The organism is Plesiomonas sp. ISS29 (assembly GCF_056522795.1).
On the sequence record NZ_JAWRZQ010000001.1, the window covers coordinates 2,249,190 to 2,710,562 of the forward strand.

Sequence of the window (461,373 nt, forward strand, 5' to 3'; positions counted from 1 at the left end):
TGGCAACACATTCAGCGTATCGGCATCCCTTGCCATCAGCAGGGGTTACAGTGGGTTCCACTAAACTATCTGGGTATCCAGCTCAAAAATCGGGCCGATATTATTGATCGCATTACACCAGCACTGATTTACCGGTTATTACGTGAGCAGTGTGAACTGGTTGATATTGGGCTGGAACAATTAGGGCAAGAAGAGATTGATGATCCGCAAGTAAACACTCTACTGTACAACCCCGCAGCAATAGAGATTAACCAGCGAGTCTATAGTGATGAGGAAGCGATGCTACTGCACCGCATGCAACTGTGCCGTCGCCTACTTGGGTACGATCTGTATATTCCGTTCAGCGCACTCGACCGCTCTGCCGATGAAGTTATTGCCCTCTCTCGTGTCTATCGTGAACGAGAGTCCTCCCACAAAGAAGTGTAAAATCGGCGCTTATACCAGCGATACCCGCCACAACAAAAACGGTTCGCTATCTACCATTATGAACAAACATGGCCAGCGAACCGTCTTATCCATACGAACAATATCCGCACAAAGCGTACAAAATCCGTACAAAATCTCAGGGGAACTTACCAGCCCGGCATTTCTTCTCCTACAAACGGGTTAGTCCGTTTTTCATAGCCAATCGTTGAGGTTGGCCCGTGCCCTGGTACAAACAGCGTGTCATCGGCCAGCGGCCAGAGCTGATTACGAATAGAAGAGATGAGCTGCTGATGATCGCCCATCGGGAAATCACTGCGCCCTACGCCACCTTTAAATAACACATCCCCCACAAACGCCACCTTAGCCTGCGTATTCACAAATACCACATGTCCAGGGGTATGCCCCGGGCAGTGCAATACCGACAGCGAAAATGCGCCGACCGTGATATTATCGCCATCGTTCACCCAGTGATCAGGCACTAGCGCGCCACAATCAGGTAAACCAAACATCTGAGCCTGCTGTGACAATGAATCAAGCCAGAATTGATCGGCTTGCTGCGGGCCGTAAATCGGCACTGAAAAATGGTTGGCGATCTCACGCGCTGCCCCAACATGGTCAAGATGCCCATGCGTTAACAGCACTTTAGTCAGCGTAACACCCGCCTGAGTGACCGCATTAATTAAGGTTGCAGCATCACCGCCAGGGTCAACCAAGGCCGCTTCAAGGGTCTGATGACACCAGATAAGAGAACAGTTTTGCTGGAATGCTGTAACTGGCAAAATATGGTATTTCATGGTTAATCCAAAATAAAAAAAGATCTCAGTTCAGATTTTGCAATTTTATCCACTTAAAAAGCAATTTCTTCTCATCAAACTGAACAAATTGACCCATAGTATAAGTAACGACAAAAAGGATTTATGTCATGTTTGATGCCATCTACACAGAGCAAAGTGTGCCTGCAGCAGAGATGCAATACTGTATCGCCAAAGCCAGCCAGCTCTATAGTGTGCCCGGTATTTTGCTAAAGGCCATATCTCAGGTCGAAGGCGGAAAAAAATGGACTATCAGTAAGAACAGCAACGGCTCTTATGATCTTGGGCCAATGCAGATCAACACCATTCATCTTCCGCGTTTACAAGCACAGTTTCCGGGTTTAACGTGGCAAGCGCTGGCCAGTAATACCTGCCTGAATGTGGCCGTTGCCGGTTCACTGCTGCAAGAGCACCTGTATCAGTGTCAGGGCGATGTCTGGTGCGCCGTAGGTAACTACCACTCTAAAACCCCTCAGTACCACATTAACTACCGTACCAAAGTGGTAAACGCCTACCTAAGCCTGCTGATTGCCAAACAAAACAGAGCACAAGTTACTAAAAAAACAGCCATACGTAACACGGCCAAACAGTCATAACCTATTACTTTAGCAACTAACGTTAACCACTCTATTTCACCTGCTGCTTGTAGCCGCATATCACTCTGCTAATCTGTTATTTTCTCGACTAAAAGCCCCGTAGCAATTGGTTACATCCATACAGATTTATCCCCCTTTAAAACTGTTACCATAGCGCTTAAAACGCATTCATAGTATATGCACTTGAACCTGATATAATACGGGTTTGATCGAGTACTCATTGTACTGTTCATATCTGCATACAACAGGTCTACATACAACAGGCCAAAATTGAAATATAAGGTGGAGTAATGAGGTTTAACCAGAGCCTGACCAATTATCTTTATGTCAGGCCACGCTTTATCTTTGCTATTCTTTCGGCATGCATGGTCTTTATTATGCTTCCTGCTTCAGTCAGGCCATTGACAAAATTAATGATCTCGTGGGATGTTTTTGCCTACTTTTATATTCTATTTTTATTTGGAAAAGTCAGGACAACGGATATATCGAGGATTCGTGAAGTCACTAAAGGCGAAGATGAAAGTGCCAAAATGGTGATTTTCTTTGTGGTGTGTGGCTGCTTATTTAGCACACTGGTTTTACTGCTGGAATTAGCTACCGCGGGGCAACTTGCCGGGCAGCAAAAGATATTACATCTGACAATGTCAGCTATTACACTTTTTGCTTCGTGGGCACTATTACCGATGGCATTTACAATGCACTATGCCCATATTTTTTATTATGGCGAACAGCAATCAGATGAACCATCACTATTATTTCCCGATAAAATAGACACCCCATCATATTGGGATTTCCTCTATTTCTCTTTTACCATTGCGGTTGCCTGCCAAACCGCTGATGTATGCGTAGCCTCTCAGGAGATGCGTAAAGTGGTTCTTTTGCAATCTGTCATTTCCTTTTTATTTAACATGACTATACTGGGGTTATCGATTAACATTTGCGCCAGTTTATTTTAAATAATATTGATGATCTCGCCGCTAATATATTGGGTGGCGAGATCATCATTTTCTATCTTTCTATTGTGCTATAGAGGCAACTCGTAACTCATGTGAATATGTAGCAGCATAAATAGAGAAACCATAAAATTTTTCACCATCTGGCACACTCCATATACCTGTTTTAACATCACTTACATCCGAACCATTTATACCCTTTTTATTACCACACGTTACATCTTCTTTTCCATCTGAATACTTCAATATGATTTGGCTAAGCGTAACCTCATCACCACTTCCTGGCGCATGTTCATAGACTCCCCAAGATACTTCAACTGAAGAAACATTAATCCCACTCGCAGTTATCCTTGCACCGCCAGAACCACCTGTGATACCTAATTCAGGTGTTCCAATTCCATCGACTATTGCACCACATTTGAAAATCATCTCATTACTTTGACCCAAAAGGTAGTTTCTTGTTTGATCACCGTTATGACGCTTACCAAATATTTGGCTTAAACTGGTATTTACTACATTCACCCGTGCAGAGTCACTAATGGAATTATTTTTCACTAACATTGCTGTTATATTAGCACTCCCTATATCTTCCCCTGTAACTAAACCATTATTAGTGATTTGGCCACTCACCACTGTTGCAACATTTCTATTATCGCTACTCCAGTTGATTTCAGGGCTATTCGTAACATCAATACCGAATGTACCATCAGACATGGTAGCTTCCAAATAGAAATTTTGTGTTATAGCTTTTGGAATATTAATATCAGACGGGGTTACACGCAGTGCAATAATTTCTGCATCTGTCACGGTTAACTCAGCGCTATCATTAAAAGGATTATCTCCATCCAAGACTTGAGCACGAATAGTCACCGTCCCCGAATTAACACCGGTTGCAATACCATTCTGCGTTAGCTGACCGGTAATAATAGTTGCTGTATTCGGATCATCACTATTCCAACTCAATGTTGGATCATCTGTTAAATCAACTTGTTGACCATTATTCAATATCGCCTTAGCTGTAAACTGAAAATTATTTCCATTAGCAACAGATCCACTCTCTGGTGTAATCTCCAATCCAATCATCACTGCATTATTAACAGTTAAAACTGCATCTGCATTAAATGATTGATTATTAATCATACCAGATGCTCTGATTATTACTTCACCAACAGCAACTGCAGTAACACTTCCTTTATTCTCAGCCGCATTACTCACGGTAGCAATAGAGGTATCAAGGCTATACCAGCTTAATAACGCATGATCAGTCACATTGATAATCTCTCCATCTGACAAAAAGGCAGTTGCACTCAGCGAAATACTCAGCCCTTCGGTCAATGATACTGGCGTTGGTGTTACTGCCAACCCGGTAACTACGGCATCGGTTACCGTTAAAGTTGCGGTATCCGTAAAAGTCTCTCCCTGAACAACACCTGAAGCACGGATGACTGCTGTACCAGTACGAACTCCGGTTGCAACCCCTTGTTTATCATCGCTCGATCCGACTGTTGCCACCTCAATATCATCACTGCTCCAAGTGAGTACTGATTCTTTAGTGACATCACGCGTTGAACCATCAGAAAATATCGCAGAGGCAGTAAATGCATAATCTAGACCAACAGGGATCTCACCTGACTTCGGCTCTATACGTAAGCCAGTAATCACTTTATTGTTAATAGTCAGTTTAGCTGTTGCACTAAATACCTTTCCATTAGCGCTTCCTGATGCTGTTATTATCACAATACCGGGCGCAATACCTTTAGCTTGCCCTTTAATGCCAGAAGCATTACTGATAGTTGCAATGGTTTCGTCACTACTTGTCCACGTTAATTCGGTCAATCCGGTAACATCAAATGTTGAATTATCCGAGAGAATGGCCGTGGCGATATAATCTGTTGTTAGCCCTACAGCAACGTCTGCAGTTGGAGGAGTAACTTGCAATCCGGTAACAACGGCATCTGTAACCTCAATAGAAGCCGTTGCCTCAAAATATTGGTTATGCTCATTGGTGCCAGAGGCCGTAATTATCGCATTACCCACATCGACCGCCGTGACCAACCCTTTATTGTCAACAGTCATCACTTGAACATCACTGCTGCGCCACGTCACGGCAGTATTAGTGGTAACATCAATAACTTTTCCGTTACTCATCTCTGCAAACGCAGCTAGTTGCATTTCAAGCCCTACAGGTATACGGCCTGTTTTAGGGGTAATCTGGAGCGCAGTGATAACAACAGCATCTGATTGTAATGGAGCGCCCCTATCCTCTCCACCACACCCCCCCAAAATAAGCGCCATGGCACCTATAAATAAATATTTAAAATTAACCATTTTGATGTCAGCTCCCTTGTTTTTGACAAGCTCTGATAATAGTAAATACCCAGAGCTTCAGATCCAGATGAGATAAATATTGGCACAGAAGCTAATACTAAAAATCAAAGTGATAAATAACACCAAAATTGAATATGCTTAAATTTGTTCCTCCGGTATCACTCCCCCCTACATTATTGATCCATTGATATTCCAGCGTAGTGCTCCAATTGTTATTGAATGCATATTCCACTCCAGTTCCCAGTATGGATGACCAACCATTATCACTCGCCTTATGGGTAAACCCTATCTCACTGCCGGTCACTTTCATATTCCACCGAAGCGTTCCAACTTTGCCAAATACCGACCACTCATCATTAATTTGCCAATAAGGTTTAAAATTCAGATAAACACCTTGCGTTTCCGATTTATATGGTACGGCTTGAGAAGGGTCTCCAAGCGCGGGATAGATAGCATTAATATTGCCAAGTAAGTCATAGCCGGCTTCAACAGCTAAGAATTTATTCAGCTTATAACCAACAAACAGCCCACTGCCCGTAGTAGCTTGATCACAATCAATTGCATGTGATTCACAACTTTTTTTCGCATTAACAACCCCTACTTTAGCACCGGAATACCAGTTTCCTGATACTGTTGCTGAACTCACACCAAATGATAAGAACGATAATAATAATAAGGTTGCAACTCCGAACCATGCCTTTGATGATTCGATACATTTTAATATACTCATATTTATATTCATGCCACTGCGTTATTTTTAAATAATAAGGATAGGAAGAACCAAGCAGCTAACTTACAATGCCACATAGCTAATTATACATATAGTTAAAACATATAATTCGAATGCATAGCTTAAAGAATATCAATCCTATACCTTATTTATTTGAGTGGTCAATACTCATAAAAATAAATACACATGGAATTTTATTCCCATGTAAAAACAGTGAGAAATAATATGATTAACAATTCATCATTGACATCAACCCCAATTAACCACCCACTGCCATTTCAACCTGAAATGACAACATTAATATCAACTACATACAACACATCAAAGGCAAGATTTATTTTTCACATGAAATGGGCATCATTACACAATAAATCACCTCATGCTAATTTGTGAATTACCTTACCATTAATGATTTAACAGCATTTTCAAATGGTATTTTATTCAATGTAACAATAAAAATAAGCAGTTGATTTAAAGTAATTTAATTAAAAATAAATAGGTTATTTTTATGTTCATTAGCCACCAGCATAAAATAAAATCAGATTAAATCACCTAAAACCATTGTTTATAACTGGTCTATTATATCAAGATAAACAACATTAAAACCTGATAGCAAGCCCAGTAACTTACGAAACGTTTTCTTGCTCCTGTGGCCAACAGCATGGGCAATAATACGCGTGAAATGAGGCGCTCATGCATACCTCAACCAACATGGTCGTTTTTTATTGCCGATAAATGACCACATTTCATTGAGTTAGCGAAGAAGCTGAATTTGCTGATTATCCAGAAGAAGAGAGGTTGAAAGGTTTAAGCTGCCTATGCGGCAGTGAAATGGCACACTAAATTTGGCAAGTTCGGCATTTCTTTTCGTCCATAATCTGCCTGTTTCCATTGTCAGGAACAACATATCAAAAACAGGCGATTACACAATCTCGGTTACAATCTCGTCGCTAGGTCAACCTGAAAACATGTCCTTCAAGTGTGCCTTATACCTTTCAAAATCGCTCTCTACCTGAGGATTTTTTATAACATCATTACACATAAAGGTGCTCAAAGGAGACATTCCCAAAAACTGATGAGCTTTGTGAAATGGCAAGTACACACCGTCAACACCGACCCCTTCAAAAAACTGAGAAGGATCAGTAAATGCATCTTGTGGAGCATTCCATGTAACCGAAAGCATATACCTTTTGCCTTGAATTAACCCACCTGAACCATACTTTTTGTTGTTATCACTTCTTGTTCTCCCATCGCTTTGATACAAACGACCGTGACCGATGGTAAACACATCATCAATATACTTTTTCACAATCCAAGGAGTTCCCATCCACCATGCTGGATTTTGGTGAATGACGATATCTGACCATAACCATTTTTCAATTTCAGTCTCTATGTCGTAGCCATCATCGACCTCAGTAACTTTTACATCATGGTTCAACTCAGTCAAATAGCTTTCAGCCAGTTCTACCAAGCTTCTATTGAGTGTTCCTTTGGAGTGAGCAAACTTTTTGCCGCCGTTGATAATCAACACATTACTCATTTTAGTCATCCCACTCTGGTGCAAGACCATCAGGGCTAACTTGACGCCCGTTACGCTCAAGACTATCGATCAAATCAATATCCTCACTCGATAGTTGGATTTGCTGAGCGTGAAGATTGCTGATTAAATTTTCGCGTTTGGTTGACGAAGGGATCACTGCAAATTTCTTTGCTAACCCCCATGCTAGTACAATTTGTGCTGGCGTCGATTGGTACTTACTTGCGATATCAATGATCAAAGGATTTTTTAAAACTTCTCCATAGGCTAGGGTCATATAAGATGTTACTTGTATACCGTTTTCTTGCATAAATGACACTAGTTTTGGGTTTTGCAAGTACGGACTTAGCTCAATTTGGTTCGTGGTAATATTTTCCTTACCAACTGCATCAAACGCTTTGTTTAATAACTCGATATTGAAATTTGATACGCCAATTTTCTTGGTTAGCCCCAACGATTTTGCCTCAAGAAGTGCTTGCATATACTCTTTGACATTTTTGTTTGCGCCAGGCCAGTGAATCAATGTTAAATCCACATAGTCGGTTTTTAGCTTTTCTAAACTCTCTTTGAGGCTTGGAATGAGTTTAGCCTTAGACATATTGTCTACCCAGATTTTCGTTGTGATGAACAATTCTTCTCTAGGTAAGTTTGACTGAACTAATGCTTCTCCAATGCTCGCTTCGTTACCATAGATTTGAGCAGTATCAATGACACGATATCCAACTTCTAATGCGTTTAGTACTGAACTTTTTACCACTTCGCCCTCTAAGCGAAAAGTGCCTACACCAAATGAAGGTACTGTCATAATGTCTCCAGAATATTTATGTTGTCGTAGCTGTTAGTGCAAACTTTACTTGGTATAACTAATTCTTTAAAGTTAACATTAATCAATTTAGACTTTACAAAAGGTAATGAATGAAGTCGACTTTGGATGAGATGAAAGCACTAGTTGCTGTTGTAGATACTGGAACTGTGCGAGGAGCATCAGAAATTCTCTCCGTCACACCAGCAGCGGTGAGCAGAACCATTTCAAGGCTAGAAGCAAAGCTAGAAACCACTTTATTGAGTCGTACTACACGTAGGCTGAGTGTTACGTCGGAAGGAAGCATTTACCTAAAAAGAGTTCGAAGAATCCTCGAAGAGGTTGAATTAGCTGAAGATCAATTAAGAATCCAGAAAAATACGCCTTCAGGTTTTTTACGCATTAATGCAGCAACGCCCTTTGCAATTCATGGGCTTACTCCTTGCATTTCGCGTTATCAAGCCCTCTATCCTGACGTTGAAATCGAACTTACGACAAACGAAGAAAATATTGATTTAGTCGGTAAGCACACCGATATCGCTATCCGCATTGGTCAACTTAAAGACTCCTCATTGAGAGCGATATTTATTGGCAATAGCAGAATACGCATTGTTGCCAGCCCTGAATATCTAAAAAAGTTTGGCGTACCAAGTCGTATCGATGAACTATCCACTCATAAGCTATTGGGGTTTAGTAAGCCTGAAGTTCTGAAAAATTGGCCACTCATAGATGAAAATGGCAAGATCTTTAAATCAACGAGTAACTTACGAGCAGATAACGGTGAAGTCATTCGTCATTTAGCGCTAAGTGGAGCAGGCATCGCATGCTTATCTGATTTTATGACATATAGAGATAGGAAAAGTGGCAGCTTGGTAGAACTATTCAAAGAGTCTTCTCTCAAAATTGAGCAACCCATTCATGCTATTTACTATAAAAACTCAGCAACATCTCTGCGAATTTCATCATTTATCGAATTTATCAAAAAGAACCTAAAAATTGATAATAATGAGTTCATGTAGCTGAGAGTAATCTAGGCAAACTCACATCACTAAAGCCCCTTCTCCTTTAAAAGGCCAACAAGGTAGTGGCCAAATTCAGTATGCCATTACACTATCTTTTTAGATGAGAGCGAGACATTTTCTAAGCTGCCTATGCGGCAGTGAACACGGTTCAAGTGCAGTGCAGGTAAAACTCATTTTTCTAAGCTGCCTATGCGGCAGTGAACGGCCGGATGTTATTGATGCAAAGCTAGTGCTATTTCTAAGCTGCCTATGCGGCAGTGAACACGGCCTTTCTGGTGTGATTTTCGAGGTAATATTTCTAAGCTGCCTATGCGGCAGTGAACCGGATAAGTCAAATTATGAATGGGGATACAAATTTCTAAGCTGCCTATGCGGCAGTGAACAGGTTTGCACACGAAAAACACACGTGCCAACTTTTCTAAGCTGCCTATGCGGCAGTGAACGTTCAATAGTCATTAAAGTCTTTTGCTTTAGTTTTCTAAGCTGCCTATGCGGCAGTGAACTGCTTGTTCTGCTCGTTGATGTAGGGTGTCTCTTTCTAAGCTGCCTATGCGGCAGTGAACGCAGCTTTGCTAGCGCACGAATTCCATATGCATTTCTAAGCTGCCTATGCGGCAGTGAACTTCAATATTGATAATGTGAAATGCACGATTGATTTCTAAGCTGCCTATGCGGCAGTGAACCAAGGCTCCCTGCGTTACCTGCGTGATTTTATGTTTCTAAGCTGCCTATGCGGCAGTGAACAGTCTACCGAATTTCTCACCGTTGAAACTTGGTTTTCTAAGCTGCCTATGCGGCAGTGAACGGTCTGCTTTGGACATGCCAGATGCATTAGCTTTTCTAAGCTGCCTATGCGGCAGTGAACAAATTCGCATTGGAGGTCAAAACGACCCGTCCTTTCTAAGCTGCCTATGCGGCAGTGAACTACTGCACTGGCTTAAGACAGGTATCTGATGATTTCTAAGCTGCCTATGCGGCAGTGAACAGATCGATGCTAGTGGCCGCGTTTTCTGTAATTTTCTAAGCTGCCTATGCGGCAGTGAACTACCTTTCGCATCATCTTACATCCCTACAACTTTTCTAAGCTGCCTATGCGGCAGTGAACAACGGCGAATTCGTATCGCTAACCGCCAATAATTTCTAAGCTGCCTATGCGGCAGTGAACTGCTATAGCTGATTTTTTTAATAACTTGTTCATTTCTAAGCTGCCTATGCGGCAGTGAACATAGATTGCACATCTGATAGCTCTTTTGAGAGTTTCTAAGCTGCCTATGCGGCAGTGAACTTGATGTTGTGATCTCTGCATACTCGCCAATGTTTCTAAGCTGCCTATGCGGCAGTGAACTTACAAAGCCGCTACTGCACAGGCTACGTTTTTTTCTAAGCTGCCTATGCGGCAGTGAACTGATCTGGCGGGTCGATGCCGGTGATTTTAGTTTTCTAAGCTGCCTATGCGGCAGTGAACCGCTGGTGCACTCAGTTTATCACCCCAATCAATTTCTAAGCTGCCTATGCGGCAGTGAACCAAACAAACCCATGACAGGCTGCTCACTAATTTTTCTAAGCTGCCTATGCGGCAGTGAACACAAAAACCTATCGAGATTAAGATTATCGATGCTTTCTAAGCTGCCTATGCGGCAGTGAACCGCGGCTACCCAAAACAGCAGACTGTAATGACTTTCTAAGCTGCCTATGCGGCAGTGAACCAAGCAAAGCCTTTTCTAAATTGTCCTTGTCTTTTCTAAGCTGCCTATGCGGCAGTGAACAGATTCAGTACTGGCTAACTAAAACCACATCATTTCTAAGCTGCCTATGCGGCAGTGAACGCAATCACTACGGCTAACAACATTGCGTATATTTTCTAAGCTGCCTATGCGGCAGTGAACCATCATCTAATCGGTCACGGGCAGGGCGGAACTTTCTAAGCTGCCTATGCGGCAGTGAACGCACCAAGCTGAATAAGTTTTCCCATTTCAATTTTCTAAGCTGCCTATGCGGCAGTGAACGTTATTGTTGTTGGCCACATTTGACCATCAACTTTCTAAGCTGCCTATGCGGCAGTGAACGTGACGGAACAGGGGTAGGCCAAGGTTTATTATTTCTAAGCTGCCTATGCGGCAGTGAACAGTTAATGAGAACTTTTGTAAATTTTATGATGTTTCTAAGCTGCCTATGCGGCAGTGAACATGGCTGGTGAGCTTACGCGTATCGGTGGAAATTTCTAAGCTGCCTATGCGGCAGTGAACGCGAGATCACAGGAGTTAGTCGACCAACAGTATTTCTAAGCTGCCTATGCGGCAGTGAACGACTTCAGCCAATTCTAAGCCGCCTTTTCTAATTTCTAAGCTGCCTATGCGGCAGTGAACATAGCCGAGGCTGTTGGACTGATAAGCGGGCTTTTCTAAGCTGCCTATGCGGCAGTGAACCAACGCTAAAGCGGTACGCAACGGACTGGGACTTTCTAAGCTGCCTATGCGGCAGTGAACTAAGCACTTGGAATACCAAGGCAACAAGCTGCTTTCTAAGCTGCCTATGCGGCAGTGAACCTCACCACTTTCATGGATAATCACTGTCTCAATTTCTAAGCTGCCTATGCGGCAGTGAACATGATCACTTTTAGATCAGGGCGCTTTGGCAATTTCTAAGCTGCCTATGCGGCAGTGAACGCGCGGAAAGATTGCTTGAATATCGCGCAATATTTCTAAGCTGCCTATGCGGCAGTGAACGGTTCAAATTATGACGATTAACTAACTCGCGGCTTTCTAAGCTGCCTATGCGGCAGTGAACGAAAAGATTGCGTATTTCCTTTGGTTTTTTGCTTTCTAAGCTGCCTATGCGGCAGTGAACGAAACCGCCAAGATCTTGCGCATGCCTGAAAATTTCTAAGCTGCCTATGCGGCAGTGAACAGTAGAATAAATCAATAAAAATAAGTTGCAACAGACAGTTAGGATAAAAATTACATTTTTACCTATTTAAAACCACCTATTGCAACCTATTGTATTTAAATCACATTTTTAAAGATCGAAAATACAAGGTAAAACTTACCTTTTAGTTCAATTTAAAAGTGTGGAACGGTAGCCAAAACTGGCTGCCCATTCGCTTTGGCACTCAAACCATAACAATCGAAGCCCCCATCTTGTGATGCGCTTTGTTGATGCATTTCAATAAACAGCGGGAACTTGCTGTTTTTATCTGGTGAACGCTGCTTAGTTTGCTGACTATGCAAGTAAATAAACGGCAAAGGGCACAATGCTGTCGGTTTGCTGTGTTCTAAATCCGCTAAACATTCCTCTAGTGGTTTACCAGATTTAGCTGCCCATAATGCGGCTTTTTGCTGCATATCTCGTTCTATTCGCTCCGGCGATTTTACCTGTTTGCGCACAAAGCTTACGTAAGTCACATCGTTCGGTACCGGTTTGATCCCTTTGATATGCACATAATCTTCTAACCGGTTTAGCCATTGATGAATGGCCAACTTTTCCAGTGTCGCTTGCTCCTTAGCAAATAGACGCAACTTACTGCCCAGCGGAAATTGTGCTTGGCGATATTCAGGAAAACCGACCGCAACGAATGATTGATTGCTGCCCACTTTGTGCTCAACCAGTGCAATATGGGCCTGTTGAAAAACATTTTGCCAAAGAAAACCCAACGAAATATCGGCATCTGGCAATAAGGTAATTTCTTGGTAGTAGTTCATCACTGCCACCTATTTATCACTTTCACCAAATACACCACCACGCACTAAGACAGCTACCACGTAATGTTCATCCTCTTCACGAGGTAAGCTTTCACCTCGTACCCACTTATCGAAGAATGTGTAAAAGTCCTGCTTATCTTTAGGAGTGCGAAATGCTTTACCTAAATTAGTTACAGCCCCATAAGGCTCAATTGCAATTGCTCCTGCGCTTTGCTCTTCGGATGCGTATTCTGGGTACCAAGTATCAATTGAGCGCAGAGCGTTACCGATTTTTTGTGAGTGCATCGCTGCATGGTCATTGATTGCATAAAGAATTTTACTTTTCTTGGCTTTGCTGTTGCCTTTATCGAGGACTAACTCTTCACTTGGGTAGACTTCTTGCGCTTTACCGACCTTGGCGTAACAGTCAATTTGCAGTATCAAATGATCGGCTTCACTGGCGAGCGCCTGTGCAATTCTGTCGGCCAAACTATTAATTTGTGAATCGTTATGATCAAAGTGTCGAGTACTAAATTGTTTAGCATTAAAGGTCCACGCGTGCTCTGCCCCTTTGTTCAATGCTTTGACTTGCACTTCAATATCTTCTGCACCCACTCGATTGCGCCATAGGAAACGTGCGTTGGCAAGGTTGGTGGCATAGCGTTTTGCCAATTCAAAACAGCCATGCTTGGTGATGTACTGCTCAACCGCAGCACTATAGCTCTGCTTGAATTGCGCATTATTACAAGCCGAAGGCTGGGCGAGCCCACCTAATACTTTGAGAGTGAAAAGCAACTTTAAGGTATCTTGCGCTTGTCCGAGAGCGCAAGCATCCACTCGCTGTAAATTTGCTTTTTCAACTTCAGCATTCAGCTTAGTGGGATCATTTTGCACTGCAGCTTTTAAGCGATTGGAGATGGTGCCACGTACCGATTTTTCTTGCAGGGCTAAAGGGATTGCTTGGTCTTTCATTTCCCAGTTGCAACCGAAGAGATAGCCATCGGATGGCACTAATTTTTTTTCAAATGCTAATACTGAGGCGGTATCGTTATTTTTAGCCATGGAGTTATTCCTTATTAATATTCGTTAATAGCATTCACTTGCTGACAAAGGTAAAGATCGTGTTCTAAATCGGTATGGTATTGCCAAAGGATGTCATCGAGATTTTTGATTTTGTGCGCCATAACAAATTCACCCAGTGTGACCACACTTTCGGCAAAACGATGCGGCACTGACGGATCGCGCTGATTTTTTGCCTCACCTAATGGTGAAATGCCCTGAAAACCGGTGGCAATCGGCACAATCCAGCCACTCGTTTTGCGCTGACTACGCCAAACAACACTTTCATCTTCAAGCTTTTCACATCCATGGTGTACAGTGAGGTAACCAATCAGCGCATCTAACGCGTCATCGCCTCGCTGCATCGCTTCAATCATTAAATCGCGACGTTCGATCAACACATAACCTGGCATCAATTGATTGAGTAACCTTCGGGCCTCTTGATCACTTTCAATATCAATGGATTGATTAAATGGGCGCAGCATAGTGAGAACGTCTCCTCCTGCAACTTTCATTGTCGCGATCACTGCTTGCAACTGCTGCGCAAAGTCTGCCTGATGAAGCGCCTCGTCATTGCCACTCCACTCAATGACGAGGGACACATCTAAGTGACAGCGAGCTTCCTCAATAAATGCCGAGCGTGAACCATCCTTATCGAGTGGATTACCTGTACCGATAATCGAATGGACAAAATCGCCCTCACCTTTGTGGGTTTGCAAATTACAGTGATGGCTAACCACAGCGACACTTTCCAGCATTAATTCAGATAAACCTGATTGGTTCAGCTTGCGCTCTAAGGCATGCACAAAGCCTAACCATGCGGTCATGGCCGGAAAGCCTATGGTAAACGGGCTTGAAAGCGCATTGGCGTTATGAATTTTTAGATGCGGAAGAATTAATACATTCATCGCAAGTTATCCTTATTGCTGGCAACCACGTTCTCAATCGCCAGCAGCTCTTGGTCAGCCAATGTAACGGGATTGGCGATAACTTTGCTGCGGCTGTAGTGGTTGATTAAGCCACGGGCAATGTGGCGAGTAAGCTTATCGAGCCACTCATCCTCTTGGTTACGCTGTTGCTCAAACTCAGGATAGAGCCAGACTCTCTGTTCTAATGGTAATGCACTCGACAACTCACCTGAATAATCCTTAAGAAACAGACGCACTTGCCACATTTTTTCAATCACCAAATCAACATATTGCTGAATGCGGTAGTCGCGCCCATCACGGATATTGATGTTGTTGTAGTCGGTGAGGAAGAGTCTATGTAGCGCTTCAAGCACATCTTTGGCTTGCCAAGCGGTAAAACTCTCTTTGAAAAAATCCGTTTTTGGCAGATGGATATCGCGGGGTTTTAACTCGGGTGGCATGGAGGCTAGCAGATGCGCCTTACCTGCATTTTGGTTATTAAGCACGCTGATATTTTGCGGTTTTGTCCCCCCAAAACCAATCGTGGTTAGGCCAAATATCTCTTGATAACCAGCTGGGTGAAATTCATTAGCTTTTTTGCACTCTCTTGCCTCTTTTACCGTATCACCAAACCTAAGAGCATCGAGACGTTTACGTAATTCAAAAAGATGGCCGGAATGAGTCAATAGCGACAATAAATGATATTCACCATCAGCTATCGGGAAATAGACTTGCTTAATCTTCGAGCTGGATACCGTTTCTTGGTCGCTATCGACCATTTTTAAGAAACCATCGCGTAGTGTCTGATAATCACACGTTGACACATCAAGTAGCTGACGAGCTAACTCGCTCTCTTGCTCAATATGTACAAGCAAAGAACGTTGGTCGCTCATCTCTAAGCTCAAAAACTTGTATACATCTAATGCCGCAGCGTTACCAAGAGCATCTGGCTCAACGCTCACATTACCGGAGCGAAGAAAACCATCAGTCCGTGATTTATTCTTGGCAACAATAGATGACACATAGCCATTTTTATTTTTCCGTGCACTCGGGTGGCTAAAAGTACAAGGATGTGAAGCAACTGAGATTTGCCCCGCCCTTTTGGCCGCATCAGGTAACCAGTTGGCTAACAAAAAGTTATTTTCGCACTCCTGTTGTTTTTCCAGTACTTCTGAATTTTGCATCGCTGCACTGATGTTTTTCTTCAGCCATGCTTCTTTGCGTTCAGCAAAAAAGGTGGCTATTGCGGGATCTAACACGCTACTCCCCTCCATTATTTGACCTTAACCAATCCTAGCTGGTCGTTATAGCTGTATTGCTGATTACCTTCACGGTAGATAAAACTGATTTCGCCATACCGAACTGACGTCGCAAACTCCTGCTCAGTACTTGAGCTGTATAAGCTAACTAGCTCACTGTAATTGCGTTGTAGCCAGAGTTTTTGCTGCAGCTCTGGCGCAAGCGGCTGATGTTCAATATTTAAGGTGCGTTCAATTGGATGTAAACCGCCTTGCTCTTCACGCAGGCAAAACTCGACGCTGCGCTCTTTTTTGACGAAATAGATTTGTACTGTGGGCTCACTTTTACGAAAGCGTTTGAAGTATTGTGGTAATGCGGTAAGCCACCAGTAGCCGTGAATATGACCATGTAGATGCTCATTCCAAAATGACTGCGGCGAGCTGTTGCGACGATTACGACTGTTGTATCTATCCTGACGACTTATATTGGCCTGCTGAGGTTTGCCAATTTGATCAGTGCCAAGGGTTTTCTCTGTTGCATAGTGCTCTAAATCCGCCAAGTTATTGTGTGGTTCTAGCGCAGCTCGCTTTTGAATACGTACAATGGCATTGACCGATTGCAGCAATGACTTTTCATCCACTAACTCGCATAAATCATGAGTGACGAGCTGAGTGGCTTTATCTGTTTCATAGCCTGGGTGGTTAAATACTCGCTCTTCTCCCCCCCTGAAGCCTTTGACGTTGTATTGCAACAAGCCAATATTGGGCTCCAGAATCTCTCCATCACGGTGTCTTCGTACACGACCGGCCATTTGAATTATCGAACGGAAAGAAGAAGGTTCAATCACGGCCCAGTCAAAATCATGGTCACGCCCCACTTCCTCTACGGGGGTCGCTACCAGAATAAAAATCAGGTTTTTCGCTTGGCAAGCTGTTAGATGTTCACGAATCACTGGATGAGCAAACGCAATAGGTAATTCTCCCGTTTTCTCTTTGCGCTTGAGTACCTCATCCAAATGCTTTTCTTGAGTATGACGCAGCAACAGCACTTGCTGACTGTGATATGCCATGCAGCGCACTTCAGTATCTGCTGGCCAATCACAGCTGAGTAGGTATTGGGTTAATTCGACACAAGGTTGAATATTGGCAAGGCGCACCACGCCAAACGAAACCCATGTTTGGCTTTCTGGATCTAATGTGCAGTGGTGCTGATGTTTATCCAAAACTGCTTGTTTTACTATCTCGAAATACTGCTTTTCAAGCGGCTGACTATCCTGCTTAACACATTGAATAATGTGAGCTTTACGCTTAGCGATTTGCTGTTTTAGTTTACAGATTCGTTTATTAATAAAACGTTGTTGGAAAGCCTCATAGGCGGCTAAGTCAGGATCATCACAGCCAACCATCTGTGCATCCGTACTAAATTCATCGACATAAACACAATTAATGCTGGTAGTTCGATCACGACTGGCCGCAAACACTGCCCAGCCTTGGCGATAAGCATTGTATAAGCCAAGTGCTAAATCCGGCGGTATAGTGGCTGAAGAAATCATCACTTTGCGCCCTAGCATGCCAGCCAAATGCACTAATCGGCCAATCGCAATCAGATCATCGCCCGTGAAATCGTCAATTTCATCAATCACCAAGTCTGATGACATTAAACGCAAGCAAGGCAGTATATAACGCCCACCCCGTTTGGTTTCCGTCGCAGCCATAATGTGATCTATGGTGCACACCAGTACCGGGGCATACAGCAATTGACGATCTTTTTCTTTGGTTAAAACGGTAGTGAGTTCTTCTTCAGGCAACACACCTTGCCAATCCAAAACATCGTTTTCATCTTGAAGACTTTCCAAAGACTCAGAACCATCATCAGCTTGTTCAGGTTCAATGTCGTCAATTTCAACCGCCTTGCCCGATTTATGTAACTCCGAAATTGCCTTAGAGCCAATAAGCACTGCCAAGTCGCTCTCTTGCAGTTTGAGCCGTTCTTTATATTCGTCACCAGTTTGCAAAGTGAGTGTGCGCAAGCCAAGTGCCAGAATAAAACGCAGGCTTTCACCATCTTCAGATAACGCCTGCATAATTTTGGCGTTGGCGATGGTTTTGCCACAACCGGTACTGGCCATGTTCACGACAAAATAGCCTTGGCTTTTATCTTCCGTGTGTTCACGCCACTCATTGATTTTGCGTACCGCTTTGTCTTGCCAACGAAATGCTTTAGGCGTTTTAACCTTAGGTGCAAGCTCACTGAGCGCCGTGGCTTTTAGCGGCTCGGTTTCAAAAAAAGGCAGTAACTTCACCGTATTCGCTGCTACTTTAGCGACATTCACTAAGTGCTCATCCAGCTTTTGCTTCCGCGCTTTGGTGGCGGGATCGGTGTTAGCGTATAGCTCTATCGACGTTTTCCATTGATGATTATTCGGTTGTGAAGAGTAATAGTGATCACCGAGCATCAAACACAAACGCGCATGATGTAAAATCCCCCGCCAACTACCATCATTCATTGATTGCTCTAGCAAAGGCAGGTGATGCAATAGATCCTTCGCACGACGTTTAAGCTCGGTAAGCCAAATCGGTGAGTTGGAGAGCAGCCCCAACGGAAACTCAAAGCATTTAGGCAGCAGCGCATTGTACTCATCAAAGCGGTTTTCATAGCCCCATGCTGGGGTAATTCTGGCAAGTAGTTCAGCCAACGAGGCATTACTTTTTTCACGCTGTTGTAAACATAACTCTTGTTCTTTGGGTAAAGGTAATCGGTGATGAGACACTATCAGCCAAGCAAGCAGTGAAGCCGCAACAGGCAACTCAGCAAATGCCTTCTCTTTTTCTAACGCCTTGGGATTAAAGCAAGATTCATCAATACCTTGATTAATCAGCGAGTTCAACCAAGTTTCATCATGATTTTCGCGCGTTTGACTAGAAACCCATTGATGAAATAGCAGACAAGATATCCACTCATGGCGTAACGGATCACCTTTATGTTTAGTTATAATTTCTGGGTTTAATTTTTCCTGAAACAACAGAGAAGCTTTACCCCAATCGTGCAGCAAAGCGGCCATGCCAGCGAGTACTTTGATAAGAGGAAGGTATTTCCAGTCACTTTCATACTCACTATTGAATAAATCTTTCTCTGTACTATTAACCGGCACAATTCCCTCAAAATTAAACTTCTTTTTGTTACCCACTACCCATAAAAACTGACTACGAGAACGAGAACGGAGCCAGTGGCAACTCACTGCGGTGCTACGGCTTGCCGTTTGGCGTAGCATTTTTTTGACTGTTAACAGCCCCTCTTCCGTGATTAAGGTTTGCCACGTGTTATCTCCAATCCGGTTGGCAAACGCATCCAACACACGCCGAGTTTTCTTAAGCGCGTTTTTCTCACACTGTGAGATGAAAGTGACCATCATAACGAGCAATCCTCACTCTCTTCTTTGCTTTGACCTTGCAGCGCGACGTATTTCACGGTTTCAAACATAAAGTCGAGTGCTTTATGTTCAATAAAGGCTTGCAGAATTTGTTGGCGAAACTCTTGCTCGGTAGCATTTTCTTTGGCACAGATGAATGCCCAGGGCAGCACAATGGCATCTTTAATTAAGTCAGCCACATCGAAAACTAAGGCTCCCCTTCGGGTTTTGCCATGCATAACAGCAAAACCATGAGGGATGCCAAGCACCCACAAGCAGCTTGCGGCGAGTCCATAGGCTAAATAGTTACCGTGATTCAAAAAATCGTTGGCTTTGTCGGTGCATTTTTTGTCTGGCTGATGCTGGCGAGTAAAACCATCTTTGCCTGTGTTATTGGCGGCATACTTGTAGAGTGCTTTGGTGAGTTGCGCTTCAGTGAGGAGCAGATCGGCAGGTTTGCTGGCAGATTCGGTACGCTGATGGAATGTTTCAAGTGATTGCTTTATCACTTCATCTTGCAGATTAAATTTCTCCAGCGTTAATTCTCGGTCTGATCGCCAAACGCGCTGCAAGTAATCAATTCGAGCATTTTGAAATTGCTTAGCGGCCGCCAAGCGTTTTTCATCATCAAACCAGAATGAGAGCCAGCCTTGTAGGTATTCTGTCGGGCGATATTCACTCTGTGGCGTGAACCACTCCACTTCACAAGCCATGTGCAATGGCGTACCACCGCCACCACAAAACCCGACTAAGACACCTGCTTGTGAGAGCATGCGCATTGCGGCTTGGGTAATTGAGGTGCCATTGCCAAGCATCAGTACTGTAGTATTAGCAATCGGAATATTGAAATAGAGGTTTTCTTTTTCTGCTTCAGTTAGATAGAGAACTCGACCATCTTTTTGCATCACCCTACAGTATTCTAGGTAATACATATTGGCGCGCTTTGAATGCAGGATCACTTTAAGATCCAAGGAAGATAGGTCATCCATTACTTATGCCCCCTATTTATAATTCTTTACACCTATTCGGTTACTACTGAGATTCAATCAGGTTAAGTTACTATTCAGGTATACAGCCAGTAGCAACTCAGAAATAGGCAAATCATGTTCCAGTGGTAAAAGAGCACTGGCCGTATGAACTTTATTTCATGAAGAGCCTAAAAAAGTCATATATCAATTGGATAGCTAAACACTTTTATCGGTATAAAACAGCCGTAGAAGTAACAGAATTACTTATCACTTATCTAAAATGGAAAAACAAGAGTCCTAATATTTAAGCAACACATATCTGGGCATATGAATGCATCACAAACTCGTCGCTACGATAGAAAAGTATCTAAGGTTGTTGTGATGGGCGGTGAAAATTCTTCACAAATTGAAAGTGAATAATCCGCGAATAAAAAGTGAATAGGAAAAAGCCGTAAAAAATTCATTTTAGGAAACGTTTTAGGAAAATAACCGAAAGAGCAAAAAAACATCAATTATATTCTTTTTGGTTATAGCTTTTTGAGTGGTTTTTTAGGGGATAGAAAGAAGGATTTAGGTGGGAATAAGCGGGTGTAATTAACCGCTTATTTTATAAGTGATTGTATTATAATGGTTTAACTCAAAATTTAGATACAAAAAAACCACCTTGTAGGTGGTTGATTTGTTGAGTAAACCGTTGATTTACTCTGCTTCACAAGATGGTACCCGGAGCGGGACTTGAACCCGCACAGCCATAAGCCGAGGGATTTTAAATCCCTTGTGTCTACCGATTCCACCATCCGGGCCTTGTGATAGCTACCCTTACAGGTTCTGGAGGCGCGTTCCGGAGTCGAACCGGACTAGGCGGATTTGCAATCCGCTACATAACCGCTTTGTTAACGCGCCGAAAGTTGCCTTATCACATATTGAGTATTGTTATACTCATACATGATAATTTTAAATCTTTGGAGCGGGAAACGAGACTTGAACTCGCGACCCCGACCTTGGCAAGGTCGTGCTCTACCAACTGAGCTATTCCCGCCCTCTTCAGTTCACTTTGTTAACCTCAACTTTTTGTTGTTAGCAACAACATTTCTTGTTGATGTCAGCGCCGCTACCTGATGCGATGCATTCTACTGATTCGTGGTAATGAGTCAACACTATTTTCTTAAATTTCAACTCGTTCGGTTATTTTTTGATCCAATTGATGATTAAGACATCAAATCAGACCATGCAGCCCTAAGATATTGGAACATAGACCAAAATGTCAGTACTGCTGCAATATATAACGCAACCATACCCACAATCACCACCCACTCGGTTGGCCGCCACAGCAACGCTAATAGCGCAAACATCTGGGCCATTGTCTTAAACTTTCCCCACCATGACACAGCAACACTACTACGCTTACCTAACTCGGCCATCCACTCACGAAGCGCACTGATAATAATCTCGCGGGCAATCATAGTTGCGGCCGGTAACGTTACCCAAATCGAATGGTAGTGCTGAACAACCAGCGCCAGCGCAACGGCAACCATTACTTTATCTGCTACTGGGTCAAGAAAAGCGCCAAATCGGGTGGTCTGCTTTAACTGGCGGGCCAGAAAGCCGTCAAACCAATCTGTGATTGCAGCAATCACAAAAATCAGTGCACAGACCGCAGGTGCCCATTGAAATGGTAAATAAAAGGCAACCACAAAGAAAGGGATAAGAATTACACGAAACAGTGTCAGCCAGGTTGGTATATTAAACTGCATAATTAGGTAGCTTTTTTAGTGAGATAAGTGGCTAACGCCTATGGTGCTACAAGCTGCTCAGTGTTTCAACGCCAGAAAGATTTTTTCTGCTAAATTTGCTGAAATACCTGGAACGCGGGCAATATCATCGATGCTTGCATTCTTGAGTGCCTGAAGCCCCCCCATAAACTTTAATAACTGCTGGCGGCGTTTCGGCCCAACGCCTTCGATCTCCTCTAGCGCACTGCTGCTCTTTACTTTAGCGCGTTTTTTTCGATGCCCGGTAATAGCATGGTTGTGTGACTCATCACGAATATGCTGGATCACATGAAGTGCTGGTGAATCGGGTGATAATGACACACTCTGACCGCTTTTGGCTAAAATCAGTGTCTCTAAACCTGCTTTACGATCAGCGCCTTTAGCAACACCAATCAATAGTGGGTGTGTTTTATCCCAATCGACTGCCAGATGTGCAAAAATCTGAATCGCTTTACCAAGCTGCCCTTTTCCCCCATCAATAAAAATAATATCGGGCACTTTTTCAGGAGGTAGAGATTTATCATAACGGCGGCGTAATACCTGCTCCATCGCGGCATAATCATCGCCCGGTGTAATGCCGGTGATGTTATAACGGCGATAGTCAGATTTCAGCGGGCCGTTACAGTCAAACACAACGCAAGAAGCAACAGTCTGCTCGCCCATCGTATGGCTGATATCAAAACACTCCATACGATGAATCTCGGGGATCTGTAAAAACGCGGCCAGCGCCTTTAAGCGGTGATGTATCGTGCTCTGTTGTGCCAACTTAGAAGCTAGAGCCGTATGTGCATTGGTTCTGGCCAGTTTGAGATAACGCGCCCGCTCTGCACGCGGGTTATCCTGTATTGTTATTTTTCTGCCCGCTTGCGTTGAAATAGAATCGGCTAACAGATCACGGGCCATCAAATGAAAATCGAGTAAAATTTCTGAAGGAAGTGTTCGTGATTCATTGGCTTGCAGATAAAACTGGCCAATAAAGGTTTCAACCACTTCATCTAGCGGGGTATTGGCCGGTACTTTGGGAAAATAACTGCGGCTGCCAAGCACTTTTCCCTGCCGTAAAAACAGCACATACACACAGGCCATGCCGTTATCGTAAGCCACACTAATCACATCAAGATCATTACTATCACCCGATACAAACTGCTTTTCTGTCACTTTACGTACGGCCAAAATTTGATCACGCAATCGAGCGGCATCTTCAAAGCGTAAATCATGGCTGGCGGTTTCCATCCGTTCAACTAACCCGTTAATCACCTGCTGATCTTTTCCCTGCAAAAATAGCCGAGCATCTGCCACACAGGCCTGATAATCCGCATCACTGACCAAGCCTTTTACGCAAGGGCCAAGGCAACGGCCAATTTGGTATTGTAAACAGGGGCGGGAACGGTTGCTGTAAACACTCTCTTCACACTGGCGCAACGGGAAGATCCGCTGCATTAAAATCAGTGTTTCACGAACGGAAGAGGAGCTGGGAAACGGGCCAAAATACTCACCTTTGGCATGCTTAGCACCACGGTAGGCACTGATTCTGGGATGTTTATGCGCACTAAGCAGAATATAGGGGTAGGATTTATCATCGCGCAGCAGCACGTTATAGCGCGGTTGGTAAAGCTGGATGTAGTTGTGTTCAAGCAGTAAGGCTTCGGTTTCTGTGTGGGTAACAGTAACATCAATACTGTGAATCACCCCGACCAGAGCTTCGGTTTTTTTATTGGGTAAATTGGCACGAAAATAGCTGGAAAGGCGTTTTTTGAGATCTTTCGCCTTCCCAACATACACCACAGTGCCCGCATCATCGTACATACGGTACACACCGGGCTGATTTACCACGGTTTTTAGAAACGTTTTGGCATCAAACACAGATTACAACTTTTCAGATTTTAACATGCCGTGCCGGAGTGCAAGATGAGTTAGCTCTACATCGCCATTAATATTCAGTTTACTGAACATACGATAACGGTAGCTGTTCACCGTTTTTGGGCTAAGGTTAAGTTGCTCTGAAATTTCAGTTACTTTCTGCCCTTTAGTGATCATCATCATTATCTGTAGCTCACGTTCAGATAACGTGCTGAAAGGGTTATCTGAATCTGGCATAACTTGGCTTAAGGCCATTTGCTGGGCGATATCAAGTGCTATGTAGCGCTGACCTGAGCATACGGTACGAATGGCGTTGAGCATCTCTTGCGGCGCTGTACCTTTACTTAAGTACCCTGCGGCCCCAGCTTTCATCACTTTTGTCGGCAACGGGTTTTCGGTATGAACGGTGAGTACAATAATTTTTACATCAGGGTTATAGCGCAGCATCTTGCGGGTAGCCTCTAGGCCACCAATACCGGGCATGTTCATATCCATCAACACAACATCGGCATTATTTGTACGACACCACTTAACTGCATCTTCCCCGCAATGTGCCTCTCCGACGACTTTGATGCCTTTCACATCTTCAAGAATACGGCGGATACCCGCGCGCACCAATTCGTGATCATCTACCAGAAAAACGCTAATCAATCGACCATCTCCAATAACGGTGAGGTGACTCTGCGACATTATGCAGAATAAATTGGCATGTTACTTGGTTTAACTGCAATTTAGAATAGTTAGCGGGATAAATAGCGAAGAATGGTGTTTTTTAAGAATATTCTGGGGTTTTATAAGTAAGAGATAAGATAAAGCGAAGATGGCGGAGGAGGTGAGATTCGAACTCACGAACGCTTTCGCGTCGCCGGTTTTCAAGACCGGTGCCTTCAACCGCTCGGCCACCCCTCCGCAGGAATGATTTGTTTGAGCGAAGGTGAATGACATCACCTCTGAAGCGGGGCTAAATTTAAGTGATATCGGGAAAAGTGTCAACTCTATTTCGACACGTTTTGTTTAACCGATTTATTTTTAAGCAATAATGCCATTTTAAAGACGATTTACGCGGATAAAAAAACCAACCAGAAATCTGGTTGGTTTCACGCAAAGAAAAGCGTAACAGTGGATTAAATTAGAAATCGTAACGCAGACCCACTGCGAAGATGTCATCAGTGTTCAAGCTGTTAGCTTTAGTGAACTGATTCTCATCCAGCAAGTTGATTTTGTAATCAGCATAAACGCGGAAGTTGTCGTTCATGTGGTAAGTTGCACCGATATCAACGTATTCGTTGTAAGCATCGTTAATGTTCAACGCGCTATCTTTTACATCAGTACGAACATAAGCGATTGATGGCTCAATCTGCGCTTGATACTGGATAACAGCTTCATAACCGCGCATTTTATGGAAGTAGCCGGTTTCGTTGCTAAGATTTTGACCTTTGAAGTTGTTACGGCCTTCAGAGTAGGTCATTGCTGCATATACGTTGCCATACTTGTATTTCAGGCCAGCTGCAGTAATTTCTGCATCACCGTTACCACCAAATGATGAGAAGCTAGTCTGGTCATCAGTTTTCTTCGCGCTGGTGTAAGAGATTGCACCACCGAAACTACCAAAGCCCATGTCTTCTGACTCATAACCAAATGCAACCGCATAACCGTCGCCAGTTTGGTCTTTGCCATTGATCATGTCTTGCTCATTAGCGGTAGTGTATTGCAGACCACCGATAAAGCCATTGCTTTGGATCATGTACTTCAGCATGCCATCAGTACGGCCAGTACCGAAGCTGTCATTTTGTTTACCCAGACCATCACCACCAAACTCTGGCAGGATATCGGTGTAATCGTTAACGATAGTCATCAAACCATCTTGACGGCCGTATGAAATACCACCGTAAACATTGTGTTGCAGACCAGCATAAGCGTAACGAACTTCATTGTCGCTTTCGCTGTTAGCTGGCAAGTTATATTCAAACAGACCGATACCCGTCAGAGATTCGTTGATCTGAGTTTCACCTTTAATGCCAAAACGAGCATAACTTTGATCACCACGCTGACCTTCGTTAGAAGACATGTAGTTCAAGCCTACCGCACGGCCGTAGAAATCAACTTTATTATTATCCTTGTTGTAAATCTCAGCTGCTTGAGCCGCACCTGAAACCAAAAGTGCTGGGATGACGATGGCAAGTAGATTGCGTTTCATAGTAGTTATCCTCACTGCTTTTCCATTTTTATTGGCATAATGCCTGATGAAACTCATTATTTTTGACACTTAAAATAGAACATACTGTAATAGATTTAATTCATTACAATATTTAATCTTTAGTGCCAAAAATGAAGAGAGTGCGAAGAATGTAAACTAGCTATCTGCGTTCATCTATATCACTCAGCGTATAGGGGTATGCGAATTTTGAATAATTATCCTGATTAATTTGCTCAAATGATGTTTTCAACATATCAATGAAACACCTTATTTTGGCCGGTTGGTTACGGCGAGATCGGTATACCGCATAAAACGGCAAATCAAGACCGAACTGCCCGTCAAATAAGGGAATTATGTTCCCTAACTCAACATCTTTGCAGGCTAAAATAAACGGTGACCAGATAATTCCATGGCCTTGTAATGCCATGCCATAGGCATTTTCTACGTTAGAAAAAGTGAGTGATCCGCAGACCTTTTGTTCACGTATCGTCCCGTCAGATAAGGAATATTTAATTGTATCAGGAGGTAAAAATCCATCATCAAACATAACGAACTTATGTTTAATAAACTCTTCGGGGCTTTGTGGCAAACCAAATTTCTCAATATACGCCGGGGAGGCATAAAATGAGCGACGCCCAGTACTCATTCGTTGCGCAATGAGATTTCCGTTACTTGGTTTATGCTGGCTGAGCAGAATATCGCCGTCAAAATCACCATACCCTTCTTGCATCTGTATATGCTTGTGCACAATGCTGACATGTGGGTAAGCATTTAAAAAATCGGATAGAAAAAAGTTCGCTAATTGTGATCCAACGCGTGCCGAAGAGGCAATCACCAGCTCACCGGAAACGTCTTGATGGCTTTCATCAATAAAGTTTTCCAGCTCTTTAATTTCATCTAATACAGAATAACAGTGTTTTAAAACACCCTGGCCTATTTCAGTGAGTTGAATTTGTCGTGTGGTACGTTCAAATAACCGCTGGCGTAGCTGATCTTCGAAATAGCGAATTCGGCGGCTCACCGTTGGTTGTGGAATATCAAGTTCTTCAGCTACGCGGCTAAAGCTGAGTTTTTCGGCCACCCGAATAAATAACATCATGTCATCTAATTTAAAGCGCATCTGAATCGTTCCTTCACTGAGACCTTCAGATAAAAAATCTGCCGAATAATACAGGATTACTCACGTTAAAGAAGTGTGCTTTTTTCTTACTCAGAAAATCAGCACACCTCTTTGGCATAATTATGTACATGAAAGATAGTTCAATAGAACGAATTGCACCAATAAATCCATTTATTTCATAAAGATAGTTTATTTTCCCACGCATATTTATAACACGTTGTTTTATTAAAGTGTAAATGGCCGCTGATGATCTAGCCAGTTAAAAAGTTGGTTCAAATCACGATCAATTAACGATAACCGCCAGAAAGTATGTTGCGGCTCTGCAGGTAATGCCATTTTTGGCACTACAATCGCTTGATGACGCAGCGGAAATGCAGCAGCCCATTGCGCAAGATGATCAATTCGTAAATTAATCGATTCATCCTGCGGGTTGTGCATAGCATATTCCGTATAGACAACTTGTGTTTGCTGTTGTTCATACAAACTTTGAATTGCATCATGCAAACGGACAAGCAGTAACAGCAGTGAACGCCAATCTTGCAGATTACGGGGGCTAGCATTGGGTTCAAGATGCAGGTAGTTCACTTCTTCATGCAATTTCCGGTAGGCTCGGTTAGCCTGCCAAAGATAAACATGCACATTATCAGAGTGTTGGGTAATTGCTGATAACAGTAATATTTCCTGTTTAATGAAGCGGATAACATGTGAGTCAATCCACAAGCGTGTCCAGCTAGGCATAATCAGGTGGATAGACAAAAATGCCAGTGCAGTACCTAACAGAGTGTCAAATACACGATACAGCGCAATCACAGGCTCGGTCGGGTTCATCTGTGCAATGGCAAATACGATCAGCATCGTCAGCCAAAATACATGAACTTCATAGCGTGTTTTATAATAGGTTGCAAAGGCCATAAAGGTGACAATGCAGGTCAATACCAAAATAATCGGGCTGTTATGTACCCACACCAGCGTTCCCAATGCCAGCATTCCGCCCATAAATGAGCCATAAAAACGGCATCGAATGCGGTTTTGTGCCGCTCCCAATGGCGCGGTCAAAAGCACAATAAAGGCGGTCAGGGTAATCCAATACCCTTGTTGAACATGAAAATAGAGAGCAAGACTCTGCGCACAAGTCATCACTACCATCATTCTCAGACCGTGTTGCACTTCACGCGATCCCCACTGGCAGGCTGTTTTGATGTTTTCAATAAAGCTGACTCTATCACACGGCCATACCCGCTCTATTTCATCTTTATTCCAGCATGTCAGCGTATTTTGTAAACGCTGATTTTTTTGTTGCCATGTCTGCTGAATGCTACTCACTGATAAAGCAACCGATAAAGCAGCTTCACTGCCCTGCTCTGCATGAAACTCGGGTAATTCAAGTTGCTGAGTACGAATCGCACTGCTGACGGCCATTAACCATTTGCGGGTATCCCACGCGAGTTTGTCATGTTGATCAAGTTCATACAGTGTACGAGCCAGGCTATTTAACCCACCAGAAAATGCGAGCATGGCTTTAAATTCGCGATAATAACGGCGGCTGCGCAGCGTAACAGGAATAGAGCGTAACCAATTAGCCAGTACACCCAGTGCAGTGTCAAAACGTTCGCGCTGCAGTAATGTTTGGCACGGATCAGTAAAGGCATGTGAGGCTAAACTTTGTACATATTCAGCAAGGTGGTGATCAACGTTCAGCAGCAAGCGTTCGCCTTGACGTGCAGAGCCACCAAACCAACCAATCAATGAGAAAAACAGCGCTAAAAATACGGCACCCGAGTTCGCGGCCAGTATGATTTGCCAGTGAATCCCCTCTTGGGCAAAGTGCAGTGCCATGATCAGAGTGAAGCCAAAATTGTAGGCAATTAACTGAATGTATTTACGCTGATTTCCCATCAGGCCATAAATCATGCCAAACAGAGAGAGCACCAACATGCCAAGCCACGGGGAAAGAACATAAAACTGTGCGATCACGGTGGCCAGAATACAGATCACACCGGAAAGAGATAACAGTTTTGCCCGCTTAGGATAAGAAAGATCGCGCCCTAGCACGCCCACCAGCCATGCGGTGATCAGGCCACCTACACCGGCAGCAGGTTGTCCGGCCCAGACACAAATGAGTAAAATCAGCATCATAGGAATTGAGATACGAACACCATCAGGCAAGTCAGCACGGCTGGGTAACCATTCAAGCAGGCGGGAAAACAACTTTTTCATACAATATTATTATTATTTACCACGGTAACGCGCTGCCTGATCAGCAGCACGTAAGACATTAACTATACCGGATAACTTCCGGTAAAAAAGACAAGCGTATTAATTGCTATAACGTTCTATTTTTTGTTTGCCGTAGTACTTCACACCCAAAATGATAAAAAACAGTGAAAAAATCTGATACTCAACCATCATAGAAGGGGGGAAATACGGTGCCATTTCAGAAATATAGAATCCACCGGAAATCAGCATCAACAGAATAATGCCTACTGCCAATACATTAATCAGTGATGTGGTGATAAATGCAGCAATAACTGAGCGCTGAAAAAATGCTTCACCTTTGGGGATACGACGTACGGCATATTTCATCGCAAAAAAATAGCCTGATAATCCGACACCAATAGCCACTTCACTGATATCAATAAACAGTGAGAATATGCCATCAAGACAGATAAACAGCAGATACACTGCGCCGTAAGTCAGTACAAAAGGGGAAACCCATTTATTGCTCATAATATGTGATAGCCACTTATTGAATCGGGTGAGAGAAACCATAAATACGAGTGTGCAACAGGGCACATAAGCAGTAAATCGTACGCCCAATAAGCAGAAATCTAAAGTATCCCTATGACTATATTGTGTTACAAATTAAATCAAAAGTGTGACCGATAATACATTTATCTCTATTCATCTTCGGTGAAAGATCGTGTCCCGCCTTTCGTTTCAACCGCGTCGTCTAGCGGCATACCCGCAGCATAAATATGGGATAAACACACATTTAATGGTTTAATAGCCAAGTGAATTTCCTATAGCTAACAATGCCGAGAGAAAAATGAGCGAACAACAATGCTGGACTGAAGATGAGCTGATTGATAATGCATATGACATTTTTCTAGAACTTGCATCTGACAATCTTGATCCTGCTGATATTATTCTGTTCAATTTGCAGTTTGAAGATCGTGGTGCAGCGGAACTCGCTGATCTGAGCGAAGACTGGAGCAGCGAAATGGGTATTCCAACAGATGTTGATACTTATGCTGAGATTGTGATCGGTTTAGTCAATGAAGACGATGTGATTGATGATGTTTTTGCGCGAGTGCTGCTGAATCGTCATAAAGAGTATAAAGAGTGCCATATTCAGTGGAAACAGTAAATTAATCAGCTAACTAACCACATTTGATAGGGCAATCTCTGCCCTATCAGCTATTTATTTCGTTAATTTATTGCCGCACGGCGGCGTGGCTGGCGCAACAACATCACCATAAACAGTACGTTAACCAGTGCTATCAGAGCAAATAAACCGTTGTAACCCATCAGCTCAATCATCAGCGCGCAGATCAGCGGCCCGCTTAAGCTGCCCAGTGTATAGCTCAGTAACAGTGTTTGATTCATTGCCACCATTTCGTGTTTCTCAACCTGCTCACTAGCTTGCGCCATGGCTATCGGATACAAGGTAAACGCGGCAAACCCCATTCCTACCAGCGCAATAGCTAATACCCAACGTGCATGATCGAGCATCAGCCAACAGGTGCAAACCAGAATAATCACCACTTGCAACAGCAGTACGATATTCCGGCCATATTTGTCGGCCAGCTTGCCCATCGGAATTTGGCCAATAATAGCCGCTGAAATTAACAACGCCATCCAGCGCCCGACTTCGGCATCATCCATTTTGATATGCTCTAAAAACAGTGGCAACAGACCGTACAGGCAGCCCAGCACCACACCAGAGAGTAAACAACCAATCATCCCGATACGAGCAGATTTTAGTTTTAATATCGGCAGCAACCGGACGGCCTCACCTTGAGTGCTCATGCGCTCATTTTTAACTGTCAGAAGCGGTAATGCCGCCAGAAACATCAACGCACAAATCCAGTACATTGCCGGAGAAAAATGCGAATTTGTAGCAGTTAACATCAGCTGACCACCAACTGATCCCAGATAAAAGATCACCATATACACGGCCAGCAATTGCCCGCGCTCACTCGGTTCCCCCAGTGTCAGTAACCAGCTCTCTATGGATACCCAGATTCCCGCACAGGCAAACCCAACCAAAAAACGCACTAAACTCCATGTAATAACGTGTTCAGGCAACCATAATCCGGCACAAAACAGAATAAACAGCAGGCAAAACAGCTGATAACTACGGGTATATCCCAAGGCCATCACACAGCGTCCGGCAAACAGAGAACCTGCTAATGTGCCAACATAATAAGCTGAAGTCACTATACCTATTTGCCATGTAGAAATATCTGCTTTGCTTAACCACAGTGGTACCAGCGTATTTAGTTCTGATAAAGCCACAGTATTGAGAAAAACCCCAATCAATAAGGGAATTAAAATACGGGCCAAACGGCCAGATAACAGTTGATGAGACAATAACGGCATAACAGTTACTCAATCATGAAGATATGCCAACTCACGGCAACACCTCTATATCAGGTATAGATTAGGCTGTGCGGTAATTAAAAAATGTGTTGCCGACAACCCACAGGCAGGATGAACAGATCTCGCGCAGTGCACATCTAACGCCGCATTTTTTCCATATGCTAAAAGATCTATTAAAAGATACGCTAAAAAGCCTCATCATGCTGCAAAAGGGTGTAAACAGAGATGACAAAAACAGGCGGGATATCAGAAGATCACAAAAGGAAAAACAGAAAAAAACCAGATAAAATACAGGGATAAAGAGTAAAAATGCTGACTCAACACGACACTGAGCCAGCATAGCGTATGTAAATAATGCGTAATCGGTGATTAATGCCCAATTTTCGCGGTAGCGAATAAACGGGTAAAGTTATTGGTCGTGGTGGTTGCCAGCGTTTCAAGAGAAACACCTTTCAGGGTAGCTACATACTCAGCAACATCTTTGACATATGCAGGCTGATTCTCTTTACCACGATATGGTACAGGCGCAAGATAAGGCGAGTCGGTTTCCACTAGCAAACGATCCAACGGTACTTCACGTACCGCTTCACGCAGCTCATGAGCATTGCGGAAGGTAATAATTCCGGAAACCGAGATATAAAATCCGAGCGCCAACGCCTGCTGTGCAAACTCAGCCGTTTCGGTAAAACAGTGGATCACCCCGCCGCACTCTTGTGCGTTCTCTTCACGCAAAATACGCAGAGTATCGTCACCAGCATCACGGGTGTGAATAATCAATGGTTTACCCACTTCCCGAGCAATTCGAATATGCTCGCGAAACACACGCTGCTGCAACTCAACCGTGTCTTTACTGTAGTAATAATCCAGACCCGTTTCACCGAGCGCCACAACCTGAGGCTCTGCGGCAATTTGACGCAACTGATCGGCATCAAACGGTGTATCAAGATCAAGCGGGTGCACACCGCAAGAAAGAGAGACATCGTCACGGTGCGCTACCATCTCTTTTAATTGCGGATAGCGTTCCAGTGTAACGCCCACACTCAGGACATGCCCTACCCCACACGCTTTTGCGTGGTCCAGTACGGCATCGACATCCTTATGCAGGGTCTCGTAATTCAGCCCATCAAGATGACAATGGGAATCAATTAAAAACACAGTGAGCTCCTTAGGGAAATATCTGGCTCAAATATCATGATGTAGCATAAACCACAGATCTGCCAATAGCAGCGGGGTATTCAATGCAGGTGATGTTATCAGCTCATGGCGAACACGTATAATCTGCTGCAACCAGTGCTGTAAGGTCAAAACTCCGATGTGCTGCAATACGGTATCAATTACCGCCAGCATATCGCTGTTAATCCGCACCTGTGATGCACCTAATGCAACAGCACTAGCTTCATTGAGCAAACTGATAATCCACGCCAAGTTATCTGCACAAGGCTCTTTGGCGGTACAATCCGTCAGTGCCAGCATGTTTTTATCCAGCACAAAGTGCTGAAATGCGCTTAGCACCTGTTGCCGACGCTGTAACGTATCATTGCTGAGCAGTGTCAACGCCGCTAATGGCGCACCTTGTGATAAACGCAGTGCAACCTGTGCCTGCGCAATTTCAGCCGAACTCGGAGGCTGACGCAGACTGTTGTCAGGCCCGCCCAACCACTGTTTCAAGACCCAGTGCAGAGCCGGACGCTCACTCGGCACGGCAAAGTGCCAGCGCTGACAGCGGCTGGTAATGGTAGGTAATAATCGGTCTGACTCACCGGCAGCCAGCAAAAAAAACGTAGAGGCCGGAGGCTCTTCCAACGTTTTCAATAGCGCATTAGCCGAGGCCTCATTGAGTTTTTCAGCCTGTGAGATCCACACCACTTTCGCCCCGCCCTGTTGGGCGTGTGCATACAACTTTTCACACACCTGCCGGATACGATCAACCCCGATTTGGGTTTTTCCCGCCTCTGGTGTAACCGTATAAAAATCAGGATGCGTATCTGCCGCAATAAGCTGGCAGCTGTGACACTGCCCACAAGCCTGTTCATCTTGCGGATCTGAACAGAGCAAACGTGTTGCTAGCGCATTTGCCAGAGACTCAACACCCATCCCCGGCAGGCTGCTCAATAACAGAGCATGATGCCCCTGCCCATGCAGGTAAGGCTGAACAATCTGCTGGTAACGGGCCGTTAACCAAGGATAAAGCACGTCAAATCTCCTGCGTATCCAGCCATGCATTTAGCGTATCGCGAATCGATGCGGTCACTTGCTCTAATGTCTGGCCGGCATCAATGGTTTTAATACGAAAATCTGCCTGGGCAAAAGATAAATAGCGTTCACGGCTGCGTTCAAAAAAATCCAGCGCCTGCTGTTCGATACGATCTAAAGCACCTCGAGCACGTGCCCGCTGTAACCCTAATGCAGGGTCAATATCAAGATACAAGGTTAAGTCGGGGCGAAAATCACCCAGCACCGTATCACGCAACGTTTGCAACAAGACCGGATCAATACCACGGCCTCCGCCCTGATAGGCCTGTGAAGAGAGGTCATGCCTATCCCCGATCACCCATGCACCACGCTGCATAGCAGGCAAAATAACATTCTCAACCAACTGAATACGGGCAGCATAAAGCATCAGCACTTCCGCTTTATCCGTCAGCGCCTCTTCTGGATGCCCCTCTTTAATTAAATTACGTAAACGCTCTGCAAGCGGCGTACCACCCGGTTCACGGGTAAAAACCAAATCAGTAATGCCTCTGGCTTGTAATACTTGTACGACAGTCTGCTGGGCCGTTGTTTTACCCGCCCCCTCCAGCCCTTCAATAACAATAAATTTACCGGCCACGGTGATTACTCTCTCTTAAGTTGTTTTATGTAGCTGCGCACCGCTTGGTTATGCGCATTTAAATTGGTCGAAAACTGGTGTCCGCCACTGCCATCAGCCACAAAATAGAGATATTGAGTAGTGTCAGGCCGTGCTGCTGCTGCCAATGAAGCAAGCCCCGGCATCGCAATCGGGGTTGGCGGTAAACCTGAAATCGTATAGGTATTAAACGGTGTCGGGGTTTGTAAATCTTTACGGGTAATATTGCCCTTGTAGCTATCCCCCATCCCATAAATTACCGTCGGATCTGTTTGCAAACGCATTTTTAACCGTAAACGATTTACAAAAACCGAACTTACACGGGTTCTTTCACTCTCAATAGCCGTCTCTTTTTCAATGATGGAAGCCAAAATTAATAACTGATACGGTGACGTTAGCGGTAAATTAGCTGCACGATTTTTCCATGCTGCCGCCAACTCTTTCTCCATACGCTTATGGGCGCGCTGTAAAATATCCAGCGCCGATGTTCCCACCACATAGTGATAAGTATCAGGAAATAGCCAGCCCTCAATATTGCCATCTTTGATCCCGAGTTTTTCGGCAATCTGTTTCTCGGTTAAACCCTGTAAATTGTGCTCAATATAGGGTGCACTGTTTAAAATCGGCAACCATTCACTAAAGCGCGTGCCCTCAATGAAACGAATACTCAGCTGCACCTCTTTCCCGCTAACCAACAGCAAAAGTAAATCGCGTACTGTCATATCCGGCTGTAAGCGGTAGCTTCCCGCTTTATAACGGGCATACTGAGGATCAAGGCGCAGCAGCCACGGCAGTAAATCTGCACTTTTTAGCAACCCACGCTGCTCAAGCAACGCCGCCAGCGCTATCTGCCCAGTCCCCGGTTTTACGGTTAAGATCATATCTTCAACAGGATTAAGCGTCTGATCTGCAAACTGCTCAACTTTGTTGTAAAAAGAGAATGCCAAAAGCGCGGCTATCAAGCCCAGAACAGATAAAATAAGGGCAACTTTTTTCATCACAAACTATCGTCCAAAAAACGTTGAATCTGCCGAGTTGCAGAAAAATCAGAGAAGTGTCGATCCCGAAAAAAACGCACCGGAACCACAGGCAAAAGCGCATTACAAATAAATATTTCATCAGCATCAGCCAATGCTTGCACGGTTTCCCGCACCTGTTCACAACACCAGCCTTGCCTGCCGCAGTAAGCTATAACATGCTCACGCATGACCCCACTGACACCCGCTTGATCCAATTGCGGTGTAAACAGAGTCCTGCCTTTGCGCCAAAACACGTTTGCCGCACAGCACTCCACCAAATAGCCTGCACTATCACAAACAACAAGATCATCAAGAGCTACTTTTGGGGGATGAGCCGCATTATGCTGATCAAGCTGCCTGCGAATCAATACCTGCTCAAGGCGGTTTAAATGCTTAATTCCTGCCAGCAACGGGGTAGCCCCCAATGAAATCTGGCTTTCCCCCAGCCGAATTCCCTCTTGCTGCCAACGCGCATACTGTGCCGGCCATTGTGCCACACTGATAATTCGTGTCGCATTGTTGCAATCTGCACTGCTGTAGCCGCGTCCGCCAAGGCCACGTGTAATTATCACCTTCAGTACACCCTGATCAATCTCACCTGCCAGCATCTCCATTTCACTTTGCAACAACGCGGTATCAGGAAAGATTATTGATAAACGCTGGCATGCAAGCAATAAACGCGCAATATGTGCCTGCTGTAATTGCACTTTGCCCCGCACCACTCGCGCCGTTGTAAAGCTGCCATCACCATAAGCCAATCCACGATCTGCTGCATTAAGTTGAGTACCTCGAAGGCCATTAATCAGCATGTACCCGTTGCTTGGCCTTACCGCTTGTATTGTCTTTTGCATTGATCCCTCAACCGAACGGAGATTGATACAAGATTGCCGTACTGGTTTGCTTATTGTCTATCTTATCGTATGTATACAGACATACATGTGTGCAGCAGACAAAAAAAACCCAATACTATCGTATCGGGTCTGGGTGTTGCACGCCTGAGTATAACAAATCAGGTGTGGGATAAATCAATCGTTCTATTTTACGAGGTTCGGTTTTTCGAAAATCTACTTTGTAATGCTAGATTTTGCGAAAAAGCAGTGAACCATTGGTGCCGCCAAAACCAAACGAGTTACACAGTGCATATTCAATATGCGCCTGACGTGCTTCATGTGGCACATAATCCAAATCACACTCGTCATCTGGATTATCTAAATTGATTGTTGGCGCAATCGCCTGATCTTTTAACGACATCACGGTAAAAATAGCTTCAACCGAACCAGCAGCACCCAACAGGTGGCCGGTCATTGATTTTGTTGAGCTCACCATAACCTGCTTAGCAAAATCACCAAACACGCTCTTTACCGCACGTGTTTCAGCAATATCACCGGCCGGCGTTGATGTACCGTGCGCATTCACATACTGAATTTGGCTAGCATCAACACCGGCATCACGAATGGCATTCACCATCGCCAGTGCTGCGCCTGCACCATCCGCCGGAGGCGATGTCATGTGATAAGCATCACCACTCATTCCAAAGCCCACCAGCTCGGCATAAATTTTCGCGCCGCGCGCTTTGGCATGCTCGTACTCTTCGAGCACCATCATCCCTGCACCATCGCCTAGCACGAAGCCATCACGATCGCGATCCCACGGGCGGCTTGCCGCTTGTGGAGAGTCATTACGGGTAGACAGCGCACGAGCAGCAGCAAATCCGCCCATGCCCATCGGAGTACTCGCTTTTTCTGACCCACCAGCCAGCATAGCGTCAGCATCACCGTAAGCAATCATACGTGCCGCATGGCCGATATTGTGTACACCGGTTGAACAAGCAGTAGAAATAGCAATATTCGGGCCACGCAAACCACGCATGATAGACAGATGCCCGGCAATCATGTTCACAATGGTAGATGGCACAAAAAACGGGCTGATCTTACGCGGGCCGCCACTGAGCAGTGCATTGTGGTTATCTTCAATCAGACCAAGACCACCAATACCTGAACCTACAGCAACACCAATGCGGTCAGCATTTTGCTCGTTGACAGTTAAACCTGAGTCATCGAGTGCTTGAATTCCGGCAGCAATACCGTATTGAATGAAGAGATCCATTTTGCGCGCGTCTTTACGCGACAGATACTCTTCACAATTAAAATCTTTCACCAGGCCAGCAAAACGGGTTGCAAAAGCGGTGGTATCAAAGTGTTCGATCAGGCTGATGCCACTCTGACCGGCAAGCAGGGCTTTCCAAGAAGCCTCGACTGTATTACCGACAGGAGACAGCATGCCCATTCCAGTCACAACGACTCGACGTTTAGACACGTTTGCCACTCCAAGGGGGAAAAGCGATTACTGAGGGTATAAAAAAACATAGGCGGTCGATTGACCGCCTAGGTGTGTTCAATTACTGGTTGTTCTGGATGTAGTCGATAGCAGCCTGAACAGTAGTGATCTTTTCAGCTTCTTCGTCTGGAATTTCAGTATCAAATTCTTCTTCCAGAGCCATTACCAGCTCAACGGTGTCAAGAGAATCAGCGCCCAGGTCTTCAACGAATGAAGCTTCTGACTTCACTTCGTCTTCTTTAACGCCCAGTTGCTCGATGATGATTTTCTTAACGCGTTCTTCGATAGTGCTCATACTCTTTATTTTCCTATCAAACTCGCTCAATAGCGCGATGGTTTCCCTAGTGTATTCAATGGTGCAAAAGTTGCAACCGATACCACTCTGGTCAAACCACGATTTTACGGGATTCACCCAGAATTTCACGGTATTAAGTCAAAAAACTCGCAACTATTTTACACCATATACATGCCACCGTTGACATGAATTGTTTCACCGGTGATATAAGCAGCACCTTCTGAGGCTAAAAACGCCACAACAGATGCAATTTCTTTTGCTTCACCCAAGCGCCCAGCAGGCACTTGAGACAAAATACCGGCACGTTGATCATCGTTCAATGCACGAGTCATATCGGTTTCAATAAAACCGGGAGCCACAGCATTTACAGTGATACCACGTGAACCGACTTCACGAGCCAATGACTTGGTAAAGCCCACTAAGCCCGCTTTTGCAGCGGAATAGTTTGTTTGACCCGCATTGCCCATTGTACCCACAACAGAGCCAATGCTGATAATGCGGCCACAACGTTTTTTCATCATAGCACGCAGTACGGCTTTAGACAGACGGAATACAGATGTCAGGTTAGTATCCATGATATCTTGCCATTCGTCATCTTTCATCCGCATTAACAAATTGTCACGGGTAATGCCGGCATTATTCACTAAAATGTCGACTTCACCAAATTCTGCGCGGATAACCTCAAGAACATGCTCAATAGATGTTACGTCTGTCACATTAAGCATCAAGCCTTTACCGTTCACACCAAGGTATGCGCTGATAGCTTCTGCGCCTGACTCACTGGTTGCTGTACCGATAACCTTCGCGCCTTGTGCCACGAATGATTCAGCAATTGCACGGCCAATACCACGGCTAGCGCCAGTTACAAGCGCAACTTTTCCATTCAAACTCATGTTATCCCTCTTATTTTGCTGCTGCCGCATCAATAGCGGAGGTCACTGATGCAGTATCATTGATCGCAGCGGCTGTCATGCTATCGACAATACGCTTGGTTAATCCGGTTAATACTTTGCCTGGGCCTACTTCTAGCAGATGGGTAATACCCTGCTCTGCCATCGCCTCTACCGTTTCACTCCAGCGCACTGGGCTATACAACTGGCGAACCAGTGCATGGCGAATGGCCTCTGCATCTTGCTCTGCTGCAACATCCACGTTATTCAAAACAGGCAATATCGGCGTGTGGAACGTGATGCTTTCAAGTGCAACAGCTAATTTGTCAGCCGCCGGCTTCATCAGAGCACAGTGTGATGGCACGCTAACAGGCAGAGGCAGTGCACGTTTTGCGCCAGCCGCTTTACAGGCTGCTCCCGCACGCTCAACCGCTTCTTTGTTACCGGCGATAACTACTTGCCCAGGTGAGTTAAAGTTCACTGGCGCAACAATTTGATCGTGAGCTGATTCAGCACAGGCTTGCGCAATTGCAGCATTATCCAATCCGATAATCGCAGCCATTGCGCCGGTTCCCTCAGGAACAGCCTCTTGCATTAGCTGACCACGCAGTTCAACTAACCGCACGGCATCTTTAAATTCGATGACACCTGCACACACTAATGCAGAGTACTCACCCAAGCTATGGCCTGCCAGCAAACGCGGTGATGCACCTTCAAGTGCATGCCAAACACGCCAGATAGCAACTGATGCAGTCAGCAGTGCAGGCTGTGTTTTCCATGTTTTATTTAGCTCTTCAGCAGGGCCTTGTTGTACTAATGCCCACAGGTCATAACCTAAAACATCTGATGCTTCAGAAAATGTTTGTTCAACAATAGGATACTGCTGTGCTAAGTCAGCCAGCATACCCACAGATTGAGAACCCTGACCGGGAAACACCATCGCAAATGTTGTCATTTATCTTTCCTGATATAATTTGACTGTTTTTCTGCTACGTTTACTTTCTGGGTACTTGCCGCGCACATATGGCCGTTAAAAACGAACCAGCGCCGATCCCCAAGTAAAACCGCCACCAAAGGCCTCAAGCAAGATAAGTTGGCCGCGCTGAATTCGCCCATCACGCACCGCTTCATCAAGTGCCGTTGGTACAGAAGCTGACGAGGTATTCCCCTGACGATCAAGGGTGATCACCACTTTATCCAGCCCCATACCGAGCTTACGGGCAGTAGCATTAATAATGCGTAGATTCGCCTGATGTGGAACAAGCCAGTCAAGTTGATCTTTACTGATATTGTTGGCAGATAACGTCTCTTCTACCAAATTAGCCAGTTCGGTAACAGCCACTTTAAAGACATCGTTACCTTTCATGGTTAAGTAGCAGCTATCGCTCAACTCAGGTTGACCACGTTCACCATAAGGCAGCGCTAAAAGCTCACCATAACGGCCATCAGCATGCAGATGGGTAGATAAAATACCCGCCTCTTCAGAAGCGCCCAGCACCACAGCGCCTGCCGCATCGCCAAATAAAATCACCGTACCGCGATCTTGCGGATCAAGTGTACGAGAAAGCAGATCAGAGCCGATAACCAGTGCATGTTTCACTGCACCATTACGAACATATTGATCAGCAACACTTAACGCATAGGTAAAACCGGCACATGCCGCAGCCAAATCAAAGGCTGCAGCATCTTTAATACCGAGTAACGCCTGAACCTGACACGCAGCACTTGGAAACGCATGGGTTGCCGATGCTGTCGCAACAATGATTAACCCGATATCATCTTTATCGATACCGGCCATCTCAAGGGCATTGCGTGCCGCTTCACTGGCCATCGTAGCGACAGTTTCATTTTCTGCCGCAATACGGCGTTCACGGATGCCGGTTCGGCTGACAATCCACTCATCGGTCGTTTCTACCATCTGCTCTAAATCAGCATTACTGCGAACCTGAGCAGGCAGATAACTGCCCGTTCCTAAAATTCTTGTATACATGAACGATTAGTCACTCTTGAGTAATACAGCGTCGAGACGTGCAGCAATGCGCGCCGGAACTTGCCGGTGCACCTCCTGCGCCGCCTGCTCAATGGCACAAACCAGCGCCTGTTGATTGGCCCCACCGTGGCTTTTCACGACAATACCGCGTAATCCTAACAGACTTGCGCCATTATACTGGTCGGGGTTCAGCTCCCCCATGCGTGAAAAGGCCTTTTTTAGTAACCAACGCCCCAAAAATCGCAACACGCTGTGAGTTTGTGTTTTGCTGCGCAGTTGTGACAAAAACAGGTGGGCCACCCCTTCCATGGTTTTTAGTGTTACGTTTCCAACAAAACCATCACAGACAACAACATCTGCTTTTCCGGTTAAAATATGGTTGCCTTCAATATAGCCTTGATAACAGATATCCGGGCACTGTTTTAAATACTCTGCAGCCTGACGAATGGTATCGTTGCCTTTTACCTCTTCTTCGCCAATATTTAACAGTGCCACTTGTGGGGATGTTACCGCATATAACTCTTCTGCAAGCACGGCGCCCATCACCGCAAATTGAAACAGCATGCTTGCCGAAGAGTCTACATTAGCCCCTAAATCTAGCAGTAAGGTTTTTCCCCGTTGAGTATTTGGCAGCGCAGCAACCAGTGCCGGGCGCTCAATACCTGCCAGCGGTTTTAAAATCATCTTTGCCAGCCCCATTAAAGCACCGGTATTTCCTGCACTTACGCACGCAAAGGCGTGCCCATCCCGAACCAGCTCTAATGCTTTACGCATTGAGGTATCGCGGCTACGGCGGATGGCAACGGAAGGCCGCATTTCATTCGAAATAGTGTGCTGGGTATGGATGATTTCAAGACGAGAAAGCAGCTCTGCGGAGGCAGATTTTAGGTATGGGGAGATAGTTTGCTGATCGCCTACTAGCAGCAAATGCAATTGAGAATTGGATGTCAAGCTCTGCAAGGCGGCAGGAATGGTGACACGGGGACCGAAGTCCCCGCCCATGACATCTAACGCAATGGTTAGACGAGTCAAAGTAACGCCTAATTACTTAGCAATTACCTTGCGGCCACGGTAAAAACCGTCAGCTGTAACATGGTGACGCAGGTGGGTTTCACCAGAAACCTTGTCTACGGACACAGCTGCAGTAGTCAGTGCATCATGAGCACGACGAGTACCACGCTTTGCACGAGATTTTTTGTTCTGTTGTACGGCCATTGACCTTACTCCTCGAGGATTACTTTTGCTTTAAACTAGCTAGTACGGCGAATGGATTTGGTTTGTCAGCCTCAGGAGGCAACTCACCAAAAACCATGTCCGCTGTGGACACTTCACAGTGTTCGGGTTCATGCACCGGAACCTGCGGCAAGGCAAGAATGATCTCGTCTTCGATAATCCCTAACAGGTCTATCTCACCGAACTCATTAAACTCGACTGGCTCGTAGATTTCCGGCAATGCTTCAGCCTGCTCGTCATTGGCGATAGGGCTGTAGCAAAACGTTACGTGAACAGTTTTGTCATACGTCTTATTGCAGCGCTGGCATGTTAAACGGACAGCTACTTCAGCCTGACCTTTTACCACTGTCAACTTCTGCTCATCTATCCCGAAAGATAACGTGACGTTAGCATCACTGAGCACGCCATCCGTTGCTTCGGTAGTCCGGGTTAAAACACTTGCAGGGTAAGCACCCTCATAATCAAGACGTTTTAGCGCCGTTTTTACCGGATCAACCGATAAGGGCAATTTAACCTTTTGCATAGGATTTACCTTTTGCATTGGGCGCGCATATTAACTTTGTAATGACTCGGAGTCAAAGAAAAAGCGTGCTTTCTCATTCACTCGCCATAAATTGCGCACAAGTCTAAAATAGCCAGCACATTTTATCTACTGACAGAGTGAAGAATGCAACTAAATTTGATTCTTGCATCAACATCCCCTTTCCGTAAACAGCTGCTCGAAAAACTCGGCCTGCCGTTTCAATGTGCTAACCCTGATATTGATGAAACTGCACAAGCGGGTGAGTCAGCGGAGCAACTCGTTACCCGTTTAGCCCATGCAAAAGCCACTGTATTAGCGCAGCAGTACCCACATCACCTGATTATTGGCTCTGATCAGGTCTGCGTATTAAACAACCAAATTACCGGTAAGCCACTAACTGCCGAGCGAGCTCATGAGCAGCTCCGTGCTGCTAGTGGCCAGACTGTAACATTTTATACCGGATTATCGCTCTATAACAGCGCAACGAACCACGTTGAAACCCGTTGTGAGCCTTTTCATGTTCATTTTCGCACTCTTTCAGATGCGGAAATTATGGCATATATCGCTAAAGAACAACCGCTATGGTGCGCGGGCAGTTTTAAAGCTGAAGGCTTAGGTATCACCTTATTTGAGCGTTTAGAGGGAGCAGATCCCAATACATTAATTGGTTTACCACTGATCAGCTTAACGCAAATGCTGTGCCAACAAGGTATCAACCCGTTACTGATAAATGTATAATTTTCAGTTGGTTATCACTTAATTTCAATGTAATAATCCATTTAGCACTCAACTCAAAGGTGAAGGCCTATGCCCTCACCTTTACTACACAACATGACCTGTTACACAGCAACGGATACATCATAGCGGGTATAGCGCAGCGTATCGGAATCAGCCTTAATATACCGTACGTTTATCACGCAAGCGCATCACGGCATTTTTCAGTACCGGATCAAGCGGCGCTTCAATGATCATCTCATTACCGGTTTGTGGGTGACGAAACCGGATAGCAGCTGCATGCAAAAACAGGCGATTTAAGCCGCTTCCTGCAAGCGTTGCGTCAAAATCACGATCGCCATACTTATCATCAAAAGCAATCGGATGACCGGCATGCAATGTATGTACACGAATTTGGTGTGTACGCCCCGTTATCGGGCTAGCTTTCACCAATGTTGCGTGCTCAAAACGCTCAATAATCTCAAAACGTGTTTCTGACGGTTTACCCTCTGCGCTCACTCGCACAATACGCTCACCGCTTTGCAGCACATTTTTGATCAGTGGCGCTTGCACCGCTCTACAATGTTTTTGCCACTGACCACGAACCAGTGCCAGATAATCTTTCTGTACGGTTTTTACACGCAACTGTTCATGTAAATCACGCAGTACAGAACGCTTTTTCGCAACCAATAAGATACCCGATGTATCGCGGTCTAAACGGTGTACCAGCTCCAGAAAACGGGCTTCGGGGCGCAGCGCGCGCAGCGCTTCAATCACACCAAAGCTTAAGCCGCTACCACCGTGTACCGCTGTGCCGGAAGGCTTATTTAACACCATCAAACCGTCATCTTCGTACAAAATGCAGTCAGACAACTCAGCCACACGGGTCAGTTTTGCTGAAACTGGCGGGTCTTCTTTTTCTGACATGCGAATCGGAGGGATACGCACATCGTCACCGGCTTGTAATTTATATTCAGGTTTTATCCGTTTTTTGTTCACCCGAACTTCGCCCTTACGCACAATTCGGTACAACATACTTTTAGGAACACCTTTCAAACGGGTGCGTAAATAATTATCAATTCGCTGGCCTGCTTCATCATCAGAAACGGTCAGTATTTGTACTTTCGTATTAATTTCGGTCATATGAATGATTTTAGCATGAGGCGGATCTCAGTTTCTGTAAAAAAGTAATCTTGCCTAACACACTTTATGAATGGGATAATGTCGTGATTTTCCACGATTGTATTTGTCGTTGCACGCAACCGATGGAATTTTAAAGTTTGCTTGCTTGCCATAACGCTGCAATGGCGTAAGACGTTAAGCATAACAAGCACTTAGTGAGTCACGGGTAGCAGCACTGTCGACTGTGGTAACCATTATACAGTCTTATACTTAAGAATGTGCAGTCATCCCTCTATTGTCGGTGATCTATCTTCATGATGTGCATTAGCACCGTAGAAGCTATTTTCATCTAGAAATAAGAGAATAAGTGCACAACGCATTATCAATGCGCCCCATGCATGTGACAGCCGAGAGGCTGACGGCCATGCTATAGACTCGGGGTCGATAATGTCTGGCAGGCTGAATGTGCCCGCTGACTCTGATGCCAACGAAAAAATAATGAGTAAACTGAATGAAAAGAATGTTGATCAACGCAACTCAAAAGGAAGAGTTGCGCGTCGCACTTGTAGATGGCCAAAAACTGTATGACCTAGACATTGAAAGCCCAGGACATGAGCAGAAAAAAGCCAATATTTACAAGGGAAAAATCACACGTGTTGAGCCAAGTCTGGAAGCTGCCTTTGTTGATTATGGTGCCGACCGTCACGGTTTTCTGCCTCTAAAAGAGGTTGCCCGTGAGTATTTCCCAGCAAACTATTCGTACCATGGCCGTCCGAACATCAAAGATGTTTTACGCGAAGGTCAGGAAGTGATTGTTCAGGTTGATAAAGAAGAGCGTGGCAATAAAGGTGCTGCTCTTACTACCTTTATCAGTCTTGCCGGAAGCTATTTGGTTCTGATGCCAAACAACCCACGTGCTGGTGGTATCTCCCGCCGCATTGAAGGTGAAGAGCGCACTGAACTGAAAGAAGCTTTATCAGCACTTGAACTGCCAGATGGTATGGGTCTGATTGTACGTACCGCCGGTGTAGGCAAGTCAGCCGAAGAGCTGCAGTGGGATCTCAAAGTACTATTGCACCATTGGGAGTCTATCCGCCAAACAGCAGAAACTCGTCAAGCACCATTCTTAGTTCACCAAGAAAGTGATGTGATTGTTCGCGCTATCCGTGACTATCTGCGTCGTGATATTGGTGAGATTCTGATTGATAGCCCAACCATTTTTGAGAAAGCCAAAGAGCATATCAAACTGGTTCGCCCTGATTTTCTCAGCCGCGTAAAACTGTATCAGGGTGAAGTTCCTCTGTTCAGCCATTACCAAATTGAGTCACAAATTGAGTCTGCGTTCCAGCGTGAAGTGCGCTTGCCTTCCGGTGGTTCTATCGTTATCGATAGCACTGAAGCTTTAACCGCTATCGACATCAACTCCGCTCGCGCAACCCGCGGGGGCGATATCGAAGAAACAGCGCTAAATACCAACTTAGAAGCTGCTGATGAAATTGCACGTCAATTACGTTTGCGCGATCTGGGCGGGTTAATTGTTATCGACTTTATCGATATGACGCCAGTGCGTCATCAGCGTGAAGTTGAGAACCGTATGCGTGATGCCGTACGCCAAGATCGTGCCCGTGTGCAGATTGGCCGTATTTCACGTTTTGGTTTGCTCGAAATGTCTCGTCAGCGCTTGAGCCCTTCACTCGGTGAGTCAAGCCACCATGTCTGCCCGCGTTGTAGCGGTACAGGCACAGTGCGTGATAATGAATCACTCTCTCTTTCTATCCTACGCTTAATGGAAGAAGAGGCACTGAAAGACAATACATCTCAGGTACATGCTGTTGTTCCTGTACATATTGCTTCTTATCTACTCAACGAAAAGCGTAAATCAATTGGGGTGATTGAATCACGCCATAACGTACGCGTTATTGTTGTGCCAAATGATCGCATGGAAACTCCGCACTTTAATGTGGTTCGCATGCGCGAAGGTGAAGAGAGCAATGCACTGAGCTACTTGTTGCCTCAAATCCATGAAGCAGCGGCACTGGCTGAAGCAGAAGAGCAAAGTACGGATCGCCGTAAACCATCTGTCGTTGAAACTCCTGCACTTGCCGGTTTATCAACGCCACCAGAAGCACCTGCGGTAGTCAATATTCCACCGGTACAAGCTCCAACTCCGACAGCACCTCGTGCTACAGAAGCAGAAAAAGCGTCTATTTTTAGCCGTTTCTTCGGTTTCATTAAGTCTATTTTTGCTGGAAGCGAAACCGCTACACCAGAAAAAGCAGAGCCGGTTAAGACTGAACAACGCGAACAGCGCCGTCCACAGCGTAACAACCGCCAGCGTGATGATCGCCAGCCTCGTCGTGATCGTAACGACCGCAACGACCGTAATGGCAATGATCGTAATGACCGTGGTGACCGCAACGATCGCACTGAGCGCTCCAACGAACGCCCACATGATCGTAACGAGCGCGCCGAGCGTACTGAACGTGGTGATAATGATAACCGTCGCCGTCGTAATCAGGAAAACCGCAACCCGCGTGCTGCGCAAACCGATGACACCGCTGTCAATGTAAACGATCAAGATCGTAACAATGAACGTCGTAAGCCACGTGACGAACAGCCTCGTGGTAATCGTCCTGAGCGTCAGCAACGTCGCCGTCCTGATGACAAACGCCAAACGCCAGTGGTATCTGAAAATACCGTGCAAGTTGCACAAGCTGAGAACAACGTTGTAGTAAACACTGCCGCTGAGATCGAAGAAGATAAACAGCAGCAGGTCACACAGCGTCGTCAGCGTCGTCAACTGCGCCGTAAAGTACGTATTACGGATGTTAATGCTGAAAGTGCTGAGACTAATGCAGTAACTGCACCTGTCACTGAGTCTGCTACAGCCCTGCCTACCGACACGGCAAACACCACTGTCAATGCAGCGGCATCAGAACCTCGTCAGGTACAAACTCCTACTGTCGAAGCAACAAACAGCAATGCTAATGATGCAGAGCCAGCTACGGGTGAGAATCAAGATCGTAACTTTGATGGCCACCGTCGCTCCCGCCGCTCACCACGCCATTTGCGTGTTAGCGGTCAGCGTCGCCGTCGTTATCGTGATGATCGCCGTAATACCACCTCTCCAGTTCCACTCGAGATGGCGATGTTCTCTCCAGAACTGGCCAGCGGTAAGGTGTGGATTCAGTATCCGGTACAGCAAGCTGAACGCAATGCTGATGCAGTAACCCAACATGCAGAAGCTGCAGCATTTGTTCCTAACGAAGTGATGTTAGAGAATCAAGCAGCACAAGCACATGCGGTTGCAGCGGCTCAAGCCCCTGCTCCGATTGCTGAAGTGATCACGGCTGTAACAGTAACACCCGCGGTTATTCAGACAGCAACAAGCAGTGTAAATGATAATCTAACTACAGCAGCAACCAATGCAACACCTGCGCAAGCCGGTGCAGTATCTACTGTGGCAACCAAGCCAGCGGCTTGTACTGATGATTATCAATCTTCATCACAGCATGCTGTAGAAAAAGCTAGCGTAAACGCAGCCGAGACAACGGTAAGCTCAGAGAATGTAAGCACTGCTGAAACGGCTTCAACAGAAACTGTAGTGCCGCGCTCTGTTTTGGTGGCTCCGGTGTTAAGCGCTGTATCAGCAACATCGGCAACATCATCATCGTCTTCACGTGCAATGTCCCCTTCTGCGGCCGCTGCTGCAAAAGAGCAAGCAATACGTGATGCACAGATGAGTCCGGTTGCTACATCAGACGTTGCTGACACGGCTATCTCTGCAGAATCGGTTGTACTGACCCCGAGCGTTGAGCTAAACGAAGTGCCAGTTACTGAAAACACAGTAGCCAGTATCGTGACCACTGAGACGGCAGCAGTAGCACCTATTGCTGAAATTACCGCGCCTACAGAGGTTGTTGATAACAAACCAGAAGCCCTTGCCGTGATTGAACAATCACCAATAGAGCTGCCAATTGTGGCTGATGCTATCGCAGAGACTATCTCTGAGCCAGTAGCTGACTCCACCATCAGCAATGATATTGCTTGTGATGAAGTTGTTGGCAATGAAGTACCACTCGAAGAGGTTCTGATTGAGGTTAACCCAATTCAGACAGCGCCTCCACGCGGTTACTCCAGTGCCTCTATGGCAAAAGCACCTGCTATCAGCACAAACGCTGCTGCCCCTGTGCACAGTGATTGGGTTCGTCCAGTTTATGAGTTTACTGGGCGCGGCGCTGCCGGAAGTCAGGCTGCCACGCACCATGCACAAGCTACGGCGGCAAAAACAGGTTTATAGCAGATAACACTGTCTGCACTTGTATCTAACCTGTGCTTCGCATCAAAATAAAAGCCGCATTCGCGGCTTTTATTTTTTTGTGCTGTTGTGTGAAAGTAAGTTTGTATTCTGTTCTATGTTTAAACGGTATCATCTTCCATAATGACAAACGCTCAAATAACTGACACGGTTTGAGTATTGGTTAGCGCTCTTCCAACAGATACTCTTTCAGGCTTTGTAATAACTGTGGCAAAGAGATAGACTGAGGATGTTTACAGGCAATTTGCAGTGTTAACTCAGGGCTATCTCTTCCATTTAATGTCAGTAATGATACTTCAACCATTTTATCCAGCACCACATTCATAATTGGTGCTAAATGTTGCACTTTAATGCCCGCAGGTTTAACTAAATCACACTCTAGCCATTCAGCATGCAACTGCTCACGATGAAACCCGTGTGGCTCAGCCCAGCGCCATACTGCCGGTAAAATAATACACTGCAGCACACGTATCCGCTCGTATTCACGTGAAGTTAAATCAATGACACTAGAGCATGTTGGTGATTCAGCGAGACAATCACACTCTTCAAGGAATTCCGAAAATGGTAAAACATGAATGGCATTATAATTTAAGTTTAATAATGCAGAGTTATAACTTTCAGACACCTGACACAGTAAATCAATAATCTCTTGGCGTGTAATATATTGCCGCTGCCAGGTAATGATTAGCTGTAAATGCCCCTCTTCCACATGAACAAATAACGCACGTAAACCCAGTGCCGATGAGCGATGTAACCATGCAGGCAACCCCTTTTCCAATTCAACAAGAGGAATGTCATACATGCTTAAATCAAGCCATTCCATCTGCAAAGGTAAGAAGTTTTTAAATGCCAAATGGTATGCGGCAATAAAGTGTTCGGTATCCAAATCACCAAATAAAACCCACCGTAAACTGTGCATGGGAATTAAACTTGGGTTGGACATGATCAGTTGCTGTTCCTTCAGCATTGCTTTCACCATCCGTTCTCTTAACAAGAAACATATTTCATATGAGCGAACACAATTTAACCACTATCAGTTTACACTTACGCGACATGCTTAGCAAAAACGGAAAGGGATAAAGGTGACAGTTCGACAATATGTTTATCGCTAGATCAGATGTAATTTTATGCAACAACGCCACTATATCGTTTAACGCAGTTTTAACGCGGATAAATTGCGCCTAATACTGCAGGATATTCAGCTCCGGTCACTGCAGGAAGATTCCCCGGTTGTTGATGAACAGCGCACCAGCTGAGCCAAGCAAATGCCATCGCTTCCATATAATCAGGGCTAACGCCATAGTGTTCTGTGGATAAAACACGGGTTTGAGGAAGATAATGTGCTAAACGTTGCATTAATAGTGGGTTGTGTACACCACCACCGCAGACCAGTAATTCATTAAGCGTAGTCTGCTGACTGAGCAAAGGCTGTATGATGGTAACTGCCGTTAATTCAACCAGTGTCGCCTGAATATCAACAGCAGAAAGAGGCGGAAAATGAGCCAGTTTTTGCTGTAGCCAGGCCATATTGAACAGCTCACGACCGGTACTTTTCGGCGGTTCTATCGCAAAAAAAGGCTCTGTAAGCAATGTATGTAAAAGATCAGCATCCACCTGCCCTTGCTTGGCAAATTCAGCATTATTATCAAACCGCTGCCCTGTTTGTAACATTACCCATGCATCAAGCAGTACGTTGCCCGGGCCAGTATCAAACCCTGTGACCGCATGATCAGGAAGTAATAGAGTGAGATTAGCAATACCGCCAATATTTAGCACCGCCCGTGGGGTTGATGTGCCAAACAGTGCCGCATGAAATGCCGGAACTAACGGTGCGCCTTGGCCACCCAACGCCATATCACGACGGCGAAAATCAGCAACAGTTGCAATACCAGTGTGTGCTGCAATCAGGTTGGCATCACCCAATTGTAAAGTAAAAGGATAAGCACCATCAGGGTCATGGTATACCGTTTGACCATGGCTGCCGATCGCCTCAACATCTGCCGCCCGAATATGATGCTTCGTGAGCAAGGTTTGTACGGCCTCGGCAAAAAATAGCCCTAAACGGTGGTCAAGTTGGCCGATATTTACCAGTGTGGTAGCCTGACCATGGCAGACATCTAATACAGATTGTTTCAACACTTCAGGCATGGGCAAAAAGTCAGCTGCCAACAAAGAAACCTGCTGGCCATCAGTCTCTATTAATACGGTATCTGCACCATCTAAACTGGTACCTGACATTAAACCGATATATTTTGCCATTTTTACCTGCCATTGAATCAATCATTATTGCTGCAAATAGCCGGTACAGGCTATCGTGAATAACGCATCTATTTTTAACCTACAGCGCGTTAATCTCTTCTATTTCATCACGCCGAAGTATGCTTTGTTTTTCAAGCTTATCACGCAATTTTTGTTTATTCGCACGAATTTGTTGCTTCACAATACTAACTATATCAACCCGGTAACGCAGATCATGTAATGACCCATAAACATACAGCGGAACATCTACAAACGGAATATCACTATTTGCTATTTGAATACGGTTATTCAATGTTAAATCACACTGCTTGGTCAGAAGATTAATATTTCCTGTGGCATTCAATGCAAGTTTATTGGCTGAGGCATTCATACGTGCTATTTTCAGTTTTCCCTGATTAAAATTCAGGTCAGCTGCCATTTTATCCAAATGCGTTTGATAGGTGACTGACTCACTTTCCACATTCTGACCTTTTGCTCTGGCTATACTGCTTGAAAGTAAATACGGTAAATTAACCCCTTCAAAATCAACATCTCGTAATAGCAAGGTGACAAACCCTCGGCTAGAATTTAAAGTTGGCCACCCTTCAAACAGCCACTTTCCACTCATATTCAATGCTCCCCGTGCATCAACACCGCTATTAAGCCATTGCAGTAGCGATGAAAGCTGAATATGGGTTAGCACGGGTAAAAGCTCAAATGTTTTTGGCTCAGTCAATAAGTTAACGGTGCCAGTTGCTTGTAGTAAGCCGCCTAAACCTGACATGCTAAATTGAACAACGGCGGCAACCCCTTGTTGGATAGTCGCATCAAGGGATACATCATTAAATGTGTGTTTTCGCCACTGAATTTTATTCACTCTCAAAGTAGCAAAACCATCAAGATAATAAGGGCTATTCTGCTTTTTGGTATTATCACTGGATTTATCCAGCATATTATCAGCATTCAGTACTGCTATTTCGCTAGCAGCATCTGTATTAATTTGCGCATTTCCATTTTTACCGATATAGGCAGAGTCAACCGATTTATCAAGCTGGTCTGCTCGATCTACTACATCCTTCCAAAGCGGTAATAATGTATCAAGATCAAGATAAGGGCTGTTAATATTGATATCAATAAAACCCGGCGCAGGCTTTGTTTTTGCGATAACTTCACCGGAAATTTGTGCGATAGGAGAATCAACACGGACATTACGCAGTACAATTTTACCCTCTTGCCGATTCAAATCAGCTAAGAATGTGCTGGTAATTTTATTCTCTACGTTACCTTCAGCTGTATTATTGCTTAGTGTAATTTCAAGATGATTATTAGTTAGTGAAATATTATTAAGATTTTCACTCAGTGATAATTTACCCTGATAATTAATGGCAGCAGTATCACGCGGAAGTGCAATGGAAGATGACAGCTGTAACGGAAACACGCCGCGAGTAGCATTACCTAATGCGATATTAAGTTGATTAAACACGATTGAGTCAGCGGCTTTTCGCCAGATAAGCTGGCTATTATTGACCGTAATCTGACGCAAAACAATATCCCAATGCGATGCCGTGTTTTGTACTATTGCAGGTGATAAAGTTGATAATTCAGATGAGAGCGTATTTGGCTGATATAACGCGTTCTCAACAGAGAGATCATCGCGAGCAAGCGCATCCCAATTACTTGTGCCGTTTGCTGCAATTTCCAATACCGCAGTAACGCCCTCAAGTTGCAAATTGTTGATAACAAGCTGCTTACTTAATAAGGGAAGCAAACCAATTTCAAGCGAGATACTTTTCGCCTGAATAATGTAGGGATCACGATAACCAGTAGGGCTAGTCAATGAGGTTTCACCGGCTTGCAGGTATAACCCGTATGAGAAGCGCCACTGCAATGCGCCTTGTATGGTTAATGTCTGCCCTGTCTTGCTTTTAATACGATCAGTAATCAATGATTTAAACTGATTAGTATCTATTGATAGCAACAACGTACATGCTGCTATCGCAAATACACTCAACGTACATCCCAGTATAAGCCGTTTTCTCATCCCTGCCTCATTCTTGTTATCAACTCAGCGAGCGTTAATCCTTATCAATACGGCTTGCCACCGCGCCCTGCTGATTTTTATATTTTGCATCAACACGGCGATTATATGGCCGTGCGGCAGGCCCAGTTAATGGTTCAAAGCTGAGTGCGCCAATCAACATTTCAGGGCGAAGTGCCAATGGTAACTTCCCTGAATTATAAAACTCAAGCACGATACAGCCCTGCCAGCCCGGATCAATTCGGTGTGCCGTGACATGCACCATCAAGCCTAGTCTAGCTAAAGATGAACGGCCATCAAGCCAACCCACTATGTCATCAGGCAATGTGACCGATTCATAGGTAACAGCCAGTGCTAGCTCACCCGGATGCAGAAAGAAAGCGTCCCCATCGGCTAGCACGATCTCATCACTCATCACGCGCTCGAGTGCGGCGGTCACTTCATCTTTAGGGCCGCTCAGATCGATAAATGCAGCAGTATGGTCACGGAAAACCCGAAACTGATTGCCTAACCGAACATCAACCGTTGCACCGTTGATACGCTCAATCGGGGGGCGTGGCTCGATAACAATCCGACCGCTGTCTAACGCAGCTTCTATATCCGTATCACATAAACGCATAGCAAATAGCTCCAGCTTATAGCGTAACTAACTCTATTTTAAGATAATTTTCGGCGACACAATGGATAATCTCCGTGATTTATGTCGTAAAATCCATGCAGACACATGGGAATGAGCCGTTACGTTCACTATCAGATAAAAAAGAGGCTGGAAAATCCAGCCGCTCTCAGTATGGTTAGTTGCGTTTACTCGCTGAGTAACTGCGTGATTTTTGCTTTCAGAATATCGATAGCAATACGGTTTTTTCCACCGCGCGGCACGATAATATCGGCATACTGTTTTGATGGCTCAATAAACTGCAAGAACATTGGGCGTACGGTTTTCTGATACTGCTCAAGCACCGATTCCATAGTACGGCCACGCTCTGTCACATCTCTTCTGACGCGGCGCAGTAAACAGATATCCAGCGGCGTATCAATAAAAATAGAAGCGTGCATTTCACCGCGCAGACGAGAATCGGTCAGCAGTAAAATACCTTCCAAAATGATCACTTTTTTCGGTTCAAAGTGGATAGCTTCTTGTTTACGTGTGTGCTCTACATAGCTGTATTGCGGGATATCAACCGCTTCGCCACGTTGCAACATCTGTAAATGCTGCAACAATAAGTCATGATCCATAGCTTTTGGATGATCGTAGTTCGTTTTAACACGAAGCTCCATCGGCAAGTGGCTTTGATCTTTGTAATAGCAATCTTCAGATATCACGCCGATTTGAGCATCTCCAAGCTGTTCGCACAGCTCACGGTAAATGGTGCTGGCAATAAGACTTTTTCCTGACGCTGAAGCGCCAGCGATACCGATGATGAGACACTGCTGAGATTGTTCTGTCATAGTGAAGCTCTGATTACTCTAGTGGCGTGAAAACAAATGATGACGTGGATGCAAACCTTATGATTATAAGAAATTTGACCCTCATCACGCTACCATTGATTTTAACTAATATTACGAACTGCAATCTCTGTGGCGATAGATTCACCACTCCAGTACATTTTTGCAGCAATACGTGCCGCTAACTGGCGATAAATGTGAGTAAACTCACTTTCCGGCGCAGCAACTACGGTCGGCTCGCCACGATCAAGGTCCTCACGTAACCGAATGTGCAACGGCAGTTGTGCCAGCAACTCAGCACCATATTTTTCAGCTAGCCGCACTGCACCACCGGTACCAAAAATAGCTTCATGATGACCGCACTCACTGCAAATGTGCATGCTCATGTTCTCTACGATACCCACCACAGGAACATTCACTTTCTCGAACATGGCGATGCCTTTTGCAGCATCTAACAGCGCAACATCTTGCGGCGTTGTCACCACAACCGCACAAGTCACCGGTGTTTGTTGTGAAAGAGTGAGCTGAATATCACCAGTGCCCGGCGGCATATCAATCACCAGATAGTCAAGATCAGGCCACCATGTTTCATTTAACAACTGCCCCAGTGCACGGCTGGCCATTGGGCCGCGCCAGATGGTAGCGCTGTCAGCCTCAACCAGATAACCGATGGAGTTGGTAGCAATACCGTGCGCACTGACCGGGACCATATGTTGCCCATCGGGCGAGGTTGGCCGTTGATCTTCTGTACCGAGCATCATCGGCACAGACGGGCCATAAATGTCGGCATCTAAAATACCCACTTTTCCGCCTTCAGCGGCCAGTGCCAGTGCCAGATTGACTGCTGTGCTCGATTTTCCTACACCGCCCTTGCCCGATGTCACCGCGATGATGTTTTTAACACCTTTCACGCCCGGCTGGGTATTAGCACGTTTGAGCGTGGCAACGTTGTATTCGATAATCCAGCGAATCTGTTTTGCCCCTGTTGCCACCAAAATAGGGGCCTCTACAGCCGCCTGTAAAGCATCAAACCCTGATTGCCACGCAAAAGGCATGCTGAGCCGTAATGTGAGTTCATCACGCTTGATACTGGCTTGTTTTAGCGCCTGCAACTGGCTCAACGGTTGCGATAAGGTTGCATGGGTAAATGTATCTAAAATTGGCACTATTTTAGCGCTGATATCCGACTCAACGCCGAAAAGAGACTTCAGGCTCACTCCGACTACTCCTTTTATTGTAAAAGTGCTGCTCTTCATCACTCAAGGTTGGGGGAATTTGATTCGCAAATCAACCCCATTGATTACAGGCTGTGGGTAGCGACAAACAGAATGATGCGGTAACATCACGGGATTCGTAAATCTGATACTAAAACAGCAGAACTCTCATTATGTCTCTAGATGCTAAGGCTATTTCAGCAAGAAAACTTCTGGTCACCTGTGCCCTGCCGTATGCGAACGGCTCTATCCACCTTGGCCATATGCTTGAGCATATTCAGGCCGATATCTGGGTACGTTTCCAGCGTATGCGCGGGAACGAAGCCTATTTTGTGTGCGCCGATGATGCACACGGTACGCCTATTATGCTCAAAGCGCAGCAAATGGGTATCGCACCAGAGCAGATGATTGCTGATGTCAGCCGTGAGCATCAACAAGATTTCGCCGGTTTTAATATCAGTTTTGATAACTACCATTCAACTCACAGTGATGAAAACCGTGAGTTAGCGGGCATGATTTATGGCCGATTGAAAGAGAATGGTTTTATCAAAACGCGGACAATTTCTCAGCTTTTTGATCCTGAAAAAAGTATGTTTTTGCCTGACCGTTTCGTGAAAGGAACGTGCCCAAAATGCAAAGCAGAAGATCAGTACGGTGATAACTGTGAAGTGTGTGGTGCAACTTACAGCCCAACTGAGCTGATTAATCCACAGTCTGCGGTATCGGGTGCAACACCGGTCATGAAAGAGACTGAGCACTTTTTCTTTGATCTTCCCTCTTTTGAAGGCATGTTAAAGGCGTGGATCCGCTCAGGCACACTGCAAGATGAAGTAGCCAATAAAATGCAGGAGTGGTTTGAGTCAGGGCTGCAACAGTGGGATATCACTCGTGATGCGCCTTACTTTGGTTTTGAAATTCCTGACGCACCGGGTAAGTACTTTTATGTCTGGCTTGATGCGCCTATCGGTTACATGGGTTCATTCAAAAATCTTTGCGATAAGCGCAGTGATCTCAATTTTGACGAGTTTTGGAATACTGACTCTACTGCTGAGCTGTACCACTTTATTGGCAAAGATATTGTCTATTTCCACAGCCTGTTCTGGCCGGCAATGCTCGACGGTAGCCAGTTCCGCAAACCAACCAATGTTTTCGTACATGGTTATGTGACAGTCAATGGCGCAAAAATGTCTAAGTCACGCGGCACATTTATTAAAGCCGGTACGTATCTGAAGCATTTAGATCCAGACTGTCTGCGTTATTACTATGCGGCAAAACTCTCTTCCCGCATTGATGATCTTGACTTGAATCTGGATGATTTTATCCAACGTGTTAATGCCGATATCGTGAATAAACTGGTGAATCTGGCCTCACGAAATGCCGGTTTTATTGCCAAACGCTTTGACGGTGTGTTGGCAGATAATCTGGCTGATTCGGCGCTGTTTGCTGAATTTACCGATGCAGCAGAGATGATTGCACAAGCGTATGAAGCGCGTGAATACGGTAAGGCTATCCGTGAAATTATGGCGCTGGCAGACAAAGCTAACCGCTATGTGGATGAGCAAGCGCCATGGGTCGTGGCCAAGCAAGAGGGCCGTGATGCCGATCTCCACGCGATCTGCTCTATGGGGATTAACCTGTTCCGTGTGTTGATGACGTATCTAAAACCTGTGATGCCGATGCTCAGTGAGCGTGCCGAAGGTTTCCTCAACACAACGCTGACATGGGATAGTGTAGCCACCCCGCTGTTAAATCATAAAGTGAACACCTTTAAAGCACTGTTCAACCGTATTGATCCTGACAAGGTAAATGCCATGGTTGAAGAGTCAAAAGAAGAAGCAGCGGCAGCTATGCCGGTAAAAGAGCCAACTGAGCTGGATAAAAACCCAATCTGCGAGACTATCGGCATTGATGATTTCAGTAAGGTTGACTTACGTATTGCTCTGATTGCAAAAGCAGAATCTGTACCCGAAGCGGATAAACTGGTGAAGCTGACACTGGATCTGGGCGGAGAGACTCGCCAGGTATTTGCCGGTATTAAATCAGCCTACAAACCCAAAGATCTGGAAGGCCGGATGACCGTGATGGTCGCCAACCTTGCACCGCGTAAGATGCGCTTTGGTATTTCCGAGGGTATGGTGCTAGCTGCCGGTGACGGCGGCAGTGATCTGTTTATTCTCAGCCCAGACTCAGGTGCAAAACCGGGTCAACGGGTAAAATAAAGCCAAAGATCAAAACACAAAAATAGCACGCATTGCGTGCTATTTTTTTATCTGCGAGGTCTGCCGCGGTTCAAGAGATACTTAGCGAACCTCGTGCTGCAGCCACTCAGCCAGTTCGGTTAACTCGGCCAGATATTCTGGTTGCTCAGCGGCAAGCTGCATAACTGCCTGCTTAATATTGTCGGCACTGTACTGTACACCCACCAACACGCCAGAGAGAGCCTCGAAGATAGCCGGAGTCAGGCTGTCGGTAAATATCTGCGCTTCTGTCACCAAACCTTTTTCGACATTGCAGTGCAGTGTCACGCCGCCCCAGCTAAAACGCTGCTCAAGCGTATGGGTAAACTGCGGCGCTTTGCCAAAATTCCACTCCCAGCTTTTTTGCTGAGCATATTGATCTGTGAAATTAGGTAAATCAGGCATATTTTCCGGCGAAATAATCTCGGGAACAACTGAGGTTTGATGATGGGCAAAAAATGCCTGCTGTATAGCATGGCAAATCTGTGCATGATCAATGCCCACCACCAGCTCATTGAGGTTTGCCACCCGCGAACGTACCGAGGTAATGCCTTTGCTGGCTAATTTTTTGGGATCAGGGTTTAAGTAATCCGCCAAACGTGAAAGATCGGCAGCCAGCAGCAAAGTACCGTGGTGAAAACCGCGATCAGGTGTTTCACGGTATGCTGAGCCGGAAATTTTACGCTCACCGTCTGCGGTTTCAACGATCAGATCATTGCGACCAGATGCACTGGCATTAATGCCCATTCGGTGTAGAGCATTGATGATAATCTGGGTTGATACTGTTTTATCATATTCAGGTTTTGCCGCCATAAACGTAAAGTTGGTATTTCCCAGATCATGGAATACCGCTCCGCCCCCACTTTGCCGGCGTGCCAATTTGACACCGTCTTCATCCATCCGGCGAGTATTGCACTCTTTCCACGGGTTTTGCCCACGCCCTATCACTACGGTATCGGCATTGCGCCATAAATACAGCACGGTTTGATCGGCTGGCATTTGTCGGAAAATACACTCTTCAACGGCAAGATTGAACCAAGGGTCAACCGAGTGTGAAATAAAAACCCGTACTGTTTTGGGTGTGATGCTCTGCATGATAACCCCTTGAATAGGCTGTCTATCTTATTATCAGCTACTCTAGTCGATTACCTCTGCTGACAACAGTAAAATCAGGTATCTCATCAGTTATCCCACCAACAGTTATTTCTTCTATCGACTATTTTTTATCCCATAAACGTAAAAAACCGCCTGAGAAGGCGGTTATGTATATTGGCTACTAAACATAGCTATCAGCTAACCATATTTTCAGAAAACTATTCGAGCTCTTGTGAACCGCCACCACTGACTGTCAGCACTTGGCCACTGACCCACGCTGATCCGGCAGAAGCTAAAAACAGAGCGGCATACGCGATATCTGAAGGTAGGCCTAAACGCCCTAATGGTGTTTTTTTCAGCATCTGATACTCAATCTGTTCGGTTAACACTGTTGATAGTGCATGAGTACGCACCGCCCCGGGTGCAATGGCGTTAACACGAATACCATGCGCTCCTAAATCAAACGCAATATTACGAGTCAGGTGATTTAGTGCCGCTTTTGATGACGCATACGAGGCCATATTGCTATTAATGTTCTCACCGGCCATTGAAGTAATGTTCACCACCGCACCGCCTCCGTTATCAACCATATGCGGCGCACACAACTGACACAACCGAAATGCGGGGAACACATTCAATTGATAGGCACGCTCAAAATCATGCATCGGCATATCAAACGGTTTTGGGCCACCGCCACCGGCGTTATTTACCAACACCGTTATTTTACCAAACGCCTGCACAGTCTGCTCTACCAGTGCGTTCAGATCCGACTCTTGAGTGATATCACAGGCTACTGCAATCGCCTTTCCGCCTGTGTTGGTAATTTCATCAGCCACCTGCTGAGCTGTGTTCAGATCAATGTCTGAGATCACAACCGCTGCACCGGCATCAGCAAACACGGTTGCAATTGCCTGACCAATGCCCGCTCCAGCACCAGTGATAATGGCAACATCACCATCTAGCCTAAACACTTCTTCAATTAACATCAGTCTGTCTCATATTGGGTATCTGGCATATATAATAAATGCGCATAACCTGCCGTGTGTGGCGGATTATGCGCATTGATAGATGATCATGTATCGAAATATAAATTTAGGGAGATAAATCTCACATTATATTTTTACTGCTGAATGATGTGAAACGATGACGTTGCACTTTGCAGCGGAATAGCGCTGAGCTTTTGCACATGCTGCGCGATATCAACCGCCTGTGCTTGCCAGCCGGCACTCATTACACGCACCATATCTGCATAGCCATTTTTTTGCTGTGGCAGAGTCTGCACAAAGCTTTGCTGCCAGCGCTGATCATTGTGGGTGAGTGTCCAGCGGCCACTGATCAGCACTGAACCATCATAGCGCCCCTGAAAACGATCAACTTGCACATTCAGCTGCCACGGCGCAGTAGAGGTGGAGTTTGACGCTACTTGCCACTGTGGTAACTGTGTCGTTAAGGTTGCTGCCAGTGTACGGGTTAACTGGGCGGGCAGATTATCAACCCACAGGTTTTGCTGCGTAACCACCATTTCAATATCGTTTGTTTGGTAAGCAATACCGGGGCCTGCCAAGTAATCTGCAACAGAAACAGCATTCACCAACAGCACATTACTCTGCTCTTCTAACTTTGTTGCCGCAGGTTCTGCGGCCAACTGATAATAGGCAATCTCTGGCGTACTGCTGCACGCAGAGAGCAGTAGTGCGCAGGCTACAACCCACTTTTTCATCATCAACCCTTTCCAATTCCCAATCATTTTATCTTGCCTTCTTAGGTTCAGGATCAGCTACCGAAGAAGATCCAAATATCAGTGAGTTCGGTTTTTGATTAATTTTTTGTATTACCGGCTGAGTATCTCGCAGCACTTTATCAAGTGATTGCAGATTATTATTTAATCGGTCATACACCGGTGAGCCAGGATTTAAGCCTTTCAGCGTTTGTTGCAGCTCACTTAATGTGGCACGCAACTCTTTCGGCAACTGCTCGTTATTAGCCTGTGTTGCCAGTTTATCGAGCGTGCCAGCCAGTTTACTGGTTGAACGCAAAGTCTTTTGCACCTCTTTTGAGGTGTTCGTTGTTTCTTTCAGGAGTGCTTCGATAGGCAACTTATTCAGTTTATCTAACACTTGCTGCACTTTGATCTCGATAGAGCTGAAACCACCGGCAACCGTTGGCATTACCTGAATACCATCGATATCTTTATGCACCGGTGCGTTTGGCGCATTATCAACCATATTTAAATCAACAAATAGCTGACCGGTCAGTAAGTTACCGGTTTTTAGCATCGCCCGCATACCCTGTTTCATCGCCTTATTAATATCTGATTGCAGTTCAGATACGGTTAAGCGATCCGGTAAACGCCCAACTTCTAAACGGATCAATACCGGAATACCGCCGCCCGTTTCAGCCAGTGTCAGTTTATTGTTGAAGTAATAAGGCACGCTCATCACCGTACCAATACGCACACCACGGTACTCAACCGGCGCTCCGGCGCTTAATCCCCGCACTGATTCGTTAAAGAACAGCACATACGGGATAAACTTATCGTACAGCCCTTGTGTGATGCTCTGCTGGTTTGCATACAACTCAAAAGCAGTATTTTGTGGGATAGCATCCCCTAGCGGCCAGCCTTTTGGTACTTCAAAGCTGACACCACCACTGATCAGTGAACTCAGCGAAGCCATATCAACACGGAAACCTTGTGCAGAAAGGTCAACCGATACGCCGCTTGATTTCCAAAAACGTACATTACTGGTGACCAGACTGTCGTAAGGCGCATTAATAAACAGCTTATAGCGCATTTTACGAGCTTTCAGGTCAAACTCACTCTGTTCAACCGTACCAACCGGATAACCACGGTATAACACCACATCACCCACTGTCAGGCTTGATGCATCATCACTCATCAGCTCGATACGTAAACCGGGAGCATCCGCAGGGGCAATCGGCGGTGTATCCAACAAGGTAAAATCACTCGCAGACTCTTTGCCGTTACCGGTTTTTAATTCGATATACGCACCCGAAAGCAGTGTGCCTAAACCCGTTACACCTTCACGGCCAATTTCAGGTTTTACTACCCAAAATAGGCTTTGGTCATTAAGCATATTTTCTGTACCCGGATTTAAACGGGCCGTAATAATAACGTGCTTTAAATCAGAGGCGAGTTTTACCGTCTGCACCGTACCCACTTGTACACTACGACTTTGAATTTCAGTTTTTCCCGCCACAATGCCTTCAGCATTATTGGCGGTAAAAGTAATTAATGGCCCTTGATTACTGAAGGTGTAATACACCATCCATAAACCAATAATAATTGCCACGATAGGAACAATCCAAACCGGCGACAGTTGCTTTATTTTTTTTACTTGAGCCTCAGACTCACTATTATGACTCACGGTTTAACTCCTGTGAACGAGAAGAGGAATCCCAAAACAATCTGGGATCAAAAGCCAATGCCGCTAACATAGTCACAATCACTACACCAGCAAAGAGCATTGCCCCCATACCCGGATAAATACTCATTAAACGCCCGATACGCACCAATGCAACTAATATGGCAATAACAAAAACATCAACCATTGACCAACGGCCAATACACTCGACCATTTCATACAGCCAATGCTGCGTATCTTTATGTTGTGTATCAGGGCGTGAAGCTGACCAGCATAGCCAGAACATGGTTAACATTTTACCAATCGGCACTAATACACTGGCAATAAAAATGACTAGCGCAACAGGGTAAGATTTCATACCCCACAATAAAATCACCCCTTCCATAATGGTAGAGTACGAGGTATTCCCCAAACTCTCTGTCACCATCATCGGTAATAAGTTGGCCGGAATATACAGCACCACGGAGGTGACTAATAATGCCAGTGTAATTTGCAAACTAAACGGGGTACGCGCATGCACCCGTGAATGACAACGCGGACAATGCTTTTCGGTTAACGGCATGATCTGGGAACAGCAACGGCATACTTTAACCTGCTGTGACAACCCGGACTGACCGGCAATTAAAGGTGCAACCGGTTTGGCCGGTTGAATAGCACTCCATAACCACTCTTTATCCAACTGCTGAAAAGCTCTAATCTGTAAGACACAGAACAGGCAAAATGCCCAAAAACTCAAATCTAAACTAATATCCGCCAGTGATACTAACTTTACGAAACTGACTAATATCCCAATCAAAAATATTTCAACCATACACCATGGCATTAACATAAACAGGGTGCGGGATAAAAAAACTTTGGCGGGTAATGCTTTAAAACGCAGTGCCAGCGAGAGATAAATAATCAGCCCCATACAAAATGCGGGAATACCCTGAATCATTAATAAAATAATTAATGACAATAACTCGTAATGCTCATCAAACAGAACCGTACCGGCCTGAATAAATAACATGGTGTTAGTATTACCAACCGCTTGCATGGTAATAAAAGGATATAGGTTGGCCATCAACAGCATAATTAAGCTGCTTAACGCAAAAATAGCCGGCCTTAATGCAGGTTCGGGATGCCGAGCAACAATTTCAGTATGGCAACGCGGGCAATCACACCGATGACCTGTTGTAAATTCAGGCACATTCACCACCAGATCGCACTGATGGCAAATCATCTGTAATGCAGGCGGCGGTGTGAAATGGGCCTCTGAGTAGGTGTCATCTTTCACTGTAGTTGATCACTGTAGTCAATTATACATTTTGGCGAAGTCAGTAATTATATACTAACTCCACCTCTTTTTTAGGCTTTATCGTGCGGTAACACTATTATACGACAAATCTCAAAAGGCTTTGAAAACCCCATAAAAGACTGATTAATCGGCCTAACAGACACCCTGCGCCTGCCGGAAATATCGATTGACCTGTAAAGAGAGTAAAATGATACCTCCACCAATCGCCAAACGAACCCAATCGGGGTTATGGTTCCATACTGCAAAATTGATCAACAAACCGGCCGGAACCAGAGCGTTATTCATGACCGCTAGAGTGCCGCTATCAACCTGTGTTGCACCTTTGTTCCACATAAAGTAGCCCACCCCAGAAGCCACCAGCCCAAGCCACAGTAACACGCCCCACTGTACCGGTGTTGTCGGCAGTTTTTGGGGATCGCCAAACAAAGAGAATGCCAGCACCGCAATCAGTGTTGCCCCCAGATAAAACCAGCCAAAAATCGCATTTTGTGGTAAAGCGGGCGGCAGCGTTTCAATAAGGCGCTTATAGCCCACCTGCCCCAATGCAAAACAGATATTTGCAGCCTGTACCACAAAAAAACCGGCAATAAACTGATGACTCACCGCATCATAACGGATAACCATAGCGCCCACGACAGCCAACAGAGCGCTGATCAGGTACCCGTACGTGAAGCGCTTTTGCAAAACATCATAAATGAGAGTGACGTACAGAGGTGTCAATACGGTAAATAAAACCACTTCCGGCACGCTAAGCAGTAAAAAAGCGTGATAGTAAAACAGGTACATGACACCCAGCTGACAAGCACCGAGCAGCATTAAAACAACTTTTGGCCGCCAGCTAATCAAGCGCAGGCGCAAAAAAGGCAGCATAACAACCAACGCCAGCACAACGCGCATTAGCACACAAAACCATGTATCAACCTGCCCTGAAAGGTAAACACCGATCAGGCTGAAAGATAACCCCCACAATACAGTGGTTAAGATAAGTAACAGCACGCCAATATTCCGAAAATTAAAAGAGAAAACTGCCAGATTGTAGCAGGATTAACAAGATCATGCCGTGAAGTGGTGATCAGCCTGCTCCCCCAACAATACGTGACATGCGCAAATATATTGAAAACCGATATTGCGGTAAAATACCACGATACAATATTGGACATAGGGAGCAGGCATAGGGCAATACCGGCCAAAAAAAACAGGCTCAAGAGCCTGTTGTATGAATCGATATAACCCTGATGTTTCCATGTAGCAAGTGAGCTGAATTTACTGATTTACTGTGATCTCGCCTTCGCGCGGCGAGCACGCACTGCATTTGCCAGATCGCGCAGCAGTAACTCGGTATCATCCCACCCTAAACAGGCATCAGTGATACTCTGACCAAAAGTTAGCGGTATATTGGCAACCAGATCCTGCCGCCCCTCAACCAAATGGCTCTCGGCCATAATGCCAAAAATCGCTTGATTCCCCGCAGCAATCTGCGCGCAAACATCAGCAGCAACAACACGCTGACGTTGATACTGCTTTGAACTGTTCGCATGGCTAAAATCAATCATCACCTTGCTCGGCAGCTTGTTCGAAACTAGCTCATTGACCACAGCACTGACATGCTCGGCACTGTAATTTGGCTCTTTACCACCGCGTAAAATAATGTGGCAATCCGGATTTCCGGCTGTTGAAACAATGGCAGAGTGACCAAACTTAGTCACCGATAAAAAATGATGTGGCGCATTTGCCGCACCAATTGCATCAATAGCCACTTTAATTGTGCCATCGGTCCCGTTTTTGAAGCCCACCGGACACGATAAACCTGAGGCAAGTTCACGGTGTACCTGAGACTCGGTAGTACGTGCGCCAATAGCGCCCCAGCTCATTAAATCTGCCATATATTGCGGGGTGATCATATCCAAAAACTCACCGGCAGTTGGCATCCCCAGATCATTAATATCGAGCAGGATCTTACGGGCAATGCGTAAACCATCATTGATCTGATAGCTGTCATCCAGATACGGGTCATTGATTAACCCTTTCCAACCTACCGTGGTACGCGGTTTTTCAAAATAGACCCGCATAACCACTTCCAGATCATCTGAAAGCTCTTCGCGTAACTCCAATAAGCGCTTGCTATATTCCAATGCTGCAACCGGATCATGAATAGAGCACGGCCCTATCACCACCAACAGGCGATCATCATGATCATTTAATATGTTGTGAATAGATTCGCGCGATTCAAACACCGTAGCCGATGCCTTTTCGGTTACGCCATATTTCTCTAGCAGGGCAACCGGAGGCAATAATTCCTTGATCTCTTTTACTCTTATATCGTCGTTCTGATAGCTCATATTTTTACATCCTGTCAAAATACTACCGTTCAAATCGGCACGGTAAAACTGTATTCTTTCAATCTGCCTGATCTTCTGGCTGATGTAAACTTATTCACGTACCCAGTAATAGCACGACAATATGCTACTTTTTTATACCTATGCAGCATGACATAAATCAGTATAAGGAGAGCATATTCACTAACCGTTATCTTTCCCGCAAAATACAGAACAGTGGAAAACTTAGTGATGATAATTTTAAAATGAGGGATATACAGCAAAAAATAGCAGGCAGGAAACAACGCAAACAGAGAAATGAACTGAGCATAAAAGATACTGTTATCACGAATAACTATTATCGATAATCAGGTGTTTATTAACGCGCATTACTGAAGATTGAAATATCTGCCTTTGTTACATTAATATGCTCATTGTACCAGAACACCTTGATTGCCATGCACACTCTTACTATGCATACTGACGAAAACAGTGCTCGCAGGTATAAATATCGCACCACACATCGTCTAAACGCTGTAATGTAGAAACTGTTCCACGCTTAAAGCAGGGTGTACAAATACGCTGACATTTAATGATATTCATTCTCATCTCTCCTTGAGTCATCACCTAATTCAATTGCCTACTCATAAAGCGGTATTTCTATGTAGACTACAATCATCGCATAAAGTTGCATACATAAAGTTGCATATGAGAAAAATGTTGAGATGTTTTTGTTTACTCCATCACACTATTCGAACTACTATGCTAGTACAAGATTACGCATAAGGAGTGTGTACATGACGCAGCAAAATATCATTACCCCAACCGCGGTCAACCGCCCTTCTATTCTCGGCGGCTCGATGATCATTGCCGGTACTGCTGTAGGTGCCGGAATGTTCTCTTTGCCTGTAGTCACCTCTGGGGTGTGGTTTACCGGCTCAATTATTATTTTGCTGGCAACATGGCTGTGCATGTATGCTTCCGGTTTAATGATCTTAGAAGCCAACCTGAACTATAAAGTCGGCGCTAGTTTTGACACTATGGTTAAAGGGCTGCTCGGCAAACAGTGGAATGCCATCAATGGTATTACCATTGCGTTTGTGCTGTATATCCTGACTTATGCTTATATTTCCGGTGGCGGATCAATTATTAGCCATACACTCAATGCTGCGTTTGGTTTTTCAATGAATCAAACTGCCGCAGGTTTACTGTTTGCACTGGGCTTGGCATTTTTTGTCTGGTTATCCACCAAAGCAGTTGATCGCCTGACAACCGTACTGATTGGCGGCATGCTTATTACGTTTTTTTTATCCACATTTGATCTGATAGGCCATGTACAACCGGCTATTTTGTTCAATACCAGTGATACTCAAACCGATTACCTGCCGTTTGCGTTGGCTGCCCTGCCTTACTGTCTGGCATCGTTCGGTTATCACGGTAATGTGCCGAGTTTAGTCAAATACTACGGAAAAGAGCCGCGCCCAGTAGTGCTGAGTTTACTGATTGGTACTGTGATTGCCTTGGCTATTTATATCATCTGGCAGCTGGCAATTCTGGGCAATATTCCGCGCAGTGATTTCAAGGAGATTGTGAATCAAGGCGGAAATATTGGCAGCTTGCTGAAAGCGCTCAGTGGTGTGGCATCAACTCAGACCATTGATAAAATGCTGACTGCCTTCTCTTATATGGCCGTTGCCAGCTCATTTTTGGGCGTAACCTTAGGGTTGTTTGACTATATTGCCGATCTGTTTAAATTTGATGACAGTTTCGTTGGCCGTTCAAAAACAGCGGCAATCACCTTTATTCCACCAACAATTGGCGGTTTAGTCTTCCCGAACGGTTTTATCTATGCCATTGGTTTTGCCGGTTTAGCGGCCGCAATCTGGGCGGCGATTGTTCCTGCTATGATGGCCCGCGCCAGCCGCCAGAAATTTGGTAGCCCAACCTACCGTGCTCCCGGTGGTAATCTGATGATTATGGTTGTTATTCTGTTTGGTATTACCAACCTCGTCGTGCAGATTTTAGCCATGTTTAACCTATTGCCTGTTTATCGATAATCTTAAAAAACAGTTGAACACTAATAATCAATAAACAACAAATCCAGCATGTTTAGGTGTGCTGGATTTTTTTATAGCACCGTATTTTATGCCTCAGTTTTTTTGATCTACCGTATATCCTGCAAATCTGCCTTATTTTCCGCTACATTAACACCTTGCTATATGATATTACGTACAGCAGACATTATTGGCCCTCAGGGAAACGCCTTATGCTCAGCAGTAAAATCAAAACCAACCTGATTACCGGATTTCTAGGCAGTGGAAAAACAACCACCATCCGTCATCTGTTAGCCTCGAAACCTGAACATGAAAAATGGGCGGTTTTGGTAAATGAATTTGGCGAAATTGGTATTGATGGTGCATTGCTGCGTGACCAAGGGGCAGTAGTCAAAGAGATCCCCGGCGGATGCCTCTGCTGTGTCGCCGGATTACCCATGCAGGTGGGGTTAAACATGCTCATCAGCCAGCACCGGCCAGACCGGATTTTAATTGAACCGACTGGTCTTGGGCACCCAAAGCAGGTGCTAGATATGCTGGCCGGTGAGCATTATCAGTCAGTTCTTACGCTCGGTGCGACCTTGTGTGTGGTAGATCCGCGCCATCTGCAAGATGCCAAATACTGTGAAAATGAGAATTTTCGCGATCAAATTGCCGCAGCAGATGTGCTGATCGCCAATAAAACTGATTTATGTTCGCTGGAACAACAAGCGTTGCTTACGGACTTTGTCGATACATTACGTACTGCAGCGCAGCAGCAAAAAGAGCACTTCGCAGCACTTCACACCGAATTTGCAGAGCACGGTAAGATACCCATCACTCTGCTTGATTTGCCGGCACAGCCCCGATACCTCAAAGCTTCAGCCGCTCATCAGCATAAAACAGCAATACCGACAATCAGTGCCGCACTCAACTTACAGGGTAATGAACGCTGGCGCAGAGCAGAAAATCAGGGGCAAGGTTATTTCAGTTGTGGCTGGATATTTGATGCTGATACCCTGTTTGATATGACGAAAATCCTAGAACTCGCCAGAACAGCGCCGGTTATCCGCGCCAAAGGCGTCGTGCGTATTACTGGCGGCACTCTGCAGTTCAACCGCCAGCAGGGTGAATTTCAGATTGAAACGGCCGATATTATCCCCGCCGATAGCCGTATTGAGTTTATTCATGATAGCCGTGCGGCATGGAATGTCTTCCAGCAGCAGTTATTGCAAGCACGTATCTAGCACATACACTAACTAATACAAAGGAATAACCGTTTTGTATGGCAAACCTATAAAAAAACCACCTTTCATAGCGTTACGCTACAAAAGGTGGTTTTTTAGATGCAGTATTCTTTTTACAGGAACATCATAATAATCATGGCAACCACACCACCGGTAACACCGATGATAGTTTCCATTACTGTCCAAGTTTGCAGAGTTTGTTTCTCAGTCAAACCCAAGTAACGGTTTGCCAGCCAAAAACCAGAGTCATTCACGTGTGACAGAACAATCGCACCACCACCAATAGCAATGGTGATCGCCGCCAGTTGTGCACCGTTTAAGCCCAAGCCTTCCAGCATAGGTAAGATCAAACCGCACGATGTCAGCATCGCAACAGTTGCAGAACCCTGAATAACACGTACTGCAGCGGCCAAAATAAAGGCTAAAACCACAATCGGCAGGCCAGAACTTGCCAGCGTATTACCCAGTGCCGCACCCACACCTGAATCAACCAGAACCTGCTTAAACACACCACCTGCACCGGTTACCAGAATAATGATACCGGCCGGTTGTAATGCTGCACTACACACACCCATCACATCATCACGGCTCATGCCACGGCGAATACCCAGCAGATAGAACGCAGCCAAGCATGCAACCATAATTGCGGTGAACGGATGACCGATAAACTCCAGCCAGTTGTACAAGTCAGAGCCTTGCTCAACAAAGCGAGCAGCAATGGTTTTCAGGCCAATCATCAGCAACGGTAAGCCAATTAGCCCCATCGCAAGACCAAAAGAAGGCAATTCGCCGCGATCTTTATCATCAGCTTGTGCATGCTCTGGTAACGGAACATCCACAATTTTAGAGATCATTGAGCCAAACAGCGGGCCAGCTAAGATCATCGCAGGGATAGAGGCCAGCAGACCAAATAGGATCATATAACCAAAATCAGCACCCAGCTGTGATGCCACCAGAATCGGGCCTGGTGCTGGGATCAGGAACGCCTGACAGGTTGCAATACCCGCCAACAGCGCGATACCAATTTTGATTACGCTGCCGCCGCCACGACGCACAATCGCGAACGCCACGCCAATTAACAGAACAACCGCAACATCAAAGAACAGCGGCAGTGCACAGATAAATCCGGTAATGGTAATCGCCCAGTTAGCGCGATCTGTACCGAACTTGCCCAGCAGTGTTTGTGCGATGCGATCGAGCGCACCGGTAGTCTCCATCACTTTACCAAACATTGCGCCCAGCGCGACCACTACGGCTACAAAGCCCAGTGTTCCGCCCATCCCTTTTTGGATAGTTGCAGCAATATCAGCCGGATTCATACCAGAGAATAAGCCGGCAATCATAGAGACCAGAATCAGAGCAACAACCGCGTGAAGCCGAACTTTCATTACTAAAAACAGCAACAGGAGGATAGATCCCGCGGCGGTCATGATCAACGACATATCAGACATAGTGTTCATCCTAAGTGAGCTGTGTTTTACATCACAGTTTTTGTAGTTACGGGTAACATGTTACCCGTAACGTGCTATCGTAGAAACAGGTGAATACAACCAAATTCCAAAATTGAGATTGAGGTCAAACTATGGCAGGTCGCAGCATTATCGTTATGGGTGTTTCAGGGTGTGGTAAGTCAAGTGTGGGTTCTGCACTGGCTGATGCTTTGAATGCTAAATTTATCGATGGTGATGATTTGCACCCAAAAGCAAACATCTTGAAGATGAGCGCAGGTAACCCTCTGAATGATGATGATCGTGCGCCTTGGCTAGAACGTATCCGTGATGCGGCGTTTAGCCTTGAGAAGAAAAATGAAACCGGCATTATTGTCTGCTCTGCACTGAAGCGTAAGTATCGTGATATGATCCGTGAAGGTAACGAGAACGTCACCTTTATTTTCCTCGACGGTACTTTCGAACTGATTTTCGAACGTCTGAGCAAGCGCGTAGGTCATTTCCAGAAAGAAGGCATGCTACAAAGCCAATTTGATACGCTGGAATGCCCATTGAGCACTAATGAAAGCGGCATCTTGCGCGTTGATATTGATGCAGAGTTTGATCAAGTTGTTGAGCGTGCCGTCACTGCAGCTAAAGAGGTTCACTAATGCACCCAGTTATTACCCGAGTCACTGCTCGGATTGCTGAACGCAGCGCACAATCTCGTGCGCGTTATCTCGCACAAATTCAATCTCAAGCTGCACAAGGCAAGAATCGCGCAAGCTTGGCATGTGGCAACCTTGCCCACGCTGTAGCAGCCTGTTCTAGCCAGCAAAAAGGCCAGATCCTTGACATGACTCGCGCTAACGTGGGCATTGTCACTGCATACAATGATATGCTCTCTGCACATCAGCCTTACCAGTTCTATCCTGACCAAATCAAAGCTGTTTTGGCTGAACTTGGCCACAGTGCACAAGTGGCTGGCGGTGTTCCCGCTATGTGTGACGGCGTAACACAAGGACAGCCGGGCATGGATATGTCTCTGTTCTCGCGCGATCTGATTGCACAGGCTACTGCTGTATCATTAAGCCACAATACATTTGATGCCACTCTACTTTTAGGCATTTGCGATAAAATTGCCCCCGGACAACTGATGGGTGCACTGGCCTTTGGCCACCTGCCAACGGCATTTATTCCTGCTGGCCCAATGCCAACTGGCATCAGCAATGATGAGAAAGTCAAAGTCCGCCAGAAATATGCAGCCGGTGAACTTGGTCGTGACGCTCTGCTTGATATGGAGTGTGGTGCATACCATGCGCCGGGCACCTGTACCTTTTACGGTACAGCCAACACCAATCAGCTGGTATTTGAAGCGATGGGCCTGATGTTACCGGGTTCTGCTTTCATCCCACCGAATACTGCACTGCGTAATGCACTGACCGATCATGCTGCCCGTAAAGTGGCTGGCATGGTACAAGGCGGCAGTGAGTACCGCCCGCTGGCTGAAGTGCTTGATGAGCGCTGCATGGTCAATGGCCTGATTGCTCTGCTGGCCTCTGGCGGCAGTACTAACCATACCCTGCACATGATTGCCGTTGCCCGCGCAGCCGGCCTGATTGTCACGTGGGATGACTTCAGCGAACTCTCTGATGTTGTACCACTGATGACCCGTGTCTACCCGAATGGCCCAGCAGATATCAATGCCTTCCAAGCCGCTGGCGGTGTTCCGCTCTTGCTGCGTAAGCTGGCCGAACGTGGTCTGCTGCATATGGATGCCACCCCAGTATTTGGCACAATGGAAGATTACCTGAGCCTGCCGACACTGGAAAATGGTGCGTTAGCATGGCAGCCGGTGATGGAAACGCGTGATCCGGCCGTTATCGCGGAAGGTGACAGCGTATTTAATGCTACCGGTGGCCTGAAAGTGCTGTCAGGCAACTTGGGCCGTGGCGTGATTAAAGTCAGTGCCGTTGCACCTGAGCACCATATTGTTCGCGCCCCCGTCGAGATTTTCGAATCTCAGCACGATGTGGAAGCCGCTTACAAAGCCGGTACGCTAAACCGCGATGTGATCGTAGTCGTTCGCCACAATGGGCCTGGTGCCAACGGTATGCCAGAGCTACATAAACTGATGCCAATTCTGGGCAATATCCAGAAAGCCGGTTTTAAAGTGGCACTGGTGACTGATGGCCGTTTATCCGGTGCATCGGGTAAAATTCCTGCGGCTATCCACGTGACTCCGGAAGCCAGCAAAAATGGCCCTCTGGCTTATCTGCAAAACGGTGATGTCATCACACTTGATGCCACTCAAGGAACATTGACTACCGATGCCGATCTGGGCCAGCGCACCGCATTCCACCCTGATTTAACTGCCGAGCAGACAGGGTTTGGCCGGAATTTGTTTAAAGTATTCCGCGAGCATGTTTCCAGTGCGGAAACCGGTGCAACGGTTATTGATTAAATAACATGATTAAACAGCATAGCATTGTGATTGATCGATTCACGATCAATCCGTGAATTGCCTTCGCACTTCATTTATTATGCTATTGACTCTGCGCGCACCCCGATGTGCGCGCAACTTTGTGTAATGCTAAGGAATAACACATGAATTGGACTGTTTCCCCTGCCGACGTTTTTGCCACTTCACCTGTCGTACCGGTTATGGTTATTAACCACGTAGCAGATGCTGTACCTATGGCAAAAGCGCTGGCAGACGGCGGGATCACCGTATTTGAAGTGACCTTGCGTACCGATGCAGCACTCGACGCTATCCGTGCTATTGCTGATGCAATGCCAGAAGCCATGATTGGCGCGGGCACAGTGATTAACCCTGAGCAGTACGACGCAGCCGTCGCTGCGGGCGCAAAATTCATCATCAGCCCAGGATGCACCCGTGAGCTGCTTGATCATGCAAAACAACATAGCACTCCGCTGATCCCGGGTGTTGCAACACCGTCAGAAGTGATGCAAGCGCTGGCACAAGGTTATACACACCTGAAATTTTTCCCGGCAGAAGCTAATGGCGGCGTTACCGCGCTGAAAGCTATTGCAGCGCCGCTGCCACAAGTACGTTTTTGCCCGACTGGTGGCGTTAGCCCGAAAAACGTGCACGATTACCTATCAGCAAAATGCGTAGCTACTGTCGGTGGTTCGTGGATGCTGCCTGCCGATGCCATTGCCGCACACGACTGGGCAACTATTACCCGTCTGTCAGCAGAAGCGGTGGCATTGGTTTGTGCTAAATAAGTACTACCGCAATATCGGCTGATTAGCCTCTGTTGCTACATAAAAAAGACCGAACATTCGGTCTTTTTTTATTCTATTTTATCATCACCGCCGCAAGGCCATGATCATCATGATCACATCATCACAAAATCAAATACTCTCACCAGCATCCAGCCTGTAGCCTAAATCATATACCCGCTGCGTTCGCACCTCTCCGGCTAAACGTGCCAATAATGATTCAGCAGCTAACTTACCCATTTCACGCCGTGGCGTGTGCACGCTGGCGAGCTTGGGCATAATGGTCTGTCCGATATCGTGCCCGTGAAAACCCGCTATCGCTACCTGTTGAGGAATGGCTATACCCAGGCGCTGGCAGGCAAAAATTGCGCCCACAGCCAAGTCATCGTTAGTACAGAAAATACCATCGGTATCGGGATAACAGCGCAGTGTTTCTTCCAGCAATTCCGCACCCAACGAATAAGACGAGGCCGCCTCAGTCATCACATGCCGTGCTTCTAGCCCGTATACGGCCATTGCACGAATATAGCCATCAAAACGTTGCTGCGTCCGCACATCCATTCGAGCACCTAGATACACTATCTTGCGATAACCCTTTTGCAACATCAGTGTGGTCATATCAAAACTGGCCGCTTCATTATCTAGCCCAACGGCTAGCTCAATGCTGGGCGAACGGGAGTCCATAATCTCAACCACCGGAATACCCGCCGTTGCAATCATCTTCAACGTACGGGGTGTGTGGTAACTTTCCGATAAAATCAACCCATCAACATGATATGAGAGTAATGAGGCTATCCGGGTCTCTTCTACCGCCGCACTGTAACCATAGTGCGCCAGCATAGTCTGATAACCTTTTTGTTCGGTCACCGATTCAATACCGCGCAACACTTCCGAAAACACCTGATTGGTCAACGAAGGCAGCAATACACCAATGGCCTGACTTTTTGCGTTCGACAAAATATCTGGCGCACGGTTGGGGATATATCCTAAATCCTCAAGTGCATCGGCTATTTTTAGCTGAATAGGGGCAGAGACTTGTGAAGGGTCACGCAAGTAACGGCTGACCGTCATTTTCGTTACACCGACGACATCCGCTACATCCTGCAGGGTTGGACGTTTTTTCTTCATTTTCTCTACAAATCAAGGGTGATGTTACCTGTAACATAGCATATTTCACTGATTCAACCCATAAATTTACGAATAAAATCACCTGTTATTAACAATAACATCCGGTTTTCATTATGAATATGCTGAAAAAACATCATAACAACAGCGTTGTTAGTAATGTTAAGGCCTAGCATAATCTCTCTTTTAAGGATAAGAGAACATTATTGCGCTCTATTTTTCCTTTATATCATTTGTTTCAAGTTGTTATTATTCTTCATTCTCTTACAGTTAGTTACTATTCCACCTTTATTTTTAGTAAACGTTGACTTAGTTAAGTTGTCAAAAGAACTTGAATAGCTTTTACCAATAAGCTAGTAATACAGCGTATTGAATAATTTATTTTATATGATATTAGGAATTTATAAATTGCTTTGCTTGTTTAACCCAATTCAACGCAATCTTATTTAGTCTTATTTAAATTCACTATACAGATCGCAAAATTAAACGCATCGGGTAGTCATTCTGCCGTTTCAGGTGAAATACTAAATGCATACTGTAAATGAGGTTTTTATATGTACACCACACACGACCACCAGCCTTTCTTTACACCTGAAGAGTACATGCAAAATGTCAGCTTCTATATTCCTGGCCGTGAGATCCCTTTTTTCGACCAGAAAATAGATGATACCGTTACCGTGCCCGTGCATGATGAACATGAAATCACCATGATTATCGGCATTGAGAACATGGAAGGAAAAGTCTACCGTGAGATTACAGCCCATACTTTTGATAGTTTTGCTGACCTGATTGCCCAGTTAGCTCATCTGCATTTAGTTGATGTGTTTCCCGCCAGCTATTATGTCACCAGTGGCTATGATAGCCGCCTGCGTTTTGCACATTAACCAGTCACCACTTCGTCTATACGTATGCTTTTGATAGGAATCATCCGTCAGAAAGATATTTATCGCTGCAAAATAGGGCTTAGGCTTTCAATAGACGTGTTTTCAATGTGCAAGTATTAAATTACTGTATTTATCCATTTAATGATACTTACAGTACTGACTCATTCAAAAAAGCTCAATAATCTAAAAAAATATGAATATAATCTCTTTAATTGCTGCCAATTTATACTGCCAGTGATTTAATGACTTAGATTTACAGATAAAAAACATATATATTTCACTGTAATGAAGTAATAATGAACCATATAAGAAAAAATACTGATACCCTAATCCATACTCAGTAATTAAGCATCAATTTATTCAATGCGTGCATTAATCAATGAAATAAATAAATAAATAAGGTAATAGACTTATTGATTTTTTACTCTCTTGAGTATCTATTAAATCATTGCTGTTATTCATTTCAAACACACTACCATTTCAATTTATGTCACTGAATACCGATAACCTGCCTATTTTAGACCTAAAACAGGCACAATATCCCCGTCAACGCATGCATGCTCATTCAGAAATCTCTTTCTAACACTTTTCATGACAGAATGCTGGCTGTTGTTTGACACATTCAATTTCATCTTTTTTTATCATAAAAATCATGCAATTAAATAATTAATTCTACCATTTTGTTAAGGAGTGTTTACATTCCTCCACAACAAAAAAAATCTCGGTAATATTAACGGCCATGTCATATTTATAACGTAAAAATATCCATCAATGCCGATAGTTATGGAGCTTTGGGATGATTAATGTGGATGATGTTTTAAACAAGTATATACCGACACTCCCACAGCACACGTGGCTTTACCGCCCAGTAAGTGCGGTGCTAAAAAACCTGCTGCATGAACAAGATTTACACTCATTCTCACATGATTACCCCAGTGTTACCGGTTTTCAATTTGTTGAGCAAGTGCTTAACTACTTTGATTTTAGTACCGTGGTAAACCCGAGCCAGCTTGAAAACATTCCCGTAACCGGGCGTGTTGTTTTCATTGCTAATCACCCTATCGGCTCGCTCGATGGGTTAGCCCTGCTAAATTTGGTTGGAAAAATACGGCCTGATGTCAAAATAATAGCCAATGATATGCTGCTACAAATTGCGCCATTGGCTTCACTGCTTCTGCCGGTGAATAATATGGGTGGCCGAACTCCTAAAGAGAATCTGAGCCACATTCATCAGTGGTTAGAACAAGAAGGCGCACTGATTATTTTTCCTGCCGGTGAGGTATCACGGTTACGACCTAATGGTATTCAGGATACGCTCTGGCACAGTGGCTTTTTACGGATAGCCAGTCGGGCACAAGCACCGGTAATCCCGATTCATATCACCGGCAGAAACTCAGCTATTTTTTACGGTACATCTATGCTGTATAAACCGCTGTCTACTCTGCTACTAGTGCAAGAGATGTTTAACCAAACCCATAAAGCAATTCATGTTCGTATTGGAGCGCCAATTCCTTATCGACATTACCATTCACTTTGCCACCTTCCGCTTAAAACACGCATCAAACTGTTTCGTAAACACCTTTACCTGATAGGCCACGATAAAAACGGTATCTTACCCACAGAGATTGCAATTGCACACCCTGAAAACCGTCAGGCACTGCGTCAGGCGATTTTTGCCTGTGAACCATTGGGCGTCAGTAATGATGGCAAAAAGATCTATCTGTACCGATATCAGCCCAACTCACCGGTTATGCGTGAAATAGGCCGCTTACGCGAACTGGCGTTTCGCGCTGTAGGTGAAGGTTCAGGGCAGCGCTACGATATTGATGGGTACGATAAACACTATCTGCACATTGTATTATGGGATGACAATGAGCTTGAAATTGTGGGTGCTTACCGTTTATGTGATACAGCGACGACTTTGCAGGAAAAAGGCTTAGAAGGTATCTACACACACTCGCTGTTTCATTATGACGAAGGTATGACTCCTATTTTGCAGCAAGGGCTGGAACTTGGCCGCAGTTTTGTACAACCGCGTTACTGGGGATTACGTAGCCTTGACTATTTATGGATGGGTATCGGGGCTTTTCTAGCAAAAAATCCGCAATTTCGCTATCTGTTTGGTCCGGTAAGTATGAGTAACGGAATGCCGCCGGAAGCCAAGAACTTGCTGGTTTATTTCTATCAAACCTATTTTGCAGCCGATCATCCGGTAGCGCGATCTCGCAGGCCGTATGAACTGGCCAATGATCTGCAAAGAGAGCTACAACAGCACTTTAGTGGTGAAGATTATGTACAGGATTTAACCACCCTAAAACTGCTGCTACACCACTTTGGTGTGCAGATCCCAACACTGTATAAGCAATACAGTGAGCTGTGTGAGCGTGGCGGCGTGCAGTTTTTGGATTTTGGTACTGATCCTGATTTTGCCGATTGTATTGATGGGCTGGTGCTGGTAGATACAACCAAAATCAAAGCTAAAAAACGGCAGCGTTATATCGATATTCACCATGCATCAGATAATCACGCCTCGCGTGAGTAATAAAAAGTGCTGGGCTATACAGACAGAGATAGAGAGAAGAGAAGAGAAGAGAAGAAAAAACAAAGCCCTCTGGACTCTCAACACAGGGCTTTATTTTTCTAGCAGATATTAATGTTCATATACTGTTGCTATATGCAGCCATATAGCTGGAAACCGTGTTACTGGCCTACCACGTACGCACAGGGCCGGTATCAATGTGTACAAAGTTACTCTTTGGATAATAACCCACACCACCAGCACGCATTTTTAATGCCGCTTTGCGTACATTGCTCAACGATGCACCCTCGATACGAAAATCAACCGCGCGAGCCAGTGTATGATAGCTGTGTTTTGCCACACCACTTGAACGCTGACGCAAATTTTTGTTCGTCTTCGGTGAACGGTAGCCTGAAATTAGCTGAATTTCACCTTTCGCACCCAGCATCAGCTGTACCCGATATAACTGTTCGAACAGCTTCTTATCTATTTTTGTTACCTGATTCGCACGGTAATCACGCAGCAAAAAATTCAAACGGGTCAGCTCTTCAGAAACATAGTTTTTACCATCAAAGAACTCGGCTTTGACTTTTTCTCCGGTATTGATATTACTCAGTGTCAGAACTTTGGGTTTAGATGTTGAGAGTGATGCCCAAGCCTGCCCGGGTAGTAGTGAGCAACCTAGTACTACACCACCTAAAGCAAGCCACTTCCGACGACTGTGATCAATCCCTTGCTCAAGATTTTGCATAATTTTAGTGATTACTATCCGGTTAATTATAAACAAACGCTATAAATAGCAGCAGCGTGAACCTTAACTGGCACGGCAAAGCTAGTCAACCTCTATGCGGGCACAAAGATCTGACAGATCCTTTTACATATCACACAAGTCAGACACCTGGTTTACTTTTTTATTCTTTTCCATTGCTGTTTTCGTGATCTTTATCACTAAAGAAATACCAAAATGGGAAATATCGCATACTCAGCCTGATATGACAGTGTTCGCCCTTTTTTTTATCATTTTGTCGGCCTGCTTCAATTTCAGGTCTACTCTGTAGCATGATCGTTATGCTTCCCCCTTTAAAAAAACAGCCCAAAATGAGCAAAAAACGTAAAAAAGAGACAAAAAAAGAGAGCATTTCAGCTCTCTCTTATCTTATAACTTAAGATCACACGGTAATCAGTTGATCAGTGTTCGTAAATTATCACGAATAAGTGTGCTTGCACGGGTCACTTTATCGTAATCATAGATATCAGTACGGTACTGCACTTGTCCGTTATCTGCCACCCATGATGACAGGTAATAGATCTGTACCGGCACTCGCTCACGGATTGGCACATAGGTTGTTTTACCTTTACCCAAAGTAGAACTAACCCGCTCCTGATTCCAGCCAACATCTTTTAGTAGCATATCGGCAAGCTGTGCGGCTTTATTCACACGAATACAGCCTGAACTCAGTGCCCGAATATCTTTACCGAATAAACCTTTAGCCGGCGTATCGTGCAGATAAATGGCTTCTGCATTCGGCATATTGAACTTATAACGGCCCAAAGAGTTGTCGTCACCCGGCGCTTGTTTTAAGCGATACGGAAAGTTCTTTTCTGACATTCTTGACCAGTCAATATCATACGGTGAAATTTCGTACGCTTCGTTAGTCCAGTCACTCAAAATGACATAGCCATGTTTAGCCAAATAACTTGGATCACGCTTAATTTTTGGGATCAAGTCTTCACGAATCAGACGATCAGGCACTGTCCACGGCGGGTTTAAGACTACATTATTTAGCTGGCTGTGCATAAACGGTGTTTTACGGCTTGGACGGCCAACAATCACTTTAGAATCAAGGATCTCTTTACCATCACGGTAATAGGCCAAATGGTAGTCAGGGATATTAACCCAAATACCGTTAACTTTCTCTGCCGGTAACAAGCGTAAACGCTGCATATTTAATGCCAGCAGTGCGGCACGTGTTTGCGGGTCTTGGTTTAGCCAAAAACGGGTACGCGGGCCAATCACGCCATCAGCCGCTAAACCATGCTGACGCTGGAAATTCTCTACTGCCTCAACACGTGCAGCACTGTACAAATCACCGCTGATATCGGCCACATTATCCGGCAGATCACCGGTTAGCTGTAAAATACGGTCAAGCACCATCACTTCGGAGCTGTAATCACCCGGACGCAATGATGGGCCACTTCCCAACTGCGGCCAACCTTCACTGCTTTCATGGATTAAGCGTGCTAAGGCTTTTTGCATTAAGGCGTATTGGCGATTTTGTGGCGCAAGGCTTTGAATAAAGGCCAAATCGGTGCCGCTATCTTGTGCTTTTAACCACTGCATTACCCGCTTTTCGTTCGGTGCGGCCAACACAACTGGGGTTGCTTTTGCATAGAGCCAGCTATCACCCTTTGCTTTGATTTGGTCAACGTAACTTAAATAGCCCAGCATGGCATCTGAGATCACGATATCTTTTGCCATATCATGCAAATTAGGATTACTGATCTCTTTTACCCACTGGGTAAAACGCGGGCTAACACCTGCCAGTGCTAGCTCATTGAGTTGCAACAAAAAAGCCTCTTTCACTTGCTGATTTTGCCACAGAGGCTGCATATTACTTGCGGTGTATAACTTACTTATCTGCCGTGGAAAAGCGAGTACGATACTGGCAGGCAGAATCTGATCAATTCGCGTAATTTTTTTTGTATTGTTGCTTGCATTTACAGCATCAACACTGGCCGCCGTAGCCACCAGTGGTTGCACCAACAAGACTGTCAGCAGTAAACAACCCAGTGTTTGAGTTACTTTTGATGAGTTCATGTAAATTCAACTCTTTTTATTTTCGTTAGCGCTTTTCTGTACACCCGCACCACAGCTTCTGCAACACCGAATATCTGCCACATGTCAGCTTCAAGGCTTGGTGTTGTCGTGTACAAAATTCATGTTATTAGAATATAGGATAAAAAAGCATACATTGATCATCGATGCTGATCTATTGTTCATCACATTAATTAACGTAAAACTCACGCCTAATCATAAAATAAAAAAAATCAATACATAAAATATAAAAGCCAGACACAATGCAATATCATGCCTGGCTTTTTTTTACAATTTATGATGCGATTTCAAGGTCTCTTGATGCCTCGTGCCAGTATATAACAGTGCTGTATACAAGAGAGCTCATTTAATGCTCATCTAAAACACATCATCTAAGCTTCAATTTCAACAGCATCAGGCATTTCGGTGTGTGTATCTTGTGCTCGGCTATCGGTCAGTACTTCGGTATCGGCACCAAAACCACGCAGACCCACCACATGCACGTGTTCGTGATTTTTAAACACTTTACGCACAAGTTTATAGGTTGTGCCCTTTTCCGGACTGATATTTTCCGGGGCTGCAATCAGCAGTTGCATGTCTAAGCGATCACACAGCTCAAACAGGGTAGCGATAGATTTCGCATCCAAGCGCGCGGCTTCATCAAGAAACAGCAAACGGCATGGTGCGATATCTTTGCCACGCAAACGGCGTGACTCCTCTTCCCAGCTCTGTACAACCATCAGTAAAATAGCCATACCGGTACCGATAGCTTCACCGGTAGAGAGCGCGCCACTTTCTGCTCGCAGCCAGCCATCTGAACCACGACAAACTTCCACTTCTAACTCAAGGTAGTTGCGATAATCAAGCAGCTCTTCACCAACGGTTTGCGGGCTACGCTGGCCGATATCAATATGCGGATTCAGACGTTGATACAGTTTAGCCAGTGCTTCAGAAAAGGTCAGACGCTGGTTAGAGAATAAGTCTTGATGCTGCTCACGCTGCTCTGACAAGCCATTGAGCAACATGGCATGGCTTTCACGTACATTGACTGACAAGCGCACACTTTGCACCTGTCCAAACGAGATATTCTGCAAACCCTGATTCAGCATACGGATACGATTCTGCTCACGCTGAATCGTCTTGCGCATGATATTGGCCACCGCTTCCGCACTGATGGCTAAACGCTGCTCACGGTTGGTCAGCTCTTCGGTCAGACGCGCCAGTTCGATCTCCATCTGCTCAATGGCATCAACCGGATCATCGGTACGGATAATATCTTGTCGGATACGCTCACGCAGATGCTGATAGACAGCGATATAGAACAGAACTTTCTTTTCAGGATGGCGTGAGTCTTCCGATGCTCTCAGCACATCGCGCAACATTTCGTTATTCGCTACCGCTTGGCGCAAAGTCCCCAATGCTTTATCCGACATTGAACGCAGCTCATCTGCCGACAGGTAAGCCAGCTCGCGCTTATGTAAGCGGCGCTCTACATCATTGTCGCGCGCCAAACGCAATACGGCACACCAGTTGGCTTTTGCACTGACCACTTGTCCACGCAGGGTCAGGTAATCACGCTCAAGTTTGCGCAGACGTTTTTGCAGGCTGTCCATCTCCGCCTCTACGATCGCCGTCTGCTTCTCAAGCTGGCTGCGGCGCTGGCGGTTATGGCTCAGTTGTGTATGCAGTTCATCACGGCGAATACGCGCCCGCTCTTCTGCACCACTATCAGCCCGCACGCCTAAATCTTGCATCTCTTGTTCAAGTTCTTTGAACATATCACGCTTGGCATCAGCCGCACTCTTCAGTGATGCCATCACTTGGTGATACTGGCTGTGTTGACTTTGTAATTGGCGTAACTGATCACGGCAGCGGCTGCGCTCTGCTTCAGCATGGCTCAGTTGTTCACGCAGTTTCTCCGTAAAACCAGAAGACTCTCCAACCATACCGACAGATTCTGCATAGGCAAAATAGGCGCGGCGCTGAACCACTTCCGACAATGCAAACAGCTTTTGCTTGGCTTCGCGCTGGGCGCTTTGAGCATGTTGATAATCAGCCTGCAGATGTGAGTGCTGCTCAGGATCACTTTGCAACACATTCACAACCGATTCTAACTGCTGAAGATGTTCACCATGCTGCTGAATATGACGCTGCGCAATACGCGCGTTATCTAGCTCTTCACGTAACTCGTCAACACGATCAATCAGAGTTTCATCAGCCAGCAATGCGCTGAGTGGAACAAGGCGATTGAGCATATTTAAGCACTCACGAGCCTGCTCTGCCTGTGAACGAAGTTGTTTTTCGGTGGCATCAGCCTGACTCAAGTCACGATCAATATCACTACGCTGTTGAGTCAGCAGACGAATTTGCGCTTCCGGATCGGCATCAAACGCGGTGGCCAAATATTCACCCACAAAGCGGCTAAATGTCTGGTGCAACCGTTGTAATTTTTGTACATCAAACGACAGCGTTGCATATTTCTCGGCCAGCGCCTCACGTTCGGTACGCAGTATCTCAAGGCGATTTTCACGCGCAGCACGGCCAAACAGCGGAACGGCCGGAAAACGGGAATAACGCAGTTGACGGTCAGAAACCTGTACCACAACCGCACCTTCTAGCTCTTGTGTTTGGAATACGCTATCGTCAAAAGATTGCGGATCACCTTCGATCAAATAGAGATCTTCAGGGCAATCATCAAGCTCGGTCAGCAGATCACGTACGGCACTAAGATCTTGCACCACAATACCGTGGCGGGCCGGGCCATACAGCGCAGAGAAGTAAGGTGCATCATCAATGGTGACATCATCATAAATCTCGGAAAGCAGCACGCCGCCCAGACGTTCGGCCAGCGCAACCAAGCGGCTATCTTCTGCCCCGCCCGGCTGTGCCAGACGCTCAATCTGCGCTTCAATATCGTGCTTACGGGCCGCGATTTGATCTCTAACCACCGTTTGAGCGCGCTCGTCTTCCAGCAGGCTTTGCATCTGCTGCATCACCGCCTGACTATCTTCGAGCGGTTGTCCGGTCTGTTCGCTTAAGTTGTTCAGCGCATCTTGGGCCGCCAGCCACTGAGGCGCACGCGCTGACAGTGAAGAAATCTGGATACCGATTTGCTCACGCTGCTGACGCAGGTGATTACGCTGCTCAAGGTGTTCGGCAAGCTCGGTATTGATGCTCTCGTGGTTTGCCTCTAGCTGTGCTTGCTCATCGGCCAGCTCTGCGGGGTGATCCAATGCCACGCCGCTGCGTTTGATGTACTCATTAAGCAAGCGCTCGGCTTCTTGCTGAGATCGTAAACGCTGCTCAAGCTCTGCCAGTTGCGCGCGCAGAGGTTCGGCACGCTCGGCCAAATGGCGCTGAGAAGGCTGCTCGCGCAGCAGTTCTCGCGCAGTCTGCCATGCATCGCTACGCGCCACCTCACCGGCAATACGGCACACCAGCTGGTAAGCGCGATCAAATTGCCCTGAGGCGGCCTGTGCGACATTAATTTTTTGCTCCAATCCCAACAGTTGCTCAGTCAGTGCCTGCTCGCGAACGGCAAACTCCTCTTGCCACTGTGCCGCATTCTCTGCGGTGAGATCAGGCAGCGCACACATTGCGCGGGCTTTTTCAAGTGCCTGTACGGCCTGCTGATATTGCAGTGCACGGGTTTGTTGTGAGTCAAGCGCCTGTTGATAATCGGCCAGTTGTGATTTCAGATCATCAACATCAATCTCTGCGCCTTCGGCACGCTCTTCGGCATCGGCCAGACGCTCGGCTGACTCTTCGACCACTTCCGTTTGCTCTTCCAGACGCATTGAAAGTTCATCAAGATCATCACGATAACGTTCAATTTTCTCTTGCTGACGCAGTGCGGTCATCACCAAATTCAGGTGATCGGCGGCGGCTTGGTGATCGGCTTCTAAATCACTTTCGGCCCCCTGATGCTCAACCAGTTCACGCCCCATCTCGACCAAACGGTATTGCTGACTGACCAGTTCGCTGCGCGCACCAAACCATTCGCGGCGCATATTCATTACCGCTTCAAGGTGCTGGCGGCGCTCATTTGCATGGCGCATGTAGTCGGCGGCTACGTAGTGGGTCGATTCAGTGATCAGTTGCTTGAACATATCACGATCAGACTGTGTGACACGGATAGCTTCGAGTGTCATACGGTTTTCGCGCAGTGCCGCTTCCATATCTTGGAAGGCTTTACGTACACCTACGTTTTCAGGCAGCAGATAATCGCGCAGAGATCGGGTAATGGCGCTGGAGATCCCACCATACAGTGAGGCTTCAATCAGGCGATAAAACTTACTACGGTCAGAGGCCGAGCGCAGACGTTTGGGGATGATTCCCATATCAAACATCATGCTGTGGTAATCGGTAATGGAGTTAAATTGCTTAAACTGAACACCTTCCATGCCATCAACCAGATCACGTACTTCTGGCAACTGGCGTACACGCGCTTGTGAGTCGGAGAGCTTTTCCGTCAGCAATTCAGTCGGATAGCTAGCCATTGGCAGGCCTTGGATCATAAATGGCTTGATATCCACTTTCCGATCACGCCCCGCCACCTGCTGCAAACGCACACCAATCAGTACCCGCTGATGACGTGAGTTAACCGTATCAATGGTGGCATAGCAGACACCGGCTTTGAGTTTGCCGTACAAGCCTTTATCACGTGAGCCTGAGGTTGCACCCGCTTCGGTGGTATTACGAAAGTGCAGCAACGTCAGATCGGGGATCAAAGTGGTGACGAATGCCGCCATGGTGGTGGATTTACCCGCACCATTCCCGCCGGAGAGCGTGGTGACCAGATCATCAAGATCAAAAGTACGGGCAAAAAAGCCGTTCCAGTTTACCAACGTTAATGAGCGAAATTTACCGCGTTCGATCATATTCGATTATTCCTCGCCATCATCAACGAAAGCTTCGCTGTTATTGTCTGCGTTATCGTCACGGCTATCTTCTAAAGACAGGCTGTCTGCTGCCATAGCTTCGCCATCACGGATCATGCGTAACTGTGCTTCACGCGGATCATCTCCGCTGCGGACATCAGCACCAAAGCGGAATACCGCTTCCGAGATCCGAAACTTTCCACTGTCACCAATCATCACCACCATACCAAGGCGGCGCAGACGGTTCATCGAGGTATTCACTTTATCGTGCAGTTTTTTGCGATCTAAATCTGAACCGGTTGAACGGTTGTTCACCAATTTGAGCAGTTTGCTCTCATCGGCCAGATTCATTAGCTCATCATGCAAGTCAGCAACAGTGAAGATCCCCTCTTGTGCCAAGCGTTCCGGGCTAAGATAGAGATAACACAGCACTTTTCCGACTAGCATATCGAGTGCAGAAAGTACGCTACGCGCAATCAGGGTTGTTGAACGGGGGCGTAAATAGAAGAAGCCTTCCGGTGCGCGGATAAGTTCAACATGATAACGGCGGTAAAAATCATCCAGCTCTGACTGAAAATCCATCAGGAAAGCGTGGTTGTCTAAATCGTCTAATCCGATATGTCGGCCTGAGCGCAGCATGCTGTCAAGCACAGGGAAAATCGGGTTAGCCAGTGCCTGCGCTAAACGCAGCGGCATGTATTGATCAATATTCATCGATGACATGGGCCTGTACCTTGGCTCCGTGGTCGTTAATGGCCTGCCATTCTGGCTGCAGACCGGCAAAATCAGCTTTCGCTACCCCAAGGCGCACGGCGTGATCAACCAACAGGCGTGATACGTCAAAGTGGCGGGCATGAGGGAAACGCTGGAGAAAATCGTGGAGAACCCTGCCCAAATCTAACGGGCGATTCTGCTGCCGATAGTCAATCAGCAGTGCATCAATGCTATCAGCAAGCTGCTCATTGAGATCGGTCAGGCTTTCATATTCAAGCTCAGGAGGAAGTAAACCGGTAGCTTCTTCATCACGCAATGTTAGCTCTTCATCACGCATATCCAGCAAGCGATCAGCATTGGCATGTAGCAGTACCCACGGCATATCAAAGTAGTCTCGAACCGACTGGCGCAGGCGCTGGCCAAAGATCCGGTTTTTATCCATATCAATGGCGGTACGAATAAATTTATGCACGTGGCGATCGTAACCGATCCACAGATCAATGGCTTGCTGACCCCAACTGATAATGCGATCAAGTTTGGCTTGCAGATCAAGCACCAGCTGATCGACAAAGTTCAGATCAGGCCGGTTTAGTGTGGCATCTTGAATTTGCAATAAGCGTGATTGCAGTTTATCACCAGCCGCTTCAAGGGTATCTTGCAATTCACGCAGATTCCCTGATGTTTCATCAAGCAGCAACTCACAGCTGGTAATCGCCGCACGCCAATCTTTATTGAGCAGTGCGGCAATATCATCTTTCACCGATTGCTGCTGCTCATCCATCAAACGTTGAGTGAGATCGATGCTGTCAAAGATTTCGGCAACCGAGTATTTTAGCGGTGCATACACATTACGCCGCCAGTGCGTCTCTTCGCCGCCCTCTTCAGCGGCCTCTGCGGCACGCTGAATTTCATCGGCCACAATAGAGAGCTGCACCGACAAACGCAGTGCAGAAAATTCTCGCTGACGAATATAGTAATCAGTTATCCCAATCCCTAACGGGGTTAGGCGATAAATTGACTGCCCTTCGGTCAGTTCACTGGTAAAACGACTAAGTAAACGCTGACGCACCAGATCATTGATGGCATTGTTCGCACGCTGGGTCAGCGTTTCTGTTGCCAACTCGAACGCAATACTGACATGGCGAAACGCATCAACCAATTCACCTTCCGACATTTCACCGTCAAAACGTTCACTGTTCAGTGTGGCGATAGCCAATAAAAAAGCCAGACGCTCCACCGGCAGCGCAATCGAGAAATCGTTTTTTCTCGCCCAGGCGACCAGCTCGGGTACGGTCTGGGAAAACTCACTCATGCGATGTCCCTTAAAATTTTACATTCCGCAGACATGCACATCAAAGCTTGTGAGCCATGACATGAATGTAACGGCCAAGACTAATGTAAGGCTCCTGCCGACAATACTGTTGCTCCATTTCGAGCAGCAGTTCAAATTTTGTCTCCCGATGAGATTTATCTCTCAGGAAATCGTGTAACACTCTGACACCGGTTTTACCGCTAATCTGCAAACCCAAGTCAGTCAGCCATTGATAAACCTGCTCCGGTTTTCGCGGGTGAGTAGGGACCAGTGTTTTTCTTTTACTCAGCGGCATTCCGGCCTGAATATACTCAAAATTCCCGCCCACCAAGTGGTGGTGACGCATACCGTTATAGTTATAGAACATTAATGACAATGCTCCGCCCGGTAACAGAAGATCTGTCAGGTTTTGTAATACCTCAACGGGCTCTTCAACCCACTCAAGTACTGCGTGAAACAATACCAGATCTACCGGAGCTGCTAAATGGTTAGCCACCTCTTGTGCTGAGCTGTGCACAAATTGCATCTGCTGTGCCACGCCGTCTGCTTGTGCAGCTTGCTCTGCTTGCACCAACATATCACCAGAGATATCACACAGTGTTATGAAATGGCCTTGTGCCGCTAAAAAACGCGACAGTTGCCCCATACCACCACCCGCATCAAGAATGCGTAACGGCCGCGCTGGCAATGTCGCTAGCAGTTTTTCCAAATCTTGCTGTAGCACGGCCTCACGGATACGGCCTTTGGCTGACCCGTAAATATTGCGCGCAAATTTATCAACAATGCCGTCAAAGTTACGATCTTCAGACACACGCAGTACCTATTCATGCACGAAAGCCGCTATTTTGACATATTCTTCCAAGAAAAATGCTATCTGTCCGTCTGATTGGCTTTTTCTTATGCAATTAATAGCCAATCTAGACCGATATTATGACTTTTATCTATTAAACGTGCATTTAGCCGCATAAAAAAGCCCTGAGCACAGATAACTCAGGGCTTTACCGTAAAAATATTGGTGTATTGAAAGGATAAAAAACGTTATACCACCATCATCATACTGTCTGAGATCACATCATCAATCAGGGCATCAATCTTGGTAGTATCAAGGTGATGCGCCGAAGTGATCATGTGTGCGACATCACCTGAAATAGCCAAGCAGTGTTTTTTCCACACATATTCAGAGGGTTTGGGGAAGACAACGGTAATCGAGTTTTTGTTCCGCCATGCGGGGATCCCGGCATCATTAAAGCGTTTAACCGCATATTCAGCTTTATTCAGGCAACGCTGGATCCGGCGGCGCTGCTCTTCGATACTAATCGATTTTGCCGCAACCCACAGCATAATCGGTGTATGACCATTACGTGATCCGGTAATGGTTTTATCGTGAGCGGCAATGTAGTCAATCTCAACCGAAATTTTATCCACATTCTCTTTTTTCGCGATAGTGATACCACACGGAATCGGTGAGCCGATCATTTTATGGCCAGAAACCGAGATAGAATCAATACCATCGGCAAAATTGTACGGTTGCGGTTCATCAACAAACGGCAAAATCATGCCACTTAATGCGGCATCGGCATGAATATAGTACTCATTACGCGCAATACCCAACTCAGCAATACGGCGCTGGATAATACTGATGTTATCAATAGCACCCCGTACAGTTGTACCTATATTGGCAAAGATAATCGGATGTTTTTCGTTATTGGCTTTAATTTTGCTAATTAAATCATCATAATCCATCTCGCCATTTTGGCGGGATTCAACAATGCAATGCTCAATTCGCAGTAATTTGACAATTTTCGCTACCGAATAGTGAGTATCCTTTGAGAAATATAATCGGCTAGAAGGAAAAAGCTCCCGAGCCAAATAACAGCCAAACATATTCCCTTCTGTACCACCATTGGTAACATATCCCCAACAGTTATCAAACGGGATTTGATATAAATGGCTAAAATGCTCAATAACTTCCTTTTCAAAATCAAATGAGTTTAGCAAATAATTGCAATACTCAGACCAATCACCACAGTTATTAATCGAAAAACGTAAGAATCGCTCTAAAATCGTGTAATCGAAATCAGCTGACTCAGGATACCCTAAGTTAAAATATTGGTTTTTTACACAGTAGGCCCAGAATTTATCCAGCGTATTTTGGTCTTTAATTGATAGCGACATAATAAAATCCCTAATGTGCCGTCGGCAGAGGCTCACGAAAAAGTGAATATCGCTTTTTCGTAAACCTTTACGCGCTGACATCAGATATAAGTAAGTAGGCAAATTTGGAAAAGAAAAAAACCATTTCATGCATCTACACACTGATGATGAAAATACAAACAGTTATTTCATTGGTGTATCCGCAGAAATATTTGCGAAAGCTTCTTCTGCTTTATGTTTTCTGACTGCAACATAGATATACAGAGGAATGGTAATCATCACCATTAAGATCCCCCAGTACAGAGAGTTATTTCCTGAACCTAGCAATGCATATAGGCAGTAGGCGAAAGCAATACAAACCAAAACAATATAAAGTTTAAAGGCAGATGTTTTAGTCAGGTCTTTATTAATCATTAAAATAGGCAATGAGATAATGGCATAAATATAAGGCAGTAATGATGCAAACACCGATAATAAAATGATAATTTCAAACTGTTTTGCCAAGTTTGGTGATGCAGTCATAAACAGTACTAAACTCATCAGAATACCGGTAAACACCAGACTCTTCATCGGCACATCATTTTTATTGGTATCACTGAAAAATGAAGGGAATATACCATCTTTTGCCGCAGCTCGTGGCGCTTCAGATTGTAAAATCAACCAACCGGATAATGAACCAAAGCAGGCAATAATACTCAGTGCAGAGACAATTTTACCGGCCAGCGGGCCAAACATATAACTAGCAGCAGCAGCAAAAGGAGCAGGCGAATGCACTAAAACTTCGTGGGGTACAATACCCATAATAACCGAGCAACTACTCACATAACATACTGCGGTAATTAATAAGCCAAACACGGTTGCTTTAGGCACTGTCCGTTCAGGATCTTTTACCTGACCGGTTGATACCACCGCAGATTCAACACCCAAAAATCCCCATAATGCAATAGATGCCGCGCTCATAACTGCACTCAGATCGCTCTTGCCAGTTGCATTATAAACTTGTGTGAAATTATCTGGTTTAAACCAAAACCAGCCCAAAAAACCAACACCCAATACAACAACCAGCATACAACCGGCGGTAAATGATTGTGAGCGCCCTGCCACGTTAGCGCCGCATGATCCTAGTAAAATAAATCCCCATAAAATAACAATGGAAGTAATACAGCTGTAAATAGGTTGATGCAGTGCAGGGAAGAAATAACTAAGATACCCTACACCAGCAACCAATAACGCAACATTACCAATCCATGCGCTAATCCAGTAGCAAATGGTGGATTGAAAGCCAACAAAAGGGCCAAATGAATCTTTCGCGTAAGAAACAATGCCGCCAATTCTGGGATTAATGAAACTTGATTTAGCAAAAACCAGTGCCAGTGAAATCACCCCGATTATGGTAATAACCCAGCCCCACAGTGAAATATAACCAATACCGGCCAGATTGGTCGGCAACATAAATACACCCGACCCCATCATATTTGATGCCGTCACCAGTGTCAGTGCCGCCAACCCTATTTTATGCGCATTTTTACCTGACAACTCTGCCATTACTCAGACCTCATCAATCCTATGATTGTCAAAAAATATGACTGTCGAAAAATAAGCAGCAGCGTGCCGTGTCATTGCACATAGTCAGTAATGTGAGCAATAACTTATTTAATATTACACGCTGCTTTTTATTGCTGAGGCAATGTTATTTAGTCATTCGTGGCAGTTTACGATCGGCCAACCAATCATTTAATTGCATGCTGTTCAGGCTGTGAAATCCACTAGAAGGAACGGCATTACGTGCCAATGTTGCATACGGTGCGCAGGTTAATGCCGTACCAATTTCACCTGGTTTCATTATTGAGTAGGCAAAACCAACATAGGTGCGGTCAAACAATACATGTGAATCTTCACCACAAGAGACAACTGACCATACGACTGATTTACGATGCTCTTCAAGGAATGCGACTAGATCTTGTTCGTTATCATTTTTTGTCCACAAACCGGCATCTTCAATAAACAGGTCAGCGCAATTATCACGATCTTTTGACAATGAAATGGCAATAAATGACCAGACACCATAGGCCTCACCCTCTTTAAACTCACCACTTACCGGACGATACGATGTCACACTTTTGTTGGCACAAATAACATGCGCCCCCGGTAACAGCGGAAAACGGCGATCAGCTTCACTGCCGAACAGCTCTTTACCTGCATCCAACAATGGCTGAGCATCATACACTTTCAGCATAGAGCCATCATATTGCTTAGCTTCTAACACGGTCTGAATTTTGTTGTCATGAATATCTTCATGTACAGCCAGATCATGCCCCCAAACTTGACCAGCCAGACCACAAAAGCTTGAGGCAGTCAGCATGTTAATTTGACCTACATACGCATCGTTACATTCAGAACGATCGTACGCAACAATACCATCAAGCAGAACATCATCTGTTTTATACACTGTACCGGAAGAGACTTTTAAGACAGAAACATAACCTAGCCCTTGTGCACCCGGTGCACCGTAACCATCACAATATTGATCAAATGGGCTAATCGCTGTTTTATCAATTTTAGGTGCGCGCATTTTATACATCCTCATTTTAAATACGAATAAGTGCTTTGCATCAAACTGAGAGTTAAAATACGGCAGTGCAGATATCAATTTGTGATTCTAATCACGCTTTTATCAAGGTCGAATTTTAAAGCGTAATCAAAACATTCATGGTGTAAATGAATATTTACTTTCCACACCAACCTATAAATTACCTTGAGTTTATTTACATGTTCCTTATCTAACTCAATCATTAATTTGGCATAACTAATTTAACATTAACTTAATAACCAACCTCGTGGCTATTCATAATAAAAAGAACATACCGATAAAGAGTGAGCATTTTAAAATAGATAAAAAGTCAAAAATCAGGCGATATGTAACAGTTCTTTTTTTATTGTCAAAAATATCTTTACTGAAATTATTTTACCAACCCTACTAACCACATTCAGCCCAACAAGAAAACACCTGCCACCCTAAAAACAACCTACGCAATAAACCTTATTTTTAGCGTACAAAAAAATCATTTTGTTACAGCTTGTTTAATCATCTTTATTTTTACATGGGAATATTATTTAATAGACAGTGCTATGAAACCTCAACATAACAATAGTGATTAAACACACTATGTAGAAGGAGCTGTTATGTTTTCTGGAAGCCATTATCTGAAGTCTGCTGTTTACTTGCTCTGTAGCCGGTTTACACTCCGAGTACTCATCGTTTTATTGAGCGTCTTTGTGTTACTGACTATTTTTGACCTCATCATTGAAGCCACCTTCAGAAAAAACCCAAGTGTGATATTACACTTACTAAACTATACCACCCCTTACTAGGGCTTATAACATAACTTATTTCTTTCTTTAAACACATTAGCTCACTCAAGTTAATTTTACCCTGTAAATAAACAACACATGAAAACAGGTGTTTATGCCGATGTTCTCATGCTGTTTAGGTAATTTAAATTTACCAATATTAAAACAACGTGTCTTATTATTTTCGTTTTACTGACGTTATATATTCATATAATGAATGTGAATCTATTAAGACACACTTAAAACAATACACATTGCATATGTTTCTCATACAACCTCTATTTATGCACTCTATACCTTTATACACTGCATATTTACTGACTCTGTACACACTCTATTTATAGTAAATACCCTTTTCTTAGGTAAAATTGAGCCATCTAATAAGGTGAAAACCCCTATCCTCCTCGCAAAAAAGCAGTAAGTGCTAAGTAATTATGCAATACAGTTATATTTTTCAATGGCATACATTATTATATTTATGGGGATATTTTTTAAAGGGATAGTATGTTCGAGTTAAAAAAAATCATTGGTGCACTGCTGATGCCCTTGCCAAGTATTATTCTGGTAATGCTTGTCGGGTTATTGTTGCTGTGGTTCAGCCGCTGGCAACGTAGCGGGCGGTGGATGATCACGCTAAGTTGGTGTGCTTTATTGCTACTTTCAAGTGAACCAATTGCTGACCGCTTGCTTAAACCACGCGAAGATCAGTTTCCGGTTTACCAACCTAGTGGTGAAATCAGCTATGTTTTGGTACTGGGTGGCTCTTATATATACGACCCGCTGCTTCCACCAAGCTCACAAGTTGGGCGTAATACGCTGGCCCGCATTACCGAAGGGATCCGCATTTACCGTATGCACCCGAAAGCCAAACTGGTATTTAGTGGCGCACCTTCAGCATCAGAGGTCAGCAGTGCGCGCGTAGCGGCACAGGTAGCATCAAGTCTGGGCGTTCCAAAAGAAGATATTATTCTAATTGAAACACCGCGTGATACTGAAGATGAAGCGGTTGCAATGAAAGCGTTGATTAACAACCAACCGGCCGTATTGGTCACCTCAGCTAGCCATATGCCACGTGCTATGCGCTTATTTGCTGAAAATGGCATGCACCCAATTCCAGCACCAGCAAATCAGCTATCTTCCGAAGGAAAAGGTAACTTTTGGGAACAATACCTGCCCGCAGCAGCCTATATGGAGCGCAGCGAACGGGCTTGGTATGAATTACTCGGTGAGTGGTGGTTAACACTTAAATCAGCGTTATAACACCGCCATTATAACCCACTGTGTTCACTCTGTTTTTTAGGCAGACTGCTTACTCTAGCCACGGGGTAAGCAGCTTGCTGTATACCGCAAACGTGCTGTGATCGAGCTTTCCTTTTTTCAATCCGCACGCCACCTCATCCCACACTTTATACAACCAGCGGCGCGCAGCAAACTGTTCGGCCACCGGCGCTCTTTGCAGATAGGTTGAGAGTACCTTTTCTGCAAAGGGTTCACAGCAAAGATGGATCAAATCAAACTCACGCGGTGCACACTGCATCGGGCCGGGATCAATGGCGGCAATGAGCTGATCGGTTTTTGCATCTTTAAGTAAATTGCGCAGTTTGAAATCACCGTGCACCAGTACAGATGCATCATCAAATTCGGAAAAGAGCTGATCATACCGCTCCAGTGAACGGTACAGCACAATTCGCTCGGCATAATCACAAAATGCGGGGTTTGCTTCAATAGCTGACCACAAGCCAGCCAAGTATTGCCGATACCAGAGCGGCCATGACATATCGCTTAATTCGCCACTAAGCCCGGATAAACCCTGACCGTCAACACGATGCCAACTTAATAAGCAATCGGCAATCTGCTCGCTCAGTGCCGCTGAACGGTTAGCACTGCGGCAGGGAGCGGTCACGCTGATCCCCGCCAAACGCTCCATCAGAACCACCTCTTTAAATGCCGCACTCTGTTCTGAATGGTGTACACCATAAATGGCAGGCATACGCACCATAGCATAACGCGCCAGCACTGAAAGCTTACTGATTTCACTTTCAGCCATGCCAGTCATCGGATAGGCTTTTGCAACCACAGGAAATGCGACGTTACTGCTGTCGTATAATGCAAATACTGTTGAAAACGCACCTTTACCAACAATCTCAGTGCGCGATACCTTTTCACCCAGCAACAGACTGAGTTCCTCTGTTAGGCACTCCATGTTAATCCCTCCATGAGCCAGTCAGTCAAATACCTTTGTTCTTTATCTGACCTCATTCCACTCTGGGGATCAAACAAAAAAACCACCTCCCGGTGGTTTTTTAATCAAACTCTGTGCTAGGTTGGTTTTTCACGCTAAAATCTGACGAACTTTATCCAGATCTTCTTGTGTATCCACTCCGGCCGGAGGGGCTTGCTCCGCAACTGCCACGTGGATTTTTTCGCCATACCACAATACTCGCAGCTGTTCGAGGCTCTCTATTTGCTCAAGCTGGCTTGGCACCCAGTTAACATACTGGCGGATAAATCCGGCACGATAAGCATAAATGCCAATATGCCGCTGATAAAAATCACCAATCTGCGTTTGCGTACGGGCAAAATTATCACGATCCCACGGAATAGCGGCACGCGAAAAATAGAGCGCATAACCTTGCTGATCGGTCAGTACTTTTACCGCATTCGGGTTAAACACTTCCTCAGCATCCTGAATACGCACTGACAATGTGGCCATACGTGCCTGATCAGCCTTTGCCAAATTATTGGCCACCTGACGAATAACTACCGGTGGGATCAGCGGCTCATCACCCTGCACATTGACAATAATTGCATCATCAGCAAAATTATAATGCTCAACCACCTCGGCCAGCCGCTCAGTACCCGAGTTGTGATCGGCGCGTGTCATACAGACTTCGCCACCGGCGGCAATCACCACAGCAGCAACATCAGGGTGATCGGTTGCCACAATCACACGTTCAGCCCCCGATTGTTGTGCTTTTTCCATCACATGCAAGATCATCGGCTTTCCGGCGATATCTGCCAGCGGCTTACCCGGTAAACGGGTTGACGCATAACGGGCAGGAATGATCGCAATAAAACTCATGATAAGATCTCTTCTGCCGTCAGCTCACGCGCACGTACTTCCAGCAATACCGGAATGCCTTCAGTGATCGGATAAACCAGACGATCTAATTTGCAAATCAACTCTTGCTTCTCTTTGTTATATTGCAATTTACCCTTACAAACGGGGCAAGCAATAATCTCAAGCAGACGGTGATCCATGCGTCATCTCCTTTTTATAATCTACGCGCTGATTTGCGCTGTAATTTGCGCTAAAAGTGCGTTGCCTTCTGTTTCCGGCAACTGGGCCTGTACCGGCAGATACCACCAGTTTGGCTGAATAAAGTGCCGACACTTCACTGCATCTTTTTCTGTCATCAGCAAAATCTGCTCACCCGAGGTCAGTGCAGCAAGCTGTTGCTGGCTGTATGCCTGATGATCAGCAAAAGCAACACAGCGGATGGGTGCTGCACCAAGTGTTTGCAAAGTGGCAAAAAAACGGGGCGGGTGACCAATGCCGGCCATCGCCACTGTTGCTGGCAGGGCATCCACTGCACACTGCTCACCGGTCAGCAGGTTAACCGCACAGCAAGCTTGTAGCTGCATAGGGATTTCGTTTGGCTGTGCATCACCGCCATTTACCACCACCGCATCCACTGATTTTAAACGCGATACTCCCTCACGCAGAGGGCCGGCTGGTAGCAGAAAACCGTTACCAAAACGGCGCTGGCCGTCAACAATAACAATTTCAACATCACGTGCCAGTGCATAATGCTGCAAGCCATCATCAGTAATGATCACATCAACAACGTGTTCAGCCAGCAATGCCTGCACTGCACAGCTGCGATTCGGGTCAACGGCAACCGGGGCACCGGTGCGCTGGTAAATCAGCACAGGTTCATCACCCGCTTGCGTGGCAAGCGTGCGCTCATTGAGCACTAAGGGATACTGCTCAGCCTGACCACCATAACCACGAGAAACCACAGCGGGCCGAAACCCGCGGGCTTGCAGTTGTTCCACCAGCCAAATGACCATCGGTGTTTTACCGTTTCCGCCAACCGTAATATTGCCGACTACCACGACAGGAACAGGCGCCCGCCAGCTTTTTTTCCAGCCAAAACGAAATGCACTGCGTCGGGCCGTGCTGATTAGAGCAAATAAGCCCGACAGTGGTAATAACAACCAACACCAGCGTGAACGGGAAAACCACAAACGCTCAATCATGCTATGCCTTACACCCCAAACTGCATTCTGTGCAGCTGAGCATAAGCGCCCTCTTTTGCCAGTAACTCGGCATGCTGGCCACGCTCAACAATCTCACCTTCGTCAATCACCAAAATTTCATCGGCGCTTTCAATTGTCGACAAGCGGTGCGCAATCACCAGTGCAGTACGGTTTTTTTGCAGCTCATCTAATGCTGACTGAATAGCACGCTCTGATTCGGTATCTAGCGCCGAGGTTGCTTCATCAAGGATCAGAATAGGGCAATCACGCAGCAACGCACGCGCAATGGCAATCCGCTGGCGTTGACCGCCGGAAAGCAGCACGCCGTTTTCGCCGACCACCGTATCAAAGCCTTGGTCCATTTTCTGGATAAACTCAGCCGCATGCGCAATCTCAGCAGCCTGCTCAACATGCTCACGGCTATATTGCTCGGTACGGGCATAAGCGATGTTGTTGGCTACCGTGTCATTAAACAGGTGAACTTGTTGGGACACCAGTGCAACCTGATTACGCAGATCAGCCAGCTTGTATTCGCGTAACTCATGCCCATCCATCAGGATCTCGCCCGACTGAATATCGTAAAAACGGGTCAGTAAGTTTGCGATGGTTGATTTTCCCGAGCCAGAACGCCCAACCAGTGCCACCGTTTTCCCCGCAGGTACGGTAAAACTGATATTTTTCAGCGCAGGATTTTCTTTAGTTGGATAGGTGAAAGTAACATTACGGAACTCAATATCACCCTTCGTACGCTCAACGCTACGCGTACCCTGATCATTTTCAGGCTGCATATCCAAAATGGTGAACAGCGTTTGGCAGGCGGCCATACCACGCTGGAACTGCGCATTCACATTTGTGAGTGATTTAAGCGGGCGCAACATTGCCATCATCGATGAAAACACGACGGTGATAGTACCCGCACTCAAGGTGGCCATAACATCAGGCATTGAGGCCACATAAAGCACCATACACAAGGCACTTGAGGCAATAATCTGCACCAGCGGGTCTGAAATTGAGGTGGCAGTGACCATTTTCATTGATTGCTGACGCATGCGGTTACTGACTTCGTCAAAACGCTTGCCCTCTACCGCTTGGCCACCAAAACTCAGTACCACTTTGTGGCCTTTTAGCATCTGCTCAGCCGAGGCAGTAACATGCCCCATGGTGTTTTGCATATCTTTACTGAGTTTACGAAAACGGCGTGATACAACCCGAATAGCCATCGCCACAATCGGCCCGACAACCACTAGGATCACCGAAAGCTGCCAGCTATTGTAAAACATCATCCCCAGCAAGCCGATGATATACGCACCTTCACGCACCACCGTAATCAATGCACCTGATGATGATGAAGCAACTTGTTCAGAGTCATAGGTAATACGCGAGAGCAATGTTCCGGTTGATTGCTTGTCAAAAAATGAAACCGGCATGTGCATCATGTGTTTAAACAGACGCTGACGCATGTGCATAACCACTTTACCCGATACCCACGACAGGCCATAGTTCGAGACAAAACTGGTCATACCGCGCAGCAGCATCAAGCCAAACAGCGCAAAAGGCATAATTTTTAGGAAACTGGTATCGGCATTGCCAAAGCCATCATCCAACAACGGTTTGAGTAGCGATATCATCGCCGTATCGGTACCGGCATTAATAATCAGCGCAATGGCCGCCACAATCAGACCCAAACGGAAAGGTTTGATCATCGGCCAGAGGCGGCGAAATGTTTGCCACGTTGTTAGGTCTTTATCATTCAGCATGTATTTAGCCTACTTATTACAATTAACGCTATTCTACTCTGTTTGCACGGAGTCAGCCAAATTGAACATGTTTATCTGGTACTGAGATACCCACTTCATTGTCTTAACGCACAGTAATATGCCTAATCATCGGGCAGTTTGTTTGTCTTTTGAGCGGTTATTTACAAAAGAGCCAAACTGCTGGTGATACCATGTGGGTGATATATCCTGCCGATAGCGCTTTATCTGGTATTTTTTATTATAGAAAAACACAGTGATTTGCCCAGATGCGATGGTATCGAGCACGCTAATTTGCTGCTGGCGATAACGCGCAATAATATCTGTACGGGGGTGATGCCACTGATTAAAACGCCCAGCAGACACCAGCGCATAATCAGGGTTCACTGCCTGCAAAAACTCGGTGGTTGATGATGTCCGGCTGCCGTGGTGCGGAATGGTCATTATATCGGCCTGCAAATTATCACCCAGATTCAGTAGTGCTTGCTCCCCTGCTTTTTCAATATCACCGGTCAGTAAAAGGCGAAATGTACCGTCAGTCACCAAAAGTGTACAGGAGTCTGCATTACCTGCTTTGTCCACCTGTGTTAACGGCCAAACGGCTTCTATTCCTAACTGTTGCCATGTCCAGCGGTTACCTCGGTGGCAACTTCCGCTACGAATAACCGGCGCGGCAGAGGTTTTAGATATTTTAGCCAGATGTGTGCTTGCATCCCCCGAATGATTTTTATTGTTTTTGCTATTTTGCTCGGCAACGTAAATTGTGCCGGAGCTGCGCACCCAAGCACGCGGAAAAGCATTCAGCAGATCGTCCAGCCCGCCAGCATGATCATTATCTTGATGTGAAAGAATCACACCATCAAGCACCCACCCCTGCCAGTGTAAAAAGGGCAGTATCTGGCTTTTTGCCATACTGCCGCCCCGCCAGCTACTTCCGGTATCATACACAATGGCATGCCCGTTACGGCTCAACACTACCGCTAACCCTTGGCCGATATCGAGCATATCAACCCGCCAGCGCGGTGAAAGTGTAAATAGCGGCGCTGCGATCACCCCTAGCAACAGCAGGCTAAATACAGGCATTGTACGATACAGATATAATCGCCATAAAAAGAGTGTGGTAAAGAGGATAATACTGAGTGTAATACTCCACTGTGGCAACCAGTGCCATTGGCTGGCAAGCGGTGTTACTACCTGCCACAACAGCGTGATTGTCTTATCAGCCAACGCCCAGCAGACTGAGGCCAGAGTGGGAAAGCCGGCCATCAGCAGGGCGGCCAAAATCAGTGGAACGGTGACAAAGGTCACCAGCGGAATGGCAATCAGGTTAGCCAGAAAACTGTGCAGGGGGATGCCATGGAACATGGCTAACTGCACCGGTGCAAGCAGTAGTGTCAACCCGATTTGAACATGTACCCATTCAGCCGGAATGCGTAGCCAAATACGGCGGCGCAACACCACGGGTAACGGGAAAAAATGCCCCAATATCATCAGCACTGTCACCGCCAGACAAGAGAGCCAGAAACTGTCGGATAACACGGTTAGCGGATCGTACAACAACAGCATCGCCATAACACAGAGCAGCAGTGTGACAGGTCGCAACTGCCACTGGCCATAACGGGCAAGCATCACCAGCAGCATGGCCAGTAGCGTACGCTCAGCGGGCAGAGCCCAGCCGGCAATCCACACATATACAACTGCTGCCAACCCCATCGCAAATAAGGGGATGGCTGGTTTAATACGGTGCGCGGGCAACAGATACTGTGCCATACGCATCAACATAAAGCCGCACAAACCGGCAAACATCACGTGCAGGCCAGAAATAGCCATTAAATGGGCAATGCCGCTGTACTGGAATATCTGCCAGCGGCTATCGCTGATCAAAGCCCGTTCACCAAATGCCAGCGCCACCAGCACATCGGCATTAGACAATTTCTTCATCTGTTTAATAGATTGTGTTATTAAACGCTGGCGTAACGAACTTTCACCGGCCAACCGGTGACCGGTTTTAATCATGCCGGTGGCCTGTATATGGCTTGAAATCATCCAGCGCTGAACATCAAACCCGCCCTGATTGATTTGTGCAGACAACGGGTATAATTTTGCCGTAAATTGCCACTGTTCGCCGGCCAGCAAAGGCGGTGCATTTTTCCACGATAAGCGTGCTAAAAACGCCTGATGTTTTCCTTCTATTGAGGTTACTCGTGCCAGTATGTGTTTATTATCTGTACCGAACAGTTCAGGGCTTTCTATTTGCGCAGTTATGCTAATATAGCCGCCATCATATTTTATCTGTGTAATATCACTCTGAAATTGACGCGCCGTTGTGGTTGCTACTATAAAGGATGCCCCTACAATTAGTAGGTTAAAAAGCAGTGGGGTTCGTCCCAGTAACAATAAAAGAATAACGGGAAATATCCCTACCAACGCGAGCCAAGAGGGTAATGCAGTGAGCCAAATTAACGGTAAAATACCGGCAATGATTGCCAATGCGGCACTGTCTACAATTAAAAATCGTTTCAACGGTGTATGGCCATGTTAAAGCAGCTGATTCAAAAGTATCTCCCGTCGCAGGAGTCTATTCGTGCTCATAAGAGTCTGAGCATTCTCAGCCGTTGGTTACACCATGCCAACTTGTGGAATTTAAATCGTCGATCTGCTTCCGGCGCTTTTGCTGTCGGTTTGTTTGTTGCATTCATTCCTTTGCCATGCCAGATGTTATTGGCGGCCTGTGGCGCTATTTTATTGCGGGTGAATTTACCACTTTCTGTCGCATTAGTCTGGCTGACCAACCCTATCACCATGCCACCCATTTTTTACTGTGCGTATAAAGTCGGGTCATGGTTCTTAGGCACGCCGCATTATGAGGGAAAGCTGCACTTCTCAATGGAGTGGGTAATGACACAGTTTGATACGCTGTTTATCCCCTTCTTATTCGGCAGTTTTATCTGCGGCACAGTGGCAGCATTTATCGGTTATTTCTCTATCCGAGGGATCTGGCGTTATACGGTTACCCGTAACTGGAAAAAGCGTCGTCTTGCTATGCGAAATACCGCACAATAACCTCTCGGATTTATCCTCACACAGGCATAAAACCGACTTATTTTATCATCGTCTTTATGTGTGTTTTATTGTGTGAAGCGTGCCAATTGCACGAGATGTAGAAATGTGTGCGCCCATTTTCTTCGCACCACCGCACAGCAAAAAGGGCACTCAATGAGTGCCCGTTATCTCTATCTAGCCCGCTGAACATTGCGTGATGTTATACGCTGTTCTTACCGTTTATAGGTAACGCTTATGTACAGTTTTTACCGCTACTGTAGTCGTCTCTCGCAGAGCCAAGCGTAATTATAATGGTTTCCAATAACGATACTGTCTAGTCTTCGTTATACAGGCCTTATACCGGCAGTTACTTCATGCCGTTTGATGTTCTGTTATCGATAGCCTCGCGCCAACCGCCCAGCCAATGTGATCGTGCATCAAGAGTTTGATATGGACAAAGCTCTTTCGAACGCCCTTCTAATCCAGCAAAGTAACCACGTGAATGAGCACGTTCTAAACGATCCCGTTTTTGTCTCTTCATTCCGGTTTTCCTCGTGTTGGTACGGAAGCCTCGATGAGAGGTTATCCACCCCTCACCATTAAGAATCGGACAATAACGGGGCAAATTCAACGCGCAAAAATCAGGCCAATGTCATTTTTGTGATGCGATACTCAGGTTCATTACATACAAAAAGGCCATCATACCTTGCACCTTACAGCGAAAATATGATGGCCTCATGACAGTTTTGCTAAACAACCCACACTATTTCAGTAGGTTATCCTTTACTAAACGTTGTTTTTTAGATTTTCCAGCTCTTCCCAACGCTCAAATGTTATTTCGAGCATTTGCTCTACTTCGGCCAATTCATTTAAAACAGGCGTTGTTTCTTCGTGCGATTTCAGGAAAAAATCAGGGTCATTCATGATTTCTTGCAATTGAGCAATACGAACTTCGTGTTTCTCTAGTTGCGCAGGCAACTCATCAAGTTCACGCTGCTGCTTGTAACTCAGACGCGCACTCGCAGAGCGACGTGCCGGTTGAGCACTCTCCGCATTACCATTGCTTGCCGTTTTCGGTTCGGCAGATGCCGCTTTTACCGATACCGCTTTCTGCGTGGCACGTGTGGCATGTGTCGCTTCCTGCTGCAAACGTGCATCATGGTAACCACCGACATACTCGGCAACATGCCCATCACCTTCAAACATCCAGCAACTACCAACGGTATTATCGACAAACTGGCGATCATGGCTAACCAGCAGCAGAGTGCCCGGATAATCAGCCAAGATCTCTTCGAGCAGCTCAAGCGTTTCAATATCGAGATCGTTGGTAGGTTCATCGAGGATCAGCAGGTTATTCGGTTTTAGCAGTAATTTTGCCAGCAACAGGCGGTTACGCTCACCACCCGACAGCGCTTTTACCGGTGTCATAGCGCGGCGTGGGTGAAACAGGAAATCTTGCAGATAGCCCAGAATATGGCGTGGTTTACCGCCAAACATGACTTCTTGCTTCCCTTCTGCAACGTTATCCATCACGGTTTTTTCAGGGTCAAGCTCGGCACGGTACTGGTCAAAGTAGGCAACATCCAGTTTGGTTCCGCAATGTACACGGCCAGATGTTGGTTGGATCTCGCCCAACAACAATTTGATTAATGTGGTTTTACCGCAACCGTTCGCACCGACCAGTGCAATTTTATCACCACGCATAATCTGTGAGGTGAAGTTATCGAGCAGAATTTTGCCATCCACTTCGTAGCAGGCATTTTCCAGTTCAAAGACAATTTTGCCGGAACGCGATACATCTTCAATTTGGATTTTTGCTGATCCCATGACTTCACGACGCTCTGAACGCTCACGGCGCAGAGCTTTGAGGGCGCGAACACGGCCTTCATTACGTGTTCTACGGGCTTTGATCCCCTGACGGATCCAGACCTCTTCTTGTGCCAGTTTTTTATCAAACTCGGCATTTTGCTGCTCTTCTACCCGCAGGGCTTCTTCTTTGCCTTCCAGATATTTATCGTAATCGCCCGGCCATGACACCAGTGCACCACGGTCAAGATCAACAATACGGGTGGCCATATTGCGGATAAATGCACGGTCATGCGAGATAAAGATAATGCTGCCTTTAAACTCTTTTAGGAAAGTCTCCAGCCAGCGAATGGTATCCACGTCAAGGTGGTTGGTGGGTTCATCGAGCAGCAGAACATCGGGTGCACAAACTAGTGCACGCGCCAGTGCCGCTTTACGCAGCCAGCCACCCGAAAGTTCAGACAGTGCCATATCTTCTTGCAGGTTCAGTTGTTCCATCACCTGATGGATGCGGCTTTCAAACATCCAGCCATTGCAGTGATCAAGTGCTTCTTGCAGTTTTCCCATTTTATTCAGATTTTGCTCTGACGGGTCACTGCACACCAGTTGAGAAATGACATGGTAATCTTTAAGTAAGGTGGCAACATGCTCTACACCTTCAGCAACGTAGTCAAAAACGCTGCCGGTTGCATTACGCGGTGGATCTTGTTCCAAACGCGAGATCACTACGTCTTGTTGCACTTGCAGACGGCCATCATCAAGCTTTTGTTCGCTGGCCAACACTTTCATCAGTGTCGATTTGCCCGCGCCGTTGCGGCCAACCAGACAGACACGTTCGTTCGGTTCAATGTGTAGTTCAGTATGATCAAGTAGCGGTGCATCGCTGTAAGAGAGGTATGCACCGGTGAGGTTAATCAGCGCCATTGGCTAACCACTCCTGTAATTGCGTTAAGTCAAAGGGCCAGCCAAGTTCTCGGCCAGCTAAATCGCATAAGACGGGGATCCGGATGCCATAACGGGCTTCCAATGATTCATGTCCGGCAATATCAATACGTTGGCAATGCGGCGCTGTACCGCATTGCAAAATCATCTCCCACGCCATCTCACAGAGATGACAATATTCCGTGTGGTAAAGTCGGTATCGCATCTGCAACCCTGTTGTCCTTTGGTTTTCAGTAGAGGCGTATCACTTGAAAGCCCGCAATCTGCGGGCTTTTTTATCGGCTCAACGTCTGTACGTTAGGCAGTTTGTTCGCAGTGTTTCACAATCCAGCAGTTATGGATCTGGCGGTTACGCGCAAAATCAGGTGATAATGACAGATTGGTAATGTCATCAGCATCCAGACCCAATGCAGCCAAGCCTTCCATATCCATTTTGAATCCGCGTTTGTTGTTTGAGAACACAATCACGCCATCATCACTGAGCAAACGCTGCAGATTTTGCATCAGTTTCAAATGATCACGCTGCACATCAAATGACTCATCCATACGCTTTGAGTTTGAGAACGTTGGCGGGTCAATAAAGATCAGGTCAAACTGCTCATCGGCATTTTCCAGCCAGCGCAGGCAATCGGCCTGCACTAAACGGTGCTCACCACGGATATCGTTAAGGTTCAGGTTTTGCTCGGCCCAGTTCAGGTAGGTATTTGACATATCTACCGTTGTGGTGCTGCTTGCGCCACCTAAAGCAGCATGTACTGTTGCCGTACCTGTGTAAGCAAACAGGTTAAGGAAGCGTTTCCCTTTCGCCATTTGCCCCAGCATACGGCGGGTTAAGCGGTGATCAAGGAACAGGCCGGTATCTAGATAGTCTGTCAGGTTTACCCATAAGCTTGCGCCATATTCGTGAACCACAAAGTAATCTTCCTGCGCGGCCATTTTCTCGTATTGAGATGTGCCTTTTTTGCGCTCGCGGACTTTCAAAATCACTTTATCGGCTTCAACACCGGTAACATCAAGCACGGCGACAACCAAATCAAACAGGCGATGACGTGCCTTTTGCTCTTCGATCTCTTTAGGCGCGGCGTATTCGTTGATCACGATATGATCAAGATAACGATCAATCGCAACGTTGTAGTCAGGCAAGTCAGCATCATATAAACGGTACGCTTCCAGACCTTCGTCTGAGGCCCATTTGTCGAGCTTTTTAATATTTTTACGCAAGCGGTTGGCAAAATCTTCCGCACCTTTTAGGCTGCGTGCGCTGTTGTCTTGCTGCTGCTCTGCAATTTGGTAATTTTTCTGGATACAATCCAGCGGGCCGTTTTTCGCTTTAAACTGACGCTCTGCACGCATTTGCAGGCAGTTTAGCAGCTCTGGCGCACCGCTAAACAGCGATACACGCCAGCCACCAAACTCTTGCTTCAAACGGCGGCCAAATACGGTGTGCAGTGCAATCAGAGCCGGCACTGAGCCTAAACGCTCACCGTAAGGTGGGTTAGATAGCACCGTGCCACGCAAGTTTTCAGCTTTTTGTGCCGGACTCAGTGGGTTAGTCAGCGCCACAGCATCAGCACGCTTTAAGCTGATCAGGCTGGTTAAACCGGCATTGCGAATGTTAGTTTGGGCGCGATCAATCACGCGCTGATCATTATCGATACCAAAAAACAGCGGTGCTGTTTTGCTGACGCCCTTGTTCGCGCGCACTTGTGCATCATCACGAATCGCTTTCCAGACATCGCGATCATGGCCTTTCCAAGCCAAAAAGCCCCACTGCTCGCGCCACAACGCCGGTGCCATATCGGAAGCCATCATCGCCGCTTCAATCAGCAGGGTGCCTGAACCGCACATTGGGTCGACCAGCGGTGTGCCAATTTTCCAGCCAGAACGCAGCACCAATGCAGCCGCCAGATTCTCTTTAAGCGGTGCAGCACCGGTGCGATCACGATAACCACGCTGGTGCAGACTTGCGCCGCACAAATCCAGAGAAAGTACGGCCTCTTCTTTGTGCAAATAAACGTTGATACGGATATCGGCATCCTGACGTTCAACGCTCGGGCGATCACCTACTTTACGGCTGAAGTGGTCAACAATGGCATCTTTAACCCGCACCGCACCAAACTGGCTGTTACGGATCTCATCGTTTGTTCCGGTAAAATCAACGGCAAAGGTATCCTTAACATCAAAGATATTTTGCCAGTTCACACTGCCTGCACCGAGGTATAAGTCTAACTCACTGAAAACTTTAAATGTGGCCAACGGGAGTAAAATACGCGAAGCCAAACGGCTCCACATCATGCTGCGGTACATTATTTCAACAGAACCTTTGAAATGAACGCCGCCTTGCGTCAGTTTACACTCCTGTGCGCCTAAGCTTTCCAGCTCAGTTTTCAGCAGTTCTTCCAATCCCCGGGCAGTTGTTGCGAACAATGATTTCATCGTGACTCTGATTTCAAGAAAAATTGTTGTCCATTATACGCATATCACAACGTAAAGTCCGTTGAATAAACGCACTGGAGCGGAATTGTCTGTCGTACCCCACAAGGTGCTTTATCGCCAGACACCAAAAAGCGCCCGTAGGCGCTTTTAATAAAACAAAAACCAATAATATTGCCAAGCTTACAACGTATCACACAAATGATAATGCCGATTGGGCCGCTGCCCCAGCACACCCTCAGACACTAGCTGCTGGAAAATACTGTCTACCTGTTCAACAGGCAGTTGTAAATGCTGGGCTACGTGCTTTTTACTGCACTTAATATGCCCAGCCAGTAGGCCTTCACGTACCCGCTCAAACGGGCTAAGAGCGATAGCTTCTACTTGGGGTTCAGCCACAGCAGTAACCTCTTGTACTTCAGGCTCTGCCAACGAAGTGGGTAATGTACGCTGCGTTGCCGCCCATTTACGGCGAAAACGGCTCTCTTCACCAATTAAGCCAACAAAAAATGCGGCAAACACATCTAATAACAGCGAAAGAAAACAGACTAAAACAAACTGTACTTGGGATGTGGAGAGGTGCATACCTTCGGCCAGGCTGCTCATCAGCCCCAGCATTGAGGATTGCTCACTCACCGGCTGGGCATCGCGCTCCTGACGCAGGGCATCTTGCTGCAAACGCAGTGCCGAGTTGGCATCTTGCATGCTTTTCACGCCTCTGGAGATACGATCCAGCTCAATGTACTTCATTGCTGCAGTTTCATTGAGCTGAATTTGCCGGTCAATTGAGGCAATTTGCTCATCGTAACGGGCAACTTCGCGCTGATGCTGAGCTTCAACATTCAGGGCGGTATTGGTTGCGCTGTTGATTCCACCAATACTGCCGCCAATCGAAATCATCGCCAAAATGGTATAAAAAAACAGGGCTGACAGTGCGCCACTCAGATCTCGGCGTGAACGCCGTTCACCAAACTCGTACCAGACATAAAATTTCCCCAATTCAAAAATAACAGCCAATGCACCGAACAACCACTTCATCATCGGGTTGTCGTCTATCGACAAAAACAGTAAAAGGGAAAAGATAATCGACGCTAAAATTGCGGCACCGGTAAAACTGTACACAATGGTTAAAGCAAACCATTCTTTCGGATACCTTACCGGTACTTGGGTATGTGTTGTCATGAGTGGTTACAGCATAAAATCAAAAAAAAGAGAACATTGGGCGCTGATTATAGCCGCCCTAGATCAAGTTTGCAGTTTTATACTGTGGATTTAGCCATATATCCGTTTTTTTGTATAAAGTTACATCACTTTATTGGTATTAATGCTGGATATGCCATCAGCGTTTGAAATTATCCCTACCCAAAAGTATTACGATGTTGCTAGCAGGAAAATATTTAGCGCAATCACCAGTACAACAATCACCGCACCTATCCCTTGCATGATTTTGCTGTTGGTCAACTCCCCCATCAATGCACGCTGGCCGGTAAAAACCAATAACGGGATCAAAGCAAAAGCAATGCCAAAACTCAGCACTACTTGGCTCAACACCAAAATAGAGTTCGGGTTTAAGCCGATAATAATCACCACAAATGCCGGAAGCATGGTAATGACTCTGCGCACCCATAATGGAATTTTCAGATGTGTAAAACCCTGCATGACCACTTGGCCAGCCAATGTACCCACCACGGTTGACGATAAACCAGAGGCAATCAGGCTCAGGGCAAAAATGACCGACGCAGCTTTCCCAAGCAAAGGCGTTAAGGTGTTATAAGCCGTTTCAAGATCAGCCACTTCTGGGTGGCCGCTTAAATGAAACGTTGCAGCCGCCATAACAACCATTGCCATATTTACAAATCCAGCAATGGTCATGGCAATAGCCACATCAAGCCGTGTAGAGCGATAGTGCAGCCGCTTTTGCTCGGGATCTGTATGTGCGGTGGTGGGATCACCCTGCCGCTGGGTCAGCGCTGAATGCAGGTAAATAACATGCGGCATAATGGTTGCACCAAGAATACCGGCCGAAAGATAAATAGCATCATTATTCGGCTCATCAGGCCAGAATGAATCTTTCGCCACCAGCGCCCAGTCGGGGTGAACAAATTTTAGTTCAATCAAATAAGCGACTGCTACAAACAATAAAAACGCGCCGATAACCAATTCAAGGTATTTGGGATTACGGCTTTGCACCAGCAAAATAGATGTACTGATAATGGCGGTCAATATTGCCCCTTCAAGCAAACTGACACCCAATAACAGTTTAAACCCGATAGAAGCACCAATAAATTCAGCCAGATCAGTGGCCATTGCCATGATTTCGGCCTGTACCCAATAACCCCATACACACACTTTTGGTAAGCTATCACGCAAGTGCTCAGCCAGATTTTTGTTAGTAGCAATACCTAACTTTGCCGATAATAACTGGATCAGCATTGCCATAATGTTTGATACAACCACAACCCACAGTAGGGTATAACCATATGCAGATCCGGCTTGTATGTTGGTAGCAAAGTTACCCGGATCAATATAACCAATTGCAGTGATAAAGGCAGGCCCCATCAGCGTTAAAGCAAAACGCGGATGTCTGTTTTTTGTTACTGCAATTTGGTCATTTTCCATTTAGCCCCACCAAACCATAAAAAGCCTACTGCCTACTCTTTTAACGTGTATACAATTTTTTGTAGCCACATTTTCATTAATGTTTAAATCTATACGCTGTTGTACAAGAGCATCGTTTTTTAACTGATGCTGATGAAGAGATAAAAGCATAAACGTGAGGGATAATAATCGGTTCTGTTTTTTTGTTTAATTTCATAACCAAGTGTAACTATAGACATATTTTGTACGCTTCGCACATCCAAGTAATACAACCACACAAAAAACACGACAATAAGACACAAAAAAACCTGACAATTTTCATTATTTATTCGAGTTCTACTTTGCAAAAAAACGATTATTGGTACACGCTTTTGAGAGCGAAAAATAATTTATACTTAATGGATAACCACTAGCACAAAATAAACAAAGCAACACATCAACTTAGCAAGATAGATACGTAAACAACACATAAAATGCGTAAAAGAAATGGCCTGAGGTTACCTGCATTTGTCCTCAGAAGCATTGTTGTATCTGTAAGATATGAAATCGGAGCTTATGTATGTCATCTGCAAATACAAAAAAAATAGGCTTAATTGCCTGTACCGGCCTTGTCGCAGGTAACATGATGGGAAGCGGTATTGCGCTTTTACCGTCAAGTCTTGCCTCTTACGGCTCAATTACCATTTACAGCTGGGCTATTTCACTGGTTGGCGCACTGGCGCTGGCTTATGTTTATGCGCGAATGGCAACAATCAACCCACAATCTGGCGGGCCAGTTGCTTACGCGGGTGAGGTTTCACCTATTTTCGGCTTCCAAACCGGCGTGCTGTACTACCATGCAAACTGGATTGGTAACCTTGCCATTGCCATTACCGCCGTCTCCTATCTTTCGACTTTCTTTCCAATTCTTAATGAGCATATTCCTGCGGCTATCGCCTCGATTGCCATTGTATGGTTTTTCACCTTTGTTAACCTGCTCGGTGGTGGATTTGTCAGCCGATTAACCACTATTGGCGTTGTGCTGGTGCTTATTCCCGTTGTCGGCACTGCGCTGTTTGGTTGGTTCTGGTTTGATCCGGCCACATACGCAACAAGTTGGAACGTATCGGCAAAACCAGACTCAACAGCCATTACTCAAGCGGTTATTCTCTGCTTATGGTCATTTATCGGCGTAGAGTCTGCTTCCGTCAGTACCGGTTTAGTAGATAACCCAAAACGCACCGTTCCAATGGCTACCATGCTGGGTACAGCCCTTGCAGGCGTTATCTACATTGCAGCGACACAGGCTATCAGCGGCATGTTTCCCGCCAGTGAACTGGCAAAATCCGGTGCACCTTTTGGTATGGCGGCATCATTAATGGTCGGCGGTTGGGCAAACTCCGTGGTCTCATTGTTTACCGCACTGGCCTGTTTAACCTCACTCGGTTCTTGGATGATGCTGGTCGGTCAGGCCGGTGCGCGTGCGGCCAGTGATGGTAACTTCCCTGCAGTATATGGCGAAATGTCAGCTTCTGGCATTCCACGTAAAGGGCTGATTCTTGCCTCAATTAAAATGACCGTACTGATGATTATGGTGGCGTTCTTAGGCTCGCAAGGTGGTAGTGCCGCCAGCTTATTTACCCAAATTACCAGTATTGCCGTGCTGTTAACCATGCTGCCTTACTTCTACTCCTGTATTAACTTAATTCGTATGGAAGGTGCTAACGCTAAAAATATGCTCAGTATGCTTGCAGGAATATTAGGCAGTGCCTTCTGCTTTGTTGCTCTAGCAGGTGCAGAACAAGCTCCGTTAGCCGGCACATTTATTGTTTCTCTGATTATTTTAATATTCTATACCCGAAAAATCGCAAAACGTGGTGCGGCTGGGCAAACACAGTCTTAATTACCGCTTACCTGATGATATTTAGATAATTAAATAATGAATACCAAGGAGCTGCAATGAACATCGTTGCCATTTTAAGTAATGTAGATGCTTATTTTAAAGAAGCCCCGCTGCAAGAGCTCGATATTGCGCTACAACAACGTGGATTTCATGTTATTTATCCTTCCGATGCGGCAGATTTATTAAAAGTCATTGAAAATAACCCTCGTGTTTGTGCAGTAGTATTTGACTGGGATAAATACGGGCTTGATCTATGCAAAGATATCAGCGCACTGAATGAAAACTTGCCACTGCATGCGTTCGCTAATAATAATTCAGTGTTGGATATTAAATTAGGCCATCTGCGTTTAAATCTGAACTTCTTTGAATATCATCTTGATATTGCAAATGATATTGCAATGAAAATAGAGCAAAAACGCGATGAATACGTTGACCGTATATTACCACCGCTCACCAAAGCGCTGTTTAAATACGTTAAAGATGGTAAATATACCTTCTGTACCCCCGGACACATGGGCGGAACAGCATATCTGAAAAGCCCTGTCGGCAGCATTTTTTACGACTTTTACGGTGCAAACACACTGAAGTCTGATATTTCGATTTCAGTATCAGAACTCGGATCGCTGCTCGATCACTCCGGCCCGCACAAAGAAGCTGAAGAGTATATTGCCCGAGTTTTTAACGCTGATGCCAGTTATATCGTTACCAACGGCACATCAACTGCCAACAAAATTGTGGGTATGTTCTCTGCGCCTTCTGGCAGTACCGTGTTGATTGACCGTAATTGCCATAAATCATTAACCCATTTGATGATGATGAGCAATGTCACCCCACTCTATTTTCGCCCGACACGTAATGCCTACGGTATTTTAGGTGGCATTCCACAAAGTGAATTTAAGCGTGATGTGATTGAAGCGAAAGTAAAAGCCACACCCAATGCCACGTGGCCTATCTATGCAGTAGTCACCAACAGTACCTATGACGGTTTGCTCTACAACACGGGTTTTATCAAAGATACCCTTGATACCAAATTCATTCACTTTGACAGTGCATGGGTGCCCTACACTAACTTCCACCCTATTTACAAAGGTAAATACGGCATGAGTGGTGGCGGTGTCACCGGTAAAGTAATTTATGAAACACAATCAACCCATAAACTGCTAGCAGCATTCTCACAAGCCTCAATGATTCATGTGAAAGGTGAAATTGATAAAGAGATTTTCAGTGAAGCCTACATGATGCATACATCAACATCACCGCTGTATGCCATTGTTGCATCAACCGAAACTGCTGCAGCAATGATGAAAGGTAACACCGGCCGCTTGCTGATTGACTCTTCAGTACAGCGTGCAGTACGGTTTCGTAAAGAGATCAAAAAGTTGCGGGCAGAGTCAGACAGCTGGTTCTTTGATGTGTGGCAACCAGATGATATTCAAGATGCCGAGTGCTGGAATCTCAGCCCGAACGAAAAATGGCACGGATTTAAAGATATCGATGCCGATCACATGTATCTCGACCCGATTAAAGTCACTATTCTGACCCCAGGTCTGGACAAAGATGGCAATCTGGAAGAGAGCGGTATACCGGCGGCACTCGTCTCTAAATTCCTTGATGAGCAAGGCATTATTGTCGAGAAAACTGGCCCGTATAATATGCTGTTTCTGTTCAGTATCGGCATAGATAAACCCAAAGCTATGCAACTGCTGCGCGGGCTGACTGATTTCAAACGCGGTTACGATCTGAACTTAAAAGTGAAGAACCTGCTGCCTTCACTGTATGCCGCTGACCCGCAATTCTACAACGATATGCGGATTCAAGAGCTCGCTCAAGGCATTCATAAACTGACCATTAAACACGATTTACCGAAAATCATGTTCCACGCCTTTGAAGTATTGCCACAAATGATTGTTCCACCTTATCAGGCATTCCAAGAGGTATTACAAGGCAATACCGAAGAGGTAGCACTGGAAGATATGGTTGGCAAAATTAACGCCAACATGATCCTGCCATACCCTCCGGGCGTTCCTCTGATTATGCCGGGGGAAATGGTAACAGAAGAGAGTAAACCCGTGCTGGAGTTTTTAAAAATGCTGGTTGAAATAGGCCGCCACTATCCGGGCTTTGAAACCGATATCCACGGCTGTCATCCGCACGCTGACGGACGTTACATGGTCAGCGTACTCAAACGTTAGCTATAAAGCGTTAATCTCAAACAGCCGTTACCGTATAACAACATCTAATAGACCCGCATAACATGCGGGTCTATTTTTTTATACAACACTACCCTTTTTCATCATCAGCACGACTAAGTTAATACCATTATTTTGCCTCATCACCGCATCGCCTCTATACATCTGCCGCTCTACTGATAATATATACAGTAATATTATGACCAATAACTCAATGACGTAACCATGACTGCTCAAGGGCATCTCTTATTTTCTGTTGCTTGCATCGTACTGGCTAAAAAAGCGGGGCTTACCCCGGAATTGATCCAACTCGATTGGTGGCATGCCGTGCCTGCTGCGCTAGCAACCGCGCTACTGCCTGATATTGATCACCCCCGCTCGGTGTTGGGGCAAAAACTGAGATGGATCTCTATCCCAATATCAAAAATTTTTGGTCATCGTGGCTTTACCCACAGCCTGCTGGCCGTGGCTATCGGCTTATGGTGTTTACTGCACAAGTGGCCAACATCGATTCCGATCCCCCCCGGTGTGATTGATGCTCTGGTGATTGGCTATATGAGCCACCTTCTGGGTGATGCACTAACTCCTGCCGGTATTCCACTGTTTTGGCCGGTAAAACAGCGTTTTCGACTGCCACTGCTGCGCTTTCGTACCGGCAGTAATATGGAAACCATTGTCTGTGTGATCTTGCTGGCTGGATCGCTGTGGTGGAAACACTGAGTTTTCATGAATACACAGAGCATAATGCTGTCACAATGAAATCAGTGTGGCCGGATTATTTACCAACATACCCTTGCTGATCAAAGCCACAAAAAAAGCCATCAGCGTAATATCCTGATGGCTTTTTCTGTTTTTCATTTAGATTTAACGGGCCTAATTAACCCTAATCACTTAATCCGGTATATCTTAACCAGAGATATCCGCATTCACCTTATACTCGGCCCGTAACTTTTTGGCTGCATCCACCATATTAACCAGTGCCAAACGCGTCTCTTCCCAACCACGGGTTTTCAACCCACAATCTGGATTGACCCACAAACGTTCTGCTGGAATTTTTTCCGCAGCCTTTCGCAGTAGCGCTTCCATCCACTCGACACTCGGAATATTTGGCGAGTGAATATCATACACTCCCGGCCCTATTTCATTCGGATACGCAAAGTGCTCAAATGCATCGAGCAGATCCATATCTGAACGCGAGGTTTCAATGGTGATAACATCGGCATCAAGTGCAGCGATTGAGTCAATCACATCATTAAATTCGCAGTAACACATATGGGTGTGAATTTGGGTATCATTTGCCGAGCCTGCCGCTGAAATCTTAAAGGCTTGTACTGCCCACGCCAGATATTCAGCATGCTCAGCCTCGCGCAGCGGTAAACCTTCACGCAGTGCCGGTTCATCAATCTGAATAATCCCGATACCGGCAGTTTCCAGATCAGTGACCTCATCGCGCAGCGCCAGTGCCAACTGCAGAGCTATCTGCTTACGGCTGATATCCTCACGCGGGAATGACCAGCACAGCAGTGTTATAGGGCCGGTCAGCATACCTTTTACCGGCTTACTGGTGAGTGACTGGGCAAATACCGACCACTCCACCGTCATCGCATTCGGCCGTGAAATATCACCCACCACAATCGGCGGCTTAACACAGCGTGAGCCATAGCTTTGTACCCAGCCATTTTGCGTAAAGGCAAACCCTTCTAACAGCTCACCAAAATACTCCACCATATCATTACGCTCGGCTTCGCCGTGCACCAGTACATCAAGGCCGATAAGCTCCTGCTCTGACACAGCCCGTGCAATTTCAGTTTCCAAACCAGCCTGATACTGCGCTACACTGATCTGCCCTTTTTTTGCATCACGCCGCAGTGTACGAATCGCTGATGTTTGCGGGAAAGAGCCTATGGTTGTCGTCGGCCATGCCGGTAACGGGAAACGCCGTTTTTGCTCTTGCGCACGCACTGCATAAGGTGCGGCACGCTCTGCATCCTCAGTACGCAACGCAGCAACTCGCTGCTGAACGGCCAGATTATTCACCCGTGTTGATGTTGCCCGTGCGCGCACCGGTGCGCTGTACTCCACCAGCAATGACTGCAATTGAATATCTGTTGGTTGATTCAGCGCTTGTGTTAAAAGTGTCAGCTCCTGACACTTTTGCTGTGCGAACGCCAGCCAGCTTTTTATTTCAGGATCAAGCTTGGTTTCAGCCTCAACATCAACCGGTGAGTGTAATAAAGAGCACGATGTACCGAGCCATAAACGCCCCTCTAGCGAGGCCAATAATGGCTGCAACTGCTGCCATTTAGCCGCCAAATCAGCCCGCCAAATATTGCGGCCATTGATAACCCCGAGCGAAATCACGGCATTTTTTGGCAACTGTGCTATCAGTATTGAGAGATCATCACTTCCCTGCACAGTATCAAGATGCCAACCTGCAACCGGCAGTGTGGCGACAGCCGCAAGGTTGTGATTTATCCCGCCAAAGTAAGTACTTAACAGCAATTTAATCGGCGCTTTACTCAACGTGGTATAGGCGGTGTGATAAGCGTTTAACCACTCAGACGGGAGGTCAAGCACCAATGCAGGTTCATCAATCTGCACCCACTCAACTCCTTTTTGTGCCAGCAAACTCAACACCTGCTGGTACACGGTAACCAGTGCCGGCAACAAGCTAAGTTTATCAAACGCATCACCTTTAACTTTGCCCAACCACAGATAGGTTAACGGCCCCAGCAGAACCGGTTTAATTTTGTGGCCAAGTGCCAGCGCTTCATCCACTTCATCCAGCAACTGTGTCCATGTCAGGCAAAAACGCTGATTCTGATAAAACTCGGGCACGATATAGTGATAATTGGTGTTGAACCATTTGGTCATTTCACCCGCAGCGGCCTGATGGCCACTCGGAGCACGGCCACGGGCAACGCGGAATAAGGTATCAAGATCAACTCGGCCATCGGCACGTAAATGGCGCTGCGGCACATTGCCAACCAGCAAACTGGTGGTCAGAACATGGTCATACCATGCAAAATCACCTACGGGCAGCAGATCGATACCGGCGTTTTTCTGAGCCGCCCAGTGTCTGGCACGTAAAGTTTTACCGGTGTCGAGCAGAGCTTGCTGGCTGATGTCTCCGGCCCAATACTGCTCTTGTGCTTTTTTCAGTTCACGGTGCAAACCAACACGCGGGAATCCGAGGGTATGACTGATAATGCTCATAATCTTCTCCATTTGGCCATCCAGATGTTTACACATCTATAATTGACCGTTAGAGTGATCTCAACAACCGGAAGTTGTTCATCTGCATTATGAAGGGAATTCATGATCGAATTACGCCACTTAACTACCCTGAGTGTTTTACATGAACAGGGAAGCCTGACCCGTGCAGCGATAGTGTTACACCAAACACAATCGGCACTCTCACACCAGATTGCCGACCTTGAGCAACGATTAGGGCACCCGCTGTTTATCCGTAAAAGCCAACCGATCAAATTCACGGCACAAGGCGTTTTGCTACTACAGCTAGCTAAAGAGATCTTGCCAAAAATTCAGCATGTCGAAAATCAAATTACCGCTAATGACATCCAGATTCGGGCGAGTTTGAAGTTGGCGATTGAATGCCACAGCTGTATACAGTGGCTGACACCGGCACTAACACAGTTTAAAGATTCATGGCCGCATACCGATCTGAACTTTACCGCCGCAACCACTTTTGATCCGCAACCTTTACTGGCACAGGGCGAGCTGGATCTTGTGATCACCAGTGATATTCAGCCCAGAGCCGATCTCTTTTTTGCCCCCTTGTTTGATTTTGAAATGCGCTGGATTATCTCACCGCAACACCGGCTAGCCGAAAAACCGGAGCTCTCTGCCGCTGATTTTGAAACCGAAATATTGCTGGTTTATCCGGTACAAAAACAGCGTTTGGATGCATGGCGGCGCTTCTTACAACCAGCGAATATTCAGCCAAAACTGAAAACGGTAGACAGTACGCTGTTGCAAATTCAGATGGTTGCCGCTGGAATGGGGGTTGCTGCACTGCCACACTGGGCAGTATTTGATGTAGAGCAGCAGGGCTTGTTGTGTACCCGCCCGATTGGTGAAAAAGGGTTATGGCGAAGGCTGTATGCCGGAGTACGCTGCAACGAACAGCACGACCCAGCTATTCAGCACTTCTTACACTGCACCCGTGCTCAAATGGGGCACTTGCCAGGTATTAAAAGTATTAATGCCTAGCCTGCTGAATTGAGATAAAAAACCATAACACAGAGTTTCGATATTACCGTGTTATGGTTTATTTTCGTTTATTTGAATTAGCATGCCTGTGTGAACCAGCGCTTCTTCGCAATACTAATCTGTAACATTACGCGCTATTTTAGCCTTTGCAGGCACATAACTCCGCTATTTACAGCTTCTGCCATGCCGCTGATGTGGTCGGGGTTTCACCTTTCGTCCACCATTTTGCTTTATAGCTGCTATTTTGATAAACCACTGTCTGGCCGGTGGTATAGGCGATATCTGCCGACCATGCTACGGGCCCCGTTGCCGAGCCACTGTCAGTTGTCACTTTCAGCCATACCGCACTGCTTCCCGGCGTTTCCCCTTTTGTCCACCACTGAGCTTTGTACTGCGCTCCGTTATACGAGACCAAATCATTGGCTTGGTAGATACTGTTGGCATCCCACGCTTTTGGTGTGGTTGGCAGCGTAGCACCTGTGCCCTTAATATTAACGGTTACAGGCTGCAGTACCTTATTTACACCATCACTAACCGTGACATTAATGGTCACACTTTGATCTTGTGCTGAAACAGGTGCTTGATAGGTGATAGTCGCTTTATTGGTAGCAGTGACCACTGTACCTGCTGACGAAGTGAAGGTTAACTTATCACCGTTTGCATCAGTAGCTGACACATCAAAACTGACCGACTGGCCACTCGCCACGCTAACACTAGCGGGTGCAGCCACAACCGGAGCTGTGTTTGCGGTGCGAATATCCAACTGATATGTATAATCTTTATTCTTCACAAATATCTGATTGGTATATAAATCACCAGAAGCATAAGTCACCTTATCGCTGTTATCCAACACCCCAACCTGTACTATACTGGCGTACGTATTGTTCACTTTGGTGGCTAACTGCTGCCCCCATACTGATTCTGTTTCATTGCTGCTGGTCAGCGTCAGTGTTTCAGTCACCACCTCTTTACCTGATGCATCAAAAATTCTAAACCAAACTGTTTCCCCGCTTTTCGCATCTTGGCCTGCTTTAATGAAGCTGCCTTTATTTAGCCACGGGGCAACAACAGCACTACCGCCACCAAAGCTCAGATCGCTACAGTTATAAAAGCCCTCTCCAGCTGGATCAGCGCGCTGCCAGCGGGTATATAACACCGCATTTCCGGTGCGCCCTGTCGGCAACTGTACATCCATCTGGTAATATTTTTTGCCGTCAATCACCGTTACCGGCAGATCATTAAAGCTGGCAATCAGCTCTAGATCAGCCCAGTTCAGTTTTTGTGTTGCAGAATCAAACCCTTGTTTTGTCAGAAATATTTGCCAAAAACTGGGGTTGTGCGGCGTTGCAGCCATAAAGCGCAGCGTTGTTTTCCCACCCTTTGATAAATCTATCGTTGTTTTTTTCCAATCAGGCGAAGGTTGATCAATACCGGCTTTTTTATCATCACCAGCAGAGCATAAACGCCCATCTGGAATAGCGGTTTTGACCGCATTCAGATCGTTATAATTAGAGACTAACTTGGAAAACTCAGGTTTTTGTACAAAAGGATACCAGCTTGATTGCAAGTAAGCCTGACGACACGCAAGATTAGGGATAGTTGAGCCATTTTGTGAATCCCAATAGCCGCCATCTTTATCACAAAATTCCTGTCTGGCGGCAGGAAACTCCATATACCCGTGTGCAAAGGTTAAAGAGGGTGCGGCGAGTAACAACGCCAGTGATAACGTAGAAAAAGCAGTTCCTTTATGCATACACAATCCTGAGTTGAGTGAAAGGTAGAAGCCACATTGAAGCTCGGCGAGAGATCAATGTATCAGCGTAACCGCAACACCATTACCACAGATTGTTTGCTTAATGTTAATTTAATGTAGCCAACGCTAAAACATATGCGAGACCGCTTGAGTAACTGATGAAAAAATAGCCAAAATTACATTCAATAGCCCACACTCAAGTGATCACAAAATAAAAAAGAGCCTTTTCGGCTCTTTTCTGTGTGCATATGCTTTCCACAAACACTATTTGCGTTTTTTCTTCTTCTTTTTTCCGTCATCTTGCTGCGCTTTAAGCTCTGCTTTTATCTGCTCTTCTTCTGCTTCGCGGATCACCATCTCAGGTGTTTCAAGGCTGATCCGACCAATAGTTGCAGTACGGAACTCATTCAATAACAAACTGGCCACTTTATTCAAATCAGCGATACCACCACGACGCAAGCAACCACGCTGGCGACCAATGGCATCCATCAGCTCAATATCACTTTCTGGTAATTCAGTTAACTGAAAACGAGCCTTCAATAATTCAGGATATGCGTCTAAAAAATACTCAGCAGCAAACATGGCCACTTCTTCATGGTCAATCACGGTATCTTTAATTGCACCAGTAATCGCTAAACGAAAACCACACGCTTCGGGTGTCAGTTTTGGCCACAAAAACCCAGGAGTATCATGCAGGATAATATTGTTATCCAGCTTAATACGCTGTTGCATTTTGGTTACACCCGCTTCGTTACCGGTTTTTGCAATAATTCGGCCAGCCAGTGTATTGATTAAGGTCGATTTTCCTACGTTAGGAATGCCCAATATCAATGCACGTAGCGGCTTGTAGTCACCACCACGGTTAGGCACGATTTTTACGCAAGTATCAAGCAGTGCACGAATTTGCTCTGGCTGCTGCTGTGTTAACGCTATCGCCTTAATGCCCTTCTCTTTTTCTAAATGCGCCAACCACTGTTGGGTGATTTCTGGGTCAGCCAAGTCAGATTTATTCAGAATTTTTAGGCAAGGCGTGTCACCACGTAACGCCGGCACCAGCGGGTTTTCACTGCTAAACGGAATACGGGAGTCAAGTACTTCAATAATAAGGTCAACATTAGGCATTACCTCTGCGATCTCTTTACGGGCTTTATGCATATGCCCAGGAAACCAGTTAATAGCCATTTTTAGACTCCTCAGTCAATCCGCGTGCTTACCGGTGCGGCTTAAAATTTATCGTATCATGCTTGTTTGCCGCAGGTCTCATCTCTACCTGCGCTTGTACCTACAAATAAGAGAGGATTATTCCTATAGTGGGAAAGCAGGAAAGAGAACGTATTCAGCAAACTGAGCTCATATCGTAAAGCGGGCGATTGTAATCGTTTCACGCTGATTAAACCAAGCATTCTGCATATAAAGCTGTATATGGTGTAAATCACGTATTGTCTACACAATGAATGTATTGACACTTTATTTACATTATTTGATCGCTAAAGGTTGTTTATCTAAAACTTTTATCTAACATAGAGAATATAAACAGATATGAATAGAAAGATACTCAAGAGTAGTCTCAAACCGTACCATAAAGCCATGCCTATAATAGCCATGCCAAATGATCAGAGCCAAGAGTTGAGCCTACACCAGACTCTGAGTATGTTTTGAATATGATAACACCAAGACTTTACCCCCCCAATACAGCAGATAGCCTGTTGAGTGAGCGCACAAATGCTACGAACACGCACCAAAATGTTTATCAGGAAGATCCTCTACACAGTACTGATTATCTGGTGTGTATGCTATTTGCTCAACGCGGGCTATCAAACCACAACCGGACAATCTGGGTTGTGTGATCCGTATGTACTGAACGTTGAAAATATTGATCAGTATTTCGATGCGCTTTACCGCTGTAATATTTACGATTAAGCACACGCAGCACATTTTGTGAAGGCAATCGAATACACTTGCCTTACGATTTTTTTCGCGGTGTAAATAAAAGCAGTTAGTGCGGTTAGTTTACTGAATCGATTCAGATTGCTTGAAAATCGCTTTTTCCTGCCTATAATGGTCACGGTAAACACTGAATGTGACCTGTATCTATATTTTCAATGGTCACACTCATACGCGATGAACAGACGAAATATTGATTATTGATGCATAGAAATGCATAGAAATGCATTTTATTCAATCGCGCACTTAACAAACAAATAGGTTATTGAACGCACAATTTGCTGACAAACAGGTCTGCCGATTATCGTGCTTAATAGAGCAATTTATGCATCTAACCATTCAATAACCGGCAGATACAATACACTGGTGTTATGTACGGCAAGCGGCATACCGATAACACGGGTGTAACGTCAGGCTAGGGTGTTACATTCGGCCATTTGCATCACTCGTTTAGGAATATGATTTATTTTATATGATTAACCTTTTCGGCAATTTACAACAACTGCTATATCGAGGCACTCATACCGCTCTCGCAGCTATCTCGCTGAAAAGAAATAATAATCCCCTATTGATGCATACCTGTTTTACGCTAACACACCAACTATCACGCCTAAATACAACAATCTTCAAAAATCTTTCATCTTTCTACTGTGTTATAGCGTTATCACTACGCTCCGTATGCCAGCAGCTCTGCGCTTATTTGCTGACTGGTCACCCGAATTTATTCATTACTCGTTGCAGATAATTTGACCATGAAAAAAACCAAAATCGTTTGTACTATCGGCCCAAAAACTGAATCTAAAGAGATGCTCGGCAAGTTGCTAGATAGCGGCATGAACGTGATGCGTCTGAACTTTTCACACGGTGACTACGAAGAGCACGGTAACCGTATTCTTAACCTGCGTGCAGTTATGGCAGAAACCGGTACTCGTGCCGCTATTTTGCTTGATACCAAAGGCCCAGAAATTCGCACCATCAAACTTGAAGGTGGTAACGATGTTTCTCTGGTTGCTGGCCAAACATTTACCTTCACCACTGACAAAACCGTTATCGGTAATACCAGTTGTGTTGCGGTAACTTACGAAGGCTTTGCGCAAGATCTGAAAGCAGGCGATACCGTTCTGGTTGATGATGGCCTGATTGGTATGAAAGTCACTTCAGTGACCGAAAACAGCGTTATCTGTACCGTTCTGAACAACGGTGATCTGGGTGAGAACAAAGGCGTTAACCTGCCGGGCGTTTCTATCCAACTGCCAGCACTGGCTGAAAAAGATAAGCGTGACCTGATCTTTGGTTGTGAGCAAGGTGTTGATTTTGTTGCTGCATCTTTCATCCGTAAGCGTGATGATGTGCTAGCTATCCGTGAGCACCTGAAAGCACACGGCGGAGAAAAAATTCAGATTATCTCTAAAATTGAAAACCAAGAAGGCTTGGACAATTTTGACGAAATTCTGGAAGCCTCTGACGGTATCATGGTTGCCCGTGGCGACTTGGGTGTTGAGATCCCAGTAGAAGAAGTTATCTTCGCACAGAAGATGATGATTCAAAAATGTAACCGTGCGCGTAAAGTGGTGATTACCGCAACGCAAATGCTTGATTCTATGATCAAGAACCCACGCCCTACCCGCGCAGAAGCCGGTGATGTAGCAAACGCCATTCTTGATGGTACTGATGCAGTCATGCTGTCAGGTGAGAGTGCAAAAGGTAAGTACCCGCTGGAAGCTGTGTCTATCATGGCAACCATTTGTGAGCGTACTGACCGTGTAATGCCAAGCAACCTGTCTGCTGCAAATGACAGCGCTAAGCTGCGTATTACTGAAGCTGTCTGTAAAGGTGCAGTTGAAACTGCTGAAAAGCTGCAAGCACCTCTGATTGTGGTTGCCACTGAAGGCGGCAAATCAGCAAAATCAGTGCGTAAGTATTTCCCACAGGCAAATATTCTGGCACTGACTACCAATGAGAAAACAGCACAACAGCTGGTTCTTAGCAAAGGTATTACACCGCTGATCGTTCCTGTGATTGCTTCTACCGACGATTTCTACCGTCTGGGTAAAGAAGCGGCGCTGGCTTCTGGTCTGGGTGAGAAAGGTGATGTTGTTGTGATGGTATCCGGTGCACTAGTACCAAGCGGCACAACCAATACTTCATCTGTTCACGTACTGTAATTGCTGTTTACCCTGTATGCGGAAAACCACATACAGGGCTTCTAGTGTTTGCTATAGCATGAAGCTCATGAGCAATAGCAAAACCGGTTTAAAACAGTAAAAATAACCCGTACTACGGGATCAAAAAAGGCATGCCCTATCATTTGGTTGGGAACATGCCTTTTTTATTGTCTGTTTTTTATGGTTTACCGCTCATCTATAAATAGCAACACTGATTATTTTGCCGTATCGCGATGCTGATATTTACTTGCCAGTGTTAGCGGGATAATAAACAGGCTGATGCCCGGGTAGCGGCTGCTGCCGTCTTCATGCTCAAATTTGTGTACCACCTCTTGATAAAGCGTATTATTTTCATCAACAGTCACATCAATGAATAGCTCGCCAAGATAGGGCACATCAGCGTCATTATCCGGCCATAAATCAAAACACTCACGGTACCCAATGCTGTTTTTATCCAGCCATGCCAATGTTTTAATGCGTAATTCATCATTTTTATAATCAAACTCATCCAGCTCTGAATCATCTGGGCTGAAAAAAGTGATCATAAGTACATCAGCTTTTTTTTGCCGTGCAATGCTATCAATGGTGACCCACTCTTCCGACATCGTACCTTCCTATTTTTTATGCAGACCTTTTACAGGCGTATATTTTTATACAGCCAAGGCCATTGTCAAAATAACTGTATCGGCCGCTATCATACCTTGCCGGCTTTCCCTGCCCTAGCAGAGGGATAAAAAAACAAGGATCAATCATTCATATTAACTCGCACAGTAATGTGCTATAGCACAAATAAACGGCAATAGGGTTGCACAAAATCAGCGCGATTATCTCTTCAAGGCCTCAGCGTGGAAGAAAAGAGTCTGTAGGAAACTATGTCACATCACATTTTTATGTAAAAATACATAAAGTGTGATGTTCGTTAGACTCTGCCCCATTACACCGCTCACCCCAGAGAATACAGCGTAATCCTGATCTCTATCTCACTTTGATTAAGACTGAGCAATGAATACTGACGTGAATACTTCAATAAAAGATGGCTTGTTAGAAAAACTCTTCAAGTTGAAAGCACACGGCACGGACCCTAAAAAAGAGCTGGTCGCGGGGATCACTACCTTCCTGACCATGGTATATATCATTTTCGTTAACCCGCAGATCCTGTCAAATGCAGGAATGAATACACAAGCAGTATTCGTTACCACCTGTCTTATTGCTGCTGTTGGTAGTATTCTGATGGGGCTGTTTGCCAATTTGCCGATTGCGCTAGCTCCAGCAATGGGGCTAAACGCCTTCTTTGCATTTGTAGTTGTTGTGGGTATGGGTTACTCATGGCAGATTGGTATGGGAACGATTTTCTGGGGTGCGGTAGGTCTGTTGTTGCTGACCGTATTTCGTGTTCGTTACTGGCTGATTTCAAATATTCCCGTCAGTTTGCGTATTGGGATTACCAGCGGTATTGGTCTGCTGATTGCCCTGCTAGGCCTGCATAATGCCGGAATTGTTGTCGCTAGCCCTGCAACTATGGTGACCGTAGGCGATTTAGCCTCTCTGCCTTGTGCATTGGGAGCGTTGGGCTTTTTCCTGATCGTGATTTTAGCCGCTCGCGGTGTCTATTCGGCCGTGCTGATCTCGATGATTGTGACCACCACGCTGGGCGTGCTGTTTGGTGATGTGAAGTTTCAGGGGCTGGTCTCTCTGCCGCCAAGCATTATGCCGGTATTCGGCCAATTAGAGCTGGTTAACTCTCTAGATATTGGTTTAGCAGGGATCATCTTCTCATTCATGCTGGTCAACCTGTTTGACTCTTCCGGTACTCTGATTGGAGTGACCAACAAAGCTGGATTAGCTGATGAGAAAGGCCGCTTCCCAAATATGCAAAAAGCCCTGTATGTTGATAGCATCAGCTCTGTCGGCGGTGCGTTTATGGGTACATCATCGGTTACTGCATTTCTCGAAAGCTCTGCCGGTGTTTCGGTTGGCGGGCGTACCGGCCTGACAGCCATTGTGGTCGGCATCCTGTTCTTATTGGCGATTTTCTTCTCACCGCTGGCCGCCATGGTGCCGGGCTATGCCGCAGCAGGCGCACTGATTTATGTTGGTGTACTGATGACCGCTGATCTGGCAAAAGTGAAGTGGAGTGATTTGACCGAAGCAGCACCTACGTTCATCACCACCATTATGATGCCGTTTAGCTTCTCAATCACCGAAGGTATTGCAACCGGTTTTATCTCTTACTGTGTATTAAAAGCCGGTACAGGCCGCTGGAAAGAGCTAAATCCGTGTGTTGTTGCCGTAGCATTACTGTTCCTGATTAAATTTATCTGGGTAGATGCACATTAATACCTCTAATATCAATCTGTTGCTGCAAGACTAATACTCGCGGCAACAAATTTACCACGCAGACAATCGCTTGGTTGAGCTGATAAAAACATGAAAAAAGCGCTTTACGATATCCGCGTTATTCACGGTATATCGTAAAAGCGCTTTTTTTATTTTTGGTACTTATGATGATGTTTGTTGACCGCTCAACCACTTTGTAGTGCGCTTTCACCTGATATTCAGGTTCAACGCATTGGCGAAGGTAGGCCGAGTTTAGTAATACTGATCATCGTTATCGTTGTCATTATCGCTGTCATACTCGTCATAATGACGGTTTTCATCATTTTGCTTGCTACGGCGACGCGGTGCATGTGAATCGGCTTCATAACGATCATCATCCTGACGGGTATCATCGTCTTCCTCTGCGTCATGATCGTCTTCATCATGGCTGTCATCCGCATCATCATAGTTATCATGATCCGTATCTGAATCAGCCTCTGATAATGCAGATTCGTCGTCATCCTCCTCATCATCAAACATGATAGGAACGGTTTGCCCCTGTTTTGCCTCACGGATCTCTGCTGCAACTTGTGCTATCGCCTGACCACTTGATAAGCCTTGTGCCATCAGTTGATGAATTTTCTCAACGGCTTCTTGTTGTTCTGCGTGTGATAATGCGGGCAGACTCATCAGAGTGACTCCTTATTAAACTTCACAATAAAATTTATCGACTCAATTTACCCAATATTGCACGGTGCTGTCCCTTTCATACCGAGAAAGGTTATCGACTATAAGGGGGATCGAGTATAAAGCAGGCTGAGCAATATATGCAGAGAAATACCATATGCCAAAACAAAAAGGAGCCGAAGCTCCTTTTTTAAAGATAAAGACCGAATCTATCAAGACAGAGATTGAAAACAGTCGGAACTCAGTTATTTCTGCATTTCAAGCTCAGCAATTTTTACTTTCCAGAGATCAGGCCCTATTTGATGTACATTTGCGCCACTGCTGTCTACCGCCACGGTAACCGGCATATCTTTTACATCAAATTCGTAAATCGCTTCCATGCCTAAATCAGCAAAAGCAACCACGCGTGACGTTTTAATGGCTTTCGCCACCAGATATGCCGCACCACCAACAGCCATCAGATAAACCGCTTTATGTTTTTTGATGCTCTCTATTGCCGCTGGGCCGCGCTCTGATTTACCGATCATGCCGATTAATCCGGTTTCGCCAAGCATCATCTCGGTAAATTTATCCATTCGCGTAGAGGTTGTCGGGCCTGCGGGGCCAACAACTTCATCACCGACCGGATCGACTGGGCCTACGTAGTAAATAAAGCGATTATTAAAATCAACGCCCTCAGGCAGGCCTTGACCACTGCTGAGCATATCGTGGATACGCTTGTGTGCAGCATCTCGCCCTGTCAGCATTTTGCCCGATAACAGCACGGTTTCGCCGACGGTCCACTGCTGGATCTCTGCCGGTGTCACGGTATCAAGATTAACTCGGCGCACATTCGCACCGGCTTCCCAAGTGATTTTCGGCCACTGGTCAAGTGAAGGCGGTATCAGCTCTGCCGCACCCGAACCATCGAGGGTAAAATGAATATGGCGGGTTGCCGCACAATTGGGGATCATCACTACCGGTTTGGAGGCGGCATGTGTCGGGGCGCTCTTAATTTTGACATCGAGTACGGTTGTTAATCCACCAAGCCCTTGTGCGCCAATGCCTAAGCGGTTGGCTCGCTGATAAATATCAAGGCGCAGTTTCTCTTCGGTGGTCTGTGCACCGCGTTCGATTAATTCCTGAATATCACAGCTTTCCATTAAGGCTTCTTTCGCCATAACAGCGGCTTTTTCTGCCGTACCACCAATACCAATACCGAGCATGCCCGGCGGGCACCAGCCGGCCCCCATCGTTGGCAGTGTTTTTTCGACCCACTCAGCAATATCATCTGACGGGTTGAGCATCACCATTTTCGATTTATTTTCTGAACCACCACCCTTCGCGGCAATTGAAACCTCAACGGTATTGCCCTTCACCATTTCAATATGAACCACCGCGGGGGTGTTGTCTTTGGTATTTTTACGGGTACCCGCCGGATCGGCAACAACCGAGGCGCGCAGAGTATTCTCCGCAAAGGTATAGGCGCGGCGCACGCCTTCATCCACCATCTCTTGCACGGTGTCGTCAGTATCCCACTGCACTTGCATACCAATTTTGACAAAACAGGTAACAATACCGGTATCCTGACAAATCGGTCGATGCCCTTCAGCACACATTCGTGAGTTAATCAGAATCTGGGCGATCGCATCCTTGGCGGCCTGATTCTGCTCTTTGTTGTACGCAGTTTCCATTGCTCGAATAAAGTCGAGCGGGTGGTAATAAGAAATGTACTGTAAAGCATCTGCAACACTGTCAATGAGGTCATCTTTACGGATGATAGTCATCGGTCGATCCTCTTATATTTTTAGGCTTCCAAAGTAGGCAAGGGCAGAGATACGAAGTGGGACACGTAGAGAGATAATGCAACATCCTTATCGTATCGATCCCCTATAACGTAAAGCTATGATACTCTCAGGTTTCTGGCGTGACTATGCGCGCATTCACACACCGATTAATCCGTTATCACAAATCTGAGATGTTTATAAATAACAGCAGCTTCCCCTCATGTTTGGCACTCGAATACCACACAGAGTGTGTGTTAAATCTGTTTGCACCACTCGCCACGATGCCGTGGGCGATGTTGCTCACCTCTGGGCGTTCAACGCACCAACATAACCGTTATGATATTTTGGTAGCCGACCCACTTGCCACGCTGGAAACTTACGGTGACAACACCACTGTCGAGATGAATAACCAGATCTCAGTGCACAAAGGTGATCCGTTACAGTTACTTGAAGAGATCCAGCAACGCTGTCTGCCAGCACTGAAAAACCATCCGACACTGCCCTTTTTAGGCGGTGCAGTTGGGGCGTTTTCATATGATTTAGGCCGCCGTTTTGAGATCCTGCCTGAAGGCAGTGACGCAGATATTACGCTGCCCGATCTGGCAGTAGGTATTTATGACTGGGCGCTGATTGCTGATCACCTGCAACAAACACTGACGTTGTTTAGCCACCAAGATGTGCATCAACGTTATCAGTGGCTGTTGCAGCAGGTAGAAAATCAGCCTATACCCGAACAGATTTCAGGGGTTACCCTCCCCACTACAACTGCGCCGTTTACACTCACCGCTGGCTGGCAAGCCAATATGACGCGGGCAGAGTATCAGCAAAAGTTTGATGCTGTGCAGGCCTATTTAGCCTCAGGTGATTGTTATCAGGTCAATTTAGCACAGCGTTTTAGCGCGCCGTATACGGGCAGTGAGTGGGATGCATTTTTACGCTTAAACCAGCATAACCAAGCACCGTTCTCCGCATTTATCCGTTTAAAGCAAGGCGCTCTGCTCAGTGTATCCCCCGAAAGATTTTTAGCTGTTAGCGGTACGCAAGTTGTCACCCGCCCAATTAAAGGTACTCGCCCGCGCAGTACTGACCCTATTTTGGACAGAGCAGAAGCTGCGGCGCTGGCAATGTCAGAAAAGGATCAGTCAGAAAATCTGATGATTGTGGATCTGATGCGCAATGACATTGGCCGTGTGGCAAAAGCCGGAAGTGTGACAGTGCCCGAGTTGTTTGTGATTGAGAGCTTCCCAGCGGTGCACCATTTGGTCAGTACAGTACAGGCAGAACTGGAAGAAACGCAGCGCAATACTGATTTGCTGCGAGCCTGTTTTCCGGGCGGCTCTATCACAGGTGCACCTAAAATCCGCGCGATGCAGATTATTGATGAGCTTGAACCACAGCGACGCAGTTTTTACTGTGGCAGTATTGGCTATTTAAGCTGTTGTGGACGGATGGATACCAGTATCACTATCCGCACGTTAGTGGCAAATCAGGGCAAACTGCACTGCTGGGCTGGCGGTGGTATTGTGGCCGACAGCCGTGCCGACGATGAGTACCAAGAGACACTGGATAAAGTGGGCCGCATTCTGCCGGTGCTGGCCGATACGCCATGAACCCAATGCTGGCGAAGATACAGACGCGTTTTCTGCTGCAAACAGCGGTAAAACCAGCAGGTTCTGCGTTAATCAGCACGGCAACAATGCGTTCAGCCGCCGTGCTGATCCCACTGGTTAACCGTGCAGAGCCGCAGTTACTATTAACGCAGCGAGCATTGCATCTTCGTCATCATGCCGGACAAATAGCCTTTCCGGGCGGGCGCAAAGAGCACACTGATAGCTCACTGATTATGACAGCGCTGCGAGAAACTCAAGAGGAGATTGGCCTGACGGCCGAGCATATTCAGATTTGGGGAACGCTGCCGGCCATCAGTACTGTCAGCGGTTATTTGGTAACGCCGGTGATTGGTCTGGTACAGCCGGAATTTATGTTATGTGCCGACGCCAATGAAGTAGGTGATATTTTTGAGTTGCCGCTGGCCAATTTTTTGGCTCTGCCGGAGTATGGCGAGTGGCAAGTGGTACGCCAACAAAATAAAAAGCCACACTCTGTCTATGCCATTACGGTTAACCAAAAAACGATCTGGGGCGCAACTGCGGCCATGCTACGTAACTTCGTACAACACATCACATAGTTTAGTTCAAAATGTCACATCTTATTCAAAAATAACAAATTCTCGTCAAATCTAGTGATCAAAATCACATTGATTCATCTGATATATTCACCAGATCACAGAAAATGCATGCTGACATATCTTTGACAGAGTAACCCTCTATACTCCCGCGCCAACAACCAATAATATTCTAAATTCCCCAAGGGTGACGGCGAAATGAAATCAGAAGCAACTGTCAATACAGTAGCAAATGCTGCAAATATACCGTGGAGCAAACAAGATACTACGTGGGTGCTAAGCCTGTTTGGTACTGCTGTCGGTGCAGGTATTTTATTTTTACCGATTAACGCCGGTATGGGTGGTTTTTGGCCGCTGCTGGTCATGGCGCTGATTGTTGGCCCAATGACCTATTTAGCTCACCGTGGTATGTGCCGTTTTGTTCTGTCTTCTTCAAAGCCAGGCAGTGACATTACTGAGGTGGTTGAAGAGCATTTCGGAAAAACTGCCGGTAAGCTGATCACCCTGTTGTACTTCTTTGCTATCTACCCTATCGTGCTGATTTATGGTGTGGGGATCACCAACACGGTTGACTCTTTTATGGTTAACCAGTTGGGCATGGAATCTGTCCCGCGTGGCATTCTGTCTATCGTACTGATTCTGGGTATGATGTCGGTGATGATCGCTGGTGAAAAGCTAATGCTAAAAGTCACCGAATTTCTGGTGTACCCACTGGTCGCAATTTTGGCATTCCTGTCTATCTACCTGATTCAAGACTGGAATACCTCAATGCTAACAGCGCCGATGCCATCATTCGCTGATTTTGGCTCAACATTGTGGTTAACCATTCCGGTACTGATTTTTGCCTTTAACCATTCACCGGCTATCTCTGCCTTCTCTATGGCACAGCAGCGTACTTACGGTGAAAATGCAGAGCGTCGTGCTAGCCAAATTCTAAAGCGCACTTCAATGATGCTGCTTGGCTTTGTTATGTTCTTCGTATTTAGCTGTGTACTTAGCCTGAGCCCAGCTGATTTAGCTGCCGCGAAGCAGCAAAATATTGCAGTTCTGTCATACTTAGCAAACAAGCATGAAAGCCCGTTTATCTCTTACTTAGGCCCGTTGATCGCCTTCGTTGCTATCGTAAGTTCATTCTTCGGCCACTACTTAGGTGCGCGTGAAGGTCTAAATGGATTAATTGTTAAGCAACTGCGCTCAAATGGTAAGACTCCAGACATTAAGAAGATTGACCGTTTCACTGTAGTGTTTATGATTGCAACCTTGTGGATTGTTGCTTCCATCAACCCAAGCATTCTGGGTATGATTGAATCACTCGGCGGCCCAATCATTGCCATGATTCTGTTTATCATGCCAATGTACGCAATCCGTAAAGTACCTGCGATGCAGAAGTACAGAAGCGACAAGTTAAGCAATGCCTTCGTTGTACTGATGGGCTCTGTAGCAATCTCTGCGATTGTGTTCAGCCTGGTCTAACAAACAGAAAGCAAACATCCATGGATGGAGGGGAGCAGGTTTTTACCTGCTCCCCTTTGTGGTTTGTGCATAAACACCACCACGGATAAATACAACCTACTTTAGCGTTGAGATATCAGCGCTAACACCCTAATTTGATTGACCAATTTGGCCTGTGGCCTCATTGAGGAGAACACCGTGATTAGCGTATTCGACATGTACAAAATCGGTATTGGCCCGTCAAGCTCACACACTGTTGGGCCAATGAAAGCCGGTAAACAGTTCGTCGATGAGTTGGTAACCATGGGGCGTCTCAAGGATGTGACCCGCATTGCCGTTGATGTATACGGCTCACTGTCTCTTACCGGTAAAGGGCATCATACTGATATCGCTATCATTATGGGCCTGGCAGGTAACATGCCGGATACCGTGGATATCGACAGCATTCCAGCTTTTATTCATAACGTTGAAACTACCGAGCGTTTAGCGTTAGCAAAAAATGCACACGAGGTTGATTTCCCACGTGAAGGTGGAATGAACTTCCACAACACAAACCTTGAGCTGCATGAAAATGCGATGCAAATCCATGCCTTTGCCAACAATGAGAAAGTATTAAGCAAAACTTACTTCTCAATTGGCGGTGGTTTTATTGTGGATGAAGAGCATTTTGGCAAAGAGCAAACCTCTTCGTTTGTGATGCCATACCCATTCAATCATGCATCAGACCTGCTAGCACATTGCCAAGCAACCGGCCTGTCACTGTCTGGTTTGGTACTGCAAAATGAGCTGGCCATGCATAGCATGGAAGAGATTGAGCACTACTTCCAAGCGGTATGGAAAACCATGCAAGATTGTATGGATCGCGGCCTGAACACCGAAGGTTATCTGCCCGGCCCGCTGCGTGTTCCACGCCGTGCCTCTTCGCTGCACCGTTTGCTGATTACTTCAGACAAGCTATCGAGCGATCCGATGAATGTGGTTGACTGGGTCAACATGTTTGCGCTGGCCGTAAGCGAAGAGAATGCTGCCGGTGGCCGTGTGGTGACTGCTCCAACCAATGGCGCATGTGGCATTATTCCTGCGGTACTGGCCTATTATAATCACTTCATCAAACCTGTGACCGATGAAGAGTGCCGCCGTTACTTCTTTGCTTCCGGTGTTATTGGTGCGCTGTACAAAATGAACGCCTCTATCTCGGGCGCTGAAGTAGGCTGTCAGGGTGAAGTGGGTGTTGCCTGCTCAATGGCTGCTGCAGGTCTGGCAGAATTGCTGGGTGGCTCACCTGAGCAAGTGTGTATTGCCGCAGAGATCGGTATGGAGCACAACTTAGGCCTGACCTGTGACCCTGTTGCAGGGCAGGTTCAAGTGCCTTGTATCGAGCGTAACGCAATTGCTTCAATGAAAGCGATTAACTCTGCGCGTATGGCAATGCGCCGCACCAGTGAGCCGCGCGTATCACTCGATAAAGTGATCGAAACCATGCTGGAAACCGGTAAAGACATGAATGCCAAATACCGTGAAACCTCGCGTGGTGGTCTGGCCATCAAAGTGGTTCACTGCGATTAATCCAGCGCGATTAATCCGCTCTCTAGCATTAATACAAATAACGCCCTACATTTTCGGTCGTTATTACGGTGATGCTAAACAAAACAGATAAACAGACTAAGCCGGTGCATCTTGTACCGGCTTTTTTTCTGGTTAATCAAATCATTTACGTTGCCCATGGATCATAATATTGCGCGGGGTAATCGGGTGCTGACAAAACTCACCTAACTGAACATCATACCCCTGCTCTTGCAGATATAATGCCCGATCAAGTGCCAGCCAGATCTCTATCGGTCGGCGAAATAAATGCCTAACCAGTTCGGTTCTGCTTACCTGTAGATGGCGTTGCTGCCCTATCATTTCCCAGTGCGCCCAATTAATCTCATGTGGCAACTCAATGCCTTTTTTCTCTGCCGCCCAATGCACAAAAGCAACAAAACCTTGTGCCAATAGCGCTTTTGGTAAATTCGGCACATTCAGGTAACAATCAACACCGCGGATCTGGCGCTGTAGCGCATCAAACCCCAAGCGATAACTCACCTCAATATGGCGCAAACGCTTGATACGCTCGCCACCGGTTACTGATTCCTGCAAGCTCAAACGCAGGTCATTTTTATCCAGCTTGAGCGCCGATTTTGCTGCCGCAGCAGACATTGGCTGGTAAATATCCGTCGGAATTTTGTGGTAACAACAGGGGGATATGGTCAGTGCATGGCACGCTGCCCGTACGCCATGTTGCAACAACTGCATATGCAGTGAACCACAAGCATGTAGGCCAACCGCATGTTGGTGTGCGCGAAAAAAATGCGTTGCTGACGGCGCAAAAGCATCCTGCTCATAAAACTGTATTTGCGAAAGCCCCTCGGCCTTTGCCAACGTATCACCATCAGCACAAAGTGCCGCCTGCAGCTCAATACACTCTACCGGCAGATGCCGCTGCTTTGCCAAGGCTCGGCCTAAATGCCCCTTTCCAGCACACCACTCCAGCACCGGCAGATTTTCGTTTGGCATAGTGGCAATAAAATCGGTAATTTGCTGCTGTTTACGCGGGGAAATTGCACCAGATGTTGCCGATAATGGCAGCGTTGTACACCCTGCATCCCGTGGCATTATCGGAATTTGAGCCGCCTGAAATAGCGCTGGAGCATGCGAAATAAAGGGGGTTAAAAAGGTCAGCAGGGCCTGTTTATCATTATCCAGTGTATCGATATCATGCAAAGATAATCGGCTCAGTGCCGTGTCAAGCTCTGGGTCAGTCTGCTGAAAATAGGCTTCTAATGAATGAAACGGGTAAAACTGCCAATAGTGAGTTAACCCACTTAACAGTGTATCAAGCGTGACAAATTGCGAGTGCAGAGTCATGTACGAAAAATACCATCAAAAAATTCACACGGTTTATCCGTGAATATCTTATTTATTCTTCGGTATCTTAGGGGGAATGCTGAAAATCACCACTCTTTTTTATATCTACCGCACTTTATAACTACAGTGGAATAACTACAGCATAATAGCTACAGCACGATAAGCGCACATGCAGAATGACAAAGGGCTTCCCACTGAGAAGCCCTTTATGCAGTAACTCGATATCAAAAGTGATGTAGAGAGTACCAAAAACAGCATAAAACGGTATGAAATAGGGATAAAGAACCTCTAGAGCCCATACTTTATCTATCTGACCGGCAATTTAATGTCTTCAAACATCTCTTCAATCTCTTCATTTGAGCGTAGTGAGATTGCGGTATTAACCAGATCTTTGGTTAGATGCGGAGCAAAGCGCTGCATAAAATCGTACATGTAATTACACAGGAAAGAGCCCTTTCGGAAACCGATTTTCGTAGTGCTTGCCCCAAAAATATGGCTGGCATCAATAGCTATCAGATCTTTATCCAAAACAGGGTCAATCGCCATAGATGCGACTACGCCAACGCCGATGCCTAAACGAACGTAAGTTTTGATGACATCAGCATCCGTTGCTGTAAAGACAATGCGCGGTGTTAGGCCTTCCCGATTAAACGCCGAATCTAACTCAGATCGGCCAGTAAACCCAAAGATATAGGTGACCAACGGGTAAGCGGCCAAATCGTGAATAGTGATTTGCCCTTTATGCGCCAGCGGGTGGTTCGGGGAGACCACAATCGAACGGTTCCAGTGATAACAAGGTAACATCACTAAATCGTGATAAAGATGCAGCGCTTCTGTTGCAATGGCAAAATCTGCCGCCCCTTTAGCAACGGCCTCAGAAATTTGTGCAGGTGTACCCTGATGCATGTGCAAAGAGACTTTCGGGTAACGATCAATAAACCCTTTAATCACTTTTGGCAACGCATAGCGCGCCTGTGTGTGGGTTGTTGAAATATTCAGTGTGCCACGCTCAGGGTGAGTATGCTCACCAGCAACCGATTTGATGTTTTCAACTTTCGCCAATATATCACGTGAGATACGGATAATCTCTCGACCCGCAGGAGTGACTTGCGTTAAATGCTTTCCGCTGCGCTCAAAAACCTGAATACCCAGCTCATCTTCGAGCATTCTCACCTGCTTGCTGATTCCAGGTTGTGAGGTATAAAGCCCTTCAGCAGTGGAAGATACATTTAAATTATGATTAACGACTTCTACAATATACCTAAGCTGTTGTAATTTCATAGCCAACTCAACCGTTATTCCTTTAACTCTCGTGGCACTATTGCCTAGGGTGACACTTAAAGTAATTACTTATCCACTAAGTGTATACTCTGTATCAGAGTTTATTCATAAAACTGACAAATTGCTATGCAATCAGAACATCAAGATGAAGTTAAATCTGTTTAATCTGATTTACATCTTACTTTTCAGCACTAGATGATCAAAATAGCCATATCACAAGAATAGAGCCCTTCTACTATCTTGCAATGCCCTGATCATGTATCTTTAACTGCGATTTTATGACTCTTGGATCTAGAGTGCCCATTTATGAACTTAATTCTTTTCTTCATCTTACTTGGTGTTCTTTTATTACTGGTGATTGGTTACAACATTATTGTTCAAAACCGGGCAAGAATTGAACATGACAAACGTATTGAAGCTCAAAAATTAAACGCTATTGTTGATGAAACAGATCAACTATTAACGCAGATAAATACCATTCCTTTTAGTAAAGATCTACTGCTTTGTTTACAAACACGCAGCCTGATTGCCATTAAAGGATTAGCCCTGCTCAACCCTAAAAATACTGACTTAGCTGAGCAAGCTGCTGCACTACAAACGCAAATTAATCACTCTACTCAGCATTTTTCGGGCCAAGAGTTAAGCCATTTCACTCCCCCCGATAATGATAAACAGGCGCTGGTTTTATTAAAGCTAATCCGCCGATTACGGGCAGTGATCCGCGCTGAACATGGCTATGGCCGGCAAGAGACTCGAGTTTTTATTGCTGAAAACCAGCGTTTAGAGCGTTTACAGTTAATGATCAACATTGATAATTTGTATAAACGCGCCCGTGAAGCACTTACCGCCAATCAGTGGAGCAATGCAAAGCAATTGCTGACGAAAGGGCTTAATGTGCTAGCAAAATATGACGATGATTATGCGGAAAAAATGACCACTCGCATGATTGCGGATATTGAAGAAATTAACAGCCATCAAAACGAAGTAAAGCGTAAGCTCAATAATCAGTCAAAACAAAAAGAATCTGATGATCTAGATCAGTTATTTCAACCGAAGAAGAAATGGTAAAAACTGATTTAAGTTGCATGAGTTTGTTATCACATTATTGCAAAGCACAATAAATGAACGGCATATGCAATAATGCACCTAGCAATATACGACAATGAAAAGATGCTGGATCAGTGCGCTACTCTGATTTCTATGTAAACTGTATGTTGTGAAAATGGTTGCGCAGATAATTGTACCACTCAAATTCGACTGACTAGTCCTGATATAAGTTGACAGTTTTCTGTCTGTAAAATGCCTGATGAACATCATCGGGCGTTTTGTATTTTAGGGCCAGGTGTGGCCGCTCATGGTTATAAATTGCCACGGATTCTTTTACCATTTTCCGGGCTTGCGCTAGGTCTGCAGGACGCGAGAGTAAAAACTCATTTTTCAGGATCCCGTTTATTCGCTCAGCCAGTGCATTCTGGTAGCAGTCATAACCATCGGTCATTGAACAGGTTATCCCGTTTTTCTCATGGACTGACTGATAAAGCGCTGAACAGTATTGCAGCCCTCTGTCAGAGTGATGAACCAGGGACCCCGTCGTTTTTCTTCGCCTCAGAGCCTGTTTAAACGCTTTTACCACATTTTCTGCTTGCAGGTTTTCCCCGACATGATAACCCATGATTTTTCTGGAGCAAGCATCTGTGACCAGACTCAGATAAGCTGTGCCACTGAGCAGTGGAAGATAAGTAATGTCGGCAACCCAGACCTGCTCTGGCTCAAGGGCGGTAACCTGTCCTGGGCCGGGTTTCAGCAGATTAGGATGCCGGTAAAAGCGATGGTGGCTGTTGGTGGTTTTGTGATACGCCCGTTTCACTGGCACCAGAAGCCGGTATTCATTCAGCAAGTTAAACAGACGGTCTCGTCCTATATTCAGCATGTTATCGGCCTGAGTGTTCAGCAGATAGTGCAGTTTACGCGTGCCGATTCGCGGCTGACGACACCTGACTCGGGCAACAAACGCAAGAACCCGGGCATGATGCTCCTGGCGTTTTCTGCGCCTTGTGTTGTCCTGATACCACGCCTGTCTGCTGTGCCCCAGGAACTGGCATGCGCGCGTAACGGTTATTTTTGGGGCCGGACTTTGCGCGAGGACTTGCCGGGCCGCTTTTTTACGACATTTACCCCGTAATCATTTTTCAGGACATTGATAACCGACTCAAAAAACTCAGCTTTCTGGTTCGCCAGCTCAAGCTGTTCTTCAAGTTCCCTGATTCTTTGCTCGGGTGTAAGCGGGATAGTCGTCTGAGCCACAGGCCGTTTCCTCTTCACTAGGTCAGGAAGTCCGGGACTCCAGTCAAGCCGGCCATATTTACGCAGCCAGACAAGAACGGTAGAGCGCCCCTGGATACCATACCGCTGCTGGGCCTGTTTATAGGTCATCTCGCCTTTTTCAACCTGCTCAACAACAGCTATTTTAAAGGATAGAGGATAATCACGTTGGGTGCGTTTGAACTCAATCATCATCACGTTCTCCAGATTTAAGTCAGGAACGTGTCAACGCTATTCAGGACGGGTCAGACAAAAAATAAAAGCCGCATTTGCGGCTTTTATTTTTATTGGATCACGGTTGCAATAAGTAATACTCGATTACTTCTCTTTTGCGACCCACTTCCCATCAACATAGAATGCTGACCAACCCGTTGCTTTACCGTCTTTCTCTGAAGCTACATATTGCTGCTTCGTTTTTCGGCTAAAGCGTACGGTGGTTTTATTCCCATCAGGATCAGCTACCGGTGCATCAGCTAAATAACGCAGTTTTTCTGCCAGCCGATCTTTAAACATCACTAGCTCTTCTACCAGCGGTGCACGTGTTTCACGTGATTTAGGAAACGTATTAGCTGCAAGGAATACACCTGCTGCGCCATCACGCAACACAAAGTAGGCATCTGATTTTTCACACTTAAGCTCAGGCAGTGGTACCGGATCTTCTTTTGGTGGTGCAATTTCACCACTTTTCAAAATCTTACGGGTATTTTTACAATCAGGATTCGTACAGCCCATGTATTTACCAAAACGACCGACTTTTAAGTGCATCTCAGTACCGCACTTGTCGCATTCGATAACCGGGCCATCATAGCCTTTCAGACGAAACTCGCCTTTCTCAACTTCATAACCATCACAGCTTGGATTATTACCACAAACGTGTAATTTACGCGTATTATCCAAAAGATAGCTGTCCATCGCCGTACCGCATTTGACACAGCGACGACGCGCCAGCAGTGCGTTGGTTTCAGCAACATCACCTTCCAAAATATTAAGCAGTTCAGCTTCAGGGATCAGGTTGGTGGTGGTTTTACAGCGCTCTTTGGGCGGCAGAGCATAACCCGAACAGCCTAAGAACACACCTGTAGTGGCAGTTCGGATCCCCATTGGGCGGCTGCATGTCGGGCACTCAATCTCAGTTAAGATCATTGGGTTGGCACGCATACCACCTTCACTGTCATCTTTTTCAGCAATTTCAATACGCGTGGTGAAGTCTTTGAAGAAACGATTCAGAACCTGTTTCCACTCCTCTTTACCGTTTGCCACTTCATCGAGCTCACCTTCAAGGTGTGCGGTAAAGTCATAGCTCATCAGCTTGGTGAAGTTCTCTTCGAGACGATCAGAGACTATCTCACCCATTTTCTCAGCATAAAAACGACGATTCTCAACACGCACATAACCTCTATCTTGAATGGTCGAGATAATGGTTGCATAGGTTGACGGCCGGCCAATGCCACGCTTTTCAAGCTCTTTAACTAGCGATGCCTCACTAAAACGGGCCGGAGGCTTGGTAAAATGCTGACTAGGATCAAGCGCTTGTAGATCAAACTTCTGGCCTTTCTCAACCGCAGGTAAGGCCTGATCATCATCATTTTTACGGTTAGCCACTTGTACACGAGTCCAACCATCAAAGCGCAGTGTTCGTCCACGCGCTTTCAGTGTGAACTCACCGGCAGTCACGGTTAATGTGGTGGAGTCATACTGGGCAGGAACCATTTGGCAAGCAACAAACTGACGCCAAATCAGGGCATACAACTTTTGTGCGTCTTGCTCCATATCCTTAAGCTGCTCAGCTTGAATAGCCACATCAGAAGGACGAATCGCTTCGTGTGCCTCTTGTGCATTCTCTTTGCTAGAGTAGGTTAATGCTTTTTCCGGCAGGTATTTTTCACCAAATTCAGACTCAATAAAACCACGCGCCATGCTCAGTGCATCTTGGCTCAGGTTAGTTGAATCGGTACGCATGTAGGTGATATGCCCCGCTTCATACAAGCGCTGAGCCAGCATCATGGTTTTTTTCACGCCATACCCTAAACGGGTACTAGCAGCTTGCTGCAACGTAGAGGTGATAAACGGTGCGGAAGGTTTGCTTGATGTCGGGCGATCTTCACGGTCGGTAACGGTATAGGCTGCTTTTTCAAGCAGAGCAACGGCCTCATCACTTTCGGCTTGTGTAACAGGCTCAAACGCTTTGCCGTTACGCTGCAAAACCTGCATACGCAGCACGGTGCTTTGCGCACGCAAGTCAGCGTGTAGTTCCCAGTACTCTTCCGGTACAAAGGCCTTAATTTCGCGCTCACGCTCAACCACCAGCCGCACAGCAACAGATTGTACGCGTCCGGCAGACAAACCGCGGGCCACTTTCTTCCATAGCAGTGGAGAAACCATGTAGCCAACAACGCGATCAAGAAAACGGCGGGCCTGTTGTGCATTCACCCGATCCAAATTCAGTTCTGACGGGCTCTCAAATGCCTGCTGAATAGCATTTTTGGTGATTTCGTTGAACACCACACGCTGATAGCGTGAGTCATCACCACCGATAATTTCACGCAGGTGCCATGCAATGGCTTCCCCTTCACGGTCTAAGTCGGTTGCGAGATAGATTTTATCGGCTTTCTCTGCCAAAGCTTGCAGCTCTGTAACCACTTTTTCTTTGCCCGGCAGAATTTCGTAGCGTGCACTCCAGTCATGATAAGGGTCAATACCCATACGTGAAACCAGCGCATCACGCTCTTTTTTCTTGGTAACGATAGCTTTCTCTTCCGGTGTTAAGCCCTTGGTGCTTACCGGTGCTTTCTTGGCTGCTGTCGAGGCCGAGCCACTGGTAGGTAAATCGCGGATATGACCCACGCTGGACTTAACGATGTAATCGCTACCCAAATATTTATTGATTGTTTTTGCTTTCGCAGGGGACTCTACGATAACGAGCGACTTACCCATAGTGGTGATTACCTAATTGATCCTTTCCGGCTGCCCCATCGACAGAGACAAAAATCCACGCTAATGGATGAATGAATCAGTACTGGCATGGCAGCAACCCGTAAAAAAAACGTCTCTATTTATATTGCGGTACAAATCAAGGAGATCAACCACTTTTTGATCATAGGCTGATTTATTGTTTGCCGCTCGGATAATTGGCTGACAGCAACTTGCATAAAAAATGCGCCAATGTTATTTATTTGTTAACTAAAATTTATTTATCTATCAAGCGAGTGTGTCAATGTAAATCACCAAATGCAGAGCGCCCAAACGCAAAGCAGGTTATTGAGTTGTTGCTATTATTGATACAAACCAAGATACACGCCAATTTTTATCCGTTATCACGTCATGAGGGGAAGATCATGCACAGTGCAGAAGTTAACTTTGACGGTCTTGTTGGCCCGACACATAACTATGCCGGATTGTCGGTCGGTAATGTGGCATCAACACACCATGCACAGCAGCCATCTAACCCGAAACACGCAGCATTACAAGGGCTAGCAAAAATGCGGGCCATGCTCAAACTGGGCCTGCCTCAGGGTATTTTGCCCCCGCAAGAGCGCCCCGCTATTCACACATTGCGCCAGCTCGGTTTTACCGGAACACCTGCGCAAGTGTTAGAGAGTGTGTATCAAACAAATCCCCGCTTGCTTGCGGCGGTAACGTCAGCCTCGGCAATGTGGGTAGCCAATGCAGCAACCGTTTCTCCGAGTACCGATACAGCCGATAAACGCGTGCACTTTACGCCAGCAAATTTGATCAATAAATTTCATCGTTCACTGGAATCTGATACTACGGGGCGCATTTTGCGTGCCGTTTTCCCGAATGACAAGTTTTTTGCACATCATTTGCCATTACCTTCTCATGATATGTTCAGTGATGAGGGTGCGGCCAACCATACTCGCCTTTGTCATCGGCATGAAACATCAGGCATAAATCTGTTTGTTTATGGCCGTACTTTTTTTGATAAAAACCGGCCATTCCCGCAGCAATTTCCGGCCAGACAAACCTATGAAGCCAGCCAAGCTATCGCGCGGTTACATAGCTTAACCCCTGAGCATACGCTGTTTGTACAACAGAATCCGGCTATTATTGATCAGGGTGTTTTTCATAATGATGTTATCGCTGTCGGCAATGAAAACGTCTTGTTTTATCATCAACATGCTTTTTTAGCGATGGAAAATGTAAAACAGCAACTTGAACAGCGGCTAAATGGTGAAAATATCACCTTGATTGCGGTTTCTGATACAGATATATCTGTGGATGATGCCGTGCAGAGCTACCTGTTTAACTCTCAGCTAGTCACGCTGCCCGACCGCAGTATGGCACTGATTGCACCGGTAGAGTGTCAGTCTAATCCGGCTATCGCCAGCTACTTATCCACCCTTCTTACGCAGAAAAACCCCATTAATCAGGTTATTTATATGGATTTACGCCAAAGCATGCAAAATGGTGGAGGGCCAGCCTGTTTACGCTTGAGAGTGGTGTTGACACCTGCCGAACTAAGCGCCGTAAATCAGCACTGTTTACTCGATGAGGCAAAAATTGACCGTTTAGAACAGTGGGTAAACAAACACTATCGGGATCGCCTGATTCCGGCTGAATTACGTGATCCAACACTGCTGCAAGAGTCTTATTCTGCGCTGGACGAACTGACTCAGCTGTTGCAACTGGGCAATATTTATCACTTTCAGCAGTAACAGGTTACAAAAAACAGCAACAAAAGAACAGAAAAAAGGCAGCCTAATCGTGCTATAACACTGTAAAACAGTAAAAAATCGCTATAATATCTTGGCGTATTACCTAACGTTACACCTGATACCAACCGAGAAGACACATTCAAAAATTAGAGAATAGGTTATGTCTGAAGATAAACAACTGATAAGCCGCACTGAATTATTAGAAATCGCCAACACACTGATGACTGAACATGATGATTTTATTGAAGGGATGTCGGTAGACAGTGTTGAGGAAAAAAACGGGATTTTAATATTTCGGGGAAACTATTTTCTTGATGAAAACGGCCTACCAACCAGCCAGAGCACAGCCACCTTTAATATGTTTAAGTTACTAGCTCAGGCACTGTCAAAACAGTATCAACTGATTGGCTAACATTTTCAGCCGTTCTGTTCTCGCACTACTCGCGTTTCACGCCGATAAGCTCAGTGATCACAGCACAGCACAGCACAGCACAGCACAGCACAGCACAGCACAGCATGCCATAGTGAACCTGTTATCTGGCTAGCCATACAACCGTAAATCTGTATTAGGGTTACTGCTGTGTGGCTGCTTTTCAAAAAAATATTGAACCATATCAACAGGTTTAATGTGATTTAGCGTGAAATTGAGGATGTTTCCAAAGGCGTGCGCTCTTCATCAACCTGAATGACTGTGGCACATAAAAATAAAACACCAAAAAGCATCACTGTTCCTGCAGCAGGAAGTAGATTTACCCAGAGCAGGGTTTTAGACAGACGCGCATCAGACAAGCGTTTTGCCATCAGCGCCAGCATTGCATAGGCACTGATCAATGCATTAAAAATATAAACTGCATGAAAACTAAATGCACCTGAAATGATACTGATTAACCCTAACAACCCCTGACTTATCAGAATGAGTGCGGCTAAAAAACCTAACCCCAAACCAAATTGCATTCTTGAAATTCGGCCGCGAAAAGAGAGCATTAACCATATCCAGTACATCACAACAACCTTATATCGTTCTGTTCTTATTTATTCATGCACAACAAGATATTTTTCATATACAAACTTACCGCGCACGGGCCGAAAATAACAGAGGCTGAATAAACAGCCTCTCGGAATTATCGAATAAAAACAGACTCAAACATATAAGGTAATAACCTTATGGTTGTCACAGCAACGGGCGCTGACTGCGCTGGATCCAACGCATAAGCAGGCGATCCGCACCCTTCTCTGCGCTATGTGCCAATTTATCTGTAAGCTTTTTCCGCAAAATGTAGCGGACTTCGTGTACATCTTTTTCAGCCATCTCGCGCAGCAAGATATCATCACTGGCTGCAATTTCATCAACCAGCCCCAATTCCAATGCCTGCTCACCGAACCAGTGCTCACCGGTGGCGACATGATCAATGTTTAAACTTGGGCGATGCTGAGCCACAAAATTCTTAAACAATTGATGTGTATCTTCTAAATCCTGACGGAATTTCTCGCGGCCTTTATCGGTATTTTCACCGAGCATGGTCAAGGTGCGTTTGTATTCACCGGCAGTCATCAGCTCAATATCAATATCATTCTTTTTGAGTAAACGGTGAATATTAGGGATCTGAGCCACAACACCGATTGAGCCAATAATCGCAAACGGTGCAGAAACGATATGATCAGCCACACATGCCATCATATACCCGCCACTGGCGGCCACTTTATCAACCGTTACCGTCAGCTTAATCCCCTTCGCTTTGATTCGTGCCAACTGCGAAGCCGCCAGCCCGTAACCGTGTACCACACCGCCTGGGCTCTCTAAACGCAGCAGAACCTCATCTTTTGCAGTAGCAATGGCAAGTACGGCGGTCACCTCTTCACGCAGTGAAGCAACTTCATGTGCATCCATGCTGCCTTTAAAATTAAGCACATACACACAGGGCTTGGCATGCTCTGGCATGCTACTTTGCTGTTCTCCGGCCAACTCTACTGTATTTTCAGGCGTTATACTCGCATCAGCAGACTTAGTGGCTTTTTCTGCCTCTTTCTCGGCCATTTTTTCTGCTTTTTTGCGCTCTTTTTCCTGTACTTTATCGGCCTTCTTCTGCTTTTTACGCGCAATTTTTAGCGCATGTTCATCAAGACGCAGCTCTTTAAGCTCATCCACCAATTCACGGTGCTGTTGCCCTAAATCCGTGATTTGCAACTCACCACGCTTATTCGGTTTATTACGCTGTGCCAGCCCGAACACCAGTACCAGCAAGCCGCCAATGACGGCAAATACCGTTACTGCTTTGGCTAAAAACACACCATATTGGTACAAAAATTCCACGGTTTATCCTTAGATTCAAGATGTCATTTTTACATCGTAACAAAAGCGGGCTGAATGCCCAATGTCGCGATAAAAATACAATCTGGGTACAATAGAGAAACCATCACGTTGATGCATTAAATTTACTGAGAGAAGAGGGTGTTACGTGGAATATCAAGCGCCTAACCATCTGCTAGAAAATAAGATTATTTTGGTCAGCGGTGCCGGTGACGGTATCGGCAAGGAAGCGGCTCTCAGCTATGCTCGGCATGGCGCAACCGTGATATTACTGGGTAAAACCGTACCCAAACTCGAAGCCACTTATGATCAGATTATGGCTGAAGGTGGCGTAGAGCCTGCAATTATGCCATTGGATCTGATGGGAGCAACCCGCCAACACTATCAGGATATGGCCGATGTTATTCGCGCACAGTTTGGCCGCCTTGATGGTGCGCTGCTCAATGCCGGAATTCTGGGTGTGCTCTCGCCTATGGCGCAATATGAAGAGAAAATCTGGCGGGAAGTGATGCAAGTGAATGTGAATGCGCAATTTTTACTGTCGCAGGCACTGCTCCCCTTGTTGCAACTTGCACCGTCGGCATCACTGATTTTTACCTCATCAAGCGTAGGTAAAAAAGGCCGTGCATTCTGGGGCGCTTATGCGGTATCAAAATTTGCCACCGAAGGCATGATGCAAGTGCTGGCCGATGAGCTGGAAAACAGCGCGGTGCGGGTGAACTGTATTAACCCCGGCGGTACACGTACTAAAATGCGGGCCAGTGCGTTTCCGGCTGAAAATGCGGAGCTGCTAAAAACGCCTGCTGAGATTATGCCGCTGTATCTGTATTTAATGGGCGATGATAGCCAGCATGAAAGCGGAAAGAGTTTTGATGCACAACCAAACCGGCTACCCGGTGCAGCGCGCTAATCTATAGTCACTCGGTGTAATATCGACAGCCGGTGTAATACCCGTTTTGTGATATCCGTATTTGCTCTATCAGCACTGGTAGAAATCGAAAAAAAAGCCTGCATATCTTAACCAGATTGCAGGCTTTTTATTACAGTTCTATATCACTTAGGCCGGACGGCGCGGGCGACGCTGCTTTTGTTGCTGTTGCTGCTGTGCATGACGACGTACCGCACGGCGGATCTGGTTAGGATTACGCTGACGACGCTGATGCTCTACTGCCACTTTCGACTGAGTCTCGGCATTCAAGCCAACCAGTTCACGCAGATAGTTGACATCTTTTAGCTCAAGCTCAGACCAGCCGCCACGTGGAACCAGTTTTGGCAGTTTGATATCACCGTAACGCACACGGATCAAGCGGCTCACCTGCACGCCTTGTGATTCCCACAAACGGCGCACTTCACGGTTACGGCCTTCAGTCAGTGTGACATTAAACCACTGGTTGATACCCTCTCCGCCCTGGAATTTGATGGTTTTAAACGATGCAGGGCCATCTTCGAGTTGCACGCCTAAACGCAGACGTTGCAGCATAGGATCGTCAACTGCGCCGAAAACGCGCACTGAGTACTCACGCTCAACTTCCTGACTTGGGTGCATCAGACGGTTAGCCAACTCACCGTCAGTGGTGAACAGCATCAGACCCGAGGTGTTTACATCCAGACGGCCTACGGCAATCCAGCGAGCACCCTGCATACGAGGCAGACGATCAAAGACTGTCGGGCGGCCATCTGGATCTTTACGGGTACACAACTCGCCTTCTGGCTTGTAATACGCCAGTACGCGGCAGATAACCTCATCTTTTTCTTTAATCGACACCAGATGCCCGTCGATACGTACTTTCAGTGATTGACTTGGCTCAACACGATCACCGAGTGTCGCAATTTTACCGTCGATACTGACACGGCCCTGTCCGATGATGGCTTCTATTTCACGGCGTGAACCGTGGCCAGCGCGGGCCAATACTTTTTGCAGTTTTTCGCTCATAGGAGCCAACCTCTTTATTGTCGCCTTCACAGGCGTCGTTCACTGTGTCTACCGTTACTGGCGGCCTGAATTTAACAGTATATTTGTCTTTAATTCAGGCGTATGCGCACAATTTTATCTGTACATGATCACTGCTGCGTACGAAGTGCAAAACAGTGATGTATTGCCAGTATGACGGAGTAATTCGGTTCTGCCAGATACACCGATTATTAAAGACATAACGGGTATATAAAGGACAGAAAATGGGGCAGCATCATACCCGATGCAACGCGCGCCAGCAATCAATCAACGATGAATCGTTAACAATCACTGAAACGGCGTACTGTCGGCTGAGCCTTCACGCACAATAACCGGCGCATCTTCGGTCAAATCAATCACGGTTGTCGGCTGTTGCCCCAAATAACCCCCATTGATAATTAAATCAACCTGATGCTCAAGATTATCGCGGATCTCTTCAGGGTCTGATTCTGCAAAATCATTGCCCGGTAAAATCAGTGATGTCGACATCAAAGGCTCACCAAGAGCCTCTAGCAGCGCTTGAGCAATGGTGTTATTCGGTACACGAAGACCAATAGTTTTACGTTTCGGCGTCATCAGACGACGAGGCACTTCTTTTGTTGCCTTCAAAATGAAGGTATAAGCGTTAGGTGTGTTGTTTTTAATCAACCGAAAGGCTGAGTTGCTCACCTGCGCATACAAAGAAAGCTCTGATAAATCGCGGCAAACCAGTGTAAAATTGTGTTCAGGATCAAGCTGGCGTAAACGCACAATACGATCCATCGCATGTTTATCACCGACCATACAACCCATCGCGTAGCCTGAGTCTGTCGGATAAACAATCACTGCGCCTTCACGCAGCAGGGTAACGGTCTGATTAATCAGACGAGTTTGTGGATTATCTGGATGGATATAAAAAAACTGGCTCATGCTCTCTCCGTACCTGTCACTGCCACACAGCACTGTTGATCAAATAGTCATAGAATCAGACAGTAGTTGATCAGACGGCAATAACCATGAATCCCAGACAGGGGTACAGTCAGCCGGTAACCATAATTTCCGTCCGAGCTCTATCCAGGCACAGGGCTGATGAAAATCAGAACCTTGTGACACTGACAGGTGATACTCTTTTGCATACGCAGCTAACTGGCTGCGCTCATGCGGCGCTTGCTGACACTGCGCCACTTCAATGGCATTCCCGCCTGCGTTAGCAAAGGCATTTAGCAGGTTTTTCAGCCATTTAGCTGATAACCCATACCGAGCTGGATGCGCTAAAACGGCCTGCCCGCCTGCGGCATGAATGACGCTAATCGCTTGATTTATTGTACACCATTGTGGCGGAACATATCCGATTTTCCCTTTTGCCAGATATTTCTTAAATACACCCTGCATGGTGCTGGCAATACCCAATTCAACCAGATAGCGCGCATAGTGCCCCCGACTAATCGCACTGCCCTGCGCGTACTTTTGCGCACCGGCCAGCGCATCGGGAATGCGGTGCTTTTCCAGCCGGACCGCTATCTCAACAGAGCGGGCATGACGCTTTTCCTGCTGCTCGACAATTAACTGCTGTAACGGCAGAGATTCAGGGTCAATATTCAGCCCGACAATATGGATCTCGATATTTTCCCAACAAGTGGAAAGCTCGATGCCATTGATTAACTGTAACGGCAGTTGAGCATCGGTTATCGCTTGCCGAGCTTCTGCCAAGCCGCTGACCGTGTCGTGATCAGTTAATGCTAATACGTTGACCTGCTGCGCCACCGCGCGCTGTACCAATTCGGTTGGCGTTAAACTGCCATCAGAGGCGGTGCTGTGGCTATGCAAATCAAACAGAGGAAAACGATCACGTAGGGATTCAGTCATTACTATTCCGGTTACTCAACAGAAGGCATTACATTCCACCAACAGAGTCACCGTACCGCGACAACATCCGTTGCTTTATCACAAAATACACTTTTATGTGCTTATGATCTCATTTTATCGCAGCATCTTATGATTAACAGCGTTTAGCGCTGCGGCATGATATGAAAACAACCAAAAACAGGTTGACAAAGCATCAATGTATCAGCTTAATAGTACAAAAGGCGCACGGAGTTTAATTATGCAGCAGACAGACCGCAACACCCCGATGACTTACAATGTTAAAAATGTTAATCATTACGGCTGGCGCAATTCTCTCTGTGCGGGCGCTGTTTGGGTCTTTTCTTGATGCTTTAAGAATTTCCCCTTGAACAGACCAAGCCCGCTAATGCGGGTTTTTTTATCCTTTTTAAGCAGTTAACGGAATAACAGTGAGGGCATATGCCAGTAAAACCACGGATACAGGTCTTTTGCAGAGATGTTCCCTATTACGCTGATCCTACACGGGTTTTTGAAGCGTTGTGCGGGGAAAATCCGGCAACCTTATTACTTGATTCGGCTGAAATCAACAGCAAAAAAAATCTAAAAAGCCTGTTGTTAATTGATGCAGCGGTCAGGTTGGTATGCCGAGATAATCAGGTGACATTGCAGGCGCTGTCTGACAACGGGCTGCGTGTGCTCGATATCCTACAACAGGCTTTAGCTTCTGCAGTGTTAACCGCTGACGTAATACAGCAGCGTAATGCCGCAGAGTTAACCCTGCAATTTACGCAAAATAATGTGACACAAGATGAAGATTCACGGCTAAAAAGCGTTTCCGTATTTGACAGTTTACGAGCAGTATTGCAGAGCATTGAAAGCCCTGCCGAGCACCCTGAGGCGCTGTTTATTGGCGGACTGTTTTCATACGATTTAGCCGCACAATTTGAGCCGATGCCAGCCGTAGAGCATGATCAGCGTTGCCCCGATTTTTGTTTCTATATCGCAGAAACGCTGTTGATTATGGATCACCAGCATCAGCGGGCGCATGTGCAAACCTCGGCATTTGCCAGCTGTGGGCATGAACAGCAACGGCTAGCCAACCGCCTGCTGACCATTTACCAGCAGCTACAAACACTGCCAGCAGCCCAGCCAGCGCCGACACTGACGCAGGGCCAGTTAACGGTAAGCCACTCTGATCTGCAATTTTGCCAAACGGTAGAGGCGTTAAAAGCACATATTCAATGTGGGAATATTTTTCAGGTTGTACCCTCACGGCGCTTTAGTTTGCCCTGCCCAAACCCGTTATCCGCCTACCGTGAACTGAAACAGAGTAACCCCAGCCCGTATATGTTTTTTATGCAAGATACGCTGTTTACACTGTTCGGGGCATCACCGGAAAGTGCGCTGAAATTTACTGCCACCAGCCGTCAGGTTGAAATTTACCCCATTGCCGGCACACGCCCGCGCGGTAAAACAGCCGCCGGTACATTGGATTATGACCTAGACAGCCGCTTAGAGCTGGATTTACGGCTGGATAAAAAAGAGCTGTCCGAACACATGATGTTGGTTGATTTAGCCCGTAACGATGTAGCACGTATCAGCGAACCGGGCAGCCGTTACGTGGCCGATCTGCTGCAAGTTGACCGCTATTCCCACGTAATGCACTTAGTTTCGCGCGTTATCGGCACACTGCGCCATGATCTTGATGCACTGCACGCCTATCAAGCCAGTATGAATATGGGCACGCTTACTGGTGCACCCAAAATACGTGCCATGCAGTTGATTTATGAAACTGAGCAGCGAAAACGCGGCAGTTATGGCGGCGCGGTGGGCTATATGACCGGGCACGGCGATCTCGATACCTGCATTGTGATTCGATCAGCCTATGTTGAAAACCAGATAGCGCATGTACAAGCCGGCGCAGGCGTGGTGTACGACTCTGTACCGCAAGCAGAGGCAGAAGAGACTCGCACCAAAGCGCAGGCGGTATTATCGGCAATTATTCGTGCCCATAACTTTCAGATCACGGAGTCAGCAGCATGCTAACAGAATCGGTATCCGCTCCGGCACCAGTCAACAGCCAGCCGATCAATATCGTATTGCTGGATAATTTTGACTCTTTTACCTACAACTTGGTTGACCAATTTCGGATGCTTGGCTGCCATGTTACCGTCTACCGCAACAGCGTCAGTGTCACGCAAATTACCGCCGCACTGTCTGTACTTGATAACCCGATTGTCGTGCTCTCACCCGGCCCAGGTGAGCCGGCAAAAGCCGGTTGTATGCCAGCATTGATCGCGGCACTCAAAGGGCGAACGCCGATGATTGGGATCTGTCTGGGGCATCAAGCACTGATTGAGGCGTACGGTGGCCACGTTGGCCGAGCCGGTGAAATTGTGCACGGCAAAGCCTCGGCGATTACCCATGATGGCAGCGGCATGTTTGCCGGTTTAGCCCAACCATTGCCGGTGGCACGTTATCACTCTCTGGCCGGTACGATAATTCCCGCAGAGCTGGTGGTCAATGCACAGTACAACGGGATCCCGATGGCCATTCGCCATGATATAGATCGCGTTTGCGGATTTCAGTTTCATCCGGAATCTATTCTGACCACGCAAGGGGCAACATTACTGGCGAACACCTTACGCTGGGTTATGCAGCCGTTTATTTTATCCCGCCATGATCATGCTGAGGCGGCATACACCGAATAACGACTTTCTGCCTGAAGATGATAACGGGTGAAGAGTTCAAGATGTTAACGGACAAGAACAACGCGAAAAGGATATCCAGATGCATGCCACAATCAGCGCTATTATTGATGCTCTGTTTCGGCGGGAAGCGCTCTCCCGCGAGCAGAGTCATACCCTGTTTGACGCTATTATTCGGGGTGAAATAGATGCCGTGCCACTAGCCGCCATCTTGATCGCGCTGAAAATCAAGGGTGAAACGCCGCAAGAGATCGCCGGTGCGGCCTCGGCCCTGCTGCACAATGCCCAACCTTTCCCGCGCCCCGACTACCCGTTTGCTGATATTGTCGGCACTGGCGGTGATGGCGCAAGCACTATCAATATCTCCACCGCCAGCGCATTTGTTGCCGCTTGTTGCGGCATTAAGGTTGCCAAACACGGTAACCGCAGTGTATCGAGCTTAACCGGATCGTCTGATTTACTCGCCGCTCTGAATATCAATATCAATATGTCGGCACAAGATTCACGCGCCGCGCTTGATGAGCTTGGGGTCTGTTTCCTGTTTGCCCCGCAGTACCACAGCGGTGTTCGCCATGCTATGCCAGTTCGCCAGCAGCTCAAAACCCGCACCATTTTTAATGTGCTCGGCCCGCTAATAAACCCCGCCCGCCCGGCCGTACAGCTGATGGGGGTTTACTGCCCAACTCTGCTGCTGCCAATTGCACACACTCTGCAAGAATTGGGTTTTGAACGTGCTGCGGTGGTACACGGCGCAGGGCTTGATGAAGTAGCTCTGCACGGTGAAACTCACGTTGCCGAGCTGCGCGATGGCAAAATTATTCAGTACAGCCTGACACCCGCAGACTTTGGATTAAAAGCTGCCAGCCTTGATGCACTACGCGGAGGTGATGCACAAGAAAATGCGCAGATCATCACACATTTATTGCAGGGGAAAGGAACGACGGCACACAAACATGCCGTAGCCGCCAACGTTGCGTTACTGTTACGGCTATTCGGACACGAAAATCTACAGCACAATGCTGAACAGGCATTGTCAGTGCTTAACAGTGATCAGGCATACCAAAAAGTTCAACATCTTGCAGTTCGAGGTTAAAGGATGAAAGAGACAGTACTCACACGTATTGTGGCAGATAAGCACTTGTGGATTGCCGAGCAAAAAACAATGCGCCCGCTAGAAGATTTTGTGCTTGATGTGATCCCAAGCGATCGTGATTTTTATGCCGCACTGCACAAATCTGAGCCGGTATTTATTCTCGAATGTAAAAAGGCATCACCATCAAAAGGGTTAATCCGCGCTGATTTTGACCCCGCCGCGATTGCGCGCATTTATGCACCTTATGCCTCGGTGATTTCAGTACTGACTGATGAGAAATATTTTCAGGGCAGCTTCTCGTTCCTGCCGCAAGTGCGTGAGCAAGTGACACAACCGGTATTGTGCAAAGATTTTATTGTTGACCCGTATCAGATTTACCTTGCACGTCTGCATCAGGCCGATGCCGTGCTGTTAATGCTCTCAGTGCTCAGTGATGAGCAATATCTAGCGCTCCACGCGGTAGCCGATACCCTGAGTATGGGGGTTCTGACAGAGGTCAGTAATTCTGAAGAGGCAAAACGTGCGGTGGCCTTAAAAGCGCGTGTCGTCGGCATTAACAACCGTAACCTGCGCGATCTTTCCATTGATTTAGGGCGAACGGCTGAACTTTCTGCGCTCCTTTCCCCTGATACTATTATTATCAGTGAATCGGGAATTCATCAGCATCAGCAGGTTGTTGAACTCAGCCGCATCGCACAGGGTTTCCTGATTGGCAGCGCTCTGATGGCCGAAGATGATCTGAACAGTGCTATCCGCCGGATAATCTACGGTGAGAACAAAGTCTGCGGTCTTACCCGCCCTGACGATGCACTGGCCGCGTATCAGGCGGGGGCATACTATGGTGGGCTGATTTTTGTTGGAAAATCACCACGCTATGTTGATATTGCCACCGCCAAAGCAGTACAAGCTGCCGCACCACTGCACTATATCGGTGTGTTTCGCAATGCCAAAATAGAAACCATCTGCTTAACGGTTGAGCGTTTACACCTTGCCGCCGTGCAACTGCATGGTGATGAGAGCGCCGACTACATAATCGAGTTGCGCGCGCAGTTACCTGTACAGTGCCAGATCTGGAAAGCCATCGCCGTTAACCCGCAACTCGACAGTTTACCCGTGGTCACGCTACCACACATAGACCGCTATCTGCTTGATACCCAGCTTAACGGGCAAAGCGGCGGCACAGGCCAGCCGTTTAACTGGCAACTGCTCAATAAACTGCCCAAAACGGCATCAGAATCGGCACCTATCGGGCTGGATAACACCCTGCTGGCCGGTGGCCTTTCACCCGATAATGCCGTTGTTGCGCAACGCTTTGCGACCATCGGGCTTGATTTCAACTCGGGGCTAGAGAGTGCGCCGGGGATCAAAAGTAAAGAAAAAATGGACATCACATTCTTACGTTTACGTCAGCAGGGAGTTTCAGCATGACACTACTCAACCCCTATTTTGGTGAGTTTGGCGGTATGTTTGTGCCGCAGATACTTATGCCCGCACTGCGCCAGCTCGAAGCTGCATTTGTCGATGCGCAGCAAGATCCACAATTCCAGCAAGAGTTTACCGATCTTCTGATCAACTATGCGGGCCGGCCAACCGCATTAACGTTGTGTCGGAATCTGACCGCCGGAACAAAAACCCGCCTGTATCTCAAACGAGAGGATTTACTGCACGGCGGTGCGCACAAAACCAATCAGGTATTGGGGCAGGCACTGCTGGCCAAGCGTATGGGGAAAAAAGAGATCATTGCCGAAACTGGCGCTGGGCAACATGGCGTGGCCACCGCACTAGCCTGCGCTCTGCTCGGGTTAAAGTGTCGAGTTTATATGGGTGCAAAAGATGTGGAAAGGCAGTCACCGAACGTCTTTCGCATGCGCTTGATGGGGGCGGAAGTGATCCCCGTCACCTCAGGGTCATCAACGCTCAAAGATGCCTGTAACGAAGCGCTGCGCGATTGGTCAGGCAGCTACGAAACCGCACACTACATGCTGGGCACTGCTGCAGGGCCGCACCCGTTCCCAACTATTGTGCGTGAATTCCAGCGTATGATTGGTGAAGAGACCAAGCGCCAGATCCTCGAAATCGAAGGCCGTTTACCCGATGCGGTGATCGCCTGTGTTGGCGGCGGTTCAAACGCCATTGGTATGTTTGCCGATTTTATCGAAGAGCCATCAGTCAACTTAATTGGTGTTGAACCGGGTGGTTTAGGCATAGAAAGTGGCCAGCACGGTGCACCGTTAAAACACGGCAAGGTCGGTATTTTCTTTGGTATGAAAAGCCCGATCATGCAGGATAAAGAGGGGCAGATTGAAGAATCATACTCGGTATCCGCGGGGCTTGATTTCCCATCAGTCGGCCCACAGCACGCTTACTTAAACAGTACAGGCCGTGCCGATTATGTCTCAGTCACTGATGCCGAAGCCTTGGATGCATTTCAGGAAATTGCCCGCAGTGAAGGCATTATTGCCGCGCTCGAATCCTCACATGCACTGGCTCATGCACTAAAAATGGCCCGCAGTGCGCCGGAAAAAGCACAGTTGCTGGTGGTCAATTTATCAGGCCGTGGGGATAAAGATATCTTCACTGTACATAAAATTTTGCAAGATAACGGGGTGATGTAATGCATATCAATCACACACAACCAACTCAGGCCAGCAGTGGCCGATATGCCGCCCTGTTTAGCCGTTTACATGCGCAACAAGAGGCCGCCTTTGTTCCTTTTGTAACACTCGGTGATCCGCACCGCGCACAATCACTGGCGATTATTGATACCCTGATTGAAGCCGGTGCCGATGCTCTTGAGTTGGGGATCCCGTTTTCTGATCCGTCAGCCGATGGCCCGACCATTCAAGCCGCAACCTTACGTGCGCTGCATGCCGGAGTTACGCCCTCGGTCTGCTTTGAGATGCTGTTTGAAATTCGCAAAAAGCATCCGGCCATTCCGATAGGCCTGCTGATGTACGCAAATCTGGTGTACGCCAACGGTATCGCGCATTTTTATGCACAATGCGCCCAATCCGGTGTTGATTCGGTGCTAATCGCCGATGTTCCGGTTGAGGAGTCGGGTGAGTTTCGAGCAGTTGCCGAGCAGTATGGTATCGAAACTATCTTTATCTGCCCGCCCAATGCCGATGAGCAGACCCTACGCGCGGTTTCGCAGCATAGTAAAGGGTACACCTACCTGCTCTCACGAGCCGGCGTGACAGGAACAGAGAGCCGGGCACAGATGCCGTTAGATCATCTGGTGCGCCAACTGCGTGATTACAATGCTCCACCGGCACTGCTTGGCTTTGGTATCGCAGAGCCATCGCAAGTTACTGCTGCAATACAGGCTGGTGCGGCAGGGGCAATTTCAGGATCGGCGGTTGTCAATATTATTGCCAAGCATCTTGACCAGCCACAACTGATGTTAACCGCACTGAGCGATTTTATCCGCCCAATGAAAGCGGCAACCCGCAATCTGCGCTGATAACCTGAACTAAAGATATAGCTCGACGTAAAACCGATGTTATATCGATTCTATATCGATGCTATATCGATGCTTTTAACCGTACATTAACGCGTATTTATCAGGAGAACTACACGGGTTTCCGGTAGTTTTCCTGCTCAATTTTCCGACTCAATCAATCACAATTCTGGTTTTCCACTGCTCTAACGGGGTTATGTCCGTTTAATTCTATCCGGCAACCCGCTACAATCAGCCGCAATAACCGTACCCTGCATGAACCGGAAGGAGTTTTCATGCCAACCAATGCCAATTTACTGTTCCGCGATAGCATTAATTTCATCCGCAATAACCTCAATACTGTCTTACTTCTCTCTCTGCTGGCAGCCCTGATTGTTGTTATTGCCGAGCATTTTATGCTCAGCGGCATCAATTCGGTTGAACTGTCGCAACAAGAGATCGCCATTAAAACCATGCGTGCGCAAACTATGCTCAATATTTTGTCAACGCCGCTGTTTAATGGCTGCCTGTTGAGCCTTGTGATCCTCAGTACGCGGGGAAATGTAGCCAACATCAGCACAGCAATACAGGCTGGCGTACCGCTCTATTTTGCGATGCTCGGCGTAGAAGTGTTATCGGGTTTAGCTACCTTTGCGGGCGCTATTGCACTGATTTTACCCGGTATTTATGTTGCCATTCGTCTGGCATTGGCCCCCTGCTTTCTGGCTGCCGAAGGCCAAAGCATGATTGAGGCTTTAAAATCGAGCTGGCACGCCTCAAAACCGTGGATGAAGCTGATTTTACAAGGTTATCTGATTATCTATCTGGGGATTCGCTTACCGGTGGTGTACTTAATCAGTGCATTAGATAGCAGTATCCAGATGAATAGCTCACTGTTTGCGCTGCTTGTCAGCATGGTTTATAACCTGACCAGTGCACTAATGCTAATTTTCCTGTTCCGCCTGTATATGCTGGAAATATTCAAGCGTTCTGAAACCGTGAGCGAGCAATAACTCTCAACACGCTTATCGACACCAGAAATAACAAAAAGGCCGCAAACACACTGCGGCCTTTTTGTACCTGTTTTTTAGACTCAGCGTACATCCGGTATTTACAGGCCGTTTGGTACCCGTTCACTAAAAACGTTATCTCAGTATTCAGATCTGACAGAGTTCAGCCGCTAGGCTGTACCGCCACCTTCAAGTGAACATTCAACACACTGTGCACTTTGCACCAAGCGCACGGCTAAATAAATGTCAGGCAGCAGCACTACGCCATAATCCCCGTTTTGCAGGCCAGAGTCTTTCAGCCAACGCGTCATCTCGGTTAAACGCCCGGCAATCACTAAACGAATATTACGCCGTTTCAGCGCTTTTTGTAGCTCGGCCAATACGGCCAGCACGCTGACATCGGCATAGGTAAAACTCGATACCGCATCAAGCACCACCCAGCGTGGCTGATTTTCGGCAGTATCCACCAACTGAAGCACCCGTTTTTTAAAATACGGTACGTTAAAGTAGGTCAGCGGTGAGTTAAACCGGTAAATCATCACCTGATCTAATGATTTAATCCCGTTGCCGTTACCGAGTGAACGCACCAAGCCCTCTTCATCTAGCCCCAGCAGTTGTTCAGTCGGGCGGAATACCGTTTTCATAAACTGAGCCAAAGCCAGCAAAACGGCCATCATAATGCCGGGGATAACCCCCATCACCAATACGCTGATAAAGGTAAACAGTGCCAGCCAAAAAGCCGATTTATTGCGTTTTCGCAGGAAAAACAGACCGCGCAGATCCATCAGATGAAATGATGAATAGATCAACACTACCCCGAGTGCGGCAATCGGCACGTACTGTAACGGTGTGGTAAAAAAGAACATCACTACCGCAATCATCAGTGCGGCCACAATCGATACCAGCTGAGACTTTCCGCCATTAGCATCATTAACCGCAGTACGTGAATCAGCCCCACTGACCGCAAACCCCTGCGAAAATGCGGCCGCCAAATTCGCCAGCCCTAGCGCACGAAACTCCTGATCGGGGTCTATATCATAGCCATTTTTAGCGGCAAAACTTCGCGCGGTGAGCATCATGCTCACGAAGCTGACCACCGCAAGGTTCAGTGCGGGCATCACAATATCGCGCAACAAGCTTGGAGGGAAAACGGGCCACTGCACCACCGGCAAACCGGCCTGCACATGGCCAATGGTTGCAACGTTATATTGGCTGAGATTAAACAGCCATACAGTAAATGCGGCAACTATCATCGCCAGCAGCGAACTTGGCCAACGCGGTTTAATCCGTTTACAGGCCAATATGCACAAAAACGTCAGTAAACTGACCGCCGCGGTAATCACATGTGAATGTGCAATATAGTTTACACCGGATAAAATACGCTCAATTAAAAAGCGTTGTTCATAGGTAAAACCGAACACTTTACTGAGCTGGCCCACAATAATGGTCACCGCCACCCCGTTAAGCAGACCGGTTAAGATCGGGCGTGATAAAAAATCAGCCAGCACACCCAAATGAAAACGGCTGGCTATCAGACACCACAAGCCGGTCATGATAGTCATGACAATCACCAGTTGCCAATAGCGTTCAGGGTCACCCATCGCTAGCGGAGCAACGGTGGCGGCAACCACCGCACAGGTTGCGGCATCGGGCCCAATGATCAGTTGTTTGGATGAACCAAAAACCGCATACGCCAGCATCGGTAAAATACACGAGTACAGCCCAGCAGCAGGCGCAACGCCCACCAAGCTGGCATACGCAATGGCCACCGGTAATGCCACGGCAGCCACCGATATTCCGGCCGTTACATCTGATTTGAACCATTCGCGCTGGTAATTTAACAGTGTTGATAATCCCGGGGTCCAGCGGGATATCAGGGTTAATAGCATCGCCTTAAAAGACATTGCCTTGAGGTACATCACTAACTCTCCTTGTGGGCAATGGGTATTGCGCAGGCTCACCGTGAGCCTGCTCCAACGTCACCAAACTCTATTTTTTAAACAGAACGACAGGTGATCATGATACAGCCACAATTCAGCACACCAGCCAGTACAGTAACGCGCTGAAAAATAACTGACTCTCTCTAACGTTAGCAGCCAGACGAGCTTTTTGCGTTAGCCGACAAATGGCGGATTAGAAAAGCATCAATCAATGCACTTTCGGCTATCCACTCATAACGGCCCGACGCACCGCCGTGTCCGGCATCCGTTTCAATATGACATAATACCGGTGCACACCCTTGTTGCATATCGCGGATACGCGCCACCCACTTCATCGGCTCCCAATAGGTTACGCGGGTATCATGCAGCCCTGCGGTCGCCAATATTGGCGGATAGTGCTGCTCTTTCAGATTATCATATGGGGAATAGGCTCGTATCCAGCCATAAGCTTCAGGCTCTTCCGGGCAGCCCCACTCTTCGTACTCTAAACAGGTTAACGGCAGCGATGCATCGAGCATTGTTGTTAAGGTATCGACAAACGGTACAGCGGCCACCACTGCACCAAAAAGCTCCGCACGCAAATTCAGCGCGCCGGCCACCAGCAAACCGCCAGCACTGCCGCCATATAAACCTATCTGTCCGGCACGGGTATAACGTGCAGCAATCAACTGCTCGGCACAGGCAATCAGATCGGTAAAACTGTTGTTTTTATGTTCAAGTTTGCCCTGCTCATACCATGTGCGACCACAGGTTGCCGAACCGCGTACATGCGCCTGCACACAAATCATGCCCCGCTCAAGCAGTGGCAACCAGCTACGCGCCAGACCTAAATCATCAATATCGCCATATGCCCCGTAGCCACATAACACCAGCGGTGCAGGTGTCTGCACTGATTTAGGCTTCACCATGGTCATAGGAATACGCGCGCCATCGTGCCCGCTAGCCCACAAGCGTAAGATCTCAAATTTATCGGGATCAAAACCTGCCAACTCATCTTGCTGCAATACCGACGACTCGCCGCTGGCGATGTCGTACTGCATCACGGCCACTGGGCGAATAAAGGTCGAGTAGCTGTAACGCACCAGCTGAGTGTGATAATCAGGGTTTGCCCCAAACCCGCAATCCCATGCTGCATCATCAAACTCAATTTGCTGCTCTGATTTTGCTTCCCCGTGCCAGATATGCAGGCGGGTTAATCCTTCGGCAACCGAGCTGTAGGTGATAAAATCGGCAAAACAGGAGATCCCATCCAGCAGGCGATCATCACATCCGGCAATCACCGTCTGCCACTGTGCCGGATCGCACAGTGTATCGGCCACTTTCGCAATACGAAAGTTCGGGTGATCATCGTTAGTCAGTAACCAGAACTCCCCTGTTACTTTTGGTGGGATACTGCGATCAACGCATGCATGATCAACAACCTTATGATCAACAATTCGGTGATCAACATAGTACTCAACCCCCTCACGCAGCGGGGCAATCAGCACCGGCTGCGCAGTAGGATCATCGGCATCCAATGCCCAGCAAACGCTGCAGCTTGAGCCACTGGCGGTAATAATCACCCATCGGTTGCTGCGTGTTCGCTCCACCGATAAGAACAGATCGCCCTCGGGAAGTTCAAGCAAACACGCATCTTCGGTTTGCGCACTGCCTAATCGGTGGCGATACACCGACAATGGTCGGTTTTGTGCATCAAGGGCAACATAAATACAGTGCCGGTTATCATTCATCCAGCAAAAGCTGCTAGAACAACCGGTAAGTGTTGCAGGAAGATCACTGTCGAGGCTCAAATCACGCAATCTCAGCTGATATTGCTCATCACCCTGCTGATCAACTGCCCACATCAGCAGACGGTGATCGGGGCTAATTTCAACAGCGCCGACATCAAAATAGGCCTCATTTTGGGCATACAACGGTTCGTTTAAGCAGATCTCTTCGCTGCCGCTTTCACCCAAACGGCGGCAAAACAGCGGGTACTCCTCCCCTTTTTGATAGCGCGAGTAGTAAAAATAGGGGCCATCGGCAATCGGAACCGATGACCACTCATCACGGATACGCTGGCGAATTTCACCTGAAATCTGCTGTTGCAGGCTTTCGCTTTCCGCCATCACCGCCTGACAATAGCGGTTTTCGGCCTCAATATGGCGCATAACATCGGGATCATGCTCTATATCCCGCAACCAAAAATAGGGATCATGCCGCACCTCACCGTGCGCAACGTGGGTATAGGGGATCTTCTTTGTTTTAGGTGCTTGCAATGCACACTCCTCAAAAATACGTCATTGAAACTGGTGTTTCGGCCACCGATAAAGTCATAATGCAGCGACAAATCTAATCAGACAAGGGAGTTGGAGCGATGGCAAAGGTCAGTTTTATTGGATTAGGTGTAATGGGCTACCCGATGGCCGCGCATTTGCTGGCAGCTGGGCACGAGGTTACGGTCTATAACCGCACCACCGCCAAGGCCGAGCAATGGGTTACACAGTATGCCGATGCATCTCAGACCCACAATGCAGTTAGTTATGCACGCACTCCGCGCGAAGCGGCAGAGCATGCTGATTTTGTGATGACCTGTGTTGGCAACGATAATGATGTTCGCGCAGTCTATTACGGTGATGACGGTATTTTTGCCGGCGCAAAACCCGGTAGTGTATTGATTGATCACACCACCGCATCAGCAGATTTAGCACGTGAGCTATATGCTGATGCATTGCAACATGGGCTGCACTTTATTGATGCGCCGGTTTCCGGCGGTCAGGCGGGCGCGGAAAATGGCGCACTGACCACGATGTGTGGTGGAGATGAGGCGGTATTTGCACAGGCCAAACCGATTATGGCCGCCTACAGTAAGGCGGTGACACTGCTTGGCCATGCAGGTAGCGGACAGTTGTGCAAAATGGTCAATCAGATCTGCATCGCTGGTGTGTTAGCCGGATTATCAGAAGCGGTCAGCTTTGCTTCGGCTGCCGGTCTGGATGTGGCACAGGTTCGTGATGTCATCAAACTCGGTGCCGCCGGTTCATGGCAGCTGGAAAACCGCGCCGCAACCATGGCTGATGATAAATTCGATTTTGGTTTTGCCATTGACTGGATGCGTAAAGATCTGGCGATCTGTTTTGCCGAAGCGGAAAAAAACCATGCACCGCTACCGATGACTACACAGGTTGATGCCGCCTATGCACGTTTACAAGCCGAAGGTTTAGGCCGTTGTGATACATCAGTACTGATTCGCTCACTCACCCTGCCGAAATAAGTGAGCGTTTTGCTTTTGCTGTTTCACAATGCTCATTATAACCATGTTGAGTGGTTGAATGATGACAAGGTTGTGAAATGATACTTATGTGCCAGCCTGACACGCCGGTTTGGGCGATAAACGATACTGTTTTGTCTGGCACAGAGAATCACGTATAGTTTTCCACCTGATTTGAGCGAGAGACCCGATTTAATGAAACAGTTGTTAGATTTCATTCCACTGATCGTCTTTTTTGCGGTATATAAACTCTATGATATCTATGCCGCGACCGGTGCGCTGATTGCAGCCACGGCGTTGCAAATTTTGCTGACATGGGTGCTGTACCGAAAAGTTGAGAAGATGCAACTGGTGACTTTTGCAATTGTCACTGTATTTGGCAGTTTAACCATGATCCTGCATGATGATGTGTTCATTAAGTGGAAAGTGACTGTGGTGTATTGCCTGTTCTCTGTGGCGCTGTTAATCAGCCAGTGGATGACCCATACGCCGATTATTCAGCGGATGTTCGGCAAGGAGATTACTCTGCCTGCAGTAATCTGGAAGCGATTAAACATTGCATGGGCACTCTTTTTCGCAGCATGCGGGCTGTTGAATGTGTATGTGGCATTTTATTTACCGCTGGCAGTATGGGTGAACTTTAAAGTGTTTGGCTTGTTGCTGATGACACTGGCCTTCACCGTACTCAGTGGGTTATATATTTATCGCCATACCAAAGACCAGCCACAAAGCTGAATCAGTTATCATTAATAAATTAGCTGATCTTGCTGCCGGATAAAACAGCCGCAAAGTGAATCTGTCTTCATCACTATAAAAAAAGGTTTACCCCCATTACGGCGGTAAACCTTTTTTATTGGTGATAACTGATTGCCCCGCTTTTTAGCGGCAGCAGTTATCGATATCCAGCAAATTTATTATGCTGTGTTTATTTAGCCGTGTTTATTCAGCACGGTCAGACTCTGTAGTGCGGCGGCTCAGTACCGTTTTCAACTGCCCGACCAGCTCTTGGCGGATCATCCCCAAACGAGGCTTGTCATTATCAACCCACGGCAGCGGGCGGCATAATTCCATGGTTTTGATTCCCAAACGGGCGGTCAGTAAACCGACACCGATCCCTTGCGCGGCGCGGGCTGAGAGACGCGCGGTAATATCTTGTGATAGCCAATCCATGCCCACATCACGCACTACATCGGTCACGCCAGCAAAGGCGATGTTAAACAGCACCATTTTCAGCAACCGCAAACGGCTAAAGTAGCCAAGTTCTATGCCATACAGATTGGCGATACGGTTAACAAGGCGCACATTGCGCCACGCGATAAATGCCATATCAACCAGTGCCAGTGGGCTGCAAGCCACCATAATGGCCGATTCTGCCGCATAACGGCTGATCTCGGCACGCGCCTGTTTATCAAGCAACGGCTGCACCATGCTGGCATACAGTTGCACAACTTCCCGATCATTGTGTGTGTCTTGCAGCGAGGCACGCCAGCGTAATAGCACCGGATGCTGCGCATCGAGCACCGACTGTGTCGCCAGCTTTTCACAAAATGGCCGCGCCTGCCCCATGCTGTGGCTGTGCAACAAATTAGTCGCGATATCGCGCTCTTGGCCACGGAGTTTCAGTGTACGCAAACGCCGCCATTCACTGATTATCGCCCCTGCACCCGCCAGCAAAACTAAACTTCCCGCTCCGGCAGTGGTCAGCATCACCCAGTCGGCACTTTGCCATGCTTGTACTACACTGTTGAGCGTTTGCCCAATCGCGGCAATGCCAAACCCGAGTAGACCCAGCCCAAACATTTTACGCCACAGGCTACGGCGCGGTTTTAGCGCCAACGTGATCTGCTCATCAAGCTGTTCAGGTTGTGTTTCACTCGGCTCAACCGCATGAAAATTATCTGCCGACTCAAAAATCTGTTTGGTACGCAAAACATCGTCCTGCAATACAGGCTCGGCATTATCAAAGGTGATTTTCTGTTTTAACGGCGGATCTTGTGGTGTTGCAGCATGAGATTGTTGTTTTAATGTATTCATTGCTTAACCCTATTTCTAGCGCAGTTTATCGCCCAACAAAAACTCCATCACAGCATCAAGGCGAATGTGCGGTAAAGGTTCATCTAATGCACAAGGGCGTGGGCGGAAATTCTCAAAATCAAACGTCTGCCGTTGCCAAAAATCCCCTGCAGGCAGGCGCGATGGCACATCCCCCGGATAAATTAGCAATGGCTCGCCATCACTTAACCTATTTCCGCGCAGTGCATTCAGGGTACGCCCCTGATACTGCATCTGGCCGATGTGGGTAGCCTGAACGGAGGCCAGACTCACGCAATCCATATTAATTCCTTCAAACGCGGCATTCTGCCACGCTTCCTGAACCAGTTGCTGCAACAGTGAAACCAGATTAGCGTGCTGATCGGGGGTAACATGATCTGCTTTTGTCGCGGCAAACATCAGCTTATCGATACACGGGGAAAATAAGCGTCGTAATAGGGTACGTTTCCCATAATGAAAGCTTTGCATTAGCTGCGCCAGTGCAAGGCGCATATCATTGAACGCCTGCGGCCCGATATTCAACGGTTGCAGGCAATCGACCAATACAATTTGCCGATCAAAACGCGAGAAGTGGTCACGGTAGAAACCTTTTACCACGTGCTGACAATAGTGCTCAAAACGGGCTTGTAACAGGCCAAAATTGCTGTTTTTATCGGCATTTAACAGCTCACTTTCACTAGCCGCGTTTGGCCCAGTGTGCAAACCGCCTGCCCACGGGAAAAATTGTAATACCGGAGCTCCTGCCAGATCACCCGGCAAAATAAAGCGCCCCGGCTGAATGAAATGCAGCCCCTCATCTTTACAACGCTGTAAATACGCGGTGTAGGCCTGCGCTATTTCAGCCAGCAGGTTTTCATCTGCAGGTGCAAACGGGTCACACTGCGCTGCTAGGGTCAGCCACGGCTGCGCCCACTCAACCCGCGCGCCCAACACCATGCCGGTCATCTGCTGTGACCAGTGCAAGTAGCTCTGATCCAACAACGGTAAATCGAGCAGCCATTCCCCGGGGTAATCAACAATCTCAAGGTTTAAAGTGGCCAGTTCACTTAAGTGGCGCAACAGCGAATGCTGTGGCCGGTAGCGAATATTCAGCCGGATCTGGCTAACGCCGCGCGTGGCAATCGGCCATGTTGGCGGTTCACTCAATAGGCTGTGCATCCCCTCATCATACGCAAAACGCGGAATCGCCAGATCGCGCTGCGGAATGCGCTTAATGCCTTTCACGCGCCCTTCACGCACCGCAGAAAATAGCGGCAACCGCGCACCGGTATTAACATGCAGCAGTTGGTTCACCAGCGAGGTAATAAAAGCCGTTTTCCCGCTGCGGCTAAGACCGGTGACCGCCAGACGCACATGGCGATCCAGCCCACGGTTAACAAAAGTCGAGAGTTCATTTTTAATCAGATGCTTCATTCTTACTCACTGGCTGTTTTGCACGTTTACAGTCAACGTGCACGCTTACGCGCTAAAACCCGTTAACATATAACGTTGAAACATAGCACTAATAGCGCTGATTTATAACTGACGGAATTTGTTTCTTACTTTAAATGTCTCAGAGGTAACATAAGATTCTAAACGTCGGATCCGTGCTTCCATCTCATCAAACTCTCCAGTTAACGTATTCACCCGCTTGCGCGGCGCTTCGCCAGCCTGCCAGCTTTTTTCTTTTAGCTGCGGCTCATCAACCTGCTCAGCCAATAACGGCGCTTTATCCATAAATAGCCATGCTGCCACATAACCTAACAACACAATACCCGTGCCACCCAGCAGGAAAAGGGTGAGTACTAAAATCCGTACCAGCCACACTTCCATACCGATATAGTGCGCAACCCCTGCACACACACCGGCAATTTTGCCCTCTTGCGGATAACGATAAAGGTGATTCCGCGTCATCATGCTCTATCCCTCCAGTTAGGGTGCTGCTCATCTAAAATAATTTCCAGCGAGCGAATACGTTCGCGCATTTGCTGCGCTTCGCGGGTCAGTGCCTCAAGGCGGCTGCGCTCATCTTGGCTCAGCCCTTCGCCCAGCTCACGCTTGCTGCGGTAGTGAAACCACAACCAAAGCGGAGCAACAAACAGAAAAAAAATCGTTAACGGGATAGAGAGAAAAAAACTGCCCATACTGGCACTCCTGATATCCGCAAGAGGCAAACCATACTGCCCCCTGCGTATTTTTATAGTGGTGTAGTCATTAATACATGATTAATGCGTTACCCTAACCTTACACTTCCTGCTGCATTTTAGCTTTCAGTGCGGCCAGTTCACGGCTGATATCATCATTAGCCTGCAATTCGGCAAACTCAGCATGCAAACTTTTTTGCTTGCCAAGGCCCATTGTATCGGCCTGCGCTTCCATATGATCGATACGGCGTTCAAACTGCTCAAAACGTGCCATTGCTTCATCAATACGCGAGTTTTCAAGCTGGCTGCGCACGCTGCGCGATGATGCCGCGGCCTGATAACGCACCTGCAGTGCTTGCTGACGAGCACGCGTTTCGCTCAGTTTTTTCTCCAGCTCACCCGCTTCACTGGTCATCCGATTAATGCTGACATCAACTGCATCAAGCTCTTGCTGCAATGTCGTGATCAGCTCACCCACTTTTTGCTTTTCAATCAGCGCCGCACGCGCTAAATCTTCACGATCTTTACGCAAAGCCAGCTCGGCTTTTTCTTGCCACTCGGCCTCTTGTGCTTGGGTATGCTGAATACGGCGCGCCAAATTTTTCTTCTCGGCCAATGCACTCGCCGACGTTGAGCGCACCTCAACCAAGGTATCTTCCATCTCTTGGATCATCAACTTAACCAGCTTTTCCGGATCTTCTGCTTTATCCAGCAACGCATTAATATTGGCATTTACAATGTCTGCAAAACGGGAAAAAACACCCATGATCGTTCTCCTAGTCAATAATAAGGGTTATCAAACAAAACCAGATCTGTTTGCACCTATTCACATCCAATACATATCAAATTGCATGCCACTTTTTTAAAATTAGCTATCCAACTGAAAAATAAAAGATTTAAAATTCAGCTTGGTTTTCACCCACTTTCGCGCTATGACTTATATCCATAAAAAATAACTTTTTTAACGAATAAGTGGCGAATTTCACCATGCAGCAAAATGAAAATCTTATCGGCATTTCAGACCCCTTTCTGGCAGTGATCGAGCAAGTTTCACGCCTTGCCCCCCTGAACAAACCAGTGCTGATTATCGGCGAGCGCGGCAGCGGTAAAGAGTTGATCGCCAAGCGATTACACTATTTATCGCACCGCTGGCAGTCACCGTTAATTACCCTTAACTGCGGCGCACTGAATGAAAACCTGCTTGATTCTGAACTGTTCGGGCACGAAGCGGGCTCATTTACTGGCGCACAAAAACGGCATTTAGGGCGGTTTGAACGGGCGCAAGGCGGCAGTTTGTTTTTAGATGAGTTGGCCAATGCACCGCTGCGGGTACAGGAAAAACTGCTGCGCGTTATCGAATACGGTGAGTATGAACGTGTTGGCGGTAATCAGCCGCTTTTTACCGATGTGCGGCTGATTTGTGCCACCAATGAAGATCTGCCGCAAAAAGCCCAGCAGGGCACATTCCGCGCCGATCTGCTCGACCGCCTAGCATTTGATGTGATCAACCTTCCCGCACTGCGTCAGCGCCAAGACGATATTCCCCTGCTGGCTGATTTTTTTGCGGTAGAGATGTGCAAAGAGCTGGGCTACGCCTTTTTTGCGGGATTCAGTGCCAGCGCGTTGCAAGCACTGTGTGCCTACCCGTGGCCGGGCAATATTCGCGAACTCAAAAATGTGGTCGAACGTGCGGTGTATCGCAATCCTGATCCGCAAAGCCCGGTAGAGCAGATTATTTTTAACCCGTTTTTGCCGTTAAATCACACCATTCAACTGGAAAAAAAACATGTAATCCCCGTCGCGCCTGCCACTGGGCTACAACACACACTGAATCTCCCGCTGGATTTAAAACAGTGGCTAGCCGATCAAGAGCAACATGCTGTCACTATCGCCCTGCAACAAACCCGCTATAATCAAAAACAGGCTGCCATGTTATTGGGGGTCACTTACCACCAGTTGCGCGGTATTTTGCGCAAATATCCCAGTCTATTTACCATACAAGAATCCACTGAAATTCAGCCAAAGGTTGGCGTTCGGCCGGAGTAATGTAAAATGACACCCTTGTCAGGACAAAAACGAGTCAACATGCGTGGTTTGAAAATAAGGGATACGTTTTCCGTATGCTGCCATTTTTTGGTACTCAGCAGCTTGCTGATACTCTGCAGCAAGCACGCTGATGCCGAAACCTTACCGGCAGAGGTGTATCAAAAAGGGTTTATTTACTGCACCTCAGGCAATACCAATATCCTAAACCCTCAGCGGGTGAAAGCCGGTGTTACCATTGATGCTATCTCCAACCAAGTGTATGACCGCTTGCTGGATATCAACCCGTTCACCTACCGCTTGATGCCATCTGCCGCCGAAAGCTGGCTGGTCAGTGATGCCGGACGCACCTTCACCTTTACTCTGCGCCGCGGAATACAGTTCCATCAAACCGCATGGTTTAGCCCTTCGCGCACCTTAAATGCCGATGATGTAGTATTCAGTCTGCAGCGTGTATTTGATGAGAAATCACCCTATCATAATGTTGGCGGCGGCCATTACCCCTACTTTGACAGCCTGCAACTGAGCAGTAAAATCGCCTCAATCAGCAAGCTCAGTGATAATCAGGTGCAAATTAAACTGCTGCGCCCAGACTCCTCATTCCTGACCCATCTGGCCACACATTTTGCGGTCATCTTGTCGAAAGAGTATGCAGATCAACTTCTTGCATCGGGGAAACCCGAGCAGATTGACCGGCTGCCGATAGGCTCAGGCCCGTTTAAGCTGCAAGAGTACCGTTACGGGCAGTATATCCGCCTTGCGCGCCATGATGAATACTGGAAAGGCCGCGCTCGGATTGCACAAGTGGTGGTTGATTTTGCCTCGGGCGGTGCGGGCCGCATGGCCAAACTGATTACCGGTGAGTGCGATGTGCTGCCCTACCCAGCGGCTAACCAGATTGCCCTGCTGCGCGATGATCCGGCACTGAAACTGAGCGTACAGTCGGGGATGAATGTCTCTTATCTGGCGCTGAACGTACAGCGCCCGCCACTGAATAACCCGAAAGTGCGTCAGGCGCTGTCAATGCTAGTTAACCGAGATCGCCTGCTAAAATCAATCTATTACGGTACAGCAGAACCAGCACGTTCACTGCTTCCTCCAGTATCGTGGGCATTTAACCACCGGCTAGCAACCCACTATTACGCACCGTCAGAAGCCGAAAAGCTGCTCAGTGAAGCAGGCGTTAGCAACCTAAAATTGAAATTATGGGTACCGAGTTCCGCCCAATCATATAACCCTGCACCGCTGAAAATGGCTGAATTAATTCAGGCTGATATGGCAAAAGCTGGCGTGAAACTGACGATTGTACCGGTTGATACACAAAGCTTTGAGCGTGGCCTACCAACCGGTGATTACGACATGGTACTGACTGGCTGGGTATCAGACAGCGATGACCCCGATAGCTTTTTGCGCCCGCAACTTAGCTGTGCTGCAATGCAATCGGGCAGCAATTATGCTCACTGGTGTGAGCCGCAGTTTGACGCATTTTTACACGCCGCACTGACCACCGAAAAACTGGCCAGTCGCCTGCTGTTTTACCGCCATGCCTTGGAAATTTTAGATACCGATATGCCGGTAATCCCGATTGCGCACTCACTGCGTTTACAGGGTCATCGGGCAAATTTGCAAGGTCTGGTTCTCAGCCCATTTGGCAGCACCTCTTTTTCTGAAGTTTATCGGCAGGATGCTCATTAATGATTATCTACACCCTGCGCCGTTTGAGTCTACTGATCATCACGGTGTTTATTCTGACTATCATCGGCTACGGGCTGAAAAATTATGGTCAGCCACTTTCCGCTGAAAGCCACACCGAGAGCAGCGTCGCCGGTTATACCCACTATATTGCCGCCCTGAGTAACGGTGACTTTGGCCTCTCCAGCGTATCGGGTGAAGAGCTCACCCCGCAATTGCTGAACGTCTTTCCGGCCACGCTCGAGTTGTGCCTGCTAGCCTTTATTGTATCTTTGATCATCGGTATACCACTTGGTCTGCTGGCGGGGGCTCGGCGCGGGCGCTGGCAAGATATGATCATCTCAGCCTTTGCGCTGTTCGGGTTTTCCATCCCCGTATTTTGGCTGGGTATCTTGCTGATTATGCTGTTTTCACTCAATCTCGGTTGGCTGCCGATCTCCGGTCAACACAGCCTGCTGTACGAAGTTGAACGGGTAACCGGGTTTATTCTGGTTGATGCCTGGCTATCAAGCTCACCCTACCGCCATGACATTCTCTACAACACAATGCTGCACATGGCCCTGCCGGTGATCACTTTGTCACTTTCACCCACAACAGAAGTGATCCGCCTAATGCGTGCCAGTACAGAGCATGTGGTGGATAAACCTTACGTTAAAGTCGCCGCAACCCGTGGCTGGTCACGGCTGACCATCTTACGCCGCCCCATTTTGCGCAATGCACTGCCGCCTATTATTCCAAAACTGGGTTTACTGTTCTCAACCATGCTTACCCTTGCCATGATCACTGAAACCGTATTCAGTTGGCCAGGCATTGGTCGATGGCTGATTCAAGCTCTCAATCAGCACGATTACACCGCCATTTCAGCCGGTGTTGTGGTTGTCGGCAGCTCGGTGATTTTACTCAGCGTGCTGGCTGAATTATTTGGCGCAGCGGTCAATCCGTTAGTCCGTAAAGAATGGTACGAGGTTCGCTGAGATGTCAAACCGCTTACACATGCCAACCCGGCTTGCACACACATGGAGCTTGTTCCGCAAAGACTCGCTTTCTGCCATCGGGTTTTATGGCTTACTGATTTTGCTGCTGCTCACCGTTTTTGGGCAGTATATCGCACCATTTTCCGCCAATTTTCAATTTATCGATAAAGAGCTGATGCCGCCGTCATGGTCGAGCAGCGGGAAAATAGAGTTCTTTTTTGGTACTGACGATCTGGGGCGCGATATTTTCAGCCGCTTGCTGTGCGGAGCGCGGCTCACCTTTGGCAGCGCTCTATTGGTGGTCTGCTCGGCCTCTGTTGTGGGTGTTGCTATCGGTATTTTGGCGGGAATGTCAAAAGGGTTAAAGTCATCCATTCTTAACCACACCCTTGATGCCATTTTATCAATCCCCACCCTGCTGCTGGCGATTATCGTGGTTGCATTAACCGGCGCTGGTTTACTCAACGCCATGTTTGCCGTCTGGCTGGCCTTAGTACCGCGTTTTGTGCGGGCAGTCTATACTGCCGTGCATGATGAAATGGAAAAAGATCACATCACCGCAATCCGGTTAGATGGTGCATCTGACAGCTATATTTTACGCTATGCGGTATTGCCCAATATTCTTGCCATTTTGGTGATGGAATTTACCCGCGGGTTCTCCGTCGCACTGCTGGATATCGCCGCATTGGGGTTCTTAGATCTCGGCGCGCAGCGCCCAAGCCCTGAATGGGGCGCCATGCTCGGTGAAGCACTCAGCCTACTCTACATAGCCCCGTGGACAGTGACCCTACCCGGTCTGGCAATTTTAATCAGCGTAATCATCGTAAATCTGGCCGGCGATGGCCTGCGCCGCGCTATCAATGCAGGAACAGAATAATGCCACTTCTTGATATTCGTAACCTGACCATTGAAATCATGACTCCTGCCGGCCCGGTTAAAGCCGTTGATCGCGTCAGTTTGACGCTGGTTGAAGGGGAGATCCGCGGTCTGGTGGGTGAGTCCGGTTCAGGCAAAAGCCTTGTTGCCAAAGCCATTTGCGGGATAAGTAAAGACAACTGGAAAATCACCGCCGATCGCTTTCGTTTTAATGATGTGGATATACTTCGTTTGAGCAACAAAGCCCGTCGCCGCTGGGTTGGCAAACATATCTCAATGATCTTTCAAGAACCTCAATCCTGTCTTGACCCGTCAGAACGGGTTGGCCGCCAACTGCAAGAGGCCATTCCCGGCTGGACATTTAAAGGCCACTGGTGGAAACGCTGGAACTGGCGCTATAAGCAGGCCAAAGCCTTACTGCATAAAGTCGGGATCAAAGATCACCGGGAAATTATGCGCAGCTACCCGTACGAGCTAACCGAAGGTGAGTGCCAAAAAGTGATGATCGCCATGGCCATAGCCAACCAGCCGAAATTGCTGATTGCTGATGAGCCCACCAATGCGATGGAGCCCACTACCCGCGCACAGATCTTCCGTCTGCTTGATCGCATGAATCAGCTAAACGACACTACCATCTTACTGGTCAGCCATGATCTGCTCAGTATCACGCAGGCCGCCAACAAGCTGACGGTGATGTACTGTGGCCAGACCATTGAATCGGGCACCTGTGAGCAGATCCTCGATACACCGCATCACCCGTATACGCTGGCTCTGCTGCGTGCAATGCCTGATTTTCGTGAGCCATTGCCGCACAAAAGCCGCCTCAGTGCACTACCGGGCGCAATTCCCCCGCTGCAACATCTGCCCATTGGTTGCCGCTTAGGGCCGCGCTGTCCGCATGCACAAAAAAAATGCATTGAAACCCCTACGCTGCGCAAAATTAAAACCCATTCCTTTGCCTGCCATTTTCCACTCAATATCGAGGAAGGCCAACTGTGAGTGCGTTATTAGAAGTGAACGGCCTGAGTAAAACCTTCCGTTACCATATCGGGCTGTTTCGCCGCCACATTGTTGATGCGGTAAAACCAGTCGAATTCTCGCTCGATGAGGGGCAGACACTGGCTATTATCGGTGAAAACGGTTCGGGGAAATCCACACTGGCAAAACTGATTGCCGGAATGGTTGAGCCTACACAAGGGGAGATCCACGTTCAGGGTGAGCGCCTGTGGTACGGTGACTATCGCCATCGCTGCAAGCTTATCCGCATGATCTTCCAAGATCCGAACACCTCGTTAAACCCCAAAATGCAAATCGGGCAAATTCTTGACGGGCCGCTGAAACTCAATACCAGCCTCACCCCGCAAGAGCGCGAGGCTCGGATTACCGCTACACTGCGCAAAGTAGGCCTGCTGCCTGACCATGCAGGCTTTTATCCACAAATGCTGGCAACCGGCCAAAAACAGCGTGTGTCACTGGCCCGCTGCCTGATACTTGAGCCAAAAATTATTGTCGCCGATGAAGCGCTGACGCATCTTGATATGTCAATGCGCTCACAAATTCTTAACTTAATGTTGGAATTACAAGAATCACTCGGTATCTCATATATTTATGTCAGTCAGCATATGGGGGTGATCAAACACATCAGCGATAAAGTACTGGTGATGCAGCAGGGGCAGGTTGTTGAGCGTGGCGATACCCAAAACGTATTCTGTGATCCTCAACATGACCTAACCCGCCGTTTGATTGAGAGCCACTTTGGTGAAACACTGACTCCAGCGGCATGGCAGCAGCCCGTTACACTGTAAACCTGTTTTTTGTAGGTATTTACGGCGGTTGTTGCACCACTAGACCACAACCGCCAGCGCATATTCGGGTGCTAATTTAGCACCCGAAACATCAGACATCAGATCCCCACTGCTCGGATGAGCATGCAGAGGCCTCGACCGACACGCCGAACATGGTAGAATCAGGCCGTTTATTATTTTATACAATGTGCATATACAGCAGATTGTCACAATTAGGGTAACTTGTTATGGGTTTTTTGACCGGTAAACGTATTCTTATTGCGGGCGTAGCAAGCACCCGTTCAATTGCTTATGGTATTGCAGCCGCAATGCACCGCGAAGGCGCTGAGCTGGCCTTTACTTACCAAAATGATAAGTTGAAATCACGCGTTGAAGCGATTGCCGCAGAGTGTGGTTCATCCATTATTCTGCCGTGTGATGTTGCTGATGATGCCAGCATTGAAGGCCTGTTCACCGAACTCTCTTCAGTATGGCCAAAGTTTGATGGCTTTGTTCACTCTATTGCCTATGCACCAGGCGATCAGCTTGATGGCGACTATGTTGATGCCGTTACCCGTGATGGCTTTCGCATCGCGCACGACATCAGCTCTTACAGCTTTGCGGCAATGGCCAAAGCATCACGCAGCATGCTAAACCCGGGCGCAGGTTTGGTCACTCTCTCCTATCTGGGTGCAGAGCGCGCTATTCCAAACTATAACGTCATGGGTCTGGCGAAAGCATCGCTGGAAGCTAACGTTCGTTACATGGCCAATGCCATGGGCGCACAAGGTGTTCGTGTTAACGGTATCTCTGCCGGCCCTATCCGTACACTGGCAGCAGCCGGTATCAAAAACTTCAAAAAGATGCTGTCTCATTGCGAAGCCGTTACCCCGATTCGCCGCACAGTGACCATTGAAGATGTGGGTAACTCCGCCGCATTCTTATGCTCTGATTTAGCAGCAGGTATTTCAGGTGAAATTCTTCACGTTGATGGCGGCTTTAATATTGCGGCCATGAACGAGCTAGAAGTGAACGAGTAATCTGCCTGCTCTGTATCCCTATTAAAGGTATACCACCGCATTTCATAATCCGCTTCGGCGGATTTTTTTATGCTTTTGGAGTACCACAGTGGAAAATTGATCATCAATATCTCAGGTTGTACCGACGATAAATCTGATTAAAAATCGTCAACAAATGGTATCATGCCGAGTAATAAGTCTCTCATCTCCTTGCCGGATAGGTTTATGTTTCAAGATAACCCGCTACTTTCCCAGCTCAAACAGCAGTTCCGTGAAAGCACCCCACAAATTGAGGGTGTAATCAAAGGCACCGACAAAGGTTTCGGCTTTATCGAAACAGACAACCAGAAAAGTTACTTTGTACCGCCTCCGTATATGAAAAAAGTGATGCACGGTGACCGTGTTGTTGCTTTTTTGCGTACAGAAAAAGAGCGTGAAATTGCCGAGCCGGATTCATTGATTGAACCATTTCTCGGCCGTTTTGTCGGTCGTATCCGTAAAGGGCGCGATGACAAGCTCAATATTGTTCCCGATCACCCATTACTGAATGATCCAATCATGTGCCGCCCTGCGAAAGGGTTAGATACCCCGCTGAACGAAGGTGATTGGGTTGTTGGCCAGATGAAACGCCATCCACTAAAAGGGGATCGCGCGTTTTATGCTGATGTCACCGAGTTTATCACCACCGCAGATGATCACTACGCTCCTTGGTGGGTAACGTTATCGCGTCACCAGTTAGAGCGTGAAGCACCAACGGCTACCTTTGGTGAAATGCTCGATGAAGGTCTGGTACGCGAAGATCTGACTGCACTGCCGTTTGTCACCATTGACAGCGCCAGCACCAAAGATATGGATGATGCGCTCTATATCACCACACAGCCTGATGGCTGGCAGCTGACCATTGCCATTGCAGACCCAACTGCGTATGTCACACAAGACAGTGAGCTGGACCAAATGGCCAGCCAGCGTGCATTCACCAACTACCTGCCGGGCTTTAATATCCCGATGCTGCCACGTGAATTGTCAGATAATCTCTGCTCTTTGCGTGAAGGTGAGAAACGCCCTGCTCTGCTGTGCCGTGTTACTGTGAAGCAAGATGGTGCACTGTGTGATGATGCTCACTTCTTTGCCGGTTGGATCGAATCGCACGGCAAATTGGTATACGACAATATCTCTGATTGGTTGGAAGGTGTTGAAGGCGCATGGTCTCCGGAAAATGAGGCTATCGCAGAGCAAATCACCGAGCTACACAAACTAGCATTGGCGCGTACCCAGTGGCGCAGTGAAAACACGCTAGTGTTTAAAGATCGCCCAGATTACCGCTTTATTCTTGATGAGAATGGTGTTGTTACTGACATTGTTGCCGAATACCGCCGTATCGCCAACCGCATGGTTGAAGAGGCAATGATTCTGGCGAACGAATGTGCCGCAACCGTATTAACACAAAAAGTGGGCTTTGGTATTTACAACGCGCACGCCGGTTTTGATCCGGAGAAAGTTGAGCAAGCCATGACCATTCTCAGCGATAATGGCGTTGATTTTGATCGTGAGACCTTACTTTCACTTGATGGTTTCTGCCAGCTACGCCGCCAATTAGATGCCATGCCAACTTCTTACCTTGATGGCCGTATCCGCCGTTTTCAGGCATACAGCGAAGTGAGTGCAGTTCCTGCACCGCATTTTGGTTTGGGTTTGAACGCCTACGCAACCTGGACATCACCTATCCGTAAGTATGGCGATATGGTTAATCACCGCCTGCTGAAAGCCGTTATTCGTGGCGAGCAACCAACAACCCAGCCTACCGTTGAATTAACCACTCAACTAGCTGATCGTCGCCGCTTTAACCGCATGTCAGAGCGTGATGTTGGTGATTGGCTGTATTCCCGCTTCCTGCAACCTAAGGTAGCAGACAACGCAAGCTACCGTGCCGAGATCATGGATGTGACCCGTGGTGGTCTGCGCGTCCGCCTGCTCGACAATGGTGCTGTCGCCTTCGTTCCTGCGCCGCTAATCCACTCAGTACGTGATGAGCTAGAATGCAGCACCGATACGGCTACAGTCTCTATCAAAGGTCAGCCGGTGTTCCGTCTAGGTGATACCATTGAAGTGATGCTCAAAGAAGTTCGTATGGAAACTCGCAGCATTATTGCTAAACCGGTACCCAATGCTGAAGCGGAAGCTCACGCTGAACCCGCTGCACAATAATATTGCGATAATCCCGATATTATTGTGGTGTACGAAAATTAAATACGTACATTATTTATACATAAAAAAGCTACCCAATCGGGTAGCTTTTTTATTTTGGTAAATTTACGTATATTACAAACGTACATAACAAAATGTAGGGAACCCCTTTTATTCCATTAGGGCTATTACATCAGGTTTATTGCATCAATTGACCACATTAAATTTATCACATGACACTTATTGCAGTCATTGTATGGGATTAATCTGATAACACCAAGGAGGTAAGAACACAATGTCGCTTTCACTGTTCGATTTAAATCATCTAAAAGCATTAACCCTACACGGCGTAGAAATTTTTGAATTTGCCCTTGAGCTGATTTCTGTTGCTTGTGTGCTATTAGGGCTAATTAAAACGCTCTGGCTAGCCTCTCAATTAAAAGATCAGCCCCCTGGTTTTAGGCAAGTTCGTGCTTGCTTTGGCAGTTGGTTAGTATTAGCACTCGAATTCCAACTCGCTGCCGATATCTTAGCAACCACAGTCGCGCCAAATAAAGAAGAGTTAGTCCGGCTTGCTATCATTGCACTTATCCGGACTTTCCTAAACTATTTCTTAGCCAAAGAGCTTGATACTCAAGTTGAAAAACCCGCTGAATCACGCTGATTTTTGCACTTCAAACCCACATTACCTAAAGAAATAAGTAAACATAGTAATGAGTGAGGCATTGGCAAAATCAATAAACAGTGCCCCAACAAGCGGTAACACAAAAAATGCCTTTTGCGATGGGCCATTACGTTCAGTAAAAGCTTCCATATTGGCCATCGCATTAGGTGTTCCACCCATACCAAAACCACAATGCCCTGTTGCTAATACCACCGCATCATAATCTCGGCCCATCAGATTATAGGTCACAAAATAGCTGTACAGTGCCATCAGCGCGGTCTGACAGAGCAATATCACCACTAAAGGCAACGCCAACACGCTAATATCCCACAAGCGCAAGCCCATCAATGCCATAGATAAAAACAGTGCTAATGAAATATTACCAATTGAATCAATAACGTAAGTGTTTACTTTTTTGCCAAAGTGGTCCATCACATTACGTGTAATAGCCGCAACAATCATAGGGCCAATATAAATAGGTAACGTTAACCCCAGCACATTAAGAATATCAGCTAGAATAGAGCCGATACCCATCACAATAATCACTTTTAAAATAGTATCGAACGCAGAGCGCTCGTAAATATGATTACGGTCTTCTTTTAATTCGATATTCTCTTCTGTTTCATGCTGATCATCATAACGGCTTTCAGCATGCTTACTCAGTAACAGTTTACTGATTGGCCCACCAATCACACAGCCTGAAATCAAACCAAATGTTGCAGCAGTTATTGCAACGGCAGTTGCACCATGCGCTCCGGCATTTTCTAACAGCGGGCCAAATGCCCCCGCAGTACCATGCCCACCGGTTAGTGCGACAGAACCTGCGGCTACGCCCAATAACGGGTTTAGCCCGAAGAGTTTCGCAAGGCCAATACCTAAAATATTCTGTAATACGGCAAGTATTAATGCGACCACCAGAAACATAACAACTTGAACGCCCCCTTTTTTCAGCATTTTCAAACTGGCAGAGAATCCAATGGTGGTAAAAAATGCCACCATAAACAGTTGTCGAATACTGTCATCAAAGGTAAAAACAAATAATCCTGAAAGATATCCAAACAGGGTAATGAAAGAGAAAATCACACCACCAATAACCGGAGCAGGAATAAAATACTTACTAAACAGTGATACTTTGGTCTCAACATAACGGCCAACCAGTAACACTAATACTGCGGTCATTAATGTGGTAATCATTGATAATGAAACTACATGCATTCAGTCATTCCTGTTGTTTTTATTTTATCATCACCCATAATGTGTCGGGTGTCATCATCACACCCGCGCTAACCTGTAAGCTATGATGGTAAATGTATTTTTCATCAGTAGCTCTAAAACACGTATTACGCTGAAATATTGCGTTGGTGTCTATATTGCTTATATTAACTGTACGGTTTGATATAAGCGTGCAATATTATATTTTTCACATGACTCATTTATTACACGAGAGCTAAACTACACTAGCACTAAATGCAACATAACTATCAGCATAGAAGATGGAGTTTTTCCTCTTCATACTACATGCCCTACGTTTTTTTAGGCCATGACATTAAATGCGTGGCATAAAATGCCATAAATATTTGCTTTTTACTGGCTGTAATCTAGCTCTGAAAACCCAATTATTTTTGATTATAACACAATGGCAAAAAAATAGCCACCGAACAAGATTTAATCAGTAGAATTATTGATCACCATTACAAAATTCAAAGAACAAAATCTACATCAGCATTACTGATATAGTTAAATAACCTAGTACAAAAAACAATAAATAATGCTCGATACATTTCGTTTCGAACAATAAAACCTAGACACTAAAAACCCGATTAAAATTCTATAACAATGGAAATCATTACTGAAATTTAAATTAATGTTTTTTTACTTTTGCATACTATTTTAATACACGGAAAACATTAAGTGATTTAAGAGAAATTAAAATTTATATTTTTGATATCTATCGGGACAATATTATGATCTTTCCTGAATGGCTTCATACATTAGCTATCATCTGGCTAATCAGCGCGCTTCTCTGTGCCATCATTATTTATTGGGATATCCACTCTGATCGCGCACAATCGATGAAAGTCATGGCTATAGCATGGCCAATCAATGCGCTCTATTTTGGTATTATCGGCTTAATCGCTTATTTCTGGTTCGGACGCGCGCCAAAAGGCGGGCAAAAAATGATGATGTATGACATGCACATGGAACATATGCCGCATGATAACACCTCGCCAACCATGAACCATGACATGCATATGGAACATATGCCGCATGATAACACCTCACCAGCCATGAACCATGGCATGCATATGGAACATATGCTGCATGATAACACCTCGCCAGCCATGAGCCACAACATGCACATGGAGCATATGCCACATAAAAAAATCACCTGGAAAGGCGTATTTACTGTCAGCACACATTGCGGGATAGGTTGTACACTGGCGGATATTGTCGGTGAATGGATTACATTTTTTATTCCGATGTCATTGGCTGGCAGCTATATTATCGGCGGCTGGGTATTTGATTTTATCCTTGCATTAATCTTGGGCATCTATTTTCAATATATGCCCGCCAGAGAGATGGGGATGTCACCTTTGGCCGCATTCAAAAATGCCATCAAAGCTGATTTTCTTTCACTCACATGCTGGCAAATTGGGATGTACATCTGGATGTCAATTGTGCTCTTTGGCATATTCACACCAGATATGCCACATAACAGTGCGGTATATTGGTTTATGATGCAAATCGCCATGATAGTTGGTTTTTGTACTGCCTACCCGATGAACTGGTGGCTAACAAAAATAGGTATAAAGCACACTATGTAATTGGCTTTATCAGTCAAACCACATAGCCTATGTAAAAAATCCCCGTAATAACGGGGATTTTTTATCCACTCAAAGACTAGCTCATCAACCACCAGCCAGTTTAACTCTCATACCTTTGGCCTCAAGAAGCTGCTTAATCAAATCGCGTTTATCACCTTGAATTTCAATCACGCCCTCTTTGAGCGTACCGCCACAACCGCACTTCTTTTTTAACTCAGCCACTAATTTAGTTAAATCGGCATCTTGCAGGTTAACCCCTGTAATCACACTGACCCCTTTTCCCTTGCGGCCACTGGTCTGGCGCTGAATTCGTACTATACCGTCACCTTGTGGCCTAGCTACAACCACAGGCTCTTCTTTAATCCGGCCGGTTTCGGTGGAGTACACCAAGCGAGAGTTGTCACCCATACTTCTTCCCCTTCTTGGCAGAATGACTCTTACAATGAGTGCTATTATGCCAGAGATTGATAGATCATCTGTAGTGTCTGAGCTGGGTCAATCGATTGCGTAATCGGGCGGCCAATAACCATGTAATCTACACCAGCTAACACAGCCTGCTTAGGTGTCATAATCCGACGCTGATCACCAGCATCAGCGCCTTCTGGGCGAATACCCGGAGTTACCAGCATAAAATCAGCACCACAACGCTGTTTTAGCATACTAGCCTCTTGTGCCGAACACACTACACCATCAAGACCACTGCGCTGAGCCAACAGCGCTAAACGCTCAACCTGCTCATACGGTGAAACCCCAATACCAATACCCGCCAGATCAGCCGCTTCCATACTGGTCAATACCGTTACCCCAATCAATAAAGGCGCATCTTTACCGTATGGCAGCAAAATATCACGGGCAGCGCGCATCATTCGCTCACCACCGCTGGCATGCACGTTCACCATCCACACCCCCAACTCTGCGGCGGCAGCAACGGCACGTGCGCAGGTATTAGGAATATCGTGAAACTTCAGGTCAAGAAAGACCTCAAATCCGCGCTGATGCAGCGCCCGTACAAACTCCGGGCCAAACAGCGTGAACATCTCTTTACCTACTTTTAAACGACAACATGCAGGATCAATACGATCCACAAATGCCAATGCAGCAGACTGATCAGCGTAATCTAATGCCACAATAATTTTATTTTGAGATAGGCCAGCTTGCATCACTTATCCTTATTAACACGCTTATTTAACACACCAATTTAACTCAACAGCATACTTAGCATAAAAAAACAGCAGCTCATTATGGCTGCTGCTTTATTTTATTATTTTACTCGCCATCCAACCCGCGAATTGATTTCACCGTGGCCCAACTGCGGCATGACGGGCAGTGCCAATACAACGCGTGTGATGTAAATCCACACTTTTGGCAGCGATAACGCGGTTTAGTGTTGATTTGTTCGGCCACCATACTTTGCAGTGAAGACAAGCTCTCTTTAGCTCGCCCCTCTTCTGCCTCGGCAAGATGGTACTGCATTAAGCGATGGAACAAACGCATGGTCGGGTGGCGCTGCAACTCTTTATTAATATAATTTTGTGCAACATCAATACCTTCGCTCTGCTCTAGCATATCAGCCAGCATCAGCTCAGCCATCGCGCCGGCGTTTGCATCACAACAACGCTCTAAAAAATGGCGCATCTGATCTGGTCGTTGCATTGCCTGATAACACTCATTAAGCATCGGCAACACTTCAGGAATAAAATCAATATCTTGTACTAATACACGCTCAAGCTCAGTAGCCGCTTTTGCGTACTCTGCTGCAGCCATGAATAAACGGCCCTGCATCAATGAAACTCGCGCACATAAGCGATCGGATTGTGCCGCTTTTTTTAAGTGGGTAGCAGCCTTATCAGGCAAGTTTTCAGCCATAAACTGCAACGCTAGTTCGCAGTGAAAGTGCGCGATATCCACATTCAGGGTATTTTTGCCCAGTTTCATTAACTTCTCAGCCATCTCTATCGCTTTTCCCCACTCACGGGTAGTTTGATAGATGGTAAGAAGCTGCTGCAATGCTGACTCACGAAAATCAGGCTCATCAATAAGCTGTGTAAACATATCTTCTGAACGATCATAAAAACCGGCCGCCAGATAATCTTTACCTAATTGCTGAATCGCTAATAGACGCTGATCAAAGGTTAATGATGCATTTTCAACCAAGGCCTGATGAATACGAATAGCGCGATCCACTTCGCCACGAGAGCGGAATAAGTTGCCTAACGTCAGATGTGCTTCAACCGTTCCACTGTCTTCTTTGAGCATATCAAGAAACAGATCAACAGCTTTATCCTGCTGATTGGAAAGCAGAAAGTTAACGCCGGCAACGTACTCACGCGAAAGACGGTTAACTTCCTGTTGTTCATCTTGCCGAGCACTTCTGCGCCCCATATACCAGCCATAGGCAGCGGCTATTGGTAGCAACAGAAACAACAGCTCAAGCATTGCGTTGGTTTCCTTATTTTTGCTCAGCCACTGGGGTTGCAGTAGCCTGCTGATCCAGTTGCTGTTGCTGGCGTTTAATTTGGCGATGAGCACGGCTCAAGCTAAAACGCACGCGCAGATAAAATAAACCGCAGATGATCCAGCCTAAAACAAAACCTGTACCAAATAGCATAGCCAATAAGGAAGAAAGACGGAACTCACCCTGTGCCAGTAAATAGTTAAACGTTACCAGCGTTTCATTCTGTGCACCTAACGTGACTCCAATAATGAAGACTGCCAGTGCAATCAAAAAACCAAGTAGATACTTCACATCAACATCCTCTGTGCTATCACAAATTTATGTAAATTATGCCAAAAAATAGGGTATCACAGCCACAGTGCAATATCGCCTATGATCTCAAAAATGCACACAATCTACAAAAGAAAACGGCATCCCGAAGGATGCCGTTTCAAATTAATCCGTTATGCGCCATGGTTTACACGGACATATTTACCCGCTCGCGCAACTCTTTACCCGGCTTAAAGTGAGGGACTTGTTTACCTTCCAACTCAACTTTATCACCGGTTTTCGGGTTACGACCAATCCGCGGCGCACGATAGTGAAGCGAGAAACTACCAAACCCACGGATCTCAATACGCTCGCCGCTGGCAAGTGTATCACCCATATGATCTAACATCTCTTTGATCGCATCTTCGACCACTTTCGCAGAAAGATGTGATTGCTGAGTAGTAAGCCTTTCAATTAATTCAGACTTGGTCATAGGCCCTCCGAGGTGGCTTATTCGCTTTACCATCGGGAAGCAGTAATCTGCCTCCCGAATTCGGTTAATTATTCGCCTTTAGCAGCTTTGAATGCTTCAGCCATTGCATTACCGAACGCAGCTTCATCCTGCTTGTTGTTCAGAGTTGCCATTGCTTCAGTTTCTTCAGCTTGGTCTTTCGCGCGAACAGACAGGTTTACAACGCGGTTCTTACGGTCAACACCGGTGAACTTCGCTTCAACTTCATCGCCAACGCTCAGAACTAAAGTTGCGTCTTCGATACGGTCACGAGATGCTTCAGAAGCACGCAGGTAGCCTTCAACGCCGTCAGTCAGCTCAACAGTAGCGCCTTTCGCATCAACTGCGGTTACTTTACCAGTAACAATAGCACCTTTCTTGTAAACAGACATGAAGTTGTTGAACGGATCTTCTTCCAGTTGCTTAACGCCCAGAGAGATACGCTCACGCTCTGCATCAACTTGCAGAACTACTGCTGCGATTTCGTCGCCTTTCTTGAATTCACGTACTGCTTCTTCGCCTGCAACGTTCCAGGAGATGTCAGACAGATGAACCAGACCGTCGATGCCGCCGTCCAGACCAATGAAGATACCGAAGTCAGTGATTGACTTGATCTTGCCTTCTACGCGGTCACCCTTAGCGTGGGTTTCTGCGAACAGCTGCCATGGGTTAGATTTGCACTGCTTCAGACCCAGGGAGATACGACGACGCTCTTCGTCGATGTCAAGAACCATAACTTCAACAACATCACCTACGTTAACAACTTTAGATGGGTGGATGTTCTTGTTGGTCCAATCCATTTCTGAAACGTGTACCAGACCTTCAACGCCTTCTTCGATTTCTACGAAGCAGCCGTAATCAGTCAGGTTAGTTACACGGCCAGTCAGACGAGTGCTTTCTGGGTAACGCTTAGCGATAGCAACCCATGGATCTTCACCCAGTTGCTTCAGGCCCAGAGAAACACGAGTGCGCTCGCGGTCAAACTTCAGCACTTTAACAGTGATTTCGTCGCCAACGTTCACGATTTCGCTTGGATGCTTAACGCGCTTCCATGCCATATCAGTGATGTGCAGCAGGCCATCAACGCCGCCCAAGTCAACGAATGCACCGTAGTCAGTCAGGTTCTTAACGATACCCTTAACTTCCATGCCTTCTTGCAGGTTTTCTAGCAGCTGATCACGCTCTTGGCTGTTCTCAGATTCGATAACTGCACGACGAGAAACAACAACGTTGTTACGCTTTTGATCCAGCTTGATTACTTTGAACTCAAGCTCTTTGTATTCTAGGTGAGTAGTGTCACGAACTGGACGAACGTCTACCAGTGAACCTGGCAGGAACGCACGGATACCGTTCAGTTCAACAGTGAAACCACCTTTCACCTTGCCGTTAATCACACCGATAACGGTTGCAGCTTCTTCGTATGCTTTTTCCAGCATCAGCCAAGCTTCGTGACGCTTAGCTTTTTCACGAGACAGCAGAGTCTCACCGAAGCCGTCTTCTACTGCGTCCAGTGCTACGTCAACTTCGTCACCGACGTTGATTTCCAGCTCACCCTGTGCGTTCTTGAACTGTTCAGCTGGGATTGCAGACTCGGACTTCAGGCCAGCATCAACCAGAACGATGCCGTTCTGAATAGCGATAACAGTACCACGAACGATAGAACCTGGACGGGTTTCCAGTTCTTTTAGGGACTCTTCAAAGAGTTGAGCAAAAGATTCAGTCATGTTTATTAATCTTCACTAATGAAAGATAACTACCATTTAACGTCCTGCTAAATGGGGTTGCTTTAAAATAGCTCGCCGCATCCATGCAGTCCGCTGATAGAACATGCCAATATAACAAAAAAGCGAGACAACAGCAAAATATGCGTAAAACACCGGCTTAACGCTTCAGTGTTTTTCTGACATATTCCATTGCCGTTTCAATGACTTGTTCTATTGGCATTTCAGTCGAATCCAGTAACAGTGCGTCATCGGCAGCAATCAGCGGTGCAACCGCTCGATTACGATCACGGTGATCGCGTTCACGGATTTCGACTAAGAGGCGCTCAAAGTTAACATCAAACCCTTTCGCCTGCAACTGCAACATACGACGCTGTGCTCGCTCTTCTGCGCTGGCATCTAAAAATATCTTTACCGGTGCATCAGGGAAAACAACAGTACCCATGTCGCGGCCATCAGCAATCAGGCCAGGAGCGGTGCGAAAGGCGCGCTGACGGCGCAGCAGAGCTTCACGCACACGCGGAAATGCTGCCGCGCGCGAGGCAATGTTGCCGACCGTTTCAGTGCGGATTTCATGCGAAACATCTTCGCCTTCTAAAATCACACAGACTTGGCCGTCAATTGACTTAAATTGTACATCTAGATGTGCTGCCAACGGCACTAAGGCATCTTCTGATTCAATATCAATGTGATGATGCAATGCGGCCATGGCCAGTACGCGATAAATCGCGCCTGAATCAAGTAAATGCCAACCCAGTTGTTCAGCCAGTGCTTTGCACAATGTGCCTTTACCTGCACCACTTGGGCCATCAACTGTAATGACGGGATTGACAGAGTTCGCATTGAACTGCGTGTGGTCTGACATGGCATCCTCCGTTAAGTTCCGCTTAATACGCCGCATAAATAACGAAAAAAGTACCGGCATTCAGTGTGCTGGTAGTCTTTTGTCGGGCGCTATGTTGCGCGGGATTATACTGGAAAAGTGAGGTTATCCGAAGAAGATGCAGGAAATTAAACGCCAGTATTCATAAATGGATTAGAGGAAATAACACTGAACCCGTTTCTATCCCGCAAACAGTATGCTTTTTGCACTTACGCTCAGCTTTTATTATAAATAGGCTATAAATCAGTATGTTACTTATTAGCATTGATTGTATTCAATTTTATTGAAGCGATATGAGTACGTATAAATATGTATAGGTATGTAATAGAAGCGTAAACAGCGGTAATAGCAGTCATCTGCTTAGATGACTGCGGTAAGGATGAAAACAAGAATACCCACCACGCTAACAGGTCTATTCCTGCGCTAAGGTATGAAAGCGCTGGAAATAGTCGGGGAATGTTTTAGAGGTGCATGCCGGATCAAGAATGGTGACTGGCGTATCTGACAATGCAACGAGTGAAAAGCACATGGCCATACGGTGATCATTATAGGTTTCAATGCTGGCATGCTGTAAAACTGCAGGGGGTACGATGCGAATATAGTCATGCCCCTCTTCAACCGTTGCGCCAACTTTGCGCAGTTCAGCCGCCATTGCCGCTAAGCGATCTGTCTCTTTAACCCGCCAGTTATATACGTTACGGATACAAGTTTCCCCCTGTGCAAACAGGGCTGTGGTGGCAATGGTCATGGCCGCATCAGGGATGTGGTTCATGTCTAAATCAATGCCTTTTAATTCACCGCGCTGGCACTCAACATAGTCATCTGCCCAGCGAATTGTCGCGCCCATTTTTTCAAGCACATCAGCAAATTTCACATCACCCTGCACGCTGTTGCGGCCAATACCGGTAACGCGGATTGTACCGCCTTTTATTGCCGCAGCCGCCAAGAAGTATGAGGCGGAAGAGGCATCGCCTTCCACCAAATAATGCTCTGGCGAAAGGTATTGTTGCCGACCTTGTATGTGGAAAACCTGATAGTTTTCGTGTGTTATCTGTACACCAAATACCGCCATGATATGCAGGGTGATATCAATGTAGGGCTTTGAGACCAGTTCACCTTGAATGTGCAGTTTGGTATCACCGTTAAACAGGGGTGCTGCCATCAGAAAAGCGGTGAGGAACTGGCTAGACACTGAGCCATCAATGGTGATTTTCCCGCCCTGAAGACCTTTTCCATGGATCAGTAACGGCGGGTAGTTTTCCTGCTCAAGATACTGAATATCGGCTCCAGCTTGACGCAAAGCATCAACCAAATGCCCTATCGGGCGCTCTTTCATGCGCGGCTCACCGGTAAGAATAACACTGCCTGTACCAAGGCTCAGTGCGGCAGCTAGCGGCCGCATTGCCGTGCCAGCATTGCCCAAAAAAAGCGTTAATGGCGAGGAGTCAGTGCTGGCCGGTAATGTAAAAGTATGGCCTATCCCCTGCACATCACAGATTGTGCGATCATCCGACAGGTGGTAAGTCACACCCAATGCGGTGAGTGCACTGAGCATGTGCCGCACATCATCGCTATCGAGTAAATTAGTCAGGCGGGTTGTGCCTTTTGCCAAGGCAGCAAGTAGCAGCGCTCGGTTTGATACACTTTTTGAACCAGGCAGGTTAATGGTGCCGCTGACGTGTGGTATTGGGTTGAGGGTTAACGAATCCATACTGATTTTCTCGTACTCCTGCACATCTATTTGCTGTTATTTATGGTTATTTTATATGTCACTATTATGTGGCTAATTGGCTGTTTTAGTTTGAAATGCCACAATAAAAGTTGCCCGTATTGCAGTCAATACGGGGGTTGTTCAAGCCAGTAGCGGCGTTAATGCATCAATAAACCGCTGGTTTTCGTGCGGCAAACCGATACTGACACGCAGGTGATTTGGCATGCCATAACCGACTATCGGGCGCACAATAACGCCTTGTTGTAGCAGTTGCTGATAGAGAGGCGCAGCTGGCTGCCCCATATCCAACGTAATAAAATTCCCTAATGAAGGAATATAGGCAATGCCTTTTTGCTGGCAAAAAGTGATCAGTTGTTGCATACCCTGACGGTTATTTTCAACTGAAGCAACCAGATAAGCGTCATCGGCCAGTACGGTTTGTGCGGCCAGCAATGCTAGGCTGCTACAATTGAATGGCTGGCGCAAGCGGTTGAGTAATCCGGCAACATCAGGGTGAGAGACAGCATAGCCGATGCGTAAACCCGCCAAGCCATACGCTTTAGAGAAAGTACGGCAAACAATCAGATTCGGGAATTTGGCCACCCATTCAATAGAGGGTGAACGGCGCGCCTGCGGCACAAATTCGGTATAGGCTTCATCCAGTACCACCATAACGTGCGGCGGAACTTGCTGTAAAAAATCAGCCAATTCAGCCGTTTCCAGAAAAGTGCCGGTTGGGTTATTTGGGTTGGCGATAAAAATCAGTTTAGTTTTGGCCGTAATTGCCGCCAGCATGGCACTGAGATCGTGCCCCCACTCGCGCGCAGGTACAACAACGGCATGGGCATTGAGCGCCTGCACCACCAGCGGGTACACAATAAAGGCATGCTGAGCATAAATGACTTCATCTTGTTCACTGACAAATACCCGGGCAATCATCTCCAGCAGATCATTTGAGCCATTACCCAGTGTGATCTGAGCTTCTTGCGTGCCAAAGTGAGCCGCCAGTGTCTGCTTTAGGTAAAATCCATTGGCATCAGGATAACGACTCAAATCACTCAGAGCTTGTGTGAGCGCCTGCTGTACTGACGGGGCTAATCCGAGCGGGTTCTCATTTGAGGCAAGTTTGATGATATTGCTGATCCCCAGCTCACGCTCTAGCTCCTCTACCGGCTTACCAGCCTGATACGGCGATAACCCGCGAATGCCAGTATTTACATATGCAGTAAAGTCACAACTCATGCGGTTTCTACTCCTTTTCCCTGATGCTATCCGTAAAAAGTTACTCACTCCGTTATATCGGGTTATCGGTTTTCTGGCGAGTATAATTATGCAAAAACAGCAGCATTAAGGGGAAAGAAAACCGTGCAACAGACGCAGGCCGCAATCAGTATCAATAGATACGGCATATGACAGATATAGGCAAAACCATCTTGTCTTATTTTCTCATCTATTGAGAATGGTAACTACTTCCCCTATGTGCTATTGATAAAATCATTAAATAGACGCTGTTTAACGAATTTTATACTGAATACAAGGCAACGCATAAGATGAATAAACAACAAGTTGGTGTGATCGGTATGGCCGTAATGGGCAGCAATCTTGCCCGTAATTTGGCAAGCCGCGGGTTCTCGGTGGCAATATTTAACCGATCTTTTTTACGTACGCAGGAAGTGCTTGATTCACACCCTGACGCCGGTTTAGTGCCGTATGAGCATCTGGCTGATTTCGTCGCCAATATTGAGACTCCGCGCAAAATCATTCTGATGGTGAAAGCCGGTGAGCCTACCGACGATACGTTGGCGGCATTAACGCCACTACTCAGTATCGGTGATATTGTCGTCGACGGCGGCAATACTTATTTCCTTGATACCGAGCGACGTGCGGCAATGCTTGCCGAACACGGTATTAACTTTATCGGAACCGGTATTTCCGGCGGTGAAGAGGGTGCGCTACGCGGGCCTTCTATTATGCCAAGTGGGGATAAAGAGGCTTATCAGCATATTGCACCTATATTGGGTAAGATTGCCGCACAATATGAGGGTGAGCCTTGTGTTACCTATATCGGTACCGGCGGTGCTGGGCACTATGTAAAAATGGTGCATAACGGCATTGAGTACGGTGATATGCAACTTATCACCGAAGCCTATGCACTGCTGAAATACGGGTTAAAACTCTCAAATGATCAGATGGCTGATATTTTCCATGAGTGGAATCAGGGCGAACTAAACAGCTATCTGATTGAGATTACAGCAGATATTTTGCGTAAAAAAGATCCGTTAACCGGTGAGTATCTGCTAGATGTGATCCTCGATGCCGCAGGCAATAAAGGCACAGGCAAATGGACTAGCCAGAGCGCATTGGATCTTGGTGTACCCTTGAGCCTGATCACTGAATCGGTGTTTGCCCGTTATTTATCGGCACTGAAAGAGCAGCGAGTCAAAGCCAGCCGACTATTATCTGGCCCTGTAAATCAGCAACTTAACGGCAATCAAGATGATCTGATTGAGCAAATTCGCCAAGGGCTGTATCTGAGCAAAATCATTTCATACGCACAAGGCTTTGCCCAGTTACAGCAAGCCTCTGAAACATATCACTGGAATTTGCCATTAGGGGAAATTGCCAAAATTTTCCGTGCAGGCTGCATTATCCGCGCCCAATTTTTGCAAAAAATTGCTGAAGCCTACCAACAGGGTGCTGTTCTAGATAACCTGCTGATTGCGCCTTATTTCCAGCAAGCCGCCGACCGTTATCAAGCTTCACTGCGTAATATTACCGCTCAGGCAATTTTGCACGGTATTGCCGTACCGACATTCTCTTCAGCCATTGCCTATTACGACAGCTACCGCAGTGCGGTATTACCGGCTAATCTGATTCAGGCCCAGCGTGACTACTTTGGCGCGCATACTTATCAGCGCCTTGATCGGGAAGGGATTTACCACACCACTGATTGGCAAAAGCCCTGATATTACAATTGAATAATACATAACGAAAAAGGCGCTTTATCCGCGCCTTTTTTATGTTTGTTACTTTATTGTTTTATCGATTTCCAAGGCACAAATTATGCGTGGCGACGGGCAAAATCATCCATAAAGTTCACCAGCGCCTGCACCCCTTCGATTGGCATCGCATTATAGATAGAAGCCCGCATACCGCCGACGATCCGGTGGCCTTTTAGCGCATGTAAACCAGCCTCAAATGACTCTGTCAAAAATAGAGCATCCAACTCTGCTGACGGCAACGTAAACGGTACGTTCATCCAAGAGCGGTTATCAGGATGTACATCATTTTGGTAAAAATCAGACTGATCAATATAACCGTACAGCAATTCTGCTTTCGCCTGATTGCGCTGCCCCATCGCCGCGATACCGCCATGCGTTTTCAGCCACTTAAAGACTAGCCCTGATAAATACCATGCAAAGGTCGGTGGCGTATTGAACATCGAATCATTCTCAAACAGCACACGATAACCCAACACGGAAGGCAGCATGTTCTGGGCGCGATCAAGTAAATCATCACGCACAATCACCAGAGTTAACCCAGAAGGGCCGATATTTTTCTGTGCTCCGGCATAAATGACTCCATAACGGCTCACATCAATCGGGCGGGATAAAAGAGTCGATGACATATCGGCCACCACAATCTTATCGCCAAAATCTGGTTGCTCGTGGATCTCTAAGCCATCGATGGTTTCATTCGGGCAGTAGTGTACAAATGCCGCATCGGCCGACAGCGCCCACTCACGCATAGGTTTTACCGCGCGTAAGCCATCACGCCGCTCGGTGATATCCAACACATTTGGTGTGCAATATTTTTTGGCTTCTTTGATAGCACTGTGCGCCCAGTAGCCGCCATCGACATAATCGGCATGCGTGGCATCACCCAACAGGTTCAACGGCACGGCGGCAAATTGCGCACGCGCCCCACCCTGACAAAACAACACTTTATAGTTATCAGGAATAACGAGCAGATCTCGCAGATCTTGCTCCGCCTGACTTGCAACGGCCATAAACTGTTTACTGCGATGGCTGATCTCCATCACCGAGGTACCCAGATCATGCCAGTTAATTAACTCTTGCTGTGCTTGTTTCAGCACATCAGCCGGTAACATTGCGGGGCCTGCGCTGAAATTAAATACCTGTTGCATAATAAGAACCTGTCCTAATGTTAGCGTTAATTATCCATATCCCATGACGCGGTTTTATCACTGAGCAAATTTTCATGCAAATGCTTTACACCGCTGCGGCTTTTTTTTCGATGTGAATTCTAACAATGACACTACATCTATTTACAATTTCAAAACACTCACTTCGCTAATCTAGGCTATATTCTTATGGCATTCCTGACCCACGATTTTATCACCAGAAAGTGCTTATAGGTTTATACCACCAAGGAGCCATGATGAAACGTTCTGTATTGTTCGCTATCACTGCCCTAACATTATCCTCTTCTGCTTTTGCTGCCGATACCCTGACCGATGCCGCAAGTGCAGCTATGTCTTCGGTGCAAGATGCAGCCACTTCTGTTGCGGATGCCGCAAAATCAATGAAAGATAAAATGGTTCCCGAATCACCAAAGACACCGGTTGCACAGTGGACATGTGAAGATTTTCTTGCACTTGATGAGTCTTTTCGCCCGAATGCGGTCTATTTTGCGGAAGGTTTTAATCAGAAGGATAAGCCTGAAGAGGCAATGCTCGATGTTGCCGGTGTAGAACAGGTGATCCCGATGGTAGTTGAAGCGTGCGGTAAAGACCCGAAAATGCATTTTGTAAAACAAGTTGAGCAAACCCAGCATGCTCAGCACAACAAAATGCCGTAACCGATGCTGATGTAATAAAAAAAGGGATGTCGCACTAATGCGGCATCCCTTTTTATCGGTTTATGTTCAAACAATGCTTAAGTATTTACTCAGCTGTTTGATCGCTATCTGTTGCCTGATTATCTGTAGCTTGAGTGCTCTCTTGTGCAAGATCAGTAGTATCTGCATCGCTGCTTTCACTGTCAGTTGCATCAAGATCAGTGTCATCAAGATCTTCATCATCCGCATCAAGAATACGCTGTAAACCGACAACATGCTCTTGTTCAGAGGTACGGATTAAGGTCACACCTTGGGTATTACGACCCACAATGCTCACCTCTTTCACGCGCGTACGAACCAGCGTTCCGGCATCGGTAATGATCATGATTTGATCACTTTCAGCCACCTGAACCGCGCCAACTACCAGACCATTACGCTCGCTAACTTTAATCGAGATAACACCCTGTGTTGCACGTGATTTAGTTGGATATTCAGCCGACGCGGTACGCTTACCATAACCATTTGCGGTTACGGTTAAGATTTCGCCTTCGCCCTGCGGAATAATCAGCGAAACAACGTTATCACGCTCGCTCAACTTGATACCACGAACGCCCGTTGCTGTACGGCCCATAGGTCGCACCTGATCTTCAAGGAAGCGAACCACTTTACCTTCGGCGGAGAACAGCATCACTTCATTCTGGCCGTCAGTCAAATCAACACCGATCAGGGTATCGTCATCATTCAGGTTCAGCGCAATGATACCGGCGCTACGCGGACGGCTAAAATCAGTCAGCGGAGTCTTTTTCACTGTACCGTTTGCCGTTGCCATGAAGATGTATTTATCTTCTTCATATTCACGAACCGGCAAAATAGCGGTGATCCGCTCGTTCTCTTCTAATGGCAGCAAGTTCACAATTGGGCGACCACGCGCACCACGGCTGGCCAATGGCAGCTGGTACACTTTCAGCCAGTACAAACGGCCACGGCTAGAGAAGCACAAGATAGTATCGTGAGTATTGGCCACCAGCAGCCGTTCGATGAAATCTTCTTCTTTCATCTTGGTTGCTGATTTACCCTTACCACCACGACGCTGCGCTTCATACTCGGTCAGCGGCTGATACTTCACATACCCTTCGTGCGATAGCGTAACAACCACATCTTCCTGATTAATCAGATCTTCAATGTTGATGTCGGCACTGTTAGCAGTAATTTCGGTACGACGCTTATCACCAAACTGATCACGAATGCTGTTCAGCTCTTCGCAAATCACTTCCATCAGACGAGCAGGATTTTGCAGGATATACAGCAGTTCGGCGATCTGCGCGAGCAGTGCTTTGTACTCATCCAGCAGTTTTTCATGCTCAAGACCGGTCAGCTTGTGTAAACGCAGATCCAAAATAGCCTGCGCTTGTTGCTCGGTCAGGAAATATTGGTTATCACGAATACCAAACTCAGCATCTAGCCAATCAGGGCGTGCGGCATCAACACCGGCTGCTTCCAACATTACCGAAACATGCCCTAAATCCCAACCACGTGCAACTAACGCAGCTCTTGCTTCTGCTGGCGTAGGGGTACGGCGGATCAGCTCAATAATCTCATCGATATTCGCCAGAGCAACAGCTAAGCCTTCCAAGATATGTGCGCGATCACGGGCTTTACGCAACTCATACACCGTACGGCGGGTAACCACTTCACGGCGGTGCAGCACGAACGCTTCGAGCATATCTTTGAGGTTCAGCAGCTTTGGCTGGCCTTGACTCAGTGCCACCATGTTGATACCAAACGTGGTTTGCAACTGGGTTTGTGAGTACAGATTATTCAGTACCACTTCACCGACTGCATCACGCTTGATCTCAATCACAATGCGCATACCGTCTTTATCAGACTCGTCACGCAGTGCACTGATGCCTTCAACTTTTTTATCTTTTACCAGCTCAGCAATTTTCTCAATCAGCCGCGCTTTGTTCACCTGATAAGGAATTTCGTGAACAATAATTGTTTCACGGCCGGTTTTCTCATCGGCTTCCACATCGGCACGTGCACGCATGTACACTTTACCGCGACCAGTGCGGTAAGCATCTTCAATACCCTTACGGCCATTGATAATTGCCGCAGTCGGGAAATCAGGGCCTGGAATATGTACCATCAACTCATCAATGGTAATTTCTGGGTTTTCAATATACGCCAGACAACCGTCGATCACTTCTGTGAGGTTGTGTGGAGGAATATTGGTCGCCATACCTACGGCAATCCCCGATGAACCATTCACCAGCAGGTTCGGGATTTTAGTCGGCAGCACAGCAGGAATTTGCTCGCTACCGTCGTAGTTAGGCACGTAGTCAACGGTTTCTTTATCCAGATCAGCCAGTAATTCATGGGCAATCTTAGACATACGGACTTCGGTATAACGCATTGCAGCGGCGGAGTCGCCGTCAATCGAACCAAAGTTACCCTGACCGTCAACCAACATATAACGCAGGGAAAATGGCTGCGCCATACGCACAATAGTGTCATAAACAGCACTATCACCATGTGGGTGATATTTACCGATTACATCACCGACCACACGGGCCGATTTCTTATAAGGTTTGTTCCAGTCATTACCGAGTACGCTCATCGCGTACAACACACGGCGGTGAACCGGCTTAAGGCCGTCACGCACATCTGGTAAGGCTCGTCCGACAATCACGGACATTGCGTAGTCCAGATAGGAGCTTTTCAGCTCTTCTTCGATATTGACCGGCGTGATTTCTTTGGCTAGGTCGCTCATGGCGCCACATTCCCTCAGCTAATTGTCGTCTGACCGGATGAAAAAGGTGTAAGACTATACCATAAAAGCAAACTTTACGCCCAGTGTATAAAAAACAAGACACGCACGACCGCGCTACAAAACCGCAGCCACAATAGCAGAAACTGCTAGGCTACCTGCATTTGTACACGCCATCTATTCACCAAAATTTGTAAATTCCGGCAATCTGCCCGCGGCAGATATTTATCTGCGGCAGATCAGGTATAATTGTCATAATAATAATGTATGAAGGGATGCGTTTTATCCATGCAAAACAATCGTAATGTTGATGATCACGAAATCGCCAAATTTGAAGCCGTTGCCTCAACCTGGTGGGATCTCGAAGGTGAATTTAAGCCGTTACACCGCATTAATCCGCTGCGCCTTAGCTATATTCTTGATGCCACTGAAGGTGTATTTGGCAAAAAAGTGCTCGATGTGGGTTGTGGTGGCGGTATTCTATCGGAAAGCTTGGCGCGTGAAGGTGCGAAGGTCACCGGGCTGGATATGGGCACAGAGCCGCTGCAAATAGCGCGCCTGCATGCACTGGAAAGCGGCGTGGATATCAACTACATACAACAAACGGTTGAGGAGCACGCCGATCAACATGCGGGCCAGTATGACATTGTTACCTGTATGGAGATGTTAGAGCATGTGCCTGACCCTGAGTCTGTCGTCCGCGCCTGTGCACGCTTGGTCAAACCGAAAGGTCATGTCTTTTTCTCAACCATAAACCGCAATCCAAAATCATTTTTATTTGCGATAGTCGGCGCAGAGTACCTGTTACGCATGGTGCCTAAAGGCACACACAACTTTAAAAAATTCATCCGCCCGTCAGAGTTGTTGCACTGGATTGATGCTACACCGCTGCGTGAACAAGATATTATGGGGATCACCTTTAACCCACTGCTCAATCAGTTCTCACTGCGAAAAGATATCGACGTTAACTACATGATCCATACCCGTCGCGACGATCTTGCATGATCCGCTGGCTATTTAGGTACACGCACTCGCTACTTTTGTACACACAATAGCCTCGATATCGTGAATGCCGTAGTAGCCGGAACTGCGTAAACCCCGATGATCCTGTTATAGCAAAATTTGATCTGCTGCATGTTTATCCGGTTTGCATAAAAGCTGTGCGAACTGCTTCAGATCAAAAATTTTTTTTTCTGATGGGATAATTTTAATAAAAAAAACTTGCATTTTTAAGAAGCGAAATATGCTGTTTATGTCAAAGTAAGTGACTACTCACAACACTGAGATGCAACGCAGTTATCCACAAGATTAAGGTTTTCTGTACACTTGCATCTACGGCAATACCTCACTATCTTGTTATGCAATTCTCGTAGACACCCCATATGTTGTGTTACATGCTTATTCCTCTCTGTCAAGCACAGAGCGCGATAACATGTGATTTTGTTCGTATTGTGCGTATCTGATTATCGCATTGCGTACTCTCAGGCACCGCAATACAGCACGGCAAAAACGCGGCACAACATAACGAGCGTGTACTGTGTTACCCACTTTCTACATTACATTGGCTGAATAAAAGAACTATGACTCAATCTCTGCTAGTAACTAAACGTGACGGACGCGAAGAGCGCATTGATCTGGACAAAATCCATCGGGTCATTACATGGGCGGCTGAAGGTCTTAACAATGTGTCGGTTTCGCAGGTTGAATTACGTTCGCACATTCAGTTTTACAATGGGATCAAAACCGAAAATATCCACGAAACCATCATCAAGGCTGCTGCAGATCTGATCTCGCGTGAATCGCCTGATTATCAGTATCTGGCCGCGCGTCTAGCTATTTTCCATCTGCGTAAAAAAGCCTATGGCCAGTTTGAGCCGCCGGCACTGTACACCCATGTCAAAAACATGGTGGCATTAGGCAAATACGACGCTGAATTGCTGGAGAATTACAGCGAAGAAGAATTTTCGCTGATGGATGAGTTTTTGGATCATTGGCGCGATATGAACTTCTCATATGCTGCGGTAAAGCAGTTAGAGGGGAAATATCTGGTACAAAACCGTGTCAGTGGAAAAATTTATGAGAGCGCTCAATTCCTGTACATCTTAGTTGCGGCTTGTTTATTTGCAAACTATCCGCGTGAAACGCGCCTTGATTATATCCGCCGTTTCTATGATGCGATCTCAACATTCAAGATCTCACTGCCTACACCGATTATGTCTGGTGTACGCACCCCAACCCGCCAGTTCAGCTCATGTGTGCTGATCGAATGCGGTGATAGCCTTGACTCTATCAACGCCACATCCAGTGCAATTGTTAAATATGTCTCACAGCGTGCGGGCATCGGCATTAATGCCGGCCGCATTCGTGCTCTGGGCAGTGAAATTCGTGGTGGGGAAGCATTCCATACCGGCTGTATTCCTTTTTATAAGCACTTCCAAAGTGCAGTGAAATCGTGCTCACAGGGCGGCGTACGCGGTGGTGCGGCAACACTGTTCTACCCGTTATGGCATCTGGAAGTAGAAGATCTGCTGGTACTGAAAAATAACCGCGGTGTTGAAGAGAACCGTGTCCGTCATATGGATTACGGCGTACAAATCAACAAACTGATGTATCAGCGTCTGATTAAAGGCGGCAACATTACCCTGTTCAGCCCGTCAGATGTACCGGGTTTGTATGATGCATTCTTTATGGATCAGGGCAAATTCGAACAGCTGTATACCCAGTATGAGCAAGACAGCAGTATCCGTAAAAAGAGTGTTAAGGCTCTGGATCTGTTCTCACTGATGATGCAAGAACGTGCCTCTACCGGCCGGATTTATATCCAAAACGTTGATCACTGCAACACGCACAGCCCGTTTGATTCGCATGTTGCCCCGATTCGCCAATCAAACTTGTGTCTGGAAATTGCACTGCCAACCAAGCCGATGGATGATGTGAATGATGAACAGGGTGAAATTGCACTTTGTACATTATCTGCGTTCAATCTGGGTGCTATCAGCAGCCTTGATGAGCTTGAAGAGCTGGCTGACTTGGCTGTTCGTGCACTCGATTCACTGCTCGATTACCAAGACTACCCAATTCCGGCCGCGCAACGGGGTTCAATGGGCCGCCGAACACTGGGAATTGGCGTGATTAACTACGCCTACTATTTGGCGAAAAACGGTGTACGTTACTCTGATGGCAGTGCCAATGATCTGACTCACCGCACCTTTGAAGCGGTGCAATACTTCCTGCTAAAAGCATCGAACAAGCTGGCAAAAGAGCAAGGTGCTTGCCCGTGGTTTAATGAAACCACCTATTCACAGGGTATTTTGCCGATTGATACCTATAAAAAAGATCTGGATCTGTTAACCAAAGAGCCGTTGCACTATGACTGGGAAACACTGCGCCACGAGATTAAAACTCACGGTTTGCGTAACTCTACCCTGTCGGCACTGATGCCATCAGAGACTTCATCACAAATTTCGAACGCAACTAACGGTATCGAACCGCCGCGTGGCCACATCAGTGTGAAGGCCTCTAAAGACGGGATCTTAAAGCAAGTTGTGCCTGAATATGATGAACTGCAAAACGCCTACGAGCTGCTGTGGGATATTCCGAACAATGACGGTTACTTGCATATTGTCGGGATAATCCAGAAGTTTATCGATCAGTCAATTTCGGCAAACACCAACTATGATCCGTCCCGTTTCCCGGGCCAGAAAGTACCGATGAAGCAGCTGCTAAAAGATCTGCTGACCGCGTACAAATATGGTGTTAAAACACTATACTATCAAAACACCCGTGACGGCGCTGACGATCTGCAAGATGACATGATGCCATCAGCAACTGATGATGATTGCGAAAGCGGCGCATGCAAAATCTAACGGCATGATCAGAGCTTAGACGGAAAGGATCGCCTTCTCATCAAATGCGATCCTTTTTTATTTTTGAGTATCAGAGATGATCATTTTTTTGGATGTAAGAAAACACTCAGGGCGCTATACTCTGCAGCTCTGTTTTCTTTCAGAACAAAGGTAACTTTTCATGGCTTACACCACGTTCAGTCAACATAAAAACAATCAATTATTAGAACCGATGTTCTTTGGCCAACCCGTTAACGTGGCTCGTTATGATCAGCAAAAACATGAGATTTTTGAGCGTCTGATCGAAAAGCAGCTCTCTTTTTTCTGGCGACCAGAAGAAGTTGATGTCTCTCGTGACAGAATTGACTATCAATCACTGCCAGAGCATGAAAAACACATTTTTATCAGCAACTTAAAATACCAGACGCTACTTGACTCTATTCAGGGGCGTAGCCCAAACGTGGCGCTGCTACCGCTGGTTTCCATCCCAGAACTTGAAACCTGGATTGAAACTTGGTCATTTTCTGAAACTATTCATTCGCGCTCGTACACCCACATTATCCGCAATATCATGAAAGACCCAGCAGTGGTGTTTGATGATATCGTGGTAAATGAAGAGATTAAAAAGCGCGCTACCGATATTTCGGGTTACTACGATAAACTGATCCACGACAGCAATCTGTATCATCTGCTTGGTGAAGGCACACACACCATCAATGGCACAACCCACACGATAAGCCTGCGGGAACTGAAAAAGACACTGTATTTGTGTCTGATGAGTGTCAATGCACTTGAAGCGGTGCGTTTTTATGTGAGTTTTGCTTGTTCGTTTGCGTTTGCTGAACGTGAGCTGATGGAAGGCAACGCCAAGATCATTAAGATGATCGCACGTGATGAAGCGCTGCACTTAACCGGTACACAGCACATTGTCAATTTAATGCGTACAGGGCGTGATGATCCTGAAATGGCTGAGATTGCAATAGAGTGCGAAGCGGCCTGTTTTAATCTGTTTTTGGAAGCCGCAGAACAAGAGAAAAATTGGGCTGAATATCTGTTTAAAGATGGTTCTATGATTGGCCTGAATAAAGATATTTTGTGCCAGTATGTTGAATATATTACCAATATTCGTATGCACGCCGTTGGTCTGATCATGCCATTCCCGGCGCGCTCTAACCCGATTCCGTGGATTAACAGCTGGCTGGTTTCTGACAACGTACAAGTTGCGCCACAAGAGGTGGAAGTCAGCTCGTATTTGGTTGGTCAAATTGACTCTGAAGTTAATCAGGAAGATTTGGACGATTTTGAGCTCTAAACGCTATTTTCGGATCACCTTGCGTGATCCGAACTCGGCTTGTGTCTCGCCTGCGATGATTGAATATCGCGGGCAGCAAAGTTTGCTTGAAACACTTGAGCAGGCGCAATACCACCCTGAGTTTCAATGTCGCTCAGGGTTTTGCGGTGCGTGCCGCACTCGCTTGCTCAGCGGGCAAGTCACCTATCAGCAAGAGCCTCTGGCATTTATTGCCGCCGATGAAATTTTGCCCTGCTGCTGCATCCCCGCATCTGATATTGAAATTGAACGTTAGAAATTGAACGCTAACTGTTAGTTTAACTCTCTTATCGGTTTCTGATTTCAGTCTCAGTTCACTGATACCTGTCACTTATACTGGCTTTTTTGCCGCCTGCTGTACCATACCCGATTTAGGGATAACCACGGTTTCGAGTGATTCTATCCACTCATAATGGCCAAAAATATCACGCGACTCCAGATAGCGCCGCAGCATATCAAGCAGCAATGTGGTGACAACAACCCGTTGTTCGGCAGCATGGCGTACATTCAGCTTCACCCGCTGGCCAAATTCATTATTCTTGTCGGCCAACGCAACCGCCACTTCAATATGATTATCAACCAGTAAAATCCGCGATGTAGATAACCCTAAATCAGCGCCGGTTCTCTCTCGACTGGCCTCCGCCATAGCAATAGCATGCCCCAGCAGTTTCTGGTTATCCGGCAAACGCTGATCTGTCTGGCCAATCACCCACCCCTGACGCAATGCCAGTGCAGTTCGCTGATCATCTTGCAGTGTGGCGGCCACTAACCCACCGGTAAAGGTTTCAGAAAGCGACAGCGTAATTTTACTCAGTGCTAAAAAATCCCCCAACTGTTCAGGTAACGATCCGCTGCCTGAAAAAACAATATTATCTTCTAGAATGTCGGCAATCTGATTCATCAGTTTAAGCAAATCACTGTGCAGCTCCGCAGGGCCTGACACTTTAATTTCAATAAACGGTAACGCAGAACGGTAGCCTATCACCACACCGGTAGGAACATTTAGTATAGCTAGGCGATCAGCAATACCGCTTTCCGTTAAACCAAATGAGGTGATACGCAAACAAATAGGCGCAGCGGGCAGCGTAAAACGTTGTTGAATCAGTGGAATAATTTGCTGATCGATCATCGCTTTAAACTCAAACGGCACACCAGGGGTAAAAAAGAATAGGCAACCATTGAGCTTAAACATAAACCCGCATGCTGTACCAACAGGGTTATCAATTAGCTCAGCATATTCAGGCAATAACGCTTGTTTGGTGTTCGACTCCGGCATCACTTTTCCTGATGCGGCATAACGTTGTTGCAGTGTATCTAACCACACCAAATTGACCACTAACCGCTGGTTTAACGCATATGCGGCCGCCTCGGCAGAGAGATCGTCACTGGTCGGCCCTAAACCCCCGTTCACAATAATGATATCAGCCTGCATGCTGCGATCAGTAAAACAGCGAACCAAGCTCTCAAGGTTGTCACCGGCCGTTGACCGATAAGTCAGCGGAACGCCACTTTGAGATAACCGCTGCGCCAGCCATGCTGCATTAGTGTCAACTATTTCACCCTGTAGCACTTCATCTCCGGTGCTGATCATCTCAACGCGTAACGCTTTACTCATGTGGGTCTCCTTAATGTGATACAGACGACCCGCCTCGCCTGAACTCTACACTGTGCATACATCTTAACCATTTAATAAAAAAGAGAAAATTACGTTTTGCAATTTGTTGGTTCAAAAACCAAGTCTGCCGCATTTTCATGCGATTTCCGCCCCACATTACAGGATGAGACAAGCAAAGTGTAATTAAAAAATTACACTTCTTCTGAATACATATCCATTTATCACACTGATTCTGCTAAAAACACTCCATGTGTAATTAAAAGTTTACATTGCAAACAGGGTTTGACAGCTATGGGCTTATTATTTAATCTGCAGAATATTCATTCGTTTATTTGATAAATAATCAGATTAAATCATCAGACATTGTTAACTGTTGGTTAAATGCAGCGAGTGCTGAATTTATTATTGGATTTTATACTAGCGGTTATTTTTTATGGGCAGAGGGAGTCATCAGTGAAAAGCCGAGTGTTAGGTAGTATTTTGATTGTGGCAGGCATCACAATAGGTGCGGGTATGTTAGCAATGCCACTGGCTTCTGCGGGAATCGGTTTTTTACCTACCCTAGCAATGATGATCGGATTATGGGCATTAATGAGCTATAGCGCACTGATGCTGGTTGAAGTGCATTTATCTGCGCCAGAAGAGCCGGCACTCAGCGCTCTGGCGGAACGCTATCTGGGCAAACCCGGCCGCTGGTTAATCAGCTTTAGCATGCTATTTCTGATGTATGCGCTGACTGCCGCCTATATTACCGGAGGCGGTAGCCAACTGGTTCACAATTTAAATAGCTGGTTTGGCTGGGCACTCACCCCGATACAAGGCACGCTACTGTTCACCGTACTGCTGGGTGGCGCAGTTTGTGTCAGCACACGTTTTGTTGACTCCTGTAACCGTGTGTTATTCAGCATTAAACTGATTGCGCTAGCACTCGTTTTATTGCTGTTAATCCCCCATGTTGAAGCACAAAATCTAACCGCAATGCCGATTCAGAATATGCTGCTACTCTCAGCTTTACCGGTATTTTTCACCTCATTTGGTTTTCATATCTGTACGACCAGCCTAGTTCGTTACCTAGAGGGGGATGCTGCAAAACTGCGCTTTGTGTTTCTTACCGGCAGTGCCATTCCACTGGTGATCTACATTCTCTGGCAACTAGCCACTCACGGGGCAATCAGCCAACAGGCGTTCTCCCATATTATTGATGTAAATCCAACCCTGTCAGGGCTGATGGAAACAGTTGATTCGGTAGTTCAAAACTCACGCGTTGATCTGGCTGTCCGTATCTTTGCCGACATGGCGCTTGCTACCTCATTTTTAGGTGTTTCACTGGCGCTGTTTGATTTTCTGGCTGATGCCTGCCGCCGTAGTAATCAGGCATCAGGGCGTCTACAAACCGGGCTGTTGACCTTTATCCCCCCAGTACTGTTTGCTCTGTTCTACCCGCAAGGGTTTATTTTGGCACTTGGCTATGCCGCCATTCCGTTGGCAATATTAGCGTTATTACTGCCTGCCGCTATGGTATGGAAAGCCAGACAGCGCGCACAGCAAAAACCCTATGCCTATCAGGTAATGGGGGGGACTGCCGGATTAGCACTGGTCGCGGTGCTAGGGCTTTTTGTTATTGCAGTGCAAATTGCTTCAGCATCAGGCCTGTTACCTGCGGTTGCCGGTTAACAACTTACTGATAAATAAAAATAAAAAATTAATGCTGGAAGATAAAGAGGTCGCACAGTGAAAAACCGTTTTATAGGAAGCGTTCTGATTGTTGCCGGAACGACAATAGGCGCGGGGATGCTAGCAATGCCACTTGCCTCAGCCGGAATCGGCTTTACTGCTACCTTGATAATGATGCTAGGTTTGTGGGCGCTTACCTGTTATAGCGCATTAATGCTGCTGGAAGTACATCAACATGCCGCGCCCGATGCGGGGCTTGGGTCGCTGGCTGAACAGTGCTTTGGCGCTGCCGGCCGCTGGATTGCCAGCAGCAGCATGGCATTTTTAATGTATGCGCTGATCGCCGCTTATATCACTGGAGGGGGTGGCCAGTTATCAAACAACCTTAAGCTCTGGCTGCATTGGGATTTCAGCCCGCTGCAAGGCACTTTGCTGTTTACAGCTCTGCTCGGCGGTGCGGTATGTATCAGTACACGAGCAGTTGATGCCCTAAACCGTGTGCTGTTTACTGTAAAGGTGATTGCCCTGATCCTAATGCTGTTTTTGATGTTGCCGCACGTAGAGGGAACAAACCTGCTGGCCATGCCGCTGAAACAGGGGCTAATTTTATCGGCTATTCCGGTGATTTTTACCTCATTTGGTTTTCATGGCAGTATTCCAAGCCTAGTGCGCTACCTCAATGGTGACACCAAAAAGCTAAAAATTGTGCTGATACTGGGTAGTGCTATTCCGCTGTTTGCCTATATTTTGTGGCAACTTGCCACACATGGTGCTATCAGCCAAGCGCAAATGACCTCTATTTTAGCCGATAACCCAAGTCTAGCCGGTTTAATGCATGCCGTAGATAATGTGGTTGCCAACCCGAAAGTTGATGCTGCTGTGCGTATTTTTGCTGATATGGCGTTAGCTACCTCATTTTTGGGGGTAACTCTTGGCATGTTTGATTTTCTAGCCGATGCATTCCGCCGCAGCGATAATGCATCAGGCCGCTTACAGACCAGCTTGATCACTTTTATCCCCCCGCTGATTTTTGCACTTTTCTACCCGCAGGGGTTTGTGATGGCACTCGGCTATGCCGCCATTGCGCTGGCGATTCTAGCCTTATTACTGCCTGCCGCTATGGTGTGGAAAATGCGCCGTCATTCACAGAATACCCCCCCAAGCGGCAGTGTAAAACCAAACCGCATAACCTACACATATGGTATAAACAGCTATAAAGTGAGCGGGGGCATTGTCGGAATTTTCGTTGTGTTTGCTTCGGGCATTGCCATTATCGCCATTCAAATTACCGGATCATTCGGGTTGTTACCTGCCGTTGTCGGTTAACAGATAACTTTTTCGGTATCCCACAATATTGTGGTTACTCATAAAAAACATAAAAAAAGGCGCTGAAAAATCAGCGCCTTTTTTTATAAACAACTTACTGTTTTAACAAAACAGCTTTATCTACATCTACATCTACATCTATTAGTGAGACAGCGTATAGAAAATTGCTGAAATTGCGATACAACCAATCAAAGTTACAAAAATATTGCTTGGTGAGCCTGCATATTTTTTCATCGCCGGCACTTTACGTACTGCATACATCGGCATGATGAACAGCAGCAGAGCGATAACCGGGCCACCCAACATCTCAATAATATGTAGAATGCTTGGGTTCAGCGTTGCAATACCCCATGTAGTCAGCAGAATAAAAACAGCGGTAATGCGGTTCAACGTTTTAGTTTGTACGGTTTTACCTTTACTACGTGCCGCTTTCAGTACAAGGCCATTCAAACCTTCACGCGTACCCAAGTAATGGCCTAAGAATGATTTGGTGATAGCCACAAAAGCAATCATTGGCGCCAAATACGCGATCACTGGATTATGGAACTTGTTAGCCAGATAAGACAAAATTGAGATATTGTCTGCTTTTGCCTGTGCCAGTTCAGCCGGTGATAAGCTTAGTACACAGCTAAACACAAAAAACATCACAGTGATCACCATCATGATATGGCTCATCAACAAAATGCGTGAGCTTTTCTTATCTGCCAGTGCGCCGTATTGCTGCTTTTGTTCTACCGCAAACGAAGAGATAATCGGTGAATGGTTAAAAGAGAACACCATCACCGGAATAACCAGCCACAATGTTTTCGCAATATTAATAACGCCATCACCACCAGCTGGCACGTAATGGAAAATAGAGGTATTCCACTCAGGGATCAAATACAGAGACATAAATACCAGCACCGCCACAAATGGGAATACCAGTACGCTCATCGCTTTCACGATCAGCTTCTCACCACAACCCACAATAGCCATTAAGCCAACAATCAGCACCAGAGACAAAATAGCACGCGGAGGCGGTGTCATATGCAACTGATTCAGCATAAAGCTCTCTACCGTATTGGTGATCGCCACACTATAAACCAGCAAAATCGGGTAAATTGCAAAGAAGTACAAAAACGTGATCAAATAACCCGCTTTTGAACCAAAATGCTCTTCTACCACTTCCGTAATATCATCGCCCTGCTGACCTGAACCTGACAGCACAAAACGGCATAGTGCACGATGAGCAAAAAATGTCATCGGCAATGCCAGAATAGTCATAACCAGCAAAGGCCAGATACCACCAATACCCGCCTCAATCGGCAGGAACAGAGTACCTGCACCTACTGCCGTACCATACAGACCGAGCATCCATGTGATGTCTGTTTTATTCCATTTCATCAATGCATTGCTGTTGTCAGCCTTTAACGGCTGTTTTGCTACTGTATTATCCATAGGATTATCTTCAAATTATTAATATAAAAACTGTCTGTATAACCATGCAAATCATCAGGTTGAAACGATTCAATTCAATGGCTAACAGCAAGATGGTCTACTAAAAAATGTATGCAACTATCCCCTGCTTAAAAATAAAAGCAGCATGAGGGAAACCATCCGTTGGAATGCGCTCAGAAATGAGGCTTAAATTGCAGACGATGATGTGTTCCGATCATCGTAGAATGGGCGGGCAAACACCTGAAAACGATGTTTACCAAGCAATAACTGATGGCCTGTTAATTTTTAATGTATGCCATCTAACGCTCAACACCCTGTTACTTGCTTAAGAAGCGGTGCTCTACTTCAGATGCAAACAGCTGTTCATCACCGATAACTCAGGCTTTTGTGAGCATCTTGGTAGTGTGCAACCCGTTGCCATGCAAATAAGTGGCCGCCATTATAGCGATTCGCATCAATTGGTCGAGTCCTAAATCACACTTTTTATATGGCCTTATACAGTTTATAAAGCCATAAAGAGATCTAGATCACATCTTTTATGGATAGTATCCAGACAAGTGTGATTACACAGTGCCAGCACTACACTATGCAGGCTTGTTCATACCAATGTGCGGAATGCCATCTTCCAGATATTGCTCACCTGCGGGCACAAAACCGTGCTGGCCGTAATAATCTTGCAAATGTGCCTGTGCACTCAGGTGTATCGCGTGATCTGGCCACAGTTGCGAACAAAGTTTTACCCCTTGGGCAATCAGCTGATGGCCCAAACCTTGCCCACGGTGTGACAGACGGGTGATTACACGGCCAATCACCGGCATAACCGGATCGACAATACCCGGCGCCATTGCCCGCAGATAGACCACTAACTCATTATTTTGATAGCCCAACAGATGATATGTTTCCGGATACAGATCTTTTCCATCCAGATCCTGATAGGCACACGCCTGCTCAACAATAAATGCCTCAGCGCGAAGCTGCAGCAGTTGGTACAACGCCACATTATTTAACTGTTCAAATGTACAACTACGCCATACTAACGACATCAATCACTCCTTCAATACACACAGATTGGTGCAAAAACTCACACCTTAAGTTGTACCGTACTCTCAAGCGCTATCTGATTACGCAATGGATAAAAACAGCGGTTTCAACCAATAATAAACAGAGCGCACATAGAAACAGTAAATAGTAGAAATAGTGGTATTGACTATATAACAGGATAGAGATTGAGGATATACAACGTGCAGATGCATACGTATCGAGGGATACTATTCAATAAATTAAAGCTAGCAGATCAAAAACGAGGATACCAAACGGGGGCTATCAAACGAGAAGTATACAATGAAAAGTATCAAACGAGTGCTGTAGTAGAATGTAACTGATTAAAGTTCGACCAAAATAAAACCGCTCCATAATTTTAAGCAACATTTTGTTGCTCTATTATAAAGCGGCTTACATGCACTACACACTGACCCATACGGAAAAGTGAATTATCTTATCGGCCGACTGTATTAAAGGCATACGCTTCACGTAATGAAACGGTAATTTGATCTTTGATCACGGGTGAAAGTGCCGCAGCATGGCAGCCTTCTAACGCACCGGCTAATGCCCACAGCAGTTTTTCGGTCACATCACTGCACTGCGCTTTGACTTTGACATAGGCTGCTACTGCACCTAACGCTTGCAACTCACTAATAGAACCAATACCGGCTTTACGCAACAAACGCTCTGTTGATAAGCCCATATTAGGTAAATCCTTTAAACGCTTCGCTTCCCCTCCCTTTTTCTCTTGTTTGTCATTGCGGGCACCAATAAGTGCCTGATTTGCCATAACAACCAATTGATCAAGGTTATCCCACATTACCTGTTCAACTTTATAATAACGCAGCATCACTGGGCGGCCACGCTTGGTATAAACGAAAGGGGTCATTCCTCTTGCAATAAAACGCGCTTCTAAACCATTGCAAGCACGCAAATAAAGGTGGTCTTCAGACACAACAGCAAACATCACATCACCTTGGTATAAACCAAATCCGCCAAACATAGAGCGAGATTTAACTTCACCAAAGTGAACTGAAAAAATTTCACACGCTTTTTTAATAAGGTCTTTATCTACGGTGTTCATTTTGCCTCCATGTTGCTTGTTTTATCAGCTAAACAAGCTCTCCCTATGCGAATTAGGTAATGCGCACTAATTTATAAAAAATTACAAATTTACGAAGTGCGTAACATAAGTATGAAATCATTGCTATCTTCGCGATTCTACCGACAATAAGCAATACCACTAGTCACATTTTTGACGCAAGATAGGCTAAATATGCTAAATAAGTACTAACTATCGGATGAGGACATATTAGCAAATATGAAACAAAACACGTAAAAACTAAAATATCTCACTTATTTATGCGAGGCTAATCGCGTTTGCAATGTAATAGAAAATTTATAATTTAGTCATCGCGTTTTAATAATGGCACACAGTTTATAGGTACAAGGTAAATTTGACGCTTTACACCACAAGTGTTTATGGTGATAAAACAACCGCCATGATTAAAAAAAAGCCAATGCGAGCCTCCATGAGTTACCCTATTTATTGTTTTTTGTTGTGTCTATTTATTTTCATTAGGTTAATTTTTCATATTGGAAAATAATTAACTCCCATTTTTATGATTTAAAATCAATAAGATAAAATTCATAGCAGACTGTCTTGAAATTTTTAATGCTCAACAGTTTGCGAACTTAATCACGTTAGTCTTGTATCTTTCAAAAGTCTCGGTAGACTTAGTTATCAAGAATGGAACATTTGTGTGGCGATCTAATCCCACCGTCTGACGATGGAATGTTCATTCAAAAATGACGTAAGGCCTTTGAGTCTTACGCAATTATTTATGCCTTTCATTGATGATAACGAGGCGCAAGACATGAAAAAGACTGCAATTGCACTGGCACTGGCTGGTATGGCATTCGCTGCTTCAACTCAAGCAGCTCCACAAGAAGGCACTTGGTACACTGGTGCTAAGCTGGGCTGGTCTAACTACTACAACACTGACAAAGACGATAATTTCTTTGGTAATGATAGTGTTGCTAGTAAGTCTACTCACTTTAGCAAAAACTCTCTGGGCGGCGGTGTATTCGGCGGCTACCAAGTAAACCCATGGTTCGCGGTTGAAATGGGTTACGACTACCTAGACAAAATGAAGTCTGACAACGGTAAGATGGAAGTTCAAGGCATTCAGCTGAGCGGTAAGTTCAGCTACCCAGTAATGCAAGATCTTGACCTGTACACTCGTCTGGGTGCTATGGGCTACCGTGCTGACATGAAAGGCAGTGAAAATGGTCAATTCGACCGTTTTGAAACTGGCGTTCGTGCGCTAGCAGCTGTGGGTGCAGAGTATGCATTCAACCAAAACTGGGCTGGCCGTATGGAGTACCAGTACACCAACAAACTGGGTAACGCTAACCAAATCGGTACCAGCGCTGACAACGGTCTGCTGACCATGGGCGTTTCTTACCGTTTCGGTCAAGAAGTTGCTGAAGCACCAGTAGTTGTTCCAGCTCCAGCTCCAGAAGTTGAAACCAAGCGTTTCACCCTGACTTCTGACGTTCTGTTCAACTTCAACAAAGCAACCCTGAAGCCAGAAGGCCAGCAAGCTCTGCAGAAGATGTACAGCGAAATCAGCAACATGGGTCTGAAAGATCAGACTGCAGTTGTTATCGGTTACACCGACCGTATCGGTTCTGACGCTTACAACCTGAAGCTGTCTCAAGACCGTGCACAGTCAGTAGCTTCTTACCTGGAAACTCTGGGTGCTCCAGCTAACATGCTGTCTGTAGAAGGCCGTGGTAAAGCTGATCCAGTAACTGGTACTAAGTGTGACGGCATCAAAAACCGTAACTCTCTGATTTCTTGCCTGGCTCCAGATCGCCGTGTAGAAATCGAAGTTCAAGGCGTTAAAGAGCAAGTTGTTGAAGCTCAGCAGTAATTTCTGCTAACCCTTTGAATAAGCATAAACCCCGCCATGGCGGGGTTTATTTTTTGAGTAAATCGGCCAAATCACTGCGGGCTGCCATGATCTTACTTTCGTAACGATTTTTACTCACTGAATCTTCAAGTAAATGGGTAATAGTGCCTGATAGTGTCATTCCCAATGACTCGGCACGTTGTGATAACTTTTCCCACACCAGATACTCAAGGTCGATCGACTTTTTTCGGGTATGCTCTTTTTCTGCGTTAAAATAGCGTTTACGTGTTGCACGCACAACCTGCTTTAGTTTGGTTTCATAGGCAGTATGCAGGTTTTCTTGTATCCATGTATTGAGCTGTTCAGGCTGATGCTCGGTTTGCAGCAGCAGTTCATACACCGTATTAATTTCACTCAATTCGGTATAACGTGTTACATTTTCCCCTGCGCGCATTTTTTTGACTAAATACGCCCATTTCCAGCCACTCTCTAAATTTTCAAGTTGCTGATATTTCATCTTTAAATCCTCAATGAGAGGTGTATTCTTCACGATACTGAATGATAACAAAAGCAAACACAGTCTGCTTACACTCTCTGGCAGTTACCGGCGCTAAATTTGTTATAATCCTACTTCTTATTCACTATGCAGTATACGAACTTGACTAAACACGAACTTGAATGGCAGCAGCTTTTGCCTGATACCCAACAATATGAGCCATTATTTGCTCTTTCAGATGAGCAATCACCTCATAGTTTTTTAGATATGCAGCCAAGACTTGCGGATACGCTTGATCGCTTTTGCCGGATCACGCACCAGCCCTCATTTTTGTTAGTTAAAGGCAAAGAGAATCAGCGTTATCTTTCGTTGATCGCTGAAGCGGTGAGCGAACGCCTTCAACCGTTAGAGGAAGTCACCGGTGTAAGCTACCGTTTTGATAGCAAAACCAACAAAATGCTGATGACTCCTGCCATTCATGCCAATGATAATTTTGCGGCCAAAACCGTCTGTGCATTTGATGAGTGGCTGAGTTGGGATCAACTCTTTGGCTGTGTACGTGAACGCGGCGAAACTATCACGGTTGAACCGGGTTTAATCCATCAGGCAAACGGGGGCGTTTTAGTTCTGCCATTGCGTACGTTATTAGTACAACCGGCGTACTGGTTTCAATTGCGCAAAACACTACTGAGCAAAACATTCCACTGGTGTTCAGCTGATGAGTCTAAATCTCTTCCTGTTGCCATGCCACCTATGCCACTCGATATTCGGGTGATATTACTCGGTGATCGTTTCAGTTTGGCGGAGTTCGGCGAACTTGAGCCCGATCTTGATACGCTCTCTATGTACACTGAAATTGAAGATAATATTGCCATTACCGATGATACTGCTCTTTCTTCATGGGTCGGGTATGTCAACAGTATGTGTAATGATCTGAATTTACCAACACTCACCCCAAAGGCGTGGCCGGTATTGTTTCATGCTGGTTCACGTGAAGTAGACGATCAAATGCGTTTACCACTCTGCCCGTTGTGGTTAGAGAGCTTACTGGTGGAAGCGGCCATTGAATCTGATGATGAACCCATTAGCGATGAGCACCTGAGTGATGCTATTCATGCCCGTAAAGACCGCGCCAATTATTTGCCGGAAAGGGCAATGGATGATATTCATCGCGGGCAGGTGTTTATTGATACGGAAGGTGCGCAAATTGGTCAGGTCAACGGTTTGTCTGTGCTTGAATATCCGGGCCATCCGTTTGCCTTTGGTGAACCTTCACGCATCAGTTGTGTAGTACACTTAGGTGATGGTGATATTGCTGATGTTGAACGTAAAGTAGAACTTGGCGGGAATATTCATGCCAAGGGAATGCTAATTATGCAGGCATACCTGTCATCTGAGCTCGCATTGGAGCAGCAACTGCCCTTCTCTGCCTCGCTGGTATTCGAGCAGTCATACGGTGAGGTTGACGGCGACAGTGCCTCACTGGCCGAACTGTGCGCGCTGGTTAGCTCTTTATCTTTAAAACCAGTCAGCCAGTCTATTGCAATAACAGGTGCAGTCGATCAGTTTGGTCGGGTACAGGCTGTCGGCGGTATCAACGAAAAAATTGAAGGTTTTTTTGCTGTCTGTGAAAAACGTGGGCTAACCGGTGAACAGGGCATTATTTTACCCGAAAGTAACTTGCGTCATCTGTGTCTTTCTGATGAAGTTGTTGAAGCCGTGAAAGAGGGTTCATTCCATCTGTATGCGGTAGAACACGCTTCTGAGGCCTTATCGCTGCTGACTGGTGTACCTTTTGACACTGAAGATGAAGAGAAAGAGTCGTTACTGAATCTTATTCAGTTGCGAATAGATCAGGTAAATTTACCGCCATTAAGACCGTTACCGTTCTTTTTACGCTGGCTCAACTGGTTTAACCACAGCTGATCGGACTTGTTCAGCGTACAAGTGTTAGCTAAGTTAGGGGCAGAATTCACTGACAAACAAAATGAATGCCATGCTTATAAAACGCTTTTCGTACTCAAAGGAAGATTTACTGGCCTCTAGCCGTGGTGAGTTGTTTGGTGAAACTGGTCCACAGTTGCCAGCACCGAGTATGTTGATGATGGATCGCATCGTCAACGTCTCTGACACCGGTGGTAATTTTGGTAAAGGCTACATCGAAGCAGAGCTCGATATTAATCCTGACCTGTGGTTCTTTGCCTGCCACTTTCCGGGGGACCCGGTAATGCCTGGTTGTCTCGGTCTTGATGCTATGTGGCAACTAGTTGGGTTTTTCCTCGGCTGGAGCGGTGGTGAAGGTAAAGGGCGTGCACTCGGTGTGGGTGAAGTGAAATTCACCGGCCAAGTTCTGCCGACTGCGAAAAAAGTGGTGTACCGTATTCATCTGAAGCGCTTAATCAACCGTAAACTGATTATGGGTTTAGCTGATGGTGAGGTAGAGGTTGATGGCCGTGTTATCTATAGCGCCACCGATCTGAAAGTTGGCCTATTTAAAGACACATCAGGTTTCTAAACGGTTGCTACAACACTGTGACTGCAACAGCTTCCACGCTGTAAATCAAAGTCTGGTATAAGAGCGGTGCGAAAAGACTTACAGCACCGCCAAACCGAAAATGTAGTCAGCGAATGTATGATAAAAATACCAAAATAATCGGTTTATTTTGGTGTTTTGTTTTCTCTGTATCTGTAACCAAATAGTGAGCTGTACAAATTATCTGTAATAACCTACTTATCTGTAATAACCTACGCCGCTGCCGCCGATTTTTGCACAATGTTCTTCATCCATACTCGGCTTCGAACACGGTAATAACAACCGACAATTTTCACTGCCTCTTCAGTAAAAATAGCTAAGTAAACCCACTGCATGCCTACATCCGTATAAAATGCAAGAAACGCAACCAGCGGGATACCGATAAACCACTGGGCTATCACATCCTGATAGAAACAGAATTTAATGTCTCCCCCTGCCCGCAATACACCGATAATCATCAGCATCGGAATACTTTTTAGCAATACCGCGACAGAGAGCATCACATAAAAGCTTGAAGCCAGATCAAGTGTTGGCCCTTTCAATCCACTGAATAAACCCAGTACTGGCGCTTTCACCAGCAACATAACAATAGCCACTATCACGGCACTAGCCATACAAAAGGCGTTGGCAAGCCATGCCTGACGATAGGCCAGCTCAAAGCGGCTTGCACCAAGCTGATTACCAATAACAACTGCTGCCCCCGTGGCAATACCGTTTAGCCATGCCAGACATAATGATTCCAGCGGGGCCATTACGGTCAATGCAGCCAGTGCTTGTGTACTAATGTGGCCAAAAATGGCGTTGTACATAAACACACCACCTGACCACACCACCATGTTACCGATAAGAGGAATGGCCAGCTTTAATAAGCGGACAACTTCAAGATGATTTAGGCTTTCAATAAAATCTTGGCGACTAAAGGCCAGTAAGTGTTTACGCCAGTACAGCCACGCGGTCAGTGCAACCACTTCAATCAGCGCACTCAGCAGTGTACCCCATGCAGCACCCACAATACCCAATGCCGGAAAGCCCCACTTCCCGAAAATAAGTATGTAGTTAAACAGCACATTCAGGCTGATACCAAAAGCACTAAACAGGGTACTTGTGGTGGCCTGATGCATAGAGCGCAAACCGGCGGCAAAACTTGCCCCGACAGCGGTGAGGAGCATGTTTCCGGCTGTGATCTCCATAAATGAAGCGCCAAGGGCAATCACTTCAGGAGAATTGGAAGCCAGCCCCATGACTTGTTCGGGTAAAAACAAAAACACACCGGCACCGAACAAACCGACAACGCTGGTAATCAACATGGTCAATGCAACGGTGCGTTTCATACCACCGTTATCACCGGCCCCCCAATACTGAGCCAGCAGCATGCTACCGCCGGTACAAACACCGATCACCAGTAGTGTAGTCACAAAAATGGCACGGCCAGCAACACCGATTGCGGCAACATCGGCTTCCCCCAGTTGCCCCAGCATGACGATATCCACCAAGCTACGTGAAGAGAACAGCACCACTTGCAGGGCTACCGGTAAGGCAACGGTTAACAACTGGCGAAAAAACGCCATATTTGTGGTTGCGATATGTATATTTGACTGCCGAGCCTGTGACATAACCACTCCAAATACAAAACCGGTAAACGGGGTAAAGAGCACGAACACCACGGTTCCGGTAAGACATCTAAAAGACAACGCCTAGTGTAAAGGAGCAGTAAAAAAGTGTTACCCGCTTATCCGTGACACTGATGGCAAATTTACGTTCAAAAACTGAAGGGGTTACAAAGTGCTGTTTTATTCAGCAATCTCTGGCGGAGATTATCGTATTTGGTTATAGGTAAATAATATCGTAATGCGTTAACGCAATAAGCTATTGCTCAATAAACGACCATCAGTACACACGTATAAACTCGTGTGCAGGCAGGCAAAAAAACGGCGATCTCAACTGAGATCGCCGTTTCTATTGATCAATATCTATTACGCAGCAAACATCTATCACACAAAAAAGAGCGCAGAACAGATCATATTGGGGATGATGGTGCTTTTTCCGGTACAGCACCACGAATTGCCATGCCGTAATAGCAGCCGATAGAGATTAACGCGCAGGCCGCCATCGTGCCGACCATCGGCCAAATAGTGCCTGATGGCATAAAGGCCACCAGCGATCCAACAACGGCACCGGTACCAAAACGCAATGTACCGGCCATTGAAGAGGCTGTTCCAGCAATATGCGGAAATTCTTCCAAAATTGCGGCCATAGCATTTGAGCCAACAATAGATATTGCGCCAACAAACAGAGCAACACCGCTGACCAATGCCCAGAAGCCAAGCCCTAACAGCCCCCCCAGTACCAGCCAGACACCCATGCTAAATTGGATCCACAGGCCCGTTTTCATCATAAAATTAGAGCCTTTGCGTTTTACAAAGCGCCCATTAAGGCTGGTAATGATGATTAAACAGAGAATATTTAGCCCGAAATAGTAGCCAAAATGCTGTGGATCAACCCCGTTGAGATCGATATACACAAATGAACCGGCAGTCAGAAAAGTGAACATTCCGGCAAATGAGAATGCGCCACTGAGCATGTAACCGAGCACTTGCCGCTGACGCAGCAGCACGGAGAAGTTCCCCAGTGTACTGCGAACATTAAACGGCTGGCGTTTTTCAGGAGCGAGGGTTTCGGGGATAAAGCAGGCCACCATCAGTGAACAGATCACTGCCGCAATGGTCAGTACCCAGAAAATAGCATGCCAATCAAACCAGACAAGCAGATAACCCCCCAGCAACGGGGCGATGAGCGGAGCAACGGTCATAATCAGCACAACCATTGACATCATGCGCGAGAAGTCATCTTTGTGGAATAGATCGCGCAGCAACGCATTGATCACAACACCAGAAGCTGCACCGGCAAAGCCCTGAATCAGACGTGCAGCGATAAAACAATCAATATTGCTCAGTTGAGTGCAGGCAAGCGAAGCCAGCGCAAATAACAGAGTACCGATAATAATAATCGGTTTGCGGCCAAAACTGTCGGCCGCAGGGCCGTGAAACAGCTGACCAACAGCAAACCCCAGCGTGTATGCTGTCAGTGTCAGTTGCACTGAACCAGCGGTTGCGTTCAGTTGCGAAGCAATGGTCGGCAGGCTAGGCAGATACATATCAATGGCCAGCGGCGTTAACATCGCCAGCATGCCGAGGATAAAAATCAGCAACGGTTGTCGCTGATGGGTATGGCTTTGTGTAGTCACTATTATCGAATTCCTGATCGGTTATTGCGAAACAATACGCTGTACTTCATCATCCGTAAGCCTGCGGTATTCGCCTTCGGCCAGATTGCTGTCAAGTGCAATACCGCCGACACACTCACGGTGCAGGGCAGTCACTTTGTTGCCAATAGCGGCAAACATCCGTTTTACCTGATGGTATTTCCCTTCCGTGATAGTCAGGCGTGCCTGATGTGAATCCAACAGCTCAAGTACTGCCGGACGCGTTAAATCAGGCTCACTGCGCAACTGTACGCCCTCGGCAAACAGTGCAACAGCGCTAGCATCAACCGGATCGGCTAGCGTTACTAGATAGGTTTTCTCGCAATGGTGGCGCGGAGAGGTAATTTTGTGTGACCACTGCCCATCATCGGTCAGCAGAACTAAACCTGTGGTATCAATATCTAAACGTCCAGCCGGATGCAGTTTCTGGCTGCCTGGCTCTTCAAGCAAAAACAGCACAGTTGGGTGATCAGGATCATCGGTTGAGCAGACATAGCCTTGTGGTTTATGCAGCATAAAATATCGCGGGCCTGTTTGTTGCTCGAGAGAATGTCCGTTATATTCTACTTTGTCATCAGGCTGTAACTTAAGTGCGCTGTTTTTGACAACTTCACCGTTTACAGTGACTTCCCCTCGGCGGATTTCGCGCCCTGCAATCGAGCGTGTCATGTCGGTTTGTTCGGTAAGAAATTTGTCAAGGCGCATGTTTATTCTCTAAAAATAGCTCGGGTTAATACGCGTATTATAAGCAGATTGCCGCTAACGAGCTAACGCATTCTGGTAAACTCACACTCTGGTGCTGTATCCAGACCGACGACTGACTTTGATGAAGGATTATCCGCGTGACAACACAAGAGCAGATTGCGCTTTGGCAAGCCCGCTATGGCGAAGAGCATAAAATCCGGCGCGATGATTATCGGTCAGCATTTCAGCGCGATCGTGCGCGTATTCTACACTCTGCCGCGTTTCGCCGTTTACAAGCCAAAACGCAGGTGCTAGGTGCTGGTATGAATGATTTTTACCGCACCCGCCTGACTCACTCGTTAGAGGTGGCACAAATTGGTACGGGTATTGTCGCTCAGCTCAAACGCAAATATCCCGAACAAAAAACAGTACTGCCTTCTGACAGCCTGATGGAGTCACTCTGTTTGGCACACGATATTGGCCACCCCCCTTTCGGGCATGGCGGAGAAGTGGCGCTGAACTATATGATGCGAGATCACGGCGGTTTTGAAGGAAATGCACAAACTTTTCGTATCGTGACACAGCTTGAACCCTATACCGAACAGTACGGCATGAACTTAGCCCGCCGGACACTGCTCGGGCTACTCAAATACCCCGCATTGCTCAGCCAAACGCAGGCAACAGAGCTTCCCCCTGCTGTTGCCCATTTTCGTCATTTGCAGGCCAATCAGTGGAAACCGGCCAAGGGTATTTACGATAAAGACAAGGCATTGTTTGAATGGGTTTTAAACCCACTGACATCCACAGAACGCACCCTGCTTAACACTATGCGGGCCGAACGCACAACACCAACACAACAGCTGAAAACGCGTTATAAATCGCTCGATTGCTCAATTATGGAGCTGGCCGACGATATTGCCTATGGCATTCATGATCTGGAAGATGCCATTGTGATGGGCATGGTTACCCGTGAACATTGGCGATGGGTCGAGCAGGCTCTGCAACCCATCAATGACCCCTGGTTTAGCCAGAATATCAACAGCCTGACCGATAAACTGTTCTCAACCCAGCACCATCTGCGTAAAGATGCGATTGGTGCGATGGTCAACGCGCTTATTACCGGTATTAGCCTGCAGTATGATTCGCAATTTACCGATCCGTTATTGGCGTGGAATGCAGCTCTGCCGGAGTCATTACAAAAAGTGATTGCCGTGCTGGTGCGGTTTGTGAACGAATTTGTCGTTCGCCGCACTGAAGTGCAAATGCTCGAATACCGTGGTCAGCAACTGATCATGACACTGTTTGATGCGCTGAGTGCCGACCCTGAGCGTCTACTGCCAAACAATACCCGCCAACACTGGCAACAATCGCGTGCCGAAGGGCACTCTGGTCTGCGTGTGATTACTGACTATATTTCAGGGATGACCGACGGATTTGCCCAGCGCATTTACAACCAGTTGTTTATCCCCGGTGATAGTGTGCTGTTTGAACCACACCATTAACTATTACTCTATTAATTAATAATTAACCATGACCGTATTTATTGCGTAAAAATGGCCATCAATACCAGCAAGAACGGGGTCGGCCTACCGCATGCCCCGTTTATTTATATTATCCCACTTATTTGTATCATAATTGTGTTACGGTTTCCGATTACGCTGACAGCCTAACCTAACCATCATCAAGGAGTCACCGGCGTTATGCCTGCACAACGCGCCTCTTCATCTGAATCAACCTCCTCCCCTCGGCTCTTTTTCTATGCATTTCGTCAGGCCTCTTGGGGCGGGCTCAGTGGTGATCTCATTGCTGGGGTTTCGGTTGCCGCTATCGCCCTGCCAGCACAAATGGCCACGGCACACTTAGCCGGAATGCCGCCGATTACCGGCATTTATGCGTTTATCGCCGCAGCCATTGGTTTTGCTATTTTGGGTGGTAACCGTTATTTGTCGGGCGGAGCAGACTCAACCATTGCACCGATTTTTGCCTCAGGGCTATCACTGATGGCGGTGGCCGGTTCAACCGAATACGCACATCTGGCCGGATTACTCTCAATACTGGTGGGTATCATTTTACTGGCCACTTACCTGTTCCGGCTCGGCTGGCTAGCGGATCTGCTCTCGTTTCCTGTCACTATTGGTTTTTTAGCCGGAATATCGTGCCATATTCTGATTGGGCAGTTACCACAGATTTTTCAAATTCAGGTTGCCAGCGGGCATCTGCTGTCACAGCTGTGGAGTATCATTTTACAACTTCCCCAATTAAATCTGCTTTCAACTGTGATCGGGCTGGGTATTTTTGCGCTGACAACGTTCTCTAGCCAGCGCTGGCCTCGCCTGCCGGCAGCGCTGATTGGGCTGAGTATTGTTGTTGCCGTAAATGTGCTGCTGCCTTTAACACACCATTTTTCCGCTTTATCCCATTACGGGCTGTCGATGCTGACCAATGTCAGCGGCCAGAAACCTGACTTTGCATTTTGGCACTACCCGTGGCACGACATTTTTAGCCTGTTTCCTCTAGCACTGCTGGTTTCCATGGTTTGTATCATGCAAACGGCGGCGGTATCGCGAACGACAAAAGACAGCGGTGCGCCAGTGAGTAAAGATTTTGCAGGTATTGGTTTGGGTTGTATTTTTTCAGGAATGGCGGGAACATTTCCCACCAATGCCAGCCCAGCCCGTTCGGTTGTAACGCAAAACTCCGGCGGACAGAGCCAGTTATCGGCACTGATTGCTGCCGGCATTTTGACGCTGATCGTGGTGTATGCTCAGTCAATATTAAGTTTGATCCCGCACGCAGCACTGGCTGGTGTACTGATGTATGTCGGGTTAAGTATTCTTAAAATCAGTGAGATAAAACGGATTTACCGCGAAAGCCGTGAGGAATTTTATCTGTGCATAGCAACACTGTGCATGATTTTACTGTTACGGATTGAAGTGGGTGTCATGCTGGGGGTTGTGCTCTCGTTGCTGCACGGCGTGTTTGTCACCGCACGCCCGAATAATACCGAGTTTATGCGGATCAAAGACACCACCATCTGGTGGCATCCTGATGCCAAACAACCGATGGAAACGCTGCCAGAGGTGTTAGTATACCATTTTGCCGCGCCGCTAAATTTTACCAACGCAGAGTATTTCACCCGACAACTGCTTCAACAAATACAGCAAAAACCGGCAATACACCTGTTGGTGATCGAGTGCAGCGGAATTTTAGATATCGATATGACTGCCGCTGATAAGCTCAAAACGCTAATTATCAGCCTGCATCAACGGCAAATTTGCGTCTGTATTGCACGTTTGGAAGCGGTGCGTGCCCGTCAGGCACTGTGGAATACCGGGCTGCTTGAGATCCTGCCCGAAGAGAATGTCTTTTATAGTGTACAAAATGCCATTGATGCCCGGCTGCCGGAAGCTCAAACCGCACAACCTTATCTACCGCAGTGAGTAATCCGAAAGAATCAGTGGCATGCCCCAAAAAAAGCCGATCATAATTAAGATCGGCTTTGTTGTGTTCATGTGAGCAAATATTTGGAAGATAAACAGATTACAACGGATCAGCCCGCAAACAAGATACTGCATGGCGGAAGCTGCCTTCGAGTAACGGCTTGGTCAGTGCGCACTCTGGCCCTGCAACCGGACAACGGGTACGGAAAACGCAACCCGATGGCGGATTAATCGGTGAGGGTAAATCGCCCTCGAGCAATTGGATCTGCTTGTTCCGCTCTTTGTCAGGATCGGGGATCGGCACAGCCGACATCAACGCTTTGGTATACGGATGCAGCGGATTGTGATACACCTCATCATACGTACCAAGCTCTACAGGATTGCCCAGATACATCACCAAAACCCGATCAGAGATATGTTTCACCACCGACAGATCATGCGCGATGAAAATCAGCGATAACCCCATCTCACGCTGCAACGATTTGAGCAAATTCACCACTTGCGCCTGAATAGAGACATCCAGCGCCGAAACCGGCTCATCACAAATAATCAGCTTTGGCTCAAGGATCAGCGCGCGGGCAATACCAATACGCTGACACTGTCCACCGGAAAACTCATGCGGATAGCGGTTGATTAAGTTTGGCAGCAGCCCCACTTTCATCATCACGGCTTTCACTTTATCACTGACCGCCTGTTTTGACAGTTCAGGATAAAACGTCTGCAACGGCTCAGCGATAATATCGCCAATGGTCATGCGCGGGTTGAGTGAGGCCAGCGGATCTTGGAAAATCATCTGGATCTCTTTGCGTTTATTGCGCATTTGTTTCTCGTTCAAACGCGTCAGATCTTCGCCCAGCCAAACCACATGCCCTTCGGTGGCTTTCACCAGCCCGATAATCGCCCGTGCAAACGTCGATTTTCCACAGCCTGACTCCCCCACCACACCGAGTGTTTCCCCTTCATATAACCGTAAGGTCACACCGTCTACCGCTTTAAGTTTTTGTGCCGGTTCCCAAAACCATGCATTGTCATCTTTAATCTCAAAATGCACTTTGAGATCAGTCACTTCCAGTAAAACCTTTTTGGCCGTGGCTGTATCACTAATACTGGCACTGTTCTGCTGACGGCTTGGTACAAAAGAGTGCGCTGCAACAACCTCTACTGACTGACTCATTTTACGCCCTCCCAGTTCCAATGGCAGGCTCTGACCCTACCCTCACCAAACGGTACTAATGCCGGCGCGCTCTGGCGGCATACCGAGCTAACATTCAAGCAGCGCTCCTGAAACGGGCAGCCCTGTGGTAGACGCAGCAAGTTTGGCGGATTACCCGGAATAGTCGCCAGCTCACTGCCTTTACTGTCTAATCGTGGTACAGCATTGAGCAAGCCTGTTGAATACGGGTGACTCGGGCGGTAAAAAATATCACGCGCCTGACCGTATTCCATTGTGCGGCCGGCATACATTACCAGCACCTTGTCGCAGATCCCCGCTACCACACCCAGATCATGGGTGATCATAATAATCGCGGTATTCAGCTCACGTTTAAGCTCGTTTAACAGATCCATAATCTGCGCTTGTACGGTGACATCCAGTGCAGTAGTTGGCTCATCGGCAATCAGCAATTTCGGGCGGCACATTAACGCCATCGCGATCATCACCCGCTGGCGCATGCCGCCGGAAAACTCATGCGGGTACATCCGCATCCGTTTGCGTGCTTCCGGCATTTTCACGGCATCGAGCATTCTAACCGATTGATCAAATGCCTCGGCTTTACTCGCACCTTTATGCAGCATCAGCACTTCCATCAGCTGCTCGCCAACCCGCATATACGGGTTCAGTGAGGTCATCGGATCTTGAAAGATCATCGCGATTTTTTCGGCTCTGATCTTATTCAGCTGTGATTGCGGCAGATTTAAAATCTCTTTGCCGTCAAACAGTGCCGAGCCGCCAATTGTTCCATTACTGGCCAATAACCCCATCAATGCAAAGGCGGTTTGTGATTTTCCCGAACCAGATTCGCCAACAATCCCCAGCGTCTCTCCGGCGCTGAGTGAAAAATTCAGATCGTTTACCGCGGTGACTGCGCCATCTTGCGTTGCAAATGTCACCCGCAGATCTTTTACTGCTAACAATGTCATGCTGCGCTCCTTGCTTAACGATCTTTCGGGTCGAGGGCATCACGCAGGCCATCGCCAATAAAGTTGAAACAAAACAGCGTGATAATCAAAAATGTTGCAGGGATCAATAACTGCCACACCGCCACTTCCATTGAAATAGCACCATCTTGCAGCAGCGCCCCCCAACTGGTCATTGGCTCTTGTACGCCTAATCCCAAAAAGCTTAAAAAAGATTCAAACAAAATCATGCCGGGAACCAGCAAAGAAGCGTAAATAACCACAACACCTAATACGTTTGGCACAATATGCCGTAAAACAATATTTTTAGAGGATACACCGCAGACCAGTGCCGCTTCGATAAACTCTTTGCGCTTTAGGCTCAATGTCTGCCCGCGCACGATACGTGCTACATCCAGCCATGACACCATGCCGATCGCGACAAAAATCAGGAAAATATTACGCCCGAACAGAGTCACCAGCAGGATCACAAAGAACATAAACGGAAATGCGTTAAGGATTTCCAGTACGCGCATCATCAGCGAATCAACCCGACCGCCGAGATAACCCGACGTTGCACCATAAAGTGTGCCAAACAGCACCGCCACCAGCGCACCGGCTAGCCCAACCATCAGCGAGATACGCCCGCCCACTGCCGTGCGCACAAACAGATCGCGTCCGAGTGAGTCAGTTCCAAAATAGTGTTGGCCTTCAAGGGCTGGCATTGCACTCATGGCTGTCCAGTCGGTAGCATCAAATTCGAACGGCGATAAAGACGGTGCAACCAATACATACAGGCTCACCAATGCCAAAATACACAGGCTGACCATGGCTGCACGGTTACTTTTAAAGCGGCGGAACGCATCTTGCCATAAGCTGCGCCCTTCAATATCCAACTGGGTGGCAAACTGCTCAACCGCAGCGGAGTTATTTTTAGTCATCATCATAAAATACTCCGGTTAATAGCGGATTTTGGGGTCAATAAACGCATATAGAATGTCAACTATCGCGTTAAAGAGAATGGTCAGCGTACCAACGATAATCGTCAGGCTCAGCACCATCGAGTAATCACGGTTTAGTGCACCGTTAACAAACAGTTGCCCAATCCCCGGCAGCCCGAAAATGGTCTCTATCACGATAGAACCGGTGATAATGCCGACAAACGCAGGCCCTAAATAGGAGATAACTGGCAACATGGCAGGTTTCAGCGCATGGCGCAGCACAATATGCCGCATCGGCAATCCTTTGGCACGGGCAGTACGAATAAAGTTAGAGTGCAAAACTTCGATCATTGAGCCGCGGGTGATCCGCGCAATACTGGCGGTATAGGCAATGGCCAGCGCAGCAACCGGCAACACCATGTTGACGGCACTACCATCATTCCATCCCCCCGCAGGCAGCAGTTTTAGCCCCAACGAAAAAATCAGCACTAACAATGGTGCAATCACAAAACTGGGGATCACCACACCGGTCATGGCAAATGCCATCACGCCGTAGTCAATCATGCTGTTTTGCCGAAGTGCGGCGATAACGCCAGCGGTCACCCCCAGAATCAGTGCCAGCACAAATGCATAGAAACCAATTTCAATCGATACCGGAAAGGCTTGTGAAACCAAGTCATTTACCGAGAAATCTTTATACTTAAACGATGGCCCAAAATCTCCCTGTGCCAACTGGCCTAAATAGCGAAAATATTGGCTATACAGCGGCTCATCAAGGTGATATTTGGCTTCAATATTGGCCAGAACTTCAGGCGGCAGGCTGCGCTCACCGGTAAACGGGCTACCCGGTGCTAAACGCATCATAAAGAATGAGACGGTAATCAATATCAGCAGCGTGGGAATCGCTTCTAATATGCGGCGAAAAATAAACTTCAACATCACTACATACTCCCTGTCATGCGACGATGTAAACCCTGTTTATCGCTGTAACGGCATGTTCAGCTTATAGTTATCTAAGGCTTACCGTTTGGTAAGCCTTAGTTGACAGAGGATCACATTGTTGTTGGTACCCTGTGTTGGCGTTGCTGGCAGCGAGTTACAAAAAGCTGCCAGCACACAATCGGTATCAGTGTTGCTTGATGTAAAGATCCTTTGAATAGATCTCATCTTGCGGGTTATTACCACTGTAACCGCCCACATAAGGTTTCACCAAACGGGTGCTTACGTAGTGATAAATCGGCATCATCGGGGTATCTGCTGCAACAATATTCTCGGCTTGCTGATACAAGTTCGCGCGATCGGTATCGTTGGCAGCGGCCAAGGCTTTCACCATGGTTTCATCAAACTCGGCACTCTTGTACTTCATGTCATTATTGCTGCTTTTTGACAGTAAAATATTCAAGAACGCGGTCGGGTCATTGTAGTCAGCACACCATCCGGCGCGGGTCACGTCATAGTTACCGAGGCGGCGGTTATCCAAGAAGGTTTTCCACTCTTGGTTTTCCAGTGCCACATCAACACCCAGATTTTTCTTCCACATAGAAGAGATAGCGACTGCCACTTTCTTGTGGTTATCTGAAGTGTTGTACAGCAAAGTAAATTTCAGCGGATGATCTTTACCAAAACCGGCTTCAGCCAGTAATTTAGCGGCTTCAGCATTACGCTGCTCTTGTGTCCATGATGCCCACTCCGGCTGTTTAGCCGCCAGCCCGTTGGTGATGCTCGGGGTGAAGCTGTATGCTGGGATCTGGCCTTGCGCCATAACCTGCTTAGCTATCACATCACGATCCATCGAAAGAGAGAGCGCCTTACGTACCCGAGGATCAGTAAACGGAGCTTTTGAGGTATTAATGCCGTAGTAATACGAGCACAGATACGGGTCAATATTCACTTCCTGCGGAATTTCAGCCTGCAGCTTTTTGAACACGTCAATCGGCAGCTGGTTGTAAGTCATATCCACTTCACCGGCACGATAACGGTTTACATCTGTACCTTCATCAATCGGCAGATAAGTGACCTGATCAATGGTTACATTAGCGTTATCCCAGTAGTTCGGGTTACGTTCAAGCACAATGCGCTCATTAACCCGCCAGTCTTTTAGCTGATATGCGCCGTTGCTGACATAATTACCAGGGGAAGTCCACTTATCACCAAATTGCTCCACTGCCGCTTTATTGACCGGTTTAGTCGAGGTGTGCGACAGCATTTTCACAAAATACGGTACAGGTTTTGAAAGCACCACTTCCAGTGTGTAAGGGTCAAGCGCCTTCACACCCAGTGTTTCTGGTGCCGCTTTTCCGGCAATAACATCACTGACATTTTCAATTTGTGCATACTCAAGGTATGAGGCGTAAGGTGATCCGGTTTTCGGATCAACCAAACGTCGCCAACTGAAAACAAAATCTTCTGCCGTAACCGGTGTGCCATTTGACCATTTAGCATCTTTGCGTAGATGGAAAACCCAGCGTTTGTAATCCTGATTTTCCCAGCTCTCGGCCACACCGGGGATCACCTCACCGTGACCATTAAGGTTAATCATGCCCTCTTGCAAATCACGGATAATGTTCGCTTCCGGAACACCTTCTACTTTATGGGGATCTAACGATGCAGGCTCATCACCGTTACCGCGCACCAGTGTCTGTGTTGCTGCCAGCACATCACTATTTTTGGTTTTTGCATCAGCAGGCACTGTTGGCGGGGTTGACGGTGTTTCAGCAGCAGATTGTGGCGCCGCAGGCTTGTTATCACAACCAGCTAATCCGACAGTTGCACCCATCAACAGGCTGATAGCCACTGCCAGTTTTTTCTTGTTATATGTCATCGTTAATCTCCAAGATCGTATAAAGGTATTCACTATCCGGTGAACCTTAAGTAACTTAATGATTTATAAATAAAAGTTACTTCTTTGACTTGCATTTATCCCCCAAAAAATCTTTCTGTGGGAATATGCGCAGCAACGTATCAAAACTGAGTCTACATCGCCACTTGTTTTATCACTTAAACAGCATAATTAACCAAAAAAATTAACTTAGCCAGAATTCAACATTACAAAACCACTGTTACTTATTATTTAACTATGCATAACATTGACTATGTAAAATGTGACATTCGTGATTCAAAAACGGTGTTGACTATGCGGTATGACTGATCAAACCAGATTATATGCTTAATTTTTAATCTTAAAATAGATAAATAGTGTTTTAATTTGATCTATTAACACTCATATCAGCTATCGAATAGCAATACAACAGAATACGGTTAATTAACAAAATAAAACCGCCAAAAGAAAAAGCCACACAAACAATTAACACATGGAGATATACGAAAATGAAAGGCATGCATGAAAAATGCATTGATAAGCAATAAAGTGGAAAAAATGAAAAGAAAATAAAAAAATAAGCGGAGATAAAACAGTGAGGTGGGAATGAAGAAAAAACCAAGAGAACTATCAACAAAAAGCAGGCACGATAAAGCCACGTTATGTAAACATAACACCCCGTGCGGCAGCTATCACCGCACAAGGCATCAAAACGCGTTACCCCAGTGAGGCTTGATTATCAGCCCCGAAAAACCCGAATGACTTACCCCAAGCCGGGAAACAGTGCACGCACGCCGGTAACAATAAACTCAATACCGAGCGCCATCAGCATCAGACCCATGATTCGGGTAATAACGTTGATACCCGTTTGCCCCAGTAAACGAACAATATAGGGCGCGGCACGGAAGATAGCCCAACACAGCAAGGCAAACAGCGCAATGGTAACCGACAACCCTAGCATGTTGTACCACTGGTGATAACGCGTTCCCCATACAATAGTTGAGCTGATTGCTCCGGGGCCGGCCATTAAAGGCAGTGCTAGCGGAACAACCCCGACATTATCACGCAATGCCGATTCCGATTTCTCTTGGTTATTCTGCTTATCTTCGCCCAATTTACCGCTGATCATCGACATCGCGATGCTGATCACCAAAAAACCACCGGCAATACGGAACGAGTCAAGCGAGATACCGAAAATCCCTAAGATCCCCTGCCCCAAAAACAGCGCTACCCACAAAATAATCGCCACCGATAAAGTTGCTGTTAAGTTGGTTTTATTACGCAACTGCTCACTTTGGTGGCTGGTCAGACTGATAAAGGCAGGCAAAATGCCAACCGGATTCACCAGCGCAAATAGCCCGATGAAAAACTTGGTGAATATTGCAAGATCAAATAGCTGGGCCACGCTTAAAACTCCAGTCTGCAATCGAATGACGTTAAGTAAACAAAAATACCTTGAACAAGGTGCTATCCGAGATGCTTTTATACAAGAATAAAAGCAAAAATTCTTCCCGCTATAATCTAATAAAATTACATCACTACGTCTATGCCAGTAAAGCAGTCAAATAGTCTTACTTTTCACTGTTTTATGGTGTCTTGTTTGGTTTTTATCCAACCCAATTTAGCTGTTGTTTAGCTTTTTCTTGATAACCTATTTTTACGTTTATCTGAGTTTCACATGCAATTATGTACATAAATTCACCAAGCTGAATGGAGTCAGCAGGCAAAATGTGTGAATTGAGTCACATAAGTCATACGAATAAATGCGTATGCTTAGCGCAGAAGAGAAGAAAAATGGCTGTCAGCATTGCGCAAATATTGCGAGATAAATAAAAATGCAAAAACACAACAGACTGCACATTTATGAGAACCCTTTACTAAGCGTGAGCTCAGTTGGTCACAAAATGCACTTATACTGAATGCTTTGACCTGTGCCTGCTTACTAAAAAGTTTTCATTTTATTCAGGAGATAAACATGGCTGTTACTAACCTTGCTGAACTGGATGCGCTAGTCGCACGTGTGAAAAAAGCGCAACAAGAATTTGCTAATTTTTCACAGGAACAAGTAGACACTATCTTCCGTGCTGCAGCTTTAGCAGCAAACAATGCGCGTATTCCTTTGGCGCAAATGGCGGTTGAAGAGTCCGGTATGGGTATCATTGAAGATAAAGTGATCAAAAACCACTTTGCTTCTGAGTATATCTACAACAAGTACAAGGACGAAAAAACCTGCGGTATTTTGAGTGAAGATGACGAGTTTGGTACCATTACCATTGCTGAGCCTGTGGGTATTATTTGCGGTATCGTGCCAACCACGAACCCAACCTCAACGGCTATCTTCAAATCACTGATTTCACTGAAAACCCGTAACGCGATTATCTTCTCTCCGCATCCACGTGCGAAAAATTCTACCAACACCGCCGCGAAATTAGTGCTTGATGCTGCAATCGCTGCGGGTGCGCCAAAAGATATTATTGGTTGGATTGATCAGCCTTCTGTTGAGCTGTCAAACGCGCTGATGCGCCACAATGATATCAACCTGATTCTGGCTACCGGTGGCCCAGGCATGGTAAAAGCGGCTTACTCTTCAGGTAAACCGGCTATCGGTGTAGGTGCGGGTAACGTACCGGTTGTTATTGATGAAACTGCCGATATTAAACGTGCAGTAGCTTCTGTTCTGATGTCTAAAACATTCGATAACGGTGTGGTGTGTGCTTCTGAGCAAGCCGTGATTGTTGTTGATGAAATTTATGACCAAGTGAAAGCACGTTTTGCTTCCCACAATGGTTATGTGCTGAACAAAGAAGAAGCTGACAAAGTTCGTAAAGTGATTCTGATTAACGGGGCGATGAACGCCAATATCGTGGGTCAGTCAGCCGTTAAAATTGCTGAAATGTCGGGCATTACTGTTCCTGCCGATACCAAGATTTTGATTGGTGAAGGTTTAGAAGTGTGTGAAGAGGAAGAGTTTGCACACGAAAAACTCTCCCCAACACTGGGTATGTTCCGTGCCAAAAATTTTGAAGAAGCCGTTGAGATGGCCTGTAAAATGGTAAATCTGGGCGGTATCGGCCACACCTCTGGCCTGTACACTGATCAAGATCGCAATGCTGACCGTATCAAATATTTTGGCGACAAAATGAAAACGGCCCGTATTCTGATCAATACTCCAACCACCCAAGGTGGTATCGGTGACCTGTACAACTTCGCAATTGCACCATCGTTGACTTTAGGTTGCGGTTCATGGGGTGGTAACTCTATCTCTGAAAACGTAGGTCCTAAGCACCTGATCAATAAGAAGACAGTCGCGAAGCGGGCAGAAAATATGTTATGGCATAAACTTCCAAAATCAATTTACTTCCGTCGTGGTTCACTGCCAATTGCGCTGGGCGATCTGGAAGGCAAAAAACGTGCAATGATCGTTACCGACCGTTTCTTGTTCAATAACGGTTATGCCGATGAAGTTGTGCGTCTGCTGAAAAAATTGCGTATGGAAGTGGAAGTTTTCTACGAAGTAGAAGCTGACCCAACACTGTCTGTGGTGCGCAAAGGTGCAGAGATGATGAACTCGTTCAAGCCAGACGTGATTATTGCGCTGGGTGGCGGTTCACCAATGGATGCAGCGAAAATCATGTGGGTGATGTACGAGCATCCGGATACGCATTTCGAAGAGCTGGCAATGCGCTTTATGGATATCCGTAAGCGTATCTACAAGTTCCCGAAAATGGGCGTGAAGGCCGAGCTGGTTTGTATCACCACCACTTCCGGTACGGGTTCAGAAGTGACACCATTTGCAGTAGTAACCGATGACCGCACTGGCGTGAAATACCCGCTGGCTGACTACGAGCTGACACCAAACATGGCGATTGTTGATGCCAACTTGGTGATGAACATGCCTAAATCACTGTGTGCATTTGGTGGTGTTGATGCTGTAACGCACGCAATGGAAGCCTATGTTTCTGTGCTGGCGAACGAATATTCTGATGGCCAAGCACTGCAAGCGCTGAAGTTACTCAAAGAGTATCTACCAGCAAGCTACCATCAGGGTTCAAAAGATCCGGTTGCACGTGAGAAAGTACACAATGCGGCCACTATCGCAGGTATCGCGTTTGCTAACGCCTTCTTGGGTGTGTGTCACTCAATGGCGCACAAGCTAGGTGCTGAATTCCATATTCCACACGGTTTGGCTAACGCCTTGCTGATCAGCAACGTGATCCGCTATAACGCGAACGATAACCCGACCAAGCAGACTGCATTCTCACAGTATGACCGTCCGCAGGCTCGTCGTCGTTACGCTGAAGTGGCTGACCATCTGGGTCTGACTACCGGCAGTGACCGTACCGGTGCAAAAATTGAGAAGCTGTTGGTGTGGTTAGACAGCCTGAAAGCTGATTTGGGCATCCCTGCGTCTATCCGTGATGCCGGTGTCACAGAGGCTGACTTCCTAGCGAAAGTAGATACGCTGGCAATTGAAGCATTTGATGACCAGTGTACCGGTGCAAACCCACGTTACCCGCTGATCAGTGAGCTTAAGCAAGTGCTGCTCGACTCTTTCTACGGTCGCCCATATGTTGAGCTTAATGCCCAGCATAATGATGAGCCGGTAAAACCGGCTAAAGCAGAGAAAGCGGCTAAAGCTAAGTCATAATTGCCGTTCAACGTGCAGTGCTGTAGCGTAACCTAACGTACTACAGCGCTGCGCTTTTCGGTTTTATATGGCAACTATATCGCGGCAGGATCTACTTCTACAGAGCCTATCACGACACAGACTTAAGTCTTTTTACATTGCATTCAAAACGCCCGATTATGCTTAGTCGGGCGTTTTAATGTGTAATGCTTCTCTCCCTTTTTTAATATCTCGCTCATAATCCCCTGATTACTCGGTGTTCTTCTATAGCGCTGTTTTCCTTTTCTTCTACTTTTCTGTAGCTAGTTTTTTGCTTTTTATTCTGCTATTTCTCTGTTCGTTATTCGTTACTTTGCCAATAAAACCAAGTCTTCCAATAAAAAAATGGCAGCCTTTCGGCTGCCACTAGGTAGGGTAATGTAGGATCTTGCACATTATGTTCACGTCATCAGGCAGCATTTTGGAGGAGGAAATGCGCCCTATTTCCGTCAAACTTATTATTATGTGTCGAGCCTATCTGTATTTCTATTTTCTTATTATTCAGGTTCCCGCCTTACGGCTGAGTTCCAGAGGGTAAAGGTGTTCTACTTCTTATTCTGTGTGAAGCAGTTTCGCGTTAAGTGGCCCAACTGACAAGAAATTATTACTGTATTTTCAGTCTATTAAGCTGTTTTGTTCGCTGAATCGCACCAGCAAGTAGGACTGAATCGAATCAGGCTGATACCGATGATCCTGCTTTTTCGCTCTCTGCTGATTTTCCGCAATCGCCTTTTTCACACTCTTCAGCCACTTCACGGCCATCACCCAATAAAATAGCGAGCTTGCGGTATTGCGGGTTTGATTCAAGCGCAATTTTAACCGCCATAGTCAGCGGTACACTGAGTAACATACCTACAGAGCCGAGTAGCCACCCCCAAAATATCAAGGATAAAAAAACCACCAGCGTAGAGAGCCCTAGCCCTTTTCCCATATAACGCGGCTCAAGCACGTTACCGCACAATAAATTAATCAGCACATAACCTGCCGCCACACCGGATGCTTCCGGTACACCATTGAGCAACAGCGCCTGCAATAATGGCGGAATAGCGGCAATCACTGAACCAATATTCGGAATATAGTTGAGTAAAAATGCCACTGTTCCCCAGAGAATCGCATAGCGAACGCCCAAGGCCGACAGCAATGCCCATGCCAGAATACCGGTCAGCAGGCTTATCCATGTTTTAATCGTCAGGTAGCGGTTTACACTGTCTAACACTCTGTCTACTTGCTGCAAACGCATTTCCGGATCATCGAGTGCAAGGTGAATTTTGCCTTTTGCCGAGGGCGCTTCAAACAGCATAAAAACAACGGTCAGCAGCAGTAAAAAAATATTTGCCATTATGCCGGAAAAGCTCGATACCATGCGGCTGATCATCTGCATGATGATACTCGGGTCAAGCAACTGCTGAATATAATCGGCTGAAATCATAATGTTAAATTTTGCAGCCAATGCCATCAACATATGAATACGTGCGGCGATCTCGCCCTTATATTGCGGAACAGTGCGGCTAAAATCATTAATTGATGCTGCCAACAGCCCGCCCAACAACAGGCAAAACACGGCCACGACTGCCAACACCAATAATACAGCAATAATGCGCGGAATTTTCCGCCGCACCATAATATCCACAACGGGATAACAAACGATTGCGATAAACAGCGCCAATAAAAAAGGTACAACAATTTCAGATGCGGCTTTAATACCGGCAAACGTGATCATCAGCGCCGCCACCAGCACCGCCCAACCGTTATTAGTCAGTTTTTTTGTTATATCAGACATGGTTCTCTTCCATTGGTTAGACCACTGCGTGGTGATCTATCCCTGTACGGTACACGCATAAACAGACCATGAGGTCAGTTTTATGCAGGGTGATCCGGCTAAAATTCACCAGATTATGGTATAAACTCGATACAGCAGTCATGCTAAATATTCTGCCATACTGATCAGGGTAACGGCGCATCATAAAAGCCGAACCGCGCCATAATATGCAGATAAAATGTTTCATCGCACCCGCTTTGGGAAAACAGCTGATTAAGACACGCTATTAAAACAAGGAAAGACACATGCATTCTGACTACTCTGACGCCATTATCCGAATTAAAAATCTGCGCCTACGCACCTACATCGGTTTCAATCAAGAAGAGATCAATAATAAGCAGGATGTTGTTATCAATGCCGAAATTCACTATCCAGCTGAACAAGCCAGCCTGACCGACAATGTGGCTGATGCGCTCAATTACCGCACTATCACCAAAAAAATGATCGCACATGTAGAGAACAACAATTTTTTACTGCTCGAACGCCTGACCAAAGATCTGCTCGATATTGCCAGTGAACATGAGTGGGTCAGTTTTGCCCAAGTTGAAGTCGACAAACTGCATGCTCTGCGCTTTGCTGACTCAGTCTCAATGATGCTGACTTACCGCAAGGAAGCCCGCTAGAGGATTGTCCTATGAATATTCTGATCACCGGTGCTACAGGGCTGATTGGCCGAGCGCTGACCAAGCAGCTCAAACGTGAACATCAGCTGACTATTTTGACGCGTGATATTGATCGTGCACGTTCAGTATTGGGCAGCAATATGGTGTTTTGGTCTACGCTCGATGATCGGCAATCGCTTGATGGTATTGATGCTGTTATCAATCTTGCTGGCGAACCGATAGCCGATAAACGCTGGAGTGATTCCCGTAAAACTCTGTTGTGCCACAGCCGCTGGGATCTAACCGAAAAGCTCAGTGCGCTGATAACACAAAGCCATACACCGCCGCATACGTTCTTATCTGGCTCTGCGGTAGGGTTTTACGGGAGACAAGGTGATCTGACGATTGAAGAGGACGATCTTCCGCACGATGAGTTTACTCATCAACTATGCGCCCGGTGGGAAGCACTGGCATTACAGGCTCAAAGTGAGAAAACGCGTGTTTGCCTGCTGCGCACTGGTATCGTACTTGATACGCAAGGTGGCGCACTGGCCAAAATGCTGCCGCCTTACCGCCTCGGCGCAGGTGGCCCGGCAGGCAGCGGTACACAGTATATGCCGTGGATTCATATTGATGATATGGTCGCGGCTATCTGCTTTTTACTTGCTAACCCTACACTGCAAGGGCCGTTTAATATGACAGCGCCCTATCCTGCCCGTAATTATGATTTTAGTGAAACACTGGCCGATGTGCTGCACAAACCGCATATTATGAAAATTCCGGCGCTGGCACTGAATTTATCAATGGGCGAAATGGCTGTGTTGATTTTGTCAGGGCAAAAAGCAGTGCCTGCCAAACTGGAAAAGGCGGGTTTTGAGTTTCGGTTTAGCGATTTACAAGCCGCACTGACTGATTTATTGCCGCACAAATAGCAACACAACTCTCTTGAACCTAACCTGTAAAAAGCCGCTGAGTGCGCAATATTAAGGCACTCAGCGGTATGGCTTAATCACTACCCAGACGGCGCAGCTGTTCAAGTGTGTTGTGCCGAAGCAACGGCCGACAAGCCAGTTCGCCGAGCAAACCAATGCTCACGGCAGAACACAGCGGCAATAACCCCCAAATCCACAGATTCAGTTGTGCCGGAAAATCAAACGCATAACGCTGCAATAACCAAAGTGTTGCGTCAGCACCGCCAGCTGCCACCACCCCGGCAACGGCCCCCAATAGCCAGAATTCCAACCGTAATGTTTGCCGCATCAATGCGCCCGACGCTCCAAGCGTACGGTACAGCACCAGTTCATGCCGACGCTGCTGCATTCCTACCTGAACCTGCGCCACCAGCAATACCGCGCCGCACAGTAACACCAGCGCCACCATCAGCTCGAGTGACCGGCTAACTTGCTGCAAAATAGCGCTCACCTGTGTGATGATTGCCGTAACATCCAGCACATTAATGGTCGGAAACTGACGGGTTAGCTGTACCAGTAAACGCTGGTCAGGGGCACGCTGTGACTCTGAGGCCTCCTGATAACGAAAACTGGTCATCATAGTTTGCGGTAAAGAGTCGAGTACTCCGGCAGGAAAAATAAAATAGAAGTTGGGTTGTAGGCTCTCCCACTGCACCGTACGCACATCGCCTACCATTGCCAGAATACGGCGGGTAGCCACCGTAAACACCAATTGATCACCTACCTGCAGCCCCAAACGTTCGGCAATACCACGTTCAACTGACACAGGAGACACTACGTTACTGTTTGAGTCTGGTTCATCGGCTTGCAAAATAGAAGCCGATTGTGGGATAGAGGCAGTCCACGTCAGGTTAAGTTCACGCTCCAGCGCTTCACTGCCCTGATTATTGCTGGCGATCAGCGCCTGTGCTGGTTGGCCGTTAATTTCACTTAAACGCCCGCGCACCACAGGATACAGTGTTGAAGGCTGCACTTGATGTTGTGCCAACACATCAGTAACCGCTTGCGTATCGGTCGGGGAGATATTAATCAGGAAGTAGTTCGGGCTATCAGGTGGAAGTTGCTGCTGCCAGCGTGTCAGCAAATCACCGCGTAGCAGTAACAGCAGTGCCAGCAACATAAATGAGAACGAAAAAGCCGACAGCTGCACCAGTGTCATCTGCGGGCGACGCAGCAGACGTGCCATCGCCAGCCGCAGTGACAATCGCCATGCCGATAGTTTACGCCCAGACGTGGCGGCAAAGTCATAGCCTGCAACGCGGCGCAGCAACAGTAAACTGCCCCATCCGGCCAGACCGAGTATCAACGCCAGTAGCAATACACCCCCCAACAGCGCCCACAACAGAGGGCTTGCACCGGCCAACCCAATCAGTAGCAACGCAATAATTGCAGCGCAAACAGGTAAATAGTAGTACAGCGGCACAGCCTGACCGAGCTGGCTGCGGCGCAATACCCGCAATGGAGGAGTTTGCAAGAGTTGCAAATAAGGGCGCGCGCCCACCAATACCGTGATGAACAAAATACAGCTAAATGCCCAGACCCATGGCATTCCGCCAACCGCCGGTAACGGAGCGCTAAATAACCCACGTATCGCACGTAACAGCGCCTGTTCAAGCAGCATACCGGAAAGTGATCCGGCCAGTACCGAAAGCAGCAGCAACAGCGCAGTATGTCCAAGAATCAGGGTACGCAGTTGCGCGCGTGTTGCACCGAGTGTTTTCAGCACCGCCACCAGATCAAAACGCCGCTGACAATAGTGAGAAACTGATACCGCGACCGCTGCACCGGCCAACAGCAACATCAGCAGGGCACTAAGCAGAATGAACTGCCGCGCCCGAGTTAAATTGTTACCGACCGTTCCGCCCGACTCCTCTGCACCGTACCAGCGCTGTCCGGTTTGTAGTTGCGGCGTTAACCAGCGGCCATACTCATCCAGTGCCGAGGGCGTTCCGGCAAACAGGTAACGATAACTTAACCGCCCGCCCGGCTGTATCGCACCGGTTTTTGCGGCATCCTCATGCAGCATCAGAACACGTGGCGCAACCATAAAGGGGTTAAACCCGCTGTCGGGTTCGGCTTGTACTGTTCCAGCAATGGTGAACTGCCCATCACCCAACTCGAGTGTAGCGCCCACTTCCAGACCGAGCAGCGCCAGCAAGCGCGGGGCCACCATGACCTGCCCGCTGCGCAGTTGTAAATCATCCGGCTGGCGCTGCAACGTGCCGTACAGCGGATACGCCGTATCAACCGCTTTTACCGCAACGAGTTGCATCTGATCGCCGGCAAATGCCATCGACATAAACAGTAGCTGTTCGCTCAGTTGCAGCCCCTGTTGCTCTGCCTGTGCTAACCATTCGGGCGATAAAGCGTTGTTACTGCTGATCACACGGTCTGCTGCTAGTAGATCCCGGCCCTGCTGTGACATTGCTAGCGTCAGGCGCTGACTCATTCCCGACAACGCCAGCACACAGGCAAATGCCAGTGACAAAGAGATCCAGACCAACAACAAGGATGGTGTGCGCCATTCGCGCCAGAACCAACGTCTGATCATGTCATTGCGCCTCCAGCGTGCCTTCACGCAAAACCAGATTTCTATCGCAACGCGCGGCCAGCAGCGGATCATGTGTCACCAACACCAGTGTCGTACCAAAATCACGGTTTAGGCTAAACAGCAGATCGGCAATATCTCGCCCAGTTTGTGCATCAAGATTTCCGGTTGGCTCATCAGCAAATAAAATCGCCGGCTGGCCAATAAAGGCCCGCGCCAGTGCTACGCGCTGTTGTTCACCACCAGAGAGCAGAGCAGGCAGGTGCTGCAATCGTGCGCCCAATCCGAGTTGAGTCAGCAGCGCACTGGCCTTTGCTGCACTCTCGGCAGAGGCCTCTCCGCGTAGCAACAGCGGTAACTGCACATTTTCCAGTGCCGTTAAGGTTGGCACCAGCATAAATGACTGAAAAACAAACCCCACATGCTGAGCGCGCAAGGCAGCCCGCCCCTCTTCATCCAGCGAACCTAGCTCTTGACCCAGCAGGCAGACCTCACCTTCGGTGGCGGTATCTAACCCGGCCAAAATACCAAGCAGGGTTGATTTACCCGATCCCGATGCACCGGTTAACGCTAATGACTCACCAAATTTGACTTGTAAGCAAAGAGCGTTAAGGATAGTCAGGTGCTGTTTTTCCAGGGAGACGCGTTTAGTCAGATGATGAACATCAATCACCCACTCCGGTTTACTCGATTCCGACCCGACAGATTCCGGTGTCATTCTCCACTCCTTCGTATACCGTTTGTTCAAGGATTATTCCCTATGCCTGCACGCACTCTCTTTTCCCCTAAACTACCGCGTGCAGTTGTGTGGTTAATCTGTTTTTTTCTGATATTTATTGCTTCAGCACTACAGGTCAACATGGCATATGCCGAGCTAAAACCAGATACACAACCCCATAATACACTGCTGATTTTGGGTGACAGCCTCAGCGCTGGATACCAGATGCAACCGGCTGAAAGTTGGCCAGCATTGCTGCAAACCGCGTTGCAACAGCATACCAGCACGCTTATTTCCACCGTTCATATTGTGAATGCCAGCATCAGCGGCAGTACCAGTGAACAGGGGCTAGCACAGCTACCGGATCTGCTCACTGAACATCAGCCGCGCTGGGTGTTGATTGCACTGGGCGCAAACGATGGCCTGCGCGGGCAACCGCTCGATCGCCTAGAAAGTGCGCTCTCTGAGATTATTACCCGAAGTCAGGCACAGCAGGCAACGCCTATTTTGATGCAGATACAGATCCCGCCGAACTATGGCAGCCGTTACAGCCAGACATTTGCGGCAATTTACCCCCGTTTAGCCGAACATTTTGCTGTTCCACTGCTGCCATTTTTTATGGAAACTGTGATCAGCAAACCCGAATGGCTCATGGCCGATGGGCTGCATCCTAACAGCACCGCTCAGCCATTTATCGCCCAAATGCTCTACACGCAGTTACTGCCGATATTAGGATACTCGCCCAAGCCGTAATAGGCAGAGGCAATACACCGGCACAATAATTAGCCAATTCAATAATCAGCACACACAATAAATCGACACGATAAAACGGACAGCATCGAGATGAACACGAATCGGATTCACAAGGAAACCTCTGGTATCCCAAAATCAATACTCATTACCGGTTGCTCTTCCGGAATGGGGTACGAAACTGCCGTGGCACTGCAACAGGCCGGTTATCAGGTTATTGCCAGTTGCCGCAGTGAAGAGGATGTGGCGCGGCTACAGCATGAGGGGCTAACCGCGGTTCAGCTTGATCTTACTGACAGTGAAAGTATCGCCCGCGCGGTAGAGAAAACACTGGAGCTGACCGGCGGAACCCTGTATGCCCTGTTCAATAACGGCGCTTACGGACAACCGGGCGCGGTAGAAGATCTTTCGCGGGCCGCACTGCGCGAGCAATTTGAAACCAACTTGTTTGGCTGGCATGAACTGACCACGTTAGTGCTGCCGGTAATGCGCCGGCAAGGTGAGGGGCGCATCATTCAGAATAGTTCGATCCTCGGGCTGGTGGCGATGAAATACCGTGGCGCTTACAACGCCAGCAAATTTGCGCTGGAAGGCTTAACCGATACCCTACGCCTCGAGCTACGTGGCAGCCCGATATTTATCAGCCTGATAGAACCGGGCCCGATTGCCACACGTTTTCGCCCGAATGCACTGGCGGCCTTTTTGCGCCATGTTGATCATACTCACAGCGTGCACCGCCAAGCGTATTACACACAAATTGAGCGCCTGTCAAAAACCGAGATTACCAACCGTTTTACCCTGCCGGCAGAGTCTATCGTACCGCTGGTTCGCCATGCACTGGAAAGTGATCACCCGAAAGCGCGCTATACACTAACCACCCCGACTAAACTCTTTTCACTGCTACGCCGGCTGTTGCCGAGCTGCTGGCTTGATTACTTACTGGCAAAAGGTGATTAACCGATAACCTGAGGTGCTGATACCCAGACTCACTTGATACCGAACTCAACCCGCCCCATATTATTAGCATAAAGAGAATACGTCAGTTTTTGAGGGTTATCATGGAAAACAACCAGATGGACAACAGCTTCGCAACCACGCCATATATTATTGATGTCACCGATGCCAATTTGCGCGATATTCTGGAAACTGCACAAACAAAACCGGTGGTTTTCGATTTCTGGGCCGAATGGTGCTCACACTGTAAAACCTTGCTGCCGATTCTGGAAAAACTGGCCCACGAGTATCAGGGGCAGTTCATTCTGGCCAAAGTAGACTGCGATAAACAGCCTGCGGTTGCCTCTCAGTTTGGTATTCGCAGCCTGCCGACAGTGTATCTGTTTAAAAACGGTGAGCCGATTGACGGCTTTCAGGGCGCACTGCCGGAGAGTGAAATCCGCGAAAAACTGTTACAGATTTTACCGCAGCAAGATGAAGTAAAGCTTGAACAAGCTATTCAATTGCTGGGCGAAGGCAAACACCAAGAAGCCATTCCAGTTCTGCAAGAGGCACTGGTGCTATCGCAAAATGCCAGTGATATTGCTCTGTTGTTGGCTGAAACCTACATTGTTACCCACAATATGGAAGAAGCAGAAGCGATGCTCAACAGCATTCCGCTGCAAGATCGTGATAGCCGCTGGCAGGGGCTAACCGCACAGATAGAACTCAGCCGTCAGGCCGCCGATTCACCGGAAATACAGCAATTACAGCGCGACATGAACAATGAGCCAGAGAACGCAGAACTGGCAGTAAAACTTGCGTTGCAACTGCATCAGGTGAACCGTAATGAAGAGGCACTTTCACTGCTGATGCGCTTTTTACGCACAGATCTTAGTGCGGCCAACGGCAGCGCACGCAAAACACTGACCGATATTATTGCCGCACTCGGCAGTGGTGATCCGCTGGCTGCCCAGTACCGTCGTCAGCTGTATGCCCTGCTTTACTAACTCAGCGACTTTACTCACAACCGTATTATGGTTATTCCCTCTTGATAAATTTTTGAGGGAATAGCTGCTGCTGTTTATCTTTTCTGTTATTGCATATTCATATCCGGCATGTCCGGCCACTGCATACAAAAATCCATAAAACAGCGTAATAGTGGTGATACATACTTATCACGATGTACCGCTATCCGCAGCTGCCTCTGAGTCGGTAACGAAATCGGTAAACGGCACAGTGTACCCAGCATAATATCGGTCTTCAGCGCCACTGCCGGCATATACCCGATACCTAACCCAGCACGGCATGCACCCAAAATGGCCTCACTCTGATTTAACTCAAGCCGTAAATGCCATGAGTCGAGATGCAACGCGATGGCCTGATTAAAACTCTCGCGCGAACCTGAACCGAGCTCTCGCACAATCCAGTATTGATCTTCAAAATCAGCCAACGCCAGCGCACCTTGCTGCTGATAACGCAGTGCCAGCGGATGCTGCGGAGAGACCACTAGCCACATCTCATCATGCTGCCAGTCGGTAAGAATCAATTGTGGATCGTGCAGCCCCCCCTCAACCAGTGCCATATCTAGCTCAAAACGTGTCAGTTTTCCGGCCAGTACATGCGTATTATCAATCATAACATGCGGCGCACACTCCGGATGACGAGTGATAAATGCCCCAAGTATTGGGGGCAACATATAGTTGCCAATGGCATTACTTGCCCCGATATACAAACTTCCACTCAGCTCGGTATCTTGCTTAAACGTCTGCTCAATTAACTGCGCCCGTTGCAGCAACTCATCAGCCATCGGTAACAACCGTTTACCCTGACTGTTTAAGTGTAAGCGATTATTCACCCGATCAAATAAGCGCTGACCAAGCTGCCTCTCGAGCTCCTGCAACGCCATACTCAGTGCCGGCTTGGTCAGAAACAACGCTTCCGATGCTTGTGTCATGTTTCCGTGCAGCGCAATAGCACTAAACACTTTGAGTTGCTTGAGTGTCAGACTCATTCATTCAACCTTTGTGATGTATGAAATGCAGCTAAGTGCACTATTTTATTACCTATTTATTGCATATTTGCTGCACAAGTTCACTGAACAGTTTTACTTAACAATACATTAAGTTTATTCAAATATTATTACTTAACGGATGCATATATCATAGATGACATTGAAATAAGACTCTCCGAGGCATCTATGATCCAGTCAATCCACCGAAGAATAGGTAAAGTTCCAACTCCAATGGCAGGATTAGCCTTGGGTATTGCAAGTGTTTTATGGTGTTGGGAGAACTTTGCACCTCTGAATGGAATGGCACAACTGATCGGTGCCATTATCGGCGGCACTATGCTTGGCGTGCTCACCATCAAATTTTTATTGCATCCTCAACTTCTGCTTGATGACTTAGCCCATCCAGTTGTCGGCAGTGTTGTACCCACATTCGCCATGGGTGTAATGGTTGTTTCAGCCACTGTCGGCCATTATGCTCCTGAAATCGGCATCGCATTGTGGATTGGCGCAGTGATGCTGCACCTAATTTTCTTGTCGGTTTTCACCGTACATCGGGCACGCGATTTCTCACTGCATCACATGGTACCGAGCTGGTTCGTTCCGCCTATCGGTATTATCGTTGCCGCTGTTTCAGTACCGCATACTCCGGCACTGATCACCATTGCACAATATTTACAAAACTTTGGGATGATTTGCTACGCGATTATGCTGCCACTGATGCTGTATCGCTTTATCTTCACCCATAACGTACCCGATGGTGCAAAACCTACCATTGCAATTATGGCTGCACCAGCAAGCCTCTCACTGGCCGGTTACCTGACCGTAATGAGCAACCCATCTCCACTGATTGTTGCCCTGTTGTTCGGTATCGCTATTCTGATGACCGTACTGATTTATCTGGCATTCTTCTCACTGCTGCGTCTGCCATTTAGCCCAGGCTATGCGGCCTTTACCTTCCCGATGGCCATTGGTGCAACCGCGCTGTTTAAACTGACCCATCAACTGCAAGTGTGGGGCGTTGCAACTGAATATGTTAATCAGATCCATCTGTTTGCCAACATTGAACTGATTGTTGCTAGCATCATCATCGCTTATGTTGCCGTACGCTATGTCTGGAACTACCTGCCACACAGCACTGAAAACAAAGAAGAAAGTAAAAAAGAGAACATGATCCATAAAATGAGCTAAACCAACGTTTCACAGTAACGCTAAACGCTCTTTTTCTTCATCATCTCACTATTATTCATCGCTTTTATTGACACGTTATACTTCCCTGCACTTTTTGTGCGGGGATTTTTTTTACTCGCTCACATCCCATCATCAAGCAAGCTTTACCGTTTTTTTGCATGATCACAGCAACCCTGTGGCAAAACCGGTTCACATGGCGGCACATCCGGCCGATAAGCTACCTGACTCAGCCCAGAGATAATCGGGCACTCTGCTTTATCATCCCCCGGACACTCTTGCACTAACGCAGAGAGAACCCGCCGCATCTGGGTCAAATCAGCAATCTGCCGATCAAGTTCGACAATTTTCTGCTCGGTTTTCGCCTTAACATCAGCACTGCGCCGCGCCGGATTACGGAATAAATCCAGCAACTGCGCACACTCATCCAGACTAAAACCGACCAGCCGCGCCTGACGCAACAGCGTTAACTCCTCCTGATTTTTCTGGGAGTAAACACGGTAACCGTTATCCTGCCGCAACGGTGTCACCAGCCCCTTATCCTCATAAAATCGCAACGTTTTCGCCGTTAAACCGGTCAGTTTTGCCACTTCACTGATATTCATCTCTGCTTACCCTCTTTGCTAGCTTGATACTTTTCAGTAATAGCCCTTGACCTTCCTCTTGCTGTAACCTTTATCTTACTACACAGTGGTTAAAAAGAGGCGTGTCTTTACAAAGCTGGGCGCTTCAAAACAGAGTGAAATTCACGCTCTTCACCAGAAGGAAAATACGGTATGTCACACACAACTATTCTGGCTCTTGACGGCCTCAGCTGCATGGGCTGTGTCAACAAAGTAAAAACTGCGCTGTTACAGCGTGAAGATATTACTGACGCACAGGTTACCCGCACCTATGCCCGTATAACCGGCAGCGCCATACCTGCACAAATCATCAAAAGCATTACTGATTTGGGATACAAAGCCATTTTAGTGACAACCCCGACCACCACTCTCGCTCTGCAAGGGCTGGCCTGCGAAAGCTGCATCAACAGCACCCGTCAGGCACTTGAGCAGGTTGATGGCGTGGTTTTTGCTGATGTTGATAAAACCTCTGCGCGTATTTACGGCTCAGCCGACAGCGCAACCCTGATTGCGGCAGTACAAACCGCAGGCTATCAGGCCACCGAGGATCAGCTAAAAAAGCCTGAGCCGGAGCACGTCAGCACACCTGCACGTACTTCGGCTGCAACACCGGTTACCGAATCAGCCCCTCACACCGCTGATAACGATGCCATCCAGCTCATGCTCAACGGCATGAGTTGTGCCAGCTGCGTCAGCAAAGTACAAAATGCACTACAAAGTGTCAGCGGTGTCACTCAGGCACGCGTCAATCTGGCCGAGCGCAGCGCGCTGGTGATGGGTACGCCTGATCCCACCGCACTGGTACAAGCCGTTGCCAACGCTGGTTATGAAGCCGAAGTGGTGATTGACGAAGCATTGCGGCGAGAAAAGCAGCAAAAATCAGCCGATGATACACTGCGCCGCCTGCGCTGGCAGTCAGCGCTGGCACTCGGTACCGGCATCCCGCTGATGATCTGGGGAATGTACGGCGACAACATGATGATCACCGCCAGCAATCAGGGGCTATGGAAAATACTTGGCATCCTGACATTGCTGGTCATGGTACTCACCGGACGGCACTTCTACACCAGTGCATGGCGCGCCCTGAAAAACGGCTCTGCCACCATGGATACACTGGTGGCACTCGGCACCGGTGTTGCGTGGCTGTACTCGATGATTGTCACACTCTGGCCGCAGTTTTTCCCTGCTGAGGCGCGGCATCTTTACTTTGAAGCAAGCACCATGATTATTGGCCTGATCAACGTCGGGCATGCGCTTGAGCAAAAAGCGCGCTCACGCTCTTCGGCTGCCTTAGAACGGCTGCTCGATCTCACCCCGCCAACAGCCCGTGTGGTGATCGACGGCAACGAACAGGTGCTTCCACTCGCACAGGTAGAAACTGGCATGATCTTGCGCCTGACCACCGGAGATCGGGTTCCCGTTGATGGTGACGTGCTCAGCGGTGAGGCATGGCTAGATGAAGCGATGCTAACCGGTGAGGCGATACCACAACAAAAACAGGCTGCAGATACCGTACATGCCGGTACTGTCGTGCAAGATGGCAGCGTGCTATTTACTGCCCGCGCCGTCGGCAGCCAGACCACGCTGTCACGGATTATTCATCTGGTGCGCAGCGCCCAAAGCAGCAAACCACAAATCGGCCGGATAGCCGATAAAATATCGGCAGTCTTTGTTCCGGTTGTTATCGCCATCGCGCTGATCAGCGGCGCTATCTGGTTCTTTGTCGGCCCGCAGCCACACATTGCCTACGCCCTCTCAATTACCACCACAGTGCTGATCATCGCCTGCCCTTGCGCGCTGGGTTTAGCAACACCGATGTCCATCATCTCAGGTGTTGGTCGAGCAGCAGAGTTTGGCGTGCTCATCCGCGATGCTGATGCACTACAACAGGCCAGCAAAGTCAATACATTGGTTTTTGATAAAACCGGCACACTGACCGAAGGCCGACCAACAGTTACCGCCATTACCACACTCGATAACTACAATGAAACGGAAGTTTTACAGTGGGCGGCAGCGCTCGAGCAAGGCTCTAGCCATCCGCTGGCACGGGCAATTTTGCAAAAAGCAGACGGCCTGAACCTACCTGAAACCACCGAGTTCAAAACTCTGCGCGGGCTGGGTGTACAAGCCACGGTAAACGGTAAATCTCTGTTACTGGGGAATCTGGCACTGATGCAACAGCAGCAAATTGATGTCGCTCACATCATACAACCGCTGGAGCTAGCCGCAACACAAGGCGCGACACCGGTACTTCTGGCCTGTGATCAACAACTGGTGGCCCTGTTTGCTATTCGTGACCCACTGCGTAGTGACAGTATCAGCGCCCTACAACGCCTGCGTGCCGATGGCTTCACACTGGTAATGCTAACCGGTGACAACCCGCTCACCGCACAAGCAATTGCCCACGAAGCGGGGATTGATCAAGTGGTAGCCGGTGTACTGCCCGACGGTAAAGCCGCTGAAATCCGCCGTCTGCAACAGCAGGGCAATGTTGTCGCCATGATTGGTGACGGCATCAACGATGCCCCTGCGCTGGCGCAAGCTGATGTAGGTATCGCCATGGGCAGTGGCAGTGATGTGGCGATTGAAACCGCCGCCATGACCCTAATGCGCCACAGCCTGCACGGAGTTGCCGATGCCATGTCTCTATCACGGGCCGTATTGCGCAATATGAAGCAAAACTTGTTCGGTGCATTCGTGTATAACTCGCTTGGGATCCCCGTCGCGGCTGGCATTCTATACCCTTTTATCGGGCTGTTACTGAACCCAATTGTTGCCGGCGCAGCCATGGCGCTCTCCTCCATTACGGTGGTCTCAAATGCCAACCGGTTATTGCGCTTTACGCCGCACAATAGCCCAACAACACAACAGGAATAAACATGAAACGAGCCCTTTTTGCTGTCACTTTAGCGTTAACATCTGCCGCGTCATGGGCAGCAACCGATATTACTATGTATAAATCCCCGTATTGCGGCTGCTGTTCTAAGTGGGCAGAACACATGCAAAATGCAGGATTTAACGTTAAAACGGTGATGATGGAAGACAATGAGATGTACAAGCTCAAAATGCAGCACAACATCACGCCGGATTTAATGTCATGCCATACCGCCATTGTTGAAGGCTATGCCGTTGAAGGGCACGTTCCGGCTGCCGATGTGCGCCGTATGCTCAAAGAAAAACCGGCCATCAGCGGCATCAGTACACCGGCCATGCCTATCGGCAGCCCGGGCATGGAACAAGGCGATCAAAAAGATCCTTATGTTGTGTTAGCGTTTGATGCACAAGGCAAACAAACACCTTACAGCCGACAAAACGGCGCATAACAGCACGATTAAGCGATACACAGCAGTAACGGAAACAGAATTATTTACATAATGGGGCTTGCGGGAACTTTATTCCGCCCCCATTTTCTCAAGTAGAGAATCCTTTTTTCCGGAGCAACAGCATGAAGAAATTACTGACCCGCTTGGCCCTGTGGTTGGGTCTCTTGTCACCGCTGGCACAAGCCTATCCCGCTGTTGATGTCCGTCTTGATGATGTTGATCTCGAACTGGTTGGCAGTATTCACATGGCCAGTGATCGCCTCGCTACCCTACCGCCAGAGTTACTGCGCAAACTCGACAATATTGATGCCCTCATCGTAGAGGCCGATATCACCGCAGATACACCGTTGGCAAAAATTGCCCCACCGGAAAAACCGCTCAGCGCACTGCTCACCCCTTCCCACATAGCCTTGCTTAAACGCTATGCACAGGAAACCGGCATCTCAGCTGAACTGCTCAATAGCCTGCACCCGTGGCAAGCAGCACTAACACTGCAAGCCATGCAAGCACAAAAGATGGGGATGAAAGCAGAATATGGTGTCGATTATCAAATTCTGCATTATGCCCGTCAGCGCGGTTTACCGATTATCGAACTCGAAGGTTCACAGGCACAAATGAACATCCTCGAAACACTTGAGGATAACGGCCTGCCGCTGTTAATTGAAACGCTTGAAGAGTGGAACACCACTGCAGATACACTGCGTCAGGTTGAAGCCTTGTGGGTCAAACCGGCTGCAAATGCGAATGAACCAACACTGCACAATATTCCCGATTTGGCCGATGGTCTACACAGCCCTCTGCTGGCCGAACGAAACCAAAAATGGGCCGATAAACTCAAAGAAATGCCAGCAGGCCGCTATATGGTGGTAGTAGGTGCGCTACATCTAATAGGGAAAGACAATCTGCCACAGCTCTTAAAAATGCCGTCTACCACCAAAGCGGCCAATATCAACACCACAATTTGAGTATATTGATTAAACAACATCTAGCTGGAAACGGTTTAGCTCTACTCTATCCCGTTTCGTAGATAAACCGCAGATAGAACGCCATCTAGCACCACAATCAACGGATAACCGCTGTTGTTATCCGTTATCCTCTACTTACTTTCCCTGCTCCCCCTTCCTATAAAAAGCTTATTTTGCTCTTTTGGGGATCAGCCTTTACCGCGCAAACGTTTTCCTTTTATAATTAGCCCCGTTTTTCGCTGAAAAAGCCACTTTCGTAACATTTTTTCTGCCATATATCCGATAAAGGTAATGAAACTATGCTAGGTACTGCGCTGCGCCCATCGGCAACAAAAGTCATGTTGTTAGGCTGTGGAGAACTCGGAAAAGAGGTAGCCATTGAGTGCCAACGGCTCGGCATCGAAGTTATCGGCGTGGACCGTTACCCTGATGCCCCAGCCATGCAAATTGCACACCGCAGCTATGTGGTTAATATGCTCGATGGAAACGCATTACGCGCCTTGATCCAGCAAGAAAAACCCGATTATGTTGTACCGGAAATAGAAGCTATTGCTACCGATGTACTACTTGAACTCGAGCAACAAGGGCAAACTGTTGTACCTTGCGCGCAAGCGACCAAGCTGACAATGAACCGTGAAGGTATTCGCCGCTTAGCTGCCGAAACCTTGAGCATTCCCACCTCACCGTACCGCTTTGCAGACAACTATACCGACTTTAGCCAAGCAGCCAGTGAAATTGGCTACCCGTGTGTTGTAAAACCGGTCATGAGCTCTTCTGGCAAAGGCCAAAGTGTTCTGCACAGTGAACACGATCTGCATAGTGCATGGCAGTACGCACAAGAAGGCGGACGCGCGGGTAAAGGCCGCGTCATCATCGAAGGGTTTGTACGTTTTGATTTTGAAATCACCCTGCTCACCGTACAAGCTATTGACGGTATTCATTTCTGTGCCCCTATCGGCCACCGACAAGAAGAGGGGGACTACCGCGAGTCGTGGCAACCTCAAGCGATGAGCCAAACCGCACTTGAACGAGCCCAACAGGTGGCTGCACAGGTTGTCAAATCACTCGGCGGCTATGGTTTATTCGGCGTAGAGCTGTTTATCTGTGGTGATGAAGTTCTGTTCAGCGAAGTCTCACCGCGCCCGCACGATACCGGAATGGTGACGCTAATATCACAAGATTTGTCTGAATTTGCCCTGCATGTTCGTGCTTTTCTCGGCCTGCCAATCGGTTGCATCACCCAGCATGGTCCGTCAGCATCTGCCGTGATCTTGCCTGAGCTCACCAGCACTGATCTGCGCTTTAGCGGCCTTGAGCAGGCACTGGCTGTACCAAATGTTCAACTGCGCTTATTCGGTAAACCGGAAATTGCTGGCCGTCGCCGTCTTGGTGTTGTATTAAACCGTGCTGATAATACCGAACGTGCTGTTGAAATTGCTACCCAAGCCGCACAGCATATTCTTGTCAGCGCTTAATCCAACGTGAACATTAAGCGCTAAATAATCAGCGTTCACAATTTAAGCTCAACCAAGCTACCTTAACGTCGGGTGATATGAATACCATGCCTTATCGCCATATTTATATCACCCGATAATCAATTAGCATCCAGCTCATCGCCATTGGCTTCATCACGAAATCCCCTTAAAATGCCCGCTTACCCTATTTTATTGCTAATACGGCATGAATAGCAGATATTCGCCCGTTATTCTGGAGCACAGCGGCAGTGATTACCGAATTAAAATACCTCAGCGGTTACTCTGATGATCTAAAACAGCAAGTGTCTCAGGTTATCGAAAAAGGGCAACTCGGCCGCTTACTGCGCGAACGCTACCCTGAACCACATAACATCAACAGTGACAAAGCGCTGTACCAGTACACCATGGCACTGAAAAATGACTACCTACGTAATGCACCGCCACTCAATCGAGTCTATTACGACAGCAAAATCAGCGTCATCAAACATGCTCTTGGTCTGCACACCTCTATTTCACGTGTGCAGGGAAACAAACTCAAAGCCAAAGCAGAGATCCAGGTAGCCTCGCTGTTTAAAGACGCACCGGCTGATTTCCTACGCATGATAGTCACGCATGAACTTGCACACCTACGTGAAAAAGATCACAACAAAGCCTTTTACCAACTGTGCCAGCACATTGAACCGCGCTATCACCAGCTAGAGTTTGATGTTCGTCTGTACCTGACTCACCTCGATTTGTTCGGAAAACTCAACTAGGAACAATAGAGTATTCGCGCAGTAATCCTGATAATCATTTCCCTATTTATGGCTTAAAAATCTGCAAACTCAGGAATAACAGGCTTACCGTGCATCTCTAAAAAATCGAGCAACTTACGGGGGGATGTATTTAATAACCGCGTATGCGGAAAATTAGCTGCATTAATCAAACGCAGTGAGTGCTCAAAATCACCCAAACTGTAGGCAATGTGCGAATCAGATCCCATCACCAAATAAGCACCGTGCCGTTTTGCCGCATCAATAATAGCCGGACACGTCAACTCACTGCCCAACCGTGATACCACAAATGATGAATTATTCACCTCAAGCGCAACCCGATACTCTGCCGCAGCCTGCACAACCTCATCAACATGAATCGGAAACTTAGGGTTTCCTGGGTGGGTAATAATCTGTACTTTTCCGCTCTTAATCGTATTAATCAAGGCTTGTGTATGCACATCTTTATCTTGCGGGATAAAAAAAGGATCATGCAGACCGGCCTGAATCAGATCCAACACCGCCCACATCTTGTCATTACAATCAATCTCACCGGCAACATTGCGAATATTAGCCTCAATACCGCGTAAAATACCGACACCCTCAACCACCCGCGGCAATACCCGTAAATTCATGAAATGCCAGTGATGCGGAGAATCAGCCGTTTCCGGACCATGATCGGTCGTCGCAAACAGACGAATTCCCTTCAATTTAGCCTGCGCGATATAATCATGAATGGTACTGTACGCATGCGTACTCGCCACTGTGTGGGTATGTGTATCTACGGGGAACATCGGCAACTCCTCCCTGTTGAACGATAAACGTATTGCACCGCTTTTCGCGGTGAAAAATCGATAAGCTAAGGTAGGTTACACTGCCATTCTGTGGATAAAAAGCAAAAAGTCCCAAACAGGCTCCGCTGCTCAGGACTCTCTTTTACCTGCCTTGTGTATAAAAACCGTTTACCGGCCTTCACACATCATCAGCATTTAACGTGAGGAGTGACCAATCATCCCGCCGACTACCGCACCACCTGCAGTCCCCAGAGTACTGCCATCAGTCAGCACATGGCCAACAACCGCACCAGTTGCCGCACCTATCGTGGTATTACGTTCACGTTTTGTCATGTGATGGTGTTTTGCACAACCTGAAACCACCATAACCATGGCTAACACCGCAGCAGATAATATTACTTTTTTCATCACTTATCCCAGAAATATATAGCCTGTAGGCCATTACACAGCGTCATAGTGCTGCATAATGGCGGATACTCAAAACAGCCTATATTATGCGATAGCATGCCTATTGGATAGATGTCGCTATTTGACGACTTCACCACTAGCAATCACGGTTTGACGCACTTTATCTGCAAATGCCAGAGCCTCTTTGCGCACCGCATCTTCATCTAACGTCAGCAGTTTGCGATCTTGCATCAATACTTTACCATCAACAATCGTGTGGCGAACATTCGCGCCATACGCACCGTAAACCAGTGCCGCAAACGGGTTATACATCGGCACCATATTTGGCGCTTTCGTATCAACAACAATCACATCCGCCAGCTTACCGCTTTCAAGTGAACCGATTTTATCTTCCATATGCAGAGCACGTGCCGACCCCATAGTCGCCATCTCAACCACAGTCAATGGCGGCATTGCCGCACGATCTTTGGTTGCCAGTTTATGCACCTTCGCAACCTGACCCAACTCATCCATTGTGGTCAGCGTGTTACCCGACATTGGGCCATCAGTCCCCAACCCCACGCGTAACCCTTTTTCCAGCATCTGTGTTACCGGGGCAACACCTTTAGCTGACTTGATATTGGCACTCATATTGTGCGCCACGCCCACATCATATTTCTTCAGCAAATCGATATCTTTTTCATCAACCATAATCGCATGCGCCGCCAGTACCTTATTGTTCAGAGCACCGATATCGGCCATATATTGCACTGGGCTTTTCCCGCCAGTGCGTTTAGCAATCTCTTCTTGCTCACGATCCGTTTCGGCCAGATGAATCATCACCGGCACATCAAGCTCTTGCGATAATTTCGCAATTTTCTGCAAATGCTCGGTCGTATTGGTATACGGTGCATGCGGTGCAAAAGCCGGTGTAATACGTGGATGATTTTTATATTCCTGAATAAAATTCACCGCATACTGAATGCCTTCATCGGCATTTTTTGCATCAGCAACCGGAAACTTAATCACCGACTCACCTAAAATGGCGCGCATTCCCGCCTTATCCACGGTTTTGGCCACTTCATCCTCGAAATAGTACATATCGGCATAGGTAGTCACCCCGCCTTTAATCATCTCAACATTCGCCAGATTAGCCCCAACCCGCACCATATCGCGCGAAACCATCTTATTTTCCAGCGGGAAAATATAGCGGTGCAAACGGTCTGGCACATCATCGGCTAATGAACGAAATACTGTCATCGAGGCGTGAGTATGCGTATTAATCAGCCCAGGCATCACAATATCGCCATCCACATCTAGCACCGTGGTAGCTTCGTACTGCTTGGCAACCTCAGGCCCGCCAACTGCCACAATTTTGTTTCCCTTCACAACCACCGTACCCTGCTCAAACACACGGTTTTCAGCATTCATGGTCAGCACAGTAGCATCCGTGATCATCAGATCTGCTTTCTCAGCAGCATAAGATGCAAATGAAACTGCCGCAGATGCAGCAGCAATAGCTAGGGCAAGAACAGATTTAGACAGCGACATGTTTACCTCAAATGAACAGGACTGTTACCGGAAACATGATACGTGCTGCACACACTGACGCAAACGATTACTAAAACAGGAACAAGATAGCGTGATCAATTTCACGCTCAGGAAATAAATTTATATGCTCGGGTTAGCAGAGAAATCCAAATTAATGCCTTGAAATTAATACACAAAAATTAGCCGATAATCACTGTATCAAAAAAACAGATCGTAACCCTTGTGTTCAATCAAACAGCAAACGCACCATTTTGCATAAGAGAAAGCTCGAAATGTGCCGCGTTTTTAGGTAACCTTACGGCCCGCAAAACCTCTGCAGCCAATAACAGCAGCATGAAATGCGGGGGATATCGGAACATTACACCTGCAAATGTTCCGCATAAATGCGGACAAGCGCACGTTTTAGAGATCTTTAATTTGCCCTTACGATGAGCAATTCGTAGTCTGAAAAACGTTTAGCTGATCTATTTACTCATAACCCGACACATTCAATGGAATGAATAAAAGGAAATGTTACCAATGACAGAGGCTCCATCGACCTTCAATAAGGTCCTACGAACGCTGCCAATGGCAACCTTGATGCTTCTGCTTTCAGCTTGCAGCACAACCGCCACTAAGACTCATACTGATAAGAATGCGGAAACGCACGTATCGCAAGTACAGCAAGCTTCTCAGGCTGAGTTTGAAGAGTTAGTCCGCAATACCAATGTTAAAACCCGTATTCTTGATCAGTTTTCAGAATGGCGTGGTGTACGTTATCGTTTAGGCGGTAATAGTAAAAAAGGAATTGATTGCTCTGCATTCGTACAACGCACCTTTCTTGAGCAATTTGGTATCGAGCTTCCGCGCTCTACCCGCGATCAACAAACTACCGGCAAATCAATCAACAAAAAACAACTTGAACCGGGCGATCTGGTTTTATTTAAAACGGGCTCGACAGGTCGTCATGTTGGTATCTATATTGGTAACAGCAAGTTCGTCCATGCATCCACCAGTTCAGGCGTGATGATCTCAAACCTCAACGATGGCTACTGGAAGAACCGTTACCGTCAGGCTCGTCGTGTGATTTCCGTTAACGAAGCGACTTAACATTGTAGATCTCGAATCTCGTCTTTAGGCACGAACATGGTCTTTAGACTTGAACCTCGTCTTGAGAGGTAATCTTGAAAATGGTAGTTAACATCATTATCAAGATAATCTTCAGCATGATCTTCAAAAGATATAGCCCGCTTTTTTCGTTATAAAATCTTATGCACATGCATGATGAGAAACTATAGCGAAAGGAGTGACTGAAATGCGTTTTATCCGCCAAGTCTGTATCGCTGCGCTGTCTGCATTTTCTGTATGCAGCGCATTTTCAGTCTATTCTGCAACACAAACACAGCACTCCCTCACCGTAAATACCACGCATACTCAACACACTGAAAAAACAAAAAACAATACTGACATCAGCGCAGAAATTAATGATGGCTATGCTTTTTCAGCAATAGGTTCACCAAAATATGCCGCTGAATTCACCCAGTTTGATTACGTCAATGCCGCTGCCCCTAAAGGCGGCAATGTTACCCTGCATGCTATCGGCACATTTGATAACTTTAACCGGTTTGCCCAGCGCGGTGTAGCCGCCGTAGATACCGATACCCTCTACGATACACTGTTTACCCCTTCTGCCGATGAAATAGAGAGTTACTACCCACTAATTGCCGAAGTGGCGCGTTACCCCAACAACTTCGCGTGGATGGAAGTACGCATCAATCCGAATGCCCGTTTTCATGATAACCAACCGATTCGTGCTGAAGATGTGGTGTTCTCATTTTATAAATTTATGCAGCAAGGCGTGCCGCAGTTTAAAACCTACTACCAAAATGTCAGTAGTGTTGAAGCTATTTCACCACTCACTGTTCGCTTTAACTTAAAACAACCTGATCGCGCCTTGCTGCTTAGCCTGATTGGCGGATTAAAAATTCTTCCCAAGCATTACTGGGAAAACCGTAATCTGGCTGAGCCGCTGACAACGCCACCAGTGGGTAGCGGGCCTTATACTATCAGCCAATTTACCCTTGGTCAGTCAGTCACTTACCAGCTGCAACCCGACTACTGGGCCGCCAACCTGCCGGTTAACCGCGGGCGCTTTAACTTCAACAGCATTCGTTATGACTACTACCGTGATGACACAGTAGCACTCGAAGCGTTCAAAGCCGGTGAGTACGATTTTCGTGAAGAGAGCGTGGCAAAATACTGGGCCACCTTGTATACCGGCCCTAATTTCAATAAAGGCTATATTCTGCGCGATACTATCCCCCATAAAATTCCACAAGGTATGCAGGGGCTGGTTTTTAATACGCAAAAACCGCTGTTTAGCCAGCGTAATGTACGCGAAGCCATTAACTTGGCCTTTGATTTTGAGTGGCTCAATAAAACCATGTTTTACAGCCAATACAGCCGAACCCGCAGCTATTTTCAAAACACGGCCTACGAAGCAAAAGGTTTACCGTCAGAAGATGAGCTGGCTATTCTCTCGCCGTACAGAGGCCGTGTTCCGCAAGAGATCTTCACCACCGAATATCAGCCGGTCAGCTCTGATGGATCGGGTAATAACCGCCCTAACCTGCGCAAAGCTATGCAACTGCTCGAACAATCGGGCTGGAAAATTAATAACCGCAAACTGGTGAATACCACAACCGGCCAGCCTTTTGAATTTGAACTGCTGACTTATAACAGCACGAACGAGCGAATTGCCGCACCGTTAAAGCAGAATTTAGCGCGTTTGGGCATTACGATGAATGTCCGTGTGGTTGATACCTCACAATATATCAACCGTTTACGTAAACGTGATTTTGATATGATTGCCAGCGGATACTCTGCATCAGCCTACCCGAGCCCCGATCTGAAGCTGGCATGGAATAGCAAATATATTGATTCCACCTATAACTTAGCCGGTGTCACCGACCACGTTATTGATACCTTAACAGAAGATATTGACCGCTCCCAGCGTGATCCGAAGCGCTTACTGGCATTAGGGCATGTGCTGGATCGTATCCTACAATGGAATATGTTTGTTATTCCACAGTGGCACATGAGTAATTTTCGAGTCGCCTACTGGGATAAGTTTGATAAACCTGAAATGCGGCCAGAGTATGCGCTGGGGTTTGATACATGGTGGGTTGATGTAAATAAAGCCATGAAACTACCGGCACAGCGCCAGTAAACCGGTGATGATGACACAGCACATTTTTATCACGCCTAACAATAAATAAGCATTTAAACACCTTACTGGCCGTTAATTCAGCCTGCTAGGTAGCAAATAACAAGGCAGGGAAAAGCAATATGGCAACTTACTTATTGCGGCGATTACTGTTAATTATCCCGACGCTATGGGCGATTATTACCGTAAACTTTTTTATTGTACAAGTTGCCCCCGGCGGGCCGGTTGATCAGGCTATTGCCGCCATTCAACTACAAGATGCCGATGTACTTGGCCGCTTTAACGGTAACGCCGGCGCTGAAGTCAAAGCCATTAAGCCCAACAGTTCACAAGAGAGCCCTTATCGCGGTTCACGCGGTTTAGACCCGGAAGTGGTTGCGGCAATTAAAACACGTTTTGGCTTTGATAAACCGCTGCATGAGCGCTACTTTACCATGCTGTGGGATTATCTGCGTTTTGACTTTGGTGATAGTCTGTTTAAAGGCAGCTCTGTTACACAACTTATTATTGATAGATTACCTGTCTCTATCTCTATTGGTTTGTGGAGTACGCTAATTATCTATTTTGTCTCAATCCCTCTGGGTATTAAAAAAGCGGTACGTCACGGTTCAGCATTTGATATTTGGAGCAGCAGTCTGGTTATTATTGGTAATGCTATTCCCGGTTTTTTGTTTGCCATTTTGCTGATTGTGTTATTCGCCGGCGGCAGTTATTTTGATTGGTTTCCCCTGCGCGGATTGGTTTCACAAAACTTTGACTCACTCTCATGGTATGGAAAAATAGCCGACTACTTCTGGCATATGGCACTGCCCATTGCCGCCACTGTTATTGGCGGTTTTGCCACACTGACCATGCTGACCAAAAACTCATTTCTTGATGAAATTCGCAAACAATATGTCACCACTGCTCGGGCAAAGGGCTTATCAGAAAAAAAAGTGCTGTATAAACATGTCTTTCGTAATGCCATGCTACTCATTATTGCCGGCTTCCCCGCCGCATTTATCAGCATGTTTTTTACCGGTTCAATGCTGATAGAAGTGATGTTTTCCCTTGAAGGTTTGGGATTACTGGGCTTTGAAGCTACCATGCAGCGCGACTATCCGGTGATGTTTGGCACGCTTTACATGTTCACACTGCTTGGTCTGCTGCTGGGTATTTTAAGTGATATTACGTATACCGCTGTAGACCCTAGGATTGACTTTGAGGCGCGCAAATAATGGCACGATTTACCACGCCAGTAGCACAGCAACGCTGGCAACGTTTTTGCGCCAATAAGCGCGGTTACTGGTCGTTATGGCTGTTTATGCTGATATTTATCATCAGCCTTGGGGCTGAATTTATCGCCAACGATAAACCGCTGTTGGTTTACTATCATGGGGATCTATATACCCCGGTATTTACCCATTATACCGAAACCACCTTTGGCGGTGATTTTGAAACAGAAACCGACTACCGTGACCCCTACATCAGTGAAAAAATAGAACAACATGGCTGGATGCTGTGGCCACTAATCCGTTTTAGCTACAACACCATCAATTACAATCTGCAAACAGCCGCACCTTCTGCGCCAACCGAGATCAACTGGTTAGGCACTGATGATAAAGGGCGTGATGTTCTTGCACGTTTAATTTATGGCTTGCGCATTTCAATCTTATTCGGGTTCTCATTAACACTTCTTTCAAGCATTATCGGTATTATTGCGGGTGCGGTACAAGGCTATTATGGCGGGAAGATAGACCTACTCGGGCAGCGTTTTATTGAGGTCTGGTCAGGCATGCCGACCCTCTTTTTGCTGATTATTTTATCTAGCATTGTTGAACCCAACTTTTGGTGGCTACTTGGCATTACCGTGCTGTTTGGTTGGATGAGCCTTGTCGGGGTTATTCGAGCCGAGTTTTTACGGGCCAGAAATTTTGACTATATCCGCGCGGCACATGCAATGGGTATCCCCGATCATCTGATTATGTGGCGGCATATCCTGCCGAATGCCATGGTAGCCACACTCACATTTCTGCCCTTTATTCTCAGCAGCTCTGTTACCACGCTCACTTCGCTCGATTTTCTTGGTTTTGGCTTACCCTTAGGTTCTCCCTCTTTAGGTGAGTTATTAGCGCAAGGTAAAGCCAATTTACAAGCCCCATGGCTTGGGATCTCCGCTTTTGTGGTGTTATCCCTGTTACTCTCTTTACTGGTCTTTATTGGTGAAGCATTGCGCGATGCCTATGACCCTCAAAAGGCGTATTGATGATGGATAACCACAGCCATGTAATGCAAGCTAATCAACCATCAGCCACCGATCCCCTCATTGAGATACGCAATCTGCAAATCAATGTCAGGCAGGGGAAAATTGATACCACGCTGGTGCATAATATTTCGCTCACCATTATGCGGGGGGAAACACTCGCCCTTGTAGGTGAAAGCGGGTCGGGAAAATCGGTCACCGCACTCTCAATTTTGCAACTGCACCCTGACAATGTGCACTACCCAAAAGGTGATATCACCTATGCCGGGAATAATCTGCTACACAGCGCTGAACAACAACTGCGCGGGCTGCGGGGCAATAAAATTGGTATGATATTTCAAGAGCCCATGGTTTCGCTCAATCCGCTGCATACGGTACAACAACAATTAGCTGAGTCACTCGATATCCATCAAGGCATCAGCGGCACACAAGCCGATACACTGATTCTGACATGGTTGCACAAAGTCGGAATACGGCATCCAGAGAAAAAGCTATCGGCATTCCCCCACCAGCTTTCAGGCGGCGAACGCCAGCGTATTATGATTGCGATGGCACTGATTAATGAACCTGACCTGCTGATAGCAGATGAGCCAACCACGGCACTCGATGTCTCAGTACAGGCTCAGATCCTTGGCCTGCTAAAACAGTTACAACGCGATCTGAATATGGCGATGCTGTTTATCACGCACGATCTGAATATCGTAAAATCACTGGCAAATCGTGTTGCCGTAATGCGCCACGGGCATATAGTAGAAACCGCTGCTACCGCAGCACTGTTTTCGACTCCCAAACACCCCTATACCCAGCAATTAATTAATGCCGAACCACGCGGAAAACCTATCCCGCTAGCCTTACACAGCCCAGAATTGCTGCGTGTTGCCGATTTGCGGGTCTGGTTTCCGATAAAAAAAGGCTTTTTCAAGCGTACCGTTGATCATGTAAAAGCAGTAAATAACATCAGTTTTACGCTACGCAAAGGTGAGAGCTTAGGGTTAGTTGGCGAGAGTGGCTCTGGCAAAAGTACCTGCGGCCTAGCACTATTGCGCCTGATTGAAGCACAAGGAAATATTGAGTTTGATAATCATGTACTCAATACACTTAACCGAAAACAGATGTTGCCTTACCGTTCACGAATCCAAATAATCTTTCAAGACCCATTTTCAGCACTCAGCCCGCGTATGCCAGTTGGTGAGATTATTGCCGAAGGGTTTAAACTGCACACCAACCCTAGCGCTCAAACCTGTGAGGCCAGTGTTATTGCAATTATGCAAGAGGTAGGCTTAGACCCGGCAACCCGACACCGCTATGCTTTTGAGTTTTCCGGCGGACAACGCCAGCGGATCGCCATAGCCAGAGCCTTAATCCTCAAGCCTGAGCTGCTGATTTTAGATGAACCCACCTCATCGCTCGACCGAACCGTGCAAGCTCAGATCCTTGACTTATTAAAACAGCTACAACGTACCCACTCACTCTCTTATCTTTTTATCAGCCACGATTTAACTGTGGTCAGATCACTGTGCCACCGAGTTTTGGTACTTAAAGAGGGAAGTGTTATCGAAGAGGGTGAAACTGAAGCTTTGTTTACGCATCCCAAACAAGCCTATACCCAGATGCTGATTCAGGCAGCCCACAGCACGACTCTCTGAGCTGAAAGAAAAAAAGAGAACGAATACACCCTGAAACTCAGGCGATTTTGTTTATTTTTAAAAGCTGTTAAAGATTTCACACTATTTTGTGGCAAGCCCATTCAAAAGCCCTTCGCACAAGAGTAGACTTAATTATGTTGCTAAAATGCAACGCAATTATCGTGAACCGGAGGAACTTATGACCCCATTACCCGCTTATCATCGCAGCCGTCCTACCGCTTCACGCGTGCGCCATGGTTTTGTCCATCCGCCAAAAGCAAATTCATCCGCAAACCCAACGCCAGCATCTACATCAGAGTTGCCAGCAAACACTGAGACTAAAACGGCAAGTGAAGATAACCGCTAATCCTTGTTCTTGAATTTGTGAACGGCAGTATAGGTTTTCAGCATACTGCCTCTGTCTTACCGGTTTTTTACTCATTACTGGTTTTGGTTTGCCTGTACTGCACTTTGACTCCGCTTGTCTCTTTTTATTTATGCTTTGTATTTATCCATTTTAATGCCCTCTGCATAAGATTATTACCCACAGCAATAACCCTATACAAAGAACATCTTTTGTTATCTTTTATCGCATTGCTGGTATGAACCTTTAGCGTTATTGTTTAATTCATCAGCTCTCATTAACATTTTGCTGTTAACTTATACGCTAAGGGATCAAACAATGAACAAGAAAACTATGCTAAGTGTTGCATTTGCTGCACTGTGTTTTTCAGGTGCCTCTTTCGCTGCCACCACACCCACTGCACCTGCAATGCCTGCGCCACAAGATATGACCTGTAAAGATTTTCTGTTGCTTAATCCGCAAGCTCAAACGCCGATGGCATTTTGGGTAGCAAATGCTGATACCGATTATAAAAATGGTGATTATGTTGATTCACAAGTTGTCGGCTCTATCACACCGATGATTATTCAAGAGTGCCAAAAAAATCCGCAGCAAAAAATCAGCACCATGAAAACCAAAATCCATGAAAAGGCCGCAGAACTGCGTCAAGCTGCTGCAAAATAAAAATTGAGATTGGCTAACTAATTCTCACTGTTTATTTCTCTCATCCGAAACTAGCAATGCCGAAAATAACCGAAAAAAAGCAGATAGGTATCATCTGTACACCTATCTGCTTTTTTATCTTCTTTCCCTTCTTTCCCTGAATAAATAAATTCATTCACTGTCATCTCACGGTTTAAATCACACCGTGACAATAAAATAGCAATACATCACAATAAACCACTTCATCTGTGTTATTAAAGCATGTTATAGAAACCATTATGTTCGCTGTATACAGCACTATGCAGGCTAAAAATCATTATTTTTCCCGATGAAGGATCTATTATGCTTTATGTTATTTTTGCTGAAGATGCTCCCGATAGTCTGGAGAAACGCCTTGCGGTTCGCCCGCAACACCTTGCCAGATTACAGCTACTGCAACAGAGTGGTCGGCTTTTCGTAGCTGGGCCTAACCCAGCAATAGACCAGCAGGACCCAGGAAATGCCGGTTATAGCGGCTCAACAGTCATTGCTGAATTTGATGATTTAGCCAGTGCAATACAGTGGGCTGATACTGATCCCTACACGGTAGCCGGAGTGTACCAACGCGTTACCGTAAAACCGTTTCATAAAGTTTTGCCAGAATAAGCATTGAAAGCGCAGAATCTACAGCTAACGCAAACATCAACAACCAATAAATAGGGGTTATGCGTTTACTGTTTTGATGACACCACGGTCATGCTATAACCTTGTATGTATCGTATACTCACAATACTTTGTCTGCCGACGCGGTAACATCTCTGTCGGCATAACCGCTATATTAACACGCTCTTATATAGGTGATTAACCGCCCATGTTACGTCGACTCTGCTGTTCACTCATTATTTTAGCTCTTGCCGGATGCGCCGCATCACAGTCACAACGTGAGGCTGAAGATCTTGCCGCCATGCAGGTTAATAAGCTGACTAAATATCTGCCGATGCAATCAGACGGCTACACACTGGTGGTTGCCAACAAATTAGTCAGCAATATTAAGCTGATTTTTATACAGGATAATCAACAAAAGCCGCAGGACCAATCACCCAGCCAGTTTCTAGGCGCATATAAAATGCAGATGTGCAGCAGCCCTGAAATCCGTCATTTACTGACAAAAGGTGTCACCTACGCAATCACAGTGAATAATCTGCAAAGCCAACCGGTCGGTCAACTAGCACTTGATAATAATAGCTGCCCATAGCAGCAACACCGCGGGTACTGATAAATTAATATCAATACCCGTGAATCACAAATACACTAAGAAAATAGGCGATCAAACAGCAAAAATCAGAACAATATTGCCGATAAAATTAGGATAAGGTTGTAACGTTTAATCTTCCAGATCATCGATTAGCACTTCCCATTCAGGCAGTGACACTGATGGCCAAGGCAGATCCCACGGCGCTTGCCACTGTGCTAATTGCGCAAGTACTGCAGTATGTAAAAACCACTCACCACTCTCAGGCAGAGCACTGATCACATAGCACTCATCTTGATAGGTAAAGCGCAGTTGCCATGCATGTAAATAGCCACGATCAGCCGTACTCTGCGCATACAGCGGATCACCTAAAATAGCCGCACCAATACTTTTCAATGCCACACGGATCTGATGGGTTTTCCCTGTTGCCGGCTTCACAATAAACAGACGTTTTCCTGTTCCCGTACCGGCACTAAAAAATTGCGTAACCGCAGGATTATGCTGGGAAGTGATCAGTTTCCAGCTACTGCGCCGAGAGCGCTGCATATCCCCAGCAACTTTCCCCTGTTTACGCTGCGGTTGCTTATCTGAGATCGCAATATAGAACTTCTCAACCTGACGCCGAGCAAAAAGACCGGATAACACTGCGGCTGCCGAGGCATTCAATGCTAAGATAAGAAGGCCTGATGTCATTTTATCCAAGCGGTGCACCAGCCACACCCGATCAACGCCTAACTGTTGTGCGACTTGTGTAGTTAACCCCACAACCTCATCATCACGGTGTACGCTGATACCCGCTGGCTTATTAAGAACAATAAAATCAAGGTGTTGAAAAACGATAGAAAACATGAATACCCCACAGATAGTAGGTAAATTATACTCCTGTCGTATACAGATAAAAATTCAGAAGTAACAAATTCACATAATTTATACAGTCAGAATAGTTTCACCAAACCGTATAAATACTTAAACTACTGAAAAAAAAGACAAAGCTGGCGTAGGATGAAATATTTTTCTGACATAATTAATATCGTCGACTGGATACTTATTTTTAGCTACTGGGCGCTCGTTGCTGGCGTGACCTTTAGGGTATTAATGAAACGCCGTACCGTTGCAGTTTCTATGGCATGGCTGCTGGTTATCTATATTTTTCCATTATTGGGTATTGTTGCCTATTTACTGTTTGGTGAACTTTATCTTGGTTCACGGCGAGCAGCCCGCTCACAGGCAATGTGGAAACCGTTTTCAGACTGGTTTAATAAACTCAGCCAGTGTGATCAACTGGTCAATTTAAAATCCAGCCATACGGCGGCCCCCCTATTTAACTTATGCAGACGCCGGTTAAAAACCCCCTGTATCAATGGTAATCAGCTCAATTTATTTACCACACCCAATGATATTTTAAAGGCTATCACCCACGATATCTCTTTAGCCACCCACACCATTTCAATCGTATTTTATATCTGGAGCAATGGTGGGCTGGTTGATAACGTTGTAAATGCACTGCTTGATGCTGCTAAACGGGGAGTAAAATGCCGCGTGATGCTTGACTCAGTCGGCAGTGTAAAATTCTTTCGTAGCCAATATCCACGCCTATTTCGTACTGCCAACATCACATTAATAGAGGCTCTGCACGTCAACCCGCTACGGGTTTTTCTGCGCAGAATGGATCTTCGTCAGCATCGTAAAATAATTATTATCGATAACGCCATTGCCTATACCGGCAGCATGAACATGGTTGACCCGCACTTCTTTAAGCAAGATGCTGGAGTTGGTCAGTGGGTTGATATGATGGTACGCATTGAAGGGCCGGCCGCATCAGCACTAAACTGCATTTATGCATGGGATTGGGAAGTTGAAACCGGTGAGCGTCACCTTCCTTCTCTGCCCAGCTGCCCGCTGCTGCCCATCACACAAGATAATGCACACGCCGTACAGGTATTAGCCTCAGGGCCGGGATTCCCCAAAGATCTGTTACCACAAGCACTGTCTACGGCTATATTCTCTGCCCGTAAACGTATCGTGATGACAACACCCTATTTTATCCCTGATGACAGCCTGATGCTGGCATTATGCTCAACCGCTTCACGCGGTGTACAAATTGATATTGTACTGCCTAAACACAATGATTCTCTGATGGTCGGCTGGGCAAGCCGAGCATTTTTTGACGAATTACTCATCGCTGGAGTCAGAATTCACCAATTTGAAGATGGTTTACTGCATGCCAAAAGCCTGCTCATTGACGATCATCTTAGCCTTGTTGGTACGGTAAACTTAGATATCCGCAGCATGTGGCTCAATTTTGAAGTCACCATTGCTATTGATGATACCAATTTTGGTGAACGGCTAGGTATTGTGCAGGATGACTACATCGCCCGCTCTACCCTGCTCAATATCAACCAGTGGGCTCAGCGCCCGTTGCTGCATAAAATCACCGAGAAGATGTTTTACTTCTTTACCCCACTGCTCTGATAGCACCATTCTTTCAAAAGGAACATAACGGGTAAGAACAGCTCGTAATCAAGAATAATTCGTATTATCATAATTATATATTTATATGATGAATGTCTTATGTGATAAATATAAAGGTGAATGATGACACTAAGCACTCGGGTTATATTGATCGCGGTACTAATGATTATCTCTGGCATCAGTGGCCTCTATTTTGGCTGGCCGATAACCATTTCAGGATTATTTATTGTGCTACTATTTGGATATAATCTTTATAAGCGCAGTAAACCTGATTGTGGCTGTGGTTGTGGTAGCGAATAAAATAAAACCTAAAATAGCCACACTATCTCTATAATGCGTTGTATATAATAAATAGTGCTGGAAGAAATATCACCTAAACCTTATAATTCAAGCACAAGGGGAGTAACTTCATTGCTGAGCTATCGTCATTACGGTGTTTTATTGCACCCGGTACTCAGGCAACAGATGTTGTAAGTGAGACCTTGCCGTAAGGCAAAGTCCATCCTAAAAAAAGATGACCAAGCCTTATGGACTTGGTTTTTTTGTTTTTAGGAGTTTACTAATATGGAAAGTATCGGCAATAGTTGGATGTGGGTAGCATTCTTCGTGCTGGTTATCGGGTTACTGCTCGTTGATCTTCTCGTCCTCAAAGGTGGTAAAAACCACAAAGTATCGTTAAAAGAAGCAGCTATCTGGTCTGTGATCTGGATATCTGTTGCTATGCTATTCAACCTCGGCATTTGGTATTACCTTGATCTTAATCTGGGCCGAGAAATTGCAAACCAAAAATCACTCGAGTTCTTAACCGGTTATGTGATCGAAAAAGCACTGGCGGTTGATAACGTTTTCGTCTGGCTGATGATTTTTGGCTATTTTGCCATCCCTGCCGAATTACAACGCCGTGTGCTGCTCTACGGTGTACTGGGCGCGATAATTTTACGTACCGGTATGATTTTTGCCGGCAGTTGGTTAATCACTCAGTTCCACTGGATCCTCTATCTGTTCGGCGCATTTTTGGTACTTACTGGTATTAAAATGCTTAAAAGCAGTGATGATGAAGGGAATTTTGATAAAAACCCGCTACTGGTATGGGTCAAGAAAAACTTCTCGGTAACACACGAACTCGACGGCGAAAAATTCTTTACCGTACGTAACGGTGTACGCTTTGCTACCCCGATGTTTTTAGCCTTAATACTGGTTGAAATCAGCGATGTCATTTTTGCGGTAGATAGTATTCCGGCCATCTTTGCCGTTACCACAGACCCTTTTATTGTCTTAACCTCAAATATCTTTGCGATTATGGGGCTACGTGCAATGTACTTCTTATTAGCTGATTTTGCTGACCGATTTGCACTATTAAAATATGGCCTAGCCGTAATATTAGTCTTTATCGGTACAAAAATGCTGATTATTGAGTGGATAAAACTGCCAGTATTACTGTCACTGGGTATTGTTGCTGCTATTTTAGCCACATCGGTTATTGCCAGCTTGGTTTACAGTGCTCGTGAAGGAAAAGCTAAAGAGTAATAGACCACTATTACCACGTGTAGAACGTAGTTAATAACAAATACGTTAATCACATTTTATACCTCTAGCACTTGCATAATAAAAATCCCCTTTGATTGAATCAACGGGGATTTTTTATCTCTGATGAGTGATCACTCAATATCAAATCATGCCATACAATGATATTTATATTAAACAATAGCGACTATCATCCTATTAGAACAGGCCATTATTGTCGTCATCGTCATCAAAAAAGTCATTGTCATCATCATTACTGCTGCTATCCAAAAAACCATTATCATCTTGTGGATCAACAATATCATTGTCCAGACCAAACGGATTATCATTATCCGTATTGCTCATGGCGGTTAATGCATCGGAATTAGCCAGAAAATCATTCGAATCATCAGACGTTAACCCAGCGGTATTTGCCGGGTCAATAAAGTTATTGGTGATATTCTCAACAACAGCAGGTTGCTGATCAATATTCATCGCATTCATTCCCTCATCACGTGAAGAGAACAAACCACTTAGCGCATCTGAAATCAGATTCCCAGCCACAACACCGGTTGTCATTGCCGCTGCGGTTTTCATAAAACCACCAAACATAGAGGGTTGATATTGTGGAGCGGGTTGTTCAACAACCGGTGTTGCCCCACGCATTCTCTCCATCACTCCTTGTTCACGATACGCTTTTAATTGATCTTCAAGGTAAGTAACCTTGCTTTTAGCCTCTGTTAACGCTACCTCTTGTAAAATATTACTCTGTGTTAAGCGATACAAAGCATCAGGCTGCATTGCAATTTGCTCACTGATTAATGCTTCTGCTGCAGGGTCTTTACGGCTCAATGTATGATTACGTAAACGATCAGCTACACCCTCAATCATGTTCTGTTCTTGCGGTGTCATACCCTATACTCCAACAGTTTCATCATCACCAAAACTGTTGATAGTAGTACTGCTAAACGAAAAAAAACGCCACTCATCAGTGGCGTTTTACATAACTTATTACTCTTTCGCGTAAATTATCTGGCCGTATGCTAGGAAGCAGCGTCTTCTTCACTGCGGAATACATCCATATCAGTTTGCCCCAGCACTCGGCTCGAGACCATACCGGCTGTCATTGCACCGTTCACGTTCAAGGCAGTTCTTGCCATATCAATCAACGGCTCAATGGAGATCAGAAAGCCGGCTAACGCAATCGGTAAATTCATGGTTGAAAGCACAATGATTGCGGCGAATGTTGCGCCACCACCGACACCGGCCACACCGAACGAACTTAACGTAACTACCGCAATCAGCGTTGCAAGGAAAGAAGGGTCTAACGGGTTAATGCCGACTGTCGGTGCAATCATCACCGCCAGCATTGCCGGATAAATACCGGCACAACCATTTTGCCCAATTGTTGCACCAAATGATGCGGCAAAGTTTGCAATGGTAGAAGGCACGCCTAACTTATCAATCTGAGCTTCTACGTTCAGTGGGATAGTTGCAGCACTTGAACGCGAGGTAAAAGCAAAAGTCAGCACAGGCAATACTTTACGGTAATAACGTAATGGGTTAACCCCAGCAAAGAACAGGAAAATACCGTGCACAACAAACATCAGACCAATAGCCACATACGAAGCAACCATAAAGCCCAATAAGTTAATAATATCGTGCATGTTGGATGTTGCCACAACTTTGGTCATCAGCGCCATCACGCCATAAGGGGTTAAACGGATCACCATGCGCACTAAACGCATAATCAGTGTTTGCAGTGTATCAATGGCAGCCGTGATTTTTTCGCCTACTTCTGGCTTTTCAGCCTTCAGTTTCAACGTCGCCACACCTAAAAATGCTGAGAATACAACAACACTGATAATTGAAGTTGATCGAGCACCGGCTAAATCAGCAAACGGGTTGGTCGGAATAAAAGAGACCAACATTTGCGGGAATGTCAGGCTGGCAATCTCACTACTTTTTGAGATCATCATTTCGCCACGAGCCAGTTCACGCGCACCCTGTGTCAGCCCTTCTGCCGATAAACCAAAGAGTTCTGTTACACAAATACCAATTGCAGCAGCAATTGCAGTTGTCAGCATCAGCATCAGTAATACTGAAAAGCTGATTCGCCCTAATGAGCTTGCATCACTCAGTTTGGTCACTGCAGATAAAATAGAGACAAAAACCAGCGGCATAACAATCATTTGCAGCAAGTTTACATAGCCATTACCGGCAATATTTAACCAATCTAGCGTCTCTTTAACAACAGAATCTGTATGGTGGAAGAAAAACTGTAATAACGAACCAAAGCCGATACCCACCACAAGGCCGACAAATACGGCTCTTGAAAGGCTGATCCCACTACGTTGATAGCGCGCTAGCAGCAAAGCTGCCACTAAAAAAATGGCAATATTACCTAATACAACAAAACTCATACCACCCTCAATACAGGATTAACCTGATTTTTTATTTATAATAAAATAATCACATAGCTATCATCGCTGAACATAAAACAAATGGAAAGTTCATTAATTTCAATGCATATCTAAAAAAAGCATAAAGGAAATTACGATGATTGCACTCAGTAAAAAAGAGCGTTTTTTTTTATTTTAGACAGAGATCACGTCAGATAATGTTTTACACATGTATGCACATCTACGATGACTTATCACCTGTATTGGGTAAAGGCTTGCAGTCATTTTCTAAACAAAAAAGCCCACAAGCATTAATCACTTATGGGCTTTCTCTAAGCACAAATAAACATAATCAAATAGTTGTGCGGTAAGTGCACATTACGTTTTTATCCACCCAGTGAATCTAAACGCGATTTTGCCATCTTTGCTGATGAAGATGTGGGGTAAGATTTAACGATCTGCTGGAACAGTGTTTTTGCCGCAGCCGTATCACCTTTTTCTTGTGCGATAACCCCTAGCTTAAGCATCGCATCAGCACGCTTAGGTGATTTAGGGTAATCTTTAACTACCGTAGCAAATTGCTGTAGTGCTTCATCTTTACGCTTCTGGTTAAACAATAACTGCCCTAACCAGTAATGTGCATTCGGGCGATAAACCGATTTTGGGTATTGGCTGATAAACGCCTGAAATGCAGTGATCGCTTTATCATACTGCTTATCACGCAGAACCAACTGCACTGCCGCATCATAAGCCTGATTTTCAGTGGCATTATCACTAACAACGGTATCAGTTTTTGCTGTTTCAGCACTGGTCGAGGTAGCGCCTGCCGGTGCAGAATTTGCACCTGAAACGGATGCCGAGGCCGCTGACTTTGCCTGAGCAGAAACATTATCAAGCTCTTGATAGAGTTGACGCTGACGCTCAATGGCTTGATTTAATTGATATTCACTGCGCTCAACAGAACCACGTAATTGATCCATTTCGCCTTGCAGAGACATCAACTGCTGCTGTGTATCTGTCAGTAACTGGTTACGCGCTTCCATAGTGCGTTCGAGGCGAGTAACCCGATCTTCTAGAGATCCGGTTCCCGCCTCGTAGACTGGAGCTTGCGCTGTAGCCGTGTTTGACACGGCTACAAGTACCAGTAACGACAGACTCGCAAGCGATCTGTAGTTACGGTTCATGCAATATCCTTATTAGTAAACCAGCACTGCGCGACGGTTTTTCGCGTATGCATCTTCAGTGTGGCCCAGAACTGCTGGCTTCTCTTTACCGTAAGAAACGATAGAAACTTGCTCAACATTCACACCACGACCTTGCAGATACATTTTAACTGCGCTAGCACGACGCTCGCCCAGTGCAATGTTGTACTCAGGTGTACCGCGCTCATCCGCATGGCCTTCAACAACCACTTTGTAAGATGGGTTATCACGCAGGAAAGTTGCGTGTGCATCAAGCATTTGAGCGAACTCTGGCTGAATATCGTACTTATCGAAGCCGAAGTAAACGATGTTATTCTGCTGAAGTTCTTGCATCATCATACGTGCTTGTTCTTCTGCAGACATGCTGCCGTTACCCGCACCGTTGTTTTCAGATGTGATTACTTGATCAGCATTATCATTGCTTTTATTTGAGCTACATGCAGCAACAGCCATTACAGGCAGAACTAACATCAATCCCTTCAACACTTTATTCAGTTGCATTTATTATATCCTTTAATTTAATTATCTTTGCTTCATCACAGATACGGCGACCAGGCGGGGAATTTGACCTGCCCATCAGTTGCCGGAACACGCGCTTTGAAACGTCCATCCGTTGACACTAAATTCAATACTCTGCCTAGGCCTTGTGTTGCGCCATAAATAAGCATGGTACCGTTAGGAGAAACGCTCGGAGTTTCATCAAGAAATGTATTGGTCAGAACTTCAACAGCTCCGGTATCCAGATCTTGTTTTGCGATATTTTGCCCTTTCCCTGCGGAACTCACCATATACAGTGCTTTTCCATCAGGAGATATTTCGCCATTTTGATTCTGAGCGCCTTCCCAAGTCAAGCGCTCAACAGCACCTGATCCCAAATTTAATTTATAAATTTGTGGGCGACCACCACGGTCAGAGGTAAAGGCAATTGACTGGCTATCCGGATACCAAGATGGCTCAGTATCATTAAAGCGGCCTTCAGTAACTCGGCGGATCTGGCCCGATGCTACATCCATAACATACAGCTTCAAACTGCCATCTTTTGACAGCGCAAATGCCATCTTAGAGCCATCTGGCGAGAATGATGGCGCACCGTTATGACGCGGGAACGAGGTTAATACTTTACGCTGAGATGTGCTTAAATCTTGCAGCATCAGCTGAGAACGACGGTTCTCAAAGGTAACGTATGCCAGTTTACGCCCATCTTTGGTCCACGCAGGAGACATAATCGGTTCTGGTGAACGGTGCACAACAAACTGGTTAAAACCATCGTAGTCAGAAACACGCAGTTCATACGGATAGCGGCCACCGTTAGTTTGTACTACGTATGCAATACGTGTTCTGAACGCGCCTTTAATACCGGTTAAACGCTCAAACACCATATCACTGACGGTATGCGAGGCATAACGTACCCACTGTTTGGTTACGCGATATTGATTGCTTTCAAGCACAGTACCGGGCGAGCCAGCTGTATCAACCAGTTGATATGAAATCAGATAGTTTCCATCCGCCCCAGCCTGAATTTGGCCAATCACAATGGCATCAATACCCATTGCTGACCACAGTGCCGGATTTACTTCCGATGCACTGCTCGGCTGTTGAGGCATACGTGCTGGCGGAATGGGGTTGAATTTACCGCTGTTTCGTAAATCAGCCGCGACAATTTCAGCAACGTTATCCGGTGGATTACCACTGCCTGTCCACTTAAACGGTACAACTGCAATCGGGCGTGCAGTATCTACGCCTTGATCAATGACAATGCGAACTTCTGCACTGGCTACCGCAGTAACCAGCATCATCAGCCCAGCAAACAATTTTAAGACCGGTTTCATTATCTCTCCTAGTTCAAAACCCGTACTGCAATATTAGAATTTAAACTCAGAATTTAAACTCTAAGACTGCATTCTTAAACTTATTGTATACAGCATCAGACGGCGGTTGCGGTAACTTTTGCGTTATCTTAATCGCACGTTCAGCTGCTTGGCACAATGCCGGATCACCCCCGACAACTGATGAGCTTAGAATCAGGCCATCAGGTGCAAAATTAATCTTCACACTACAGGTTTTACCACGGTATAAACTGGTGTCATACATGTTACGGCTTACCGCTTGTTTAATTAAGCCGCCGTATTTATCACCATCTGGGCCGGGTGCACCCGCTTTACCAGACCCTGCCGCCTGACCACCGGAAGCAGCACTGCCTCCGCCACTATCATCTTGTGTCAAACCATTGAGCACATCATTTAATGCCGCTTCGCTGTTCGCAGCCTCTTTAGCTGCCGCAGCTTTGGCTGCATCGGCTTTTTTCTTCGCATCAGCATCGGCTTTCTTTTTTGCATCGGCAGCCGCTTGCTTTTTCGCTTCTGCCGCGGCTTTTTCAGCAGCAGCTTTTTCGGTGGCTACTTTTTCTGCGGCAGCCGCTTCTGCTTTTTTCTTGGCATCGGCTTCGGCTTTACGTTTTGCATCCACCTCAGCCCGTTGCTTCGCTTCTGCATCAGCCTTAGTTTTTGCTGCTAATGCGTCTGCTTCAGCCTGTTTTTTCGCATCTTCAGCCTTTTTCTGAGCTAGCTCAGCTTTTTTCTTGGCCTCTTCGGCCTGTTTTCTGACCGTTTCAGCTTTCTGAGCTTCTTCTTGTGCTTGTTTCTTTTGCGCTTCAGCTTGCTGACGTGTTTCTTCTGTCTGCTTAGCAACTTCCTGTGCTTTTAAACGCTCTTTTTCAAGTTCACGTAAGCGTTCTTCTTCAGCTTGTTGTTTTTGCTCAAGTTCTTCTTTTTTCTGTTGTTGTTTTCGTTTGCGCTCATTTTCAGCTTTACGTGAGTCATCGTTTTGCTGTTGTAAACGCTTATACTGTTGTGCTACTGCACCCGGATCAACCATGACTGCATCAATTGCTCCGCCGCCCCCACCGCCACCAGCGGGGATCTCCTGATACATAGAACCAAATATCAGCAGAGCAATCACCAGTACATGCAAGATAACGGAGACAACAACCGATTTTGTCAGTTTGTTTTTGTTGTTGTTATCCATCAATACAACATTCTCTATTTATATCGGGTTAGTCATAAGGCCAACGGATGTCACGCCAGCTTCATGCAGTAAGTTCAGAGCTTTGATGACCTCTTCATAAGGAACATCTTTTGCCCCTCCTACTAAGAAAGTCGTTTTCTGATCGCCTTGCCCGACGTTTAAACGGGCATTTTGCATAACTTGATCTGCACTGAGATTTTCATCACGCTTACCATCAATAGACATGGAGTATTGATCAACGCCTGACACTTCCAAAATCACCGGAGGACGATCATCTTTCGTCTCGACTGCGCTCGACTCGGCAGAGTCAGGCAGATCAACTTGTACGCTTTGGCTGATGATTGGAGCCGTTGCCATAAAAATGAGCAGCAACACCAACAACACATCCAAAAACGGAACGATGTTGATCTCTGATTTTGTTTCGTGGCGTCTACGCCGTGTATAGGCCATGTTGAACGCTCCTCACTTACTGCTTTGCTGCGTCGGCAGCAAAGGCTTGCCGGTGCAAAATAGCGGTAAATTCTTCGGTGAAATTACCGTAGTTCTGCTCAAGTTTAGAGACGTGCAAATTTAACCGGTTATATGCCATAACTGCGGGTATCGCCGCAAACAAACCAATGGCTGTTGCAATCAGGGCTTCTGCAATACCCGGGGCAACCATTTGCAAGGTGGCCTGTTTTACCGCACCCAGTGCGATAAAGGCGTGCATGATCCCCCACACAGTACCAAATAGGCCAATATACGGGCTGATAGAGGCCACGGTTCCCAAAAAAGGAATGTTGTTCTCTAAGCTTTCGAGCTCACGGTTCATCGAGATCCGCATAGCACGTGATGCCCCCTCAAGCACGGCTTCCGGCGCATGGCCATTGGCACGGTGTAAACGGGCAAACTCTTTGAACCCGGAGTAAAAAATTTGTTCTGTTCCGCCTAATTCATCGCGGCGGGTTGAGCTTTCTTGGTACAGGCGCGCTAAATCAATACCAGACCAAAAACGGTCTTCAAAGGCATCCGCAGCACGGGTAGCCGCATTCAATATGCGTGAGCGTTGAATAATAATTGCCCAAGAGGTGATGGAAAAACCGATTAAGATCATCATGACGATCTTAACCATAAAACTTGCCTTTAAGAAAAGGTCTAACAGGTTCATTTCAGCAGACACTGGTAAACTCCGCGACTAACACAGCTGGAAGTGCAACAGGTTTCATTTTTGACGGATCTATACATGCAACCAATACCTCGGCTGATGATAATAACCGCCCATCCTGATGAATAATTCGTTGATTAAATGTTATGGATGCCCCACGCACTGTGACAATTTCTGTCTCGACAGTGAGGAGATCATCAAGGCGTGCCGGTAAACGGTAATCAACGACGATACGACGCACGGCAAAGGCAATATTGCCTTGCAGTAACGCGTGCTGCTCGAATCCACTACTGCGTAGCAATTCGGTTCGCGCACGTTCAAAAAAGGCGACATAACGTGCGTGGTAGACGACCCCTCCTGCATCCGTGTCTTCATAGTAAACGCGAACGGGCCATTGATAGATCTTACTGCTCACCTGACATTCCAATGTTTGGGCTTGTACAAAGCCTTACTATACTCAAGTGTCTGGTTATTGGGAATAATCTGCAGTGGTTTACGGTGATTTATTTATATGTTGCAGTAAATTACATCATCCGTTCACAAATCATATTCATCTATTTGTGTATATTTTCCGATACGGTTAAGTTTAAATATGCAGATATCTTTACCTATTCAGCAAGTTATGTTCATCCCTCTGTCAAGATCTCTTAGAATAAATACCGAGCAACCGCACATTCTGGCTCGATCTTTGAAGGTGTAAACGGTATTCTGCCCACCTATTTATGTGTAATCAGAGATGTACCATGACAAAGAAACTATATGTAGTGTTAGCGCTGCTGCTGACCGGCTTTCTTGGCGCATGCAGTCAACTGACGCAGTACTCATTAAGCGAACAGCAGGTTAATGAGTATTTGCAGCAAAAAGTTGAGTTTCAAAAGCAGCTAGGATTGCCCGGTGTCTTTGAGGCGCACATTACGCTGAAGGATATGACGGCTAAAATTGGCCGCGCAGAACCAAATCAGGTTATTTTAAATGGCATTGCTGATCTGAATTTAGATACGTTGGTGGGTAAAGATCACGCAACCATTAATTTATCACTGGCTGCTCGCCCCTATTTTGATCATGATACCGGCTCTATCTATTTGCGCGATATGCAGCTGTTAAGTACAACAGTCACGCCTGAATCTATGGATAAGAGCACAAAGGTTTTGCTGCCGTATCTGAAAAATTCATTACAGTTGTTCTTTAATCAAACACCGGTCTATGTGCTTGATTCAAACCGGAGCAAGGAAGAGGCATTGGTGCGTCAGCTAGCGAAGGGTATTGAAATTAAACCGGGTAAGATTGTTATTCCACTGTCGGAATAATCTGGCAACCGATGTTGACTTGCCGATGTGTTATCGTGAGTAATAACAAGCAAAATAATAGCGAGATCTGTACTCGGTAACCGAGAATACAGACCCCGCTTTTGCTTTTTATCCGTATTGCAATGCTATTTAGCATACGGTTTATTGCTTAATTCAGTGCTGATCCGGTGTTTATTCAGTGTCAGTTATATCACTTTGCTGCTGCTCTAATTGTTCGACCAGCTCATCAGCCATGGCAGAGAGGGCTTCGCGAGTCAGCACAGCAAGGCCGCGGTAAAAACCACTGGTCGCATGTGTTTCGATTTGGCCAAGTATTTTGGCTGCTGTCGGCAGTAGGTAGTGCTGAAACAACTGCTCTTGTGCAGTAACTTCATCTTCTGCGCTGTGATCTTCAATCCAAGATGCGGTTAACAGCATCAAACCAAAATGCCCGCGTAATGCTACATCTCCGGCAGCGGCTGGCATGCCGACTTGTTTCTGGAATGCCGGAAACGCTGTGCTGTCAATGCCGTAATCAGCGGCAAATAACGATACACTGCCCTCTGCGGCAAACAGGTGCTGATAGTCACCACTGAGCGTGGCTACATCCTGCTTCATTCGCAACTGTTTCATGGCAAACTCACTGTTATCACTTAATACCAGTGGCCACATTTCGTTGAGTGCACCCTGTTCGATCATGGCCAGTACCGGCGGCATAACAGCGTCATCCGGCTGACGGTAGAACAGTGTGCCGAACAGGCGGCAAAGTGTGGAGAAGGTATTCATTAGGGTATCCCGCAGCAAACTATAAAGGTGTGGAGTTTACGCATTTACAGCCTGTTGTGCATCTTGATCGCCGTGAGCAAAGTGCTGATGTTGTAAAAAATGGTCAACTTGCTCGATCACATCCCACTGATAAATCATGTTGGTGTGCGTAACGGCAATATCAATATGATCAGCTGAGCCTTCTATTTTCGCTTCACGAACCAAGACTAACCCATCATTGGGTTCGTTATCCCACTGCCAAAACAGCAGAGGCCGCATGCCAATAGCGGTTGTTCCAGCCACCGTACCAAGCGGAATATCAACCGACCATGTTTCCGGTAAATCGGTTTGCAACAGCCCGTGTTCGCAGGAATTGCCCATCATCCACCCCAAACCCAGTTGTTGCAGACGGGCTGCGGTGCTGGCACGCTGATGCGGAGTGCCGAGCGTAATGACACTGTCTATTACCGCCTGTTTCGCAGGAGTATGCTGTTGAGAGGATAGACAATAGTACTGGTGCAAATAATAACGAATAATCAACCCGCCTAAACTGTGCCCGACCAAATGTATCGGTTGATGCGGGTGCTGACTAATCAATGTATCGAGTGCGGTGTAAATCTCATCTAACTGAATATTGACCGAGTTATAGGTTAATATTTCAGTCTGCCAACCCAGATGATGCAACCTGTCGGTGAACGGTTGCATCATGACACCATTCATAAACAGGCCATGCAGTACAATGATAACACCCTCTCGCATGGCTGCCCCCTATGCCCTTTTTGTTTGCCTATATTGCCCGCGTATATGCTGATGATCTCTATTTTCAGTGTAACGGATTCTGTGCTGAATAAGCGTCGGGCTGATCGTATTTTAGGCATAAGATGCTTCATATCTGTTTGGTACACCGTTATATCGGTGCGGTGCACAACTGACTAAGTAACAGTGCGCTGCTAGTTTCCGGTGTGACGGCCGTAAAAGGGGCTGCCTCATAACTGGCCATAATAAAACGTTGGCCGTTATCTTGAATGGCAACAATATTATCGGTGGCACTCTGTTGCGCCGCGCAGTTAATCCTGACTTTGCTGTGCTGGCCCACCAAGGACAGTGCCCCTGCAGCAACCGGATTAGTATAATCAACGCGCATCTCTGCGTAGGTTATCCCTTTTTCATCGGTTGTTACGGCTTGTGTGTCTAAATAGACCTGCCCTTGCGGTATGTTACCAAGCCGTTGCCAGTCAGACTCTGCGGCCTGTACGGTCAGTGCAGTTAATGAAGCAACCAGTGCCAGCGTGTGAAGAAATACAGGGTGAGCGAGGGTAGTTATCATCGTAAGATCCTCTGTGTATGTGAATGCAGGTAAGGTTGGATTTCCCTTCAATTAATGGCTTTAGTGATCTTTTCCCTCATCCCTGAATATTCGTTCTTAAGGTCTTAAGGCTTTTTGAGTAACTGTATTGATGGCCGCTGTAATAAACGTAGGCAGTAATTGGGGATATACGCCAATAATTCGTGACGCGAATCACCGTTTATGCTGTAAACCGATTCAGCCGCGCGGCATAATGGGGAAATTGAAGGAGTGAACGAATGACAAAATATATTGGTGCACATGTCAGTGCCGCAGGTGGTGTTGATCAGGCGGTATGGCGGGCAAAAGAGCTAAATGCAACGGCATTTGCGCTGTTTACTAAAAATCAGCGCCAGTGGGCTGCCGCACCATTAACCCCTGCAATAATTGATGCGTTTAAACAGGCGTGCGAACAGACCGGTTTTAAGCCCGAGCAAATTTTACCACACGATAGTTATCTGATTAATTTGGGCCACCCAGAAGAAGAAGCTCTGGAAAAATCACGCGCCGCTTTTTTAGATGAGATGCAGCGCTGTGAGCAACTGGGGCTGACCTTGCTCAATTTTCACCCTGGTAGCCACCTGAATAAAATCAGTGAAACTGAAAGTCTGGCAAAAGTGGCTGAGTCTATCAATATTGCACTGGATAAGACCTCGCACGTAACGGCGGTGATTGAGAATACGGCCGGACAAGGTTCTAATTTGGGCTGGAAGTTTGAACATTTAGCCGAAATTATTGCGCAAGTTGAAGATAAGAGCCGCGTGGGTGTTTGTATTGATACTTGCCACACGTTTGCCGCCGGTTATGACTTGAGCAGTTTTGATGCTTGCGCCAAAACGTTTGCCGAGTTTGATGCGGTTGTCGGGTTTAACTATTTGCGCGGTATGCATATTAATGACGCAAAAAGTACGCTGGGCAGCCGTGTTGACCGCCACCACAGTTTGGGTGAAGGTAATATTGGCCATGCTGCGTTTGAGTTTATTATGCGCGATCCGCGTTTTAACCGTATTCCTCTGGTCCTTGAAACGGTAGATATGAGTATCTGGCCGCAAGAGATTGCTTGGTTGCAATCTTTGGCGAATAGCGCACAGTGAATCGGCGTGTAAAATAAGTAGAAACACAAGCTGCATACCCTATTAGGGTATGCAGTTATGCATTAATTGCTTAGTAATCAACCTGTTGAACCAGTGCTGAAAGATAGGCATCTGAGAGTTGGTTGATTCGCACTTTCTCTTCAATATCGTGTGCACTGTAAAACTTGCTGTTATACACCACCACCACACTGCGATCACCCAAACGTAAAAAATGGGTTTCACCAAATTCGGTATAACGGGTTGCCCCAATGCTGATCAGTGCTTGTGCCGGATAACCGGCCTGTTTGAGCAGCGCCGCAATGTTTTCAGCCGGGCCTTGATCTTGCTGAAAATTCATCTGGTTTATTAGCCAATCAAGTAAGCGATGGTGAAAATAGCTATACTCGACCACCGAGCTATCAATGCCATACGCATGCACCTGACCATCGCGCACCAGATAACAGGCGATACGGTAATCATCCATCACCCCACCTTTGGCGAAGGTGTCAATATCCAGCAATGTAGCGGAAACCCCTTTGCTGCACGCGCCCCAGTTCTTTTTTTCACTGATTTTTTTTGCATTCGGGCGACGGATTGAACAATCGTTGTAGGCAGCAAACTGGCGCGGAGTAAGCCCAACCACCTGCCCATTCTGGTAGTGAATATCGCACACTATGGCAACTTCCGGTTCAATTTGCAGGTTGTCGGCATCCGCCGGTGGAACGATATGATCAGAAGATAACGGGTAGGTATGCAGAAAATGTGGTGCACTCTCTGCCGTGCAGGTATTCGGCACATAAAATGGGAAGATGGCTTTCGGGGCGACCGCATCAGACACCGCCACTGCAACGAAGTCTTTCGCTTCTCCCGCCTGCTCAAGGTGTCCGGCAAAATTACCGGCAACGCCCAACCCGATCATATGCTGAAAATTCATATCCGCTTCTCTTTGAGTCAATGTGTAAACCGTAAACCGCCATTATATCGGAAAGATGTACTCTGCATCCGCGCGCGGTATCAAAGTTGTGCACATTTTGTAAGTGGCAATAACGGGAATGGCCGTATGGCGGGTTTTGCCTGTGTTTCAGGAATCGCATGAGTCAGTATATACTTTCCCGCAGTTATCCTTTTATAGCGGTTTATGTTGTTACCCATGGCTTTTACTCTGCGCCCATACCAGCAAGAGGCCGTTGATGCGGCCATTCACTACTTTCGGCAGCATACCAGTCCGGCGGTGATTGTTTTGCCCACCGGCGCAGGAAAAAGCCTGGTGATTGCTGAGCTAGCGCGTAAAGCGCGTGGGCGTGTGTTGGTACTTGCTCACGTTAAAGAGTTGGTTGAGCAAAACCATGCTAAATACTGCGCATACGCGCTAGATGCAGATATTTTTTCGGCAGGATTACAGCAAAAGCAGAGCCAAGGTAAAGTGGTGTTCGGCAGTGTACAGTCTGTTGCCCGTAATCTGGCCGCATTTGAAGAGGCGTTTTCACTGCTGATTATTGATGAATGTCATCGAATCAGTGATAGTGAGGACTCACAATATCAGCAGGTGATCCGCCATTTGAAACAGCACCAGCCCAATGTGCGAATTCTTGGATTAACCGCCACGCCATACCGTTTGGGAAAGGGGTGGATCTACCGCTATCACTACCACGGAATGACCCGCGCCGATGCGCAGCAAAACCCGATGTTTCGTGATTGTATTTATGAGTTACCGCTGCGATATATGATTAAGCACCGCTATCTGACTCCACCTAACCGGCTCGATATGCCGGTAGTGCAGTATGATTTCAGTCAGTTGCAGGCTAACCAAATGGGGCTATTTTCTGAACGAGACATCAACCTCAGTCTGCAACAGCAGCAACGTATCACCCCGCATATCGTCAGCCAAATTATTGAATACGCACAAAAACGCCAAGGTGTAATGATTTTTGCGGCAACAGTCGAGCATGCCAAAGAGGTGTACGGATTATTACCCGAAGGACAAGCCGCGCTAATTACCGGAGAAACCCCTGCAAGTGAGCGGCAACGCCTGATCAGTGCATTTAAACAACAAACGTTACGCTATCTAGTCAATGTTTCTGTATTAACCACCGGGTTTGATGCCCCACACATTGATTTAATTGCTATTTTACGCCCTACCGAATCAGTTAGTTTATATCAACAAATTGTCGGGCGCGGTTTACGCCTTGCACAAGGAAAAACCGACTGTTTAATCCTTGATTATGCCGGTAACCCGCATGATCTGTTTACGCCAGAAGTGGGTAGTCGCAAACCGGCTACCGACAGTCAGCCGGTACAGGTGTTTTGCCCAGCCTGTGGTTTTGCCAACCAGTTTTGGGGGAAAACCGACACACAAGGCACGGTGATTGAACATTTTGGCCGCCGTTGTCAAGGCTGGTTTGAGCATGTTTCAGACGGAAAAAACCATGAGCGTGAACAGTGCGATTACCGTTTTCGCTTTAAGGTCTGCCCGCACTGCGGCGCAGAAAATGATATTGCTGCCCGCCGCTGTCATCAATGCGATCAAGTCTTGGTTGACCCTGATGACATGCTCAAAGCAGCACTTAATTTGAAAGATGCACGGGTGTTACGCTGCAGTGGCATGTTGCTGCAAGAGGGGCGTGATAGCAAAGGGGAATGGCTCAGTATCACCTATTTTGATGAAGATGGTGATGGTGAAGAAGGTATAGAAATCAAAGAGCGCTTTTATCTTGAGACGGCAGCACAAAAGCAGGTATTTATATTAAAATTTTTGCGGGTACATCAACGTGCACCGGGTGTTCCCTTTATCTGGAACAATGCAGCTAACGTTATTGCTCAGCAATCTTGCTTGCGCGCCCCCGATTTTGTAGTAGCACGCTTACAAGGTAAATACCTAAAAATTCGTGAAAAAGTTTTTGATTATCAGGGCCGTTTTCGTAAAGCGTATGAATTACGCGGATAACAGCCCTTCTTAGCACAATAAACCGGCTAAGCCAAACTGTGATAAACAGAATTGGTTTGCGATTAAGGCCGATTTTCGTTAAAATCCGGCCTCGTTTTACAATGGGTTCAGTGCTGGGTCGCCTGCATTGCTGCCTTTAATTATTCTTAGTGAGAAACAATTATGTTTACTTTCAACGCTGAAGTTCGTTCCGACAAAGAGCAAGGTAAGGGTGCGAGCCGCCGCCTGCGTATTGCTAACAAAGTACCTGCTATCGTTTACGGTGGCAACAAGCCACCAGTAGCAATCGTTCTGGAACACGATCCAATCATCAACGCGCAAACTGAAGAAGCTTTCTACAACAGCGAAATGACTCTGGTTATCGCTGGTGAAGAAGTTAAAGTTAAAGTTCAGGCTATGCAGCGTCACGCGTTCAAGCCAAAAGTAACGCACATCGACTTCGTTCGCGCTTAATTTCGCGTACTTGGTTCGAAAGAAAAACGCCGCATAATGCGGCGTTTTTTGTGGGCGTTGATCGGCAATAACAGATCATCGGGTTGTTATTTTCCCGCAGATCGGCGCTGCAGCTGATCACGCAGGTTTGGTGGAGTACCCTTGATCGTAAGGGTATCGGTTGCTGCATCCCAGTAAATCCGTTCGCCAAGCAACAGAGCATCAAAACTTAGGGTGATCCCTCCGCCACTGCCGGTAAATTTAGTCAGTTGACGTAAGGTTGATCTATCTGCTGGAAAACTCTCTTCCAGTGCATAATCTTGCTGTTCAGCGAATTGATAGAAGTTCTGCTCTGCTACTTCCGGCAACACATTTGAGAGACCTTTAAGTTCTATCTCATCACCGGCTTGTAATTGTTCATTACAGTAGGCATACACTTTTTGCCGGTACTCTTGCCGCTCTTCTTTATCCAACTGCGCTTCGGCACAGTAATCATTAACCGCTTGCAATAAGCCGCGATTCTGCGCTTTGGTATCTAAGCCTTCCGCCGCGCCAAGAAAGTCCATGAAAAAATCGGACACTTTACGCCCTACCCGCCCTTTTACAAAGGTCAGATAGCGCTGGGAATCAGGATTGCTCTGCCATTCGGTAAGATCAATACGTGCAGCAATATCTAAATGTGTAATATCAAGATACTGAGTAGTACTGACATCAAGCAGTTCATTGACGCGCATACTGATACAGTTGTTGAGCTGAGTAATCAGTAAGTATTCCGAAGCCAGATAGCGATAATGGCACAGCACCACAACACCACTCTCGGCAAACGGGTATTTAGCAAGCTGATCACGCAGTTGTTCGGTTGCCATACGAGAAAAGGCGAGAAAATCTGCCGGTTCAGTCACCCAGTTTTGCAGTGTTTGTGCAAAGATACTCTCTGAATTAAACAGACCGTAGGCCTTTCCCGCTTTGGTAGAATAAACCCGATGCAGCTCTTCCATCATCTGCTCAACCGCATCATTAATCGGTAACGGTGAATCGCGTAACATAATGTCGAGTGTATTCTCATCACGCTTTACCAGCTGATGTAATGCAATATGGTTGACCTTCAGGCTCATATTGTTCTTTTATCCTCTCTGCGTCTGGCTCTTTTCTTTGATCGGGTATTGAAGCACTGCCTTTGGCTGTACGCAAGATGAGAACGCATGTACGTAAAGGCAAATGCGTTCAATCAATGCTCAACGCACAAAAATGCGGAAATCAGTGACCAGTTTAGGTATCATGTCACGCTAAAACTTCGTTATGAGCACACGCGAATGGCACAAGAATCACGTTACAGCGACGAAAAAGTCGAAAATATTCTGACTGATATGATTGAAACTCTGGAGCGTCATCAAGTTCCGGTGGATCTTTCACTGATGGTCTTAGGCAACATGGTCACTAACCTGATCAACTCCAGCATTGCACCGCAGCAACGTAAAGTGATTGCGCGCTCTTTTGCCGATGCATTGCTCTCTTCTGTGAAAGAAGAAAAACTGCAATAACAGGAGTCGCAAGAACCCGATGCTGAAAACTGGCCCGCGTTACCGTGAAAAAGTTTCCCAGATGATCACTTGGGGTCACTGGTTTGCTTTATTTAATATTCTGGCATCACTGGTGATCGGAAGCCGCTATTTTCTGGCAGCAGACTGGCCACCCACACTGCTGGGGCGTGCCTATGCATTTATCAGTTGGATTGGTCATTTCGGGTTCTTGGGCTTTGCCGCTTATCTGTTAATTCTTTTTCCACTGACATTTTTGGTGATGTCACAACGCTTATTGCGTATTGGTGCTGTAATTTTTGCAACCGTGGGGCTGACACTTCTTTTGGTTGATACCGAAGTGTATAACCAGTTCCATCTGCATTTAAGCCCGGTGGTGTGGCAGATATTGGTAAACCCTGATGACGGTGAGTTATCACGTAACTGGCAACTGCTGTTTATCGCTGTGCCGGTGATTTTCCTGGTGGAGTTGCTATTTGCAACCTGGAGCTGGCAAAAACTGCGCAGCTTAGGCCGCCGTAATTTTGACCGCTATTTTGCAATATTATTTATTTGCTGCTTTATCACATCGCACCTTGTCTATATTTGGGCTGATGCCACGCTCTATCGCCCGATTACGATGCAAAAATCTAATTTACCGCTTTATTATCCGATGACTGCAAAGCGTTTTCTTGAACGTTATGGCCTTATCAATCAGGATGAGTATCTGCGCCAGCTTAATCAGCAGGGTACACCTGATGCAGCCACCGTACACTACCCGCGAAATGATCTAACTTATGCGCCACAGACGAAGAATTATAATATATTGCTGGTTGTGATTAACGGGCTACGTGCTGATGCCATCAACAATAAAACAATGCCTGAGCTCAATCAGCAAGCGGCTTTTGCAACACGTTTTGAGAACAACTACAGTACCGGTAACAATGCTAACACCGGATTATTTGGTCTGTTTTATGGCATTTCACCTACATATTTAGACGGCATATTATCGATTCAAAAATCATCTGAATTTATTGATGCATTGCAGCATCAGGATTATCAGATGGGGCTGTTTTCAGCCAACGGTTTTTCAGCTCCGTTATATCGCCGTGCACTGTTTAATGGTTTTTATCTGCCAAAAGCACACCCGAAAAATTTGGCTATCAGCGATGCAGCCGTAACCCAGCGCTGGCAACAGTGGATTGAGCAACCTGCTCGTGGCAATAAACCTTGGTTTACTTATGTAAATTACAGTGCACCAGCCTCATTTGATAAAGGTTTTACACAACGCAGCCGTGGTGTTGAAAATCACAGTGATGAGAGTGTAGAGGCAACCAGCGGACAGGAGTTACAGCAAAAATATCAAAACAGTGTACAAAAAGTAGACCTGCAAATTAAAAAGCTGTTTGATACGCTACAACAAAAAAATCTGCTTAGTAATACGGTAGTTATTATTACCTCTGATCATGGTATGGAATTCAATGAAACCGGCCGTAATCACTGGGGCTATAATCAAAACTTTAGCCAGTATGAACTTAAAGTACCGTTGTTAGTTTACTGGCCAGATAAATTACCGAGTACGGTGGATAAGTTAACCAGTAATGCTGATGTATCTGCCACGCTGATGCAGGATGTATTGGGAGTGACAAACCCACTATCTGATTATACCCAAGGTGAGAATCTGTTTACGCCGGAGCGTAAAAATGACTGGGTATTGGCTGGTAATGCTAATCAACTGGTAATTATCAGCAGTGATCAACAGATGCATTTAGATAATCGGGGTAATTTTAGTGCTTATGATGCAAACTATAAGCCGCTACCAGAAGATAAGCCTCGCTTGACTATTTTGCTGCAAGCTCTGAAAGAGGTCAGACGTTTCATTACTGATGAAAATTAAATGATGCAGCGAGACCTCCCCATAAATATGTGATCTATCTCGCTTGTATTTATAAGGTAAATCAGTAAGATAGATATCGTTTCGGCATGTAGCGCAGCCCGGTAGCGCACTGTCATGGGGTGTCAGGGGTCGGAGGTTCGAATCCTCTCATGCCGACCAAAATCACCTATAAAAACCAGCTACTTAGGCTGGTTTTTTGCTTTTTACAATTTGCCACATGGTAGAACCACATGCAGTTTTCACTGCTAAATGCGCTGTGTGTAAAACTTAACTGAAATTTTTCATCCACCAAAAATTCACATTAAAACCTGACAATAATCCCAGTAACTTGCGACGCGTTTTCTTACTCCTGTGGCCAAAAGCATCGGCAATAATACGCTTGAGACGAGGCTCGCATGCATACTGCAGCCAACATTGCTGCTTTTATTCCCGAAAAATGACCACATTTCATCAATTTTACAAATAAGCTGAATTTGCCGATTATCCAGTGGAAGAGAGGTTACGTTTTTCGGCGAGAGTGTTTTAGTGTGCGGGTACAGCATTGATGCTAATGTTCAATGCGCGAGCTGTGTCTCGTATACCGGCATTATTCATAGTAAGATCAACAATTTGTGCCTTGATGCCCTGTTAGCAAGCTCGGTGTTCATACTCAAGTTGAATAAAAGCTTCGGCAGCATGCCTGACAGCGATAACGTTGATGATCGATGCTTCCCAGCCCATATTTTTCACCGGATTGAGTACATAGCCTGAAAGGCTCTATTTTCATCAGCACTTCCTGTATGAACAGTAATAAAATCTTGGATTTATTTATCTGCATTGTTAATCAGTTTACCAAGAGTACTATTAATATATCTAGTTGAAAGACCACCATGATTTAACTACTAACACTCTGCACCTATTACAGCTATATAACTTATACGGATAAAAAAATGATAACTATCAATAAAAAAAATCAAACACTACAAAAAAAACACTTGTAATTAAAGATGATAAAATAGACGACGATAATACTAATTTAGTATATGTTATTTTATTTATGTTACTCTGATGAACAGCAGTCTGTTTTTCTAACTCTTTTTCGAAAATATCTTCAATCATATTTTTGGGAGTATCATACTGTTGTGGTACACAGTAATTATCTTGATTAGCTACTTCCTCATAAATAAATATATATCCTTCTTTTGGAACTGTTTTAATTTCACTAGAGCTAAGATTAAATGATGACAAAGAACGTCTTAAATTAGATATAGCTTTTGTTAGGGATGTTTCACTCACGTAAACCTTACCCCAAACATAATCATGGAGATCTGTTTTATTTACAACTTGATTTTTATGATCACACAATAATTTTAAAATAGCCGCCTCTCTGCTACCCAGAGAAACCACCTCATCATTTCTTATAATCTGATTTCTTAGTGAATCAAATACGACACTATCACCTAGACTGTATACTCTTTCCATAATAAAAATAAACTCCCTTACATCTATAAAATAACTGTTGAAAACCAAAAAGAAAACAATTCACAAATAAAACTAGAACTCTTAATGAAAATGCACAGAAACTCTAACGGATAAGTAGATTAATTTTATTATAAAACTATGAAATCCCTTTTTTTTTGTTTTTTTTTATAAAAAAACCGCTTTAAAAATTGAAAACCGCAAATAAAAACAATAATAGTCACTTTTTTTCATTTATTTTCTTTGTATTGACGCAATATCGGGTTGTGTATTCAACATAGTGATTCAGATTCAATAGGCTCCGCAAATGAGCTAAGTTTTCCAATTATTCAGAGGAAGAAAGGTTACGTTTTTTGGCGAGAATTTTTTAGTGTGTGAGCAACGGTATTTATACTAATGTTCAATACGCGAGCTGTGTCTAGGATACCGACATTATTCATGACAAGATAAACAATTGCTGCGTTCATACCCTATTGGCAGTCACGGTATTAGTACTCAAGTTGAAATCGCTGATAGCGATACCATTGATGCCGAGTGCTTCCGAGCCTATGCTTTTTTCACCGGGACAGTTAGATTACAAAATAGGAATTTCACATCAAGCCTAGTCATCAGAATACGTGAACAAAATATTTTATCTAAGGGTTTATATCGAGAGGACTAAAAAAGAAATAATCATCAATTTAATTGAAATGAATGTTTTTGATGGGGAAATATGAATGCCGATACAACAGATAAAATACTTAGACAATTAAAAAAAAACGCAACAACGCAAAAAGCCCATCCTTTCGGATGGGCTTCTTACTTATTTGATGCCTGGCAGTTCCCTACTCTCGCATGGGGAGACCCCACACTACCATCGGCGCTACGGCGTTTCACTGCTGAGTTCGGCATGGGGTCAGGTGGGACCACCGCGCTATCGCCGCCAGGCAAATTCTTTTATTCTATCTGCATAACCGCCATTTCATGGCCATTACGCTAAATCTGAAAACGCACTGATAAATTCTGTTTTTGCTCTCAAAAACATCGTCTGAACTTCATCGTCCAACATAACTTTGGCGTTGTATGGTTAAGCCTCACGGGCAATTAGTACAGGTTAGCTCAACGTATCGCTACGCTTACACACCCTGCCTATCTACGTCGTAGTCTCCAACAACCCTTTAGAAGGCTCTAGGCCTCAGGGATGACTCATCTCGGGGCAAGTTTCGCGCTTAGATGCTTTCAGCGCTTATCTCTTCCGTATTTAGCTACCCGGCAATGCCACTGGCGTGACAACCGGAACACCAGAGATACGTCCACTCCGGTCCTCTCGTACTAGGAGCAGCCCCCCTCAATCATCCAACGCCCACGACAGATAGGGACCGAACTGTCTCACGACGTTCTAAACCCAGCTCGCGTACCACTTTAAATGGCGAACAGCCATACCCTTGGGACCAACTTCAGCCCCAGGATGTGATGAGCCGACATCGAGGTGCCAAACACCGCCGTCGATATGAACTCTTGGGCGGTATCAGCCTGTTATCCCCGGAGTACCTTTTATCCGTTGAGCGATGGCCCTTCCATACAGAACCACCGGATCACTATGACCTACTTTCGTATCTGCTCGACCTGTCCGTCTCGCAGTTAAGCTGGCTTATGCCATTGCACTAACCTCCTGATGTCCGACCAGGATTAGCCAACCTTCGTGCTCCTCCGTTACTCTTTAGGAGGAGACCGCCCCAGTCAAACTACCCACCAGACACTGTCCGCATCCCGGATTACGGGACCACGTTAGAACATCAAACATTAAAGGGTGGTATTTCAAGGTCGGCTCCACGCAAACTGGCGTTCACGTTTCAATGCCTCCCACCTATCCTACACATCAAGGCTCAATATTCAGTGTCAAGCTATAGTAAAGGTTCACGGGGTCTTTCCGTCTTGCCGCGGGTACACTGCATCTTCACAGCGATTTCAATTTCACTGAGTCTCGGGTGGAGACAGCCTGGCCATCATTACGCCATTCGTGCAGGTCGGAACTTACCCGACAAGGAATTTCGCTACCTTAGGACCGTTATAGTTACGGCCGCCGTTTACCGGGGCTTCGATCAAGAGCTTCGCTTGCGCTAACCCCATCAATTAACCTTCCGGCACCGGGCAGGCGTCACACCGTATACGTCCACTTTCGTGTTTGCACAGTGCTGTGTTTTTAATAAACAGTTGCAGCCAGCTGGTATCTTCGACTGACTTCAGCTCCATCCGCAAGGGACTTCACCTACCGTCAGCGTGCCTTCTCCCGAAGTTACGGCACCATTTTGCCTAGTTCCTTCACCCGAGTTCTCTCAAGCGCCTGAGTATTCTCTACCTGACCACCTGTGTCGGTTTGGGGTACGATTTCTGGTGACCTGATGCTTAGAGGCTTTTCCTGGAAGCGTAGTATCAGCTACTTCAGCACCGTAGTGCTTCGTCATCACGCCTCAGTGTTATGCAGAAAACCGGATTTACCTAGTCTTCCCACCTTCACGCTTAAACCGGGACAACCGTCGCCCGGATAGCCTAACTTTCTCCGTCCCCCCTTCGCAGTCACCACAAGTACGGGAATATTAACCCGTTTCCCATCGACTACGCTTTTCAGCCTCGCCTTAGGGGTCGACTCACCCTGCTCCGATTAACGTTGAACAGGAACCCTTGGTCTTCCGGCGGGGGAGTTTTTCACTCCCCTTATCGTTACTTATGTCAGCATTCGCACTTCTGATACGTCCAGCATGCCTCACAGCACACCTTCTACCGCTTACAGAACGCTCCCCTACCCAATAACGCCTAAACGTCATTGCCGCAGCTTCGGTGCATGGTTTAGCCCCGTTAAATCTTCCGCGCAGGCCGACTCGACTAGTGAGCTATTACGCTTTCTTTAAATGATGGCTGCTTCTAAGCCAACATCCTAGCTGTCTGAGCCTTCCCACATCGTTTCCCACTTAACCATGACTTTGGGACCTTAGCTGGCGGTCTGGGTTGTTTCCCTCTTCACGACGGACGTTAGCACCCGCCGTGTGTCTCCCGGATAGTACTCTACGGTATTCGGAGTTTGCATGGGGTTGGTAAGTCGGGATGACCCCCTAGCCCAAACAGTGCTCTACCCCCGTAGGTATTCGTCCGAGGCGCTACCTAAATAGCTTTCGGGGAGAACCAGCTATCTCCCGGTTTGATTGGCCTTTCACCCCCAGCCACAAGTCATCCGCTAATTTTTCAACATTAGTCGGTTCGGTCCTCCAGTTAGTGTTACCCAACCTTCAACCTGCCCATGGCTAGATCACCGGGTTTCGGGTCTATACCCTGCAACTAAATCGCCCAGTTAAGACTCGGTTTCCCTACGGCTCCCCTATTCGGTTAACCTTGCTACAGAATATAAGTCGCTGACCCATTATACAAAAGGTACGCAGTCACACCACGAAGGTGCTCCTACTGCTTGTACGTACACGGTTTCAGGTTCTATTTCACTCCCCTCACAGGGGTTCTTTTCGCCTTTCCCTCACGGTACTGGTTCGCTATCGGTCAGTCAGGAGTATTTAGCCTTGGAGGATGGTCCCCCCATCTTCAAACAGGATACCACGTGTCCCGTCTTACTCATCGAGCTCACAACCAGTGCACTTTCATGTACGGGGCTATCACCCTGTATCGCCGGCCTTTCCAGGCCGTTCCACTAACACACTGGCTGATGTTGACTCTGGGCTGCTCCGCGTTCGCTCGCCGCTACTAACGGAATCTCGGTTGATTTCTTTTCCTCGGGGTACTTAGATGTTTCAGTTCTCCCGGTTCGCCTCGTTAAGCTATGTATTCACTTAACGATACCTAAGTTATCTTAGGTGGGTTTCCCCATTCGGACATGGTTGGTTAATAGCGCTTCATCCCAGCTCACCAACCCTTTTCGCAGGGTAGCACGTCCTTCATCGCCTCTGACTGCCAAGGCATCCACCGTGTACGCTTAGTCACTTAACCATACAACCCAAAATTATTTCAGATTGATGAAAGTACTAAACTGGTCATATGCCAGTTTCTCAAGACGCTTGTTCTTAAGAACTTCAGTTATTTATCAGCTTGTTTCCAAATTTTTAAAGAGCTTTCTCTTCGCTTTCGCAAAGACAAACAAACAATCTGTGTGAGCACTCAGCCAAAGGCTGGTATCGCAGGTAAGGAGGTGATCCAACCGCAGGTTCCCCTACGGTTACCTTGTTACGACTTCACCCCAGTCATGAATCACAAAGTGGTAAGCGCCCCCCCGAAGGTTAAGCTACCTACTTCTTTTGCAACCCACTCCCATGGTGTGACGGGCGGTGTGTACAAGGCCCGGGAACGTATTCACCGTAGCATTCTGATCTACGATTACTAGCGATTCCGACTTCATGGAGTCGAGTTGCAGACTCCAATCCGGACTACGACATACTTTATGGGATTCGCTCACTATCGCTAGCTTGCCGCCCTTTGTATATGCCATTGTAGCACGTGTGTAGCCCTACTCGTAAGGGCCATGATGACTTGACGTCATCCCCACCTTCCTCCGGTTTATCACCGGCAGTCTCCTTTGAGTTCCCGCCATCACGCGCTGGCAACAAAGGATAAGGGTTGCGCTCGTTGCGGGACTTAACCCAACATTTCACAACACGAGCTGACGACAGCCATGCAGCACCTGTCTCACAGTTCCCGAAGGCACCAATCCATCTCTGGAAAGTTCTGTGGATGTCAAGAGTAGGTAAGGTTCTTCGCGTTGCATCGAATTAAACCACATGCTCCACCGCTTGTGCGGGCCCCCGTCAATTCATTTGAGTTTTAACCTTGCGGCCGTACTCCCCAGGCGGTCGATTTAACGCGTTAGCTCCGGAAGCCACGCCTCAAGGGCACAACCTCCAAATCGACATCGTTTACAGCGTGGACTACCAGGGTATCTAATCCTGTTTGCTCCCCACGCTTTCGCACCTGAGCGTCAGTCTTTGTCCAGGGGGCCGCCTTCGCCACCGGTATTCCTCCAGATCTCTACGCATTTCACCGCTACACCTGGAATTCTACCCCCCTCTACAAGACTCTAGCTTGCCAGTTTCAAATGCAGTTCCCACGTTGAGCGCGGGGATTTCACATCTGACTTAACAAACCGCCTGCGTGCGCTTTACGCCCAGTAATTCCGATTAACGCTTGCACCCTCCGTATTACCGCGGCTGCTGGCACGGAGTTAGCCGGTGCTTCTTCTGCGAGTAACGTCATAGTAACAGCGTATTAAGCTGCTCCCTTTCCTCCTCGCTGAAAGTGCTTTACAACCCGAAGGCCTTCTTCACACACGCGGCATGGCTGCATCAGGGTTTCCCCCATTGTGCAATATTCCCCACTGCTGCCTCCCGTAGGAGTCTGGACCGTGTCTCAGTTCCAGTGTGACTGGTCATTCTCTCAAACCAGTTAGAGATCGTCGCCTTGGTGAGCCATTACCCCACCAACTAGCTAATCCCACCTGGGTTCATCCGATAGCATGAGGTCCGAAGAGCCCCCACTTTGGTCCGTAGACGTTATGCGGTATTAGCTACAGTTTCCCGTAGTTATCCCCCTCTATCGGGCAGATCCCCAGGCATTACTCACCCGTCCGCCGCTCGTCACCCAAGAAGCAAGCTTCTTTGTGCTACCGCTCGACTTGCATGTGTTAGGCCTGCCGCCAGCGTTCAATCTGAGCCATGATCAAACTCTTCAATTTAAAGTTTGTCGCTCGAAATAACTAGCAAATAAATTGTCAGTCACTCGTTTAACTAAGTATCTTTTGGATAGTCAGCGTCTTCAACGAGTGCCCACACAGATTGTCTGATTAATTTTTTAAAGAGCATATCGGTTCAGTAATGATTCACTTGCGTGTTTCGTTCCTTGCCGATAGGGAGCGAATTATAGGGAGTTATCCTTTTAGCACAAGCATTTTCTATCATTTAAATTCCGTTCGCTTAAAAAACAAACACAAGCCGCAGGTTTGAGGGTGATTTGCTGATATTTTATCCTTTATATTGAGAATTCATAACCGGACGTGGCTGTAAACGTTGCTGTAACCATAAACCGCTGGCTTTCATCGCATAACCAAATGCGATGCCCACCAGCAGTGAAGGTAATACCAATTGCCAATTGCCGCCGGATGCAAAAGTGGCACAACAGCCGATGAAGGTTCCCGGAATAAAACCAAGCCAGCGTTGTTTGGCCTGAATACACATAAAGAAGGAGACAACAGCAGTCAAAACATAGCCAACAATTTCAATATGTGGGCCAATGGCACTGCTGTTGATAATCATCATGCCCCAAAATACGCCACTGGTATTGGTGATTGCACTGAGTAGAACGCCTTTTATCCCCTCTTCGGGAGAGGCAAAATAGGTTGTACAGCCAAGAAAACCGGCCCAGCTTATCAGGCCAACGCTCATCGCTACCCATGCCCAAAGACCCGACAACAGGCCGGTAGTTAATGCAATGGCCATTAATGTACTCATACATTACCTCTGGCATAAATTTCGGGGATAAAAGAAAGAAGGAGCGAAGTATAGGAGGGTGTTTAATAAACGATCAAGATCTGGGTCAATATTTTAAGGTAATAAGAGGGTTTGGTTGCAGATAAAACCGGTTGGTATCACAAAAAATCAGCTAACGTGCGCATACTGTGCATAAGAGAGTGTCGCCGGTGGCGAAAGACGATCATTCATCACTTTTATCGGATCACCTAAACCCACTAGCTTGCCAGATGAAAGCTGTTGATGCTGGGCAAACAGACACAAACTGGCAGCACCGCTGTTTTCCACCACAAATAATCGCACTTTTTCGGCTGAATCTACCAGAGAGGCATTGACCAGTTCACCCGTTTCTGGGCTGTACGCATGGCTGGTGCGTTCAAAATACCAGCTTTTAGGCATAACAGGTTTTAAAAAGTGCCGGGCAGCAATAGCATTTAAAACCAATTCACTTTTCTGCTCAGCGGTCAGACCGCTGGCCTGCAAGCCATCCATATAGTCATAATATTGTGCAATATCGTCGACATGAAACTTAACACCGGAAAAAACATCGGGGGTTAATACCCGCCCAGCCAGACGCGATCGAAAAATCATGCCATTAGCAAGATCAAGCATCAGCCGATCAAGTTCGGAGTCAACGTACCACTTCCAGCGATCATCCGGCTTGATATTCATGGGCCTACCTAAGTAAAAGCGAAACACGCATACACAAATTATGCGCAATAAAAAATAAAATCAGGTGATTTATAAATTAATACAAACCCTGTTAATGTAAACCAGACAGAGGTTATTGCAAACCCCTGCCTGCTGTTTTCAGGCTTAATTATCAGATATGCGACACAATATCTTTAATTAATCGTGGCCCTTGATAGATAAAGCCTGAATAAATTTGCACCAGTGAAGCTCCTGCTGCCATTTTTTCACGCGCAGCAATTGCCGTATCGATACCGCCGACACCAATAATCGGAACGCGGCCTTGCAGTTCAACGGCCAGTTTACGAACAACTTCAGTACTGCGATACTGCAACGGGCGACCGCTTAATCCCCCCGCTTCATTGCTGTGTTTGTAGCCCTGAATCAGCGAGCGATCAAGCGTTGTATTGGTCGCAATAACACCATCAAGCTGATATCTGATCAAACTATCGGCAATTTGAATCAGCTCTTCATCGGTTAAATCAGGCGCAATTTTTACGGCAACCGGAACATAGCGGCCATGTAATTGATGAAGCTCATGCTGACGCTGTTTTATTGCCTGTAGTAAATCATCCAGTGCTTCACCGTACTGTAAACTGCGTAAACCTGGGGTATTCGGTGAAGAGATATTCACGGCAATATATCCGGCATACGGATACACTTTATCCATACAAATCAGATAATCATCTTTACCTTTTTCTAATGGCGTATCTTTATTTTTACCGATATTAATACCGATGATGCCATCATATTTTGCTTTTTTTACATTTTCGACTAGATAATCAACACCACGGTTATTAAAACCCATGCGATTAATAATACCGTCTGCTTCCAATACACGAAATAAACGCGGTTTATCATTCCCTAGTTGTGGTTTGGGTGTCACCGTGCCTACTTCAATAAAACCAAACCCCATAGCACCCAATGCATCCAGACAATCGGCGTTTTTATCAAGCCCAGCAGCCAGCCCGACCGGATTTTTAAAGCTTAGCCCCATGCAACTGACCGATTTGTTCGGAATATTTTGCCGAATCAGATATTCAAGAGGAGTACCGCTCAGCAACTGAAGATTGTGAATGGTCAGATCATGAGCGCGTTCTGGCTCGAATTGAAAAATCGCTTGCCTTGCTAGGCGATAGAACATGATACCTCTCCTGATAATGACGCTGTCTACTCTGCGTTCACAGCAACAACGTAGTGCAAAATGCCCATCAAGAGTGATCATAAAAGAGGGTTATGATCGTGCAGTTTACTGGCATTTCGACACCGGAAACTGTGCAATCATCAATAGAAAACGCGCTGAATGCCCCGGTTAGAAACCGGATTGGCATTATGGCCAAACATGCTGACATTGTCATGAATTTTTAACGGTTTTTCAGAAGTCCAGCACCTTTTCAGCACCGTTGTAGTGCAACAATCCGGTTTTGTGAATCCAACTCAATATAAAATCGACCAACAAGACCATTGTGCAGCAAAAAACTACGGAAACGGGCGGCAGGAAGGCTGAGCCGTTTGCCCTGCTCTGACATAACTAAAATCTGCCGAGCCGTACCACTGTAGTGATGCAAAAATGTGTGGTAATCCATATTAAGTGTGAAATGGAAGATCATAAGAAATGTTAACCGCTATACCGTAAAAAATGGCGGGTTACCCCGCCAGATACAATAACTTTACATACAACAACACTAGATTCAATCACCTAGCACTGTAAGCTTACGCCAATGACTTGCTGATTTTTTCAAACAGATCACTGGCCAGATTATCAAGCCCTTGTAACTTCACTAATTGTGCGCGCATTAACGCCTGACGATCAGCATCATAACGCCCCAATCGGATCAACGGCTCAATCAGGCGCGAAGCCACTTGCGGGTTACGGCTGTTTAGTTCAACCAAAATATCCGCTAAGAACTGATAACCAGACCCATCTTTGGCATGAAAAGCGGCCGGATTTGCCGAAGCAAACGCACCAATCAGTGAGCGCGTACGGTTCGGGTTTGCCAAACTAAAGGCCGGATGCTGCATCACCGAACGCACATTAGCTAACACATTGGCCGCTGGGCTGGTTGCCTGCAACATAAACCACTTATCCATCACCAAACCATCGTGCTGCCATTTATCAGCAAAATGCGTCATTAACGCATCACGACACGGTAACTCTGCGCTAACCGCAGCCGACAATGCCGCCAACGCATCAGTCATGTTATTGGCCGTTTCATACTGCTTGCGAACACGTGCATCCGCCCCTTCCGCAAAAGCCAGATAGCTCAAGCAGGTGTTACGCAAAGCTCGGCGGGCAATATCACCGTGCTCAACCCGATATTCAGCCAACTGATGAGCCTGATACACTGCACGCAGCTCATCGGCTAACTCCAACACCAGCTCTTCACGGATAAACTCGCGTACCGCACGAATCGCATCAGGATCAATCGTATCAAACAGCTCGGCCAGCTCAGTCTCTTTTGGCAGCGTCAGGATCAGCGCTGCCAGCGCAGGATCAAGCGAGTCATCCAGCAAAATTGCGCGGAAAGCATCTATCGCCGCCAGTGGGAAAACCAACTCCGCACCCTGACTCACATTCGCCACATTCAAACGAACATATTTGCCAATCAGCATTTGTGCCGCATCCCAGCGGGCAAAATCATTGCTAGCATAGCGCATCAGAAATGTTAACTGCGCATCGGTATACGGATAATCTAGCTTCACCGGCGCAGAAAACTCGCGCAAAAGTGAAATCACCGGTTGTTCCGCAACCTGCTCAAAACGGAACGTTTGTGCTGCCTCAGTAACATTCAGCACATTACCAACCGGCTTGCCATCTAGCATCAGCGGGATCACCGCACCCTGCGGCGAATACAGCTCGATATTCAGCGGAATATGTAACGGCAGCTTCTCAGCCTGCTCTGGTGTTGACGGTGTCATCTGGCTCACATGCAGCGTATACACCTGCGTTGCCGCATCATATTCATCATGCACCGTCAGTTGTGGCGTACCCGCCTGACTGTACCAGCGGCGGAACTGCGTCAGATCTACCCCAGAAGCCTGCTGCATTGCATCAACAAAATCATCACAGGTTGCCGCACTGCCATCATGGCGCTCAAAGTACAAACGCATCCCCGCCTGAAACTCCGCCTCGCCCAGCAACGTGTGCATCATCCGAATAACTTCTGAACCCTTCTCATACACAGTCACCGTGTAGAAGTTATTCATCTCAATCACTTTATCAGGGCGGATTGGGTGCGCCATCGGGCTGGCATCTTCTGCAAACTGTGCGCCGCGTACCACTCGCACATTATTGATTCGGTTTACTGCGCGCGAGCCAAGATCAGAACTAAACTCCTGATCACGGAATACCGTCAACCCCTCTTTCAAACTCAACTGAAACCAATCACGGCACGTTACCCTATTACCCGTCCAGTTATGGAAATACTCATGGCCAATCACCCGCTCAATATCAAGGTAATCTGCATCGGTTGCCGTTTCCGCTTTCGCCAATACAAACTTAGAGTTAAAGACATTCAGCCCTTTATTCTCCATCGCCCCCATATTGAAGAAATCAACCGCCACGATCATATAAATATCCAGATCGTACTCTAAACCAAAACGGGCCTCATCCCACGCCATAGACTGCTTTAACGAAGTCATAGCCCAATCAGCGCGATCTAAATTGCCCCGATCAACATACAACTCTAGCGCCACATCACGGCCAGAACGCGTTACAAACGTATCACGCAGCACATCAAAATCACCGGCCACCAGCGCAAACAAATATGACGGTTTAGGGAACGGATCTTCCCACTGCATCCAGTGTTTCCCATCAGGTAAATCACCGTGTGCAATGCGGTTTCCGTTAGAGAGCAAAAATGGATAACGTGCTTTATCTGCCGTAATTTTGGTACGGTAACGCGCCAACACATCCGGTCGGTCAAGGAAATAGGTGATCCTCCGGAAACCTTCTGCCTCACACTGCGTACACAGCGCTTCGCCCGACTGATATAAACCAGAAAGCGCAGTATTTTTCGCTGGGCTGAAGGTTGTTACCACCGTCAACGTAAAATGCTCAGGCAACTGGCTCAGCGTCAGAGCATGAGCAGATTGCTGATAATGTGGCCAAGGCTGGCCATCCACCGCCACCGAAACCAGCGTCAAACCTTCACCGGCCAGCACTAACGGGCGCGCATGTTGCCCTTGGCGCAACACATCACTCGTTGCTGTAACACACGTATTATCTGCCGCCAAATCAAACGCTAACTCAACCTGAGTAATGGTGTAATCAGGTGCCTGATAATCATGGCGATATTTTGCTTGAGGTTGCTGTGTCATTATTGTTCATTCCCTCGTAGTTACACTTATGCCAGTACGTAAACCCAATGTTTAAACATAGCGCTGTTCGTAAATAATCTTCAATAAACAAAGAGTAAAAAGATAAATTGAAATTGGGGGATGCAAAGCAACCCTGCTGCAAAAAGCAATAACAACCACCGTTATCATCACTCAATCCCTACTATAAAGATGGGGAGAACTCAGCAAGAATCAACGATGTAACACCATAAAAATCTGCAATATATTCAGTATTAAGTTTATTTCTCTGGCCAGAGCGCAATAAACTTAACGGATGTCACCCTGTTCTGGGGTATAATTATTGATAGTGGCCCATAGCCAGTGTTAATCAAGGATATTGTACGGTAATTATGACTCAATCCGTAATCACGCCGATTTTGTCGTCACTGCTCGACACCGATGCCTATAAATTGCATATGCAGCAGGCGGTCTATTTTCTCTATCCGCAGACGCGTGTAGTGGCTGAATTCCGCTGTCGCGGAGCGCATGCATTAAGCCGTTATGCGCATGAAATTCGTGCGCAAATTGCACTGATGGCAAACTTAACCCTCAGCGATGACGAATTTAATTACCTGTCGGGTTTACCTTTTTTCAAAGCTGACTATCTCAACTGGCTAAAAACATACCGTTACAAGCCAGAACAGGTGCACGTCAGTGTGGAACAAGGGCAACTTGCTCTGCGCATTGAAGGGCCATGGCATGAAGTTATCATGTGGGAAGTGCCGTTACTGGCCTTGATCAGTGAAATCAGTCAGCGCCACCGCTACCCGCATATCACTACTGCGCAAGCTATAAGCCACCTGCGGCAAAAATTAGCCCAGTTCTCAGCCCACGCCACAGATCTGAATATGGATCAATTCCGGCTGGTTGATTTTGGCACGCGCCGCCGTTTTTCTGCCGATGTGCAGCATGCCGTAGTCAAAACCCTAAAAGCCGAGTTTGCCGGATTTTGTGGCACCAGTAACTACCATCTGGCCCGTACACTCGGCCTAACACCGGTAGGCACACAAGCACATGAGTGGTTTCAGGCGCACCAACAACTGACACCGACACTAGCGCAAAGCCAGCAGGCTGCACTGCAAGCATGGCTGGATATTTACCCAGACTCACTCGGTATTGCACTAACCGACTGCATTACCATGGATGCCTTTTTGCGCGATTTTAACCACCAGTTTGCCACCCGCTACCAAGGGTTGCGCCACGACTCCGGCGATGCCGTAGAGTGGGGTGAAAAAGCGATCGCACACTATAAAGCGTTGGGGTTAGATCCACAGACCAAAACACTGGTGTTTTCAGATAATCTTGACCTGAACAAAGCACTCGCGCTCTATCGCCATTTCCATCATCGAATCAATATCACATTTGGAATCGGCACACGCCTGACCTGTGATATTCCGGGCGTAGAGCCACTGAATATTGTTATAAAGCTAACAGAGTGTAACGGAAAACCCGTTGCAAAACTCTCTGACAGCCCAGGGAAAACAATCTGCCAAGACCCGCAGTTTGTGGAAGCGCTGTGTAAAGCCTTCTCCTTACCTCTGGCCTGTAACGGCTAAACTGACATCACTTTTTATTGCTAAATTACGATACCACGGAGTATTACTTTGCGTTTTGACGAGCTTTCTCTCGACTCACGGTTAATCAACACCATCAATAACCTCGGGTATGCTTCGGCCACCGAGATCCAGCAGATGTGTATTCCTGCTGCGATTACCGGACGCGATATTATTGCCTCATCCAAAACCGGATCAGGCAAAACTATGGCATTTTTGCTGCCGATGATGCAGCGCCTGCTGCGCGAGCGAGCACGTCAAAAACGTGACCCACGGGCCGTGATCCTCGCCCCTACCCGTGAACTAGCCCGTCAAGTCTACGCACAATTGCGTTTCTTGCTGGCTGGAAAACAGATGGAAGCAGCACTATTACTCGGTGGTGAGAACTTTAATGATCAAATTCACGCACTGCGTAAACATCCGCAGATCATTATTGCCACACCGGGCCGTTTAGCCAATCACCTGAAAGAGCGCAGCATCTACCTGAACGGTGTTGAAATGCTGATCATGGATGAAGCCGATCGCATGCTTGATTTAGGTTTTGCTGCAGAACTCAAAATCATCAATGAATCAGCCGATCATCGCCTGCGCCAAACCATGATGTTCTCAGCCACCATCACACCTGAAGTTGAAGTGCTCGCTTTTGCCGCATTGAAAAATCCGCGCCGTATTGCCGTAGGCGATGCTATGGCTCAACACGCCGATATCAGCCAGCATTTTTATCTGGTCGATCATCTGGATCACAAGCAAGCCCTGCTTGATCATATTTTACAGCACGAAGCCTATCAGCAGGTGATCGTCTTTACCGCGACACGTGCAGATACCGAACGCCTAGCGGATCGTCTAAGTCTTCAAGGCAGTAAAGCCGTGGGCTTAAGCGGTGAGCACAGTCAAAGTGCACGCAACAAGATCATGGATGATTTCAGCCGTGGCTGTTACAAAATGCTGATCACCACCGATGTTGCCTCGCGCGGGTTAGACCTGCTGAACGTTTCACTGGTCATCAACTTTGATATGCCAAAACAGCCCGAAGAGTACATCCACCGTATCGGACGTACCGGCCGTGCCGGCAGCAAAGGCACCGCCATTTCATTAGTCGGCCCGAAAGACTGGGAAAGTTACGAGCGGGTAAAAGCCGCCGTAAACCAGCCATTAAGCTTCTCAAGCATTGAAGGGCTGGAAGGTAAATTCCGCGGCTTACGCAAAGCCAAAAAAGTTATCGACCAAAACAGCGCAAATAAAAACAAAACAGCAAAATCTGGCAGCAAAACCAGTGCCAAAGCTAAACCGCGTATGGGTAAAAAATTCACCGCTGGCACTGATGCCGGCATGGTAATGATGAAACGTAAACCTAAGCAGTTGGTGGTTGAACGCCCAGATCCCGAACTGCCAGAATCAGACACCGAATAAAGCACCACCAGACACGGTAAATACCGTCATCTGACCGCAGCGGTTCTGCATCGTTATGCTGAATAATGGCAGACATAAAAAAAGATCACCGATTGGTGATCTTTTTTATTGGTCTTATTCGAACTATTACTGCATCAGGCATCAAACTTCAGCCACAATGCAGTGATATTACGTGTGATTACAGCGCCCGCAAAATAGCATCAACGCTGTCTTTGGCATCACCAAACAGCATTTGCGTGTTCTCTTTGAAGAACAGCGGGTTTTGTACACCGGCATAACCGGTATTCATAGAACGTTTAAATGCCACAACATTCTGTGCTTTCCACACTTCCAGTACCGGCATACCCGCAATCGGGCTCTTCGGATCTTCGAGCGCCGCAGGGTTCACCGTATCATTCGCACCAATCACCAGCACAACATCAGTATCGGCAAAATCATCATTGATCTCGTCCATCTCCAATACAATGTCATACGGCACTTTAGCTTCTGCAAGCAGCACGTTCATGTGGCCTGGCAAACGCCCCGCAACAGGGTGAATACCAAAACGCACCTTCACACCCTTCTCGCGCAATTTTTGAGTAATTGAAGCAACAGGGTACTGTGCTTGCGCCACAGCCATACCGTAACCCGGCGTGATGATGACCGAGGTAGCATTTTTCAGCATATCAGCCACTTCTTCCGCCGACGTTTCACGGTACTCGCCCATCTCCTGATCATCATCAGAAGGCGCGCTATCTGTACCAAAACCACCGGCAATCACACTGACAAATGAGCGGTTCATTGCCTTACACATAATGTAGGAAAGAATCGCACCTGATGAGCCCACTAATGCACCGGTCACAATCAGCAGATCGTTTGCCAGCATAAAACCTGCCGCTGCCGCTGCCCAGCCTGAGTACGAGTTCAGCATAGAGACAACCACTGGCATATCAGCGCCGCCAATAGAGGCTACCAGATGCCAGCCAAATGCCAGCGCAATCAGTGTCATCACAACCAGCGCAAACGTGCTTCCGCCCGCTTTCAAGAACACCACCAGCAGCAGGAATGAAACAACCAGCGCAGCCAGATTCAGCTTGTGGCGGTGTGGCAGCATCATCGGCTTAGAGCTGATTTTTCCACACAACTTACCAAATGCCACAATCGAACCGGTGAAAGTCACTGCACCGATAAAGATACCGATAAACACTTCAGTTAAGTGGATATTGAGCAGCACACCTTCGGCAACACCGTGATCCAGATAGCTGTTTATCCCGACCAGTACCGCAGCCAGGCCCACAAAGCTATGTAACACCGCCACCAACTCTGGCATCTCTGTCATTTCGACACGTTTTGCCAAGCGGATACCGATTGCACCACCAATAACCATCGCCAGTAAAATCCAACCCACACTGGCTGAATGCGGCCCTAAAATCGTTGCCACCAGCGCGATACCCATACCGGCAATACCGTACCAGTTACCCGCTTTGGCTGTTTCATGCTTAGACAATCCGGCCAAGCTCATGATAAACAGCACAGCAGCCACAATGTATGCAGCTTGTACCAATCCTTCAGACATGTTCTACCCCTCAGTCCCTTCTAAACATTTTCAACATGCGCTGAGTGACAGTAAAGCCACCAAATATATTAATGCTGGCTATCAGCACCGCAATAAACGCTAAGAATGATACAAACCCACTGCCCTGACCAATCTGCAACAATGCGCCGACCACGATAATGCCGGAGATCGCATTGGTTACCGACATCAGTGGCGTATGCAGAGCATGGCTCACATTCCACACCACATAGTAACCAACCACACAGGCCAGAATGAACACCGTGAAATGGGATAAAAATGCGGCTGGTGCGGCATTAGCAATCCATCCAAACAGCACAATCCCGGCAGCCATCAGACCGTATTTTTTGGCCGGAGACATTGGTTTTTCAGCCTCTTTCGGTGCAACCGGTGCGGCAGCCGCTTTTTGTGGCTGAGCCGAAACCTGAATAGCCGGAGGCGGCCATGTCACATCGCCTTCACGGATTACAGTCACACTGCGCAAAACCACATCGTCAAAGTCGATATTAATCGTACCGTCTTTTTCTTTGCACAATAGCTTGAGCAGGTTAACAAGGTTTGTACCGTACAACTGAGATGATTGTGTCGGCAAACGGCTTGGCAAATCGGTATACCCGATAATCTTGACCTGATTATCCGTGACTACCACAGTATCAGCCTGCGCTAGCTCACAGTTACCGCCTGTTGCAGCAGCCAGATCAACAATAACGCTGCCCGGCTTCATGCTGGCAACCATCTCTTTGGTGATAAGCTTTGGCGCAGGTTTACCCGGGATCAGCGCCGTGGTGATAATAATATCAACCTCTTTGGCCTGTGCCGCAAACAGCTCCATCTCTGCCTTGATAAAAGCAGGTGACATCACTTTCGCATAGCCATCACCGCTACCGGCTTCCTCTTCAAATTCAAGCTCAAGGAATTCAGCACCCATGCTTTGAACTTGTTCTTTCACTTCAGGGCGGGTATCAAATGCACGAACAATCGCACCTAAGCTACCTGCTGCGCCAATGGCTGCCAACCCTGCTACACCCGCACCGATAATCATCACTTTTGCGGGCGGCACTTTACCTGCGGCCGTAATTTGGCCGGTAAAGAAAGAGCCAAACTCATGCGCCGCTTCAACAACCGCACGGTAACCGGCAATATTTGCCATTGAGCTCAATGCGTCTAAAGACTGTGCACGTGAAATACGCGGTACAGCATCCATCGCCATCACGTTGATTTTACGCTCGGCCAATTTTGCCATCAGATCTGCATTTTGTGCAGGCCAGATAAAGCTTATCAGCGATGACCCCTCTTTCAGCAGCGGGATCTCTGCTTCTGTCGGCGCATTAACTTTTAAAATGATATCGGAGTTCCAAATATCATCTGATGATACGACCTGAGCACCGGCAGCAACGTATGCTGCATCCTCAAAGCTGGCACGAAAGCCGGCATTTTGCTCTATCGCCACGCTGAAACCTAACTTCAGCAATTGCTCCACCGTTTTCGGTGTAGCAGCTACCCGCGATTCATTCGCGAGTTGTTCCTTTGGTACACCAATCAGCATAGTTATTCCTTGAATTGGCATCGGTTAGCAAAAATAATACTCTACCCCTAATCAGTGAAAAAAGAGCCTCACTGATGTGTCAAATCATGACATAACTACAGCGCTATGTATGATTTAACGTGCATTAAACCTGATGTTCCCTTTTATGCAGCATGACATGTCCTCCTTAACACTCAATGTAATTTAGGTTAATCGAAAATAAGAATGGTGAAATATTATTACGCAGTATTTACAACCAAGACGCAACGTCATTCAAATTTTAGAAAATAAATTACTGAAATTAACCGCGATAAGCTACTAATAACAGGTCGAATGAGAAGTTACTGAGTGAATTCACAACAACATGAGGGAAAAATAGCAAAATCATGGTTAAATACTCGGCAAAAACAATTTTGCGGCAAGTATTTAACCACAGATAAAAACCACATAAGTACATTATTGCATATTAACGTTTAACCAGTGCAATCCGGCTGTCGAATAAGTTATCGTTTAAAATCAGCTCATTATTCTCTTGTGAGATATTTAGCGATTGCCGCCCATCTTCATAGAACAGCACCACTTCATTCCCTTCATAAATATAAAGGCCACGATTAGTCTGTAATTTTCCATCTTTTCCAGTACTTTGGGATTCAAACTGGAAATCAGGGTGAAAGTTAACCGCAAAATGATTGACCTGCGGCATCACATCAGCACCGCTAATTTGTGCGCTTTGCCATGATCCGAGCAGCTCGCTCGGCGGTAATTTCATAAAAACAATATTACCCATCACAAACTGATTTTGACTTAAGCTAAAAGATAAATGCTGTGTAGTATCCCCTTCAGGTAACAGTGTCAGAGCATCACGGTTGATGTCATAGCCACCCTGCCATACATCATTTTTCCCATCACCGCGTTGCAGCACAAACAAAAATCGGTTATGTGAATCAAAACGGATAGACATGCTACGATAGCTTATTTCACCGAGTGTAATCTCGTCACCTCCGTTTGCCCGCCAGAGCCAGTCACCGACAATATAAGGTTCATCAAATCCGTTCAGTGACTGATCAAGTTCAGCATAGCTAGGTGTTGAAAAACTCATCATCACTGATAGCATCAGGGTAGATAGGGGTCGGAGCATAAAACCTCCATTCTCTACGCATTGTGCGTAAGAACACGGAACAACCATTATCAGGGAGTCACCGTCACATCCAAGACCCGCTAGCACCTACACATCCGCTGATGGTTTTGCTGTTGCAAAACCGGTGGCATAGCAACACATCAGTGACCAGAAAAAACACATTGAGAAGCTGATATATTCACGTTAGTCACTCCTGACTTTTTTCACCGCGAATATTAAAGATAGAAAGAGAAAAAGAGAAAAAGAGAAAAAGAGATATTTTTTAATGGGATATTAGTAGGAATAGTGGATGAGAATAATTAAGAGATCTAAAGGGGTTATCGCATAAAAAAGCCCCGATATATCGGGGCTTGTGTTGAACTGTTCAAAGCAAGGCATCTAACATCACTTCTGCTTTACTACCACAGATAAAGCGGTGCAAAGTATCATCGGTTATGACGCTTTTTTTACCGTTGCAGACTGATCTTTTGCCAAATCCAGCGTGATCTTCACGGTTTCATCCATGTAAGGATCAGGATCTTGATAATCTTTTGGGATAGCATCAAGAGACTTAACCGGTTTTTTCCCTGCTCGAACCAAACGCTCATTCACACGCTTCAAACGCAGAGCGTCCTCTTCGTGATTCTCTTTTTGTCGTTCGGCCAGATTCAAGGAGATCTTGTTCTCTTTAGCTTTGAGGATCTTGTATTGCGCGATATCGTCAAGGATATAGGCAAACTCAGGATCTTTTGCAATACGCGCCTGATGCTGTTGCGTCAACGTTGTGACAAATGAGGCTGGTGAACCGGCTTTATCAAAGGTCACCGCATCGATACTGTCCCACGGCAGTGCATTATCTTCAAAAGACTCGCCCGTATCAGCCGGATCAACACCGGTTGGCATCACAATATCAGGGGCAACCCCTTTATGTTGCGTACTGCCACCATTGATACGGTAAAACTTCTGAATCGTATACTGCACATGCCCAAGTGGTTTATCAAACAAATCATAGATGTGATTCAGCGAGCGATGCTGCTGCACAGTGCCTTTACCAAAGGTGTTTTCACCCACAATTAAAGCACGGCCATAATCTTGCATCGCAGCGGCAAATATCTCAGAGGCCGAAGCACTGAATCTATCTACCAGCACAGTCAACGGGCCGTCATAATATGAAATGCCATCGGTATCTGAATTCACTTTGATACGGCCATAGCTATCGCGCACTTGTACTACCGGCCCTTGAGGGATAAATAACCCACTCAATGCCGTCGCTTCTGTCAGTGCACCGCCACCGTTACCGCGTAAATCAATCACAACACCGGAAACATTTTTATCACGCAGCTCTTGTAAACGCGCTTTCACATCTTCGCTCAGGCCAACATAGAAGCTTGGAATGTCAATAACACCCACTTTCTGGCCACTAACCTCTTTCACTGTCGCTTTCGCGGCACGATCTTCAAGGCGAATTTTATCGCGAACCAGAACCACTTCTTTGGCTTTACTGTCTTTTCCAGCAGGCAAAATTTGCAAGCGAACTTTGCTGCCTTTTGGCCCTTTGATTAGATCTACGACATCATCAAGCCGCCAGCCAATCACATCAACTATCTCTTTTCCAGCCTGACCGACACCAATAATTTTATCGCCAACAGCAATACTCTTATTGGTCGAGGCAGGGCCTCCGGCAACGAGCGAGCGGATCACAGTGTAATCATCATCAGCTTGTAACACTGCCCCTATCCCTTCTAAGGAGAGGTTCATTTCGTTATTAAACTGCTCTGCGTTACGGGGAGAGAGGTAGCTAGTGTGAGGGTCAATTTCGCGTGAAAACGCATTCATGAAGGCTGAAAAAACATCTTCACTGTTGGTTTGCGCTAAACGTCGAATAGCAAAGTTATAGCGCTTGGTCAGTGTTTCCTGAATAGCCGGCCACTCTTTACCTGCCAGCTTCAGACTCAAAGCATCAAATTTAACTTTTTCATACCACAGTTTATCAAGCTCTGCGGTATTTTTAGGCCATGCTGTTTTGGTTCGATCGACATCGTAAACATCAGTACCATCAAAACGCATCGGTTTATCAAGCAGCGTCAGCGCATATTGATAACGTTCATAACGGCGTTTTTGCGAAAGATTAAATAACGCATAAGCGGTATCAAGCTTCCCCTCTTTTAACTCATTATTAAGGTTATCACGCTGTGCTGAGAACAACACAATGTCAGATTGCAAAAAAACATTGTGATTGTAATCAAGCATTTTCAGATAGCGATCAAAGATCTTATCTGAAAATTCACTGTTTAAATCAAATTGACGATAGTGCGAACGGGTAAAGCGAGCAGTAATCCGCTTTTCCGCTGTAGAGTGTTGCATCTCAGGGGTCAATACGGGAATGCTGCTCAAAGCATATTTCGGCTCAGCAGCCTGCGTCCAGCAGGCCAGCAAAATGCTGGCCGCTGCAGTTACTCGAAACAAATTTTTCATGCCTTGCTTCTGTCTCCGCCTCAGGCGAGCAAATGCTCAGCCCGAACAATCATTGCCAAACCGGAGGTTAGTTGAACACGAGCACCGTCTTTGGCTATTTCCAATACGGTCGCATCCATCAAGCCTTTACCGGCACGCACTTTAATCGCCTGACCAACGCTAAGTTGAGCAATTTCAACGCTTTGTACTTTTACTTCCGCAACGTCAGCTTTAGGTGCTGCTGCCGGCCGAGAAGGCTTCGGTTTACGCGCTTCGGGTTTACGTGCATCAGCAGCACGCTTGTTCTCTGGACGAGGACGGCGAGCCGCTGGCTTATCACCCTCTTCTTTTTTTGCAGCGGCACGTTTTGCTTTTACGCGTGCTTTTGCTTCTTCTAACTGGGTGCGTGCGTGATCAACGTGTTGTTGTTCAAGTTCACCACAATCAGCGCCATCGAGATCGACACGCTGTGCTCCAGCTTTTGCACCGTGCAGGTAGCGCCAGCTAGAGGTGTATTGACGCAAAGCTGATCGCAGCTGAGTTTTACTTACTAGCGGGGTATCCCCTAAGTGTGAAACTACGTCTTGAAATATACCAATTTTCAGAGGGCGAGCTTCGCCTTCAAGGATGAAGCATTTAGGGAAACGCTCTGCCAGATAGGCGATAACTTCTTTGCTACTGGTCAGCTTCTGTTGATTTTCCATGAAAAGTCCTGAATTACTACTTTAACGCCGACAGGCGCAGGCATGAACAGGCAGTATTATAGTGCCCTGTTCCATAAAAGCTACGCATCAACGCTTAAGAGTGCACTTAAATCAATGACTATTTTTTCTAAACCCTGTTGATCTTCAATGCTAAAACGTCCGAGAGTTGGGCTATCAATGTCTAAAACTGCAGAATAATGCCCCTTTATCTGCACCGGAATGACTATCTCTGCACGGCTGCGCGAATCACAGGCAATATGGCCTACGAACTGGTGCACATCCTCTACCCGCAAGGTCTGTTGCTGTTGTAGTGCACTTCCGCACACCCCTTTTCCATACGGGATTCGGGTGCAAGCTACGCGCCCCTGAAAAGGGCCTAATACCAACTGCTCTGCTTTTAAAAGATAAAAGCCTACCCAGTTGATGTCGGGTAACCGCTCATTAAGCAGGGCACTGGTATTGGCTAAGATTGCTATCAAATCGGTTTCACCTTCAAGCAAGGCGAACAGATCTCGGTGCAAAATACGGTAAAACGCGGTACGTTCTGACACACTAACTTCACTACACTCTGACATTATAGCCCTTTGTTAATAAATCGTAACACGCAAAATAGGTTATACGGTAATATAGGGTAGGATCAATCTGGAATTCTTTTTTTATGCTTTTATTTGCACAAGTATGATCCATTTAATAACAATAAATTAGTGATTCTCAGAGCAAAAACCTTAAAAAAATATGTTTATTCTATCCAGTGCTCTCTTCCCACATATTTATTCTTTATTAAAAAAGATCAAAATACAGGGTGGAATATGAATAACTCCGCAATTTCCAACTGATACCAAGCAAGAGCGCGAACTTCAGCACAATCTCGGGTAGAATAACGGCCTATGCCAGTGTTAAAAACAACGATAAATAATAAAACCACGCGCTGTGTTTGTTGTGATTATCAAACCCAACTTCCGCCCCTTAAACGGAATCAAAATGCGCAGTGTCCACGCTGTATGTCTGTTATTGCATACGGGCGTGATTGGTCTTTAAACCGTTTAGCTGCGGTGGCGCTTGCCATTTTAATTCTGATGCCGCTGGCCTTTACCCAACCTCTGCTCGAAATTAATCTATTTGGTGTAGATATTACTGCCTCGGTGTGGGAAGGGATTTGGCAAATGGCATGGCAGGGTTTTCCTGTCACGGCTACGCTGGTGTTATTTTGTACTATTGTTGCCCCGCTGCTGTTTGCCGGAGGGATATTTTACCTGTGGCTCACCCGACGCTTTGGCGGCTCATTACGCCCTTGCCTGCTGGTGCTGGGAAAATTGCACGAATGGGCAATGCTGGATGTCTATCTTTTGGCACTAGGTGTAACTGCATTTAAAATCAGGGATTATGCCCAGCTCAGCGCCGGATTTGGTTTGTTACCCTTCTTTTTTCTTGTTTTGCTGTTTACGCTGTTGCTGATTCATTTCAATGCTGCACAGTTGTGGCAACGCTACTACCCACAAAAAATAGTATTGTCACAAAAAATAGCGTTGCCACAGACTCTAGCCTGTGGCGTGCAACAAGCAGACTCCGTTAATTTTTGTGTGTACTGCCACTACCACGGAAAGCCTAACTCAGCAGGCCGCTGCCCGCGTTGTTTAATGAAAATGCGCAACCGCTATAAGCAAAGTTTACAAAAAGCGTGGGCGGCTGTGCTCGCAGCTATCATTATGCTGCTTCCCGCCAATTTTTTACCTATTTCTATTTTGTATGTACGCGGTGCCCGAGTAGAAGACACTATCATGTCTGGGATTATTACACTGGTACAGTCAGACAATATTCCGATTGCCACAATTGTCTTTGTGGCCAGTATTTTAGTACCGTTGACCAAAGTGGTAGTCATGCTTGCCCTACTGATATCGGTACAGTTCAATTTGCACGGCTATAAACGCCAACGCTTGGCACTGTTTAAATTTGTTGCGGTGATTGGCCGCTGGTCAATGCTTGATCTGTTTGTGCTGGCCCTGATGATGTCTTTGGTTGATCGCGATCAGATCCTCTCATTTACCTTAGGCCCGGCGGCGTTCTTTTTTGGTGCTGCAGTGTATCTGACGATGATAGCTGCGGAATGGTTTGATACCCGTTTAATCTGGGATGTTCATGCAAAAGACTAATACCCCATTATCTGAACCTGAGATAGCAACCATTAAAACTAAACGCCGTATCTCGCCGTTTTGGATTTTACCGATCATTGCCGTGACCATTGCATTGAGCTTGGTTTATTACACGCTGCGTGAACAGGGTGAACAGATCACCATTCACTTTAGCTCTGCCTCCGGCATAGTGCCAAACCGTACCCCCATTCGCTTTCAGGGGTTAGAGGTTGGTATGGTGCGAAAGGTCACGCTGGCAACAGATCTAAAAGGGGTAAATGTTACGGCCGATATTTATAGTCAGGCATCAGACACGTTGCATCGAGACACGCAGTTTTGGCTGGTCACACCCAAGGCTTCATTTGCCGGTATTTCCGGTTTAGATGCGCTGGTTTCGGGTAACTATATCAATATGCTACCCGGCAGTGGAGCATATGCCAGCACCTTTACCGCGCTCTCTACTCCCCCACGCTACCGTGAATATAATGGTGATTTACAAATTCATCTGAAAACCGAAGATTTAGGCTCACTGTCAACCGGATCACAGGTGTATTACCGTAAAATACCGGTCGGTAGTGTGAATGATTATCGGATCGCCGCCGATAATGCAGGGGTGATTGTTGATATCCTGATTGAAAAACGATTTGCTCATTTGGTGAAAACCAACTCACGCTTTTGGAATACCAGCGGTGTACAGGCCGATATCAGCCTTGCAGGGGCATCAATTAAGCTAGAAAGCCTCAATGCGCTGATTAACGGAGCAATTGCTTTTGACTCGCCAGCCAGCAGCGCAGAAGCCAATGATGACTCAACTTATCCGCTCTATCCCGACCTTGCTGCCAGCCAGCGAGGGCTAAAAATTGCGTTAACGTTTCCAAGTGCTAACGGGCTAAAAGCCGGCAGTACGCCGCTGATGTATCAGGGTTTAAAGGTGGGTGTATTAACCGATCTGACATTGGATAAAAAAGGTTCGGTGGCCGGTGTGATGGTTGTTGATCCTTCCATTAAAGAGTTGTTGCGCACCGATACGCATATCAAGCTTGAAAAGGCCGCGTTTTCACTGGCAAACCCTGCGGGAATTAGCAGTTTATTGACCGGCCCAACGCTACAGCTGATCCCCGGTGATGGTTCACCGATTAACCAGTTTACTGTGTTGGATGAGAGCCAAATTCTGCAACAAACGGAAGGCGCGCTGACGTTATCACTTGAAGCCCCCCAATCATTTGGTGTTGATGTGAATCAGCCACTGTGGCTTAACGGAGTGATTATCGGCCAAGTGCTAACCCGTGATTTGCTGCCGCAAGGTGTACGTTTTTCTGTGGTGGTAGAGCCACGATACCGCCATTTAATTCAGGCCAACAGTCGGTTTGCCGCTGCCAGCCGCATCAATGTACAGGTTGGGTTCGATGGTGTTGAGGTTAAAGGCGCATCAGCACAAGAGTGGGTTCAGGGTGGCATTACGCTGATAAATAGTGCCTCTGGCTCAAAAAAATCAGGGGTAGCCAAGAAAACCTATACTCTGTTTGGTGACAGCAAAAGTGCGTTATCGGGCATCGAGTATGATGACCTAAAGAGCACGCTGACACTGCGCGCCAAAGAGCTGCCGGATATTCAGCAAGGCTCGGTAGTGCTGTACCGTAAGTTTCCAATCGGGCAATTGTTGTCAATCAAACCGACCGCCCAAGGTGAATTTGATGTAGCAGTATTTATTGACCCAGCCTATCGGTATCTGCTGACTGCTGAAAGCGTATTCTGGGCTGAAGGCGGCGCAAAAGTTGAAATTGGTGCCAGTGGTATTTCTGTACAAGCAACCCCGTTGACTCGTGCGTTAAAGGGGGCAATTAGTATGGATAACATCAGTAAAATTCCGTTCACTAAAGGGCAGTTACGCCCTCTTTACGCTTCTGAAAATGCGGCAAAAGCGATTGGCAGACAAATCATCTTAACCAGTGATGATGCGGCCAAAATCAGTGCAAATATGCCGATCCGTTATTTAGGCATCACGGTAGGGCAAGTGCTAACAACCAAGCTGGCCAGTGATAATAGCCATGTTGAAGTCAGTGCTATTTTGTACCCGCAATATGACGCACAATTTGCCCGCAAAGGCACGCGTTTTACGCTGGTGACGCCTGAAATTACGGCATCTGGCGTTTACAACATTGACAGTATTCTCAGCCCCTATATCAGTACCGAGCCGGGAAGTGGTGCTCATAGCCGCCAGTTTGAACTGCATCCGCCAAGTATTGTTGCATCACGCTATCTTGATGGTTTACCGATTGTGCTTGATGCCTCAGATGTCGGTTCACTGAGTGTCGGCACACCACTGCTGTATCGTGGTGTAGAGGTGGGTATTGTGACTGATTTTAACCTTAGCCAACTGGCTGACCGCGTACATATTCAGGCAAGAGTAAACCGCGATTATCAAAAACTGGTGCGTAAAAACACCGTGTTCTGGCTGAATTCAGGCTATAACATCGACTTTGGCCTGTTCTCGGGGATTGCAACATCCGGTACATTGAATCAACTATTGCGCGGTGGGATCTCATTTGCAACACCGCCGACCACGCCGCTTGCGCCAGTTGCTCAACGTAAAACACACTATGTACTGAATGATAAAATGCCTGCGGATGCCAACAGCTGGACAACCGCAATACCGCTAGAGCTGGAGTAACAGAGTAGAGCAATCTATGGGCTTCTCAAAGAAAAAAAGCAGAAGATAAACAGCAAGAAAATAGGTCAATCTGACAATTTTATAAAAATTGTATTCGGATACTGGCTTTCTTGCATATCTTCACTACGCTTATGTCTATGAGTTGATTGTTACTCAATGAGATTACGACTCACTGATTTACTCCACCAGTTAGCGCACGGCTCTTGCAAAGAGCCATTCCCCTGGGCCAGATACAGGAATCGTGTCTGGCCTCTTTTTATTCTGCTGTTAAGTACCACCGTATAAAGTCAGCATGTTAATGACGCCAACGATTTTATTGGTGAATACGTGTATGAGATAAAACCTTATGATACAGCCAATAACATTAAAGAGCTGTTACCCAGAAAAGCTGGAAACAATATTACTTGTATACTGATACATCAGGCGATCACTTTGCTCATGAGTATAAGGTGTTTTTTCCCCCATAACATGGTGGCCAGAAGCAACCAATTTACTACGTAATTTTTCACCTTCAACACCTAAGCCTCCAGAGTCAGTCAACAACATAATCGGAACGTTGTTTGTTAACCCTTTAACATTTTTTTCAACTGAAAACCGTCCATTGACTGATTTCAACAGTGCGCCGACTAATCCTGCCGGATTAACTACCCCATGTGCGGTGATCGCTTTGGTCATACTTGGCATAGGACGATCTAATAGTAATCCGGAGACAATCATACCATTATGTTCAGCGTACCTTGCTAGATCAGCGGCAATCGGTGCCCCCATAGAGTAACCATGGATTATGATGTTATCAGGAGTAATGCCTTTCTCATCCACCAAATAATGGAACATACTCCGAGCATCTTGGTAAAGACCTTTCTCACTTGGGCAGCCCTCGCTTTCGCCATAACCCCGCATGTTGACAGCCAATACATCAATACCATGCTCATGATATTGTCGATTAATTGCAATAGATTGCTGTTCAACTGGAGATCCTGATCCGTGTAAGAACAAAACAACTTTATTTATTTTATTTTTATTCTCATCGAGTTGCGCTCCTTTATGGTAGTGCCCTGTCAATCGGCCAGCCTTTCCTATCACAACGACTTTCTCTGATTGTTTATTTTCAACAGCGTAATTAAGTTGTTCTTGAGTATACAACAAAATATTACGCCGCTCTTTTTTTTTGCCGAATAATTCATCATTGAAATATCGAGATAACATATTATTTGATATATTTTCATTTGGTGACACTCTGCCCGCAAAATATGTGGCATCATGTTTTGATTTATTTTCAACTTCTCTACCTAAATGTTCATTAATCAAACCACTTATTTTTTTATACACAACCTTTACTTTCTGTAATTTGTTATTGATTTTATTATTAGTATCATTAAGCATGTTTATTTTAAATGACTTTGGCATCAATATTGCCGAGTTTTTTATGCATACAAGATTGTCTGTAATTTTTATTTGTTTTTTACTGGATATCTCTTTACTGCTCATTCTTAATACGACACTTTGACTCACTGCGTGTAATTTACTGATGCGACCAAACATAATTCATCCCTATTCAAATATAACATTATATATGATAGTACTATGATGTTACTTTCAAAAAACGATACAATGCTATCTTTGGTCGCGTATTCAATCTGCAGATTTGATCATTGCCGGAGATACTCACGATCGATGAATGCACCGATAATTGGGTAGTGACTCCAAATTAGTATCATAGTATTGTTCATTTTTTGGATACGCCATGGCAAAGATTGATGTACTTTGCCCCCGTTGCTCCAAAACTCAGGGAGTCATCCTTAATGGTCATCCCACTTCAGGCACTCAGCTATATCGCCGCAAGCTCTGCCTGAAAACCTTCCAACTCAGTTTTCAATTCCAAATCTGAAGAAATGCACGATAAGGTCATCGGTTGGTATCTGACAATCAACCATTACCACTAAGTTTGAGTCACCACCGATTTTTCTGAATAGCTATGACTGAAGACAGACTTAGCCATATCAGTGATTTTACTCTTCAACTTCGACTTATCTGATTCACTAACACCATCGTACGTTTAATCAATCGGCTGATTTTAGTCCTTGGACTTGAAGGCCTACGTAACGTAGTCATTAGTCAGCTAATGGATGCACTCAGTGAAATACACCAAACAGTAAACTCCACCATCGTTTATGCTTAATTCCGATATTAAGCTCGCCATTATTACTATCATCGAGAACAACAAATCCGTCATCTCCATACTCTTTCGCTTCATTAGGAAATAGCAAATAGCCCGCAGTCCAGTGGCCATAACATGCAAACGGTGATGATTGTCCTATGTAATTATTTTCGGCATCATACAAGGAGAAATATATGGGTGATTCTGTAGTTAAAAAACAGTACCAACCTATAGGGTTAACTGGATACATATCCTTTATGGAAACTCTATATTTTCCATCCTCTGAAACCCTAACTATTTCAGGAGGAGAGTCTAAAAAATTTAAAGAAACATGAGCAAGCGTAATCCAATATGTTGCACACAGCAAAAATATAATTGCAGATAAAATTTTCACAAGTAAATTATCCGTTGATTAGGAAGTGGACTTAACCAGAGGACGTCTGAGAATACAAGAAAATCGCCTCCCGCATTATGTTTATCTTGCCAGTCACGAAAATCACTATTATAGATCGGCACAAATCCACTCCATTCACGCGCTAATATCCCAAATAAAGCAGAGCCATACGAAGCAAGGTATGCTGCACTCCTAGCTTTAGTTAGCACTCCATTCTTACTCCATACACCAAGAGGCTCAGATATGTATTTTCCCCCATCAACAAAATCGTATGTGTCTTTGAGGTATACACCAACCCTATCTACAAAAAAGGCTGGCCGTCCATGATGAGCGCCAGAATAACCCCTTACTGCAAATTTCAAGCTTGCATTACCGATAGCTCCATACCAATCATCAATTGTATCCAATAACCCGCCAACCCCGATCGTATTCACTTGCGCGGTTGCATCCAGCACTCTAGCACTATCACTCATTCCAAGAGGAATGCACATGTTTGGAGAATAACCAGCACGCATCAACCTTTGACGTAACAGTTTTATTCCCGCAGTTGAATTCCATGTTTTCATTTTCTCTTGCAGCTTACCTTTGATGTATGGCAGTGCCCACGTCATTTTAATTATCGTATCGTTAACTCGATCTTCTGGTATCAGCCTTGCATCACCAGCAATAAACTTATCTTTTATGTCCTGCGTAAATTTAAATGCAGGAGTAATGCTAAACCAGTGTCTCATTAGCTGAGGTGCAACCTTCCAGCTCATTTTATCCATTGCATCAGGAATTTGATCTAGGTGGAAAATGTCTACCTTAACATCCTGACCTTTTGTATTAACACTTGGCGATAACTTTGTACTAGCAACAGTCATTATCTAAGTCCTATTTTTGTTTGAAAAACATAATCAAGTGTCAGGTTATCTTCAGTCTCACCTTTTACTTTTGATGTTTTACCATTTGCATCAACCATCCCTTCAACTAATCCCTTTGAAGAAGTCATGCCATAAGCCAAATGTTCAAATGGAGCGTCGGTCTCACAATCCATTATGCAAAAGTGCTCATCAAACAAGCTAGCAAGATTTAATGGAGTGGCCACCGATGGTTCCATGTCACCAATAATCACCGAACTACTGCCGATAATGACTCCGCCACACCCCACTTTACTCCCCGTTAATGCCGCTGGCTTACCGTTAAAAAAAACGGTCGTTGAACCCGTAGTTATTGCGCGATCATGGGGCGGACTGCCGGGTTTAGCATGTGGCTCTAGCGCATCACCCACCCTGGCTGCGGGCTTACCGTCGATGATGATATCTTGCGAACCTTCGATTATCGGCGTTGGAGGGAATCCGTCATGGTCGGTACCAATATCTCCTATCGTGGCAGCTTTTTTAGACATTGTTCTTCCTCACTAGCTCCAATTTACGGCCATTATGAATCGCACGATTTTCCCTATAAAAATTGACTGCCACTCTCAAGTGCCCTTTACTTTTTCTGCGCGATCTTCGCTGTAGCTATAATGGCTATAACTACTCTCGCGACATGCCTAAATTCATAGCATTGCGAGCACCTTAAGCAAAACTTACGCCACATAAAAACTCATTTATAAACAATGCGTTAATTAAACTATCTATTATGCTGAGTGCAACCGAGCAAGATCCTGCTTAAAACAGATAAAATATGTTGCAGTTATTGCTCAAAAGGATAAATAAACTGAGTTTTGAGCAAGTTATTGCTCAGAGTGGTTAAAGTGACTGGAATGACTCATACCAATGAGCCACCCAGCGTTTACCGACAAGTATTCAAGGCAGAAATGTTGAGTGCTAAAAACAAAAAAGGCCTTCAAGCCGGGAGAGGTTGGAGGACGGCAATACTACGGAATCCTGGAGGAAGAAATCGTGGAGCTACATTGCGTTTTACTTAATCAGGTTAGGAAATATAGACATCCATCACACCGCAAAGCTCTAGTTATGAGATGTAAACTCCAGTCTTTTTTGGAGAATTAAGATAGGCAGGTCAGAAACATGAATATGGTTCGGATTTCATATCTGCAATTGTTCCTTTACCTTCAGATAGATCCCCTCCTCTAACTCAACATCAATGGCTTTACGTCCCAGCTTTAATGCTGCTTTTATCGTAGAGCCGGAGCCCATAAAGAAATCCGCAACCACATCTCCTAGGCGATAGCTGGTGGCTATGATGTGCTCCATTAAGGCACTCGGTTTTTCACAAAGATGTTTGCCAGGATATGCCTGTATTGGTAGGAATGTCCATACATCGGTGTGCGGCACTTCTGCTGTCACGGAGAACGGGCGGCGGAAGCTTTCGTACTGCCGTTTCAAATCGGCATACTGTGCCACCAAGCCACTATATTCATCACTCAGTGCAGAATAGTGTCTCGCAAGTTCGCCATAACTTTCTTGCAGTACATTTCCTCTGCCCAGCTCTGCGGCCTTGTGGCTGAATAGATCTTGTAGTTGCTTATATTGGGTTTCGCTTGGCTGCTGCCACTGACTAGCGGCAAACCAGTGCGAACACATTTGGGTACCTGTCGCCTTGTTAATCTCTGCCGCGCTAATCCCCAGTGCTTTGCGTGCGTCACTGAAATAGCTAATCAGAGGTTTGAAGACCTCTTGCCGTAATGCCTTACACTTCACCGCATATCCGGACTGTCCTTTAACATAGCCCTCTGCCCCATAGTGTTCGGCAAAGATAATGCGCTCAGTAGCGGGAAAGAAAGAACGCAGATCCTCTTTACGCATACGTCGCCAAGGACCGGACGGTTTAGTCCACACAATATGGTTTAAGACTTTGAGTCGCTGTCGACCCATATCTCAGTGTCCGCCGCTAAGCGGGAATCACAGAACATGTATAGCGAGAGCCTAAAGTACATATCGTTCCCGCTCACATCCTCAGCCAAACCGGCCAACACCAATTGCGTCAATATCAACTGACACAGTGCCTATGTGAGGCCCGTGGCTCGTTCCATATCGACAGGCCCCACCCAGTTATCACTAGGAAGAAAGCGGTAAACGTTCTGTGCGGGAATTGTCATATCCACCTAATTTTGCATGTTTTTTCTCCATAAAATTGCCGTGACACACAAGTAACTCTGTCGCGCTAACACAGCAAGCTCTTCCGAAAAAAGGCACAAAAAAACCTGCTCGAGGCGGGTTATCAGGTTATAGGATGCAATTCACCACTATACGGTTTGCATATTAAATATGCCGCAAAACAAAATCTAGCCATATGGAAGGTTGTTAGTTCTTGTCGAAATTTCTGTTTTGCTAGCGCGCCCCAACCGTCGAGAATGCTTTTTACAAATTCAATTGCATGGGCCCAATCACGGCGCCAACCTTTACGTAAAACCGATGCCTCTAAACCGGTATCAGCTGCGAGTACGGCAATGTATTCTGCCGGTCGATACTGGGCATCAACGTCAGTGCCATGTCTAGCTACGTCATTGCAGATCAGAGGGATGAGTCGGATAAACGCATCCCAGCGATCTTCGGAAAGTTTAAAATCGGCATCACCATAGCGACCGACGAACTCACTCAGAACGACATCATATAACTCTTGTGCTCGTCCATCGGAAACATAACCCAGTGCAGCATAGACAACCAGTAACCAACTGGATAAATGGGAAGGTAGCTTATCAACTGCAGCGAGCACCTTTCCTTTATCCAGCATCTTGCAGATCTTTCTGTCTACAGTTCCATCACTGCCAGAAGTGAATTCGCCATAGCTGGTGGTTACGCCCTCTGTGGCTATGGTAATTGCTGCCGCAACTGGTTGCTGGTCAACATTAAGTACTAAACCCAAACGCCCTCCTTCATATCGATAACTTGCACAATATTATGAAACATTACCATTAATTAATTTCACAAAGAGAAGGATTCCTAACTAATCATGCGGTTTGTTGTTGCAAACAAGCAATAAATGCACGCTGTTGCATACAACTTCATTTTTAAGCCATACGTGCTGTTAAACATCAAATTTGGATAGATATCACACAACAGGTGGTCATCATAGCTGACGACACCATAGTATAAGATTATGATAACCAAACTATCTGCTTAATATTGCCGACACTAATTGTAACACAATTTAAATTTGCGCTTAAAGAAAATATATTTTTAAGTAAAAATCTTTCAAAACATCAAGGGATATAAAATGAGTAGCAACACTGAAAGTCGTATTGTCATCGGTTATTTAGATAGACCAAAACCAACATATGGCGATGATGCGTCATCAAAAATAAGCAAAGGGTTTATTAATGTTCTATTTGAAGAGTTTGATGACGGAGAAATAAAAAAAATAAATGAACGTATTTTTTTTGACGAAGCTGAAGAAGTCTTCATCATTGATGGATTCCAAGATGCCAAAGCACGCTACCACCGCAGATTAATACGCATTGAAGCAGTTCCTAATAATCTATATGAAGAAAAAAATGATGTCACTCGTTACGTAACATTTAAAAATAACATAAAAGAATTTAATGCACTTGGAATATTAGGCATGCTTCACATGAAGCTACCATCACCTCTCGATACAACTGACCTAGTGCTTCCTGTCATACCATCGACTCGTAGCTTCTACATAGTAGATGACGGTTTTGCTTATGGCCCTTTCAAATTCGAGCTTTCTACAGCTTGCCGTTCTAAAATTGAAACGTATATGGAGTTTACTGGACCTTATGAAGGTAACTTGCTGCTTAATATTGGCGCGGACCCTCTGAATACAAAGCAAAACTACATTTCAAAAGTTGAATACAATGCCATCAAGCCTCACCTAGTGTCTATTCATGGAGATGAATATTTACTCGACACATCAAAGATAAAAGATGCACCATATTCAGTTTGCCAATATATGATGAAAAACGATATTGTTGGTTTTCTGAGAAACTTAGCTGACAGACGAAAAATAACAAAACCAGCATTAACAGCTATTCGCATGGAGCTACAGGACAGAAAGCACCCGTTGACACAGGAAGGCAAAGACACAATACTAAAAATTTGCGAATCTGCAGCTGAAGATTCCGAGTGGCAAAAATTAATTATTGATATAGTAAATAACGATGAGAGCGGAAAAAAATTAATTGAGAGCTATGTAGAACTCAATAAAGAAAACTATATTGCCAGTTGGGATAAAATTGCAGCCGAAAAACATTCAAAGATTGATTTAAAGATTAAAGAGGCAGAACAAAGGCTGCAAGATGCAAAATCTAAAGTAGCAGAACAAGACCAGTTACTTGTAAACAAACAAAATGAATATGAAGCATTGCTTCAAGAAGAGTTAAATAATGTCCAGCTTGATGAGAAAATTCAAGAACGACGTCAAAGCCTTGATAGCGAAATTCAGGAACGCAAAGCTGAATTGAATAAGCTGAACGCTCAATGCAGTGAATTACAGCAATATGCTAATTTTGAAGAAGCCATTAAGCAGCATGAATCAAGTATGGACTATCTTGTTCGTCGGAAAGATCAACTAGAACAATCCATACATAAAGTTCAACAAACACTACGTTCTAATGAAATGGAGTTACAAACAGAGCTAAGAAAATTAGTTCCTTTCGTATCAACAATTATCCAAGCGCCAATAAACTCCGATTTAAAAGTTCAACCATTTAATACGCCAGAGCTTAAAAATATCGATTTTAAAGAAATGAGTCAAGCTCAAGCCGAGGTTTCAAAGCTTGTTAATTACATTGCAGGCCAGATGTCAAAAGAGTATAGCCGCTCATATTCTAATGAATTTATTTCGTCCGTGCTAGTTGCTCAGGCTCAATCACTAATAAGTATTTTCACCGGAGCTCCAGGCCTAGGCAAGACATCATTTGTGCGCCTACTCAAACGTATTTTGAAAATGGATGAGCGATTTATCGAAGTAGCTGTCGGTAGAAGTTGGGTCTCTGAACGTGAGTTTATTGGCTTTTTTAATAGCCTTTCTAACTCTTTCTCTCCAGCACCATCCGGTGTATATCAATTTCTAAAAGGCGTAAATAATGATACCGCACACTCAGCGCCACTAAGCTTGATGCTATTAGATGAAGCTAATCTTTCCGCAATTGAGCACTACGGTGCATTCCTCATAAATATCAGCGATGATGAAGCTGATAAGACATTAAGACTATCAAAAGAAGAAATTCGCATACCTGAATCTTTGCGCATAGTAGCAACGATAAACCATGACTTGACCACAGAAGCTCTATCTCCTCGCCTAATTGACCGAGCCCCTGTTATTCCATTTGATAGTTTCGTAGATGATAGCGTTGACTATATTGATGATATCGAATCTTATTCTAAGTTGTCATTCAAGACATTTTCTGATTTATTTGGAAAGAACGCCTACCTTAGGAAGCAGCTGAGCATTGACAACACATCTCTTCCTCAACAACTACAAGCTGTTGTTGATATGCTAGCAGATAGAGACGTTAAAAAAGGCCCTCCTATCATTTTGAGTCGACGTAAATTAGCAACTTTAGTGGACTATGTTTATGTTTTAACTTCTGTACTTAAAGTTACAGCGCAACTCAGCGATATTCCTGCATTAACAAAAGCTATAGATTTTGCTGTTTTATACTATGTCCTTCCATCTGTTCAAGGAAGTGGAGCTGGGGCTAAACTGCGACTCGAGTCATTAAATGAGTCACTAGAAAACTTAGATTTAGAGCTTTCCTTTGCTAAGCTATCTGATATTTTGGTACGAGGAGAACAAAATTTAGAAACTTATAACTTCTTCCATTATTAATAGATGGGGGAAGTTGTATTATGAGCATTCTTGATTTTTCACTTCTTAGTGACTCAAGGGTTATTAGCTTAATGGATCAAGATGAATCTATCATCTCGGTTCATGAGTATGAAACCGTATCATATAAAATAGTATCAGATGAACTATTACAACCAACATTACTGCTAGGAGACTACTCCTTACGTTTTGAGAAGCACTATAATCAGGATGGCTATCATGTGTATGAAAGCATTCCAAGCCAAGCTTTTAGAAATTTTGTTGGAATCACACATGCAGAAATAGTGAATGATAGCAATGCCAACACTGAGATAATTGCCATATCCCGCCCTATTAACGTTTACGCTAGTAAAATAAGCTATGAAAGAGCACTTAACTTTCTACGCTATATCATTAGTAAGGAAGACATAAGCTCAACATGTTTTTCAGTTACAAAGGGTGGAAGTGAAGCACAATGCTCATCAAATAATTTATCTGAGAAGCTAATTGCAGGGCTAAGGGCTGTTGAATATTTGAACAATGAGTGGGGTCGTTTTCATCATGACCCCTGTGTAAAAAATAGCAGTAAATCAGTTATCCGACCTTTCTCGCGATCAATGCCTGTTGATGACAGGACCATTGCATATTTATCAATGCACCCTGATAGCTTGACCCGTACGGATGCTCAATCTGGTGACGTGCTTATTCGCGGCCAACATTATGCGATACAGCACATAATTACTAATGAGATAAAGCAAAATCTAAATGTATTTGAAAATCAAGTTATTTTATACTTTCTAAAATCATTTTATCAGTTTATCATTCTGCTTAAATCAGAATTATCTACTGAGAAAAGTAACAGCGGAGTCTTATCCGTTAATGGCATTGATTATATATCCCTTGATCAGGTGCTTCGTGACTCAGGAATATTTATATCTTTTCAGCAAGAAAAGTTAGATGTTTCGTATGCAAGTGTAAGGCTAGCTCTAAGCCGACTACAACGTGACTTCAAATGTGTTCTAGATAAAAGCAAGAATTTACTGCCAACCCCAACTCAGCAAGTATTGAGTAAATCTCATTATATGGCACTCTATAAATTCATGGATGAATATTACAAAATTGGAGAACCATCTTGGCGAGGAACAAGTGAGCTTTATGGGATTAGAAATATTAGCAAATTGTATGAGTTTGTTGCCCTGATAAACATTCACCAATCTTTATCAGATCTAAACTTCAGTTTAAATGCAGCAAAGTATCTTGATATAGATGGTGTGGAAATTTTACGACCGCTAAATGAACCGTGCAATGTTTATACCTTTAAACATCCATCAGGATTAATAGTTAAGCTACTATATGATATACAAACAGGCAGCTTAGAGGACTTATCTAACCCAGTATTAGGTAAGCTCTATGATATGAAGCATAAAGTAAAAACGAGGACGTGGCGGCCAGATTTTCAAATCAGAGTCAGTGGTGATAGAGGCGTTGAGTGCCATATTTTAGATGCCAAATACTCCAATAGAAAAAATGTGAATGAACGTCACATTCCTGAGTGTGCTAGAAAGTATGGGTTAGAAACTAGAATGTATAACATAGTAGGCGGGAAGCCGAAACTTACTGTACCGGACTCCGTCACAATAATTTACTCTGGTGAATCAACACCATATATTTCTCTATACAGAGCTGTCTCATCTAGTAGCATCAGTAATCTAGTAGCCAATAGCAAGCCACAAATTGGTTCTATTGGGTCAACTGAAGGCGACATTAAGCAGTTAACAGCCATCATAAATAAATTAATCAGCAAAAGTATTAATATAGGGGATACGCTGGTACTACATAACTAAGGCTAACACATAATTAAAGGAGCCTTGCTGGCTCCTTATTATTTTAATTAACAATAGAATCTTATCTAATCACACACAGTCAAAATGTAATTGTAGTGGCTGTAGTAGCATAGTGAATTTGGCCAACTAATAAGAAATGTTATGGCCTCACTCATAATCCATTTAGGTGGCAACATGAATAAAAGTAAACGTGCACGATATAGCTGCAATTAAGCTCGAAACTGCTCAATTAGTCGTTGATCATGGTTATACACAAGACGCGGCAACAAAAGCATGATCGTGAGTAAATCGACGGTCAGTAAGCGAGTAACACAACTTCAAATCGAGCGCTAAGGTCTTACACCTAAAGTCTCTCCAATGACACCTTAGCAGATTGAAATCAGAGCACTTAAACACTAAATTGAACGGATTAATCTCGAGAAAGGAACCTTAAAAAAGGCTACTGTAGATTCAAGTGTTCATCGCAATACCCAACGCCATCATGTCTGATGGCGTTTTAAACTTAAATGTTTTCCTAGGACGTTCGTTCAATTGACGTGCGGCAGCATTGAGCTGTTTTTGCGTATGAACTGATAAATCTGTTTTCTTTAGGAAATAATGACAAATAAGTCTATTGGTATTTTCATTGGAGCCTCTTTGCCAAGAACATTGTAGATCGCTATAGAGTTATATACTCTATGCTTTATATACATACTGAAGCACTCATTTTATTGCAGGGAAAATCTAACTATGTAATGCTACATAAAGAGATGCTTACTCGCACTAATTTCAATTTAATTGCCAACATGAATAATACATTTTGTAACATCACACAAAAAATTAAACAACTGACGCTTCATTTTGAGCTCAAAAAAATCTCTGCCATTGATGTGGTAGCATCAGTTTTAGCTGTGGCACTTGCCATTTATTTTGCCCATATATTGAAGTTTGAATACGCAACGTGGGCGGCATTTAGTGCTTATGTTGTTATGCGGCCTCTGTTTATCCAGACCTTTAAGCGTGGTGTATTGCGGATACTCGGCACTCTGCTTGGCGGAGTATGCGGAACGCTATTTGCACTCTTTTTTCAGCATGAGTTATCATTAATCACCGTTTGCAGCCTGTTTTTTATTGTAAACTGTATTACGGCATATTGTACTAACACAGCTTCGAATGAATATAATTATGCCATATTATTCTTTGGTTTAACCTTCACGCTGATTGTAGGCTATGCTTTTATCTATCCGGCACAAAATATCACTCAAATCGGTATAATGCGCGCCAGTGATGTCACACTCGGCTCAATATCTACCATTCTTATCAGTGGTCTTATATGTTGGATTTTTAAACGTAATAAAATACCTCCCGCAACCATGGCGAGTGCATCACAAATAAATAAATCGGTGAGTATTCAAACCGAAAAAAATCAAGAATCTAATATTCAAAAAGACAACTATATTCCGTTCTCATTACTTGCTGGGCTATCAATTAGCCTGACGCCAATTACCACACTATTCACCCACAGTGCTATGTTTATACAAGCTGCGGTGACTATTTTAGCGGTATCTAACCAGCCACGTACGGTGACATCAGCAAACCTTCCAGCCGCAACCATAACCAAACTGCATTATCGTGCCATTGGTTGTTTATTAGGCGCATCAGTAGGTATTATCTTTAATATCATCAGTGTCTATTTTGCTTCCTATTTGTTATTAATGATACTAACGTTAATTGGCACAGCAATAGGAAAAATAGTACAAGATAGCAGTGCCGAATCATCGTATATCGGCACTCAGTTTTCAGTCGGTTTATTAATGGTATGTGTACATAACTCCGCATCATTTATGAATGATCACTACGGTATTTATCGGTTTTTAGGTGTACTTACCGGTTTTCTGATCTATCTGCCTACACTTATACTTTTTAATCTCTATCTCAAAAAAAGTCGACTCTAAATACCGGCTTCTCAAGGGCAAGATAGAGATTAGATATTATTTACTTTCCCGATAACGGCAGGTTATTTTTTGAGTCAGTGAATTAAGCTCATCAAGCATTCGGTTAATCAGCCCTAACTGCTGTAAGACAAACCGGGCATCGTTATCCTGCAAATCTTGCTCTAATAATGATTGCGCAAAGAGATGGGTATTATTTACTTCAACACAAGCGGATGACTCTTGCAACTGAGCCGACATAATGTGTAATTGCGACAAAATATGCTGAGTCACATTTTTAAGCAATGCACGGGCATCGGCATTTTCCGGAAGTTTGCTGCGGTGCGCACCCAATGCCGAGATATATCCCAGCATGGCGTGATTTAAACACAGAACCCGAAAGCTCTCATCTAAAATCAGACGTGATTTCAGCGGCTCAGTGGTCATATTCGAGATAACTGATGCTAGCTCGGCATCGGCATTATGCGCGGCTCGGCGCGCAACCCGATAGCGTAAACTGTCATCTTTTCCCTGCTGATACTGGGCAATAATTTCGGTTAAATAGTGCGCGTTACTGTCAATGGCGTTTTGTATCACACGCGGTAAACGGCGGTAACGCCAATCAGGCCAGATATAGGTCACAGCCAGCCATGCAATAGCGCAACCGATTAATGTATCAGTAACTCTGGGAATCGCCACATCAAACCCTGCTCCCATCAGATTGAAACAGAACAGAACTAGCATGGTAATAAATGCGGTAGCATAGCCGTATTGTACGGTACGAAAAGCAAAAAACAGTACACCTAACAGCACAATCAGCAGTAATTGCCCCTCTAACGAAGGGATAATATAGAGCAGTGGCAAACCGCCGATAATACCGGCTAACGTACCTAGAACCCGCTGGCGTAACCGTAACTGTGTGGCACTGTAGTTCGGCTGGCAGACAAACAAACTGGTAAGCAAAATCCAGTAACCGCGTTCCATATTGAATGCCATGATCAGCGCATATCCGGCACACAAGACTAATGACATTCTCACCGCATGCCGAAATAACGCAGAACCCGGTGTTAGCTGATCGCGGATACGCCGCCATATATCAGAAAAGCTATGTAAACCATCATCGGCCAGCGTATTATCCTGCGGTAAACTGATCATTTTATCGGAATTGATATGGGATAATTGCCAGTCAATAGCCTGCAAATTACGCAGAACAAAACTCAGTGATGCCAGTAACCGCTTGTCTTCCTTTTTTTCTGGCTGATGCCGCTCTAATGCGCTATTCAACAGCGAAAATGCCCGTTCAAAGCGAAAATCATGGTGATACTCATTCCCTTCAATGATCGCCTGTGCCAACTGGCGACAGGCTTTTGCTTGTAACATCAGCAGACGCTGGAAACGAAACAGCACATCAGAGTGGCGAAAGCGCTGCGCTAAGGCATGGTATTGATTGTGCGTAGAGCTGGCACGTTCATGAATATCTTGCGCTACAAAGTAATAGCGCAATAATCGGCGCGTACTGCGCTGGCCGCGATCACCTTTCAAACGGGCAAACAGTGATAATTTGGTTTTATTCAGTGTACTGACCAGCGCACTGTTGCTCAGTGCAACACTGATTTGCAGCTCATCGTAGCGATCTACCTCATCAGGGTCAAAAAATGCACTTTTTGCATCCAAATAACGGGCCAGTTGCTCGTAACAAGCCGCCATATTCTCCTGCACCGGGCGTACCGGGCGTAGTACATAACCGAGCAGCGAAATTACGCTATACCAGAGCGCTCCGGCCAGTAACATAGCCGGTTGCTGATACCAATTATCGAACAGTGAAACGCCCAGCATGGTGTAAATGGCAATCAGCAGAGCACCAAATGCAATGGTGGCATAACGCTGGCCAATCGCGCCTAACATGATGAAACTAAATGAAGAGAGCAATAACCCCAGAGCAAACAGCCATGGATACGGAAACAGTAATTCAATAGAGACCGAGGCCACCAAAAAACAGATCAACGTAATCAGTATGTTACGCAACCTGCCGGTTAACCTATCATCCAAATCAGTCAGTGCTGCAGCCACTACCCCAAGCGTTACCGGAATGGTTGAGAGCACATCTCCCATCAGCCACGGGAAAAGTGCCGCACCGCTTAGCGCTACAAAAATTTGCGTGCAGTATAAAACTCGGCTGTTATTGAACAGATGACGCAATCGGGATAATGAACCTACAAACGGCACTACAACATTCCTGACTGATTTAACGGCGATAACGATCTAACGTGATATTGGCTTTTTCAGCACGGATCTGGCGAGCAATTTCATTCGGAACAACACGGCGGCCTACCGGCCAGAGTGCAACAACTGCCAATTTGAAATGTGCGATCCCGACAGGAATACCAATAATAGTGATGCACTGTGCGATACCTACCATGATATGCACAATACACAACCACCAGCCGGCCATCACAAACCAGATAATATTCAGGATAAAACCACCGGCAGCCAGAAGGCCATTACTGCGGTTTTCCAAATCATCGACCTTCACCACATCGTTACCGTAAGGCACTAACGACATTTTGGTGATTTCCCAACAAGAGCGGGTTAGCGGTAAGGTAATAATACAAATAATGCTTAAGAGTGTTGCCAGCAGCCAGCCCAACGTGGTGATAAACCCACCCATCACAAAGTTAAAAATATTCAGTACAGTCGCCATCATCAGGGCGTTCCTCAAGGTAAAAGGCCATAGCTATACTGATTTTAACGTTTTTTTGTGTAAAACGGCAGGATCTTATCTCTGAACTGCTAGCAAGTTGTGTGTAGCGGATAAAAATCAGCCTAAACGCTCACGCAGATAGCGCGGGTAATCGGGGATCTCAATGCTAACTTCTTCAGAAAACAGCGCTGACTTGACCAAGAAATTGGCACTAGCACGGTTAGTTGCAATCGGAATATTCCAGACAGCTGAAATACGCAGCAACGCTTTCACATCCGGATCATGCGGTACGGCATTCAGCGGATCCCAAAAGAAAAACAGTACATCAATTTTGCCTTCTGAAATATACGCGCCAAGTTGCTGATCGCCACCCATCGGGCCGCTGAGCAAGCTGTTGATCGATAATCCGGTAGCACGCGAGATCATCGCCCCAGTTGTACCGGTAGCATACAGATCGTGCCCACGCAGTTTCTCTATATTTTCGTTTACCCAGCGTAATAACGCCTCTTTGCAGTGATCATGAGCAACCAGTGCTACTTGCTTGCGCGCAGGCATAATTCGGGTAGTGGTATGCATAACAGATTCCTTTTTCGGATGGTGTTTTTTACGAACAGGTGCGTTTATACAACCAAAACAGCACCTATTCGCGTTCACACCTCTAAAGATTAAAAAGCAACAGCGGATAACGCTTACTTACGTGCATTACTCTGCGCCCAGCGCATAAAACGTTGCTGTGTTTTAGTATCTGCCTGCTGAAACCAATACTGCAACATCTGCTCTGATACGTTCTCACCTTTTAACGTTACCGTTTGCTGGCTCACCGCTTGTGTTGGCGATGCCGCAGGCGCTGCCCCCGCGGTAACAGGTACCGTTAATGTCGCTGCCATCGCTGGCGCTAAATCTGCCAGAGCCGCTGCAGCACTCGAATGGTTGTATGTTGCCAGAGCGTCTTGCATATTGCGCGATGACATCAAACCATCAACACTCAGCACATCCGATTTATACGGGATATTTTTTCCAGCCTGATCCACTAAACGAAAGTTCAATGCCTGATTAAAGCGCTTCCCTTCACTGTCAGTATCTAAACGCGGTAAGGCTATCGATACTTTTTGATCAGCGGTTGTATCAAAAGAGACAATAATAGGTGATGAAGTAAACAGCGTCTGATCAGAGCCTGAGCGGACAATTTTTTCCACACGAAACAGTATCTGACTGGTGCTATTTGGCAGTTCGACATAATTTGTCGACTTCAATAGGCTACTCGACACTTTATTACCGTCGACCATCAGTAGTTCAATGTCATTCGATACACTCAGGCTGGCAGCCAGCAAGGGCGCTGAACAGGATAACGCCAGCATCCCAGCGTAAAGATGGCGCAATTTCATGTGAATCTCCTATTATTGACTGGGTGTCGTACTGTCAACGGCAATAGCGACAATTCTCAGGGCATCCACTGATGCCATTTCTTATCAAAAACTGAATAAAAAGATGCCGAATCATACAACACTTTGCAATCACTTCCTGAGACAGATATAACGCTGTGATACAGATCAACTCAGTTCCCCCATTAATAACAGGAGTTTGCGATGAACGATCAGAGTATCAGACAGATATTACAAACAACCCGCACCATTGCACTGGTCGGTGCAAGCGATAAACCTGAACGGCCAAGCTATCGGGTCATGAACTATCTTTTGCAGCAAGGTTATCGGGTCATTCCGGTCAATCCTGGCCTAGCTGGAAATACGATTTTGGACCAAACCGTGCAAGCAAGTTTGAGTGAAATCAGTGAACCAGTTGATATGGTTGATGTTTTCCGTAGTGCCGATGCCGCTTATGCCATTGCACAAGAAGCAATAGCGATTAACGCAAAAACCTTATGGCTGCAACTGGGGATCATCAATGAAGAAGCAGCCACACTGGCTGCTGCTGCGGGGTTGCAGGTGGTGATGGATCGTTGCCCAAAAATTGAGTTACCGCGCCTTGATTTGGCAAAACCTTGTCTTGAATCACCTACTGACTAACTCAGAATTTGCAGGCTACGAGTACCGTATTTACACTCGTAGCCACAAAAAAGCATGCGCGGTATATAGACTTAATGCAGCGTACGTGGCAGTGCTAGCTGCTCTTGAATTGCCTCGGCAATATCATCCATATCCGGTTGATCCGGATGCAAGGGCAGAGTTTCCTGATCCAACTGAACTTCGGCAATATAGGTATGCACCTGCTCACCAACCTCATTTTGCATCAGCACATGATACCAAGGCGCACTGCACAAGGCTTCATCGAGCCCCATCTCTGCCGGTGTTGGCTCTTGCAGTGAATAATTCGCATCGACATCAAGAATAACCCCAAGAAAGCCCAGCATTCTATGGCGAACTTGCTGTCCGGGTTTAAATTTTACGGCAATCATGATGCCCTCCTCGATAATCTGCAGCTCTCTCTTTCAATCTGGGGGGATTACTGCAAAATATCAAGCATAACGAACAAATATTATGCTTTTTTCCAACCATTGAAGGCAGCGCGAAACCGCTGCAACAGGGTACTTTTGCACCCTGCTGAGTGAAGATTTATCGGAGTCAATACACTTTAATGTGCGGCATTTTAAACTACGCGGCAAGCAAACCCTTTCAGATATAAGCCTTCTGGATAGGTACTGATCACCGGATGATCGGCTGCCTGTGAGAAGTAATCTACAAATTGCACTTCACGTTTAGCATCGAGCGCAGCATCGGCCAGAATTTTCTGGAACAGACCTGACTCCATCAGACCTGAACAGGAGTAACTCAGCAGCATTCCCTCAGGATTCAACAACTGCATTGCCAACATATTGATGTCTTTGTAACCACGGCAACCACCGGCCAGCTGACTTTTGTTTTCAACAAATTTCGGCGGGTCCATGATAATGACGTCAAATTTCTCACCTTTATCACGGTATTCACGCAGTAATTTGAACACATCAGCGCGTACAAACTCAGCTTTGCTCATATCAAAACCGTTAAGCTCTGCGTTTTGACGGGCAATATCAAGCGCCGGCTGCGAGATATCAACGTTAACGACGCTGTCACAACCGCCTTTTAGTGCAAACAAACCAAATGCACCGGTATAACAAAAACAGTTTAATACTCGCTTTCCAGCCACATAGCGGCTGGCAGATAAACGGCTTTCACGCTGATCAAGATAAAAACCGGTTTTATGGCCGCCTTTAATATCCACCATAATCTGCACACCATTTTCACGAATAGGCAGATGCTTGGGCGGCTCTTCTCCAAACAGTACGCCGGTGGTTTCAGCCAGCCCCTCTTTTTTGCGTACCGCAACATCAGAGCGCTCATAGATGTTGCACTCTGGGAAGCATTCACGCAGCGCATTGATTAACGTCAGACGATGAAAATCGGCACCCGCAGAGAGCAGTTGCAGTACCAGATAGTTATCGTAGCGATCGATAGTGATCCCCGGCAAGCCATCTGATTCGGCGGCGATCAAGCGATAACCGGTTAGATCATCACGCGCAGCAACTACATTGCGCCATGCTTGCGCTTGCTTAAGTTTGCGAACAAAAAATGCCTGATCGATCTCTTCGTTGCTGTCAAATGTCCACACACGAGCACGAATTTGTGAATCGGCTGACCATGCGGCACGCGCCAGAAAGTGGCCGCCCTTATCACGCACATCGACGGTTTCACCAGAAAGTGGTTTTCCTTCCACACGCTCAATAGCGCCTGAAAAGATCCAAGGATGACGACGTAGCAGCGATTTTTCGCGGCCTTTTGCCAGAATTACACGTGCAGACATAGTTTATGCGCTCAAGAGCTGATCAAAATAGGCCGCTATTTTCGGTGAGCCACTGCATAAATGCAATCAACCTGACCAGCTATCTGCCGTTATCCCGATAATTTATGGCCTGATGCTCATATTAATTTAATATACTTTGGGATGGATAAGGTTAAAATATGAACAATAATTACTGTATTACCTATTATAGATTTAGTTCTGACAGCAGCTTTATCATGCTCTGCAGCCATGACAGCCTATCATCCTCTAGGGGGGATCATATATGAGTAAGATCAGTATGAAAATCTGTATCGCAGGCCATGTTCAGGGGGTAGGGTTTCGCTATTTTACCCAGCAACAAGCCCAGCGGCTCGGTTTGAAAGGCTATGCCCGCAATTTAAGTGATGGCCGAGTAGAGGTTCTAGCCTGTGGTGATGAGCTAGCAATCAATACACTGATTAACTGGCTCAGTGAAGGCCCCCGTTCAGCCAATGTGGAGTGTTTGATGGCTGAAGAAGTGCCTTTTTGTGAGCTAACGGAATTTGAGGTACGTTAACAGCGCTGTTCACGCTCAATCAACGCAGTTCCCGGCAGATTGCATGATTAGATAACGGGACAACCAAATCAGATACATTTTACCGGCTTGGGTAAACCGGCAATTTTGGTGGCCTGCTTAGCTGGCCCTTCTGGAAATAGTTTGTATAAATAGCGGCTGTTACCCTTCTCTTCCCCGTATTTTTGCGCCATCGCTTTTACCAGCATACGGATGGCCGGCGAGGTGTTGTACTCTTGATAAAACTCACGCACAAAGCGTACCACTTCCCAATGCGCTTGCGATAAGGTGATGCCTTCACCTTCTGCTATTAGCTCGGCTAATGCTTCATGCCAGTCTTGACTGTTTTTTAGATAACCTTTCGCATCAGTTTCAATCTGATGGCCTTGATATTCCAACATGGGTTTTCTGCTTCTTACTTGATCGTGTTATTGAGTAAAAAACCCTGCAAAAGCAGGGTTTGATGTTAATACGCTGAGTAATACTCGGCTGAATGCCAATTATATTACTTATCACGTTATCACGCATATACTGCGTTACGGCAGATTATTCGTCGCGCATGATACCCAGAATGCTCAGCAGGCTGATAAACAGGTTATATAACGAGACATATAGGCTGACAGTTGCACGGATATAGTTTGTTTCCCCGCCATGAATAATATTGCTGGTTTCAAACAAAATCATGCCGGATGAAAACAGAACAAACAGTGCGCTGATAGCCAGATTCATTGCCGGCATCTGTAAGAAGATACCCGCTACCATCAGGATTAACAGTGCAATAGCACCCGCTGTCAGCATGCCGCCCATAAAAGACATATTTTTACGGGTTGTCAGCACATAGGCTGAACAGCTAAAAAAGACCAGAGCCGTGCCGCCAAGCGCGGTCAGAATGACATCACCTGCGCCGGCTTTAAGAAAAGCACCGAGCAACGGGCCAAGGGTGTAACCCATAAAACCGGTCAGCGCAAAAACGGCAATCAGCCCTTTGGCACTGTTGGCATAGCGTTCAGTCATAAACAGCAGGCCATAAAAACCCACCAGCGTTAACAGAAAGCCCGGACGAGGCCAGCCCATCAGCATACTGGTTGTGGCAATAGCCGCAGAGAATGCGAGTGTTAAGCCGAGCAAGAAATAGGTATTTCGCAACACCTTATGTGTGCTCAGCAGACTCGTTTCACGTTGTGTGATAACGATAGGTTCCATGGTCTTATCCTTATTTATCAATCAAAAAATAACGTTATGTTGTGAAAAATGTACACAGCAAAAAGCGCATTACGCAGATATCTCTACTGTAGCGGCCTGAATATTGTTTTTGTTCCGGTATCATAACGGATTATTGTAGCTTGTGTTTCCTATATATGGGCTTGTGTGACGAAGTTCAAGTCTGCACCCCTACACATTTTGAACGCAAAACAGGATAAAAGTGCCGATAAAATGTGCGGAGTGTTGAAAATGTGCGCACTCAGTTTTGCCGGGGGTTTACATTGGCAAAGTAGATCTCTATAGTGCGCATCACCCGAGTGGAGGAGTGGCCGAGCGGTTGAAGGCACCGGTCTTGAAAACCGGCGACGCGAAAGCGTTCGTGAGTTCGAATCTCACCTCCTCCGCCACTTCGGGTCTACATTTTTCTTATCTCTTCGTTTTGTCTCTTCGTAATGCTGTAACTCTTCTTTCGTTCCTCTCTCTTGTTTACCTTTTTTGCTTTATCCCATACTGTTATGTTTTCGCTCTGTTTTATCTTTTTTGTGCTGTAATACCGTGACTTTATACACGCAAGGAACTGATCACCATGTACCAAAAATTGGGGCTGGGTGCATTACTCATTGGGCTGATTGCGCTCTATTTTATTTTTGGGCTACAGCACATTTTGACGCTCGAACACCTGCAAGAGCGCTATACGGCACTTTTACTCTGGCGAGATGCTGCCCCGTTTCAAGCATGGTTGGTTACCTTTATATTGTATATTGCTGTTGTTGCGCTCTCTCTGCCCGGTGCAACCATTATGACTCTGGCAACCGGTGCGCTGTTTGGCTTACCGCAGGGGGTAGTTTTGGTCTCTTTTGCCTCAAGTATCGGGGCAACACTGGCGTTCTGGGTTTCCCGCTATTGCCTGAAAGAGAGCGTAGAGCGGCGTTTTCCGGCTCGTTTACAGACAATAAATGCCGGATTAGCCAAAGAAGGGTTGTTGTATTTACTGACGCTGCGCTTAATCCCTCTGTTTCCGTTTTTCTTGGTAAATATTCTAATGGGGCTGACGCAGATACGCAGCCAAACCTATTACTGGGTTAGCCAGCTAGGCATGCTGCCAGCTGCGCTGATTTATGTGAATGCCGGCACTCAACTGAGCCAGATTCGTCACCCCGCAGATATTTTATCGCCTATTATTCTGATCTCTTTGCTGCTTATCGGTATTTTTCCTATTTTCATAAAACGGTGTATCAGTAAGCATGCCAAATCAGTGAAATAATCTGCACATGTTTGTCGCGTATGGTGATGTAGCGTATAACGCCATCAGCGCGCAGCTGCCATACTGAATACTCAGACCTGAAGACCGATTTTCCCTCAAGGATGATAAACCATGTTTACCCGTTTCTGTTGTTTGGCCATGCTGTGGCTTATCTCTGGTTTGCTTTCCCCCCACATAAGTTATGCCGCCAACAGCAATCAGTGGGCAGAGCTCGAACAACAAGCCAGAGGGCAGACACTCTATTTCAATGCGTGGGGTGGCAATGAAAACACCAATACTTACCTACAATGGGCGGCCAAAGAGGCAAAACAGCGCTACGGTATTGAGGTTATTCATGTCAAAACGGCTGATATCAGTGAAGCTATTACGCGTATTCAGGCGGAAAAAAGAGCGGGCAGAGATCAAAAAGGTTCGGTTGATTTGTTGTGGATCAACGGTGAAAATTTCCATATTTTAAAGCAGTCTGGTTTACTTTACGGCCCGTGGGCAGAGAACTTACCTAATTGGCAATATGTGGATCAATCTAAACCGGTTACCGTTGATTTTTCTGTACCAACCGAGGGTTTTGAAGCACCGTGGGGGCTGGCACAACTCACCTTCATTACTGACCGACAATACACTACCTCACCGCCGAACTCTGCCGCCGAACTACTGACATTTGCCCACCAGCATAGTGGGCGCGTAACCTACCCGCAGCCGCCTGCTTTTCACGGTGTGGCGCTGTTAAAACAACTGCTGCTTGAGCTTGCTCCTCACCCTGAATGGCTGCAACAACCGGTGTCAGAACCCGCATTTACACAAGCCACTGCACCATTATGGCGCTACCTTGATCAACTGCACCCACTATTATGGCGACAAGGGCGCAGTTTTCCGCTGAGTGCCGCGACCATGAACACTATGCTGGCCGACGGTGAGCTGGTGTTGTCTCTGACCTTTAACCCGAATGAAGCGGCCAGCTTAGTGCGGCAAGAGCGCCTACCGCCGAGTGTGTATAGCTTTGGGTTCTCTGCAGGTATGCTCGGTAATGTTCACTATCTGGCCATTCCGTTTAACTCAAGCGCCAAGGCTGCCGCACAAGTTTTTGCCAATTTTTTGTTGTCGGCTCAAGCCCAGAAACGTAAAGCTGATATCGCTATTTGGGGTGATCCTTCAGTATTAAAACAGCAAGAGCCTACGCTTTCGGGGGATAACCGCACAGCAACATCAACAGAAGCTGGTTCTGTTGCATCGATTCCGGTATTGGCTGAACCGCATGCTAGCTGGGTTGCACCGTTAGAGCAGGAGTGGCTGCGCCGTTATGGCAATCAGCCATAGGAAACCGGGAAGCCTGCGCAAGAATGCCAAATAATATACCAAACAATATGCCCAATAATGACAGCGCGGCCGGCTACAATATCAGCCGATACCTACGGGAAAAATGGCTATCGGTTTGTGCCACCCTGCTGGTAGGGCTGATATTTATACCCGTTGTCATCGGCATGCTGCAAACCTCTGCGCCATTATTCCATTGGTCGGCATGGCATAGTCTGCTTTCCGCTCCGCAGTTTGTTGCCGCGCTATGGCTGACCCTCAGTTCAACGATTGGCTCAACATTGCTGGCACTGGGGCTGATGTTGCTGACCGTTATCAGCTATTACGCTAGCCCGAAATGGCTAAAAATCGGCCGCCAACTTCCGCTATTGTTGGCGCTGCCGCATATGGCATTTGCGGTTGGCATCGCATTTCTGGTTGCCCCCTCGGGTGGGTTCTCCCGCTTGCTTGCCCCCCTCTTTGCATGGTCTACCCCCCCAGTGTGGCAAACAATCCATGACCCTTATGCCATCACGCTGACGCTGACTCTTGCTCTCAAAGAGAGCTGGTTTTTGCTCTGGGCAATGTCAGCGCTGCTGCAAAAACAAACTATACAACAACAGCTAACCGTCGCGCGCAGTTTAGGCTACGCCCATCGGCAAATTTGGTGGCATATTCTGCTGCCACAACTGCTGCCACAACTAAAATGGCCGCTGATTGCCGTTGCCGCTTACAGTATCTCGGTGGTGGATATGGCGCTGATCCTTGGGCCGACAACACCGCCGACACTGGCCGTGCTGATCAATCAGTGGCTCAATGACCCTCGAACGCTGATTCAGCAACAGGGCAACACGGCCAGCCTGCTGCTCCCGATATTACTACTGGGGTTATGCTTGTGCAGCAAGGTGTTGTGGCATGTTATCGCGCGTACATGGCAACACCCGCGCGGTATTCGTTGGCATAATATCAATCATATTGATTATCCGCAGACAACAAAAATAGGCTCTATCACCGCCCGCATAACCGTGTATTTATCACAGTATTTTTTACAAGTTATATCAAAACCACTTCAGCTTCTATTCTGCTGGTTTCCCTTTGCTTTAGGCTGGCTTAGCCTGCTGATCATCGTCCTTTGGTCTGTTGCTGATGGCTGGTTTTTCCCTGCTTTGTGGCCGACTCACCTCAGCCTTCACGCGTGGCTGAATAGTGACTACACGCCGCTATTTCATACTCTTAGTATCGCGCTAATCAGCATAATCATTGCACTGCCAGTTGCCCTATGCTGGCTGGAGTGGGGGCCAAAAGCCTTCCATTCAGCGCTCTATTTCCCGCTGATTATTCCGTCCTTACCACTGGTCAGCGCACAATATTGGGTTCTGTTGCACGCCGAGCTTGATGGCGGCTATATTGCGGTAATTTGGAGTCATCTGCTGTGGGTCTTTCCCTACATGCTGCTCATACTCAGTAGCCCTTATCGCGCCGTTGATCCTCGGTTTGTTATCACCGCAAAAACCTTAGGTTATAACCACTGGAGAAGTTGCCTGCACATCAAATGGCCGCTGCTGCGCCAGCCGATTTTACTGGCCTGCGCCGTGGGGATCTCAGTCAGTGTGGCACAATACTTGCCAACACTGTTTGCGGGGGCGGGTAAAATATCAACAGTAACAACCGAAGCGGTAACACTGAGTGCGGGCGGAAATCGCCGAATACTGGCTATGCAGGCATTACTACAAACCCTGTTTCCTCTTTGTGCATTTGCGTTTGCCACGCACTTTGCGCACAAGCACAAAAATAAAACCAAAAACACAGCCTAACGGTGGGATACATACCAACCCGCTAAATGTAAGGATATTACCCATTGAGTACCGTACCCACCCAATACAGCTTAAGACTTGATAATGTCTCTCTGCGCACTATTCAGCCGACAATCACGGCTGCATTGCACATTGGCCCATTAAGCCTGAATGTCTGTGGCGGGGAAATTGTCACGCTCATGGGCGCATCTGGATGTGGTAAATCCACCCTACTCAGCTGGATGATTGGCAACCTGAACCCCGCATTTCACGCCAAAGGCTCACTGTGGCTGAACGACACTCAGGTTGATTTGCTTCCCACCGAGCAGCGCAAGATAGGCATTTTGTTTCAAGACGATCTACTCTTCCCGCATTTAACCGTAGGTGGAAATCTTGCTTTTGCACTTCCAGCGGGAAAAAGTAAAGCCGAACGGCAAGAGGAAATTGAACAGGCGCTGTCGGAAACAGGCTTAAGCGGCTTTTATCACCGCGATCCGCACACTCTTTCTGGCGGCCAACGGGCGCGAGTCAGCCTGTTACGCACGCTACTGGCCTCTCCACATGCACTGTTGCTAGATGAACCATTTGCTAAACTCGATCACTCCCGCAGACAGCAACTACGTGAATTTGTGTATGAACAGATAAGCCAACGGAATATCCCCACACTGCTGGTAACCCATGACTCTGCGGATGCTCCACCACAAGGGCGCATCATCACGCTGATATCTACTCCAGAGCATCCTGAGGACCTGCACAATGCTTGATAGATTCGTTCTAACCTACACTCGTCCGGTACAAACGTGGTTGGCACGTCGAGCAATACAGTCGGGTTTTACCGCTGATCGGCTAACGCTGCTCGGGTTTGCTATTGGTATCAGCGTGATCCCCCTGCTGGCATTTCAGTTACCGTTATGGGCGCTCGCGGCAATACTGCTTAACCGTATTATTGATGGTCTCGACGGTACTGTTGCCCGATTGAGTACGCCGACCGATCGGGGTGGTTTTTTAGATATTGTACTCGATTTCTTATTTTACTCTGCTGTTCCGCTGGGGTTTGCGCTCTATTCTCCGGCTGAAAATGCGTTAGCGGCAGCAACACTAATTTATGCGTTTATTGGAACCGGTTGCAGCTTTTTGGCATTTGCGATTATTGCCGAAAAGCGCGGATTAGCCAGTACAGCCTATCCACAAAAAAGTTTTTATTACTTAGGAGGATTGACCGAAGCCAGTGAAACTATCTTGATCTTTGCCTTAATGTGCCTGTTTCCGCAATGGTTTAGCCCACTGGCCTACCTGTTTTCCGCACTTTGCCTGTTTACCACACTGACTCGTATTTATGCCGGTTGGCAGGTTTTCGCTTCGGAATCAACAGCAGCAAAATAACCACGCTTTATTCCCCAGATTTTATGCAACCAAAACGGTGCAATAGTACTGACTATCACACCGTTTGTAGTATTTATGACACGTATTATATGCCGCTAATTATTACGTAGTACTAATTAGCAATGGTGTCCGAATAATTGAATATAACCCATTTATTGTGCTTTACGCTCACCGGTAACAATCGGGTTCGCGGGGTCTAAACTCCACTCATACCAACCACCGTCATACACACTGACATTCTTCCAACCCATAATCCACGCATAGAAAAAAGCTTCAGAAGCACGCCAGCCCGTACCGCAATAAAATGCTACTTTATCAGTGGGTTGGATATTCCAGTTTTCCCACATTGTTTGCAATTCAGAGGCTGTACGCATAGTGCCATCAGGGTTGTGCAGATCTTCTACGTGATTAGCATCACTGCCACCACCGCCCCACTTCGCACCGGGAATATCGCCTTTAGCCTTGATATAGCTGTAACCACTGGTTTCCCCGATAAACTCAGGCCAGCTACGAATACTGACCAGCGAGGTATTTTTCTGCTGCAGCATCTCTTTTGCCTGTGCCAAAGAGATCAGGTATTCAGGATGAACCGGAATTGTCGCACCGAAACTTTTTGCTGGTGTTACCGTTTTAGGTAACCCTAACTCTGTCGGGTAACCGGCTTTGCTCCATGCAGCCCAACCACCATCAAGCAAGCGCACATCTTTTACACCGGCATACATCAGTATATTCGCTGCACGCGCGGCTGCCATGGTTTCACGCCCGTATAAGATAACCGGCGTATCTGCGGTAATTCCCTGCTCTAACAGCAGTTTCTCCAGCGCCGAGTTATCCACTTTATTCCATAACGGCTCTGACTCCAGTGAGTTGGTATCAATGTAGCCAGAATTTGGAATATGCCCCAGCAAATACGCCTTTGGCATTCCCCACTCAACAGCAATCACTTTCCAGTTATTTTCCGGCGCATTAACAACCGGCTTTCCGGCCGATAAATCAGCCAGCCAGCTCACGGGAACCAGCTTTGTGTACTGCGGCAGCACATTTAACCGATCTGTCTCAGTCAGCGCATCATCCAACCTATAAATAGTATGGAAACCCAATGCAGCCAAACGCTGCTGAACCTGTGTCACCTCAAGTGATGAGCCATACAATGCCACCGGCTTTTCAGCCGTCAGTCTCTTTTGCGCCAGTAATTCGCGTAATTGCTGATCATTAAGATCAGGTAACCAGATAGCAGCAAGATTCAGGGCATCAGGCTCATGCCCGCTGATCGTACTGCCAGGCTCTGGCCAGCCGTTATAATTGGCACTAGGGCGGGTATCAATAAGAGGAATATGCTGAGTAACGGCTTGCTTAACAGAGAGTTTCGGCAATGATAAAGCGGATATTTTAGCAGGCTGTGCAACGGCAGAGAAAGCCCAAAAAGATAAAATTGACCACGCAAGCAGTGCAATACACTGCTTGATCCGTTTTCGCGCATTTTTTAGTTTGTTATTTTCAGTATTCACGGTAATCCTCTAATAAAAGATGACAGTCAGTAGATGCCGTGAATTATAACAAGATGACTTCGCTATTTAACGGTTAAATGGCTTTTTGATCTCAAAACAGCCTGAAAAGCAGGGGTAATCACACCCCTGCTGCCACAATACAGTCTGTTACACTATGATATTTTAAATTCAGCGTTTAATACTCAACAGCTCAACATCAAATATCAGGGCTGCACCGCTCGGAATTTTACCCGCAGCACGATTACCGTATGCCAATTCATTAGGAATAAAAAAGCGGGTTTTCTCACCAACAACCATCAGTGGAATACCTTGCGTCCACCCTTTAATCACGCGATTTAAAGGCAGTGCAATCGGTTCGCCACGCTCAACTGAGCTGTCAAAAACAGTGCCGTCAATCAGCGTACCGTGATAATGCACTGTGACGGTATCTGCCGCCGTTGGGTGTTCAGTACCGCTTCCCGCCTGTAAAACTTGGTACTGCAAACCGGAATCTGTTGTGATTACACCCGGTTTAATTTTATTTTGTGCTAAGAAATCAATACCTGCCTGATGATTCTCAGCAGCCTGACCTGAATTCCCCGACATATTTTTGATGAAGAAAATCACCACAATAATGACAGCCAAAACCAATATGATTTTCGACATCGACATGCCCTCATAAATAATCATTGTAAGTATGCAACAGCGCATAACTGCGTGATGCTAAAGCGCAAAATAACAAGACAAGTGTAAAACACTGCGATAAAGAAGGGAAAGAAAAGGAGATAAACGTGAAGTTAACCTCACCCCAAATAGGGCGAGGTCAATCTGCGGGATAAAGAAAAATCAGTTCGCCGATTTTTCTGCCGATGCCGAAACTTCAGCTACTTTATCTGCTGCCTTAAATACCGCTAATGGTGCCATACGCGCTTTATTCAGCGTTAATGTATCACCCGACAGGCTATAATTATCAACTTGTGCAAATACCTGCATCAGCGGTTGCTCAAAATTAGCCTTAATACAGGCTTTACGGGTCATACCCAGTGGAGAAAAGCTAATTCGGCTAGCCTCAGCATTCAGAGTATACGTGCCCATAAAGTTATTACAGCCACTAAACCCGTGCAGACGGTTCTCTGTTGCACTAAATTCCATAAATGGCTGCTGTTTTTCTGCCAGATCAGCCGGCACTTTTTGCCCCATCACTTCAGTCAGCACCCAGCGATGAGCAAATAGTGGGTTGGTAACTTCTGTGGATTCAGTTGTCTGTTTCATAAGCTGATAATTTTTAGCCAGTGGCCCTGTAATTCGCTGACCTGAGCGATCCAGCATAAACAACACATTTTCACCGACAAAATACTGGGTGTTTTCATCTTGTTTAGCCAGCATCACCGTATTACCAGCCTTGTTCCATGTGAATTTACCTTCACTGTCAAAGGTGCTGTCGCCTTTTCCACTGAGATATTCAGTTTTTAGTTTATAGGTATTATCCGAATTTAACACGAGCGTGGTTTTGATCCCTTCACAACTAGCACAAGGTACAACGCCTTGATAAGTGCCATTCCAGTCAAGCGCATTACGCGCACTGTGAGCAGTATCTGCTTGTTTAACTGCTACCGCCGTTGGCTGCGCAGCGGCTGAATTGCTGGCTGCATAAGCAGTGCTGCCGACCATCATTGCCAGCAAACTTAGCGCCATAACTTTAGCTTTCATTGTGAGTTCCTTCATTATATTGATGCGTTAGCGCAAGGGTTTTAATCCAAACGAGTTCACAAATGCATACAGCACTATTTGGCAACCCCATGCCCTAACATTACCGAGCCTAACCATATAAGCGTAATCAAAATGAATCAAGTTGCTTATTAAAAAGACGTGCCTCATTGTCGGCACACACTCAGCTAATAACACGATGTTCATTTTCGAAGCTGATATAAAATCTGAATATCAAACCTTGGTATGAAGCAACAACGCATAGTGCGGGAAATATAACCCTGCTTAATACGGATAATCACGCATTATCTGCAGGTTATTTTGCTTTTAGGATAGCGAAAAGATCACAAAAAAAATAATACAGGAAGGCTTAATCACGCTGAAATGTTCGGCAGGCATGTGGTAAAAACAGTATATACAAACACAAAATATACAGACATTACAAGGCGATATGTGCAAAGCAAAAAAAGAGTGTGCGACAAAGATATCTTGCCGCACACACTTAAGAGATTAAAGCGGATGAATAAATCAATATCCCAACATCACAGTATCATGGTTATTGCTTTGGATACTCAGCCCTGTTTTGCCCAGCCAACACATTCATTGATGAGTAACGGGCCTCACTGCCTGAACGATCGGGTAACCACTCAAGTATAAGGGTTTTCCAGTTCGGGCTGAATGTGACCGATTTTGGCTGATCATCAGCGGAAAATGTTCCAATCAGCGTACTGTAATCAGGGCGAACCATTGGGGCCGCAGCCGCTGGGTCAGCCGCTGAATAGACGTTTACCCTGACATTCTCTGGGCCTTTAAAATACAGTGTCAACGGTTTATCTGTTGCTAATGTAAAATCTTCAGGCACCACAATTTCAGATGAACTGTTTACCGGTGCAACAGGTACTGGCACTGGAATAGGAATTGGCTTCACCGGAGCTGGCTCAGGCTTCACTACTGGCACTGGCTGTACCGGAGTAGGATCAGGTTTCACCACCGGCACTGGCTGTACCGGAGTAGGATCAGGTTTCACCACCGGCACTGGCTGTACCGGAGTAGGATCAGGTTTCACCACCGGCACTGACTGTACCGGAGTAGGATCAGGTTTCACCACCGGCACTGGCTGCATCGGAGTAGGATCAGGTTTCACCACCTGTACTGGTGCAGGTGTGGGCTTGGCCACTGGTACGGGTTTAACCGGAACAGGTGCTAGCGTCACCACCGGAGTCGGTTTTTTTACCGGAACAGGTGCAGGCTTCACCACTGGAGTCGGTTTTTTTACTGAAACAGGTGCTGGCTTCACCACCGGAGTCGGTTTTTTTACTGAAACAGGCGCAGGCTTCACCACCGGAGTCGGTTTTTTTACTGAAACAGGTGCTGGCTTCACCACCGGAGTCGGTTTTTTTACTGGAACAGGTGCAGGCTTCACCACCGGAGTCAGTTTTTTTACCGGAACCGATGCAGGCTTGACTACTGGTGCCGGTTTGATGGGTACTGCATCTTGTGCAGTGGCAGCAAAAACCACGCTGAACGACATAGCGAGTGCAATAATCTTAGTTATCTGCTTCATCATATGCTCCTCTACTCTTCCTGCCCTTGATACAAGCGATCAACAATAGCTCGCAAGAAGTGATACCAATCGGTGTCTTTAATACCACTCGACTGTATCCACGATGGAAATGCAGGATAACTCAGTGCAATATCAATACGTTCAGCACTTTGTGACCAGCCATCAATGAAATTCATTGCCCACGGGAAACCGCGACTATTCACAAATTTTGAACTTGAGAATACGGCTGATGTGTCATCTAACCGGCCATATAATGTGGTATCAAACAACTCCGTACCAGCATATTGAGGTAAATGCACTTGCCATTTCAGACCAGGTTGAAAACCGATATTCTCACCGTGATAAATGCCAGGTGTGGCAAAAATAAACGGATCATACGGCGCACTGCCTAACCGTGAACGATCAATCGGTTTCTCAAACTCAACAGCAAGCTGATATTGGGTGTTTATATCTTCACGGCAATCAGGTTTGGTACGGAAATACTCACATTTTGTGGGAACAGCATCTTTCAAATCATAACTGAATACAAACACTGCCTCACGATGGCTCGGGTCTAGGGCATACTTGTTAACTACCTCACCATTTTTCATTAAAACGGCAGATTTAACTTCGCTAGCCTGAATTCCCGGTATACGCCATGCAAAACCATTATGATAACCCGCACCTAATGACTGAACTTTCGCATCAATCGTCAACTGCTTAAGCGCATTCACGTTATTGGAAACTTCATGCATCTGGTAAGCAATCGCGACATCATTAAAATCATAGTCACCCTGCTGCGGCCAGAGATCTTCAAATGCAACCGAAGCCCAACGGTTTTGCCCCGGATAGTAGCTATCAAATTCAATATCCGGGTTATCAATCTGAACTAGCTGCTTAAAGCGTGTTGAATCAACACTATAACTTGGATTCTCATCTGTACCCTGTTTGCTGATACCTTTAACCGCCTCAATCGGAGTCAACACCATCTCTGCGATAACATCGTTAAAGTCATGGTCACCGCCGGTACGAAATATATCTTCAAAACCGATAATCAAACTTTTTCCGGGCTGATTAAAAAGCACCACATTATGGAATTTTAGATCCGGCGTTGATTCGGTATTAAGCTGGCTAAGATTATAAAAAGGCCCTTTATAACCTGCATTATTCGTAACCTTTCCATAGCTGCCACTCCAGCCCCAGCCATTGGGCACAACAAACAGGCCAATTCCCTGATCTGCAGTCAACTCTACACCTTTTAGATCAACGGTATCACCGCTGACCATTTCACCATCAGGGGGTAATGAGGCGTTAGGGAACACAATCACGTGATTTGCAACATCAGCAGCTGTTTTCGGCGGTTTGTTCACATCATAGATAAAATAACCTAGGCTATTGCGATAGCCAGCACCTTCACGTAAAAAGCGCAGCTTTACTGTTGCAACGCCTTTGAAATCGGGGTCCATCTCAATTTTGGTGTAATCATTACTGGCAATATATTCAGGTTTAACCCGAATACCTTCCGGCAACATAGAGTAGATATTTTTCAGAATCTGGTCTGAAGGCGGTTCGTTAACTACCGCTTCCGGCTTCCCTTTCTGGCTGTAACCCACATCGGGCGCACCTGTCATCCAGCTAAACTCTACCGCACCGACCGGTATAGCTAGCATCAGGCTTGACAGAGAGATCAGTGTACTGAGTGATCGCATCACACTACTCCTAATTTACGTTACGTAATTTAAAGCGTAGACGAGGATTAACAATCTGATTAAGCCTAAATCATCAATTTATTCCAATATATAGCGTTTAATGCTTAATACATTGAACCTTCAGACATATTTTCCTTAAATAACGGCTATTTTCTATCCAACGCTCCCTCCAACAATAATTTTATTATTACGATTGCAGTACGCTGTTATCTCAGGTGAAATAAGATCTTATGCCACACTTTCGCACCATTACAGCGGCTCACCCACTGCCACTATCAGCAGGAAGTGAGCAATAAAGCATTATAAGATAATTTATTGAAGGGCAAATTATGTCTAAACACACCGCAACTATTTATCACAACCCAGCCTGTGGTACATCACGCAACGTACTTGCGATGATCCAAAATGCCGGTATTGAACCGAATGTCATTCACTACCTTGAAACACCGCCCGATCGTGAAACTCTGCGTACTTTAATTGCGGATATCGGGTTGGGCATTCGCCCAGTTTTACGGCAAAAATGTACGCCTTATACCGAACTGAATCTTGATGATGCCGCATGGGGTGATGAGCAACTGTTTGAGTTTATGCTGCAACACCCTATTTTGATGAATCGACCGATTGTGGTTACCGAGCGTGGAACTAAACTATGCCGCCCATCAGAGGTGGTATTAGATTTACTGCCGAAACAACTTGCTGCATTCACGAAAGAAGACGGTGAAATTGTGATTGATGCCAACGGACAACGTGTCACCCCAAAATGATTTGTATTGGGCTGTAAACACCAAAATATATGACATATGAGTACACATTATAACGCAGGGTACTCTTACCCTGTGTTTATTCAAGTAAGCCCCTGCTACAGTCGCAGTAAAATCAAAACCATACGGTAAACACATCACAAAGGTGTAACATGCAAAGTTGCAGCTTTATGAGGGAAAAGGTTATATGCTGGAAGCGGCTCAAGCGTGCTTACAGTACGGCTATCAGCAATTAAAATTACCGCGTATTATTGGTATTACAGATCCTGAAAATACACGCTCAATTAATCTATTAACTCGGTTAGGCCTGACCTATAGCCACACAGCTTGTGTCTATGCTGATGAGCCAAGTGCATTTTTTATACCGCAGTCAGCCTCACTTCTGTAACCTAATTTATAGACGCCTATATTTCCCAGATAATGCCGATCAATTTTGGCATTATCTTCCCTAACCAATTCACTGATAAGTAAATTCATCTCTCTCCTACCCCATTTGGATTTTCTTTAACAACCTTCCCATTTAATCACGACCAATTTTTTATATCACGGCTGTCCAGTCAGGTTGTACCTGATTTTATACACCTTTTTTGCCGGCGTTATAGCATGGTTTATTCTTTGTTTACATCGGCAAGCGTACTATCTTCAGCAGAGATAATGCAGTAAGTAGGAGTATCAACACCTATTGCGCATGTTTTTCTGCATCATTTCGATGATGAAATCATTTTTTATTCATTATTTATCACTGCACAGCACCGGAGGTTAACCAAACCGAATATGGACCCAGCGCCCACAGTATTAATGCAATATCAACCAACTGTGTTCCGGTAAATCAGTGCAGTACATTCTGTTGCCTGACCGGAGCGCACGGACAGGCAACAGAGAGCGAAGCTTATCCATTCGCCCTCTCTGCTTGTATACCCTTTAGCCAAGCCTGAGCCAGATGCTCATGCGTAACAAAGGTGCAAGCCTATGCAATTTAATCAAATTCCAACACTACTGGTCTCTTTTTTAACCCGTAAGTTACCGCGCCGCTTGGTCGCCCGTGATTCGCTGCCAACACATCCTCGGCAGTGGAAAGCACAAAAACCGGTCACAGATCACCTTACCCAGCACTATCTTACGCATTCTGATTATGATGAGAGCGCTCTCTTTACCCGCTGTAAAAGTCATCCTGAAGGGTTAACCGAGAAAGAAATCCGTGAAAAACAGGCTGAGCATGGCGAGAACATGCTCGAAGATCACTCAGCCTTACCCTGGTGGAAACACCTATGGCACTGCTACCGTAACCCGTTTAATCTGCTGCTCACCCTGTTGGCGATTATTTCGTATGCGACAGAAGATATACAGGCTGTTGTTGTTATCGCCACTATGGTGCTGATTTCAACGTTTATGCACTTTATTCAGGAATCACGCTCAAACAAAGCGGCTGACAAGCTCAAAGCCATGGTCTCTAATACCGCGACCGTGATCCGAAGTGATGATCTCACCGGCCACAGCAGCCAGCAAGAGATCCCAATGTCACAGCTGGTGCCGGGTGATATTGTCAAACTCTCTGCCGGGGATATGATCCCCGCCGATCTGCGCATCATCAAAGCCAAAGATCTGTTTATCAGCCAAGCCTCTTTAACCGGCGAATCAATTCCGGTTGAAAAATCAGTACTGCGCTACCGCGAGTCACTTTCGAAACAACAAACGAGTCAATCAACGGATCAACCGATTGATAGTTCAGCGGAAAGTAACATGCATGATCCCCTGCAACGTGAAAATCTCTGCTTTATGGGAACGAACGTGGTCAGCGGTACGGCAATTGCTGTGGTTATCGGTACCGGAAAAAATACCTATTTTGGTACTCTTGCTGAACGGGTTATTCGCCAACATGATGAGCCCAATGCCTTTCAAACCGGTTTAAGTAAAGTTAGCTGGCTATTAATCCGCTTTATGTTGGTGATGACGCCGGTTGTTTTGCTGATCAACGGATTTACCAAAGGAGACTGGTGGGAAGCGGCACTGTTTGCACTCTCTGTTGCCGTTGGGCTAACGCCTGAAATGTTGCCGATGATCGTAACATCAACGCTGGCCAGAGGCGCTGTGAAGCTGTCAAAGCAGAAGGTAATCGTCAAGCGTCTTGATGCCATCCAAAACTTTGGCGCGATGGATGTACTCTGTACCGATAAAACCGGTACGCTCACGCAAGACAAGATTATTCTTGAGCGCCACACCGATATTGAAGGCAAGCCGTGTGAGCAGGTTCTGCGTTATGCATGGTTAAACAGTTACTACCAAACCGGCCTGAAAAATCTGCTGGATGTTGCGGTGCTGGAAAAAGGGGCGGATAAGAATCTGGCCGTTACCGGCCTTGATTTGGGGCTCGGGCTTGGCCTGCACAAAGTAGATGAAATTCCATTTGATTTTGAGCGCCGCCGCATGTCGGTAGTAGTTCGCGCAACAAATGGGCCAGATGAGCTTATCTGTAAAGGTGCACTCGAAGAAATCCTTGCTGTCTGCACGCATGCGCGGATTAACGAAGAAGTAGTTTCACTTTCCGGTGATCGCCTTGATGCTGTGCGCAGTATCACCCGTGACTTAAATCAGCAAGGGCTACGCGTTGTTGCAGTTGCCAGCAAAACGCTAATTGATCACAGCGAGCAATACAGTGTTGCCGATGAGTACGAATTAATCTTGGAAGGCTATATTGCTTTTCTCGATCCCCCAAAAGAGACTACTGCTCCGGCTCTTTCTGCATTAAAGGCCAACGGTATACAGGTAAAAATCCTGACCGGTGATAATGAACTGGTCGCCGCAAAAGTGTGCCACGATGTCGGGCTTGATGCCGGAAATATTTTGCTCGGGGCGCACATTGATCAGCTCAGTGATGCAGAGCTTGCCAGCGCAGTCACACACACCACGGTCTTTGCCAAGCTCACTCCACTGCACAAAGAGAGGATCGTACAAACACTGCGGGCAGAGGGCCATGTGGTTGGCTTTATGGGCGATGGCATTAATGATGCGCCTGCACTGCGCGCTGCTGATATTGGCATTTCAGTTGATTCGGCGGTTGATATCGCCAAAGAAGCTGCTGATATTATTTTGCTGGAAAAGAGCCTGATGGTGCTCGAACAGGGAGTTCTTGAAGGACGCAAAACTTTTGCCAACATGTTGAAGTACATTAAAATCACAGCCAGCTCGAATTTTGGTAATGTTTTTAGTGTACTGATTGCCAGTGCTTTTCTGCCCTTTTTACCAATGTTGCCGATTCACTTACTGATCCAAAATCTGCTGTACGATATCTCACAGGTAGCCATTCCGTTTGATAATGTCGATGATGATCAGCTGACAACGCCACAACGCTGGAATACAGATGAACTTGGCAAATTCATGCTATTTTTTGGCCCAATTAGCTCTATCTTTGATGTTTTGACCTATTGCCTGATGTGGTATGTGTTTAAAGCCGATAACGTGGGTGCACAGACTCTGTTTCAGTCCGGCTGGTTTGTTGAAGGGTTATTATCACAAACATTGATTGTGCATATGATCCGTACCCGTAAGATCCCATTCCTGCAAAGCCGGCCATCGTGGATTTTAATGGTAATGACAATGGTTGTTGTGGTCGTGGGTATCGGGCTGGTATTTTCACCGCTTGCACCATACTTACAGCTCGAGACACTTCCTCTAAGCTACTTCCCGTGGCTGTTGCTCATCCTCAGCGGGTATATGGTATTGACTCAAACCGTTAAACGCTGGTTTGTTCATTAATCGGTAAATGTAACGCTAATACCTGACTTTTATCGCGGGAATCCGCTCATCAGCATGAGTGCTTCCCGCTTAATTCATAATAAATACACGGTATTTAATACATAACATACGTGCCATCTCAGAATGATTTACATCCCCACTTCCCCTGATAGGCAAAAACACAGCCTAGCACTAGCCTTCTTACAATCAATTGCCGCAGCTCACACGCATAACAACCATAAACAAATCAGCTATGCATGATATAACAGAGATAAGACTGTCGTGAAACAACTCTCGGTTTGTAATGTAACCTATGCTCATCACAAGCATACCGACACACGGTGTACTCTGATTTAGACAAAACAGAGCAGATTTAACGGTTTTAAGTTGATCACGCAACTCTTATAATACCTGACAAGATCATTTTTACTCCGGCATGGATTACCTCTGCCTCGACTATAAAAATCAGGAACGCTGGATATATGACAGACAACAACACTGCGCTAAAAAAAGCGGGGCTCAAAGTTACTTTGCCACGCCTTAAAATTCTTGAACTGTTGCAAACGGGCAATTGCCAGCACATCAGTGCCGAAGATTTGTATAAAAAGCTGATTGATGTGGGTGAAGAGATTGGTTTGGCAACAGTTTATCGGGTTCTCAACCAGTTTGATGATGCCGGCATTGTAAGCCGACATAATTTTGAAGGCGGAAAATCTGTTTTTGAGCTCACTCAGCAACATCATCATGATCACTTAATCTGTTTAGATTGCGGAAAAGTGATTGAGTTTAGTGATGACGTTATTGAACAGCGCCAAAAAGAAATTGCCAGCCGTTACGGGATCCGGTTAACCAACCATAGCCTATATATGTATGGTCACTGTGCTGATGGCGATTGCCGCCAAGACCCAACGCAGCACGATCTTAAGTAATATAGATAAACCCGCCAATATTCTGCTCATCGCACGCAGCCCATAATAGGCTGAAGACGTAGAAAGCCAGGCATTCCACATAAAAAAAGCAGTGCAATTATTCATTGCACTGCTTTTTTTGTTTCTGCCCGTTGAGAAGATAACCGGCAGAAGAAGGGATGTACTTAATCGAGTGTTAACTGCGGTAAAAACTCTTTTGTTCTTGCCAAGAATGAACGGCGATCTTTACCGGCAAGGCCATCAGACATTGGTAGTTTCGCTTTTAACGGGTCAACAGCACGGCCATTGAGCAAAAATTCATAGTGCAGATGCGGGCCGGTTGAGCGCCCGGTATTACCAGACAGTGCCACACGATCACCTTTTTTCACTTTTTGCCCCTGCTTAACCAACAGTTTGCTCAAGTGCAAAAAGCGCGTCTGATATTGGCGGCCCAAACGGATAACAACGTAATTACCGGCATAAGGATGATAACCCGCTTTCACTACTTCACCATCACCAATAGACAACACCGGCGTTCCGATTGGCGCGGCAAAATCAACACCGTTATGCGGTGCAATACGCTTAGTCACCGGATGCAGACGACGTGGATTAAAGTTAGATGAAATACGGAACTGCTTTAACGTCGGTAAACGCAAGAAACCTTTTGCTAAACCAGAACCTTCACGGTTATAGAAACGGCCATCTTCTGCCTGAATAGCATAGTAATCTTTACCCGCTGTATTCAAGCGCACCGCTTTTACTTCGCCAGATCCTGTCACTTTGCCATCAAGAAACTCGCGCGACATCAGCACACTAAACTTATCGCCTTTTTTGAGTTTACGAAAATCAACCTGCCACTGCAGTGCTTTCGTTACCTGTTGAATTTCACGGGTAGATAAACCGGCAGCTTTTGCACTAGCCACAAAACTGCCATTGACCGTACCTGCAACACGGTCATTTTGCCATGACCCTTGCATTGTCTGTACGGTACGTTTAAATGTACCGTTTGCATTACGATCATAGATGCGGGTATCACGGTTATTAACAATCCAGCTTAGCTGCTGTAAACCACCGTCATCACTCAACTTCCATGATAACTCTTGGCCAATCCCCAGTTTTTGCACTTCTGGGTTGCTTTTGGTCAGTGCATGAATATCCGACATATCAATGCCGTATTGCGTCAAAATACTGCCGAGTGTTTCACCGCTCTCGACCGTATGCTCGTGTACCGCCTCTTCCATTTTTTGATCCAGATCGTCTTTTTCTGGCTCAAGTTCAGGAGCATCATTTGGCATGACCTGATCTAACGGTTCACTGGCTTCCGGCTGTAATGCCCGCTGTGTCTCAATATCATCCAGCGGTACTTCTCGCGTCAACGGCGCACTATGATGCAATACAGGATTCCACGCAGCGACTGTTAACGTCAGCACCGTGAGCATCCCTAAAAGCACTTTATGTAATCGTGGCAGGCTGTTGAGAGCTAGTGAGACAGACCTGACAAATTCTTGCACTTTGTTACCTCAATTTTTTTTATTTCCCCAAGCAGCTGGCGTATTGTCGAGATAGCTGCTCAAGAAATTGAATATAGCTGTCCTTGCCGAGAGAAACCTTCTCACCGAGAGGATCAAGCGTACCAATATTAACCGATGTACCCCGCGTTACAGCATCAACCACCGCAGGTCTAAACTGAGGTTCGGTAAATACACAAGTCACGTTTTGCTGCTGAATCTTCTGCTTAATCTCCTTTAACGTTCTAGCTCCAGGCGCTACTTCAGGGTTAACCGTGAAGTGCCCAACGTTATGCAAGCCAGCAAAAGATTCAAAATATCCATACCCGTCATGAAACACAATATACGCATTATGTTGTACAGGGCGGAGTATGCTACCAACTTTTTCAGGTAAATGCGCAATTTGCGTTTTAAAATATTGAAGATTGGCATCTAATTTGTCTTTTTGTTCCGGAAAAAGTTCCAATAAATGATCATGAATTGCAACGGCTGTATGCAAAGCAATCGAAGGTGACATCCAGACGTGTAAATCGGCCGAACCGTGATTATGCCCATCATGGCTTTCCGCACTCATAGTCGGTGCAGTTTCTTTCGTTTTTTCAATATCCGCCACAGCATGATTATGCTGATCTACCACAGTTTTTTGTGCTTCATTTTCATGCGGATGATGTTCATCGGCTTCATCATCATGGTGACCGGCATGCTCATGCTCGGCATGGCCATGATCTTTATGGTTGTGCTCGGTAACGCCCTCTTTTGCTGCTGTCTTATTATCGTCATCATCATGTAAAAGTGGTATGACTGACGACAATGTTTTTACCTGAATTTGTTGTGAAAGATCTTTTTCCGCGAGGGGCTTCACTAAAAAAGGCTCCATTTCATTGCCAACCCACACCACTAAATCAGCCCCCTGAATACGTTTAATATCGGAAGGACGTAACGCATAGTCATGCGGTGAAGTACCATTTGGTAGTAGCACTTCTGTTGTTGTCACCCCGTCAGCAATCGCTGAAGCAATAAAACCCAAAGGTTTTACCGAGGTCAATACATACGCTGATGCATTAAAAGTGGGCAGAACAAACAAACTCAGTAGACAAATACGCTTAATCATACAAAAATCTCTGCTAGACCTAGAACGACAATGTTATAATATAACATTACATCTTTTAAAGATGAATCACCTTTATGCATCCTTTTTCAGGAGCACTGGCCCAACGCCCATTATGTCGCAGTCAACTATGTTTCATTCAGCTACACCAAATACTGCTGAATCATCATCACCATTGATTGAACTTAAAAATATCAATGTCACTTTTGGTGATAAAACGGTACTCAATAACATTTCACTCTCTATCCATAAGCAAAAAATCATTACGCTATTGGGGCCAAATGGTGCAGGAAAATCAACACTGGTCCGCACAGTTTTAGGTTTAATTACCCCATCAGCAGGTCAAATTATCCGTAAAAATGGATTGAAAATTGGTTATGTTCCGCAAAAATTGCACCTTGATACCACGCTGCCGCTGACAGTAAAACGCTTTCTCTCGTTGAAAAAAAATGGCCATATCAGTGATATCTCTACGGCACTTTCACAGGTAAAAGCGCTCCATTTACTTGATCAGCCGATGCAAAAACTTTCCGGTGGTGAAACACAGCGGGTTTTGCTAGCTCGTGCGCTAATCAATCAACCCGATATTTTAGTTCTTGATGAACCGATGCAGGGCGTTGATGTTAATGGCCAGATGGCACTGTACGATCTTATTACCGTACTGCGCGATACTCTCGGCTGCGGTGTACTAATGGTTTCCCATGATCTCCATTTAGTTATGGCAAAAACCGATGAAGTGCTCTGTATTAATCAACACATTTGCTGCTCAGGCACGCCCGAGCATATTTCGCATCATCCTGAGTTTTTATCCATGTTTGGCGGGCAATTGCCAAAGAAATTAGCGGTATATCAACACCACCATGATCATGCGCATGGCCTGAATGGTTGCGTGATTAACGCCATCACCAAAGGAGCTAAGCATGATTGAGATCTTGCTCCCCGGCTGGCTGGCCGGAATGCTGTTAACCCTGGCCACCGGCCCATTAGGATCTTTTGTTGTCTGGCGCAGAATGGCCTATTTTGGTGATACGCTGGCACACGCCTCATTACTGGGCGTAGCACTCGGATTTTTGCTAGATGTAAACCCCTACTTCACCATTTTAGGGCTCACATTGGTCTTAGGTGCAGGCCTTGTTTGGTTAGAACGGAAACCCTATCTGGCCATTGATACACTACTGGGCATTTTAGCGCACAGCAGCTTATCGCTCGGCCTTGTTACCGTTAGCCTGATGAGTGATGTACGTGTCGATCTCATGGCCTATCTGTTCGGTGATCTATTAGCTATCACCTGGGGAGATATCAGCTGGATCTGTATAGGATCACTGGCTGTTCTTGCGATACTTCGCTGGCACTGGGATGCTCTGCTTTCAGTCACTATCAACCCCGAATTAGCCTATGTTGATGGTATTAACCTTAATAAAATGCGGTTATTACTGATGCTGACTACTGCTATTACTATCGGATTAGCCATGAAGTTTGTTGGGGCATTAATAATCACCTCATTGCTGATTATCCCCGCAGCAACAGCGCGCCGTTTCTCACGCACGCCAGAACAAATGGCTGGTTTTGCCACACTGTTTGGTATGTTATCCGTTACCGGTGGTTTACTGCTCTCATGGGAATACGACACACCGGCTGGGCCTTCCGTTGTCATCTGCTCTGCTGCGCTATTTATACTCAGCTTATGTAAAACACAAAAAGCATAAAACAAAAAACGCCTCTTTAAAGAGGCGTTTTTATGAGTACATATTCAGGGAATCACTTCACTCGATCACTGCACTCTTAAATTTCATTATCGAACTTGTTTTATTACCGCGCTAGTTTCATTACCAAGCTTACCAGCCGGTAACTTCACGCAGTGCAGCACCAATATCGGCTAATGAACGTACCGTTTTAACGCCGGCATCTTCAAGTGCTGCAAATTTCTCATCTGCCGTTCCTTTTCCGCCAGAGATAATCGCACCCGCATGCCCCATACGTTTGCCTTTCGGTGCAGTAACACCAGCAATATAGGACACCACAGGTTTGGTTACATTAGCCTTAATAAATGCAGCCGCTTCTTCCTCTGCACTACCGCCAATTTCACCAATCATCACAATAGCTTCTGTTTTCGGATCGTCTTGGAACAAACGTAAAATATCAATAAAGGTAGAACCAGGGATCGGATCACCGCCAATACCTACACAGGTAGACTGGCCAAAACCTTCATCCGTTGTCTGTTTCACCGCCTCATAAGTCAGCGTACCAGAGCGAGAAACAATGCCCACACGCCCAGGAAGATGAATATGGCCAGGCATAATCCCAATCTTACACTCACCCGGTGTAATCACCCCCGGACAGTTAGGGCCGATCATCCGCACACCACTCTGCTCAAGGCGCACTTTGACCTGCAACATATCCAGCGTTGGGATACCCTCGGTAATACAAACAATCAACTCAATGCCGGCATCAATTGCTTCTAAAATGGCATCTTTACAAAATGGTGCAGGAACATAAATCACTGACGCAGTCGCGCCAGTCACTTCTACTGCATCACGCACGGTATTAAATACGGGTAAATCTAAGTGATACGAGCCACCTTTACCCGGTGAAACACCACCGACTAAACGTGTACCGTATGCCAGCGCCTGTTCAGAGTGAAATGTGCCCTGCCCGCCGGTAAAACCTTGGCAAATAACCTTGGTATTCTTATCAATCAGAATAGACATTATTTACCCTCCGCAGCATGAACAACTTGCTGAGCAGCATCGGTCAAACTGGTTGCAGCAATGATATTTAATCCGCTGTCTGCCAGTTTTTTCGCACCTAACTCGGCATTATTACCTTCTAAACGCACAACCACCGGAATACTGACACCAACTTCTTCCACAGCACCAATAATGCCATCAGCAATCAGATCACAGCGCACTATTCCGCCAAAAATGTTGACCAGTACCGCTTTCACATTTTCATCAGATAAGATGATTTTAAAAGCCTCAGTCACACGCTCTTTCGTCGCGCCACCGCCAACATCCAAGAAGTTAGCCGGTGCACCGCCATGCAGTTTAACGATATCCATGGTACCCATCGCCAAACCTGCGCCATTGACCATACAACCTATATTGCCCTCAAGTGCAACATAGTTTATTTCCCACTGCGCAGCATGTGCTTCACGCTGATCTTCTTGTGACGGATCTTGCATTGCACGCAGTGCCGGTTGGCGATACAACGCATTGGAATCAACCACAATTTTAGCATCAAGGCAGTGCAGATTTCCGGTGGTGGTGATCACCAGCGGGTTTACCTCCAGCAAGGCTAAATCACTTTCGATAAACAGCTTACCTAGCCCCATAAAAATATGAGTAAACTGGCGGATTTGCTCACCGGTTAACCCTAATTTAAATGCCAGCTCACGGCCCTGATATGGCTGTGGTCCGCAAATAGGATCAAGTGCGGCTTTGTGGATAAGCTCGGGTGTTTTTGCAGCAACTGTCTCAATATCCACACCGCCTTCGGTTGATGCCATAAACACCACCCGACGCGTTGCACGATCCACCACTGCACCTAAATACAGCTCTTTTGCAATATCCGTACAGCTCTCTACCAAAATGGTATTCACTGGCTGACCTTTAGCATCAGTCTGATAAGTCACTAAGTTTTTACCCAGCCACTGATCGGCAAATGCGCGAATCTCATCTTTTGATTTTGCCAGCTTCACACCGCCCGCTTTACCACGGCCACCAGCATGTACCTGACATTTTACAACCCAGCAATCTCCGCCAATTTTATCGGCAGCATCAATAGCTTCCTGCTGAGAACGGCACGCATAACCTTCCGATACTGGCAGGCCATACTGCGCGAACAACTGTTTACCCTGATATTCATGCAAATTCATGATGTTCTATCCGTGTTAATGATCTATTCCTGGGTGTCATTGCTTGAAATAGCCCGGTCTTTTTCGACTGCCGGGCCTTATTACTCTGATTAAATATCGAGTAAAAGTCGGGTTGGGTCTTCAAGCAGATCTTTTACTGTCACCAAGAAGCTGACCGATTCACGGCCATCAATTAAGCGGTGATCATAAGAGAGTGCCAGATACATCATCGGTAAAATTTGCACCTGACCATTTACCGCCATTGGGCGGTCTTTGATCGCATGCATACCAAGAATTGCACTTTGTGGTGGGTTAATAATCGGGGTCGACATTAATGAGCCGAATACACCACCATTGGTAATGGTGAAATTACCGCCAGTAAGGTCTTCCACAGTTAATTTGCCGTCACGCCCTTTTTCCGCCAGCGCTTTAATGCTTTTCTCAATATCAGCTAAGCTGAGTACATCTCCATCGCGCAATACCGGTGTCACCAATCCACGTGGTGTAGAAACGGCCATGCTGATATCAAAATAGTTATGATAAACAACATCATCACCATCGATAGAGGCATTAATTTCAGGGAAGCGTTTTAACGCTTCAACCACCGCTTTCACATAGAAAGACATAAAGCCTAAGCGAACACCATGACGTTTTTCAAACACATCACCGTATTGCTTACGCAAATCCATAATCGGCTTCATGTTAACTTCGTTGAACGTTGTCAGCATTGCCGTCGTGTTTTTTGCCTCTAACAAACGCTCAGCAATACGTTTACGTAAACGTGTCATCGGCACACGTTTTTCACTGCGATGCGCTAAAGGTGCAGATGCAGATACTGGTGCAGCCACAGGTTTGGTATTGCTAACAGCACTTACCGCTGGTGCGGCTTTCAGGCTGCGCATATCCTGTACAAACTTCTCGACATCTTCGCGAGTGATGCGACCACCCACTCCTGAACCTTTGATCTGTGCAGGATCAATATTGTGCTCTGATACTAAACGGCGTACAGCAGGGCTCAATGCATCAGAAGACTCTTCAGCCAATCCTGCGGTATGACGTTGTGCTGGTGTCGACTCAGGCTCAGATACTTTTGCCGACGTTGGTTCACCGGCCACTGCAACCGGACGAACGCGGCCAATCAGTTGACGGCCAATAACCGTTGCGCCCTCATCCTCTAGTACGCTATCAAGCACACCACTCTCAGTTGCGGGAACTTCAAGCACCACTTTGTCTGTTTCGATTTCAACTAAAACTTCATCACGCTCTACACTGTCACCCGGCTTTTTACGCCAGGTAGCAATCGTGGCATCTGCCACAGACTCGGGCAAATCGGGAACTAAAATATCAATACTGCTCATATCTAACATCCTTCGTTATACGTTCTTATTCCGTGCGCAAGGCATCTTCTACTAGATCTTTTTGTTGTTTCGTGTGCAAAGACATATACCCGACAGCCGGAGATGCTGATGCCGGACGCCCCGCATACGCCAATGTCGCGTCTGCAGGAATCACCTGACGGAAATTATGTTGGCTACAATACCAAGCACCTTGATTTAACGGCTCTTCCTGACACCACACATAATCTGTGACATGCGCATAAGGTTGTAATAGTTCACGCACTGTATCGTAAGGGAAAGGGTACAGCTGCTCTATCCGCATAATGGCAACATCGGTCTGCCCATTTTTACGGCGCTGCTCTAACAAGTCGTAATAAACTTTGCCTGAGCACAACACAACCCGCGTGACCTCTTTCGGATCAAGCGCATCAATTTCACCAATAGCCGGAAGGAATGCACCATGAGCCAGGTCTTCTAAACTCGATACAGCAAGCGGATGACGCAATAACGATTTCGGTGACATCACCACGAGCGGACGACGCATCGGGCGTACAGATTGGCGACGCAGCATATGGTAAACCTGTGCCGGTGTTGACGGCACACATACCTGCATATTTTGTTCCGCGCACAATTGTAAATAACGTTCTAAACGGGCAGAGGAGTGCTCTGGGCCTTGACCTTCATAGCCATGCGGCAGTAACAAGGTGACGCCACACATGCGGCCCCACTTTTGCTCACCTGAACTGATAAACTGGTCAATAACCACCTGCGCACCGTTAGCAAAATCACCAAACTGTGCTTCCCAAATGACCAAAGAGCTCGGCTCTGCGGTAGCATAACCGTACTCAAATGCCAACACCGCAGCCTCAGAGAGTACAGAATCCCAAACTTCAAACTGCCCCTGACCATGATGAATATTCGATAACGGAACATACACACTGGCATCATTTTGATTATGCAACACAGCATGACGGTGGAAAAACGTTCCTCGACCAGCATCTTGACCGGATAACCGCACATCAACTGACTCATCCAGCAAAGTGGCATATGCCAACGTTTCAGCAAAGCCCCAATCAAGTAGACGATTGCCTTCGGTCATCTCTTTTCGATCAGCATAGATCTTTTCAACACGCGGGTGCAGAACATGATTTTCAGGATATTGGCAAACTCGGCGGCCCAGCTCCTGCAAACGGGTCAGATCGACAGCAGACTTATACTCAATATTCCAGTCGTGCCCCAAATAAGGTGCCCAGTCAACCGAATGCATCTGCATCGGACGCCATTCAGGAACAACACAGTCTCCCTTATCAAGCGCATCACGGTAACCATTGACCATCTCAGTTGCATCTTCCTGCAAAATAATGCCTTGTTCAATCAAACGATCAGCATAGATTTTACGCGGTGTAGGATGCTTTTTAATTTTTTGGTACATCAGTGGCTGAGTAGCATTTGGCTCATCTGCTTCGTTATGCCCGTGGCGGCGATAGCAGACCAAATCAATTACCACATCACGTTTAAATTCAAAACGGTAATCGAGTGCTAAACGGGCGACAAAAGCAACGGCTTCAGGATCATCGGCATTTACATGGAAAATAGGTGCCTGCACCATTTTCGCGATATCAGTACAGTACTGTGTTGAACGCGTATCTTTCGGGTTTGATGTGGTAAAACCGACCTGATTGTTAATCACCAAACGGATCGTCCCACCTGCTTTATAACCCCGCGCCTGAGACATATTAAATGTTTCTTGTACTACCCCTTGCCCGGCAATGGCGGAATCACCATGAATGGTGATCGGCAATACCGTACTACCTTCTGTATCCCCTAAACGATCTTGTCTGGCGCGTACTGACCCCACTACTACAGGGTTAACAATCTCAAGGTGTGAAGGGTTAAATGCCAACGCTAAATGCACAGAACCTTGCTCGGTTGCAAAATCAGAAGAGAAACCTTGGTGATATTTCACATCACCGGTACCCCAACCTTCGTCATGTTTGCCGGCAAATGCATCAAACAAATCCGCCGGTTTTTTACCCAGAACGTTAACCAGCATATTCAAACGGCCACGGTGCGCCATACCCATAACAATTTCACGGGTACCGTGTTTTGCCGCACCACGAATCAGCTCTTTAACCATCGGGATCATGGCATCGCCGCCTTCCAAAGAAAAACGCTTTGCGCCTGGGAAGCGAGCACCGATATAACGTTCTAACCCTTCAGCCGCTGTCAGCTCAGCCAAAAACATCTGCTGCTCAAGTGGCGTAAATTCTGGTTTACCTTGCACTGATTCTAAACGCTGCTGAATCCAACGTTTCTCTTCAGTATTGGTGATGTGCATGTACTCCGCGCCAATTGACCCGCAGTAAGTATCTTGCAGCGCTTGATAAAGGGCCGAGAGTTGTAAGGTATCTTGGCCACACGCAAATGAGCCGACATTAAAACTTGTCGAGAAATCCTCTGCATTTAGAGTATGGAAGTCGGGGTTAAGATCAGCGACCGGATCTTGTTTCCACAAACCGAGCGGGTCTAAATTTGCCTGCTGGTGTCCGCGAAAACGGAACGCATTGATCAGCTGCAATACGCGGACTTGTTTTGCATCCGCTTCAGGATCAGTCACCGCACAACCGTTATAACGCGAGGAGTCTTGTGCTAAACGGCGAAAGTAATCCCTTACCCGTGAGTGAGGTTGCTCGGGTGTAATATTGACCGTTGGTAAACGGTCAAATACCGCACGCCAATTATCATCTACACTTGTAGGGTCAGTCAGATAGTCCTCATAGAGCTGCTCAACATAAGTTTGATTAGCTCCGGCCAGAGGTGATGATTCTAACCAGTCTTGAATGGCTCCGTTTTCCATCTTAATCCCTTTTATATTATTTGTTGTTTTTGCCGTGGCTTCTGTTCGGGTGGGAAAACCGAACATTCTGATTATGGTTTGTACCTGTTACTTGATGTAACTATTGCTTTAATCGTTCTAATCACGTATTACAACGTGTTTTATATTGGTGTTTCACTCTGTGCTGCTGTATCTGCTCTACACCCCATTAACATACCGTTAATAGGGTGTAAAATGTCAGAACTCAGCCACAAATTATTCAAAAAGTGAACAATTAGACTGCTCGGCTCAGAAGCATCGATTTAATATGCCCGATAGCTTTTGTCGGATTCAACCCCTTAGGGCAAACATTAACGCAATTCATAATGCCATGGCAGCGGAAAACACTAAAAGCATCATCTAATTCAGATAAACGTTCCGATGTAGCAGTGTCACGGCTATCAATCAGAAAACGATACGCAGCCAAAAGCCCAGCCGGACCGACAAATTTATCCGGGTTCCACCAAAATGACGGACATGATGTAGAGCAGCAAGCGCATAAAATACACTCATACAGCCCATCAAGGTGTTCGCGCTCTTCGGGCATCTGAATAAACTCACGCTCTGGCGGTTGCTTGCCATCATTAATCAGATACGGTTTAATTTTTTCATACTGTGTGTAGAACTGAGTCATATCAACAATCAGATCGCGCACAACCGGTAACCCTGGCAGCGGGCGTATCACCACTTTACCTTGCGAAGATGCCGTTAATGCCGACAGAGGAGTAATACAGGCTAACCCGTTTTTACCATTCATGTTGATGCCATCAGAACCACACACACCTTCACGGCAAGAGCGGCGGAATGACAGCGTAGGGTCACTCTCTTTTAGCTTAATAAGCGCATCGAGCACCATCATATCGCGCCCCTCTTCTGTCTGAAGGGTCAGATCCTGCATATAGGGCGCATTATCTGTTTCTGGATTATAGCGATATACTGAAAAATGAACGTTCATTCACTAAATTCCTTATCCCTGACTTAATAAGTACGCGCTTTTGGTGGAAATGCCGGACGTAAATGCGGTTCCATGTTGACCTGACGGCGACTCATCGTATCGGTGACAGGGTTGTACAGGGTATGACATAACCACTGGCTGTCATCTCTGTCAGGGAAATCAAAACGGCTGTGTGCCCCGCGGCTTTCTGTACGGAAGTTTGCCGCTACTGCGGTGGCATAAGCCGTATCCATCAGGTTATCAAGCTCTAAACACTCTACACGCTGGGTATTAAAGTCAGGCGATGTATCATCTAGCCGTGCAGATTGCAGACGCTCACGAATGGTTTTTAACTCTGCAAGCCCCTCGGCCATAGCATCGCCCTCACGGAATACCGAGAAGTTACGTTGCATGCAGCTTTGCAAGTCTTTACGAATCTGAACAGGATCTTCACCTTGACGGGTATTATTCCAACGATTCACTCGGCTCAATGAGGCTTCAATATCAGACTCACTAGCTTCGCGCGCTTCGGTAGCCGCAGCCAGAGTTTCACCAAGGTGTAAACCGGTAGCTCGGCCAAAAACCACAAGATCTAGCAGGGAGTTTCCGCCCAAACGGTTAGCGCCATGTACCGATACACAGGCTATTTCACCTACAGCAAACAAACCTTGAATATCATAGTCAGTGCCATCAGCATGTTGACCCAACGCCTGCCCGCTGACCTGTGTTGGAATACCCCCCATCATATAGTGACAGGTTGGGATAACCGGTACAGGCTCATTAACCGGATCAACATGCGCAAAGGTGCGTGAAAGTTCACAAATACCCGGTAAGCGTGACTCGAGCACATCTTTACCCAGATGATCGAGCTTCAATTTAATATGTGGCCCCCACGGGCCTTCGCAGCCACGGCCTTCGCGAATCTCAATCATCATTGAGCGGGCAACTACATCACGCCCAGCCAGATCTTTAGCATTCGGTGCGTAACGCTCCATAAAGCGTTCGCCATCTTTATTTAGCAGGTAGCCACCCTCTCCGCGACAACCTTCTGTCACCAATACACCGGCACCAGCAATACCGGTCGGGTGGAATTGCCACATTTCCATATCCTGCAGAGGAACACCTGCACGTACGGCCATGCCTACCCCATCGCCGGTATTAATGTGCGCATTGGTTGTAGAGGCAAAAATACGCCCAGCACCACCGGTAGCAAGTACGGTTGCCTTGGCTTTGAAATAGACGGTTTCACCTGTTTCAAGGCAAATTGCGGTGCATCCTAAAATCACGCCATCTTGGTTTTTAACCAGATCAAGGGCATACCACTCAGAAAAAATTGTGGTTTTATTTTTTATATTCTGCTGATACAGCGTATGCAATAAGGCATGGCCGGTACGATCTGCGGCGGCTGCCGTACGAGCAGCTTGCTCACCACCAAAGTTGCGTGATTGACCACCAAACGGACGCTGATAAACCCGGCCATTATCAAAACGGGAAAAGGGTAAACCCATATTTTCCAGCTCTAAAATAGCCTCTGGGCCAGTTTTACACATGTATTCAATAGCATCTTGGTCACCAATGTAATCAGACCCTTTAACGGTGTCATACATGTGCCATTCCCAATTGTCTTCATGCGCATTACCCAGTGCGACCGTAATTCCGCCTTGTGCAGAAACAGTGTGTGAACGCGTTGGAAAAACTTTAGAGATCAATGCGCAGGTTAGGCCTGACTGTGAGATTTGTAGCGCAGCACGCATGCCCGCGCCACCAGCACCGATCACGACAGCATCAAATTGTTTCGTTGCAATCCTCACTTAAACACCCCACACAATAACAGCAGTTGCAATGACATAAACCAACAGAACAATCACTACAGCAAATTGCAGTGTTAAGCGTAACGCCAGAGGTTTGATGTAGTCAGTCAGTACTTGCCATAGGCCAATCCATGCATGTACCAATACTGATAACACGGCCAAGAGTGTAAAAACCTGCGTGACACCGAACGCGAAAAAGCCTTTCCAGATGCCATAGGTAATTTCTGGTACAGAGACCATAAAACCCAACAAATACAGGATGTACAGTGTCATGATAATCGCGGTAGCGCGCAATAACAGCCAATCATGTACCCCACTGCGGCCAAACGCGGTTGCATTCGTTACCATACCAATACTCCTGCCAACAGTGATAAAACGGCGGTAATAATAAAAGCGATTTTTGCGGTGCGGCTTGCAGCTGCAAGGCTCTCTTCGCCGTATCCCATATCAGCCAGTAAATGGCGAATACCACCGACTACATGGTAGGCCAGTGCAGTTAGCATGCCCCACAAAATCAGCTTGACGAAAAAAGAGTCGGTAATAGCGCGGGCACTCTCAAAACCTTGCTCAGACGAGAGCGAAAGCGAGAGCAACCACAGAAGTATGCCAAGAGAGATGAAGGTAATAACACCGCTGACCCGATGAAGAATAGAGGCGATTGCGGTAATCGGGAAGCTGATCGTTTTCAGATCGAGATTAACAGGTCTTTGCTTATTCACGGTTCTGCCCATGCCGCTCCATTGTGAGCTCGGTTTGTTTTCATTATTAACCTTCATGCTACTCAACATTACCGGCTGAACCGTCTGCCTCGGCGCTGCTCTGTATCACTTGCCCGACTATGCATTTATATAGCTATGTAGCTATACAGCAACCTAAGCAACGACATGACGGCATTTTATAGACGACTTGTCGACTTTGTAGCACGGGCAATCATACGCATGAAACAAACTTTATTTACAGCTCGGTAACATCTTCATTAGCTTGAAGACCTGTGCGCAGTATACTTTTCGCAACAAGGCATTACAATTCCAGAAAAGAGTTGTTAATAAGTTTTAAACAAACTATGAGACATAGACCGTGTTTTATTATCAAATGAAATATAACAAACAAAATTGACATGTATCATCATGGTCGGTTACAAAATACGCACCAAAAATGCTGCTAATGTGCAAAGTTCAACCAGATACCTCTTTTCCTACTCGTGAACTTGTGCAACATTGGCAAGAGCAATTCAAACTAGCTGGGGTGAACGGCGGCACAGTAGTACCACATGATTCAATACACCCTACGTCACTCTATTTTTAGGCTAGATTCTGCATCGGGATTCAAAAAATAAGAGCAAAGGAGAATGTTATGGCAGAACAAAAAGTCACTCTGCAATTGAGCGACAATGAGTCCATTGATTTACCCGTTTACAAAGGTACGCTGGGTAATGATGTGGTCGATGTTCGCCCGCTAGGGACGCGCGGCTTGTTTACTTTCGATCCCGGTTTTATGTCTACCGCCGCATGTGAATCGAAAATCACCTACATTGATGGCGATCTGGGGGTGCTGCTGCACCGAGGTTTTCCGATTGACCAGCTAGCAAACAAATCTGACTATCTCGAAGTTTGCTACATTCTGCTATACGGTGAAGCGCCAACCAAAACTCAGTATGACAATTTTCTATATACGGTAAAACGCCACACTATGGTGCACGAGCAATTATCCAGTTTCTATCATGGGTTCCGTCGTGATGCTCACCCAATGGCTGTGATGTGCGGTGTCAGTGGTGCGTTAGCGGCGTTTTATCATGATTCACTGGATATCAACAATGATGAACACCGCGCTATTGCAGCATTCCGCTTGTTATCCAAAATGCCAACGCTGGCAGCGATGTGTTACAAATACTCTATTGGTCAACCTTTTATTTATCCGCGCAATGATCTCTCCTATGCAGCAAACTTCCTGTACATGATGTTTGCAACACCGTGTGAAGAGTATGAAGTAAATCCGGTACTTGCCCGCGCTATGGATAAGATCCTGATTTTGCATGCTGATCACGAGCAAAATGCCTCAACATCTACCGTAAGAACAGCCGGATCTTCAGGCGCAAATCCGTTTGCCTGTATCGCGGCGGGTATCGCTTCTTTGTGGGGGCCTGCTCACGGCGGTGCAAACGAGGCATGTTTGAATATGCTGATGCAAATTGGCTCGGTTGATCGCATCCCTGAATTTATTGCTAGAGCCAAAGATAAGAATGATCCTTTCCGCCTGATGGGTTTTGGTCATCGTGTGTATAAAAACTATGATCCGCGTGCCACTGTTATGCGTGATACATGCCATGAAGTACTGAAAACCCTGGATATCCGTGATCCGCTACTTGATGTTGCTATGGAGCTTGAGCGCATTGCGCTGTCAGATCCTTACTTCGTTGAGAAGAAACTGTATCCGAACGTTGATTTCTATTCCGGCATTATTTTGAAAGCGATGGGTATTCCAACCTCAATGTTTACGGTGATTTTTGCTATCGCCCGTACTGTAGGTTGGATTGCACATTGGAATGAAATGCACAGTGAAGGTGCATTACGCATTGCCCGTCCACGCCAGTTGTACACCGGTGAAGCGCAGCGTGAGTTTAAATCAATGCATGAGCGCGAATAACATTGTTCGCATTAATACCGTGAATACCGTGCTGGCAATAACGCTATAAACACAAAACCGTGTTTAGACGACATAAGGCTCTTCTAAACAGCATTACGGCAGCAAAAATATAACAGCTTTGCGGGAATAACCGGTCAAACTGCAGACAGAAAAAAGCCTCAATGCATTTACATTGAGGCTTTTATTTTTGCAATTTTTGCGTGTTGTGCCATTGATTATGGCAGGTTAATCCATGTACTGGCCACCATTCATGGCTAAATTTGCGCCGGTAATAAAACCAGCCTCAGGTGCTGCTAGAAACGCCACTGAACGAGCAACTTCACTTGCCTGACCGAAACGTTGTACCGGAATTTGCTTACGGATACTTTCACGAATTGGCTCATCAATAGCCAAAATCATGTCTGTTTCAATATAACCAGGGGAGATGCAATTAACGGTGATCCCTTTTGATGCAGTTTCTTGCGCCAGTGATTTACTAAAACCATACATTGCTGCTTTTGCCGCAGCATAGTTACACTGGCCAAACTGCCCTTTTTGCCCGTTAATCGACGAAATATTGATAATACGGCCATACTGACGCTCAAGCATCGGATTAATAACGGCACGTGACAGGTTAAATACGCTGTCTAGGTTCACTGAGAGCACTTCATCCCATTGATTACGGCTCATTTTACGCAAGGTGCCATCACGCGTGATACCAGCATTATTGACCAGTACGGCTATCTGGCCGACTGTCTCTTCAATATCCAAAATAGTACGCTGACATACATCAAAATCACTGACATCAAATGCACGTAAAACGATATTAAGATTGTTTTGCTCTATTTCCTGCGCAAATTCACGTGCATTACTACCTTCAAGACTGGTACAGCCGGCAACAACGGTAAAACCCTCAACCGCCATGCGACGACAAATCTCACGACCAATACCACCCGCACCACCAGTAACCAAACATACTTGCGACTTATCCATGAGCAAGCCCTCATCCGTGTATAGTATAAAATAAACGTTAATTTCACTGCATAATCAGCTTTTTACCCAAATATTTCTGGTAATTAACCGGAAAATCTCGTCAGGTAAAATAGTCGTGAACAATATTCTGAGACAACCTTAAGCACTATTCTCACGCTAAACGTTCTCACTCTAAAAGAGAGAGGCAAATGCAAAAACAGTGCTTTATCTAACAATATTTTTCGCAACATGACTGTGCAATAAATAAATGATCAACAGTAATCATGCGAACTACTGCATGCTACTTACTGAATATTTCACTATAGTGACCGTATGCACAAGACTTTATATAAAAAGAGACTATGCAACGCCTGCCTCTATACTAAAAATAAAATTAGGCGCTAATTACTTGATTTATTGTTTAACTAGACAGGGTTTTCAATATCAATAAATGTAGCCTGTAAACCGTATGCGCTGTGTAGCCATTCACCAAGCGCTTTTACACCAAAACGCTCGGTAGCGTGATGGCCTGCAGCAAAAAAATGGATACCCATTTCGCGAGCAACGTGAATGGTCTGCTCAGAGGCTTCACCGGTGATAAATGCATCAGCCCCCGCTTCTACGGCCTGTTCAATATAGCTCTGGCCACCACCGGTACACCAGGCTACGCGCTGGATCAGCGCCGGTGCATTATCACTGCTGCACTGTAACGGTGTTCGCTGCAATACATGAGTGAGCCGATCATTAAGCTGCTCAGGGGTTATTGGCAGGGTAAATTGGCCCTGCAGTGCCACTGAAAAACGGTTATCAGGCTCTAGCCCACCGCTCACCTCAATACCAAGATGCTGGGCAAGCTGGGCGTTGTTGCCTAAAACAGGGTGTACATCGAGCGGTAAATGGTAGGCTAACAGGTTGATATCATTCAACAGCAAGGTTTTTAAGCGCTGCTTTTTCATGCCTTTGACAACAGGTGATTCATTTTTCCAGAAATAACCATGATGCACGAGAATGGCATCAGCGTCTTGAGCTACTGCCGCATCAATCAAGGCCTGACAGGCCGTTACGCCGGTAATGATCCGTTTGATTTCAGAGCGGCCTTCTACTTGTAACCCGTTAGGGCAGTAGTCGCGAATCGCGTTGACACTAAGTTCACTGTTGAGTAAGCGTTCTAATTCGGTATTTTTCATCATCATAGTGGGCTGTTATTATCGTAGGCTATTATTACAGATAGGGAAGTGCCGAGGGTTTGTATCATACCATGCTCAGTTTTTAACAAAATACTGAGCCAAACGGTAAATTTGTTAAATTTTACCGTTTGGGTTAAACATTGAAATATTAATGAATCATACTTTTGAGAATAGTTTTGCCTGCTCAAATGCGGCTAATGTGTCTTTACGTGCCAAAGTGTGATCAACAATCGGCAAAGGATATGCCAGTACAACCTGCGTTTTCTCAGCCCACAAGTGCGGGGTATGAATAAACTTATCCGGCACGTTGCTCAGTTCAGGCAGCCATTCACGGATAAAATGGCCTTGCGGATCGAACCGCTGCCCTTGTGTGGTTGGGTTAAAGATACGGAAATAAGGTGTGGAATCGGTACCGGTAGAGGCCGACCATTGCCATCCGCCATTATTGGCAGCAAGGTTGCCATCAATTAACTGCTGCATGAAATAGCGCTCACCTAAACGCCAATCAAGCCGTAAATCTTTGGTAAAAAAGCTGGCAGTAATCATACGTAAACGGTTGTGCATCCAGCCGGTGGCATTGAGCTGGCGCATGGCGGCATCAACAATCGGGTATCCGGTTTTTCCCTGTTGCCATGCGCTTAGTAAAACAGAATCATTTTTCCACGGCACATGATCAGTCCAGACAAGAAACGGCTGATAACGGCATAGTTTCGGGTAGGCCACCAGCAGATGGTGGTAAAACTCTCGCCAAATCAGTTCATTGAGCCAGCTAAAACAGCCACTTCCCTCTCTGATCCAATCATCGGGATGCGCTAACCGTAACCGGTTGAGACACTGCCGTGCCGAGAGTACGCCAACACTTAAATAGGCCGATAAACGGCTGGTTGCCGGTAATGCGGGGATATCACGCAACTGCTGGTAATCGGGCGCATGTTGGTGGCAAAACAGGCGTAAGCGCTGCAGTGCAGCCTGTTCTCCTGCTGGAAAAAAAGGATTGATTTCACACGGATAGCTAAAGGGTTTTACGGTATCGGCAATAAGCGTATCCGCCTCAGATACAACGCGCATGGGGGGTGCCGGTAAACATTGTGTATCGCAAGAGGAAAGCTGTGCCAACAGCGAACGACGAAACGGGGTAAAGACTTTAAACATCTCACCGCAGGCGGTTTTTACCGTTCCCGGCGTAGTTAACAGCTGATCATCAAACGCATGGCACTGCACGCTCGGTATGAGCTTGGTAATAACAGCAGTATCACGCTGCAGCTCATTCCACTCGTATTGGCGATTAAAAAACAGCGCATTAATGTTGTGTGCTGTGGCCACTTCCGCTAATACGGCCGGAACATCGGCAAAAGACCCCACTTCATGATACAGAAAATGGATCTTTAATGTGGCCAACTGTTCGGCAAGTTGTTCAACATTTTGCCGGATAAACTCGGCCTGACGCGGCGACATTGCATGCTCAGCCCACTGCTGGGGAGTAGCAATAAACAATGCAAAAACCTGTGCGGCAGGATCAGCACACGCGGCTGAAAGCGCGCGGTTATCCAGTGTACGCAAATCATGCCTAAACCAGACCAAATGATTCATACAGGTATATCATCCTATTCTATATTATTGATTAAATTCACAAATTATAGATATATTGATATGTAGAACATTGAGAAATAAAGAAAACTTAGTGGGGATAACCGTATCGGTAAAACCGGTTGTAAACCAATACGGTCTGGCTGATTTCGCCGTGAATCACGCAAGACTCACGGCGTTTGATTAACTGCCGTAACGCAGCAGCAGCGCTTCAGGATAAGGGTCAAAATAGACTTGCTGCCCTAAATATTCATCAGGGTGCTCTTGCAGGTAGTGGCGCAGCAAAGTTACTGGTGCAAGCAAGGGCTGTGTACCTAAACGGTAACGCTCAATCAAACCGGATAGTTCGGCGCGCTGTTTTTCAGTAAGCTTATCGGTGAAATAGCCCTGAATATGATACAGCACATTAGTGTGGTTACGGCGTGAGGCTCTGTAGGTGAGCGCAGCCATCAGTTTATTACGGTATTCAATCAACAATTGATCAAACGGCATAGCATCAAGATCGGCAATCATTTTACCCAATTCACGATATTCAGCCTGATTATGCGCCAACAGTAGCAACTTATAGCGGCTGTGAAACGCCACGAGTTTACCGCGCGTCATACCCGCAGCACAGTGCTGGTTATAATCATGTAGGGCAAAAATACGGGTAACGAAATTCTCACGCAGAACTGGATCATTTAAACGCCCGTCTTCTTCAACCGGCAACCACGGCAATTTTTCCATCAAAGTGCGGGTAAACATACCAATGCCACTTTTTTCTGCATTTTTTCCTTCGGAATCGTACACTTTCACCCGCTCCATACCGCAAGAAGGCGATTTTGCACAGACAATATAACCACACAAGTGGCTAAGTTCAGGCACTTTGTTCTGCGCAAATGCTGACATAGCATCGGTAACATCAATATCGTGCTGGCTGCTACCTACCAACCGAACGCCCTGTTCGGCATGAATCAGCCGAATTGCGGGGCGCGGGCTGGGCAAACCAATCGCCATTTCTGGGCATATCGGGTAATACCGCACATACGGCTTTAAATCATCGGTTGCGAAAACCAGCCGTTTATGTCCGCCATCAAAGCGTACTTTTTCCCCCAATGTACAAGCACTAATACCAATTGGGATTAATGTACTCATCGTCATACCTCCATGCAGACAACACTTTATTTCTCAATTTATACATGTAAAGCAGCTGGCTGCTTAACGATTTTATGAATAACCGGTGGGTACCAAAGCAGAGTATATACACTATGAAGGATATTTTTAGCCTGTATATTCAGTTTGATGCAAAATTGCAGGGCTATACCATTTTTCCATAAATTTTTGCCATAAAAAAAAGCCTTCATCACTATGAAGGCTTTTTCTGTTCTTACAACGCAATGATTAGATAAGCACTGCACTATAAACAAAAAGGTTATTAATAGAAATCGCGGATACTGCGCTCTGAACTCGCTAACCAGACCGGCTTACTGCTAGTTTTACTCCAAACACGGTGTAAATAGCTATAAAAACGAGCACGATTAGGATGAAAAGCCATCACAGGCAATGCCAGAGAGCCTGCAACCAATACGCCAGTACGGCGCAGAAGAACCTGAACAAGTGGAAACTTCTGGTACATAAAACACCCTCCAAACAAGAAATTATTCTTAATTTTATGAGGTTCAGTGTAATCAGTAATACGTAAGTTTACTACACATTTTTTAATCAATTTGTGCTAAAAGTCACCGGTTATGGGTTACTTTTGTAATTATTTTACATAATGGATCAAAATAAAAACAATTGAGAAATAAAATAAAAAAGCACACGTTCGAAAACAGTGTGCTTGTTATCTGTACTGAATCAATGCGGCTTATTGCGTAAGATTAGATAGGTGATGATGACACATGCGTTCTAAAACATGGATGTTTCATCATCCCTCATAAGTACTGCCCTTTTCTCTTCAGGCCAGCGCTTCGGCTAAAATATTATCAATAATCTGCACTGCTTGTGCTTCAATCAGCTTCAGGTGCTCTTCATCCACAAAACTTTCACAGTAAATTTTGTAAACGTTTTCAGTACCTGATGGGCGAGCAGCAAACCAACCATTCTGGGTGACAATTTTCAACCCACCAATTGGGGCATTGTTACCCGGCGCATTGGTTAAGCGGGCAATAATCGGATCACCCGCCAGTGAATCAGCACTGACCATTTCCGGCGATAACCGGCTTAAAATAGCTTTTTGTGCGCTGTCAGCAACCGCCTGAATACGTGAGTAATAAGGTTGACCAAACTTTTCGGCCAACTGCGCATAATGTTGTTGCGGGTTTAACCCCGTCACTGCGGTAATTTCAGCGGCCAACAGGCACAAAATGATGCCATCTTTATCTGTTGACCACGCACTACCATCAAAACGCAGGAATGATGCTCCGGCGCTCTCTTCGCCACCAAAGCCAAGCCAGCCTTCATGCAGACCATCAACAAACCATTTAAAACCAACCGGCACTTCAACCAAACGGCGCCCTAACGCGGCAACCACACGATCAATCATGGCACTTGAGACCAGTGTTTTACCCACACCCACTTCAGTGCTCCACTGTGGGCGATGGCTAAACAGGTAATCAATGGCAACAGCCAGATAGTGGTTTGGGTTCATTAAACCTGCTGGGGTGACGATACCATGGCGGTCATAGTCAGGATCATTGCCAAATGCCAGATCAAATTTATCTTTTAGTGCCAGCAAACCGGCCATGGAGTACGGTGAGGAGCAATCCATACGGATAGCGCCATCTTTATCCAGCGGCATAAAGCGAAAAGAGGGGTCAATTTGATCATTAACCAGCGTGAGATCAAGCTGATAGTGCTCTGCAATACGCTTCCAGTATTCGATCCCGGCGCCACCGAGTGGATCTACGCCAAGTTTCAAGCCCGCATTGCGGATGGCTTCCATATCAACAACATTGATCAGATCTTCGACATAAGCTTGTACCAGATCTTTTTGCAGCAACAGTTCACTGTTCAACGCTTCGCTAAAGGGTATACGGCGTACATCAGCCAGATTATCAGCAATAAGATCATTGGCGCGCTGCTCAATCACTTTTGTAATATTGGTATCAGCAGGGCCACCATTTGGCGGATTGTACTTAATACCACCGTCTTGCGGCGGATTATGGGAAGGTGTAATAACAATGCCATCAGCCAATGCACCATTGGCACTGTTATGACACAGTATGGTGTAAGAGACGGCAGGTGTGGGAGTAAAGCCATTATTCTCTTGAACAATAACCTGCACACCGTTGGCGATCAGTACTTCGATCACTGAGATAAAAGCGGGTTCTGACAGGGCGTGAGTATCTTTACCCACGATACACGGGCCTAAAATCCCCTGTTTAATCCTAACTTCAGCAATAGCTTGTGCAATAGCAAGAATATGCGATTGATTAAAACTGCAGCTCGCTGAGCTACCGCGATGACCCGAGGTACCAAACTGAACGGCATGTGCAGGATTGGTAGCATCAGGCTGTAAAACATAGTATTCAGAAACAAGCTGACCGATATTGATCAGATCATCTTGCCGGGCTTGTTGCCCAGCCCGAGGATGAATTGCCATACGGCGTTACTCCCTAACGCTCAACTCAAATGGTGCTGCAAACTTTCTCTGTCAGCTCCGATGGAAACTGCATGCCACCCATGATCTGTTCGATCATAGCGCGTTTGCGGCCAGAATTAGTATTGGTGATAACCCAGTACGGTGTGTTCGGAATTGCTTTAGGTTTTGTGTGTGTGCCGTGCAGCAGCAGTGTTGCTTCATCTTCTGCAAAATAGACACGGGTACGGCCACGCAACTCTTCGCTTGCTGCGGTAAAACCCAGTGCGTCGAGCGAGTACAAAAAAGAGAGGATCTGCATGAAGCGGCCAATAGCTTTGGTTTGTGCGGCGTATTCGTCTGATAACAACAGCTCACGAACGGCACGTACACGATCTACAGCATTCTCTTTTCCCGCATCACTGCTTACCACGATCCCTGGGCTACGTGGCTCAGTATTGGGTGACAAATTCAGCATGCGGCGTAAAATTTCAGAGGCACTCTCACCAATATGCTGAGTATGGCCTGCAATATAGCGGTACAGCTCTTCGTCTACTTCAATGATTTTCATGTCGATCCAATATCGTTCTCTTGCATGAATAACTGCGTGATTATACCTTCTCAGGCCATGATTCTCTATACACCAACTCGGTTTAGCTTATGATCAACTACAAACAACAGGGACAAGGTCCCACTTTAGTGCTCATTCATGGCCTATTTGGCACGTTAGATAACTTAGGATTACTCGCGCGTGATCTGGTTAAAGATCATCATATCGTACAAGTTGATCTTCGTAACCATGGGCAGAGCTTTTTCAGTGATCAGATGAACTACAATCTGATGGCCAATGACATTATTGCCCTACTCGATCACCTTAATATTGCTTCTGCAAGCTTTATCGGGCACTCCATGGGGGGCAAAGTTGCCATGAAGATCGCACAGACAGCAGCTGATCGTGTGGATCATCTGGTTGTATTAGATATGTCACCGGTTGATTATCAGGTTCGGCGTCACGATAACGTCTTTCGCGCACTGCACGCGGTCAGCCAAGCGAAACCTACTCGCCGTGGTGAGGCTGTCGGCCTGATGCAGCCGTTTTTAAAGGAAGAGGGTGTCATCTTATTTTTGTTAAAATCATTTGATGCCAGCGCAGAAAGCCGCTGGCGTTTTAATGTGACTGCGCTGGAAAACCAGTATGCCAACATTGTCGGTTGGCAAGAAGGCAAGCCATGGCAAGGGCAGGCACTCTTTATTAAGGGCGAATTATCACCTTATATTCAAGATAAACACCGTGAACAGATTATGCGCCAGTTCCCCTCAGCAAAAGCGCATGTGATTGCCGGTACCGGCCATTGGCTGCATGCAGAAAAACCCGATGCCGTTCTGCGGGCAATTCGTCGCTTTTTGCTGACGGATTCCCGTTAACAGGGCGCAGACGCTATGATATAGTTCACGCCTATATTTGCCGGCAAAATGGAATTGCCAGATGATTTATCGACACATGGAAACGCTTGAGGCTATCGGCCTTAACCTCTTTTTTATTGTCATCTTCTTTTTTATCGGAATGGCAATACAAGATGTGTTGAAACGTGGCAATGTACCCCCATTTGGCCGCCGCATTGTCTGGTTAGTTTTGTTCCTTGGCTGTGCGGGTTTTGTTGCCAAAGGTCTGATCCAGTTGCTCTGGGAGGGCGCTGGGGTTGGTTGAGTCTTCGCAAGAGCAGCACGTGTAGTTTAAATGGCAAAAGAGAATACAGACCGTACCACACTGGATTTATTTGCAGATGAACGCCGCCCTGGCCGGCCGAAAACAAACCCGCTTCCTCGTCACGAACAGTTGCGCATCAATAAACGCAACCAACTTAAGCGGGATAAGTCGAAAGGGCTGCGCAGAATCGAGCTAAAAATCGACAGCCGAGTGGTAGCGGCATTAAATGAACTGGCTCACGATCATGCGTTGAGCCGCGGTGAATTAATCGAACGTATTTTGTTGGAAAGATTGGGTTTAGACGCGGCAGAGTTCGCACTTAATCATACTGACAGCACAAAATAGACATTAAGGTAGAGAGAATGGCAAGTGTAGGAATTTTCTTTGGCAGCGATACCGGCAATACCGAAAACATCGCCAAGATGATCCAAAAACAGCTTGGCAAACATCTGGTTGATGTCCGTGATATTGCCAAGAGTAGCAAAGAAGACATCAATAACTTTGATCTGCTGCTGCTCGGTATCCCAACGTGGTATTACGGTGAAGCCCAGTGTGATTGGGATGATTTCTTCCCTACTCTTGAAGAAGTCGACTTTACCAATAAGCTGGTTGCTATCTTCGGATGTGGCGATCAAGAAGACTATGCTGAGTACTTCTGTGATGCTATGGGAACGGTACGCGATATCGTTGAAGCACGTGGTGCAATACTGGTCGGACAGTGGCCAACCGAGGGTTATCACTTTGAAGCATCAAAAGCATTGAGTGATGACAAGCATTTTGTCGGCCTGTGCATTGATGAAGACCGTCAACCAGAGTTAACCGCTCAGCGTGTTGATGGTTGGGTCAAACAGGTTTATGAAGAGATGTGCTTAGCTGAACTTGATGACTAAACAATCATCTGCGATAAAAAAGCCCGTTTTTACGGGTTTTTTTATGCCCGTTCACCCGTAGTTCGCAGCAGAAAAGATAAAAATTCGATAAACTCGCGCTATTGTTCAAAATATTCACTGACTCATCAGGTACTCACCATGATGCACAATGCCACTCACACTCCAGATGCCTCATCCACAATACAATCTGACACTGTCCAACCTGATTTACTTGTGGTGGGTGCCGGCATGGTCGGAGCAGCACTTGCACTTGGTGCTGCTCGTTTAGGCCTGCACGTTACGCTGATTGAACAAACCAAACCACAACCATGGGAAGCTGATTCTCTGCCTGATCTGCGTGTTTCAGCTATCAGTCTGGCTTCAGTTAACCTGCTTGAAAAACTCAATGTGTGGTCAAACATTCTGGCCATGCGCACCTGCCCGTATCGCCACCTCGAAACCTGGGAGTGGGAAGGTGCGAGCACCCGCTTCTCGGCAAATGAGCTGAATGTTGCAGAGCTCGGGCATATCGTCGAAAACCGCCTGATTCAACTAGCACTGTGGCAGGCTCTGGAAACTGAGCCCAATATCACCCTGCTATGCCCGCAACATATTCAACATATGCGCTCAACTCCGGCAGGCTGGCAAATCACACTTGATAACCAGCAAATACTGCAACCCCGTTTATTAGTTGGCGCAGATGGCGCGCACTCGCACGTAAGACAACAGGCACATATAGGCCTCACTGGTTGGCAATATCGGCAATCGTGCCTGCTTATTAGCATTAAAACCGCACAGCCTCAGCAAGACATTACTTGGCAAAAATTCTACCCCACTGGCCCGCGGGCATTTTTGCCTTTGCACGGCCACTATGGATCTCTAGTGTGGTATGACAGCCCCAGCAAAATACAACAACTGGCCAAACTCAACCCGCAACAGTTGCACGCCCAAATCAAGCAAGCCTTTCCCTCGCGGCTTGGTGAGTGTGAAGTGATCGCCAGCGGGTATTTTCCATTAGTCAGACAACATGCCCAGCACTACGTACTCCCCGGACTAGCCATTATTGGTGATGCTGCGCATACCATTAACCCGCTGGCTGGACAAGGCGTAAACTTAGGCTTTAAAGACGTTCAGGTGCTACTTGAGGTACTTAACGGTGCATTAGCGCACCAAGAGGACATTGCCAGTTTGAAGGTATTACAGCGCTACGAACGGCGGCGCAAGCCCGATAACCTGTTAATGCAGTCAGGAATGGATCTTTTCTACACCCTATTCAGTAATGAGCTAAAACCGGTGCAACTGCTCAGAAACTTAAGCTTGCTGGTTGCTGATAAATCAGGCCCACTAAAACGTCAGGCACTAAAATACGCACTCGGCCTGTAATACCCACAAGTCACATAGAAGAAAGAAAGAAAGAAAGAAAAAAGAAAAAAGAAAAAACAACGTGGATAAATGAATCAGCAAATAATAAGTAAATTACTACATGACTAGATTCGGTGCATTTAGTCATGTGGTTATCCGGCTCAACCCTCAAATAACAGACAACAAAAAGCCCGCTAGTAAGCGGGCTTTTTGTTTATAACCATTTTAATTCAATGTTATTACTAACATTTTAGATATTAATAATACACTTTCCATAAAACAAAACAGAAAAATCATCTATCTAACGTTAAAGATAGCTAACCATAAAATGGCTGGGGTGCCAGGATTCGAACCTGGGTATGGTGAGATCAAAACCCACTGCCTTACCGCTTGGCGACACCCCATCTGGGATTTTTTGTTTGTCACTGAAATATGGCTGGGGTGCCAGGATTCGAACCTGGGCATGGTGAGATCAAAACCCACTGCCTTACCGCTTGGCGACACCCCAATGGTGTAATACTAACTTAATTTAATGGTGCGGAAGGTGGGACTTGAACCCACACACCTTGCGGCGCCAGAACCTAAATCTGGTGCGTATACCAATTTCGCCACTTCCGCAAAACTTAAATATAATGGTGGCTATGACGGGATTCGAACCTGTGACCCCAGCATTATGAGTGCTGTGCTCTAACCAGCTGAGCTACATAGCCTACACGATATTTTTTAACTCTTTTATTGAATGGCTGGGGTGCCAGGATTCGAACCTGGGTATGGTGAGATCAAAACCCACTGCCTTACCGCTTGGCGACACCCCATCTGGGCATTCAATATTAATTTGGCTGGGGTGCCAGGATTCGAACCTGGGTATGGTGAGATCAAAACCCACTGCCTTACCGCTTGGCGACACCCCAAATGGTGAATTTTCGTTAATGGTGGCTATGACGGGATTCGAACCTGTGACCCCAGCATTATGAGTGCTGTGCTCTAACCAGCTGAGCTACATAGCCATTCAATTTACGCAAATTCTGTTGTCTTAGATTAACCTTCTGACTGACCCAACACCGTTTAACAGATGTTTTATCAAGAAAGATGGCTGGGGTGCCAGGATTCGAACCTGGGCATGGTGAGATCAAAACCCACTGCCTTACCGCTTGGCGACACCCCAATTATCTAAAACTGTGTTACTCAACAACCTTTAAAGCGATATGGTGCGGAAGGTGGGACTTGAACCCACACACCTTGCGGCGCCAGAACCTAAATCTGGTGCGTATACCAATTTCGCCACTTCCGCGAATTTATGGTGGCTATGACGGGATTCGAACCTGTGACCCCAGCATTATGAGTGCTGTGCTCTAACCAGCTGAGCTACATAGCCATCTCAAATTTCACATCACCTTATCGGCGTTGCGGGGCGCATTATGCGTATCCCAGCGAAAACCGTCAACCCTTTTTTATAACCAACTTTCCAATTTTGGACTGTTTGCTTGTCTTACGACCAGTTTGCTGAAAAAAAAACAATAAAAGGTTAAATATTAATCGGTTATTCTGCCGTGGTAGCAAAAACAGAGCCGAATCAAAAGCAACCAACAGCACTTTATATTTATCCAATGGCTTAGTGCTGTTAGTTATATATCAGTGCAATATCAGATTTATTCCCGATATTGCCTAACCTTTGTACGCATCAACGTGAACACCCGCCACAGCACGACCAGAAGGGTCGGCCATATTTTTAAATGCCGCATCCCATTCAATGGCTTTAGCTGATGAACAGGCTACTGAAGGGCCACCGGGAACACACTCAGCAGCACTCGGCTGCGGGAACAGCTCTTCAAAGATCACCCGATAAGCATAAGCCTCTTTGGTTGATGGCGTGTTATAAGGGAAACGAAAATGTGCAGTTTCCATTTGTTGCTGTGTTATCTGCGCTTCGGCCTGTGCTTTTAGCGAATCAATCCAGCTATATCCCACACCGTCAGAGAATTGTTCTTTTTGCCGCCATGCAATACTACTCGGCAAATAACCTTCAAAACATTCACGAATAATATGCTTTTCAATTTTACCGTTACCGCACATTTTATCTTGTGGGTTGATGCGCATAGCGACATCAAGAAAACGCTTATCAAGGAAAGGCACACGTGCCTCTACGCCCCAGGCTGCCATCGCTTTATTGGCACGCGCGCAATCAAACATGTGCAATGCGGCCAGTTTACGCACCGTTTCATCATGTAACTCTCGGGCATTTGGCGCTTTGTGGAAATAGAGGTATCCGCCAAACACTTCATCTGAACCTTCACCCGACAGCACCATTTTAATGCCCATCGCTTTAATTTTTCGGGCCATCAGATACATCGGAGTAGAGGCTCTGATAGTGGTAACATCATAGGTTTCAATGTGATAGATGACATCACGAATAGCATCTAGCCCCTCTTGCACGGTAAAGTGAATTTCATGATGCACTGTACCTAGGTGGTTAGCCACTTCACGCGCTGCAACCAAATCAGGTGAGCCTTTTAACCCTACGGCAAACGAGTGTAACTGAGGCCACCACGCTTCACTCTGTTCATTATCTTCAATACGGCGGGCAGCAAATTTTTTGGTGATTGCCGAGACCACTGATGAATCCAGCCCACCAGACAATAGTACGCCGTACGGAACATCTGACATCAAATGGCTTTTTACCGCCTCTTCAAAGGCCTCTTTTAACTCGGCTTTATCGGTGTGGTTCTCTTTGACGTTGTCATACACCATCCAATCACGTTGGTAATACTGGCGGATTTGGCCATCTTTACTCCACATAAATGATCCCGCCGGAAACTCTTTAATGGTTCGGCAGACTGGCACCAATGCTTTCATCTCGGAGGCGACATAGAGATTACCAAACTCATCATGCCCCATATACAAAGGGATAATTCCCATATGGTCGCGACCAATCAGGTAAGCATCTTGTTTTTCATCGTACAGAACAAACGCAAACATACCGTAGAGTTCATCGAGGAATTCAGGGCCTTTTTCCTGATACAGCGCCAGAATGACTTCGCAATCAGACTCGGTTTGAAACGCATAATCAGGCAGGGTATCACGCAAGGTTTTATGGTTATAAATTTCACCATTTACTGCCAAAATATGGCTTTTATCTGCGTTAAACAGCGGTTGTGCACCGTTATTTACATCAACAATGGCTAAACGCTCATGCACTAAAATGGCTTTATCGGTGGCATACACACCCGACCAATCAGGGCCGCGATGACGAAGCAGTTTTGAGAGCTCTAGCGCTTTTTTACGCAACTCTGACGGGTCTGATTTGAGATCTAAAATACCGAAAATGGAACACATACGCTCTTTCCTTGCTCGTAATAGTGTTAATCAGCCGAAGAGCAACATCATGGTGGTGAATGTCAGCTTTCTGCTAATGATTTGTTTATTCAATGTGCCAACGCGTGAATTTTTTGCAAGCATTTTGCGAAAAAAAAGCCCAGTAAAGAAAAGGCTGGGCTGATATCTGCGAAGACCTACATATTATGCAACCGCACTGCGGGGATTTTTGTTATGTCATCATCAAAACGATTAAGCAGTTGATCGGTATTTAAATGCGTAATGACATGCCGAGCAAAACCGCTGCCGGCTTCGTTATAAATATTAAATGCCGCATCAACCCCTGACTCTGCCAGAGTGTTAATTTCATCTTGATACTCAGCAATGGCAGCAATTCGCCCATTAAAGTGGCGATGTTGTAAATGGGCCAGAGCAAAGTGATTTCCCTGCCAATGTGGCATAGCCAGTAAAATCAGGCGAACATTACCACGCGGGCGGATACGCTCCCAAAAGTCGGGGTCTGTAGCATCACCTTGAATGACATTTTTACCGGCATCACGGTGTTTTGACACGGTTTCAGGGTTCGATTCAATACCGAGCAAAATATCGCCATATCGCTCACGCAGCTCATCGTATGCGCCCGTGCCGATTCTCCCCATCCCTAAAATAAGCACTTTTGCCTGAGCCGGATCAATCAAACGATCATCAGGATGCAATTGCCGATTTTCATCAGGTTTCGCTTTTGCGCGTAAATAGGTATAAATACGATCCGTTTGCCGGTTTATCGGGGCAGCAATGAGGAAAGAGAGCGCGGTACTCAACGCTAGTACGACTAGCCAATGGTTGCTGATTAAGCCCTGTTTTACGGCGATCCCGCCGACAATCAGGCTAAATTCGCTGTAATTGCATAGATTTATGGCTAATTGCAGGCTGGTGCGAATTCGAAAGCGAAATAGGCGGGCAATAGCATAATATAATCCGGCTTTGAGCGGTAAAAACAGCACCAGCAGCAGCGCCATTCCCAACCCTTCCCACGTTGGGCTCTCTTCCAACCCAATATTAAGAAAAAAGCAGATCAAAAAAAGCTCTTTTAAATTAAACAGTGATTTTGACAGCTCTGAAGCGCGCGAATGCCCAGCAAGCAACATGCCCAAAACCAGCGCACCTAAGTCTGGCTTTAACCCACACAGGCTAAATAATCCAGCCCCCATAATTAGGGCAAAGAAGATACCTCCGAGTACCAGAAGTTCATCGTGGCCTAATTTATCAAGAACACGGAACATCAGTGGCCGACACAACGGCAGCAGTAACAGTGCCAACGCCCATATTTCAGGCGTTTTCCCTGTCGAAATAGTTAAAAACAGCACGGCAAACAGGTCTTGGATCACCAAAATAGCCAGTGCCAAACGCCCGTATGTGCTGTTTAACTCCCCTTTCTCTTGCATATTTTTTACAGCAAGTACGGTGGAAGAAAAACTCAGCGCAAAGCCAAGCAGCAACCAGTGGCTGGCATTTAAGCTTTGAGCCAATGCCAATCCGCCCATTTTAAGCAGTGCCAATAATAGCGCGATAGCAATGGTTGATAACGCGGTATAACCGGTTGCACCGGCAAGAACTTCACAGCGCAGTAACTGGCGAATATCCAATTTTAGGCCGATAGTAAAGAGCAGCAAAATAACGCCAATATCCGCGATATCGGTCAGCAGTGCCATTGACTGAAAACCGGCCGAGTGCAAGCCAAATCCAGCCAATAAAAACCCAACCAATGGGGGTAAACCCAGCCGTTGCACCGCAAAACCAGCAATAAATGCCACGCTAATCAGAATTAACAGAGAGTGAGAATCGGTCATTGTATCCTTGCAAAAGGCCAGCGGTGCTGACCTGTCCGTATAAATGTAGGGATAACGCAGAGAGACATGAAAATACTATTTTGCTGATAACATTACAGCGTAAAGCATGACACTTTATATGATATCAATCTCGGCAACCGAGTCGAAAACATGGTTCGGGCGAAACGGCATCGCTTCAATATCGGCACGTTTTGACACGCCAGAGAGTACTAAAACGGTCTCTAATCCGGCTTGAAATCCGGCCAAAATATCGGTTCGCAGGTTATCACCAATAATCAGTGTGCTTTCTGAATGCGCCTGAATTTTATTCAATGCCGCACGGATAATCCACGGGCTAGGTTTACCAACAAAAAAGGGTTTCCGGCCGGTAATTTTTTCAATCGGCGCGCATAACGCACCGCAAGCAGGTGAATAACTGGGCCCGTGAGTATCTGGGTTGGTAGCAATAAAGCGTGCACCATTGGCGACAAAACGGGCCGCTTTATGGATCATATCCCAGTTATAAGAGCGCGTTTCACCGACAATCACAAAATCAGGGTTGATATCAGTGATGGTAAATCCGGCTTTGTATAACTCATGAATTAACGCCCCTTCGCCAATCACAAAGGCTTTTTTCCCTTCCTGACGCTTGAGAAAATCTGCCGTAGCCATGCCTGCGGTATAAAAGGCACTTTCCGGTACATGTAAACCGGCTGAGTGAAAGCGATTGGCCAAATCTTGCGCAGTTTGTACCGGGTAGTTGGTCAGAATGACCAAAGGAGTTTGTTTCTCTATCAAACGGGCTAAAAATTCTTTTGCACCGGGTACGGCGGTGTTGTCATGCAATAACACACCGTCAATATCACAGATCACGCTTTTTTTCATGCCATCTCCGTCACAGCTAATGGGCTGCGTGATTACGCAGCTCAAAATTATACCATGCAGAGAACCACTCTATAGGAAGAGAGCGCTATTTACGTGATGTATAAAAGATATTTTCTGCTGATTACTGCTCGAGTAAACGCTGTAGCAGTATGCCGTTAAGCATAGAGCGCTTAATCAGGGCAAACGCACCAATAGTGGGTTTATCGTACAATTCTGAGGCCTCGACCACCAACTTTTGCCGAAATGCTTTGAGTGATTGGGTCTGGATGCAACTGGAGATGGCCGGAAATAGCACTTTCTGTGCTTCGGTGATCTCTCCAGCAATGATGACTTTTTGCGGATTAAACAGGTTAACGGTAATGGCAATAGCCTGCCCGAGTTTACGCCCGACCTGCTCTATCAGCTCAACACTGAGTAAATCGCCTTTATTGGCAGCTTGGCAGATGCTGTGGATATTCACATCATCAAGCGAAAGATATTTGCTCGGATACCCTTCAGACAACAGTTTCCTAGCACGTTGCTCTATCGCACTATTAGCAGCAACTGTTTCTAAACAACCAAAGTTGCCGCAATGGCACGGTGCACCTAGCGGATCTATCTGGATGTGGCCTATTTCACCGACATTGCGGTTATAACCCAAAAAAATCTGCCCGTGCACGATAATACCCGCTCCGGTACCACGGTGCAGACGGATCAGAATCGAGTCTTCACAATCACGACTAGCGCCAAAATAGTGCTCGGCCAACGCTAAACTGCGAACATCATTCCCCACAAAGCAACTAACGCCAAATTGCTGCACTAGGGCATCAGCCAGCGGCCAGTGCGCAATGCTCACATGCGGCATGTATTCAACCACGCCAGTTTCAGGATCAACCAAACCCGGCAGCGTGACAGAAACAGCTATTAGTTGGCGAATTTTACGCTGGTGGGTATCAATAAAACGTTGGATCAATGCAAAGAGATCAGCTTGTAATTGTGGCTGGCTCTCTTGGGGAAGTACCACATGATCTTCGACTAACGTTCGGCCACTCAAATCATACAGCGCGATGGTAGCATCTGTGCGCCCAAGACGAACGGCAATGGAGTGAAATGGCCGATTTTCAGTGACAATTGAAATTGCACGGCGGCCACCGGTCGAGGCTTGCTGCTCAACCTCTTTAATCAGGCCGCGTTCAAGTAACTGGCGGGTAATTTTAGTGACACTGGCGGGAGCAAGTTGGCTGTGATCGGCAACCTGAATGCGCGAAATAGGCCCTTGTTGGTCAATCAGACGATAAACGGCTGCACTATTCAGTTGTTTAACCAGATCTACATTGCCTATTTGTCCGCCAGTGCTCATAAGATTAGTGCCGCTCTAAGTGTCCGTTGACGATAGTCGCCTTGACTGTAAAGTCACGATCAAACACAGTGAGGTTAGCCACTTTTCCGGCGCTGATTTGACCTAAACGATCTTCAACGTGAATTGCCCGAGCCGGATACAGCGTAGCCATTCGCAGTGCTTCATCAAGTGCGATGCCGATGTGTTGTACGCAGTTCTGTACTGCTTCAATCATAGTCAGTGCTGACCCGCCTAACGTGCCATTTTCATCGATGCACTTCCCATCGCGGTAATATACTTTTTTACCAACAAAAATAAAGTGATCAATGTTTGCTCCTGCTGGTGCAGTGGCATCGGTGACCAAAACCAGTTTTTCACCTTTCATTTTGTGTGCTAAACGGATATTTGACCATGAAACATGGAATCCATCAGCAATAATGCCGGTATAAACATCTGGCGTATCTAAAATTGCGCCAACCATCCCCGGCTCACGGCCTGTAATCGAGGTCATGGCATTAAACAGGTGGGTGGTAAATGAAACACCGGCATCAAAACCTGCACGCGCTTCTGCGTAGGTTGCATTGGTGTGCCCACCAGAAACAACAATACCTGCCTGATCGAGCTGGCTGATCAGTGCTTTTGGTGCTAATTCAGGGGCTAACGTCACTTTGGTTACGGTATCTGCGTTGTCACAAATAAACTGCACCATCTGCGCATCAGCCTGACGGATAAAGTCAGTGCTGTGAATACCTTTTTTGGCGATATTCAGGTATGGCCCTTCCAAATGTAAACCCAGCGCTTGATTCTGGTGCTTGGCAAGGTAGCTGCGCATCACCTGAACAGACTGCTTCATCTCTTCATCACTGGTAGTGATGAGTGTTGGCAAAAAGCTAGTACAGCCAGATTTAAGATTGGCATTATGCATTATTTCGATGGTCTGCTCAGAAACATCATCATTGAGCATCACACCGCCACAACCGTTAAGTTGCAGATCAATAAACCCAGGGCTAAGGTTTGCGCCTTCAAGATCGTGGGTTTCAATGCCTGCTGGTAACTCAGCAATTGGGCAAACCATTTCAACCATGCCGTTATTAATGACAGCAGCATGATTGTCTAAAATATGGTAACCGGTATAGATCCGGCAATTAACGAGTGCGTATTTCATACGTCTATAACCTTTGTTGAATTCTTTAATGCTTACAGATGCTTGATGTTGATGGCTTCAAGTTCACGAAAGTATTTTACCGTTTTTACTTTCAGTTCCATCGTTGATGGTTCATCACACACCATCATTGATTTTGGATGCAGCTGCAGAGCAGAAATGGTCCACAAATGGTTTACGCTGCCTTCAACTGCAGCTTGCAAAGCTTGCGCTTTACCGTGGCCGGTGACCAAAATCATGATCTCTTCAGAATCAAGCAGTGTACCGACACCAACAGTCAGTGAGTACTTAGGCACCTGTGTCATGTCGCCGTTAAAGAAACGGGAGTTGGCAATGCGAGTATCTTCAGTCAGCGTTTTAATACGGGTACGTGAAGAGAGAGAAGAGGCTGGCTCATTGAACGCGATATGGCCATCGTTACCCACACCGCCCATAAACAGGTTAATTTTCCCGTAAGATTTGATCTTATCTTCATAACGGCGACATTCAACATCAACATCCGCAGCATTACCATCGAGTAAATTAATATTTTCTGGTTTAATATCAATGTGATCAAAAAAGTTGCTGTGCATGAAAGTGTGGTAGCTTTCCGGATGATCACTCGGCAAGCCGACATACTCATCCATGTTAAACGTAACGACATTGGCAAAACTCACTTCACCTGCTTGATGTAATTCAATCAGACGTTTGTAAGTTGCCAGTGGCGTTCCACCGGTAGGCAGCCCCAACACAAATGGGCGTTCAGCAGTCGGCTTAAAGGCATTGATACGATCGGCAATGTAACGGGCAGACCAAAGTCCAACATCTTTAGCTGTTGCGAGCGGAATCAAACGCATTATATACCTCTTTAACTGATCTAAATTGAGTAAAATCGTATTTATTGTGTGAGCTTATCGCAAATTGGAGCATGTTTTGAATGATAAAATAAGTTTTATGATCTAGCTAGCAAATTGCCTGTTTATTGCCCTTCCTCGGTGACTATGATCACAAACAAGGGGGTTTTAATTTGCGAGGCAAAATAAAACTATTACACTCGGTCATACTCAGTAAAAGATCGGCATAAAAAGTGGTTTCGAGAGTGGCATTCAATGGTGTCAACACTGAAACTGAGTGATCACATATCGAACAGGTTGCAAAAGACAGCACATCTGGAAGACAGATATTATTGGTTTGGAAACCGAAATAGGGGATACCAACGTGAATATTTTAGGATACTTTCAAAAAGTAGGCCGTGCATTGATGGTACCAGTTGCCACACTGCCAGCCGCCGCCATTTTAATGGGGGTTGGTTACTGGATTGACCCTGTTGCATGGGGTGGCAATAGTGCACTGGCGGCATTTTTCATCAAGTCAGGCTCAGCGATTATCGACAACATGTCTGTGCTGTTCGCAGTCGGTGTTGCTTACGGTATGTCTAAAGATAAAGATGGTTCTGCTGCACTGACTGGTTTTGTCGGTTACTTAGTGCTGACCACTCTGCTCTCTCCTGCTGCAGTATCTCAGATCCAGGGTATTCCTATGGATCAGGTGCCTGCCGCATTTGGTAAAATTAACAACCAATTCATCGGTATTCTGGTCGGTATCATCTCTGCTGAGTTGTATAACCGTTACAGCACCGTTGAGCTGCACAAAGCGCTGGCCTTCTTCAGCGGCCGTCGTCTGGTTCCGATTTTAACTTCATTCCTGATGATTGCCGTTGCTTTCGTGCTGATGTACGTTTGGCCGGTAATTTATAACGGTCTGGTAAGCTTCGGTGAAGGCATTCAAGGTATGGGCCCTGTGGGCGCGGGTATCTATGCATTCTTCAACCGTCTGCTGATCCCTGTTGGTCTGCACCACGCACTGAACTCTGTGTTCTGGTTCGATGTGGCAGGTATCAACGATATCCCTAACTTCCTCGGCGGTCAGGCCTCTATCGAAGCAGGTAAAGCGGTACTGGGTGTAACCGGTATGTACCAAGCTGGCTTCTTCCCAATCATGATGTTTGGCTTGCCAGGTGCTGCATTAGCAATTTACCACACCGCAAAAGTTGAGAACCGCGATAAAGTTGCTTCTATCATGCTGGCAGCTGCATTTGCAGCGTTCTTTACCGGTGTGACTGAGCCGCTAGAGTTCTCATTCATGTTCGTTGCACCTGTACTGTATGTTATCCATGCATTCTTGACCGGTGTTTCTGTCTTTATCGCCGCCTCTATGCATTGGATTGCCGGTTTCGGTTTCAGTGCAGGTCTGGTCGATATGGTGCTCTCTTCACGTAACCCGTTGGCACAACAGTGGTACATGCTGATCCTACAAGGCTTTGCCTTCTCAGCGATTTACTATTTCGTGTTCCGCTTCGCTATCGTTAAATTCAACCTGAAAACACCAGGCCGTGAAGATGACGAAGAAGACTCACTGGTTGAAGTGGTATCAAGCGATAACCACGAACTGGCAAAAAAATACCTGAAAGCACTGGGTGGCCACGCTAACTTGGTGACTGTTGATGCATGTATCACTCGTCTGCGTCTGACTATGAAAGACCGTAGTCTGGCTGATGAGCGCGTATTGAAAGCATTAGGCGCTAAAGGTGTCGTGAAACTTGGCGAAACTAACCTGCAGGTTATTCTTGGCCCACAAGCTGAGATCATCGCAACGGAAATGAAGCGTATTCCTGCAACTGAAGACCTGACTCACGTCACCATTCCTACCGCTAAAGCGTAATACCTCTCCACGTTTACCTTTCCACATTCCCAGCCCTTACGGGCTGGGTTTTATAGCCTGCTCGCCCTTTTTTCAGGCTTTTGGGACTATTTTGCGTTAATTTGAGGAGTTTTTTATCATGTTAAGATTATCTGCTATTGCTGCGGCCACCCTGTTTGCACTGACCGGATGTGCGTCAAATTCAGCCAACAATCAGCAATTGGTTAACCAAATGGGCTCACAGCTCAATGTAAAATACCAAGTACTGGATAACCACGGCGCAGAAAACGGCGTCGATTGCAGCACATTAGGTGCTGAGTGGGCGGCATGTAATAAAGCCTCTATCACTCTGACCAATAACGGTTCTGAAATTAACTCAAAAGACTGGGCTATTTATTTCCACAGCATCCGGATGATTTTGGATGTACAAAATGATCAGTTCAAAATTACCCAAATTACCGGTGACCTGCATAAGCTAGAACCTACCGAGAAGTTTGATGGTTTCCAAGCCGGTGAAGTAGTTGAAGTGCCTATCATTGGTGAATACTGGCAGTTGTTTGAAACTGACTTTATGCCACGCTGGTATGTCACATCAGGTGATGCAGCACCGAAAGTGATCGGCAATACTGATTCAGAAAACGTGGCTGATTTCTCTGCACCCATTACCGGTGATAACTGGAAGCGTACCGGTGCAGACAACAACGTTCTGATGAACGCACAGACCCGTTTTGCAAAAAATCAGGATATCGCTACCCTGCCAGCGCAACAGCTACGCGGACAAATTTTACCTACACCGGTACAAGTTACCGTAGGCAAAGCCGATGTGGATCTCTCCCACGGCATTACTCTTGATACCCTTGTGCTGCCAAAAGCCACCGTTGATGCAGTAACCGCACGCTTTGCCCAGCTAGGTGTTAATGTTGCGGAAAAAGGCGCACAGCAGGCTTTCCCTATCAATGTCAGTATCAATAAAGGTGCATTTAAGGGCCAATGGCAGAAAGCAGGGGCTTACACGCTGAATATCACGCCAAACGGCGCAACCATTGTGGGTATTGACCCAGAAGGTGCGTTCTACGGCTTGCAGTCTATGATCTCTTTGATTCCTATGTCGGGTGATAAGAAAATTGCCACCGTTGCAGTGAAAGATGCACCGCGTTTTGAACACCGTGGTATGCATGCCGATGTTGGCCGTAACTTCCATACCAAAGAGGCCATTTTACGCCTACTGGATCAAATGGCAGCGTATAAGCTCAATAAATTCCACTTCCATTTAAGTGATGATGAAGGTTGGCGTTTAGAGATCCCGGGCCTACCTGAACTGACAGATGTCGGTGGCAAACGTTGCCATGATTTGAGTGAAACACAGTGTCTGCTGCCACAATTAGGTTCTGGCCCAGACAGCAACAATCTAGGCAGCGGCCACTACAGCAAGCAAGATTATATCGATATCGTTAAGTACGCACAGGCGCGCAATATCGAAGTGATCCCTGAGCTGGATATGCCTGCGCACGCCCGTGCAGCAGTAGTCTCAATGGAGGCGCGCTATAAAAAGCTGATGGCGGAAGGGAAAGAAGCCGAAGCGAATCAGTATCGCCTGCTTGATCCGCAAGATACCTCTAAAACCGTGTCGGTTCAGTTTTATGATCGCACCAGTTACCTCAACCCATGCCTAGACTCTTCACAAAATTTTGTAGATAAAGTCATCGGTGAAGTGGCAGCAATGCATCAAGCCGCCGGTCAGCCGCTGCAAACATGGCACTTTGGTGGTGATGAGGCGAAAAACATTCACTTAGGTGGGGGTTTCCAAGATATCAATGCCGCCGATAAAGTTGACTGGCGTGGCACGATTGACCAGAGCAAAGAAGATAAGCCGTGGGCAAAATCACCGGTTTGTCAGAAGATGATTGCTGATGGCAAAGTGTCTGATTTTGAACACTTACCAAGCCAGTTTGCGCTGGAAGTGAGCAAAATTGTTGATAAGCACGGCATCGGCAAAATGATGGCGTGGCAAGATGGTTTAAAAGATGCTGAAAACGCTAAAGCGTTTGCCACCAAGAAAACCGGTGTCAACTTCTGGGATACGCTGTACTGGGGTGGTTTTGACTCGGCAAATGACTGGGTAAACAAAGGGTACGAATTTATCGTATCAAACCCTGATTATGTCTATTTCGACATGCCGTATGAAGTTAACCCGAAAGAGAGCGGTTACTACTGGGCAACCCGTTTTAGTGATGAGCGTAAAATCTTTGCTTTCGCACCAAACAACCTGCCGCAAAATGCGGAAACCTCGGTTGACCGCGATGGCAATGCCTTCACCGCAAAAAGTGATAAGAAATGGGGCGGCGCTACCGGTGTTCAGGGTCAGTTCTGGAGCGAAAGTATCCGTACCGACGAAAACATGGAGTACATGATCTACCCTCGCCTTCTGCCGCTGGCTGAGCGTGCATGGCATCAGGCTGATTGGGAACTCGATTATGTTGCCGGCCGTGAGTTTAAAGGCGGTGAAACCAAATTTGTAAACACCAAGGCGCTAAACAAAGATTGGGCTCGCTTTGCCAATATCGTCGGCCAACGTGAGCTAGCAAAACTCGATAGCGCAGGTATTCACTACCGTCTGCCAGTACCGGGTGCGGTCATTGTCAATGGTGTTCTAGAAACTAACACCGCACTGCCGGGCGTTGCTGTTGAGTTCTCAACTGACAACGGCACAACATGGCAGCGTTATGATGCAAAAGCAAAACCTGCCGTCAATGGTGATGTTCAAGTTCGCAGCGTAAGTGCCGACGGAAAACGCACTAGCCGTATCGAAACAACCAGCAGTAAATAAGCATCTTGCTGCCCTTTTATGTCGGAAGATGAATAGAAAAACAGACTATTTTCCCTTCCTATACCGACTAACCCGCCATTTGGCGGGTTTTTTTTATCTTTTTACACAGATTATGATTGCAACGGTTGTTTGCAAGGGCGGTATTGTGGATGATATTGGGTTATGTTGTTGCATCACCGCGAGTGAGGGTAAATAAAATGAGTGAGGCAGAAGCCCGCCCGACTAACTTCATTCGTCAGATCATCGATGAAGATCTGGCGACTGGTAAACATACATCGGTACATACCCGTTTTCCGCCTGAGCCAAACGGGTATTTGCATATCGGCCATGCAAAATCTATCTGCCTGAACTTTGGGATCGCACAAGATTATCAGGGGCAGTGTAACCTGCGCTTTGATGATACTAATCCGGCCAAAGAAGACATTGAATTTGTTGAGTCTATTCAGCGTGATGTGCAGTGGCTGGGCTTCCAGTGGGCTGGCGATATCTGCTACTCCTCTGACTACTTTGACCAACTGCACGGCTACGCAATTGAGCTAATCGAAAAAGGGCTAGCGTATGTTGATGAGCTAACCGCAGATCAAATCCGCGAATATCGTGGCTCTTTGACTGAAGCGGGCAAAAACAGCCCGTACCGTGATCGCAGTGTAGAAGAGAACCTTGCGCTGTTCGCCAAAATGAAAAATGGTGAATTTGCCGAAGGTTCAGCCTGCTTACGCGCAAAAATCGATATGGCATCGCCGTTTATCGTTATGCGTGATCCGGTCATTTATCGCATTAAGTTTGCCGATCACCATCAAACCGGCAGTAAGTGGTGCATCTACCCGATGTACGACTTCACCCACTGTATTTCTGATGCGCTCGAGGGCATTACCCACTCTATCTGTACGCTGGAGTTTCAGGATAACCGCCGTCTGTACGACTGGGTACTCGATAACATCAGCATTCCGTGCCATCCGCGTCAGTACGAGTTTTCACGCCTGAATCTTGAGTACGCTATCATGTCGAAGCGTAAACTCAATCAGCTGGTTACCGAAAATATCGTTAATGGCTGGGATGACCCGCGTATGCCGACCGTTTCTGGCTTGCGCCGTCGGGGTTATACCTCTGAATCTATCCGTGAGTTTTGCCGCCGTATCGGTGTGACTAAACAAGACAATATGGTAGAGATGTCAGCGCTTGAAGCCTGTATCCGCGAAGATCTGAACGAAAATGCGCCGCGCGCCATGGCCGTGATCGATCCAGTACGTGTGGTGATTGAAAACCTGCCTGAAGGCCATCTGGAAAACCTGGCTGCGCCAGCTCACCCGAACAAGCCTGAAATGGGTACCCGCGAATTGCCGTTTACCCGCGAAGTCTTCATTGATCGTGCTGATTTCCGCGAAGCGGCTAATAAGCAGTTCAAACGCTTGGTGCTAGGTAAAGAAGTCCGTCTGCGTAACGCCTACGTGATCAAAGCAGAGCGTGTAGAGAAAGATGATGCCGATAACATCACCACCATCTTCTGTACTTACGATGCCCAGACATTAGGTAAAGATCCGGCTGACGGCCGTAAAGTGAAAGGCGTTATCCACTGGGTATCTGCCGATAAAGGTGTTCCAGCGGAGATCCGCTTGTACGACCGCCTGTTTAGCATTGCCAATCCGGCAGCAGCAGAGGATTTCCTTGCAACCATCAATCCGGAAAACCTGATTATTCGTCAGGGCATTGTTGAACCAAGTCTGGTTAATGCACCGGTTGAGCACGCTTTCCAGTTCGAGCGTGAAGGCTACTTCTGTGCAGATAACAAAGACTCATCGCCTGAGCGCTTGGTCTTTAACCGTACTGTTAGCCTGCGTGACACTTGGGCAAAACAAGATCACGCGTAAAAATAAACACGCGCAGTAATTGCATGGTAAGTGTGTGGTAAGTACGTATTCATTGCGTAATAGCCACGCCGCAAGCAAGTAAAAACAGGGCCAGACTATCGGCCCTGTTTTTTTATCCTTTTATTTATCCTAAGCCTGCAAATACTTATATAAAACACACTGGGATTAAATACAGACATAAAATATGGGTATTACGTACAAACATTGCGTACAAGAAAAGCTGACTCAAAGATAAATACCCGCTCATACGCACAAATAAAACGGCTTATATCCCTATTAATAATAAGTGATTTTATCGCCTTCCCAATAACTCTGCTGTGCATCCCCCAAACAGTACGTTTTTTTACTGCATTACAGAGCCCATTCTGGCAAAAAATAGGCTGCACTTTTATTTCTCAACGCATTGATAAAAAACACTAAAACCCTATTTTTGGATGATGACCACCTCCAAGACCAACGCAAATACGCTGATGATGTAACTAGTCACCGCGATACGGAATCAGTAGAATAGAGCGTTTATATGCGGCCGCGCTCGCGCAGGCTGGCGTTCCTACCTGTTTTGGACACTGAGACTCGATGACGAAGAAACTTCACATCAAAACCTGGGGCTGTCAGATGAATGAGTATGACTCATCAAAGATGGCTGATCTGCTGGATTCAACCCACGGTTACCAGCTAACGGATGACGCGGCAGAAGCAGATGTTCTGCTGCTTAATACCTGCTCAATCCGTGAGAAGGCGCAGGAAAAAGTGTTCCACCAATTGGGACGCTGGCGCGCACTCAAAGAGAAAAACCCCGATCTGATTATCGGTGTTGGCGGCTGCGTGGCTTCACAAGAAGGTGCGCATATTCGTGAACGCGCACCCTATGTCGACATGATTTTCGGCCCGCAAACCCTGCACCGCTTGCCGGAAATGCTAACCAAGTTATCAGGCAACCGCAGCCCGATTGTAGATGTCAGCTTCCCAGAAATTGAGAAATTTGACCGCCTACCAGAGCCGCGTGCCGAAGGCCCGACCGCCTTTGTTTCTATCATGGAAGGCTGCAATAAGTATTGCACTTACTGCGTAGTGCCTTATACCCGTGGTGAAGAGGTCAGCCGACCGGCTGATGACATCATTCTTGAAATTGCCCAGCTTGCCGCACAAGGTGTTCGCGAAATTAATCTGCTGGGCCAAAATGTTAATGCTTACCGTGCGGTAAACCATGACGGTCAAGAGTATAGCTTTGCTGAACTGTTGCGCCTGGTCGCTTCTATTGATGGTATCGATCGCCTGCGGTTCACCACTAGCCACCCAATTGAGTTTACCGATGATATCGTGGCAGTATATGAAGATACGCCGGAGTTGGTCAGCTTTTTGCATTTGCCAGTACAGAGCGGTTCTGACCGTGTACTGACGATGATGAAGCGTGCACACACCGCGATTGAATATAAGTCATTAATTCGTAAAATCCGTAAAGCACGCCCTGATATTCTGATCAGCTCTGATTTTATTGTTGGCTTCCCAGGTGAAACTCAGGCTGACTTTGAGCAAACTATGAAGCTGATTGCTGAAGTTGGCTTTGATATGAGCTACAGCTTTGTCTTCTCTGCACGCCCAGGTACACCGGCCGCCGATATGCCAGACGATGTGCCGGAAGAGGAGAAAAAACAGCGTTTATACATTCTACAAGAGCGTATAAATCAGCAAGCCATGCAGTATAGCCGCCAAATGCTCGGCACAACACAACGTATTTTGGTGGAAGGTTTATCACGTAAGAGTGTGATGGAGCTGTCTGGCCGCACCGAAAATAACCGTGTGGTTAACTTTGAAGGTACGCCAGATCTGATCGGAAAATTCGTGGATGTTGAAATCACTGATGTCAATCCGAACTCATTGCGCGGTAAACTATTACGCACAGAAGAGCAGATGAATCTGCGTGTGGCACAATCGCCGGAAAGCGTTATTGCTCGTACACGTAAAGAAGATGATTTGGGTGTGAGCACCTACATGCCTTAATCTTCTTATACTGTTTTACTGCCCGCCATTTGCGGGCAGTTGTTTAAGGGATAGGGGTAAAATTTGAACAAGGTCCATTCTCAAGAGATCTCGCTTGAACCGGCTGACAATAAGCGTTTAATGAGCTTGTGCGGCCCGTTTGATGATAACCTGAAACAACTTGAACGCCGCCTTGGTGTGGAAATTATCCGCCGTGATAACCACTTTCAGGTTTCAGGAAAACAGACGTGTATCAGTGCAACTTGCCAGATTTTGACTGATTTATACGTTGAAACTGCGCCCGTACGCGGCATTGTTAACGATATTAGCCCTGATCATATCCATCTTGCCGTTACAGAAAGCCGGGTACTCGAACAAATGGCGGCCGAGATCCCCGCGCACGGCAAAGAGGTGATCATCAAAACCAAACGTGGTCTGATTAAACCGCGTACCCCCAATCAGGCAAACTACATTGCCAATATTTTGCGCCATGATATTACCTTTGGTATCGGCCCAGCCGGTACAGGTAAAACCTATCTGGCAGTAGCTGCAGCCGTTGATGCCTTAGAGCGCCAAGAGATCCGTCGGATTATGCTGACCCGCCCAGCGGTTGAAGCAGGTGAAAAGCTGGGCTTTTTACCCGGAGATTTAAGCCAGAAAGTCGACCCGTATCTGCGCCCGCTGTATGATGCGCTGTTCGAGATGCTCGGCTTTGAACGGGTAGAAAAACTGATTGAACGCAATGTGATAGAAATTGCACCGCTGGCGTACATGCGCGGCAGAACGTTAAACGATGCATTTATTATTTTGGATGAGAGCCAAAACACCACTACAGAACAGATGAAAATGTTCCTAACGCGGATTGGCTTTAACTCAAAAGCGGTGATTACCGGTGATATCACACAAGTTGATTTGCCACGCCACCAAACCTCAGGTTTGCGCCATGCGATTGATGTGCTGAAAAATGTTGATGATATCAGCTTCAATTTCCTTGTGGCCGGCGATATCGTGCGTCACCCTGTTGTTGCGCGTGTCGTGATGGCTTACGATGCGTGGGATGCGAGTCAGCAGCAGCAAAAAGCGGAACGTGAACGCCGCTATCGTGACAATCAGGCCGCACAAGATACCCGTGAGCCGAACGAAAAAACGGAACATCTGCCGGAAAGCAGAGTCAATACAACAACGCCTGATGAGAATACAGCACAATGACGGTTGAACTGGATTTACAAATTGCCTGCGCCAATGAAGAGGGCTTGCCCGCAAGTACCAACTTTCAATGCTGGCTTGATGGCACAGTGCTTGCATTTCAACCGGAAGCCGAAGTGACCATCCGGATTGTCGATGAAGATGAGAGCCGTCATTTAAATTTCACTTACCGCAGTAAAGATAAACCCACCAATGTGTTATCTTTCCCGTTTGAAGCACCGCCCGGTATTGAGCTTCCGCTGCTTGGTGATTTGATCATCTGCCGCCAAGTGGTTGAAACAGAAGCGGCTGAGCAAGAAAAAGATCTGCTGGCACATTGGGCTCATATGGTTGTGCATGGCAGTTTACATCTGCTGGGTTATGATCATATTGAGGATGATGAAGCCGAAGAGATGGAGTCTTTAGAAACGGAAATCATGCAGGAGATGGGATACCCCGATCCGTATGCAGCCGAAAAAGACCTGGATTAACTAACTAATTAGAGCACATGAGCGACGACCATTCGCAACACACTGATGGCCCCAGTAAAAAGGGATTTTTCAGTCAGCTGTTAACGCAGCTCTTCCACGGAGAACCTAAGAACCGCAGCGACTTGTTCGATGTGATCCGTGATTCCGAACAAAATGATCTGATTGATCAAGAGACCCGCGAAATGATCGAGGGTGTCATGGAGATCTCCGAACTTCGGGTTCGAGATATCATGATCCCACGTTCTCAAATTGTGACTCTGAAAAAAAATCAGACCCTTGATGAGTGTATCGATGTGATCATTCAATCTGCGCACTCCCGTTTTCCGGTGATCAGCGAAGATAAAGATCATATCGAAGGCCTGCTCATGGCAAAAGATCTACTGCCGTTTATGCGCAGTGATGCCGAACAGTTCGAAATGGACAGCGTTATACGCCCCGCTGTGGTCGTTCCGGAAAGTAAGCGTGTTGACCGCATGCTGAAAGACTTCCGCTCGCAGCGTTACCATATGGCCATTGTAATCGATGAATTTGGCGGTGTATCCGGCCTTGTTACCATTGAAGATATCCTCGAAGAGATTGTCGGCGATATTGAAGATGAGTACGACGAAGAGGATGATCGCGATATTCGCCAGCTCAGTCGCCACACCTTTGCGGTAAGTGCGTTAGCCCCAATTGATGATTTTAACGATGCCTTCAGCACACATTTTAGTGATGAAGAGGTCGATACCATTGGTGGGTTAATCATGCAAAGCTTCGGCCATTTACCGTCGCGCGGAGAACATGTCACCATTGATGGCTACCAGTTTAAAGTCACCATGGCTGATAGCCGTCGTATTATTCAGGTTCGGGTCACCATTCCGGACGATGCCCCACTTCCTAATTTGGCTGATTAAGTAGTAATGATGCAACTTTTAACCCGCTGGCGCGTTGCGCTGCCGCTGGCGGTTTTTTCCGGCGCGCTGGGTACTTTGGCTTACTCCCCGTTTGATCTGTGGCCCTGTGCCCTACTTTCACTGACTGGGCTTTTATTACTGACCCTCAACCGTACGCCAAAACAGGCTGCGGTAATCAGTTTTGCCTGGGCATTTGGCCTGTTGTTTAGTGGATTACACTGGATTAACGTCAGTATTCAGCAATTTGGCGGGTTACCGCTGGTTGTTGGCTGGTTATTAGTTGCCTTACTCTGTGCTTATCTCTCACTGTATTCTGCGCTGTTTGGCGCACTACTAGCACGGTTTTTCCCCAAAACCAACGCAGCACGGTTAGTGTTGGCCGCCCCGGTATTGTGGACACTCACCGAGTTTTTACGCGGCTGGCTGTTTACCGGTTTTCCGTGGCTACAATTTGGTTATACGCAAATTGACGGCCCACTCAAAGGTTTAGGCCCGATTGCCGGCGTACAAGCTATTACCTTTGTACTGATGCTGATCAGCGGTCTGTTTGCACTGACACTAGCACGCCGCCAGTGGTTACCTGCCGTGATTGCAATACTGCTGCCTTTAAGCCTCTGGCCGGTTGCCAACCATTCGTGGGTAACACCAGAGCCTACGCGCAAACGTGCTGTAGCGCTGATTCAGGGCAATATCGATCAAGAATTGAAATGGGAACCGGCTTACCGTGTGCCCACCATGCAGACCTATCTCGATGCCTCTCGCCCCTATTTGCAACGCGGCGATCTGGTTATCTGGCCAGAAGCCGCTATTCCTTCGATTGAAAGTGAAGAGAATCAACTACTGAGCATGCTCGACAGCATCACCCGCAGCAATAAAGCAGTACTGATTACCGGCGTAGTTGATCAGCGCCCCGATACTAAAGCGTTCTACAACACCGTGATTGCACTGGGTGATCCGCTGGAAGCCTATCAATACCCAACCAAAAATCGCTATAACAAAAACCATCTGGTCTTGTTTGGCGAGTATGTGCCGTTTGAGTCACTGCTGCGTGAAATCGCCCCGCTATTTAATTTGCCGATGTCCTCTTTTAGCCGAGGTGATTATCTGCAAACCGACCTGCAGGCAAGCGACTATCATCTGGAAACGGCCATCTGCTATGAGATTATTTTGGGGGATAGAATGCGGGCCAATTTCCTTGCCAACCCCGATACCGATTTTCTGCTGACCGTGTCGAATGATGCATGGTTTGGCAACTCTATCGGGCCATGGCAACATTTCCAAATGGCCAGAATGCGCGCACTTGAACTCGGCCGCCCACTGCTGCGTGCCACCAATAATGGCGTAACTGCGGTCATCGATAGCAACGGTGAAATACAGCAACAGATCCCGCAGTTTAAAACTGCCGTGCTCAGTGCAACCGTAGTGCCAACACGCGGAGAAACGCCGTATGTTCGTTTTGGCAACTGGCCGTTGTGGATTGCAGCAGCACTCAGCCTGATCATTGCAGTACGCCTGCGCAACAGATAAACGGTTACAGGTAGCGCAATACCGTTACGGTACCGACAGTAAAATTTTATTCTGCCGGTACAGTTTTTCTACCAATAGCACGTTTTTTCCTGATACTTATCTGATACTGGTCTGGTATTCACCTGATTACAGAACCCAACAGATTAAGGTTGAAATGGCTGGCGGCTGAACGCTGTCTCACCGCATTTAGGGCAAGCCGGTAAGATATCCGGGTGATTAAAAACAATTCGGTGATGGCAGTGCTCACACACAATATTACCAAGCCCCACCAGCTCACCACTTTGATATACCCCGTGGTGGGTGACATCATCAATCACCTCGTGCCACTCTAGCTGGGTTTTATCGGTAATATCGGCCAACCCCTGCCAGATACTCTCTTTTAAACTCAGGAAAAAAACACCCTCTTTAAACGCCTCTTTGCTCTCAGCGTAAGACTGGGCAAACTCAGCCAAATCCCGCTCAATATAGGCGTTAATCAAGGCCAGCTCATCACGCGTTAAATCACTGGTGGCATTCAGGTAGCTCTCGGTGGTTTCAACCGCTTTATTCAGCTCATGCTCACCGGCTTGTAAATCTTGCGTAAAACGATCAATAAAAGCGCGGTAGTACTTAGTCCACTGACTCATATATCCCCCTTAAACCAGTAACGTTAACGGTTTTCAACCCAGTTTTAGCCTGTAATCACAACAATTACCTTATGGGTGATGTAAATCATTATTGCTGTAATTTTGGTAAATAGTCTATTACCTCACCCGCAAATGACGAAACTCTGCATCGAAACCGTGGTTACTATTGTTGCATCTTGCTTCTATACGTTATTCTATGGCTATTCCTGATCTTAATACTTAATTCACCCCACAGAATTCTGGATATTCAGCATGCAAGAGCAATATCGCCCGGAAGACCTTGAAAGCAAGGTTCAGCAACATTGGGAAACCAATAAAACATTTCAAGTTACTGAAGATGCCAGCAAAGAGAAATTCTATTGCTTGTCTATGTTCCCGTACCCTTCTGGCCGACTGCATATGGGGCACGTTCGTAACTACACCATCGGTGATGTAATTTCACGTTATCAGCGTATGCAAGGTAAAAACGTACTGCAACCTATTGGTTGGGATGCGTTCGGCCTGCCTGCTGAAAATGCGGCAATTAAAAATAAAACTGCACCCGCGCCGTGGACTTACGACAATATTGAGTACATGAAAAACCAGCTCAAAATGCTGGGTTTTGGCTATGACTGGAAGCGTGAAATGGCGACCTGCAAGCCGGAATACTACCGCTGGGAACAGTGGTTCTTCACCAAGTTGTACGAAAAAGGTCTGGTTTACAAAAAAACCTCATCAGTAAACTGGTGTCCAAACGATCAGACCGTACTGGCGAACGAACAAGTTATCGAAGGCTGCTGCTGGCGCTGTGATACTCACGTTGAACAAAAAGAGATCCCGCAGTGGTTTATCAAAATCACTGACTATGCTGATCAGTTACTGACCGATCTTGACGGTCTGAACGAGTGGCCTGATATGGTGAAAACCATGCAGCGCAACTGGATTGGCCGTTCTGAAGGTGTGGATATCACGTTCGATATGGACGGAATGGATGAAACACTGACCGTGTACACCACCCGCCCAGATACCTTCATGGGTGTCACCTATGTTGGCATTGCTGCAGGGCATCCGCTGGCACAAAAAGCGGCTGAGAATAACCCTGAACTGGCTGCATTTATCAACGAATGCCGCAACACCAAGGTTGCCGAAGCAGAACTGGCAACCATGGAGAAAAAAGGGGTTGCTACCGGCTTGTACGCCATTCACCCGCTAAACGGCCGTAAAGTCCCGGTTTGGGTTGCCAACTTTGTCCTGATGGGCTACGGCACGGGTGCTGTCATGGCCGTACCAGCGCACGATCAGCGCGATTACGAATTTGCCACTAAATACAGCCTGCCGATTGATGCAGTTATCACACCGGCTGATGGCAACGCGCCAGATATCTCAGCACAAGCCTATACCGAAAAGGGCCTGCTGTTTAACTCCGATGAGTTTGATGGCCTTGATTTTAATGCCGCCTTTAACGCAATTGCTGACAAACTCAGCAGCATCGGTAAAGGTGAGCGCCGCGTAAACTTCCGCCTACGCGATTGGGGTGTTTCCCGCCAGCGTTATTGGGGCGCACCAATTCCGATGGTGACACTGGAAGACGGGACCGTTGTGCCAACACCGGAAGATATGCTGCCGGTAGTGCTGCCAGAAGATGTCACGATGGACGGGGTACAAAGCCCGATCAAAGCTGACCCTGAGTGGGCAAAAGTGACAGTCAACGGCCAACCGGCACTGCGTGAAACCGATACCTTTGATACCTTTATGGAATCATCATGGTACTACTCCCGTTATACCTGCCCAGACTATAACGACGGTATGCTAAACCCAGATGCCGCAAACTACTGGCTGCCGGTTGATCAGTATATCGGGGGTATTGAACACGCCACCATGCACCTGCTGTACTTCCGTTTCTTCCACAAACTGCTGCGTGATGCCGGTTTGGTGAACTCTGATGAGCCAGCAAAACGCCTGCTGTGTCAAGGTATGGTGCTGGCTGATGCATTCTACTACACCGGTAATAACGGTGAGCGTATCTGGGTTGCTCCAACGGACGCAGTTATCACTGAGCGTGATGCCAAAGGTGCTATCCTCAAAGCTGAAGATAAAGATGGCCATCCGCTGGTGTATGCCGGTATGAGCAAGATGTCGAAATCAAAAAATAACGGCATTGACCCTCAGGAGATGGTAGAGAAATACGGTGCTGATACCGTACGCCTGTTTATGATGTTTGCCTCTCCGGCAGAGATGACTCTTGAGTGGCAGGAATCGGGTGTTGAAGGAGCGAACCGCTTCCTCAAGCGTATCTGGCGTTTAGCCTTTGAGCACATTGCACAAGGTGCAGTAGCAGCACTTGATGTTGCCGCTCTTAATGCTGACCAGAAATCACTGCGCCGCGATCTGCACAAAACCATCGCTAAAGTCAGTGATGATATTGGCCGCCGCCAAACATTCAACACGGCTATCGCTGCTGTGATGGAGCTGATGAACAAGCTGACCCGTATGCCACAAGAGAGCGAGCAAGATCGTGCCTTGTTGCAAGAGGCGCTGATGGCGGTGGTTCGTATGCTTTACCCAATCACTCCGCATATCGGTTTTGCCTTATGGCAAGCGCTCGGCGGTGAAGGTGATATCGATGTTGCTCCTTGGCCGATTGCTGATGAAGCCGCCATGGTTGAAGACAGCAAACTGGTAGTTGTACAGGTCAACGGTAAGCTGCGCGGTAAGGTGACTGTAGCTGCTGATGCAACCGAAGAGCAGGTCAAAGTGGCAGCGTTTGCTGATGCCAACATTGCCAAACATACCGAAGGCGTAACTATCCGTAAGGTGATTTACGTGCCGGGTAAACTGCTGAATGTGGTTGTCGGCTAACACAGGAGCACCCGAGTGTTGAAACACTTACGATTCAAGCCGTTAATGCTGATTCTGACCGTGGTGGCGCTAGCTGCCACGGCGGGTTGTGGGTTTCATCTGCGCGGAACTACGCAGATCCCCACCAACCTTCAGACGATGACATTACAAAGCTATGATCCTTATGGCCCGCTGACCCGCGCAATGCGTGAACAGATGCTGCTCAACAACATTACGTTGGTAAAAGAACAGGACGCAGGTTCAGATATTCCAACCTTCCGCCTGAACAGCGCCGGTCAAGGTGATGTCGTCTCATCAGTGTTCAGCAATGGTATTGCGGCAGAAAAAAATATCACCTTAACGGTGAATGCATCGGTACTGGTACCGGGGCAGGATGTTTATCCGCTCTCGGTTCAAGTTGCCCGCTCATTTTTCGACAACCCCAATACCGCACTCGCTAAATCGGCAGAAGAAGCGTTGCTGCGTGATGAAATGTATCAGGAAGCGGCCCGCCGCTTGATGATCAAACTGCTGACGATTCAACCTAAGAGTGCCTCGACACCCAGCACGCCAGAAACTCGCTAGCGATACCTGAGAGCGGGTAATAAATACACGTTCTCAGGCGATACGTTTTCAGGCGGTAGCTACATGTAAAAGTAGCTACATGTAATACCAGCCCAGAGTGCCGAATTACGGTACTCTGGGCAACACCGAGTTTATCCCCGAATGAATACACAGCCTGATGAATAAAATCTTTCCTGAACAACTCACCGCCCAGCTAAAATCAGGGTTACGCCCATGCTACTTTCTGCTGGGAAATGACCCATTATTGCTCAAAGAGAGTGCAGATATGCTGCGTGAGCAGGCAAGAGTTCAGGGGTTTGATGAACGGCACAGTTTTACACTGGATAACCGGACCGACTGGGAAAGTATCTACCAATGTGCACAAGCGATGAGCCTGTTTTCTGCTCGCCAGATTATTGAATTAGTACTGCCAGAAAATGGCCCAGGCACCCACAATGCCGAACCTTTGAGTAAACTGGCTACTTTACTGCACCCTGATATTTTACTGCTAATTCAAGGCAATAAGCTGACAAAGGCGCAGGAAAACAGCAAATGGTTTAAAGCCCTCAGCCCACAGGCAACACTGATCAGTTGTCAAACGCCGGAGCTACCACAACTGCCTAAATGGGTTGCTACACGCGCCAGAACACTAGCATTACAGCTCGATGATGCCTCGGTGCAGATGCTTTGCCACTGCTATGAAGGTAACCTGCTGGCACTCAGTCAGGCGCTTGAGCGGCTAAAACTGCTGTTCCCCGACGGAAAACTGACCCTGCCACGCGTAGAGTCAGCCGTGAACCAGTCATCGCACTTTACGCCCTATCACTGGATTGATGCACTGCTCGAAGGAAAAGCCAAACGTGCTTTACGGGTATTAGATCAGCTAAAAAATGAAGATGCCGAACCCGTTATTTTACTGCGCACCTTACAACGGGAGCTTATGCTGCTGTTAACCTTACATACGGCACTGCAACAGGCGGCCCAACCGCACAGCCAAGCACTGCGGCCATTATTTGATCAACACAAAATATGGCAAAACCGAAGGCCACTACTGACGCATGCCCTGCAACGGCTGACAGGTGTACAACTCGGGCAACAATTGCACCAACTGGCCATAATTGAGCGAATGGTAAAACAAGACTACAGTAGCGATGTATGGCCCGCTTTGCAGGCGCTCAGTTGCAGCCTCTGTGGGCATACCCTTACACTGCCATTTGCGCACGACCTGTTATGATTATACCTATTCAGCCAGCCGATACAGACCGCCATCATACACAGACACGCCCGCCATTAATCGGTCTGTATGGTGGCACATTTGACCCGATTCACCGCGGGCATATTGAGCCGGTCAGTGCGCTGGCAACTGAAATAGGCCTAACGCAGGTTCGCCTGCTGCCGAACAATGTACCGCCGCACCGCCCGCAACCGCAAGCCAGCGCACAACAGCGCGCCGACATGGTGGCATTGGTTTGCCAGCAGTATCCGCTTTTTGTGCCAGACCTGCGTGAACTGGCACACAGCAGCCCCTCGTATACCATCAATACGCTTGAAAATATCCGCCGCGAAATAGGTACAGAACAGCCACTGGCCTTTATTATCGGGCAGGATTCGCTGCTGAGCTTACCCACATGGCACCGCTGGCAATCATTGCTCAGCGTGGCCCATCTTATTGTCTGCATGCGCCCTCACTATCAGCCTCTGCCCGACGATCCCGACTTTCGGCAGTGGATAGCGCAACACCGTACACCCAGCCCGATGGATTTACATCAGCAGCCACAAGGCGCACTCTATTTTGCCCAAACACCTCAGATTGATATTTCAGCCACCCAAATCCGGGCGCAATTACGGCAGAACCAAAGCTGCGATAAGCAACTAACGGCCAGTGTAGCAGCCTATATCCGCCAGAACCGGTTGTACTCATCGGCCTAGCTGCGTGCTATACTCCGCCGCCTGTTTTATACCGACTCTACATTCTACTGGTAACGAATTGCCAGCTAAGGGGAACTTTTGCAAGGTCAACAACTCCAAGACTTCATTATCGATAAAATTGATGATCTTAAAGGTCAACAAATCACTGCCCTCAATGTGCAAGGCAAATCAAGCATCACTGATTACATGGTGATTTGCACTGGCACGTCAACCCGACATGTCATCTCCGTTGCTGAATATGTAGCGAAAGAAGCCAAGCTTGCAGGTGTCGAGCCTATGGGCATTGAAGGCACACAAACCGGCGATTGGGTTATTGTTGATCTGGGCGATGTTGTCGTTCATGTGATGCAAGAAGAGAGCCGTGCTGCTTATCAACTGGAAAGACTTTGGGGTTAAACGGTGAAACTGCAACTGGTTGCCGTTGGTACCAAAATGCCCGCATGGGTAGAAACGGGCTTTAAAGAGTACACCCGCCGTTTTCCTAAGGATATGCCGTTTGAGCTATTAGAAGTTCAGGCGGGAAAACGCGGGAAAAATGCCGATATCAAACGCATTCTCGATAAAGAGGGTGAGCAGATGTTGGCAGCAATTCCGAAGGGAAATCGGATAGTCACCCTTGATATTCCCGGTAAACCCTGGACAACAGAACAATTAGCTGAACAGCTGGAACGTTGGAAACAAGACGGGCGTGATGTCAGCTTTCTTATCGGTGGTCCTGAAGGGCTTTCGCCCGCCTGTAAAGAGGCGGCGGAACAGAGCTGGTCACTTTCACCGCTGACACTGCCGCATCCGCTGGTACGCGTACTGGTGGCTGAGAGCTTGTACCGAGCGTGGAGTGTAACCACTAACCACCCTTACCATCGGGAATAGTCAAAAAAATCAGCTGTAACACGTCATACAGATACATTGCCATTGGGATTTTATTAGCGAATGAAGCAGGATCGTACTCATTTTCGTGATCACTCATCAGAAAGCGCGCTGTTTGTTCGACGGGCTGTGGTCGCCTTTATCGGTATTTTACTGCTCAGCAGCATTCTGGTGGCAAATCTTTATCATCTGCAAGTGCAAAGCTACGAAGATTACCAAACTCGCTCGAATGATAACCGAATCAAACTGCTGCCGATTCCCCCAAGCCGGGGATTAATTTACGATCGCAACGGCATTTTATTGGCCGAAAATCGCACCGTATTTCAGCTGGAAATGATGCCGGAAAAAGTCGACAACGTAGATAAAACGCTAGAGGCCCTTAAACCGATTATCGGTTTAACCGATGGCGATATTGCCGATTTCAGAAAAGAGCGAAAACGCGCCCGCCGTTTCACCTCTATTGCCATCAAAACACCACTGAATGAAGAACAGGTTGCCCGTTTTGCCATTAATCAATACCTATTCCCAGGCGTTGAAGTTAGAGGCTACCTGAAACGCTACTACCCCTATGGGCCGGTTCTAACCCATGTCATCGGCTATGTGGCAAAAATTAACGACAAAGATGTCGAACGGTTAAGCAAACAAGACAAGCTTGCCAACTACTCCGGTACGCACGATATCGGAAAGCTGGGTATTGAGCGTTACTACGAAAATATTCTGCACGGCCAAACCGGTTCAGAAGAAGTTGAAGTGAACAACCGTGGCAAAGTGATCCGCAAACTACGTGAGCAACCGCCGATTGCCGGACAAAATATCACCCTGAGCCTTGATTTAGAGCTGCAGCAGTACATAGAAAAAATTCTGGCCGGACGCCGCGGCTCAGTGGTAGTGCTTGACCCGCGTGATGGCAGTGTACTGGCGATGGTCTCTAGCCCAAGTTACGATCCGAATTTATTTGTTAACGGCATTCCAAGCTCGACCTACAGCGCCCTACTCAATGATCCCGATTTACCGTTGATTAACCGAACAACGCAGGGCGTCTATCCGCCGGCCTCAACCGTTAAGCCCTTTATCACGGTTGCTGCACTTGAAACCGGTGTTATCACCACCAAAACCACCTTATTTGATCCGGGCTGGTGGAAGCTACCGGGCACAGAGAAACGCTACCGTGACTGGAAAAAGTGGGGGCATGGTACGCTTAATATAACCAAGGCTATTGAAGAATCTGCTGATACCTTCTTCTATCAGGTTGCTTATGATATGGGTATTGATCGCCTCTCTGACTGGATGAAACGGTTTGGTTTTGGCCAGTTTACCGGTATCGATATCTCTGAAGAGCGCCCCGGCATCATGCCATCTCGTGAATGGAAAATAACCCGCCATCGCAAACCTTGGTATCAGGGCGATACTATTCCTGTCGGGATAGGTCAGGGTTACTGGACAGCCACCCCGCTGCAACTGGCGAAAGCCATGACCATCTTGATCAACGATGGTGAGGTTAAACCGCCACACCTGCTTAAATCCATTCAGGGAAATGGCATAACCATGAATTATCCTGATGAGAAACTGCCGCCAATTGGCGTCAAAACGTCAGGATATTGGGAAGTTGCCAAAGATGGTATGTACGGCGTAAACCACCGCAGTAACGGTACAGCCCGTAAATCCTTTTTCGGCACACCATATAAATCAGCAGGAAAATCCGGTACAGCACAGGTATTTAGCCTGGCTGCCAACCAGACCTATGATGCCAAGAAACTGGCCAGAAATTTACATGATCATGCATGGTTCACGGGCTTTGCACCGTATGAAAACCCACAAGTGGTTGTCTCTATTTTGCTGGAAAATGCCGGTGGTGGTTCAACTAATGGTGCACCGATTGCCCGACAAATTTTCGACCATGTACTGCTAGGCAAACAAGCTGTTGAGCCTGTTGATAACGCTTCACAAGAGGATAATACACCGAATGACTGACACCAATCGGCCACGCTCATTCTGTGACCGTATTCATATTGACCTGCCACTGCTGACCGGCCTGTTTTTGCTGCTCATGATGGGCGCATTTGTCATGTACAGCGCCAGTGGTCAAGACATGGATATGATCGAGCGTAAAATTGCCCAAGTCAGCTTGGGCTTGCTGGCTATGTTTATCATGGCGCAGATCCCTCCGCGGGTGTATGAGGCTTGGGCTCCTTACCTGTATATTGTCGGCGTAATACTGCTAATCCTCGTTGATCTGTTTGGTGCAATTTCAAAAGGTGCACAGCGCTGGCTTGATCTTGGGTTTGTCCGTTTTCAGCCGTCTGAATTGGTTAAATTGTCGGTTCCACTGATGGTTGCGCGCTTTATCAGCCGCGAACCAATGCCCCCGTCGATGAAGAATACCGCCATCGCACTCGCGCTTATTTTTGTCCCTACCCTGCTGGTGGCTGCACAGCCTGACTTAGGCACATCGATTTTAGTTGCGGCATCCGGTATTTTTATCGTCTTTCTGTCGGGGATCAGCTGGTATTTAATCTTAATCGCAGTTGGGCTGATTGCCGCCTTTGTGCCGGTACTCTGGTTCTTCCTGATGCACGATTATCAGCGAACACGCGTACTGACTCTGCTTAATCCGGAAAGCGATCCGCTCGGTGCAGGCTACCACATCATCCAATCAAAAATTGCGATTGGATCAGGTGGCGTATTCGGTAAAGGCTGGCTGCACGGTACACAATCACAGCTCGAATTTTTGCCAGAGCGCCATACCGACTTTATCTTTGCCGTAATAGCAGAAGAGCTGGGGATGATAGGTTTTCTGGTGCTGATGGCACTGTATATCTTTGTTATTGCGCGTGGGCTAACGATCGCCTCACGTGCCCAAACTGCCTTTGGTCGATTATTGGCAGGTGGTATTACGCTAATCTTCTTTGTTTATATCTTTGTTAACATTGGTATGGTGAGTGGTATCTTACCGGTTGTTGGCGTACCGTTGCCATTAATCAGTCACGGTGGCACATCAATCATTGCACTGATGGCAGGATTTGGCATAGTAATGTCTATTCACACCCACCGAAAAATGCTATCTAAAAACGTATAAGGGAACAGATGCGTAACTATGGTATTTACCCACTGCTGATAAGCCTGTTGTTACTAGCAGGTTGTGTATCACAACAACCTGCACCAACAAATGATGTGGCTAATCCACCGCAGCAAGAAGAAGAGCAACAATCTTTTGCGCTGGATATGACCCCGCAAATGGAAACCCTCAGCAGTGCTCAAGATCAAAGCACCGCAATGGGCGCATCGACACAACAATCTGTATCCGCCATCAGCAGTACAGACAACAACGGCTATATCACGCAACCAGCGCCAATTGTTGCACAGCCTGATCCGTTACCGATGTACAGTAATACAGATGAAAATGGCGTCACCACTCGTGTTAGTACCGAAGGTAACAGCACCCGTATTCATATCAGCCCAGCTGCCGGTGAACCTGAAGTTTTACCTGAAACCGCACCGACAGCGGCACCGGTAGCACGCACGCATACCCCACGTATTAACAGCACTGCTGATGCTTCGGCAACCAGTTTTACCGTTCAGGTGGTGGCTATCAGTGATCAGGCCCGTGCAACAAACCTACTGACACAACTCAAACAAAGCCATAGTATTGGTGGGAAGATAGAACAAGCCGGTGCATTTTATCGGGTACAACTTGGGCCAGTTGCCAGCCGTGCGCAGGCAGAAGCACTGCGTGATCAGCTAAAAAATGAAAACTATCCACAAGCATTTGCTTTTGCAAATGCCGATACGCATTAAGTGTATGGGTATGTACCTATAATATGCGCATATAAACTGTGCATACTTTACACAAATAAACACTGATGTTTTGTTTACATTAATCCTTTACTTTAGCCATGGAAGAAGTTGTTCAGACCATGAAATTAACCCGATTAACTAAATCAGCACGCTTCTTGCTGCTGGGCACAATCTCTGTTTCTGCATCTTATGTTTTTGCAGATACCACGATCCCTGTTGCACCGAGTATTGCTGCAAAATCCTATATTTTGATGGATTACAACTCCGGAAAAATTTTGGCTGAGCGTGATGCTGACATGAAAATTCTGCCAGCCAGCCTGACCAAAATGATGACCAGCTATGTTATTGGCCGTGAAATCAAAGCCGGTAAAATTTCACCGGATGATGTTGTCATTGTCAGTAAAAATGCGTGGAGTAAAAACTACCCAGATTCCTCGAAGATGTTTATCGAAGTGGGTAAGCCGGTTAAAGTTGCCGATCTAAACCGCGGTATTATTATCCAGTCGGGTAATGATGCGTGTGTTGCCATGTCTGAGCATGTTGCCGGCAGTGAAGACTCATTTGCCGACATGATGAACAAGTATGCCAAAGAGCTTGGCATGAGCAACTCACACTTTATGAACCCGCACGGGCTGGATAACCCAGACCAGTACAGTACCGCACGCGACCTTGCTACTCTAGGCTCAGCGCTGATCCGTGATGTGCCTGATGAATACGCTATCTATAAAGAAAAATCATTCACCTACAACGGCATTACCCAGCCAAACCGCAACTCACTGTTGTGGGATAAGAGCCTAAATGTTGATGGCATCAAAACTGGCCACACAGCGGCGGCAGGTTTTAACTTAGTCTCTTCTGCAACAGAGGGCCAAATGCGTCTGGTTGCCGCAGTCATTGGTGCATCTAGCTCACAACAACGTGCAGCAGAAAGCAAAAAACTGCTGACATGGGGCTTCCGTTTCTTTGAAACTATTGAGCCACTGAAAGCAGATCGTGAATTTACCAAAGAGCGTGTCTGGTTTGGTGATGCCTCAGACGTCAGCCTTGGCGTGCTGAAAAATGTCTATATCACTGTGCCGCGTGGCCGTGTCAATGATCTCAAAGCACGTTTTGAGCTTGATAAAGAGCTAAAAGCACCGCTGACCCGTGGTGATGTTGTCGGTAAGATTTTCTTCCAGCTTGATGGAAAAGATGTTGATACACAGCCGCTGGTTGTATTAAATACCGTAGAAGAAGGCGGCATGTTTAGCCGACTGGCAGATTACTTTACTTTGCTGTTCCACCGTTGGTTTGGCTAATTTCGCCCCCATATAGTCTGTATAGAGAAACCGATTTCTCTGCCGACGATATAGCCTGATACTGCAACACACCGGCAGGCTGCTTATATCAACGCGATATACTATCAAGGATGATCCCAGTGAATACTGGGGTCATTTTTTTATTCTGCGTTCCCCTCCTGACAGGAGTACTGACTATGCAAAAAACAAAACTTAATGAACTGCTCGAGTTCCCATGTTCTTTTACTTATAAAGTCATGGGTTTAGCTCAACCTGAGCTGGTTGACAAAGTGGTTACTGTTATACAAAAACATGCGCCGGGTGATTACACCCCAGCGGTAAAACCAAGCAGTAAAGGTACTTACCACTCAGTATCAGTGACCATTACCGCAACCCATATTGATCAAGTTGAAACCCTGTATGAAGAGCTAGGTGCTATCGATATCGTACGTATGGTTCTGTAATCTTTGTATACTGTTCGGAATATAGCCCCGAACGGGGTGTAAAATCGTGTTCTGTGCTATCAAACTATGCTGCCAAGCAGTACCAGCACAGAACATATCCTCTCTGATCATTTTCACACCAACCCATACAAGGCTGCCATTATCATGTGATAGCCGCTAATTTCAGGTTCCGGTTGTGAAACAAGTCCGTATAATGAGCATAATGTTCACAACTGCGTGGTGATGCTTTTGCAACATCAAACCTTAATTGTTCGCCAGCTCGGGCAACAAGATTACGAACCTATCTGGCGTGCTATGCATGCATTTACCGATCAGCGTACATCAGATACCGCTGATGAAATTTGGTTGGTTGAGCATCATCCGGTTTTCACACAAGGTCAGGCTGGAAAAGCAGAACACCTGCTGGCATGCGGTGATATTCCTGTTGTGCAGTCAGACAGGGGTGGTCAGGTGACTTATCATGGCCCCGGTCAAGTCGTTATGTACGTATTGATTGATCTGCGCCGCAGTAAGCTCGGTGTTCGTGAACTGGTCAGCCATATCGAAAATTGCGTGATCAACACACTGGCGCATTTCTCTATTAATGCCCACGCACGTGCTGATGCGCCCGGTGTGTATGTTGCCACTCAACATCCTAACGCTGGGCTAAATACGGCACATCTCCCTGAAAAGAAAATCTGCTCTCTCGGGCTACGTATCCGCAGAGGCTGTTCGTTCCACGGATTGGCACTGAATGTTAATATGGATTTATCCCCCTTCACCCGAATTAACCCCTGCGGCTATGTCGGCATGCAAATGACTCAGACAGCAGATCTGGGCGGCCCGACAAACATTGCAGAGGTAGAGTCAGTTCTGGTGCAGGAATTCATTACTTTGCTCGGCTATCACAACGTTGAGCACTCTTCTTGGAAATCACTGACCCATGAGTAAACCCATTCAAATTGAGCGCGGCGTAAAATACCGTGATGCCGATAAAATGGCGTTGATTCCGGTAAAAAATGTTGCCGCTGAACAACCTGCTGTACTGCGTAAACCTGAGTGGATGAAGATCAAACTTCCCGCTGATTCTTCACGCATTCAAGAAATTAAATCTGCAATGCGCAAAAACGGCCTGCACTCGGTCTGTGAAGAGGCCTCGTGCCCGAATCTGGCTGAATGCTTTAACCACGGTACGGCAACCTTTATGATCCTCGGTGCTATTTGTACCCGCCGCTGCCCGTTTTGTGATGTCGGCCATGGCCGTCCGCTACCGGTTGATACCGAAGAAGCCGCCAAACTTGGCCGCACTATCCGCGATATGAAACTCAAATATGTGGTGGTAACGTCAGTTGATCGTGATGATCTGCGTGATGGTGGTGCTCAGCACTTTGCCGATTGTATCAGTGCCATTCGTACCGAAAGCCCGTCAATCCGCATCGAAACGCTAGTACCTGACTTCCGTGGTCGTATGGATCGCGCACTGGAGATATTAACGGCAACCCCGCCAGATGTTTTCAACCATAATCTGGAAAACGTTCCACGTTTGTATCGCCAAATTCGTCCGGGTGCGGATTATCAGTGGTCACTCACGCTGTTAAAGCGCTTTAAAGAGGCGCACCCTTATATTCCAACCAAATCAGGTTTGATGATGGGCCTAGGTGAGACCAATGAAGAGATTTTGCAGGTGATGCAAGACTTGCGCGATCACGGTGTCACCATGCTGACACTGGGGCAATATCTGCAACCGAGCCGCCATCACCTGCCGGTACAGCGCTACGTTAGCCCAGCTGAATTTGATGAGTTTAAAACGCAGGCTATGGCAATGGGCTTTACCCATGCAGCTTGCGGCCCGTTTGTTCGCTCATCGTATCATGCTGACTTGCAAGCCAAAGGTGAAGAGATTCGTTGATATTAGCTTTAGCTATCAGCCGGCTATCAATATGATGATTAATCATAAAAGGCAACTAACCAGCCAATAATCGGCAGATAGTATCAACGATACCTCTTAAGACCGCCATCAGACTTGATGGCGGTTTTTTATTCCCTTGCGCGATCCTCTTTTACCTTAGCGATATAACAGTACTAGCGCGTCTTTCCGCTGACTGTCAGACGATTAGCTTCTTCCACCCAGCCACCGCCCATGGCCGCATACACATTAACAATGGCCTGTATCGCCTGCCCTTGCACCTGCACCTGATTTAATTCGGTATTAAACAGGCTTTGCTGGGCATCTAGCACTTCCAGATACGGGGTATTTCCACTTTCATAACTTAAGTTAGCCAGTTTGGCATAGCTGCGCAATGAAGCGACTTGTTGTTGTAAGGTATCTTGCTGGGCTTTCAATTTCACCACTGCCGATAGCGCATTATTTGTGTCAGCAAAACTAGCTTGGATGGTTTTTTGATACTGAGCCAATAGCTGTTTTTCACGGGCAGAGGCTTGGTTGATTTTCCCCTCAATACCACCAGCACTAAAAATAGGGCCACTTAAATCAGCACCAAGACTCCAGAATGCGGTAGGCCCAGTTAGCAAATCACTAAGTGCCATACTTAAACTGCCCAATACGCCGGTCAGTGAGATAGTCGGGAAATAGGCAAGGCGGGCAGCGGCTAAATTGGCCTGTGCCGCAACCAGATCTTGTTCTGCGGCACGAATATCAGGCCGTTGCTGCAATATATCCGACGGTAACCCCGCCGGAATGGCCGGCAATGTTAGTTGATCGAGTGTTTTTCCGCGTGCAATAGATTGCGGATTCTTTCCCAGTAAAATGGATAATGCGTTCTCTTGCTGGCTGATTAAATCTTGTAAACGCGGCACAGCACTTTGTGCCTGATAATACTGCGATTGCGCCTGATTTAACTGCAATAACGTGATCACTCCAGCCTGATATTGCAAATTAAAAATACGGAGTGACTCTTTCTGCGTACTTGCTGTTCGCTGTGCAATATCAAGTTGTTTATCCAAACTACGCAACTGGATATAACTGTTGGCCACCTGAATAACTAAAGAGAGCAGCACTGACTGGCGCGCTTGCTCGGCACTCAATACATTCGCTTTACTCGCTTCGGTGGCCGCCCGCAGTTGTCCAAACAGATCTAGTTGCCAGCTGGCGGTAATACCCAGTTGGTAGCTCGGCGAATAGATATCTAACCGCCGCTGTTTCCCCGCATTTGCGCCGTAACCTAATTGGGGATAGAGATCAGAACGAGTCTCTTGCAATATGCCAGCAGCCTCTTCAATACGCTGAGTAGCAATAACAAGATCCAAGTTTTCACGCAAGGCGCTTTCAATTAATGATGTCAGCACCGGATCATTAAACTGCTTCCACCAGTTTAGCTGCACTTGCTTACTGGCTTGTTCGGGGGGAACACGCCAATCAGCAGGCGTGTTGATGTCTGGTTTCTGATAGCTAAACGGGGTGATACATCCGCTTAACAGCAAAGAAATTGTCACGTTCAACAGTAAACGCTTCATAATTTTGCCTTATCAGTATCAGAAGATTTCGGAGATAGGGTTGTGGTTTTCACCGTATCCGTAACAGGCTGCTGATTGGCACTCGGTATATCTGGCTGTTGCTCTGCATCCTGCAAATCAGTGTGTTGATTTTTGCTCTGCTTGCGGTTGGCTAAGCGCTCAAACAGCACATAGAACAGCGGGACATAAAACAGTGCCAGCGTGGTTGCCCCTATCATACCGCCGACAATGCCGGTACCGATGGAGTGGCGCGAGTTTGCCCCCGCACCACTGGCCAGCATCAGCGGCAGAGTACCGAGGATAAAGGCCAGTGATGTCATCACAATCGGCCGTAAACGCAGCTCACCGGCTTCAATGGCTGATTCAAGTAAATTGCGCCCTTTACGGTGATGCAGCTCAACGGCGAACTCAATAATCAACACCGCATTCTTTGCCGCTAACCCAATCAACACCAGCAGGCCTATCTGGAAATAGACATCATTTTCAAGGCCGCGCAGCAAGGTAAATAGCAGCGAGCCGACCAACCCGAAAGGTACAGCCGTTAGTACGGCGCAAGGCAGTGTCCATGACTCAAACTGTGCGGCAAGGATGAGAAATACGATCACCAAACCCAGTGCAAACGCAACGGTTGAGGTGCTGCCCGCCTGCTTTTCTTCATACGCCTGACCTGACCACGCAAAACTGTACCCCGGCGGTAACACCTCTTTTGCGATATCTTCCATCACAGAGATTGCCTGCCCTGAGCTATAACCCTGTGCCGCCGAGCCATTGACTTGTGCAGAAGGAAAGCCGTTAAAGTGCGGTACTAAATCAGGGCCTGCGCCGTAACGGGTTTCCATTACCGCAGAAAGCGGGATCATATTGCCCTGATTATTGCGGGTGTATAACTTGCCAAGCCAGACTGGATCATCGCGATAACGCGCTTCGGCTTGCAACACCACATTCCACACCCGGCTCAAATCAAAATATTGGCTGACTGAGGATGACGCCAAAAAGGTCTGTAATGTGCCATAAGCATCTTGAATCGGTACGCCCAGTAGCATGGCTTTATCACGGCTAATCTCGGCTTTTAGCTGGGTGCTCGAAGCGTTAAATGTTGATGAAAGCCCGGTTAAGGTCGGGTTCTGACGCGCCTTGGCTAAGAACTGATTCGTCACCTGCTGCAATTCAGCCAGTGAGCCGTTACTCAAATCTTGTATCCAGAACTGAAAACCGCCCGTAGTACCTAAACCCGGAATGGCCGGAGGGGAGATAGGTAAGATAAATGCACCCTGAATTCCTTTGGTTTGCTTGGCAATATCCTGCAAAATAGCTTCGGCTGATTGTGAGGCCTCAGTGCGATCACCAAATGATTTGAGTGTCACAAAGAAGGTGGCAGTATTGGTTTTAAACGAGCTGTCGAGCAAATTAAAACCGGTAATGGCGGTACGAGTCTCAACATTGGGGTTAGCTGCAAATATGGCATCGAGCTGATCGGTAATTTCTTGCGTTCGGCGAATACTCGCAGCATCGGGTAAAATTACCCCCGCCAGCACATACCCTTGATCCTCTTGTGGTACAAAGCTTGATGGTAGGCTGCGAAACATCACAACAATGCTGCCTATCATCACCGCCATTAATACCAGTGCGAGCGTTGAACGTTGGATGGTTAAGCGTACACCCTGCCCGTAGCGGGTGGTCAGTGCAGCAAATTGGCGATTAAACCAGCCAAAAAAACCACGATTGGCACTGTTGCCCGGTTTAAGAAAAATACCACACAGCGCAGGAGTTAACGTCAGCGCGACAAACCCCGACAACACCACCGAAATCACGATGGTCACGGCGAACTGTTTATACAGCTGCCCGGTTGTACCACTTAAAAATGCGGCCGGAATAAAAACCGAAGAGAGCACTAAAACGACCGAAACCAGCGCGGTTGAGATCTCGGCCATCGCTTCAAGCGAGGCCTCTTTTGCCGAAAGCAGTTTCTCATGCATTAAGCGTTCAACGTTTTCAACCACCACGATGGCATCATCTACCACCAAGCCTATCGCGAGGATCATACCGAACAACGTCAGTAAGTTGATGGAGAACCCCAAAGCCAACATACCGACGAATGTCCCTATCAGGGCAACAAACACGGCAACTATCGCAATCATAGTGGCGCGGATACTCTGCAAAAACAGGTAGACCACGGCAATCACCAAAATGATGGCTTCAACCAGTGTATGCAGCACATCTTCAATCGATATCCGCACAAAATCTGTGGTATCAAGGGTGATTTTGTAATCCAATCCACTCGGAAAAGTGCTTTTGAGGTTTTTTAGTGTTGCCGATACGTTGTTCGATACATCAAGCGCGTTTGCCCCCGGAGCCAGATACACGGCAATAAAGGTGGCCGGCGTTTGGTTCATTGCGGTATTCACGATGTACTGTTTTAACCCAAGCTCTGCCCGTGCCACATCTTGTAAGCGTACCAGTGCAGCACCGCTGTTATCCGCCCGTAAAATAATGCTTTCATACTGTTCGGGCTTCACATACGGATTTTGTGTTACCAGCGGGTAAGTCAGTTGAGTTGAGGCCTGATTCGGTGCTTGCCCTATTTGACCAGCACTAAACAGCTTATTTTGGTTAGATACAGCCTGCTGAATATCAGATGTGGTGACACCAAGGCTCGCCATTTTTTCGGGGTTCAGCCAGATACGCATGGCCTGATCTGCCGCCCCCAGTACTGAGGCTTGCCCTGCGCCCGGTATTCGTTTGATGGCATCAAGCACATAAACGTTGGCATAGTTGGCAATGTAGTTGGCATCATAGCGGTTTTCGGGGGAGTACACGCCGACTAACATAAGTATGCTGGAGGTGCGTTTTTGCACTTGCACGCCATTTTGCTGCACGGTTTGTGGCAGTTGCGGCAAGGCCAAACTGACCCTATTTTGCACCTGTACCTGTGCAATGTCAGGGTCAGTATCGAGTGAGAAATAGACGCTAATGGTCATCTGCCCATTCGATGAGCTGCTCGATGTCATATACAACATGTTATCGACACCGTTAATCTGTGCCTCAATCGGCCCAGCTACAGATTGCGATAACGTTTGAGCATCCGCCCCCGGATAGACAGCAGTTACCTGCACTTGCACCGGTGTCATGGTCGGGTACTGCTCTATCGGCAGATTTAACGCCGCTATACTGCCCACCAGCACCACAATCAGTGATAACACGCTAGCAAAAATGGGCCGTTCAATAAAGACTCGAGAGAACATGGCTACACCTCAAAAGGGCTGCTATGGCAGGGTTTAATGCGCCGCAGTGGCGGACGCTGACGACTTAACCTGTGTATCGGTTACCGCGGCTTTTGCCCCTTTTCCTACCGAGTCAACCGTTGCCTCATTCTCTGAATCGGGTATTGCACTGAGCAGTGTCGGGGTAACCAGTGCATCAGGCCGTAAGGTCATCCCGCCTTTCACCACTAGCTGCTCACCGGTAGATAGCCCTTCATCAACAATCCAATCATTGCCGCTGTAATCCCCCATTGTCACGGGGCGATACTCTGCTTTGTTCTCTTTATTTATCACCCAAACAAAATGCCCTGTAGCGCCTTGCATCACTGCAGCTTGTGGAACGGCTATCGCATCAGGTCGAACAGCACCTTTCACCGTCACCCGTACAAACTGCCCAGGGCGTAAAGCCCCTTCGGCATTGTTGAAGCTGGCTCTAACTAAAAAAGTACCGGTCTGTGAGTTGTATTCCGCATTGGCAAATGTAATGCGGCCGGTTTCGGCGTATTGTGAGTTATCCGACAGTGTCAGTTCCACACTCAGTGAGTTATCCGCCGGTAACTTCAACAGCCCCTTACGCACCAGTTCATCACGCTTTAATGATTGCGCTTCTGAGATACTAAAATTAACCCACATAGGTGATAGTGCCGCCACATAGGTCAGGCGATCAGTGGCGGTGACATAAGTACCTTCATCCACCAGCCGCTCACCACTGATCCCACTCAATGGTGCTTTGATAGTGGCATAGCTCAAATTCAACTGAGCCTGAACAACCTGCGCCTTAGCCATCTCTACCTGCGCTTGTGCCGCTTTTTCCTGACCGATTGCCTGATCTAAATCTTTCTTACTGGCTGCATTTTGGGCAGCCAGCGGTTTAATACGGGCCAGATTTTGCTGTGCCACCAGCAAGTTAGCTTTCTGCTGTGTCAATGCCGCTTGAGCAGCTTGCAGTAGCGCCTGAAAAGGTTTGGGATCAATCAAAAACAGGGTTTCGCCCTGCTTAATAAATGCACCATCTTTATACATCTGCTTATCTAAAAAACCATTCACCCGTGAAACGATATTGACCTGATGCGAGCTTTTCGTCAGACCGACAAACGAAAAATCAACCGGTACTGATTTCCCCTGTAAAAACTGCACGCTCACCGGCACAGCAGGCACTGCACCAGCCGATACTGCCGCGTCACCGGCGTTGTCTTCACATCCCTGCAATAAAAATAAGGGCAACAACAACACCCCAGTCAGAGACCGGTGAAACCCGATTCGCCAGTAAGCATTCTCAGAAAAGAAAAAGCGCATGATCATATCCTTGTTATATTTCAGGAAGTGAACACCCCACAGGGTTTAGGCGACATCGGGTGTGGTCATTCTGCGATGTTAGTGCTGTTTAATAGCTATGTTATTCGGTGGTCAGACAGTGGCTGTGCTGGCCACTTTCTCGATATAGCACAGCCTAGATACAAACACAGCCTAGATACAAATACAGCAGGTGCAACACATTCGGCAGATAACGACAGATTGCTTCAATGACGCTTTAATCAGCATAGAAGAGGCGTGCGTATTTTGCGGAAAAAAATAAGAGGGCAAACAAGAAAAAGGGAAAAACCAACCTCGGTACACCGTACAGCAACATACGCTGCACGGTGACAATACAAATAAGCGGATATGATGTTCAGGCGGTATTTCTAGGTATATTCATACGGTTGCTATCAATTCAATATCAATGTGTGGATAACTGCTCACACATTGTGTAATCAACCCCTGTTTAGCGCACTGAAAATCACTAACTGCGGATCAAATTATTACCGTAACCAATCCATTTATACGTTGTTAATGCCTCTAACCCCATCGGGCCACGGGCATGCAGTTTTTGTGTGCTCACCGCCACTTCTGCCCCCAACCCAAACTGCCCGCCATCAGTAAAACGCGTACTGGCATTGACATACACCGCTGAAGAGTCAACCTCAAGCGTAAAACGATCAGCATGAGTAAAGGTCTGAGTCAGAATACTGTCTGAATGGCCACTGCCATGCTGGTGGATATGAGCAATCGCTTCATCAATATCAGCAACAATCTTGACGTTGAGATCAAGTGATAACCACTCATCGTCATAATCCTGTGCTTGAACCGGAACAACAGATGCTTGGCTACCAGCCAGCAATGCCGCGCTTTGTGGACAAGCATGCAGGGTTACGCCCTTACTGTGCAGGTAATCAGCCAGTAACGGTAAAAATGTAGCCGCCACCTCTTGATGTACCAGCAACGTTTCCAAGGAGTTACAGACACTCGGGCGCTGTACTTTTGCATTATCAATCACCGCTACAGCGGCAGTTAAATCAGCACTCGCATCAACAAAAATATGGCATACACCAATACCACCGATAATCACCGGAATGGTTGCCTGCTCACGGCAAAGGCGGTGCAAACCACTGCCGCCACGCGGGATAATCATGTCAACATAGCGATCTAACCGCAGCAACTCAGTAACACGAGCACGGTCAGGATCATCAATTGACTGCACCGCACCAGCCGGTAAACCACAACAACTCAGGGCATGCTGCACAACGGCGACCATCGCCTGATTGGTATGTACCGTCTCTTTTCCGCCCCGCAAAATCACCGCATTACCGGTTTTCAGACACAGTGAAGCCACATCAATGGTGACATTCGGGCGAGCCTCATAAATAGTGCCAATCACCCCGAGTGGTACGCGTTTGCGGATTAAATTCAAACCGCTGCTCAGTTGTTGCCCATCCAGCACTTGCCCAACAGGGTCGGCCAGCGTTACCACAGCGCGCACATCATTGGCGATAGCAGTTAAACGCTCAGGCGTCAGCAATAGGCGATCAAGCATCGCAGCGCTTAATCCGGCCTGTTTCGCTGCAGTAATATCTTGTGCATTGGCCGCTAAAATAGCTGCACTGCGTGCCTCAAGCTCATCGGCGATAAAGAGCAGCGCGCGGTTTTTCTCTGCGGTAGTTAATGTAGCCAAACGGTAAGAGGCCTGTTTGGCCGCCTTTCCCATCTCGGTTAATTGATTCATCACTTTCATCCTTAAATCAAAATCATATCGTCACGGTGAATGGCGACCGCGCCGTATTCATAGCCTAAAATATCGCTGATTTGTTGTGATTGGTGTCCGGCGATAAGCGCCAAGGCATCGCTGTTATAGCGGCTCATGCCGCGCGCGATCTCCCGACCATCAATACCGCGTACTCGCACCACTTCACCGCGTGAAAAATTTCCGGTGACCTGCTGGATCCCGCTTGGCAACAGCGAACTACCACGCGCAGTCACGGCGCTCACAGCCCCCATGTCCACAATCAGCTCTCCGGCTGGGGGTGGCCCAAAAATCCAGCGTTTACGGTTTTCAAGTGGGGTTTCCTGAGGATGAAAGCGGGTACCCACCGAGAGGTCAGCCACCACATCAGCAATCACGCCAGCTTGCTGACCAGCGGCGATCACCACTTCAATTCCGGCACGGTTTGCCACATCTGCTGCCTGCAGTTTGGTGCTCATGCCGCCGGTTCCCAAACCGGAAACGCTGTCTCCGGCAATCAGGCGCAGTTGGTCATCAATGCCATGCACTTCGCGGATCAATTCCGCCTGCGGATTGCTGCGCGGATCAGCGGTAAATAATCCAGCTTGATCGGTCAGTAAAATCAGCTTATCGGCATCAGCCAGAATGGCGGCCAGCGCAGAGAGATTATCGTTATCGCCTACTTTAATTTCAGTGGTAGCAACAGCATCATTTTCATTGATGACCGGCACGATTTTCTGATCAAGCAGAGCACGCAGCGTATCGCGGGCATTGAGAAAACGCTCACGGTCTTCCAAATCAGCCCGCGTCAGCAGCATCTGCCCGATATGCAGACCATAAATCGAAAACAGTTGTTCCCACAGCTGAATCAAACGCGTTTGCCCTACCGCAGCCAACAGTTGTTTGGAAGCCATTGTGGGGGGGAGTTCGGGGTAGCCTAAATGTTCACGTCCGGCGGCTATCGCCCCTGATGTCACCAGCACGATACGATGACCGGCCTGCTGCATCTGTGCGCACTGGCGCACCAACTCCACCATGTGTGCGCGGTTCAGGTGGCGCGAGCCACCGGTGAGCACACTGGTTCCTAATTTCACAACGATAGTCTGGCTACGGTTCATAGGGTAATGCCTTGAATCCTAAGATGAAGGAAGTGAACCCTTTTTGTAGCAGCTTGTGGAAGCGCTGCCAACAGACAGCGCTAAAATACTGAAAACTATTTACCGGAAAGATGCCGGAAAGGTGTATGGGGATATGAAACGCTACGCAGCAGTACTCAATTCACGTCCGGCAATAGCTGCGGCGGGTCGTAAAGAGATATCCAGCAGCTGTAGGCAATCCACCAAACGCGGATAAAACAGTTGCAGTGTGCGCTGGATCTCTTCGGTAATGGCTTCATCAGTAGGATGCTTGGGCAGCCAATCGCCTTGGTTATCGTAAAAACCAACCTGATAGTGATACTCAAAGCCCGTTTCAGTAGCATTGAGCACCATCCACCACCCCCAGAACTCACGCTTTTCGGTCGAAAGCCGTGGATTGGCGCATACGGCCAAGCAGTCAAAGAAAAACTGCTGCTCCTGACACTGGTGCTCACGAATATACGGCCCGAGAGCCGCAAATTTGCGAATTAAACGTGAGCGTGATTGTCCGATAACCTGCATACCTACCTCCTTTGTACGTAATATCTATTGTTGCCGTAAAAGGGGCAATTTAAGCAAGTTGTTTTATATGAGTTTTTGGTCTATCCAATCGGTTATTTGTACCATTATGCGCTCAAATCCGGTTTGTAACGGGCTAGCGGGGATCTGTATACGCTTCCCATCAACCGATGACATGGCGATAAACCGGTTCTCTTCTTTGGGTGAAAACAGATCATCATCCACACCGGCAGCCAGTACCGGTACGCGGCAGCGCCGCCCCAACAACCCTTGAGTTTTCAGTGAGTAACTTTGCAGCTCTGCACGCAACAAATCATGTGCGCTAGCATCAATGCCAACCCGGCTGGCCAGCATATCAACATACATTTGTGGCACTTGTTCAAACTGCTGTGCATTGGCAAACAGATGGTGCACTACCGCACCTAAGCATGCCACACCACGTAACCGCTGCGGCTCAAGATACCCCAGACGCAGCGCCGCGTTAGCACCAAAACGCAGACCAAAAGCCACCACTCGGTGGTGATCAACCCAAGGTTCATTCTCTAGCTGTTGTAATACCGCCTGATGGAGGCAGCTGGTATCTTGCGTTAGTTTCCAGCGTGCCGATGCACCGATTGAGGGCAGATCCAGCGTCAGCATAGCTATCCCTTTAGGGGCTAAATAGTGCCGAAACAGCCGATGATAATCAGTCGAGAGGCTATCTAACCCACCGCAGACCAGTACCACCGGATAAGGGCCATCATCACCCGGCAGATGTAAACAGGCGGTCAGCGGTAAACCTTCGTACTGAAATGTCAGTGGGCGTAGTGAGTAACTCAGACAACCGGCAGCGGCCTGATAAGCACGGCTGGCCAGCACATCAACCTGTTCGGCCAGCTGATCGCCGCGTAAATGTGGGTAACCGGCAAGGCTGTAGTGCATAGCCGCTTGCAGCCAATACTCTCCAGCTTGCTGCGGATCGTCACACTCCTGAGCGGTTTGCTGCCAGTGCATGGCTTTTTGCGCCCACTCAAAAATCCAGTTTCCGCTGCGGTAACCCACTACGGTATCGAGTAAATGTGATTGTGTACGCGGGGCGCTGCTGACGGCGATTTTGGCCAAGATTTCTTCAAGATCAATCGGGTTGATACCACGCCAGATCCAAAGCGGACGGTTGATAAGCCGATACCAGCGAGGGTCGGTATCACCATCAAGTGCAGAGTGTAGTTCAGGCTGAGACGTATTTCGCTGTCGGCTGGCAATGCTCGATGTCTCTTGCTGGTTCAGATCAGGTTGCGGTTTGAACAGGCTGTGCGATCGATTAATAGGGGCAGACATTGACGTAATACTCTCCAAACATCACATTCGTTGAGTCTACGCTACCGCATAAAAAAAAACCCCGCAAGATGCGAGGTCTTATCAGAAAAATCAGTCACGCCCTGAAACCGGCGGTACAAAAGTGATACCCATATCCCACGGCTGTTCAATCCATGTGTCTTGCGGAATATCAATAACATAGTCATCAACCAACGGGCGACCAGCAGGCTTAGCGAACATAGTCACAAAATGGGCCTTCGGGTACATATCGCGCAGCACTTTTGCCGTGCCGCCAGTATCAACCAAATCATCAACCAGCAGGAAGCCTTCACCATCACCCTCTGCGCGCTTAAGCACAGTCAAGTTGCGTTGCTGATTATGATCATAACTTGAGATACAGACCGTATCTACATGGCGAATACCCAATTCACGCGCTAACAGTGCTGCCGGAACAAGCCCGCCACGGCTGACCGCAATAATCCCCTTCCACTGCTCAGCAGGCAGTAAACGGTGTGCCAGTTTCCGCGCGTGGATCTGCAGCATGTCCCAACTTACAATATATTTTTCAGCCATAACGGTAACCTCAAGCATAACCCGCAGAGTTTGTGGGCTACGTTATTTTTGTAGGAATTATTGAGTAAAAGATAAAAACCGATTTCAGTAAAACAGTGCTCTATCCAACTTAGCCCTGACACTTTTATTTTTTCTGCATTATTTTACTTTTCTGCGTTACTACGCCATCACTTTAATGAAATCGGTTTCACGCTCTGCGCTGCCAGCAAACGTTTGCTAGGGTGGATAAAAACAGAGCCAAAAACTGTTGGGGCGAGATTATAGAGACAAGAAAACCTAAAGACCAGTAATTATGCCTCTGATTATGCATAATTTCAGGAGATCGGGCGCGAAATCACTCAACAACGCGCATACTCGGCATGCAGAGGGTAAAAAATGGGCAAAAAAAACCACCTTGCGAGGAAGGTGGTGAAAATACCTAGGAATCAGGTGTGGTACATCAGAATCCGATGTGCCAATAGGGATGAACGAATGGATTACACTATGCCACAACAGCAGTGCCGGCACAGGGTGGTATAACAGTGACTAACGCGTAAAATTAATAACCAAATTCACGCGGATAAACAAAATTGCCGGTGTAAATTCCACGACGATTCCAGAACAAATCGCAATAAATACCTTGCATAAATCACCTCATTAACAAGTGTTACTAAAGACCGATGCGGCGCCTTTAACTTGTTCTCAGTTCCTTGGAGGCGTGAGACACGGGCTTAATCCTTAAGCTTTCTAAAGTTGCGTTGCATAACTTAGGTTGCGTTGCATGTTGATTCGTTGTTTTTCTCAACGGTTAAAATAATATCACTTTGAAATTTAATTACAATACTCAGTGATAAAAATCACATAAATACAATCATCACACAAAATATAGGCTTTTTTTGATCTAAAAATTACAGCTTTTGTACGGATAACCACCAAACGTTTCGTTCTGTTCTTTTTTGTTATCGTTAAAATAAGATACAAAAATGCGGCCCTGCTATCGGTGATAATTTCCTACAGATGTCTTTGCAGTGGTATGCTGTGCTTAATAAGCCTGTGCTGACCAAATAACATTCTGTTTTCTTTGACAGATTAAGCGTAAAGCAGGCAGGATTTAGTTCATGATTCAACACGCAATTTAAAGCACACAATCACAGAGTATCGCCGCCAAAGTGCGCTTTGGTATGGGCTGAATATATTGCTGCGGTTGTCACTGTATCTGTTTTCTGTATTGATAGGAGTTCCCGCCGTGTCTCAATTGGGCCATCTGTCACCACAACCTTTGTGGCAATTTTTCGAAAAAATTTGTTCTATTCCACACCCTTCACACCATGAAGAGGCGTTAGCAAGCTTCATTGTTGAGTGGGCGCAAGGGGCTGGCCTGCATGTTGAGCGTGATGCGGTTGGCAATATTCTGATCCGCAAACCTGCAACAGCAGGAATGGAAAACCGTAAGCCGGTTGTTTTGCAAGCCCATTTAGATATGGTGCCGCAAAAAAATAACGATACGGTGCATGACTTTACCAAAGACCCGATTCGCCCGTATATCGATGGCGAGTGGGTAAAAGCACAGGGAACAACCCTCGGCGCGGACAACGGTATTGGCATGGCGTCAGCACTGGCGGTGGTTGCGGCCAATGATCTACAACACGGCCCGCTGGAAGTTTTGCTGACCATTGATGAAGAGAGCGGCATGACCGGTGCTTTCGGCCTGCAAAGCGGCTGGTTGCAGGGTGAAATTCTGATCAATACCGATTCCGAAGAGGAAGGCGAAATCTACATGGGTTGCGCCGGTGGTATTGATGCCACGATGACGCTGCCTTTTGCACGAGAAACTGCACCGGCGGATATGCAGGCCTTTACCCTAACGGTTAAAGGGTTAAAAGGCGGCCACTCAGGCGGTGATATTCACCTGTATCTGGGTAATGCGAACAAGATGCTGGGCCGTTTCCTGTTTGGCCATGCAGCAGAGTTGGGTCTGCGCCTTGCCAATATTCAGGGCGGTACACTGCGTAACGCTATTCCGCGCGAAGGCTCTGTCACTCTGTTAGTGCCAACAGCCAATGTGGCACGTCTGCGTGCGTTGGTTGATAAGTTTACCGATATTCAGCGCAGTGAGCTGAGTGCTGTTGAACCAAATCTGACCGTTCTGCTTGAGAGTGCGCCAATGCCTGCGCAAGTGTTTGCCGCCGACGCACAACAGCGTTTACTGGCACTGCTGCATGCTTGCCCGAATGGTGTGATGCGGATGAGCGATGCCGTACCTGGTGTGGTTGAGACCTCATTAAATCTGGGTGTAGTGACTACCTCGGAACAGGGTGTGCAGATTGTTTGCCTGATCCGTTCACTGATCGATAGCGGCCGCTGCGGTGTACAAAAAATGCTGTCGGCTCTGGCTGAATTGGCGGGAGCTGAAGCGGTCTTTAAGGGTGGTTATCCGGGCTGGAAACCAGACAATCAGTCACCTATCATGCAGGTTGTTCGTGAGACTTATCAAGCAATGTTTGATAAAACCCCGAACATTATGGTGATCCATGCTGGTTTGGAGTGCGGTCTGTTCAAAGAGCCGTACCCGCAAATGGATATGGTCTCTGTCGGCCCAACCATTCGTGGCCCGCACTCACCCGATGAGCGTGTGCACATTGCCAGTGTAGATAAATACTGGCAGCTATTAACTCAGCTGCTGAAAAATATCCCTGAGCGGGCATAAACTGCGTTAAAACAAGGTTAGTGTTAACTGACCACGTTTACCGGTAACATATTTTATCATTAGCACTATTAACAGGCTGCCTTCGGGTGGCCTGTTTTTTATCCTAATAACGCGATTTAGCTCCACGGCAGAGCTAACTGACGCACCAGTTGCGGATCTATCAAGGTGACATGCAACCCAACCAAACGTACGCCCCGCCCTTCACAACGCGACCAGATAGATTCGGCCAGTTGCAGTAAATCCTGCTGATCAAGATGCGGATAGACATGCTCTTGGGTTGTCAGTTGGAAATCTGAAAATTTAAGCTTCACACCTTGTCGTGCAATCGCCAACGATTCACTGGCCTGACTCAGCCGCCGCTCGAGTTCAGGATACAAATCGCGGACTATCTGCTGGCACGCCTCAAGCGAGTGAATATCCTCTTCTAGCGTGCGCTCAACGCCGACTGACTTGCGTTGCCTTGTTGCATTAACCTCTCGATCATCGATACCCTGACAACGCTGCCAGAGCATCTGCCCCATTTTACCGAATTTATCGGCCAGCAGAGTTAGCGGTACGCGCTGAACATCAGCGCAGATAAACAGCCCCATGTCGGCCAGTTTTTGTGCCGACACTTTCCCGACTCCGGGAATTTTTTTCAGCGGCAATGTTGCCACAAAATCAGCGGTTTGCTCTGGGCGCAGCACATATAAGCCGTTGGGCTTATTAATATCAGAGGCAATTTTGGCTAAAAACTTCACCGGAGCAACACCGGCAGAAGCGGTCAGTTGCAGCTCATCACGAATCGCGCGGCGAATATCTTCGGCTATCCATGTGGCAGACCCCTGAAACAAAGTGCAATCGGTAACATCAAGGTAGGCTTCATCAAGCGATAGAGGCTCAACTTTATCGGTATAGCGGCGAAAGATAGCGTGCAGTTGTTGCGATACTCGTTTGTAGACATCCATCCGCCCTGGGAGCAGGGTCAAATGCGGGCAAAGTTTAAAGGCTTGAGCGGTAGGCATCGCGCTGTGCAAGCCAAAACTGCGGGCGACATAGTTGCAGGTACTGAGCACGCCACGCCGCTCTCGGCGGCCACCAATGGCCAAGGGCACATGTTGTAATGTCGGGTTATCCCGCATTTCAACAGCAGCATAAAAGCAGTCCATGTCTATATGAATAATTTTGCGCATGCCACCCCCTAAACCACTGTATAAATATACAATGATGCGAAAAGAGGATCAATGCTCAATCAGTAAAACATGATATTCATGGCAGCTCCCCCCGTACGATACAGGAGGAGTCACCTTACATGGCAAATATCAGACAGAATATCGAATAGAGTGTCAGATAATACGGTTTTGTTGCAGCTTTTCCAGACGTGCTTGTTCAGCCATTTTCGCTTTACGGTTGTCACAAGGCTCTGGGCAATCACACACTTTCTCTAAGCCTAGATTGGCAATACCGCCACAGCTGCCATGAATGCTTCTGCGTTTGATAATGTAACCGATAGACATTGCCGCAATAACTAACATGAACACGGCAAAAGTTGCGATAAACGTAGTCATACCTGCTCCTTATTTTTGCAGATAAGGTTTAAAGGCTTCAGAGGCCACTTCAGTGAAACCCTCTGGGGTCTTAATCACCATGAATGCAGCAATATTGTGCTGATTCGCCACCTTGAGTGCTTCTTCTTCACCCAATACGTTCAGGCCGGTCGATAGGCCATCCGCTTCCATGCAGGTTGGTGCAATCACGGTGATTGACACCATTTTATGTTGGATAGGTTTTCCGGTACGCGGATCAATGGTATGCGAAAAACGGACACCATCTTGCTCAAAATAGTTACGATAATCACCAGAAGTGGCAATTGCCATGTTGAGCGGCGCAATGATCTCTTGTGCGGTTTGTTCTGTTCCAGCTACCGGTTTTTCTATCGCAATACGCCACGGTTTATCTTGGCTATTGTGCCCTTTAAGGCGCACTTCACCACCAATTTCAACCATGTAGTTTTGAATACCCAATGAAGCCAGATATTCGGCCACCTGATCAACCCCAAAGCCTTTGGCGATGGAAGAGAGATCAACATACAGCGGAGGAATGCCTTTCACCAGTGCATTACCCTGTACTGACAGATATTGAATCCCAATACGGGCACGGCGCTTGGCCAGCTCATCATCTGATGGCACTTTGTCTGGTCGCCCTTCTGGGCCAAAGCCCCACAGGTTAACCAGTGGCCCAACCGTGACATCCAGCGCGCCATGAGTTATCTGATTAATACGTAGCGCCTCACGCACTACTTTAGCGGTATCGGCAGAAACCGCAAACGGGGTATTTACCTCGGTGCTGCTGTTAAAGCGGCTCAGTTCAGAGGTTGGCCGGTAAGTCGACATCTGATCGTTAACCAGTTCAAGACGCTTATCAATTTCAGCTTGTATGGAATCTTGCGTTGGTAAATCTTTTTGATTCAAATACTTGATGGAGTAGTACGTACCCATCGTTTGGCCTTGCAGGTTGACTTGCTCGTTTAACGTGCTGTCATTACACCCACTTAGAAAAAAGGCCAGCCCGACCAGGGCTAGCCATTGCTTAGTTTTTACTAACATGTCAGTGAATCAACCACCAAAGTCATCCAGCAAAATGTTTTCATCTTCAACGCCCAGATCTTTGAGCATTTTGATGACCGCAGCATTCATCATCGGCGGGCCGCACATGTAGTATTCGCAGTCTTCCGGTGCTTCATGATCACGCAGGTAATTTTCATAAATTACATTGTGAATGAAGCCAGTATAGCCTGTCCAGTTGTCATCCGGTAACGGATCTGACAGCGCTACATTCCAGGTAAAGTTCGGGTTCTCAGCGGCAAGCATGTCGAAATCTTCAACATAGAACATTTCACGCTTAGAACGCGCACCGTACCAGTAGGTCATCTTACGCTTGGATTTCAAACGCTTAAGCTGGTCGAAAATGTGGGATCGCATTGGCGCCATACCCGCACCACCACCGATAAAGACCATCTCATTTTCGGTTTCTTTGGCGAAGAATTCACCAAATGGACCAGAAATAGTGACTTTATCACCCTTTTTCAATGACCAGATGAAAGAGGACATCTGACCCGGAGGTGCATCAGGATTGCTTGGCGGTGGCGTAGCGATACGCACGTTCAGCATGATGATGCTTTTCTCTTCCGGATAACTCGCCATTGAGTAAGCACGAATAATCGGCTCTTTTACCACAGACTCATAGCGGAACAGGTTGTACTTGTCCCAATCTTCGCGGTACTCCTGCGGCACATCAAAATCAGCATATTTGATGTGATGCGCTGGCGCTTCAATCTGGATATAACCACCGGCACGGAAAGGCACTTCTTCCCCTTCCGGAATCGCAATCACCAGCTCTTTGATGAAGGTGGCAACGTTATCGTTAGAGATAACTTCACATTCCCACTTCTTCACGCCAAAGATCTCTTCTGGCAATTCGATTTTCATGTTCTCTTTCACGTTCACCTGACACGCTAAACGGCAACCTTGGGCTGCATCGCGCTTGGTGATGTGAGAAAGTTCAGTTGGCAGCACATCGCCACCGCCTTCCAGCACTTTGGCGTGGCACTGACCGCAAGAGCCACCGCCGCCACAGGCGGAAGAGACGAAGATCCCGTTGCCGGCCAGTGCACCCAGCAGCTTACCGCCAGCTTGGGTTTTAATGGTCAGGTTTGGATCGCCGTTAATTTCAATCGTAATGTCACCAGAGCTTACTAGCTTGGATTTGGCAAATAAAATTACCAGAACCAACGCCAGCAGGATCAGGGTGAACATGACTACGCCAAGAATAATTTCCATCGTATGTTCCTACTACGCCCTGATTACAACTGGATACCGGAGAAAGACATAAAGCCCAGCGCCATCAGACCTACGGTGATAAAGGTAATACCTAAACCACGCAGACCTTTTGGTACGTCGGAGTACTTCATCTTCTCACGCAGACCTGCCAGTGCCACGATAGCCAGCATCCAACCGATACCGGAGCCTACACCATACACAATTGATTCTGTGAAGTTGTAGTCACGTTGCACCATGAAGGATACGCCACCGAAGATCGCACAGTTTACGGTGATCAACGGCAGGAAAATGCCCAGCGCGTTGTATAAAGGTGGGAAGAACTTATCCAGCACCATTTCCAAAATCTGTACCAGTGCAGCGATAACACCGATAAAGGTGATAAAGCTCAGGAAGGTCAGATCAACGCCAGCAACCAGTGCTCCGTCTTTTAGGATCAGGTTAAAGACTAAGTTGTTAACCGGAACGGCAATACCCAGTACAACCGTTACAGCAATACCCAGACCAAATGAGGTTGCCACTTTCTTGGATACAGCCAAGAAGGTACACATCCCCAAGAAGAAGCCCAGCGCCATATTTTCAATGAAAATAGAGCGAACAAACAGACTGATATAATGTTCCATCTGTCGTTATTCCTTCTCGTTCTGTTCAGGCTTATAAGTACGGATTGCCCAAATCAGGCCACCAATGATGAAGAACGCACTCGGTGCCAGCAGGAACAGGCCGTTACTCTGATACCAGCCGCCATCTTGAATCAGTGGCAGTACTGGCATACCAAACAGTTTGCCTGAACCGATCAGTTCACGGATAAAGGCAACAGCCAGCAAGATAGCGCCGTAACCTAAACCATTACCGATACCGTCCATGAAGCTTTCCATCGGCGGTGACTTCATGGCATAGGCTTCAGCACGGCCCATTACGATACAGTTGGTGATAATCAGACCAACGAATACCGATAGCTGCTTAGAGATCTCATAGGCATACGCCTTAAGCAGCTGATCCACCACGATAACCAGTGATGCGATAATCGCCATTTGGACGATAATACGCACACTGTTTGGAATATGATGACGGATCAGTGAGATAAACAAGTTGGAGAACGCAGTAACAAGGGCTACTGCCAGCGTCATAACAAACGCGGTTTCCATCTTGGTGGTTACAGCCAATGCAGAACAGATACCCAGAATTTGCAGTGCAATCGGGTTGTTGTCCATGATCGGGCCGACCAGCAGCTTTTTCATTTCTTTGTTATCAACCATTGTTCAACTCTCCAGCGCGTACTTTGGTCAGGAACGGACCATAGCCGTTGGCGCTTAACCAATAGTCAAACGTGTTTTGCACGCCGTTACCGGTCAGGGTTGCACCTGATAAGCCATCAATCGCATACGGATCGTTTGGCAGTGCTGCCCCTTTGACAATGTGAATTGCCGGTTTGCCGTCAACATCAAACAGCTTCTTGCCTACCCACAGCTTACGCCAGTTCGGGTTTTCAATTTCGCCGCCCAGACCCGGAGTTTCCCCTTGGTCATAATAGGTGATGCCTTTTACGGTGTTGCCGTCAGTTTCAACGGCGAGGAAAGCGTACATCATTGACCACAAACCAGTACCGTGTACTGGCAGAACCACTTCTGTCACTTTACCTTCAGCATTTTTCACCAGATACACAGCAGATACATTGGCACGGCGCTTAATCTTCGCCTTGTCTTGATCTGATGGAATGCTGATGCTTTGCTTTGGATCTTTATCCGCCGCACGCTGATCAAACGTTGCTGCATCACCCTCAACAAAGCTACCGGTCGCCAGATCAACCAAACGCGGTTCGATAAACTGGGTAAAGGTCTCTTTTACGTTCACGTTAGGAGTTAGCAAACCGGCAACAGATAAAATGTTGCGTTGCTTATCCAGCTGTTTTTGCTCGATTTGTGTGGCTTTTAAGCCTACCGCAGAACCGGCAACAATAATGGAGCACACCAAGCTGAGGGAAATAACCACCAGCAGCGTTTTGGCGATGCTATCGTTACTCTTAGCCATTACGCGCATTCCTCCGCTTAATGTTTGCCTGAACCACCAGATAGTCAAAAATCGGTGCAAACAGGTTAGCAAACAGAATCGCCAGCATCATACCTTCTGGGTACGCTGGGTTAACCACTCGAACCAGTACTGCCATCACACCAATCAGCGCACCGTACCACCATTTACCTTTATCGGTAAAAGAGGCAGAAACCGGGTCTGTGGCCATAAATGCCATACCGAACGCAAAGCCACCCAGTACCAGATGCCAGTACCAAGGCATGGCAAACATCGGGTTAGTGGCTGAGCCGACCAGATTAAACAGCGTAGAGGAGACCACCATACCGATCATCACACCGGCAATGATGCGCCATGAAGCCACACGGATATAAATCAGGAATGCCGCACCCAGCAGGATCATCAGCGTCGAAACTTCACCGATAGAACCTGGGATATTGCCAAGGAAAGCATCAAACCATGTGATAGCCTGCCCTGTTGCATTGTGGATCAGGCCACCTTGGCCACCACTTGCCCACTGAGACAGTGCTGTTGCACCTGAGAAGCCGTCAGCCGCGGTCCAGACCAAATCACCTGAAATTTGCGCAGGGTAGGCAAAGAACAGAAATGCACGGCCAGCCAGTGCAGGGTTTAAGAAGTTACGGCCAGTACCACCAAAGATCTCTTTGGCAACAACCACACCGAAACTGATACCCAATGCTGCCTGCCACAATGGCAGTGTTGGCGGAACAATCAGCGCAAACAGGATAGAGGTTACGAAGAAGCCTTCGTTAACTTCATGGCCGCGAACAATCGCAAACAGCACTTCCCATGTTGCACCAACAGCAAACACCACGGCAAAAATTGGCAGGAAATAGGTTGCGCCCAGCAGCATTTTACTGCCCCAGCCCGCATCCACAGCGGTCATTGAGCCGCCCAGCAATTCCACCAGTGAGTAGTGCCAGTCAGCCGCAACCACTTGTGCCAGTTGCTCTGCACCGTGCAGGTGGTTCAGCGCTAAAATCGCTTGTGCACCGGCATTATACAGACCCCAAAACAGGGCAGGGAAAACAGCAACCCATACCATGATCATAATACGCTTCAAATCTACCCCGTCACGGACGTGAGCAGAAGTACGAGTTACCGTACCCGGCGTATAGAAAATGGTGGCAACAGCTTCATATACGGCATAGAACTTTTCGAACTTGCCGCCAGGCTCAAAATGATGTTCGAGCTTTTCAAGAGCGTGTTTCAAACCCATCTCGATTAACCTTCCTTCTCAATCTTGGTCAGTACATCGCGCAAGATTGGGGCATATTCATATTTGCCAGGACACACAAAGGTACACAGCGCCAAATCTTCTTCATCTAGCTCTAAGCAACCCAGTGTCTGAGCACCATCGGTATCACCTACGATCAGATCACGCAGCAACAGCGTTGGCAGAATGTCCAGCGGCATAATGCGCTCATAGCTACCAATCGGAACCATAGAGCGTTCACTGCCCTGTGTTGCCGTGGTGAACTTGAACAGATGCTTTTTGAACAAATGCGCCAGTGTTGTGCGGGTCGCAGAGTATTTATTGATACCCGGTACCAGCCAGCCCATGAACTCTTTTTCACGCCCTTCCAACAATACAGAAATCTGATTGTGGAAACGGCCTAAAAAGGCGTGTGGACCTGCGGCAATCGTCCCGTTCAATACAGAACCGGAAATTACGCGGTTATCACCGTCGTTCAGCTCACCCTTGATCAGCTGATCAACACTTGCGCCGATACAGGTACGCAGCAAACGTGGGTTTTTCACCTGCGGGCCAGCCAGCGCAATCACACGATCAGTGTGCAACTCACCGGTGGTGAACAGCTTACCGACAGCGATCACATCTTGATAGCCGATGCTCCACACGGTTTTATTCAGGCTAACAGGCTCAAGGAAGTGGATATGAGTACCCGCTAAACCGGCCGGATGAGGGCCTGCAAACTCGGTAATCACAACCTGAGCATCCGTAGTGAACGGAATTTTTGCGCCTGGTGCTTTGCACAGGTGCACTTTGCCGTCAGTGAGGCGAGTCAATACGGTCAGGCCGTGCACAAAGGCTTCGGCTTGCTCGTTGATCACCACTTCAGGATTAGCCGCCAATGGATTGGTATCCATTGCCGTAACAAAAATGGCTACAGCTTCACTGTCTACCGCCGGCGCTTTACTAAACGGGCGAGTACGCAGTGCAGTCCACAGACCTGACTCGATCAAGTTATCTTTTACTTGCTGGCGATCCAGCGAGCTCAGTTGCTCAATCGGGTATTGAGTAAAAGTGACCTGCTCATTGCCTTCAACGGCAATCACAACAGATTGAAGAACACGCTGAGCGCCACGGTTGACAGCAACCACGGTTCCACTGGCAGGTGCGGTAAATTTCACGCCAAGATTCTTTTTGTCTTCAAACAGAACCTGACCTTTTTTTACCACATCCCCTTCATGCACATGCATGGTAGGGCGCATACCAATGTACTCTTCGCCTAGCGTAGCAACTTGGTTGATGGTCGGACCATCATGGATTACTTGCGTCGGTACACCCGCAACAGGGAGATCCAGACCCTTTGTAATTGTAATCATATTCACTAGCACTACTTTATCGGGAAGGAAAGAAAGATTTGTCCGAGCAAGAAACGACATCCTGACGTCCTTCACCCGAGCCTGTAGGGAATTGGGGTTTATCTAAGCTATTTCGCAAAAATCATCCAACCATTTCACAGTTAGCTCACCGCAGCTCCCGCTGTTGAACTCTTTAAAACTTTCGCTACAGCCGTAACAGATGTAAACCTATTACAAGGGGCGCATTTTAGCATTTTTGCCTCCCCTGATGCCATTCTGAAAGTGGTTAACTCTGCTGTAAACGGCACAAAATTGAGGTGAAAATAGGGGTTTAGAGTGACCAATATTCAATAATGTGATCAACACCTCAACCTGCAAACATTAAAAGCACTGTTTTATTATCACACAAAAAATAATAGGTGAAATATTTAGCAATACATAAAATGAAACGTGGTTTTAACAAAACAAATAAGTGTCATTTTCCCTGAGTTTACAGAGAGATAGTTACTAACATTCTGTTATGTTAATTTTAACAGCGCTCACAACACCAGTGAGCGCGTTGGGCAGGATAAAAACATCTGTATCGCGGGATAAAAACGGGCAGAGCGTAAGTACAATATTTAAGTGCAATATTACGGCTTCTCAATGCGATCGGCTAAACTGCCGCCGCGACACGCCGGTGACTGCGGAACATTTTCTGCTGCCTTTTGCCACTCTTCCAGAGTATATGTATGCAACGCTAAAGCATGAATATGGTTAGCTAACTCATCGGCCAACACCGTATTGACTGCGCGATGGCGGGTAAGTAAACGCTGCCCCTCAAACTGAGCACAGGCGATAACCACCTTAAAATGGCTCTCTGAACCGGCCGGCACATTATGCTGATGGCTTTCGTTTGTCACCTGTAAAAAAGCAGGAGAAAATGCTGCGGTAAGTTTGGCAACAATCTGATCGTACATCATAGTGAGCATAGTGATATTCCTTTTAAAATAGGCTTTCTGCAGTAAAACATGGGCTAAGAACATGATAATAGGGTGATAATAACGAACCTAAACATGCACGCAGCAATCGGCGCAATTAAAGAGCAGAATAGCAGGATTCAGCGCCTTCACCTATGCAGCTGGCTCTGCCGAGGCTGAATTGCACATAGCTGGATTATGTGAAAGTAAAAGAGCGACCTTGTACGCAGAACCACGCCCCGCTCCCCCCACAGGTAAAATTAATCTCTCTACGCTCTTTTCCCTGCAGAAACGGTTGTTTATGATGCAGAATTGGTTTTACGTTATCTTTACGCTAAGGATTTGCGCAGTATGAAAATGCTAAAAAAGGTCATTCTTCCCCTGATTGCGGTCGCGACACTGGCCGGTTGTATCAACCAGCCAACCAACTCTATTGCCGTTAACCCGCCGATTGCCCTGCCACAACAAGACCCTACACTGATGGGCGCGACCATTTCGGTCAACAGCTCGGATCAGCGCCTACAGCCTTATCTAGCGATGGTTCGCCGCTCTGAAGGAAAGCCTGAGCCACTGTATGCTTCGCGTGATATTCGCTTCCTGCTACAAGAGACACTGGAAAAGCAGATGCAAAAACGCGGCTATATGCTGGGCGATAATGGCAAAGCCTCGTTGCAAATCATTCCGGTTGAAGTGTATGCCGATGTGCAAGAAGGCAATTTGCGCCACAACATCACCACCAAGGCAAAGGTCAAAGTGATCACCCGCACCAGTAAAGGTGAGATGATTAAAGAGTTCCGTGCCAGCTATACGGTACAAGGCCCGCTCGGTGCAAAAAATGAGGATATCAGCAAAGCCATTAATGAGGTGCTAACCTCGGTGATCACTGATATGGCTCAAGATGACAGTATCAATACTTATATCCGGCAAAGTGCGTAATTTACGCGATTCAGCCCGCATTATTGACCGATTCCCCCTGCCCTATGCCGACTAAATAGGGCAAAAAAGCAAAAACAGGATAACAATTACGATGAAAAAACTTATTTTGCTGCTAGCTTGTTGGGCTGGTGCTGCATGGGCAGCACCGACTGTCACACTGACCACCAATCAGGGTGAGATTGTGATCGATTTGAATGAAAAAGCCGCGCCCAAGACAGTTGCCAACTTTTTACGTTATGCCGATGATGGTAGCTATGCCGGCACACAGTTTCACCGTGTTATTGCCGGATTTATGATCCAAGGCGGCGGTATGGATGCCGAGTTACGCCCCCGCCCAACCTACGAGCCAGTGGTTAACGAGTCAGCCAACAAGCTCTCCAACCGTTACGGCAGCATTGCGATGGCCAGAACATCAGATCCTGACTCAGCAACACGCCAGTTCTTTATCAACGTCAGCAACAACACGATGCTGGATAATGTGCCCGGCCGACCAGGTTATGCTGTATTTGGTGAGGTAATAAAAGGCATGGATGTTGTGGAAAAAATTGCCGCAGTCAGCACCATCCGCAAAGGCGGTATGGCCGATATACCAGAAACACCGATTATCATTGAAAAAGTGAGCGTAACGCGCTAATTCTGTCAGCAGAGCAAGCCGATTGTGATGCTCTGATTTTTTAGCTCTGGTTACTTTTTTTCAGAAAGCATTTTCCGAAAGAAAAAGGAGTTATTATGCCGGTTTCTGCTGATGCATTTAGTCTATTGTACCGTGAGGCGCTCGCCAACCAGTTGCGGTTAATTCTGCTCGGCTGTGCTGAACCGGATAAATTACAGCTTTTTTGTGATGATATTCTGCACCACTGGTGGGCGGATAACTACAATGAAGATGCGCCGCTGACCGCCAGTGAACATGCTTTCTGGTACGCAATGGCGCTGCTGGAAGCTACACCACTAACAAGCCTGCGTGGTAACCGTTTCTTGCGGACACGGTTGCAAGCCTGCATTGCAACGCTAAGTGAGCAAGCCCCTCTTCCTTCGACCATCAGGGGCATTCGCCCCTGATCCACAAAAACAGGGCAAATGCCGCGCTGTAAAATCTGCAGTAAAAAGTAAAAACAGGCCCTATCGTTTAAATACGGTAAAAACCTTAGCTTTCACTCTCTAGCCCAATAGTGCTAGCCTTTCAGACAAATCATCACTTATAGTCCTGAGCGTCTGCTTTATTGCTAACTATTCGCATTTAGCACTGTTTTGACTGACACAAAGTTAAAGAGAGTACCCTCTGTATGCCATCATCCGCCTCAAGCCTGCGAAATATGCTGAAAAGCTATGCCGATATCCGGCTACTCTGGATTTTTCTTCTGGGCTGCGCCAGCGGTTTTCCGTGGGTGCTGATTGGCTCAAGTATGAGCGGGTGGCTGCAAGATGCGGGGATCTCGCGTTCAACAATCGGCTTTTTCGGCTCCATTTTTGTTGTGTATGCCATTCACTTTATGTGGGCGCCGCTGATTGACCGCGTAAAGTTACCCTTCCTGCATGCCAGACTCGGGCAGCGCCGCAGTTGGATCTGCTTGATGCAACTGTTTATTTTGCTGGCAACGGTGGGTATCGCATTTACAAATCCAGCCAATTCGCTGTTATGGACAGCGGTGCTGGCCTTCACCATTGCCGTTGCTTCGTCAACACAAGATATCGCCATTGATGCCTACCGGATTGATACCCTGTACCGTGACAAAGCACTACTGCCACAAGGCTCGGCCATGGCGGTCATTGGGTGGTGGACCGGTTACTCACTGCCGGGCTATCTCGCATTTAGTTATGCCGACCGCTACGGCTGGCAACATGTGTATCTGGGAATGGCCGCTATCAGCCTTGTGTGGCTGTGTGGTGTGTTGCTGGCACCTGAGCCAGAAACTGGCCGCGAACACCTGCAGGCAGAAGCCGAACAGCAGTATGCAAAACGCCTGCACAATAACCGGATTATCACTTGGCTTGCCGTCACCGTGATTGAGCCTTTTGCCGAGTTTTTCCGCCGCAATGGTACGTCAATTGCGCTATCGATTATCAGTTTTGTCTTCTTGTTTAAAATTGGTGAAGCCTTTCTTGGCCGGATGTCGATCACCTTCTACAAAGAGATCGGTTTTAGTAATGAACAGATTGCCCACTACTCAAAGCTGATTGGCTGGTTTGCCATGGTGGTCTTTACATTGATGGGCAGCGCGCTGAATGTTCGGTTTGGTATTGTGCGTGGTTTATTGATTGGCGGCATCGCGATGGCGGGCAGCAATCTGATGTTTGCTTGGATTGCGACCGTCGGCCCGAATGAGCATCTGTTTGCCGCCACCATTATTGTTGATAACTTTACCAGTGCCTTCTCATCGGTTGCGTTTGTCTCTTTCCTCAGCTGGCTGAGTGGGCGGGCATTTTCGGCCACTCAATATGCGTTACTTTCATCGCTGGGAAATTTAGGCCGCACCACGCTCTCTTCGTTTAGCGGTGAAATGGTTGACCGCCTGCATGGTAATTGGTCACTGTTTTTTATCTGCACCTCCCTGATGGTGATCCCCGGTTTGTTGCTGCTAATTTACGTGGGTAAACGTTTTTCAGCATTAACCCGTGATCCTGAATCACCACCAAAACAACAACCCGAGTAAACAAGGTGAGCCTCAGTATCATTCACCTCACGGGTATGGCAGGTATCGACAACGCTGTACAAAAAACACCGCGAGATAAAGTGACTTAAATCACAAATAACGTTATCGATTGCGCAAGTCATCACAAAAATCGCGATACGTATCACTTAAGCCCTTCCCTCTAGCAGGAAGGGCTTTTATTATGTGCGCCGTTTTGCAGTGTTCCTGCAACCACATTTTTATACCTACGGGTTGTTTAACTGAGGTTTCTCATGCGCAAAAGTCTTGCTGGTTTATCTGCCCTCGCCGTTATGGCATCTGTCTCTGCTCACGCTGAACCTATCTACAGCTTTGCCAATGTCAGTGCTAACTATCTAGATTGGAGTAGCCGTACGGTTAATGAAACATACGATACAAAAAATGATAAACCTGGCAAGAAAGACTTCCCGTATTTAGAACTTGAAGGCGGTGCAGGTTACAACTGGGGTGAAGTTTACGGCTTTTTTGATCTGGAAAACCCAACCCACAGCTATGACCGTGAAGATGGCCGCAGCCTGCGTATCGCGGCAAAAGGTACAGTACGTTACTACTTAGGTGATAGCGGTTTTAACCTATACGGCCACTTCTACGATACCCACTCTGATGGTTTTAATGAACAAAACTTCATCTACGGTATCGGCTACAACTTCAATGTAGGCAGCTTCTGGGCAAAACCATTCCTGGCCGCAAACTACACCAACAACACCTTTTTTGACGGTAATAATGGCTATATGTTTGGCTGGGTTGCCGGTTATGACTTCGTGGTTGCCGATCAAAAGTTCAGCATCACCAACTGGAACGAATACGAATTTGCACGTGATACCGATTACGGTAACGGCGGTAAAGAGGGCCTAAACGGTGCAGTAGCACTGTGGTGGAATGCAACACCAAGCATCACCACCGGTATTCAGTACCGTTATGCAGATAAGAAGCTGGGCAGTGCTGCATACCAAGATGGTCTGATCTACAGCGTAAAATATAACTTCTGATAATCCCCTTTTCTGGTCGGGTTTGGCAGCATAACTGGGCATTGCTTATCAGCAGTATCCGGTTAACCATGAAGCTTTAATAGTGAAGCTCTGACCATAAAAAAGCGCCGCCGATGAGTATTTCACCGGCGGCGCTTTTTTTACGTTTACCGTATTATCCGTAATTAATCACGGAAGTTATTAAACTGGAACGGCTGCCCCAAATCAGATGTACGGATCAGCGCCATTACCGCTTGCAGATCATCGCGGGCTTTTCCGGTAACACGCACCTGCTCACCTTGAATTTGTGCCTGCACTTTGATCTTGGAATCTTTAATCAATTTGACAATTTTCTTCGCCATATCGGTTTCAATTCCCTGCTTGAGCTTCACCTCTTTACTGAAGGTTTTACCGTTGTGCTCACAGGCATCTGGCTCTTCAAGTGCACCATTTTGAATCTCACGCTTTACCAGTGCACTGCGCAGAATTTCCATCAGTTGCTGAATTTGGAAATCAGATTCAGTTGATACTTTGATGGTTTGGTTTTTCTCGTTCAACTCAATGCTGGCAGTGACATTACGAAAATCATAACGGCTTTCCAGTGCCTTATTCGCATTATTTACTGCGTTACGGGCTTCCTGAAAATCAATTTCAGAGACAATATCAAAAGAAGGCATCACGGCTCTCTCTACTTAATCAACAACAACTGGCATGATAGCAGAACTGCAGGCAAGGCGGAAAACCATGATGAAAATTACTGTACTCGGTTGTGGGGCTATCGGGCAACTCTGGATGCTAAAACTGGCCGCCGCAGGCCATGCGGTACAAGGTTGGTTGCGTCAGCCACACACAAAGTGGCACTGTATGCTGGCCGATAGCCCCCTTCAGCCGTATGCCGATAAACTCGGTAATTCACTCTCTGATCACCACTACCCATCTGATGTACCGCAATTTTTTCCGGTAAACCAGCCGGATCATCTAGCACACAGCCACTTATTACTGGTCACTCTCAAGGCTGGCAGCGTAAAACCGGCGCTGCTGGCACTGCTTCACGGCTTGCCCGCCGATTGCCCGATCCTGCTGCTGCAAAACGGTATGGGCAGTTTGTCAGACGCTGAGTGTCAGGCTATTAAGCAGCCGCTTTTACAGGGGATCACTACACATGGCGCGCTACGGGTAAACCGGCATACCGTACGCCATACCGGCGCAGGCACAACCCAGATTGGGGGAATCAACCCGCGCGGGCATGCTTACAGCGTAGCGCTGGCTAATACATTAAATACAGCCTTACCCACAGTCAGCTCGCATCAAAATATTCAGCCATTTTTATGGCAAAAACTGGCAATCAACTGTGCCATTAATCCGCTAACTGCGTTAAAAAACTGCCGTAACGGGGCGCTGCGCGCATTTCCTGATGAGATACGTACACTGTGCGCGGAAGTTGCTGCCGTTATGAGCGCTACCGGAGTACCCGCCGATACCAATGCGCTGTATCAGCAGGTTATGCAGGTGATTGATGCAACAGCTGAAAACTACTCATCTATGCAGCAGGATATTGCCAAAGGCAGAGAGACTGAAATTGCGTTCATTACCGGTTATCTGCTGGAACAGGCTCACCGCCTGAACATTTCTACGCCAGCAAACTTGGCGCTGTATCAGGCGATTATGCAGCGGCAGATACAACAGAACATACAAAATTAGAGATTAGAGATTAGAGATTAGAGATTAGAGAAAATATTATGGGGAAGGAAAACCACCATAAAAAAACAGCACACGGGAAGTAAGCTTCCACTGTGCGCTGTTTTTTTGTATTGCTACCCTACCATTACGCGCGGCGATACACCTTCACATTCATAAAGCCTTTTTCACGCAGATAGAGCGCCTGTAATTTGCTCATTACACCGCGATCACAAAACAGTAAGTAGGTTTTGCTCTGATCCAGCGTATCAAACTGGCTAGAAAGCTTATAAAACGGCATTTTTTGCAATTCAACACCGGCTAAGACCCCTTCTGCTTTTAACGGGCTCTCTTCCTCTTCTTCCGGGCTGCGAATATCTAAAATCACTTCGCCGGCGGCAAAGGCATCAACCGTTTCAACTTCAGGAACTTGCTCTTTAGCCTGATGTGCAATATCACGGATATCCATGTATTTTGCGTTTTCCACCACATTGTCGAGAATGGCAAAATCAAACTTGCCCTCTTCCTCTTCAATTTTGGTTTTCACCGCTTTTACTGTTGGGCTTTTTGAGATCACACCGCAAAACTCTGGCATGGTCTTGGCAAAATCTTCTGTTCCGATTTGGCGTGCCAGCTTGATGATATGCTCTTTATCATGTGAAATCAGCGGGCGCAAAATCAGCGTATCAGTCACATTATCAATCAGACGCAAATTGGTCAGTGTCTGGCTAGATACCTGCCCAAGTGCTTCACCGGTTACCAGTGCCTGAATGCCAAAACGCTCGGCCACTTTAGAAGCGGCACGCATCATCATGCGCTTGAGGATCACCCCCATCTGACCATCTTCAACTTTCTCTAAAATCTCACCCACAACAGGTTCAAAGTTGATGGCACAAAAACGCACTTTATGGGATGAACCAAAACGATTCCACAGATAATGCGAGACCTGTTTCACGCCAATCTCATGCGCTGAACCACCGAGATTAAAGAAGCAGTAGTGCACACGACAACCACGGCGCATCAGCATATAGCTCGATACCCCTGAGTCAAACCCGCCCGATACCAGTGAGAGAACATCCTCTTGCGTACCAATCGGATAGCCGCCAATACCTTCATAGCGTGCCTTGACTAAACGCAGCAGGTTATCATCAATTTCAAGGCGTACCACCACATCAGGCTGGCTCAGGTTAACCGACGCTGTTTCAATGTGCTGGTTCAATCCACCGCCGACATAACGCTCAACTTCCAGCGAATTAAAGCTCTGCTTACCACGACGTTTTGCACGCACGCTGAAAGTTTTGCCTTCCAACAGAGCACGATTTGCGGCTAATGTTTTCTCAAAAATATCGTGTAGATCGGTATATTCGCTCTCTTCCACTTCCAGAACATGGTGGATACCGGGTGTTTCCATCAACCCTTCCAGTAAACGTGCATAATTTTCAGCACTATTATCCTTAGAGCGAACTTCAATATGATCCCAGCGCCGGACAACAGCCAGCGTTTCATCCTGCCTTTTCAGTACAGTACGGATGTTGCCAGTCAGAATTTTAATAAAGCGCAGACGGACTGACTCGCTTTTGATCATGATTTCAGGAAACAGCTTAATGATAAATTTCATATTCTTTCAGTAACACATAAGGAGTGAGAGGAGTGCGCGAAGGCGCGGATTATACACAATAGCGTAGTTGCTGTCTCACTATTGAGCCACACTCTCAGTGGCCGTTTTAGTGGGTTTATCCACCAAAGGTATCGGCGCTTGTGCTTCTGATAGCTTAAGCGGCGCAGCCTCAGTGGCTTTGCCCTGCAAAATATGAATCTCTACCCGCCGGTTTTTCCGACGATGCTCTTCGCTATCATTCGGAAAACGGTTTTGCGTATCGGCCACGCCGGTGACCTCTACCCGCCGTGAATTGAATGTCGGGTTATTTTCCATTTCAATGGCCACTGAAGCCGCACGCTGGGCAGAGAGATCCCACGCCGAGCGGAACAGTGCGGTATCCACATTACGATCATCAGTATGCCCGACAACCAAAATCTTACCTGGGGCATCATTTAACAGGCGGGTGATATCGGCCATTACCGCTCGAAACTTGGGCTGTAAAAATGCCGAACCGGCAGCAAATGCCATTCCCTCATTCAAACGAACAATCAGTTGCTGCCCGAGCATCTCAAGTTCGATACCACCACTGAGATGATCGCGCTCTACCATCAGTTTTAAACGCTGGTACAGATCTTCGGTAGACTGACTCTGTGCCGTGCTGTTTTGCTCAACCTGCTGAGTCTCTTCACGCGGAATTTTAGCCCCTGAGCGATCAGCATCACCCGGCTGGAAATAGAGTGTCGGCAATGTTACGTCAGCGGTCTGCTGCATGATGGTATTGAGCGGAGTAGGATCTGGGCGGCCGGGGCGATACTCTTGCGCCACCACGCTGGTGCCTTTGGGAATATCACGCAGATCAATCTGACTTTGCACACCAAATGCACTGCGCACTGAGCCGGCGATCTGCTTGTATTTCTCAACATCCATCTCTGAAAATGACAACAGCAGCACAAAAAAGCATAACAACAGTGTCATTAAATCAGCAAAGGTGGTCATGTAAGCAGGAGACCCTGCCGGACTGCGTTTTTTTACCGGACGCTCGTCCATCACGCAGCCTCATCCATCAGATCACGCTTTGACTCCTGCAGATAATTTTTCAGCAGTGACTCAATCACCCGCGGGTTAAGCCCATTCTGAATGGCAACCACACCATCAATGATCAAACGGCGATTCAGCGCTTCTTCATCCCGGCGCAGTGCCAGCTTATCAGCAATCGGGTTGGCGATCATATTGGCGATCAGTGCACCATACAGCGTGGTAATCAGCGCAACCGCCATCGCTGGGCCAATCGCCTTAGGATCTGACATATTTGCCAGCATCGCTACCAGACCAATCAGCGTACCTATCATGCCCATCGCGGGGGCAACATCGGCTAACGCACGAAAAATCTGCTCGCCACGTTCATGGCGCTCAAGGGTTAGGTTCAGATCTTTGGTCAGCGTTAAGCGTACGGTGGCCGGATCATGGCCATCCACCAGCATGTCTACCGCTTTACGCATAAACGGGTTGGTGATCTCCATATCCTCAAGTGCCAAAAATCCGCCTTTACGCGCGGCATCGGCCATAGTGGTAAGATTAACTATCAGATCATCCGGTGATTCTGAACGATAAAAGAAGGCTTTTCCCGCAACTTTGGCTGCCCCCCAAAACTGGCTCAGGGTGAACTTCATCATCACCACAAATAGGCTTCCGCCCACCACAATCAGTACAGAGGGAATATCAATATAAACCATGACATTCCCGCCCATGAACATGGCGTAGATAATGAAACCAAAAGATGCCACTAAACCAATGAGTGTTGCCAAATCCACAATACAGCCCTCTAGGAACCAGCAGGGATACAGTTGATTCACATGCTACTGTTGTAACAAACCGTTATAACAAGCCGTTGTAACAAGCATATAAAACTTGCCGTATCCGTGCGTTCTCTACTTCGTTTTTCGTCTGTTATGGATCGCTATCGGCACGCGGCGCAGAAAATTAATCAGAAAAGTGAAAAAAAAGCTCTTTTTCGCACAGTTACTTTCCGGCTGATTTGACCAACTGGCAAGGCTGGGGTAACTTTTGCGCCATAACTCCCTAAAATGTTGACATGTTATGGCCAGAGCTGCGAAAAAACCGACCGATTTTGAAGCCACATTAACTGAACTTGAACAGATAGTGACACGTCTTGAATCGGGTGATTTATCACTGGAAGAGGCTTTGTCAGCATTTGAACGCGGAATTGTGCTTGCGCGTGAAGGCCAGCAGCGCCTGACACAGGCCGAACAACGCGTACAGATTTTGCTCAGTAATGCGCCAAATGCCGCATTAACCCCTTTTTCGGCTGACAGTGAGTCATGAGCGTGCCCTATTCCGAGCTGTTAATTTTATACCGAGAGCGAATTGACCATATTTTAAGCCAGCATCTGGACAGTCTGCCGTTTCAGGATCATGCCATTGTACAAGCCATGCGCCACGGAACACTGCTCGGGGGTAAACGCCTACGCCCGTTTTTGGTCTATGCCACCGGAACGCTGTTTGATATCCCGCTCAATGAGCTTGATGCTCCTGCTGCTGCAGTCGAGTGTATTCATGCCTATTCGCTGATCCACGATGATCTGCCGGCCATGGATGATGATGATTTACGGCGCGGACAACCGACCTGCCATATTCGTTACGGTGAAGCCAATGCAATTTTGGCCGGTGATGCCCTACAAACGCTGGCTTTTACTATACTTGCAGAGGCCGACAACAAAAACAGTGCCGATGCCTTCGCGATACGTTTGGCACAACTGCGTGAACTAGCCGGTGCCAGCGGTGTGGGCGGTATGTGTGGCGGGCAGGCCCTTGATCTGGCGGCAGAAGGCCAAGCCTGTACCCTGTCGCAACTTGAGCAGATCCACAATCATAAAACCGGCGCACTTATTCGCAGCGCAATCCGTTTAGGTGCGTTGGCGGCCGGTTCGCGCGGCTATGCAGCGCTGCCGGCGCTTGATCGCTACGCCAATGCCATCGGGCTGGCGTTTCAGGTGCAAGATGACATTTTAGATGTGATCGGTGATACCCGCGTGATAGGAAAACGTCAGGGCGCAGACATTGGGCTGGGTAAAAGTACCTATCCTGCCCTGCTTGGTATTGCCGGCGCACAGGCAAAAGCGCAGGAGTTATACCAAGAAGCTTTAGGCGCATTGCAAACTCTGCCGTACAATACCAGAGCACTGGAAGCTCTCGCCAGTTACATCATTGAGCGCGACAAATAAAACCTTAAAGCGCAACGCGAGTTTGTGATGAATCTTGATATTGCTAAATACCCGATGTTGGCGTTGGTAAATACGCCTGAAGACTTACGTCTGATCCCAAAAGACAACTTACCTCAGTTGTGCGATGAGTTACGCCAGTACCTGCTCAATTCTGTTAGCCGTACCAGTGGCCATTTGGCATCAGGTTTGGGCACGGTTGAGCTAACTGTCGCTCTACACTATGTGTATAACACCCCTTTTGATCACCTTATTTGGGATGTAGGGCATCAGGCTTATCCGCATAAAATTCTTACCGGCCGCCGCGAGCGGATGCCAACTATCCGGCAAAAAGGCGGGCTACACCCCTTCCCGTGGCGGGAAGAGAGCGAGTTTGATGTGCTGTCAGTTGGGCACTCTTCAACCTCTATCAGTGCTGCGCTGGGTCTGGCTGTTGCCGCCGAGCGTGAAGCAAAGGGCCGTAAAGTGGTCTCGGTGATTGGTGATGGCGCAATGACTGCCGGTATGGCATTTGAAGCGATGAACCACGCGGGGGATGTACACCCTGATATGCTGGTCATCCTCAATGACAACGAGATGTCGATTTCGGAAAATGTCGGTGCACTCAACAACCATCTAGCACGTGTACTATCGGGTAGCTTGTACTCCTCTATCCGCGAAGGCGGCAAAAAAGTACTGGCAGGCCTTCCCCCAATTAAAGAGTTGCTCAAGCGTACAGAAGAGCATATTAAAGGGATGGTTGTACCGGGAACACTGTTTGAAGAGTTAGGTTTCAACTATATCGGCCCAATTGATGGGCACAATGTGGAAGAGCTGACCCGCACGCTGAAAAATATGCGCAGTTTAAAAGGCCCGCAACTGCTGCATATTATGACCAAAAAAGGCAAAGGCTATGCTCCCGCAGAGAAAGATCCGATTGGTTATCATGGCGTGCCAAAATTTGATCCAACCCAAGACTCTCTGCCAAAAAGCACCGGTGGCTTACCAAGCTACTCAACCATTTTTGGTAACTGGCTGTGTGATGTAGCAGCCAAAGATCCGCAACTGGTGGCCATTACCCCCGCAATGCGTGAAGGCTCGGGGATGGTGCGTTTTTCCAAAGAATTTCCCAAGCAGTATTTTGATGTAGCCATTGCCGAACAGCATGCGGTGACATTTGCAGCAGGTTTAGCCATTGGTGGTTATAAGCCCGTAGTGGCTATTTACTCAAGTTTTCTGCAACGCGGTTATGATCAACTGATTCACGATGTGGCAATTCAAAACCTGCCAGTGATGTTTGCCATTGATCGCGGCGGGATTGTCGGCGCTGACGGGCAGACTCATCAGGGGGCATTTGATCTCTCGTTCTTACGCTGTATCCCGAATATGGTGATCATGACCCCAAGCGATGAAGATGAGTGCCGCCAGATGCTCTATACCGGCTACCGACATAACGGGCCGTCAGCGGTACGTTATCCGCGCGGAAACGGCACGGGTGCAACGCTGCAACCGCTAGCGGGGCTGACACTCGGTAAAGGCCGAATAGTGCGAGAGATCAACGCCGATACTCATACTTCATCAGTACCAATATCAACACCAAAGACAGCGATTCTGAACTTTGGTACGTTATTGCCAGAAGTGCTACAGGCGGCAGAAACACTCAATGCCACGGTCGCTGATATGCGTTTTGTCAAACCGCTCGATCATCAGCTAGTCGCTCAATTGGCCGATACGCACGATCTGCTGGTGACAGTGGAAGAGAATGCGGTAATGGGCGGTGCGGGCAGCGCAGTGAATGAAGCGCTAATGTCATCGGCACGCTGTAAACCGGTGCTCAATATCGGCTTACCGGATCTGTTTGTACCGCAAGGCACGCAAGATGAGATCCGCCACGATATCGGGCTGGATGCAGACGGTATTGTGCAGCAAATTACGGTATATCAACAAAAGCTGCAATAAACGGTAACCGGAAGAAAAGCCGTTAGCACAGAAAACCGGCACAAACAGATTGAACGTTCACTTTTATCTGCTTGTGCCGATATTTATACGGAAATCGGCTCACAATAAATGATGTTGTTTTAGAGTTATCCCCACCATTGATGGCTTAGCCATAAACAAGCGGCAGCAATAATCCCTGCGATCACATCATCAATCATGATGCCAAAACCACCGTCAACTTTCTGATCAAACCAGCGAATCGGCCAAGGTTTGAGCATATCGAAAAAACGGAACAGCACAAAACCGGTCAGTACCCATTGCCATGTCATTGCAGGCAGTGCCAGCAGGGTAATAAACAAGCCGACAAACTCATCCCACACAATTGCACCGCTGTCGTGCACCTGCATGTCATCGGCCGTTTTGCCGCACAGATACACGCCCAGCACAAAAGCCAGCGTCGTCAGTAACAGATACACGGGCAGTGACAGGTGCGACAGCAACCACCATACCGGCAGCGCAGCCAGTGTTCCCATCGTACCGGGTATAATCGGTGATAACCCGCTGCCAAACCCAACGGCCAGAAAATGCACCGGGTTACTCAACCGAATTTTATCGATTCCCTCACGCATTGCTCTCTCCGAAATGATCAAAACCACGCGCACTGATATCAACAGGCTGGCCATTTTTGGTGAACTCAAGTTTACCTACCTGACCGGATATCTGCCCGATACAGGTATAACTCACCCCCACATTGGCCAACGCCGAAACCAGACGGCCGCGATTAACTTCAGGTACAGTAAAGCACAATTCGTAATCTTCTCCACCGCTAATCGCCCAAGTTACCGCCTGTTCAGGTGAAACCACGGCCAGCAACTCTGCCGAGAGCGGAAGTTTATCAAGCTCAACCTTCGCCCCACAGGCACTTCGATTTAGGATATGACGCAGATCAGACGCTAACCCGTCAGATAAGTCCAAACACGCAGAAGCAATACCCACCAGTGCCTGCCCGACCAAAATACGCGGGGTTGGCCGCAGGTGGCGTGCAAGCAAAGCTTGTTGAATGGAGGCCTGCTCAGGCTTATCAAGCTGTAATTGCTTGAGTAAGATAGCCAAACCGGCGGCACTATCACCGAGTGTTCCGGTGACATAAATCCAGTCTCCGGCACTTGCACCGCTGCGCGTCAAGGCTTTGCCGTAAGGCACTTGTCCGTGTACGGTGAGCGTCAGGCTGAGCGGGCCTTTGGTGGTATCACCACCCACCAATTGCAGGCTGTAGTAATCGGCCAAGGCAAACATACTTTGGCTAAATGCGGCCAGCCATGCCTCTTGCACATCGGGAAGGGTTATCGCCAGTGAGAGCCAAGCCGGCGTTGCCCCCATGGCAGCCAAATCGCTAAGATTGACCGCCAGCGCCTTATGCCCCAAATCTGCAGGGTTAATATCAGGCAGAAAATGTGTTCCGCAGACCAGCGTGTCAGTGCTGACCGCCAGTTGCTGATTCTCTGCCAGTGTCATCAGGGCGCAATCATCGCCAATACTGAGTTGAACATCTTTGCGCGATGCTCGATCACGCGTGAAATAGCGCGCAATCAGTTCAAATTCACCACAAGCCATAATAAATTACAGTATATCGTTGGAATAAAAAAAAGGCCGGCAAAGCCGGCCTTCTCAGGATTATTTACGAACCCGTGGCGCTAGCTTATCCAGCACACCGTTGACAAACTTGTGGCTGTCTTCAGCGCCGAACATCTTGGCCAACTCAATTGATTCGTTGATCACCACTTTGTATGGCACATCTTGACGCTTTGTCATCTCGTAAACAGACAAGCGCAAAATAGCTTTTTCAATCGGGTCTAACTCATCAACTGGGCGGGAAACATGCGGAGCCATCACACGATCCAACTCTTCGTGATGCAGTGCCACACCGACCAATAGATCGCGGAAATAGGCAATATCCGTGCCTTTAACATCCTGATCCGTCAGGAACTGTAACTCTACATCGGCAACATCGTTCTTGGAAATCTGCCAGGAATAAATGGCTTGTACAGCACATTGGCGAGCACGACGACGTTCAGCTGGTTTCATGGCGGGTTTCACGCTTTTCCCCTCAGGATTTTAAATTGCATTCAATACGTTAACCATTTCCAGCGCAGTCAGAGCAGCTTCTGCACCCTTGTTACCGGCTTTCGTGCCGGCACGATCAATGGCTTGTTCAATGGTTTCGGTCGTCAGCACGCCGAAGGCAACCGGAATATCAGATTCCATCATGACCTGAGCTAAGCCTTTGCTACACTCACCAGCAACATATTCAAAATGAGCTGTGCCACCACGGATCACGGTACCCAGTGCGATAATCGCATCATAGTTGCCACTTTTCGCCAAACGGCGGGCAACCAGCGGCAGTTCATATGCGCCCGGCGCACGAACTAGCGTGATATTATCATCTGCAACCTGACCGATGCGTTTGAGTGCATCAACAGCACCATCTAACAGGCTTTCATTAATAAAACTGTTAAAACGTGCAATCACAATGGCTACACGAGCATTGGGTGCAGCAACTAAGCCTTCAATTACCTTCATGATCCTTCCTGTTGCTCATTCCGGCTGACGATAAGGCGCCGGATTCTATCACAGTATTAGCCAGTGTGCAGAGCTTGCTCAACCACACTCGACAGATTCGCCCATTTTATAAACAAAACGAGCATAATAATGCCTGTTAGCGCAGAAAACCGCTGCGAGCCAGCAAATCCATGCTAATTCCATTCGGCGCAGACGGGGTGCTGCTATTTGCTGCGTTGTCACCAAGCATTAAGCGCTCAAGGTAACGGGCTAGCATATCCACTTCCAGATTAATTTTACTGCCCGCCAGCCATGCATGCGTGGTGGTTTCCGATTGTGTATGAGGCACTAGCGTGATTTTAAAACGATCACCGTCAACTGCATTGACCGTTAAACTGATGCCATCAAGTGTAACAGAGCCTTTTTGCACGATATAACGCGCCAGCGCAACGGGAACTTGCAGCCAAAACTCAATGGCTCGCCCTACTGCGGCTCGTGAAACAACCGTTGCAACACCATCAACATGCCCACTGACCAGATGCCCACCTAAACGAGTATTGAGCGTTAACGCCTTTTCCAGATTAAGTGATTGCCCAGCCTGATAGTTCGCAAATGCGGTACGTTGCAGTGTTTCTACCGATAAATCAGCTTGATAGCCATTTTCCAATACACGGACAACGGTCAGGCAAATGCCGTTGGTAGCGATACTGTCGCCCAAACGCACATCGGATAAATCCAGTTTACCACTGTTTACGGTAACGCTGATATCATCACCTTTGGGTGTCAGTGCAGTTAGTGTACCTACAGCTTCTACAATTCCTGTAAACATGCATATTACCTGTCTAAAAACAGCCCATGTTTGGGCATGCGCTTTGCTACAAAACCCATCATGCAAAACCCTATTGATTTTTAATACTGGGGTTTCAAAATCAAACGTAGATCATGTCCAATCGGCTGTACATCACTGAATGTAAAACGCGGAGCTTGTGCCAAACGGATCAGGCCCGGTAAATGGCACAACCCTTTCGCCGCATCACCGAGCAGCATCGGGGCAACATACACGACCAGCTCATCAACCAGCCCAGCTTCAAACAGTGCCCCAACTAAAGCCGGCCCTGCTTCCACCCAAACATGGTTAATCTGCTGACGCCCCAGTAAAAGCATTAAGGTGACTAGATCAACCCGCCCTGTGCTATTGGCAGGAATTTTCAGTTGTTGTACGTTATCAGGCCACTCGGTTTCCGCCGCCAAAGAGGTGCGGGCTAAACAGACCGGCCCATCGAGTGAAACTAATTGATGCTGCGGTGTAACCTGATTGCGGCTATCCACCACCACGCGTAGCGGCTGGCGCAGATTTTCTACCGGATAGGCCTGCTGTATTTTTGCATCAAGCTCTGACCAGCGCACATTCAGCGAAGGGTTATCTGCCAACACCGTACCACTGCCAGTCAGAATAGCACCCGCTTGCGCGCGAAACGTCTGCACATCACGCCGCGCTTGTGGGCCAGTAATCCACTGGCTTTCGCCAGAGGCCATCGCCGTTCGGCCATCGAGTGAGGCGGCCATTTTCACTTGAATATAGGGGAATCCGGTACGCATGCGTTTGAGGAAACCTTTATTCAAGGCTTCTGCTTCCGCCATCAGTACACCATGCTCAACCTGTATGCCGGCTTGTTGCAGTTTATACAAGCCGCGACCGGCAACTTCCGGGTTCGGATCTTGCATTGCAGCCACAACTCGCTGAATACCAGCCTGAATCAGCGCATCAGCGCACGGCGGCGTTCGGCCATGATGGCTGCAAGGTTCAAGCGTCACATAGGCAGTTGCACCGCGCGCGCGCTCTTTGGCCATGCGCAGCGCATGTACTTCTGCATGAGGCTCTCCGGCGCGGTAGTGATACCCTTCGCCGACAATCTGGCCATCATTAACAATGACACAACCCACATTCGGATTCGGTGCTGTTGTAAAGCGCCCCTGTTTTGCCAGTTCAATGGCTCGGGCCATGTAGTGAAGATCGCGCGCTGAATCGTTCATTGTGCAGGCTGTCTCTGAAATCTGTTGTGATATTTTACTGCAATATCGGCAGTTGTTTTCATTATTCTGAACATAAAGGAAAACACCCCCGTGGCAGTATACCTTTGCATTGCCGTGGCCCGTATTGGCTATGCCTGTCGGTTTAGACAAACCGAGAAGCCAATACGGGTCATGGCACTGAACACATGTTACTTGAACAGAGTGAAACGGTAACGCCTATCAATCAATGGTCGGATGCTGGGCAACCAAATGCTGTTTTTGTGCGCCTAAATCAGCAAGTTGCTCGTTAATTGCGTCAATTTTTTGTTCGATAGTATCGTATTGCTCTTGCAGCAACTCTTTGGCCTCTTTTTTATCTGATGCCGCAGGTGTTGCACCTTTAAGCGGCTTATTGGCCGTCTCTTTCATCAAAATACCGGTCAGCAAACCAATCACCGCAATCACCATCAGATAATATGCCGGCACATACAAGTTGTGTGTCATATCCACTAACCATGCCACTATGGTGGGGGTTAAACCGGCAATCAATACTGAGATATTAAATGCAATCGCCAGAGCACTGTAACGGATCTCAGTCGGGAACATGGCGGGCAGTGTCGATGCCATCACACCGGTAAACGCATTTAGTAGTACCGCCAAAATCAGTAAACCGATAAAAATCAGTGCGATTTGGTTGCTGTTGATCAGCATAAAACAGGGCACAGAGAGCAGCAATAACCCAATGCTTCCACCCAAAATAAACGGCTTTCGGCCAAACTTATCACTGAGCAGCCCAATAATCGGCTGCACAAACAACATACCAATCATAATCGCAATAATTATCAGTATGCCATGATCTTCTGAATAGTGAAGATTATGTGAAAGATAACTCGGCATATAGGTAAGAAGCATGTAGTAAGTCACGTTCGTGGTAATCACGATACCGACACAGGTCAACAGGCTTTTCCAGTGCTTACTGGCAATCTCACGAAACGGGACACGCTTTGGCTCGGCCATTGCGCTGAGCGGCGAGCCATTTTGTGCGGCAACCAACTGTTGCTGGGCATGTTGTTGCTCCAGCTTTTCGGTATGCTGCTGAAATGCCGGAGTTTCATCCAGCGCATGGCGCAGATACAGGCCAATCACACCGAGCGGTAGAGCAAGGAAAAACGGCAGACGCCAGCCCCAGTCAAGAAAGTTCTTCTCGCCCACACAGGCTGAGATCAGCACAACGACACCGGCTCCGGCAACAAATCCGGCAATAGAGCCAAAATCGAGCCAGCTGCCCATAAAGCCGCGCTTTTTATCCGGCGAGTACTCGGCAACAAAAATGGCTGCGCCAGAATACTCTCCGCCGACAGAGAAACCCTGCACTAATTTAGCCAGTAACAACAAAATCGGGGCCCAGATACCAATGGTGGCATAGGAGGGGATCAGACCAATACAAAAGGTGCTGATTGACATGATGATGATCGTAACAGCCAGTACCTTTTGCCGGCCAAACTTATCACCCAATGCACCAAAAAATACGCCACCCAGTGGGCGAACAAGGAAAGGAACAGAAAATGTCGCCAGTGCGGCGATAACTTGCAGACCGGGCGCGGCCCCCGGAAAAAAGACCTGACCGAGTGCATATGCAACAAAACCATACACCCCAAAGTCAAACCACTCCATTGCATTACCTAATGCAGCCGCAGTAATTGCCTTTTTTAATTTAGCATCATCTATTATCGTAATATCTTGAATTTGTAGCGGTTTTATACGTTTTTTTCGTAATCTCATTGAGATTTGACCTCTTTTACAGCACAAACTAATACTTAATTTGAGGGTTCTCTCCCTTTACGCTCAGGCGATAAAGAGTACTGTATGAAGTCACATATATCAAATTTGTTACCCGTTCATATAAAATAGCGGTCATAAAAAAACCGCCTTCCGGCGGTCTTTTAATCTTGTAAACGGGCGATCTCTTCACCAAATTCGCGTACATCTTCAAAGCTGCGATAGACCGAGGCAAAACGGATATACGCCACTTTATCGAGCTGTTTTAAGGCATCCATCACCAAGCTGCCGACCATTTTTGCCGGCACTTCGCGCTCACCGGTTGCACGCAAACGGCTTTTGATGTGGTTCAGCGCTTTTTCAACATCATCGGCACTGACCGGACGCTTCTCTAGCGCCTTGAGCATACCGTGACGCAGTTTATCTTCATTAAACGGCTCACGGGTTTCATTGCTTTTGATTACCCTTGGCATCACCAGCTCGGCCATTTCAAAGGTGGTAAAACGTTCATTGCACTCTAGGCATTGGCGACGGCGGCGAACTTGTGTGCCATCTGTCACCAGCCGTGAATCGATCACTTTGGTAT

At 46.7% G+C, this 461,373-nt stretch carries 376 protein-coding genes, 16 tRNA genes, 3 rRNA genes, 6 pseudogenes and 1 CRISPR repeat array (2 of these 402 running past the window's edge); of the genes and pseudogenes, 154 read left to right on the plus strand and 247 right to left on the minus strand.

All coding sequences use genetic code 11. The features are described 5' to 3' along the window. Positions 1–426, plus strand: partial view of a DUF2982 domain-containing protein gene (locus tag AC1HDJ_RS10150; protein WP_479535627.1) — the 3' portion only. Its footprint begins 258 nt before the window's first position; only the last 426 of its 684 coding nucleotides appear in the window; the start codon falls outside the window, past its left edge; its stop codon occupies positions 424–426. Positions 427–572: 146 nt separating this feature from the next. Here the strand turns inward: AC1HDJ_RS10150 and AC1HDJ_RS10155 are convergent, their stop codons facing one another. Next, positions 573–1,220: an MBL fold metallo-hydrolase gene (locus AC1HDJ_RS10155; protein WP_479535629.1), complete on the minus strand. Its 648-nt coding sequence runs from the start codon at positions 1,218–1,220 to the stop codon at positions 573–575. 128 nt (positions 1,221–1,348) lie between these two features. Between AC1HDJ_RS10155 and AC1HDJ_RS10160 the strand changes: the two genes are divergently transcribed. After that, positions 1,349–1,834: a lytic transglycosylase domain-containing protein gene (locus tag AC1HDJ_RS10160; RefSeq protein ID WP_479535631.1), complete on the plus strand. Its 486-nt coding sequence runs from the start codon at positions 1,349–1,351 to the stop codon at positions 1,832–1,834. Between the two features lie 290 nt (positions 1,835–2,124). After that, positions 2,125–2,790: a DUF1345 domain-containing protein gene (locus AC1HDJ_RS10165; RefSeq protein WP_479535633.1), complete on the plus strand. Its 666-nt coding sequence runs from the start codon at positions 2,125–2,127 to the stop codon at positions 2,788–2,790. 60 nt (positions 2,791–2,850) lie between these two features. Here the strand turns inward: AC1HDJ_RS10165 and AC1HDJ_RS10170 are convergent, their stop codons facing one another. The 5 genes and pseudogenes from AC1HDJ_RS10170 to dkgB all read right to left on the minus strand — a co-directional run bounded on the left by AC1HDJ_RS10170 (position 2,851) and on the right by dkgB (position 8,187). Beyond that, positions 2,851–5,115, minus strand: a complete 2,265-nt coding sequence (locus tag AC1HDJ_RS10170) for an Ig-like domain-containing protein (RefSeq protein ID WP_479538072.1) — start codon at positions 5,113–5,115, stop codon at positions 2,851–2,853. Between the two features lie 97 nt (positions 5,116–5,212). Continuing rightward, positions 5,213–5,845, minus strand: coding sequence for an outer membrane beta-barrel protein (locus AC1HDJ_RS10175; RefSeq protein WP_479535638.1), 633 nt, complete (start codon positions 5,843–5,845; stop codon positions 5,213–5,215). 589 nt (positions 5,846–6,434) lie between these two features. After that, positions 6,435–6,644 (minus strand): annotated as a pseudogene (locus AC1HDJ_RS10180) (IS1 family transposase); the annotation flags it as partial. Positions 6,645–6,800: 156 nt separating this feature from the next. Next, positions 6,801–7,385 (minus strand): NAD(P)H-dependent oxidoreductase, encoded by a 585-nt coding sequence (locus AC1HDJ_RS10185; RefSeq protein ID WP_479535640.1) that lies wholly within the window; start codon positions 7,383–7,385, stop codon positions 6,801–6,803. Position 7,386: 1 nt separating this feature from the next. Continuing rightward, positions 7,387–8,187, minus strand: coding sequence for a 2,5-didehydrogluconate reductase DkgB (gene dkgB / locus AC1HDJ_RS10190; RefSeq protein WP_479535642.1), 801 nt, complete (start codon positions 8,185–8,187; stop codon positions 7,387–7,389). A gap of 110 nt (positions 8,188–8,297) precedes the next feature. Here dkgB and AC1HDJ_RS10195 point away from each other — a divergent pair, with 110 nt between their 5' ends. Continuing rightward, positions 8,298–9,203 (plus strand): LysR substrate-binding domain-containing protein, encoded by a 906-nt coding sequence (locus tag AC1HDJ_RS10195; RefSeq protein ID WP_479535644.1) that lies wholly within the window; start codon positions 8,298–8,300, stop codon positions 9,201–9,203. Between the two features lie 118 nt (positions 9,204–9,321). After that, positions 9,322–12,113: a CRISPR direct-repeat array (repeat unit 28 nt; unit sequence TTTCTAAGCTGCCTATGCGGCAGTGAAC). Between the two features lie 152 nt (positions 12,114–12,265). Here the strand turns inward: AC1HDJ_RS10195 and cas6f are convergent. The 17 genes from cas6f to AC1HDJ_RS10280 all read right to left on the minus strand — a co-directional run bounded on the left by cas6f (position 12,266) and on the right by AC1HDJ_RS10280 (position 30,142). Beyond that, complete coding sequence (cas6f, locus tag AC1HDJ_RS10200) at positions 12,266–12,904, minus strand: type I-F CRISPR-associated endoribonuclease Cas6/Csy4 (RefSeq protein WP_479535646.1); 639 nt, start codon at positions 12,902–12,904, stop codon at positions 12,266–12,268. Positions 12,905–12,913: 9 nt separating this feature from the next. Next, positions 12,914–13,945, minus strand: coding sequence for a type I-F CRISPR-associated protein Csy3 (gene csy3 / locus AC1HDJ_RS10205; RefSeq protein ID WP_479535648.1), 1,032 nt, complete (start codon positions 13,943–13,945; stop codon positions 12,914–12,916). Between the two features lie 14 nt (positions 13,946–13,959). Next, complete coding sequence (gene csy2, locus AC1HDJ_RS10210; protein WP_479535650.1) at positions 13,960–14,850, minus strand: type I-F CRISPR-associated protein Csy2; 891 nt, start codon at positions 14,848–14,850, stop codon at positions 13,960–13,962. Further along, the gene (gene csy1 / locus AC1HDJ_RS10215; RefSeq protein WP_479535652.1) at positions 14,847–16,109 is read right to left on the minus strand and encodes a type I-F CRISPR-associated protein Csy1; all 1,263 of its coding nucleotides are present in this window, start codon (positions 16,107–16,109) and stop codon (positions 14,847–14,849) included. The genes csy2 and csy1 overlap by 4 nt, the downstream gene beginning before the upstream one ends. A gap of 14 nt (positions 16,110–16,123) precedes the next feature. Next, the gene (gene cas3f / locus AC1HDJ_RS10220) at positions 16,124–19,501 is read right to left on the minus strand and encodes a type I-F CRISPR-associated helicase Cas3f (RefSeq protein WP_479535654.1); all 3,378 of its coding nucleotides are present in this window, start codon (positions 19,499–19,501) and stop codon (positions 16,124–16,126) included. Next, positions 19,498–20,487: a type I-F CRISPR-associated endonuclease Cas1f gene (gene cas1f, locus AC1HDJ_RS10225; RefSeq protein WP_479535657.1), complete on the minus strand. Its 990-nt coding sequence runs from the start codon at positions 20,485–20,487 to the stop codon at positions 19,498–19,500. The genes cas3f and cas1f overlap by 4 nt, the downstream gene beginning before the upstream one ends. Positions 20,488–21,183: 696 nt before the next feature. Beyond that, positions 21,184–21,269 (minus strand) — tRNA-Leu (locus AC1HDJ_RS10230). A 26-nt stretch (positions 21,270–21,295) separates the two neighbouring features. Further along, positions 21,296–21,369 (minus strand) — tRNA-Cys (locus tag AC1HDJ_RS10235). Positions 21,370–21,429: 60 nt separating this feature from the next. Then, positions 21,430–21,505: transfer RNA gene (locus tag AC1HDJ_RS10240), tRNA-Gly, on the minus strand. 169 nt (positions 21,506–21,674) lie between these two features. Further along, positions 21,675–22,220: a CDP-diacylglycerol--glycerol-3-phosphate 3-phosphatidyltransferase gene (pgsA, locus tag AC1HDJ_RS10245; RefSeq protein ID WP_479535659.1), complete on the minus strand. Its 546-nt coding sequence runs from the start codon at positions 22,218–22,220 to the stop codon at positions 21,675–21,677. A 57-nt stretch (positions 22,221–22,277) separates the two neighbouring features. Beyond that, positions 22,278–24,101 (minus strand): excinuclease ABC subunit UvrC, encoded by a 1,824-nt coding sequence (uvrC, locus tag AC1HDJ_RS10250; protein ID WP_479535661.1) that lies wholly within the window; start codon positions 24,099–24,101, stop codon positions 22,278–22,280. Between the two features lie 3 nt (positions 24,102–24,104). Next, entirely contained in the window at positions 24,105–24,749 is a 645-nt protein-coding gene (gene uvrY / locus AC1HDJ_RS10255; protein ID WP_479535663.1) for a UvrY/SirA/GacA family response regulator transcription factor, read from the minus strand. Between the two features lie 170 nt (positions 24,750–24,919). Further along, positions 24,920–25,007, minus strand: a tRNA-Ser gene (locus AC1HDJ_RS10260). A 220-nt stretch (positions 25,008–25,227) separates the two neighbouring features. Continuing rightward, a complete protein-coding gene (locus tag AC1HDJ_RS10265) occupies positions 25,228–26,295 on the minus strand; it encodes a porin (protein ID WP_479535665.1) in 1,068 nt (355 codons plus the stop codon). A 160-nt stretch (positions 26,296–26,455) separates the two neighbouring features. Beyond that, positions 26,456–27,415, minus strand: coding sequence for a LysR family transcriptional regulator (locus AC1HDJ_RS10270; RefSeq protein WP_479535667.1), 960 nt, complete (start codon positions 27,413–27,415; stop codon positions 26,456–26,458). A 225-nt stretch (positions 27,416–27,640) separates the two neighbouring features. Then, complete coding sequence (locus tag AC1HDJ_RS10275) at positions 27,641–29,632, minus strand: FUSC family protein (RefSeq protein WP_479535669.1); 1,992 nt, start codon at positions 29,630–29,632, stop codon at positions 27,641–27,643. A 99-nt stretch (positions 29,633–29,731) separates the two neighbouring features. Beyond that, positions 29,732–30,142 carry a hypothetical protein gene (locus AC1HDJ_RS10280; RefSeq protein WP_479535671.1) on the minus strand — a complete coding sequence of 137 codons (411 nt, stop codon included), beginning with the start codon at positions 30,140–30,142 and terminating at the stop codon, positions 29,732–29,734. Positions 30,143–30,461: 319 nt separating this feature from the next. Between AC1HDJ_RS10280 and AC1HDJ_RS10285 the strand changes: the two genes are divergently transcribed. Further along, positions 30,462–30,782, plus strand: a complete 321-nt coding sequence (locus tag AC1HDJ_RS10285) for an HI1450 family dsDNA-mimic protein (RefSeq protein ID WP_479535673.1) — start codon at positions 30,462–30,464, stop codon at positions 30,780–30,782. Between the two features lie 62 nt (positions 30,783–30,844). On the opposite strand, the gene AC1HDJ_RS10290 is transcribed toward AC1HDJ_RS10285, so the two are convergent. The 14 genes from AC1HDJ_RS10290 to yceD all read right to left on the minus strand — a co-directional run bounded on the left by AC1HDJ_RS10290 (position 30,845) and on the right by yceD (position 43,152). After that, on the minus strand, positions 30,845–32,017 hold the full coding sequence (locus tag AC1HDJ_RS10290; protein WP_479535676.1) for an MFS transporter: 1,173 nt from the start codon (positions 32,015–32,017) through the stop codon (positions 30,845–30,847). Positions 32,018–32,386: 369 nt separating this feature from the next. Next, positions 32,387–33,172, minus strand: a complete 786-nt coding sequence (locus AC1HDJ_RS10295; RefSeq protein ID WP_479535678.1) for a YchF/TatD family DNA exonuclease — start codon at positions 33,170–33,172, stop codon at positions 32,387–32,389. Between the two features lie 27 nt (positions 33,173–33,199). Beyond that, on the minus strand, positions 33,200–34,210 hold the full coding sequence (gene holB / locus AC1HDJ_RS10300) for a DNA polymerase III subunit delta' (RefSeq protein WP_479535679.1): 1,011 nt from the start codon (positions 34,208–34,210) through the stop codon (positions 33,200–33,202). Position 34,211: 1 nt separating this feature from the next. After that, positions 34,212–34,847, minus strand: coding sequence for a dTMP kinase (gene tmk / locus AC1HDJ_RS10305; protein WP_479535681.1), 636 nt, complete (start codon positions 34,845–34,847; stop codon positions 34,212–34,214). A 5-nt stretch (positions 34,848–34,852) separates the two neighbouring features. After that, entirely contained in the window at positions 34,853–35,863 is a 1,011-nt protein-coding gene (gene mltG / locus AC1HDJ_RS10310) for an endolytic transglycosylase MltG (protein ID WP_479535683.1), read from the minus strand. Continuing rightward, positions 35,863–36,735, minus strand: a complete 873-nt coding sequence (gene pabC, locus AC1HDJ_RS10315) for an aminodeoxychorismate lyase (RefSeq protein WP_479535685.1) — start codon at positions 36,733–36,735, stop codon at positions 35,863–35,865. The genes mltG and pabC overlap by 1 nt, the downstream gene beginning before the upstream one ends. A 226-nt stretch (positions 36,736–36,961) precedes the next feature. Next, entirely contained in the window at positions 36,962–38,200 is a 1,239-nt protein-coding gene (gene fabF, locus AC1HDJ_RS10320) for a beta-ketoacyl-ACP synthase II (protein ID WP_479535687.1), read from the minus strand. An 82-nt stretch (positions 38,201–38,282) separates the two neighbouring features. Continuing rightward, positions 38,283–38,516 (minus strand): acyl carrier protein, encoded by a 234-nt coding sequence (gene acpP / locus AC1HDJ_RS10325; protein WP_438621752.1) that lies wholly within the window; start codon positions 38,514–38,516, stop codon positions 38,283–38,285. Between the two features lie 158 nt (positions 38,517–38,674). Then, positions 38,675–39,409 carry a 3-oxoacyl-ACP reductase FabG gene (gene fabG, locus AC1HDJ_RS10330; protein WP_479535689.1) on the minus strand — a complete coding sequence of 245 codons (735 nt, stop codon included), beginning with the start codon at positions 39,407–39,409 and terminating at the stop codon, positions 38,675–38,677. A gap of 10 nt (positions 39,410–39,419) precedes the next feature. Further along, a complete protein-coding gene (gene fabD / locus AC1HDJ_RS10335) occupies positions 39,420–40,361 on the minus strand; it encodes an ACP S-malonyltransferase (protein ID WP_479535691.1) in 942 nt (313 codons plus the stop codon). A gap of 75 nt (positions 40,362–40,436) precedes the next feature. After that, positions 40,437–41,396, minus strand: coding sequence for a beta-ketoacyl-ACP synthase III (locus tag AC1HDJ_RS10340; protein ID WP_479535693.1), 960 nt, complete (start codon positions 41,394–41,396; stop codon positions 40,437–40,439). 6 nt (positions 41,397–41,402) lie between these two features. Then, complete coding sequence (gene plsX, locus AC1HDJ_RS10345) at positions 41,403–42,428, minus strand: phosphate acyltransferase PlsX (protein ID WP_479535696.1); 1,026 nt, start codon at positions 42,426–42,428, stop codon at positions 41,403–41,405. Between the two features lie 12 nt (positions 42,429–42,440). Further along, positions 42,441–42,611, minus strand: coding sequence for a 50S ribosomal protein L32 (gene rpmF / locus AC1HDJ_RS10350; protein ID WP_438621747.1), 171 nt, complete (start codon positions 42,609–42,611; stop codon positions 42,441–42,443). A gap of 19 nt (positions 42,612–42,630) precedes the next feature. After that, positions 42,631–43,152, minus strand: coding sequence for a 23S rRNA accumulation protein YceD (yceD, locus tag AC1HDJ_RS10355; RefSeq protein WP_479535698.1), 522 nt, complete (start codon positions 43,150–43,152; stop codon positions 42,631–42,633). Positions 43,153–43,296: 144 nt separating this feature from the next. Here yceD and AC1HDJ_RS10360 point away from each other — a divergent pair, with 144 nt between their 5' ends. Continuing rightward, positions 43,297–43,890, plus strand: a complete 594-nt coding sequence (locus tag AC1HDJ_RS10360; protein WP_479535700.1) for a Maf family protein — start codon at positions 43,297–43,299, stop codon at positions 43,888–43,890. A 156-nt stretch (positions 43,891–44,046) separates the two neighbouring features. Here AC1HDJ_RS10360 and rluC read toward each other — a convergent pair whose 3' ends face one another. Next, on the minus strand, positions 44,047–45,009 hold the full coding sequence (gene rluC / locus AC1HDJ_RS10365; RefSeq protein ID WP_479535702.1) for a 23S rRNA pseudouridine(955/2504/2580) synthase RluC: 963 nt from the start codon (positions 45,007–45,009) through the stop codon (positions 44,047–44,049). Between the two features lie 490 nt (positions 45,010–45,499). Here rluC and rne point away from each other — a divergent pair, with 490 nt between their 5' ends. Then, a complete protein-coding gene (rne, locus tag AC1HDJ_RS10370; RefSeq protein ID WP_479535704.1) occupies positions 45,500–49,288 on the plus strand; it encodes a ribonuclease E in 3,789 nt (1,262 codons plus the stop codon). A 181-nt stretch (positions 49,289–49,469) separates the two neighbouring features. Here the strand turns inward: rne and AC1HDJ_RS10375 are convergent, their stop codons facing one another. From AC1HDJ_RS10375 to apbC, 6 genes are all read right to left on the minus strand, one after another. Next, positions 49,470–50,273 carry a hypothetical protein gene (locus tag AC1HDJ_RS10375; protein WP_479535707.1) on the minus strand — a complete coding sequence of 268 codons (804 nt, stop codon included), beginning with the start codon at positions 50,271–50,273 and terminating at the stop codon, positions 49,470–49,472. Between the two features lie 194 nt (positions 50,274–50,467). Beyond that, positions 50,468–51,565 carry an anhydro-N-acetylmuramic acid kinase gene (locus tag AC1HDJ_RS10380; RefSeq protein WP_479535709.1) on the minus strand — a complete coding sequence of 366 codons (1,098 nt, stop codon included), beginning with the start codon at positions 51,563–51,565 and terminating at the stop codon, positions 50,468–50,470. A gap of 79 nt (positions 51,566–51,644) precedes the next feature. After that, entirely contained in the window at positions 51,645–53,585 is a 1,941-nt protein-coding gene (locus AC1HDJ_RS10385) for an AsmA family protein (protein WP_479535712.1), read from the minus strand. Positions 53,586–53,619: 34 nt separating this feature from the next. Next, positions 53,620–54,201, minus strand: coding sequence for a dCTP deaminase (dcd, locus tag AC1HDJ_RS10390; RefSeq protein ID WP_479535714.1), 582 nt, complete (start codon positions 54,199–54,201; stop codon positions 53,620–53,622). Between the two features lie 185 nt (positions 54,202–54,386). Next, entirely contained in the window at positions 54,387–55,031 is a 645-nt protein-coding gene (udk, locus tag AC1HDJ_RS10395; protein WP_438621737.1) for a uridine kinase, read from the minus strand. Positions 55,032–55,132: 101 nt separating this feature from the next. Continuing rightward, positions 55,133–56,245: an iron-sulfur cluster carrier protein ApbC gene (gene apbC / locus AC1HDJ_RS10400; RefSeq protein ID WP_479535716.1), complete on the minus strand. Its 1,113-nt coding sequence runs from the start codon at positions 56,243–56,245 to the stop codon at positions 55,133–55,135. 170 nt (positions 56,246–56,415) lie between these two features. On the opposite strand from apbC, the gene metG reads away from it, so the two are divergent. Continuing rightward, the gene (metG, locus tag AC1HDJ_RS10405) at positions 56,416–58,461 is read left to right on the plus strand and encodes a methionine--tRNA ligase (RefSeq protein ID WP_479535718.1); all 2,046 of its coding nucleotides are present in this window, start codon (positions 56,416–56,418) and stop codon (positions 58,459–58,461) included. Between the two features lie 81 nt (positions 58,462–58,542). Here metG and AC1HDJ_RS10410 read toward each other — a convergent pair whose 3' ends face one another. From AC1HDJ_RS10410 to AC1HDJ_RS10445, 8 genes are all read right to left on the minus strand, one after another. Then, positions 58,543–59,574: a lipoate--protein ligase gene (locus AC1HDJ_RS10410; protein ID WP_479535720.1), complete on the minus strand. Its 1,032-nt coding sequence runs from the start codon at positions 59,572–59,574 to the stop codon at positions 58,543–58,545. Positions 59,575–59,792: 218 nt separating this feature from the next. Continuing rightward, positions 59,793–60,560 (minus strand): 7-alpha-hydroxysteroid dehydrogenase, encoded by a 768-nt coding sequence (hdhA, locus tag AC1HDJ_RS10415; RefSeq protein ID WP_479535722.1) that lies wholly within the window; start codon positions 60,558–60,560, stop codon positions 59,793–59,795. A 134-nt stretch (positions 60,561–60,694) separates the two neighbouring features. Continuing rightward, positions 60,695–61,321 (minus strand): ABC-type transport auxiliary lipoprotein family protein, encoded by a 627-nt coding sequence (locus tag AC1HDJ_RS10420; RefSeq protein ID WP_479535724.1) that lies wholly within the window; start codon positions 61,319–61,321, stop codon positions 60,695–60,697. Between the two features lies 1 nt (position 61,322). Next, positions 61,323–62,960: an intermembrane transport protein PqiB gene (pqiB, locus tag AC1HDJ_RS10425; RefSeq protein ID WP_479535726.1), complete on the minus strand. Its 1,638-nt coding sequence runs from the start codon at positions 62,958–62,960 to the stop codon at positions 61,323–61,325. Next, entirely contained in the window at positions 62,950–64,233 is a 1,284-nt protein-coding gene (locus AC1HDJ_RS10430; RefSeq protein WP_479535728.1) for a PqiA/YebS family transporter subunit, read from the minus strand. The genes pqiB and AC1HDJ_RS10430 overlap by 11 nt, the downstream gene beginning before the upstream one ends. Before the next feature lie 153 nt (positions 64,234–64,386). Further along, positions 64,387–65,250 carry a carboxylate/amino acid/amine transporter gene (locus AC1HDJ_RS10435; RefSeq protein WP_479535730.1) on the minus strand — a complete coding sequence of 288 codons (864 nt, stop codon included), beginning with the start codon at positions 65,248–65,250 and terminating at the stop codon, positions 64,387–64,389. 275 nt (positions 65,251–65,525) lie between these two features. Continuing rightward, positions 65,526–66,593, minus strand: a complete 1,068-nt coding sequence (gene aroG / locus AC1HDJ_RS10440; protein ID WP_479535732.1) for a 3-deoxy-7-phosphoheptulonate synthase AroG — start codon at positions 66,591–66,593, stop codon at positions 65,526–65,528. A 447-nt stretch (positions 66,594–67,040) separates the two neighbouring features. Beyond that, positions 67,041–67,172, minus strand: coding sequence for a hypothetical protein (locus AC1HDJ_RS10445; protein ID WP_479535734.1), 132 nt, complete (start codon positions 67,170–67,172; stop codon positions 67,041–67,043). Positions 67,173–67,366: 194 nt separating this feature from the next. Between AC1HDJ_RS10445 and mtr the strand changes: the two genes are divergently transcribed. After that, complete coding sequence (gene mtr, locus AC1HDJ_RS10450; protein ID WP_479535736.1) at positions 67,367–68,626, plus strand: tryptophan permease; 1,260 nt, start codon at positions 67,367–67,369, stop codon at positions 68,624–68,626. A 209-nt stretch (positions 68,627–68,835) separates the two neighbouring features. Then, positions 68,836–69,849: a CobW family GTP-binding protein gene (locus AC1HDJ_RS10455; protein WP_479535738.1), complete on the plus strand. Its 1,014-nt coding sequence runs from the start codon at positions 68,836–68,838 to the stop codon at positions 69,847–69,849. Between the two features lie 113 nt (positions 69,850–69,962). Here the strand turns inward: AC1HDJ_RS10455 and gntU are convergent, their stop codons facing one another. Then, positions 69,963–71,300: a gluconate transporter gene (gene gntU, locus AC1HDJ_RS10460; protein ID WP_438623367.1), complete on the minus strand. Its 1,338-nt coding sequence runs from the start codon at positions 71,298–71,300 to the stop codon at positions 69,963–69,965. 131 nt (positions 71,301–71,431) lie between these two features. Between gntU and AC1HDJ_RS10465 the strand changes: the two genes are divergently transcribed. The 3 genes from AC1HDJ_RS10465 (at position 71,432) to AC1HDJ_RS10475 (ending at position 74,525) form a co-directional block, all read left to right on the plus strand. Next, complete coding sequence (locus AC1HDJ_RS10465) at positions 71,432–71,947, plus strand: gluconokinase (RefSeq protein ID WP_479535740.1); 516 nt, start codon at positions 71,432–71,434, stop codon at positions 71,945–71,947. Next, entirely contained in the window at positions 71,947–73,740 is a 1,794-nt protein-coding gene (gene edd, locus AC1HDJ_RS10470; protein WP_479535742.1) for a phosphogluconate dehydratase, read from the plus strand. Before AC1HDJ_RS10465 ends, edd begins: the two co-directional genes overlap by 1 nt. 143 nt (positions 73,741–73,883) lie before the next feature. Beyond that, positions 73,884–74,525: a bifunctional 4-hydroxy-2-oxoglutarate aldolase/2-dehydro-3-deoxy-phosphogluconate aldolase gene (locus AC1HDJ_RS10475; RefSeq protein ID WP_479535744.1), complete on the plus strand. Its 642-nt coding sequence runs from the start codon at positions 73,884–73,886 to the stop codon at positions 74,523–74,525. A 129-nt stretch (positions 74,526–74,654) separates the two neighbouring features. Here AC1HDJ_RS10475 and gntR read toward each other — a convergent pair whose 3' ends face one another. Further along, a complete protein-coding gene (gntR, locus tag AC1HDJ_RS10480; protein ID WP_479535746.1) occupies positions 74,655–75,650 on the minus strand; it encodes a gluconate operon transcriptional repressor GntR in 996 nt (331 codons plus the stop codon). Between the two features lie 551 nt (positions 75,651–76,201). Here gntR and AC1HDJ_RS10485 point away from each other — a divergent pair. Next, positions 76,202–76,531, plus strand: coding sequence for a hypothetical protein (locus tag AC1HDJ_RS10485; RefSeq protein ID WP_479535748.1), 330 nt, complete (start codon positions 76,202–76,204; stop codon positions 76,529–76,531). A 796-nt stretch (positions 76,532–77,327) separates the two neighbouring features. After that, on the plus strand, positions 77,328–79,073 hold the full coding sequence (gene olsF / locus AC1HDJ_RS10490) for a bifunctional ornithine lipid synthase OlsF (RefSeq protein WP_479535750.1): 1,746 nt from the start codon (positions 77,328–77,330) through the stop codon (positions 79,071–79,073). A 166-nt stretch (positions 79,074–79,239) separates the two neighbouring features. On the opposite strand, the gene mepK is transcribed toward olsF, so the two are convergent. The 9 genes from mepK to hdcA all read right to left on the minus strand — a co-directional run bounded on the left by mepK (position 79,240) and on the right by hdcA (position 93,496). Then, positions 79,240–79,800 (minus strand): peptidoglycan L,D-endopeptidase MepK, encoded by a 561-nt coding sequence (gene mepK, locus AC1HDJ_RS10495; RefSeq protein WP_479535752.1) that lies wholly within the window; start codon positions 79,798–79,800, stop codon positions 79,240–79,242. Between the two features lie 429 nt (positions 79,801–80,229). Further along, complete coding sequence (gene ldtD, locus AC1HDJ_RS10500; RefSeq protein ID WP_479535754.1) at positions 80,230–81,867, minus strand: L,D-transpeptidase; 1,638 nt, start codon at positions 81,865–81,867, stop codon at positions 80,230–80,232. Between the two features lie 389 nt (positions 81,868–82,256). Beyond that, on the minus strand, positions 82,257–86,744 hold the full coding sequence (gene mukB / locus AC1HDJ_RS10505) for a chromosome partition protein MukB (RefSeq protein ID WP_479535756.1): 4,488 nt from the start codon (positions 86,742–86,744) through the stop codon (positions 82,257–82,259). A 6-nt stretch (positions 86,745–86,750) separates the two neighbouring features. Continuing rightward, a complete protein-coding gene (gene mukE / locus AC1HDJ_RS10510) occupies positions 86,751–87,467 on the minus strand; it encodes a chromosome partition protein MukE (RefSeq protein WP_479535758.1) in 717 nt (238 codons plus the stop codon). Then, positions 87,448–88,770, minus strand: a complete 1,323-nt coding sequence (gene mukF, locus AC1HDJ_RS10515; protein WP_479535760.1) for a chromosome partition protein MukF — start codon at positions 88,768–88,770, stop codon at positions 87,448–87,450. Before mukF ends, mukE begins: the two co-directional genes overlap by 20 nt. 40 nt (positions 88,771–88,810) lie before the next feature. Beyond that, a complete protein-coding gene (gene cmoM, locus AC1HDJ_RS10520) occupies positions 88,811–89,581 on the minus strand; it encodes a tRNA uridine 5-oxyacetic acid(34) methyltransferase CmoM (RefSeq protein WP_479535762.1) in 771 nt (256 codons plus the stop codon). Between the two features lie 227 nt (positions 89,582–89,808). Continuing rightward, positions 89,809–90,945: a histidine decarboxylase gene (locus AC1HDJ_RS10525; RefSeq protein WP_479535764.1), complete on the minus strand. Its 1,137-nt coding sequence runs from the start codon at positions 90,943–90,945 to the stop codon at positions 89,809–89,811. Between the two features lie 162 nt (positions 90,946–91,107). Further along, positions 91,108–92,469 carry an amino acid permease gene (locus tag AC1HDJ_RS10530; RefSeq protein WP_479535766.1) on the minus strand — a complete coding sequence of 454 codons (1,362 nt, stop codon included), beginning with the start codon at positions 92,467–92,469 and terminating at the stop codon, positions 91,108–91,110. 145 nt (positions 92,470–92,614) lie between these two features. Continuing rightward, positions 92,615–93,496, minus strand: coding sequence for a histidine decarboxylase, pyruvoyl type (gene hdcA, locus AC1HDJ_RS10535; protein WP_479535768.1), 882 nt, complete (start codon positions 93,494–93,496; stop codon positions 92,615–92,617). 1,283 nt (positions 93,497–94,779) lie between these two features. Between hdcA and elyC the strand changes: the two genes are divergently transcribed. After that, a complete protein-coding gene (gene elyC, locus AC1HDJ_RS10540; RefSeq protein ID WP_479535770.1) occupies positions 94,780–95,535 on the plus strand; it encodes an envelope biogenesis factor ElyC in 756 nt (251 codons plus the stop codon). 49 nt (positions 95,536–95,584) lie between these two features. Here elyC and AC1HDJ_RS10545 read toward each other — a convergent pair whose 3' ends face one another. The 6 genes from AC1HDJ_RS10545 to AC1HDJ_RS10570 form a co-directional block, all read right to left on the minus strand. After that, complete coding sequence (locus AC1HDJ_RS10545; protein WP_479535772.1) at positions 95,585–96,478, minus strand: phosphotransferase; 894 nt, start codon at positions 96,476–96,478, stop codon at positions 95,585–95,587. Between the two features lie 129 nt (positions 96,479–96,607). Beyond that, positions 96,608–97,357 carry a 3-deoxy-manno-octulosonate cytidylyltransferase gene (gene kdsB, locus AC1HDJ_RS10550; protein WP_479535774.1) on the minus strand — a complete coding sequence of 250 codons (750 nt, stop codon included), beginning with the start codon at positions 97,355–97,357 and terminating at the stop codon, positions 96,608–96,610. After that, on the minus strand, positions 97,354–97,536 hold the full coding sequence (locus AC1HDJ_RS10555) for a Trm112 family protein (protein ID WP_479535776.1): 183 nt from the start codon (positions 97,534–97,536) through the stop codon (positions 97,354–97,356). The genes kdsB and AC1HDJ_RS10555 overlap by 4 nt, the downstream gene beginning before the upstream one ends. Before the next feature lie 21 nt (positions 97,537–97,557). Then, a complete protein-coding gene (gene lpxK / locus AC1HDJ_RS10560) occupies positions 97,558–98,538 on the minus strand; it encodes a tetraacyldisaccharide 4'-kinase (RefSeq protein WP_479535778.1) in 981 nt (326 codons plus the stop codon). A gap of 8 nt (positions 98,539–98,546) precedes the next feature. Further along, the gene (msbA, locus tag AC1HDJ_RS10565; RefSeq protein WP_479535780.1) at positions 98,547–100,295 is read right to left on the minus strand and encodes a lipid A ABC transporter ATP-binding protein/permease MsbA; all 1,749 of its coding nucleotides are present in this window, start codon (positions 100,293–100,295) and stop codon (positions 98,547–98,549) included. Between the two features lie 126 nt (positions 100,296–100,421). Continuing rightward, complete coding sequence (locus AC1HDJ_RS10570) at positions 100,422–102,815, minus strand: DNA internalization-related competence protein ComEC/Rec2 (protein ID WP_479535782.1); 2,394 nt, start codon at positions 102,813–102,815, stop codon at positions 100,422–100,424. Positions 102,816–102,827: 12 nt separating this feature from the next. Between AC1HDJ_RS10570 and AC1HDJ_RS10575 the strand changes: the two genes are divergently transcribed. After that, positions 102,828–103,355 carry a DUF2062 domain-containing protein gene (locus AC1HDJ_RS10575; RefSeq protein ID WP_479535784.1) on the plus strand — a complete coding sequence of 176 codons (528 nt, stop codon included), beginning with the start codon at positions 102,828–102,830 and terminating at the stop codon, positions 103,353–103,355. A gap of 346 nt (positions 103,356–103,701) precedes the next feature. On the opposite strand, the gene rmf is transcribed toward AC1HDJ_RS10575, so the two are convergent. The 6 genes from rmf to AC1HDJ_RS10605 all read right to left on the minus strand — a co-directional run bounded on the left by rmf (position 103,702) and on the right by AC1HDJ_RS10605 (position 111,134). Further along, entirely contained in the window at positions 103,702–103,875 is a 174-nt protein-coding gene (gene rmf, locus AC1HDJ_RS10580) for a ribosome modulation factor (protein ID WP_438623391.1), read from the minus strand. Between the two features lie 245 nt (positions 103,876–104,120). Further along, on the minus strand, positions 104,121–106,064 hold the full coding sequence (locus tag AC1HDJ_RS10585) for an ABC transporter ATP-binding protein (protein WP_479535786.1): 1,944 nt from the start codon (positions 106,062–106,064) through the stop codon (positions 104,121–104,123). Then, positions 106,051–106,287, minus strand: coding sequence for a glutaredoxin family protein (locus tag AC1HDJ_RS10590; RefSeq protein WP_479535787.1), 237 nt, complete (start codon positions 106,285–106,287; stop codon positions 106,051–106,053). Before AC1HDJ_RS10590 ends, AC1HDJ_RS10585 begins: the two co-directional genes overlap by 14 nt. Positions 106,288–106,379: 92 nt before the next feature. Continuing rightward, positions 106,380–108,518, minus strand: coding sequence for a bifunctional 23S rRNA (guanine(2069)-N(7))-methyltransferase RlmK/23S rRNA (guanine(2445)-N(2))-methyltransferase RlmL (rlmKL, locus tag AC1HDJ_RS10595; RefSeq protein WP_479535788.1), 2,139 nt, complete (start codon positions 108,516–108,518; stop codon positions 106,380–106,382). Between the two features lie 180 nt (positions 108,519–108,698). Then, complete coding sequence (locus tag AC1HDJ_RS10600; protein WP_479535789.1) at positions 108,699–109,697, minus strand: hypothetical protein; 999 nt, start codon at positions 109,695–109,697, stop codon at positions 108,699–108,701. A 189-nt stretch (positions 109,698–109,886) separates the two neighbouring features. Continuing rightward, positions 109,887–111,134 carry an Nramp family divalent metal transporter gene (locus tag AC1HDJ_RS10605; RefSeq protein ID WP_479535790.1) on the minus strand — a complete coding sequence of 416 codons (1,248 nt, stop codon included), beginning with the start codon at positions 111,132–111,134 and terminating at the stop codon, positions 109,887–109,889. A gap of 538 nt (positions 111,135–111,672) precedes the next feature. Here AC1HDJ_RS10605 and cadB point away from each other — a divergent pair. The 3 genes from cadB to AC1HDJ_RS10620 all read left to right on the plus strand — a co-directional run bounded on the left by cadB (position 111,673) and on the right by AC1HDJ_RS10620 (position 115,904). Continuing rightward, positions 111,673–112,995, plus strand: coding sequence for a cadaverine/lysine antiporter (gene cadB, locus AC1HDJ_RS10610; RefSeq protein WP_479535791.1), 1,323 nt, complete (start codon positions 111,673–111,675; stop codon positions 112,993–112,995). Positions 112,996–113,051: 56 nt separating this feature from the next. Further along, a complete protein-coding gene (cadA, locus tag AC1HDJ_RS10615) occupies positions 113,052–115,187 on the plus strand; it encodes a lysine decarboxylase (RefSeq protein ID WP_479535792.1) in 2,136 nt (711 codons plus the stop codon). 222 nt (positions 115,188–115,409) lie between these two features. Further along, positions 115,410–115,904, plus strand: coding sequence for a metal-dependent hydrolase (locus AC1HDJ_RS10620; protein WP_438623399.1), 495 nt, complete (start codon positions 115,410–115,412; stop codon positions 115,902–115,904). A 186-nt stretch (positions 115,905–116,090) separates the two neighbouring features. Here AC1HDJ_RS10620 and metE read toward each other — a convergent pair whose 3' ends face one another. Then, positions 116,091–118,400, minus strand: coding sequence for a 5-methyltetrahydropteroyltriglutamate--homocysteine S-methyltransferase (gene metE, locus AC1HDJ_RS10625; protein WP_479535793.1), 2,310 nt, complete (start codon positions 118,398–118,400; stop codon positions 116,091–116,093). 102 nt (positions 118,401–118,502) lie between these two features. On the opposite strand from metE, the gene metR reads away from it, so the two are divergent. Then, positions 118,503–119,417: an HTH-type transcriptional regulator MetR gene (gene metR, locus AC1HDJ_RS10630; RefSeq protein WP_479535794.1), complete on the plus strand. Its 915-nt coding sequence runs from the start codon at positions 118,503–118,505 to the stop codon at positions 119,415–119,417. 169 nt (positions 119,418–119,586) lie between these two features. On the opposite strand, the gene AC1HDJ_RS10635 is transcribed toward metR, so the two are convergent. After that, the gene (locus tag AC1HDJ_RS10635; protein WP_479535795.1) at positions 119,587–121,170 is read right to left on the minus strand and encodes a lytic polysaccharide monooxygenase; all 1,584 of its coding nucleotides are present in this window, start codon (positions 121,168–121,170) and stop codon (positions 119,587–119,589) included. A 264-nt stretch (positions 121,171–121,434) separates the two neighbouring features. Further along, complete coding sequence (gene ylqF / locus AC1HDJ_RS10640; protein WP_479535796.1) at positions 121,435–122,352, minus strand: ribosome biogenesis GTPase YlqF; 918 nt, start codon at positions 122,350–122,352, stop codon at positions 121,435–121,437. A 540-nt stretch (positions 122,353–122,892) separates the two neighbouring features. Between ylqF and AC1HDJ_RS10645 the strand changes: the two genes are divergently transcribed. Continuing rightward, entirely contained in the window at positions 122,893–123,090 is a 198-nt protein-coding gene (locus tag AC1HDJ_RS10645; protein ID WP_479535797.1) for a hypothetical protein, read from the plus strand. A 776-nt stretch (positions 123,091–123,866) separates the two neighbouring features. Next, the gene (pykF, locus tag AC1HDJ_RS10650) at positions 123,867–125,279 is read left to right on the plus strand and encodes a pyruvate kinase PykF (protein ID WP_438623405.1); all 1,413 of its coding nucleotides are present in this window, start codon (positions 123,867–123,869) and stop codon (positions 125,277–125,279) included. A gap of 215 nt (positions 125,280–125,494) precedes the next feature. Here pykF and AC1HDJ_RS10655 read toward each other — a convergent pair whose 3' ends face one another. After that, entirely contained in the window at positions 125,495–125,884 is a 390-nt protein-coding gene (locus tag AC1HDJ_RS10655; RefSeq protein ID WP_479535798.1) for a hypothetical protein, read from the minus strand. Between the two features lie 397 nt (positions 125,885–126,281). On the opposite strand from AC1HDJ_RS10655, the gene AC1HDJ_RS10660 reads away from it, so the two are divergent. Continuing rightward, the gene (locus tag AC1HDJ_RS10660; protein WP_479535799.1) at positions 126,282–127,616 is read left to right on the plus strand and encodes an NCS2 family permease; all 1,335 of its coding nucleotides are present in this window, start codon (positions 126,282–126,284) and stop codon (positions 127,614–127,616) included. Between the two features lie 252 nt (positions 127,617–127,868). Here the strand turns inward: AC1HDJ_RS10660 and AC1HDJ_RS10665 are convergent, their stop codons facing one another. Further along, on the minus strand, positions 127,869–128,285 hold the full coding sequence (locus AC1HDJ_RS10665) for a YoaH family protein (protein WP_479535800.1): 417 nt from the start codon (positions 128,283–128,285) through the stop codon (positions 127,869–127,871). A 242-nt stretch (positions 128,286–128,527) separates the two neighbouring features. Continuing rightward, entirely contained in the window at positions 128,528–130,048 is a 1,521-nt protein-coding gene (locus tag AC1HDJ_RS10670) for a fumarate hydratase (RefSeq protein ID WP_479535801.1), read from the minus strand. 191 nt (positions 130,049–130,239) lie between these two features. Between AC1HDJ_RS10670 and pabB the strand changes: the two genes are divergently transcribed. From pabB to AC1HDJ_RS10690, 4 genes are all read left to right on the plus strand, one after another. Further along, positions 130,240–131,658, plus strand: coding sequence for an aminodeoxychorismate synthase component 1 (gene pabB / locus AC1HDJ_RS10675; RefSeq protein WP_479537094.1), 1,419 nt, complete (start codon positions 130,240–130,242; stop codon positions 131,656–131,658). Then, on the plus strand, positions 131,655–132,236 hold the full coding sequence (locus tag AC1HDJ_RS10680) for a CoA pyrophosphatase (protein WP_479535802.1): 582 nt from the start codon (positions 131,655–131,657) through the stop codon (positions 132,234–132,236). The genes pabB and AC1HDJ_RS10680 overlap by 4 nt, the downstream gene beginning before the upstream one ends. Positions 132,237–132,431: 195 nt before the next feature. Next, positions 132,432–133,706, plus strand: a complete 1,275-nt coding sequence (locus AC1HDJ_RS10685; RefSeq protein ID WP_479535803.1) for an HAAAP family serine/threonine permease — start codon at positions 132,432–132,434, stop codon at positions 133,704–133,706. Positions 133,707–133,883: 177 nt separating this feature from the next. Then, complete coding sequence (locus AC1HDJ_RS10690) at positions 133,884–135,251, plus strand: L-serine ammonia-lyase (RefSeq protein ID WP_479535804.1); 1,368 nt, start codon at positions 133,884–133,886, stop codon at positions 135,249–135,251. Positions 135,252–135,392: 141 nt separating this feature from the next. Here AC1HDJ_RS10690 and AC1HDJ_RS10695 read toward each other — a convergent pair whose 3' ends face one another. Continuing rightward, complete coding sequence (locus AC1HDJ_RS10695; RefSeq protein WP_479535805.1) at positions 135,393–136,592, minus strand: methyltransferase; 1,200 nt, start codon at positions 136,590–136,592, stop codon at positions 135,393–135,395. A gap of 306 nt (positions 136,593–136,898) precedes the next feature. Beyond that, positions 136,899–137,873, minus strand: a complete 975-nt coding sequence (gene cysB / locus AC1HDJ_RS10700) for an HTH-type transcriptional regulator CysB (protein WP_479535806.1) — start codon at positions 137,871–137,873, stop codon at positions 136,899–136,901. Positions 137,874–138,179: 306 nt separating this feature from the next. On the opposite strand from cysB, the gene AC1HDJ_RS10705 reads away from it, so the two are divergent. Continuing rightward, positions 138,180–138,941 carry a hypothetical protein gene (locus AC1HDJ_RS10705; RefSeq protein ID WP_479535807.1) on the plus strand — a complete coding sequence of 254 codons (762 nt, stop codon included), beginning with the start codon at positions 138,180–138,182 and terminating at the stop codon, positions 138,939–138,941. A 193-nt stretch (positions 138,942–139,134) separates the two neighbouring features. Here the strand turns inward: AC1HDJ_RS10705 and AC1HDJ_RS10710 are convergent. Both AC1HDJ_RS10710 and topA read right to left on the minus strand, forming a co-directional pair. After that, positions 139,135–140,390, minus strand: a protein-coding gene (locus tag AC1HDJ_RS10710) for an IS3 family transposase (protein ID WP_479535808.1) whose coding sequence is annotated in 2 segments (ribosomal slippage) — positions 139,135–140,039 and positions 140,039–140,390 — 1,257 coding nt in all. Because the reading frame shifts where the segments join, the coding sequence is not laid out codon by codon here. A gap of 123 nt (positions 140,391–140,513) precedes the next feature. Beyond that, the gene (gene topA, locus AC1HDJ_RS10715) at positions 140,514–143,129 is read right to left on the minus strand and encodes a type I DNA topoisomerase (protein ID WP_479535809.1); all 2,616 of its coding nucleotides are present in this window, start codon (positions 143,127–143,129) and stop codon (positions 140,514–140,516) included. A gap of 401 nt (positions 143,130–143,530) precedes the next feature. Between topA and astB the strand changes: the two genes are divergently transcribed. Beyond that, on the plus strand, positions 143,531–144,868 hold the full coding sequence (gene astB, locus AC1HDJ_RS10720) for an N-succinylarginine dihydrolase (RefSeq protein WP_479535810.1): 1,338 nt from the start codon (positions 143,531–143,533) through the stop codon (positions 144,866–144,868). 160 nt (positions 144,869–145,028) lie between these two features. After that, on the plus strand, positions 145,029–145,280 hold the full coding sequence (locus AC1HDJ_RS10725; RefSeq protein WP_479535811.1) for a DUF2498 family protein: 252 nt from the start codon (positions 145,029–145,031) through the stop codon (positions 145,278–145,280). A gap of 221 nt (positions 145,281–145,501) precedes the next feature. On the opposite strand, the gene AC1HDJ_RS10730 is transcribed toward AC1HDJ_RS10725, so the two are convergent. Both AC1HDJ_RS10730 and sohB read right to left on the minus strand, forming a co-directional pair. Continuing rightward, positions 145,502–145,870 (minus strand): DUF805 domain-containing protein, encoded by a 369-nt coding sequence (locus AC1HDJ_RS10730; RefSeq protein ID WP_479535812.1) that lies wholly within the window; start codon positions 145,868–145,870, stop codon positions 145,502–145,504. Positions 145,871–146,039: 169 nt separating this feature from the next. Further along, entirely contained in the window at positions 146,040–147,179 is a 1,140-nt protein-coding gene (gene sohB / locus AC1HDJ_RS10735) for a protease SohB (protein WP_479535813.1), read from the minus strand. A 145-nt stretch (positions 147,180–147,324) separates the two neighbouring features. Between sohB and AC1HDJ_RS10740 the strand changes: the two genes are divergently transcribed. Next, entirely contained in the window at positions 147,325–148,086 is a 762-nt protein-coding gene (locus AC1HDJ_RS10740; RefSeq protein ID WP_479535814.1) for a YciK family oxidoreductase, read from the plus strand. Positions 148,087–148,233: 147 nt separating this feature from the next. Here AC1HDJ_RS10740 and rluB read toward each other — a convergent pair whose 3' ends face one another. The 3 genes from rluB to rnm all read right to left on the minus strand — a co-directional run bounded on the left by rluB (position 148,234) and on the right by rnm (position 150,972). After that, entirely contained in the window at positions 148,234–149,109 is an 876-nt protein-coding gene (rluB, locus tag AC1HDJ_RS10745; RefSeq protein ID WP_438634974.1) for a 23S rRNA pseudouridine(2605) synthase RluB, read from the minus strand. A 306-nt stretch (positions 149,110–149,415) separates the two neighbouring features. Further along, positions 149,416–150,036, minus strand: a complete 621-nt coding sequence (locus AC1HDJ_RS10750; RefSeq protein WP_479535815.1) for an L-threonylcarbamoyladenylate synthase — start codon at positions 150,034–150,036, stop codon at positions 149,416–149,418. A 39-nt stretch (positions 150,037–150,075) separates the two neighbouring features. Next, positions 150,076–150,972 carry an RNase RNM gene (rnm, locus tag AC1HDJ_RS10755; RefSeq protein ID WP_479535816.1) on the minus strand — a complete coding sequence of 299 codons (897 nt, stop codon included), beginning with the start codon at positions 150,970–150,972 and terminating at the stop codon, positions 150,076–150,078. A 438-nt stretch (positions 150,973–151,410) separates the two neighbouring features. Between rnm and AC1HDJ_RS10760 the strand changes: the two genes are divergently transcribed. The 7 genes from AC1HDJ_RS10760 (at position 151,411) to AC1HDJ_RS10790 (ending at position 159,204) form a co-directional block, all read left to right on the plus strand. After that, complete coding sequence (locus AC1HDJ_RS10760; RefSeq protein ID WP_479535817.1) at positions 151,411–152,997, plus strand: anthranilate synthase component 1; 1,587 nt, start codon at positions 151,411–151,413, stop codon at positions 152,995–152,997. Beyond that, complete coding sequence (locus AC1HDJ_RS10765; RefSeq protein WP_479535818.1) at positions 152,991–153,662, plus strand: aminodeoxychorismate/anthranilate synthase component II; 672 nt, start codon at positions 152,991–152,993, stop codon at positions 153,660–153,662. The genes AC1HDJ_RS10760 and AC1HDJ_RS10765 overlap by 7 nt, the downstream gene beginning before the upstream one ends. Before the next feature lie 91 nt (positions 153,663–153,753). Beyond that, positions 153,754–154,752 carry an anthranilate phosphoribosyltransferase gene (trpD, locus tag AC1HDJ_RS10770; RefSeq protein ID WP_479537096.1) on the plus strand — a complete coding sequence of 333 codons (999 nt, stop codon included), beginning with the start codon at positions 153,754–153,756 and terminating at the stop codon, positions 154,750–154,752. Between the two features lie 3 nt (positions 154,753–154,755). Further along, positions 154,756–156,180: a bifunctional indole-3-glycerol-phosphate synthase TrpC/phosphoribosylanthranilate isomerase TrpF gene (gene trpCF / locus AC1HDJ_RS10775; RefSeq protein ID WP_479535819.1), complete on the plus strand. Its 1,425-nt coding sequence runs from the start codon at positions 154,756–154,758 to the stop codon at positions 156,178–156,180. Then, a complete protein-coding gene (gene trpB, locus AC1HDJ_RS10780; protein WP_479535820.1) occupies positions 156,177–157,367 on the plus strand; it encodes a tryptophan synthase subunit beta in 1,191 nt (396 codons plus the stop codon). Before trpCF ends, trpB begins: the two co-directional genes overlap by 4 nt. Then, positions 157,367–158,215: a tryptophan synthase subunit alpha gene (gene trpA / locus AC1HDJ_RS10785; RefSeq protein ID WP_479535821.1), complete on the plus strand. Its 849-nt coding sequence runs from the start codon at positions 157,367–157,369 to the stop codon at positions 158,213–158,215. The genes trpB and trpA overlap by 1 nt, the downstream gene beginning before the upstream one ends. Before the next feature lie 272 nt (positions 158,216–158,487). Continuing rightward, a complete protein-coding gene (locus AC1HDJ_RS10790) occupies positions 158,488–159,204 on the plus strand; it encodes a YciC family protein (protein ID WP_479535822.1) in 717 nt (238 codons plus the stop codon). A 167-nt stretch (positions 159,205–159,371) separates the two neighbouring features. Here AC1HDJ_RS10790 and AC1HDJ_RS10795 read toward each other — a convergent pair whose 3' ends face one another. Both AC1HDJ_RS10795 and AC1HDJ_RS10800 read right to left on the minus strand, forming a co-directional pair. Then, positions 159,372–161,090: a SulP family inorganic anion transporter gene (locus AC1HDJ_RS10795; RefSeq protein ID WP_479537098.1), complete on the minus strand. Its 1,719-nt coding sequence runs from the start codon at positions 161,088–161,090 to the stop codon at positions 159,372–159,374. 200 nt (positions 161,091–161,290) lie between these two features. After that, positions 161,291–163,399 carry a S9 family peptidase gene (locus tag AC1HDJ_RS10800; RefSeq protein WP_479535823.1) on the minus strand — a complete coding sequence of 703 codons (2,109 nt, stop codon included), beginning with the start codon at positions 163,397–163,399 and terminating at the stop codon, positions 161,291–161,293. Between the two features lie 98 nt (positions 163,400–163,497). Here AC1HDJ_RS10800 and AC1HDJ_RS10805 point away from each other — a divergent pair, with 98 nt between their 5' ends. Both AC1HDJ_RS10805 and AC1HDJ_RS10810 read left to right on the plus strand, forming a co-directional pair. Beyond that, positions 163,498–164,394 (plus strand): NAD(P)-dependent oxidoreductase, encoded by an 897-nt coding sequence (locus tag AC1HDJ_RS10805; RefSeq protein ID WP_479535824.1) that lies wholly within the window; start codon positions 163,498–163,500, stop codon positions 164,392–164,394. Between the two features lie 192 nt (positions 164,395–164,586). Beyond that, positions 164,587–165,126 carry a septation protein A gene (locus AC1HDJ_RS10810; RefSeq protein WP_479535825.1) on the plus strand — a complete coding sequence of 180 codons (540 nt, stop codon included), beginning with the start codon at positions 164,587–164,589 and terminating at the stop codon, positions 165,124–165,126. Between the two features lie 204 nt (positions 165,127–165,330). On the opposite strand, the gene AC1HDJ_RS10815 is transcribed toward AC1HDJ_RS10810, so the two are convergent. The 5 genes from AC1HDJ_RS10815 to pspA form a co-directional block, all read right to left on the minus strand. Continuing rightward, entirely contained in the window at positions 165,331–166,425 is a 1,095-nt protein-coding gene (locus AC1HDJ_RS10815) for a YcjF family protein (RefSeq protein ID WP_479535826.1), read from the minus strand. Between the two features lie 15 nt (positions 166,426–166,440). Continuing rightward, positions 166,441–167,856, minus strand: coding sequence for a YcjX family GTP-binding protein (locus AC1HDJ_RS10820; protein WP_479535827.1), 1,416 nt, complete (start codon positions 167,854–167,856; stop codon positions 166,441–166,443). A gap of 102 nt (positions 167,857–167,958) precedes the next feature. Next, positions 167,959–168,339, minus strand: coding sequence for an envelope stress response membrane protein PspC (pspC, locus tag AC1HDJ_RS10825; protein WP_479535828.1), 381 nt, complete (start codon positions 168,337–168,339; stop codon positions 167,959–167,961). Continuing rightward, positions 168,336–168,566, minus strand: coding sequence for an envelope stress response membrane protein PspB (gene pspB / locus AC1HDJ_RS10830; RefSeq protein ID WP_479535829.1), 231 nt, complete (start codon positions 168,564–168,566; stop codon positions 168,336–168,338). Before pspB ends, pspC begins: the two co-directional genes overlap by 4 nt. 100 nt (positions 168,567–168,666) lie before the next feature. Continuing rightward, complete coding sequence (gene pspA, locus AC1HDJ_RS10835; RefSeq protein WP_479535830.1) at positions 168,667–169,332, minus strand: phage shock protein PspA; 666 nt, start codon at positions 169,330–169,332, stop codon at positions 168,667–168,669. A 221-nt stretch (positions 169,333–169,553) separates the two neighbouring features. On the opposite strand from pspA, the gene pspF reads away from it, so the two are divergent. The 9 genes from pspF (at position 169,554) to AC1HDJ_RS10880 (ending at position 179,802) form a co-directional block, all read left to right on the plus strand. Then, positions 169,554–170,612: a phage shock protein operon transcriptional activator gene (gene pspF / locus AC1HDJ_RS10840; protein ID WP_479535831.1), complete on the plus strand. Its 1,059-nt coding sequence runs from the start codon at positions 169,554–169,556 to the stop codon at positions 170,610–170,612. 39 nt (positions 170,613–170,651) lie between these two features. After that, positions 170,652–172,304, plus strand: a complete 1,653-nt coding sequence (gene sapA / locus AC1HDJ_RS10845) for an ABC transporter substrate-binding protein SapA (protein WP_479537101.1) — start codon at positions 170,652–170,654, stop codon at positions 172,302–172,304. Further along, positions 172,304–173,275, plus strand: coding sequence for a putrescine export ABC transporter permease SapB (gene sapB, locus AC1HDJ_RS10850; RefSeq protein ID WP_479535832.1), 972 nt, complete (start codon positions 172,304–172,306; stop codon positions 173,273–173,275). Before sapA ends, sapB begins: the two co-directional genes overlap by 1 nt. Position 173,276: 1 nt before the next feature. After that, positions 173,277–174,152, plus strand: coding sequence for a putrescine export ABC transporter permease SapC (gene sapC, locus AC1HDJ_RS10855; RefSeq protein ID WP_479535833.1), 876 nt, complete (start codon positions 173,277–173,279; stop codon positions 174,150–174,152). Next, a complete protein-coding gene (locus AC1HDJ_RS10860; RefSeq protein ID WP_438621850.1) occupies positions 174,152–175,150 on the plus strand; it encodes a peptide ABC transporter ATP-binding protein in 999 nt (332 codons plus the stop codon). The genes sapC and AC1HDJ_RS10860 overlap by 1 nt, the downstream gene beginning before the upstream one ends. Next, positions 175,147–175,956: a peptide ABC transporter ATP-binding protein gene (locus tag AC1HDJ_RS10865; protein ID WP_479535834.1), complete on the plus strand. Its 810-nt coding sequence runs from the start codon at positions 175,147–175,149 to the stop codon at positions 175,954–175,956. The genes AC1HDJ_RS10860 and AC1HDJ_RS10865 overlap by 4 nt, the downstream gene beginning before the upstream one ends. Positions 175,957–176,183: 227 nt before the next feature. After that, a complete protein-coding gene (fabI, locus tag AC1HDJ_RS10870; RefSeq protein ID WP_438621852.1) occupies positions 176,184–176,975 on the plus strand; it encodes an enoyl-ACP reductase FabI in 792 nt (263 codons plus the stop codon). Positions 176,976–177,179: 204 nt separating this feature from the next. After that, positions 177,180–179,159 (plus strand): exoribonuclease II, encoded by a 1,980-nt coding sequence (locus tag AC1HDJ_RS10875; protein ID WP_479535835.1) that lies wholly within the window; start codon positions 177,180–177,182, stop codon positions 179,157–179,159. Between the two features lie 274 nt (positions 179,160–179,433). Next, positions 179,434–179,802 carry a DUF1622 domain-containing protein gene (locus AC1HDJ_RS10880; protein ID WP_479535836.1) on the plus strand — a complete coding sequence of 123 codons (369 nt, stop codon included), beginning with the start codon at positions 179,434–179,436 and terminating at the stop codon, positions 179,800–179,802. A 21-nt stretch (positions 179,803–179,823) separates the two neighbouring features. Here AC1HDJ_RS10880 and gltS read toward each other — a convergent pair whose 3' ends face one another. Beyond that, positions 179,824–181,017, minus strand: a complete 1,194-nt coding sequence (gene gltS / locus AC1HDJ_RS10885; RefSeq protein ID WP_479535837.1) for a sodium/glutamate symporter — start codon at positions 181,015–181,017, stop codon at positions 179,824–179,826. A gap of 749 nt (positions 181,018–181,766) precedes the next feature. On the opposite strand from gltS, the gene AC1HDJ_RS10890 reads away from it, so the two are divergent. Continuing rightward, the gene (locus tag AC1HDJ_RS10890; protein WP_479535838.1) at positions 181,767–182,627 is read left to right on the plus strand and encodes a DUF4396 domain-containing protein; all 861 of its coding nucleotides are present in this window, start codon (positions 181,767–181,769) and stop codon (positions 182,625–182,627) included. An 84-nt stretch (positions 182,628–182,711) separates the two neighbouring features. Here AC1HDJ_RS10890 and yciH read toward each other — a convergent pair whose 3' ends face one another. The 9 genes from yciH to hisC form a co-directional block, all read right to left on the minus strand. Beyond that, the gene (gene yciH / locus AC1HDJ_RS10895; RefSeq protein ID WP_479535839.1) at positions 182,712–183,035 is read right to left on the minus strand and encodes a stress response translation initiation inhibitor YciH; all 324 of its coding nucleotides are present in this window, start codon (positions 183,033–183,035) and stop codon (positions 182,712–182,714) included. 44 nt (positions 183,036–183,079) lie between these two features. Then, entirely contained in the window at positions 183,080–183,787 is a 708-nt protein-coding gene (gene pyrF, locus AC1HDJ_RS10900; protein ID WP_479535840.1) for an orotidine-5'-phosphate decarboxylase, read from the minus strand. 106 nt (positions 183,788–183,893) lie between these two features. Continuing rightward, positions 183,894–185,063 (minus strand): lipopolysaccharide assembly protein LapB, encoded by a 1,170-nt coding sequence (gene lapB, locus AC1HDJ_RS10905; protein WP_479535841.1) that lies wholly within the window; start codon positions 185,061–185,063, stop codon positions 183,894–183,896. Positions 185,064–185,076: 13 nt separating this feature from the next. After that, the gene (locus tag AC1HDJ_RS10910) at positions 185,077–185,373 is read right to left on the minus strand and encodes a LapA family protein (protein WP_479535842.1); all 297 of its coding nucleotides are present in this window, start codon (positions 185,371–185,373) and stop codon (positions 185,077–185,079) included. 166 nt (positions 185,374–185,539) lie between these two features. Beyond that, positions 185,540–185,824: an integration host factor subunit beta gene (gene ihfB, locus AC1HDJ_RS10915; RefSeq protein ID WP_479535843.1), complete on the minus strand. Its 285-nt coding sequence runs from the start codon at positions 185,822–185,824 to the stop codon at positions 185,540–185,542. Between the two features lie 68 nt (positions 185,825–185,892). Further along, the gene (gene rpsA, locus AC1HDJ_RS10920; RefSeq protein ID WP_438621863.1) at positions 185,893–187,566 is read right to left on the minus strand and encodes a 30S ribosomal protein S1; all 1,674 of its coding nucleotides are present in this window, start codon (positions 187,564–187,566) and stop codon (positions 185,893–185,895) included. Positions 187,567–187,723: 157 nt separating this feature from the next. Beyond that, positions 187,724–188,428, minus strand: a complete 705-nt coding sequence (cmk, locus tag AC1HDJ_RS10925; protein WP_479535844.1) for a (d)CMP kinase — start codon at positions 188,426–188,428, stop codon at positions 187,724–187,726. 430 nt (positions 188,429–188,858) lie between these two features. Then, the gene (gene aroA, locus AC1HDJ_RS10930) at positions 188,859–190,157 is read right to left on the minus strand and encodes a 3-phosphoshikimate 1-carboxyvinyltransferase (protein ID WP_479535845.1); all 1,299 of its coding nucleotides are present in this window, start codon (positions 190,155–190,157) and stop codon (positions 188,859–188,861) included. A gap of 141 nt (positions 190,158–190,298) precedes the next feature. Further along, positions 190,299–191,399, minus strand: coding sequence for a histidinol-phosphate transaminase (gene hisC, locus AC1HDJ_RS10935; RefSeq protein ID WP_479535846.1), 1,101 nt, complete (start codon positions 191,397–191,399; stop codon positions 190,299–190,301). Between the two features lie 308 nt (positions 191,400–191,707). On the opposite strand from hisC, the gene gndA reads away from it, so the two are divergent. Continuing rightward, positions 191,708–193,123, plus strand: coding sequence for an NADP-dependent phosphogluconate dehydrogenase (gene gndA, locus AC1HDJ_RS10940; RefSeq protein ID WP_479535847.1), 1,416 nt, complete (start codon positions 191,708–191,710; stop codon positions 193,121–193,123). Positions 193,124–193,218: 95 nt separating this feature from the next. Here the strand turns inward: gndA and serC are convergent, their stop codons facing one another. Next, the gene (serC, locus tag AC1HDJ_RS10945) at positions 193,219–194,304 is read right to left on the minus strand and encodes a 3-phosphoserine/phosphohydroxythreonine transaminase (RefSeq protein WP_479535848.1); all 1,086 of its coding nucleotides are present in this window, start codon (positions 194,302–194,304) and stop codon (positions 193,219–193,221) included. 347 nt (positions 194,305–194,651) lie between these two features. Between serC and hdeA the strand changes: the two genes are divergently transcribed. Then, on the plus strand, positions 194,652–194,978 hold the full coding sequence (hdeA, locus tag AC1HDJ_RS10950) for an acid-activated periplasmic chaperone HdeA (protein ID WP_479537103.1): 327 nt from the start codon (positions 194,652–194,654) through the stop codon (positions 194,976–194,978). Between the two features lie 85 nt (positions 194,979–195,063). Here hdeA and gyrA read toward each other — a convergent pair whose 3' ends face one another. After that, positions 195,064–197,727: a DNA topoisomerase (ATP-hydrolyzing) subunit A gene (gene gyrA, locus AC1HDJ_RS10955; RefSeq protein ID WP_479535849.1), complete on the minus strand. Its 2,664-nt coding sequence runs from the start codon at positions 197,725–197,727 to the stop codon at positions 195,064–195,066. A 285-nt stretch (positions 197,728–198,012) separates the two neighbouring features. On the opposite strand from gyrA, the gene ubiG reads away from it, so the two are divergent. The 4 genes from ubiG (at position 198,013) to yfaE (ending at position 203,155) form a co-directional block, all read left to right on the plus strand. Then, positions 198,013–198,729, plus strand: a complete 717-nt coding sequence (ubiG, locus tag AC1HDJ_RS10960; protein ID WP_479535850.1) for a bifunctional 2-polyprenyl-6-hydroxyphenol methylase/3-demethylubiquinol 3-O-methyltransferase UbiG — start codon at positions 198,013–198,015, stop codon at positions 198,727–198,729. A 575-nt stretch (positions 198,730–199,304) separates the two neighbouring features. Next, complete coding sequence (nrdA, locus tag AC1HDJ_RS10965; protein ID WP_479535851.1) at positions 199,305–201,590, plus strand: class 1a ribonucleoside-diphosphate reductase subunit alpha; 2,286 nt, start codon at positions 199,305–199,307, stop codon at positions 201,588–201,590. A 160-nt stretch (positions 201,591–201,750) separates the two neighbouring features. Continuing rightward, positions 201,751–202,881 (plus strand): class Ia ribonucleoside-diphosphate reductase subunit beta, encoded by a 1,131-nt coding sequence (nrdB, locus tag AC1HDJ_RS10970; RefSeq protein ID WP_479535852.1) that lies wholly within the window; start codon positions 201,751–201,753, stop codon positions 202,879–202,881. A gap of 55 nt (positions 202,882–202,936) precedes the next feature. Further along, complete coding sequence (gene yfaE, locus AC1HDJ_RS10975; protein ID WP_479537105.1) at positions 202,937–203,155, plus strand: class I ribonucleotide reductase maintenance protein YfaE; 219 nt, start codon at positions 202,937–202,939, stop codon at positions 203,153–203,155. A gap of 75 nt (positions 203,156–203,230) precedes the next feature. Here the strand turns inward: yfaE and AC1HDJ_RS10980 are convergent, their stop codons facing one another. After that, positions 203,231–204,514 (minus strand): CinA family nicotinamide mononucleotide deamidase-related protein, encoded by a 1,284-nt coding sequence (locus tag AC1HDJ_RS10980; protein WP_479535853.1) that lies wholly within the window; start codon positions 204,512–204,514, stop codon positions 203,231–203,233. A gap of 453 nt (positions 204,515–204,967) precedes the next feature. Here AC1HDJ_RS10980 and tyrP (AC1HDJ_RS10985) point away from each other — a divergent pair, with 453 nt between their 5' ends. Together tyrP (AC1HDJ_RS10985) and tyrP (AC1HDJ_RS10990) are read left to right on the plus strand one after the other, a co-directional pair. Then, a complete protein-coding gene (gene tyrP, locus AC1HDJ_RS10985) occupies positions 204,968–206,188 on the plus strand; it encodes a tyrosine transporter TyrP (protein WP_479535854.1) in 1,221 nt (406 codons plus the stop codon). Between the two features lie 117 nt (positions 206,189–206,305). Continuing rightward, positions 206,306–207,514, plus strand: coding sequence for a tyrosine transporter TyrP (tyrP, locus tag AC1HDJ_RS10990; RefSeq protein WP_479538101.1), 1,209 nt, complete (start codon positions 206,306–206,308; stop codon positions 207,512–207,514). A 141-nt stretch (positions 207,515–207,655) separates the two neighbouring features. Here the strand turns inward: tyrP (AC1HDJ_RS10990) and AC1HDJ_RS10995 are convergent, their stop codons facing one another. The 3 genes from AC1HDJ_RS10995 to AC1HDJ_RS11005 all read right to left on the minus strand — a co-directional run bounded on the left by AC1HDJ_RS10995 (position 207,656) and on the right by AC1HDJ_RS11005 (position 211,076). After that, entirely contained in the window at positions 207,656–208,951 is a 1,296-nt protein-coding gene (locus AC1HDJ_RS10995; RefSeq protein ID WP_438621876.1) for an HAAAP family serine/threonine permease, read from the minus strand. A 584-nt stretch (positions 208,952–209,535) separates the two neighbouring features. Next, entirely contained in the window at positions 209,536–209,994 is a 459-nt protein-coding gene (locus AC1HDJ_RS11000; protein ID WP_479535856.1) for a GNAT family N-acetyltransferase, read from the minus strand. 452 nt (positions 209,995–210,446) lie between these two features. Next, positions 210,447–211,076 (minus strand): TfoX/Sxy family DNA transformation protein, encoded by a 630-nt coding sequence (locus AC1HDJ_RS11005; protein WP_479535857.1) that lies wholly within the window; start codon positions 211,074–211,076, stop codon positions 210,447–210,449. 793 nt (positions 211,077–211,869) lie between these two features. On the opposite strand from AC1HDJ_RS11005, the gene ompA reads away from it, so the two are divergent. After that, positions 211,870–212,931 (plus strand): porin OmpA, encoded by a 1,062-nt coding sequence (ompA, locus tag AC1HDJ_RS11010; RefSeq protein WP_479535858.1) that lies wholly within the window; start codon positions 211,870–211,872, stop codon positions 212,929–212,931. A 46-nt stretch (positions 212,932–212,977) separates the two neighbouring features. Here the strand turns inward: ompA and matP are convergent, their stop codons facing one another. Then, complete coding sequence (matP, locus tag AC1HDJ_RS11015) at positions 212,978–213,427, minus strand: macrodomain Ter protein MatP (RefSeq protein ID WP_479535859.1); 450 nt, start codon at positions 213,425–213,427, stop codon at positions 212,978–212,980. A 141-nt stretch (positions 213,428–213,568) separates the two neighbouring features. Between matP and AC1HDJ_RS11020 the strand changes: the two genes are divergently transcribed. Next, a complete protein-coding gene (locus tag AC1HDJ_RS11020) occupies positions 213,569–215,332 on the plus strand; it encodes an AAA family ATPase (RefSeq protein WP_479535860.1) in 1,764 nt (587 codons plus the stop codon). Positions 215,333–215,402: 70 nt separating this feature from the next. Next, positions 215,403–215,921, plus strand: coding sequence for a 3-hydroxyacyl-[acyl-carrier-protein] dehydratase FabA (gene fabA / locus AC1HDJ_RS11025; protein WP_479535861.1), 519 nt, complete (start codon positions 215,403–215,405; stop codon positions 215,919–215,921). Between the two features lie 230 nt (positions 215,922–216,151). Here the strand turns inward: fabA and AC1HDJ_RS11030 are convergent, their stop codons facing one another. The 3 genes from AC1HDJ_RS11030 to rsuA form a co-directional block, all read right to left on the minus strand. Next, complete coding sequence (locus AC1HDJ_RS11030) at positions 216,152–217,552, minus strand: MATE family efflux transporter (protein WP_479535862.1); 1,401 nt, start codon at positions 217,550–217,552, stop codon at positions 216,152–216,154. A 404-nt stretch (positions 217,553–217,956) separates the two neighbouring features. Further along, positions 217,957–219,183: a Bcr/CflA family multidrug efflux MFS transporter gene (locus AC1HDJ_RS11035; protein ID WP_479535863.1), complete on the minus strand. Its 1,227-nt coding sequence runs from the start codon at positions 219,181–219,183 to the stop codon at positions 217,957–217,959. Between the two features lie 21 nt (positions 219,184–219,204). After that, entirely contained in the window at positions 219,205–219,906 is a 702-nt protein-coding gene (rsuA, locus tag AC1HDJ_RS11040) for a 16S rRNA pseudouridine(516) synthase RsuA (protein ID WP_479535864.1), read from the minus strand. A 137-nt stretch (positions 219,907–220,043) separates the two neighbouring features. Between rsuA and AC1HDJ_RS11045 the strand changes: the two genes are divergently transcribed. Beyond that, positions 220,044–221,387, plus strand: a complete 1,344-nt coding sequence (locus AC1HDJ_RS11045; protein ID WP_479535865.1) for an anti-phage deoxyguanosine triphosphatase — start codon at positions 220,044–220,046, stop codon at positions 221,385–221,387. Between the two features lie 198 nt (positions 221,388–221,585). Next, entirely contained in the window at positions 221,586–223,325 is a 1,740-nt protein-coding gene (locus tag AC1HDJ_RS11050) for a SulP family inorganic anion transporter (protein WP_479535866.1), read from the plus strand. A 100-nt stretch (positions 223,326–223,425) separates the two neighbouring features. On the opposite strand, the gene oppF is transcribed toward AC1HDJ_RS11050, so the two are convergent. From oppF to AC1HDJ_RS11080, 6 genes are all read right to left on the minus strand, one after another. Then, on the minus strand, positions 223,426–224,499 hold the full coding sequence (gene oppF, locus AC1HDJ_RS11055; RefSeq protein WP_479535867.1) for a murein tripeptide/oligopeptide ABC transporter ATP binding protein OppF: 1,074 nt from the start codon (positions 224,497–224,499) through the stop codon (positions 223,426–223,428). Then, positions 224,496–225,464, minus strand: coding sequence for an oligopeptide ABC transporter ATP-binding protein OppD (gene oppD / locus AC1HDJ_RS11060; protein WP_479535868.1), 969 nt, complete (start codon positions 225,462–225,464; stop codon positions 224,496–224,498). Before oppD ends, oppF begins: the two co-directional genes overlap by 4 nt. 14 nt (positions 225,465–225,478) lie before the next feature. Next, complete coding sequence (oppC, locus tag AC1HDJ_RS11065) at positions 225,479–226,384, minus strand: oligopeptide ABC transporter permease OppC (RefSeq protein ID WP_479537107.1); 906 nt, start codon at positions 226,382–226,384, stop codon at positions 225,479–225,481. A gap of 15 nt (positions 226,385–226,399) precedes the next feature. Beyond that, complete coding sequence (gene oppB, locus AC1HDJ_RS11070; RefSeq protein WP_438630691.1) at positions 226,400–227,320, minus strand: oligopeptide ABC transporter permease OppB; 921 nt, start codon at positions 227,318–227,320, stop codon at positions 226,400–226,402. Between the two features lie 187 nt (positions 227,321–227,507). Next, complete coding sequence (locus tag AC1HDJ_RS11075) at positions 227,508–229,157, minus strand: ABC transporter substrate-binding protein (protein WP_479537109.1); 1,650 nt, start codon at positions 229,155–229,157, stop codon at positions 227,508–227,510. An 805-nt stretch (positions 229,158–229,962) separates the two neighbouring features. Next, positions 229,963–230,604 (minus strand): YchE family NAAT transporter, encoded by a 642-nt coding sequence (locus AC1HDJ_RS11080; RefSeq protein WP_438621892.1) that lies wholly within the window; start codon positions 230,602–230,604, stop codon positions 229,963–229,965. A 570-nt stretch (positions 230,605–231,174) separates the two neighbouring features. Between AC1HDJ_RS11080 and adhE the strand changes: the two genes are divergently transcribed. Beyond that, entirely contained in the window at positions 231,175–233,847 is a 2,673-nt protein-coding gene (gene adhE / locus AC1HDJ_RS11085) for a bifunctional acetaldehyde-CoA/alcohol dehydrogenase (RefSeq protein ID WP_479535869.1), read from the plus strand. Between the two features lie 691 nt (positions 233,848–234,538). On the opposite strand, the gene AC1HDJ_RS11090 is transcribed toward adhE, so the two are convergent. Continuing rightward, on the minus strand, positions 234,539–235,645 hold the full coding sequence (locus AC1HDJ_RS11090; protein ID WP_479535870.1) for an AI-2E family transporter: 1,107 nt from the start codon (positions 235,643–235,645) through the stop codon (positions 234,539–234,541). A 284-nt stretch (positions 235,646–235,929) separates the two neighbouring features. On the opposite strand from AC1HDJ_RS11090, the gene folX reads away from it, so the two are divergent. Beyond that, positions 235,930–236,307: a dihydroneopterin triphosphate 2'-epimerase gene (folX, locus tag AC1HDJ_RS11095; protein WP_438621896.1), complete on the plus strand. Its 378-nt coding sequence runs from the start codon at positions 235,930–235,932 to the stop codon at positions 236,305–236,307. An 11-nt stretch (positions 236,308–236,318) separates the two neighbouring features. Then, entirely contained in the window at positions 236,319–237,218 is a 900-nt protein-coding gene (locus tag AC1HDJ_RS11100) for a TIGR01777 family oxidoreductase (protein WP_479535871.1), read from the plus strand. Positions 237,219–237,291: 73 nt separating this feature from the next. On the opposite strand, the gene ybbP is transcribed toward AC1HDJ_RS11100, so the two are convergent. Both ybbP and ybbA read right to left on the minus strand, forming a co-directional pair. Next, entirely contained in the window at positions 237,292–239,808 is a 2,517-nt protein-coding gene (gene ybbP / locus AC1HDJ_RS11105; RefSeq protein ID WP_479535872.1) for a putative ABC transporter permease subunit YbbP, read from the minus strand. Between the two features lies 1 nt (position 239,809). After that, on the minus strand, positions 239,810–240,523 hold the full coding sequence (ybbA, locus tag AC1HDJ_RS11110) for a putative ABC transporter ATP-binding protein YbbA (RefSeq protein WP_479535873.1): 714 nt from the start codon (positions 240,521–240,523) through the stop codon (positions 239,810–239,812). Positions 240,524–240,565: 42 nt separating this feature from the next. Between ybbA and AC1HDJ_RS11115 the strand changes: the two genes are divergently transcribed. The 3 genes from AC1HDJ_RS11115 (at position 240,566) to AC1HDJ_RS11125 (ending at position 243,216) form a co-directional block, all read left to right on the plus strand. After that, positions 240,566–241,276, plus strand: a complete 711-nt coding sequence (locus tag AC1HDJ_RS11115) for a GDSL-type esterase/lipase family protein (protein ID WP_479535874.1) — start codon at positions 240,566–240,568, stop codon at positions 241,274–241,276. Positions 241,277–241,402: 126 nt separating this feature from the next. Continuing rightward, positions 241,403–242,230, plus strand: a complete 828-nt coding sequence (locus AC1HDJ_RS11120) for an SDR family oxidoreductase (RefSeq protein WP_479537111.1) — start codon at positions 241,403–241,405, stop codon at positions 242,228–242,230. A 101-nt stretch (positions 242,231–242,331) separates the two neighbouring features. Continuing rightward, positions 242,332–243,216 (plus strand): tetratricopeptide repeat protein, encoded by an 885-nt coding sequence (locus AC1HDJ_RS11125; RefSeq protein WP_479535875.1) that lies wholly within the window; start codon positions 242,332–242,334, stop codon positions 243,214–243,216. An 86-nt stretch (positions 243,217–243,302) separates the two neighbouring features. Here AC1HDJ_RS11125 and AC1HDJ_RS11130 read toward each other — a convergent pair whose 3' ends face one another. Further along, positions 243,303–244,220 carry a LysR substrate-binding domain-containing protein gene (locus tag AC1HDJ_RS11130; RefSeq protein ID WP_479535876.1) on the minus strand — a complete coding sequence of 306 codons (918 nt, stop codon included), beginning with the start codon at positions 244,218–244,220 and terminating at the stop codon, positions 243,303–243,305. Between the two features lie 231 nt (positions 244,221–244,451). Here AC1HDJ_RS11130 and AC1HDJ_RS11135 point away from each other — a divergent pair, with 231 nt between their 5' ends. Then, positions 244,452–245,408 carry a TDT family transporter gene (locus tag AC1HDJ_RS11135; RefSeq protein ID WP_479535877.1) on the plus strand — a complete coding sequence of 319 codons (957 nt, stop codon included), beginning with the start codon at positions 244,452–244,454 and terminating at the stop codon, positions 245,406–245,408. A 143-nt stretch (positions 245,409–245,551) separates the two neighbouring features. Here the strand turns inward: AC1HDJ_RS11135 and cueR are convergent, their stop codons facing one another. Continuing rightward, the gene (gene cueR, locus AC1HDJ_RS11140; protein ID WP_479535878.1) at positions 245,552–246,010 is read right to left on the minus strand and encodes a Cu(I)-responsive transcriptional regulator; all 459 of its coding nucleotides are present in this window, start codon (positions 246,008–246,010) and stop codon (positions 245,552–245,554) included. A 171-nt stretch (positions 246,011–246,181) separates the two neighbouring features. On the opposite strand from cueR, the gene copA reads away from it, so the two are divergent. The 5 genes from copA to AC1HDJ_RS11165 all read left to right on the plus strand — a co-directional run bounded on the left by copA (position 246,182) and on the right by AC1HDJ_RS11165 (position 252,546). Next, complete coding sequence (gene copA / locus AC1HDJ_RS11145) at positions 246,182–248,905, plus strand: copper-exporting P-type ATPase CopA (RefSeq protein ID WP_479535879.1); 2,724 nt, start codon at positions 246,182–246,184, stop codon at positions 248,903–248,905. A 2-nt stretch (positions 248,906–248,907) separates the two neighbouring features. Beyond that, the gene (locus AC1HDJ_RS11150) at positions 248,908–249,351 is read left to right on the plus strand and encodes a DUF411 domain-containing protein (RefSeq protein WP_479535880.1); all 444 of its coding nucleotides are present in this window, start codon (positions 248,908–248,910) and stop codon (positions 249,349–249,351) included. Between the two features lie 122 nt (positions 249,352–249,473). Further along, positions 249,474–250,316 (plus strand): TraB/GumN family protein, encoded by an 843-nt coding sequence (locus tag AC1HDJ_RS11155; RefSeq protein WP_479535881.1) that lies wholly within the window; start codon positions 249,474–249,476, stop codon positions 250,314–250,316. A gap of 299 nt (positions 250,317–250,615) precedes the next feature. Continuing rightward, positions 250,616–251,791, plus strand: coding sequence for a formate-dependent phosphoribosylglycinamide formyltransferase (gene purT / locus AC1HDJ_RS11160; RefSeq protein WP_479535882.1), 1,176 nt, complete (start codon positions 250,616–250,618; stop codon positions 251,789–251,791). A gap of 251 nt (positions 251,792–252,042) precedes the next feature. Continuing rightward, positions 252,043–252,546 carry a M48 metallopeptidase family protein gene (locus tag AC1HDJ_RS11165; RefSeq protein WP_479537113.1) on the plus strand — a complete coding sequence of 168 codons (504 nt, stop codon included), beginning with the start codon at positions 252,043–252,045 and terminating at the stop codon, positions 252,544–252,546. 53 nt (positions 252,547–252,599) lie between these two features. Here AC1HDJ_RS11165 and AC1HDJ_RS11170 read toward each other — a convergent pair whose 3' ends face one another. The 3 genes from AC1HDJ_RS11170 to AC1HDJ_RS11180 all read right to left on the minus strand — a co-directional run bounded on the left by AC1HDJ_RS11170 (position 252,600) and on the right by AC1HDJ_RS11180 (position 255,275). Further along, positions 252,600–253,337: a PHP domain-containing protein gene (locus AC1HDJ_RS11170; protein ID WP_479535883.1), complete on the minus strand. Its 738-nt coding sequence runs from the start codon at positions 253,335–253,337 to the stop codon at positions 252,600–252,602. A gap of 195 nt (positions 253,338–253,532) precedes the next feature. Beyond that, positions 253,533–253,709, minus strand: a complete 177-nt coding sequence (locus AC1HDJ_RS11175; protein WP_438621954.1) for a glycine zipper 2TM domain-containing protein — start codon at positions 253,707–253,709, stop codon at positions 253,533–253,535. A 153-nt stretch (positions 253,710–253,862) separates the two neighbouring features. Then, on the minus strand, positions 253,863–255,275 hold the full coding sequence (locus tag AC1HDJ_RS11180) for an amidohydrolase (RefSeq protein ID WP_479535884.1): 1,413 nt from the start codon (positions 255,273–255,275) through the stop codon (positions 253,863–253,865). A gap of 519 nt (positions 255,276–255,794) precedes the next feature. Here AC1HDJ_RS11180 and mepS point away from each other — a divergent pair. From mepS to gspS2, 9 genes are all read left to right on the plus strand, one after another. Further along, positions 255,795–256,364 (plus strand): bifunctional murein DD-endopeptidase/murein LD-carboxypeptidase, encoded by a 570-nt coding sequence (mepS, locus tag AC1HDJ_RS11185; RefSeq protein WP_479535885.1) that lies wholly within the window; start codon positions 255,795–255,797, stop codon positions 256,362–256,364. A gap of 205 nt (positions 256,365–256,569) precedes the next feature. Next, on the plus strand, positions 256,570–258,483 hold the full coding sequence (locus tag AC1HDJ_RS11190; RefSeq protein WP_479535886.1) for an extracellular solute-binding protein: 1,914 nt from the start codon (positions 256,570–256,572) through the stop codon (positions 258,481–258,483). A gap of 119 nt (positions 258,484–258,602) precedes the next feature. After that, positions 258,603–259,697 carry a microcin C ABC transporter permease YejB gene (locus AC1HDJ_RS11195; RefSeq protein ID WP_479535887.1) on the plus strand — a complete coding sequence of 365 codons (1,095 nt, stop codon included), beginning with the start codon at positions 258,603–258,605 and terminating at the stop codon, positions 259,695–259,697. Further along, positions 259,697–260,725 carry an ABC transporter permease gene (locus AC1HDJ_RS11200; RefSeq protein ID WP_479535888.1) on the plus strand — a complete coding sequence of 343 codons (1,029 nt, stop codon included), beginning with the start codon at positions 259,697–259,699 and terminating at the stop codon, positions 260,723–260,725. The genes AC1HDJ_RS11195 and AC1HDJ_RS11200 overlap by 1 nt, the downstream gene beginning before the upstream one ends. Positions 260,726–260,727: 2 nt before the next feature. Next, positions 260,728–262,368, plus strand: a complete 1,641-nt coding sequence (locus AC1HDJ_RS11205; RefSeq protein WP_479537115.1) for an ABC transporter ATP-binding protein — start codon at positions 260,728–260,730, stop codon at positions 262,366–262,368. Positions 262,369–262,546: 178 nt separating this feature from the next. Then, positions 262,547–262,714 (plus strand): hypothetical protein, encoded by a 168-nt coding sequence (locus AC1HDJ_RS11210; RefSeq protein ID WP_479535889.1) that lies wholly within the window; start codon positions 262,547–262,549, stop codon positions 262,712–262,714. Positions 262,715–263,029: 315 nt separating this feature from the next. Next, positions 263,030–263,374, plus strand: coding sequence for an HdeA/HdeB family chaperone (locus tag AC1HDJ_RS11215; RefSeq protein WP_479535890.1), 345 nt, complete (start codon positions 263,030–263,032; stop codon positions 263,372–263,374). Between the two features lie 321 nt (positions 263,375–263,695). Further along, positions 263,696–263,998, plus strand: coding sequence for a YciI family protein (locus AC1HDJ_RS11220; RefSeq protein WP_479535891.1), 303 nt, complete (start codon positions 263,696–263,698; stop codon positions 263,996–263,998). A 205-nt stretch (positions 263,999–264,203) separates the two neighbouring features. Continuing rightward, the gene (gene gspS2, locus AC1HDJ_RS11225) at positions 264,204–264,587 is read left to right on the plus strand and encodes a type II secretion system pilot lipoprotein GspS-beta (protein WP_438630266.1); all 384 of its coding nucleotides are present in this window, start codon (positions 264,204–264,206) and stop codon (positions 264,585–264,587) included. A 129-nt stretch (positions 264,588–264,716) separates the two neighbouring features. Here the strand turns inward: gspS2 and AC1HDJ_RS11230 are convergent, their stop codons facing one another. Continuing rightward, the gene (locus tag AC1HDJ_RS11230; protein WP_479535892.1) at positions 264,717–265,433 is read right to left on the minus strand and encodes a TIGR01621 family pseudouridine synthase; all 717 of its coding nucleotides are present in this window, start codon (positions 265,431–265,433) and stop codon (positions 264,717–264,719) included. 153 nt (positions 265,434–265,586) lie between these two features. Between AC1HDJ_RS11230 and cls the strand changes: the two genes are divergently transcribed. Both cls and AC1HDJ_RS11240 read left to right on the plus strand, forming a co-directional pair. Beyond that, a complete protein-coding gene (gene cls / locus AC1HDJ_RS11235) occupies positions 265,587–267,056 on the plus strand; it encodes a cardiolipin synthase (RefSeq protein WP_479535893.1) in 1,470 nt (489 codons plus the stop codon). Positions 267,057–267,620: 564 nt separating this feature from the next. Then, on the plus strand, positions 267,621–268,583 hold the full coding sequence (locus tag AC1HDJ_RS11240) for a TerC family protein (protein WP_479535894.1): 963 nt from the start codon (positions 267,621–267,623) through the stop codon (positions 268,581–268,583). Positions 268,584–268,778: 195 nt separating this feature from the next. Here the strand turns inward: AC1HDJ_RS11240 and AC1HDJ_RS11245 are convergent, their stop codons facing one another. From AC1HDJ_RS11245 to ybgC, 9 genes are all read right to left on the minus strand, one after another. After that, positions 268,779–269,471: a DUF2076 domain-containing protein gene (locus tag AC1HDJ_RS11245; RefSeq protein WP_479535895.1), complete on the minus strand. Its 693-nt coding sequence runs from the start codon at positions 269,469–269,471 to the stop codon at positions 268,779–268,781. Between the two features lie 131 nt (positions 269,472–269,602). Then, positions 269,603–270,982, minus strand: coding sequence for an L-cystine transporter (locus AC1HDJ_RS11250; RefSeq protein ID WP_479535896.1), 1,380 nt, complete (start codon positions 270,980–270,982; stop codon positions 269,603–269,605). 365 nt (positions 270,983–271,347) lie between these two features. Next, entirely contained in the window at positions 271,348–272,145 is a 798-nt protein-coding gene (ybgF, locus tag AC1HDJ_RS11255) for a tol-pal system protein YbgF (RefSeq protein ID WP_479535897.1), read from the minus strand. A gap of 12 nt (positions 272,146–272,157) precedes the next feature. Further along, positions 272,158–272,664 (minus strand): peptidoglycan-associated lipoprotein Pal, encoded by a 507-nt coding sequence (gene pal / locus AC1HDJ_RS11260; RefSeq protein ID WP_479535898.1) that lies wholly within the window; start codon positions 272,662–272,664, stop codon positions 272,158–272,160. A gap of 35 nt (positions 272,665–272,699) precedes the next feature. Further along, positions 272,700–273,992, minus strand: coding sequence for a Tol-Pal system beta propeller repeat protein TolB (tolB, locus tag AC1HDJ_RS11265; RefSeq protein ID WP_479535899.1), 1,293 nt, complete (start codon positions 273,990–273,992; stop codon positions 272,700–272,702). A 46-nt stretch (positions 273,993–274,038) separates the two neighbouring features. After that, positions 274,039–275,187, minus strand: coding sequence for a cell envelope integrity protein TolA (tolA, locus tag AC1HDJ_RS11270; protein WP_479535900.1), 1,149 nt, complete (start codon positions 275,185–275,187; stop codon positions 274,039–274,041). A gap of 18 nt (positions 275,188–275,205) precedes the next feature. Continuing rightward, complete coding sequence (tolR, locus tag AC1HDJ_RS11275; protein ID WP_438640505.1) at positions 275,206–275,637, minus strand: colicin uptake protein TolR; 432 nt, start codon at positions 275,635–275,637, stop codon at positions 275,206–275,208. Between the two features lie 16 nt (positions 275,638–275,653). Next, complete coding sequence (tolQ, locus tag AC1HDJ_RS11280; protein ID WP_438621956.1) at positions 275,654–276,334, minus strand: Tol-Pal system protein TolQ; 681 nt, start codon at positions 276,332–276,334, stop codon at positions 275,654–275,656. A gap of 1 nt (position 276,335) precedes the next feature. Beyond that, entirely contained in the window at positions 276,336–276,746 is a 411-nt protein-coding gene (gene ybgC, locus AC1HDJ_RS11285) for a tol-pal system-associated acyl-CoA thioesterase (protein WP_479535901.1), read from the minus strand. A gap of 328 nt (positions 276,747–277,074) precedes the next feature. On the opposite strand from ybgC, the gene AC1HDJ_RS11290 reads away from it, so the two are divergent. Further along, on the plus strand, positions 277,075–277,638 hold the full coding sequence (locus AC1HDJ_RS11290; protein ID WP_479535902.1) for a lipoprotein: 564 nt from the start codon (positions 277,075–277,077) through the stop codon (positions 277,636–277,638). 171 nt (positions 277,639–277,809) lie between these two features. Here AC1HDJ_RS11290 and AC1HDJ_RS11295 read toward each other — a convergent pair whose 3' ends face one another. From AC1HDJ_RS11295 to AC1HDJ_RS11305, 3 genes are all read right to left on the minus strand, one after another. After that, complete coding sequence (locus tag AC1HDJ_RS11295; protein ID WP_479535903.1) at positions 277,810–278,403, minus strand: TorD/DmsD family molecular chaperone; 594 nt, start codon at positions 278,401–278,403, stop codon at positions 277,810–277,812. Between the two features lie 36 nt (positions 278,404–278,439). Further along, positions 278,440–279,141, minus strand: a complete 702-nt coding sequence (locus tag AC1HDJ_RS11300) for an esterase/lipase family protein (protein ID WP_479535904.1) — start codon at positions 279,139–279,141, stop codon at positions 278,440–278,442. Between the two features lie 148 nt (positions 279,142–279,289). Further along, positions 279,290–279,709 carry a hypothetical protein gene (locus AC1HDJ_RS11305; RefSeq protein ID WP_479535905.1) on the minus strand — a complete coding sequence of 140 codons (420 nt, stop codon included), beginning with the start codon at positions 279,707–279,709 and terminating at the stop codon, positions 279,290–279,292. 257 nt (positions 279,710–279,966) lie between these two features. Between AC1HDJ_RS11305 and nfo the strand changes: the two genes are divergently transcribed. Continuing rightward, entirely contained in the window at positions 279,967–280,821 is an 855-nt protein-coding gene (nfo, locus tag AC1HDJ_RS11310; RefSeq protein WP_479535906.1) for a deoxyribonuclease IV, read from the plus strand. A 70-nt stretch (positions 280,822–280,891) separates the two neighbouring features. On the opposite strand, the gene AC1HDJ_RS11315 is transcribed toward nfo, so the two are convergent. After that, the gene (locus AC1HDJ_RS11315; protein WP_479535907.1) at positions 280,892–281,734 is read right to left on the minus strand and encodes a DUF5718 family protein; all 843 of its coding nucleotides are present in this window, start codon (positions 281,732–281,734) and stop codon (positions 280,892–280,894) included. 216 nt (positions 281,735–281,950) lie between these two features. On the opposite strand from AC1HDJ_RS11315, the gene radD reads away from it, so the two are divergent. Together radD and rplY are read left to right on the plus strand one after the other, a co-directional pair. Beyond that, on the plus strand, positions 281,951–283,744 hold the full coding sequence (radD, locus tag AC1HDJ_RS11320; protein WP_479535908.1) for a DNA repair helicase RadD: 1,794 nt from the start codon (positions 281,951–281,953) through the stop codon (positions 283,742–283,744). Between the two features lie 162 nt (positions 283,745–283,906). Next, positions 283,907–284,197, plus strand: coding sequence for a 50S ribosomal protein L25 (rplY, locus tag AC1HDJ_RS11325; protein WP_438631585.1), 291 nt, complete (start codon positions 283,907–283,909; stop codon positions 284,195–284,197). Between the two features lie 86 nt (positions 284,198–284,283). Here the strand turns inward: rplY and yejK are convergent, their stop codons facing one another. After that, on the minus strand, positions 284,284–285,291 hold the full coding sequence (gene yejK, locus AC1HDJ_RS11330) for a nucleoid-associated protein YejK (RefSeq protein WP_479535909.1): 1,008 nt from the start codon (positions 285,289–285,291) through the stop codon (positions 284,284–284,286). A 198-nt stretch (positions 285,292–285,489) separates the two neighbouring features. Between yejK and AC1HDJ_RS11335 the strand changes: the two genes are divergently transcribed. The 3 genes from AC1HDJ_RS11335 (at position 285,490) to AC1HDJ_RS11345 (ending at position 287,749) form a co-directional block, all read left to right on the plus strand. Then, positions 285,490–285,717 (plus strand): YejL family protein, encoded by a 228-nt coding sequence (locus tag AC1HDJ_RS11335; RefSeq protein WP_438621942.1) that lies wholly within the window; start codon positions 285,490–285,492, stop codon positions 285,715–285,717. 19 nt (positions 285,718–285,736) lie between these two features. Beyond that, the gene (locus AC1HDJ_RS11340) at positions 285,737–287,590 is read left to right on the plus strand and encodes a DUF3413 domain-containing protein (protein WP_479535910.1); all 1,854 of its coding nucleotides are present in this window, start codon (positions 285,737–285,739) and stop codon (positions 287,588–287,590) included. Between the two features lie 82 nt (positions 287,591–287,672). Next, positions 287,673–287,749 (plus strand) — tRNA-Pro (locus AC1HDJ_RS11345). 111 nt (positions 287,750–287,860) lie between these two features. Here AC1HDJ_RS11345 and AC1HDJ_RS11350 read toward each other — a convergent pair. The 11 genes and pseudogenes from AC1HDJ_RS11350 to pepN form a co-directional block, all read right to left on the minus strand. Beyond that, a pseudogene (locus AC1HDJ_RS11350) lies at positions 287,861–288,356 on the minus strand (IS1 family transposase); the annotation flags it as partial. A 173-nt stretch (positions 288,357–288,529) separates the two neighbouring features. Next, positions 288,530–289,051: a winged helix-turn-helix domain-containing protein gene (locus tag AC1HDJ_RS11355; protein ID WP_479535911.1), complete on the minus strand. Its 522-nt coding sequence runs from the start codon at positions 289,049–289,051 to the stop codon at positions 288,530–288,532. A gap of 341 nt (positions 289,052–289,392) precedes the next feature. Then, entirely contained in the window at positions 289,393–289,515 is a 123-nt protein-coding gene (locus tag AC1HDJ_RS11360) for an IS1-like element transposase (RefSeq protein ID WP_479535912.1), read from the minus strand. Positions 289,516–289,859: 344 nt separating this feature from the next. Next, positions 289,860–289,975 (minus strand): 5S ribosomal RNA (gene rrf / locus AC1HDJ_RS11365). 135 nt (positions 289,976–290,110) lie between these two features. Then, a 23S ribosomal RNA gene (locus AC1HDJ_RS11370) occupies positions 290,111–293,017 on the minus strand. Between the two features lie 192 nt (positions 293,018–293,209). After that, positions 293,210–294,752 (minus strand): 16S ribosomal RNA (locus AC1HDJ_RS11375). The 16S, 23S and 5S rRNA genes sit together here, the layout of an rRNA operon. A 286-nt stretch (positions 294,753–295,038) precedes the next feature. Then, positions 295,039–295,524, minus strand: a complete 486-nt coding sequence (locus AC1HDJ_RS11380) for a DUF1097 domain-containing protein (protein WP_479535913.1) — start codon at positions 295,522–295,524, stop codon at positions 295,039–295,041. A gap of 147 nt (positions 295,525–295,671) precedes the next feature. Continuing rightward, positions 295,672–296,214, minus strand: coding sequence for a cell division protein ZapC (locus tag AC1HDJ_RS11385; protein WP_479535914.1), 543 nt, complete (start codon positions 296,212–296,214; stop codon positions 295,672–295,674). A 151-nt stretch (positions 296,215–296,365) separates the two neighbouring features. Beyond that, positions 296,366–297,376: a quinone-dependent dihydroorotate dehydrogenase gene (gene pyrD / locus AC1HDJ_RS11390; RefSeq protein WP_479535915.1), complete on the minus strand. Its 1,011-nt coding sequence runs from the start codon at positions 297,374–297,376 to the stop codon at positions 296,366–296,368. A 250-nt stretch (positions 297,377–297,626) separates the two neighbouring features. Then, the gene (locus tag AC1HDJ_RS11395) at positions 297,627–297,842 is read right to left on the minus strand and encodes a DUF2835 family protein (protein WP_479535916.1); all 216 of its coding nucleotides are present in this window, start codon (positions 297,840–297,842) and stop codon (positions 297,627–297,629) included. Positions 297,843–297,945: 103 nt separating this feature from the next. Continuing rightward, positions 297,946–300,552 (minus strand): aminopeptidase N, encoded by a 2,607-nt coding sequence (gene pepN / locus AC1HDJ_RS11400; RefSeq protein WP_479535917.1) that lies wholly within the window; start codon positions 300,550–300,552, stop codon positions 297,946–297,948. A 368-nt stretch (positions 300,553–300,920) separates the two neighbouring features. Here pepN and pncB point away from each other — a divergent pair, with 368 nt between their 5' ends. Both pncB and AC1HDJ_RS11410 read left to right on the plus strand, forming a co-directional pair. Further along, positions 300,921–302,126, plus strand: coding sequence for a nicotinate phosphoribosyltransferase (pncB, locus tag AC1HDJ_RS11405; protein WP_479535918.1), 1,206 nt, complete (start codon positions 300,921–300,923; stop codon positions 302,124–302,126). A 48-nt stretch (positions 302,127–302,174) separates the two neighbouring features. Further along, complete coding sequence (locus AC1HDJ_RS11410) at positions 302,175–303,533, plus strand: DEAD/DEAH box helicase (protein WP_479535919.1); 1,359 nt, start codon at positions 302,175–302,177, stop codon at positions 303,531–303,533. Between the two features lie 178 nt (positions 303,534–303,711). Here the strand turns inward: AC1HDJ_RS11410 and pntB are convergent, their stop codons facing one another. The 6 genes from pntB to AC1HDJ_RS11440 form a co-directional block, all read right to left on the minus strand. After that, positions 303,712–305,088 (minus strand): Re/Si-specific NAD(P)(+) transhydrogenase subunit beta, encoded by a 1,377-nt coding sequence (gene pntB / locus AC1HDJ_RS11415; RefSeq protein ID WP_479535920.1) that lies wholly within the window; start codon positions 305,086–305,088, stop codon positions 303,712–303,714. A 10-nt stretch (positions 305,089–305,098) separates the two neighbouring features. Beyond that, complete coding sequence (gene pntA / locus AC1HDJ_RS11420) at positions 305,099–306,631, minus strand: Re/Si-specific NAD(P)(+) transhydrogenase subunit alpha (protein ID WP_479535921.1); 1,533 nt, start codon at positions 306,629–306,631, stop codon at positions 305,099–305,101. A gap of 445 nt (positions 306,632–307,076) precedes the next feature. Then, entirely contained in the window at positions 307,077–307,748 is a 672-nt protein-coding gene (locus tag AC1HDJ_RS11425) for a hypothetical protein (RefSeq protein ID WP_479535922.1), read from the minus strand. Between the two features lie 432 nt (positions 307,749–308,180). Then, a complete protein-coding gene (gene prc / locus AC1HDJ_RS11430; RefSeq protein ID WP_479535923.1) occupies positions 308,181–310,202 on the minus strand; it encodes a carboxy terminal-processing peptidase in 2,022 nt (673 codons plus the stop codon). A 20-nt stretch (positions 310,203–310,222) separates the two neighbouring features. Continuing rightward, complete coding sequence (gene proQ, locus AC1HDJ_RS11435; protein WP_479535924.1) at positions 310,223–310,885, minus strand: RNA chaperone ProQ; 663 nt, start codon at positions 310,883–310,885, stop codon at positions 310,223–310,225. Between the two features lie 80 nt (positions 310,886–310,965). Then, positions 310,966–311,460 (minus strand): GAF domain-containing protein, encoded by a 495-nt coding sequence (locus AC1HDJ_RS11440; RefSeq protein WP_479535925.1) that lies wholly within the window; start codon positions 311,458–311,460, stop codon positions 310,966–310,968. 312 nt (positions 311,461–311,772) lie between these two features. On the opposite strand from AC1HDJ_RS11440, the gene yebS reads away from it, so the two are divergent. Together yebS and AC1HDJ_RS11450 are read left to right on the plus strand one after the other, a co-directional pair. Continuing rightward, on the plus strand, positions 311,773–313,035 hold the full coding sequence (gene yebS, locus AC1HDJ_RS11445; protein ID WP_479535926.1) for a membrane integrity lipid transport subunit YebS: 1,263 nt from the start codon (positions 311,773–311,775) through the stop codon (positions 313,033–313,035). Next, positions 313,022–315,685: a PqiB family protein gene (locus AC1HDJ_RS11450; protein WP_479535927.1), complete on the plus strand. Its 2,664-nt coding sequence runs from the start codon at positions 313,022–313,024 to the stop codon at positions 315,683–315,685. The genes yebS and AC1HDJ_RS11450 overlap by 14 nt, the downstream gene beginning before the upstream one ends. A gap of 375 nt (positions 315,686–316,060) precedes the next feature. Here AC1HDJ_RS11450 and AC1HDJ_RS11455 read toward each other — a convergent pair whose 3' ends face one another. Beyond that, positions 316,061–317,227 carry an alpha/beta hydrolase gene (locus AC1HDJ_RS11455; protein WP_479535928.1) on the minus strand — a complete coding sequence of 389 codons (1,167 nt, stop codon included), beginning with the start codon at positions 317,225–317,227 and terminating at the stop codon, positions 316,061–316,063. 202 nt (positions 317,228–317,429) lie between these two features. Between AC1HDJ_RS11455 and AC1HDJ_RS11460 the strand changes: the two are divergent. Then, positions 317,430–317,564 (plus strand): annotated as a pseudogene (locus tag AC1HDJ_RS11460) (IS1 family transposase); the annotation flags it as partial. Between the two features lie 253 nt (positions 317,565–317,817). Here AC1HDJ_RS11460 and AC1HDJ_RS11465 read toward each other — a convergent pair. The 5 genes from AC1HDJ_RS11465 to AC1HDJ_RS11485 all read right to left on the minus strand — a co-directional run bounded on the left by AC1HDJ_RS11465 (position 317,818) and on the right by AC1HDJ_RS11485 (position 322,047). Beyond that, a complete protein-coding gene (locus AC1HDJ_RS11465) occupies positions 317,818–318,237 on the minus strand; it encodes a DUF6201 family protein (protein ID WP_479535929.1) in 420 nt (139 codons plus the stop codon). Next, complete coding sequence (locus tag AC1HDJ_RS11470) at positions 318,234–319,100, minus strand: DUF6402 family protein (protein WP_479535930.1); 867 nt, start codon at positions 319,098–319,100, stop codon at positions 318,234–318,236. Before AC1HDJ_RS11470 ends, AC1HDJ_RS11465 begins: the two co-directional genes overlap by 4 nt. Further along, positions 319,100–319,624, minus strand: a complete 525-nt coding sequence (locus AC1HDJ_RS11475; protein WP_479535931.1) for a type VI secretion system PAAR protein — start codon at positions 319,622–319,624, stop codon at positions 319,100–319,102. The genes AC1HDJ_RS11470 and AC1HDJ_RS11475 overlap by 1 nt, the downstream gene beginning before the upstream one ends. Before the next feature lie 643 nt (positions 319,625–320,267). Continuing rightward, positions 320,268–320,987, minus strand: coding sequence for a DNA methyltransferase (locus AC1HDJ_RS11480; RefSeq protein ID WP_479535932.1), 720 nt, complete (start codon positions 320,985–320,987; stop codon positions 320,268–320,270). 415 nt (positions 320,988–321,402) lie between these two features. Continuing rightward, on the minus strand, positions 321,403–322,047 hold the full coding sequence (locus AC1HDJ_RS11485; RefSeq protein WP_479535933.1) for a hypothetical protein: 645 nt from the start codon (positions 322,045–322,047) through the stop codon (positions 321,403–321,405). Between the two features lie 351 nt (positions 322,048–322,398). On the opposite strand from AC1HDJ_RS11485, the gene AC1HDJ_RS11490 reads away from it, so the two are divergent. The 3 genes and pseudogenes from AC1HDJ_RS11490 to AC1HDJ_RS11500 all read left to right on the plus strand — a co-directional run. After that, on the plus strand, positions 322,399–324,975 hold the full coding sequence (locus AC1HDJ_RS11490; RefSeq protein WP_479535934.1) for a hypothetical protein: 2,577 nt from the start codon (positions 322,399–322,401) through the stop codon (positions 324,973–324,975). A 20-nt stretch (positions 324,976–324,995) separates the two neighbouring features. Further along, positions 324,996–326,795 carry a hypothetical protein gene (locus AC1HDJ_RS11495; RefSeq protein ID WP_479535935.1) on the plus strand — a complete coding sequence of 600 codons (1,800 nt, stop codon included), beginning with the start codon at positions 324,996–324,998 and terminating at the stop codon, positions 326,793–326,795. Between the two features lie 174 nt (positions 326,796–326,969). Beyond that, positions 326,970–327,191: pseudogene (locus AC1HDJ_RS11500) on the plus strand (transposase); the annotation flags it as partial. 54 nt (positions 327,192–327,245) lie between these two features. On the opposite strand, the pseudogene AC1HDJ_RS11505 reads toward AC1HDJ_RS11500, so the two are convergent. Beyond that, positions 327,246–327,443: pseudogene (locus tag AC1HDJ_RS11505) on the minus strand (transposase); the annotation flags it as partial. Between the two features lie 29 nt (positions 327,444–327,472). Here AC1HDJ_RS11505 and AC1HDJ_RS11510 point away from each other — a divergent pair. Continuing rightward, on the plus strand, positions 327,473–328,729 hold the full coding sequence (locus AC1HDJ_RS11510) for an FUSC family protein (protein WP_479537749.1): 1,257 nt from the start codon (positions 327,473–327,475) through the stop codon (positions 328,727–328,729). A 36-nt stretch (positions 328,730–328,765) separates the two neighbouring features. Here the strand turns inward: AC1HDJ_RS11510 and yccS are convergent, their stop codons facing one another. The 4 genes from yccS to AC1HDJ_RS11530 all read right to left on the minus strand — a co-directional run bounded on the left by yccS (position 328,766) and on the right by AC1HDJ_RS11530 (position 332,791). Continuing rightward, positions 328,766–330,931: a YccS family putative transporter gene (yccS, locus tag AC1HDJ_RS11515; protein ID WP_479535937.1), complete on the minus strand. Its 2,166-nt coding sequence runs from the start codon at positions 330,929–330,931 to the stop codon at positions 328,766–328,768. A 19-nt stretch (positions 330,932–330,950) separates the two neighbouring features. After that, positions 330,951–331,406, minus strand: coding sequence for a YccF domain-containing protein (locus AC1HDJ_RS11520; RefSeq protein WP_479537117.1), 456 nt, complete (start codon positions 331,404–331,406; stop codon positions 330,951–330,953). A gap of 117 nt (positions 331,407–331,523) precedes the next feature. After that, entirely contained in the window at positions 331,524–331,982 is a 459-nt protein-coding gene (locus tag AC1HDJ_RS11525; RefSeq protein ID WP_479535938.1) for a methylglyoxal synthase, read from the minus strand. Between the two features lie 113 nt (positions 331,983–332,095). Beyond that, complete coding sequence (locus AC1HDJ_RS11530; protein ID WP_479535939.1) at positions 332,096–332,791, minus strand: DUF2057 family protein; 696 nt, start codon at positions 332,789–332,791, stop codon at positions 332,096–332,098. A gap of 201 nt (positions 332,792–332,992) precedes the next feature. Here AC1HDJ_RS11530 and AC1HDJ_RS11535 point away from each other — a divergent pair, with 201 nt between their 5' ends. Beyond that, a complete protein-coding gene (locus AC1HDJ_RS11535) occupies positions 332,993–333,430 on the plus strand; it encodes a CoA-binding protein (protein WP_479535940.1) in 438 nt (145 codons plus the stop codon). Between the two features lie 71 nt (positions 333,431–333,501). On the opposite strand, the gene hspQ is transcribed toward AC1HDJ_RS11535, so the two are convergent. Continuing rightward, positions 333,502–333,819, minus strand: coding sequence for a heat shock protein HspQ (gene hspQ / locus AC1HDJ_RS11540; protein ID WP_479535941.1), 318 nt, complete (start codon positions 333,817–333,819; stop codon positions 333,502–333,504). 191 nt (positions 333,820–334,010) lie between these two features. Then, positions 334,011–335,201, minus strand: a complete 1,191-nt coding sequence (locus AC1HDJ_RS11545) for a class I SAM-dependent methyltransferase (RefSeq protein ID WP_479540340.1) — start codon at positions 335,199–335,201, stop codon at positions 334,011–334,013. 262 nt (positions 335,202–335,463) lie between these two features. On the opposite strand from AC1HDJ_RS11545, the gene yccX reads away from it, so the two are divergent. Further along, positions 335,464–335,736, plus strand: coding sequence for an acylphosphatase (gene yccX / locus AC1HDJ_RS11550; protein WP_479535943.1), 273 nt, complete (start codon positions 335,464–335,466; stop codon positions 335,734–335,736). Positions 335,737–335,804: 68 nt separating this feature from the next. On the opposite strand, the gene tusE is transcribed toward yccX, so the two are convergent. Next, positions 335,805–336,134: a sulfurtransferase TusE gene (gene tusE, locus AC1HDJ_RS11555; RefSeq protein ID WP_479535944.1), complete on the minus strand. Its 330-nt coding sequence runs from the start codon at positions 336,132–336,134 to the stop codon at positions 335,805–335,807. 145 nt (positions 336,135–336,279) lie between these two features. After that, positions 336,280–336,936 (minus strand): Bax inhibitor-1 family protein, encoded by a 657-nt coding sequence (locus AC1HDJ_RS11560; protein WP_438622071.1) that lies wholly within the window; start codon positions 336,934–336,936, stop codon positions 336,280–336,282. A gap of 319 nt (positions 336,937–337,255) precedes the next feature. Between AC1HDJ_RS11560 and AC1HDJ_RS11565 the strand changes: the two genes are divergently transcribed. The 6 genes from AC1HDJ_RS11565 (at position 337,256) to AC1HDJ_RS11590 (ending at position 342,666) form a co-directional block, all read left to right on the plus strand. Further along, positions 337,256–337,343: transfer RNA gene (locus tag AC1HDJ_RS11565), tRNA-Ser, on the plus strand. 179 nt (positions 337,344–337,522) lie between these two features. Further along, complete coding sequence (locus AC1HDJ_RS11570; protein ID WP_479535945.1) at positions 337,523–338,200, plus strand: TVP38/TMEM64 family protein; 678 nt, start codon at positions 337,523–337,525, stop codon at positions 338,198–338,200. Between the two features lie 111 nt (positions 338,201–338,311). Continuing rightward, positions 338,312–339,514, plus strand: coding sequence for an ABC transporter substrate-binding protein (locus AC1HDJ_RS11575; protein ID WP_479535946.1), 1,203 nt, complete (start codon positions 338,312–338,314; stop codon positions 339,512–339,514). A gap of 23 nt (positions 339,515–339,537) precedes the next feature. Continuing rightward, positions 339,538–341,304 carry an ABC transporter permease gene (locus AC1HDJ_RS11580; RefSeq protein ID WP_479535947.1) on the plus strand — a complete coding sequence of 589 codons (1,767 nt, stop codon included), beginning with the start codon at positions 339,538–339,540 and terminating at the stop codon, positions 341,302–341,304. A gap of 92 nt (positions 341,305–341,396) precedes the next feature. Next, a complete protein-coding gene (locus AC1HDJ_RS11585; RefSeq protein ID WP_479537119.1) occupies positions 341,397–342,047 on the plus strand; it encodes an ATP-binding cassette domain-containing protein in 651 nt (216 codons plus the stop codon). Next, positions 342,040–342,666 carry a CDP-alcohol phosphatidyltransferase family protein gene (locus tag AC1HDJ_RS11590; protein WP_479535948.1) on the plus strand — a complete coding sequence of 209 codons (627 nt, stop codon included), beginning with the start codon at positions 342,040–342,042 and terminating at the stop codon, positions 342,664–342,666. The genes AC1HDJ_RS11585 and AC1HDJ_RS11590 overlap by 8 nt, the downstream gene beginning before the upstream one ends. 152 nt (positions 342,667–342,818) lie before the next feature. Here AC1HDJ_RS11590 and AC1HDJ_RS11595 read toward each other — a convergent pair whose 3' ends face one another. The 5 genes from AC1HDJ_RS11595 to AC1HDJ_RS11615 form a co-directional block, all read right to left on the minus strand. After that, entirely contained in the window at positions 342,819–344,132 is a 1,314-nt protein-coding gene (locus AC1HDJ_RS11595) for a sulfurtransferase (RefSeq protein WP_479537121.1), read from the minus strand. Between the two features lie 210 nt (positions 344,133–344,342). Continuing rightward, on the minus strand, positions 344,343–344,819 hold the full coding sequence (locus tag AC1HDJ_RS11600) for an FKBP-type peptidyl-prolyl cis-trans isomerase (protein ID WP_479535949.1): 477 nt from the start codon (positions 344,817–344,819) through the stop codon (positions 344,343–344,345). Between the two features lie 180 nt (positions 344,820–344,999). Continuing rightward, positions 345,000–345,863: a copper resistance protein NlpE N-terminal domain-containing protein gene (locus AC1HDJ_RS11605; protein ID WP_479535950.1), complete on the minus strand. Its 864-nt coding sequence runs from the start codon at positions 345,861–345,863 to the stop codon at positions 345,000–345,002. Between the two features lie 553 nt (positions 345,864–346,416). Next, a complete protein-coding gene (locus AC1HDJ_RS11610; RefSeq protein ID WP_479535951.1) occupies positions 346,417–347,424 on the minus strand; it encodes a hypothetical protein in 1,008 nt (335 codons plus the stop codon). An 11-nt stretch (positions 347,425–347,435) separates the two neighbouring features. After that, positions 347,436–349,112: an LruC domain-containing protein gene (locus tag AC1HDJ_RS11615; protein ID WP_479535952.1), complete on the minus strand. Its 1,677-nt coding sequence runs from the start codon at positions 349,110–349,112 to the stop codon at positions 347,436–347,438. 329 nt (positions 349,113–349,441) lie between these two features. Here AC1HDJ_RS11615 and arsC point away from each other — a divergent pair, with 329 nt between their 5' ends. The 4 genes from arsC to fur all read left to right on the plus strand — a co-directional run bounded on the left by arsC (position 349,442) and on the right by fur (position 354,534). Beyond that, a complete protein-coding gene (gene arsC / locus AC1HDJ_RS11620; protein ID WP_479535953.1) occupies positions 349,442–349,876 on the plus strand; it encodes an arsenate reductase (glutaredoxin) in 435 nt (144 codons plus the stop codon). Positions 349,877–350,033: 157 nt separating this feature from the next. After that, the gene (locus AC1HDJ_RS11625; RefSeq protein WP_479535954.1) at positions 350,034–350,261 is read left to right on the plus strand and encodes a GNAT family N-acetyltransferase; all 228 of its coding nucleotides are present in this window, start codon (positions 350,034–350,036) and stop codon (positions 350,259–350,261) included. A 581-nt stretch (positions 350,262–350,842) separates the two neighbouring features. Then, positions 350,843–353,626 (plus strand): magnesium-translocating P-type ATPase, encoded by a 2,784-nt coding sequence (gene mgtA / locus AC1HDJ_RS11630; protein WP_479535955.1) that lies wholly within the window; start codon positions 350,843–350,845, stop codon positions 353,624–353,626. 461 nt (positions 353,627–354,087) lie between these two features. Then, positions 354,088–354,534, plus strand: a complete 447-nt coding sequence (fur, locus tag AC1HDJ_RS11635; protein ID WP_438622085.1) for a ferric iron uptake transcriptional regulator — start codon at positions 354,088–354,090, stop codon at positions 354,532–354,534. A gap of 164 nt (positions 354,535–354,698) precedes the next feature. On the opposite strand, the gene mepM is transcribed toward fur, so the two are convergent. Both mepM and AC1HDJ_RS11645 read right to left on the minus strand, forming a co-directional pair. Beyond that, positions 354,699–356,024, minus strand: coding sequence for a murein DD-endopeptidase MepM (gene mepM, locus AC1HDJ_RS11640; protein ID WP_479535956.1), 1,326 nt, complete (start codon positions 356,022–356,024; stop codon positions 354,699–354,701). 19 nt (positions 356,025–356,043) lie between these two features. After that, a complete protein-coding gene (locus AC1HDJ_RS11645; protein ID WP_479535957.1) occupies positions 356,044–357,132 on the minus strand; it encodes a metal ABC transporter solute-binding protein, Zn/Mn family in 1,089 nt (362 codons plus the stop codon). A 127-nt stretch (positions 357,133–357,259) separates the two neighbouring features. Between AC1HDJ_RS11645 and znuC the strand changes: the two genes are divergently transcribed. Further along, a complete protein-coding gene (znuC, locus tag AC1HDJ_RS11650; RefSeq protein WP_479535958.1) occupies positions 357,260–358,057 on the plus strand; it encodes a zinc ABC transporter ATP-binding protein ZnuC in 798 nt (265 codons plus the stop codon). Beyond that, on the plus strand, positions 358,050–358,835 hold the full coding sequence (znuB, locus tag AC1HDJ_RS11655; RefSeq protein WP_479535959.1) for a zinc ABC transporter permease subunit ZnuB: 786 nt from the start codon (positions 358,050–358,052) through the stop codon (positions 358,833–358,835). The genes znuC and znuB overlap by 8 nt, the downstream gene beginning before the upstream one ends. Positions 358,836–358,964: 129 nt before the next feature. On the opposite strand, the gene sucD is transcribed toward znuB, so the two are convergent. From sucD to sdhC, 8 genes are all read right to left on the minus strand, one after another. Further along, positions 358,965–359,837 (minus strand): succinate--CoA ligase subunit alpha, encoded by an 873-nt coding sequence (sucD, locus tag AC1HDJ_RS11660; RefSeq protein WP_438622090.1) that lies wholly within the window; start codon positions 359,835–359,837, stop codon positions 358,965–358,967. Continuing rightward, the gene (gene sucC / locus AC1HDJ_RS11665; protein WP_479535960.1) at positions 359,837–361,003 is read right to left on the minus strand and encodes an ADP-forming succinate--CoA ligase subunit beta; all 1,167 of its coding nucleotides are present in this window, start codon (positions 361,001–361,003) and stop codon (positions 359,837–359,839) included. The genes sucD and sucC overlap by 1 nt, the downstream gene beginning before the upstream one ends. Before the next feature lie 89 nt (positions 361,004–361,092). Further along, entirely contained in the window at positions 361,093–362,340 is a 1,248-nt protein-coding gene (odhB, locus tag AC1HDJ_RS11670; RefSeq protein WP_479535961.1) for a 2-oxoglutarate dehydrogenase complex dihydrolipoyllysine-residue succinyltransferase, read from the minus strand. Positions 362,341–362,365: 25 nt separating this feature from the next. Next, positions 362,366–365,176: a 2-oxoglutarate dehydrogenase E1 component gene (sucA, locus tag AC1HDJ_RS11675; protein ID WP_479535962.1), complete on the minus strand. Its 2,811-nt coding sequence runs from the start codon at positions 365,174–365,176 to the stop codon at positions 362,366–362,368. A gap of 253 nt (positions 365,177–365,429) precedes the next feature. Continuing rightward, positions 365,430–366,149 carry a succinate dehydrogenase iron-sulfur subunit gene (locus AC1HDJ_RS11680; protein ID WP_479535963.1) on the minus strand — a complete coding sequence of 240 codons (720 nt, stop codon included), beginning with the start codon at positions 366,147–366,149 and terminating at the stop codon, positions 365,430–365,432. Between the two features lie 23 nt (positions 366,150–366,172). Next, positions 366,173–367,939 (minus strand): succinate dehydrogenase flavoprotein subunit, encoded by a 1,767-nt coding sequence (gene sdhA, locus AC1HDJ_RS11685; RefSeq protein ID WP_479535964.1) that lies wholly within the window; start codon positions 367,937–367,939, stop codon positions 366,173–366,175. Next, a complete protein-coding gene (sdhD, locus tag AC1HDJ_RS11690) occupies positions 367,940–368,287 on the minus strand; it encodes a succinate dehydrogenase membrane anchor subunit (protein WP_479535965.1) in 348 nt (115 codons plus the stop codon). Continuing rightward, complete coding sequence (sdhC, locus tag AC1HDJ_RS11695) at positions 368,281–368,670, minus strand: succinate dehydrogenase cytochrome b556 subunit (protein WP_479537123.1); 390 nt, start codon at positions 368,668–368,670, stop codon at positions 368,281–368,283. Before sdhC ends, sdhD begins: the two co-directional genes overlap by 7 nt. A 622-nt stretch (positions 368,671–369,292) precedes the next feature. Here sdhC and AC1HDJ_RS11700 point away from each other — a divergent pair. After that, positions 369,293–370,582, plus strand: a complete 1,290-nt coding sequence (locus AC1HDJ_RS11700; RefSeq protein ID WP_479535966.1) for a citrate synthase — start codon at positions 369,293–369,295, stop codon at positions 370,580–370,582. A gap of 225 nt (positions 370,583–370,807) precedes the next feature. On the opposite strand, the gene phbB is transcribed toward AC1HDJ_RS11700, so the two are convergent. From phbB to seqA, 7 genes are all read right to left on the minus strand, one after another. After that, on the minus strand, positions 370,808–371,554 hold the full coding sequence (phbB, locus tag AC1HDJ_RS11705; protein WP_479535967.1) for an acetoacetyl-CoA reductase: 747 nt from the start codon (positions 371,552–371,554) through the stop codon (positions 370,808–370,810). Between the two features lie 404 nt (positions 371,555–371,958). Continuing rightward, a complete protein-coding gene (locus AC1HDJ_RS11710) occupies positions 371,959–372,720 on the minus strand; it encodes a Nif3-like dinuclear metal center hexameric protein (RefSeq protein ID WP_479537125.1) in 762 nt (253 codons plus the stop codon). 156 nt (positions 372,721–372,876) lie between these two features. Beyond that, positions 372,877–374,310 carry a deoxyribodipyrimidine photo-lyase gene (phrB, locus tag AC1HDJ_RS11715; RefSeq protein ID WP_479535968.1) on the minus strand — a complete coding sequence of 478 codons (1,434 nt, stop codon included), beginning with the start codon at positions 374,308–374,310 and terminating at the stop codon, positions 372,877–372,879. Between the two features lie 180 nt (positions 374,311–374,490). Then, positions 374,491–375,441, minus strand: coding sequence for a YbgA family protein (locus AC1HDJ_RS11720; protein WP_479535969.1), 951 nt, complete (start codon positions 375,439–375,441; stop codon positions 374,491–374,493). Positions 375,442–375,721: 280 nt separating this feature from the next. Beyond that, positions 375,722–375,922 carry a DUF2517 family protein gene (locus tag AC1HDJ_RS11725; protein WP_479535970.1) on the minus strand — a complete coding sequence of 67 codons (201 nt, stop codon included), beginning with the start codon at positions 375,920–375,922 and terminating at the stop codon, positions 375,722–375,724. A 321-nt stretch (positions 375,923–376,243) separates the two neighbouring features. Next, positions 376,244–377,890, minus strand: coding sequence for a phosphoglucomutase (alpha-D-glucose-1,6-bisphosphate-dependent) (pgm, locus tag AC1HDJ_RS11730; RefSeq protein ID WP_479535971.1), 1,647 nt, complete (start codon positions 377,888–377,890; stop codon positions 376,244–376,246). A 25-nt stretch (positions 377,891–377,915) separates the two neighbouring features. Continuing rightward, on the minus strand, positions 377,916–378,437 hold the full coding sequence (gene seqA, locus AC1HDJ_RS11735; protein ID WP_479535972.1) for a replication initiation negative regulator SeqA: 522 nt from the start codon (positions 378,435–378,437) through the stop codon (positions 377,916–377,918). Positions 378,438–378,526: 89 nt separating this feature from the next. Between seqA and AC1HDJ_RS11740 the strand changes: the two genes are divergently transcribed. The 5 genes from AC1HDJ_RS11740 (at position 378,527) to ubiF (ending at position 381,826) form a co-directional block, all read left to right on the plus strand. Continuing rightward, positions 378,527–379,291: an alpha/beta fold hydrolase gene (locus AC1HDJ_RS11740; protein WP_479535973.1), complete on the plus strand. Its 765-nt coding sequence runs from the start codon at positions 378,527–378,529 to the stop codon at positions 379,289–379,291. Positions 379,292–379,352: 61 nt separating this feature from the next. Next, complete coding sequence (locus AC1HDJ_RS11745; RefSeq protein ID WP_438633718.1) at positions 379,353–379,574, plus strand: DUF2788 domain-containing protein; 222 nt, start codon at positions 379,353–379,355, stop codon at positions 379,572–379,574. Positions 379,575–379,604: 30 nt separating this feature from the next. Continuing rightward, positions 379,605–379,919, plus strand: coding sequence for a LexA regulated protein (ybfE, locus tag AC1HDJ_RS11750; RefSeq protein ID WP_438622106.1), 315 nt, complete (start codon positions 379,605–379,607; stop codon positions 379,917–379,919). A 17-nt stretch (positions 379,920–379,936) separates the two neighbouring features. Further along, the gene (fldA, locus tag AC1HDJ_RS11755) at positions 379,937–380,464 is read left to right on the plus strand and encodes a flavodoxin FldA (protein WP_438622107.1); all 528 of its coding nucleotides are present in this window, start codon (positions 379,937–379,939) and stop codon (positions 380,462–380,464) included. Positions 380,465–380,605: 141 nt separating this feature from the next. Then, positions 380,606–381,826: a 3-demethoxyubiquinol 3-hydroxylase gene (gene ubiF, locus AC1HDJ_RS11760; RefSeq protein ID WP_479537128.1), complete on the plus strand. Its 1,221-nt coding sequence runs from the start codon at positions 380,606–380,608 to the stop codon at positions 381,824–381,826. Positions 381,827–382,134: 308 nt separating this feature from the next. Here ubiF and AC1HDJ_RS11765 read toward each other — a convergent pair. From AC1HDJ_RS11765 to nagB, 16 genes are all read right to left on the minus strand, one after another. Further along, positions 382,135–382,209 (minus strand) — tRNA-Gln (locus AC1HDJ_RS11765). A 29-nt stretch (positions 382,210–382,238) separates the two neighbouring features. Then, positions 382,239–382,313, minus strand: a tRNA-Gln gene (locus AC1HDJ_RS11770). 25 nt (positions 382,314–382,338) lie between these two features. Further along, a tRNA-Leu gene (locus AC1HDJ_RS11775) sits at positions 382,339–382,423 on the minus strand. 15 nt (positions 382,424–382,438) lie between these two features. Continuing rightward, positions 382,439–382,515, minus strand: a tRNA-Met gene (locus AC1HDJ_RS11780). Between the two features lie 30 nt (positions 382,516–382,545). After that, positions 382,546–382,620: transfer RNA gene (locus tag AC1HDJ_RS11785), tRNA-Gln, on the minus strand. A gap of 21 nt (positions 382,621–382,641) precedes the next feature. After that, a tRNA-Gln gene (locus tag AC1HDJ_RS11790) sits at positions 382,642–382,716 on the minus strand. Between the two features lie 19 nt (positions 382,717–382,735). Continuing rightward, positions 382,736–382,812, minus strand: a tRNA-Met gene (locus AC1HDJ_RS11795). Positions 382,813–382,895: 83 nt separating this feature from the next. Further along, positions 382,896–382,970: transfer RNA gene (locus tag AC1HDJ_RS11800), tRNA-Gln, on the minus strand. 41 nt (positions 382,971–383,011) lie between these two features. Further along, positions 383,012–383,096 (minus strand) — tRNA-Leu (locus tag AC1HDJ_RS11805). Positions 383,097–383,103: 7 nt separating this feature from the next. Then, positions 383,104–383,180, minus strand: a tRNA-Met gene (locus tag AC1HDJ_RS11810). A gap of 290 nt (positions 383,181–383,470) precedes the next feature. After that, on the minus strand, positions 383,471–385,138 hold the full coding sequence (gene asnB / locus AC1HDJ_RS11815) for an asparagine synthase B (protein WP_479535974.1): 1,668 nt from the start codon (positions 385,136–385,138) through the stop codon (positions 383,471–383,473). Between the two features lie 176 nt (positions 385,139–385,314). After that, positions 385,315–386,967 carry a cation:proton antiporter domain-containing protein gene (locus AC1HDJ_RS11820; protein ID WP_479535975.1) on the minus strand — a complete coding sequence of 551 codons (1,653 nt, stop codon included), beginning with the start codon at positions 386,965–386,967 and terminating at the stop codon, positions 385,315–385,317. 114 nt (positions 386,968–387,081) lie between these two features. Next, positions 387,082–387,831 (minus strand): HAD-IIA family hydrolase, encoded by a 750-nt coding sequence (locus AC1HDJ_RS11825; protein WP_479535976.1) that lies wholly within the window; start codon positions 387,829–387,831, stop codon positions 387,082–387,084. Between the two features lie 121 nt (positions 387,832–387,952). Next, positions 387,953–389,170 carry a DNA-binding transcriptional regulator NagC gene (gene nagC, locus AC1HDJ_RS11830; protein ID WP_479535977.1) on the minus strand — a complete coding sequence of 406 codons (1,218 nt, stop codon included), beginning with the start codon at positions 389,168–389,170 and terminating at the stop codon, positions 387,953–387,955. 4 nt (positions 389,171–389,174) lie between these two features. Next, on the minus strand, positions 389,175–390,314 hold the full coding sequence (nagA, locus tag AC1HDJ_RS11835; RefSeq protein ID WP_479535978.1) for an N-acetylglucosamine-6-phosphate deacetylase: 1,140 nt from the start codon (positions 390,312–390,314) through the stop codon (positions 389,175–389,177). A 32-nt stretch (positions 390,315–390,346) separates the two neighbouring features. Next, positions 390,347–391,147: a glucosamine-6-phosphate deaminase gene (gene nagB, locus AC1HDJ_RS11840; RefSeq protein WP_438622113.1), complete on the minus strand. Its 801-nt coding sequence runs from the start codon at positions 391,145–391,147 to the stop codon at positions 390,347–390,349. Between the two features lie 361 nt (positions 391,148–391,508). Here nagB and nagE point away from each other — a divergent pair. The 8 genes and pseudogenes from nagE to lnt form a co-directional block, all read left to right on the plus strand. Further along, positions 391,509–393,008: pseudogene (gene nagE / locus AC1HDJ_RS11845) on the plus strand (N-acetylglucosamine-specific PTS transporter subunit IIBC); the annotation flags it as partial. A gap of 121 nt (positions 393,009–393,129) precedes the next feature. Then, positions 393,130–395,817 carry a beta-N-acetylhexosaminidase gene (locus AC1HDJ_RS11850; protein ID WP_479535979.1) on the plus strand — a complete coding sequence of 896 codons (2,688 nt, stop codon included), beginning with the start codon at positions 393,130–393,132 and terminating at the stop codon, positions 395,815–395,817. 197 nt (positions 395,818–396,014) lie between these two features. After that, on the plus strand, positions 396,015–397,685 hold the full coding sequence (gene glnS / locus AC1HDJ_RS11855) for a glutamine--tRNA ligase (RefSeq protein ID WP_479535980.1): 1,671 nt from the start codon (positions 396,015–396,017) through the stop codon (positions 397,683–397,685). A 576-nt stretch (positions 397,686–398,261) separates the two neighbouring features. Next, the gene (miaB, locus tag AC1HDJ_RS11860) at positions 398,262–399,686 is read left to right on the plus strand and encodes a tRNA (N6-isopentenyl adenosine(37)-C2)-methylthiotransferase MiaB (protein WP_479535981.1); all 1,425 of its coding nucleotides are present in this window, start codon (positions 398,262–398,264) and stop codon (positions 399,684–399,686) included. A 120-nt stretch (positions 399,687–399,806) separates the two neighbouring features. Continuing rightward, positions 399,807–400,874 (plus strand): PhoH family protein, encoded by a 1,068-nt coding sequence (locus tag AC1HDJ_RS11865; protein ID WP_479537130.1) that lies wholly within the window; start codon positions 399,807–399,809, stop codon positions 400,872–400,874. After that, positions 400,871–401,341 (plus strand): rRNA maturation RNase YbeY, encoded by a 471-nt coding sequence (ybeY, locus tag AC1HDJ_RS11870; RefSeq protein WP_479535982.1) that lies wholly within the window; start codon positions 400,871–400,873, stop codon positions 401,339–401,341. The genes AC1HDJ_RS11865 and ybeY overlap by 4 nt, the downstream gene beginning before the upstream one ends. A gap of 17 nt (positions 401,342–401,358) precedes the next feature. Beyond that, positions 401,359–402,234, plus strand: a complete 876-nt coding sequence (corC, locus tag AC1HDJ_RS11875; protein WP_438623773.1) for a CNNM family magnesium/cobalt transport protein CorC — start codon at positions 401,359–401,361, stop codon at positions 402,232–402,234. A 6-nt stretch (positions 402,235–402,240) separates the two neighbouring features. Next, positions 402,241–403,761 (plus strand): apolipoprotein N-acyltransferase, encoded by a 1,521-nt coding sequence (gene lnt / locus AC1HDJ_RS11880; protein WP_479535983.1) that lies wholly within the window; start codon positions 402,241–402,243, stop codon positions 403,759–403,761. Between the two features lie 143 nt (positions 403,762–403,904). Here lnt and AC1HDJ_RS11885 read toward each other — a convergent pair whose 3' ends face one another. Beyond that, positions 403,905–404,387 carry a zinc ribbon-containing protein gene (locus tag AC1HDJ_RS11885; protein ID WP_438623771.1) on the minus strand — a complete coding sequence of 161 codons (483 nt, stop codon included), beginning with the start codon at positions 404,385–404,387 and terminating at the stop codon, positions 403,905–403,907. 252 nt (positions 404,388–404,639) lie between these two features. On the opposite strand from AC1HDJ_RS11885, the gene leuS reads away from it, so the two are divergent. The 13 genes from leuS to lipA all read left to right on the plus strand — a co-directional run bounded on the left by leuS (position 404,640) and on the right by lipA (position 417,988). Next, the gene (gene leuS, locus AC1HDJ_RS11890; RefSeq protein WP_479535984.1) at positions 404,640–407,225 is read left to right on the plus strand and encodes a leucine--tRNA ligase; all 2,586 of its coding nucleotides are present in this window, start codon (positions 404,640–404,642) and stop codon (positions 407,223–407,225) included. A gap of 15 nt (positions 407,226–407,240) precedes the next feature. Continuing rightward, a complete protein-coding gene (gene lptE / locus AC1HDJ_RS11895) occupies positions 407,241–407,789 on the plus strand; it encodes an LPS assembly lipoprotein LptE (protein ID WP_479535985.1) in 549 nt (182 codons plus the stop codon). 157 nt (positions 407,790–407,946) lie between these two features. After that, entirely contained in the window at positions 407,947–409,002 is a 1,056-nt protein-coding gene (gene holA / locus AC1HDJ_RS11900) for a DNA polymerase III subunit delta (RefSeq protein WP_479535986.1), read from the plus strand. After that, positions 408,999–409,697, plus strand: coding sequence for a nicotinate-nucleotide adenylyltransferase (nadD, locus tag AC1HDJ_RS11905; protein WP_479535987.1), 699 nt, complete (start codon positions 408,999–409,001; stop codon positions 409,695–409,697). The genes holA and nadD overlap by 4 nt, the downstream gene beginning before the upstream one ends. 78 nt (positions 409,698–409,775) lie before the next feature. Beyond that, positions 409,776–410,093 carry a ribosome silencing factor gene (gene rsfS / locus AC1HDJ_RS11910; protein WP_479535988.1) on the plus strand — a complete coding sequence of 106 codons (318 nt, stop codon included), beginning with the start codon at positions 409,776–409,778 and terminating at the stop codon, positions 410,091–410,093. 3 nt (positions 410,094–410,096) lie between these two features. Continuing rightward, positions 410,097–410,567: a 23S rRNA (pseudouridine(1915)-N(3))-methyltransferase RlmH gene (gene rlmH, locus AC1HDJ_RS11915; protein WP_438623766.1), complete on the plus strand. Its 471-nt coding sequence runs from the start codon at positions 410,097–410,099 to the stop codon at positions 410,565–410,567. Between the two features lie 60 nt (positions 410,568–410,627). Then, complete coding sequence (gene mrdA, locus AC1HDJ_RS11920; protein ID WP_479535989.1) at positions 410,628–412,535, plus strand: peptidoglycan DD-transpeptidase MrdA; 1,908 nt, start codon at positions 410,628–410,630, stop codon at positions 412,533–412,535. Next, positions 412,528–413,640: a peptidoglycan glycosyltransferase MrdB gene (gene mrdB / locus AC1HDJ_RS11925; protein WP_479535990.1), complete on the plus strand. Its 1,113-nt coding sequence runs from the start codon at positions 412,528–412,530 to the stop codon at positions 413,638–413,640. Before mrdA ends, mrdB begins: the two co-directional genes overlap by 8 nt. Positions 413,641–413,648: 8 nt before the next feature. Next, positions 413,649–414,359, plus strand: coding sequence for an SPOR domain-containing protein (locus AC1HDJ_RS11930; RefSeq protein ID WP_479535991.1), 711 nt, complete (start codon positions 413,649–413,651; stop codon positions 414,357–414,359). 119 nt (positions 414,360–414,478) lie between these two features. Continuing rightward, positions 414,479–415,657 carry a serine hydrolase gene (locus AC1HDJ_RS11935; RefSeq protein ID WP_479535992.1) on the plus strand — a complete coding sequence of 393 codons (1,179 nt, stop codon included), beginning with the start codon at positions 414,479–414,481 and terminating at the stop codon, positions 415,655–415,657. Between the two features lie 176 nt (positions 415,658–415,833). After that, the gene (ybeD, locus tag AC1HDJ_RS11940; protein ID WP_438623761.1) at positions 415,834–416,100 is read left to right on the plus strand and encodes a DUF493 family protein YbeD; all 267 of its coding nucleotides are present in this window, start codon (positions 415,834–415,836) and stop codon (positions 416,098–416,100) included. A gap of 219 nt (positions 416,101–416,319) precedes the next feature. Further along, on the plus strand, positions 416,320–417,030 hold the full coding sequence (lipB, locus tag AC1HDJ_RS11945) for a lipoyl(octanoyl) transferase LipB (protein WP_479537132.1): 711 nt from the start codon (positions 416,320–416,322) through the stop codon (positions 417,028–417,030). Continuing rightward, positions 417,023–417,988 carry a lipoyl synthase gene (gene lipA / locus AC1HDJ_RS11950; RefSeq protein ID WP_479535993.1) on the plus strand — a complete coding sequence of 322 codons (966 nt, stop codon included), beginning with the start codon at positions 417,023–417,025 and terminating at the stop codon, positions 417,986–417,988. Before lipB ends, lipA begins: the two co-directional genes overlap by 8 nt. 173 nt (positions 417,989–418,161) lie before the next feature. On the opposite strand, the gene AC1HDJ_RS11955 is transcribed toward lipA, so the two are convergent. The 8 genes from AC1HDJ_RS11955 to gpt all read right to left on the minus strand — a co-directional run bounded on the left by AC1HDJ_RS11955 (position 418,162) and on the right by gpt (position 429,374). Continuing rightward, positions 418,162–419,553 (minus strand): efflux transporter outer membrane subunit, encoded by a 1,392-nt coding sequence (locus AC1HDJ_RS11955; protein ID WP_479535994.1) that lies wholly within the window; start codon positions 419,551–419,553, stop codon positions 418,162–418,164. After that, positions 419,550–422,795: an efflux RND transporter permease subunit gene (locus tag AC1HDJ_RS11960; RefSeq protein WP_479535995.1), complete on the minus strand. Its 3,246-nt coding sequence runs from the start codon at positions 422,793–422,795 to the stop codon at positions 419,550–419,552. Before AC1HDJ_RS11960 ends, AC1HDJ_RS11955 begins: the two co-directional genes overlap by 4 nt. A gap of 33 nt (positions 422,796–422,828) precedes the next feature. Continuing rightward, entirely contained in the window at positions 422,829–424,109 is a 1,281-nt protein-coding gene (locus AC1HDJ_RS11965; RefSeq protein WP_479535996.1) for an efflux RND transporter periplasmic adaptor subunit, read from the minus strand. Positions 424,110–424,593: 484 nt separating this feature from the next. Beyond that, positions 424,594–425,853 carry a glutamate-5-semialdehyde dehydrogenase gene (gene proA / locus AC1HDJ_RS11970; RefSeq protein WP_479535997.1) on the minus strand — a complete coding sequence of 420 codons (1,260 nt, stop codon included), beginning with the start codon at positions 425,851–425,853 and terminating at the stop codon, positions 424,594–424,596. 11 nt (positions 425,854–425,864) lie between these two features. Then, the gene (gene proB / locus AC1HDJ_RS11975; RefSeq protein WP_479535998.1) at positions 425,865–426,968 is read right to left on the minus strand and encodes a glutamate 5-kinase; all 1,104 of its coding nucleotides are present in this window, start codon (positions 426,966–426,968) and stop codon (positions 425,865–425,867) included. Positions 426,969–427,109: 141 nt separating this feature from the next. After that, entirely contained in the window at positions 427,110–427,508 is a 399-nt protein-coding gene (gene crl / locus AC1HDJ_RS11980) for a sigma factor-binding protein Crl (protein ID WP_479535999.1), read from the minus strand. Positions 427,509–427,571: 63 nt separating this feature from the next. Further along, a complete protein-coding gene (gene frsA / locus AC1HDJ_RS11985) occupies positions 427,572–428,822 on the minus strand; it encodes an esterase FrsA (RefSeq protein WP_479536000.1) in 1,251 nt (416 codons plus the stop codon). A 90-nt stretch (positions 428,823–428,912) separates the two neighbouring features. Then, positions 428,913–429,374 (minus strand): xanthine phosphoribosyltransferase, encoded by a 462-nt coding sequence (gene gpt, locus AC1HDJ_RS11990; protein WP_438623752.1) that lies wholly within the window; start codon positions 429,372–429,374, stop codon positions 428,913–428,915. 1,225 nt (positions 429,375–430,599) lie between these two features. On the opposite strand from gpt, the gene AC1HDJ_RS11995 reads away from it, so the two are divergent. Further along, positions 430,600–432,060 carry an aminoacyl-histidine dipeptidase gene (locus AC1HDJ_RS11995; protein WP_479536001.1) on the plus strand — a complete coding sequence of 487 codons (1,461 nt, stop codon included), beginning with the start codon at positions 430,600–430,602 and terminating at the stop codon, positions 432,058–432,060. 116 nt (positions 432,061–432,176) lie between these two features. Here AC1HDJ_RS11995 and dinB read toward each other — a convergent pair whose 3' ends face one another. From dinB to bolA, 10 genes are all read right to left on the minus strand, one after another. Beyond that, positions 432,177–433,232, minus strand: a complete 1,056-nt coding sequence (gene dinB, locus AC1HDJ_RS12000; RefSeq protein WP_479536002.1) for a DNA polymerase IV — start codon at positions 433,230–433,232, stop codon at positions 432,177–432,179. A gap of 153 nt (positions 433,233–433,385) precedes the next feature. Then, entirely contained in the window at positions 433,386–433,607 is a 222-nt protein-coding gene (nqrM, locus tag AC1HDJ_RS12005) for a (Na+)-NQR maturation NqrM (protein WP_479536003.1), read from the minus strand. 9 nt (positions 433,608–433,616) lie between these two features. Beyond that, on the minus strand, positions 433,617–434,645 hold the full coding sequence (locus tag AC1HDJ_RS12010) for an FAD:protein FMN transferase (protein WP_479536004.1): 1,029 nt from the start codon (positions 434,643–434,645) through the stop codon (positions 433,617–433,619). A 9-nt stretch (positions 434,646–434,654) separates the two neighbouring features. Next, complete coding sequence (gene nqrF, locus AC1HDJ_RS12015; protein WP_479536005.1) at positions 434,655–435,878, minus strand: NADH:ubiquinone reductase (Na(+)-transporting) subunit F; 1,224 nt, start codon at positions 435,876–435,878, stop codon at positions 434,655–434,657. Positions 435,879–435,901: 23 nt separating this feature from the next. Further along, positions 435,902–436,498, minus strand: coding sequence for an NADH:ubiquinone reductase (Na(+)-transporting) subunit E (gene nqrE / locus AC1HDJ_RS12020; RefSeq protein ID WP_438635327.1), 597 nt, complete (start codon positions 436,496–436,498; stop codon positions 435,902–435,904). 6 nt (positions 436,499–436,504) lie between these two features. After that, positions 436,505–437,134 carry an NADH:ubiquinone reductase (Na(+)-transporting) subunit D gene (locus AC1HDJ_RS12025; protein WP_479536006.1) on the minus strand — a complete coding sequence of 210 codons (630 nt, stop codon included), beginning with the start codon at positions 437,132–437,134 and terminating at the stop codon, positions 436,505–436,507. Beyond that, complete coding sequence (locus AC1HDJ_RS12030) at positions 437,127–437,906, minus strand: Na(+)-translocating NADH-quinone reductase subunit C (RefSeq protein ID WP_479536007.1); 780 nt, start codon at positions 437,904–437,906, stop codon at positions 437,127–437,129. Before AC1HDJ_RS12030 ends, AC1HDJ_RS12025 begins: the two co-directional genes overlap by 8 nt. Then, the gene (locus AC1HDJ_RS12035) at positions 437,899–439,143 is read right to left on the minus strand and encodes an NADH:ubiquinone reductase (Na(+)-transporting) subunit B (RefSeq protein WP_479536008.1); all 1,245 of its coding nucleotides are present in this window, start codon (positions 439,141–439,143) and stop codon (positions 437,899–437,901) included. The genes AC1HDJ_RS12030 and AC1HDJ_RS12035 overlap by 8 nt, the downstream gene beginning before the upstream one ends. Before the next feature lie 5 nt (positions 439,144–439,148). Further along, positions 439,149–440,492 (minus strand): Na(+)-translocating NADH-quinone reductase subunit A, encoded by a 1,344-nt coding sequence (locus tag AC1HDJ_RS12040; protein WP_479536009.1) that lies wholly within the window; start codon positions 440,490–440,492, stop codon positions 439,149–439,151. Between the two features lie 611 nt (positions 440,493–441,103). After that, positions 441,104–441,433, minus strand: a complete 330-nt coding sequence (bolA, locus tag AC1HDJ_RS12045) for a transcriptional regulator BolA (RefSeq protein ID WP_479537134.1) — start codon at positions 441,431–441,433, stop codon at positions 441,104–441,106. Positions 441,434–441,787: 354 nt separating this feature from the next. Here bolA and AC1HDJ_RS12050 point away from each other — a divergent pair, with 354 nt between their 5' ends. The 5 genes from AC1HDJ_RS12050 (at position 441,788) to AC1HDJ_RS12070 (ending at position 446,024) form a co-directional block, all read left to right on the plus strand. Next, a complete protein-coding gene (locus AC1HDJ_RS12050; protein WP_479537136.1) occupies positions 441,788–442,366 on the plus strand; it encodes a YajG family lipoprotein in 579 nt (192 codons plus the stop codon). A 91-nt stretch (positions 442,367–442,457) separates the two neighbouring features. Further along, positions 442,458–443,000 carry a peptidylprolyl isomerase gene (locus AC1HDJ_RS12055; RefSeq protein WP_479536010.1) on the plus strand — a complete coding sequence of 181 codons (543 nt, stop codon included), beginning with the start codon at positions 442,458–442,460 and terminating at the stop codon, positions 442,998–443,000. Between the two features lie 95 nt (positions 443,001–443,095). Further along, complete coding sequence (locus tag AC1HDJ_RS12060) at positions 443,096–443,425, plus strand: hypothetical protein (protein WP_479536011.1); 330 nt, start codon at positions 443,096–443,098, stop codon at positions 443,423–443,425. Positions 443,426–443,649: 224 nt separating this feature from the next. After that, a complete protein-coding gene (locus AC1HDJ_RS12065) occupies positions 443,650–445,017 on the plus strand; it encodes an AmpG family muropeptide MFS transporter (RefSeq protein ID WP_479536012.1) in 1,368 nt (455 codons plus the stop codon). A 251-nt stretch (positions 445,018–445,268) separates the two neighbouring features. After that, a complete protein-coding gene (locus AC1HDJ_RS12070) occupies positions 445,269–446,024 on the plus strand; it encodes a nucleoside-specific channel-forming Tsx family protein (protein WP_479536013.1) in 756 nt (251 codons plus the stop codon). 164 nt (positions 446,025–446,188) lie between these two features. Here AC1HDJ_RS12070 and AC1HDJ_RS12075 read toward each other — a convergent pair whose 3' ends face one another. Further along, a complete protein-coding gene (locus AC1HDJ_RS12075) occupies positions 446,189–446,680 on the minus strand; it encodes a YajQ family cyclic di-GMP-binding protein (protein WP_479536014.1) in 492 nt (163 codons plus the stop codon). A 67-nt stretch (positions 446,681–446,747) separates the two neighbouring features. Between AC1HDJ_RS12075 and AC1HDJ_RS12080 the strand changes: the two genes are divergently transcribed. After that, on the plus strand, positions 446,748–447,704 hold the full coding sequence (locus AC1HDJ_RS12080; RefSeq protein ID WP_479538078.1) for a 2-dehydropantoate 2-reductase: 957 nt from the start codon (positions 446,748–446,750) through the stop codon (positions 447,702–447,704). A gap of 124 nt (positions 447,705–447,828) precedes the next feature. On the opposite strand, the gene thiI is transcribed toward AC1HDJ_RS12080, so the two are convergent. From thiI to pomA, 3 genes are all read right to left on the minus strand, one after another. Beyond that, the gene (gene thiI / locus AC1HDJ_RS12085; protein WP_479536015.1) at positions 447,829–449,298 is read right to left on the minus strand and encodes a tRNA uracil 4-sulfurtransferase ThiI; all 1,470 of its coding nucleotides are present in this window, start codon (positions 449,296–449,298) and stop codon (positions 447,829–447,831) included. Positions 449,299–449,376: 78 nt separating this feature from the next. Next, a complete protein-coding gene (locus AC1HDJ_RS12090; protein ID WP_479537140.1) occupies positions 449,377–450,327 on the minus strand; it encodes a MotB family protein in 951 nt (316 codons plus the stop codon). Further along, positions 450,327–451,091: a flagellar motor protein PomA gene (gene pomA / locus AC1HDJ_RS12095; protein ID WP_479536016.1), complete on the minus strand. Its 765-nt coding sequence runs from the start codon at positions 451,089–451,091 to the stop codon at positions 450,327–450,329. Before pomA ends, AC1HDJ_RS12090 begins: the two co-directional genes overlap by 1 nt. Positions 451,092–451,377: 286 nt before the next feature. On the opposite strand from pomA, the gene xseB reads away from it, so the two are divergent. The 3 genes from xseB to dxs are packed head-to-tail and all read left to right on the plus strand — an operon-like array spanning position 451,378 to position 454,457. Continuing rightward, complete coding sequence (gene xseB, locus AC1HDJ_RS12100; protein ID WP_479536017.1) at positions 451,378–451,623, plus strand: exodeoxyribonuclease VII small subunit; 246 nt, start codon at positions 451,378–451,380, stop codon at positions 451,621–451,623. Next, positions 451,620–452,522, plus strand: coding sequence for a (2E,6E)-farnesyl diphosphate synthase (gene ispA, locus AC1HDJ_RS12105; RefSeq protein WP_479536018.1), 903 nt, complete (start codon positions 451,620–451,622; stop codon positions 452,520–452,522). Before xseB ends, ispA begins: the two co-directional genes overlap by 4 nt. Positions 452,523–452,549: 27 nt before the next feature. Next, positions 452,550–454,457, plus strand: coding sequence for a 1-deoxy-D-xylulose-5-phosphate synthase (dxs, locus tag AC1HDJ_RS12110; RefSeq protein ID WP_479536019.1), 1,908 nt, complete (start codon positions 452,550–452,552; stop codon positions 454,455–454,457). A 125-nt stretch (positions 454,458–454,582) separates the two neighbouring features. Here the strand turns inward: dxs and pgpA are convergent, their stop codons facing one another. The 8 genes from pgpA to nrdR form a co-directional block, all read right to left on the minus strand. Beyond that, positions 454,583–455,065: a phosphatidylglycerophosphatase A gene (gene pgpA, locus AC1HDJ_RS12115; protein WP_479536020.1), complete on the minus strand. Its 483-nt coding sequence runs from the start codon at positions 455,063–455,065 to the stop codon at positions 454,583–454,585. Beyond that, complete coding sequence (gene thiL, locus AC1HDJ_RS12120) at positions 455,058–456,050, minus strand: thiamine-phosphate kinase (RefSeq protein WP_479536021.1); 993 nt, start codon at positions 456,048–456,050, stop codon at positions 455,058–455,060. The genes pgpA and thiL overlap by 8 nt, the downstream gene beginning before the upstream one ends. A gap of 60 nt (positions 456,051–456,110) precedes the next feature. Continuing rightward, complete coding sequence (nusB, locus tag AC1HDJ_RS12125; protein ID WP_438623729.1) at positions 456,111–456,521, minus strand: transcription antitermination factor NusB; 411 nt, start codon at positions 456,519–456,521, stop codon at positions 456,111–456,113. Positions 456,522–456,551: 30 nt separating this feature from the next. Then, a complete protein-coding gene (gene ribH / locus AC1HDJ_RS12130; RefSeq protein ID WP_438623728.1) occupies positions 456,552–457,016 on the minus strand; it encodes a 6,7-dimethyl-8-ribityllumazine synthase in 465 nt (154 codons plus the stop codon). Positions 457,017–457,152: 136 nt separating this feature from the next. Continuing rightward, complete coding sequence (locus AC1HDJ_RS12135) at positions 457,153–457,824, minus strand: riboflavin synthase (RefSeq protein ID WP_479536022.1); 672 nt, start codon at positions 457,822–457,824, stop codon at positions 457,153–457,155. 80 nt (positions 457,825–457,904) lie between these two features. Next, complete coding sequence (ribD, locus tag AC1HDJ_RS12140; protein ID WP_479536023.1) at positions 457,905–459,029, minus strand: bifunctional diaminohydroxyphosphoribosylaminopyrimidine deaminase/5-amino-6-(5-phosphoribosylamino)uracil reductase RibD; 1,125 nt, start codon at positions 459,027–459,029, stop codon at positions 457,905–457,907. A 219-nt stretch (positions 459,030–459,248) separates the two neighbouring features. Beyond that, entirely contained in the window at positions 459,249–460,790 is a 1,542-nt protein-coding gene (gene proP, locus AC1HDJ_RS12145) for a glycine betaine/L-proline transporter ProP (protein ID WP_479536024.1), read from the minus strand. 161 nt (positions 460,791–460,951) lie between these two features. Continuing rightward, positions 460,952–461,373: the 3' portion of a transcriptional regulator NrdR gene (gene nrdR / locus AC1HDJ_RS12150; protein ID WP_479536025.1), read on the minus strand. It continues 28 nt past the right edge of the window; only the last 422 of its 450 coding nucleotides appear in the window; its start codon lies off the right edge, out of view — the gene reads right to left on this strand; the stop codon is at positions 460,952–460,954.

Excerpts from the sequence above, each read along its gene's own strand:
- sapB (WP_479535832.1), top strand. The coding sequence starts at position 172,304 with ATGATTATCTACACCCTGCGCCGTTTGAGTCTACTGATCATCACGGTG.
- frsA (WP_479536000.1), bottom strand. The coding sequence starts at position 428,822 with ATGTCTGCCCCTATTAATCGATCGCACAGCCTGTTCAAACCGCAACCT.
- AC1HDJ_RS10585 (WP_479535786.1), bottom strand. The coding sequence starts at position 106,064 with ATGGCGCTGATTAACCTCACCGGTGCATACCTCTCTTACAGCGATGCA.
- fabD (WP_479535691.1), bottom strand. The coding sequence starts at position 40,361 with ATGACAACATTTGCGATGGTGTTTCCCGGTCAGGGTTCTCAATCTGTG.
- AC1HDJ_RS11520 (WP_479537117.1), bottom strand. The coding sequence starts at position 331,406 with ATGGCGACTGTACTGAATATTTTTAACTTTGTGATGGGTGGGTTTATC.
- AC1HDJ_RS11210 (WP_479535889.1), top strand. The coding sequence starts at position 262,547 with ATGACCCCATTACCCGCTTATCATCGCAGCCGTCCTACCGCTTCACGC.
- crl (WP_479535999.1), bottom strand. The coding sequence starts at position 427,508 with ATGCAGGTTATCGGACAATCACGCTCACGTTTAATTCGCAAATTTGCG.
- AC1HDJ_RS10980 (WP_479535853.1), bottom strand. The coding sequence starts at position 204,514 with ATGAGTAAAGCGTTACGCGTTGAGATGATCAGCACCGGAGATGAAGTG.
- AC1HDJ_RS11180 (WP_479535884.1), bottom strand. The coding sequence starts at position 255,275 with ATGTCGCTGTCTAAATCTGTTCTTGCCCTAGCTATTGCTGCTGCATCT.
- pyrD (WP_479535915.1), bottom strand. The coding sequence starts at position 297,376 with ATGTTCTATCGCCTAGCAAGGCAAGCGATTTTTCAATTCGAGCCAGAA.
- pabB (WP_479537094.1), top strand. The coding sequence starts at position 130,240 with ATGTTTATAAATAACAGCAGCTTCCCCTCATGTTTGGCACTCGAATAC.
- tolB (WP_479535899.1), bottom strand. The coding sequence starts at position 273,992 with ATGAAACCGGTCTTAAAATTGTTTGCTGGGCTGATGATGCTGGTTACT.
- gltS (WP_479535837.1), bottom strand. The coding sequence starts at position 181,017 with ATGCATGTAGTTTCATTATCAATGATTACCACATTAATGACCGCAGTA.
- AC1HDJ_RS11560 (WP_438622071.1), bottom strand. The coding sequence starts at position 336,936 with ATGGAACCTATCGTTATCACACAACGTGAAACGAGTCTGCTGAGCACA.
- AC1HDJ_RS11130 (WP_479535876.1), bottom strand. The coding sequence starts at position 244,220 with ATGAGTCTGACACTCAAGCAACTCAAAGTGTTTAGTGCTATTGCGCTG.
- AC1HDJ_RS12050 (WP_479537136.1), top strand. The coding sequence starts at position 441,788 with ATGCTAAAAAAGGTCATTCTTCCCCTGATTGCGGTCGCGACACTGGCC.
- AC1HDJ_RS11150 (WP_479535880.1), top strand. The coding sequence starts at position 248,908 with ATGAAACGAGCCCTTTTTGCTGTCACTTTAGCGTTAACATCTGCCGCG.
- cueR (WP_479535878.1), bottom strand. The coding sequence starts at position 246,010 with ATGAATATCAGTGAAGTGGCAAAACTGACCGGTTTAACGGCGAAAACG.
- radD (WP_479535908.1), top strand. The coding sequence starts at position 281,951 with ATGGCTTTTACTCTGCGCCCATACCAGCAAGAGGCCGTTGATGCGGCC.
- AC1HDJ_RS10285 (WP_479535673.1), top strand. The coding sequence starts at position 30,462 with ATGAGCGAACAACAATGCTGGACTGAAGATGAGCTGATTGATAATGCA.
- pspB (WP_479535829.1), bottom strand. The coding sequence starts at position 168,566 with ATGGGCAGTTTTTTTCTCTCTATCCCGTTAACGATTTTTTTTCTGTTT.
- aroG (WP_479535732.1), bottom strand. The coding sequence starts at position 66,593 with ATGAGCTATCAGAACGACGATATAAGAGTAAAAGAGATCAAGGAATTA.
- ompA (WP_479535858.1), top strand. The coding sequence starts at position 211,870 with ATGAAAAAGACTGCAATTGCACTGGCACTGGCTGGTATGGCATTCGCT.
- serC (WP_479535848.1), bottom strand. The coding sequence starts at position 194,304 with ATGCAACAGGTATTTAATTTCAGCGCAGGCCCCGCAATGTTACCGGCT.
- AC1HDJ_RS11215 (WP_479535890.1), top strand. The coding sequence starts at position 263,030 with ATGAACAAGAAAACTATGCTAAGTGTTGCATTTGCTGCACTGTGTTTT.
- gyrA (WP_479535849.1), bottom strand. The coding sequence starts at position 197,727 with ATGAGCGACCTAGCCAAAGAAATCACGCCGGTCAATATCGAAGAAGAG.
- AC1HDJ_RS10290 (WP_479535676.1), bottom strand. The coding sequence starts at position 32,017 with ATGCCGTTATTGTCTCATCAACTGTTATCTGGCCGTTTGGCCCGTATT.
- AC1HDJ_RS10445 (WP_479535734.1), bottom strand. The coding sequence starts at position 67,172 with ATGAATATCATTAAATGTCAGCGTATTTGTACACCCTGCTTTAAGCGT.
- trpB (WP_479535820.1), top strand. The coding sequence starts at position 156,177 with ATGACACTACTCAACCCCTATTTTGGTGAGTTTGGCGGTATGTTTGTG.
- pspF (WP_479535831.1), top strand. The coding sequence starts at position 169,554 with ATGCAGCAAAATGAAAATCTTATCGGCATTTCAGACCCCTTTCTGGCA.
- ihfB (WP_479535843.1), bottom strand. The coding sequence starts at position 185,824 with ATGACCAAGTCTGAATTAATTGAAAGGCTTACTACTCAGCAATCACAT.
- AC1HDJ_RS10790 (WP_479535822.1), top strand. The coding sequence starts at position 158,488 with ATGCCAACCAATGCCAATTTACTGTTCCGCGATAGCATTAATTTCATC.
- AC1HDJ_RS11545 (WP_479540340.1), bottom strand. The coding sequence starts at position 335,201 with ATGTCTGCACGTGTAATTCTGGCAAAAGGCCGCGAAAAATCGCTGCTA.
- AC1HDJ_RS10890 (WP_479535838.1), top strand. The coding sequence starts at position 181,767 with ATGATCTTTCCTGAATGGCTTCATACATTAGCTATCATCTGGCTAATC.
- AC1HDJ_RS11205 (WP_479537115.1), top strand. The coding sequence starts at position 260,728 with ATGGATAACCACAGCCATGTAATGCAAGCTAATCAACCATCAGCCACC.
- AC1HDJ_RS11960 (WP_479535995.1), bottom strand. The coding sequence starts at position 422,795 with ATGTTCTCTCGAGTCTTTATTGAACGGCCCATTTTTGCTAGCGTGTTA.
- pntA (WP_479535921.1), bottom strand. The coding sequence starts at position 306,631 with ATGCTGATTGGTGTACCAAAGGAACAACTCGCGAATGAATCGCGGGTA.
- dcd (WP_479535714.1), bottom strand. The coding sequence starts at position 54,201 with ATGCGTTTATGTGATACGGATATAGAAGCTGCGTTAGACAGCGGTCGG.
- phbB (WP_479535967.1), bottom strand. The coding sequence starts at position 371,554 with ATGGATAAGTCGCAAGTATGTTTGGTTACTGGTGGTGCGGGTGGTATT.
- AC1HDJ_RS11030 (WP_479535862.1), bottom strand. The coding sequence starts at position 217,552 with ATGTCACAGGCTCGGCAGTCAAATATACATATCGCAACCACAAATATG.
- glnS (WP_479535980.1), top strand. The coding sequence starts at position 396,015 with ATGAGTGAGGCAGAAGCCCGCCCGACTAACTTCATTCGTCAGATCATC.
- rne (WP_479535704.1), top strand. The coding sequence starts at position 45,500 with ATGAAAAGAATGTTGATCAACGCAACTCAAAAGGAAGAGTTGCGCGTC.
- mepK (WP_479535752.1), bottom strand. The coding sequence starts at position 79,800 with ATGCAAAATCTTGAGCAAGGGATTGATCACAGTCGTCGGAAGTGGCTT.
- AC1HDJ_RS11335 (WP_438621942.1), top strand. The coding sequence starts at position 285,490 with ATGGCACAAGAATCACGTTACAGCGACGAAAAAGTCGAAAATATTCTG.
- AC1HDJ_RS11850 (WP_479535979.1), top strand. The coding sequence starts at position 393,130 with ATGTTAAGATTATCTGCTATTGCTGCGGCCACCCTGTTTGCACTGACC.
- purT (WP_479535882.1), top strand. The coding sequence starts at position 250,616 with ATGCTAGGTACTGCGCTGCGCCCATCGGCAACAAAAGTCATGTTGTTA.
- ubiF (WP_479537128.1), top strand. The coding sequence starts at position 380,606 with ATGCACAATGCCACTCACACTCCAGATGCCTCATCCACAATACAATCT.
- prc (WP_479535923.1), bottom strand. The coding sequence starts at position 310,202 with ATGAAAAATTTGTTTCGAGTAACTGCAGCGGCCAGCATTTTGCTGGCC.
- yebS (WP_479535926.1), top strand. The coding sequence starts at position 311,773 with ATGCCAGTGTTAAAAACAACGATAAATAATAAAACCACGCGCTGTGTT.
- fabG (WP_479535689.1), bottom strand. The coding sequence starts at position 39,409 with ATGAGTTTGAATGGAAAAGTTGCGCTTGTAACTGGCGCTAGCCGTGGT.
- tolA (WP_479535900.1), bottom strand. The coding sequence starts at position 275,187 with ATGGATAACAACAACAAAAACAAACTGACAAAATCGGTTGTTGTCTCC.
- aroA (WP_479535845.1), bottom strand. The coding sequence starts at position 190,157 with ATGGATTCGTTAACCCTCAACCCAATACCACACGTCAGCGGCACCATT.
- cadB (WP_479535791.1), top strand. The coding sequence starts at position 111,673 with ATGTCATCTGCAAATACAAAAAAAATAGGCTTAATTGCCTGTACCGGC.
- AC1HDJ_RS10475 (WP_479535744.1), top strand. The coding sequence starts at position 73,884 with ATGAATTGGACTGTTTCCCCTGCCGACGTTTTTGCCACTTCACCTGTC.
- gndA (WP_479535847.1), top strand. The coding sequence starts at position 191,708 with ATGAATAAACAACAAGTTGGTGTGATCGGTATGGCCGTAATGGGCAGC.
- AC1HDJ_RS11200 (WP_479535888.1), top strand. The coding sequence starts at position 259,697 with ATGGCACGATTTACCACGCCAGTAGCACAGCAACGCTGGCAACGTTTT.
- AC1HDJ_RS11135 (WP_479535877.1), top strand. The coding sequence starts at position 244,452 with ATGGCAGGATTAGCCTTGGGTATTGCAAGTGTTTTATGGTGTTGGGAG.
- AC1HDJ_RS10860 (WP_438621850.1), top strand. The coding sequence starts at position 174,152 with ATGCCACTTCTTGATATTCGTAACCTGACCATTGAAATCATGACTCCT.
- hdcA (WP_479535768.1), bottom strand. The coding sequence starts at position 93,496 with ATGCGCGCACCTAAAATTGATAAAACAGCGATTAGCCCATTTGATCAA.
- trpCF (WP_479535819.1), top strand. The coding sequence starts at position 154,756 with ATGAAAGAGACAGTACTCACACGTATTGTGGCAGATAAGCACTTGTGG.
- nrdA (WP_479535851.1), top strand. The coding sequence starts at position 199,305 with ATGACTCAATCTCTGCTAGTAACTAAACGTGACGGACGCGAAGAGCGC.
- AC1HDJ_RS10725 (WP_479535811.1), top strand. The coding sequence starts at position 145,029 with ATGTCTGAAGATAAACAACTGATAAGCCGCACTGAATTATTAGAAATC.
- AC1HDJ_RS10880 (WP_479535836.1), top strand. The coding sequence starts at position 179,434 with ATGTCGCTTTCACTGTTCGATTTAAATCATCTAAAAGCATTAACCCTA.
- pgm (WP_479535971.1), bottom strand. The coding sequence starts at position 377,890 with ATGGCAATTCATCCTCGGGCTGGGCAACAAGCCCGGCAAGATGATCTG.
- olsF (WP_479535750.1), top strand. The coding sequence starts at position 77,328 with ATGATTAATGTGGATGATGTTTTAAACAAGTATATACCGACACTCCCA.
- AC1HDJ_RS10280 (WP_479535671.1), bottom strand. The coding sequence starts at position 30,142 with ATGAGCAATAAATGGGTTTCCCCTTTTGTACTGACTTACGGCGCAGTG.
- AC1HDJ_RS11240 (WP_479535894.1), top strand. The coding sequence starts at position 267,621 with ATGGAAAGTATCGGCAATAGTTGGATGTGGGTAGCATTCTTCGTGCTG.
- cas1f (WP_479535657.1), bottom strand. The coding sequence starts at position 20,487 with ATGGATGACCTATCTTCCTTGGATCTTAAAGTGATCCTGCATTCAAAG.
- cls (WP_479535893.1), top strand. The coding sequence starts at position 265,587 with ATGAAATATTTTTCTGACATAATTAATATCGTCGACTGGATACTTATT.
- rluB (WP_438634974.1), bottom strand. The coding sequence starts at position 149,109 with ATGAGCGAAAAACTGCAAAAAGTATTGGCCCGCGCTGGCCACGGTTCA.
- pal (WP_479535898.1), bottom strand. The coding sequence starts at position 272,664 with ATGCAACTGAATAAAGTGTTGAAGGGATTGATGTTAGTTCTGCCTGTA.
- adhE (WP_479535869.1), top strand. The coding sequence starts at position 231,175 with ATGGCTGTTACTAACCTTGCTGAACTGGATGCGCTAGTCGCACGTGTG.
- AC1HDJ_RS11050 (WP_479535866.1), top strand. The coding sequence starts at position 221,586 with ATGCCTGCACAACGCGCCTCTTCATCTGAATCAACCTCCTCCCCTCGG.
- csy2 (WP_479535650.1), bottom strand. The coding sequence starts at position 14,850 with ATGAATGTATTAATTCTTCCGCATCTAAAAATTCATAACGCCAATGCG.
- AC1HDJ_RS10600 (WP_479535789.1), bottom strand. The coding sequence starts at position 109,697 with ATGACAACACATACCCAAGTACCGGTAAGGTATCCGAAAGAATGGTTT.
- AC1HDJ_RS11610 (WP_479535951.1), bottom strand. The coding sequence starts at position 347,424 with ATGAAGCAGATAACTAAGATTATTGCACTCGCTATGTCGTTCAGCGTG.
- AC1HDJ_RS12060 (WP_479536011.1), top strand. The coding sequence starts at position 443,096 with ATGCCGGTTTCTGCTGATGCATTTAGTCTATTGTACCGTGAGGCGCTC.
- AC1HDJ_RS11745 (WP_438633718.1), top strand. The coding sequence starts at position 379,353 with ATGATTTATCGACACATGGAAACGCTTGAGGCTATCGGCCTTAACCTC.
- edd (WP_479535742.1), top strand. The coding sequence starts at position 71,947 with ATGCACCCAGTTATTACCCGAGTCACTGCTCGGATTGCTGAACGCAGC.
- AC1HDJ_RS11115 (WP_479535874.1), top strand. The coding sequence starts at position 240,566 with ATGCCTGCACGCACTCTCTTTTCCCCTAAACTACCGCGTGCAGTTGTG.
- matP (WP_479535859.1), bottom strand. The coding sequence starts at position 213,427 with ATGAAATATCAGCAACTTGAAAATTTAGAGAGTGGCTGGAAATGGGCG.
- AC1HDJ_RS10680 (WP_479535802.1), top strand. The coding sequence starts at position 131,655 with ATGAACCCAATGCTGGCGAAGATACAGACGCGTTTTCTGCTGCAAACA.
- AC1HDJ_RS10270 (WP_479535667.1), bottom strand. The coding sequence starts at position 27,415 with ATGCGCTTTAAATTAGATGACATGATGTTATTTATTCGGGTGGCCGAA.
- hdeA (WP_479537103.1), top strand. The coding sequence starts at position 194,652 with ATGTCTTCGGTGCAAGATGCAGCCACTTCTGTTGCGGATGCCGCAAAA.
- AC1HDJ_RS10485 (WP_479535748.1), top strand. The coding sequence starts at position 76,202 with ATGTACACCACACACGACCACCAGCCTTTCTTTACACCTGAAGAGTAC.
- AC1HDJ_RS11245 (WP_479535895.1), bottom strand. The coding sequence starts at position 269,471 with ATGACACCGCAAGAACAGAACATGATTGAGGGTGTAGCTGATCGTTTA.
- AC1HDJ_RS11005 (WP_479535857.1), bottom strand. The coding sequence starts at position 211,076 with ATGAACACCGTAGATAAAGACCTTATTAAAAAAGCGTGTGAAATTTTT.
- fabI (WP_438621852.1), top strand. The coding sequence starts at position 176,184 with ATGGGTTTTTTGACCGGTAAACGTATTCTTATTGCGGGCGTAGCAAGC.
- seqA (WP_479535972.1), bottom strand. The coding sequence starts at position 378,437 with ATGAAAATCATTGAAGTAGACGAAGAGCTGTACCGCTATATTGCAGGC.
- AC1HDJ_RS11440 (WP_479535925.1), bottom strand. The coding sequence starts at position 311,460 with ATGTCAGAGTGTAGTGAAGTTAGTGTGTCAGAACGTACCGCGTTTTAC.
- AC1HDJ_RS11250 (WP_479535896.1), bottom strand. The coding sequence starts at position 270,982 with ATGAGTTTTGTTGTATTAGGTAATATTGCCATTTTTTTAGTGGCAGCT.
- AC1HDJ_RS11490 (WP_479535934.1), top strand. The coding sequence starts at position 322,399 with ATGAGTAGCAACACTGAAAGTCGTATTGTCATCGGTTATTTAGATAGA.
- pspA (WP_479535830.1), bottom strand. The coding sequence starts at position 169,332 with ATGGGTGTTTTTTCCCGTTTTGCAGACATTGTAAATGCCAATATTAAT.
- AC1HDJ_RS11965 (WP_479535996.1), bottom strand. The coding sequence starts at position 424,109 with ATGCGCTTTTTCTTTTCTGAGAATGCTTACTGGCGAATCGGGTTTCAC.
- AC1HDJ_RS10340 (WP_479535693.1), bottom strand. The coding sequence starts at position 41,396 with ATGTATACAAGAATTTTAGGAACGGGCAGTTATCTGCCTGCTCAGGTT.
- thiI (WP_479536015.1), bottom strand. The coding sequence starts at position 449,298 with ATGAAATTTATCATTAAGCTGTTTCCTGAAATCATGATCAAAAGCGAG.
- AC1HDJ_RS10265 (WP_479535665.1), bottom strand. The coding sequence starts at position 26,295 with ATGAAACGCAATCTACTTGCCATCGTCATCCCAGCACTTTTGGTTTCA.
- leuS (WP_479535984.1), top strand. The coding sequence starts at position 404,640 with ATGCAAGAGCAATATCGCCCGGAAGACCTTGAAAGCAAGGTTCAGCAA.
- kdsB (WP_479535774.1), bottom strand. The coding sequence starts at position 97,357 with ATGAGTTTTATTGCGATCATTCCTGCCCGTTATGCGTCAACCCGTTTA.
- AC1HDJ_RS10525 (WP_479535764.1), bottom strand. The coding sequence starts at position 90,945 with ATGTCGCTATCAATTAAAGACCAAAATACGCTGGATAAATTCTGGGCC.
- ribH (WP_438623728.1), bottom strand. The coding sequence starts at position 457,016 with ATGAAGGTAATTGAAGGCTTAGTTGCTGCACCCAATGCTCGTGTAGCC.
- AC1HDJ_RS11000 (WP_479535856.1), bottom strand. The coding sequence starts at position 209,994 with ATGTCGTTAGTATGGCGTAGTTGTACATTTGAACAGTTAAATAATGTG.
- AC1HDJ_RS10185 (WP_479535640.1), bottom strand. The coding sequence starts at position 7,385 with ATGAGTAATGTGTTGATTATCAACGGCGGCAAAAAGTTTGCTCACTCC.
- nusB (WP_438623729.1), bottom strand. The coding sequence starts at position 456,521 with ATGAAACCAGCTGAACGTCGTCGTGCTCGCCAATGTGCTGTACAAGCC.
- AC1HDJ_RS11605 (WP_479535950.1), bottom strand. The coding sequence starts at position 345,863 with ATGAAAGCTAAAGTTATGGCGCTAAGTTTGCTGGCAATGATGGTCGGC.
- AC1HDJ_RS11740 (WP_479535973.1), top strand. The coding sequence starts at position 378,527 with ATGATCAACTACAAACAACAGGGACAAGGTCCCACTTTAGTGCTCATT.
- pgsA (WP_479535659.1), bottom strand. The coding sequence starts at position 22,220 with ATGCAGTTTAATATACCAACCTGGCTGACACTGTTTCGTGTAATTCTT.
- AC1HDJ_RS11680 (WP_479535963.1), bottom strand. The coding sequence starts at position 366,149 with ATGAACGTTCATTTTTCAGTATATCGCTATAATCCAGAAACAGATAAT.
- AC1HDJ_RS11930 (WP_479535991.1), top strand. The coding sequence starts at position 413,649 with ATGCGTAACTATGGTATTTACCCACTGCTGATAAGCCTGTTGTTACTA.
- miaB (WP_479535981.1), top strand. The coding sequence starts at position 398,262 with ATGACGAAGAAACTTCACATCAAAACCTGGGGCTGTCAGATGAATGAG.
- yccX (WP_479535943.1), top strand. The coding sequence starts at position 335,464 with ATGAGTAAGATCAGTATGAAAATCTGTATCGCAGGCCATGTTCAGGGG.
- ribD (WP_479536023.1), bottom strand. The coding sequence starts at position 459,029 with ATGAACGATTCAGCGCGCGATCTTCACTACATGGCCCGAGCCATTGAA.
- AC1HDJ_RS10695 (WP_479535805.1), bottom strand. The coding sequence starts at position 136,592 with ATGACTCTGCACTCGCAATTTGTCACGCTTGATACACTGTTAAGTGGG.
- AC1HDJ_RS10665 (WP_479535800.1), bottom strand. The coding sequence starts at position 128,285 with ATGAGTCTGCCCGCATTATCACACGCAGAACAACAAGAAGCCGTTGAG.
- proP (WP_479536024.1), bottom strand. The coding sequence starts at position 460,790 with ATGAGATTACGAAAAAAACGTATAAAACCGCTACAAATTCAAGATATT.
- AC1HDJ_RS11395 (WP_479535916.1), bottom strand. The coding sequence starts at position 297,842 with ATGATCTTCCATTTCACACTTAATATGGATTACCACACATTTTTGCAT.
- msbA (WP_479535780.1), bottom strand. The coding sequence starts at position 100,295 with ATGCTGAATGATAAAGACCTAACAACGTGGCAAACATTTCGCCGCCTC.
- AC1HDJ_RS11530 (WP_479535939.1), bottom strand. The coding sequence starts at position 332,791 with ATGAAATTGCGCCATCTTTACGCTGGGATGCTGGCGTTATCCTGTTCA.
- cadA (WP_479535792.1), top strand. The coding sequence starts at position 113,052 with ATGAACATCGTTGCCATTTTAAGTAATGTAGATGCTTATTTTAAAGAA.
- AC1HDJ_RS10165 (WP_479535633.1), top strand. The coding sequence starts at position 2,125 with ATGAGGTTTAACCAGAGCCTGACCAATTATCTTTATGTCAGGCCACGC.
- AC1HDJ_RS11300 (WP_479535904.1), bottom strand. The coding sequence starts at position 279,141 with ATGCGAGAGGGTGTTATCATTGTACTGCATGGCCTGTTTATGAATGGT.
- dxs (WP_479536019.1), top strand. The coding sequence starts at position 452,550 with ATGAATCTTGATATTGCTAAATACCCGATGTTGGCGTTGGTAAATACG.
- fabA (WP_479535861.1), top strand. The coding sequence starts at position 215,403 with ATGCTTATAAAACGCTTTTCGTACTCAAAGGAAGATTTACTGGCCTCT.
- ubiG (WP_479535850.1), top strand. The coding sequence starts at position 198,013 with ATGCAAAACAATCGTAATGTTGATGATCACGAAATCGCCAAATTTGAA.
- AC1HDJ_RS11340 (WP_479535910.1), top strand. The coding sequence starts at position 285,737 with ATGCTGAAAACTGGCCCGCGTTACCGTGAAAAAGTTTCCCAGATGATC.
- AC1HDJ_RS11380 (WP_479535913.1), bottom strand. The coding sequence starts at position 295,524 with ATGAGTACATTAATGGCCATTGCATTAACTACCGGCCTGTTGTCGGGT.
- AC1HDJ_RS11155 (WP_479535881.1), top strand. The coding sequence starts at position 249,474 with ATGAAGAAATTACTGACCCGCTTGGCCCTGTGGTTGGGTCTCTTGTCA.
- AC1HDJ_RS11220 (WP_479535891.1), top strand. The coding sequence starts at position 263,696 with ATGCTTTATGTTATTTTTGCTGAAGATGCTCCCGATAGTCTGGAGAAA.
- AC1HDJ_RS11455 (WP_479535928.1), bottom strand. The coding sequence starts at position 317,227 with ATGTTTGGTCGCATCAGTAAATTACACGCAGTGAGTCAAAGTGTCGTA.
- nqrF (WP_479536005.1), bottom strand. The coding sequence starts at position 435,878 with ATGGAAATTATTCTTGGCGTAGTCATGTTCACCCTGATCCTGCTGGCG.
- pntB (WP_479535920.1), bottom strand. The coding sequence starts at position 305,088 with ATGTCTGAAGGATTGGTACAAGCTGCATACATTGTGGCTGCTGTGCTG.
- AC1HDJ_RS11525 (WP_479535938.1), bottom strand. The coding sequence starts at position 331,982 with ATGCATACCACTACCCGAATTATGCCTGCGCGCAAGCAAGTAGCACTG.
- pabC (WP_479535685.1), bottom strand. The coding sequence starts at position 36,735 with ATGCAAAAGACAATACAAGCGGTAAGGCCAAGCAACGGGTACATGCTG.
- holA (WP_479535986.1), top strand. The coding sequence starts at position 407,947 with ATGAATAAAATCTTTCCTGAACAACTCACCGCCCAGCTAAAATCAGGG.
- AC1HDJ_RS10605 (WP_479535790.1), bottom strand. The coding sequence starts at position 111,134 with ATGGAAAATGACCAAATTGCAGTAACAAAAAACAGACATCCGCGTTTT.
- AC1HDJ_RS11125 (WP_479535875.1), top strand. The coding sequence starts at position 242,332 with ATGGAAAACAACCAGATGGACAACAGCTTCGCAACCACGCCATATATT.
- AC1HDJ_RS10705 (WP_479535807.1), top strand. The coding sequence starts at position 138,180 with ATGAACTTAATTCTTTTCTTCATCTTACTTGGTGTTCTTTTATTACTG.
- fur (WP_438622085.1), top strand. The coding sequence starts at position 354,088 with ATGACAGACAACAACACTGCGCTAAAAAAAGCGGGGCTCAAAGTTACT.
- AC1HDJ_RS11175 (WP_438621954.1), bottom strand. The coding sequence starts at position 253,709 with ATGGTTATGGTGGTTTCAGGTTGTGCAAAACACCATCACATGACAAAA.
- thiL (WP_479536021.1), bottom strand. The coding sequence starts at position 456,050 with ATGGCTTGTGGTGAATTTGAACTGATTGCGCGCTATTTCACGCGTGAT.
- rplY (WP_438631585.1), top strand. The coding sequence starts at position 283,907 with ATGTTTACTTTCAACGCTGAAGTTCGTTCCGACAAAGAGCAAGGTAAG.
- AC1HDJ_RS11865 (WP_479537130.1), top strand. The coding sequence starts at position 399,807 with ATGAGCTTGTGCGGCCCGTTTGATGATAACCTGAAACAACTTGAACGC.
- cas3f (WP_479535654.1), bottom strand. The coding sequence starts at position 19,501 with ATGATGGTCACTTTCATCTCACAGTGTGAGAAAAACGCGCTTAAGAAA.
- AC1HDJ_RS11090 (WP_479535870.1), bottom strand. The coding sequence starts at position 235,645 with ATGTCTGATATAACAAAAAAACTGACTAATAACGGTTGGGCGGTGCTG.
- AC1HDJ_RS11510 (WP_479537749.1), top strand. The coding sequence starts at position 327,473 with ATGCTTTATATACATACTGAAGCACTCATTTTATTGCAGGGAAAATCT.
- trpA (WP_479535821.1), top strand. The coding sequence starts at position 157,367 with ATGCATATCAATCACACACAACCAACTCAGGCCAGCAGTGGCCGATAT.
- AC1HDJ_RS11190 (WP_479535886.1), top strand. The coding sequence starts at position 256,570 with ATGCGTTTTATCCGCCAAGTCTGTATCGCTGCGCTGTCTGCATTTTCT.
- sucD (WP_438622090.1), bottom strand. The coding sequence starts at position 359,837 with ATGTCTATTCTGATTGATAAGAATACCAAGGTTATTTGCCAAGGTTTT.
- oppC (WP_479537107.1), bottom strand. The coding sequence starts at position 226,384 with ATGATGACTAAAAATAACTCCGCTGCGGTTGAGCAGTTTGCCACCCAG.
- AC1HDJ_RS11935 (WP_479535992.1), top strand. The coding sequence starts at position 414,479 with ATGAAATTAACCCGATTAACTAAATCAGCACGCTTCTTGCTGCTGGGC.
- acpP (WP_438621752.1), bottom strand. The coding sequence starts at position 38,516 with ATGAGCACTATCGAAGAACGCGTTAAGAAAATCATCATCGAGCAACTG.
- AC1HDJ_RS10275 (WP_479535669.1), bottom strand. The coding sequence starts at position 29,632 with ATGAAAAAGTTGTTTTCCCGCCTGCTTGAATGGTTACCCAGCCGTGCT.
- AC1HDJ_RS10805 (WP_479535824.1), top strand. The coding sequence starts at position 163,498 with ATGGCAAAGGTCAGTTTTATTGGATTAGGTGTAATGGGCTACCCGATG.
- folX (WP_438621896.1), top strand. The coding sequence starts at position 235,930 with ATGCATTCTGACTACTCTGACGCCATTATCCGAATTAAAAATCTGCGC.
- hisC (WP_479535846.1), bottom strand. The coding sequence starts at position 191,399 with ATGAGTTGTGACTTTACTGCATATGTAAATACTGGCATTCGCGGGTTA.
- mrdB (WP_479535990.1), top strand. The coding sequence starts at position 412,528 with ATGACTGACACCAATCGGCCACGCTCATTCTGTGACCGTATTCATATT.
- tusE (WP_479535944.1), bottom strand. The coding sequence starts at position 336,134 with ATGTTGGAATATCAAGGCCATCAGATTGAAACTGATGCGAAAGGTTAT.
- AC1HDJ_RS11955 (WP_479535994.1), bottom strand. The coding sequence starts at position 419,553 with ATGAAGCGTTTACTGTTGAACGTGACAATTTCTTTGCTGTTAAGCGGA.
- AC1HDJ_RS11100 (WP_479535871.1), top strand. The coding sequence starts at position 236,319 with ATGAATATTCTGATCACCGGTGCTACAGGGCTGATTGGCCGAGCGCTG.
- AC1HDJ_RS11590 (WP_479535948.1), top strand. The coding sequence starts at position 342,040 with ATGCTTGATAGATTCGTTCTAACCTACACTCGTCCGGTACAAACGTGG.
- tolR (WP_438640505.1), bottom strand. The coding sequence starts at position 275,637 with ATGGCCTATACACGGCGTAGACGCCACGAAACAAAATCAGAGATCAAC.
- AC1HDJ_RS12035 (WP_479536008.1), bottom strand. The coding sequence starts at position 439,143 with ATGGGTTTGAAACACGCTCTTGAAAAGCTCGAACATCATTTTGAGCCT.
- nagA (WP_479535978.1), bottom strand. The coding sequence starts at position 390,314 with ATGAAATACGCACTCGTTAATTGCCGGATCTATACCGGTTACCATATT.
- znuC (WP_479535958.1), top strand. The coding sequence starts at position 357,260 with ATGTTTCATTCAGCTACACCAAATACTGCTGAATCATCATCACCATTG.
- nrdB (WP_479535852.1), top strand. The coding sequence starts at position 201,751 with ATGGCTTACACCACGTTCAGTCAACATAAAAACAATCAATTATTAGAA.
- ispA (WP_479536018.1), top strand. The coding sequence starts at position 451,620 with ATGAGCGTGCCCTATTCCGAGCTGTTAATTTTATACCGAGAGCGAATT.
- AC1HDJ_RS10875 (WP_479535835.1), top strand. The coding sequence starts at position 177,180 with ATGTTTCAAGATAACCCGCTACTTTCCCAGCTCAAACAGCAGTTCCGT.
- AC1HDJ_RS10655 (WP_479535798.1), bottom strand. The coding sequence starts at position 125,884 with ATGTCGGAAGAGTGGGTCACCATTGATAGCATTGCACGGCAAAAAAAA.
- corC (WP_438623773.1), top strand. The coding sequence starts at position 401,359 with ATGAGCGACGACCATTCGCAACACACTGATGGCCCCAGTAAAAAGGGA.
- cysB (WP_479535806.1), bottom strand. The coding sequence starts at position 137,873 with ATGAAATTACAACAGCTTAGGTATATTGTAGAAGTCGTTAATCATAAT.
- AC1HDJ_RS11295 (WP_479535903.1), bottom strand. The coding sequence starts at position 278,403 with ATGAATACCTTCTCCACACTTTGCCGCCTGTTCGGCACACTGTTCTAC.
- AC1HDJ_RS10360 (WP_479535700.1), top strand. The coding sequence starts at position 43,297 with ATGCAACTAAATTTGATTCTTGCATCAACATCCCCTTTCCGTAAACAG.
- AC1HDJ_RS11475 (WP_479535931.1), bottom strand. The coding sequence starts at position 319,624 with ATGTCTAAAAAAGCTGCCACGATAGGAGATATTGGTACCGACCATGAC.
- arsC (WP_479535953.1), top strand. The coding sequence starts at position 349,442 with ATGTCTAAACACACCGCAACTATTTATCACAACCCAGCCTGTGGTACA.
- AC1HDJ_RS10455 (WP_479535738.1), top strand. The coding sequence starts at position 68,836 with ATGCTCAGCAGTAAAATCAAAACCAACCTGATTACCGGATTTCTAGGC.
- AC1HDJ_RS12080 (WP_479538078.1), top strand. The coding sequence starts at position 446,748 with ATGATGAAAATTACTGTACTCGGTTGTGGGGCTATCGGGCAACTCTGG.
- AC1HDJ_RS10160 (WP_479535631.1), top strand. The coding sequence starts at position 1,349 with ATGTTTGATGCCATCTACACAGAGCAAAGTGTGCCTGCAGCAGAGATG.
- rmf (WP_438623391.1), bottom strand. The coding sequence starts at position 103,875 with ATGAAGAGACAAAAACGGGATCGTTTAGAACGTGCTCATTCACGTGGT.
- ldtD (WP_479535754.1), bottom strand. The coding sequence starts at position 81,867 with ATGAACTCATCAAAAGTAACTCAAACACTGGGTTGTTTACTGCTGACA.
- AC1HDJ_RS11570 (WP_479535945.1), top strand. The coding sequence starts at position 337,523 with ATGTACCAAAAATTGGGGCTGGGTGCATTACTCATTGGGCTGATTGCG.
- znuB (WP_479535959.1), top strand. The coding sequence starts at position 358,050 with ATGATTGAGATCTTGCTCCCCGGCTGGCTGGCCGGAATGCTGTTAACC.
- rpmF (WP_438621747.1), bottom strand. The coding sequence starts at position 42,611 with ATGGCCGTACAACAGAACAAAAAATCTCGTGCAAAGCGTGGTACTCGT.
- AC1HDJ_RS12055 (WP_479536010.1), top strand. The coding sequence starts at position 442,458 with ATGAAAAAACTTATTTTGCTGCTAGCTTGTTGGGCTGGTGCTGCATGG.
- gspS2 (WP_438630266.1), top strand. The coding sequence starts at position 264,204 with ATGTTACGTCGACTCTGCTGTTCACTCATTATTTTAGCTCTTGCCGGA.
- lapB (WP_479535841.1), bottom strand. The coding sequence starts at position 185,063 with ATGCTTGAGCTGTTGTTTCTGTTGCTACCAATAGCCGCTGCCTATGGC.
- AC1HDJ_RS10730 (WP_479535812.1), bottom strand. The coding sequence starts at position 145,870 with ATGTACTGGATATGGTTAATGCTCTCTTTTCGCGGCCGAATTTCAAGA.
- dinB (WP_479536002.1), bottom strand. The coding sequence starts at position 433,232 with ATGCGCAAAATTATTCATATAGACATGGACTGCTTTTATGCTGCTGTT.
- AC1HDJ_RS10375 (WP_479535707.1), bottom strand. The coding sequence starts at position 50,273 with ATGCTGAAGGAACAGCAACTGATCATGTCCAACCCAAGTTTAATTCCC.
- topA (WP_479535809.1), bottom strand. The coding sequence starts at position 143,129 with ATGGGTAAGTCGCTCGTTATCGTAGAGTCCCCTGCGAAAGCAAAAACA.
- metE (WP_479535793.1), bottom strand. The coding sequence starts at position 118,400 with ATGAGCATTATCAGTCATACCCTCGGATTCCCGCGTGTTGGTTTGCAC.
- AC1HDJ_RS10620 (WP_438623399.1), top strand. The coding sequence starts at position 115,410 with ATGACTGCTCAAGGGCATCTCTTATTTTCTGTTGCTTGCATCGTACTG.
- AC1HDJ_RS11825 (WP_479535976.1), bottom strand. The coding sequence starts at position 387,831 with ATGAAAAAAAGCGTGATCTGTGATATTGACGGTGTGTTATTGCATGAC.
- AC1HDJ_RS12070 (WP_479536013.1), top strand. The coding sequence starts at position 445,269 with ATGCGCAAAAGTCTTGCTGGTTTATCTGCCCTCGCCGTTATGGCATCT.
- AC1HDJ_RS11385 (WP_479535914.1), bottom strand. The coding sequence starts at position 296,214 with ATGAATATCAAGCCGGATGATCGCTGGAAGTGGTACGTTGACTCCGAA.
- sapA (WP_479537101.1), top strand. The coding sequence starts at position 170,652 with ATGCGTGGTTTGAAAATAAGGGATACGTTTTCCGTATGCTGCCATTTT.
- AC1HDJ_RS10155 (WP_479535629.1), bottom strand. The coding sequence starts at position 1,220 with ATGAAATACCATATTTTGCCAGTTACAGCATTCCAGCAAAACTGTTCT.
- AC1HDJ_RS11710 (WP_479537125.1), bottom strand. The coding sequence starts at position 372,720 with ATGAAAAATACCGAATTAGAACGCTTACTCAACAGTGAACTTAGTGTC.
- sapC (WP_479535833.1), top strand. The coding sequence starts at position 173,277 with ATGTCAAACCGCTTACACATGCCAACCCGGCTTGCACACACATGGAGC.
- AC1HDJ_RS10385 (WP_479535712.1), bottom strand. The coding sequence starts at position 53,585 with ATGAGAAAACGGCTTATACTGGGATGTACGTTGAGTGTATTTGCGATA.
- cas6f (WP_479535646.1), bottom strand. The coding sequence starts at position 12,904 with ATGAACTACTACCAAGAAATTACCTTATTGCCAGATGCCGATATTTCG.
- mtr (WP_479535736.1), top strand. The coding sequence starts at position 67,367 with ATGACGCAGCAAAATATCATTACCCCAACCGCGGTCAACCGCCCTTCT.
- xseB (WP_479536017.1), top strand. The coding sequence starts at position 451,378 with ATGGCCAGAGCTGCGAAAAAACCGACCGATTTTGAAGCCACATTAACT.
- AC1HDJ_RS11885 (WP_438623771.1), bottom strand. The coding sequence starts at position 404,387 with ATGAGTCAGTGGACTAAGTACTACCGCGCTTTTATTGATCGTTTTACG.
- nagC (WP_479535977.1), bottom strand. The coding sequence starts at position 389,170 with ATGAGCACTGGCGGACAAATAGGCAATGTAGATCTGGTTAAACAACTG.
- AC1HDJ_RS11425 (WP_479535922.1), bottom strand. The coding sequence starts at position 307,748 with ATGCTCCGACCCCTATCTACCCTGATGCTATCAGTGATGATGAGTTTT.
- AC1HDJ_RS10995 (WP_438621876.1), bottom strand. The coding sequence starts at position 208,951 with ATGGATAATACAGTAGCAAAACAGCCGTTAAAGGCTGACAACAGCAAT.
- proQ (WP_479535924.1), bottom strand. The coding sequence starts at position 310,885 with ATGGAAAATCAACAGAAGCTGACCAGTAGCAAAGAAGTTATCGCCTAT.
- rsuA (WP_479535864.1), bottom strand. The coding sequence starts at position 219,906 with ATGCGCCTTGACAAATTTCTTACCGAACAAACCGACATGACACGCTCG.
- AC1HDJ_RS12010 (WP_479536004.1), bottom strand. The coding sequence starts at position 434,645 with ATGTTAGTAAAAACTAAGCAATGGCTAGCCCTGGTCGGGCTGGCCTTT.
- AC1HDJ_RS11600 (WP_479535949.1), bottom strand. The coding sequence starts at position 344,819 with ATGTCGAAAATCATATTGGTTTTGGCTGTCATTATTGTGGTGATTTTC.
- AC1HDJ_RS11360 (WP_479535912.1), bottom strand. The coding sequence starts at position 289,515 with ATGAACGCAGCAATTGTTTATCTTGTCATGAATAATGTCGGTATCCTA.
- AC1HDJ_RS10420 (WP_479535724.1), bottom strand. The coding sequence starts at position 61,321 with ATGATTGGGAATTGGAAAGGGTTGATGATGAAAAAGTGGGTTGTAGCC.
- AC1HDJ_RS11480 (WP_479535932.1), bottom strand. The coding sequence starts at position 320,987 with ATGCGTAAAGAGGATCTGCGTTCTTTCTTTCCCGCTACTGAGCGCATT.
- AC1HDJ_RS11720 (WP_479535969.1), bottom strand. The coding sequence starts at position 375,441 with ATGAGTACATTAATCCCAATTGGTATTAGTGCTTGTACATTGGGGGAA.
- AC1HDJ_RS10545 (WP_479535772.1), bottom strand. The coding sequence starts at position 96,478 with ATGGAGTGCCTAACAGAGGAACTCAGTCTGTTGCTGGGTGAAAAGGTA.
- hdhA (WP_479535722.1), bottom strand. The coding sequence starts at position 60,560 with ATGTTAATTGAAGAAGTGTTTAGGCTAGATGGTGATGTTGCCATTATC.
- AC1HDJ_RS10685 (WP_479535803.1), top strand. The coding sequence starts at position 132,432 with ATGAAATCAGAAGCAACTGTCAATACAGTAGCAAATGCTGCAAATATA.
- AC1HDJ_RS12090 (WP_479537140.1), bottom strand. The coding sequence starts at position 450,327 with ATGGACGAGCGTCCGGTAAAAAAACGCAGTCCGGCAGGGTCTCCTGCT.
- AC1HDJ_RS12065 (WP_479536012.1), top strand. The coding sequence starts at position 443,650 with ATGCCATCATCCGCCTCAAGCCTGCGAAATATGCTGAAAAGCTATGCC.
- AC1HDJ_RS10760 (WP_479535817.1), top strand. The coding sequence starts at position 151,411 with ATGCCAGTAAAACCACGGATACAGGTCTTTTGCAGAGATGTTCCCTAT.
- mepS (WP_479535885.1), top strand. The coding sequence starts at position 255,795 with ATGACAGAGGCTCCATCGACCTTCAATAAGGTCCTACGAACGCTGCCA.
- yfaE (WP_479537105.1), top strand. The coding sequence starts at position 202,937 with ATGATTGAATATCGCGGGCAGCAAAGTTTGCTTGAAACACTTGAGCAG.
- AC1HDJ_RS11615 (WP_479535952.1), bottom strand. The coding sequence starts at position 349,112 with ATGCGATCACTCAGTACACTGATCTCTCTGTCAAGCCTGATGCTAGCT.
- AC1HDJ_RS10645 (WP_479535797.1), top strand. The coding sequence starts at position 122,893 with ATGCTACGAACACGCACCAAAATGTTTATCAGGAAGATCCTCTACACA.
- AC1HDJ_RS10170 (WP_479538072.1), bottom strand. The coding sequence starts at position 5,115 with ATGGTTAATTTTAAATATTTATTTATAGGTGCCATGGCGCTTATTTTG.
- lpxK (WP_479535778.1), bottom strand. The coding sequence starts at position 98,538 with ATGATTGAGCGTTTGTGGTTTTCCCGTTCACGCTGGTGTTGGTTGTTA.
- dkgB (WP_479535642.1), bottom strand. The coding sequence starts at position 8,187 with ATGACAGTACCTTCATTTGGTGTAGGCACTTTTCGCTTAGAGGGCGAA.
- phrB (WP_479535968.1), bottom strand. The coding sequence starts at position 374,310 with ATGAATCATTTGGTCTGGTTTAGGCATGATTTGCGTACACTGGATAAC.
- AC1HDJ_RS11195 (WP_479535887.1), top strand. The coding sequence starts at position 258,603 with ATGGCAACTTACTTATTGCGGCGATTACTGTTAATTATCCCGACGCTA.
- AC1HDJ_RS10195 (WP_479535644.1), top strand. The coding sequence starts at position 8,298 with ATGAAGTCGACTTTGGATGAGATGAAAGCACTAGTTGCTGTTGTAGAT.
- mukE (WP_479535758.1), bottom strand. The coding sequence starts at position 87,467 with ATGTCATCGATGAATATTGATCAATACATGCCGCTGCGTTTAGCGCAG.
- AC1HDJ_RS10465 (WP_479535740.1), top strand. The coding sequence starts at position 71,432 with ATGGCAGGTCGCAGCATTATCGTTATGGGTGTTTCAGGGTGTGGTAAG.
- yceD (WP_479535698.1), bottom strand. The coding sequence starts at position 43,152 with ATGCAAAAGGTTAAATTGCCCTTATCGGTTGATCCGGTAAAAACGGCG.
- elyC (WP_479535770.1), top strand. The coding sequence starts at position 94,780 with ATGTTCGAGTTAAAAAAAATCATTGGTGCACTGCTGATGCCCTTGCCA.
- mgtA (WP_479535955.1), top strand. The coding sequence starts at position 350,843 with ATGCAATTTAATCAAATTCCAACACTACTGGTCTCTTTTTTAACCCGT.
- AC1HDJ_RS11645 (WP_479535957.1), bottom strand. The coding sequence starts at position 357,132 with ATGATTAAGCGTATTTGTCTACTGAGTTTGTTTGTTCTGCCCACTTTT.
- rpsA (WP_438621863.1), bottom strand. The coding sequence starts at position 187,566 with ATGACTGAATCTTTTGCTCAACTCTTTGAAGAGTCCCTAAAAGAACTG.
- tolQ (WP_438621956.1), bottom strand. The coding sequence starts at position 276,334 with ATGAACCTGTTAGACCTTTTCTTAAAGGCAAGTTTTATGGTTAAGATC.
- bolA (WP_479537134.1), bottom strand. The coding sequence starts at position 441,433 with ATGATGTACGATCAGATTGTTGCCAAACTTACCGCAGCATTTTCTCCT.
- proB (WP_479535998.1), bottom strand. The coding sequence starts at position 426,968 with ATGAACCGTAGCCAGACTATCGTTGTGAAATTAGGAACCAGTGTGCTC.
- AC1HDJ_RS12135 (WP_479536022.1), bottom strand. The coding sequence starts at position 457,824 with ATGTTTACAGGAATTGTAGAAGCTGTAGGTACACTAACTGCACTGACA.
- nqrM (WP_479536003.1), bottom strand. The coding sequence starts at position 433,607 with ATGACTACGTTTATCGCAACTTTTGCCGTGTTCATGTTAGTTATTGCG.
- AC1HDJ_RS10810 (WP_479535825.1), top strand. The coding sequence starts at position 164,587 with ATGAAACAGTTGTTAGATTTCATTCCACTGATCGTCTTTTTTGCGGTA.
- mltG (WP_479535683.1), bottom strand. The coding sequence starts at position 35,863 with ATGAAAAAAGTTGCCCTTATTTTATCTGTTCTGGGCTTGATAGCCGCG.
- gpt (WP_438623752.1), bottom strand. The coding sequence starts at position 429,374 with ATGGCTGAAAAATATATTGTAAGTTGGGACATGCTGCAGATCCACGCG.
- mukF (WP_479535760.1), bottom strand. The coding sequence starts at position 88,770 with ATGAGTGAGTTTTCCCAGACCGTACCCGAGCTGGTCGCCTGGGCGAGA.
- AC1HDJ_RS11290 (WP_479535902.1), top strand. The coding sequence starts at position 277,075 with ATGACAAAGAAACTATATGTAGTGTTAGCGCTGCTGCTGACCGGCTTT.
- nadD (WP_479535987.1), top strand. The coding sequence starts at position 408,999 with ATGATTATACCTATTCAGCCAGCCGATACAGACCGCCATCATACACAG.
- yejK (WP_479535909.1), bottom strand. The coding sequence starts at position 285,291 with ATGAGCCTGAAGGTCAACCATATTGCATTACATCAGCTGGTAAAGCGT.
- nagB (WP_438622113.1), bottom strand. The coding sequence starts at position 391,147 with ATGCGTTTGATTCCGCTCGCAACAGCTAAAGATGTTGGACTTTGGTCT.
- udk (WP_438621737.1), bottom strand. The coding sequence starts at position 55,031 with ATGACAGAACAATCTCAGCAGTGTCTCATCATCGGTATCGCTGGCGCT.
- ybeD (WP_438623761.1), top strand. The coding sequence starts at position 415,834 with ATGCAAAAAACAAAACTTAATGAACTGCTCGAGTTCCCATGTTCTTTT.
- AC1HDJ_RS11820 (WP_479535975.1), bottom strand. The coding sequence starts at position 386,967 with ATGACCGATTCTCACTCTCTGTTAATTCTGATTAGCGTGGCATTTATT.
- AC1HDJ_RS10820 (WP_479535827.1), bottom strand. The coding sequence starts at position 167,856 with ATGAAGCATCTGATTAAAAATGAACTCTCGACTTTTGTTAACCGTGGG.
- AC1HDJ_RS11725 (WP_479535970.1), bottom strand. The coding sequence starts at position 375,922 with ATGTACCAGAAGTTTCCACTTGTTCAGGTTCTTCTGCGCCGTACTGGC.
- sdhC (WP_479537123.1), bottom strand. The coding sequence starts at position 368,670 with ATGGGCAGAACCGTGAATAAGCAAAGACCTGTTAATCTCGATCTGAAA.
- AC1HDJ_RS10750 (WP_479535815.1), bottom strand. The coding sequence starts at position 150,036 with ATGAGCCAGTTTTTTTATATCCATCCAGATAATCCACAAACTCGTCTG.
- AC1HDJ_RS10765 (WP_479535818.1), top strand. The coding sequence starts at position 152,991 with ATGCTAACAGAATCGGTATCCGCTCCGGCACCAGTCAACAGCCAGCCG.
- AC1HDJ_RS11700 (WP_479535966.1), top strand. The coding sequence starts at position 369,293 with ATGGCAGAACAAAAAGTCACTCTGCAATTGAGCGACAATGAGTCCATT.
- pgpA (WP_479536020.1), bottom strand. The coding sequence starts at position 455,065 with ATGCGTGAGGGAATCGATAAAATTCGGTTGAGTAACCCGGTGCATTTT.
- AC1HDJ_RS10795 (WP_479537098.1), bottom strand. The coding sequence starts at position 161,090 with ATGCTATTAACCCTGATATCCCGCTGGACCCCGGGATTATCAACACTG.
- pyrF (WP_479535840.1), bottom strand. The coding sequence starts at position 183,787 with ATGCAAGCTGGCCTATCTCAAAATAAAATTATTGTGGCATTAGATTAC.
- AC1HDJ_RS10815 (WP_479535826.1), bottom strand. The coding sequence starts at position 166,425 with ATGAATACATTAAAACAACAATCTCATGCTGCAACACCACAAGATCCG.
- oppD (WP_479535868.1), bottom strand. The coding sequence starts at position 225,464 with ATGACATTGTTAGCAGTAAAAGATCTGCGGGTGACATTTGCAACGCAA.
- AC1HDJ_RS12025 (WP_479536006.1), bottom strand. The coding sequence starts at position 437,134 with ATGGTTGATAACAAAGAAATGAAAAAGCTGCTGGTCGGCCCGATCATG.
- nfo (WP_479535906.1), top strand. The coding sequence starts at position 279,967 with ATGACAAAATATATTGGTGCACATGTCAGTGCCGCAGGTGGTGTTGAT.
- AC1HDJ_RS10380 (WP_479535709.1), bottom strand. The coding sequence starts at position 51,565 with ATGGCAAAATATATCGGTTTAATGTCAGGTACCAGTTTAGATGGTGCA.
- rlmKL (WP_479535788.1), bottom strand. The coding sequence starts at position 108,518 with ATGAAATCATTGTTCGCAACAACTGCCCGGGGATTGGAAGAACTGCTG.
- pykF (WP_438623405.1), top strand. The coding sequence starts at position 123,867 with ATGAAAAAAACCAAAATCGTTTGTACTATCGGCCCAAAAACTGAATCT.
- oppB (WP_438630691.1), bottom strand. The coding sequence starts at position 227,320 with ATGTTGAAGTTTATTTTTCGCCGCATATTAGAAGCGATTCCCACGCTG.
- hspQ (WP_479535941.1), bottom strand. The coding sequence starts at position 333,819 with ATGATTGCCGTAAAATTTAAACCCGGACAGCAAGTTCGCCATAGAATG.
- tyrP (WP_479538101.1), top strand. The coding sequence starts at position 206,306 with ATGCTAGCAATGCCACTTGCCTCAGCCGGAATCGGCTTTACTGCTACC.
- metG (WP_479535718.1), top strand. The coding sequence starts at position 56,416 with ATGTCTCTAGATGCTAAGGCTATTTCAGCAAGAAAACTTCTGGTCACC.
- AC1HDJ_RS11230 (WP_479535892.1), bottom strand. The coding sequence starts at position 265,433 with ATGTTTTCTATCGTTTTTCAACACCTTGATTTTATTGTTCTTAATAAG.
- ybbP (WP_479535872.1), bottom strand. The coding sequence starts at position 239,808 with ATGATCAGACGTTGGTTCTGGCGCGAATGGCGCACACCATCCTTGTTG.
- mukB (WP_479535756.1), bottom strand. The coding sequence starts at position 86,744 with ATGATCGAACGCGGTAAATTTCGCTCATTAACGTTGGTAAACTGGAAC.
- AC1HDJ_RS12040 (WP_479536009.1), bottom strand. The coding sequence starts at position 440,492 with ATGATTACAATTACAAAGGGTCTGGATCTCCCTGTTGCGGGTGTACCG.
- AC1HDJ_RS11580 (WP_479535947.1), top strand. The coding sequence starts at position 339,538 with ATGCCAAATAATATACCAAACAATATGCCCAATAATGACAGCGCGGCC.
- pspC (WP_479535828.1), bottom strand. The coding sequence starts at position 168,339 with ATGATGACGCGGAATCACCTTTATCGTTATCCGCAAGAGGGCAAAATT.
- ybbA (WP_479535873.1), bottom strand. The coding sequence starts at position 240,523 with ATGACACCGGAATCTGTCGGGTCGGAATCGAGTAAACCGGAGTGGGTG.
- AC1HDJ_RS12075 (WP_479536014.1), bottom strand. The coding sequence starts at position 446,680 with ATGCCTTCTTTTGATATTGTCTCTGAAATTGATTTTCAGGAAGCCCGT.
- AC1HDJ_RS11535 (WP_479535940.1), top strand. The coding sequence starts at position 332,993 with ATGAACGATCAGAGTATCAGACAGATATTACAAACAACCCGCACCATT.
- yciH (WP_479535839.1), bottom strand. The coding sequence starts at position 183,035 with ATGGGTGACAACTCTCGCTTGGTGTACTCCACCGAAACCGGCCGGATT.
- rluC (WP_479535702.1), bottom strand. The coding sequence starts at position 45,009 with ATGACCGAAATTAATACGAAAGTACAAATACTGACCGTTTCTGATGAT.
- proA (WP_479535997.1), bottom strand. The coding sequence starts at position 425,853 with ATGAATCAATTAACCGAGATGGGAAAGGCGGCCAAACAGGCCTCTTAC.
- pncB (WP_479535918.1), top strand. The coding sequence starts at position 300,921 with ATGACTCAATCCGTAATCACGCCGATTTTGTCGTCACTGCTCGACACC.
- gntR (WP_479535746.1), bottom strand. The coding sequence starts at position 75,650 with ATGAAGAAAAAACGTCCAACCCTGCAGGATGTAGCGGATGTCGTCGGT.
- ybfE (WP_438622106.1), top strand. The coding sequence starts at position 379,605 with ATGGCAAAAGAGAATACAGACCGTACCACACTGGATTTATTTGCAGAT.
- AC1HDJ_RS10530 (WP_479535766.1), bottom strand. The coding sequence starts at position 92,469 with ATGGCAGAGTTGTCAGGTAAAAATGCGCATAAAATAGGGTTGGCGGCA.
- AC1HDJ_RS11450 (WP_479535927.1), top strand. The coding sequence starts at position 313,022 with ATGCAAAAGACTAATACCCCATTATCTGAACCTGAGATAGCAACCATT.
- lipA (WP_479535993.1), top strand. The coding sequence starts at position 417,023 with ATGAGTAAACCCATTCAAATTGAGCGCGGCGTAAAATACCGTGATGCC.
- copA (WP_479535879.1), top strand. The coding sequence starts at position 246,182 with ATGTCACACACAACTATTCTGGCTCTTGACGGCCTCAGCTGCATGGGC.
- ybeY (WP_479535982.1), top strand. The coding sequence starts at position 400,871 with ATGACGGTTGAACTGGATTTACAAATTGCCTGCGCCAATGAAGAGGGC.
- AC1HDJ_RS10555 (WP_479535776.1), bottom strand. The coding sequence starts at position 97,536 with ATGGATCACCGTCTGCTTGAGATTATTGCTTGCCCCGTTTGTAAGGGT.
- odhB (WP_479535961.1), bottom strand. The coding sequence starts at position 362,340 with ATGAGCAGTATTGATATTTTAGTTCCCGATTTGCCCGAGTCTGTGGCA.
- lnt (WP_479535983.1), top strand. The coding sequence starts at position 402,241 with ATGATGCAACTTTTAACCCGCTGGCGCGTTGCGCTGCCGCTGGCGGTT.
- AC1HDJ_RS12030 (WP_479536007.1), bottom strand. The coding sequence starts at position 437,906 with ATGGCTAAGAGTAACGATAGCATCGCCAAAACGCTGCTGGTGGTTATT.
- gntU (WP_438623367.1), bottom strand. The coding sequence starts at position 71,300 with ATGTCTGATATGTCGTTGATCATGACCGCCGCGGGATCTATCCTCCTG.
- ybgF (WP_479535897.1), bottom strand. The coding sequence starts at position 272,145 with ATGAACCGTAACTACAGATCGCTTGCGAGTCTGTCGTTACTGGTACTT.
- asnB (WP_479535974.1), bottom strand. The coding sequence starts at position 385,138 with ATGTGTTCCATTTTCGGTATTTTAGATCTCAAATCAGACCCGTCAGAG.
- oppF (WP_479535867.1), bottom strand. The coding sequence starts at position 224,499 with ATGAGTCAGTCAGTAGAGGTTGTTGCAGCGCACTCTTTTGTACCAAGC.
- rnm (WP_479535816.1), bottom strand. The coding sequence starts at position 150,972 with ATGACTGAATCCCTACGTGATCGTTTTCCTCTGTTTGATTTGCATAGC.
- AC1HDJ_RS10590 (WP_479535787.1), bottom strand. The coding sequence starts at position 106,287 with ATGCGATACCGACTTTACCACACGGAATATTGTCATCTCTGTGAGATG.
- AC1HDJ_RS10635 (WP_479535795.1), bottom strand. The coding sequence starts at position 121,170 with ATGCATAAAGGAACTGCTTTTTCTACGTTATCACTGGCGTTGTTACTC.
- AC1HDJ_RS10575 (WP_479535784.1), top strand. The coding sequence starts at position 102,828 with ATGTTAAAGCAGCTGATTCAAAAGTATCTCCCGTCGCAGGAGTCTATT.
- sucA (WP_479535962.1), bottom strand. The coding sequence starts at position 365,176 with ATGGAAAACGGAGCCATTCAAGACTGGTTAGAATCATCACCTCTGGCC.
- cmk (WP_479535844.1), bottom strand. The coding sequence starts at position 188,428 with ATGTCAGACCACACGCAGTTCAATGCGAACTCTGTCAATCCCGTCATT.
- AC1HDJ_RS10175 (WP_479535638.1), bottom strand. The coding sequence starts at position 5,845 with ATGAGTATATTAAAATGTATCGAATCATCAAAGGCATGGTTCGGAGTT.
- AC1HDJ_RS11305 (WP_479535905.1), bottom strand. The coding sequence starts at position 279,709 with ATGATAACTACCCTCGCTCACCCTGTATTTCTTCACACGCTGGCACTG.
- mrdA (WP_479535989.1), top strand. The coding sequence starts at position 410,628 with ATGAAGCAGGATCGTACTCATTTTCGTGATCACTCATCAGAAAGCGCG.
- nqrE (WP_438635327.1), bottom strand. The coding sequence starts at position 436,498 with ATGGAACATTATATCAGTCTGTTTGTTCGCTCTATTTTCATTGAAAAT.
- fldA (WP_438622107.1), top strand. The coding sequence starts at position 379,937 with ATGGCAAGTGTAGGAATTTTCTTTGGCAGCGATACCGGCAATACCGAA.
- astB (WP_479535810.1), top strand. The coding sequence starts at position 143,531 with ATGCACAGTGCAGAAGTTAACTTTGACGGTCTTGTTGGCCCGACACAT.
- ylqF (WP_479535796.1), bottom strand. The coding sequence starts at position 122,352 with ATGGCTATTAACTGGTTTCCTGGGCATATGCATAAAGCCCGTAAAGAG.
- AC1HDJ_RS10660 (WP_479535799.1), top strand. The coding sequence starts at position 126,282 with ATGAATACTGACGTGAATACTTCAATAAAAGATGGCTTGTTAGAAAAA.
- AC1HDJ_RS11575 (WP_479535946.1), top strand. The coding sequence starts at position 338,312 with ATGTTTACCCGTTTCTGTTGTTTGGCCATGCTGTGGCTTATCTCTGGT.
- AC1HDJ_RS11355 (WP_479535911.1), bottom strand. The coding sequence starts at position 289,051 with ATGGAAAGAGTATACAGTCTAGGTGATAGTGTCGTATTTGATTCACTA.
- AC1HDJ_RS11170 (WP_479535883.1), bottom strand. The coding sequence starts at position 253,337 with ATGTTCCCCGTAGATACACATACCCACACAGTGGCGAGTACGCATGCG.
- csy3 (WP_479535648.1), bottom strand. The coding sequence starts at position 13,945 with ATGGCTAAAAATAACGATACCGCCTCAGTATTAGCATTTGAAAAAAAA.
- AC1HDJ_RS11315 (WP_479535907.1), bottom strand. The coding sequence starts at position 281,734 with ATGAATTTTCAGCATATGATCGGGTTGGGCGTTGCCGGTAATTTTGCC.
- AC1HDJ_RS11075 (WP_479537109.1), bottom strand. The coding sequence starts at position 229,157 with ATGGGTGCAACTGTCGGATTAGCTGGTTGTGATAACAAGCCTGCGGCG.
- pepN (WP_479535917.1), bottom strand. The coding sequence starts at position 300,552 with ATGACACAGCAACCTCAAGCAAAATATCGCCATGATTATCAGGCACCT.
- metR (WP_479535794.1), top strand. The coding sequence starts at position 118,503 with ATGATCGAATTACGCCACTTAACTACCCTGAGTGTTTTACATGAACAG.
- sucC (WP_479535960.1), bottom strand. The coding sequence starts at position 361,003 with ATGAATTTGCATGAATATCAGGGTAAACAGTTGTTCGCGCAGTATGGC.
- AC1HDJ_RS11495 (WP_479535935.1), top strand. The coding sequence starts at position 324,996 with ATGAGCATTCTTGATTTTTCACTTCTTAGTGACTCAAGGGTTATTAGC.
- AC1HDJ_RS10670 (WP_479535801.1), bottom strand. The coding sequence starts at position 130,048 with ATGACTATCATCCGTAAAGATGACCTCATTGACAGTGTTGCAGATGCT.
- sdhD (WP_479535965.1), bottom strand. The coding sequence starts at position 368,287 with ATGGTAACGAATGCAACCGCGTTTGGCCGCAGTGGGGTACATGATTGG.
- AC1HDJ_RS10410 (WP_479535720.1), bottom strand. The coding sequence starts at position 59,574 with ATGCAGAGCATCACACCCAAAACAGTACGGGTTTTTATTTCACACTCG.
- AC1HDJ_RS11470 (WP_479535930.1), bottom strand. The coding sequence starts at position 319,100 with ATGACTGTTGCTAGTACAAAGTTATCGCCAAGTGTTAATACAAAAGGT.